This window comes from Intestinimonas butyriciproducens (assembly GCF_004154955.1).
GTDB lineage: Bacteria > Bacillota > Clostridia > Oscillospirales > Oscillospiraceae > Intestinimonas > Intestinimonas butyriciproducens.
Genome location: NZ_CP011524.1, coordinates 1,694,039 through 2,149,683, shown reverse-complemented (window position 1 = coordinate 2,149,683; position 455,645 = coordinate 1,694,039). Strand labels below are relative to the sequence as shown.

Annotated in this window: 452 protein-coding genes, 3 tRNA genes, 2 pseudogenes, 5 riboswitches and 1 other annotated feature (1 of these 463 cut by a window edge); of the genes and pseudogenes, 295 read left to right on the top strand and 162 right to left on the bottom strand. The window is 59.0% G+C overall.

Going from position 1 to position 455,645, the window contains the following annotated elements:
* Positions 1–170 precede the first annotated feature (170 nt).
* A complete protein-coding gene (locus SRB521_RS10730; protein WP_116721830.1) occupies positions 171–401 on the bottom strand; it encodes an ABC transporter ATP-binding protein in 231 nt (76 codons plus the stop codon).
* Between the two features lie 328 nt (positions 402–729).
* Between SRB521_RS10730 and SRB521_RS10725 the strand changes: the two genes are divergently transcribed.
* The 3 genes from SRB521_RS10725 (at position 730) to SRB521_RS10715 (ending at position 1,764) form a co-directional block, all read left to right on the top strand.
* Positions 730–1,020 carry a hypothetical protein gene (locus SRB521_RS10725; protein WP_116721829.1) on the top strand — a complete coding sequence of 97 codons (291 nt, stop codon included), beginning with the start codon at positions 730–732 and terminating at the stop codon, positions 1,018–1,020.
* Between the two features lie 68 nt (positions 1,021–1,088).
* Positions 1,089–1,358: a hypothetical protein gene (locus SRB521_RS10720; RefSeq protein ID WP_116721828.1), complete on the top strand. Its 270-nt coding sequence runs from the start codon at positions 1,089–1,091 to the stop codon at positions 1,356–1,358.
* Between the two features lie 118 nt (positions 1,359–1,476).
* A complete protein-coding gene (locus SRB521_RS10715; RefSeq protein WP_116721827.1) occupies positions 1,477–1,764 on the top strand; it encodes a hypothetical protein in 288 nt (95 codons plus the stop codon).
* Between the two features lie 926 nt (positions 1,765–2,690).
* On the opposite strand, the gene SRB521_RS16815 is transcribed toward SRB521_RS10715, so the two are convergent.
* From SRB521_RS16815 to SRB521_RS10690, 5 genes are all read right to left on the bottom strand, one after another.
* Entirely contained in the window at positions 2,691–2,903 is a 213-nt protein-coding gene (locus SRB521_RS16815) for a hypothetical protein (RefSeq protein WP_306812352.1), read from the bottom strand.
* Positions 2,904–3,095: 192 nt separating this feature from the next.
* On the bottom strand, positions 3,096–5,372 hold the full coding sequence (locus tag SRB521_RS10705) for a DUF3987 domain-containing protein (protein WP_129868849.1): 2,277 nt from the start codon (positions 5,370–5,372) through the stop codon (positions 3,096–3,098).
* A gap of 1 nt (position 5,373) precedes the next feature.
* A complete protein-coding gene (locus SRB521_RS10700) occupies positions 5,374–5,685 on the bottom strand; it encodes a hypothetical protein (protein WP_116721823.1) in 312 nt (103 codons plus the stop codon).
* Positions 5,682–5,876 carry a helix-turn-helix domain-containing protein gene (locus tag SRB521_RS10695; RefSeq protein ID WP_116721822.1) on the bottom strand — a complete coding sequence of 65 codons (195 nt, stop codon included), beginning with the start codon at positions 5,874–5,876 and terminating at the stop codon, positions 5,682–5,684. Before SRB521_RS10695 ends, SRB521_RS10700 begins: the two co-directional genes overlap by 4 nt.
* Positions 5,876–6,055: a hypothetical protein gene (locus SRB521_RS10690; protein ID WP_116721821.1), complete on the bottom strand. Its 180-nt coding sequence runs from the start codon at positions 6,053–6,055 to the stop codon at positions 5,876–5,878. The genes SRB521_RS10695 and SRB521_RS10690 overlap by 1 nt, the downstream gene beginning before the upstream one ends.
* 149 nt (positions 6,056–6,204) lie before the next feature.
* On the opposite strand from SRB521_RS10690, the gene SRB521_RS10685 reads away from it, so the two are divergent.
* Entirely contained in the window at positions 6,205–6,831 is a 627-nt protein-coding gene (locus SRB521_RS10685) for a helix-turn-helix domain-containing protein (protein WP_165366627.1), read from the top strand.
* Positions 6,832–6,971: 140 nt separating this feature from the next.
* Positions 6,972–8,162: a tyrosine-type recombinase/integrase gene (locus SRB521_RS10680; RefSeq protein ID WP_116721819.1), complete on the top strand. Its 1,191-nt coding sequence runs from the start codon at positions 6,972–6,974 to the stop codon at positions 8,160–8,162.
* Positions 8,163–8,233: 71 nt separating this feature from the next.
* Here the strand turns inward: SRB521_RS10680 and SRB521_RS10675 are convergent, their stop codons facing one another.
* Together SRB521_RS10675 and SRB521_RS10670 are read right to left on the bottom strand one after the other, a co-directional pair.
* Positions 8,234–9,451, bottom strand: coding sequence for an S-layer homology domain-containing protein (locus SRB521_RS10675; RefSeq protein WP_116721818.1), 1,218 nt, complete (start codon positions 9,449–9,451; stop codon positions 8,234–8,236).
* Between the two features lie 189 nt (positions 9,452–9,640).
* Positions 9,641–10,717: a linear amide C-N hydrolase gene (locus tag SRB521_RS10670; RefSeq protein WP_116721817.1), complete on the bottom strand. Its 1,077-nt coding sequence runs from the start codon at positions 10,715–10,717 to the stop codon at positions 9,641–9,643.
* 159 nt (positions 10,718–10,876) lie between these two features.
* Here SRB521_RS10670 and SRB521_RS10665 point away from each other — a divergent pair, with 159 nt between their 5' ends.
* The 3 genes from SRB521_RS10665 to trxA are packed head-to-tail and all read left to right on the top strand — an operon-like array spanning position 10,877 to position 12,392.
* Positions 10,877–11,218, top strand: coding sequence for an ArsR/SmtB family transcription factor (locus SRB521_RS10665; protein ID WP_033119265.1), 342 nt, complete (start codon positions 10,877–10,879; stop codon positions 11,216–11,218).
* On the top strand, positions 11,173–12,021 hold the full coding sequence (locus SRB521_RS10660) for an NAD(P)/FAD-dependent oxidoreductase (RefSeq protein WP_058117323.1): 849 nt from the start codon (positions 11,173–11,175) through the stop codon (positions 12,019–12,021). The genes SRB521_RS10665 and SRB521_RS10660 overlap by 46 nt, the downstream gene beginning before the upstream one ends.
* Before the next feature lie 53 nt (positions 12,022–12,074).
* On the top strand, positions 12,075–12,392 hold the full coding sequence (trxA, locus tag SRB521_RS10655) for a thioredoxin (RefSeq protein WP_058117324.1): 318 nt from the start codon (positions 12,075–12,077) through the stop codon (positions 12,390–12,392).
* A 56-nt stretch (positions 12,393–12,448) separates the two neighbouring features.
* On the opposite strand, the gene SRB521_RS10650 is transcribed toward trxA, so the two are convergent.
* The 5 genes from SRB521_RS10650 to SRB521_RS10630 form a co-directional block, all read right to left on the bottom strand.
* Complete coding sequence (locus SRB521_RS10650) at positions 12,449–13,498, bottom strand: hypothetical protein (protein WP_116721816.1); 1,050 nt, start codon at positions 13,496–13,498, stop codon at positions 12,449–12,451.
* An 11-nt stretch (positions 13,499–13,509) separates the two neighbouring features.
* A complete protein-coding gene (locus tag SRB521_RS10645; protein WP_371824766.1) occupies positions 13,510–13,974 on the bottom strand; it encodes an AlbA family DNA-binding domain-containing protein in 465 nt (154 codons plus the stop codon).
* Positions 13,975–13,992: 18 nt separating this feature from the next.
* On the bottom strand, positions 13,993–15,573 hold the full coding sequence (locus SRB521_RS10640; protein WP_075703551.1) for an NAD(P)/FAD-dependent oxidoreductase: 1,581 nt from the start codon (positions 15,571–15,573) through the stop codon (positions 13,993–13,995).
* A 358-nt stretch (positions 15,574–15,931) separates the two neighbouring features.
* A complete protein-coding gene (gene gdhA / locus SRB521_RS10635; RefSeq protein WP_058117327.1) occupies positions 15,932–17,281 on the bottom strand; it encodes an NADP-specific glutamate dehydrogenase in 1,350 nt (449 codons plus the stop codon).
* Positions 17,282–17,559: 278 nt separating this feature from the next.
* A complete protein-coding gene (locus SRB521_RS10630) occupies positions 17,560–18,765 on the bottom strand; it encodes an acetate/propionate family kinase (RefSeq protein ID WP_033119262.1) in 1,206 nt (401 codons plus the stop codon).
* Between the two features lie 154 nt (positions 18,766–18,919).
* On the opposite strand from SRB521_RS10630, the gene SRB521_RS10625 reads away from it, so the two are divergent.
* The gene (locus SRB521_RS10625; protein WP_116721815.1) at positions 18,920–20,086 is read left to right on the top strand and encodes a tRNA(Met) cytidine acetate ligase; all 1,167 of its coding nucleotides are present in this window, start codon (positions 18,920–18,922) and stop codon (positions 20,084–20,086) included.
* Positions 20,087–20,346: 260 nt separating this feature from the next.
* Here the strand turns inward: SRB521_RS10625 and SRB521_RS16190 are convergent, their stop codons facing one another.
* From SRB521_RS16190 to SRB521_RS10600, 6 genes are all read right to left on the bottom strand, one after another.
* Positions 20,347–20,523 carry a hypothetical protein gene (locus SRB521_RS16190; protein ID WP_165366626.1) on the bottom strand — a complete coding sequence of 59 codons (177 nt, stop codon included), beginning with the start codon at positions 20,521–20,523 and terminating at the stop codon, positions 20,347–20,349.
* A 19-nt stretch (positions 20,524–20,542) separates the two neighbouring features.
* On the bottom strand, positions 20,543–20,890 hold the full coding sequence (locus SRB521_RS16540; protein ID WP_242976531.1) for a hypothetical protein: 348 nt from the start codon (positions 20,888–20,890) through the stop codon (positions 20,543–20,545).
* Positions 20,891–21,023: 133 nt separating this feature from the next.
* Positions 21,024–22,295, bottom strand: coding sequence for a polysaccharide deacetylase family protein (locus SRB521_RS10615; RefSeq protein ID WP_058117330.1), 1,272 nt, complete (start codon positions 22,293–22,295; stop codon positions 21,024–21,026).
* 86 nt (positions 22,296–22,381) lie between these two features.
* Positions 22,382–22,897: a Gx transporter family protein gene (locus SRB521_RS10610; RefSeq protein WP_058117331.1), complete on the bottom strand. Its 516-nt coding sequence runs from the start codon at positions 22,895–22,897 to the stop codon at positions 22,382–22,384.
* Between the two features lie 14 nt (positions 22,898–22,911).
* Positions 22,912–23,313: a NusG domain II-containing protein gene (locus SRB521_RS10605; RefSeq protein ID WP_058117332.1), complete on the bottom strand. Its 402-nt coding sequence runs from the start codon at positions 23,311–23,313 to the stop codon at positions 22,912–22,914.
* Entirely contained in the window at positions 23,294–24,361 is a 1,068-nt protein-coding gene (locus SRB521_RS10600) for an FAD:protein FMN transferase (protein ID WP_058117333.1), read from the bottom strand. Before SRB521_RS10600 ends, SRB521_RS10605 begins: the two co-directional genes overlap by 20 nt.
* 188 nt (positions 24,362–24,549) lie before the next feature.
* Here SRB521_RS10600 and SRB521_RS10595 point away from each other — a divergent pair, with 188 nt between their 5' ends.
* Positions 24,550–25,350 carry a hypothetical protein gene (locus SRB521_RS10595; protein ID WP_075703555.1) on the top strand — a complete coding sequence of 267 codons (801 nt, stop codon included), beginning with the start codon at positions 24,550–24,552 and terminating at the stop codon, positions 25,348–25,350.
* Between the two features lie 44 nt (positions 25,351–25,394).
* Here the strand turns inward: SRB521_RS10595 and SRB521_RS10590 are convergent, their stop codons facing one another.
* Positions 25,395–27,170, bottom strand: a complete 1,776-nt coding sequence (locus SRB521_RS10590) for a Na/Pi cotransporter family protein (RefSeq protein ID WP_033117788.1) — start codon at positions 27,168–27,170, stop codon at positions 25,395–25,397.
* A gap of 364 nt (positions 27,171–27,534) precedes the next feature.
* Here SRB521_RS10590 and SRB521_RS10585 point away from each other — a divergent pair, with 364 nt between their 5' ends.
* The gene (locus SRB521_RS10585) at positions 27,535–30,153 is read left to right on the top strand and encodes a diguanylate cyclase domain-containing protein (protein ID WP_207215972.1); all 2,619 of its coding nucleotides are present in this window, start codon (positions 27,535–27,537) and stop codon (positions 30,151–30,153) included.
* A 131-nt stretch (positions 30,154–30,284) separates the two neighbouring features.
* Here the strand turns inward: SRB521_RS10585 and SRB521_RS10575 are convergent, their stop codons facing one another.
* A complete protein-coding gene (locus SRB521_RS10575) occupies positions 30,285–30,665 on the bottom strand; it encodes a hypothetical protein (protein ID WP_075703557.1) in 381 nt (126 codons plus the stop codon).
* Between the two features lie 162 nt (positions 30,666–30,827).
* On the opposite strand from SRB521_RS10575, the gene SRB521_RS10570 reads away from it, so the two are divergent.
* The 5 genes from SRB521_RS10570 (at position 30,828) to SRB521_RS10550 (ending at position 37,822) form a co-directional block, all read left to right on the top strand.
* Positions 30,828–34,376 carry a PBECR3 domain-containing polyvalent protein gene (locus tag SRB521_RS10570; RefSeq protein WP_116721811.1) on the top strand — a complete coding sequence of 1,183 codons (3,549 nt, stop codon included), beginning with the start codon at positions 30,828–30,830 and terminating at the stop codon, positions 34,374–34,376.
* A gap of 114 nt (positions 34,377–34,490) precedes the next feature.
* Positions 34,491–35,294: an NAD-dependent protein deacylase gene (locus SRB521_RS10565; protein ID WP_075703559.1), complete on the top strand. Its 804-nt coding sequence runs from the start codon at positions 34,491–34,493 to the stop codon at positions 35,292–35,294.
* A 125-nt stretch (positions 35,295–35,419) separates the two neighbouring features.
* The gene (locus tag SRB521_RS10560) at positions 35,420–35,968 is read left to right on the top strand and encodes a DUF2975 domain-containing protein (protein ID WP_075703560.1); all 549 of its coding nucleotides are present in this window, start codon (positions 35,420–35,422) and stop codon (positions 35,966–35,968) included.
* 11 nt (positions 35,969–35,979) lie between these two features.
* On the top strand, positions 35,980–36,198 hold the full coding sequence (locus tag SRB521_RS10555) for a helix-turn-helix domain-containing protein (RefSeq protein ID WP_033117791.1): 219 nt from the start codon (positions 35,980–35,982) through the stop codon (positions 36,196–36,198).
* Between the two features lie 100 nt (positions 36,199–36,298).
* Complete coding sequence (locus SRB521_RS10550) at positions 36,299–37,822, top strand: DUF4153 domain-containing protein (RefSeq protein ID WP_075703561.1); 1,524 nt, start codon at positions 36,299–36,301, stop codon at positions 37,820–37,822.
* A gap of 103 nt (positions 37,823–37,925) precedes the next feature.
* Here SRB521_RS10550 and SRB521_RS10545 read toward each other — a convergent pair whose 3' ends face one another.
* The 9 genes from SRB521_RS10545 to SRB521_RS10505 all read right to left on the bottom strand — a co-directional run bounded on the left by SRB521_RS10545 (position 37,926) and on the right by SRB521_RS10505 (position 50,602).
* On the bottom strand, positions 37,926–38,504 hold the full coding sequence (locus SRB521_RS10545; protein ID WP_033117793.1) for a xanthine phosphoribosyltransferase: 579 nt from the start codon (positions 38,502–38,504) through the stop codon (positions 37,926–37,928).
* Between the two features lie 20 nt (positions 38,505–38,524).
* On the bottom strand, positions 38,525–39,226 hold the full coding sequence (locus SRB521_RS10540; RefSeq protein ID WP_075703563.1) for a gamma-glutamyl-gamma-aminobutyrate hydrolase family protein: 702 nt from the start codon (positions 39,224–39,226) through the stop codon (positions 38,525–38,527).
* A gap of 127 nt (positions 39,227–39,353) precedes the next feature.
* Positions 39,354–40,487, bottom strand: coding sequence for a hypothetical protein (locus SRB521_RS10535; protein WP_116721809.1), 1,134 nt, complete (start codon positions 40,485–40,487; stop codon positions 39,354–39,356).
* 32 nt (positions 40,488–40,519) lie between these two features.
* A complete protein-coding gene (locus tag SRB521_RS10530) occupies positions 40,520–41,107 on the bottom strand; it encodes a lactate utilization protein (protein WP_075703564.1) in 588 nt (195 codons plus the stop codon).
* Positions 41,108–41,125: 18 nt separating this feature from the next.
* Positions 41,126–41,995, bottom strand: a complete 870-nt coding sequence (locus SRB521_RS10525) for a YitT family protein (RefSeq protein ID WP_033117796.1) — start codon at positions 41,993–41,995, stop codon at positions 41,126–41,128.
* Positions 41,996–42,015: 20 nt separating this feature from the next.
* Entirely contained in the window at positions 42,016–44,265 is a 2,250-nt protein-coding gene (locus tag SRB521_RS10520) for a DNA gyrase/topoisomerase IV subunit A (RefSeq protein ID WP_116721808.1), read from the bottom strand.
* A 33-nt stretch (positions 44,266–44,298) separates the two neighbouring features.
* The gene (locus tag SRB521_RS10515) at positions 44,299–46,026 is read right to left on the bottom strand and encodes a stalk domain-containing protein (RefSeq protein ID WP_116721807.1); all 1,728 of its coding nucleotides are present in this window, start codon (positions 46,024–46,026) and stop codon (positions 44,299–44,301) included.
* 68 nt (positions 46,027–46,094) lie between these two features.
* Entirely contained in the window at positions 46,095–48,563 is a 2,469-nt protein-coding gene (locus tag SRB521_RS10510) for a hypothetical protein (RefSeq protein WP_116721806.1), read from the bottom strand.
* A 50-nt stretch (positions 48,564–48,613) separates the two neighbouring features.
* Complete coding sequence (locus SRB521_RS10505) at positions 48,614–50,602, bottom strand: DNA gyrase/topoisomerase IV subunit B (protein ID WP_075703569.1); 1,989 nt, start codon at positions 50,600–50,602, stop codon at positions 48,614–48,616.
* 225 nt (positions 50,603–50,827) lie between these two features.
* Here SRB521_RS10505 and SRB521_RS10500 point away from each other — a divergent pair.
* Positions 50,828–50,916 (top strand) — tRNA-Ser (locus SRB521_RS10500).
* A gap of 237 nt (positions 50,917–51,153) precedes the next feature.
* Here SRB521_RS10500 and SRB521_RS10495 read toward each other — a convergent pair.
* Positions 51,154–52,455, bottom strand: coding sequence for a tyrosine-type recombinase/integrase (locus SRB521_RS10495; protein ID WP_116721805.1), 1,302 nt, complete (start codon positions 52,453–52,455; stop codon positions 51,154–51,156).
* Positions 52,456–52,569: 114 nt separating this feature from the next.
* On the opposite strand from SRB521_RS10495, the gene SRB521_RS10490 reads away from it, so the two are divergent.
* The 4 genes from SRB521_RS10490 (at position 52,570) to SRB521_RS10475 (ending at position 56,534) form a co-directional block, all read left to right on the top strand.
* On the top strand, positions 52,570–52,842 hold the full coding sequence (locus tag SRB521_RS10490) for an HNH endonuclease (protein WP_116721804.1): 273 nt from the start codon (positions 52,570–52,572) through the stop codon (positions 52,840–52,842).
* Between the two features lie 648 nt (positions 52,843–53,490).
* Positions 53,491–54,462 (top strand): tRNA dihydrouridine synthase, encoded by a 972-nt coding sequence (locus tag SRB521_RS10485; protein ID WP_075703575.1) that lies wholly within the window; start codon positions 53,491–53,493, stop codon positions 54,460–54,462.
* A 43-nt stretch (positions 54,463–54,505) separates the two neighbouring features.
* On the top strand, positions 54,506–55,936 hold the full coding sequence (locus SRB521_RS10480; protein ID WP_116721803.1) for an FAD-dependent oxidoreductase: 1,431 nt from the start codon (positions 54,506–54,508) through the stop codon (positions 55,934–55,936).
* 73 nt (positions 55,937–56,009) lie between these two features.
* Positions 56,010–56,534: a nitroreductase family protein gene (locus tag SRB521_RS10475; protein WP_116721802.1), complete on the top strand. Its 525-nt coding sequence runs from the start codon at positions 56,010–56,012 to the stop codon at positions 56,532–56,534.
* Between the two features lie 14 nt (positions 56,535–56,548).
* On the opposite strand, the gene SRB521_RS10470 is transcribed toward SRB521_RS10475, so the two are convergent.
* Positions 56,549–57,013: a GNAT family N-acetyltransferase gene (locus tag SRB521_RS10470; RefSeq protein ID WP_033117813.1), complete on the bottom strand. Its 465-nt coding sequence runs from the start codon at positions 57,011–57,013 to the stop codon at positions 56,549–56,551.
* Positions 57,014–57,142: 129 nt separating this feature from the next.
* Positions 57,143–57,227: riboswitch (glycine riboswitch) on the top strand.
* Positions 57,228–57,230: 3 nt separating this feature from the next.
* Positions 57,231–57,317: riboswitch (glycine riboswitch) on the top strand.
* A gap of 69 nt (positions 57,318–57,386) precedes the next feature.
* On the opposite strand from SRB521_RS10470, the gene gcvT reads away from it, so the two are divergent.
* The 5 genes from gcvT to SRB521_RS10445 all read left to right on the top strand — a co-directional run bounded on the left by gcvT (position 57,387) and on the right by SRB521_RS10445 (position 62,235).
* A complete protein-coding gene (gene gcvT / locus SRB521_RS10465; RefSeq protein WP_116721801.1) occupies positions 57,387–58,469 on the top strand; it encodes a glycine cleavage system aminomethyltransferase GcvT in 1,083 nt (360 codons plus the stop codon).
* Between the two features lie 121 nt (positions 58,470–58,590).
* The gene (gene gcvH, locus SRB521_RS10460) at positions 58,591–58,968 is read left to right on the top strand and encodes a glycine cleavage system protein GcvH (protein ID WP_075703579.1); all 378 of its coding nucleotides are present in this window, start codon (positions 58,591–58,593) and stop codon (positions 58,966–58,968) included.
* 3 nt (positions 58,969–58,971) lie between these two features.
* The gene (gene gcvPA, locus SRB521_RS10455) at positions 58,972–60,282 is read left to right on the top strand and encodes an aminomethyl-transferring glycine dehydrogenase subunit GcvPA (RefSeq protein WP_075703580.1); all 1,311 of its coding nucleotides are present in this window, start codon (positions 58,972–58,974) and stop codon (positions 60,280–60,282) included.
* Position 60,283: 1 nt separating this feature from the next.
* The gene (gcvPB, locus tag SRB521_RS10450; RefSeq protein WP_075703581.1) at positions 60,284–61,732 is read left to right on the top strand and encodes an aminomethyl-transferring glycine dehydrogenase subunit GcvPB; all 1,449 of its coding nucleotides are present in this window, start codon (positions 60,284–60,286) and stop codon (positions 61,730–61,732) included.
* On the top strand, positions 61,729–62,235 hold the full coding sequence (locus tag SRB521_RS10445) for an FAD-dependent oxidoreductase (RefSeq protein WP_116721800.1): 507 nt from the start codon (positions 61,729–61,731) through the stop codon (positions 62,233–62,235). The genes gcvPB and SRB521_RS10445 overlap by 4 nt, the downstream gene beginning before the upstream one ends.
* Here SRB521_RS10445 and SRB521_RS10440 read toward each other — a convergent pair.
* The gene (locus tag SRB521_RS10440) at positions 62,185–63,099 is read right to left on the bottom strand and encodes an IS3 family transposase (RefSeq protein ID WP_242976610.1); all 915 of its coding nucleotides are present in this window, start codon (positions 63,097–63,099) and stop codon (positions 62,185–62,187) included. The genes SRB521_RS10445 and SRB521_RS10440 overlap by 51 nt on opposite strands.
* Entirely contained in the window at positions 63,072–63,755 is a 684-nt protein-coding gene (locus tag SRB521_RS10435; RefSeq protein WP_116722673.1) for a helix-turn-helix domain-containing protein, read from the bottom strand. Before SRB521_RS10435 ends, SRB521_RS10440 begins: the two co-directional genes overlap by 28 nt.
* Positions 63,756–63,816: 61 nt before the next feature.
* Here SRB521_RS10435 and SRB521_RS10430 point away from each other — a divergent pair, with 61 nt between their 5' ends.
* A complete protein-coding gene (locus tag SRB521_RS10430; RefSeq protein WP_420810027.1) occupies positions 63,817–64,791 on the top strand; it encodes a dihydrolipoyl dehydrogenase family protein in 975 nt (324 codons plus the stop codon).
* Between the two features lie 83 nt (positions 64,792–64,874).
* Here the strand turns inward: SRB521_RS10430 and SRB521_RS10425 are convergent, their stop codons facing one another.
* From SRB521_RS10425 to SRB521_RS10410, 4 genes are all read right to left on the bottom strand, one after another.
* Positions 64,875–65,417 carry a sensor histidine kinase gene (locus tag SRB521_RS10425; RefSeq protein ID WP_165366625.1) on the bottom strand — a complete coding sequence of 181 codons (543 nt, stop codon included), beginning with the start codon at positions 65,415–65,417 and terminating at the stop codon, positions 64,875–64,877.
* On the bottom strand, positions 65,347–65,631 hold the full coding sequence (locus SRB521_RS10420) for a histidine kinase dimerization/phospho-acceptor domain-containing protein (protein ID WP_165366624.1): 285 nt from the start codon (positions 65,629–65,631) through the stop codon (positions 65,347–65,349). Before SRB521_RS10420 ends, SRB521_RS10425 begins: the two co-directional genes overlap by 71 nt.
* A 96-nt stretch (positions 65,632–65,727) precedes the next feature.
* A complete protein-coding gene (locus SRB521_RS10415; protein WP_083630862.1) occupies positions 65,728–66,117 on the bottom strand; it encodes a hypothetical protein in 390 nt (129 codons plus the stop codon).
* 62 nt (positions 66,118–66,179) lie between these two features.
* Complete coding sequence (locus SRB521_RS10410; RefSeq protein ID WP_075703583.1) at positions 66,180–66,848, bottom strand: response regulator transcription factor; 669 nt, start codon at positions 66,846–66,848, stop codon at positions 66,180–66,182.
* Between the two features lie 29 nt (positions 66,849–66,877).
* Here SRB521_RS10410 and SRB521_RS10405 point away from each other — a divergent pair, with 29 nt between their 5' ends.
* The 18 genes from SRB521_RS10405 (at position 66,878) to SRB521_RS10320 (ending at position 86,316) form a co-directional block, all read left to right on the top strand.
* Complete coding sequence (locus SRB521_RS10405) at positions 66,878–68,314, top strand: type 2 periplasmic-binding domain-containing protein (RefSeq protein WP_129868847.1); 1,437 nt, start codon at positions 66,878–66,880, stop codon at positions 68,312–68,314.
* Positions 68,263–68,595 (top strand): hypothetical protein, encoded by a 333-nt coding sequence (locus SRB521_RS16185; protein WP_207215971.1) that lies wholly within the window; start codon positions 68,263–68,265, stop codon positions 68,593–68,595. The genes SRB521_RS10405 and SRB521_RS16185 overlap by 52 nt, the downstream gene beginning before the upstream one ends.
* A 35-nt stretch (positions 68,596–68,630) precedes the next feature.
* The gene (locus SRB521_RS10400) at positions 68,631–69,875 is read left to right on the top strand and encodes an efflux RND transporter periplasmic adaptor subunit (protein WP_116722430.1); all 1,245 of its coding nucleotides are present in this window, start codon (positions 68,631–68,633) and stop codon (positions 69,873–69,875) included.
* A complete protein-coding gene (locus SRB521_RS10395; protein WP_116722431.1) occupies positions 69,856–71,145 on the top strand; it encodes a hypothetical protein in 1,290 nt (429 codons plus the stop codon). Before SRB521_RS10400 ends, SRB521_RS10395 begins: the two co-directional genes overlap by 20 nt.
* Positions 71,105–72,049 (top strand): carbohydrate ABC transporter permease, encoded by a 945-nt coding sequence (locus tag SRB521_RS10390; RefSeq protein WP_242943907.1) that lies wholly within the window; start codon positions 71,105–71,107, stop codon positions 72,047–72,049. Before SRB521_RS10395 ends, SRB521_RS10390 begins: the two co-directional genes overlap by 41 nt.
* A 105-nt stretch (positions 72,050–72,154) precedes the next feature.
* Positions 72,155–73,057, top strand: a complete 903-nt coding sequence (locus SRB521_RS10385; protein WP_276327368.1) for an ABC transporter ATP-binding protein — start codon at positions 72,155–72,157, stop codon at positions 73,055–73,057.
* Between the two features lie 257 nt (positions 73,058–73,314).
* On the top strand, positions 73,315–74,247 hold the full coding sequence (gene gluQRS / locus SRB521_RS10375; RefSeq protein ID WP_116722432.1) for a tRNA glutamyl-Q(34) synthetase GluQRS: 933 nt from the start codon (positions 73,315–73,317) through the stop codon (positions 74,245–74,247).
* Positions 74,248–74,468: 221 nt separating this feature from the next.
* The gene (locus SRB521_RS10370) at positions 74,469–76,106 is read left to right on the top strand and encodes a Na+/H+ antiporter NhaC family protein (protein ID WP_058117413.1); all 1,638 of its coding nucleotides are present in this window, start codon (positions 74,469–74,471) and stop codon (positions 76,104–76,106) included.
* A gap of 289 nt (positions 76,107–76,395) precedes the next feature.
* Positions 76,396–78,054: a Na+/H+ antiporter NhaC family protein gene (locus SRB521_RS10365; RefSeq protein WP_075703589.1), complete on the top strand. Its 1,659-nt coding sequence runs from the start codon at positions 76,396–76,398 to the stop codon at positions 78,052–78,054.
* A gap of 117 nt (positions 78,055–78,171) precedes the next feature.
* Positions 78,172–78,394 (top strand) — a binding site (T-box leader).
* A gap of 132 nt (positions 78,395–78,526) precedes the next feature.
* The gene (locus SRB521_RS10360; protein WP_033117826.1) at positions 78,527–79,135 is read left to right on the top strand and encodes a hypothetical protein; all 609 of its coding nucleotides are present in this window, start codon (positions 78,527–78,529) and stop codon (positions 79,133–79,135) included.
* 58 nt (positions 79,136–79,193) lie between these two features.
* Positions 79,194–81,839: a valine--tRNA ligase gene (locus tag SRB521_RS10355; protein ID WP_058117415.1), complete on the top strand. Its 2,646-nt coding sequence runs from the start codon at positions 79,194–79,196 to the stop codon at positions 81,837–81,839.
* Between the two features lie 181 nt (positions 81,840–82,020).
* Positions 82,021–82,326 (top strand): anti-sigma factor antagonist, encoded by a 306-nt coding sequence (locus SRB521_RS10350; protein WP_075703592.1) that lies wholly within the window; start codon positions 82,021–82,023, stop codon positions 82,324–82,326.
* Positions 82,327–82,378: 52 nt separating this feature from the next.
* Positions 82,379–82,825 (top strand): anti-sigma F factor, encoded by a 447-nt coding sequence (gene spoIIAB, locus SRB521_RS10345; protein ID WP_033117829.1) that lies wholly within the window; start codon positions 82,379–82,381, stop codon positions 82,823–82,825.
* A 35-nt stretch (positions 82,826–82,860) separates the two neighbouring features.
* Positions 82,861–83,553, top strand: coding sequence for a sigma-70 family RNA polymerase sigma factor (locus tag SRB521_RS10340; RefSeq protein ID WP_116722453.1), 693 nt, complete (start codon positions 82,861–82,863; stop codon positions 83,551–83,553).
* Positions 83,554–83,662: 109 nt separating this feature from the next.
* Positions 83,663–83,881 carry a helix-turn-helix domain-containing protein gene (locus tag SRB521_RS10335; RefSeq protein ID WP_207735840.1) on the top strand — a complete coding sequence of 73 codons (219 nt, stop codon included), beginning with the start codon at positions 83,663–83,665 and terminating at the stop codon, positions 83,879–83,881.
* On the top strand, positions 83,874–84,839 hold the full coding sequence (locus tag SRB521_RS10330; protein ID WP_075705405.1) for a glycosyltransferase family 2 protein: 966 nt from the start codon (positions 83,874–83,876) through the stop codon (positions 84,837–84,839). The genes SRB521_RS10335 and SRB521_RS10330 overlap by 8 nt, the downstream gene beginning before the upstream one ends.
* Positions 84,823–85,224: a GtrA family protein gene (locus tag SRB521_RS10325; RefSeq protein WP_058118726.1), complete on the top strand. Its 402-nt coding sequence runs from the start codon at positions 84,823–84,825 to the stop codon at positions 85,222–85,224. The genes SRB521_RS10330 and SRB521_RS10325 overlap by 17 nt, the downstream gene beginning before the upstream one ends.
* Positions 85,225–85,428: 204 nt before the next feature.
* Entirely contained in the window at positions 85,429–86,316 is an 888-nt protein-coding gene (locus SRB521_RS10320; RefSeq protein ID WP_075703593.1) for an SPL family radical SAM protein, read from the top strand.
* Between the two features lie 43 nt (positions 86,317–86,359).
* Here SRB521_RS10320 and SRB521_RS10315 read toward each other — a convergent pair whose 3' ends face one another.
* Positions 86,360–86,785 (bottom strand): hypothetical protein, encoded by a 426-nt coding sequence (locus SRB521_RS10315; RefSeq protein WP_075703594.1) that lies wholly within the window; start codon positions 86,783–86,785, stop codon positions 86,360–86,362.
* 103 nt (positions 86,786–86,888) lie between these two features.
* On the opposite strand from SRB521_RS10315, the gene SRB521_RS10310 reads away from it, so the two are divergent.
* Entirely contained in the window at positions 86,889–88,682 is a 1,794-nt protein-coding gene (locus tag SRB521_RS10310; RefSeq protein WP_075703595.1) for an ABC-F family ATP-binding cassette domain-containing protein, read from the top strand.
* Here SRB521_RS10310 and SRB521_RS10305 read toward each other — a convergent pair whose 3' ends face one another.
* Positions 88,683–89,486 (bottom strand): cell wall hydrolase, encoded by an 804-nt coding sequence (locus tag SRB521_RS10305; RefSeq protein ID WP_075703596.1) that lies wholly within the window; start codon positions 89,484–89,486, stop codon positions 88,683–88,685.
* Positions 89,487–89,724: 238 nt separating this feature from the next.
* On the opposite strand from SRB521_RS10305, the gene SRB521_RS10300 reads away from it, so the two are divergent.
* Positions 89,725–90,486, top strand: a complete 762-nt coding sequence (locus SRB521_RS10300; protein ID WP_058117418.1) for a class I SAM-dependent methyltransferase — start codon at positions 89,725–89,727, stop codon at positions 90,484–90,486.
* Between the two features lie 120 nt (positions 90,487–90,606).
* Here the strand turns inward: SRB521_RS10300 and SRB521_RS10295 are convergent, their stop codons facing one another.
* Positions 90,607–90,933 (bottom strand): GNAT family N-acetyltransferase, encoded by a 327-nt coding sequence (locus SRB521_RS10295; protein ID WP_334251174.1) that lies wholly within the window; start codon positions 90,931–90,933, stop codon positions 90,607–90,609.
* A gap of 325 nt (positions 90,934–91,258) precedes the next feature.
* On the opposite strand from SRB521_RS10295, the gene rpsU reads away from it, so the two are divergent.
* On the top strand, positions 91,259–91,441 hold the full coding sequence (rpsU, locus tag SRB521_RS10290) for a 30S ribosomal protein S21 (protein ID WP_033117845.1): 183 nt from the start codon (positions 91,259–91,261) through the stop codon (positions 91,439–91,441).
* Positions 91,442–91,494: 53 nt separating this feature from the next.
* On the opposite strand, the gene SRB521_RS10285 is transcribed toward rpsU, so the two are convergent.
* A complete protein-coding gene (locus tag SRB521_RS10285) occupies positions 91,495–92,100 on the bottom strand; it encodes a nucleotidyltransferase domain-containing protein (protein WP_075703597.1) in 606 nt (201 codons plus the stop codon).
* Positions 92,101–92,185: 85 nt separating this feature from the next.
* A complete protein-coding gene (locus tag SRB521_RS10280; protein WP_075703598.1) occupies positions 92,186–92,959 on the bottom strand; it encodes a glycoside hydrolase family 18 protein in 774 nt (257 codons plus the stop codon).
* A 75-nt stretch (positions 92,960–93,034) separates the two neighbouring features.
* Between SRB521_RS10280 and SRB521_RS10275 the strand changes: the two genes are divergently transcribed.
* The 6 genes from SRB521_RS10275 (at position 93,035) to SRB521_RS10255 (ending at position 97,102) form a co-directional block, all read left to right on the top strand.
* Complete coding sequence (locus SRB521_RS10275; RefSeq protein ID WP_075703599.1) at positions 93,035–93,532, top strand: YqeG family HAD IIIA-type phosphatase; 498 nt, start codon at positions 93,035–93,037, stop codon at positions 93,530–93,532.
* A 4-nt stretch (positions 93,533–93,536) separates the two neighbouring features.
* The gene (locus SRB521_RS10270) at positions 93,537–94,415 is read left to right on the top strand and encodes a TIM barrel protein (RefSeq protein ID WP_116722433.1); all 879 of its coding nucleotides are present in this window, start codon (positions 93,537–93,539) and stop codon (positions 94,413–94,415) included.
* Between the two features lie 260 nt (positions 94,416–94,675).
* Complete coding sequence (locus SRB521_RS16180) at positions 94,676–94,819, top strand: DUF6199 family natural product biosynthesis protein (protein WP_165366623.1); 144 nt, start codon at positions 94,676–94,678, stop codon at positions 94,817–94,819.
* 42 nt (positions 94,820–94,861) lie between these two features.
* Positions 94,862–95,926 carry a M24 family metallopeptidase gene (locus SRB521_RS10265; RefSeq protein ID WP_075703602.1) on the top strand — a complete coding sequence of 355 codons (1,065 nt, stop codon included), beginning with the start codon at positions 94,862–94,864 and terminating at the stop codon, positions 95,924–95,926.
* Between the two features lie 120 nt (positions 95,927–96,046).
* Positions 96,047–96,613, top strand: a complete 567-nt coding sequence (gene efp / locus SRB521_RS10260; protein ID WP_033117851.1) for an elongation factor P — start codon at positions 96,047–96,049, stop codon at positions 96,611–96,613.
* A 36-nt stretch (positions 96,614–96,649) separates the two neighbouring features.
* The gene (locus SRB521_RS10255; protein ID WP_033117852.1) at positions 96,650–97,102 is read left to right on the top strand and encodes a CD1247 N-terminal domain-containing protein; all 453 of its coding nucleotides are present in this window, start codon (positions 96,650–96,652) and stop codon (positions 97,100–97,102) included.
* Positions 97,103–97,214: 112 nt separating this feature from the next.
* Here the strand turns inward: SRB521_RS10255 and SRB521_RS10250 are convergent, their stop codons facing one another.
* From SRB521_RS10250 to ytvI, 10 genes are all read right to left on the bottom strand, one after another.
* Positions 97,215–97,805, bottom strand: a complete 591-nt coding sequence (locus SRB521_RS10250) for an MBL fold metallo-hydrolase (protein WP_075703603.1) — start codon at positions 97,803–97,805, stop codon at positions 97,215–97,217.
* A gap of 17 nt (positions 97,806–97,822) precedes the next feature.
* Positions 97,823–98,692, bottom strand: coding sequence for a metal ABC transporter permease (locus tag SRB521_RS10245; RefSeq protein ID WP_033117854.1), 870 nt, complete (start codon positions 98,690–98,692; stop codon positions 97,823–97,825).
* Positions 98,689–99,462: a metal ABC transporter ATP-binding protein gene (locus SRB521_RS10240; protein ID WP_075703604.1), complete on the bottom strand. Its 774-nt coding sequence runs from the start codon at positions 99,460–99,462 to the stop codon at positions 98,689–98,691. The genes SRB521_RS10245 and SRB521_RS10240 overlap by 4 nt, the downstream gene beginning before the upstream one ends.
* A complete protein-coding gene (locus SRB521_RS10235) occupies positions 99,459–100,430 on the bottom strand; it encodes a metal ABC transporter substrate-binding protein (protein WP_242976591.1) in 972 nt (323 codons plus the stop codon). Before SRB521_RS10235 ends, SRB521_RS10240 begins: the two co-directional genes overlap by 4 nt.
* A 110-nt stretch (positions 100,431–100,540) precedes the next feature.
* The gene (locus SRB521_RS10230; RefSeq protein WP_116722435.1) at positions 100,541–101,191 is read right to left on the bottom strand and encodes a DUF1847 domain-containing protein; all 651 of its coding nucleotides are present in this window, start codon (positions 101,189–101,191) and stop codon (positions 100,541–100,543) included.
* Between the two features lie 49 nt (positions 101,192–101,240).
* On the bottom strand, positions 101,241–103,451 hold the full coding sequence (locus tag SRB521_RS10225) for a hydratase (RefSeq protein ID WP_207215970.1): 2,211 nt from the start codon (positions 103,449–103,451) through the stop codon (positions 101,241–101,243).
* A 245-nt stretch (positions 103,452–103,696) separates the two neighbouring features.
* On the bottom strand, positions 103,697–105,823 hold the full coding sequence (locus SRB521_RS10220) for a sodium-translocating pyrophosphatase (RefSeq protein ID WP_058117425.1): 2,127 nt from the start codon (positions 105,821–105,823) through the stop codon (positions 103,697–103,699).
* A gap of 380 nt (positions 105,824–106,203) precedes the next feature.
* Complete coding sequence (locus SRB521_RS10215; RefSeq protein ID WP_116722437.1) at positions 106,204–107,640, bottom strand: TrkH family potassium uptake protein; 1,437 nt, start codon at positions 107,638–107,640, stop codon at positions 106,204–106,206.
* Positions 107,637–109,028: a Trk system potassium transporter TrkA gene (gene trkA, locus SRB521_RS10210; protein ID WP_033117860.1), complete on the bottom strand. Its 1,392-nt coding sequence runs from the start codon at positions 109,026–109,028 to the stop codon at positions 107,637–107,639. The genes SRB521_RS10215 and trkA overlap by 4 nt, the downstream gene beginning before the upstream one ends.
* 171 nt (positions 109,029–109,199) lie before the next feature.
* Positions 109,200–110,273, bottom strand: coding sequence for a sporulation integral membrane protein YtvI (ytvI, locus tag SRB521_RS10205; protein WP_033117861.1), 1,074 nt, complete (start codon positions 110,271–110,273; stop codon positions 109,200–109,202).
* A gap of 201 nt (positions 110,274–110,474) precedes the next feature.
* Here ytvI and SRB521_RS10200 point away from each other — a divergent pair, with 201 nt between their 5' ends.
* The 6 genes from SRB521_RS10200 to SRB521_RS10180 all read left to right on the top strand — a co-directional run bounded on the left by SRB521_RS10200 (position 110,475) and on the right by SRB521_RS10180 (position 115,779).
* Positions 110,475–110,915 (top strand): ACT domain-containing protein, encoded by a 441-nt coding sequence (locus SRB521_RS10200; RefSeq protein ID WP_033117862.1) that lies wholly within the window; start codon positions 110,475–110,477, stop codon positions 110,913–110,915.
* Positions 110,916–110,946: 31 nt separating this feature from the next.
* A complete protein-coding gene (locus SRB521_RS10195; protein ID WP_075703613.1) occupies positions 110,947–112,158 on the top strand; it encodes a homoserine dehydrogenase in 1,212 nt (403 codons plus the stop codon).
* A gap of 101 nt (positions 112,159–112,259) precedes the next feature.
* Complete coding sequence (locus tag SRB521_RS10190) at positions 112,260–113,483, top strand: aspartate kinase (RefSeq protein WP_033117864.1); 1,224 nt, start codon at positions 112,260–112,262, stop codon at positions 113,481–113,483.
* A gap of 192 nt (positions 113,484–113,675) precedes the next feature.
* On the top strand, positions 113,676–115,004 hold the full coding sequence (locus SRB521_RS10185) for an MATE family efflux transporter (protein WP_242943908.1): 1,329 nt from the start codon (positions 113,676–113,678) through the stop codon (positions 115,002–115,004).
* Between the two features lie 366 nt (positions 115,005–115,370).
* On the top strand, positions 115,371–115,523 hold the full coding sequence (locus SRB521_RS16175; protein WP_165366622.1) for a hypothetical protein: 153 nt from the start codon (positions 115,371–115,373) through the stop codon (positions 115,521–115,523).
* A gap of 181 nt (positions 115,524–115,704) precedes the next feature.
* Positions 115,705–115,779, top strand: a tRNA-Thr gene (locus SRB521_RS10180).
* Positions 115,780–115,798: 19 nt separating this feature from the next.
* Here the strand turns inward: SRB521_RS10180 and SRB521_RS10175 are convergent.
* Both SRB521_RS10175 and SRB521_RS10170 read right to left on the bottom strand, forming a co-directional pair.
* Complete coding sequence (locus SRB521_RS10175; protein WP_116722438.1) at positions 115,799–117,220, bottom strand: tyrosine-type recombinase/integrase; 1,422 nt, start codon at positions 117,218–117,220, stop codon at positions 115,799–115,801.
* Between the two features lie 1,190 nt (positions 117,221–118,410).
* On the bottom strand, positions 118,411–118,896 hold the full coding sequence (locus SRB521_RS10170) for a helix-turn-helix domain-containing protein (RefSeq protein WP_116722439.1): 486 nt from the start codon (positions 118,894–118,896) through the stop codon (positions 118,411–118,413).
* 155 nt (positions 118,897–119,051) lie between these two features.
* Here SRB521_RS10170 and SRB521_RS10165 point away from each other — a divergent pair, with 155 nt between their 5' ends.
* The 3 genes from SRB521_RS10165 to SRB521_RS16730 are packed head-to-tail and all read left to right on the top strand — an operon-like array spanning position 119,052 to position 120,118.
* Positions 119,052–119,282 (top strand): helix-turn-helix domain-containing protein, encoded by a 231-nt coding sequence (locus tag SRB521_RS10165; protein WP_116722440.1) that lies wholly within the window; start codon positions 119,052–119,054, stop codon positions 119,280–119,282.
* A gap of 21 nt (positions 119,283–119,303) precedes the next feature.
* The gene (locus SRB521_RS10160) at positions 119,304–119,951 is read left to right on the top strand and encodes a Rha family transcriptional regulator (RefSeq protein ID WP_116722441.1); all 648 of its coding nucleotides are present in this window, start codon (positions 119,304–119,306) and stop codon (positions 119,949–119,951) included.
* 41 nt (positions 119,952–119,992) lie between these two features.
* Positions 119,993–120,118: a hypothetical protein gene (locus SRB521_RS16730; RefSeq protein ID WP_257534843.1), complete on the top strand. Its 126-nt coding sequence runs from the start codon at positions 119,993–119,995 to the stop codon at positions 120,116–120,118.
* Between the two features lie 256 nt (positions 120,119–120,374).
* On the opposite strand, the gene SRB521_RS10155 is transcribed toward SRB521_RS16730, so the two are convergent.
* Together SRB521_RS10155 and SRB521_RS10150 are read right to left on the bottom strand one after the other, a co-directional pair.
* Positions 120,375–121,445, bottom strand: a complete 1,071-nt coding sequence (locus SRB521_RS10155) for an ImmA/IrrE family metallo-endopeptidase (protein WP_116722442.1) — start codon at positions 121,443–121,445, stop codon at positions 120,375–120,377.
* Complete coding sequence (locus SRB521_RS10150) at positions 121,442–121,861, bottom strand: helix-turn-helix domain-containing protein (protein WP_165366621.1); 420 nt, start codon at positions 121,859–121,861, stop codon at positions 121,442–121,444. Before SRB521_RS10150 ends, SRB521_RS10155 begins: the two co-directional genes overlap by 4 nt.
* A 186-nt stretch (positions 121,862–122,047) precedes the next feature.
* Between SRB521_RS10150 and SRB521_RS10145 the strand changes: the two genes are divergently transcribed.
* From SRB521_RS10145 to SRB521_RS10095, 12 genes are all read left to right on the top strand, one after another.
* The gene (locus SRB521_RS10145) at positions 122,048–122,287 is read left to right on the top strand and encodes an XRE family transcriptional regulator (protein WP_116722444.1); all 240 of its coding nucleotides are present in this window, start codon (positions 122,048–122,050) and stop codon (positions 122,285–122,287) included.
* A 27-nt stretch (positions 122,288–122,314) separates the two neighbouring features.
* Entirely contained in the window at positions 122,315–123,160 is an 846-nt protein-coding gene (locus SRB521_RS10140) for a phage antirepressor N-terminal domain-containing protein (protein WP_116722445.1), read from the top strand.
* Positions 123,161–123,176: 16 nt separating this feature from the next.
* Complete coding sequence (locus SRB521_RS10135; RefSeq protein WP_165816320.1) at positions 123,177–123,410, top strand: MerR family transcriptional regulator; 234 nt, start codon at positions 123,177–123,179, stop codon at positions 123,408–123,410.
* A complete protein-coding gene (locus SRB521_RS10130) occupies positions 123,407–123,658 on the top strand; it encodes a hypothetical protein (RefSeq protein WP_116722447.1) in 252 nt (83 codons plus the stop codon). The genes SRB521_RS10135 and SRB521_RS10130 overlap by 4 nt, the downstream gene beginning before the upstream one ends.
* Positions 123,659–123,674: 16 nt before the next feature.
* Positions 123,675–123,884 carry a hypothetical protein gene (locus SRB521_RS16335; protein ID WP_116722448.1) on the top strand — a complete coding sequence of 70 codons (210 nt, stop codon included), beginning with the start codon at positions 123,675–123,677 and terminating at the stop codon, positions 123,882–123,884.
* Positions 123,881–124,195 carry a hypothetical protein gene (locus SRB521_RS10125; RefSeq protein WP_116722449.1) on the top strand — a complete coding sequence of 105 codons (315 nt, stop codon included), beginning with the start codon at positions 123,881–123,883 and terminating at the stop codon, positions 124,193–124,195. Before SRB521_RS16335 ends, SRB521_RS10125 begins: the two co-directional genes overlap by 4 nt.
* A 788-nt stretch (positions 124,196–124,983) precedes the next feature.
* Positions 124,984–125,982 (top strand): phage major capsid protein, encoded by a 999-nt coding sequence (locus tag SRB521_RS10120; RefSeq protein ID WP_116722451.1) that lies wholly within the window; start codon positions 124,984–124,986, stop codon positions 125,980–125,982.
* Positions 125,983–125,997: 15 nt separating this feature from the next.
* Positions 125,998–126,282, top strand: coding sequence for a head-tail connector protein (locus SRB521_RS10115; RefSeq protein ID WP_075703963.1), 285 nt, complete (start codon positions 125,998–126,000; stop codon positions 126,280–126,282).
* 9 nt (positions 126,283–126,291) lie between these two features.
* Positions 126,292–126,849, top strand: coding sequence for a hypothetical protein (locus SRB521_RS10110; RefSeq protein WP_116722452.1), 558 nt, complete (start codon positions 126,292–126,294; stop codon positions 126,847–126,849).
* On the top strand, positions 126,849–127,316 hold the full coding sequence (locus tag SRB521_RS16535; RefSeq protein ID WP_242976593.1) for a hypothetical protein: 468 nt from the start codon (positions 126,849–126,851) through the stop codon (positions 127,314–127,316). Before SRB521_RS10110 ends, SRB521_RS16535 begins: the two co-directional genes overlap by 1 nt.
* 1 nt (position 127,317) lies before the next feature.
* Positions 127,318–127,767, top strand: a complete 450-nt coding sequence (locus tag SRB521_RS10100) for a DUF6838 family protein (RefSeq protein ID WP_052082736.1) — start codon at positions 127,318–127,320, stop codon at positions 127,765–127,767.
* A gap of 1 nt (position 127,768) precedes the next feature.
* Complete coding sequence (locus tag SRB521_RS10095; RefSeq protein ID WP_129868846.1) at positions 127,769–128,836, top strand: phage tail sheath C-terminal domain-containing protein; 1,068 nt, start codon at positions 127,769–127,771, stop codon at positions 128,834–128,836.
* A gap of 57 nt (positions 128,837–128,893) precedes the next feature.
* Here SRB521_RS10095 and SRB521_RS10090 read toward each other — a convergent pair whose 3' ends face one another.
* Both SRB521_RS10090 and SRB521_RS10085 read right to left on the bottom strand, forming a co-directional pair.
* On the bottom strand, positions 128,894–129,178 hold the full coding sequence (locus SRB521_RS10090; protein ID WP_116722661.1) for a toxin-antitoxin system HicB family antitoxin: 285 nt from the start codon (positions 129,176–129,178) through the stop codon (positions 128,894–128,896).
* Positions 129,179–129,191: 13 nt separating this feature from the next.
* Positions 129,192–129,437 (bottom strand): type II toxin-antitoxin system RelE family toxin, encoded by a 246-nt coding sequence (locus SRB521_RS10085; RefSeq protein ID WP_116722660.1) that lies wholly within the window; start codon positions 129,435–129,437, stop codon positions 129,192–129,194.
* 90 nt (positions 129,438–129,527) lie between these two features.
* Between SRB521_RS10085 and SRB521_RS10080 the strand changes: the two genes are divergently transcribed.
* Together SRB521_RS10080 and SRB521_RS10075 are read left to right on the top strand one after the other, a co-directional pair.
* On the top strand, positions 129,528–129,956 hold the full coding sequence (locus SRB521_RS10080) for a phage tail tube protein (protein ID WP_033118149.1): 429 nt from the start codon (positions 129,528–129,530) through the stop codon (positions 129,954–129,956).
* Positions 129,957–130,524: 568 nt separating this feature from the next.
* Complete coding sequence (locus SRB521_RS10075) at positions 130,525–130,914, top strand: phage tail assembly chaperone (RefSeq protein WP_116722659.1); 390 nt, start codon at positions 130,525–130,527, stop codon at positions 130,912–130,914.
* A gap of 345 nt (positions 130,915–131,259) precedes the next feature.
* Here SRB521_RS10075 and SRB521_RS10070 read toward each other — a convergent pair whose 3' ends face one another.
* Positions 131,260–131,514: a hypothetical protein gene (locus SRB521_RS10070; RefSeq protein ID WP_116722658.1), complete on the bottom strand. Its 255-nt coding sequence runs from the start codon at positions 131,512–131,514 to the stop codon at positions 131,260–131,262.
* Between the two features lie 68 nt (positions 131,515–131,582).
* Between SRB521_RS10070 and SRB521_RS10065 the strand changes: the two genes are divergently transcribed.
* From SRB521_RS10065 to SRB521_RS09995, 18 genes are all read left to right on the top strand, one after another.
* Complete coding sequence (locus tag SRB521_RS10065) at positions 131,583–131,783, top strand: hypothetical protein (protein WP_116722657.1); 201 nt, start codon at positions 131,583–131,585, stop codon at positions 131,781–131,783.
* 605 nt (positions 131,784–132,388) lie between these two features.
* Positions 132,389–132,565, top strand: coding sequence for a hypothetical protein (locus SRB521_RS16170; RefSeq protein WP_165366619.1), 177 nt, complete (start codon positions 132,389–132,391; stop codon positions 132,563–132,565).
* Between the two features lie 187 nt (positions 132,566–132,752).
* Positions 132,753–133,520 carry a hypothetical protein gene (locus tag SRB521_RS10060; protein ID WP_129868845.1) on the top strand — a complete coding sequence of 256 codons (768 nt, stop codon included), beginning with the start codon at positions 132,753–132,755 and terminating at the stop codon, positions 133,518–133,520.
* Positions 133,521–133,522: 2 nt separating this feature from the next.
* Entirely contained in the window at positions 133,523–134,116 is a 594-nt protein-coding gene (locus tag SRB521_RS16725) for a LysM peptidoglycan-binding domain-containing protein (RefSeq protein WP_129868844.1), read from the top strand.
* Positions 134,117–134,126: 10 nt separating this feature from the next.
* The gene (locus tag SRB521_RS10050) at positions 134,127–135,128 is read left to right on the top strand and encodes an XkdQ/YqbQ family protein (protein WP_129868788.1); all 1,002 of its coding nucleotides are present in this window, start codon (positions 134,127–134,129) and stop codon (positions 135,126–135,128) included.
* A gap of 166 nt (positions 135,129–135,294) precedes the next feature.
* Complete coding sequence (locus SRB521_RS10045) at positions 135,295–135,570, top strand: DUF2577 family protein (RefSeq protein ID WP_075704233.1); 276 nt, start codon at positions 135,295–135,297, stop codon at positions 135,568–135,570.
* On the top strand, positions 135,567–135,983 hold the full coding sequence (locus SRB521_RS10040) for a DUF2634 domain-containing protein (RefSeq protein WP_129868843.1): 417 nt from the start codon (positions 135,567–135,569) through the stop codon (positions 135,981–135,983). Before SRB521_RS10045 ends, SRB521_RS10040 begins: the two co-directional genes overlap by 4 nt.
* Positions 135,984–136,139: 156 nt before the next feature.
* Entirely contained in the window at positions 136,140–137,183 is a 1,044-nt protein-coding gene (locus SRB521_RS10035) for a baseplate J/gp47 family protein (protein WP_129868842.1), read from the top strand.
* Positions 137,180–137,713 carry a putative phage tail protein gene (locus SRB521_RS10030; RefSeq protein WP_116722671.1) on the top strand — a complete coding sequence of 178 codons (534 nt, stop codon included), beginning with the start codon at positions 137,180–137,182 and terminating at the stop codon, positions 137,711–137,713. The genes SRB521_RS10035 and SRB521_RS10030 overlap by 4 nt, the downstream gene beginning before the upstream one ends.
* Position 137,714: 1 nt before the next feature.
* On the top strand, positions 137,715–138,581 hold the full coding sequence (locus SRB521_RS10025) for a hypothetical protein (RefSeq protein ID WP_129868841.1): 867 nt from the start codon (positions 137,715–137,717) through the stop codon (positions 138,579–138,581).
* Between the two features lie 13 nt (positions 138,582–138,594).
* Positions 138,595–139,029, top strand: coding sequence for a hypothetical protein (locus SRB521_RS10020; protein ID WP_116722668.1), 435 nt, complete (start codon positions 138,595–138,597; stop codon positions 139,027–139,029).
* A gap of 12 nt (positions 139,030–139,041) precedes the next feature.
* On the top strand, positions 139,042–139,425 hold the full coding sequence (locus tag SRB521_RS10015) for a hypothetical protein (RefSeq protein WP_116722667.1): 384 nt from the start codon (positions 139,042–139,044) through the stop codon (positions 139,423–139,425).
* Positions 139,418–139,528 carry a CD1375 family protein gene (locus SRB521_RS16720; RefSeq protein ID WP_207215969.1) on the top strand — a complete coding sequence of 37 codons (111 nt, stop codon included), beginning with the start codon at positions 139,418–139,420 and terminating at the stop codon, positions 139,526–139,528. The genes SRB521_RS10015 and SRB521_RS16720 overlap by 8 nt, the downstream gene beginning before the upstream one ends.
* On the top strand, positions 139,525–140,817 hold the full coding sequence (locus tag SRB521_RS16715) for a collagen-like domain-containing protein (RefSeq protein ID WP_276330669.1): 1,293 nt from the start codon (positions 139,525–139,527) through the stop codon (positions 140,815–140,817). Before SRB521_RS16720 ends, SRB521_RS16715 begins: the two co-directional genes overlap by 4 nt.
* A gap of 11 nt (positions 140,818–140,828) precedes the next feature.
* Positions 140,829–140,999, top strand: a complete 171-nt coding sequence (locus SRB521_RS16160; RefSeq protein ID WP_165366618.1) for a hypothetical protein — start codon at positions 140,829–140,831, stop codon at positions 140,997–140,999.
* 511 nt (positions 141,000–141,510) lie between these two features.
* The gene (locus tag SRB521_RS10005) at positions 141,511–142,302 is read left to right on the top strand and encodes an N-acetylmuramoyl-L-alanine amidase (protein ID WP_242943938.1); all 792 of its coding nucleotides are present in this window, start codon (positions 141,511–141,513) and stop codon (positions 142,300–142,302) included.
* A 16-nt stretch (positions 142,303–142,318) separates the two neighbouring features.
* On the top strand, positions 142,319–142,567 hold the full coding sequence (locus SRB521_RS10000; RefSeq protein WP_033119390.1) for a phage holin: 249 nt from the start codon (positions 142,319–142,321) through the stop codon (positions 142,565–142,567).
* 3 nt (positions 142,568–142,570) lie between these two features.
* Complete coding sequence (locus SRB521_RS09995) at positions 142,571–142,864, top strand: hypothetical protein (protein WP_129868794.1); 294 nt, start codon at positions 142,571–142,573, stop codon at positions 142,862–142,864.
* 791 nt (positions 142,865–143,655) lie between these two features.
* Here SRB521_RS09995 and SRB521_RS09990 read toward each other — a convergent pair.
* The 4 genes from SRB521_RS09990 to coaBC all read right to left on the bottom strand — a co-directional run bounded on the left by SRB521_RS09990 (position 143,656) and on the right by coaBC (position 147,503).
* Positions 143,656–144,249 carry a LysO family transporter gene (locus tag SRB521_RS09990; RefSeq protein WP_033116324.1) on the bottom strand — a complete coding sequence of 198 codons (594 nt, stop codon included), beginning with the start codon at positions 144,247–144,249 and terminating at the stop codon, positions 143,656–143,658.
* Positions 144,246–144,596, bottom strand: a complete 351-nt coding sequence (locus tag SRB521_RS16520) for a LysO family transporter (protein ID WP_075703624.1) — start codon at positions 144,594–144,596, stop codon at positions 144,246–144,248. Before SRB521_RS16520 ends, SRB521_RS09990 begins: the two co-directional genes overlap by 4 nt.
* A 158-nt stretch (positions 144,597–144,754) precedes the next feature.
* The gene (locus SRB521_RS09985) at positions 144,755–146,116 is read right to left on the bottom strand and encodes an MATE family efflux transporter (protein WP_075703626.1); all 1,362 of its coding nucleotides are present in this window, start codon (positions 146,114–146,116) and stop codon (positions 144,755–144,757) included.
* A 178-nt stretch (positions 146,117–146,294) separates the two neighbouring features.
* Complete coding sequence (gene coaBC / locus SRB521_RS09980) at positions 146,295–147,503, bottom strand: bifunctional phosphopantothenoylcysteine decarboxylase/phosphopantothenate--cysteine ligase CoaBC (protein WP_075703627.1); 1,209 nt, start codon at positions 147,501–147,503, stop codon at positions 146,295–146,297.
* Positions 147,504–147,756: 253 nt separating this feature from the next.
* Here coaBC and SRB521_RS09975 point away from each other — a divergent pair, with 253 nt between their 5' ends.
* Positions 147,757–148,452 carry an ECF transporter S component gene (locus SRB521_RS09975; RefSeq protein ID WP_257534816.1) on the top strand — a complete coding sequence of 232 codons (696 nt, stop codon included), beginning with the start codon at positions 147,757–147,759 and terminating at the stop codon, positions 148,450–148,452.
* 4 nt (positions 148,453–148,456) lie between these two features.
* Positions 148,457–149,242, top strand: a complete 786-nt coding sequence (locus SRB521_RS09970; protein ID WP_058117507.1) for a type III pantothenate kinase — start codon at positions 148,457–148,459, stop codon at positions 149,240–149,242.
* 89 nt (positions 149,243–149,331) lie between these two features.
* Here the strand turns inward: SRB521_RS09970 and SRB521_RS09965 are convergent, their stop codons facing one another.
* On the bottom strand, positions 149,332–150,684 hold the full coding sequence (locus SRB521_RS09965; RefSeq protein WP_033116320.1) for an 8-oxoguanine deaminase: 1,353 nt from the start codon (positions 150,682–150,684) through the stop codon (positions 149,332–149,334).
* Between the two features lie 159 nt (positions 150,685–150,843).
* Between SRB521_RS09965 and SRB521_RS09960 the strand changes: the two genes are divergently transcribed.
* Positions 150,844–151,962, top strand: coding sequence for a GGDEF domain-containing protein (locus SRB521_RS09960; RefSeq protein ID WP_116721786.1), 1,119 nt, complete (start codon positions 150,844–150,846; stop codon positions 151,960–151,962).
* Positions 151,963–152,022: 60 nt separating this feature from the next.
* On the opposite strand, the gene SRB521_RS09955 is transcribed toward SRB521_RS09960, so the two are convergent.
* The 5 genes from SRB521_RS09955 to SRB521_RS09935 all read right to left on the bottom strand — a co-directional run bounded on the left by SRB521_RS09955 (position 152,023) and on the right by SRB521_RS09935 (position 156,657).
* Positions 152,023–154,560, bottom strand: a complete 2,538-nt coding sequence (locus tag SRB521_RS09955) for a heavy metal translocating P-type ATPase (protein ID WP_116721785.1) — start codon at positions 154,558–154,560, stop codon at positions 152,023–152,025.
* Positions 154,561–154,589: 29 nt separating this feature from the next.
* Positions 154,590–154,853: a metal-sensing transcriptional repressor gene (locus SRB521_RS09950; protein WP_033116318.1), complete on the bottom strand. Its 264-nt coding sequence runs from the start codon at positions 154,851–154,853 to the stop codon at positions 154,590–154,592.
* Between the two features lie 241 nt (positions 154,854–155,094).
* Positions 155,095–155,307: a DUF378 domain-containing protein gene (locus tag SRB521_RS09945; RefSeq protein WP_116721784.1), complete on the bottom strand. Its 213-nt coding sequence runs from the start codon at positions 155,305–155,307 to the stop codon at positions 155,095–155,097.
* A 75-nt stretch (positions 155,308–155,382) separates the two neighbouring features.
* Positions 155,383–155,778: a cytidine deaminase gene (gene cdd, locus SRB521_RS09940; protein ID WP_033116316.1), complete on the bottom strand. Its 396-nt coding sequence runs from the start codon at positions 155,776–155,778 to the stop codon at positions 155,383–155,385.
* Positions 155,779–155,799: 21 nt separating this feature from the next.
* Positions 155,800–156,657: a rhomboid family intramembrane serine protease gene (locus tag SRB521_RS09935; protein WP_242857424.1), complete on the bottom strand. Its 858-nt coding sequence runs from the start codon at positions 156,655–156,657 to the stop codon at positions 155,800–155,802.
* Between the two features lie 189 nt (positions 156,658–156,846).
* Positions 156,847–156,946, top strand: a riboswitch (SAM riboswitch).
* A gap of 84 nt (positions 156,947–157,030) precedes the next feature.
* Between SRB521_RS09935 and metK the strand changes: the two genes are divergently transcribed.
* The 10 genes from metK to SRB521_RS09885 all read left to right on the top strand — a co-directional run bounded on the left by metK (position 157,031) and on the right by SRB521_RS09885 (position 168,877).
* On the top strand, positions 157,031–158,215 hold the full coding sequence (metK, locus tag SRB521_RS09930) for a methionine adenosyltransferase (RefSeq protein ID WP_033116314.1): 1,185 nt from the start codon (positions 157,031–157,033) through the stop codon (positions 158,213–158,215).
* 203 nt (positions 158,216–158,418) lie between these two features.
* Positions 158,419–159,087: a response regulator transcription factor gene (locus SRB521_RS09925; protein WP_075703634.1), complete on the top strand. Its 669-nt coding sequence runs from the start codon at positions 158,419–158,421 to the stop codon at positions 159,085–159,087.
* A 1-nt stretch (position 159,088) separates the two neighbouring features.
* Positions 159,089–160,297 (top strand): sensor histidine kinase, encoded by a 1,209-nt coding sequence (locus tag SRB521_RS09920; RefSeq protein WP_116721783.1) that lies wholly within the window; start codon positions 159,089–159,091, stop codon positions 160,295–160,297.
* Positions 160,298–160,529: 232 nt separating this feature from the next.
* Positions 160,530–161,537, top strand: coding sequence for an ABC transporter ATP-binding protein (locus SRB521_RS09915; protein WP_116721782.1), 1,008 nt, complete (start codon positions 160,530–160,532; stop codon positions 161,535–161,537).
* Positions 161,534–162,397: an ABC transporter permease gene (locus SRB521_RS09910; RefSeq protein ID WP_116721781.1), complete on the top strand. Its 864-nt coding sequence runs from the start codon at positions 161,534–161,536 to the stop codon at positions 162,395–162,397. The genes SRB521_RS09915 and SRB521_RS09910 overlap by 4 nt, the downstream gene beginning before the upstream one ends.
* Positions 162,397–163,854 (top strand): GldG family protein, encoded by a 1,458-nt coding sequence (locus SRB521_RS09905; protein ID WP_116721780.1) that lies wholly within the window; start codon positions 162,397–162,399, stop codon positions 163,852–163,854. Before SRB521_RS09910 ends, SRB521_RS09905 begins: the two co-directional genes overlap by 1 nt.
* Positions 163,855–163,870: 16 nt before the next feature.
* Entirely contained in the window at positions 163,871–165,250 is a 1,380-nt protein-coding gene (locus SRB521_RS09900) for a DUF4340 domain-containing protein (RefSeq protein ID WP_242976528.1), read from the top strand.
* Positions 165,251–165,482: 232 nt separating this feature from the next.
* Positions 165,483–166,502, top strand: coding sequence for a glycosyltransferase family 2 protein (locus tag SRB521_RS09895; protein WP_116721778.1), 1,020 nt, complete (start codon positions 165,483–165,485; stop codon positions 166,500–166,502).
* Positions 166,503–166,523: 21 nt separating this feature from the next.
* The gene (locus SRB521_RS09890) at positions 166,524–168,077 is read left to right on the top strand and encodes an O-antigen ligase family protein (RefSeq protein ID WP_242976530.1); all 1,554 of its coding nucleotides are present in this window, start codon (positions 166,524–166,526) and stop codon (positions 168,075–168,077) included.
* Complete coding sequence (locus SRB521_RS09885; RefSeq protein ID WP_075703639.1) at positions 168,074–168,877, top strand: Cof-type HAD-IIB family hydrolase; 804 nt, start codon at positions 168,074–168,076, stop codon at positions 168,875–168,877. Before SRB521_RS09890 ends, SRB521_RS09885 begins: the two co-directional genes overlap by 4 nt.
* Before the next feature lie 49 nt (positions 168,878–168,926).
* On the opposite strand, the gene SRB521_RS09880 is transcribed toward SRB521_RS09885, so the two are convergent.
* The 3 genes from SRB521_RS09880 to SRB521_RS09870 form a co-directional block, all read right to left on the bottom strand.
* The gene (locus SRB521_RS09880; RefSeq protein ID WP_075703640.1) at positions 168,927–169,472 is read right to left on the bottom strand and encodes a DUF5317 family protein; all 546 of its coding nucleotides are present in this window, start codon (positions 169,470–169,472) and stop codon (positions 168,927–168,929) included.
* The gene (locus tag SRB521_RS09875) at positions 169,466–170,797 is read right to left on the bottom strand and encodes an HD-GYP domain-containing protein (RefSeq protein WP_116721777.1); all 1,332 of its coding nucleotides are present in this window, start codon (positions 170,795–170,797) and stop codon (positions 169,466–169,468) included. The genes SRB521_RS09880 and SRB521_RS09875 overlap by 7 nt, the downstream gene beginning before the upstream one ends.
* 252 nt (positions 170,798–171,049) lie before the next feature.
* Positions 171,050–171,715, bottom strand: coding sequence for a hypothetical protein (locus SRB521_RS09870; protein ID WP_052082359.1), 666 nt, complete (start codon positions 171,713–171,715; stop codon positions 171,050–171,052).
* Between the two features lie 188 nt (positions 171,716–171,903).
* On the opposite strand from SRB521_RS09870, the gene SRB521_RS09865 reads away from it, so the two are divergent.
* The 5 genes from SRB521_RS09865 to SRB521_RS09845 all read left to right on the top strand — a co-directional run bounded on the left by SRB521_RS09865 (position 171,904) and on the right by SRB521_RS09845 (position 173,956).
* Entirely contained in the window at positions 171,904–172,449 is a 546-nt protein-coding gene (locus tag SRB521_RS09865) for a hypothetical protein (RefSeq protein WP_075703643.1), read from the top strand.
* Positions 172,450–172,508: 59 nt separating this feature from the next.
* The gene (locus SRB521_RS09860; RefSeq protein ID WP_033116305.1) at positions 172,509–172,694 is read left to right on the top strand and encodes a hypothetical protein; all 186 of its coding nucleotides are present in this window, start codon (positions 172,509–172,511) and stop codon (positions 172,692–172,694) included.
* A gap of 12 nt (positions 172,695–172,706) precedes the next feature.
* Positions 172,707–172,961 carry a spore coat protein gene (locus SRB521_RS09855; RefSeq protein WP_033116304.1) on the top strand — a complete coding sequence of 85 codons (255 nt, stop codon included), beginning with the start codon at positions 172,707–172,709 and terminating at the stop codon, positions 172,959–172,961.
* Positions 172,962–173,054: 93 nt separating this feature from the next.
* Positions 173,055–173,447 carry a DUF4430 domain-containing protein gene (locus SRB521_RS09850; RefSeq protein WP_058117522.1) on the top strand — a complete coding sequence of 131 codons (393 nt, stop codon included), beginning with the start codon at positions 173,055–173,057 and terminating at the stop codon, positions 173,445–173,447.
* Positions 173,447–173,956: a hypothetical protein gene (locus SRB521_RS09845; protein ID WP_058117523.1), complete on the top strand. Its 510-nt coding sequence runs from the start codon at positions 173,447–173,449 to the stop codon at positions 173,954–173,956. The genes SRB521_RS09850 and SRB521_RS09845 overlap by 1 nt, the downstream gene beginning before the upstream one ends.
* A 75-nt stretch (positions 173,957–174,031) precedes the next feature.
* Here SRB521_RS09845 and SRB521_RS09840 read toward each other — a convergent pair whose 3' ends face one another.
* Positions 174,032–174,646: a superoxide dismutase gene (locus tag SRB521_RS09840; protein ID WP_033118901.1), complete on the bottom strand. Its 615-nt coding sequence runs from the start codon at positions 174,644–174,646 to the stop codon at positions 174,032–174,034.
* A gap of 97 nt (positions 174,647–174,743) precedes the next feature.
* Here SRB521_RS09840 and SRB521_RS09835 point away from each other — a divergent pair, with 97 nt between their 5' ends.
* The 17 genes and pseudogenes from SRB521_RS09835 (at position 174,744) to SRB521_RS09755 (ending at position 191,983) form a co-directional block, all read left to right on the top strand.
* Entirely contained in the window at positions 174,744–175,145 is a 402-nt protein-coding gene (locus SRB521_RS09835) for a Mini-ribonuclease 3 (RefSeq protein WP_033118902.1), read from the top strand.
* A 3-nt stretch (positions 175,146–175,148) separates the two neighbouring features.
* A complete protein-coding gene (locus tag SRB521_RS09830) occupies positions 175,149–176,780 on the top strand; it encodes an Rqc2 family fibronectin-binding protein (RefSeq protein WP_116721776.1) in 1,632 nt (543 codons plus the stop codon).
* Between the two features lie 6 nt (positions 176,781–176,786).
* The gene (locus SRB521_RS09825) at positions 176,787–177,494 is read left to right on the top strand and encodes a response regulator transcription factor (RefSeq protein WP_033118904.1); all 708 of its coding nucleotides are present in this window, start codon (positions 176,787–176,789) and stop codon (positions 177,492–177,494) included.
* Between the two features lie 83 nt (positions 177,495–177,577).
* On the top strand, positions 177,578–178,501 hold the full coding sequence (locus SRB521_RS09820; RefSeq protein WP_075703648.1) for an ATP-binding cassette domain-containing protein: 924 nt from the start codon (positions 177,578–177,580) through the stop codon (positions 178,499–178,501).
* Positions 178,494–179,267: an ABC transporter permease gene (locus SRB521_RS09815; protein ID WP_058117528.1), complete on the top strand. Its 774-nt coding sequence runs from the start codon at positions 178,494–178,496 to the stop codon at positions 179,265–179,267. The genes SRB521_RS09820 and SRB521_RS09815 overlap by 8 nt, the downstream gene beginning before the upstream one ends.
* A gap of 14 nt (positions 179,268–179,281) precedes the next feature.
* The gene (locus tag SRB521_RS09810; protein WP_075703649.1) at positions 179,282–180,046 is read left to right on the top strand and encodes a hypothetical protein; all 765 of its coding nucleotides are present in this window, start codon (positions 179,282–179,284) and stop codon (positions 180,044–180,046) included.
* Between the two features lie 15 nt (positions 180,047–180,061).
* Complete coding sequence (locus SRB521_RS09805; protein ID WP_116721775.1) at positions 180,062–180,967, top strand: sensor histidine kinase; 906 nt, start codon at positions 180,062–180,064, stop codon at positions 180,965–180,967.
* A 258-nt stretch (positions 180,968–181,225) separates the two neighbouring features.
* Entirely contained in the window at positions 181,226–182,167 is a 942-nt protein-coding gene (locus SRB521_RS09800; RefSeq protein ID WP_058117530.1) for an ABC transporter permease, read from the top strand.
* A 13-nt stretch (positions 182,168–182,180) separates the two neighbouring features.
* On the top strand, positions 182,181–183,104 hold the full coding sequence (locus tag SRB521_RS09795; RefSeq protein WP_075703652.1) for an ABC transporter permease: 924 nt from the start codon (positions 182,181–182,183) through the stop codon (positions 183,102–183,104).
* A gap of 63 nt (positions 183,105–183,167) precedes the next feature.
* The gene (locus tag SRB521_RS09790; RefSeq protein ID WP_075703653.1) at positions 183,168–184,772 is read left to right on the top strand and encodes an ABC transporter substrate-binding protein; all 1,605 of its coding nucleotides are present in this window, start codon (positions 183,168–183,170) and stop codon (positions 184,770–184,772) included.
* Between the two features lie 178 nt (positions 184,773–184,950).
* Positions 184,951–185,916, top strand: coding sequence for an ABC transporter ATP-binding protein (locus SRB521_RS09785; protein ID WP_116721774.1), 966 nt, complete (start codon positions 184,951–184,953; stop codon positions 185,914–185,916).
* On the top strand, positions 185,913–187,508 hold the full coding sequence (locus tag SRB521_RS09780) for an oligopeptide/dipeptide ABC transporter ATP-binding protein (RefSeq protein WP_116721773.1): 1,596 nt from the start codon (positions 185,913–185,915) through the stop codon (positions 187,506–187,508). The genes SRB521_RS09785 and SRB521_RS09780 overlap by 4 nt, the downstream gene beginning before the upstream one ends.
* Positions 187,505–189,133 (top strand): gamma-glutamyltransferase family protein, encoded by a 1,629-nt coding sequence (locus SRB521_RS09775; RefSeq protein ID WP_075703656.1) that lies wholly within the window; start codon positions 187,505–187,507, stop codon positions 189,131–189,133. Before SRB521_RS09780 ends, SRB521_RS09775 begins: the two co-directional genes overlap by 4 nt.
* A gap of 614 nt (positions 189,134–189,747) precedes the next feature.
* Complete coding sequence (locus SRB521_RS09770; RefSeq protein ID WP_116721771.1) at positions 189,748–190,206, top strand: hypothetical protein; 459 nt, start codon at positions 189,748–189,750, stop codon at positions 190,204–190,206.
* A 156-nt stretch (positions 190,207–190,362) separates the two neighbouring features.
* Positions 190,363–190,800, top strand: a complete 438-nt coding sequence (locus SRB521_RS09765; RefSeq protein WP_075703658.1) for a PDC sensor domain-containing protein — start codon at positions 190,363–190,365, stop codon at positions 190,798–190,800.
* Positions 190,801–190,840: 40 nt separating this feature from the next.
* Positions 190,841–191,206 (top strand): annotated as a pseudogene (locus SRB521_RS09760) (hypothetical protein); the annotation flags it as partial.
* Positions 191,207–191,983 carry a putative bifunctional diguanylate cyclase/phosphodiesterase gene (locus tag SRB521_RS09755; RefSeq protein ID WP_306812348.1) on the top strand — a complete coding sequence of 259 codons (777 nt, stop codon included), beginning with the start codon at positions 191,207–191,209 and terminating at the stop codon, positions 191,981–191,983. It begins immediately after the preceding pseudogene.
* Positions 191,984–192,043: 60 nt separating this feature from the next.
* Here the strand turns inward: SRB521_RS09755 and SRB521_RS09750 are convergent, their stop codons facing one another.
* Positions 192,044–193,360 (bottom strand): S-layer homology domain-containing protein, encoded by a 1,317-nt coding sequence (locus SRB521_RS09750; protein WP_242976527.1) that lies wholly within the window; start codon positions 193,358–193,360, stop codon positions 192,044–192,046.
* 104 nt (positions 193,361–193,464) lie between these two features.
* Entirely contained in the window at positions 193,465–194,805 is a 1,341-nt protein-coding gene (locus SRB521_RS09745; RefSeq protein WP_116721767.1) for an MATE family efflux transporter, read from the bottom strand.
* A gap of 466 nt (positions 194,806–195,271) precedes the next feature.
* Between SRB521_RS09745 and SRB521_RS09740 the strand changes: the two genes are divergently transcribed.
* The 5 genes from SRB521_RS09740 to SRB521_RS09725 all read left to right on the top strand — a co-directional run bounded on the left by SRB521_RS09740 (position 195,272) and on the right by SRB521_RS09725 (position 199,009).
* Positions 195,272–196,312 carry an MBL fold metallo-hydrolase gene (locus SRB521_RS09740; RefSeq protein ID WP_075703666.1) on the top strand — a complete coding sequence of 347 codons (1,041 nt, stop codon included), beginning with the start codon at positions 195,272–195,274 and terminating at the stop codon, positions 196,310–196,312.
* 350 nt (positions 196,313–196,662) lie between these two features.
* Positions 196,663–197,301, top strand: coding sequence for a recombinase family protein (locus SRB521_RS09735; RefSeq protein WP_075703667.1), 639 nt, complete (start codon positions 196,663–196,665; stop codon positions 197,299–197,301).
* A gap of 196 nt (positions 197,302–197,497) precedes the next feature.
* On the top strand, positions 197,498–197,626 hold the full coding sequence (locus SRB521_RS16710; RefSeq protein WP_257534815.1) for a hypothetical protein: 129 nt from the start codon (positions 197,498–197,500) through the stop codon (positions 197,624–197,626).
* A 200-nt stretch (positions 197,627–197,826) separates the two neighbouring features.
* On the top strand, positions 197,827–198,807 hold the full coding sequence (locus SRB521_RS09730) for a zinc-ribbon domain-containing protein (RefSeq protein WP_116721766.1): 981 nt from the start codon (positions 197,827–197,829) through the stop codon (positions 198,805–198,807).
* Positions 198,785–199,009 carry a hypothetical protein gene (locus SRB521_RS09725; RefSeq protein ID WP_075703669.1) on the top strand — a complete coding sequence of 75 codons (225 nt, stop codon included), beginning with the start codon at positions 198,785–198,787 and terminating at the stop codon, positions 199,007–199,009. The genes SRB521_RS09730 and SRB521_RS09725 overlap by 23 nt, the downstream gene beginning before the upstream one ends.
* A 302-nt stretch (positions 199,010–199,311) precedes the next feature.
* Here the strand turns inward: SRB521_RS09725 and SRB521_RS09720 are convergent, their stop codons facing one another.
* On the bottom strand, positions 199,312–201,306 hold the full coding sequence (locus SRB521_RS09720) for a fructose-1,6-bisphosphatase (protein ID WP_075703670.1): 1,995 nt from the start codon (positions 201,304–201,306) through the stop codon (positions 199,312–199,314).
* Between the two features lie 291 nt (positions 201,307–201,597).
* Between SRB521_RS09720 and SRB521_RS09715 the strand changes: the two genes are divergently transcribed.
* The 4 genes from SRB521_RS09715 to SRB521_RS09700 all read left to right on the top strand — a co-directional run bounded on the left by SRB521_RS09715 (position 201,598) and on the right by SRB521_RS09700 (position 207,485).
* Positions 201,598–202,632, top strand: a complete 1,035-nt coding sequence (locus SRB521_RS09715; protein ID WP_075703672.1) for a LacI family DNA-binding transcriptional regulator — start codon at positions 201,598–201,600, stop codon at positions 202,630–202,632.
* 133 nt (positions 202,633–202,765) lie between these two features.
* Positions 202,766–203,764, top strand: a complete 999-nt coding sequence (galE, locus tag SRB521_RS09710) for a UDP-glucose 4-epimerase GalE (protein ID WP_075703674.1) — start codon at positions 202,766–202,768, stop codon at positions 203,762–203,764.
* Positions 203,761–205,254 (top strand): UDP-glucose--hexose-1-phosphate uridylyltransferase, encoded by a 1,494-nt coding sequence (gene galT / locus SRB521_RS09705; RefSeq protein ID WP_075703675.1) that lies wholly within the window; start codon positions 203,761–203,763, stop codon positions 205,252–205,254. Before galE ends, galT begins: the two co-directional genes overlap by 4 nt.
* Positions 205,255–205,442: 188 nt before the next feature.
* Positions 205,443–207,485: an oxidoreductase gene (locus SRB521_RS09700; protein WP_075705408.1), complete on the top strand. Its 2,043-nt coding sequence runs from the start codon at positions 205,443–205,445 to the stop codon at positions 207,483–207,485.
* Positions 207,486–207,561: 76 nt separating this feature from the next.
* Here SRB521_RS09700 and SRB521_RS09695 read toward each other — a convergent pair whose 3' ends face one another.
* The 9 genes from SRB521_RS09695 to SRB521_RS09655 are packed head-to-tail and all read right to left on the bottom strand — an operon-like array spanning position 207,562 to position 217,831.
* On the bottom strand, positions 207,562–208,590 hold the full coding sequence (locus SRB521_RS09695; protein ID WP_075703677.1) for an ABC transporter substrate-binding protein: 1,029 nt from the start codon (positions 208,588–208,590) through the stop codon (positions 207,562–207,564).
* A 38-nt stretch (positions 208,591–208,628) separates the two neighbouring features.
* Positions 208,629–209,393: an ABC transporter ATP-binding protein gene (locus SRB521_RS09690; RefSeq protein WP_033117064.1), complete on the bottom strand. Its 765-nt coding sequence runs from the start codon at positions 209,391–209,393 to the stop codon at positions 208,629–208,631.
* Positions 209,394–210,488 (bottom strand): FecCD family ABC transporter permease, encoded by a 1,095-nt coding sequence (locus SRB521_RS09685; RefSeq protein ID WP_242943910.1) that lies wholly within the window; start codon positions 210,486–210,488, stop codon positions 209,394–209,396. It abuts the gene before it with no gap.
* Positions 210,489–210,501: 13 nt separating this feature from the next.
* Positions 210,502–212,394: an ABC transporter substrate-binding protein gene (locus SRB521_RS09680; protein ID WP_116721765.1), complete on the bottom strand. Its 1,893-nt coding sequence runs from the start codon at positions 212,392–212,394 to the stop codon at positions 210,502–210,504.
* 49 nt (positions 212,395–212,443) lie between these two features.
* Entirely contained in the window at positions 212,444–213,466 is a 1,023-nt protein-coding gene (locus SRB521_RS09675) for an ABC transporter substrate-binding protein (RefSeq protein WP_033117065.1), read from the bottom strand.
* 45 nt (positions 213,467–213,511) lie between these two features.
* Positions 213,512–214,381, bottom strand: a complete 870-nt coding sequence (locus SRB521_RS09670) for a radical SAM protein (protein WP_075703682.1) — start codon at positions 214,379–214,381, stop codon at positions 213,512–213,514.
* Entirely contained in the window at positions 214,369–215,154 is a 786-nt protein-coding gene (locus tag SRB521_RS09665) for a nucleotide-binding protein (protein WP_116721764.1), read from the bottom strand. The genes SRB521_RS09670 and SRB521_RS09665 overlap by 13 nt, the downstream gene beginning before the upstream one ends.
* Entirely contained in the window at positions 215,151–216,332 is a 1,182-nt protein-coding gene (locus tag SRB521_RS09660; RefSeq protein WP_116721763.1) for a nitrogenase component 1, read from the bottom strand. The genes SRB521_RS09665 and SRB521_RS09660 overlap by 4 nt, the downstream gene beginning before the upstream one ends.
* Positions 216,329–217,831, bottom strand: coding sequence for a nitrogenase component 1 (locus SRB521_RS09655; protein ID WP_116721762.1), 1,503 nt, complete (start codon positions 217,829–217,831; stop codon positions 216,329–216,331). Before SRB521_RS09655 ends, SRB521_RS09660 begins: the two co-directional genes overlap by 4 nt.
* A 135-nt stretch (positions 217,832–217,966) precedes the next feature.
* Positions 217,967–218,153: riboswitch (cobalamin riboswitch) on the bottom strand.
* Between the two features lie 136 nt (positions 218,154–218,289).
* On the opposite strand from SRB521_RS09655, the gene brnQ reads away from it, so the two are divergent.
* Positions 218,290–219,588, top strand: coding sequence for a branched-chain amino acid transport system II carrier protein (brnQ, locus tag SRB521_RS09650; protein WP_116721761.1), 1,299 nt, complete (start codon positions 218,290–218,292; stop codon positions 219,586–219,588).
* A gap of 149 nt (positions 219,589–219,737) precedes the next feature.
* Here brnQ and SRB521_RS09645 read toward each other — a convergent pair whose 3' ends face one another.
* The 8 genes from SRB521_RS09645 to SRB521_RS09610 form a co-directional block, all read right to left on the bottom strand.
* Positions 219,738–220,418: a dihydrofolate reductase family protein gene (locus tag SRB521_RS09645; RefSeq protein WP_116721760.1), complete on the bottom strand. Its 681-nt coding sequence runs from the start codon at positions 220,416–220,418 to the stop codon at positions 219,738–219,740.
* A gap of 136 nt (positions 220,419–220,554) precedes the next feature.
* On the bottom strand, positions 220,555–221,538 hold the full coding sequence (locus SRB521_RS09640) for a hypothetical protein (protein WP_116721759.1): 984 nt from the start codon (positions 221,536–221,538) through the stop codon (positions 220,555–220,557).
* Between the two features lie 111 nt (positions 221,539–221,649).
* Positions 221,650–222,996, bottom strand: a complete 1,347-nt coding sequence (locus SRB521_RS09635) for an MATE family efflux transporter (protein WP_083630869.1) — start codon at positions 222,994–222,996, stop codon at positions 221,650–221,652.
* A gap of 30 nt (positions 222,997–223,026) precedes the next feature.
* Positions 223,027–223,836: a hypothetical protein gene (locus tag SRB521_RS09630; protein WP_116721758.1), complete on the bottom strand. Its 810-nt coding sequence runs from the start codon at positions 223,834–223,836 to the stop codon at positions 223,027–223,029.
* A 4-nt stretch (positions 223,837–223,840) separates the two neighbouring features.
* Positions 223,841–224,365, bottom strand: coding sequence for a GNAT family N-acetyltransferase (locus SRB521_RS09625; protein ID WP_116721757.1), 525 nt, complete (start codon positions 224,363–224,365; stop codon positions 223,841–223,843).
* Between the two features lie 5 nt (positions 224,366–224,370).
* Positions 224,371–225,708: a 2-hydroxyacyl-CoA dehydratase gene (locus SRB521_RS09620; protein ID WP_116721756.1), complete on the bottom strand. Its 1,338-nt coding sequence runs from the start codon at positions 225,706–225,708 to the stop codon at positions 224,371–224,373.
* Between the two features lie 6 nt (positions 225,709–225,714).
* On the bottom strand, positions 225,715–225,903 hold the full coding sequence (locus tag SRB521_RS09615) for a GNAT family N-acetyltransferase (RefSeq protein ID WP_116721755.1): 189 nt from the start codon (positions 225,901–225,903) through the stop codon (positions 225,715–225,717).
* A 155-nt stretch (positions 225,904–226,058) separates the two neighbouring features.
* Positions 226,059–229,019: an acyl-CoA dehydratase activase gene (locus tag SRB521_RS09610; protein WP_116721754.1), complete on the bottom strand. Its 2,961-nt coding sequence runs from the start codon at positions 229,017–229,019 to the stop codon at positions 226,059–226,061.
* Positions 229,020–229,351: 332 nt separating this feature from the next.
* Here SRB521_RS09610 and SRB521_RS09605 point away from each other — a divergent pair, with 332 nt between their 5' ends.
* Positions 229,352–229,954 (top strand): DUF1700 domain-containing protein, encoded by a 603-nt coding sequence (locus tag SRB521_RS09605; protein ID WP_116721753.1) that lies wholly within the window; start codon positions 229,352–229,354, stop codon positions 229,952–229,954.
* Complete coding sequence (locus tag SRB521_RS09600) at positions 229,951–230,559, top strand: hypothetical protein (RefSeq protein ID WP_075703699.1); 609 nt, start codon at positions 229,951–229,953, stop codon at positions 230,557–230,559. The genes SRB521_RS09605 and SRB521_RS09600 overlap by 4 nt, the downstream gene beginning before the upstream one ends.
* Before the next feature lie 110 nt (positions 230,560–230,669).
* Here SRB521_RS09600 and malQ read toward each other — a convergent pair whose 3' ends face one another.
* A complete protein-coding gene (gene malQ / locus SRB521_RS09595) occupies positions 230,670–232,145 on the bottom strand; it encodes a 4-alpha-glucanotransferase (RefSeq protein ID WP_075703700.1) in 1,476 nt (491 codons plus the stop codon).
* Positions 232,146–232,301: 156 nt separating this feature from the next.
* On the opposite strand from malQ, the gene SRB521_RS09590 reads away from it, so the two are divergent.
* Positions 232,302–232,556, top strand: a complete 255-nt coding sequence (locus SRB521_RS09590) for a GrpB family protein (RefSeq protein WP_075703702.1) — start codon at positions 232,302–232,304, stop codon at positions 232,554–232,556.
* 66 nt (positions 232,557–232,622) lie between these two features.
* Here the strand turns inward: SRB521_RS09590 and SRB521_RS09585 are convergent, their stop codons facing one another.
* From SRB521_RS09585 to SRB521_RS09575, 3 genes are read right to left on the bottom strand one after another with little or no spacing between them, the layout of a single operon-like run.
* A complete protein-coding gene (locus tag SRB521_RS09585; protein ID WP_116721752.1) occupies positions 232,623–233,147 on the bottom strand; it encodes a DUF4358 domain-containing protein in 525 nt (174 codons plus the stop codon).
* Positions 233,144–235,687 carry an ATP-dependent Clp protease ATP-binding subunit gene (locus tag SRB521_RS09580; protein ID WP_083630870.1) on the bottom strand — a complete coding sequence of 848 codons (2,544 nt, stop codon included), beginning with the start codon at positions 235,685–235,687 and terminating at the stop codon, positions 233,144–233,146. Before SRB521_RS09580 ends, SRB521_RS09585 begins: the two co-directional genes overlap by 4 nt.
* The gene (locus SRB521_RS09575) at positions 235,645–235,827 is read right to left on the bottom strand and encodes a hypothetical protein (RefSeq protein ID WP_129868840.1); all 183 of its coding nucleotides are present in this window, start codon (positions 235,825–235,827) and stop codon (positions 235,645–235,647) included. The genes SRB521_RS09580 and SRB521_RS09575 overlap by 43 nt, the downstream gene beginning before the upstream one ends.
* A gap of 158 nt (positions 235,828–235,985) precedes the next feature.
* On the opposite strand from SRB521_RS09575, the gene SRB521_RS09570 reads away from it, so the two are divergent.
* Positions 235,986–236,156 carry a DUF362 domain-containing protein gene (locus tag SRB521_RS09570; RefSeq protein WP_033116835.1) on the top strand — a complete coding sequence of 57 codons (171 nt, stop codon included), beginning with the start codon at positions 235,986–235,988 and terminating at the stop codon, positions 236,154–236,156.
* 113 nt (positions 236,157–236,269) lie between these two features.
* On the opposite strand, the gene SRB521_RS09565 is transcribed toward SRB521_RS09570, so the two are convergent.
* The 7 genes from SRB521_RS09565 to SRB521_RS09535 form a co-directional block, all read right to left on the bottom strand.
* Complete coding sequence (locus tag SRB521_RS09565) at positions 236,270–237,262, bottom strand: GntP family permease (RefSeq protein ID WP_165816288.1); 993 nt, start codon at positions 237,260–237,262, stop codon at positions 236,270–236,272.
* 77 nt (positions 237,263–237,339) lie between these two features.
* A complete protein-coding gene (locus tag SRB521_RS09560; protein WP_116721750.1) occupies positions 237,340–237,633 on the bottom strand; it encodes a GntT/GntP/DsdX family permease in 294 nt (97 codons plus the stop codon).
* Between the two features lie 39 nt (positions 237,634–237,672).
* On the bottom strand, positions 237,673–238,107 hold the full coding sequence (locus tag SRB521_RS09555) for a MaoC family dehydratase (RefSeq protein ID WP_033116837.1): 435 nt from the start codon (positions 238,105–238,107) through the stop codon (positions 237,673–237,675).
* 6 nt (positions 238,108–238,113) lie between these two features.
* Positions 238,114–239,679 carry an acyl CoA:acetate/3-ketoacid CoA transferase gene (locus tag SRB521_RS09550; RefSeq protein WP_116721749.1) on the bottom strand — a complete coding sequence of 522 codons (1,566 nt, stop codon included), beginning with the start codon at positions 239,677–239,679 and terminating at the stop codon, positions 238,114–238,116.
* Positions 239,680–239,721: 42 nt separating this feature from the next.
* Complete coding sequence (locus SRB521_RS09545; protein WP_033116839.1) at positions 239,722–240,504, bottom strand: enoyl-CoA hydratase/isomerase family protein; 783 nt, start codon at positions 240,502–240,504, stop codon at positions 239,722–239,724.
* A 13-nt stretch (positions 240,505–240,517) separates the two neighbouring features.
* Positions 240,518–241,663: an acyl-CoA dehydrogenase family protein gene (locus tag SRB521_RS09540; protein WP_116721748.1), complete on the bottom strand. Its 1,146-nt coding sequence runs from the start codon at positions 241,661–241,663 to the stop codon at positions 240,518–240,520.
* 246 nt (positions 241,664–241,909) lie between these two features.
* Entirely contained in the window at positions 241,910–243,295 is a 1,386-nt protein-coding gene (locus SRB521_RS09535; RefSeq protein ID WP_165366617.1) for a sigma-54 interaction domain-containing protein, read from the bottom strand.
* Positions 243,296–243,669: 374 nt separating this feature from the next.
* On the opposite strand from SRB521_RS09535, the gene SRB521_RS16705 reads away from it, so the two are divergent.
* From SRB521_RS16705 to SRB521_RS09515, 5 genes are all read left to right on the top strand, one after another.
* A complete protein-coding gene (locus SRB521_RS16705; protein WP_257534820.1) occupies positions 243,670–243,801 on the top strand; it encodes a hypothetical protein in 132 nt (43 codons plus the stop codon).
* A 222-nt stretch (positions 243,802–244,023) separates the two neighbouring features.
* On the top strand, positions 244,024–244,473 hold the full coding sequence (locus tag SRB521_RS09530; protein WP_116721746.1) for a GNAT family N-acetyltransferase: 450 nt from the start codon (positions 244,024–244,026) through the stop codon (positions 244,471–244,473).
* 60 nt (positions 244,474–244,533) lie between these two features.
* Complete coding sequence (locus SRB521_RS09525) at positions 244,534–244,797, top strand: hypothetical protein (RefSeq protein ID WP_207215968.1); 264 nt, start codon at positions 244,534–244,536, stop codon at positions 244,795–244,797.
* Positions 244,798–244,852: 55 nt separating this feature from the next.
* A complete protein-coding gene (locus SRB521_RS09520; protein WP_116721745.1) occupies positions 244,853–245,347 on the top strand; it encodes an AAA family ATPase in 495 nt (164 codons plus the stop codon).
* Positions 245,348–245,470: 123 nt separating this feature from the next.
* The gene (locus SRB521_RS09515) at positions 245,471–245,926 is read left to right on the top strand and encodes an RNHCP domain-containing protein (RefSeq protein WP_033116846.1); all 456 of its coding nucleotides are present in this window, start codon (positions 245,471–245,473) and stop codon (positions 245,924–245,926) included.
* 310 nt (positions 245,927–246,236) lie between these two features.
* Here the strand turns inward: SRB521_RS09515 and SRB521_RS16515 are convergent, their stop codons facing one another.
* From SRB521_RS16515 to SRB521_RS09505, 3 genes are all read right to left on the bottom strand, one after another.
* A complete protein-coding gene (locus tag SRB521_RS16515; RefSeq protein WP_242976526.1) occupies positions 246,237–246,569 on the bottom strand; it encodes a carboxymuconolactone decarboxylase family protein in 333 nt (110 codons plus the stop codon).
* 50 nt (positions 246,570–246,619) lie between these two features.
* Positions 246,620–247,021, bottom strand: coding sequence for a carboxymuconolactone decarboxylase family protein (locus SRB521_RS16510; protein WP_243268971.1), 402 nt, complete (start codon positions 247,019–247,021; stop codon positions 246,620–246,622).
* Positions 247,022–247,090: 69 nt separating this feature from the next.
* Complete coding sequence (locus SRB521_RS09505) at positions 247,091–247,651, bottom strand: flavodoxin (protein ID WP_116721744.1); 561 nt, start codon at positions 247,649–247,651, stop codon at positions 247,091–247,093.
* 66 nt (positions 247,652–247,717) lie between these two features.
* On the opposite strand from SRB521_RS09505, the pseudogene SRB521_RS09500 reads away from it, so the two are divergent.
* The 3 genes and pseudogenes from SRB521_RS09500 to SRB521_RS09490 form a co-directional block, all read left to right on the top strand.
* Positions 247,718–248,407, top strand: a pseudogene (locus SRB521_RS09500) (aldo/keto reductase); the annotation flags it as partial.
* Positions 248,408–248,423: 16 nt separating this feature from the next.
* A complete protein-coding gene (locus tag SRB521_RS09495) occupies positions 248,424–249,386 on the top strand; it encodes an aldo/keto reductase (RefSeq protein ID WP_075703715.1) in 963 nt (320 codons plus the stop codon).
* A gap of 39 nt (positions 249,387–249,425) precedes the next feature.
* Positions 249,426–250,277, top strand: coding sequence for an iron-containing alcohol dehydrogenase (locus SRB521_RS09490; protein ID WP_075703717.1), 852 nt, complete (start codon positions 249,426–249,428; stop codon positions 250,275–250,277).
* A 15-nt stretch (positions 250,278–250,292) separates the two neighbouring features.
* Here the strand turns inward: SRB521_RS09490 and SRB521_RS09485 are convergent, their stop codons facing one another.
* Positions 250,293–250,976 (bottom strand): YoaK family protein, encoded by a 684-nt coding sequence (locus tag SRB521_RS09485; RefSeq protein WP_058117575.1) that lies wholly within the window; start codon positions 250,974–250,976, stop codon positions 250,293–250,295.
* A 120-nt stretch (positions 250,977–251,096) separates the two neighbouring features.
* The gene (locus SRB521_RS09480; RefSeq protein ID WP_033116853.1) at positions 251,097–251,663 is read right to left on the bottom strand and encodes a uracil-DNA glycosylase; all 567 of its coding nucleotides are present in this window, start codon (positions 251,661–251,663) and stop codon (positions 251,097–251,099) included.
* A 441-nt stretch (positions 251,664–252,104) separates the two neighbouring features.
* Between SRB521_RS09480 and aspS the strand changes: the two genes are divergently transcribed.
* From aspS to cls, 19 genes are all read left to right on the top strand, one after another.
* Positions 252,105–253,430 carry an aspartate--tRNA(Asn) ligase gene (aspS, locus tag SRB521_RS09475; RefSeq protein WP_058117576.1) on the top strand — a complete coding sequence of 442 codons (1,326 nt, stop codon included), beginning with the start codon at positions 252,105–252,107 and terminating at the stop codon, positions 253,428–253,430.
* Positions 253,431–253,446: 16 nt separating this feature from the next.
* Positions 253,447–253,734, top strand: a complete 288-nt coding sequence (gene gatC, locus SRB521_RS09470; protein ID WP_058117577.1) for an Asp-tRNA(Asn)/Glu-tRNA(Gln) amidotransferase subunit GatC — start codon at positions 253,447–253,449, stop codon at positions 253,732–253,734.
* Between the two features lie 12 nt (positions 253,735–253,746).
* The gene (gene gatA, locus SRB521_RS09465) at positions 253,747–255,219 is read left to right on the top strand and encodes an Asp-tRNA(Asn)/Glu-tRNA(Gln) amidotransferase subunit GatA (RefSeq protein ID WP_116721743.1); all 1,473 of its coding nucleotides are present in this window, start codon (positions 253,747–253,749) and stop codon (positions 255,217–255,219) included.
* On the top strand, positions 255,216–256,643 hold the full coding sequence (gatB, locus tag SRB521_RS09460; protein ID WP_075703720.1) for an Asp-tRNA(Asn)/Glu-tRNA(Gln) amidotransferase subunit GatB: 1,428 nt from the start codon (positions 255,216–255,218) through the stop codon (positions 256,641–256,643). Before gatA ends, gatB begins: the two co-directional genes overlap by 4 nt.
* 287 nt (positions 256,644–256,930) lie before the next feature.
* On the top strand, positions 256,931–258,844 hold the full coding sequence (locus SRB521_RS09455) for a bifunctional metallophosphatase/5'-nucleotidase (protein WP_116721742.1): 1,914 nt from the start codon (positions 256,931–256,933) through the stop codon (positions 258,842–258,844).
* Between the two features lie 163 nt (positions 258,845–259,007).
* Complete coding sequence (gene purF / locus SRB521_RS09450; RefSeq protein WP_075703722.1) at positions 259,008–260,381, top strand: amidophosphoribosyltransferase; 1,374 nt, start codon at positions 259,008–259,010, stop codon at positions 260,379–260,381.
* A gap of 232 nt (positions 260,382–260,613) precedes the next feature.
* Entirely contained in the window at positions 260,614–261,945 is a 1,332-nt protein-coding gene (gene glnA, locus SRB521_RS09445) for a type I glutamate--ammonia ligase (protein ID WP_033116874.1), read from the top strand.
* Between the two features lie 161 nt (positions 261,946–262,106).
* Positions 262,107–262,646, top strand: a complete 540-nt coding sequence (locus SRB521_RS09440; RefSeq protein ID WP_227151726.1) for an ANTAR domain-containing response regulator — start codon at positions 262,107–262,109, stop codon at positions 262,644–262,646.
* A 132-nt stretch (positions 262,647–262,778) separates the two neighbouring features.
* On the top strand, positions 262,779–263,615 hold the full coding sequence (gene dapF / locus SRB521_RS09435; protein WP_058117581.1) for a diaminopimelate epimerase: 837 nt from the start codon (positions 262,779–262,781) through the stop codon (positions 263,613–263,615).
* A gap of 21 nt (positions 263,616–263,636) precedes the next feature.
* Positions 263,637–264,851: an LL-diaminopimelate aminotransferase gene (locus SRB521_RS09430; protein ID WP_116721741.1), complete on the top strand. Its 1,215-nt coding sequence runs from the start codon at positions 263,637–263,639 to the stop codon at positions 264,849–264,851.
* A gap of 101 nt (positions 264,852–264,952) precedes the next feature.
* Positions 264,953–269,500: a glutamate synthase large subunit gene (gltB, locus tag SRB521_RS09425; RefSeq protein ID WP_165816287.1), complete on the top strand. Its 4,548-nt coding sequence runs from the start codon at positions 264,953–264,955 to the stop codon at positions 269,498–269,500.
* The gene (locus tag SRB521_RS09420; protein ID WP_075703724.1) at positions 269,500–270,960 is read left to right on the top strand and encodes a glutamate synthase subunit beta; all 1,461 of its coding nucleotides are present in this window, start codon (positions 269,500–269,502) and stop codon (positions 270,958–270,960) included. Before gltB ends, SRB521_RS09420 begins: the two co-directional genes overlap by 1 nt.
* A gap of 113 nt (positions 270,961–271,073) precedes the next feature.
* A complete protein-coding gene (locus SRB521_RS09415; protein WP_242943913.1) occupies positions 271,074–271,820 on the top strand; it encodes a glycoside hydrolase family 25 protein in 747 nt (248 codons plus the stop codon).
* A gap of 119 nt (positions 271,821–271,939) precedes the next feature.
* Positions 271,940–272,854 (top strand): UDP-N-acetylmuramate dehydrogenase, encoded by a 915-nt coding sequence (gene murB / locus SRB521_RS09410; RefSeq protein ID WP_116721740.1) that lies wholly within the window; start codon positions 271,940–271,942, stop codon positions 272,852–272,854.
* Positions 272,855–272,895: 41 nt separating this feature from the next.
* Entirely contained in the window at positions 272,896–273,756 is an 861-nt protein-coding gene (gene rapZ / locus SRB521_RS09405; protein ID WP_116721739.1) for an RNase adapter RapZ, read from the top strand.
* A gap of 13 nt (positions 273,757–273,769) precedes the next feature.
* The gene (locus SRB521_RS09400; RefSeq protein ID WP_116721738.1) at positions 273,770–274,834 is read left to right on the top strand and encodes a gluconeogenesis factor YvcK family protein; all 1,065 of its coding nucleotides are present in this window, start codon (positions 273,770–273,772) and stop codon (positions 274,832–274,834) included.
* A 14-nt stretch (positions 274,835–274,848) separates the two neighbouring features.
* Positions 274,849–275,745, top strand: a complete 897-nt coding sequence (gene whiA, locus SRB521_RS09395) for a DNA-binding protein WhiA (protein ID WP_116721737.1) — start codon at positions 274,849–274,851, stop codon at positions 275,743–275,745.
* Between the two features lie 24 nt (positions 275,746–275,769).
* Positions 275,770–279,240: a DNA polymerase III subunit alpha gene (locus SRB521_RS09390; protein WP_116721736.1), complete on the top strand. Its 3,471-nt coding sequence runs from the start codon at positions 275,770–275,772 to the stop codon at positions 279,238–279,240.
* Positions 279,241–279,259: 19 nt separating this feature from the next.
* Positions 279,260–280,792: a cardiolipin synthase gene (gene cls, locus SRB521_RS09385; RefSeq protein ID WP_033116867.1), complete on the top strand. Its 1,533-nt coding sequence runs from the start codon at positions 279,260–279,262 to the stop codon at positions 280,790–280,792.
* A 60-nt stretch (positions 280,793–280,852) separates the two neighbouring features.
* Here the strand turns inward: cls and SRB521_RS09380 are convergent, their stop codons facing one another.
* Together SRB521_RS09380 and SRB521_RS09375 are read right to left on the bottom strand one after the other, a co-directional pair.
* Positions 280,853–281,752 carry a putative ABC transporter permease gene (locus tag SRB521_RS09380; RefSeq protein ID WP_165366616.1) on the bottom strand — a complete coding sequence of 300 codons (900 nt, stop codon included), beginning with the start codon at positions 281,750–281,752 and terminating at the stop codon, positions 280,853–280,855.
* A 4-nt stretch (positions 281,753–281,756) separates the two neighbouring features.
* Positions 281,757–282,293: a DUF4364 family protein gene (locus tag SRB521_RS09375; RefSeq protein WP_033116868.1), complete on the bottom strand. Its 537-nt coding sequence runs from the start codon at positions 282,291–282,293 to the stop codon at positions 281,757–281,759.
* A gap of 170 nt (positions 282,294–282,463) precedes the next feature.
* On the opposite strand from SRB521_RS09375, the gene SRB521_RS09370 reads away from it, so the two are divergent.
* Positions 282,464–283,546, top strand: coding sequence for a DUF3048 domain-containing protein (locus tag SRB521_RS09370; protein ID WP_116721734.1), 1,083 nt, complete (start codon positions 282,464–282,466; stop codon positions 283,544–283,546).
* A 225-nt stretch (positions 283,547–283,771) separates the two neighbouring features.
* Here SRB521_RS09370 and SRB521_RS09365 read toward each other — a convergent pair whose 3' ends face one another.
* The 6 genes from SRB521_RS09365 to SRB521_RS09350 form a co-directional block, all read right to left on the bottom strand.
* The gene (locus SRB521_RS09365; RefSeq protein ID WP_116721733.1) at positions 283,772–287,782 is read right to left on the bottom strand and encodes an S-layer homology domain-containing protein; all 4,011 of its coding nucleotides are present in this window, start codon (positions 287,780–287,782) and stop codon (positions 283,772–283,774) included.
* Positions 287,779–288,111: a hypothetical protein gene (locus tag SRB521_RS09360; protein ID WP_075703733.1), complete on the bottom strand. Its 333-nt coding sequence runs from the start codon at positions 288,109–288,111 to the stop codon at positions 287,779–287,781. The genes SRB521_RS09365 and SRB521_RS09360 overlap by 4 nt, the downstream gene beginning before the upstream one ends.
* A 313-nt stretch (positions 288,112–288,424) precedes the next feature.
* Positions 288,425–289,267 (bottom strand): tyrosine-type recombinase/integrase, encoded by an 843-nt coding sequence (locus tag SRB521_RS09355; protein ID WP_033117091.1) that lies wholly within the window; start codon positions 289,265–289,267, stop codon positions 288,425–288,427.
* Positions 289,268–289,542: 275 nt separating this feature from the next.
* A complete protein-coding gene (locus SRB521_RS16155) occupies positions 289,543–289,731 on the bottom strand; it encodes a hypothetical protein (protein WP_075703735.1) in 189 nt (62 codons plus the stop codon).
* A gap of 4 nt (positions 289,732–289,735) precedes the next feature.
* Positions 289,736–289,912 carry a hypothetical protein gene (locus SRB521_RS16150; protein ID WP_165366614.1) on the bottom strand — a complete coding sequence of 59 codons (177 nt, stop codon included), beginning with the start codon at positions 289,910–289,912 and terminating at the stop codon, positions 289,736–289,738.
* Positions 289,909–291,705, bottom strand: a complete 1,797-nt coding sequence (locus SRB521_RS09350) for a carbohydrate-binding domain-containing protein (protein WP_165816286.1) — start codon at positions 291,703–291,705, stop codon at positions 289,909–289,911. The genes SRB521_RS16150 and SRB521_RS09350 overlap by 4 nt, the downstream gene beginning before the upstream one ends.
* 222 nt (positions 291,706–291,927) lie before the next feature.
* Here SRB521_RS09350 and SRB521_RS09345 point away from each other — a divergent pair, with 222 nt between their 5' ends.
* From SRB521_RS09345 to SRB521_RS09330, 4 genes are all read left to right on the top strand, one after another.
* Positions 291,928–292,665 (top strand): polyphosphate polymerase domain-containing protein, encoded by a 738-nt coding sequence (locus SRB521_RS09345; protein WP_058117590.1) that lies wholly within the window; start codon positions 291,928–291,930, stop codon positions 292,663–292,665.
* A complete protein-coding gene (locus SRB521_RS09340; protein ID WP_320765402.1) occupies positions 292,658–293,320 on the top strand; it encodes a DUF4956 domain-containing protein in 663 nt (220 codons plus the stop codon). Before SRB521_RS09345 ends, SRB521_RS09340 begins: the two co-directional genes overlap by 8 nt.
* Before the next feature lie 74 nt (positions 293,321–293,394).
* Positions 293,395–294,069 carry a response regulator transcription factor gene (locus tag SRB521_RS09335; protein ID WP_058118739.1) on the top strand — a complete coding sequence of 225 codons (675 nt, stop codon included), beginning with the start codon at positions 293,395–293,397 and terminating at the stop codon, positions 294,067–294,069.
* Positions 294,066–295,298: a sensor histidine kinase gene (locus tag SRB521_RS09330; RefSeq protein ID WP_075703738.1), complete on the top strand. Its 1,233-nt coding sequence runs from the start codon at positions 294,066–294,068 to the stop codon at positions 295,296–295,298. Before SRB521_RS09335 ends, SRB521_RS09330 begins: the two co-directional genes overlap by 4 nt.
* A 130-nt stretch (positions 295,299–295,428) precedes the next feature.
* On the opposite strand, the gene SRB521_RS09325 is transcribed toward SRB521_RS09330, so the two are convergent.
* Entirely contained in the window at positions 295,429–296,628 is a 1,200-nt protein-coding gene (locus SRB521_RS09325) for a CaiB/BaiF CoA transferase family protein (protein ID WP_058117592.1), read from the bottom strand.
* A 17-nt stretch (positions 296,629–296,645) separates the two neighbouring features.
* The gene (gene fabG, locus SRB521_RS09320; protein WP_033117096.1) at positions 296,646–297,380 is read right to left on the bottom strand and encodes a 3-oxoacyl-ACP reductase FabG; all 735 of its coding nucleotides are present in this window, start codon (positions 297,378–297,380) and stop codon (positions 296,646–296,648) included.
* A 330-nt stretch (positions 297,381–297,710) separates the two neighbouring features.
* Here fabG and SRB521_RS09315 point away from each other — a divergent pair, with 330 nt between their 5' ends.
* The 3 genes from SRB521_RS09315 (at position 297,711) to SRB521_RS09305 (ending at position 301,650) form a co-directional block, all read left to right on the top strand.
* Positions 297,711–298,607 (top strand): LysR family transcriptional regulator, encoded by an 897-nt coding sequence (locus SRB521_RS09315; RefSeq protein ID WP_116721730.1) that lies wholly within the window; start codon positions 297,711–297,713, stop codon positions 298,605–298,607.
* 333 nt (positions 298,608–298,940) lie between these two features.
* Positions 298,941–300,233, top strand: coding sequence for an SLC13 family permease (locus SRB521_RS09310; protein WP_207215967.1), 1,293 nt, complete (start codon positions 298,941–298,943; stop codon positions 300,231–300,233).
* 700 nt (positions 300,234–300,933) lie between these two features.
* Positions 300,934–301,650 (top strand): hypothetical protein, encoded by a 717-nt coding sequence (locus SRB521_RS09305; RefSeq protein ID WP_116721729.1) that lies wholly within the window; start codon positions 300,934–300,936, stop codon positions 301,648–301,650.
* A 282-nt stretch (positions 301,651–301,932) separates the two neighbouring features.
* Here the strand turns inward: SRB521_RS09305 and SRB521_RS09300 are convergent, their stop codons facing one another.
* The 3 genes from SRB521_RS09300 to SRB521_RS09290 form a co-directional block, all read right to left on the bottom strand.
* Positions 301,933–303,306: a penicillin-binding transpeptidase domain-containing protein gene (locus tag SRB521_RS09300; protein WP_116721728.1), complete on the bottom strand. Its 1,374-nt coding sequence runs from the start codon at positions 303,304–303,306 to the stop codon at positions 301,933–301,935.
* Positions 303,299–305,095 (bottom strand): FtsW/RodA/SpoVE family cell cycle protein, encoded by a 1,797-nt coding sequence (locus SRB521_RS09295; protein ID WP_083630873.1) that lies wholly within the window; start codon positions 305,093–305,095, stop codon positions 303,299–303,301. Before SRB521_RS09295 ends, SRB521_RS09300 begins: the two co-directional genes overlap by 8 nt.
* Before the next feature lie 79 nt (positions 305,096–305,174).
* Entirely contained in the window at positions 305,175–305,921 is a 747-nt protein-coding gene (locus SRB521_RS09290) for a helix-turn-helix domain-containing protein (protein ID WP_207215966.1), read from the bottom strand.
* Positions 305,922–306,231: 310 nt separating this feature from the next.
* On the opposite strand from SRB521_RS09290, the gene SRB521_RS09285 reads away from it, so the two are divergent.
* From SRB521_RS09285 to SRB521_RS09275, 3 genes are all read left to right on the top strand, one after another.
* Positions 306,232–306,429: a DUF6514 family protein gene (locus SRB521_RS09285; RefSeq protein WP_116721795.1), complete on the top strand. Its 198-nt coding sequence runs from the start codon at positions 306,232–306,234 to the stop codon at positions 306,427–306,429.
* Positions 306,430–306,561: 132 nt separating this feature from the next.
* Complete coding sequence (locus SRB521_RS09280; protein WP_075703743.1) at positions 306,562–308,400, top strand: TIGR03960 family B12-binding radical SAM protein; 1,839 nt, start codon at positions 306,562–306,564, stop codon at positions 308,398–308,400.
* The gene (locus SRB521_RS09275) at positions 308,393–309,061 is read left to right on the top strand and encodes a TIGR03936 family radical SAM-associated protein (protein ID WP_075703744.1); all 669 of its coding nucleotides are present in this window, start codon (positions 308,393–308,395) and stop codon (positions 309,059–309,061) included. Before SRB521_RS09280 ends, SRB521_RS09275 begins: the two co-directional genes overlap by 8 nt.
* 38 nt (positions 309,062–309,099) lie before the next feature.
* Here the strand turns inward: SRB521_RS09275 and SRB521_RS09270 are convergent, their stop codons facing one another.
* Genes SRB521_RS09270 through SRB521_RS09260 form a run of 3 tightly spaced genes read right to left on the bottom strand, consistent with a single transcriptional unit; the run spans position 309,100 to position 311,351 of the window.
* A complete protein-coding gene (locus SRB521_RS09270; RefSeq protein WP_075703745.1) occupies positions 309,100–309,729 on the bottom strand; it encodes a peptidoglycan-binding domain-containing protein in 630 nt (209 codons plus the stop codon).
* A complete protein-coding gene (locus tag SRB521_RS09265; protein WP_116721726.1) occupies positions 309,729–310,949 on the bottom strand; it encodes a peptidoglycan-binding domain-containing protein in 1,221 nt (406 codons plus the stop codon). The genes SRB521_RS09270 and SRB521_RS09265 overlap by 1 nt, the downstream gene beginning before the upstream one ends.
* Positions 310,950–310,961: 12 nt before the next feature.
* Positions 310,962–311,351 carry a spore cortex-lytic protein gene (locus SRB521_RS09260; protein WP_052082578.1) on the bottom strand — a complete coding sequence of 130 codons (390 nt, stop codon included), beginning with the start codon at positions 311,349–311,351 and terminating at the stop codon, positions 310,962–310,964.
* 111 nt (positions 311,352–311,462) lie between these two features.
* On the opposite strand from SRB521_RS09260, the gene SRB521_RS09255 reads away from it, so the two are divergent.
* The 3 genes from SRB521_RS09255 (at position 311,463) to SRB521_RS09250 (ending at position 313,100) form a co-directional block, all read left to right on the top strand.
* Entirely contained in the window at positions 311,463–312,608 is a 1,146-nt protein-coding gene (locus SRB521_RS09255; protein ID WP_075703747.1) for a hypothetical protein, read from the top strand.
* 98 nt (positions 312,609–312,706) lie between these two features.
* Positions 312,707–312,871, top strand: coding sequence for a hypothetical protein (locus SRB521_RS16145; protein WP_165366613.1), 165 nt, complete (start codon positions 312,707–312,709; stop codon positions 312,869–312,871).
* 152 nt (positions 312,872–313,023) lie between these two features.
* Positions 313,024–313,100 (top strand) — tRNA-Arg (locus tag SRB521_RS09250).
* Between the two features lie 300 nt (positions 313,101–313,400).
* Here SRB521_RS09250 and SRB521_RS16505 read toward each other — a convergent pair.
* From SRB521_RS16505 to SRB521_RS09210, 10 genes are all read right to left on the bottom strand, one after another.
* Positions 313,401–314,174, bottom strand: a complete 774-nt coding sequence (locus SRB521_RS16505; protein WP_242976523.1) for a cytidylate kinase-like family protein — start codon at positions 314,172–314,174, stop codon at positions 313,401–313,403.
* Positions 314,167–314,964, bottom strand: coding sequence for an MATE family efflux transporter (locus SRB521_RS16500; RefSeq protein ID WP_075703750.1), 798 nt, complete (start codon positions 314,962–314,964; stop codon positions 314,167–314,169). Before SRB521_RS16500 ends, SRB521_RS16505 begins: the two co-directional genes overlap by 8 nt.
* 661 nt (positions 314,965–315,625) lie before the next feature.
* Complete coding sequence (locus SRB521_RS09240; RefSeq protein ID WP_052082589.1) at positions 315,626–317,062, bottom strand: sigma-54 interaction domain-containing protein; 1,437 nt, start codon at positions 317,060–317,062, stop codon at positions 315,626–315,628.
* A gap of 144 nt (positions 317,063–317,206) precedes the next feature.
* On the bottom strand, positions 317,207–318,346 hold the full coding sequence (locus SRB521_RS09235; RefSeq protein WP_116721725.1) for an acyl-CoA dehydrogenase family protein: 1,140 nt from the start codon (positions 318,344–318,346) through the stop codon (positions 317,207–317,209).
* Positions 318,347–318,368: 22 nt separating this feature from the next.
* Positions 318,369–319,607, bottom strand: a complete 1,239-nt coding sequence (locus SRB521_RS09230) for a CaiB/BaiF CoA transferase family protein (RefSeq protein ID WP_116721724.1) — start codon at positions 319,605–319,607, stop codon at positions 318,369–318,371.
* Positions 319,608–319,711: 104 nt separating this feature from the next.
* On the bottom strand, positions 319,712–321,028 hold the full coding sequence (locus SRB521_RS09225; RefSeq protein ID WP_075703753.1) for a GntP family permease: 1,317 nt from the start codon (positions 321,026–321,028) through the stop codon (positions 319,712–319,714).
* A 51-nt stretch (positions 321,029–321,079) separates the two neighbouring features.
* On the bottom strand, positions 321,080–321,886 hold the full coding sequence (locus tag SRB521_RS09220) for an enoyl-CoA hydratase-related protein (RefSeq protein ID WP_058117605.1): 807 nt from the start codon (positions 321,884–321,886) through the stop codon (positions 321,080–321,082).
* Between the two features lie 564 nt (positions 321,887–322,450).
* Positions 322,451–322,603, bottom strand: coding sequence for a hypothetical protein (locus SRB521_RS16140; RefSeq protein WP_165366612.1), 153 nt, complete (start codon positions 322,601–322,603; stop codon positions 322,451–322,453).
* 462 nt (positions 322,604–323,065) lie between these two features.
* Entirely contained in the window at positions 323,066–324,373 is a 1,308-nt protein-coding gene (locus SRB521_RS09215) for a LysM peptidoglycan-binding domain-containing protein (protein WP_116721723.1), read from the bottom strand.
* A 3-nt stretch (positions 324,374–324,376) separates the two neighbouring features.
* On the bottom strand, positions 324,377–325,117 hold the full coding sequence (locus SRB521_RS09210) for an N-acetylmuramoyl-L-alanine amidase (RefSeq protein ID WP_058117608.1): 741 nt from the start codon (positions 325,115–325,117) through the stop codon (positions 324,377–324,379).
* Between the two features lie 167 nt (positions 325,118–325,284).
* On the opposite strand from SRB521_RS09210, the gene SRB521_RS09205 reads away from it, so the two are divergent.
* Complete coding sequence (locus SRB521_RS09205) at positions 325,285–326,100, top strand: helix-turn-helix domain-containing protein (RefSeq protein ID WP_116721722.1); 816 nt, start codon at positions 325,285–325,287, stop codon at positions 326,098–326,100.
* Between the two features lie 46 nt (positions 326,101–326,146).
* Here SRB521_RS09205 and SRB521_RS09200 read toward each other — a convergent pair whose 3' ends face one another.
* From SRB521_RS09200 to ylxM, 14 genes are all read right to left on the bottom strand, one after another.
* Positions 326,147–327,343 (bottom strand): MFS transporter, encoded by a 1,197-nt coding sequence (locus SRB521_RS09200; protein ID WP_075703757.1) that lies wholly within the window; start codon positions 327,341–327,343, stop codon positions 326,147–326,149.
* Entirely contained in the window at positions 327,340–327,903 is a 564-nt protein-coding gene (locus SRB521_RS09195; protein WP_075703758.1) for an ArsR/SmtB family transcription factor, read from the bottom strand. The genes SRB521_RS09200 and SRB521_RS09195 overlap by 4 nt, the downstream gene beginning before the upstream one ends.
* Before the next feature lie 227 nt (positions 327,904–328,130).
* On the bottom strand, positions 328,131–329,288 hold the full coding sequence (locus SRB521_RS09190) for an esterase/lipase family protein (protein WP_116721794.1): 1,158 nt from the start codon (positions 329,286–329,288) through the stop codon (positions 328,131–328,133).
* A gap of 251 nt (positions 329,289–329,539) precedes the next feature.
* Positions 329,540–330,394 (bottom strand): 16S rRNA (adenine(1518)-N(6)/adenine(1519)-N(6))-dimethyltransferase RsmA, encoded by an 855-nt coding sequence (gene rsmA, locus SRB521_RS09185; protein ID WP_116721721.1) that lies wholly within the window; start codon positions 330,392–330,394, stop codon positions 329,540–329,542.
* A 161-nt stretch (positions 330,395–330,555) separates the two neighbouring features.
* Complete coding sequence (locus SRB521_RS09180; RefSeq protein ID WP_116721720.1) at positions 330,556–331,791, bottom strand: zinc ribbon domain-containing protein; 1,236 nt, start codon at positions 331,789–331,791, stop codon at positions 330,556–330,558.
* On the bottom strand, positions 331,782–332,303 hold the full coding sequence (locus tag SRB521_RS09175) for a GNAT family N-acetyltransferase (RefSeq protein ID WP_075703761.1): 522 nt from the start codon (positions 332,301–332,303) through the stop codon (positions 331,782–331,784). The genes SRB521_RS09180 and SRB521_RS09175 overlap by 10 nt, the downstream gene beginning before the upstream one ends.
* A gap of 105 nt (positions 332,304–332,408) precedes the next feature.
* Positions 332,409–333,245 (bottom strand): DegV family protein, encoded by an 837-nt coding sequence (locus SRB521_RS09170; RefSeq protein ID WP_058117613.1) that lies wholly within the window; start codon positions 333,243–333,245, stop codon positions 332,409–332,411.
* Positions 333,246–333,448: 203 nt separating this feature from the next.
* Positions 333,449–334,348: a G5 and 3D domain-containing protein gene (locus tag SRB521_RS09165; protein ID WP_075703762.1), complete on the bottom strand. Its 900-nt coding sequence runs from the start codon at positions 334,346–334,348 to the stop codon at positions 333,449–333,451.
* A 458-nt stretch (positions 334,349–334,806) separates the two neighbouring features.
* Entirely contained in the window at positions 334,807–335,568 is a 762-nt protein-coding gene (gene trmD / locus SRB521_RS09160; protein WP_116721719.1) for a tRNA (guanosine(37)-N1)-methyltransferase TrmD, read from the bottom strand.
* Complete coding sequence (gene rimM / locus SRB521_RS09155; RefSeq protein WP_058117616.1) at positions 335,561–336,064, bottom strand: ribosome maturation factor RimM; 504 nt, start codon at positions 336,062–336,064, stop codon at positions 335,561–335,563. The genes trmD and rimM overlap by 8 nt, the downstream gene beginning before the upstream one ends.
* Before the next feature lie 51 nt (positions 336,065–336,115).
* A complete protein-coding gene (locus tag SRB521_RS09150; protein WP_033117161.1) occupies positions 336,116–336,346 on the bottom strand; it encodes a KH domain-containing protein in 231 nt (76 codons plus the stop codon).
* Between the two features lie 11 nt (positions 336,347–336,357).
* Positions 336,358–336,594, bottom strand: coding sequence for a 30S ribosomal protein S16 (rpsP, locus tag SRB521_RS09145; protein ID WP_033117162.1), 237 nt, complete (start codon positions 336,592–336,594; stop codon positions 336,358–336,360).
* Between the two features lie 67 nt (positions 336,595–336,661).
* Positions 336,662–338,020: a signal recognition particle protein gene (gene ffh / locus SRB521_RS09140; protein ID WP_058117617.1), complete on the bottom strand. Its 1,359-nt coding sequence runs from the start codon at positions 338,018–338,020 to the stop codon at positions 336,662–336,664.
* Positions 338,021–338,024: 4 nt separating this feature from the next.
* Complete coding sequence (ylxM, locus tag SRB521_RS09135; RefSeq protein WP_033117164.1) at positions 338,025–338,393, bottom strand: YlxM family DNA-binding protein; 369 nt, start codon at positions 338,391–338,393, stop codon at positions 338,025–338,027.
* Between the two features lie 187 nt (positions 338,394–338,580).
* Here ylxM and SRB521_RS09130 point away from each other — a divergent pair, with 187 nt between their 5' ends.
* From SRB521_RS09130 to SRB521_RS09095, 8 genes are all read left to right on the top strand, one after another.
* Entirely contained in the window at positions 338,581–345,780 is a 7,200-nt protein-coding gene (locus SRB521_RS09130; RefSeq protein WP_116721718.1) for a GH36-type glycosyl hydrolase domain-containing protein, read from the top strand.
* Positions 345,781–345,879: 99 nt separating this feature from the next.
* The gene (gene yfmF / locus SRB521_RS09125) at positions 345,880–347,166 is read left to right on the top strand and encodes an EF-P 5-aminopentanol modification-associated protein YfmF (protein ID WP_116721717.1); all 1,287 of its coding nucleotides are present in this window, start codon (positions 345,880–345,882) and stop codon (positions 347,164–347,166) included.
* A 3-nt stretch (positions 347,167–347,169) separates the two neighbouring features.
* Entirely contained in the window at positions 347,170–348,450 is a 1,281-nt protein-coding gene (gene yfmH / locus SRB521_RS09120; RefSeq protein WP_116721716.1) for an EF-P 5-aminopentanol modification-associated protein YfmH, read from the top strand.
* Positions 348,447–349,385, top strand: a complete 939-nt coding sequence (lgt, locus tag SRB521_RS09115; protein WP_075703769.1) for a prolipoprotein diacylglyceryl transferase — start codon at positions 348,447–348,449, stop codon at positions 349,383–349,385. The genes yfmH and lgt overlap by 4 nt, the downstream gene beginning before the upstream one ends.
* A complete protein-coding gene (gene folD, locus SRB521_RS09110) occupies positions 349,366–350,208 on the top strand; it encodes a bifunctional methylenetetrahydrofolate dehydrogenase/methenyltetrahydrofolate cyclohydrolase FolD (protein ID WP_075703770.1) in 843 nt (280 codons plus the stop codon). The genes lgt and folD overlap by 20 nt, the downstream gene beginning before the upstream one ends.
* Before the next feature lie 96 nt (positions 350,209–350,304).
* Positions 350,305–350,640, top strand: a complete 336-nt coding sequence (locus SRB521_RS09105; protein WP_338068267.1) for a DUF2500 domain-containing protein — start codon at positions 350,305–350,307, stop codon at positions 350,638–350,640.
* 87 nt (positions 350,641–350,727) lie between these two features.
* Positions 350,728–352,002 carry a replication-associated recombination protein A gene (locus SRB521_RS09100; RefSeq protein WP_075703772.1) on the top strand — a complete coding sequence of 425 codons (1,275 nt, stop codon included), beginning with the start codon at positions 350,728–350,730 and terminating at the stop codon, positions 352,000–352,002.
* A 41-nt stretch (positions 352,003–352,043) separates the two neighbouring features.
* Positions 352,044–352,892 carry a YwqG family protein gene (locus SRB521_RS09095; protein ID WP_075703773.1) on the top strand — a complete coding sequence of 283 codons (849 nt, stop codon included), beginning with the start codon at positions 352,044–352,046 and terminating at the stop codon, positions 352,890–352,892.
* Between the two features lie 51 nt (positions 352,893–352,943).
* Here the strand turns inward: SRB521_RS09095 and SRB521_RS09090 are convergent, their stop codons facing one another.
* Entirely contained in the window at positions 352,944–353,876 is a 933-nt protein-coding gene (locus SRB521_RS09090) for a S1 RNA-binding domain-containing protein (RefSeq protein WP_242943914.1), read from the bottom strand.
* Between the two features lie 203 nt (positions 353,877–354,079).
* On the opposite strand from SRB521_RS09090, the gene SRB521_RS09085 reads away from it, so the two are divergent.
* The 34 genes from SRB521_RS09085 to sigE all read left to right on the top strand — a co-directional run bounded on the left by SRB521_RS09085 (position 354,080) and on the right by sigE (position 384,697).
* Positions 354,080–354,274 carry a DUF951 domain-containing protein gene (locus SRB521_RS09085; protein ID WP_033117172.1) on the top strand — a complete coding sequence of 65 codons (195 nt, stop codon included), beginning with the start codon at positions 354,080–354,082 and terminating at the stop codon, positions 354,272–354,274.
* Complete coding sequence (hisC, locus tag SRB521_RS09080) at positions 354,271–355,338, top strand: histidinol-phosphate transaminase (protein WP_075703774.1); 1,068 nt, start codon at positions 354,271–354,273, stop codon at positions 355,336–355,338. The genes SRB521_RS09085 and hisC overlap by 4 nt, the downstream gene beginning before the upstream one ends.
* Positions 355,339–355,340: 2 nt before the next feature.
* Positions 355,341–356,213 carry a B12-binding domain-containing radical SAM protein gene (locus SRB521_RS09075; RefSeq protein WP_075703775.1) on the top strand — a complete coding sequence of 291 codons (873 nt, stop codon included), beginning with the start codon at positions 355,341–355,343 and terminating at the stop codon, positions 356,211–356,213.
* Between the two features lie 85 nt (positions 356,214–356,298).
* A riboswitch (cobalamin riboswitch) is annotated at positions 356,299–356,493 on the top strand.
* 91 nt (positions 356,494–356,584) lie between these two features.
* Positions 356,585–357,724, top strand: a complete 1,140-nt coding sequence (cbiD, locus tag SRB521_RS09070; protein WP_116721715.1) for a cobalt-precorrin-5B (C(1))-methyltransferase CbiD — start codon at positions 356,585–356,587, stop codon at positions 357,722–357,724.
* 31 nt (positions 357,725–357,755) lie between these two features.
* Positions 357,756–358,514: a precorrin-4 C(11)-methyltransferase gene (gene cobM / locus SRB521_RS09065; RefSeq protein ID WP_075703777.1), complete on the top strand. Its 759-nt coding sequence runs from the start codon at positions 357,756–357,758 to the stop codon at positions 358,512–358,514.
* Positions 358,511–359,545: a cobalt-precorrin 5A hydrolase gene (locus SRB521_RS09060; protein ID WP_116721714.1), complete on the top strand. Its 1,035-nt coding sequence runs from the start codon at positions 358,511–358,513 to the stop codon at positions 359,543–359,545. The genes cobM and SRB521_RS09060 overlap by 4 nt, the downstream gene beginning before the upstream one ends.
* Positions 359,542–360,279 (top strand): precorrin-3B C(17)-methyltransferase, encoded by a 738-nt coding sequence (gene cobJ, locus SRB521_RS09055; protein ID WP_058117629.1) that lies wholly within the window; start codon positions 359,542–359,544, stop codon positions 360,277–360,279. The genes SRB521_RS09060 and cobJ overlap by 4 nt, the downstream gene beginning before the upstream one ends.
* A gap of 23 nt (positions 360,280–360,302) precedes the next feature.
* Complete coding sequence (gene cobK, locus SRB521_RS09050; protein WP_058117630.1) at positions 360,303–361,049, top strand: precorrin-6A reductase; 747 nt, start codon at positions 360,303–360,305, stop codon at positions 361,047–361,049.
* Positions 361,046–362,257: a precorrin-6y C5,15-methyltransferase (decarboxylating) subunit CbiE gene (gene cbiE / locus SRB521_RS09045; RefSeq protein WP_082636029.1), complete on the top strand. Its 1,212-nt coding sequence runs from the start codon at positions 361,046–361,048 to the stop codon at positions 362,255–362,257. Before cobK ends, cbiE begins: the two co-directional genes overlap by 4 nt.
* Positions 362,250–363,620, top strand: a complete 1,371-nt coding sequence (locus tag SRB521_RS09040) for a cobyrinic acid a,c-diamide synthase CobB (protein ID WP_075703780.1) — start codon at positions 362,250–362,252, stop codon at positions 363,618–363,620. The genes cbiE and SRB521_RS09040 overlap by 8 nt, the downstream gene beginning before the upstream one ends.
* A complete protein-coding gene (cobT, locus tag SRB521_RS09035) occupies positions 363,617–364,675 on the top strand; it encodes a nicotinate-nucleotide--dimethylbenzimidazole phosphoribosyltransferase (RefSeq protein ID WP_058117631.1) in 1,059 nt (352 codons plus the stop codon). Before SRB521_RS09040 ends, cobT begins: the two co-directional genes overlap by 4 nt.
* Positions 364,676–364,700: 25 nt before the next feature.
* Complete coding sequence (locus SRB521_RS09030; protein ID WP_058117632.1) at positions 364,701–365,216, top strand: bifunctional adenosylcobinamide kinase/adenosylcobinamide-phosphate guanylyltransferase; 516 nt, start codon at positions 364,701–364,703, stop codon at positions 365,214–365,216.
* 6 nt (positions 365,217–365,222) lie between these two features.
* Positions 365,223–365,990, top strand: a complete 768-nt coding sequence (locus SRB521_RS09025; protein WP_058117633.1) for an adenosylcobinamide-GDP ribazoletransferase — start codon at positions 365,223–365,225, stop codon at positions 365,988–365,990.
* A complete protein-coding gene (locus tag SRB521_RS09020; RefSeq protein ID WP_033117184.1) occupies positions 365,987–366,367 on the top strand; it encodes a bifunctional adenosylcobinamide kinase/adenosylcobinamide-phosphate guanylyltransferase in 381 nt (126 codons plus the stop codon). Before SRB521_RS09025 ends, SRB521_RS09020 begins: the two co-directional genes overlap by 4 nt.
* A complete protein-coding gene (locus tag SRB521_RS09015; RefSeq protein ID WP_058117634.1) occupies positions 366,358–366,942 on the top strand; it encodes a histidine phosphatase family protein in 585 nt (194 codons plus the stop codon). The genes SRB521_RS09020 and SRB521_RS09015 overlap by 10 nt, the downstream gene beginning before the upstream one ends.
* Complete coding sequence (gene cbiB / locus SRB521_RS09010) at positions 366,939–367,910, top strand: adenosylcobinamide-phosphate synthase CbiB (protein ID WP_075703782.1); 972 nt, start codon at positions 366,939–366,941, stop codon at positions 367,908–367,910. Before SRB521_RS09015 ends, cbiB begins: the two co-directional genes overlap by 4 nt.
* Positions 367,911–367,949: 39 nt before the next feature.
* On the top strand, positions 367,950–369,008 hold the full coding sequence (locus SRB521_RS09005) for a pyridoxal phosphate-dependent aminotransferase (RefSeq protein WP_116721713.1): 1,059 nt from the start codon (positions 367,950–367,952) through the stop codon (positions 369,006–369,008).
* Positions 369,009–370,511, top strand: coding sequence for a cobyric acid synthase (locus SRB521_RS09000; protein ID WP_116721712.1), 1,503 nt, complete (start codon positions 369,009–369,011; stop codon positions 370,509–370,511).
* 4 nt (positions 370,512–370,515) lie between these two features.
* Positions 370,516–371,160: a precorrin-8X methylmutase gene (locus SRB521_RS08995; protein WP_075703785.1), complete on the top strand. Its 645-nt coding sequence runs from the start codon at positions 370,516–370,518 to the stop codon at positions 371,158–371,160.
* Positions 371,161–371,180: 20 nt separating this feature from the next.
* Positions 371,181–371,960: a sirohydrochlorin cobaltochelatase gene (locus SRB521_RS08990; RefSeq protein WP_075703786.1), complete on the top strand. Its 780-nt coding sequence runs from the start codon at positions 371,181–371,183 to the stop codon at positions 371,958–371,960.
* Positions 371,961–372,026: 66 nt separating this feature from the next.
* Positions 372,027–372,743: an energy-coupling factor ABC transporter permease gene (locus SRB521_RS08985; protein WP_075703787.1), complete on the top strand. Its 717-nt coding sequence runs from the start codon at positions 372,027–372,029 to the stop codon at positions 372,741–372,743.
* A gap of 16 nt (positions 372,744–372,759) precedes the next feature.
* A complete protein-coding gene (locus tag SRB521_RS08980; protein WP_058117639.1) occupies positions 372,760–373,053 on the top strand; it encodes an energy-coupling factor ABC transporter substrate-binding protein in 294 nt (97 codons plus the stop codon).
* 2 nt (positions 373,054–373,055) lie between these two features.
* Positions 373,056–373,838, top strand: a complete 783-nt coding sequence (cbiQ, locus tag SRB521_RS08975; RefSeq protein WP_116721711.1) for a cobalt ECF transporter T component CbiQ — start codon at positions 373,056–373,058, stop codon at positions 373,836–373,838.
* Positions 373,835–374,680 carry an ATP-binding cassette domain-containing protein gene (locus tag SRB521_RS08970; protein ID WP_033117193.1) on the top strand — a complete coding sequence of 282 codons (846 nt, stop codon included), beginning with the start codon at positions 373,835–373,837 and terminating at the stop codon, positions 374,678–374,680. The genes cbiQ and SRB521_RS08970 overlap by 4 nt, the downstream gene beginning before the upstream one ends.
* Positions 374,681–374,687: 7 nt before the next feature.
* Entirely contained in the window at positions 374,688–375,368 is a 681-nt protein-coding gene (gene cobI, locus SRB521_RS08965) for a precorrin-2 C(20)-methyltransferase (RefSeq protein ID WP_075703790.1), read from the top strand.
* 36 nt (positions 375,369–375,404) lie between these two features.
* Entirely contained in the window at positions 375,405–376,658 is a 1,254-nt protein-coding gene (gene hemA, locus SRB521_RS08960; RefSeq protein ID WP_075703791.1) for a glutamyl-tRNA reductase, read from the top strand.
* Entirely contained in the window at positions 376,621–377,073 is a 453-nt protein-coding gene (locus SRB521_RS16495) for a precorrin-2 dehydrogenase/sirohydrochlorin ferrochelatase family protein (RefSeq protein ID WP_075703792.1), read from the top strand. Before hemA ends, SRB521_RS16495 begins: the two co-directional genes overlap by 38 nt.
* Positions 377,070–377,948: a hydroxymethylbilane synthase gene (hemC, locus tag SRB521_RS08950; RefSeq protein WP_075703793.1), complete on the top strand. Its 879-nt coding sequence runs from the start codon at positions 377,070–377,072 to the stop codon at positions 377,946–377,948. The genes SRB521_RS16495 and hemC overlap by 4 nt, the downstream gene beginning before the upstream one ends.
* Positions 377,945–379,450 (top strand): uroporphyrinogen-III C-methyltransferase, encoded by a 1,506-nt coding sequence (cobA, locus tag SRB521_RS08945; RefSeq protein ID WP_075703794.1) that lies wholly within the window; start codon positions 377,945–377,947, stop codon positions 379,448–379,450. The genes hemC and cobA overlap by 4 nt, the downstream gene beginning before the upstream one ends.
* Positions 379,441–380,424: a porphobilinogen synthase gene (hemB, locus tag SRB521_RS08940; RefSeq protein ID WP_075703795.1), complete on the top strand. Its 984-nt coding sequence runs from the start codon at positions 379,441–379,443 to the stop codon at positions 380,422–380,424. The genes cobA and hemB overlap by 10 nt, the downstream gene beginning before the upstream one ends.
* Positions 380,424–381,704, top strand: coding sequence for a glutamate-1-semialdehyde 2,1-aminomutase (hemL, locus tag SRB521_RS08935; RefSeq protein ID WP_075703796.1), 1,281 nt, complete (start codon positions 380,424–380,426; stop codon positions 381,702–381,704). Before hemB ends, hemL begins: the two co-directional genes overlap by 1 nt.
* A 224-nt stretch (positions 381,705–381,928) precedes the next feature.
* On the top strand, positions 381,929–382,894 hold the full coding sequence (locus tag SRB521_RS08930; RefSeq protein WP_075705423.1) for a DUF3658 domain-containing protein: 966 nt from the start codon (positions 381,929–381,931) through the stop codon (positions 382,892–382,894).
* Positions 382,895–383,092: 198 nt separating this feature from the next.
* A complete protein-coding gene (locus SRB521_RS08925) occupies positions 383,093–383,944 on the top strand; it encodes a sigma-E processing peptidase SpoIIGA (RefSeq protein WP_075703797.1) in 852 nt (283 codons plus the stop codon).
* A 30-nt stretch (positions 383,945–383,974) separates the two neighbouring features.
* Positions 383,975–384,697 carry an RNA polymerase sporulation sigma factor SigE gene (sigE, locus tag SRB521_RS08920; protein ID WP_116721710.1) on the top strand — a complete coding sequence of 241 codons (723 nt, stop codon included), beginning with the start codon at positions 383,975–383,977 and terminating at the stop codon, positions 384,695–384,697.
* A 58-nt stretch (positions 384,698–384,755) separates the two neighbouring features.
* On the opposite strand, the gene SRB521_RS08915 is transcribed toward sigE, so the two are convergent.
* On the bottom strand, positions 384,756–385,127 hold the full coding sequence (locus SRB521_RS08915; RefSeq protein ID WP_075703799.1) for an MmcQ/YjbR family DNA-binding protein: 372 nt from the start codon (positions 385,125–385,127) through the stop codon (positions 384,756–384,758).
* A 127-nt stretch (positions 385,128–385,254) separates the two neighbouring features.
* Here SRB521_RS08915 and sigG point away from each other — a divergent pair, with 127 nt between their 5' ends.
* Positions 385,255–386,025 carry an RNA polymerase sporulation sigma factor SigG gene (gene sigG / locus SRB521_RS08910; protein ID WP_033117204.1) on the top strand — a complete coding sequence of 257 codons (771 nt, stop codon included), beginning with the start codon at positions 385,255–385,257 and terminating at the stop codon, positions 386,023–386,025.
* Between the two features lie 23 nt (positions 386,026–386,048).
* Here sigG and SRB521_RS08905 read toward each other — a convergent pair whose 3' ends face one another.
* Positions 386,049–387,473, bottom strand: a complete 1,425-nt coding sequence (locus SRB521_RS08905) for an adenine nucleotide alpha hydrolase family protein (RefSeq protein ID WP_129868838.1) — start codon at positions 387,471–387,473, stop codon at positions 386,049–386,051.
* 5 nt (positions 387,474–387,478) lie between these two features.
* Positions 387,479–388,354, bottom strand: a complete 876-nt coding sequence (locus SRB521_RS08900; RefSeq protein WP_116721709.1) for a C40 family peptidase — start codon at positions 388,352–388,354, stop codon at positions 387,479–387,481.
* 82 nt (positions 388,355–388,436) lie between these two features.
* On the opposite strand from SRB521_RS08900, the gene SRB521_RS08895 reads away from it, so the two are divergent.
* The 21 genes from SRB521_RS08895 (at position 388,437) to hisE (ending at position 408,020) form a co-directional block, all read left to right on the top strand.
* Entirely contained in the window at positions 388,437–388,697 is a 261-nt protein-coding gene (locus SRB521_RS08895; RefSeq protein WP_033117207.1) for a YlmC/YmxH family sporulation protein, read from the top strand.
* 221 nt (positions 388,698–388,918) lie between these two features.
* Positions 388,919–389,653 (top strand): 30S ribosomal protein S2, encoded by a 735-nt coding sequence (gene rpsB / locus SRB521_RS08890; RefSeq protein ID WP_033117208.1) that lies wholly within the window; start codon positions 388,919–388,921, stop codon positions 389,651–389,653.
* Between the two features lie 93 nt (positions 389,654–389,746).
* Positions 389,747–390,664: a translation elongation factor Ts gene (tsf, locus tag SRB521_RS08885; protein WP_033117209.1), complete on the top strand. Its 918-nt coding sequence runs from the start codon at positions 389,747–389,749 to the stop codon at positions 390,662–390,664.
* 218 nt (positions 390,665–390,882) lie between these two features.
* On the top strand, positions 390,883–391,605 hold the full coding sequence (gene pyrH / locus SRB521_RS08880) for a UMP kinase (RefSeq protein ID WP_033117210.1): 723 nt from the start codon (positions 390,883–390,885) through the stop codon (positions 391,603–391,605).
* A gap of 1 nt (position 391,606) precedes the next feature.
* On the top strand, positions 391,607–392,161 hold the full coding sequence (gene frr / locus SRB521_RS08875; protein WP_033117211.1) for a ribosome recycling factor: 555 nt from the start codon (positions 391,607–391,609) through the stop codon (positions 392,159–392,161).
* Positions 392,162–392,251: 90 nt separating this feature from the next.
* Positions 392,252–392,992: an isoprenyl transferase gene (locus SRB521_RS08870; protein WP_075703802.1), complete on the top strand. Its 741-nt coding sequence runs from the start codon at positions 392,252–392,254 to the stop codon at positions 392,990–392,992.
* A 2-nt stretch (positions 392,993–392,994) separates the two neighbouring features.
* Positions 392,995–393,822, top strand: coding sequence for a phosphatidate cytidylyltransferase (locus tag SRB521_RS08865; protein WP_116721708.1), 828 nt, complete (start codon positions 392,995–392,997; stop codon positions 393,820–393,822).
* Positions 393,819–394,967 carry a 1-deoxy-D-xylulose-5-phosphate reductoisomerase gene (locus SRB521_RS08860; protein ID WP_075703804.1) on the top strand — a complete coding sequence of 383 codons (1,149 nt, stop codon included), beginning with the start codon at positions 393,819–393,821 and terminating at the stop codon, positions 394,965–394,967. The genes SRB521_RS08865 and SRB521_RS08860 overlap by 4 nt, the downstream gene beginning before the upstream one ends.
* Positions 394,968–394,985: 18 nt before the next feature.
* A complete protein-coding gene (locus SRB521_RS08855) occupies positions 394,986–396,041 on the top strand; it encodes a M50 family metallopeptidase (RefSeq protein ID WP_075703805.1) in 1,056 nt (351 codons plus the stop codon).
* A 10-nt stretch (positions 396,042–396,051) separates the two neighbouring features.
* On the top strand, positions 396,052–397,089 hold the full coding sequence (gene ispG, locus SRB521_RS08850; RefSeq protein WP_075703806.1) for a flavodoxin-dependent (E)-4-hydroxy-3-methylbut-2-enyl-diphosphate synthase: 1,038 nt from the start codon (positions 396,052–396,054) through the stop codon (positions 397,087–397,089).
* 36 nt (positions 397,090–397,125) lie between these two features.
* Positions 397,126–401,301, top strand: a complete 4,176-nt coding sequence (locus tag SRB521_RS08845) for a PolC-type DNA polymerase III (RefSeq protein WP_075703807.1) — start codon at positions 397,126–397,128, stop codon at positions 401,299–401,301.
* Between the two features lie 104 nt (positions 401,302–401,405).
* Positions 401,406–402,575 (top strand): ATP phosphoribosyltransferase regulatory subunit, encoded by a 1,170-nt coding sequence (gene hisZ, locus SRB521_RS08840; RefSeq protein WP_165366610.1) that lies wholly within the window; start codon positions 401,406–401,408, stop codon positions 402,573–402,575.
* Positions 402,572–403,213 (top strand): ATP phosphoribosyltransferase, encoded by a 642-nt coding sequence (gene hisG, locus SRB521_RS08835; RefSeq protein ID WP_075703809.1) that lies wholly within the window; start codon positions 402,572–402,574, stop codon positions 403,211–403,213. Before hisZ ends, hisG begins: the two co-directional genes overlap by 4 nt.
* Entirely contained in the window at positions 403,210–404,484 is a 1,275-nt protein-coding gene (gene hisD / locus SRB521_RS08830; protein WP_075703810.1) for a histidinol dehydrogenase, read from the top strand. Before hisG ends, hisD begins: the two co-directional genes overlap by 4 nt.
* Positions 404,485–404,494: 10 nt before the next feature.
* Positions 404,495–405,073 (top strand): imidazoleglycerol-phosphate dehydratase HisB, encoded by a 579-nt coding sequence (gene hisB, locus SRB521_RS08825; RefSeq protein WP_075703811.1) that lies wholly within the window; start codon positions 404,495–404,497, stop codon positions 405,071–405,073.
* Positions 405,073–405,687, top strand: a complete 615-nt coding sequence (hisH, locus tag SRB521_RS08820) for an imidazole glycerol phosphate synthase subunit HisH (protein ID WP_116721706.1) — start codon at positions 405,073–405,075, stop codon at positions 405,685–405,687. The genes hisB and hisH overlap by 1 nt, the downstream gene beginning before the upstream one ends.
* The gene (gene hisA / locus SRB521_RS08815) at positions 405,684–406,409 is read left to right on the top strand and encodes a 1-(5-phosphoribosyl)-5-[(5-phosphoribosylamino)methylideneamino]imidazole-4-carboxamide isomerase (protein ID WP_058117659.1); all 726 of its coding nucleotides are present in this window, start codon (positions 405,684–405,686) and stop codon (positions 406,407–406,409) included. The genes hisH and hisA overlap by 4 nt, the downstream gene beginning before the upstream one ends.
* The gene (hisF, locus tag SRB521_RS08810) at positions 406,403–407,158 is read left to right on the top strand and encodes an imidazole glycerol phosphate synthase subunit HisF (protein ID WP_075703813.1); all 756 of its coding nucleotides are present in this window, start codon (positions 406,403–406,405) and stop codon (positions 407,156–407,158) included. The genes hisA and hisF overlap by 7 nt, the downstream gene beginning before the upstream one ends.
* Positions 407,159–407,162: 4 nt before the next feature.
* Positions 407,163–407,357 carry a hypothetical protein gene (locus tag SRB521_RS08805; RefSeq protein ID WP_116721705.1) on the top strand — a complete coding sequence of 65 codons (195 nt, stop codon included), beginning with the start codon at positions 407,163–407,165 and terminating at the stop codon, positions 407,355–407,357.
* 10 nt (positions 407,358–407,367) lie between these two features.
* Complete coding sequence (gene hisI, locus SRB521_RS08800; RefSeq protein WP_033117225.1) at positions 407,368–407,697, top strand: phosphoribosyl-AMP cyclohydrolase; 330 nt, start codon at positions 407,368–407,370, stop codon at positions 407,695–407,697.
* Positions 407,694–408,020, top strand: a complete 327-nt coding sequence (hisE, locus tag SRB521_RS08795; protein WP_116721704.1) for a phosphoribosyl-ATP diphosphatase — start codon at positions 407,694–407,696, stop codon at positions 408,018–408,020. Before hisI ends, hisE begins: the two co-directional genes overlap by 4 nt.
* A gap of 123 nt (positions 408,021–408,143) precedes the next feature.
* Here hisE and SRB521_RS08790 read toward each other — a convergent pair whose 3' ends face one another.
* The 7 genes from SRB521_RS08790 to SRB521_RS08760 all read right to left on the bottom strand — a co-directional run bounded on the left by SRB521_RS08790 (position 408,144) and on the right by SRB521_RS08760 (position 414,483).
* Positions 408,144–408,623, bottom strand: a complete 480-nt coding sequence (locus SRB521_RS08790; RefSeq protein ID WP_116721703.1) for a YbaK/EbsC family protein — start codon at positions 408,621–408,623, stop codon at positions 408,144–408,146.
* 1 nt (position 408,624) lies between these two features.
* A complete protein-coding gene (locus SRB521_RS08785; RefSeq protein ID WP_075703817.1) occupies positions 408,625–409,020 on the bottom strand; it encodes a thioesterase family protein in 396 nt (131 codons plus the stop codon).
* A gap of 108 nt (positions 409,021–409,128) precedes the next feature.
* Positions 409,129–410,208: an ABC transporter substrate-binding protein gene (locus tag SRB521_RS08780; protein ID WP_075705425.1), complete on the bottom strand. Its 1,080-nt coding sequence runs from the start codon at positions 410,206–410,208 to the stop codon at positions 409,129–409,131.
* Positions 410,209–410,281: 73 nt separating this feature from the next.
* Entirely contained in the window at positions 410,282–411,139 is an 858-nt protein-coding gene (locus tag SRB521_RS08775; protein WP_116721702.1) for an ABC transporter permease, read from the bottom strand.
* The gene (locus SRB521_RS08770; protein WP_116721701.1) at positions 411,136–411,945 is read right to left on the bottom strand and encodes an ABC transporter permease; all 810 of its coding nucleotides are present in this window, start codon (positions 411,943–411,945) and stop codon (positions 411,136–411,138) included. Before SRB521_RS08770 ends, SRB521_RS08775 begins: the two co-directional genes overlap by 4 nt.
* The gene (locus SRB521_RS08765; protein WP_033117231.1) at positions 411,935–413,059 is read right to left on the bottom strand and encodes an ABC transporter ATP-binding protein; all 1,125 of its coding nucleotides are present in this window, start codon (positions 413,057–413,059) and stop codon (positions 411,935–411,937) included. Before SRB521_RS08765 ends, SRB521_RS08770 begins: the two co-directional genes overlap by 11 nt.
* A gap of 413 nt (positions 413,060–413,472) precedes the next feature.
* Positions 413,473–414,483 carry an RluA family pseudouridine synthase gene (locus SRB521_RS08760; RefSeq protein WP_033117232.1) on the bottom strand — a complete coding sequence of 337 codons (1,011 nt, stop codon included), beginning with the start codon at positions 414,481–414,483 and terminating at the stop codon, positions 413,473–413,475.
* A 253-nt stretch (positions 414,484–414,736) separates the two neighbouring features.
* Here SRB521_RS08760 and SRB521_RS08755 point away from each other — a divergent pair, with 253 nt between their 5' ends.
* From SRB521_RS08755 to SRB521_RS08650, 22 genes are all read left to right on the top strand, one after another.
* Entirely contained in the window at positions 414,737–415,246 is a 510-nt protein-coding gene (locus SRB521_RS08755) for a YceD family protein (RefSeq protein WP_033117233.1), read from the top strand.
* 42 nt (positions 415,247–415,288) lie between these two features.
* On the top strand, positions 415,289–415,489 hold the full coding sequence (rpmF, locus tag SRB521_RS08750; protein WP_075703819.1) for a 50S ribosomal protein L32: 201 nt from the start codon (positions 415,289–415,291) through the stop codon (positions 415,487–415,489).
* A 93-nt stretch (positions 415,490–415,582) separates the two neighbouring features.
* Positions 415,583–416,911 carry a DUF512 domain-containing protein gene (locus SRB521_RS08745; RefSeq protein WP_334250496.1) on the top strand — a complete coding sequence of 443 codons (1,329 nt, stop codon included), beginning with the start codon at positions 415,583–415,585 and terminating at the stop codon, positions 416,909–416,911.
* Positions 416,904–418,232 carry a ribosome biogenesis GTPase Der gene (der, locus tag SRB521_RS08740; protein WP_116721699.1) on the top strand — a complete coding sequence of 443 codons (1,329 nt, stop codon included), beginning with the start codon at positions 416,904–416,906 and terminating at the stop codon, positions 418,230–418,232. The genes SRB521_RS08745 and der overlap by 8 nt, the downstream gene beginning before the upstream one ends.
* A 3-nt stretch (positions 418,233–418,235) precedes the next feature.
* Positions 418,236–418,916, top strand: a complete 681-nt coding sequence (locus tag SRB521_RS08735; RefSeq protein WP_242943916.1) for a glycerol-3-phosphate acyltransferase — start codon at positions 418,236–418,238, stop codon at positions 418,914–418,916.
* 3 nt (positions 418,917–418,919) lie between these two features.
* A complete protein-coding gene (locus SRB521_RS08730; protein ID WP_075703823.1) occupies positions 418,920–419,921 on the top strand; it encodes an NAD(P)H-dependent glycerol-3-phosphate dehydrogenase in 1,002 nt (333 codons plus the stop codon).
* A 167-nt stretch (positions 419,922–420,088) separates the two neighbouring features.
* On the top strand, positions 420,089–421,096 hold the full coding sequence (locus SRB521_RS08725; RefSeq protein ID WP_116721698.1) for a M23 family metallopeptidase: 1,008 nt from the start codon (positions 420,089–420,091) through the stop codon (positions 421,094–421,096).
* Between the two features lie 8 nt (positions 421,097–421,104).
* The gene (locus SRB521_RS08720; protein WP_116721697.1) at positions 421,105–421,713 is read left to right on the top strand and encodes a site-2 protease family protein; all 609 of its coding nucleotides are present in this window, start codon (positions 421,105–421,107) and stop codon (positions 421,711–421,713) included.
* A gap of 130 nt (positions 421,714–421,843) precedes the next feature.
* Positions 421,844–422,185 (top strand): 50S ribosomal protein L19, encoded by a 342-nt coding sequence (rplS, locus tag SRB521_RS08715; protein WP_116721696.1) that lies wholly within the window; start codon positions 421,844–421,846, stop codon positions 422,183–422,185.
* Between the two features lie 171 nt (positions 422,186–422,356).
* Complete coding sequence (gene ylqF / locus SRB521_RS08710; protein WP_242976521.1) at positions 422,357–423,202, top strand: ribosome biogenesis GTPase YlqF; 846 nt, start codon at positions 422,357–422,359, stop codon at positions 423,200–423,202.
* Positions 423,189–423,809, top strand: a complete 621-nt coding sequence (locus tag SRB521_RS08705; protein WP_075703826.1) for a ribonuclease HII — start codon at positions 423,189–423,191, stop codon at positions 423,807–423,809. The genes ylqF and SRB521_RS08705 overlap by 14 nt, the downstream gene beginning before the upstream one ends.
* A complete protein-coding gene (locus SRB521_RS08700) occupies positions 423,806–424,174 on the top strand; it encodes a YraN family protein (RefSeq protein WP_075703827.1) in 369 nt (122 codons plus the stop codon). Before SRB521_RS08705 ends, SRB521_RS08700 begins: the two co-directional genes overlap by 4 nt.
* Before the next feature lies 1 nt (position 424,175).
* Entirely contained in the window at positions 424,176–425,114 is a 939-nt protein-coding gene (locus SRB521_RS08695; RefSeq protein ID WP_242943917.1) for a dipeptidase, read from the top strand.
* Complete coding sequence (gene thrC, locus SRB521_RS08690) at positions 425,102–426,589, top strand: threonine synthase (RefSeq protein ID WP_116721695.1); 1,488 nt, start codon at positions 425,102–425,104, stop codon at positions 426,587–426,589. The genes SRB521_RS08695 and thrC overlap by 13 nt, the downstream gene beginning before the upstream one ends.
* 18 nt (positions 426,590–426,607) lie before the next feature.
* Complete coding sequence (locus tag SRB521_RS08685) at positions 426,608–427,297, top strand: metallophosphoesterase (RefSeq protein ID WP_116721694.1); 690 nt, start codon at positions 426,608–426,610, stop codon at positions 427,295–427,297.
* A gap of 105 nt (positions 427,298–427,402) precedes the next feature.
* Positions 427,403–428,806, top strand: coding sequence for a trigger factor (tig, locus tag SRB521_RS08680; protein WP_033117245.1), 1,404 nt, complete (start codon positions 427,403–427,405; stop codon positions 428,804–428,806).
* Positions 428,807–428,888: 82 nt separating this feature from the next.
* Positions 428,889–429,479 (top strand): ATP-dependent Clp endopeptidase proteolytic subunit ClpP, encoded by a 591-nt coding sequence (gene clpP, locus SRB521_RS08675; protein WP_033117246.1) that lies wholly within the window; start codon positions 428,889–428,891, stop codon positions 429,477–429,479.
* 97 nt (positions 429,480–429,576) lie between these two features.
* Positions 429,577–430,893 carry an ATP-dependent Clp protease ATP-binding subunit ClpX gene (gene clpX, locus SRB521_RS08670; RefSeq protein WP_075703831.1) on the top strand — a complete coding sequence of 439 codons (1,317 nt, stop codon included), beginning with the start codon at positions 429,577–429,579 and terminating at the stop codon, positions 430,891–430,893.
* A gap of 71 nt (positions 430,894–430,964) precedes the next feature.
* Entirely contained in the window at positions 430,965–433,373 is a 2,409-nt protein-coding gene (gene lon / locus SRB521_RS08665) for an endopeptidase La (protein WP_083630876.1), read from the top strand.
* A gap of 13 nt (positions 433,374–433,386) precedes the next feature.
* Complete coding sequence (yihA, locus tag SRB521_RS08660) at positions 433,387–433,986, top strand: ribosome biogenesis GTP-binding protein YihA/YsxC (protein ID WP_058117676.1); 600 nt, start codon at positions 433,387–433,389, stop codon at positions 433,984–433,986.
* Positions 433,983–434,747 carry a fumarylacetoacetate hydrolase family protein gene (locus tag SRB521_RS08655; RefSeq protein ID WP_116721693.1) on the top strand — a complete coding sequence of 255 codons (765 nt, stop codon included), beginning with the start codon at positions 433,983–433,985 and terminating at the stop codon, positions 434,745–434,747. The genes yihA and SRB521_RS08655 overlap by 4 nt, the downstream gene beginning before the upstream one ends.
* 42 nt (positions 434,748–434,789) lie before the next feature.
* The gene (locus tag SRB521_RS08650; RefSeq protein WP_075703833.1) at positions 434,790–435,215 is read left to right on the top strand and encodes a VOC family protein; all 426 of its coding nucleotides are present in this window, start codon (positions 434,790–434,792) and stop codon (positions 435,213–435,215) included.
* 189 nt (positions 435,216–435,404) lie between these two features.
* On the opposite strand, the gene SRB521_RS08645 is transcribed toward SRB521_RS08650, so the two are convergent.
* Entirely contained in the window at positions 435,405–435,803 is a 399-nt protein-coding gene (locus tag SRB521_RS08645; protein ID WP_116721692.1) for a GNAT family N-acetyltransferase, read from the bottom strand.
* Positions 435,804–436,702: 899 nt separating this feature from the next.
* Between SRB521_RS08645 and SRB521_RS08635 the strand changes: the two genes are divergently transcribed.
* From SRB521_RS08635 to SRB521_RS16700, 23 genes are all read left to right on the top strand, one after another.
* Positions 436,703–437,368 (top strand): tyrosine-protein phosphatase, encoded by a 666-nt coding sequence (locus SRB521_RS08635; RefSeq protein ID WP_075705431.1) that lies wholly within the window; start codon positions 436,703–436,705, stop codon positions 437,366–437,368.
* 28 nt (positions 437,369–437,396) lie between these two features.
* Positions 437,397–438,080, top strand: a complete 684-nt coding sequence (locus tag SRB521_RS08630) for a site-2 protease family protein (RefSeq protein WP_242976520.1) — start codon at positions 437,397–437,399, stop codon at positions 438,078–438,080.
* A 17-nt stretch (positions 438,081–438,097) separates the two neighbouring features.
* Positions 438,098–438,895 carry a segregation and condensation protein A gene (locus tag SRB521_RS08625; protein WP_242976519.1) on the top strand — a complete coding sequence of 266 codons (798 nt, stop codon included), beginning with the start codon at positions 438,098–438,100 and terminating at the stop codon, positions 438,893–438,895.
* Between the two features lie 22 nt (positions 438,896–438,917).
* On the top strand, positions 438,918–439,580 hold the full coding sequence (scpB, locus tag SRB521_RS08620) for an SMC-Scp complex subunit ScpB (protein WP_075703835.1): 663 nt from the start codon (positions 438,918–438,920) through the stop codon (positions 439,578–439,580).
* 6 nt (positions 439,581–439,586) lie between these two features.
* A complete protein-coding gene (locus SRB521_RS08615; RefSeq protein ID WP_075703836.1) occupies positions 439,587–440,207 on the top strand; it encodes a DUF2953 domain-containing protein in 621 nt (206 codons plus the stop codon).
* A 43-nt stretch (positions 440,208–440,250) separates the two neighbouring features.
* Complete coding sequence (gene ytfJ, locus SRB521_RS08610) at positions 440,251–440,658, top strand: GerW family sporulation protein (RefSeq protein WP_058117684.1); 408 nt, start codon at positions 440,251–440,253, stop codon at positions 440,656–440,658.
* Between the two features lie 43 nt (positions 440,659–440,701).
* Complete coding sequence (locus tag SRB521_RS08605) at positions 440,702–441,805, top strand: D-alanyl-D-alanine carboxypeptidase family protein (RefSeq protein ID WP_075703837.1); 1,104 nt, start codon at positions 440,702–440,704, stop codon at positions 441,803–441,805.
* A gap of 54 nt (positions 441,806–441,859) precedes the next feature.
* Positions 441,860–442,555 (top strand): pseudouridine synthase, encoded by a 696-nt coding sequence (locus SRB521_RS08600; RefSeq protein ID WP_033116741.1) that lies wholly within the window; start codon positions 441,860–441,862, stop codon positions 442,553–442,555.
* Positions 442,556–442,704: 149 nt separating this feature from the next.
* Entirely contained in the window at positions 442,705–443,577 is an 873-nt protein-coding gene (locus SRB521_RS08595; RefSeq protein WP_033116740.1) for a MurR/RpiR family transcriptional regulator, read from the top strand.
* Complete coding sequence (locus SRB521_RS08590; protein ID WP_257534814.1) at positions 443,574–444,821, top strand: BaiN/RdsA family NAD(P)/FAD-dependent oxidoreductase; 1,248 nt, start codon at positions 443,574–443,576, stop codon at positions 444,819–444,821. The genes SRB521_RS08595 and SRB521_RS08590 overlap by 4 nt, the downstream gene beginning before the upstream one ends.
* 36 nt (positions 444,822–444,857) lie before the next feature.
* Entirely contained in the window at positions 444,858–445,535 is a 678-nt protein-coding gene (gene cmk / locus SRB521_RS08585; protein ID WP_033116738.1) for a (d)CMP kinase, read from the top strand.
* A complete protein-coding gene (locus SRB521_RS08580) occupies positions 445,532–446,131 on the top strand; it encodes a lysophospholipid acyltransferase family protein (RefSeq protein ID WP_116721690.1) in 600 nt (199 codons plus the stop codon). The genes cmk and SRB521_RS08580 overlap by 4 nt, the downstream gene beginning before the upstream one ends.
* On the top strand, positions 446,128–448,134 hold the full coding sequence (locus SRB521_RS08575) for a bifunctional 4-hydroxy-3-methylbut-2-enyl diphosphate reductase/30S ribosomal protein S1 (RefSeq protein WP_116721689.1): 2,007 nt from the start codon (positions 446,128–446,130) through the stop codon (positions 448,132–448,134). The genes SRB521_RS08580 and SRB521_RS08575 overlap by 4 nt, the downstream gene beginning before the upstream one ends.
* 175 nt (positions 448,135–448,309) lie before the next feature.
* A complete protein-coding gene (locus SRB521_RS08570; protein WP_075703840.1) occupies positions 448,310–448,786 on the top strand; it encodes a CarD family transcriptional regulator in 477 nt (158 codons plus the stop codon).
* 74 nt (positions 448,787–448,860) lie between these two features.
* Entirely contained in the window at positions 448,861–449,595 is a 735-nt protein-coding gene (gene ispD / locus SRB521_RS08565) for a 2-C-methyl-D-erythritol 4-phosphate cytidylyltransferase (protein WP_116721688.1), read from the top strand.
* On the top strand, positions 449,592–450,074 hold the full coding sequence (gene ispF, locus SRB521_RS08560) for a 2-C-methyl-D-erythritol 2,4-cyclodiphosphate synthase (protein ID WP_075703841.1): 483 nt from the start codon (positions 449,592–449,594) through the stop codon (positions 450,072–450,074). Before ispD ends, ispF begins: the two co-directional genes overlap by 4 nt.
* A gap of 97 nt (positions 450,075–450,171) precedes the next feature.
* Positions 450,172–450,426, top strand: coding sequence for a putative Se/S carrier protein (locus tag SRB521_RS08555; RefSeq protein ID WP_033116733.1), 255 nt, complete (start codon positions 450,172–450,174; stop codon positions 450,424–450,426).
* Positions 450,423–451,550: an aminotransferase class V-fold PLP-dependent enzyme gene (locus SRB521_RS08550; protein WP_116721687.1), complete on the top strand. Its 1,128-nt coding sequence runs from the start codon at positions 450,423–450,425 to the stop codon at positions 451,548–451,550. Before SRB521_RS08555 ends, SRB521_RS08550 begins: the two co-directional genes overlap by 4 nt.
* 215 nt (positions 451,551–451,765) lie before the next feature.
* Complete coding sequence (cdaA, locus tag SRB521_RS08545; RefSeq protein ID WP_033116731.1) at positions 451,766–452,650, top strand: diadenylate cyclase CdaA; 885 nt, start codon at positions 451,766–451,768, stop codon at positions 452,648–452,650.
* A complete protein-coding gene (locus tag SRB521_RS08540; protein WP_075703843.1) occupies positions 452,625–453,902 on the top strand; it encodes a CdaR family protein in 1,278 nt (425 codons plus the stop codon). The genes cdaA and SRB521_RS08540 overlap by 26 nt, the downstream gene beginning before the upstream one ends.
* A gap of 11 nt (positions 453,903–453,913) precedes the next feature.
* Positions 453,914–454,333, top strand: a complete 420-nt coding sequence (locus tag SRB521_RS08535) for a SoxR reducing system RseC family protein (RefSeq protein WP_116721686.1) — start codon at positions 453,914–453,916, stop codon at positions 454,331–454,333.
* The gene (locus SRB521_RS08530) at positions 454,333–455,223 is read left to right on the top strand and encodes a DUF5685 family protein (RefSeq protein ID WP_116721685.1); all 891 of its coding nucleotides are present in this window, start codon (positions 454,333–454,335) and stop codon (positions 455,221–455,223) included. The genes SRB521_RS08535 and SRB521_RS08530 overlap by 1 nt, the downstream gene beginning before the upstream one ends.
* Positions 455,207–455,645, top strand: the 5' portion of a protein-coding gene (locus SRB521_RS16700; protein ID WP_033116727.1) for a J domain-containing protein. Its footprint extends 167 nt past the window's final position; only the first 439 of its 606 coding nucleotides appear in the window; its start codon is at positions 455,207–455,209; the stop codon falls past the right edge of the window. Before SRB521_RS08530 ends, SRB521_RS16700 begins: the two co-directional genes overlap by 17 nt.

The following is a 455,645-nucleotide window of genomic DNA, read 5'->3' as shown; positions in this document are numbered from 1 at the left end:
GGCCCCTTACCCCCTAAGAAATCAGGTGGCCGGGGCAAATACAGTAACATCTTGGAAAACGTCTAAAGGGAAAACATAAGGGAAAAAACGAGCGGGAGCCCGCCCGGCTGTGATGGCCTGGGGGCTCCCGCCTTTTGCTTACGTTGCGCCCTCACGCGCGCGTAACGGTGTCACCTTTTATCAGGTTTTCCGGCCTCTCCGGCAGCCCCAGGAGCACCCTTATCCCTCTCCATGGTCTCGGATATGGCCCGGTTAATAAAGCCGTTAACGGACTCGCTGTGGGCCTCTGCGTGAGCCTGGATGGTCTCCTTCTCCCCTTTGGGGACAGTTAGGTTGATGCGGTCGTAAGCCTTCGAAATGTACTTATTTGTTGCCCGCTGTTGGGCCTTGGATGCTCCCATGTTTCCACCTCCGTTGGGGGCGTCATAAAACCCGACACGCTCCCTTATTCTAGCTATATTATACCCCAAATGTCTAGTTGCGTAAATATATATTATGCACAAATATACTTGCGCAAATATGTATATTATATCAATTGATATGTTTGCGTAAATATAGTATTATTATATCAGCAAGAGGGACAGGGAACGAACTTCCCGAACCGGCGGATGGCACACTGGTGCGGTGGCCCGCGAGCTTCACCAACATTCCAGATCGACGCCGGCTCCCACAATGCACCTTGACAGCCGAATATCCGACACCGTATAATCAATGCAAGAGGTGATACCGATGGATGATAAAGCGTTGCTAGAGGCTATCGGCCAAATGATGGAGGAGCAGGAAAAGCGGCTCGATCAGAAGCTGAGTGAAATGGAGCAGCGTATTACTAAGAGCACTGTGGCCCTGATGGATGCGGAGTTCAAAGAGCGGTTCAATCTTCTGGCCGAAAACCAGGACGAAATACTCCGTCGCATGCCGACCGAAGAGGATGCCGAACTATTAGACACCCGCCTTGCGGCTATTGAAGCCGTTGTCAGAAAGCACAGCCGCGAGATTGCGGCCTTGAAGAAAGCCAACTGAACAGATCTACACAGCAGACGGTGCCGGGTATTCGGTGCCGTCTGTTTTATTTTGGAAAGGAGATCGTTATGAGCGTCAACGAAGTAGAGGCGAAGGTCCGGGAGCTACGCCAGCTCCAAGCCCTGATCGAGGAGGCCCAGGCCGAGGCGGAGGCGATCAAGGACGCTATCAAGGCCCAGATGGGCGACACGGAGGAGCTGCGGGCCGGGGAGTATAGGGTCACCTGGAAGACCGTAGAGGCTTCCAGATTCGACGCTGCGGCCCTGAGAAAGACCCTCCCCGAGGTAGCGGAACAGTTCACCAGAAAGAGCAGTGTCCGCCGCTTCTGCGTGGCATGAGAAGAGCCCCTTGCATCCGTGCCCGTCAAAGCCGATGCAAGAGGCCCACGCAAACTCCAAAGGGGGCTGAGGCCCATTGTACCACGGCCCCCTCCAGAATAGCAAGGAGGAAAATTACATGGACCCCATCAAAATGAGCGCTACCCTGGACGACTCCATTGTTCACTTGGACCAGATCGCCGCTACCCTGGAAATGGTCCTAAGCCACATCTTTGAGCACGAGAACGTTGACCTCAACGGGAGCGAGGCAGAGATCACCGCCGCCTTAACGGTATGCGAACAATATCCGGCATGGCGGGCGGTCCTGTCCCATGTATGGGAATCGTTAGTCAATGAGCGGGATGAGCTGGCCGCGCTGGCTATGCGAGCCACGGGGAGGCACGTTTTTACAGAGGCGGTTTGTTGAATCATTTGCTCTTCTCAATGGTCCTGCTCTGTATCTTCAAGTTCTTTCCAAGGGCTCACAGATAGACGTAAAAGAAGGGGTCGGGGAGTGGATATCCTCGGCCCCTATTGTGTGCTTCTCCCGGTCTGCCGGGGAAAATCCCATTTCTAAACTTTTTCCTGCCCAGAGGGGGCCGGGTGGTCTAGCCTCGCTCTCTCCGCCTCAGCCTACACCCCCGGGGGGGCTTGTACACCCGTGAGAGGAAATTTGTACTTCACCCGCCGGTCTCCCCAAGGCATCTTGTCCAATAAGATAGGGGGGATTCAATGTCTTAAAGCCGCCTTAAAAGGCGCTGAAGGTCTGCCGCGGTCCTCGCCGCGTACTGCTCCCTGTACCTCAGGAAGCGCCGCAAATACCGCTTGTATGTGGTCTGGTGCATATACCGGGGACGATCTGGCACCCAATCGCAAAAGCTAAATCCATCAATCCGGCAGGGCGGCGGCTCCAAGTGCGTTTCAACCAGTGCCAAGCCCTGGTCATAGCCGTCCATGCTGTCTCGTGTCCGCTGCTGTGATTTGTAATTCAACCGGCTGCATGCCCGGCACCATAGACGCCGCCCGGTCAATAGATACAGATACCGCACCCGGCACCCACACTGTGGGCACAGAAAATAGATTTGGCTCCCGCCGTACCCGTTGTGCTTCTTTGAAATATCTATGTCAAGATTTGCTCCAGAGGGCGCTATGGTACATTTCTCATCTCCGGGGACATAGTAAACCTCTATAGACTTACAGGTCCCGCAAAAGAACAGTTCCCCCCATGTGTCGATCTGAGCCAGCTCGAAAGAATCAAGCCGTGGTGTCCGTTCAATCTGGCCGTGGGTCTTATTCCAGCCACCGTTATTCGTTCCCCAGTAAATTTCTATCACCTTCTTTTATGCCTAAATACTATGTGAATCCATCGCTTTTCTGGCAGTCATAGAGGCTCAGCCAATCCTGGAGGCACATCGTCACCAGCCAAGGCTGCCGGTTGCGCCGGTGGAAAAGGGCCGGGGCTCCATCCTGAAACCGCTCGGCGTCTCGGATGGCCTGGGCCATTGCCTCTCCCAAATTCAGCCGTTCCACCCGCTTGACCTCAATATGTACCCCAGGGAGGCCCACAAGGTCGGGGACCTCCCCGAAGCTGAGGGAGCCGCCCCGCTCGATCTCATAGCCGTGTTGGTGGAGGAGGGCGGAAAGCTCCCGCTCGCCCGCCGCCCCCTTCCGTTGGGATGTTCTGCCCGTCAGGATCGCCCCCTATTTTCAAATATGGAATGCTGTTCAGTAAATACAGTTTATACAGTAAATTAGCAGTCAGCCGCATTTTCCTGTATTTACTGTATTAACTGCACAGGGGTTCACTATGATAATTTCGCTCGGTCTGCCTTTGCTTCCTGTCTTTCGAGTTTCCCGGCGGATATAACCCATATCAATCAAACCTAGCAGCGCAGGTTCCATATTTTCGGTTTTTTTGAACTTACCACGGGTCAACTGTAATAGTTGATTCTTGGTAAGCTCATCCTCTCCGGTGCCCTCTATCCTGTGCCACAGATACTTGGCGTCCTCATAGTCCTGATCGGCGCCCATGACCTGATAGGCGGCCTCGGCGTGTGGGCCTAAGAACTCAGCTATTTTTACGGCGGCCGCCATGGTCTCCGGGCTTATCGGCGTTTCTGATGGCTCTCCCTGCGCTGTTGCGGCATGGAACAGCGCAGCGATTCTCACTGTGGCCCCCACCAGCTTTCCGCCCCAGTCGCGCATGAACTCCCATTCGTTCCCCAACTTGCGTTCAACATGCGCTGCATAGTCCTTGCGGATGCGGTCGGCCTCCTGACTCAGGCGAATCACTCCGCTGCCCTGGTCGTCCAGAATACGCCGTACAAACTGGTGATATCCTGCCCGCACCAATTCCGGCACCGGGTCTGGGGATATCTCCCGTCGTCCCACCTTTGACTTGCACATCACATAGAGGAAACGCCCACACAACCCCCGCCCACGCATGGTGGCGTTGTTCATGAGCCCGCCCAAAACTTCCGGCTGCACAGTGAGCATCATGGTAAGCCGTGGGTCTTTGATGTGGTTGGGTTTCCTGCCGATGCGGTCCACGGTGATAGGGTCCCCGGCGTGGCCCTTCAGGTAAACGTCAAAGTTGGCCCCCTTGTCATACCGTCCGGCCATGCTGTCGAACACACCGCCCTCGGCGCTTGCCACAGTGATACTCCCGCCCTGCATATCCATAAGGTCCACCAGCTTTTCCGGGGTTGTGTCGTCCACTAAAAGGCGGAAGGGGTGCTTGTCCTGGAACTGCGCCAGCTCGGCGGACAGTGCAAGGGCTTCCTCACGCCCGGCCTCCTGGTCTGCCTTTTTCCCCTTGGTGGCCCTGGTCTGGGCGGCTTGCAGCGCCTTTTCCAACAGGGCCCGCTCGGTCTGGTTCTGTGCGATTTCGGCGGCCTCAAACTCCCGGCGCTCGGCCTCGTATTCGTAGACCGGCCTTGCCAGGGCGGAGATCACAGCGCTCTTTCTCTCTCCAGGTGGGGCCACGGCCACGGAATAGAGGCACAGGGGTTCCCGCCAGTCCGGGGTGATCTCAACCTCATACTTGGACTGGAACGCCGTCGCCAAGACCCCCAGGGAGAGAATACCGGCCATTTCCTCCGGGGTCTGGGTGCTCTCCGCCAGACATTCCACAAAGGCGGACAGCGGCCCCGGTAGACTCTCCGTGGGGAAGTCCGGGGTGTCTATGGTGTCAAAGGGGAGCGGCGCTTCCCACTCCGGTGAGGTGTGCGCTTCCCACTCCGGCGCATCCTGGGCCAGCGTCTGCACGGCTCTCAGTGCGCTTCCGGCCCCGAACCGAACCACAAGATCGGTAAAATCTCCATGCTCCGGGATATCCGGCCAGCAGGCGGAAAGGTCCAGCACCTTAAGACTGGAGGCCCGCCCACGTAGCTCCCCGGCCACCATCTGGACAAACGCCTTTCCGGCGTCGTCGTTGTCCTGGATCAGGACCACCTCACGGCCCTCCAGGGCTCTCCCATACTCCGCCCGCCATTTGCTCTTGGCCCCGTCCGGGAGGCTCACGGCGGCCATTCCCAGCCCTTTCAGGGTGTCCACGTCCTTCTCCCCTTCGACCAGAAACACCGCTCTGGGGAGCGCTCCGCCGCCCGTGGAGGTATAAAGCCCCGGCTCTATGCCATTGCGTCCCTTTGCCCATTGGCCGTCCTTCAGGTGCCTCCAGGCAAAGTATTTGCCGCCGTCCGTCTGCCGCATCTTGACCTTTTTCAGATCTCCGCCGTGGTATATGTACTCAGCCTCGAACTTGGCCGTGGGCCTGTTCCCCTTGGGAGCGCTGTAGACCGGGAACGCCTTGTCGGGGGTGATCTCCGCGAACAGGTCCCGCATTGTCAGCCCCATCGCCGCCACGATCTCTTGGGGCCCGCATCCGGCATGGCAGTGAAGCAGGACTTGCCCGTTCTCTCCGATAGATACCGATAAGCTGTTGTGCTGGTCGCTGTGGGCAGGGCACTTGGCCGAATACTGGCCGCCTCCACCTGTCACACCCTCTAGGCGGCTTAGAATGTCGTAGATATCCAATCTAACACCCGCCTATCTTCCCTTGTCCGGTCATTCTAAGTAACGTGGCCTCTAGATGCCGCCGGGTCAGCCCGATATGATGGAGCCGCCGGTCCAGACTGCCCAAATAGTCCTCCAGCTCCGCCGCGTCCTTGGCGAGATAGTAGCCGTGACTATCGTTGCCCGTGCTCGCGCAGATTGGGGAGCCCGCCCGCCGTTCACCCTCTATGAGCTGGGTGAACTCCCGAAGGTCCTTCAGCTCCAGCGCGTCCACCAGTCTGCTGCCGGTGATGGCGCTCTCCTTCCCCTCCAGAAGCATGTCCGATACTCTCACGGGCTCACCCCCTTGGACTGATTCCTCACCCACTCCCGCAGCCCGTCCACGGATACGAGGGTCCGCCCCCCGAGCTTGAAAGAAGGGAAGCCCTCCTGCCCCATCAGCTCGTATACCTTGGGCTTTGATATCCCCAGTAGCCGGGCCGCCTCCGGGGCCGACACGGCCAGGGGCTCCAGTTTGTCCGGCATTAGACCACCTCCCGGGACAGTTTTTTGATGATGGAGAAAATCCGCTCTTTTTCTTCTGCGGACAGCTCCTTGCGGAGCTTGCGGGAGAGGCTGCAATCCGCGATCCCCAGCGCCTCCGCAATCTGCCAGAGCCTTACCCCCGCCCCCGCCGCCGCGCGCCTGATATCCTGGTTGTACATCAATCATCCGCCTTTCATATTCCTGTTGACTCTTCAAAGGTTATCTGGTACTATCATTATAGTACACAACAAGAGCATTGTAAACCCTCGAAGAAAATTAGCTCTGAATATAAACATTTGAAGCCGAATAGGAAAGGATGTGTCGAGCAATGGAGCAAAAACGTATGCCAATATTTGCGGAGAGATTTGCGCGTCTGCGGGGCGAGAAGACACAGGGGGAATTTTCGGAGTTTCTGGGCATTTCCCGGCCCACAGTTGGATTCTATGAAAATGGGACGCGGCTCCCGGATGCGGCTGTGCTTTGCCAAATCGCGCAGCGGTGTAACGTGTCGGCGGATTGGCTGCTGGGCATTTCGGAATACAGAAACGTTGACTCCAGATATATTACTGCGCAAGAAATGGGGCTTACGGAAGAGGCGGCGTCTTTCTTCACTGAACTCATTAACAACTTCAAGAGTGGGCATGACGAGGCGGGGTTTACAGAGGCGGAATACGGCCCCAAAAAGTTGATTAACGATATTTTAACGCACCCGTCCCTTTTTGTTCTATTGATTGAGGCTTGCGATGGTATAGCCTATGGCACAAAAGAAAAGATCGACCTTAGGGACATCCTAACTGCAAGGAATCTTCTTCCTAGCCTGCGAAAGCGCGGGATTGAGGTCGTTCCTCCACAGGAATTGGCTATATTGCGGATTGAATATGCAAAATCAATCTTTTCCGATATATTGGAAAGCATCGCAGGGGCACAGTGGGGCAAACGCGATGCGCAACCATAGCCGAAAATTCAGCCCAGATAGAAAAACCGCCCCCGGTGCGGACACACCAGGGACGGCAGACGCAGTTAGGACCCACAACGATCACAAACTGCGCCCTAATTGTACCACACTGGGCGCGACGTGGACAAGGAGGAATTTGCATGGCTAGGAAAGCAGCATCGGGCACCGGCACGATCAGGAAGAAGACCGTCACCCGCTCTGGGAAAGAATACACCTATTGGGAGGCCCGGTACACCGCTGGCCGGGACCCCGGCACAGGGAAGCAGATACAGAGGAGCATCACCGGTAAGACCCAAAAAGAGGTGGCTCAGAAGCTGAAGGCGGCCACCGCCTCAATAGATCAGGGGACCTACACCGCCCCCAGCAAAATGACCGTGGGCCAGTGGTTGGATATCTGGACCGCCGACTACCTGGGCGGGGTGAAGCCGTATACCGTGGCGTCATACACTAGCGTTGCCAGGAACCATATCAAGCCTGCCCTCGGGGCCGTGAAGTTGGAGGCATTGAACGCCCACACTATTCAGGGTTTTTATAATGCTCTGGGCAAGCCCCGGAACGGAAAGCCCGGATTGACGGCTAGGACGATAAGGGGCATACATGCCATTTTTCACAGGGCCTTACAACAAGCTATAGCTGTTGGCTACCTCCGTTTCAACCCCGCTGACGCTTGTACCCTTCCACGGACGGAGCATGAAGAAATCGCGCCCCTGGACGATACGCAGAGCAAGGAATTTTTGGAGACGATTAAGGGTCATCGTTTCGAGGATTTATTTACTGTCGCACTGTTTACAGGCATGCGCGAAGGGGAGCTCATGGGCCTCCTGTGGGAGTGTGTAAACTTTGAGCAAGGTACTATTCTTGTCGATAAACAGCTCCAGCGTGAAAAAAGGAAAAACGGGGAATACATTTTCACTTCGCCCAAAAGTGCCAAGCCCCGGACTATTACCCCTGCCCCCTGGGTCATGAAGCTGCTACGCGCCCACAGGGCTAAGCAGAACGAGCAGCGCTTAAAGGCCGGAGAGCTGTGGGAAGACTCCGGATTAGTGTTCACGAATGATGTGGGTGGGCATTTGGTGGCCCAAACGATATACAGAGCATTTAAGAATATTGCCGATTCAATTGGGTGTCCTGACGCCCGTTTCCACGATCTGCGCCACTCTTACGCCGTGGCCGCGATCCGCTCCGGCGATGATATTAAAACCGTCCAAGGGAATCTAGGCCACGCAACGGCGGCCTTCACCCTGGATGTGTACGGCCACGTCACCGAACAGATGAAGCAGGAGAGCGCCGCCCGGATGGAGGGGTATATCAAAGACGTTTTGGGCCTGTAAGGGGAAATTTAAGGGAAAACAAGGCATAAAAAGATATAGAAAAAGCCTAGATACATTGTGGCTCTAATATTTTATTTCCCCATGTAGGAGAAGTGCATATAGTCTCTGCTCCCTGCCCAGGCGGTACCGCCCCAGCTATAGCCGTATTGGGCAAAAATACGCACCACACTGCCGTCGGCGGGAATGGAAAAGGGATCCTCGCCGGGCAGCCAGTGAGAACCGGCGCCGACCTGTCCACTGTCATAGATCTGGTAATTCTCTTCCCAGTTGATATCCACGGCGGTGCCGCAGTTATGCTCCCCCTTGGCGGCGTCTGTCCAGCGGTAACCACCGATATTTTTGATGGGAAACTGCTCCGGGTCCTCATAGATGGCGGTGAAGATGGCCGTCATATCGTCTGCAAGAGCTTCATGGATGGTAAAGGTACAGGTGGAGGATGCCCTTTCTCCGGTAGATGGGTCCAGGTGCCATACGGGGACCGTCACCTCTTTCATCCGGGCGTCTGCCTCGGACTTGGTGGTGAAGCGCCGTTGGTCGGCGCTGCCGAAGAGACGCAGGTACTTGGCCTGATTTTCTCCCTGGACCCGCCAGTCCGGGTCTTCCGACGGGGACTGTTCGCCGGGAAGGGAGGCCGGCAGGTCGGCGGCCGGCGCCTCGCGCTCCGGGATTGGGGCGGAGGGCACCCCACCGCGCAGATCGCTCAGCCGCAGCAGAAGCACCGCGCCGTCGGCACGGAGCAGGGGGGCTTCTCCCTGAAAGCTGCCGTCCGGCATTCCGCTGATCAGCCCACAGGCAGAGACTGCGGAGACGGCTTCCCGGTAGCAGACCGGGAGCGTCTCCCAATCGGCAAAGGCGGAACCCGTGCTGGGGGAAGCGGGCTCCTGCGGCAGCAGACGGGAGAGCAGCACCGCCGCATCCCGGCGCAGGAGCGGCATGTCCAGTTTGTCGGAGGCCACGGGGAGAAAGTCATCGGCCTGGAGCACGCCAGCCTCACAGGCGGCCAGATAATAAGGCATGGCCCAATGGCTGTCCGCCCCGCTGTGGGCGTCGCAGACAGTCGGATAGAAGGCACGGCCCAGCATGGCCAGGTATTGTCCCCAGGTGAGCGTCCCGGAGGGCTGCACAGTGCCATCCGGCATCCCACCGAGGATCCCCAGCTCACAGGCGCGTATCAGCGCGTCATAGGCCCAGTGGGACTCATCCAAGTCGGGATAATCTGCGGCCAGGGCAGAGATGGAGAGCGGGAGAGAGAGCAGCAGCGTTAGAAGGAGAGCGGCGGTCTTTTTCATGGAGGCGGCACCTTCTTATTCCATTGGTGTTGTGTGCGCGGAGGAGAGAAGCGCGGACCGTGCGGCGAGCACGGCCCGCTGCGCCCATAGGGAGAAGGGCTGAAATTATCTTATCATATAAAATTCGACACAGACAAGCACAAAAAATGCGCCGCAGGAAAAACTGCGGCGCACTGGGGGGAAAATCTGTCAGTCCCAGATACTGAACTGGTACAGGTGGTCATAATCCATCCCCATCGCGATGAAGACGGTGCCTCTGCTTTGGTTATAAACACAGGACCACTGGGTGGAGCTGCGCTTTTCCGGCTGTGGCTGCTGGCTGACGGCCTCCAGCAGGTCCATGGCCTCCTCTTCGGTCAGAATGCCCTCCGCCGCCTCCATGGCGGCCGTCAGGGTCTCAAAGCGGTCCTGCCCGGTGCCGAAATCCCAATCGCCGGGAGTCAGAAGGAAGTTGGTGGCCCGGGGGCTCTCCACCACGTTCATCGTGTCTCCGATGTATTCCACCACTACCGCGCGCCCGGAGGCATCGGCGATCTGAAAGTGGTAGCAGGAGTTGGCGGAGGCGTGCATATCGTATTCGCCCAGCAGCGTCAGCGCTTCCTCCACAGTGGCAGCCTGATCAAGGATCATACGGATGGCTGTGGTGGTGGTGATGTCCACTTTTTCCGTCTGTTGGTTCGTAGGCTCGGTGTCGATGAGGAGAACGCCCACGGCCACGCCCTTTTCATTGACGCCGTCCAGGGGCACATAGGGGGCGGCCAGACAGAAAAAGCTGTCCAGAAGGCCGGTGGGCAGCTTGTCCTCACCAAAACCGATATAGGCCAGATTGACCATGGAGATGGAGCGGTAGCCGTTGGACGGCGCGGTTTTGACAAAAAGCGCAGGGGAGTAATACATATCAAAATTCCTTCCGAAGACGGCATCTCCTTCCGGGGTGTGGGCGGCAAAGGTAGAGCAGCCCAGATCGGGCAGATCGAACTCCATGGGCAGTCCCTTCAAGAGCTTTCCAGCGATGAAGCGGATGAGCTCCGGGTCGCTGGAGGCCCCTGTCTCCAGAAAGTCGTCAAAGCCGTAATCCCCGATGTACTCCATGATAAAAAGCGAGGTGTCCCCCACCCGCTCCAGCGTACCCAGGGTCCTCAGTTCCCGCTGGGACAGCAGCAGGACGGCCAGTATCAGCGCGGCCAGCACGGCGGCGAGGGCGAACAGGAGCTTGGGGAGGAGCCTGCGCGGCTTGTGTGGGGCTTGGGGCAGAGTTTCCTTCATATGTGCACTCTCCTTTGAATATCAAATAATTTGAAAATCAAACGAGATACATCATAGAGCGGCAGGACCGGTTTGTCAAGAAATATTTTTAAGAGTGACTTGACAAATAAAAATATTTGAATATACTAATATTAGAACGATCGAATGAAGGTGAGGCCAATGGAAGAGAGCAAGGAGCTCTATGAGGAAAAGACCGAGTTGCTCAAGGCCCTTTCCCACCCACTGCGGCTGCAGATCGTCCGGGGCCTGCTGGTGGGGGGATGCCACAATGTCCGTTGTATGGAGGCGGGCACCGGGCAGTCACAGTCCACCATCTCCCAGCACCTGATGCGCCTGAAGGCGGCGGGGGTGGTACGGTGTGAACGGCAGGGCAACGAGATGTACTATGAGGTGTCGGACCCGGACGCCGCCGCTGTGGTGGCCGCGCTGTTCGGAGACAAGGAGTGTGATTATAATTGTCCCATGACATTGCGGTCATCGGAGGCGGTCCGGCAGGCCTGAGCGCCGCGATCAATGCCAGGGTCCGGAACAAGACGGTGCTGGTGGTCGGCAACGATTACCGGGAAAGTCCTCTGTACCGGGCGGAGCGGGTAGACAACTATCTGGGGATGCCCGGACTTACCGGAGCCCAGCTCCTGGACGCTTATCAGAGGCACGCCGAGGATATGGGCGTGGAATTCAGACATGGACGAGTGCTGAATATCATGCCCATGGAGCACACATGCTATCTAAGCATCGGCACCGATATGGAGGAGGCCGGGGCGGTCATTCTGGCCACTGGCGTCTCGCGGGGGAAGAAGTTCCCTGGCGAGGCGGAGTTTCTGGGCCGGGGCGTGAGCTACTGCGCGACATGTGATGGGATGCTCTACCGAGACAAGCAGGTCGTGGTGGTTGGGCTGGCCCCCGATGCGGCTGAGGAGGCCAACTTTCTCCAGGGGTTAGGCTGCCGGGTGACCTACGTCTCAGGCAAGGCGCCGGAGGGGCTGGACCCCGCCATTGCCTATGTGAGAGCGACCAAACTGGAGATCGTGGGCGAAGCGTCCGTCACCGCCCTGAGAGCGGGGGACGAGGAAATCCCATGTCAATGCGTGTTCCTCCTCCGCCACGCCATTCCGCCCACGGATCTGCTGCCGGCGCTGGAGCTGGAAAACGGCTATATCCGGGTGGACCGGGAGATGAGGACCAACCTGCCGGGCGTATTTGCCGCCGGAGACTGCACCGGGCTGCCCCTCCAGCTCTCAAAAGCCGCCGGCGAGGGCCTGATCGCCGGACAGAAGGCCGCCGAGTATCTCGACGGGCTGTAAGAGGAAAATCATGCATATTTTATCTATTTCATTATAAAAAGGAGAAATGAATCATGTCTGTTCTGCATCTGAATGAATCCGAGTTCAACGAAAAAATCCCCACTGCCCCCATCGCCATGGTGGACTTCTGGGCCACTTGGTGCGGTCCCTGCAAGATGCTGGCTCCGGTTGTGGAGGACTTGGGCAAGAAGTACGAGGGCAAGGCGCTCATCGGTAAGGTGGACGTGGATGAGAACCAGGCGCTGGCCGGCAAGTACGGCGTTATGAGCATTCCCACCGTCATCTTCTTCAAGGACGGCAAGGAGATTGGGCGGAAGGTGGGCGTACAGCCCGCCAGCGTCTACACCCAGACGCTGGACGCCAACCTGTAAGGCAGAGAGAAAGACCTCCTCCGCGCACTTTTGTGCAAGTGCGCGGAGGAGGTCTTTTATATCCGCAAAAAAGAAATGGTCTGTTCCGGCACCGGGAGCTGATAGTGCAGCAGCTCCACATCCACAGACCCTGTATCCGGCGGGACGGCTCCCTCCAGGAGGGACGCCCGCAAGGGGAGACCGTGGCTGCCGGTGGGATGCTCCGGCTTCAGGAGAAACCCTACGGAAGAGGCGGCGGAGACCGGGGCCTGGCGCAAAAAGGCCCGGGAATAGAACTGCAGAGAGGCATGCTCCGTCTCATACTCCACCACGGGCAGGCGCATCCCCGGGGGACAGAGCTGCTGCACATGTGCGTGAATGTCCCGCTTTGCCCTCTCCGCCTCCTCCGGCGGAAGGCCCTCATAACGCCTGGGGTCGGAGAGCAGCGTCTCCACGTCGCCGTACAGGTCTTGGAGGTAGACGTTGTGGATGTAGAAGCGGACGGCCTGGGGGCCGCTGCCGCAGGTGAGGGGGCGGGGACGGCCTTTTCCCACCTGCAGGGTCAGCCGCTTCCCGGCGGGGTACTGCACCCATTCCATCCCTAGGGTCAGAGAGACCTGGCAATCCGGTCCGACCGGGGGTATGGTGTCAAATTCCCCCTGAAATTCCAGGCAGGTCAGCCAGACGCCCGGGAGGTCCGCCCCTTGCAGCGGCGCGGAGATCGGGCAGCCGGCACGGAGAAATTCGTGGACGGTCAGCATGTCCTCCGGCGCCCCTTGGAAGAGATCGCCGGACAGCCGCCCGCTGGAGGCGGAGGCAATGGAGAGGACGCGGTCATCCAGGGACATCCGTGAGATATGCGGAAGCGGGGGGTGGTAAGAATCTCCTGCCCGGCGGGTGAGCTTCCGGCGGTTGGTGGCGGGAGTGCGGGGAGGACGGGGGAGAGCGTCCCGCTCCTGCCGCCAGGCCTCGCCGTCGTATTGAAGCAGATAAAGCCGCAGCGTTTTCTCTTGAAGCAAAAACCCCAGCAGCTCGATCAGAGCACCGCCCGGGAGGACGGCGCTGCGGCCCAGGACCGCGATCACGTCATATTTGGGCAGGGCAGCCTGCCAGCAGGAAAAATCCATCGGCGCCCTCCTCAGTGTGTCCGCGCGCCCAGCATGGCCTGGACCTCGGCCCGGGTGCAGTGGTAGTCCCCGTCTCCACTGCGGCGATAGGAGCCATGGAAGGGGTCCTGCCCCAGATAGACGGGGAGCTGGTCCCGTTCCCCGGGCGGGACCTGAATCACCAGCACGGCGCCGTCGTCGGTGCCCGCCACCCAGACGTCCTCCGGACGTAAAATATTGACGCTGACCACCTGAGGATCGCTGACCATGCGCCAGAACTCCTTCGCCATTTCGTGGGGCTCCAGCAGGCCCTGGACCCGAAGGCTGTGGTCGGGACGCTCCTCCACGCCCAGAAGGATGAGCCCGCCGTAGCTGTTGGCAAAAGCGGAATAGGTCTCCCAAATGCTGTGGGGCAGTCCCCCGGTGGCCAGCTTGGCCTCCAGGCGGTTATTTTCCCGGTATTGCTCGATATGGTTGAGGTCCAGCAAGGGGAACACCTCCCGATGATCGATATTTCAGGGTGCGGCGATCCGCTCCGCCACACGGATCCCATCCGCGGCGGCACTCATGATCCCGCCGGCCCAGCCGCCGCCCTCTCCGCAGGGATAGAGGCCGCGGACCGGCGACTGGAGGTCCGCGCCGCGCAGCAGGCGGACCGGAGAAGAGGAGCGGGTCTCCACTCCGGTCAGCAGGGCCTCCGGAGCGTCAAAGCCGTGTAGGCGCTTCCCCATGAGGGGCAATGCGCTCCGCAGCGTATCCGTGACAAATCCGGGCAGACAGAGGCGGAGATCGGCGGGTACCACGCCGGGACGATAGGTGGCTTCCACCGTGGAGGAGAGGGAGGGAGTGGAGCCTGAGAGCAGGCTGCCGACGGTCTGGGCGGGCGCGAAATAGCTGCCGCCGCCCAAGTCAAAGGCACGACTCTCCCACAGCTCTTGGAACTGCATACCGGCCAAGGGATGCGAGGAGGCGAAGTCGGCAGGGGAGACGCCCACCAGCAGTCCGCCGTTGCAGTTTCGCCCCCCTCTGGACCTCCGGCTCATGCCATTGGTCACAAGGTGCCCCGGCTCTGATGCGGCGGCGACCACTTCGCCGCCGGGACAAACGCAGAAGGTGAAGGCGGAGCGTCCGTCGGGAAGGTGACAGGCGAGCTTATAGTCCGACGGGGGAAGCCTTTTCCAGGCCGACCCATATTGGGCGGCGCTGATATCGGATTGCAGGTGCTCGATGCGCACGCCCACTGCAAAAGACTTGGGTTCCATGGGGACGCCCGCGTCAAAAAGCATGCGGAAGGTATCCCGGGCCGAGTGGCCCGGAGCCAGTGCCAGAGCATCCGTCTCCAGCGTATAGGGGCCGGTTGGCGCATCCACCGTTACAGCCGTGAGCACGCCGCCCCGAATGGAGAGGCCGGAGAGACGGTGTTCGAACCGGATGTCGCAGCCCAGGCGCAACAGCTCCAGACGGATGTTCCGCACCACCTCCACGAGCACGTCGGTGCCGATGTGGGGCTTGTGGGAATAGCGGATATCCTCCGGCGCGCCGTGTACCACCAGGGCTTCCACCACGGCGGAAAGACGGGGGTCATGGGTCCCGGTGGTCAGCTTTCCGTCGGAGAAGGTCCCGGCCCCGCCCTCGCCGAACTGGACGTTGGAGGCGGGGTCCAGCGCACCCCCCGCCCAAAAGGCGGATACGTCGCGGCTCCTCTGCTCCACGGGACGGCCCCGCTCCAAAACAATGGGGGGCAGGCCAGCACGCGCCAGAAAAAGGGCGGTAAAGAGCCCGGCAGGGCCCATGCCCACCACCACGGGCCGGAGCGATGCGCTGCGGGTGGGGGTGGGAAAGCGGTAGGGATGGGGCGCATGGAGCGTGACGGCCCGGTTTTGTGCCCGCCGGACCAGGTAGGCCTCGTCCTCGGCGGACAGGTCCACTGTGCAGACATAGTGGACGTCGGACTTTTTCCGGGCGTCGATGGATTGGCGGACAAGCGTGAGGGCCTGAACAGCGTCGGGGGAAATGCGGAGCATACGTGCGGCTTTGGCCCGGAGCTCGGGAAGGTCCGCGTCGAGGGAGAGAGGGAGGTCGCTGATTCGTATCATGTCATCACCTTACAGATAGTGTACCACAGGGAGGACAGGGTGACAAGAAAAAGGCGCGTGCCTTTTGTCCGGAGCCTGGAAGGCGCGAAGCAGCCCAGACTTCATCATATTGTATTTGCATAAGCGCAAAAATAAGCGGTACTCGGCCCCAAAGCCGAGTACCGCCTATTTTCTGGTTGGTCGACCTCGCCTGACAAAGGCCGTATTTAAGTGAGTTTGCGCTCCGCTGCTATACAAACATCCGGCAAGTGTGGCGTATTTTGGGGACGGAGGATCGGAACAGATCCCGCCCTGTGGCGAGGTGTTTCCCGCAGCCGGGGAGAGAAGGACGGCGGCCTGAGCCTGTCGGGCGCCGGCCTTAGTAAGCGATGCCCTGCCAGAGCATGGCGTCGGCCACCTTGAGGAAACCGGCGATGTTGGCGCCGGCCACCAGGTTGCCGGGCATACCATATTCTTCGGCAGCCTGAGCGGCGCTGTGGTAAATGTTCGTCATGATACCGTGGAGCTTTTCGTCCACCTCTTCAAAGGTCCAGGAGAGCCGCAGGGAGTTCTGGCTCATCTCCAGGCCGGAGGTGGCTACACCGCCCGCATTGGCCGCCTTGGCGGGTCCGAACAGCACGCCGTTGAGCTGGAAGATTTCCACCGCCTCGGGAGTGGAGGGCATATTGGCGCCCTCCGCCACGGCGTAACAGCCGTTTTTCACCAAGGCCTGGGCGGCCACGCCGTCCAGCTCGTTCTGTGTGGCGCAGGGAAGGGCAATGTCGCAGGGGACGTTCCAGATACCCGAGCATCCCTCCACATATTTGGCGGCGGGAACATAGTCCAGATAGGTCTTGATGCGGGCGCGCTTGACTTCCTTGATCTCCTGGATGATCTTGAAGTCGATGCCGTTTTCATCCACGATATAGCCGTTGGAGTCGCTCATGGCGATGACCTTGCCGCCCAGCTGCGTGGCCTTCTGGTTGGCGTAGATGGCCACATTGCCGCTGCCGGAGATCACGACCCGCTGGCCGTCGAAGGATTTGCCGTTGGCCGAGAGCATCTCCTTGGTAAAATAGCATAGGCCATAGCCGGTGGCCTCGGTCCGGGCCAGAGAGCCGCCGTAAGTCAGACCCTTTCCGGTGAGCACGCCGGTAAACTCGTTGCGCAGGCGCTTATACTGGCCGAACAGGAAGCCGATCTCACGGGCGCCCACGCCGATATCGCCGGCGGGGACATCGGTGAACTGGCCGATGTGGCGCTGGAGCTCGGTCATAAAGGACTGACAGAAACGCATGACCTCGGCGTCGCTCTTGCCCTTGGGGTCGAAGTCGGAGCCGCCCTTGCCGCCGCCCATGGGAAGACCGGTCAGACTGTTCTTGAAAATCTGTTCAAAGCCAAGAAATTTAATAATGGACAGGTTGACGCTGGGGTGGAAGCGCAGGCCGCCCTTATAGGGGCCGATGGCGGAATTGAACTGGACGCGGAAGCCGCGGTTTACCTGGACGGCGCCCTGGTCGTCCACCCAGGGCACTCGGAACTGGACCACACGCTCCGGCTCCACGATGCGCTGAAGGACGCCCGCCTTCTCCAGCTCGGGACGCTTCTCCACGACAGGCTGGAGGGACTCCAGCACTTCGCCCACAGCCTGGAGGAATTCCGGCTGATGGGGATCTTTCTTCTCCACGGTGGCATAGACGTTTTGCAGGTAAGCACTTTTAAATTCCATGTTGCCAAACCCCTTTGTATGGCGTGCTCTCCTAAAAAATGGAGACTACCAAAATGTGTTGGGAGTATTATACGACGGCAGGCCCCGGAATGCAAGAGAAAAATGAAAACTTGCAGTTTGAATCCATAAATTCTTCCCTGCGCAGGAGGAGGTGCAGGAGGGAGGGACAAGAAATGCTTTTGCTGTACGTGGGTGAAGAACAAAAGAACCGCCCGCCGCAGGATGCGGCAGGCGGCTCGGCAAATGTCGTGGAAGGGGCCGGTGTGCACGGGGCGGGGTTACTTGCCCAGCTTGGAGACGATCTCGGCGGTGTCGGTGGCGATGACCAGTTCCTCGTTGGTGGGGATGAGCAGGGTGTGCACAGTGGCGTCGGCAGCGGAGATATCGGTCTCCTCGCCGCGAACCTTGTTCTTTTCAGGATCGATCTTGATGCCCATAAAGCCCAGGCTGGACACGATCTGCTCGCGCAGCTCGGCGGAGTTCTCGCCCACGCCGGCGGTGAACACCACGGCGTCCACACCGCCCATGGCGGCGGAGGCGGAGGCGATACGCTTGGTGACCTTATAGCAGAACATGTCTATGGCCAGCTTGGCGCGCTCATTGCCCTCTTCGGCGGCCTTCTCCAGATCGCGGAAGTCGGAGGACACACCGGAAACGCCCAGCACACCGGACTTCTTGTTGAGGATATTCATGACCTCGTCGATGGTCAGGCTGTGGGTGTGCATCAAGAATTCGATGATGGAGGGGTCCACGGCGCCGGAACGGGTTCCCATGGGCACACCGTCCAGGGGGGTGAAGCCCATGGACGTCTCGATGGACTTGCCGCCGTCGATGGCGCAGATGGAGGAGCCATTGCCCAGATGACAGGTGACGATCTTCAGCTCTTCAATGGGGCGGCCCAGCATATCGGCGGCACGGCGGGAGACGTACAGGTGAGAGGTGCCGTGGAAGCCGTAGCGGCGGACGTGATCCTTTTCGTAATACTCATAGGGAATGGCATACATGAACGCGCGGGGGGGCATCGTCTGGTGGAAGGCGGTGTCGAACACGCCCACCATGGGGACGCCGGGCATGACCTTCTGGCAGGCCTGGATGCCGGTGATGTTGGCGGGGTTGTGGAGGGGGGCCAGGGGGATGCACTCCTCCAGAGCGGCCATTACGGCGTCGTCGATGAGCACGGAGCAGGCGAACTTCTCGCCGCCATGGACCACGCGGTGTCCGACGGCGTCGATCTCGGACATGCTCTTGATCACGCCGTGCTCGGGGCTGGTGAGAGCGTCGAGGACGGCCTGAATGGCCTCCGCGTGGGTGGGCATGGGGATGTTGAACTCGTACTTGCCGTCGGTGGCGGGCACCTTGTGGGTCAGGCGGCCGTCGATGCCGATGCGCTCACAGAGACCCTTGGCCAGGACCTCTTTGGTCTCAGGGACCATGAGCTGATATTTGAGGGAAGAACTGCCAGCGTTGATGACGAGGACTTTCATAATCGTATCCCGCTCCTTAAAAAAGTTTGGTTCCGCCTTGATAGAAGGCGTGTGTTCCGCTAAAATAACAATTATAATTGTAGACCATTCCGAAGAAAAGAACAACCCATTATTTCGAAAAAAGTCAAACTTTTTCCGCCTGGAGGTTCCTGCCATGAACATTGTGGGCATCATCGCCGAATATAATCCCTTCCATCTCGGACATGCCCGGCAGATTGCCGAGACCCGCAGGGCACTGGGGGACTGTGCCGTGGTCTGCGCCATGAGCGGCCACTGGGTCCAGCGGGGGGAGTGCGCCCTTACCGACAAGTGGACCCGGGCGGGGATGGCCCTGCGGGGCGGGGCGGATCTGGTGCTAGAGCTGCCCACGCCCTGGGCCACCTCCTCGGCGGAGTCCTTTGCGCGGGGGGGCGTGGGGATACTGGCCGCGGCAGGGGTGGTGGACACCCTGTCCTTCGGGAGCGAGGGAGGCGATACGGCGCCCCTGTACCGCGCGGCCGCCTGTCTTGGCTCGGAGGAATACCGGACCGCTCTGCGCCGATTCCTGGACAAGGGGCTGCCCTTTGCCGCGTGCAGGCAGGCGGCGGTGGAGGAGCTGCTGGGCAGGGAGGCCGCCCTCTGCCTGAGCCGCCCCAATGATAACTTGGCCGTGGAGTATCTCCGCGCCCTGCCGGAGCGGATGGGGGCCCTGGCGGTGAGGCGGGTGGGGGCGGAGCACGACGGGGCCCCGGTGGGAGGCTATGCCTCGGCGTCCGCCATCCGGGGATGGCTACACTGCGGAAAGATTCAGCGGGCGGAGGCATATCTGCCCGAACCTTGGCAGGGTGACGTGGCCTCCATGGAGTGGTGTGAGCGCGCGGTGCTCTCCCGGCTGCGGACTATGTGCCCGGAGGAGGCGGAGCGCCTTCCCGACAGTGGGGAGGGCGTGGCTGCCCGGCTGATTTCGGCCGGAAGGGCGGCCCGAAGCCTGGAGGAACTCTATGCGCTGGCAAAGACCAAGCGATACGCCCACGCACGCATCCGGAGGCTGGCGCTGTGGGCCTATCTGGGCCTCGCCGCGGAGGATCGGCCGGAGCGGGCGCCCTATCTGCGGGTGCTGGGCTTTAACGAGCGGGGACGCGCGGTGCTGCGGGAGATGGAGGGGCGGGCCCAAGCCCCCATTCTCACCAAGCCCGCCCACGCCAGGGATTTAGAGCCTGCGGCCCGGCGGCTCTTCGAGCTGGAGGCCCGGTGTACGGACCTTTACGGACTGTGCTTTGCAGAGCCATGGCCCTGCGGCAGGGAGTGGACCACAAACCCTGTGCGCTGCGAAGCGCAATAAATGCGGCGGGTGAGCCGGGAGCTCACCCGCCGCATTTGCGTGCGGTCATGCCCCGGAAAAGTCCAGGGGGATCTCCACACCACAGAAGGAGAGGGATTCTATCTCCCCGAGTGCGATGAGATCGGTAAATGTGACATCGAAACTGGCGATGTAGAGCTCTCTCCCTTTATAGGAGTAGCCGTAAGTTCAGAAGTCGGTATCGCATTCCATCAGGTCGATGGCGGTGCCGTCCCGCAGGGTGAGGACGAAGCCCCCCTTTTTCAGGGCACTGATGGTTCCATCCAGGGCGTCCTGGGAGGCGGGGACGCTTTCCCCCGGCAGGGGACGGCACGGCGCGTCCGCGGGCCGCGCGCTGCCGCGCGGGCCAGGATTTTTTCCTCCAGGGCGGGGTCGAAGGGCACATGCTCTATGGCATCGTGATAGTGTTCAAGATTCATAACTTGCCTCCTCCAGCTCTTACTTGATCAGAGTCCGGCCCCGGGAGAGGCGGGTCCCCACTGTGGCGGCGGGCAGGACCAGAATGTGGACGATCTCCCGGATGAAATAGCTCTCATAGTAATGCAGGTGAAGGGGAAGACGGTACTTTTCCTCCTGGGAGAAGACGGCGGCAAGGACCTCGTCTTCCCGGCGATCCAGGGCGGTCAGGGACTCCGGAAGCTCATTCCGGCTCCGGTACCAGCCGCTTTTGAGCAGGTTCCTGCATTTGTTGGCCGTGACCTTCAGCAGCCATGCCTTCAGGTGGTCCCCGTCCCGTACGCCGGAGGGCCTTTCCAGAGGGGATGAGGAAGACCTCCTGGGCCACATCCTCGGCCTCCGCACGGTTTTTCAGGCAGGCGTAAGCGGCGCGGACCACGCTGGGAAGAGAGGGACTGAATTTTTCACCCACATATAAATTTTGTCCGGCAGACGTCGTCTGCCGGACAAAACAGGGTGGAGGTCAATCCCAATTCACGCCCAGATCAGGGCGAACCTCCAGGTCGATGATATCCTTGGCATCGTAGAACTGGAGGTAGCGGTCCCGCTGCTTCCGCAGGGTGGTGCCGTCGGGGTGGAGACGGTCACAGATGACGGCGGAGATATCCGTCTTGATCTTGGAATAGGATTCGATCCCCACAGAGGCAAAGACCCGGAATCCCATGCTCTGGAGGTACTGGAACATGGGGCCGGTCTGCTTGACGTCGTCATTGCCGTCGGGGCGGGCGCCGTGGGGATAGAAGAGGATGGTGGTGGGGCCCACCAGACTGCCCACCTCTTCGGCCCAGCGCTCGGTGTCGTTCTTCACCACCTCCAAAGACTTGGTGGAGAGATTGATATGGCCCCAGGTGTGGGAGCCAAAGGTCCAGCCCGTCTCCTTGAGCCGCTGGATCACCGGCTTTACCGCGTCGATCTCGCTCTGGCGGTAAGCCTCAAAGGCGGGGCGGTCGGGGGAGCCGGCGGCGATGTCACGGTCGTTCTGGGTCCGGTAACCCAAAATGCCCTGGTAGCCGGTGAGAGAGAAAATCGCCTTGGCGCCGTTGAGGGAGAAGTCGGGGTGCTCCAGCACAAAGTTGTCCAGGATGGGGGTGGCATCCAGGTCCTGGGTAAGGAAGGTCTCCTGTGTGTAGGGGTCGGTGCACTGGGCCCAGATCTGTCCGTCATCCCCCACCACCAGCTTTGAGGTGAACCCCTCGGCCAGCATGTAGTCGTAGTAGTTCACATCATCGAAAGAGATGACGAGCGGCTTTTTCCCCTCGGGGAGCATGAGGGTGTTGCGGACCATGTGGGGGACGCCGGTACCGTCGCTGGTCTCGGTCCACACATCCTCCATCCGTACCAGAATGTAACCCCTCTCATAGAGGTTGTTGAGAATCTTATTGTATTCGTCCACCGTTACCATCCAGTCGTCCAGCCCGTCCTTCTGGGCCTGGGAGGCGGAGCTGTCGGTGAAGGCGTACTTGGGGTAGGCGATGACAGGGTGAAAGAAGAGATGCTCCACCACCTGATCGGGTCCCCACGCCTGTGTGAGCTGATCCGCAGACCAGTAATTTTTCACCGCATCGTAGGGGTCGGCGGCAGGGGTGGGCGTGGGTTCCGGCGCGGCGGTCTCCAAGGGCGCAGGAGTGGTGTCGGCGGTCCCGGAGGGCTGCGCTCCGCCGCTGCCGCAGGCGGCCAGGGATAGAGTCAGACCCAGGGATAAAAGCAGGGCGCAGGCGCGTTTGAGCTGGTTCATTGGTAAAGTTCCTCCTATTATTCTATCTTGCTCCCTATGATAAGACAAGGCAGAGAAGAAAACACTACAAAGCGGTTACGAATCGGTTAAGATTTCCTGTCGGCGGGCTGCGGTATCCGGCGGACCAGCAGGATGGAGGCGGCCCCCGTGACGGCGCCCGTGGCCACGCTGGCGAGCAGGAGCGGGGCCAGGTACACGGCGATGGCGGGGGAGCCCAGCACGGCGATGGCGGCCAGGATCTGTCCGGCGTTATGGGCGGCCGCGCCGGCGATGCAGACGCCGAAGAGCGAGAAGCCCCGGAAGTGGAGCAGTGCCCACATTGTGAGCAACGCAAACACGCCACCCGTGAGAGAGAAGGCCAGGGCGGTCAGATTGCCTCCCACCAGCGCGCTCAAGAGGCAGCGGGAGACCAGGATGGCGAGGGCCTCTCTAGAGGAGAGGATACACAGAGCGTAGACCGTGACCAGATTGGCCAGTCCCAGCCGCAGTCCGGGCAGGGGGATCAGGACGGTAAGAGGGACAAGCCCCTCGCACACGGAGATGGCGAGGGCCAGGGCGGTCAGCACTGCGCACCGGGTAAGCCGGCGGACGGAATGATTCATGATACGCGGCCCTCCTAACCCGTTATACCGTCGACCTCAGGCGCATCGCTCCCGGAGACCGAGATGACAAGGCGGTTGGGCAGGCATACGATCTGCCCGCCGGAGCGGGAGACCCAGCCGATATGGACGCAGTCCTGGTTGGGGCAGCCGCTGTGGGCGATCCGGATGCGCCCGGGCTCCGCCTCCACAGTGATGGGATAGGGCGCGCCGGGCACCTCCAGAGTGACGGGGCCGGTGAGCGCAGTGAGCTCGATCTCTGCCACCAATTCATGATCTAAGACGATCCGGGCGGTCAAAAAGTTGCCGCTCCGGGGGCGGAAAAGAAACAAAAGAGATCCGGCGGCGGCCAGAACGGCCAGGACCACCAGCGCGTCCCAAAACGTGGGACGGGTACGCTCAGCGGCGGATGATCTCATAGGTGTACCCCGCCTCCTTACCTCGAAAATCCAGGCCGTCCTCCAACCCCTCGGTGATCCAGACGGAGCCGTCCTCCCGCACCAGGACCAGGTCAAAACCGGCGCCCTCCAGGCCGTGCGCCCTCCAGAGCCGGACAGACTGCTCCGCTCCCATGACGTAGCAGGCGGTGGACAGACCGTCCGCAAGCATTCCGTCAGAGGAAACCGCCGTTACAGAGAGCAGACCGCTTTCGGCCGGATAGCCGGTGGCGGGATCAAGAATATGGTGATAGGTGGTCCCATCCACCTCGAACTTCCGCTCATAGCTGCCGGAGGTGGAGCAGGTCTTATCGGAAAGGGAGAGGATACAAAAGTAGGTTTCAGTGTTGCGGGGGTCCTTGACACCGATGCGCCAGGGCGTGCCGTCGGGCCGCGTGCCCAGCGCCGTGAGGTTGCCGCCCAGATCCAATATGGCGGAGGTCACGCCGGAATCCGTCAGGAGGGGGACAAGGAGGTCGGCGGCGCGGCCCTTGGCCACCGCGCCCAGATCCACGGCCATGCCGGGGCCGTCCAGCCAGGCCAGCGGGGCCTCCGCGGAGCCGGACACGTGCAGCCTGCCGCTGTCCACCAGGGGCAGAAGAGCGTCCAGCTCCGTTCGGGAGGGCACCCGGAAGTCCGACTCCTGGAAAACGGAGGTGGTGCCGAAGCCCCAGGCGTCCATGATGGGGGCAATGGTGATGTCCAGGGCGCCGCCGGTCAGTGCGCCCAGCTCCCGGGCGCGGGAAAGGAGAGCGCCGGTTTCGGGGGCGACCTCTGTCTCCGGCGCCGGATCGCCTGCGGCGGCATTGAGACGGGAGACGTCGCTGGATGCCTTGGTGCGGGACCACAGGCCATCCAGACGGTTGATTGCCTGCTGGGCGGACAGCGCAGCGTCAGAGGCGTGTGAGCCGTAAAGTGTCAATGTCATCGTGGTGTTCATGGCAAAAAGCTGCTGGGTGACCGGCGTATCTGCGCCGGAACAGCCGGCAAGCAGAAACAGCGACAAAAAAAGGGGGAGCAGACGTTTCATACTATCCTCACAGCCGATTAAAAAAGATAAAATAATTGTATCATATTGGCCGGTTGATGACAACCTAAGCAGGGATATCCGTTTTTTCTAGTTGCAAACCCCGGCGATTTCTGATAGAATACCATCTGTTAGACTGGTCGTCCTGTGGACGCCGGGTCTCTGCGAGCATCGTACAAGGAGATGGATCCATGGATAAAGAGAAACGCGTGTCAGAAAAGCGCGCGGCACAAAGCCGGAAAGAGGATGCAGCCCTCAACCGGGTGCTGATCTGGTTCGGCGCCGCCGTGGTGGCAGAGCTTATTCTGCTTCTTCTGAACCGTTATTATATCAACGCCACCACCCGGCCGGGCGAGATTGAGTTCCAGGGTGCCCTGTTGGCGGCCTTTCCGACCATTCTGGGGGTCACGGCGGGGGGCTTCGTGCTCTGTCTGGTGTGGCTGCTGTTCTGGCGCAGGGGTGGGAAAAACATTGTGCTTCCCGGATGTCTCACCGTGGCGTTTGGTATCCTGATGGTCATCGCGGCGGTCACTTATCGGTTCTATGCCTCCGGTGTGCAGCTCCTGTGCGGACTGGTTCCGGCCATTGCGGTGCTGGCACTGGTCTATTACCTCTATCAGCATGAGTTCTTTGCTGTGACGGTCCTCTCGGCTCTGGGTATCCTGGGGCTCTGGCTGTTCCGCAAGGCCAACGGCGGCCATGCTGCCGTAGTCTACGGCTATATGGCCGTGACGGCTGTGGTGCTGGTAGCGGCGGTGCTGGTCTGCCGCTCCATGCAGAAAAACGGCGGCGTCCTCCGCCTGGGCGGCCGCAGCATCCAGGTATTAGGCCGAAACGCGGGGTACGGGATGGTCTACCTCACATGTGGGATCGTAGCCGCTGCTTTGGCGGCGGCGCTGATCCTTGGGACCGCCGCTGCGTACTATCTCATTTTTGTGATGGTGGCTTGGCTCTTCGTGATGGCGGTCTATTACACTGTGAAGTTGATGTAACTTGGTAAAGGGCCGCCTCCGACATCGTCGGAGGCGGCCCTTTTTTATTTCTCCATCTCGATCGGGCTGAAGTACTTTTCCCGGTATTCGGCAAAGAGACGGTCGAACTCCTGATCTCCGCCGGCATGGAGATATTTGAGGTAAGTATGGGTGTCGGGCAGATGTTCACTGACGGGAGCGGTCGTACGGACAATGAGCATGGCCACGTTGGAGCAGTGGTCGGAGATACGCTCCAGATTGATCAGCAGTTCCAGGAACTGTGTGCCCAGCTCGATGGTACAGGCCCCGGCCTTGAGTCGCTCAATATGTCGGTTTTTCAGCACCTCCTGCATGAGGTCCACCACTTCCTCCAGCGGTTCCACATGGAGGGCCAGGGCATGGTCCCGATTCCGATAGCAGGTCAGGGTGGTGTCCAAAGTCTCCATGACGGCGTCGGTAAGGCTCCGGATCTCATCTCTGGCCACGGGAGAAAAGGCGATGTCCCGCTGGTGCATGGTGGAGGCGATCTCGGAGACATTGACGGCGTAGTCGCCGATGCGCTCGAAATTGGTGAGGGTGTGGAGCAGCTCGGACACCAGGGCGCTCTCCGGGTCTGTGAGGGCCCGGTCCGTCAGCTTGACCAGATAGCTGTCCAGCGTGTTCTCCAGCTTGTCGATGGTGGCCTCATTTTCCTGGAGGCGCTCCAGCTTTTTTTCATCATAGTCGGAGAGCAGCTCCACGGCCAGAAGGAAATCTTCGCGGGCCTTCTCCCCCATGGTAATGACGGCGGTGCGGGCCTGGTCCAGAGCCACGGAGGGGGAGGAGAGAAAGCGCTCGTCCAGCAGGTTGAACTCGGGGGCCACGGTATCCCCGGGGACCAGTTTTTCCACGATTTTCACCAGAATCTTGTGGAAGGGCAGCAGCAGAGCGGTACAGGCGACATTAAAGCACAGGTGCAGATTGGCGATAGAGCCCCGGTTCATCACACTGTCCCAGAAGGTGAAGTGGAACAGGGTGTTGCCCACATAGAGGAGCGCCAGGAAGAACAGGGTGCCGATCACGTTGAAGAGAAGATGGATCATGGCCGTCCGTTTGGCGTTTTTGCTGGCACCGATGGAGGAGAGAATGGCGGTGACGCAGGTACCGATATTCTGCCCCATGATAAGAGGGATGGCGGTGTAAAAGCGAACCACACCGGTGGAGCTCACGGCCTGGAGGATGCCCATAGAGGCCGAGGAGCTCTGGATCAGGGCGGTGACGGCGGCACCCGCCAGAATCCCCAGGAGGGGATTGGAGAAAGCGACGAAGAGCTCCTGGAATTCGGGCAGATCCTTAAGACCGGAGACCGCGCGCTCCATCGTGTTCATGCCGATAAAGAGAAGGCCCAGCCCCAGGATGATCTGCCCCACGATGCGTTTGCGCCCGCCGCGCAGGAACAGATACAGCACAACGCCCGCCGCAGCCAGGAGGGGGCCCAGTACGGAGGGCTTAAGCAGCAAAAGAAGCAGGTTGTCGGAGGAGATATCCCCCAGGCGCAGGAGCTGTGCCGTGACGGTGGTGCCGATATTGGCCCCCATGATGATGCCGACCGTTTGCTCCAGCTTCATGATGCCCGCGTTAACGAAGCCGACGCACATGACGGTGGTGGCGGCGGAGCTCTGGATCAATCCGGTGACCAGCGCGCCCAGCAGGACACCCCGGAACACATTGCTGGTCAGCCGTTCCAATATGCCCTCCAGACGGCCGCTGGACAGCTTCTCCAAGCCGTCGGTCATGGTGGACATGCCGAAGAGAAAGGTAGCGATGGCCCCGATGAGGGTGATCACGTCCGTTATATTCACCTGTCTGCCTCCAAATCTGACTTCTCTGTCAAATTGCGTTAGGGGCGGCCGGAACGATGCTCCGGGCACGAAAATAGAGAGGATCGCCTCATTGCCCCAACATAAATTATATCCGTGTTTTCCGTAAACGTAAATCCCATGTAAAGCACTTTCCTCAAGTTTTACATTTCGGCTAAAACCGTGTGGGGGTTTTCGTAGAAATCGGTCAAAAACCTGGAGACGGCGGGAGAAGAGGACGACGACGGGGATACGGCCCTTGCGCAGAAAAAGCAGGGTTATCCTTGTCCTTTTCCGCAAGATGCGGTATGATAAAGACAAATCGGAGAGATCTACTGGGAAACGCTCTTGCGGCACGAGGGCCGACATGAAATGGAAAGGAGAGCGCCCCATGGCGATGGAACTGGAACGCGCCGCGCTGGAGCTTGTGGAGAGGAAAGTGCGCGGATATGTGGAGCACCCGGGTCTGGGGCCGGACTGGGCTGCGCTGGCGGAGGGCACGGACTGGACGGGAAAAGACTGCCTGGAGGCCCTGTACGGAAGGGCGCGGCTGTATGTGGACGGAATGGAGCTGATCCCGTCTTCCTTGGGCGAGGGTCTGTGTCTGGTGACGGGAACGGCCGCAGTGCGGGGGGAAGACCCCTCCCGCCGGACAGCGGCACTGCGGATTTCCGCGTTGTGCCTCTGTGTTGAAGATGAGATGCGGCTTCTGCACGTGCATACCTCGGTACAGGGGGAGCCCTCGGCCTCCGGACCGGAGCGAAGCCCTGCGGACGGATGGGGCCCGGGGGCCGACCTGCTGTCTCTGGATCTGCCCGGTGGCATCATCTGCTGCGACAATAGCCCGGAGCTGCGTCTTCTGGAATACAGCGAGGGGTTTCTGCGCCTGGTCGGCTATACCCGTGAGGAGGTGCGTGACCGCTTTGACGGCCAATTGGCCGGGATGATTTTGCCCGAGGATCTGGAGCGTACACGGGGGCAGATTGGGAAGCAGCTCAACCGAGGCGCCGACAGGGAGGTTGAATACCGCATCCGTCGGAAGGACGGGACGGTAATCTGGGTCCTGGACAGAGGCCGTCTGGTGAGAAAGGGAGACGGAAAGGGTGCCTTCCACTGCATTCTCATGGATGAGACGCAGGACAAGCACGCCAGGCAGAAGCTCCAGGACAGTCTGGAGCGGTATCAGATCATCTCCTCCCAGACCAATGACGTGATCTTTGAATGGGATCTGGAGCATGACACAGTCAGATATTCCGAGAACTGGCGGCAGAAATTTGGATATCCTCCGCTGCCGGACCCGCCGGAGGCGGGAACGCAGTGGGATGAACGGATCCATCCCGAGGATCGGGAAAACCTCTATGAGCTGGTACGGCGGGTGAAGGGCGGCGCGCCTTACGCGGAGGCGGAGGCGCGGATCTCAAACGCCGAGGGCCGCCACTCCTGGTACCGGATACGGATCACGCTTCAGCATCTGGAAGGAGGGACGCGCCGAAGGGCCGTGGGCGTCGTCATCGACATCGACTCCATAAAGCGCCAGACCCAAAAGCTGCGGCGCATGGCAGAGCAGGACACCCTCACCGGCATCTACAACAGGAGGGCCGCCCAGGAACTGATTGCCCAAAGGCTGGAGGGTATTGCGCCGGGAGAGATGGGGGCGCTCTTTGTTCTGGACGTGGACGACTTCAAGCTGGTCAACGACCGATACGGTCATCTGGGCGGAGACGCGGTGCTCACTGATATTGCAGGGGCCCTCAAGGGGAGCTTCCGGGGGGAGGATATCGTGGCCCGCATCGGCGGAGATGAGTTCTGCGTCTACCTCTCCGGGGTCCGGAGCCGGGAGATTTTGGCGCAAAAGGCGGAGGAGATACTGAAATTGTTCCGCCGCCTGATGGAACGGGAGGACAGGCACTGCCTCTCCTGCAGCATCGGCGTTGCCGTGAGCCCGCAGGATGGAGAGGACTATCACAGCCTCTTTCGAAATGCGGACGCCGCCCTCTACTGTGCAAAAGACAAGGGAAAGAACCAGGTTGCCTTTTATGTGCATGGTATGGGCTGGTCAGAGCGAAAGGGGACGACCCTGGTCCGGGAGCGGGGAGAGATCGAATCGGAGCGGGGCGAAGGCTTCCAGTCCGGAGATCTGGCCGGGTATGTATTCCGGACGCTGTATGAGGCGGACGATGTGGGGAGGGCCATCGCACTTTTGCTGGAGATTATCGGGAAAAAGATGCGCGTGAGCCGCGCCTATATTTTTGAGCTGGAGGAGGACGGACAGTATCTGCGCAACACATTTGAATGGTGTGATGAGCAGACGCAGCCGGAGATCGGCAACCTGCAGCGCGTAGAGCTGGAATCGATCAAGGACTCCGTCGACGTGCTGAAGGAAAGGGGTGCACTATATATCCGGGATGTCTCCAAACTGCCCAAGGAGAGCGGCACACGGATGATCTTGGAACCCCAGGGCATTCACGCTATGCTCCAGTGCGCAGTCCGCAGTGGCGGCACGTTCAAGGGGACGGTGGGGTTCGATGAGTGCCGGGGGGCCTATGTCTGGACAAAGGAGCAGGTGGAGGTACTCTCTTTGGTCGCAGACATCGTGGGGACGTTCTTGGTCCGCTACCGGGCGCAGGAGAAGGCGGAGCGGGTGGCAGAGGACCTGACCGCGATCCTGAATCATCAGCAGGCGTGTATTTATGTGGTGGATCCTGACACCCACGCGGTCCTGTTCGTTAACGACAGAACGAGAAAAGCGGCGCCCGAACTGCGGCTGGGCGATACTTGCTACCGTGCCTTTTTCGGCAATGACACCCCCTGTCCGATCTGTCCTCTAGGGGATGAGCAGGCGGACGGGACAGGCAGGCGCATCTTCAGCCGTCTGCTGGGCCGGGAGGTAGAGGCGGTGGCGACCGAGATCCCCTGGCGGGGGAGGCGGGGGGCTTATCTGATCTCGTGCTACCCGGTGGAGGGAGAGGGAGGAGACAATGGATGAAAACGGAACTGGAGACACTACAGAGCTGGTTGGACGGCAGCGACGACATCGTCTTTTTCGGAGGAGCCGGAGTATCCACGGAAGTGGTGTAATTAGTCCTGACTTTTTGGCAGAAAAACAGAGCGTGAAAGTCACGCTCTGAATTTGATCCCACATGGGTGGATGCCGTCAATATAGATTTCCTCGATGATGGACCGCCACATGCGGCGTTTATCTTCTTTGCTTAATGTCGCATAGATCGATGCAAAGTCGCTTTTTAGGAACTGCTTCAAGATTTTCAAGTCCGGCGGCCGCTCATCCTTTTCTGCCTGCTTCGCTTTCTCTAATTTCCTTTTGATCTCCGCGACTTGCTCCGCGTATTCCTCGTCCGAGATATTCCCAGCCACAAAGACTACATTCACCCTGCGCAGTTGCTCGTTGAGCTTGGCGACGTCGAGTTCAACGAGCTTTTTCTTTTTCTGCCTGCCGGCGAGCTCCGCGCCTGAAAGGAACGCCTCCAACTCGCCCGCCACATTTTGCAGGAGATACTTTTCTACCTTCTTCTCCGAGACGGTGCCCTTGTAGGTGCAGATGCCTACCTGTCCATTATTGCATCGGTAGCCGGGATCGATTCGTCTGTGTCAGCCTTCTTTGAGAAGTGGAGGAACGGCAGAAAAGGACGCCCCGATGAAAAATTGGAAAAGCTGTATCTGGGGAGGATGAGCGAGGGGACCAGAGCGGCAGTGAGTGATATTCTTGGGTACGAAGTTTCGGAACGTGATTTTATCGTAACGAACGACGGTGTAAAACACATCCTTGATACGCACGGGGACCCAGAAGCGGAGGTCAGAAAAGGAAATCTGCCCCTTACGTCGGATATCATTGATGCGCTTCCGTCTGTAGTGAAGAACCCGGATAATATTCGGCCCGGGCATGCCGAAAAGAGTTCGCCATATCGTCAGGGGGTCATCTTTGAAAAGATGCTTCCAGACGGGACTGTGGTGTACATTCAATTTGACAATTCCAAGCGGGGAACGTTTGAAGGCCGCACGCTGTACGTAAAAGAAAAAGAAAGCTCTCCCTCCGGGGTGGATGCCTCCATGGAGACCCCAACCTCTACGTCCAAGACGACGGAGCCTGAGCTTTCTTCTACCCCCATTATAGCAGATTCCTCCGCCGGTGGCAATACCCAGTCTGCCCAGGCGGGGCCGGAAACATCCGTAGGGGGCTTCGGTCCGAACACAGTGGGCTCGGCGGAAAACCCGTTTCAGTCAGCCCCCAAAATATCCAAGGTGGAAACGAACACCTTTGAAAACAGCGGTATCTACAAGGATGTGGACAAGCAGATGGCCGGGGTCAGGCCCGAAGATCTCACCTACGACCCTGTCTCCGAACGGCAGAGCATGTCCCATGCGCAGGACCGGCTGGCAAACGACTTCGAAGGGGAGAAGGCCGATCTCCCCAACAAGGAAGCCTGGAGCGGGGAAGACCTGGACACGGCCATGGGCATCCTGTCATGGGCACGGCAACAGGGGAAGCAGACAGGCGACTACGCCGAGTTCAACCGGTGGCGCAAGCTCATCCAGGAGAAGGGAACCAACGCCGGCCAGATGATTCAGGCGTTTGCAAAGTACACCAGGACCCCGGAGGGGATTCTGATGGACGCGGCCAAGGTGCTGGACGGCATCGAAATGGACGAGTCCAGGCGCAACGCCATCCTGAATGATGTGGAAACGCAGGTGAACGCTCTGGAGAGCGTCGGAGAGGGGGATGTGGATGGTCTGATCGCACTGATCGAGCGCAACAGCGAGATTCGAGGCACCACCGGTCTATTCTCAAAGCAGACCACCAGGCAGATGGATTGGGCCCTGCGGGAGGTCGCAAAGCGCTACGGTGACGCGGAGGCTTTCTTGCGGGATGTGGCCGTATCCCAGCTCCGCAGCATCGCCGCCGACTATCTGCCGGTCAGCCCGTTGGAAGCCATAAAGAACTACCGGGTGATGGGGATGCTCTCCAAGGCGTCCACCGTCATGCGCAACCTGGTGAGCAACAACGTGTTTGACCCGCTGGAGACGCTCTCCAACGACATTGGAGTTCCGCTTGACATCGCACTGTCCAAGCTGACCGGGCAGCGCACCACGGCGGTGGACAAGTCCTGGCTCTCGAAGACCAAGCGTCAGGGCTCGCTGGAGGGGTTGCTGAAATCCTACATACAGGTGGGCCTGGACGCCAACACGGAGAACGCCAGGGGCCGCTATGAGGGAGCTGCGGGGCGGACGTTCAAGATGACCGGCAACCTCTTTGAGCGTCTGCTGTCCACCTGGGCCAAATACGAGGGATACGCCCTGAACACCACGGACGAGTTCCAGAAAGGCGGCATCCGAGCGGAGGCCCAGCGCGGCATAGACGAGCTGAAATCCGCGGGGAAGCTTGGCGTCAAAGCCCTTCCCACCTGGGCGGACGAGACCGCACGGCAGCGCACGTTCCAGAATGAAGGAAGATTTTCCGGGGCCATGACCGGCTTGCGCAATGCGGGCAACAAATTCGCTCTCAAGGACTCCAGGGGCGGCTCCTTCGGCGTTGGGGATCTCATGCTTCCCTTCGCCCGGGTGCCGGGCAACTTGGTCTCTCAAGCAGCCAACTACAGCCCCCTGGGGCTGGCAAACGGCATGAAGGACGTGGCGCGGACGTTATATCAGGCCAAGAAGGGGACGCTCTCCCCGGAGATGCAGGCCCAGGCGGTACGAAATGTGGGACGCGGGATCACCGGCTCCGCCGCGCTGGCCGGGTTCGGGGCCATGGCACTGGCCGGTCTGCTCAGCGTGGTCGGTGCGGAAGACAAGGACAAGGAGGCCCTGGAGCGGGCGCGGGGGAAGAACGGCACCCAGTGGAACCTGTCGGCCACCCTGCGCTGGCTGAATGGAGAGGGCGCAGAGTGGCGGGACGGCGATACGCTGATGTCTATCGGATTCCTGGAGCCCCTGAACGCCATTATGGCGGCGGGGGCGCTGATGGCCGACTCCTACCGGGAAGACGGGGAGCTGTCGCTTGTGGATGTGGCGATGTCTTCTGGGAGCGCCACGTTCCAGGCAGTGCTGGACCTGCCCGCTATGTCGTCGATTCGAAGTCTGATGGACGCCTACACCTACGCAGAGGGAGAGACTGCGGGGGAGAAGGTCATCGGAATGCTACTCAGTTACGGCGGTTCCCAGGCGTCCAGCTTCCTTCTGCCCAACTTTGTAAAGGGGATCGCCACCGGTCTGGACGACACGGTCCGAAGCCAGTACAGCAGCGGGTCCACGTTGGGTACCGTGCGGGACAGCATTGTGTCCGGACTGCCCATGTTCCGTGAAAACCTCCCCGCCTCCGTGGACGGCTTCGGACGGGAGCGGACCTATACCGGTAATACGGCATTGAACCTGCTCAACGACAACCTTCTGCCGGGACAGCTCCAGACCTACAAGCAGAACGCCGTAGAGAAGGAATTGGAGAGGATCAGCAGCGGTACCGGAGCGGTAAACATCTACCCGGGTAAGAACGCGCCCTACACGGTCCGGCACGACAACCAGTCCTACAGCCTCACGCCGGTGGAACGGGACGCATACCAGCGCAGCAGGGGACAGGTCACCCTCGGACTGATGGAGAGCCTGGTGGGCTCGAAGAGCTACCAGAGCGCGTCCGACCAGGAGAAGGCGGAGATGCTGGCCGACGTGGTATCTTTTGGCGAGGATACCGCCAAGCGGGAACTGCTGGCGGCCCGGGGCGTACCATACAAGAGCAGCCTGTGGGAGAAGGCTTATTCCATCACGCAACAAGGGATCGACTTCGGGCTTTATCTGGAGTATAAGGACCTGCTGGCGGAGCGGAAGGCAGTGGGGAATGCCTCCGAAGCCAACGCCGCCGTGCGGAAGGCCCTCTTCTCGGACGGACGGCTCACCCAGGGGCAGAAAGAATTTTTGGACCGGACGATGCTGTCCGATGGGATATACATTCCCAAGGATTTGGACGTGGACTACTCCAACGCGGAGAGCTTCGCTATTTCCCAGATGTCCGACGGGGCTCAGAAGCGGTGGCCAGGAGTGAAGGAACGTTTCCCGAGCCTCACGCCGGAGCAGTACGCGCAGGCATGGAGCATCTACAACAAGGACAGCAAGGAAATGTCCGCCGCCGACAAAAAGGCCGCCCTGCGGGCGCTCATCGGTCCACAGGGCAATGCGCTCTACGACCAGTTGGGGAAGAGGTAAAGTAAGAGGGCCGCTCCACATCGGGGCGGCCCTTATCTTGCCTATTCAGCGAACTGAATATTTCAGTTGAATATTTCTTCCATGTGCTGTACGATTGGCACAGGAGGCGATTATATGGACAATATTGAGATCCTTCAAAAAATGATTCACAATAGCAACAACATAGTCGCGTTCACTGGCGCTGGCTGTAGTACGGAATCCGGCGTGCCGGACTTCAGGAGTCCAGACGGTATCTTCAACCAGAATGTCAGGACTAATGGCAACGTATCCACCGAGAGCGGGATCCCGGATTTCAGGAGCGTGGACGGGCTTTACAACCAGAGCTATCGCTATCCGCCGGAGACGATCATCAGCCATAGCTTTTTTGAACGGGACCCGGAGGAGTTTTATCGCTTTTATAAGGACAGGATGCTCTATCTGGACGCGGCGCCCAATGCCGCCCATCGAAAACTGGCGGAGCTGGAGCGCGCGGGCAGGTTGCGTGCGGTGATCACACAGAACATAGACGGGCTCCACCAGGCTGCGGGCAGCCGGGAGGTACTGGAACTCCACGGCTCCGTCCACCGTAACTACTGCACTAGGTGCGGCAGGGAATTTGACGCCCGCTATGTCAAGAAGGCGGAAGGCGTTCCCGTGTGCGACGCCTGCGGCGGGATGCTCAAGCCGGATGTGGTCCTCTATGAGGAGGCGCTGGACAGCGATCTTATGTACCGGGCGGTAGACTATATTCGGCGGGCGGAGGTGTTGATCATCGGAGGCACCTCTCTGGTGGTATATCCGGCGGCCGGACTGGTGAACTACTACCAGGGTGATAAGCTGGTCCTCATCAATAAGAGCCCCACCGCTATGGACATGCGGGCCGATCTGGTCATCTCCGGCCCCATCGGCGAGGTGCTTGGGCAGATCCAAGTGAACTGACCGGACAGCCGGACGACCTGCGGGTCGTCCGGCTCTTTTTTAATATTTTTATTGAAAAACAGTAAAAATATATTGACATACAGAGATATGAATGGTATGATGGCCGCAAGAAGGGGGAAAGTCCCATGGAAAAAACAGGGGTACAGAGACTGGCCGGCGTGCTGAAGGTCCTGGTGACCATTACCTTTATCTGCAATCTTGCGGCGCTTCCCGTGGTGCCTGTTCTTGTCATGATCGGGAGGGAGGGACTGGGACTTTTGGGCCTGTTCTCTTCTGACCCGGGACTGGGCGGCCTCCTGCTTTTGGCGCGGGCGGGGGAGATGAACGAATATGGATATGTGCTGTCCGTATTTCTGGTGTTTTGCGGAGGATGCACCGCCGTGATCCTCTGGCAGGGACGAAGGGTCCTCAACACCATTCTGGCGGGCGATCCTTTCGCCATGCCCAACGCCCGCAATCTGCGCAGGGCGGCGGTGTGCTGCTTTCTGATCGCGGCGGCGGCGCTGGTCCGGACGGTGTGGGGCTTCGGCTATTACGCCTCTCTCAGGCCGCTGTTCACCTATAACGCCCTCTTCTGCCCGGTTTTTCTGATGGGAGGGCTGCTGTGCCTGGTCATGTCCGCGCTCTTCCGCCAGGCGGCGGAGCTGAAAGCGGAAAACGACCTGACGATTTAGGGGGCGAGACCATGCCGATTGTAGTCAACCTGGATGTGGTGATGGCAAAGCGAAAAATGAGCCTGAACGAGCTGGCCCAACGGGTGGACATCACCCTAGCCAATCTGTCCATTCTGAAGAATAACCACGCCAAAGCGGTCCGCTTTACCACACTGGAGGCCATTTGCAGGGCGCTGGACTGCCAGCCGGGAGACATTCTGGAATATGTGCCGGAGGAGACGACGAAATAGGGGAACGCCAGCCGGAGGCGCGGCCGCCGTGCGCCTCCGGTATTTGTCACGATATGAAATACCATAAAATTAAAAATATGAAAAATAAAGGGTGATATAGATGACGGAATCCAATGCGCTGCCAATGCCCTCCCACCCGGCGGGGAGCAGGAGGCACTACCAAACGGACGGCAGGGAACGGGTGCTGCTGGTGCTGGCGCTGGGGCTGGGCTTTCTGACGGCGGACCTGTGCCTGGCGATGTGGTACGGGGTACCGGCGCTGGGGGTCACGCTGCTGGTACTGCTCTGGGAAGGAACACTGCTGTGGTATGCCAGGGAGGGGACCGGGCTTCCGGAGAAGGCAAAGCGGGGGGCGGGCCTGGGCCTGACCGTGGCGGTGGTGCTGCTGGGACTGTGCTTTTCGCTGTGCGTGAGCTGGCTCTGGCTGCTGAACGCCCCCGCTCTGCTGGCCCTGCTGGTCCTGCAAATGTTTCAGCTCTTCGGTCCGGCACGGCGGGCGTGGAGCTCTCCGCTTATGCTGGCCGAGCGGGGCTTCCTGCTCCTGGACGGCCTGTTCGGACAGCTCGGCGCTCCTTTCCAACTGCTCTTGTCCAGGAAACGGGAGCGGGGCCGCCGGCGGCTCTGCATCCTGCTTGGACTGTGCTGTGTGATCCCGCTGCTGATGCTGGTGGCGCCCCTTCTGGCCTCTGCGGACGCGCTGTTCGACCGGCTGACGGCGGAGACGCTCCGATTCCTCTATGAGCATTTTGGGAGCCTGCTGGGCAGGCTGGTGCTGGGACTGTTTCTGGCTCCCTTTCTCTTCAGTCTGCTCTACTTCCTCCGCAGGGGGGAGGCACGGGCGACCGGGGCGGGGCAGGAGGGAACCTTTGTGGTCGACCCGGCCCTGCCGGTGACGGTGCTGCTTCCCCTGGACCTCCTCTATGTCCTGTTTGCCGCGGTGCAGTCCGCTGCCCTCTTTGGGGGGAGCGCCTATCTGGAGGCGGCAGGAATCAGCTATGCGGAGTATGCCCGCAGCGGGTTTTTCCAGCTTGTATGGGTGTCCTGTATCAACCTGGCGGTGGTGGTGGCGGCGGTCCACTTCTGCCGCAGAGAGGGAAAGCTGTGGCTGGTGGTCCGGGCCCTCTCTACGGGGATGGTCGCCCTCTCCTGCCTCATGCTGGTCTCCGCGGCCTGGCGCATGACGCTCTATGTGAGTACCTACGGGCTGTCCGTCAAGCGCCTGCTCACTTACTGGGGAATGGCCCTGCTGGCGGTATTTTTCGGGGCGGCGCTCCTCAAGATCTGGCGCCGGGACTTCGGATTCTTCCGGGTGCTGCTGGCGGCAGGCATAAGCGGATGGCTACTGCTCAACCTCCTCCGCGTGGACGCGGTGGTAGCAGAGTACAATGTGGAGGCCTACCTGACAGGCAATATCTCTGCCCTGGATGTGGCATACCTGGCCGGACTCTCCGACGAGGCGCTGCCCTCACTGGCACGGCTGCCGGCGGATATGTCCGTATACGAGTACGAGGAAGGGAATACCGTGGGGCGGCTGCTGGAAGAGAGAAGGGTACATGCGGCCCGGATGGCGGGGAGCTGGCGCACATGGAATCTGGCGTCATGGAGGGCGGCCCGGAGCGGTTGAAAAAAGCGGTGCAGTTTTTGTAAACTGCACCGCTTTTCAGAATTTGTCTGTATGGCAGCCCTGTGCCCGGTGTTTGGGAGGGGCAACTATTTTGGGACAAGTCCTAGTCGTCTTCCGCCAGAATAATCCGCCCGTCCTCGATGTGGTCCACCGTGACCAGGGATTCCACCCGCATGCCCATACGGCGCAGAACGTCTCCTCCATCCTTGGTGGCCTTTTCAATGGCGACGCCGATCCCGGCGATTTCGGCCCCCGCCTTGGAGGCGATTTCCAGGAGGCCCAGGATAGCCTGCCCGCTGGCCAAAATGTCGTCCACCAGCAGGACCCGGTCATCCTCATCCAGATACCGCCGGGAGACCCGGATGGTATAGGACTTCTCCATAGAGAAGGAGTGGACCTCCGCGGTGTAGACCGAGGGGTCGATGTAGCCGGTCTGGAACTTCTTGGCATATACCGCCGGAACGCCCAGGGCCAGGGCCGTAAAGCAGGCGACGGCAATCCCGGAGGATTCCACTGTGAGGACCTTGGTGATCTTTTCCCCTCTGAAGCGTTTGGCCAGAGCCCTGCCCACCCGCTCCAGAAGCGCCACGTCCATGCAGTGGTTGAGAAACATATCCACCCGGATGATGTCCCCGTCTCCCAGCTCTGCGTCTTTTAAAATGCGTTTTTTCAGCTCATCCATAGTGTGTCAGATTTCCTCCGTTATTTCATAGCAAGATGAGGGGTCGATGGGATCGGGTCGGCGCAGAGGCGGATAAACCACTCAAAAAGAAGGGCGCCGTCCGCGGCGTCTGGCCTGCGCATGGCGTAGCTCATTCGCTCGGGGTGGAACTGCACGGAAAAAAGAGGGAGGGTTTCGTGTTCGAGCGATTCTGCAATCCCGACTTCCGACCAGGCCGTGAGGCGCAGACCGTCTCCAAGCCGGTCCACGGCCTGGTGGTGGGAGCTGTTGGAGGAAAAGACGGGCCCGTAAAGGCGGCGGAGCAGGGAGTTTTCCTCTGTCCGCAGCGGGTGGATTCTGTCCACATCTGTGCCGGGCGTCCGGCGGTGGAACAGGTTCCACTCCGGTCCGAGGTCCTGGAGCAGGGAACCGCCCAAGACCACATTCAATACCTGGTGTCCCCGGCAGATGCCGAAGATAGGCTTTCCAGCCGCGGCATAGGCCTCCGCGAGAACGAACTCGGCGGCATCCCGGTCGGGATCGATACCGAGTGAGCCGCAGTTTTTCTGGCCATAGCGGTCGGGATCAATATCCTCGCCGCCGCAGAGCAGCAGGCCGTCATACCCGGCGTCAGGCTGGGGACAATAGCCGCCCGCCACGCTGCCCCCGGCCCGGAGAACGGCGTTTTCATAGTTTTGCCAGCCTGAGCGGGAGGCTGAGAGCAGAATGCAAGGGCGTTCCATAGATGCTTCCTCCCAAGAAAAGGGATATCCAGACTCCCATTATACCTGAAACAGCGGAGAACTGCAAGTGGACGCCGCCCGAAACCCCGGGACGGATGGGAGAACCGGCGGATATGGTGCGGAAAAATTATGTGGTCGAGGTCTCTGAGAGGGATTCCCCGCAGGAGGGGTATTCCTGGGTGTCCCACACAAAGCCGGACTCGGACATCTGGGTGTCGGTGAGGAGGAGCCCTTCGGCACGGGAGGGGTCCACGTGGCGGTGGACATTCTGCTCCACCGTAACGATGGTCCAGAACCTGGGGGTCCCTTCCAGCGTCCCATCCACCACAGTACACTCCACACCGGCTAGGTCGCAGAGCAGCTTATAGGCCAATGCCAGCCCCTCGCTGTCCGCCTGGCCCTCTACCAGGGCGGCATAAGCGGTGGAACCCGATACGGAAGGCGCCGGGAGCGGCGCGTCCTGCGCTTCTCCCAGCCCGGTATGCTCCCGCAGGGCGCGGTACAGGACGGGAATGAGGGCGGAATTCCGCAGGCCGGTGCGGTAGGGGTCCACCAGGACCTGTGCGGCGGAGGTGAGGGCCTGACTCTTTTCCCGCAGGAGCTCCGGCTCCTCTGGATAGGTGAAGAGCACCTCCACCACCCGCTGCTGACCGCTCTCGGGATAGAGGTTCACCACGGCCTCCGGCAGACCCAGGGCGGCGGCGGGACTGTCGTAGTAGGCCTGACGGATGAGCCGGGGAATGTAGTCGTCCCCCTGGGCCTGGTCGAAATAGTTGACGCGGAAGGCGGTCTCCGGCACGAAGGAGGTGAGGGCGTCCCGAAGTTCTCCGCGGATGGCGCCGCTGCCTGCGACGGTGTTGACGGAGGCCACCTGCTCGGCGGTGCGGCGGTAATCGATACTGACCGTAGCCTCGTAGTAGGTGGCGATGCGGACGAACTCAGGCTTGATCCGGTCCACTGCATAGGCGCCCAGAGGATCATCGTGGCTCACCTCATCACAGGCGTCCGAGAGATTTTGCCGCACATTTCCCTTCCAGTTACGCAGTCGGATCACGCCGGATTCCCGGTGCTCGGACACCAGGCTAAAAATGGCGTCCACCAGTTCCGGGTAGGTCTCCACCCACACGGTGGTGGAGTCATCGGCAGCCGCCGGCAGCCTGGCGTGGGGCGTGACCGACAGATAATCCCGCTCCAGCATGGCGGCGCAGCCCGTGAGGGACAGAGACAGACACAGGCACAGCGCGAGAAGCCGCTTTTTCACGGGCACACCTCCTTTTTGATGCGTCAAGGGAGTCAGAAACCCAGGTCCTCATCCACCAGCACCACCTCGAAGTCCATCGAGGAGGGCTTGCGCCAGTAGACTACCAGCGCGCTGCAAATGCGCTCCGGGCTCTTGCAGTCATAGCACTTGTCGCCCTTGACAGCGCAGGGCGTTTTTTTCTGGAGGCGTTGGGCATTTTTGGGCCCGGCAATATTCCGGGCCCGCCAGAGGGCCGCGTCGTAATCGGGGGCCAGCTTGTTCCGCCCCACGATGAAATAGACCTTTTCGTGGCCGTAGAGGCCGGAGGCCACCCGGTTGCCGGTGCCGTCGATATTGATGATCTCGCCGGTCTCGGCCAGACCGTTGACAGAGGAGAGGTAGATCTGGGTCTCAGACGCCTCCTGAGCAGTCCCGCCGGCCCAATGCCAGACGATCCGGTTATGCGTCCCCAGCCGCTCGGCAAGGCCCATATCCCGGATGGTCACAGAGCCACCGATCCCAATGCTCTTTCCGTCCAGCGTACGGTCGAGGTAGTCGCAGGCCTCCGCCGCGGTGGCGAAGCAGGAGACGGTGAAGCCCCGTGCCTCTAAGTGTTCTCTTACCCGTGCAAAGTCGGCCATCAAGGGTCGCTCCCTTCTTTACAGATCGTTTTGTTTGTACTCCCGAAAACCCTCGCCCATGACCTCATGGGCATCGCATACGATGAGGAAGGCGGCGGGGTCCAGCTCCTTCACCAGCTGCTTCATCGTGACGATCTGCCGCTGCTTGAAGGCGCACATGAGCACTTGTTTTTCCTGACCGGACCAGGCACCCTCGCCGTGGAGGATAGTAACGCCCCGGTCCAGGTCCCGCACCAGGGTGTCGGCGATCTCCTTATGCCGGTCGCTGATGATATAGGCCACCTTGGCGGTGTCCAGGCCGTAGAGCACCATATCCATCACCATGGAGGAGATGTACAGCGCCACCACGCCGTACAGGGCGCTGTCCACATTGCCGAAGGCGGCGGCCACGGCCAGAATGACTACGAGATCAATGACCATCAGCAGCTTGCCCATGGGCAGCCAGGCCATTTTCAGCTTCAGCAGCCGGGCGATGAGGTCGGTACCGCCGGTGGTGGCGCCCTGAAGGAAGACCACGCCCAGGGAGAGACCCATGAGGACGCCGCCGTAAATGGTGGCCAGCATGGGATCCATGGGCTGGAAGGTATAGATGGCGTTCAGGGCGTCGATGGCCGCGGAGGAGACGAACATGGCGAAGAGAGAGGTCACCAGCAGGTGCCCTCCAATGAACTTCCACCCCAGGATGAAGAGGGGAATGTTCAGGATGATGACCACCGTGCCGATGGGAGCCCAGGGGAGGATGGCATTGATGATCTGGCCCACGCCGGTGATGCCGCCGAAACCGATGTGGTTGGGCGCGTAGCACCAGTTGAAGCCGAACGCATAGACGACGGAGGCCAGGGTGATCCAGACATAGGTCAAAAAGGTTTTTCCCGGAGATTGTTTCATAGCAGCACCTCAAAAGAGAATCAGGACGGTTCCATCAGGGACATCTGCTCCTCGCCCCGGTCCTCCTCCCTGAGCAGGGCGCCGGCCACAGGCAGGGAACGCGCCCGATAGCGGGCGGCATTTTGGATAGGGGTGGCGGACAGCGGGGCGGCACCCTCCAGCCGGTATTTGGGCTTGAGCGTCATAATGTTGACCCCCTGGGTAGAGCGGGTGGCTTTCGGGGCAAGGGAGGCGGTGTGGAAGATCAGGGCGCGGCCCTCGGTGGACCAGACGGCCATCTCCATCTCCTCCCGCAGCAGATAGGCCGTCACCAACGGGCTCTTATCAGAGTATGCCCCGGTCAAGCGCTTGCGTCTCGTCTGCGTCTGATAACCGGAGAGTTCTACCCGGGCCGCCTTGCCATTTTGGAAGAAAAACAGCAGATTTCCGCTGTAGTCGCCGGGGACGCAGGCCCAGACAAAGCTCTCGCCCTCGTCGAAGCCCAGCTTGGTGGGGAGATAGTCGCCCAGTACGCTGGCCTTGGCGTCGTCGAAGTCGCTCATACGAGTCTTATAGCACTGCTGCTTGTCGGTAAAGACCAGCAGCTCGTCCCGATTGCCGCACTCCCAGGAGAGAAAGGCACCGTCGCCCTCCTTGTACTTCTGCTCCGAGCTCATGCGCAGGGACTGGGGGGTGATTTTTTTGAAATAGCCCTCCCGGGAGAGGAAGACGTTCACCGGATAATCGGGGATGTCCTCCTCCGGATCGGAGGATTCCAGCGCATGTTCGTAGACCAGCGCAGTGCGCCGGGGGACCGCATACTTCTTCTTCACGTTGACGAGCTCTGAAATGATGATCTCCTTGACCCGCTCCGGGCGGTTCACGATGTCCTGAAGATCAGCGATCTCCTGCTCCAGTGTGGAAGTCTCTTCGATGCGCTTGAGGATATACTCCTTATTGATGTTCCTCAGGCGGATATCGGCCACATATTCGGCCTGGACTTCGTCAATGCCGAAGCCGATCATCAGATTGGGCACCACCTCGGCGTCCTCTTCGGTGTCCCGGATGATCTGGATGGCCCGGTCGATATCCAGCAGGATGCGTTTAAGGCCCTTCAAAAGGTGGAGCTTGTCCTGCTTTTTCTTCATAACGAAGTAGGTCCGGCGGCGGACGCCCTCCATCCGCCAGGCCGTCCACTCCTCCAGGATCTCCCGCACCCCCATGACCCGGGGCATGCCGGCGATGAGGATATTGAAGTTGCAGGCAAAGGAGTCCCGCAGCGGGGTCATGCGGAAGAGCTTGGCCATCAGCTTGTCGGGGTCGGTGCCCCGCTTGAGGTCGATGGCAAGCTTGAGGCCGGTGAGATCGGTCTCATCCCGCATGTCGGAGATCTCCTTGACCTTTCCGCCCTTTACCAGCTCGGCCACCTTGTCCATGATGGCCTCCACAGTGGTGGTATAGGGGATCTCATAGATCTCGATCAGATTTTCCTCTTTGACATACCGCCACTTTGCCTGGACCTTGAAGGAGCCCCGCCCGGTCCGGTAGATGGCGGAGAGCTCTTCCGCGTCGTAGAGCAGCTCCCCGCCGGTGGGGAAGTCGGGGGCCTTGAGAGTGGCGGTGAGGTCGCAGTTGGGATTTTTGAGATAGGCCATGGTGGCGTCGCACACCTCGCCCAGATGGAAGCCGCACAGGTTGGAGGCCATGCCCACGGCGATGCCCTGGTTGGCGGATACCAGCACGTTTGGAAAGGTGGTGGGCAGAAGGGTGGGCTCCTGGAGGGTGCCGTCGTAGTTGGGGACAAAGTCCACCGTATCCTGGTCAATGTCCCGGAAGAGCTCGGCGCAGATGGCATCCAGCCGGACTTCCGTATAGCGGGAGGCCGCCCAGGCCATATCCCGGGAGTACACCTTGCCGAAATTGCCCTTGGAGTCCACCAGCGGGTGGAGGAGGGCTCCATAGCCCCTGGAGAGGCGGACCATGGTGTCGTAGATGGCCTGGTCGCCGTGAGGATTGAGCTTCATGGTCTGGCCCACCACGTTGGCGGACTTGGTCCGCGCTCCGCCCAGCAGCTTCATCTGATACATGGTGTAGAGAAGCTTCCGATGGGAGGGTTTGAACCCGTCGATCTCCGGGATAGCCCGTGAGACGATGACGCTCATGGCGTAGGGCATATAATTGATTTCCAGGGTCTGGGTAATGGGCTGTTCCAGCACTTCGGCATGGAGGCCCTGCACATTGGGGTTGTCCACCCGTTTGGCCCCCTCCTGGGGGCCCTTTTTCTTAGCCAATGGTATCAGTCCTTTGCGAAAAATAGAGACGGATCATGCGGAGAGGGCGGCGGAGAGAGACGCGGCGCTTAGCCCGGGGACAGGGAGAACGGCGCAGGAGAAAAGCGCGTCGTTAAACAGGGCGGAGGTCGCCTCGCTCTCTTTCAGGAGGAGATAGCGTTTTCCGCGGGAAGTCTCCCAGACGGATTGCCCAGTCATATCGTTGCGGGCCCACCAGTTGTAGCCGTCCAGATAGTTCTCATAGGCTTCATCCCAGGAAGAGAAGGCTTCCTTCAGGCGCACGGCGGCGGGCTCCAGCAGGGCCAGAGCCTCGGGGTAGGTGAGATAGCCCGCCTCATAACCCCACTGGACCAAATTGCTCATGCGGAAGAGGTCCCAGCACAGGATGCCCCGATCCCCCCATTTTTCCGAGAGAGCCTTGGTCTGCGGCCACATATAGCGGTCCACCTCCCCGCTTTCATTCAGCAGCTCCTGATAGCCGGACGCGCTGAGGCCGTTGACCAGTCCGGCGGCCTCCTGGAAGGAATCGTTGTGACCGTGGAGCGTCATGGAGCAGACGGTCGTGATGAGGGCCTCCCGGCTGTCAATGCCCCAGTCGTCGGAGAGGGTCCGGCGGCAGCTCTTGTAGGGGGGATCGTTGGTGGTGTAGGCCCCGCTGCCGCTGCCGGCGACCGGCAGCCCCCGGGAATAAAGGCCGAACCAGGAGGGGTCACCCGCATTCAGGGAGGAGAGTATGGCCCCCATGGGAAGCGCCCAGGCCTCCAGATTGGAGTCGCCGACCGCCGTTTTGTCCTCCTGAACGTCAACCCGGCGATTCTCCGCATCCCAAGTCACGCTCTGGTCGAAGAACTCCGCGACATAACGGGCCGGGATCAGGGTGCGGCCGTCGGCGGCGTATGGAGCTACGTCCATCTGAATGGCCTTGCCGTCCACTGTGGCGGTGGTCTGATTCAGGGTCATGATCACCTGGACGCCTGCCCGGGTCATCACGACCTGGCTGGTCTCCTGCACCCACTCCACATCTGCGCCCAAGTGCTCCGCCAGCGTGCGGATGGGGATCATCGTGCGGTTATTGCGGATTTCTGGCTGTGCCGCGGTTACGCCCCCCACGTTGTACCCTGCAAAGAGCTGATGTCCGTCCAGATAGAGGGCCACTCGGTTCTGATAGGCATGGACGGCCTGGGCGACCTTTTCACGGTCCCCGTCGCTCACCTGATCCATATAGGGCGCATCATAGAAGTCGGCCAGCGTCAGGCCGAGGGCGGTGAGGTTCCGGTCCAGGGATACGGCCAGATAGGGACTGTAGTCGAAATCATAGAGCAGGGCCGCGCGATTCGACCAGAGGCTCAGGGCGTAATAAACAGAGTCCAACTGGTCTCCGTTCTGGTCCTTCCAGTTGCTGGCGGCCGCGCTGAAGGCGCGGTAGGCGGAGTAGTAGGCCCTTTGGGCCCCGGCGGCATCCGGGGCGTTCTGGGCATACCGCAGCCGCAAAAGTCCGGTCTCATAGCACATGCCCGCGGAGGTGTCGGCCACCTCTGCGCCCGCGTCGGGAAGCTGGGCCCCGGCTTCGGCCTCGGCGCGCAGAGAGAGCACCTTGGCCCAGTTCTCAGACTGGTAGACCTCGTCTCCGGGGAGCACCACATAGTTTTTTTCCGGGATCCAGCCCGGCGGTGTGGGCGAGTCCGACGCCGCAAAGGCGGCAGGCAGCAGAGCACACAGGTAGACCAGCGCGGTGACAAAAGAATACAGACGCCGTCTCATTGAAAAACTCCTTTCTTTACCGGGAAAACGCAGGAAGCGGATCCATGCCAGGGCGGAGAGACGGGATATCAGCCGCCAAACGATTCATCCACAGGGACCACGGCGTCGCCCTCCGGCGGGGTGGTCTGGGGCTCCTGGCTGGTGACGGAGGTCTCGCTTTCCACGGAGATGGCCATTTTGCAGAGGTTTTTCACATGCAGCTCCAGGTGGAAGGAATCCTCTTTCCCGTTGAAGGACCAGTCGCCGGCCAGACGCATGTCCAGCAGGAAGGAATATTCGCTCTCGGGCCGCAGGGCAAAGCTGCCGTCGATGGTGCCGTCTTCGCCTACGGTGAGCGTCAGGGACAGCTCCCGGAAGGAGAGGTCGTAGTAATAGGAATCGCCGAGAACGCCGTAGAGGAGCGCGGTGAGCTCTTCGGCGTCCAGCGCGAGGACATGATCGCTGCCCTTGGCCTCGAATTGGTCGTCGCCCAGTACCGCAGCCGTCATGGACCCGGCATTCAGGATGTTCTGATAATAGTAGACGGGGGAGATGTAGGGAGATTGCAGATCGGAGGCCAGGGAGGCGGCGGCTACTGCGGCGCCGACGGTAGCGGTAGCCCCGGCGGAAGTGAGGCCGCTGTCCCAGGAGAGCCACACGTCTTTGGGGTAGGTCTTGCCCATGATGGAGAAGAGGGAGGGGAAAGAGGAGGAGGTGAGATAGAGCATTCCGCTTTCATAGTCGGCCCGGATCTGGAAGTCTCCGGCCCGAAGCAGATCCATCAGGGCCTGGAACTCCGTGCCCGCATCCTGAGAGAGATAGTCGTACATCTCGTCGCCCAGCAGACCGCGGATCAGCTCTTCCAGCTCGGAGAGGTCGTAGGTGCCGGAGAGTTCCATGCCGGCGGGGGAGAGAAGCTGGCGGAAGGCGGCGGAGACGGCATAGGTCTTGTCCCCGTCGATGGAGTTGAAGAGGGTGGTATCCAAAGCGATGGTGCAGTCGGTCTGGTGATTCTGCCCCGAGGCGGGGGCCCACTTCGCCAGCGCCCCGTTGAGAATGGTGAACGATTCATCCATGGCCGCCGTAGCCTCCTCCGGGTCCAGCAGAACAGCGGTCTCGAAGTTTTGATCCCAGTAGACGGTATAGCCGGCCTCCTCGGCGGAGGCGCGCAGGGGGGAGTAGCCGTTCGTGGTGACGGTCTTGGGTGTCTGCCCCAGGGCCTGGGCCAGGATTTCGGAGGGCACAAAAGTGGTGCCGTCCTGGGCGTAGGGCTTCTGATCTGACCCGAACTGGAGGTACACGCCGTTTACCATGATGCCCAGCTCGCCGGGGACGCCGCCCAGCAGTTCCTTTTCCGCATCATAGTCGGCAGGAGCCACCCACCACCAGTCGCCGTACTCTTGGTAGTCGATCCACTCGCACAGCAGATAGTCGTGGAAGTCCTCCTCGGTGTCCAGCTCCTGGTTGAGCATAAACCGCTCCTTGGTGTAATAGGAGTAGTTTTCCGCAAAGTAGGCGTCGGCGTCGAAGTCCGCAGTGGAGCCGGGGTTTGCCGCCTCATAGTCGGCGATACGTGCGGCACGCTCTTGGCGGGCCTTCAGGGCGCTGATATAGGCATACTGGAGGTATTCCAGGAACTCCTGATCGTCAGAAAGTCCGTAGTCCTCCATAAAGGCGGTCTTGGGATCCTGATAGCCGTAGTGGTCGGCCAGATAGGCCATGGGATCGAACCCCTCCAGTACGCCGGGGTGCTCCGATGCGTAGGCGGCCACTTCGTCCCTCTGGGCCTGCTTCAGGTCCAGCTCGTCCAGGTACTCGCAGAACATGATGTCCCGGAACGCCGCGTCGTCTTTCGCACTGGAAAAAGAACTCATGTACTCCTCTTTTTCATAGTAGGGATGATGCTGGGCAAACCAGGCGTCGGCGTCAAAGGCGGCAAAAGCGCCGGGGTGAGAGGCCTCATACGCCTCTACCCGCTGCCGGCGGTTGTCCGCCTCCAGCAGGCCGGAGACATACTCATACTGCATGTCCAGGAGAAAGTCCTCCTCGGTCGCCAGGCCATAAAGGACCATATACTCCTCTTTGGTATAATCGTAAGCGCCGTAGTTGGTCTCGAACCAGGCATCGGCGTCAAAGGCGGCCAAAGTGCCGGGGTGGGCGGTCTCGTACGCTTCCACCGTGGTCCTCCGTTCCTCCTGGTAGAGCTGGAAGGCGATGTACTCATCCAGCATCTCCTGTTGGAAGTCCTCCTCCGTGGACCCGTTCCAATAGAGGTAGTCCTCCTTGGTAGAGTAGTCGCCGTAGATGGACGCGAACCAAGCGTCGGCGTCAAAGGAAGCGGCCTCCTCGGGGTGGGCGGCCAGCCAGGCGGTTTTCTCCGCCTCCCATTCGGGCTCTCCATCCGAAAGCGATTCGTCGGGCGTTGTGGTCACGGCCACAGCGACGTCCGGAAACACATCCGGAACAGAGGGGATCTCCGGCGCTTCGACAGCCAGAGCGGGGGTGAGCAGGGACAGGGACATAGCGAGAACGAGCATCGATGTGAGCAGCTTTTTCATCGTGGGACCTCCTTCTATCATTTCAGAAGCGGCGGCACCGCTCCGGCGGGTCAAGAGATATCGGCCAGTTCTAGATATTTATACCCATTTTCTGCAATGTGGTCCTTTCGGCCGCTGAGGTTGTCTCCCAGCAGGAGGTCAAAGACCTGAGCGGTGCGCTCCACATCCTCCGGCATGACCTTGATGAGCCGGCGGGTGGCGGGATTCATCGTGGTGAGCCACATCATGTCCGGCTCGTTTTCGCCCAGTCCCTTGGAGCGCTGAATGGTATACTTCCTGTCTCCAAGTTCAGACAGGATGTTGGTCTTCTCCGTCTCATTGTAGGCGAACCAGGTCTTTTCCTTGTAGTTGATCTCATAAAGAGGGGACTCGGCAATATAGACGTAACCGCGTTGGATGAGGGTGGGGGTAAGCCGATAGAGCATGGTGAGGATAAGGGTTCGGATTTGGTAGCCGTCCACGTCTGCGTCGGTACAGATGACCACCTTGTTCCATCTGAGGTTCATGAGATCGAAGTCCGCCATATCCTTGGCCCGTTTGTCGTGGACTTCCACGCCGCAGCCAAGGACCTTCAGCAGGTCGGTGATAATCTCGCTTTTGAAGATCTTGCCGAAATCCGCTTTCAGGCAGTTGAGGATCTTGCCGCGGACCGGCATGATGCCCTGAAATTCTGCGTCCCGGCTCAGCTTGACCGAGCCCAAGGCCGAGTCGCCCTCCACGATATAGAGCTCACGGCGTTCTGTGTCCTTCGTGCGGCAGTCCACAAATTTCTGAACCCGGTTGGAGATATCCACATTGCCGGAGAGCTTCTTCTTGATGTTGAGCCGGGCCTTCTCCGCGGACTCGCGGCTGCGCTTGTTGATGAGGACCTGCTCGGCGATTTTCCCCGCGTCAAAGGGGTTTTCGATGAAATAGACTTCCATCTGACTTTTGAGAAAATCGGTCATGGCCTCCTGGACGAATTTATTGTTGATGGCCTTTTTCGTCTGATTTTCATAGGAGGTCTGGGTGGAAAAGTTGTTGGAGACAAAGACCAGACAATCCTGGATATCGTTCCAGGTGATCTTGCTCTCCGCTTTCTGGTATTTGCCCTGCTGACGGAGATAGGCGTCGATGGCTGAGACAAAAGCGGAGCGCATGGCCTTCTCCGGAGAACCGCCGTGTTCCAGCCAGGAGGAGTTGTGATAGTGTTCGATGATGTTCACCGTGTTGGAGAAGCAGAAGGAAACGGAGAGCTTGACCTTATAGTCCGGCTTGTCCACCCGGTCCCGGCCCCGTCGCTCGGTCTGCCAGAAGACGGGGGTGGTGAGAGCGTTCTCGCCGGATAGCTCCCGAACATAGTCCACAATGCCGTTCTGATACTGGAAGTCGGTGGTCTCGAACTTGCCGTTTACTTGGTTGCGGAAGCGGAAGGTGACGCCGGCGTTGACCACCGCTTGGCGCTTGAGTACATCCAGGAAGAACTCTACCGGAATGTTGATGTCGGTAAACACATCCAGATCCGGCTTCCAACGGAACCGAGACCCTGTTTTTTTGCCGCTCCAAGGGGCCTTTTGAAGACCGCCGATATTTTCACCCTTTTCAAAGTGAAGGCTGTACTCAAAGCCGTCGCGATGGATCAGGGCGTCAAAATACTCGGAAGCATACTGTGTGGCACAGGTGCCCAAGCCGTTGAGACCCAGGGAGTACTCATAATTGTCTCCCTCCAGGTTGTTGTACTTGCCGCCGGCATAGAGTTCGCAGAAAACCAGCTCCCAGTTGAACTTCTGCTCTTTTTCGTTCCAGTCCACCGGGCAGCCCCGGCCGAAGTCCTCCACTTCGATGGACTTGTCCTCGTAGCGGGTGATGGTGATGGTGTCTCCATGGCCTTCGCGGGCCTCATCAATGGCGTTGCTGAGAATTTCAAAAACGGCGTGCTCGCAGCCCTCCAGGCCGTCGGACCCGAAGATGACTCCGGGCCGTTTCCGGACCCGGTCCGCCCCTTTGAGGGCGGAGATAGAGTCGTTGCCATACTGCTGCTTGCCAGTGCTTTTGGGCATTGGACTTCCCTCACATTCCAATATTTATACGATATCATCTTAGTTTATCCCATTTCAGGGTCCTGTGTCAAGGAAGGGGACGCCATATGACCGGGACCGACGGTTCTTTGCCCGATGCGTGTACAGCGGCATTGACAAACGGGGCAAAATGGGGTATCTTTTTAAAAGTGCCGGTAGAAGGCATTGAGAAGGGCATCCTCTGGGACACCGGCGCAGCTATGATATGGAGCGGTATCGAAGTGGTCATAACGGGGCTGACTCGAAATCAGTTTGACGGAAACGTCACGTGGGTTCGAATCCCACCCGCTCCGCCACAAACCCCTGAAAGCACTACGTTTTCGGGGGTTTTTTCTATTCTGCCGTGGTGCCTGCTTCTGCCATTTCCTGCTGAATGGTGCCCTTGGTGCCTTGATTTGTGGTGCCCTACCTCTTTATACGAAAAAATTGTCATTCGTAACATACATTGAAAATGTATGTTGTGGTGCCCTAATGGTGCCTGGATTCTCTAAAATGCTATAAAAAGCAGCGTGGAGCTTTAAGAAGATACGTCCCTAAAGCTCCATTTCGCTGCTTTTCTTTCTGCCGGGTTTCTTCGCTGTCGGTGCGGGCTTCGCCGCTGCCGCCGCTTCCTTTTGCGGGTGCAGCGCCTTATGGTAGGTTTCCAGCACCGTCTTTTTTCGATTAAGCCGCACATCGACATACTGCGCTGTCACCGCGTCAAAGTTGGTCGAGATACCCAGCGACATACCGATGCCTTTCAGCGTATGCCCTAAAATCTCACCGACAGTATAAAAATCGCCGGTTAGCTGGTGCATATTGGTGGCCGCCGTGTGCCTCAAATCATGAAAACGCAAGTGCGGTAATTCAAGATGCCGGATAAGCTGCCCGAAAGCCGTTGATACCGTGTCACGCCGGAAAGGTGCGCCGTCCGGCTTGGCAACTACCAAATCGTTATCATAGTAGGGCGCTCCCGATGCCGCGGTCAGCTCCTTGCGGCGCTCCTGCAAAGCAAGCTGTTGTTCAAAGTAAAGCCGCGTCTGATCTGTGATAGGCAGGATGCGGTCATTCGATTTTGTCGGTGCCATTTCTGCGACTTCCTTTGTTCCAGCCGGGAGATTGAAAGGCAACTGCTCGACTACGCCGAAAGTGTTGTTTTGAAAATCGACGTTCTTCCAGCGCAAACCGAGGATTTCACTCAAACGCAAGCCGTACATTCCAGCCAGCATGACCGGCATTTCCCATTCGGTGCCGATGACCTTGCTCATAAACTCCTGCATCTGCTCGATGGTGTACGGGTCGGGCGTCTTGCCCTGCTTCCCAAACTTGGTGATGATGTCGCGGGCGGGGTTGGTTTCGATGTAGTGATATTTCCGTGCAGCTTCCAGCGCCACGCTCAAAATGCGCTGCGTGTATTTGACGCTGCTGTTTGAAAGGCCTTTGTCGAAAAGCTGCTGAAAGAGCTTATCCAGCATGGCCGGGGAAAGCTGGTTGAGCTGAACATGGCCGATGTTGGGGACGATGTGGTTCTTAATCCAGCCTTGATAGCTTGCGTAGGTGCTTGGGCGCAGATTTGCCTTGCCGTGGGTTTCTATCCAGTCCTCCATGTACTCTTTGACCGTCTGCTTGCCCTGCGCCGAGTTGGTGGGCGTATAGGTCGGATTGAGCAGCTTGGTTTTCATTTCGGCCTCATGCTGCGTGGCTTCTTTCTTGGTGGCAAAGCCGCGCTTCATGTAGCTTTTTCTGCCGTCCGGCGCGTTGTACTTGATATTCACATCGTAGACGGTTCCGGGCTTGCCGGTCAAAACGCCGTTGCCGTCGCGCTTATTCTGTACTTGTCGTGATGATACGGCCATACGTTACCTCTCGCTTTCCGCAGAGGGGGACGCTGCTATTTTGGCTTACTCTATAACGCATATCAAACCGCCGCCCTCGACCCAAACGCGCTGGAAGGCCGTATCAAGGCCCTGATGATGGACGATGACGTAACCAGCAAAAAGGGTATCTACGCCTATCTCATGTCCGGGGAGGAAAAGCATTTGAGTATCCGGGCCTTCACCGAGAGCCAGAAACGGGCGGCGTATGAGCGGCAGGACGGGGTATGCCCCGTCTGCAAGGGACAGTTTGCTTTTGAGGAAATGCAAGGCGACCATATCACGCCGTGGAGCCGTGGCGGCAAGACCATTCCTGAAAACTGTAAAATGCTGTGCGCAGACTGTAACCGCAGAAAGAGCGATATATGAACGTAAGCCCCGCTGAACAACAGCGGGGCTTGTCTTTTGTGACCGCGTTTGCCGTCCACTAACTGAATAGCTAGTTTCCCTTACAAATCACCCAGAAAAAAGCAAAAAGATCATAAGTCTGACTTTACATACATAAAACAGACTTGTTGAAATTTTAATTGGGACGGACATGGAAAAATATGGCGATTTTTTAGGGCGTATGACGGAGATGTTGAGATAATTTGATAATATTGAAAATAGTTACTCTAATTTTGCTCTGTTTCGTTAAGGTGATATTTCTTTTTTTTGAAAACGGACAGTTTGGAGCCTGATTTACGAGCTTTTCAAAAATAATCCCTGCTGTCCCGCCCTCCGTCAAAAAGATACCCCTTCTTTTTTGTACATATTATGTTCACAAAGGGTTTATATAATTTATTATAGTCCTTATCATTCCGAGAAATACATAAATGTCCAAATATTCTGTATATTATTCGCACCTCTATCCAGCAACACTTGTCTTAAGAGGGACTGTTTTTCCAATTATATCAGACAGCGGACGGGGGATGCAACCGGGTATGGAAAGGACTGCGTCGGGGTGGTATAATCAGGGGCAACGCCGGGCAGGCCTCGCGCCAAAGCCCAGGACCAACGGATGAAAGGGGAACCTCCATGCGCTATTATGCCGCCCCGATGGAGGGCGTGACCAGCTATCTTTACCGAAAGGCCCACAGCCGCTATTTTAAAAAGGCGGACAAATACTTCATGCCGTTTCTGTCCCCCAGCCACGACCATATTTTCACAAAAAAAGATTTGCGGGAGATCGCGCCGGAGCACAACGAGGGGCTGAACGCCGTGCCGCAGCTCCTGACGCGGCGCGCGGAGGACTTCCTGTGGGCGGCGGGCGAGCTGAAGAAGATGGGTTACCGGGAGGTCAATCTGAATCTCGGCTGTCCCTCCGGCACCGTGACGGCCAAAGGAAAAGGGGCGGGCTTTCTGGGGGAGCCTGCGGAGCTGGACCGCTTCCTGGAGGAGATTTTTGCCGCCGCAGAGGTGCGCATATCGGTGAAGACCCGCCTGGGGCTGCGGGAACCGGAGGAGTTTTCCCACCTGCTGGAGATTTATAACCGCTATCCCATCGCCGAACTGACCATCCACCCTAGAGTGCGGGCGGATTTTTATCGGAACCGGATACGGACGGAGGCGTTCGAAGCCGCCCTGCCGAAGAGCCGCAATCCGGTATGCTACAATGGGGACCTGGTGACGGCGGCAGAGTGCCGGGCGGCGGAGGCGCGGTTCCAAACGGCGGCGGGACTGATGCTGGGCCGGGGGCTCATCGCCGATCCGGCCCTCATAGATAAGGCCGGCGGCGGGCCGGGCGCGGACAAGGACAGGCTGCGGGCTTTCCATGACGAGCTCTATCAGGGCTACTGCGCCGCATTTGGAAGCAGCCGAAACGCCATGCTGCGGATGAAGGAGATCTGGTTCTATCTGATGGGCCTTTTTGAGGACGACGGAAGGTATGCAAAAAGGCTGCGAAAGGCTGGCGATGTACGGGAATATGAGTGTCAGGTAGCGGCCGTATTCCGGGACCTGGCACTTAGAGCGGATGCCGCCGCGGTCTGGAGAAAGTCCGATACATGATTTTGCTCCGGGATGCACATGCTGTCCCCGAGGTGATTAAGAAATGGGGTCCATTTGGAGTGAAACCGTAACCCTTCCCTCCCGGTCGGCGCTGGAAGGGGAACACAGTACAGAGGTAGCGGTAGTGGGCGGAGGAATGGCCGGTGTGCTCACAGCCTGGTTCCTGCGGCAGAGGGGCGCAAAGGTGCTGCTGCTGGAGGCCGAACGGCTGGCCGGCGGTCAGACTCGGAACACCACGGCCAAAATCACGGCGCAGCACGGCATGATCTACGAGCGGCTCTCCGAACAGAAGGGGGAGCTGGCGGCACGGCAGTATGCCTCGGCCAACCAGCGGGCCGTGGAAGCCTACCGGCGGCTGGTGCGAGAGCGGAAGATCCCATGCGAGTGGGAGGACTGCCCCGCCTTCCTCTATTCCACCCAGGAGGAGGATCCGGTCCGGCAGGAGGCGCATACCGCCGCCCGGCTGGGCCTGGAGTGTTCCTTCACACTGGAGACGGAGCTCCCGTTTCCCGTGAAGGGGGCGGCCCGGCTGGAAGGACAGGCCCGGTTCCACCCTCTTCGGTTTTTGGGCGCGCTGGCGGAAGAGCTGGAGGTTTTTGAGCATAGCCGGGTGATCGCGGCGGAGGGGGGCGCGCTGCGGACGGAGCGGGGACGGGTGAAGGCCGAGCAGGTGGTGTTTACCACCCATTACCCTTTCATCAATGTGCCGGGGCTGTATTTCCTGAGGATGCACCAGGAGCGCAGCTATGTACTGGCGCTCCGAGGGGCGGCCCGGCTGAAGGGAATGTATTACGGCACAGATCCGGACGGGGTGTCGCTGCGCCCCTGCGGGGATCTGCTGCTTCTGGGAGGCGGGAAGCACCGCACCGGGGAAAACTCCGCCGGAGGTTGCTACCGGGGGCTGGAGGAGCAGGCGGAGCGGCTTTTTCCCGGTGCGTCCCAGGCGGCACACTGGTCGGCGCAGGACTGCATCAGCATGGACGGGGTACCCTATATCGGGCCCTACGCCTCTGCTGCGCCCAACTGGTACGTGGCCACCGGCTTCGGCAAGTGGGGCATGACCGGTTCGATGGTCTCCGCCCTGCTCCTCTCCGGACTCCTCACTGGGGAGCGGGACCCGGACGGAGCGGTTTTCGACCCGGGGAGGATGGACCTGCGCGCTTCGGCGGCCAACCTTTGGGAGGACGGAAAACAGGCGGTGAAAGGCCTGTGCCGGTCCGCCTTCGAGCCGCCGAGGGCGGCCGTGGAGGCGCTGCCGCCGGGCCATGGCGGGATCGTGGAAGTGGAGGGGGAAAAGCTGGGGGTCTATAAGACAGAGGATGGGGAAGTTTTCACCGTCTCGGCGCGCTGCCCCCATCTTGGCTGCCAGGTGGAGTGGAACCCGGACGAGAAGACCTGGGACTGTCCCTGTCACGGGTCACGATTCGACTTCCATGGCCGGCTCCTGGACGGCCCTGCACAAAAGGGGCTTTGACAAAAGCCTGTGTTTGGACTATGATGGGGACGGGAAAAGATTCCAAACATTATCTCAAAGTGAGGGATGCCAGATGAAACAGGAAGCAATGAATGTGCTTTTGACCCGCAGGAGCGTACGTCAGTACCAGGCACGCCAGGTTTCGGAGCAGGAGCTGGACCAGGTGCTCCAGTCCGGCCTGTATGCCCCCACCGGAAAGAATGTGCAGGGCGTGGAGTTGGTGGCGGTGCAGGAGAAGGAACTCCGAGACCGGCTGGCCGCCCTGAACAAGTCCTTCTGGGATAAAGATATGGACCCCTATTACGGGGCGCCGACGATCATCCTGGTCCTGGCGGATACGGTCCGGTATACCTGGGTGGAGGATGGAAGCTGCGCGCTCTGCAACATGCTCAACGCGGCCCATGCCCTGGGGCTGGGCGCCTGCTGGATCCACCGCGTCCGGGAGATGTTCGACTCGGAAGAGGGAAAGGCGTACCTCCGGCAGTGGGGCCTTCCCGAGAGTATGCGGGGTGTGGGCAGCGTTGCCCTGGGCTACCCTGCGGGCCCGGAACTCAGGCCCCTGCCCCGGAAGGACGGCCGGGTGATCAAGCTCCTGTAGTGCCGCGCTGCCGGTCAGGTGATCGACTTTTCCATGACAAAATTGGTGAGCAGGACAGCACGCCGTACCACCTGCTGTTCCCGGAGGGTCCGATAGCCCCGGTGAGAGAAGAAGGGCCGGGCGGTGATGGAGGCGTGGGTGGTAAAATGAGTGACGCCGGCGGCCGCGGCATGGCGTTCCAGTGCGTCGCAGAGCGCGGTGGCGGTCCCGCGGGACTGGAAATGCCGGTGGACAAAAAGCCGATCCAGATATCCGCTGCCGTCCATGTCCCCGAAGCCGATGATCAGGTCTCCGTCCAGCGCCACCAGGGAGTGGTGTTCCCGCAGTGTGTGGTCCCAGCGGGCTGCGTCCACGGCCCCGGGCGCCCAGGCCCAGAGCTGTTCCGGGGTGTAGTCTCCGGCGTTGACCGTGTGTATGGTTTCAAAAAAGAGGCGGGTAAGGGATTCCAGGTCCTCAGGGCGGTAGAGGCGCAGATACATGGCACAGACTCCTTTCCAGCGGCGAACGCCGGGAAACTGCACAAAATTTCTTTCCAGTATAACACAAAATCTGTCCTTGCAAAACCGGGTTCTTTTCGATATACTGAAAGCAGAAAACAGAATATGCGGATGATGGCATCGGGAGAGACCGCGCAATGCGGCGCCGAAGGGGATCGGCAGAGAAACTCTCAGGCAAAAGTACCGATGCCGGACGAAACTCCGAAGACCGGTGGAAACGCCGGACCGAAGAAGCAACCTGCTGTCCGGCGAGGACGCGGAGAATCTTTCAGGTAACCAGACGGAGGCGTGCCTTTTTTAGGCGCGCCTCCGTTTTCTATTATTTGTACTACCAATCTGAAAGGAGAAGGAGAGCATGGAAGCAAAAACACCCCTCTACAGCCGCCACGAGGCGCTGGGCGGCAAGATCGTCCCCTTTGCGGGATACCTCCTGCCGGTCCAGTACCCCACCGGGGTAATCGCCGAGCATATGGCAGTGCGTACCGCCGCGGGGCTTTTCGACGTCAGCCACATGGGGGAGCTGGTATTCACCGGTCCGGACGCCTTGGGAAACCTCAATCATATGCTGACCAACGATTTTACGGGCATGTATGACGGCCAGGTGCGCTATTCCCCCATGTGCAACGACCAGGGGGGCTGTGTGGACGATCTCATCGTTTACAAGCTCCGGGAGGAGGCCTATCTGGTGGTGGTGAACGCCGCCAACAAGGACAAGGACGCCGCATGGATGCGCGCCCACCTCTCGGGGGACTGCGCCATGGAGGGCATCTCCGCCGATGTGGCCCAGGTGGCCCTTCAGGGGCCCAGATCAAAGGAAATCCTGCTGCGGCTGCTGGAGGAGCCCGTCCTGCCCAAGAAATACTACAGCTTTGTAAAAGACGTGGATCTGAAGGGGATCCGGTGCCTGATCTCCCGCACGGGGTACACTGGTGAATTCGGCTATGAGCTCTACTGCGCCAATGCCGATGCCGGCGCCCTCTGGGACCTGCTGCTGGAGACAGGGAAAGACCTGGGGCTCATCCCCTGCGGGCTGGGGGCTCGGGATACCCTGCGCCTGGAGGCGGCCATGCCGCTCTACGGCCACGAGCTCGACGATGAGATCACGCCGCTGGAGGCGGGACTGGACTTTGCCGTAAAGCTGAGCAAAAGGGAATTCATCGGCAAGGACGCCATCGCCGCCAAGCTGCCCATCGCCCGGGTCAGAGTGGGGCTGGAGGTGACGGGCCGCGGCATTGTCCGGGAACACCAGGACATTTACATCGGCGGCCGGCTGGCGGGAAAGACGACCTCGGGCACACATTGTCCCTTCCTCGGTAAGGCCATGGCCATGGCCTATCTGGCCCCGGAGGACGCCGCCGCCGGCACGGAGGTGGAGGTGGAAGTGAGGGGGCGCCGCATTCCCTGCAAAGTGGTGGAGCTGCCCTTTTACAAGCGCTGAACCGGTCGGAACAGTTCAGTTGATGAGATAAGCGTAATGGACAGTGGCAGGAGTTGGAAAGCAACAGTCCTTGTCCATTTCTCAATCTGCAATCACACCTATTTTTAAGGAGGAAACGATGATGAACACCCCTGAAAATCTGCTGTATACCAAATCTCACGAATGGGTCCTCATGGAGGGCGACACCGCTAAGGTGGGCCTCACCGACCACGCACAGGAGGCTCTGGGCGATCTGGTCTTTGTCAACCTGCCCGAGGTAGGGGATACGCTCACCTGCGGCGAGGCTCTGGGCGATGTGGAGTCCGTCAAGGCGGTCTCTGATGTCTACAGCCCTGTAAGCGGCACGGTAAAGGCCGTGAATGAAGCGCTGCTGGAGGCGCCCGAGGGCATCAATGCCGATCCCTACGGCGCATGGCTGGTGGAGGTCGAGGGCATCACTGACAAGGAGGACCTGCTGGAAGCGGCGGCCTATGCGGCCCTGTGCGCCGAGGAGGGCTGAGCCGTGGGCAGCTACATTCCCTCCACTGCCGCCGAGCGGCAGGAGATGCTGGAGGCCATCGGCTGCAAGAGCATCGATGAGCTCTATGCACAAGTCCCGGCGGAGATGAAGGTGGAGCGGCTGGACCTCCCGGAGGGCAAAAGCGAGCTGGAGGTCCGGCGTATCCTGGAGGGCATTGCCTCCAAGAACACCGTGTTTCCCTCTGTGTTTCGGGGGGCGGGAGCCTACCGGCACTATATTCCATCCATTGTGAAGAGTGTCACGTCCAAGGAGACCTTTCTCACCGCTTACACCCCTTATCAGGCGGAGATATCCCAGGGCGTCCTCCAGTCCATCTTTGAGTACCAGACCATGATCTGCGCGCTTACCGGCATGGACGCCTCCAACGCCTCGGTCTATGACGGGGCCTCCGCGGCGGCGGAGGCCGTGGCCATGTGCAGGGACCGGAAGCGGAATACCGTGCTGGTCTCCGCCGCTGCCCATCCCATGGTCCTTCAGACCATCGAGACCTATTGTTTCGGAAACGGTATGGAGGTAAAGACCGTCCCCGTGAAAAACGGCTTTACCGACCAGGAGGCCCTCGGGGCGCTGCTGGACGACACGGTGGCCTGCTTTTACCTCCAGCAGCCCAATTATTACGGCCGCATCGAGTCCGCCGCCGATATAGGCGAGGCGGTCCACGGCTGCGGCGGCAAATTCATTATGGGTGTGAATCCCATCGCCATGGCGGTGCTCAAGACGCCCGGCGAGTGCGGCGCCGATATCGCGGTGGGAGAGGGGCAACCTTTGGGACTTCCCCTCAGCTTCGGGGGGCCCTACCTGGGCTTTATGGCGGCCAAAAGCGCCATGGCCCGAAAGCTGCCCGGGCGCATCGTGGGTGAGACCGCCGACCATGACGGCCGGAGAGCCTATGTCCTCACGCTCCAGGCCCGGGAACAGCATATCCGCCGGGAAAAAGCCAGCTCCAACGTCTGCTCCAATCAGGCCCTCTGTGCCATGACCGCAGCGGTGTACCTGGCGGCCATGGGGGCAAAGGGCCTCAGGCAGGCGGCGGAGGGCTGCATGGCCCACGCGCGGTATGCCGCCGAACGGATCTGCTCGGTGCCCGGCTTCGATATGGTCTATCCTGGCCCTTATTTCCATGAATTCGTCACCACATGTCCGGTAAAGCCGGAACGCCTTCTGGAGGGGCTTGCCCTGCGGGGCATCCTGGGTGGACTTCCGGTGGAAAGCGGCATCCTGTGGTGCGCCACAGAGATGAACACCCGGCAGGAGATCGACGCGCTGGAAGCGGCCATTCGGGAGGTGTGCTGAGATGGAATTGCTGTTTGAAAAAAGCCGCGCCGGGCGCGGCTGCGACCTGCTGCCCCCGCTGGATGTGCCTCCCGCCCACCTGATGGAGGGCACGGAGCGCCGGACGCCGCTGCGTCTCCCCGAGATGTCCGAGGTGGATCTCTCCCGGCACTACTCCGAGCTGGAGCGGCGGTCCCACGGGGTGAACAACGGATTCTATCCCCTGGGCTCCTGCACGATGAAGTATAATCCCAGAATCCATGAGGAGACGGCGGCCCTGCCCGGCTTTGCGGGGGTACACCCCACCCAGGGCGCCGACACGGTCCAGGGCTGCCTGGAGGCGCTGTACCTGGCCGAGGAGCTGCTGTGCGAGATCACGGGAATGGACGGCATGACCTTTATGCCCGCCGCCGGCGCTCACGGGGAGTTCACCGCCCTGCTGATGGTGAAGAAGTATCATCTGGACCGGGGCGATACCCAGCGGACCAAGATCATCGTTCCCGACTCCGCCCACGGCACCAACCCGGCTTCCGCCGCCATGTGCGGCTTCACCGTGGTCAACGTGCCCTCCAATCCCCAGGGCGGCGTGGACCTGGAGGCGCTGAAGGCGGCCGTGGGGCCGGATACCGCCGGGCTCATGCTTACCAATCCCAATACCCTGGGCCTCTTTGATCCCAATATCCTGGAGATCACGCAGATCGTCCACGACGCGGGCGGGCTCGCCTATTATGACGGGGCCAACCTCAATGCCGTCATGGGAGTGGCCCGACCGGGCGACATGGGCTTTGATCTGGTGCATCTCAATCTCCACAAGACCTTTTCCACCCCTCACGGCGGAGGAGGACCCGGCTCCGGCCCTGTAGGTTGCAAGCGCTTTCTCATGGATTTCCTGCCGAACTATCACGTGGCGGAGGGAGAGCACGGGCTGGAGTTTGACCGCCCCTGTAAGAGCATTGGCAGCGTAAAGGCGTTTTACGGCAACTTCGCCGTGGTGGTGAAGGCGCTCACCTATATCCTGACACTGGGCGCAGAGGGCATCACCGAGGCGGCGCAGGGGGCTGTCCTCAATGCCAATTATATGCGCGAAATGCTCCGTGGGACCTATGACATCGCCTACGGCGACGGCCCCTGCATGCACGAGTTCGTGCTCACGCTGGCCGGGCTGAAGAAGGAAAAGGGCGTCTCCGCTATGGATGTGGCCAAGGCCCTGCTGGACCACGGGATCCATCCCCCCACGATGTACTTCCCGCTGATCGTGGAGGAGGCGCTTATGGCCGAACCCACCGAGACCGAGTCCCGGGAGACCCTGGACCGCGCGGTGGAGGTGCTCAAGACCATCCGTGCACAGGCGGACACAGACCCGGAGAGGCTCCACACGGCGCCCCACACCACGCCCATTGGGCGGCCCGACGAGGTGAACGCCGCCCGGCACCCGGTCCTGCGGTATCTCTATCCGGAGGAGCGGACATGAAAAGCGGCCTGATTGTGATCGGAGGGGGCCCCGGCGGCTACGTGGCCGCCATCCGGGCCGCCCAGCTCGGACTGCGCACCGTACTGGTGGAGCGGGACGCCCTGGGCGGCGCCTGTCTCAATCGGGGGTGTATCCCGACCAAGACTCTGCTGCACAGCGCCAGCCTCTACCGGCAGGTACTGCACAGCGCCGCCTTTGGCGTGACGGCAAGCGACGCCGGTTTCGACTACGCCGTCATGGATGAGCGCAGGCGTCAGGTGGTGGAGCAGCTCCGCAGAGGGGTGGAGGGGCTGCTGAAAGGCAATGGGGTGGAAGTGATCCATGGCAGCGCCGTTATCCAGGGGCCCGGCAGGGTCCGTGTGGGCGAGGCGATTTACGAGTCGGAACACATCTTGGTGGCGGTTGGGGCTCTGAACCGCCCCCTGTCAAGTAGACAGATGAAAAAAGAAAAATTACGCCACGAGGGTCTGGTTCCTGTAAGCAAGGGGAGCCAGGCCCTTTAACTTAGCTTGAAGCCGCCTTGTATTGTAAAAGTCTATGTATTCGTCGATGGCTTTCTTCAATTCCTCGAAGGTATGAAATTGCCGGAGGTAGTACATTTCAGATTTGAGAATCCCCCAGAAGCCCTCCATAGGGCCGTTGTCGATGCAGCGGCCGGGCCGGGACATACTCTGCGTTGCATGGATACCGTCCAGCTTTGCTTTGAACTGCCGGTTGGTGTACTGATAGCCCCTGTCGCTGTGAAACAGAGGATGGGCGCCGGGGTTGGCTCTCACCGCTCTGTCAAAGGTGTCAAAAACAAGCTGATTGTTGTTGGATTGGCCCAGTGCATACGCAACGATGCTTTTGTCATGGAGATCAAGGATCGCACTCAGGTATGCTTTCTTCCCATTGATAAGTTTGAATTCTGTGACATCTGTCAGCCATTTCTCATTGGGACCATTTGCCGTAAATTCTCTGTTCAATACGTTTTCCGCGGTAACACGCGGTTCTAATATGACATAGTGCTTTTTCTTTCGGCGTATCACGGCCTGCATATGTACACTTTTCATCAGGCGGTAAATCCGCTTGTGGTTGTAGTTTCTTTTGAGCCGGCTGTTCACATTCAGCGTCATACGGCGATAACCGTAGATGCCTTTTACTTCGCTGTACAAACGGATGATTTCTTCCAGCAAGAGGGTATTTTCTTTTTCTGAGGCACTTTCTTCCCGGTGAAGCCATTTGTAGTAAGAACAGCGGGGAATCCCGGATAACGCGCATAACGATGCGATTTCATATCCTTTTTCCTGACGAAGCGTATGGATCGCCTCATAGACCTTCCTGCGGCGTGTGAGCCTGTTTACCGCCTCCCCTCCAGTTCGTTCAATTTTTTTAAGAAATCGTTCTCCATTTGAAGCCTTCTGTTTTCCGCTTCCAGCTGCCGCAGCTTTGCCGCGGCTTTTTCCTCCTCGCTGTATTCGGAAGGAGGGCGGCGTCTCCCCCGGCGGTCAAGCAACCCAGCTTCTCCCTGCTCCTGATATTTTTTGACCCAGCTATAGATCTGCTGATAGGTGATCTTGTACTGTTCGCTGGTCCGCCGGTAGTCCAGTTGATGTTCTAAGCAGTATAGTACTGCCTGCAGCTTTTGCTCCTGCGATAATTTTTCTTTCTCGGCCATATCTGTTTCCTCCCGCGCTCTGCGTGTCTTGAACTCTCTATGGCCTTGATTATACAACGTAATCCATTGTTGTAAAACCGCATGGGAGGAAATCCCGTATTTGCGGCACATGGCATCCAGCGAGCCTCCTCCGCCCATGTAGTCTTCTACTGCCGCCAGCTTCAGTGAGGATGGATAACTTGTAACATGCTTTTTCGGATGCAGACCCGCAGGCCCCTCCGTCTGATATTTCCGCAGCCATGCCTGGAAAGTGCTCAATCGTATGCCTAACTCTTCCCGGATCTGTGTGGAACCCTTACGGATCGCTAGGTAGTCCTCCACAGCCTGAATCTTTACCTCCGGCGGTATTTTGCCTTTTAAACTCATGATAATTGCTCCCTCCGTTTCGACAGTTTAATTTTTTTGCTGTCTACTTCAGAGGGAGCATATCACTCGCCCGGCCCTGCCGCCCATTCCGGGCCTGGACCTGCCCGGGGTGGTCACCAGCGACGGCCTGCTGGGGGAGGGCATGTACCATCCCCGCCTGACCATCATCGGCGGCGGAGTGATCGGCATGGAGTTTGCCTCCCTCTACAGTGCTCTGGGAGCCCAGGTCACCGTGCTGGAGGCCATGGACCGGGTGCTGCCCACCATGGACAAGGAGATCGCTCAAAATCTGAGCATGCTCATGAAAAGGCGGGGCGTAAAGCTCTGTACCGGGGCCCGAGTGGAGCAGGTGATGCGGACCGGGGAGGGCCTCCGGTGCGCCTATACGTCAAAGGAAAAGGCCGAAACCGTTACGGCGGACGCCGTGTTGGTCTCCACCGGACGGAAGCCCAACACCGAGGGCCTGTGCGGGCCCGGCGTAGACTTGGGACTGGCCCGGGGGGCGATTCCGGTGAATGAGCGGTTCGAGACCTGCGTGAAGGGCATCTATGCCATTGGAGACGTGGTGGCGGGCGGCATTCAGCTGGCACATGTGGCCTCGGCCCAGGCGATCAACGCTGTGAGTACGATCGCGGGGAAAGAGCCGCCCATGAAGCTGAACGCCATCCCCGCCTGTGTCTACACCGAACCGGAGATCGCCTCTGTGGGGCTCACCGAGGCCCAGGCCAAGGAGGCGGGGATTCCCACAAAGGGAAGCAAGTACCTGATGAACGGCAATGGGCGGAGCATCATTGCCGGCGCGGAACGGGGCTTTATCAAGGTGGTGTCCCATGCCGAGACCGGCACGGTGCTGGGGGCGCAGCTCATGTGTGAGCGGGCCACCGATCTGGTGGGTGAATTCACTCTGGCCGTCGCAGAGGGGAAAACGCTGGAGGAACTGGCCGCCCTGGTGCGGCCTCATCCCACCTTTGCCGAGGGGATCTCAGAAGCGGTGGAGAGCGGCCTGGGGCTTGCCATCCATCAGCTCAACCGATAAAAAAGCATAAGAAGGAGCGCGCCGGGGAAAACCGGCGCGCTCCTTTCTGCATTGCAGGGCCGCGGGCAAGCAGGGCGGTGCGTTCAAATGTGTCTCCCCCGGTGAAGGGGCAGACGGAGCGCAAAGATCGTACCCTCGGGCCCGGTTCGCGCCACCCGCAGCGTCCCCCCCCCATGGAGATCGGCCGGTTCTTTTGCAATGGAGAGGTCCAGGCCAAAGTGCTCCTTGGTGGTGCGGGAGACATCGGCCCGGTAAAAGCGGTCAAAAATATAGGGGAGGGACTGGGTGGAGATGCCCGGCCCGGTGTCGGCGACCTGTAGGGTCAGAGCGGCGCCGTCCACCTCTGCACGCAGCGTGACTACCCCCCCCTGCGGCGTATAACTGAAGGCGTTGTCCAGGAGGACGGACAGGACCTGACGGAGCCGTTGGGGGTCTCCGGTGACCGGGGGAAGATCCCGCTCGGGGACCTCCAACAGCAGACGCTGCCCTTTCTGGCGGGCCACGGGGCAGAAGAGCTCGGCGGTCTCCAGCAGCAGGGCGTCCATATCCACGGTCTCACGGGCAATGGTCCAGGTTCCGGCGTCGCTCCGGGCCAGGGAGAGCAGGTCGTCTACCAGCCGGGACATTGTGGGCGCATTCCACCTCGATGTTTTGCCGGAGCCGGGACGCCTGGTCGGGGGCCACGGCCAGGGCGGCGGCGCTGGTACGGATGACGGCCAGGGGAGAGCGGAGCTCATGGGAGGCGGCGGCGATGAATTCGGCCTGTTTCCGTCGGCTCTCCTCGATGGGACGGATGGCCCGGCCGGCAAAGGCCCAGCAGAGCAGGAGCAGAGCGGTCACCCCGGCGGCCACCAGAGCGGCGAAGGAGCCGCGCAGCAGCAGAAGCTGCTGGTCGGAGGAGGATATATCCTTGAGCAGGACCAGGCTCTGCCAGCCTTACGAAGACGGGATCTGGGTGACGAAGGCCGGATATCGCTCGCCCAGGTCTCCGCGTACCTCAAAAACGGGGGTGGAGGTGGTGTCGATGAGGGAGAGAGGAGGGCTGTCCGGCTCCACGCCAAGGGCGCGGGCGCCGGCGACTGCACGCTCCAACAGCAGGGGTCGGGCGGTCCTAGGCGTCCAGGCGCCGGAGAAGCTGAGGGGCGCGCCCTGGTCCCGCAGGGAGATGATGAGCCCCTCTCCGGACTCCAACTGGGCAAGCCAGGTCGTGCTGACCACCCGATCCAATCGGAGCTTGGCTATGATGGCGTTGGCGCTGGAGAGAAACCCTGCCTCTGAACCGGCGCGGAGTTGGCCCTCCGCCAGGGACAGGGCAGCCAAGGCCATGGCCAGCAGTACCGCCCCCGTGCAGGCCGCCGAGAGGAGTGTGAGCTGCCGCCGGAGCCGGGTCAGTATGGCCCGACCTCCAGTCGATAGCCCACGGAGCGAACAGTGGCAAGGCGGACGGCGCTCCCCACTGCACGGAGCCTGCGGCGGAGAAAGTGGATATAGTTGTCTAGATTGCCGTCCTCCACCGGAGCGTCCGGTCCCCAGACCCGGGAGAGTAGAAGCTCACGGGTTAGGGTCTGCCCGGCGTTGCGGAGGAAGAGTTCCAGAAGCTGTTTCTCCCGGCGGGAGAGGGAACAGGCCCCCGCGGGCCTGAGGAGGGCGGCGAGCTCCGTATCCAGCTCCAGATCCCCGGCGGAGAGCCGGCTGGTGGACTCCCACTGCCTGGGGCGGCGGGACAGGGCGCGGATCCGGGCCAGAAGCTCTTCCGCGGCAAACGGCTTGGCCGGGTAGTCGTCGGCCCCGGCATCCAGCCCGTCCACCCGGTCTGGGACGCCGTCCAGAGCCGTGAGCATAAGCACCGGGGTGGAGAACCCCCGGCTGCGCAGGGTCCGCACGGCCTCCAGACCGTCCAGTTCAGGCAGCATCCGGTCCATAAGAATCAGGTCATAGGCGTTTTGCAGGGCAAAGTGGAGGCCATCCTCCCCGGTGTGGGCATAGTCCACCGTATAGCCCTGCTGCCGGAGATGGATATCCACGGCGGCACAGAGCGCCTGATCGCCCTCTACCATCCGGCGTCCGGGCCCTGGACGAAGGGGAATTGCTGGTGATTTTTGGCGGGGAGGGCATCTCCCGTTACCGGAGCACTGACGGGCATCTCCTGATGGAGTATCCGCCCCAGAGCTATAACAGCGGCGCGGCGGTCCTGGGAGACACGCTGCTGGCCATGAGCGCCGACGGAAAGGAGACGGTGCTCTACGATCTGAAGACGGGCAGACAGACCGGCGGGAGCATATACGACGGCCTGAGCTTCCTGACAGCGCTGGGACTGGACGATGAAGGCGTGTATCTGGGCGATGCCACCGGCATCTACCGACAGACGGCCGGAGGGACCATATGGGAGAAGCTGGTGGACGGCGAGCCCACCTCCCTCTCGATGCCTACGCTGAGCCTATCGGGCCTGACCTCCGACGGGGAGGGCGGCTTCTACGCCCTGCTGCAGGGGGAGGATGACGTTCGGCTGCTGCACTATTCCTATGATCCGGATACCCCGACCCTTCCGGACACCGAACTGGTGATCTTCGGGCTCAGGGACAGCGACACCATTCGCCAGGCCATTGGAGAGTTCCAGAGGAGCAACCCCACGGTGCGGGTCAACTTCCAGGTTCTGCTGGACGAGGAGCTGGGCGCCACCGCAGAGGACGTGATCCGTACCCTCAACACCGAGCTCATGGCGGGGAAAGGGCCCGATCTGCTTCTGCTGGACGGCCTGAATGTGGACTCTTACATAGAAAAGGGAGTCCTGGCCGATATGACAGAGCAAGCCAGGCGTCTGGAGGAGGATGGGCTGATGCCCAATCTGACGAACGCCTATTGCCGGGACGGCAGGGTCTACGGCGTTCCCGCACGGTTCACCGTGCCGGTGATGATGGGGGCGCGGGAGTGTGTGGAGCAGGTGTGGTCTATGACGGATCTGGCCGGACTGGTCGAAGAGGGCCAGGGCGGAGAGCCGGCGTTCCTCTGCCCCTCGGCGCAGCTCTTCGGCGAAACGGGGATGCTGATGGACTATTACGACGTCTGCGCCGGGAGTATTGTCACGGAAAAAGGGGTGGACCAGCAGACGCTGGAAGGCTACTTTGCCGACATGCTCCGCATCCAGCAGGCAGAGCGGGAGAATACCCCTGAGTTGGGGGACGGGGTCAGTTTTGCCACTGTGGTGGCCGCCAGCGGCGGCGGGAGCGGTGCTGAGATGCTGGACCCCGGGTCCAATCGGCTCAGCGAAGGGAAGGCCCTCTTCCACGTGCAGGAGCTTGCCGGCCAGTTCTCCCTGGAGAACATCCTGACCGCGCTCAACGGACGGGAGGGGGGACGCCGCTGGTGTCGTACAGTACGGGCGGCTCCGGCGGGAATACAGGGGAAAAGCCCGCACGGGACTGGACCCTGGACACCCTGTTCGGCGGGAACGCTTATACGCCCTCCAGCGGCGTGGGGATTGTGTCCACCGGAAACCAGAGGGAGCTGGCCGAGTCCTTTGTGAATATGCTCCTCTCACGAACGGTACAGGACAGCTATCTGTACGACGGCTTTCCGGTGAACGGCGGCTCCCTTGACGCCATGGTGGAGCAGGCGGCGGAGAACGCCGAGGACGATATGGGATTCCGGGCTCTGTGCGACCGGCTGGACGCCCCCATCCTGTCGGACCAGGTGGTAAAGGAAGCGGTGGAGCGCCAGTTGAGAGGGCTGTCGGACGGAAGCCTGACGTCGGAGCAGGCGGCGGCGAATGTGATGGAAAAGACCCGGATCTATCTGGCGGAATAAGCGCCACAGGGTGTGAAAAAAGGAGTGGATCACCGATGGACTTGGAGCCGGTGGAGAAGTGGAAGGAGTGCGTGGAGCTGGAGCGGCGGCGACTGGCGGCGGGAGAGCGGCCTAAGCCCCTCTTTTCCAACGGCGTGCAGCGGGCGGGGGCCGGCGAGGAAGAGCTCCAGGCGGCCCGGACCAGTGTGGAGGACCTCCAGTCCGCCGTGGAGACGGCGGACTGGAGCATGGAGTCCTACAACTACGGATCTGATCTGGCCGTGACCCGGGCGGAAGAGGCCCTGGAAAAGGCAAGGGCACGCCAGGAGGAAAAGCTCCAGGCGGCGGAGGCGGAGCGGGACGCGGCCGAGAAAAAGCTGGAAGAGGCCCGAGCGCGCACGGACGTCGGCGAGGAAGAACTGGTGCTCTCGGCACAGGCTGCCGTGGAAAGCGCGGAGAAAGCCCTGCGTACCGCCGAGCGTGCCGCAGAGGACGCGGGAATTGAAACGGAGGAGAAGCTTCTCAGCGCCGCACGGACGGTGGAGAGCGCCCAGCGGGCGCTGGAGCAGGCCCGCAGAAAGGCGGAGGAGGAGCGGCAGTCCGGCGAGGCCGGCAGCCGGGAGCGGGAGGCCGAACGGCTGGGCCATGTGAGCCAGCAGAGGGAGACCCGGCAGCTCTTGGAACAGCTCAAGGCTGTGGAGGCCGCCGGTGGACGGCTGACGGCGCCGGTGGACGGCACAGCGGCATCCATCCTCTCGCAGCCGGGCAGGACCCAGGAGGGGGCGCAGGCGGCGGTCCTCACCCGGAACGACCAGGGCTTTGCATTCCGGGGAAAGCTGGACCAGAAGAAGGCCGAGGACTTGGCGGCGGAGGACCAGGGGAAGCTCACTTTCACCCTGGAGGGAAAAGCCGGAAGCGCGGAGGCGATTATTACCTCCGTGGGGGCGGCGGACAGCCAGGGTCAGGTGACGGTGACCGCTCAGCTCCCAGAGGGGAACTACGGCTCCGGCGGGTCCGCGGAGCTGGAAATTTCCAAGCGCAGCCAGCAGTACGACATGGTGCTGCCCCTGAGCGCCCTGCGGATGGGGGGAGGCGATGCCTACGTGCTGGTGATTCAGGAGAAGCAGAGCGTCATGGGCGTGGAACAGACCGTGGTGAAAAAGACCGTCACCCTCCAGAAGCAGGACAGCGGGAACATGGCGGTGGAGGGGGCGCTGCTGGAGAGCGACCAGGTGGTCATCTCCTCCAATAAACCCGTCGAGGAAGGAGACCGGGTCCGCCTTGAAACGACAAACGAGTAGCGCCGCCCTCTTCCTCCTGGCCACGCTGACCCTGATCTCATGGCTGGGGGCATCTTTTCTGGCACAGCATGCCGGAGAACTCTCCCATGGGGCCGTGATCCGGTGGAAAGCGGGCGGAGGGATAAGCCCCGTCCAGCTCCTGCGGGCGGAGCGATACGCCCGGGAGGACGGCGGGGCGGCGGTGCCCGCCGCCGCACTCTGGCGGGAGCACCGGGAGGGGTACGTGGAGGGCGGGGCCGGGCGGTGCAGCACTTCGGCGGCAGTGTTGGAGCTCTTTGGAGACGGCGGGGAGGTCTGGCCCGCGGCCTTTCGGTACGGAAACTACCCGGCCAGGGGGGATGAGACGGGCTGCGCCGTGGACGAGGCCGCGGCCGACGCCCTGTGGGGCTCGGCCCGTGTGGTGGGGCAGGCGGTGCTATGGAAGGGGAAGACCTACTATGTCAGGGGCGTGATGAAGGGGAGCGGCGGGCTTCTTCTGGTGCAGGGAGGGGAGGACGCGGAGCCTTGGCCCAACCTCCTGCTGCTCTTTCAGGACGGAGACGCCGGGACCCAGGCAGAGCACTTTCTGAGCCAGAACCAGATCCCAGGCGGACAAATGCTGGACCTGTCCCTGCTCCACCAAGGCCTGACCGCACTGGCGGCCTTGCCCGGCGCGGCGCTGACCTTGGGGATACTGCTGCGCCTGTTCCAGCGGGGACGGGCGCTGACCGCCGCGCCGCTGCTGCTGGTCTGCTATCTGCCGCCGGCGCTGCTGGGGGCGGGGACGGTCCTGTGGTATGCGGGCGCTCCATGGTCTGTGCCGGAGCGGTTCATTCCCACCCGGTGGTCTGATTTTGAGTTCTGGGTCCGGCTGTTCTCGGGCGGGATGGAAAAGCTGCGGGGTTATCTGACCTTGGCGGCCGTTCAGCGGGACCTGCGGTATGGTGCCCTGGCAGCGGGCTGTGCGCTGCTGTCTCTGACCGCACTGGCGCTGGCCGTTTTGGCCGCAGAGCGGGCCGGGGTCCGGACAGAACGGGTATTTGCTGTGAGGGCCTGCGCCGTGTGGGCGCTCACCTTCGGCATCGCTCTCGTCTTTGCGCCTTTTGGGGGTGTGAAGGTGGAGCGGCCGCTCTGGCTGCTGCCGGCGGCGTGGCTGCTGTCGGATTGGTGCCTGGAGCGGCACCGACGTTTTTGGGATCGGAGAAGAGAGGAGGAACGGGGAGACGAAATTGCCATGGAGCCGTCGGCGCGTGCCGGCGGAGGCGGCGGGAGGCCCTCCGCCGGAGTTTGAGCCGGAGACAGATGGGGCGGTCCCATGGCTTTTCCTATGCCCCAGTCTGCTTTCCGTGGCGGTGCTGGTGCTGCTGCCCTTTCTGGACGCGGTGCGCCGCTCCTTCTTTTCCGCCATGAGCGGTCAGTTTGTCGGGTTTAAAAATTATGCCGCCGTCCTCCGGAAGGAGGCGTTTCGGCTGGCTGCCGCCAATACCGCCAGATTTGTGGTGGTGTGCATCCCCCTGCTGCCCCGATACCCCACGTTGCGGCCCTATGTGGAGCTGCTTTTGGATTCACCGAAATTTTTTACGATGTTTTGGAACTCCTGTAGGCAGGTCGCGCCGGTGGTGGCGGGACAGGTCCTCATCAGTGCGCCCGTCGCCTGGGCGTTTGCCCGGCTCCGCTTCCGGGGGGAAAAGGCCCTGTTCTCTCTCTACATCGTGCTCATGCTCATGCCCTTCCAGGTGACCATGGTGTCGAGCTATCTGGTATTGGACGGGTTGGGGCTGCTGGACACCGTTTGGGCCGTGATCCTTCCGGGGGCGGTGTCCACCTTCCCCGTCTTTCTCATGGCCCGTTTTTTCACCGCCATCCCCTCCGCCCTCACGGAAGCCGCGGCGCTGGACGGCGCGGGACCGCTCCGGACCTTTCTGCATGTGGGGCTCCCCCTGGGAGCGCCGGGGCTCCTCTCCGCCGTGGTGCTGGGCTTTCTCGAGTACTGGAATGCACTGGAGCAGCCCCTCACGTTCCTCAAGGACAAGACCCTCTGGCCGCTGTCGTTGTATCTCCCCCCCGTCACAGCGGACAACGCGGGGGTATCCCTGGCGGCCTCCGTGGTGATGCTGCTGCCGGCTCTGCTCATCTTCCTCTTTGGGCAGAAGTATCTGGAACAGGGGATCGCCGCGGCGGGGTTGAAGGATTAGGGCATGCCCCGGAGATGGTTCATACGCCCAAACGCCGGGCCCGGACAAGTCCTTGGGGCCGCTTTTGCGAAAGGCCCGATCAAGTGCAAGGAAGGATATCAGACGGTGGAAGCCACTGCTCTGGAGATAGAACAGGTGAATAAGTGGTACGCCGCCGACGTCCACGCGGTGCGGGATGTGAATCTCGCCGTGGAGCCGGGAGAATTTATGATCTTTGTGGGCCCCTCCGGCTGTGGAAAGTCCACTCTGCTCAGACTGGTGGCGGGGTTGGAGCGGGTGGACAGCGGCGTGATCCGCATGGATGGAAAGAGTATCCACCGGGTGCCCCCGAGGGACCGCGATATCGCCATGGTTTTTCAGAACTATGCCCTCTATCCCACTATGAAGGTCTATGACAACAGGGCTTTCCCACTGAAAATGCGCCGATGGGGGCGGGAGGAGATCCGGGCGCGGGTGATGGAGGTAGCCGAGAGCCTGGGCCTTCTAGAGTATCTGGACCGCCGGCCTGGCGCCCTCTCCGGCGGCCAGTGCCAGCGGGTGGCGCTGGGACGGGCCCTGGTGCGGCGCCCTCGCCTCTTCCTCATGGACGAGCCTCTCTCCAACCTGGACGCCAAGCTTCGGATGGATATGCGTCGGGAGATCGTGTCGCTCCAGCGGGACCTGGGCACCACTACCGTCTACGTCACCCACGACCAGACCGAGGTCATGACCATGGGAAGCCGCATCCGCCGTGCTGCGGGACGGCGTCCTCCAGCAGGCAGGTACGCCCCGGGAGGTGTACGATCCTACCTGGCCGGTGAGGGGGAACCGGGAGCGGTCCGGGCGATTGTGACCGACGTGGAGCGTACCGGCCGTGAGAGCTTGCTTTTTCTGAATCTCCCAGGCATGCCCGTGCTGACGGCAGCCGTCGGGGCGGACTGCGCGCTGTACCCGGGAGAGGAGACCGGGGTGATACTGGACCGCGGCAGGCTCCACTTTTTTGATCGGGAGACGGAGCAGAGGCTGTAAAAGCGTACGAGGTGTGTGCAGAGACGGCGGAATCTGATGGGTGGAGCGTCTGAGAGGGCACAGACCGCCGCGAATGGAATGCGCCGGAAACCTTGCAGAGCAAGGATTCCGGCGCGTAAAACGGGGGCCTTTCACCGCTCAGCGGCGGAAAATAAGGGCGTTTTTCAGAATGTGGGCGGGCCGGAGAAGGATTCCCTTCCCCGACCCGCCGTTTTGTGGTACACTGTTGGAAAAATGCGAAAGGAAGACCGGCGGATATGTGCGAAAAGGGCCGTTTTGCACCCAGCCCCAGCGGGCGGATGCACCTGGGCAATCTCTTCTCCTTCCTGCTGGCCTGGCTGGATGCCAGGGCGGCGGGAGGGCGGATGGTGCTGCGGATAGAGGACCTGGACCCGGAGCGAACCGGGGAGCCCTGGACGAGCCTTCTGGTAGAGGACCTTCGGTGGCTGGGGCTGGACTGGGACGAGGGGTATGCCGCCGGCGGGACGTGCGGGCCCTATTGCCAGCGGGAGCGGACCGCCCTCTATGACGAGGCGTTCCAAACCCTGAAAGAGCTGGGGGCGGTCTATCCCTGTTGGTGCAGCCGTCATCAGCGGCTGGCCGCTTCCGCACCCCACCCCGGAGAAGAGCGGGACCGCGGGGCGTGCGCCTGCCGGAAGCTCTCCAGGGCGGAGCAGGAGGCGAGAGCCATGGTGAGGCCTCCGGCCTGGAAGGCGGCTATGCCCCATGAGACCATCTCTTTTGACGATCTGTGTCAAGGCCGTCAGCAGTTTGATCTGGCCAGGGACTGCGGTGATTTTGTGGTCCGGCGGGCCGATGGGGTCTACGGCTATCAACTGGCCGTCACGGTGGACGACGCACTGATGGGGGTCACCCGGGTGGTGCGGGGCCGGGATCTTCTGGACTCAGCGGCCCGGCAGCTCTGGCTGATGCGCCTGCTGGGGTACCGCGCTCCCGTCTACGGGCACGTCCCCCTGCTGCTGGCCGGAGACGGAAGGCGGCTCTCCAAGCGGGAACGGGACTTGGACATGGGGGCTCTACGGGAGCGATATGCGCCCGAAACGCTGACAGGGGCGCTGACGACGCTGGCCGGGCTGCCCACCCCGGCGGGGAGATGCGGACCAAAGGAGCTGATTCAGAACTTTTGCTGGGATAAAATAGCAAAAAATGACATTGCGACGGAATTGTAAAAACATATTTTGATATTTTACATTAACTTTACAAAAATACAACAAAAGCTTTACCATCCATGCCTTGCAATCCCTTCCAGATAGTGTTATTTTAGCAGTGGGATTGGTTTGGGTGCACAATATTTGGACAAAACTGAGTTGGGAAAACTGTCTGAGTGCACAACACTCGCACCGCGCTACACACTATTTAGAAACCGCGCATTTTGAAAGGGAGGGTATCCATGCAACAATTCAAGCGGAAGATTGCTCCGGTGCTCCTGGTTCTCACCGCAGCGCTCGGCCTTCTGCTCACCACCGCCTTTGCGGAAGGCGAGGCCGAGTACGTCAGCAGCTTCTACTCCAGCGCACTTTCACTTTTGCCGCCGGTAGTGGCCATCGGACTCTCACTCATCACGAAAGAGGTCTATACCTCTCTGTTCTTGGGCTGCCTGGTGGGCGGCTTCCTGTACGCGAATTTTAACCCTGTCTTGGCCGTCACCAGCACATTCGACACGCTGTGTACCGCGGTGGGCGGCAACCTGGGCATCGTGGCATTCCTGGTCATTTTGGGCATCATCGTGGTGCTGATGAACCGCTCCGGCGGCTCCAAGGCATATGGCGACTGGGCCAAAAAGAAGATCAAGACCAAACGGGGCGCTCTGCTGGCCACCATGGTGCTGGCCATTGTGCTGGGCGTGGACGACTATTTCAACAACCTCACCACCGGCAACGTCATGCGTCCGGTGACCGACAGCCACAACATCTCCCGCGCCAAGCTGGCCTACATGTGTGACGCCACCGCCGCTCCCGTATGCATCATGATGCCCATCTCCTCTTGGGCCGCAGCCGTCTCCGGCGTGGCCGACACGATGGAGGGCGTCAGCGGCCTGCAGCTCTTTATCAGCGCCATCCCCTGGAACTATTACGCGCTCCTCACCCTCTTCATGCTGGTGGTTCTGGCCGTGTTTGATCTGGATTACGGTCCCATGAAGGTCCACGAGGACAACGCCAAGAAGGGCGATCTCTACACCACCCCCGAGCGCCCCTATGCCAATGCGGACGACAGCAAAAACTCCACCAACGGCAAAGTCACCGACCTGGTGATCCCGGTCATCATCCTGATCATCTTCTGCGTGACAGGTCTGCTGTACACCGGCGGCATGTTTGAGGGCGGAATCAGCGTCATCGACGCCTTCTCCAACTGTGACGCGCCTACCGGTCTGATGTATGGCTCCTTCCTTGCGCTGGTACTGATCTTTGCCTTCTACATGATCCGCCGCACCATGACGTTCTCCCAGTTTACCGACTGCATCGCCGAAGGCTTTAACATCATGGTGCCCGCCATTCTGATCCTGACCTTTGCCTGGACCATCAGCGACGTGACCAACGGGCTGCTGGGCGCCAAGTACTTTGTGGCCGACGCCATGGCCTCGGTGGCAGGCAGCTTTGCAAATCTCCTGCCTGCGGTGATCTTCCTGGTGGCCTGCGGCCTGGGCTTTGCGACCGGCACCTCCTGGGGCACCTTTGGTATCCTGATCCCCATCGTGGTGAGTACCTTCGGGGCCGACGCCGGCACCATCCTCACCATCGGTATTGCCTCCTGCTTGGCGGGCGCGGTCATGGGCGACCACTGCTCTCCCATCTCCGACACCACGATCCTGGCCTCCACCGGTGCCCAGTGCTACCACCTCAACCATGTAAAGACACAGATCCCCTATGCGGTTACGGTAGCCGCTGTGGCATTTGTCAACTACATCATCGCCGGCTACCTCCAAAATGTCATCATCGACCTGATCATCGCCTTTGCCTCCATGTTTGGAGTGCTGGTAATTATCCGTATGGTCGAGCAGAAAAAGCAGCCGGCTGCGGTAAAGAATTAAAAACAAAATTTAATAGGAACTGTGGGAGGCGGGGTAAAACCCCGCCTCCTTTTTGCACTTTTATTGAGTGGAATTGCACAATTTAAAGCAGCAGAGAAATGAAATAAAATTGAAAAATATGGTATGCGTAGGCATTAACTATAAAGAGCTACAAAAAACACACATTGTTTTTATGAAAAATGCCTTGTCTTTTCTCGGGAACTATGATATCCTGAGTGTGGGAATTGGTTTGGTTTATTTCAGCGCAGCACGTACCTTGACAACCGCATATTTGAAAGGGAGGGTAAACATGCATAGAACAAAGAGAAATTTTGTCCCCTTTATTCTGACCATCGCAGCAATTGTAGGAATCCTTATGACCACCGCCTTCGCAGAGGGCGAGGCCGAATACGTCAGTAATTTCTTCTCCACGCCGCTTTCTCTTCTGCCTCCGGTGCTGGCCATTGCGCTGGCCCTCATCACCAAGGAAGTCTATACGTCCCTGTTCCTGGGCTGCCTGGTGGGCGGTTTCCTGTACGCCAATTTTAATCCCGTCATGGGCGTTACAAGTACCTTTGATACGCTGGTGGAATCCGTGGGCGGCAACGTGGCCCTTCTCGCGTTCCTGGTCATGCTGGGTGTGATCGTGGTGCTGATGAACCGCTCCGGCGGCTCCAAGGCTTATGGCGACTGGGCCAAGAAGCACATCAAGACCAAGCGGGGCGCCCTGCTGGCCACCATGGTGCTGGCCCTGGTACTGGGTGTGGACGACTACTTCAACAACCTCACCACCGGCAACGTCATGCGCCCGGTGACCGACAGCCACAACATCTCCCGCGCCAAGCTGGCCTATATGATCGACTCCACCGCCGCTCCCGTATGCATCATGATGCCCATTTCCTCTTGGGCCGCAGCTGTTGCCGGCGTGGCCGACACCATGGAGGGCGTCAGCGGCCTGCAGCTCTTCATCAGCGCCATCCCTTGGAACTACTATGCCATCCTGACCCTGTTCACGCTGGTGATCCTGGCCGTCTTTGATGAGGACTTCGGTCCCATGAAGATTCACGAGGACAACGCCAAGAAGGGCGATCTGTACACCACCCCCGAACGTCCCTTCGAAGGGGCCGACGACGAGAGCAAGAACTCCACCAAGGGCAAGGTGGCGGACCTGGTGATCCCCGTGATCGCCCTGATCATCTGCTGTGTGTCCGGCCTGCTGTATACCGGCGGCTTTTTCACTAGCGATTCTGACTACTTTATGGATGTAATGGGCGCATTTGCCGACTGCTCCGCGCCCACCGGCCTGATGTACGGGTCCTTCCTGGCGTTGCTGTTCGCCTTTATCTTCTATATGGTCCGCCGTACCATGAACTTCGCCCAGTTTACCGACTGTATCGCCGAGGGCTTCAAGGTCATGGTGCCCGCCATCCTGATCCTGTGCTTTGCCTGGACCATCAGCGGCGTGACCAACGGTCTGCTGGGTGCCAAGTTCTTTGTGGCCGACGCCATGGGGGCTGTCGCCTCCAACTTCGCAAACTTCCTGCCCGCAGTGATTTTCCTGGTGGCTGTGGGCCTTGGCTTCGCCACCGGCACCTCCTGGGGCACCTTCGGCATTCTGATCCCCATCGTGGTGAGCACCTTCGGCGTGGACGCCGGCACGATCCTCACCATCGGTATTGCGGCGTGCTTGGCCGGCGCCGTGTGCGGCGACCACTGTTCCCCCATCTCCGATACCACGATCCTGGCCTCTACCGGCGCTCAGTGCTTCCACCTGAACCACGTGAAGACGCAGCTTCCTTATGCGCTTACTGTGGCTGCGGTGGCCTTTGTGAACTATATCTTTGCCGGTTTGATTCAGAATGTCATTGTCAACCTGATCATTGCGTTTGCCTCCATGTTTATCGTACTTATGGCACTGCGTGCCACCCTGGGCAAAGACAAGGTCAATGCCAGAGCGGCTGCAAAATAATACCGCGCGATTTGATCTAAAGGGAGTGGGCTTCGGCCCACTCCCTTTTTGCATGGAAACCGCCGATCCGCTTGACTTTTTCCTCCTTTCTGCGTATACTAAAAAACAGCAATCATGAAAAAGGCTGTGACGGGAAGGAGTACGCTGTTCCCCCAGGTCCAGAGAGGAGCCGGACGGTGCAAGGCTCCCCCGGGAGAAGCGGAAGGTGGTCCCAGAGCTTCGGCGCACAACAGGGCGGAGCCCTCGGTAAGCGCCGGCGTGTTGCCCGCGTTATGGGCAATGGAGTGCGGACGCGGTGCGTCCGAATTCAGGTGGTACCGCGGAGAGATTCGCCCTGAGGCCGAAGAGGCTTCAGGGCTTTTTTATTATATGGGCATTGCAGAGCCTTTGCAGACCGAAAATAGCGGAGCGACGCAGTGCGTCGGGACACACGGCAATTTGATTCCGCCGATTAATGAGGAGGACGGGGAGCATGAAGCGATTTGAAGTCCGTACAACTGGGAAGGTATTCAGCAGTTGGACCGATCAGTATTGTCTGTTCCGGCGGGCCAGAGAGGTACAGGGCAGATCCTTTCGACTGGCAGTGGCGGGTGAGGCGATTGTGGCCGCGGCGGCATTTGTTTTGGCGCTGTGGGGACGGCAGTCGCCGGCACAGCTGCTTTTCTTCTTCGGCGGCTCCCTGTTGATCACCTGGCATGTGACCGGGAAGATCCAGGGCCGGGACACGAAAAAATTTATCAAAAAGGCCCGGGAACAGGTGCTCTCCCCGGAGGACGCGGCCAAAAAGCTGGTGGTTTCCTTTGACGAGGAGGGGTGTACCCTCAGCGCACCGGGCACGACTCTCCCCAATCAGGAGGTGGAGTCCAGGCGGCTGTTTGAGTACCCGGAAGTAGGCGGCCTTTTCGTATCGGAGGACTACATGCTGGTGGCCTGCAAAAAAGCGGTCAGCGTATGCTTTGCCAAATCCTGCCTGACGGGGGGATCTCCTCAGGCGTTTCAGGATTTCCTGGAGGAGAAGTGTGGGCGCCCTTGGGTGTCCTACACCCTGAAAACCAAAGCACTTCAGGCTATGCTCCGGTGAACGGGCCCTGATCCGGAACCGCGATGCCGCATGAGAGTAAAAAATAGGAGTGAAACCAATGAACAGAGAACTACCGAAGGTCTATGAACCCCAGGAGGTGGAGGGCCGCATCTATAAGATGTGGGAGGAACACGGATGCTTTGAGGGACACCGGGACCCGGATAAAAAGCCCTTTACCATCGTGATGCCGCCGCCCAATGTCACCGGGCAGCTCCATATGGGGCACGCTATGGACTCCACCCTGCAGGATATCCTCATCCGCTTCAAGCGGATGCAGGGATACGCCGCCCTGTGGGTTCCCGGCACCGACCATGCCGGCATCGCCACTCAGATCAAGGTGGAGGAGGAGCTCCGCAAGAACGAGGGCCTCACCCGCTACGACTTGGGTCGGGACAAGTTCCTCGAGCGGGTGTGGGACTGGAAGGCCAAATACGGCGGGCGCATCGTTGAGCAGCAAAAGAAACTGGGAGCCTCCTGCGACTGGTCCCGGGCCCGCTTTACTATGGATGACGGCCTCTCCGCCGCCGTCCGGCACGTCTTTGTCACCCTCTATAACAAGGGCCTCATTTATAAGGGCAGCCGCATCATCAACTGGTGTCCCCACTGTACCACCGCCCTGTCCGACGCAGAGGTGGAATACAAGGAGAAGCCCGGCCACCTCTGGCATATCAAGTACCCCATCCAGGGGGAGGAAGGCCGGTATGTCGTGGTGGCCACCACCCGTCCGGAGACTATGCTGGGCGACACCGGCGTGGCCGTGAATCCCAACGATGACCGCTATCGGGACCTGGTGGGCAAGACGTGCATCCTGCCCCTGGTGGACAAGGAAATTCCCATTGTGGCCGACGAGTATGTGGACATGGAATTCGGCACCGGCTGCGTGAAGATGACGCCCGCCCACGACCCCAACGACTTCGAGGTGGGGCTCCGGCACAATCTGGAATCCATCCGGGTGCTGGATGACGACGGCAAGATTAATGAGAACGGCGGCAAGTATCAGGGGCTGGACCGCTATGAGGCCCGGAAGGTCATCGTGGAGGACCTGGAGAGGCTGGGCCTGCTGGATAAGATCACCGACCATACCCATAACGTGGGCACCTGCTACCGCTGCGGCACCGATGTGGAGCCCCTCATCTCCGCCCAGTGGTTCGTCAAGATGGAGCCGCTGGCCCGAGAGGCGCTGCGTGTGGTAAATGAGGGAGAGGTCAAGTTTGTTCCGGACCGCTTCTCCAAGACCTATACCAACTGGATGGAGAACGTCCACGACTGGTGCATCTCCCGCCAACTCTGGTGGGGCCACCGTATTCCCGCCTGGTATTGCGACGACTGCGGCCGGATGACAGTCTCTGAGACCGATCCCACCGAGTGTGAGCACTGTCACTCCACGCACATCCACCAGGAGGAGGACGTACTGGATACGTGGTTCTCCTCTGCGCTGTGGCCCTTCTCCACCCTGGGCTGGCCCGCGGAGACCGAGGACTTCAAGTATTTTTACCCCACTGATGTGCTGGTCACCGGCTATGACATCATCTTCTTCTGGGTGGCGCGGATGATCTTTTCCGGCTGTGAACACACCGGCAAGCCCCCCTTCCACACCGTGTTCATCCACGGCCTGGTCCGGGACGACAAGGGGCGGAAGATGTCCAAGTCCCTGGGCAACGGTATTGATCCGCTGGTGATCGCCGAGCAGTACGGCGCGGACGCGCTGCGCTTCAACCTGGTCACCGGAAACTCCCCCGGGAATGATATGCGCTTCTATACCGAGCGGTGCGAGGCCATGCGCAACTTCGCCAATAAGATCTGGAACGCCTCCCGCTTCCTGATGATGAATCTCACCATCGACCGGTGTGAGCTGCCCGAGCACCTGGAGCTGGAGGACAAGTGGATCCTCTCCAAGCTCAACTCGGTCATCCCCGAGGTCACGGAGAATATGGACAAGTACGAGCTGGGCGTGGCAGCCCAGAAGGTGTACGATTTCATCTGGGACGACTATTGCGACTGGTATATCGAGCTCACCAAATCCCGCCTTCAGGGGGAGGACGCCGAGGCAAAAATCAACGCTCAGAAGGTCCTGTGCTATGTCCTCACCCATATCCTCAAGCTCCTTCACCCCTTTATGCCCTTCCTCACCGAGGAGATCTGGCAGGCCCTGCCCCACGAGGGGGATTTCCTCATGCTTCAAAGGTGGCCCGAGCACCACGTGGAGCTGGACTTCCCTGAGGAGGAGAAGGCTATGGAGATGATCATGGACGCCATCGGCGCGGTCCGTACCAGAAGAGCCGAGATGAATGTTCCACCCTCCAAGCGTGCCCACCTTACCGTTTCCACTTTGGAGCAGGAAGTGTTCACTGCCGGCATTCCCTTCCTCAAGCGCTTGGGCTATGGCAGCGATGTGACCATCACCGGTGTGGCGGAGTCCGGCAGTGACGCCGACCAGGCCGCCAAGGGCATGGTCACCGTCATCACCCACGCAGCGCGCATCTCCATGCCTATGGCTGAGCTGGTGGACATGGAGAAGGAGAGGGCGCGGATGGAAAAGGAGCTGGGCAAGAGCCGGGCGGAGCTGGAAAAGCTCAATACCAAGCTCCATAACCCCGGCTTTGTCAACAAGGCCCCCGCCAACGTGGTGGAGGCCGAGCGGGAGCGGGCCGAAAAGCTTGCCGCCCTCATTGCCAAACTGGAGGAACAGCTCCAGGCCATGTGAGTCCTGTGCTGGCAGACCACCCCACGCCGTCCCGGTTTTCGAGCCGGGACGGCGTTATCATACATAAATTGGGGAATCATTAAATTTCGACGAAATACCGCATCAATACCGCGCTATAATCGGGTTATACCAATATTTGGTATAACCCGATTTTTTACTATCCGGACGGGAGGGAGAGAGAATGGGTTTGACTTGTACCGGGGGAGACAGGGAAATCTGCATGGCCCTGTCCGGCGAGGTGGACCACCACCACGCCCGGGGCCTGATGACGGAAATAGAGCGGGAGATCGACCGGGAGCTGCCCAAACATGTGACGCTGGACCTAGGAGGCGTCACATTTATGGACAGCTCCGGCATTGCGGTGGTGCTGCGATGCTACAGGCGGACCGCTGAGCTTGGGGGGGCGGTGACGGTAAAAGATGTGCCGCCCCAGGCAGAAAAGGTTCTGCGGGCCGCCGGATTGGAGCGGCTCATGCGGTTTGCGTGAAAAGATGCGCGGGCGGCGGAGTCCGCCCGCGGCCAAGGAGGAAGTACATAGGATGAAACCGGTCAACACAGCCACGATTGAATTCCTGAGCCGCTCGGCCAACGAGGGGTTCGCCCGCACTGCGGCGGCCTGCTTCGCCGCCCAACTGGATCCCACTCTGGATGAGATAAACGACATCAAAACCGCTGTCAGCGAGGCGGTGACCAACGCCATCGTCCACGCCTATCCGGACCGCCTGGGACGGGTAAAATTGAAGCTGAGGCTCTTCGAGGACAGCCTGCTGGAGATCACCGTGCAGGACTGGGGTGTGGGGATCGCCGATGTGGCGCAGGCCAGGACCCCTCTTTTTACCACAGGGAACGAGGAGCGTTCCGGCATGGGGTTCACCATCATGGAGAGTTTTATGGACACGCTGCGGGTCCGCTCCACCCCGGGAAAGGGCACCACAGTCACCATGCGCCGCCGCATCGCCCGCCGCCTGACGGCGGGCGGAAAGTGAGTACCCTGGAGGCCCCGCTCTCGCAGGAAAGGGACATGCTGCTGGCTTCCGCCCGGGCCGGAGACAACGACGCCTGTGAACGGATGCTGGAGGAGAACGCCGGTCTCATCTGGAGCATCGTGCGGCGATACTATGGCCGCGGGGTGGACCCGGAGGACCTGTACCAGTTGGGGTGTCTGGGTTTTCTGAAGGCGGTGCGGGGCTTTGACCCGGCCTTCGGCTGCCAGTTCTCCACCTATGCCGTCCCCAAAATCGCCGGGGAGATCCGGCGATTTCTGCGGGATGACGGGGCGGTAAAGGTGAGCCGTGGGATCAAGGAGCGGGGGATGACCATCCGCCTGGCACGGGACAAGCTGGGCCATATGCTGGGACGGGACCCCACCCTCTCCGAGCTCTCGGAAGAGACGGGGCTGGAACCGGAGGATATCGCTGCCGCGGAGGAGGCAAACCTGCCCGTGGCCTCCCTCCAGATGGAGACGGGAGAGGACGGGTTTACCCTGGAGTCCATCCTGGGCACGGAGGGCATGGAGGAGGGAGTGGTGGAACGTCTCGCCCTGCGCGGCGCCATCGACGCTCTGCCGGAGCGGGAACGGCAGGTCATTTTTCTGCGGTATTATAAAGGCCTCACCCAGAATCGGGCCGCCAGAGTGCTGGGCGTGAGCCAGGTCCAAGTCTCCCGCATCGAGCGCAAAGCGATGGAGCATTTGCGGGAAAAGCTGGAGGCGTGACCCGTCGGATGCGCCCGATAAAGCAGCGCGCATCCGAACGCTTTGCCGATTCGCGGCAATAGCTGAAAGCTATTCTTTACTTTGATAGCTTTCAGCTATATCATGGACAATGGTGATTGTTTTGGTGGATTATGTTGGGATCATAAAGGCAAGGCGGAAAAAATTCGGCTACAGTCAATATAAAATGGCGGCTCTGGTCGGGATCACACAACCATTTTACAATGAGATCGAGCGCGGAACAAAAAAGCCGTCACTAGAGGTTTTTTTCAAAATTTGTGAAGTGCTGCATATTTCAGTTATGAGCGAGGCATCAGATGACCATGTGTGACACGCTTTATATCGTCGTTCCGTGCTACAACGAGGAGGAAGTTCTGCCGGAGACCGCACGGCGGCTGGGGGACAAGCTCCGGGGCCTGATGGCGGCGGGTAAGATATCGCCGAAGAGCCGGGTCCTCTTTGTCAATGACGGCTCCAGGGATGGGACCTGGGGGGTCATTTCAAGGCTTCATGCCGCGGACCCCCTCTTTTCAGGGGTGGACCTGAGCCGGAACCGGGGTCATCAGAATGCCCTGCTGGCCGGGCTCATGACTGCCCGGGACCGCTGTGACATGGCAGTGTCCATGGACGCCGACCTCCAAGATGATGTGGATGCGGTGGATGCCATGGTGGAGAAGTACAGCGAGGGTTGCGACATTGTCTATGGCGTCCGTTCCTCCCGGAAAAAGGATACCTTTTTCAAACGGGTTACCGCCGAGGGGTTTTACCGGGTGATGAATTTCCTGGGGGCGGAGACCGTGTTCAACCACGCCGATTACCGGCTGATGTCCCGCCGGGCCCTGGATGGATTGGCCGAATTCCGGGAGGTGAACCTCTTCCTCCGGGGCATCGTCCCCATGATCGGCTATACCGTCGGCACGGTGGAGTATGAGCGGGGAGAACGCTTTGCCGGGGAGAGCAAGTATCCCCTCAAGAAAATGCTCTCCTTTGCCATGGAGGGCATCACCAGTCTGTCTACCAAGCCCATCCGGTATATCACACTGCTGGGCTTCCTCATCTTTCTGGTGAGCCTTCTGATGCTGGTCTACTCCATCGTCCGCTGGGCCCATGGGGATACAATCGTGGGCTGGGCCAGCCTCATCTGTTCCGTGTGGGCCATCGGGGGACTGATCCTGCTGTCCCTGGGGGTCATTGGAGAGTATATCGGAAAAATCTACCTGGAGACCAAGGCACGGCCTCGGTTCCTGATTCGGGAGATTCTGGAGGACGGCAATGGCAAGGCTGATTGATTCCTCCATCCTCAAATTCCTGCTGGTGGGGGTGGGCAACACCCTCCTCTCCATGGCGCTGATGTTCCTCCTGGAGGATCTGGGCTACTGGCCCTCCACCGCCATCGCCTATGTGGCTGGGGCGGTGATGAGCTTTTTCCTCAACCGGTCCTTCACCTTCCGCAGCGACGAGACGCTGGGCCGTTCGGCGGTAAAGTTCGCCCTGAATGTGGCGGTGTGCTATGTGCTCGCATACGGCGTGGCACAGCCCGTGGGCGGACTGATCTTGGGCCGCACATCCCTTCCCACGGTCTGGCGGGATAGGCTGACCAAGTTGGGCGGTATGGCGCTTTATACGGGCTTCAACTATTTTGGACAGCGATTTTTTGCATTCAGGAGAAGATAGATTTTGACCGGGACGGCCGTCCCGGTCAAATTTTTCAGATATCCCGAGCGCAAGCGGTACATCCCCATTCAGGGGAATACCAGCGGCCCTGGCGATTGGATGCCGGAACCATGCGAGAAAGGGGCGATGCCGGTTGCGGCGGCGCCCCTTTTAAGGTAAAATAAGAAACCGATGGACCGCCCGGCACGGAAAGGGGGAGCTCCCATGGAATATGTACCCTGCAAACACCTGATTATCCGCAATCGGGATACCTCTTGGTTCGGTACCGACCATACCATGAACATCTACCGGGGCTGTCCCCACGGCTGCATCTACTGTGACAGCCGCAGTGAGTGCTATCAAAATGAGGACTTCGACCGGGTGCGTGTGAAGGAAAACGCCCTGGAGATCCTCCGCGACGACCTGCGCCGGAAGATCCGGCCCGGCGTGGTGGGGACAGGCTCTATGTCGGACCCCTACCATCCGCTGGAGGAAAGGCTGCAGCTCACCCGGAACGCGCTGGCGCTGCTGGACGCCTACGGTTTTGGAGTGGCCATCACCACCAAGTCGGACCTGATCGTGCGGGATATCGATGTGCTCACCCTGCTGCATGCGCACGCGCCCGTGCTCTGCAAGCTCACCGTCACGACCTGTGACGACGCCCTGGCCGCACGGCTGGAGCCCGGTGCGCCCAGCCCCACCCGGCGGCTGGAGGCGGTGCGGAGGCTGTCGCAGGCGGGCCTGCCCGTCTGTGTCCTTCTCATGCCTGTGCTGCCCTTCCTGGAGGATACGGAGGAAAATGTGCTGGAGGTGGTGGAACGGGCGGCGGAGGCCGGGGCGCGGTATATCTACCCCGTGTTCGGCATGACCCAGCGGGACAGGCAGAGGGCCTGGTACTATCAGGAGCTGGAGACGCGCTTTCCCGGCCAGGGCCTGGCGGAGAAAAATCGCCGTGCCTTTGGGAACCGGTATTGGTGTGTAAGCCCCCGGGCAAAACGTCTGTGGGGAGTGTTTTCCGCGCGGTGCCGGGCGCTGGGCCTCCTCTATGAGATGAAGCAGATCGTCTCCAGCTATCAGCAGGGCTATGGGGACAGGCAGCTCAGCTTTTTCTGAGGGGAAAGAGCAGCGGGAGAGGCGTGCACCTCTCCCGGCGGGACTATAAAAAGCCTTTCATCTGCTGGATATTGGCCTCCTCTGTTTGAAGAAGCTTGTCGGCCAGGTCCTTTACCCGGCCGTCCTCGGAAGCATAGGTCCGCATCTGGCGCAGACTCTTGGTCATGCCCATGGTGTTGCCCTGGACCATCATCTCGGCGATTTTGGAGGGAGAGGGGTCCATCCACGTCTTTACCGCAGAGGTCATCCGGGCGGACAGCTTTGCGGCTGCCGGGACCCCTTTCGGTGTTTTGCCCCGCTCCTCCAACAGCCGTGCCGAACTGCCCATCATCTGCTCATATTCTGTAAGCTGCTGTTCCAGAGCCGTCCGAAGGGCGGTGTCCTTGGCGCTGCCCAGGACGGAGAGAATTCCCTCGCGGCCCATTTCCGTGCTCTTGTGGATGTGATGCAGCATCTCGATATCTTGCATAACAAAAGATCGCCTCCGGGGAGAGTTTGCCCAGGAGGCGGCTTTTCTTTTCAAAGAAATTCATGTATACTAAGAAAAAGTCCAAAATAAGCGAGGAACCGTTATGCTGCTATCTGCGGAACAGATTTCTAAAACCTACGGGACACGGAAGGTGCTGGACCGGGTGTCCCTCTACCTGGAGGCGGGACAGAAGCTGGGAGTCATCGGCGTCAACGGCACGGGAAAATCCACCCTCCTGCGGATCCTGGCAGGTGCGGAGGAGCCGGACGAGGGACGGGTGAGCCGGGACCCCAATGTGCGCCTCAACTATCTTCCCCAGCTTCCGGCGTTTGATGAGAAAAATACGGTGCTGGAGCAGGTCTTTGCCGGGGTCTCGCCCGAGGCGCGGGCTCTGGCGGAATATGAGGCCAAGACCATCCTCACCCGGCTGGGAGTGCCCCTGTTTGAGCAGCGTGTGGGAGTGCTTTCCGGCGGCCAGCGCAAGCGGGTGGCGCTGTGCTCCGCGCTGGCATGTCCCTGCGATGTGCTGATCCTGGACGAGCCCACCAACCATTTGGACAGCGGTATGGTCGCTTGGCTGGAGGACGAGCTCCGGCAGTTCAAAGGCGCGCTGGTAATGGTCACGCATGACCGCTACTTTTTGGAGCGGGTGGTCGGACGCATGGTGGAGGTGGAGGGAGGAGCCCTTGCCTTTTATGAGGGCAACTACGACAAGTACCTGGAACAGAAGGCGCTGCGGGAGGAGATGGCCCAGGCCAGCGAACGCAAGCGGCAGGCCATCCTGCGCAGAGAGTACCAATGGGTCATGCAGGGCCCCACCGCCCGGGGGACCAAGAGCCGGGAGCGTCTGGAACGGTACGAAGCCCTCAAAAGTCAGTCCGGCCCGGAGGAGCGGACGGCGTTGGAGCTCTCCGCCGTCTCTTCCCGCCTGGGGAAAAAGACGGTAGAGCTCCACGGTGTGAGCAAGTCCTTTGCGGGGAGAACTGTGCTCCGGGACTTTGACCTGATGCTGCTGCGGGAGGACCGGATCGGAGTGGTGGGCCGGAACGGCAGCGGCAAGTCCACGCTGCTCAACCTGATCGCGGGACGGCTCATGCCCGATTCCGGCGAGGTGGCGACCGGTAAGACGGTGCGCATGGGCTACTTTTCCCAGGAAAACCCGCCCATGGACCCGGAGATGCGGGTCATCGATTTCGTCAAGGAGATCGGTAACAGCATCGAGACAGCGGAGGGGAGGGTGACGGCGTCCCAGCTTCTGGAGCAGTTTCTTTTCCCGGCGGACGAACAGTGGGCTCCGATCGGGAAACTCTCAGGCGGGGAGCGGCGGCGGCTTTTTCTCCTCTCCATTCTGGCTGCGGCGCCCAATGTGCTGCTGCTGGATGAGCCCACCAATGACTTGGATATCCAGACCCTCACCATCCTGGAGGATTATCTGGAGACGTTCCCTGGCGCGGTGATCGCCGTCTCCCACGACCGCTATTTTCTGGATAAGACCGTCCGGCGTATCTTTGAGGTGGGGGAGAGCGGCGCGGTTACCGAATACGTGGGGAATTACACCGACTACCTTGACGCGCGGAAGGCGGAGGAGAAAAGGGAAAAGACGGTCTCCGCCCCGGCTGAAAAGCGGCGGGAGAGACCGTCCGGCTCTAAGAAGCTGAAATTCAGCTATAAAGAGCAGCGGGAGTATGAAAACATTGATGGTGAAATCGCCGCCCTGGAGGAGCAACTCGCCCAGATCCGGACGGAGCAGGAGGCGAAGGCCAGCGACTATGTGGCCCTCCAGGCCCTCCAGAGCAGAGAGTCCGAGCTGGAGGCTGCACTGGAGGAAAAAATGGAGCGGTGGGTCTATCTCAACGATCTGGCGGAGCAGATCGCCGGACAGGCGGGAAGAACCTGATCATTTGTAGAACCAATGGACGCCGATGGTCATGATATAGTCCCGGTTTTCCATGATCCAGTGGTTGTTGGTGAGGGTGGGGGCCAGGAAGTAGAGGCTCTCGCCGGCCACGTCGGCCCCCTCCAGCACCAGCTTGGCGGCAGTCACGCTCTCCTCGGTGGGGGTGTGATAAATGGTGCCGTTGCGCACCGGCTCAAACTGTCCCCCCCAGCGGGAGTCGAAAATCACGCCGTAGATGGTGTTGGGGAACTCGCTGTGAGCCACTCGATTCAGGACCACATTGCCCACAGCGATCTTTCCGGTGAGGGGTTCGCCCCGGCTCTCTGCGGAGATGATGTGAGAGAGCCAGCGCAGGGCGTCCGCGTCGTACTGCTCGTCAGCGGAGGGAATGGCATCTGTACCGGTGGTGACATTTACATGGCCGGTGGCGGAGTCCCACTCCACTTCGGCGCCCAGCGCGGCGGCCAGGACGCGGACGGGCACCAGTGTGCGTCCGGACTCCAGCAGAACGCCGTAGGGTATGTACAGGGCACGGCCGTTAGATTCCAGGTACAGAGCGCCGGGGGATGCGGTCAGGTCCAGACCGGTCCCCCGGACTGCGGCGCAACTCCCCTCCCAGGATACGGCGGCGTCCTCCAAGAGGGCCTCGGCCATTGGGCGCAGGGCTACGTAAGTTGTGTTTTGGCGGACGGTGGCATATGCGGCCACGGGAGTTCCATCCACAGATACCGAAGGGCTTGCGGCCAGGGCGGGGGTGGTGGCCAGCGTCAGACTCAGCGTGAGAGCGATCAAAAAGCGTTTCATAGGGAAATCCTCCGTCGGTCGTTTTGTAACCGAATTGTAACGAATTTGGCCTTGACAGGCAAGTCACAATCATTTCCAGCAGAGGACAGGCAGAGAAGAAAGGGCGGCGGAACCCGCGTCGTACGCATTTGACAGATAGGATGCGGTGGGGTGGGGCACTGCGGGCGCGCGAGCGCAGAGTGAGAGGAATCATTTGCCGTGAGATGGGGCTGGAATAGCGGTTCAAGGGGTGGCGGTCATGGACAAGGAACGCTTAAAAGAGCAATGGCTGAAGGAGGAGCGCGCCGCCCATATCCAGGGGTGGGATTTCTCACACATCCAAGGGCGGTATGAGGAGGAAAACGACCTGCCGTGGAGTTACAGAGCAGTGATTGAGCAATATTTGGAATCAAGATACCGACTGCTCGATCTTGATACGGGCGGCGGGGAATTTTTACTGTCCCTCCGCCACCCCTATTCGAATACCAGCGCAACGGAAGCATATCCTCCCAACGTGCGGCTATGTGAAAAGACGCTGTGTCCGCTTGGAGTAGACTTTCACAGGGCCGACGCATCCGAAGACCTTCCCTTTGAAGATGAGGCTTTTGATATCGTCATAAACAGGCACGGCAGCTTCTGTGTATCAGAGCTACATCGCGTGGTAAAGCGCGGCGGGATTTTTATTACCGAGCAGGTAGGCGCTGAAAATGACAGGGCCTTGGTGGAGCTTTTGCTTCCGGGTACGGAGCTTCCCTTTCCCGAGATGCGCTTAAAGCTGGTATCAAAACGGTTCCAAAAGGCAGGGTTTGTGATTCTGCAATCGCAGGAGGCATTTCGACCGATCAAATTCTACGACGTGGGGGCATTTGTCTGGTTCGCCCACGTGATCGCATGGGAGTTTCCCGGTTTCACGGTAGAGAAATGCCTGAAAGAGCTATACCGCGCGCAGGAGATATTGGAACAAACGGGATGCCTCGAGGGACAGATCCATCGGTTTCTGCTTGCGGCAAGGAAAGCGTGAGGCAGGCTTATATTTGCCGGCTGTGGTTTATAGCTGCGCGGCCCATTCCGCGCTCCGCCGGAATGGAATAAAAACGGAGAGCCGCCTCAAATTCAGGGACTCTCCGAGCAATGGGGGCGGCTATTGCCGCTTCCATATCATAGAATATTCTCTTTCGCCCGTATTTTGCTCCGTGTGTTCTCCTGAAATCTCAAAGCTCTCTCTTTGATAGAACCGTACTGCCCGTGTATTTTTTGGATATACATCCAAACGCAGCTGACTTCGTATGCCTTTTGCAAAATGGATCAAACGTCTGCCGATCCCACTGGATTGAGCCTCGCCGGAGACAAAAATACCGGCGATATAGCCCTCCTGCAATCCAATAAAACCTTGTATGCTGGCGCCCTCTTCATAGACGTACACTTCCGCTTGCGGAAACATTTCTTGCACTATTTCAAAATGGTCCATTCAGTACTGGGCGGAAATAAAATTATGGGCTGTTATATTGACCGCGAACCAAATGGTTGCAACCCGATTTATATCTGCTTCTTGTAATTTCCTGATCATGTTGGTAAGCTCTCTTTTATAATCAATGATCGTTTGTGCGTCCTATTGTACCACAGGAGGGAACGGCCCACAAGAAGTCCTGCTGGTAAAACCGATCGTAAAATGGACTTGAAAATGTCCTCTTGACAATGGAGATAAAATTGCATATAATACTACTGTTAAAGCCATACGAATGGCCCTTTCGTGGCAGGCTTGGCTTGTCACTTCGGAGGGAGGGGAAACAATAATGTCGGAAGTCCATGTCAGGGAGAATGAGTCTCTGGAGAGCGCGCTGAAGCGTTTTAAGCGTAGCTGCGCCAAGTCCGGGGTGCTGGCCGAGGTGCGTAAGCGTGAGCACTACGAGAGTCCCAGCGTTAAGCGCCGCAAGAAGTCCGAGGCGGCCCGGAAGAACAAGAAGAAATTCTATTGATGAACAATAAAGCCCGGCGCCGTACGGCGCCGGGCTTTTGTTATCTCTTTCGCCTACAGCAGGGAGGAAGACCAGCGAATCAGCCGTTCATATTTTTTCTCTGTGCCGCCGGACCAGGGGCCATAGGACACAGCGGTTTCCCGGCGCGTGGACGGGTAAGCGCCTGTCCGGCGGAAGAGCTCCAGGCGGGCCAGGAAAAAGGCGCTCTTTTCCAGCGCCGGGAGCGCGGTGGAGGGGTCATTGTCGTAGAGAAAACAGTGTACCGCGCTGTGATAGAGGGCGGAAGCGCCGATTTGTATGGCCATATCCACATCGTCGGGGGTAAATTCGTGGAGTCCCTCCAGCGTACCATAGAGAGGGCGCGTATCCCAGACGAGCTGCATCAGGTCGTAGCGGGGCCAGCGATCCAGTTCTGCGCGCCCGCATAGAAAGCCGCAGGCCAGCGCCCCCTGATCCATGCCCCGTACCAGACCGCGATAAGTCTCCAGCTCGGGGAGCCCCACATGGTCCAGGATCACAACGAGGTCGATGTCGCTCTCCGGTGTGGCCTCCCCCCGGCCGTAGCTCCCCTGAAGCCCGGCGAATATCAGCCTCTGGGGAAAGGCGTCTAACAGCCGACGGAGGAATTCCTCCGTCCAGGCGCAGAGATCCGTTAACATAATGAGCACCTCCTATTACAATAAATGGGTGCTCAATTTATCAGAAAATGGTGAGAAAGTCAAGGGAGTACGCTACGGAGAAAAATCAGGCCAGAATTTCCGGCAAAATATCCGCCACCTCGGGATAGGGGAGAAGGGCGTCGGAGATATCAAGTGTGCGGGCCACATGCAGCTTCTTGCGGATGGAGGACGCGTCATCAAAAAGGATAAAGTGGGCGCCGTTCTGTTTATTCATATAGGTGAAGTAATGGGCGCACAGTTCGCCTGAGAAGAAAATGGTAGGACTGCGCTCCTCGATGCGAGCCTGCAGTGCTTCCTGGCTCAGGGGGATACCCTGCCCGGTGGGCGAGGGGAGGAAAAAGTCTTCGGCGGCGCGCTCCACAGCCAGCGCGATCCGGGATGCGCCGTACTGGGCGGCGGCCTCTTCCAGGCGCTGGTGCAGGGAGCCGCCAGAGAGGGCGGTGGGGATCAAAATTTTGGCGGTATCCGAATAGCGGGCGTAAAGTTCACTAATGTAAAAAGGCCAGCCCTGGCGTTCCAACAGGGGTGAGAGTTCGGCGATGACCCTGCCCAGCAAGGGGAAGGGACGGTCGAAACCGCAGATCACGCCGGTATAGCATCTGGCTGTGCACTCCCGCATTACCTCCTGGCAGAAGGGACCGGGGTCGCCTCTGCCATCGAAGCCAGCGTCGTCGATCATCATGAGCCCGCCGCGGGCGGGGATGGGCAGATTGGCCCGGAACAGGTGGGGGCCGCCGCCCACCCGATACGCCATGTGGGCCAGGGTGAGGCCAAAGGACTGGGCCGCCATCATTTCGGTGGGAGCGGCCGCCAGGATCAGGTTGGATTTTGAAAGCATGTGGGTTGTCCCCCTTGTCCGTGTTGTGTTATAATGCAATCTATGCGGGCAAGATTATTTTCATGAGGTGAATACATGGCTTTTTCCCTGATTCCTGATCGTGTTTATTCCTCCATTTTTGAGATCGATGGGACGGAGCTCTCCCGGCGCGGCGTCTCGTTATTGCTGGCTGATCTGGACAATACCCTGGCCAAATACGGACAGCCGGACCCGGAGCCCGCCGTCCAGCAGTGGAAATGCGGCCTGGCGGAGGCAGGGGTGGAGCTCTTTCTGCTCTCCAACAGCCGAAAGCCCGCTCGGGCTGGACACTATGCGCGGTGCCTGGAGGTTCCCTATCTGGGCCATGCGGGAAAGCCGAGGACAGAGGGGTTTTTCAGGGCCATGGAGCAGATGGGCCGCACGCCTGCCCAAACCGCCATGGTGGGGGATCAAATTTTTACGGATATACTGGGGGCCAAACGCGCTGGCGTACTGGCCCTGATGGTTGAGCCGATGGAACTGCGGGGAAATCCCGGGCGCTATCTCCGCTATGCGGTGGAGGAACCCTTCCGGGCCCTGGGGAGGAGGAGATGAGTCTGTGGGTGTAAAATTCGGCCCTGCCGGGCAGGCGGGGAACTATCCGGGCAGGTCCTCGGTGGAATATCCTGGATGGCTTGCCTCACAGGGCCTGGACGCCTTTGAATATCAATGCGGGAAGGGCGTCAATGTGGGGGAAGAGACTGCTCGGGCAGTGGGTGTAGCGGCCAGAGAACATGGGATACAGCTCTCCCTCCACGCCCCTTACTTTATCAACCTGGCGAATCCGGACCCGGTGAGTTTAAAAAAAACCACCAACTACGTCCTGGCGGCCTGTCAGGTGGCGGACTGGATGGGGGCCGTCCGGGTCACGGTCCACACCGGCGCCCTGATGAAGCGGACCAGGAGGGAGGCGTTGGACATTGCCCTCATCTCGCTGCGGGAGGTCATCCGGGCCTGCGACGGGGAGGGGTACGGACATATCGCCCTGTGTCCGGAGACCATGGGAAAGATCAATCAGCTTGGGGACTTGGATGAGGTACTGGAGCTCTGCCGGCTGGATGAACGGCTTTTGCCCTGCATTGATTTCGGCCATCTGTACGCCCGCTCCCTGGGGGAGCTTGAGGGCGAAGAGGCCACCCGGCGAATACTGAATCGCGTGGAGGAGGAGTTGGGGGCTGACCGGGCGTCTCGTTTTCACAGCCACTTCTCCAAAATTGCCTTTACACCCGGCGGAGGAGAAAAGTGTCATCTGACCTTTGACCAGGAGGATTTTGGGCCTGACCCGGTACCGCTGATGCGGGAGCTGGCGCGGCGGGGATGGAGCCCCACCGTGATCTGTGAAAGTGCCGGTACCCAAGCGCGAGACGCGCAGGAGATGCAGACGCTGTATCGGAGGTTTCTGAAGGGCCCCGGCGAAAAAGAGAGGGAAGGGGTCTGATGCGGAAGGCGCTGCTATTCCTCTTGATGCTGCTGACGCTGCTCCTGTGTGCCTGCACGAGGGAGACCCGTTCCAGCGCTTATGAGGTGGAGCAGAATGGAAGAGTCTACACGGTAGACAGAGAGAACGGCGTCCTCATGTGCGGGGTCAGACATACCAATATTGTGTCGATAAGGATGGGAGCATTGAGATTCTCTATCCGGACGGCGCGACTTTCTGGTGGACAGTGAGGGGAAACACCGGCTTCGGCGGGTGGAGCGATGACTATACCGAGCGGGAGCGAATCCCGGGAGAGGAACTGCTGGCGGTATCAGGATGCGAAGCCGTCCGACGCTGCGCTGACGGCAGAACGGGTTGGCGGTATTGTGCTGATTGTGGTTGGACTGATCGCGTTTTTTTCCTGAAAGAATATTTATCATGACGGATTAAGAAAGGAAGTCATTAGGATGAATCATTTAAAACAGATCGCGGCCAAGCTGCCCGAATACGGTGTCGACGCTATGCTGCTCACCAGTGAGCCCGGAGAGTTTTATGCCGTGGGCTTTCATGGAGAGGGCGTGGTGGTCGTCACCGCCGGGGAGTGCTTCTACTTTACCGACTCCCGGTATATCGAGGCGGCAAACCATCTGATCACCGGGGCCTCCATCTCCATGACCGACCGGAGCCGTAACTACAGGGCGATGGTCCAGGAGGTGGTGGATCGGTGCGGCGTCAAACGGATGGGATTCGAGGAGGAGTATTTGTCCGTTGCCTCCTATCAGATCTGGAAGGAGGGCGTTACCCCTGAGCTGGTCCCCGCCCAGAAGCTGGTGAACGGCCTCCGGGCCGCCAAGGACCAGGAGGAGATTGAGCTGATGGTCAAGGCGCAGGAGATCACGGATCGGGCGTTTCGTGAGATCCTCACGTTCATTCAGCCCGGCATGACGGAGCAGGAGATCGCCGCGAAGCTTCAGTACGACATGCTGCGCTTCGGCGCTATGCGGATGTCCTTTGACCCCATTGTGGCCTCGGGTCCCAACGGGAGCAAGCCTCACGCCATTCCGGGGCCCCGCAAGATACAGCGCGGTGAATTTGTCACCATGGACTTTGGCTGTGTATACGGGGGCTATTGTTCTGATATGACGCGCACCGTCGCCATTGGGGAGCCCACAGAGGAGATGAAGAAAGTCTATCACATCGTGTTGGAGGCCCAACTGGCGGGGATCGCCGCCGCCAGAGCCGGGGTGCCGGGAAAGAGCATTGACGCCGCCGCCAGAAAGGTCATTGAAGAGGCCGGATACGGCGAGTATTTCGGCCACGGCTACGGACACAGCGTCGGCATTGAGATCCATGAGTCCCCCAACGCCAACACCAGAGACGAGAGCCTAATGCCGGTGGGGGCCGCCGTGTCCGCGGAGCCGGGCATCTATCTGCCGGGGAAATTCGGCGTGCGCATTGAGGATGTGACCATTCTCACCGAAAACGGCTGTATCGATATCACGCAATCCCCGAAAGAGTTGATTATTCTTTGAAAACAGGGGAAAAACCCTTGCAATACGGGGAAGAATAAGGTAAAATAACTTAGATAATCTATATGTCGGGTGTTGATGTGCCCGGCAAAAAATGAAAGCTGCTTTGGAGGATGAATACCAATGCCTATTACTGCCAGTGATTTTCGGAACGGCGTGACCTTTGAGATGGACGGCCAAGTGATGCAGGTCGTCGAATTCCAGCACGTAAAGCCCGGCAAGGGCGCGGCCTTTGTGCGCACCAAGATGAAGAATGTCATGACGGGCGCGGTCACTGAGACCTCCTTCAATCCCACCGCCAAGTTCGAGACGGCCTATGTGGAGCGCAAGGATATGGAGTACAGCTACAACGATGGCGATCTGTACTACTTCATGGACCCCGAGACCTTTGATCTGGTGCCTGTCAGCAAGGACACTTTGGGTGACGATTTCCGTTTTGTGAAGGAGAACATGTCCTGTAAGCTCAACAGCTATAAGGGCAAGATTTTTATGGTGGAGCCCCCCACGTTCGTGGAGCTGGAGGTCACAGAGACCGATCCCGGCTTCCGGGGCGACACTGCCACCAATGTGACCAAGCCCGCTACGCTGGAGACCGGCACGGAGATCAAGGTGCCTCTGTTCATCAACCCCGGCGACAGGATCAAGATCGACACCCGCAGCGGCGAATATCTGGAGCGCTGCAAGAAGTAAGCAAGCCGAAAGGCGATATTAAAGGAGATTTTTGCTATGACGATTACTGAGAAGGTCGCCTATCTGAAGGGCCTGTCCGACGGGCTGGGGATCGATACCGAAAAGTCCAAAGAGGGCAAGCTCATCTCTGTCATCATCGATATCCTGGAAGAGATGGGAATGTCCATTGAGGACCTGGAAGAAAACGCTACCGCTCTGGGTGAAGAGCTGGACGCCGTGTCCGACGATCTGGCCGACGTGGAGGAGCTCCTCTACGGGGATGACGAGGACGAGGATGACGAGTGTTGCTGCGGCGATGAGGACGAGGACGACTTTTTTGAGGCAGAATGTCCCAACTGCAAGGAACCGCTGGTCATCGATGAGGACGTGCTGAGAGCCGGCGTGATCGAGTGCCCCAGTTGTCACAGCCAGTTTGCAGTGTCCGATGAATGCGACTGTGATGATGACGACTGTGATTGCGGTTGTGGCTGTGACCACGACGACGAATAAGATGTGACGAAAATCGCCGCCCGACAACATTGTGCCGGGCGGCGATTTTTTATCTGGGGAGAGGGATCTGCCCTGCGGTGGCGGAGAGATTCCGCCAGTCAGAAGGATTGGATCACAGCTCTATGGCCTGTCCGTGCTCCAGAAGGACCTTGCCGGGACAGTCCAGACGGTTGGCCTGGGTGTGATTATACGCATAGCTGGGGTCTGTATGGATAGGGATGGTGTGCTTTCCACCGATACGGCGGGCGCAGGTAGAGGCCTCGGCCGGGTCCATATTGTACACGCCGTCCACCGGTAGCAGGACCCAGTCCAGCTTCCTGGGGGCAAGGACCACCATATGGGGCATGGTGGAGGTGTCCCCCGCGTGATAGAGCGTGACGCCGTCCACCGTGAGGATGTAACCCACGCACTCCTTCGGGTTGTGGTTCCGGTTTCCGGCGGGCACTGTCTGGATGTGGACGCCGTGGATGTCAAAGTTATGGTATTGTCCGCCGGCCAGCGCATCGGTGGACCGGATCACAGTGCAGTCCGGCTTTTGCGGTACCTTGCCCAAGTCGTTGTGGTCCTCGTGTTCGTGGGTGATGAGGACCAGATCGGCCGGCAGATCATAGCCCTCGCCGGCAAAGGGGTCAATATAGATGACCGTGCCGGAATGGGTGGTGATGCGGCAGCTTGCATGTCCCTGAAAGAGCAGTTTAGCCATAACGATACCTCCTTGTATCACAGCCTCTGTTTACGGAAACAAAATGTAACGGCGAAAAAGATCGCCAGGTACAGCGTAATGGCGGCGCCGGCGGAAGCTTCAATATAATAAGAGGTCATCAGGCCGGCAATGCCGGCGCAGACGGCCGACAGAAGGGAGACGAGATGATACTGACGCATGTTTCGGGAGACGTTCCGGGCCGCTGCCCCGGGCAGCACCAGCAGGGAGTTGATCACCAGCAGGCCCACCCAGGTCATGGAGATGGTCACGACCACAGCGATGGCGGCGGAAAACAGGGCTTCCTGCCAGAAAACCTGGATGCCGCGGCTGTCCGCCAGGGCGGGATGGACCGAGGCGAGCATGAGCTGATTGAAGGAACAGACCCATAAGACGACGACCAGGGCCAGGATCCCGGCCAGCAGACCGATTTTACGGGGCTCCACGCTGAGGATGTCGCCGATGAGCAGAGCATTGAACTTGGTGAAGCTGCCGCCGCCCAGAGTAGCGATAAAAATACCCAGAGCCACGGCTGTGGAGGAAAAGACGCCGATCACAGTATCGCTGGCCAGGCTGGTCCGTTTGCGTACAAAGGTAAAGAGCAGCGCAAAGACCACGGCGAACAGAACGGCGAACCACATGGGGTCGGCACCGGAGAAGAGGGTGACGGTAGAGCCGAGCAGGGTGCCGATGGCGATTCCGGTAAAGGCGGAGTGACCCAATGCGTCGGAAAAAAAGGACATCCGACTCTCCACCACCATGGTGGAGAGCAGCCCGAAGAGGGGGGAGATGACCAGTACCGCCAGCAAGGCGTTCTTCATGAAGAACATGGAGCCCGGCTGCGCCCATTCAAAAGGCAGCAGATCGACAATGGAGTACCACAGATTCAATTGCTCCACCCCCTTCCCAGAGAGAGATGAAACACGTCCCGGAATTCATGGGAGGACAGGACTTCTCTTGGAGGCCCGGACTTGAGCACGGAGCTCTGTAGCAGGATCACCTTGTCCGCGTACTCCTCCAGCGTGGCGAAGTCATGGGTGGAGAGGAGAATGGAGAGATCATACTGCTGCCGCACCTCGTCGAGCATGTCGAGGAGCTGCCGCTCCCCCTCGATGTCCACACCGGAGAGGGGCTCGTCCAGGATGAGGATATGGGGAACCGGCTCCAACGCCATGGCCAGCAGGACCCGCTGGAGCTCTCCGCCGGAGAGAGAGCCGATGCGCTTATCCACCAGGGGCTCGGCGTGGACCCGGCTCAGGCAGCGGAGGACCCGTTCCCGCAGCTTTTTCGGGGTGGGCAGAAAAACGGGCCAGTCCGCGATGGAGGCGATGAACAGGTCCAGCACGCTCACCGGGTCGCCGCGGTCGAAGCTGGGGCTCTGGGGCACATAGCCGATGAGCGGACGGGTATGTTTTCCGCCGGCACGCTGGAAGTCGATCTCACCGGAGTGGGGCAGTTGTCCCAGGATCGTCCGGAACAGGGTGGACTTTCCCGCCCCGTTGGGGCCGATGAGGGCGGTGATTTCCCCGCAGTGGAGATGGAAATTCACGTCTTCCAGAATGACTTGGTCACCCATGGATACCCCAAGGTGGGCCACCTTGAGGCAGCAGGAACGGTCACAGCCGGAACCGAAGAGATTGTCATGCTTGCGTACGCTCATTGTACCCTTACCTGCCCCTCACTCAGCGCATTGACGATGGTCTCCACATTCTCGGAGATTGCGTCGCAGTAGGAATCCAGGCCGTCTCCATCGCCGCTCATGATCATGGAAAGCGGGCAGACCGCCACGCCGGTTTCGCGGGCAATGGCCTGTGCGGTGGAATCGGAGCCGTTGACCTCGGTAAAGATAGCGGGAATCTCATAGGTGCGGATGAGCGACACGATCTCCCTGATCTCGGCGGCGCTGGCCTCGCTGCCCTCCTCCTCTTCAATGGCCTTGAGAATGTCCAGGTCAAAAGCCTGAGCAAAGTACTGGAAGCCGTCGTGGAAGGTGATGAGTTCCCGGTGCGGGAGTCGAAGGTCGGGCTGATCCGAAGCGATGATATCCCGGAGCGTGGATTTCCAGTTCAGGAGCTGGGCGGAGGCATCCTGAGCACGTTTTTGATACGCTTCGGCATGGAGCGGATCGGCCAGGGCCAGACCGGCGCCGATGTTTTCCACCATTTGCGCCGCCCGGCCCGGGTCCATCCAGATATGGGGATCGAAGTGGTCCCCCGCTTCCTCGCTGTCGCCGTGGTCGTGGTCCTCATGTCCCTCGTAGGGGAGTAGCTCGACGCCTTCCGAGCTGTTGATGACCATGGCGGAAGAGGCGGCCAGGGCGTCGTCCATGAAGTCCTCTAGGCCCACGCCGTTCATGACGATCACATCGGACCCTTCTATGATCTTCATATCGCCGACCGAGAGGGTATAATCGTGGAGACAGCTCATGGGCTGATTGATGACGGCGCTTACCTTCACGCCCTCCATCTCCCCGACAACGGCCCTTGTGAAGAGGTAGACGGGGTAAGTGGTGGCGGCAATGGTCAGCGTATCCCCCTCCTGGGAAGAAGGGGCTTCCCCGCCGGACACGCCGCAGGCGGAGAGGGTGAGACAAAGAACAAGGAGCAGGGGAAAAATCAACTTTTTCAAGAGAACACCTCAAATACAATTTGCTGGCTGTTGTTATTATACCCTCTGGAACGCGGTTTGTAAAATAAAAGTGCGGGCGGCGATCCAAACCGGATTGCCGCCCGCGCCGTCTATGCGGGATCAGAGGGGGTAAGGAGGCGCTTGTAGTAGGAGTCAAGCTGATAGAGGACGGCCGCGGGATTGTGACCGGTGACCCGATCTTTGGCGACCAGAGTCGTGACCAGGGCGTCGGAGTAGCGGTAAAAGAGACTGTCATGCCCGACGCACAGGCCAACCACGATGTTGAGCTCTGTACCCTCCCGATTGAGGCGCTTGGCCTGGAAGATGGGATTGCACATATTTTTTCCCACCGCATGGCAGGCCGGATCGATCCCCACAGCGGTCTTGTCCACCGCCCCGGCCTTGCAGGCGACGCCGAATACCTCAAAACCGTGCACACGGAGAATCCGGGCCAGAGCGCGGCTCTCCCGGATCAGGCCCACGCAGGTGGCGATCCCAATCTTGTGAAACCCCATGCGGCGGGCAAAGTCCATAATCTCCTCCACACGGGTGAGCTTACAATAACCTTCAAATTCCACCTGCGCCGCGGTCAGCATGATCTCGCGGTTCCGATCCTCGTCGTAGAGGGACAGCGCCTCTTCCAGTTCCCCCTCTTCCAGGGAGGTGGTAAGACAGAATTCCGGGTATTGATATTTCTGTGCGCTGCAATTGACTACGCCGCAGTCAATACAGGAGCGGCAGACAGGATCCTGCTTTTCCATGGACATATCCTCCAGAGCACTTAATAATAGGGAAGATGGAAACGGGGATTCACTTCGCGTAGTAGTTGATGAGGCAGCCCGCCAGAATGATATCCCGTTCCTCACGGGTAAGGCCGGGCAGCTTCAGCGTCAGAGGGGTCTCCTTGCCGTCCTGGAGCAGGGTGGCGGCGATCTCCTCTTCGTCGCCCTCCAGCAGCGCGCGGATACCGGGAATGTAGACCTGGTCGCCGGGCTGGAGGTTCTTTTCCGGCAGACCGTCGCAGAGGAAGGGCAGCATGCCCCAGTTTACCACATTGGAGCGGTAGCGCTTGGTGGCATATTCCTGGGCGATGTTGGCGCAGCCGCCCAGCACTCGCTGGCAGGAAGCCGCCTGCTCCCGGGCAGAGCCGTCGCCGGGCCGCAGAGCCATCACCAGAGAACCCAGGCCGGTACGCTTGGGATCGTAGGACAGGAGGGCTTCGGTGGGCTCACCCACACGGCGTCTGCGCTCCTCGGCAAGGATCTGCTTGGCCCGGGGCACATACTGTGGGTCCTTTCGGGAAAGGGCAAACTCCGCCAGACGAAGCGGGTTGGAGCGATAGGAGGAGGTCTCGCCGGAGGGGATGAGCTCATCGGTGGTGGTCACCGGGTCGTAGATGGCGGCACAGACCGTCAGGAGCAGATCCTCGGTCAGGGGCACCTGCTCCGGCCAGTCGGCAATGTTGGGGCCAAAGACCAGCTCGGCATCCGGGTCGGGCCTGCCCACACCGTAGTAGACGCGGGAGCGATAGGCGGAGTCGTCATAGCGATAGGGCTCGCGGGCGTGGTCGATGGGGATTTCAGGAAGCTCGTCCGCACCGGTGAGCACACCTCCGTTCAGGGCGGTGGCGGCGATGCTCCGGGCATCCATCAGGGCCACATAGGAGATTTGGCCGTCCCCCGGCTTGCTGCCCTCGCGGTTGGGGAAGTTGCGGGTGGAGTGGCGGATGGAGAAGGCACCGTTGGCGGGCACATCCCCCGCACCGAAGCAGGGACCGCAGAAGCAGGAGCGGATGGAGGCGCCGGAGGCCATCAGGGAGGCGATATAGCCGTTTTTGGTCAGCTCCAGATGGATGGGCATGGAGCCGGGATAGCAGGAGAGCCAGAATGCATCCGCGCCGATGGAGTGGCCGTCCAGGATCTGCGCGGCCCGGACCAGATTCTGATAGGTGCCGCCGGAGCAGCCGGCGATGACGCCCTGATCCACATGGAACTGGCCGTTCACGATTTTGGCGGTGAGAGAGGCGGCGTTCCGAATGCCGAGCTGTTCCGCGGCGTCCAGGTCCACCTGGTGCAGAAGGTCGGCCATATTGGCCTTGAACTCCCGAATGGGATAGGCGTTGGAGGGGTGGAAGGGGAGCGCGATCATGGGCTCCACAGTGGAGAGGTCAATTTCAATGAGGGCGTCGTAGTACGCACCCTCCGCCGGAGCCTGCGACTGGAATTGATCCCCACGGCCCAGAATATCCAGGTGCTCCCTGGTGATATCATCGGTGGACCAAACGGAGGAGAGGCAGGCTGTCTCCGTGGTCATGACGTCGATGCCGGAGCGGTAATCCATGGAGAGGCACTCCACACCGGGGCCGAAGAACTCCAGAACGGCATTTTTGACAATGCCCTCCCGGAAGGTGGCGCCGATCAGGGCCAGCGCCACGTCCTGAGGACCGGTGCCGGGACGAGGCGCGCCGGTGAGATGGACTGCGATGACCTTGGGATAGGCGATATCGTAGGTCTTTTCCAGAAGCTGGCGGGCCAGCTCAGGGCCGCCCTCGCCGATGGCTACGGTACCGTAAGCACCGTAGCGGGTGTGGGAGTCGGAGCCCAAGATCATCCGTCCGGGGGCGGCGTACCGCTCCCGCATATAGGAGTGAATGACCGCCTGATGGGCGGGGACAAATTCGCCGCCGTACTTCTTGGCGGCGGAGAGGCCGAAAACATGGTCGTCCTCATTGATGGTACCGCCCACGGCACACAGAGAATTGTGACAGTTGGTGAGCACGTAGGGCAGGGGAAAGGCGGTGAGGCCGGAAGCCCTGGCCGTCTGGATGATGCCCACGTAGGTGATATCGTGGGAGGCCATGGCGTCGAATTTGATCTTCAACCGTTCCGGGTCGCCGGAGGTGTTGTGCGCCCTGAGGATGGCGGAGGCCATGGTGCCGGTCCGCTCCGCCGCAGGCCGGGGATGGGCGGGGATGAAGCCTCCGCCCTGATAAAGTACGGGGGAATTGGTGATCTGGATCATAGTTTTGGATACCTCCATCGGGGCCCTTGGTGTACAAAAGCAAATGCGGCTTTTGCGTGAGAAATGCCGCCAGGTGCCCCACCGGCCTTGCTGGCTGGCGCACTGCCCTTTGTATATCCAGGGTAAGATCATAAAGAATAAAATGTATTATATCATAAAGCACAAGGCAGGACAAGCCCGGGGAGGGACTGCATCAAAGTAAAAAAGCAGGGCGCGCCGGTCGGCGCGCCCTGCCCGAGATCAGATCACAGCATATTCATCAGGTTGAAAGCCACGATGAGCCCGGAGAATACGATGGACACGGTGGAGCACAGCTTGATGAGAATATTGAGGGAGGGACCGGAGGTATCCTTAAACGGATCGCCCACAGTGTCGCCCACGACGGCGGCTTTATGGCAGTCGGAGCCCTTGCCGCCGTGATGGCCGGACTCGATGTACTTTTTGGCATTGTCCCAAGCGCCGCCGGCGTTGGACATAAACACGGCCATGGCGAAGCCGGTGACAGACACGCCGCCCAGAAGCCCCACTACGCCGGTGGGCCCCAGGATCAGGCCGGTGAGGATGGGCACCACAATGGCCAGCAAGGCGGGCGCCACCATCTCGTGGAGGGCGCCCTTGGTGCACAGGGCCACACAGGACGCGTAGTCAGGATCGGACTTGCCCTCCATGATGCCGGCAATCTCACGGAACTGGCGGCGGACCTCCACCACGATGGACTGCGCGGCGGTCTGCACGGCGCTCATGGTGAATGCGGAGAAGACAAAGGTGAGCATGGCACCGATGAACATACCGACCAGCACGGTGGGGCTGGTGAGGGTGAAGTTCAGGACCTCGGCGGTCTTGGTCTGGACGATGTCCACGTAAGAGACCAGGAGGGCCAGAGCGGTGAGGGAGGCGGAGCCGATGGCGAAGCCCTTGCCGGTGGCGGCAGTGGTGTTGCCTAGGGAGTCCAGAGCGTCGGTGCGCTCGCGGACCTCGGCGGGGAGGCCGCTCATCTCGGCGATGCCGCCGGCATTGTCGGCCACGGGGCCGTATGCGTCGGTGGCCAGCGTGATGCCCAGGGTAGAGAGCATGCCTACGCCGGCGATGCCGATGCCGTAGAGGCCCTTGTTGAACTCAGCGGTGAAAAGACCGCTGGCGTCCACGACGTTCAGAGAGCCGCCGGCGGCAAAGTAGCTGATGAGAACGGCGGCGGCGACAATGAGGATGGAGGCTACGGTGGACTTCAGCCCCAAGGAGATGCCGCCGATGATGACGGTGGCGGAGCCGGTCTCAGAGGAGGCGGCCAGCTTCTGCGTGGGCGCGTAGGTGTCGGAGGTGTAGTATTCGGTGAAATAGCCGATGGCGCAGCCGCCGATCAGACCGGCCAGAATCGCCACATAGACGCCCCAGTTGCCCACGATGGTATATGTAAGGGGCGCGGCGACAAGGGCGGAGAGCAGGGCGGCCAGATAGGTGCCGGTGCGCAGGCTCTTCAGCAGAGACTTCTGGTCGGCGTTCTCCTTGGTCTTGACAAAGAAGGAGCCAATGATGGAGCAGACGATGCCCTCCACGGCCAGGCACACGGGCAGGAGCATACCGGAAAAACCATAACCCGCCACGGCGGAGAGCGCGAAGGTGGCCAGAATGGAGCCGACGTAGGACTCATAGAGGTCGGCGCCCATACCCGCCACATCGCCCACGTTGTCACCCACGTTGTCGGCAATGGTGGCGGGGTTGCGGGGGTCGTCCTCGGGGATTCCGGCCTCCACCTTGCCCACCAGATCGGCGCCCACATCGGCGGCTTTGGTGTAGATGCCGCCGCCCACACGGGCGAAGAGAGCCATAAAAGAGGCGCCCATGCCGTTCATGACCATGATGTTGGCAAGGGTGGTGGCATCGGTGATGTGGAAGGCATAGTGAAGCAAAAAGTACCAGATGGAGATGTCCAGCATACCCAGGCCCACCACGGTAAAGCCCATGACGGAGCCGGAGGAGAAGGCCACGCGGAGTCCCTTATTGAGGCTCTCGGAGGCGGCCTGCGCGGTGCGGGCATTGGAATTGGTGGCAATTTTCATGCCGACAAAACCGGCCAACATGGACCATACCCCGCCGGTGATGAAGGCGAAGGGCGTGAATTTGGAGAGCATCTCGCCGTTGGAGGCGAAAGCGATCACCAGCAGGATGACAAAAACGACGACAAAGACCTTTGCCACGGTGGTGTACTGCCGCCGGAGGTAGGCATTGGCGCCTTCCCGGATGGAGGCGGCGATCTTCTTCATGGTATCGCTGCCCTCCGAGAAGGTCATGACCTTCCGGCTCTGGACATAGGCAAATGCGATGGCCAGCACGGCCCCCACAAAGCCAATCCAGAAGAGATTTTCAGGTGTCAAAATTCCCCACTCCTTTTGCACAAGCGCCGGGCAGATCCCGACGCAGTTCTTGTTTATAATTTTAGCATAACAAAGCGGATTTTCAAGGTGCCCAACCGCGCTTTTCCCTGCAAATACGCCGGTTTTACAGTTCCTACGAAAATGAAAAGTTTTCGGTCGATCTTTCCGTGCAATCTTGCCATGACATGGAAAAACGAAACAGTAAACGAAAATAACACCCCTTCAAATGAAAAGAAAAGAAACTTACGAGCGGCGAAAGAAAAAAGTGCCCGCAGGCGGAGGGCGGTGTTGTCAAGAAAAAAATTTTCTGTTTTTCACAAAAAATGCGCTCCGCCGGACTTCCTAGGAGTCCGGCGGAGCGCAGGATCGCGGGGAGACGCCTACACCCTCTGCCAGGCATTCTTACTGAAGAGGACCAGGATGGGAAAGACCTCAAGTCTCCCCACGATCATGCACAGAGAGAGGACCAGCTTCGTCAGAGGAGAAAAGATGGAGAAGTTGCCCATGGGGCCGACCAGTTCCAGGCCGGGACCGATGTTGCCGATACAGGCCACCACTGCCGTAAAGGTTGTTCCAAAGGAGAAGTTATCCAGGGCGACGAGCAGCGTGGCCCCGAAGGTGATGAGCATATAGGACCCCAGGAAGATCATCACGGTATGGAGTATCTTTTCATCCACGACCCGGCCATCCAAGCGGACCACATTGACGGAACGGGGATGGAGGATCTGGCGGATCTCCCGCCCGATACATTTAAGGAGAAGCAGGACTCGGGAGCACTTTACGCCGCCGCCGGTAGAGCCGGCGCAGGCCCCGCAGAACATAAGGATCACCAGCAGGGCCCGGGAGAACTCCGGCCAGAGGTCGAAATCCACGCTGGAGAAACCGGTGGTGGAGATGATAGAGGAGACCTGAAAGAAGGCGTGGCGCAGGGAGGTCAGAAAGGAGCCGTACATGCTCTGGATATTGCAGGCGATGAGGAGAACGGAACCGCCCACCACGCTGGCAAAAAAACGGAGTTCATCGCTTCTGAGCGCCTGACGCCATTTTCCGCACAGGATCAGGAAGTAGAGGGCAAAATTCACGGAAAAGAGAAGCATAGCGATGCCGAGGACGATCTCTACTGCGGGGCTTTGGTAGGCGCCGACGGACAGGTTACGGGTGGAGAAGCCGCCCGTGCCGGCAGTGGCAAAGGCATGTGTCACCGAGTCGAACCAGTCCATTCCGGCGGCCCGCAGGGCAAGGATCACCAGCACCGTGAGGACCAGATAGATGCCGTACAGGATCTTGGAGGACTGAGAGGATTTGGGCACCAATTTACTGATGATGGGCCCGGGCGACTCGGCCTTCATCACATGAAGCGTGCGCGCGCCCAGGGAGGGGAGAAGGGCGATGGTCAGGACCAAGATCCCCATGCCGCCCAGCCAATGGATGAAGGAGCGCCAGAAGAGAATGCCCTTCGGAAGAGGCTCCACAGCTGTGAGGATAGAGGCTCCGGTGGTGGTGAAGCCGGAGATGGACTCGAACAGGCAGTCCACAAAACTGGGAAAATAGCCGGAGAATTGGAAGGGAAGCGCCCCGAAAAAACCCACCAGAAGCCAGATGAGTCCGGCCGAAAAGAAGCCCTCTCTGGAATTGAAACGCGTGTCGGCCCTCAGTAGAGATAAAAGAAGACCGGCCAGCGCGGTAATGCCCATCGCAGACAGGAACGGCATGGGGTCCTCCCGGTAGAGCAGGGTGACCAGCAGAGGAAGGACCATACAGGCGGCGGCTACCAGCAGGGTTTTGCCCGCCAGCTTGAATACCAGCTTAAAATTCATTGATTTCCGGCCCCCAGGTCAAGGATGGAGTCATCGAAGATGTCGTTGATGTCCAGAATCCCCTGATTGCTGGAGATGATGATCACAGTGTCGCCCAGCTCAATGGTGGAGGAGCCCTCGGGAATGATGGTACGCCCCTGGTGGACGATGACGGCGACCAGAATCCCCTTTTTCAACCTCAGGTCCTTCAGCGGCGTGCCCAGATGGCGGGTAGTCTCGTTGACCACGAATTCAGCGGCCTCCGCACCGCCGTCCGCGATGCGGTAGAGGGTGCTCATAACGCTGCCCTTGCTGTTCTGCATCCCGCGGACGATGTGCAGGATCTGGTTTGCGGTAAAGAGCTTGGGGGAGATGACGCTGTCCAGGCCCAGATCCCGCACGATGCCGGTGTAGTTTTGCCGGTTACATTTGGCCACGACTTTGGCGACCTTGCGCTGCATGGCGTAGAGGGAGATGATCAGGTTGTCCTCGTCCCGCCCGGTGAGGGCCACAAAGGCGTCGGCATCCTCCAGGTTTTCCGATTCCAGGAGTTCCTGGTCGGTGCCGTCGCCGCAGATGATCAGGCTGTGAGGAAGGATCTCGGAGAGCTGGCGGCAGCGCGCTTCGCTGAGCTCCACGATCTTTACGTGCATATTCATGCGCTCCAGGATGGCGGAGAGATAGTAGGTGATGCGCCCGCCGCCCACCACGAACACATTGCGGATATGGGGGGCGTAACGGCCGATCAGCTTGAAGAACTCATGTACGCCGAGAGGGGCCCCGATCACATAGATCCGGTCCTCGGCCTGGGGGACGAAGGAGCCGTCCGGGATGATGACCTCTCCATTCCGCTCCGCGGCGCAGAAAAGGATGGGGAGGTTCCGCACCTGCTGCGAGAGGGCGGAGAGGGGCTGGCCCAAGAAAAAATCCTCCTCCCGGGCCCGAAAGCTCATGAGCTCCACGCGACCGCGGTAGAAGGTCTCGATATTGGCGGCAGAGGGAAACCGGAGCAGCCGGGCGATTTCCACCGCGGTGGCGTTCTCTGGGTTGATCAGGGTGTCGATGCCCATATCGTGCTTGAGGGCGCTGGCGTCCACCGTATATTCGACGTTGCGGACCCGCGCGATGGTGAAACGGGTGCCCAGGCGCTTGGCGGTGAGGCAGCAGACCATGTTGATCTCGTCCATGCTGGTGGCGGCGATGAGAAGATCGGCTGTGTCGGCGCCGGCCTCCCGGAGTGCGGTGATGGAAGCGCCGTTTCCTTTGATGCACATGACGTCCAAGGATTCGTCGGCTTTGCGCAGGGCCTCCTCGCTGGTGTCCACAATGGTGACATTGTGCTCCTCACGGGAGAGATGCTCAGCCAGTGTGTAGCCGACTTTGCCGTCGCCGACAATAATAATGTTCAAGGTGCGTACATCCTCTCTGCTCGGCCCCATGGTGCTCACGGCGGGCCGTCTTTACACCATCCTAATATAGACTATCGTACAGGGATAAGCAAGGGGGAAATCCGAGGTTTTCGGAGAAAATCAATGAAAAAAGGGACGGCATCCGGAGGAGGGAGGGCACACCCCGCGGACTCAGTCCCGCCACAGCCGCACGATACCGCAGTCGTGGGCCTCCTTGATCAGGATGGCGGCCAGGGGGGAGAGCACCATCCCGACCACACCGAAGGCCCGGAACCCCACATACATGCACAGCAGCGCGGCCAGGGGGGGAAGGCCGACGCGGTCTCCCACCAGCTTGGGCTCCAGCAGGCTGCGCACCAGGGACACGATCAGGTAGAGGACGAAGAGCCCAAGCGCCATGGAAAAACGGCCTGAAAGCAGTTCCAGCAGGGCCCAGGGGATCAGCACGGTGCCGGTGCCGAATACGGGCAGGGCATCCACCAGCGCGGTGAGGGCCGCCAGCAGGATGGAGAGATCCACGCCGAGAAACAAAAAACCCAGGGTCAGTTCGCCGAAGGTGATGAGCATCAGCATGCCCTGGGCTTTCAGCCAGCCGCCGGCGGTTGCCCGGAAGCGGCGGCACCCGGTCCGGAGCGCAGGCCGCCAGGAGGGAGGCGCCTGTCGGCGAAGAAAAGCGAGGAGCGCGGGCCGTCCGGCGGAGGTAAAATAGGTGGCAAGACCGGTGGTGAAAAGAAAAAGTCCCCAATCCGGCAGGGCCGCAAGTGCGGATACCGTCCAGGTGGACAAGGTGCGGTAGAGCCAGTCGGGCAGCGCGGCGCTCTGCGCCGCCAGGGTCTCCAGCGCCTCCCGCAGCGGTTCCTGCATTTGGGGCGGGGCGGCGATGATGAAGCGATAGGCCCACCGCTCCAGCGGAGCGCCCAGGGAGGGCAGGGCGGAAAGCAGGGAGGGCAGGCGTCCAAGCAGGAGAGAGCCCTCATACCAGAGCCGCCAGACGCACAAAAAGAGCACGGCGCCCACTGCGAGCAGCAACAGAACCGTGCACAGCGCCGCCGCCGCCCAGCGCGGCAGGCGCAGCCGGTCCATAAAAAAAGTCACCGGGCGTTCCAGTAAGGCGGCGAGGAGCAGAGCGAGGAGGAAGGGGAGTGTCCACGGAAGGAGGAAATGGAGCGCCAGCCATAGGGCGGCCCCTCCAAGCGCCAAGTAGGCGACTGTGAGAAGAAATTTCAGATGTTTATTCTCGGGCATGACGGACCTCCTCACATTATGGTTACTATGACGGAAAAATCCGGCATAGTGCGTCAAAAATCGTGGTATGTTCCCGGAATTCGGGCTTGCACCCGCCAGAGGACTGTGCTAAAATAAACTTCACACGTGGACAAATGACTCTGTAACAAAGACAAATGTACCCGCTTAGAATGAAGAGACAGGACCAGGGAGGTGTATGAAATGGCGAACCCGCCGAAATACTTTATTGTAGAGGCCAACGCACTGCCGGAAATATTCAGAAAGGTCGCGGAGGCCAAGCGATTGCTGGAGACCGGAGAGGCGGAGACGGTCCATCAGGCCACGGGCATGACCGGGATCAGCCGGAGCGCATTCTATAAATATAAGGATGCGGTGCGACCCTTCAACGATATGCTCCATGGCCGCATCGTGACCTTCCAGACCCGGCTGAGGGACGAGCCGGGCGTCCTCTCGTCAGTCCTCAATAGCTTTGCCGTCTCCGGCGCGAATATTCTCACCATCAATCAGGGCATTCCGGTGAGCGGCTGCGCGCTGGTAACCATCGGGGCTGAGACTTCGGGACTCCATATCCCGGTAGAGGAGCTGCTCTCTCGTACGACGGCGCTCAGAGGCGTCCTCAAATGTGAGATTCTGGCCGGGTAGGCAATTCAGTACGCGAGGAGAGTTTGATGGTATGGTAAATGTTGCAATTCTGGGCTTTGGCACGGTGGGGTCCGGTGTGGCCGAGGTGCTGGCCAAAAATGGGGAACATATCGACCAAAAGGTGGAGACGCCCGTCCGCCTGAAATATATTTTGGATGTGCGTGACTTTCCGGAGAGCCCCTTTCAGGACAAGATCATCCATGATTTTTCCACCATTGAAAACGACAAGTCGGTAGATATCGTTGTGGAGACCATCGGTGGGGCCACAGTGGCCCTGGACTATACGCGCCGGGCGTTGCGGGCCGGGAAGAGCGTGGTTTCCTCCAATAAGGAGCTGGTGGCCGAGCGCGGGTACGAGCTCATCCAACTGGCGTCTCAAATGGGCGTGAGCTATCTGTTTGAGGCGAGCGTGGGCGGCGGTATCCCTATTCTGCGTCCCCTCTCTCAGTGCCTGGCCGCCAACGAGCTCACAGAGATCTGCGGAATCCTGAACGGCACGACAAATTATATCCTCACCCGCATGATACGCGTGGGCCTCTCCTTTGAGGCCGCACTGAAAGAGGCCCAGGAGAACGGTTATGCAGAAAAGGACCCCACTGCCGACGTGGAAGGGCACGACGCCTGCCGGAAGATCTGTATTCTCGCCTCCATCGCCTTCGGCCGTCACGTGTACCCCCGGCAGGTACCCACCGAGGGGATCACCGGCGTCACGCTGGCCGACGTGGCCTACGCTGAGTCGTGCAACCGGAAGATCAAGCTGCTTGGACGGGCGGTAAAGGAGCTGGACGGAAAGATCTGCGCCTATGTGGCCCCTCATCTTATAGATGCGGAGGCGCCTTTGGCCGGGGTGGAGGATGTGTTCAACGCCATTATGGTCAAAGGGGACGCCATCGGAGACGTGATGTTCTATGGCCGGGGCGCGGGAAAACTGCCCACCGCTTCCGCCGTTGTGGCCGATGTGATGGACGCCGCCCGGCATATCCGTTCCCGAAAGCGGGTGGAGTGGGGCCCCGGCGGAGAGGATGTGACGGTGTCGCCGGAGGGCGTCCCCTTCCGGTGGTATGTCCGCTGCGCCGGGACCGCCGAAAAGGTACGCGCCGCCGGGCTGGATGCCGCGCTGCTCTCCCGGCCGGGTGCGCCGGCGGACGAGGTGGCCTTCCTCACCAGGGCCATGCCCCGGGGCGAGCTGATGTCTGCCCTCTCCGGCATGGAGCTTGGCTCGCTGTTCCGGGTCCTGGAGTGAGGGCATAGAATGGCATAGGCTTCTCCAGCTCCCTCCCCGGAGCATACCTCCGAGGAGGGAGGACCTGGCTTTTACACGTAACTCTTAGGGGGTACATATACATGTCACTCATTGTACAGAAATTCGGCGGGACCTCCGTCGCGGATGCGGACCGGATCCGCAACGTGGCCCGCATCATTACGGAGACCTACCGCCGGGGACACAGCCTGGTGGTGGTCCTCTCCGCACAGGGAGACACTACGGATGACCTCATCGCCAAAGCAGGGGAGATCAATCCCAAGGCCTCCAAGCGGGAGATGGACATGCTGCTCTCGACCGGCGAGCAGATTTCCTGCGCCCTGTGCGCCATGGCCATTGAGGCGATGGGGTATCCGGTGGTCTCTCTGACAGGCTGGCAGGCCGGCTTCAAAACCAACTCGGCCTATGGCGCGGCCCGGATCAAGAACGTCCGTACCGAGCGTATTTTGGCGGAGCTGGACAAGCGGAAGATCGTCATCGTCACCGGATTCCAGGGCATCAACAAGTATGGCGACGTTACCACACTGGGGCGGGGGGGTTCGGATACCTCGGCGGTGGCTCTGGCGGCCACCCTGCATGCCGACCTGTGTCAGATCTACACCGATGTGGACGGCGTGTTCACCGCCGATCCCCGCTCCGTCAAGGGGGCCCGGAAGCTGGACGAGATCACCTATGACGAGATGCTGGAACTGGCCACCTTGGGCGCTCAGGTCCTGCACAACCGCTCCGTGGAAATGGCCAAGCGCTATAATGTCAATCTGGAGGTCCTCTCCAGCTTTTCCGGACAGCCCGGAACGAAAGTCAAGGAGGTTGCAAAAACCATGGAAAAGCCCTATGTCAGCGGCGTAGCCAAGGACAAAAACATCGCGCGCCTGGCCCTGGTGGGCCTGCCGGATAAGCCGGGCACCGCCTTCCGCATCTTCTCCACGCTAGCAAAGTACGGGATCAACGTGGATATCATCCTCCAATCCATCGGACGCAACAACACCAAGGATATCAGCTTCACGGTGGGGCACGAGGATATGGATAAGGCCCGGCAGGTCATGAGTGAGATGAAGGACATTCTGGGCTTTGACCACATCGACGTTACGGATGAGATCGCCAAAGTCTCAATTGTAGGCGCGGGCATGATCAATAATCCCGGCGTGGCCTCCCTGATGTTCGAGGCGCTTTACAACGCGGGAATCAATATCCATATGATCTCCACCAGTGAGATCAAGGTCTCCGTGCTGGTAGATAAATGCGACGCGGACAATGCCGTTCAGGTCATACACGACCGGTTCTTTGAGGAATATGGAAGCCTGTAGGGGAACAGAAAGACAAAGGCGGCCCGTTCATGGAACGGGCCGCCTGTTCTATTGTGGACTTTATGCAGGATAGGTCCTACCATTTTGAAAATCACATCATTTCTTCCAATTGTATTCGTGGAGCAAACCGCTATAATCACTATAGTAAATCAGCGGAAGTATACTATGTGGAATGCGGAGGAAGCCTTGAAAATGAAGGGAAACAACATCCTGAAGCTCTCCTGGCCGATTTTTGTGGAGTTGCTGCTCCAGATGCTGGTGGGTAACGCGGACCAGATCATGGTAGGCTGGCGGGACCCCAACGGCGTAGGGGCCATCGGCAACGCCAATCAGATCACCAACCTCCTACTGCTGGTATTTTCCGTGGTCTGTACAGCCGCTATGATCCTGATTTCCCAGTACATCGGCGCCAAAGATACCAAGCGGGTGAACCAGACTTATACGGTGGCGCTCCTGATGAATCTGGTATTCGGCCTTCTGGTCAGCGCCGTGCTGGTCCTCGGCTGCGGACCTATTTTCAGATTGATGGGCGTCCATGCGCTGATTTTTGAAGAGACATGCCTTTATATGCGCCTCATTGGGCTGGGTATGATGTTCCAGGCGGTTTACCTCACATTTACCGCCTTTTTCCGCAGCAGCCAGATGATGAAGGAGACCATGGTGATCTCCGTGGTGATGAACTGTCTGAACATCGGCGGAAACTATGTGCTCATCAACGGCCTGGGCCCCATTCCGGCCATGGGGATCGCGGGTGCCGCCATCTCCAGCGGTCTGTCCCGGATCATGGGTGCGGCCATCATCGCCGTGCTCTTCCGCAGAACCTTTGGGCCAGTCATCTCACTGCGTTGCCTCCGGCCCTTTCCCTGGGACCAGCTTAAACGGCTCCTGGCCATCGGCGTGCCCACAGGAGGGGAGTCGGTCTCCTATAATGGTTCTCAGATCTGCATTCAGACGGTGTGCAATCGTTTTGCCGCATATGTGGTAAATACGCGGGTCTATGCCAACTTGTTTGCCAATGTGACCTATCTGTTCGGCTCAGCTCTGTCGCAGGCCTGCCAGGTCGTTGTGGCGAGGCTCATGGGCGCAGGCGAGATTGCCGAGACGGACCGGAACGTAAAGCGCACGGCACTGGCAGCGGTGGCGGTGTCGGGTATCCTATCAGTGGTCCTCTGGCTGCTTGCACGGCCCATTTACGGCATTTTTACAAAAGATGAGCAGGTCCTGACGCTGGCGGGGACCATCATGCTCATTGAGATCCCTCTAGAGTTGGGGCGCGCGGTGAATATGGTCATGTGCCGGGCCCTTCAGGCCTGCGGCGATATCCGCTTCCCCATCACCATCTGTATCGTTGACGCTTGGCTGGTGGGTGTGGGAGGCAGCGTTCTTCTGGGGGTGGTCCTGGGGTGGGGACTGGCAGGGCTCTGGGCGGCAATGGCCATCGATGAGTGTATTCGGGCGGTGCTGTTTCTGAGCCGTTGGAACAGCCGGGCCTGGAGCCGGAAGCATCTTTTGGAGGAATAGGACTCAGGCGGCGCACGGTCGGGTGACGGCCATGCGTCGTTTTTTTGTCTTCGGTGGAGGGAAAAAGATTATGTATACTAAATTGAGAGGTTAAAAGAGAAGAGAATTAGAGATTGAGCCCTGTGGAAAAAACGGTGGAAAAGTGGAAAAGCTGTTGAAAAAGAAGGGGTGAGTGGGTGTGGATAAACCTGTGGATAATGTGAATAACTCTTTGTAGATGAGATTACTGCTTGAAATTATGTAAATGGAACAAGTGTATTCTGGATGAAAATAGAAAATTAAAAGTTAAAAATATCGGCTATAATCGGAGAAATAACAATCTTTTTGATGAAATGCCAAATAGAAATTTCAGGAGGGACGACAGGCATGTCCGCTCAGGGAAGGCAGAGCGGCTTTGGCACAGAGGAGAAAGCACAGGGATATACAGAAGGTAATATAAAAGCAAACAAAGAAAAGACAAGGTTGGTGATTGACGGCGCGAAAAAAATGTGCTATCATAATTTACCGTCAAGTCTATGATTGATTTGCTACTGTGGCTCAGGGGTAGAGCAGCGCACTCGTAATGATGAGGTCAAGACCGAGTAGAAAACCCGCCAGCCCTTGCAATTACTGGGCCGCCTCCACCCTCACACCCTCAAAAATCTAGTTTTGGTGCTTGTTTGGTGCTTATTTCCGCAAAACTCCACGAAAATATATAAATGCTGATGTGGCTCAAAGGTAGAGCACGGCACTCGTAATGCCGGGGTTGTGGGTTCGATTCCCACCATCAGCTCCACGAAAAAGCCGCCGGGAATTTATTCCCCGGCGGCTTTTTTCTTTTCATCCCTGGGCAGCTCTGCACCTGGCACCACCAGGTCATCAAAGCGGCTGAAGGTGTTGGTGGCTCGCTCCTCTGCGGAGGCGATCACGTGGGCGTAGATGTTGGAGGTGGTGCTAGGCTGAGCGTGGCCCAGCTTGTGGGACACGACCACCAGGGGCGTCCCGTCCCCGATCATCAGGCTGGCGTAGGTGTGCCGGAGGGAGTGGACGGTGACCTTCGGCAAGCCGGTGCGCTTCACGAATTTGGTAAACCACTGGGACACGCTGTCCGGGAACAGGGGTCTGCCGTCGTCCCGGGTGAATACCCGGCCGTCCTCGTCCATCCAGGCATCCCCCAGGGCCTCCCGCTGGGCATCCTGCCATTGTTTATACTCCAGGAGCAGCAGAAAGGCGGAGCGGGACAGCTTCAGCGGTCGGTTGGACGTGGCCGTCTTAGGGCTATCGGTGTATACCCCCTTCGGTGGGATATAGTTGGAGGTCTGGGAGATCGTGATGGTCTGGGCGTCCAGGTTCACGTCCTCCCAGCGGAGCCCCAGCAGTTCCCCGCGCCGGAGCCCGGACAGCAGGTCAAAGGTGATGATGGCCCGCCACCTGATGGGCTCATCCCGCAGCAGCTCCAGGAGCCGCCTGGCGTCCGGTTCATCCAGGTATTTGGCTTTCCGGTCTTTGAGGCTGGGCAGGTCCATACAGGATGCCGGATTGCTCTTGATATACCCCCACTTCACGGCCCGGTATAGGACCGCCGAAAGTATACGGTGATAGGTGTGGATGGTCCCCGGCTTCAAGGGGGTCATATCCCGCTGAAGCTCAAAGAGCTGGTCATATTTCTCCCCTAGGGCGGAAGCGATCCGCTCCGCGCTGGCCTGGTCTATGACGTTGCCGTCCCGCATCTGCTTAAAGCTCCAAATGGACACGCCGGTGTCCCGGGACAAGGCGGCCATGGTGGTGTGCCGCTCTTTCATCCAGGCTTTGAAGTCCACCTTGCAGCGGGCCCGCCGCTGGCAGCGCATCCCCTCCTCCTGGAGGTTGGCATAGAATGCCGCCAGATGGCCCGGCTTCAGGTCCTTCAATTTGATATGTCCCAAGGCCTGGTTCACCCGGGCCATTCTTTCCTCATACCCGTAGGCGGTGCGGACCTTCAGGGTAGGATAGGCATAATCCTTCAGGAACAGGGCGGTGAAGTCCACCAGCTTGATGTTGCCGTCGTGGGTAGCGCTGTGCTTCACCTGGTCCTCAAAGAGTACGGCCTGGCGCTGCAGCTCCTTCTCCAGCTGCTTCTCTGTCATCCCGGCCGGCGGCACCCAGGTCATGTGCTCACGTAACTGCTTGCCGTTGATGTCATAGCCATGGGAAACGGTGATCTTGTAACCTTTGCCCTGTTTTTTTATCGTAGCCATTGGGTCCTCCTTTTTCTTGCACCCAGGCCCTTTTTATGCTATCATAAAAGGGCGCAAAGGGGCCTTGATTTAGTGGTCTGGGTCATTTTGCCTGTCCTTCCGGTGTTGGTAGCGCCGGGAGGACTTTTTTATTGTTGCGCTCTGTCAAAAAGTGTGATATTCTGGCGACGGCGCTATCCGCAACGGTAGGCGGTTGGTCCCTCCATCCCGGAGGGGACTTCTTGCCCCCTCCTGCAAAGGAGGGGAGGTGAGGCCATGGTTACATACAGTGAGCTTTTTGCTTACTCGCTTGTCATCATCGGCATTATCGGTCTGGTTTTCCAGATAAAAAAGAAGTAACCGCCCCCAGTTCCCCAACTGCGCGGTTACTTCTTGTAGCTCAAGCATAAGGGGCTGACCGTCTGCCGGTAGCGCCGCCTTATACTTTTTTCGAAGTAACCGCCCACAAGCTCCCCAGCTCAGCGGTTACTTCTTGTAACACAGCGAGGGGCTGACCGTCTGCCGGTAGCGCCCTCTTTCTGATTTCAGTATAACCGCCAGATATGAGATTGTCAAGAGCCGCCTTCGGGCGGCTTTTTTGCATTATGACACCTCCGCTCTGATCTGAAGCGCACCTCTCAGGGTTGAGCCACCAGATAGCGCCAAATCTGCCGGATAATCAAACAGACCAAGGGCCCCGCCTGTGATGGATGACGGGCACTTTGGTACCACGGAACACTACAGCGTGTGTGGCAATCTCTTAGCCGGTCCTCATGGCGACATATACCGCCAGAAAAGAGCGTACACCTTTGCCCGCAAAGTTTTAGTTGCATTGCTAATTTAAAATGAAGTGAAAAGAAATAATTCCGCTAAATATTACTATAAATTGTACTCGACGGCGCTTAGGAATTTGAGGCGCAAGCTACGTGGGCGCGCTCTATTGGGCTTATGTTGGGATTCCCGGTATAATGGGCCATGGCCAAGATATAGTTTGAGCGCGACTAATACGGGCTGTACACAGTAATATTGTGTGAGCAAAAGAATTGCGCAGAACCCGGATTTTCGATATAATAAATTAGAACAGAGGATAAAGGGAGGAGCGTCTATGACCAGTACCATAAATCAAACCCCAAAGAGCGAGGTGCTCCAAGGCATTGACAAAGAAGCTGCGCAGCTTTTTAGTCAGTTAAGTGATGGAAATAAAGATGAAATCATTGACGCTCTTTTAGGACTCTTAGCTGGGCGAGGACCAACTCTTTCTGGTCTGGCGTTAACTGGCTGAACAACTCAAGAAACTTTTTATCGCGCGGATCAATAGGCCCACTCTCGGAAACGGGGGTGGGCCTCATTCTTTTTACCTCGGCAATGATCGCTTGCTCGTCAATCGGAAGCAAGCGATCCAGATTGTCCATTGCGTCATAAACTACAGATGCATCCAACCCATATTTTTTGGCAATTTCAATAGCTACTAGCCCAATGTCCGTAACGCCCTTTTCGTCTTCCCACCCCATAAGATAGGCAGGTGTTGTACGAAGCGATTTAGCGAGCAATTCAATCTTATCCGACGGGATATTTCCTATCACACCTGTTTCATATCGGCTGAGCGTTTGCCGACTAACACCGACATCTTTTGCGACGTCTTCTAGCGTCATATCTAGCATTCGCCTTCGCTGTTTTATGTTTTGGCCGACGCTCATCACGTTCACACTCCAATCATTTGTGCGTTCATTATAACACAAATTGCGTAATGTGCAACAAAAAATATTTTAATTATCTTCAAAAATCGCTTGACACGTACCAGAACGTTTTGGTATACTTGGTACGTAAGGCGTACTAGGTGGAGGTGATTACGATGGTTGCAACGAGCAGGTTGCGTGGTCTTATTGCAGAGCGCGGTTTATCACAAAGAAGGGTTGCAAAACAACTTGGAATGACTGAAAAGACCTTCTATTCAAAAATGAAAAAGGGCATATTTGATAGCGATGAAATATCGAAAATGATTCTATTGCTCGGAATTGACAATCCTATTGAAATTTTTTTTGCCGAAGAAGGTACACGATACGTACCAAATGAAATGAGATAAATCAACCAGAAGGGAGTCACAATGAACGACTTAGTCTTTTTGGACCCAAACAGACTAGACGCGATACCCTTCACCACATCAAAGGTGATTGCGGAAGTAACCGGTATGAACCACCGCCGCGTTAAAGACGCTATCCGGAAACACGAATCCACATTTTTGGAGTTTGGACTTTTGGGCGCATATGAGACAGAAAGCTCCGGGGGTCGCCCAGAGGAGATTGTCAAGCTGAACGAAGAGCAAGCCACCTTCCTGATGACACTGCTCAAGAACACGCCTACCGTAGTGGCCTTCAAAAAGGAATTGGTCAGGCAGTTCTACGCAATGCGGAGAGAATTGGTCAGTCGGCAGGTCAACCGGGCAAAGATGCTCCCGACCCGGAGAGACCTGACGGACGCAATCAGGGACTGCATCCCGGAAAGCCCTCACAAGGGGATGTGGTACAAGCACTATACCGACCTCGCGTATCGCGCGGCCTTCGGGATGAGCGCCGCCCAGCTTCGCAAAGCGCGGAACGCCCCGAAAGGTTCGGTGGCCGCCGATTATCTAACTGCGGAAGAGATGGACAACGTTGTGCGCATCACGAAGCAGATAGGCGTACTGGTGGAGATGCGGATGGATTACCAGCAAATTAAGCGGATGCTGCTCCAGCAGAGGCTGGCGGCGAGTTGATATGACCTCAACGCCAGCTAGATAGGAAGGAGGTGATTTGAGTGGAACACGAGCAGACGAACCACTTGAATGTTGAACGCCTGGCGGCGGTGCTCTCGGAGATTCTGTCGGAAAAGTACGATGTGGACATCAAGATCAAGTTTGTACGCAAGGAGGATGTAGCATGAGCTGGTTGGAGGTTGTCCTGTTCATCTAAGCAACTGGCCAAAGCCGTGGGGTGGAATCCTAAGTATTTGAGTGGGGTGCTTAACGGTCATTACGAGCCAAAGAGCGTAGAGACCAGGCTGCAAGCGGCGCTGAAGCAGCTGGTCGAGGAGTAAGTTTAGAAAGGAGATCAAAAGGGAAAACAAACTCGAAATCAAACGGGTGCCCTTCCTGGGCACAGACCTCATGGCGGCGTATGCCACTCGGTGGTGTATCTTGCTAAAAAGGAAGAGGACTGTCGTCCTCCTCGCTGTCAAGGGCAGCAAATAGACGTGGCTTTTGAGGCGCATCCCAAGGGCGGAGCACCCCGTCCTTGAGGAAGGTAGTTTCACTCCCACAATAGGGACAGAATCGGGCATTCCCCGGAAGCGGCTCATCGTGTGAGCATGGATTATACTCGCAAGGCACATTGTTGGCGATTGCATATGTACACTGATTAACAATAGTTTTTCCGCATATCATACAGTATGTAGACTTCTCTAAGTGTTCTTCATTTTTACATTGCACGCATTGTTTAGCCTGCCCGCTTTTATTGAGCTCTACTCCAGGGTATATCACATCAACACTATCCTTTCCTCGATAGTACAAACTCGATGAACTTGCACCGCAAATCGGGCAAAACAGAGAACCTTCAATTTCAAAGGTTGCGCCGCAGTCAATGCAAATGTGCTTATGTAATGCCGAATGACACCTTTTCAAGATGGCCTTTTCATGCTTGCTCGGAGTTAATGATTTCCAGTATTTATAATCCTCTGCTCTATAGGCTTTTGTAGCACTTGGCGAAATGTTAAAGCGGGTAGAAATGCGCTCAACATCAAATTTTGATCCGGAGAGAAAGTCGTCAATAAGTATGGGCGGCGCAAGTAAATTCCCTGCAAATGTGTTTGCAGCCCCCTCCATAGCATAGTAGGTAGGGTCATCAACGCCCCCTCTGGAAAGTTCTGTACGCTCATCATTCAGATGTTCCAGAACAATATGACCTAACTCGTGCGCCAAGGAAAACCGTATCCTAGCTTCGGGCCGACACTCATTATAGATTATCATGTACGTATCTCTATCTGAATAGTAAAAACACTTTGCATCCGCAATAAATAGGGGCACCCACTTTTGCAAATTTTTTGAGGAGATCCACGTATTGTAATCCTTAAGGCTGGAAACAAGGATTTGGGCACCTTTTTTCTTAGAAAATAAGACATCAAAATCAAGAGGAAATTCGTCAGTGCCGGTTATATCGAGTAGGGTTTGGGATGTGTCAAACGCTTTGCGATACTTAATAATATTTGCACTCATAGCTCCTTTTTCTTAGAAAGCAGAAAATCAATATAATCCGCAATCTGTTCATCCTGTTCGGGCGTAATCTTGGAATCTTCTAGGCGCGCGATAGACCGCAGTTTGCTTTTTGGACGCTCACCCTCCGGGGTGGGCGCTTTTTTTGTTTCTTCAAGCTCACGAATCTCATCATCTGAAATGTCGAGCCCAAAGCGATCGTTGTTCTCAGCATCGTCGGTACGGCCCAGTAGATAATCGACAGTTGTACCAAAATAGTCTGCAATCTTATCTAGCGTTTCCGTCGACAGGTTTTGCTTTCTTCCAACCTTTAAATCGGACAATGAGGCTCGGCTTGCTCCCGACTCTCTGCACATAGCCGTAATTGTGATGCCATAATTTTGGCACAGCTCTGCAATACGATTGTACAAATCAGACATATTCATCAGCCTTTCTTGTACACTTCGCCGAATTACGCGTAAGCATAATTTGGCCCCTTGACTTTTACGCGAAAGCAGAATACAATGCAGTCATGGGCCGCGAAAGCGTAATATGATGTTCCTTGTAGACACACTATATTACACATACGCGTAATTGTCAATCCCAAAATGAAGGGAGGTGAATCCGTGGAAAGTGCCGCACTGACACCATTTGGGAAGGAAATAAAAAAGCGCCTTATAGACATTAACCACACTCAAGCGTGGCTGATTGAACAGGTGGCATCGGTAACGGGCCTATATTTTGACCGGTCGTACATGTGCAAGATCCAGACTGGTCAGCTCGCTACCCCCAAAATCGTCCAAGCTATCCGCGAAATTCTGGACCTGCCTGAGCAGGCACAGGATACCACACAACCTGTCCAATAGACCGGACTATTGCAGAAAGGAGACAACATGAACGAACTCGAAATCAAGACTGTACCCTTCATGGGCACGGAGCTGATGGCCGCCAGAGACAACGACGGCCAAATCTGGGCCGGTGTTCGCTGGATGTGCGACGGCTTGGGACTAAGCGAGGGACAGAGGAAGCGGCAGATTGCTAATATCCAGGCCGATAAGGTGCTCTCTAAAGGGGGATCAAATTTGGTCCTCCCTACCCGTGGTGGGAATCAGGAAGTCCTTTGCCTCAAACTGGACTTCGTCCCTCTCTGGCTGGCGAAGATCGGAATCACGCCGACGATGGAAGCGGAAACCCCCGAGCTGGCCGCCAATTTGGAGCAGTACCAGCTTCGCGCTAAGGACGTGTTGGCGGCGGCATTCCTGCCTGTGAGCGCCGTCCCCGATTTAGACGCGCTGTCCCCGACTCTCCGCGTTCTCATCAACCTTGAGCTGAAGCAGAGGGAGCAGGATAAGGCTATCGAGGCCGTCAACCAGAAGGTGGATGATATCCGGGACGTGGTAGCCCTTTCGCCTAATTCGTGGCGGCCAGATGCGCGGAGCCTGATCGCCCGGATTGCACGGGCGCTGGGCGGGAACGAGTACATCCGGGACGTTCAGGCGGAAATCTTTAAGCTGGTGGACGAACGGGCACGGGTGTCGCTGGAGACCCGGCTGACCAACAAGCGCCGCCGCATGGCGGACGAGGGGGTCTGCAAATCCCGAAGGGACAAGCTCACTAAGGTAGACGTCATCGCGGATGACGCGAAGCTCATAGAGATCTATATCGCTGTAGTCAAAGAAATGTGCGTGAAGTACGGCATCGCCGTGAATGAGGAGACCATTGATGGGAAAAGGGATTGACGCGCCCTTGCGCAGAATGAGAACGGCGGCGGGGGTGTTGAACGTCATCAAGGAACAGGACCCGCACACCGAGGTGACCCTGCATTACATCCGGAACCTGATCAAAACCGGCAAGGTCCCCGTAACCCCGGTGGGGCGCAAGAAGCTGGTGGACGCCGACGCCGTTATGGCATACATTGCCGCCGGAGACCCCCACCCGGCCACCCAGGCCATAGAGCAGCCCGGTCAGATCAGGAGGGTGACTGTATGAGGAACGCGCTGCAGGGCACCGCTACCGCGATCCTCCTGGCCGTGGCGCTGCTGGCCGACGGGCTCATGGGCACCCTGGGGCCCCTGGACTTCCTTCTTATCGCCGGGATGGCCGTGGCCGTCGCTGGAGTGCTGGTGTGGCTGTCCAACCGACACCGCAAAAAGAAAGCCGCTCCGGTGCTGCTGACACCGAAACGGCCAAGGCGGATAAGAAGGACTCCATATCCGCCTCCTATTTTAACGGAATGAGGAGGGAAAAGCAAGTATGAACCACATAGAAAAAATGCACCATTATATTAAACTCACCAGCGCTGAACATTCGACGGCCGATCCTTATCATATAACGGTCGGAGACCTTACGGCGCTGCGCGAGATTTCCAGGACTGACCTATATGGCGCGCTATGCCTGGCGTTTGAGTACGGGCGGGCCAAAGGGGAGCGACGTGCCGCGCGGGAAAGAGAGGTGAGGGTATGAAATTAGAAGAGCTGGCCTTTCCGCTGACGGCGGAGGCGTTTATAGCCTTTCAGGAGGAGGGAACAGGCGGGAAGCTGGGCGCAAATGCGCGGGAAGCTTTAGCCGCATGGGTACCCGGCTGCAACCTTTCCTTCGAGGAAGGGCGTGCGGGGAATCAAGAGGGACTGCGGGAAAGCCTTGAATGGTTGGATAACCGCATTTCCGCCAGTGAAGATGATCCGGTGCTCTGGAGGTTCTACAAAAGTGCCCGCTGGTGGACGGTCTACGCCTGGGAGCGGGGGCGCCGGGAACGGGAGGGAGTGAGCGTATGAACCTACATAACGTGATTTTACCCCCTCGGGAACGGGGGAGAGTAGCCACGCTGCGAGAGATAGAATCGGCTATGCTTCAGGGCGCCCAGGCGATTTTCCCAGTGGTGGGGGAGTGCCTAGAGGGGGCAGGAGTTCAGGATGGTGGTTGGGTCGCTGTGGACTTCACTAAATATCCCGCCCCCCGGTACAAAAGCAAGGACGGGGACGACTCGGAAGACCTTTGTCTCTGCTATGCTGCCTTTCCGGGGGCCCCGGGCCCTAGGGTCATGTGCAAGGCTTACTGCGGCGTGTGGGGACATTGGCAGATGGTAGGGACCCGTTATAAGCACCTGTGGGAGGGGAGGGACAAGCTCCGCATGAACTGCGCTATGCCGGCGCTGAGGATATTCGGCGTAATCTTCGGCTCATGGAGCAGGGCAGGGAAATTACTGTGGGAGCGCGCTCCTGAGAGCTTTCCGGACAGATTGGACCACACTCCCTCTATCGGAGGAGATGTGATGCCTTGGATGGAGGCAACAGTATGACGCTGCGCCAGACAAGATACTATATGCTCCTGCAATTGGGGCATTCGGTACAGGAAATCGCGGACATATGTAATGTGCCCGTAGGATCAGTTACAAGCTCATTGCATCACCTTAAGCGTAGCCCAGAGGTGGATGCTGAGTTGGTCGTTTCAGCATTGCGGTGCCACCTGATAAGCCGCAACCCTGCGCCAACACGGCCCACTAGGGTGTATGCGTCAAGATATAGCTATTAAAAAGGAATTAACAAGGAGCTGAGCTACGTAGATGAACGAAGAGGCTGTGCATCATACGGATATAAAGAAAAATGCGCTTGACATATTAAATGCTCTGTACGGCGAACAGCGGATCACCAAAGATGAATACTCCACGGTTGCCATGGGGATTCAAGTTGGGCCGCCGTTTGGGGACAACAACATGACCATGGCCAACAACGGGGCCATCATCCCCACCAGCATCGCAGAGCGGATCATCAAGGCGGTCAAGGACCGCTGCCCCATTCTGGCGGGGGCCACAGTGTACAACGTAAAAGGCACGCTGAAGGTGCCCGTATGGGGCAAGGCAAACACCAGCCATGATATCGCGGTGGGCTATCAGACCGAGTTCACCGAAATCACCGCCGACTCCGGCAAGTTCACCAGTGTGGACCTGGGCGGCTATCTGGCGGGCGCACTGACACTCATTGGTCAGAGCGTGGAGAACAACGGGGCCTTCTCCGTGGTGAACTTTATCGTGGAGCAGATGGCGGAGGAGATCGCCGTGTGGATCGAGGGCCAGCTGCTGTGCGGTACCGGCTCCAGCGCCGCCCAGGGCGCCCTGAACACCACCACGGGTCTGACCGCCGCCGGGGCCGCCGCCGTTACCGCCGACGAGCTCATCGAGCTCCAGGCCAAGATCAAGCAGGCCCACCAGGGCAACGCCTGCTGGACCATGCACCCCGACACCTTCACAACCATCAAGAAATTGAAGGACGGAAACAACCGTTATCTGCTCCAGGACGACGTGACCGGGTCCTTCCCCTACCGGCTGCTGGGCAAGCCCGTGTACTTGTCCGACAACATGCCGGCCATGGCCGCCGGCGCCAAGGCGGTGCTGTACGGAGATTACTCCGGCCTGTCCGTCAACTTCAGGGAGAACATCTCCATCCAGGTGCTCCGGGAGAAGTACGCGACGCAGCACGCGATCGGCGTGGTCTCCTGGTTTGAATTTGACTCCAGAGTGACCGATCACCAGAAGCTGGCCGTGCTGACCATGAAGGCGTCTTAAAGGGGGATTTGAGCCATGAAGCTCTCTGAAATCCTGGTGAGCGACGTGGCGGAGTATGTGCGGGAGGAGGGGGACGAGCCCCTTCTCCCGCACATCCTAGACGCCGCGCGGCGCTATGTGCTGGACTATACGGGACTGAGCGCGGAGGAGGCGGACGGACACGCCGATCTGAGCATCGCGGCGCTGGCGGTGTGCGCGGACCTCTACGACCGGAGGACCACCGCTATTACCGGCACGATCATTGCAGAAAATCCCGTGGTGGCGCAGATCCTGGGCGCGCACGCGGTCAATCTGCTGTGAGGTGAGGGCATGATTTACGGAGCAAGCGCCCTGCGGGAGCGGGTGGAGGTGCTGGAGCTGGCCGCGGTGGAGGGAGGCTGGGCGTGGGAGAGCGTGCGGCGGACCTGGGCGGGAGCGGAGCTGACGGACCGGACGAACCTCTTTTCCAAGGTGGGGATTGGGGCCCGGGACGTGCGCCTGGTCCTGCGGCGGCAGAACCTCACCCTCCACAACGCCTTGCGCTGGAAGGGACAGCATCTGTTTTTGACCTCCATCGTGGAGAACATCCCCGGGTGGCTGGACGTCCAGGCCGCGCTGGTAGAGCCGGCGGCGTGCAGAGGCAACGTCCACCGGGGAGAGAACGGCCCAACATTCCCCGGCGTACTCGTCGAGAAGTACCTGCGCCACGAGCAGGACCACCCCATGGCCACCACCACCGTGTGCTACGTGCTGGTGACGCCCAAGGCGGTGGAGATCGAGCCCAAGGGCCTGGTGGAGGCAGGCGGCACGCGGTATGTGGTGCAGGTGGCCCACACGCTGGACGGCTGGAAGAATGAGTACGAGATCCTGCGAAAGGGGGACAAGTGATGCAGACGGCATATCTGGACCGGAACGCGCTGGAGCGGCTGGCGGCGGACTTCAACGACCTGCTGCGGGAGTACCCGGAATGGCGGCGGGAGATGTACGAGGAGATGGGCCGGGCCGTCCTGGTGGAGGTCCAGCGGGGCCTGGGAAACGGCGAGGCGGCGGGCTGGCAGGAGGCCGTGGTGGGCTCCGGCGGCGGCTACGCCGCAGTCCGCCCCAAAAAGGAGACCTTCACCCGGGACGGAGGCTCCGGCGAGCCCTACGCCGTGGGATACGTCACCAACTCAATCGAAAACGGACACAAGCAGGAAAAGGGCCGGTATGTTCCCGCCCTGGGGAAAAAGCTGGTGGCGGACCGGGTGGCCGGGAAAGGGGCCTATCTCGCGGCACGGCAGCGGGCGGAGGAGATCGCCTACCAGGCCGCGGAGCGGTTTGCAAAGAAGATACAGGCCAAATTACAGGAGGGATAGCATGCTTTCATTTCTGGCGATTACGGAGGCGGTAAAGGGGCTGGTGGAGGAGCGGTATCCAGGGAATACGGTCTATATGGAGCGGGTACCGGTGGACTTTGCGCGGCCGTCCTTCCTGGTGGAGCTGGGGCCGGTGGAGATGCTGGACGCCTCGTGCGGCTGCCTGGAGGTCAAGGCCACGGTGGTGGTCACCGCCTTTGTGGAGGCGGACGACTACTACAACAGCCACGTGCCGGACCTGATGACCCGGATGGGGGCGGTACAGGAGCTCTTCGCGGTGGACGGACTCCAGGTGGAGGACCGGTTCCTCCACGTGACGGCCAACAAGGGGAACTGCCAATTCGACTACGCGGAGACCAGCATTACGTTTCAGTACCAGGACGACCGCCCGGGCGGGGACGAGTGGCCCCTGATGGGCGAAATACAGACAAAAATCAAGGAGGGGAATTGAAATGGGACTTCCCAGCATCAACATCGCATTCAAATCCACAGCGGCGAGCGCCATCGAGCGCTCGGAGAAGGGGGTGGTGGCGCTCATCATCAAGGACGCCAAGGAGAACGGCGGCCACGCCTACACCAACGCCAGCCAGATCCCGGCCACCCTGGGGACGGACAACCAGGCATACATCCAGCGGGCCTTTACGGGGTATGTGAATCCGCCCCGGCAGGTGCTGGTCTACGTGCTGCCCGCAGCGGCGGAGGCGCTGACCGACGCCCTGACGTGGCTGGCCACCCAGACCTTTGACTATCTGGTGGGGCCCCCCGACTGCACGGAGACCGAGGCCACGGCCATCGCCGCCTGGATCGCCGGCCGGAGGAGCAGCGACGCGGCCATCTGCAAGGCGGTGCTGCCCAACAAGGCGGCGGACAGCGAGGCGGTGGTCAACTTCGCCACCGGGGATATCCTGGTGGGCACGAGCGAGTTCACCACGGCGGAATACTGTTCCCGGATCGCGGGGCTCATCGCCGGGACACCCATGACCATCTCCTGCACCTACGCCCCTCTCCCCGAGGTGAGCGACGTGGGGCGGCTGACCCGCGCGGCCATGGACGCCGCGGTGGACGCAGGCAAGTTCATCCTCTTCCACGACGGGGAGAAGGTGAAGGTGGCCCGCGGGGTGAACTCCCTCCAGACCACCACCCAGGACAAGGGGGACGCCTGGAAGAAGATCAAGATGGTGGAGGTCATGGATATGATCCAGACCGACATCCGGACCACGGCCCAGGACGCTTACATCGGCAAGTACGCCAACAGCTACGACAACAAGTGCCTGCTGGTGACGGCCATCAAGGGCTACCTGGTGGGGCTGGAGCAGTCCGGCATCCTCCAGGCGGGGAGCTCCTCGGTGGGGATCGACCTGGCGGCTCAGGAGGCATACCTCCAGTCTGTGGGCACGGACACCTCCAAGATGAGCCAGCAGGAGATCAAGGAGGCCAACACCGCCGACAAGGTGTTTTTGGAGGCGTCCATCAAGATCCTCGACGCCATTGAGGATATCAGCCTCAATATCACAATCTGAGGAGACCGCAAAGCCGCAAAAAAGCCGCCCCCGGGCAGGGGGCGGCGGGCCGGCAGGTCAGCGGGATAGTTTATAGATCATATATTGGTTCAGGCTCACGCCCTCGATCTCCGCTGCATCCTTAAGGGCCTTATGCAGGCTTCGAGGTATGCGCAATACCAATTTACCGCTGTATTCTTCAAGGGCTTGTTTCAGCTCGGCAAGAGAGACCGCAGTACCATCATCCATCGCCTCGGCTTTTGCGAGACTTGCGGCGTCTGCGGGAGACAGCTCTTCCGGCTTTGCGGCGTTGATCTCTGCAAACCGCTTCTCAATTTCAGCGGCGGTCAATTCTTTTTTCATGGGGGATACCTCCTCAGTACTTGATGTTTGTTCTGGTGTTGATTTCAAGAACCGTAATGATAATCTCACCTTTTACCCACTCAAATATGATGCGGTAGTGTGGGATTTTATAGCGGTAACGATTCTGCGTGCCGCCCAGCCGTACAATATCGCCTTCCAAGCGGGAAAGCCGGTCAAGGGCTTTGTACAATTTTTGCCTGGTGGGTTCGTCCACGCTGGAGAGATACTTTTGCGGCTGCTTTTTTAGTTTGATTTCCATTTGTACGCCCTCCTGACAAATATATAGTATCATATTTAGTACTAAATGTCAAGAGGGATTTGTAAAAAACGACAAGAAGGGAGAAGGAACATGGATTCGGCAAAGCGAGTGATTTCGGGGACCTGGGGCGAGGTGTGGCTGGACGGAGACAAGGTGTCCGAGTGCTACGGGCTCCAGGCCAAGGTGAGCTTCAACAAGGAGGACATCGCCCTGTGCGGGCAGATGGCCAGCGACAAAAAGGTGACAAGCATTGAGTGTACGGGGTCCCTGCGGATGCACAAGGTGACCTCCCGGATGGCGCTGGCCATCGGGGAGAACATCCGGAACGGAAAGGACGTGCGCTTTACCATCGTGAGCAAGCTGAAGGACCCGGACGCCTACGGGGCGGAGCGGGTGGTCCTGAGCAACGTCAGCTTCGACGACCTCACCCTGGCCGACTGGGAGGCCAAGAGCGTGGGCAAGGTGGAGTGCCCCTTCACCTTTACCGACTATGAGTTCCTGGACGAGATCGGGGTGTAATGGAGAAGCGCGGAGGGCAGGCGCATAGGGAGGATAAGACAAGCGCAGACGAAAAAACAGGTTGGCCGAAGGCCAACGGCATTTTTCGCGGAGCGATGGCTTATTCGACCGGCCATGCGCCCAGCCCGGAGCGTGACAGGAGAGAAGCGCGGAGCGCCCGGGAGCAGCGTGGATGGACCGGAGCGTGACAGACCCGGAAACGAAAAGGCCGCCCCGTGAAGGCGGCGGTGGACAAAGCGCGGCGCTTATGGTAGAATGACTGCGGCGCTGTTGCATAAATGGCGGTTAGCCACTTCCCTGGGAAGGGAGGTGATGCGATTGTGGGGCACCGAGGAAAGCAATTTCTGAGGGTTTGCGTATGTCTTGGCCTCTTGGCCTACATACTCTCCATAAAAGCGTGCTAGCCGCTCGGCTGGACCCGAACGGCTAGCTTAGTTTAAGCTGGTAACTTTTAGGGGCTAACCGTCTTGCGACAGCGCCCTCTTTATCGTCATTATACCGTGCGGCCCCCGCTTTGTCAAGAACGACAGAGCGGGGGCCTTTCGCATCCCCCGGGAAGGAGAAGAAAATGAGCGAGAAAACAAGCGTTCTGGACCTCCTCTTGAAGCCGGAGACGCCCAATGTGCGGAAAAGCCTGCCCACGGCGCGGTACCGTGTGAAGCGGCTGAGCGAGCTGCTGGGGGATGACGTGGTATTCGAGCTGCGGGCGCTGCCCTACGGGAAGGTGAGCGAGCTGAAGGAGAGCATGTCGGAGGATCTGAGCGTACATATCGTGCTCTCGGGGGTGGTCTCACCGGACCTGAAGGACCCTGCGCTCCAGGCCAAATTCGGCGGAGCCACGCCGGCGGAGACGGTGAAGGCGCTGCTGCTGCCGGGTGAGATCGAGGACCTGAGCCGTGCGGTGGAGCGGCTGTGCGGATACCGGACGGCGACCATTGAAGAAGTAAAAAACGCCTAGAGGACGGCAGCGACGCGGAGCTGGGTCTCGTCTACTACCTCTTCCATGTGAAGGGGTGGGCCCCGGGGGACTACTACCGGAAATCCCCCGGGGAGCGGGACCTCATCTGGGCACTGGCGTCCTATGAGGTGGAAGCGCGAGGATAGGCGCATAGGGAGAATAAGTCAGGACGCAGACGAAAAAACAGGCGAAGGGCCTTGGCCCTGAGCGGCATTTTTCGCGGAGTCCGTGCTTATTCGACCGGCTATGTGCCCAATCCGCAGCGTGACAGGTGGAAGCGCGAGGATAGGCGGAGCAGAGATCAAAATGAGCGCAAAAAAGCCGCCCCGAAGGGCGGCGGAGAGGTCATTCATCTTTGAGCGGAAAACTGGACCAAACGGCCCAGATAAGGAAGACTACTCCCAGCACAGAAATGTAACCCGCGCCGCCGGAGACAGTTTCCATGAACCCCAGCATCAGAAAGCTAACGGCAGTGAGCCAAATATATAAAGCAACATAGCGACTGATGCGTTTAAACCATTTCCAATTGGAGAGCAGGATCGTTCCCAATACGCCCATGGCAACGACAAAGAGGACAAGGATGAACTGGATCAGAAGCATATCACCACGACCTTTCTGATTATAAAGTATACCAATATTTAGTTTAGAAGTCAACTGGGGGTGACTGTATGCCGGAAGAAAGCATCAACATTTATATGTCGCTGGTCGACAAGGTGTCCGGCCCCCTGAGCGGCATCGGGACGAAGACAAAGGCGTTCAGCAAGGAGCTCCAGGAGCTGGAGCAGACTACACAGGCCTACAGCAAGATACAGGACAAGCTGTCCAAGGAGACGGTAGATTACCGGCCATGCGCCCAATCCGCAGCGTGACAGGCGGGGCAGAGATCAAAATGAGCGTAAAAAAGCCGCCCCGAAGGGCGGCGGGGGTTCGTTGTCATCGTCCTATGGTGCCAAGGAAGCCGAAAGCCAAGAACATAATGACAAGGCCAAGTACGATAAACAAACGCTTTCGCTCTCGTTCCGGATCGTAATTTCTCATAAAATCGCCCCCCTTTTATAGTCAGTATAGCATCCCGGAGGGCGACAAAATCACCACGTCGAAGTACAACAAGCGAGTCCACAAAGAAGAATAAACCCTATAGAAATAGCCATCAAAATTTTAAAGTTCTTTTGCACTTGTTCAGGATCGGGATCGTAATTTTTCATAAAACCACTCCCTTTTATAGCCAGTTGACCATAAACAGTAGAGGGAAACCAAAACCCAGCATGAGGAGGCCAAACCCGATGAGGATATAGTACGGGGCGGCGGAATGCTTATCAGTATGAAGATAACCTATCCCAGAAAACAGAAGGATGCCGCCGCCAAGACTCAAGACCGCCATTATGGTACATAGAAACAGCCCCATTCGAGCCCCCCACCTTTCTTCACAAACAGTATATCACGGTTTCAAAGACTGTCAGGCGGAGGTGATACCATGCCGGACGTATCGATTGCGATTTCGGCGCAGGACAGCTACTCCTCGGCCATCAAGAGCATGGCGCATGAACATGTTTATTTCATGGACATAACCGAGGATATAATAAGTAAGGCGACAATTGCACCAACAATTATAGCAACAAGCAGCATTTTACCCGAGAAGTCTCCAAAGTAATCGACAAAATCCGCTTTCAACCGGTCTTTCCAATTCATTTTAAAAACACCCCGCCTTTCAATATCAGTATATAGAATGCCGGATCTAAAGTCAACAGGAGGTGGTCACATGGCGGAAGAAGTGGGCATGTTAACGTCCGCATACGAGCAACTGTCCTCGACGCTGACCAGCATCGGAACCAAAACAAATGTCCGGCCTTAACGCCATGATCGGCGCGGGAGAGGCCGCCCAGGAGAACCTGAAGGAGCAATATCTGCGGGAGGCGATGACCACGCTGCTGACCGGAAAGGGGGGAAGCCTGTACAAGGGGGAACAGGCGGAGACGCTGGCCCGGCTGCACGAGGAGTACACCGCGCTGGCGGCGGCGTTCCAGGACGCGAGCGAGGAGGAAAAGATCACGCTGGGCGAAAAGGCGGACTCCCTCAAAAGTCAGGCGGAGGCCCTGGCGGAGGGGGCGTTCGACGCCAGCGGCGAAATGCAGGAGGTCAGGGACGTGGAGCTGGAGCTGATCTCAGCCATCCGGGAGAACACGCTGGCGCTGGGCGAGGCGGCCTACCTGGGGGATTACGAGAAGCAGCAGGAGCTGTCTGTGGGGGCGGGAGGCGCGTATATCGACTCCCTTGACCTTCAGGAGCAGGCGGCGGGCATCCGGGAGTCTGTGGACCGCTTCACCGGACCGGGATACAACGGGCCCTTCGACGTGGACCCTGCGAACTGGAGCCCCCACGCTTGGGGGCTGGACTATGTGCCCTACGACAACTTTCCTGCACTGCTGCACCAGGGGGAACGTGTGCTGACGGCATCCCAGGCCCGCGCGGCGGATCAGGGGGCTGGTCCCCGGGTGCAGGTGACGGTGACGGGAAACAGCTTTTACGGCTCGGACAAGGACCTGGAGGACCGTGTGGCCCGGCGGGTGGCGTCAGAGGTGGTACGTGCTGTGGAACTGGGGGTATAGGGATGGCGCGGCAATTTATCTTCAAGGACACGGAGACGGGGCGTGAGCTGGTGCTGCCGGTGACGCCCGGGAGCTATGACGTCGAGCACGGGCGGAAGGCGGCCAGCCTGACGATGCAGGAGGCGGGGGACGTGAACCTGCCGGGCCCGGCGGTGCTGCTGGACCCGATCCGATACCGGGAGCAGGACGGGACGGGGGACCTCTACTGCACGATCCCGCTGCGGGGCTACCGCGCGCTGGCGGCGGAGACGACGGAAAGCCGCCGGACGGGGAACGGGGCGCGGACGGTGGAGGCGGAGCCGGAGCGGTCGGAGACGTACACGGTGGCGGCGGGGGACACGCTGTCGGCCATCTGCCGGAGGTTCTACGGCGACGCGTCGCTGTACGGGCGCCTGGCGGCGGCCAACGGGATCGCCAACCCCAACCTCATCCACCCCGGTCAGGTGCTCAAGCTGCCCGCCCGGGAGGAGCTGCCGGCGGCGGCGACGCCCTCCCGGTCCCAGAAAGCGGCGGCGGCCACGGTATATGGGCGGGACCCGGAGACGGGCAAATCCTATCTGAACCTCTCCCGGGACAAGCTGCTGGAGATCATGTGAGGAGGCCGTCATGGAGGAAAAGCTGAAGCTGCTGATCACCCCGCCGGAGGGAGGGACCCGGGAGGCGGCGGCGCTGTGCCGGAGCGTTACGTGGGGCGGGAGCTACGACCAGGCGGCGCGGACGCTGGACTTCCCGCTGCTGGTGTGCCCGGAGGACAAGCGCCTACCCGCAGTGGACTGCCCTCCCGGGAGCCGGGTACAGTTCTACCGGGGGGAGACGCTGCTCTTCGACGGCTTTGTGTTCTCCCGGCAGCGGGACACGCTGTCCAACACGGTGGAGGTGTCCTGTGCGGACCGGGGGCTGTACTTAAAGCGGAACCAGGGGGCGTACCGCTTCCGGGGCCAGACCCCTGAGGGCATCACGGGGCGGGTGGCGGCGGACTTCGGGCTGACGGTGGGGAGCCTGGCCCGGACGGGGACGGCGATCAGCCGGAATTTTCCCGGGGTGAGCCTGTACCAGATCATCCAGACGGCGTACACCCAGGCGTCAGCCGCCACCGGGGGGCGGTATATGGTGCGGTTCCGGGGCGAGGCGCTGGAGGTGATCGAAAAAAAGCAGGGGGAGCGGACCCTGGCGCTGCGGCCGGGGTCCAACCTCATCAGCCTGACGGCCACGGACAGCGTGGAGAGCCTGGTGAACCGGGTGCAGATCCTGAGCAGGGACGGCACGGCCAAGGGGAGCCCTGTGGAGGACGGGGCGTCCATCGCGCGGTACGGCCTGTTCCAGCAGATGGTGACGGAGCGCAGCGGGAAGGACGCGGCGGCGGAGGCAAGGAAGCTGCTGGAGGACAACGCCCCGGCGCAGAAGATCACGGCGCAGGTGCGGGGGAACCCGGCGCTCATCGCCGGGGAGTGCGCGGTGCTCCAGGAGCCGGTGACGGGGCTGTACGGCCTGTGCTGGATCGACAGCGACACTCACACCTGGAAGGGCGGGACCTACACCGCCAAGCTGGTGCTGAATTTCCGCAGCATCATGGACGAGCAGGAGGCGGGACGGCTGCCGGACGCCTGAGAGGGCGCACAGCGTGACAGGCAGGGAAAGGCGCCCAACACGGGCCCTGAGATGCAACAGAAGGGGTCCCCGCAAAGCCGCGAGGCTTTGTGGGGAGAGGACGAGCAACGGAGTGGAGCGGATGCTCGCCGGAAGGCGGGCGAAGCGGAGAGGAGTTTGCGAGGACGTGGAAGAAAATCCTTATCAGCGGCTGGCGCGAATCTTTACGCCCGGGGCGGAGGAGGGGTCGCTGTGCCTGGGGACGGTGGCGTCCTGGCCGGACCAGGACCACCCGACCCGGCCCCACCGGGTGATCGCCGGGGGGACGTCCCAGGAGCGGGAAGACCTGCTCTCGTCGCCGGGACTGCTGCCCTATGGTCTGGCGGCGGGGGACCAGGTGGTGCTTCTGCCCATTGAGGAGAACCAGCGGTATATCATTCTGTGCAAGGCGGTGAGCGTATGAGCACGACATTGTTCCCCGTGGTGCAGCCGGAGGCGGTGCAGACCGGGACGGCGCTTCCGCTGTGCCGGGAGGTCAAATGGGACTACGACGGGAACCGGCCCGTGTTCCGCAACGGAGAACCGGAGACGGTGGAGGGCGCGGAGGCGGTACGGGTCTGGGCCTGGCTGGCCCTGCACACCACCCGGTTCCGGCATGAGATTTACTCCCGGGCCTACGGGACGGAGCTGGAGAACCTGATGGGACAGCCGTACACCGAGGCGCTGAAGCAGTCCGAGGCCCAGCGGTACGTGCGGGAGGCCCTGGAGATCAACCCCTACATCAGCGCCGTGGAGAACGTGGGCGTGGACTTCGACGACGGGCGGCTGTCCATCTCCTGCACGGTGCGGACCATTTATGGAGAGGTAAGGCTATGAACGAAAGGCACCGGCAAAGCCGGGACGCGCTTAGAGCGCGCACAAGCATTTTGCCTACGGCAAAATCTTGGCGCAGGGCGGATTCACTCCGCCCGAGCAGGTCAAAGGAGGATGGGGCCCCCGCACGGCGGGAGCCGTGCGGGGAGGCGAATACGCGTGTTTGAAGATATCACACCTGAGAGCATCAAGGCGGCCATCCTGGCGGAGGCCGGAGAGAGCCTGGAGACCCGTGAGGGGAGCTTTCTGGACTCCATGGCGGGGCCCGCCGCGCTGGAGATCTGGAAGGTCTACCAGGCGATGAACGCGGTGGTGTCCATCGCCTTCGTGGACGAGAGCTCGGGGGGCTACCTGGACCTGGAGGGGGCCAAGTACGGCATCACCCGGAGGCCGGGCGCCAAAGCACGGTGTACCATGACCCTCACCGGCACGGCGGGGGCGACGGTACCGGCGGGAACGGTGTTCGTCACGCCGGGCGGGCTGGAGTTCGCCCTGACGGAGGCGGTGGTCCTCACCGGGAGCGGCGACGCAGGCACGGCGGAGGCGGCGGAGGTGGGCGGCGCGTACAACGTGGAGGCGGGGGAGCTGTCCCAGATGGCGGCGACGCTGCCGGGGCTGTCCTCCTGGACCAACGGCCCCGCCGCCGGCGGCACGGACCCGGAGAGCGACGGGGCCCTCTATGAGCGCATCCACGCCTACCTGAGCCGCCCGGCCACCTCCGGAAACGCCTACCACTACGAGCAGTGGGCGCTGGAGGTGGCGGGCGTGGGCGCCGCGAGGGTATTCCCCCTGTGGAACGGCGCGGGGACGGTCAAGGTGGTGCTGGTGGACGGCGGCATGGAGCCCGCCTCGGCGGAGATCGTGGCGGCGGTACAGGCCCACATCGAGGCGAACCGGCCCATCGGGGCCACGGTGACGGTGGCGGCGGCCGCGCCGCTGAGCATCAACGTGACGGCGGCGGTGACGCTGGATGGGAGCGCCCCCCTCAGCCAGGTTAAGACGGAGTTCGAGGCGGCGCTGGACACCTATCTCATGGAGCTGGCCTTCTCGGCCTCCACCCTGCGGTATAACCAGGTGGCCTATCTGCTGCTGAGCATCCAGGGAGTGTCCGATTTTACGGCGCTGACGATCAACGGCGGCACGGGCAACGTGAGCATCGGGGATGAGCAGGTGCCTGTGAAGGGGACGGTGACGCTGACGTGAAACTGATTGGCTATCTGCCGGACTTCTACGCCGCCTCGCCCCAGATCGCGGCCCTCCAGGGGGCGCTGGAGCAGCAGACCGAGGCCCTGTGGACGGCGGAGAACGGGCTCATCGATCAACTGGACGTTAACAAGGCCACCTGGGGACTGTCCTGCTGGGAGGCGTCCCTGGGGCTGGATGTGGACGTGTCCCGCCCCGACGCCTACCGGCGGACCCGCATCCTCTCCAAGCTGCGGGGGCAGGGCACCACCACCGTGGCCATGATCCAGAACGTGGCCGAGAGCTTTTACAACGGCCAGGTGGCGGTGGAGGAGCAGCCGGAGGCATACCGTTTCGACATCCGGTTCCTGAGCAGCATCGGGGTGCCGCCCAACCTGGACGACCTGTCGGCGGCCCTGGAGGAGATCAAGCCCGCGCACCTGGCATACGACTACATCATCCTCTACCGGACTTGGGGAGAGCTGGAGGAGAAGACCTGGGGAGAGCTGGAGAGCCGGACCTGGGATGAGATTTTAGGAGGTGAGCTCTGAGATGGAGCAGACAACGAATTATGGCCTCAATAAGCCGGGCGGCAGCGACTATGCCAGGATCGACGCGCTCAACGCCAATATGGACGCCGTCGACGCGGCGCTGAAGGACCTGGAGGAGAGCAAGGCGGAGGGGGCGGCGCTGGCGGCGCACGAAGCGGACGGGGTGAAGCACGTCAGCGCGGCGGAGCGGACGGCCTGGAACGCCAAGGCGGACGGAACGGCAACCAGCGCGCACATCGCCAACACCAACAACCCCCATGGGGTGACGGCGGCCCAGGTGGGGGCGCTCCCCCTGTCGGGCGGAACGCTGACGGGAAACCTTGATATTGCCAAAACCATAGCAAGCGTGGTCTTAAGGACTGGAGACTCGTCAAACCGCCTGTCAGGCTGCCTGATGAAAAACGCAAATGTAGAGGGCACTGTAGACGATGGGCTATATCTGACAGACTATGGCGCTGACGGCTCTGAGGCCACGCTAAAGATACAAGGGGGCCAGCAGCGGCTGCGGATCAAGTTGGGCGGCACGGATTATGCCGTGTATCATGAGGGGAGCAAGCCCACCCCGGCGGACATCGGGGCGGCGGTGAAGTACCGGTATACGGCGACGATCCCCACCGGAACATGGACGGAGGTATCCGGGGGCGGGTACTACAAGGACGTCACAGTATCTGGTATTACGGCGGCCATGACTCCCTGCGTGGGCGTGGTGCAGACCTCTGATGTCGTCGCCTCGGAGCTTATGGTGGAGGAGTTCGCCAACAACATTCGCAGGATCGAGACTATGGCTGGCAAAATCCGGGTCTACACCAGGACCGACGGCGCAGCTCCGTCCGTCAATATACCGATCCAGCTCGTGGGCACGGTGTGAGGAGGGTGGGGGTATGAGCGATTGTATTTTGCCGGTGATGGGTGACAATTTGTCGACCAAGCTGTGCAGCGGGAAGAAACTTCGAAAGGTAATCGACGCGACCTGCACCTCCACATCTTTTAGAGACTTTACGTTCAGCGGAATTACTGCGGCGGAATTGAAATCCCTGCTTATCGGGAGCCCAATATTGATGATGGCATGCGAGTCAACTGACTATTACATCACAGTTTTTGGAGCTGCGGCGGGAGTAACAGATTCAGCTACATCAGCACAATTTTATGCATCAGGGCTGAATGTAACCAAATCCAATGCGGCAAGCACTGGATACACGGGAAGTTTCTTTTCCGTCACCTTTGATACGCTTTTGGTGAGGCACACCTATAGCAACGGTTCTCGCGTTCCCTATGGCATCGATGGGACGGCGGCTAAATTTTATGTTTTTAACTGAGGAGGGTGGAGCATGATCTTAAAAACCAATGGCCAGGAGGCGGAACTGCTGTCCTTTGTCCCTGGCGCACAGATGGTATGTCTGGAGACGGCGGAGCCGGTGGAACTGGGAGAGAGCCTGGAGGTGTGGACCGAGCTGGAGGACGGGCCTTTCCTGCTGGCCTCCTATACCGTGGCCGACTGGCTGCGGGTGGGACAGACGGGCGGATCGATCTGCCTGACACAGCTCCCCGTCCCGGAGCCCACCCCTGAGCCCGAGCCGGAGCCGGACGCGCTCACCCAGACCCAGCTTGCCGTGGCGGAGCTGGCACAGGTGGTCGAGGACAACAACACTGCAGCGCAGCTCGCCATCGCGGAGCTTGCCGAGGCGCTGCTGGGAGGTGAGACAAGTGTCTAAGCTGTACGTTGACATGATCCGCAAGGGCTTAAAGACCATCGACGACGTGCCCCTGCGCTGGCGCGCAGAGGTCCGGGCGCTGCTGGAGGAGGCGCAGGCATGATTAGGCTTGATAACTGGTGGGTGAGTCTGGATCTGGGAGATCGTGTGATCGGCTACGAGTCGGACCACCTGCACCGGCGGCTGGAGATCGCCGCGGACCTGGACGCGGGGTGGGCGGTGAAGCTGGATATGGCTCTGGGGAAGGTAAAGAACGTGGTGGACCTGGAGCGGACCGGGGACGTGCTGTGGGTGGACCTCACGCGGGATATCCTGGCCTCCGACGGGCTGTACCGCTGTCAGCTCCGGGGGCTCAAAGGGGATACGGTGGCCCACAGCAACCAGTTTGAACTGCTGGTGAGCGGGAGCATCAACGCTGCGGAGGCATTTCCGAGCGTCGAGCCCTCGGAGCTTGCCCAGATGGAGGCCAGGGTCACGCAGGCCAAGGCCGACGCAGTGGCCGCCGCAGACCGGGCGGAAGCGGCGGCGGTCCACCCGCCCAAGCTGTCCGGGGATCAGACGTGGATGGTGTGGGACCTGGAGAGCGGGGCGTATCAGGATACCGGTGTCTACTCCGGCGGGGCGGCCCCCAACATTGGGCCCGATGGGAATTGGGTCGTCGGCGGCGTGGATACCGGCGTATCGGCGACCGGTCCCAGAGGAGAACAGGGACCTATCGGTCCCGCCGGTCCCCAGGGAGAGAAGGGAGATCCAGGAGAGCAGGGTCTACAGGGCATCCAGGGCGAGACGGGGCCACAAGGCCCGCAAGGGCCCAAAGGTGACACCGGAGACACCGGCCCGCAGGGTCCCGCAGGTGCGGATGGCGTCGGCCTCCCCACGGTGACCGCAGAGGACAACGGCATGTATGCGGGCGTGGTGGACGGAGCGTGGGGCAAGGTGAGCGCGCCGGGTGGGGGCGGAGAGTGGACAGAGCTCTTGCGCAATGATGGGATCGTGCTCGATTCTGCCGGGGTAGGAAGTGTCCAACTTACGCTAACCCATCAGTTGAGCACATACAAAGAGATGATGTGCGCAGTGGAATGCCCAGCTAATACGAAACAATACCAGCCATCCAGCATTACGGTGGATGGGATACAAGTCGCTTTTTATCCGGGGGTTGTTCCTGCGAACACTATGAAGCAATATCTATTCCACGTTACATTATTTGGCGACGGGTCTTTTGCGGAATATTTGTCAACTGCCACAACTGATATTCTGTTTGGGGCACACCTGGGGCCAACCAACGGAGGAACCCGGTACGGGAAAATAGGAGTTCCTACAGGGCAGTTACGCATGGATTTTAATGCAGCAGACATAACCGGCACGGTAAAAGTTCGCATTTTGGCAAGATAGGAGGGAAGCACGTGAGGGTTTATGATAACGGCATCTACCGCGACGCCACAGCAGAAGAACTCGCGGAGCTGGAGGCCATGGGACAGGCCCAGCCCCCCATCTCGCCCACAGTGACGGAACGGCTCTCCGCGCTGGAGGCGGCCATGCTGGGGCTGATGATGGGAGGGACAGGCGATGGTTGAGTTTATCCGCATTCAGTATCGTCTGGGCCGTCTGACGGCGGAGCAGGTGTGCTTCATGGCCCCGAAGTGGATCACTGCCGATCAGGCGGAAGAGATTATCCATATGTGACAGGCCAACTTGGCCGGAAAGGAAAATTATTATGAAGCATCTGTACGAGTACATCAACGAGATCATGGACATCGCCGAAGTCAATCAGGTGGAGCCGCAGAACACCGTTTAGAGCCTGGGATGATCTGATTTCATCATGGGCGACGGTGGACGCAAGGTGAACTATTACAACAGATCGACTGGGGATATGGCGCAGGGCCGGGACCCGAGCCAGAATCTGATTTTAGTCTACAAACGCAAGGGAGGGCCCCATCCGAGCACGACGGCAGCGGGTCGGATGGGGAGAGGAGGAACGACGGAGCGGATGAGACCTGCCCGGGAGGGCGGAGCGAAGGATGCGAAGTCGGTGAGGACGGCAAGGAGGAGAAGGCAATAAGCGAAGCATACCAGGTGACGCCCTCGGTGGGCGTGAACATCCGCAGCGGCCCCGGAACGGGCTATTCCAAGGTCGGCGCTTACGCGCAGGGCACTGTGGTGACGGTCACGGCCACACGGGACGGCTGGGGACAGACGGAGAAGGGCTGGGTCAGTCTGGACTATCTGGAGGCTGTGGAGGCCGCGCAGCGAGTCACAGACAACGGCCTGCGCATCCAGGCGCGGTACATCGACGCCGGGCGGAAGAACCGCCCGGGCGGCGTCAACCCGTGCGGCTACATTACTATCCATGAGACTGGCAACGCGGCCAGGGGCGCCGACGCGGCGGCCCATGCCTCCTACCTGAACAGCGCCGCCGGAGAGGCCGCTCTGGTGAGCTGGCACTACACGGTGGACGACCACGCTATTGTGCAGCATCTGTCCGACGGCGAGACGGCCTACCACGCGGGGGACGGCTCCAAGGGGACCGGCAACGCCCGGAGCATTGGGGTCGAAATCTGCGTCAACGCGGACGGCGACTTTGCCAAGGCCAGAGAAAACGCGGCCTCGCTGGTGCGGCTGCTGATGGAGGAGCATGGTATCCCCATCGGTCATGTGGTCCAGCACAATCACTGGAACGGCAAGGACTGTCCGTACACCATCCGGCACACAAGCGGGACCTGGGAGGCATTCCTGGTGTTGTGCGAGGGAGGGCCGTGTGCAAAGACGAACCGGCAGACGGTACAGGCGCGCTTCGGGCTGGCCGACGAGACCATGGACTACCTGGAGGCGTACAAATACGGGGCGGCCCTGCTGCAAAAGCTGGCCGCGGCAAATTAGGAGAGGAGTACTTATCATGACCAACAAGATCAGCGCGGGCACGATTGCCCGGACCGTTGTACTGCTGCTGGCCCTGGTCAACCAGGTGCTGAGCATGCTGGGCGTCCAGACCATCCCCATCGCGGACGAGGACGTCAACACCCTCATCGCCACCGGCTGGACCATAGCCGCCTCCCTGGCGGCGTGGTGGAAGAACAACAGCTTTACACAGGCCGCCCTTGCGGGGGACGCCCTGAAGGACGAAATCAGGGCCAGGGAGGAGTAAGCCATGGCGGAGGACATCGCGGTCAAGGTGGCCGAAATTGATCAGCGGAGCAAATCGAACACCCACCGGCTGGACAAGGTGGAGGAGCGACAGGACAACCTGGACAAGCTGGTGTCCTCCGTGGAGGTGTTGGCGACACGGCAGGAGACGGTGGAGACCGACGTGAAGGAGATTAAGAGCGACGTGAAGGCTCTCACCGAGAGGCCCGCCAAGCGCTGGGACGGTATCGTGGACAAGCTCATTTGGCTGGCCGTCTCGGGCGCTGTGGGATTCCTTGCGGCACAGATCGTGAGATAGTCGAAGAAAGCCCCCGCCACCCCAGTAGGGGGTGGTGGGGGCTACTTTGCGAGCACAAAATTATATTATCTATATGGATGGCGGGGGTGAAGAAAAAAGAGTGAGCTGGGTTAAGGGCGGGTCCCAGAGACTCCCTCGTTCTCGTGGGGGCCCTTGGGACCGTTTTTTTGGTGCTTATTTGATGCTTGTGCGCATCAAAATTAAGATAAATCGGCGGGCCAACGCGAAACAGAGGAACCGAAAAACTTATGCAGTACAAGGCTTTGCGGCTACAGACGAATATAGAAAAAACATAGTTAGGCGCACTCGTAATGCGCAGGTCGTCAGTTCAAATCTGACCAGTAGCTCCACGTCGGGGCAAACTCCGCTTTGCTCCGACGTCTTTTTATCCTCGGAACAAAAAGAACGCATCGGCCCGCTCCCTTTTCCTGTGGTCAAAGTCGAACCCGCTCCCTTAGGCTTTGACTTTGCGGCCGCTCTTCCAGCTCGTTTCAAGCGATATATCGCTTGAAACGAGCTTTTCTCTCTCCATGAAAGGCATCCTTACGCCTCCTCTGGTATCGGCCATTCTGCCGGGGGCGCATTTGACAAGGCTTGCCTTCAGCAGCGATTTTTCACGGCTGGAGAACAGCGATTGGCCCGTTAAGAACAAAAAGAAACGCCAGCCTGTCAGTTGGTGTTTCTTTTTGAGATCGGATGCGCACGAAGCGAGGGGCAAAAACGTTCGGCCTGTGTGTCGTTATTGCGGAGGTCCAGGGATGCCTCTGCCGCGACGGAACGATTTTCACACGTCAAAGCTGCATGATCAGAGGGACAAGCACTGGTACGGCAAAGGAGAGAATGACGCCGGAGACAAAGGAGTAGATGGTGATACGCTCGTGAGTGGAACCCACCACAACGGGCAGAACGGTGTCCATCGCCGCGGCGCCGGGCAGGGCGACACATTCAATGAAGCCCAGGCGCTGGGCAACGATGGGAATGAGAAGGATGGAACCCACCTCCCGCATGACATTGGAGAGAAAAGCCACGGCGGAGAGGGTGGCCGAATAGGAGGAGAGGAGCATGGGGGCCAGGGAATACCAGCCGAAACCGGCGCTGGCGGCCATGGCCTCCTGGGCGGTGAGGGGCAGGAAAAGGCTGCTTACGGCGGCAAAGCCGATGGTCCCCACGGCTACAGCGACAGGGATCAGAAGGACCTTAAAGCCGGCGGCCCTGATATCCCGCCAGACGTTGCCCTGCCTCCCCATGTCCACACCCACCAGAAAGAGGATCAGACAGAGTCCCACGGTAATAAAGGTGCCACAGTGGGCGGCCAGGGCCTCGGGAACAAAGAAGTACCCGGCCAGAATGCCGCCGACAACGGCGCCGATGATCCACTTAGTCATAGCTTGCCCTCCTCCTGTTCACAGTTGGTCCGCTTCTGCGCGGCGGTACGGCCTTCCCGGTCCAGCTTCAGGAGTCGGCGGACCAGAGAGACACACAAGATAGAGCCGGCCAGGGCAAAAACGGTGATGATCAGGGCGGAGAGCCCGATCTCCCCCAGGGAGGAGATCACCTTGTCATCCGCACCGATCTCCACGCCGAGAACGGCGATCAGAGCAATGAGGGCCACAAACTGCACCCTTCCGAGCCAGGGAAGTTCCCGGCTCCGCACCGATTTGCGGGAGCCCACGAGAACGCCCATTGCCAACATCCCGATGTACAGGAGGAGGCTGAAATCCATATACTGCATGTGACGAATCTCCTTCTCTTTGATGGCGCGATCTCTTCCCACTGAGACCGCTCAACCAATCCACACCTCGTAAGGGTAGCAGATATGGCGGGGGATTGCAAGCGGCAGAGAGAAAAAACGGGACCGGCAGTGGCCGGTCCCGTTTTTAGAGCGTGCGCTTAAATCACGGTTTTGGTCTTCCAGCGCCCACGGAGGAAGCGGAAAAGAAACACGGCGGTGCGGAGGACCCAGTCGATGAACATGGCGATCCACACACCCAGCAGACCAATATAGGGCACCAACAGATAGGAAAAACCCACCCGGAACACCCACATGGAGAACATGGAGACGATCATGGTGAATCTGGCGTCTCCGGCGGCGCGGAGGGCGTTGGGCAGAACAAAGGACATAGGCCAGAAAACAGCGGTGAAGACCGAGCACCAGCGGAGGACCTCCACGGCCATCCGGGCGGCGGCAGGCGTAAGCCCGAAAAAGGACACCACCGGGCCTGCGGCAAAGAAGAGGGACAGGCTCAGCGCGCCCATGGACAGATAGACGATGGTCATGAGCTTCCTGGTATAGCCCACGGCCTGCCTGGAGTCGCCCGCCCCCATACACTGGCCGACCACAGTGATCAAAGACAGGGACACGGCGTTGCCCGGGACATTGACCATGGCGGCCACGCTGTTGGCAATGGCGTTGGCAGCGGTGGCGGAAGTGCCCAGGGGAGTGACCAGCCCCAGCACCATCAGCTTCCCGACCTGGAACATACCATTTTCCATGCCGTTGGGGACGCCGATGCGGAGAATCTTTTTGACCAACTGATTCTGAAATTCCGGGCGGAACAGTCCGGAGATATGGATGGGGTTGTGGGGCTGGCAAATGAGCCAGGTCATGAGAAGCGCGCCCACCAGGCGGGAGGCCAGGGTGCCAAAACCGGCGCCCGCCACACCGATGCCCACACCGTAGATGAGCGCGGCGTTGAGACCGATGTTGACGATATTCATGAGGAGGGAGGCGAACATGGAGACCTTGCTGTTGCCCATGGAACGGAACAGGGCGGCCCCGGCGTTGTAGACGGCGAGGAAGGGATAAGAGATGGCGGTGAGAAGAAAGTAGGTCATGGCGGCGGTCATCACGTCGTCATCCAGCGTTCCGAAGACCAGCCGCAGGATGGGTTCGCGGAAAAGGAGGCAGACGGCCATCATAGCAGTGGAGAGAGCCGCAATGGCATAAAAAAGCTGCTTGGCGGCAGCGCAGGCGTTGGGCTCATCCCGGGACCCCAGGTATTGCGCGGCCACCACCGCGCCGCCGGTGGCCAGGGCGGAGAAAATATTGATGAGCAGGATGCTGATGTTGTCCACTAGGGACACGCCAGAGACGGCGTGTTCGCCCACCGAGGTCACCATCATCGTGTCGGCCATACCGATGGTCATGGCCAGAAACTGTTCAATGACAAGAGGGATGATCAGCCGCCGCAGCGCACTGCCGGAAAAAAGCGGTGGGCGGACGTCCGTCTGAACTGCAACCTGTTCCAGCATGAAAGTTCCTCCTATCCTGCTGTCTTGCAATCAATCGACAAACACCCATTTTACCACGGCGGTACAGAATTGCAACGAGGATATTACACAAAAAAGAGGAACAAAAGCCTGCGGACTTGAGAGCGGATCCCGTGGAAAGGCCGGGAGAACGTCCTGACGCTGGGGCTGGTGACCGGGGCTAAGTCCGGGTGCTCCTCAGGGCCAGAAGCTCGTCCAGCAGCCTGTGGGCGGCCTCGTCCTTGGAGAGAAGCGGGAGGGGAATCTCCCGCTCCGCGGTGATGAGGGTGAGCAGGTTGGTGGCGGTTCCAAACCCCGCGCCCTCCTCCCTGAGGTTGTTGGCGGCGATCAGATCCAGGTGCTTTTTCGCCAGCTTCTTCCGGGAATTTTCAAGGAGGTCGCGGGTCTCCATAGAGAAGCCGCACAGGAGCTGTCCGGGACGGCGGTGCTCGCCGAGCCAGCCCAAAATATCGTCGGTGCGCTCCAGCGGCAGGGAGAGGTCCCGCGCTTCGGCGGATTTTTTGATCTTGTCCGCGGCTACGCTGCGAGGACGGTAATCCGCCACAGCGGCGGCCTTTATAATGAGATCCATGGAGGCCGAGAGGGCGGTCACCGCCTGGAACATCTCTCGGGCGGAGGTCACCTCCACGACCTCCATATAGGCCGGGCGCGGGAGCTCCGTGGGCCCGGTGACGAGGGTCACGGAGGCGCCGCGGGCGGCGGCGGCTCTGGCGACGGCATAGCCCATCCGTCCCGTGGAGTGGTTGGTGAGGTAGCGTACGGGGTCCAGCGCCTCCCGGGTGGGCCCTGCGGTGACCAGTACCCGGAGCCCGCACATGTCCTTTTCGTGGGACAGGGCGTGGAGAACGGATTCCAGCATGACCTGCGGGTCGGGTAGCTTGCCCCGCCCCACAGCGCCGCAGGCCAGCCGCCCGCTGGCAGGTTCCATGATCTCCCAGCCGTAGCGCCGCAGCAGGTCCAGGTTGTCCTGCGTCACCGGATTTTCGTACATGCGTGTGTTCATGGCCGGCGCGGCCAGCTTGGGGCAGTCGCAGGCCAGTACCGTGGTGGTCAGCATATCGTCCGCCAGACCGTGGGCCAGCTTGGCAAGCACATTTGCCGTGGCCGGAGCGATGACCACCAGATCGGCCTGATCCGCCAGAGCGATGTGCTCCACCTGATGGGGATAATTTCGGTCAAAGGTGTCCACAACGGACCGGTTTCCGGTGAGCGATTCAAACGTGAGGGGTGTGATGAACTCCGTGGCGTGGGCGGTCATCAGCACATGGACGCTGCAGTGCTGCTTAACCAGGGCGGAGGCCAGCTCCGCCGCCTTATAGCAGGCGATCCCGCCGGTCACGCCCAAAAGTACTGTTTTTCCCTTCAGCATAACAAAGCCCCCCGTTTTCTTAAAATTCTGGGAGAAAGTATATCAGAGTTGGGGGATGCTGTAAATAAAAAGCGGGAAAATAGTATTGAGATTTTCCGGCCGATCCTCTATAATAGACGCCGTCAAAGCCCGGTCCGGAGCCGCTGTACTCGTGTGTGGGACGGCAGGCTCCCGTGGCGGATGCGGGGCGGAGGCCACCTATTTTGATGCGCTGTATCCCCGAGAGGGAACGGCAGCAGGAGGTAATGAAAAAGTGAAAAACGCGCAGAATCGGACCAGCAGGAGCAGCCAGGTCTATGGCCTTGTACTGCTCGCCATGTTCTCGGCCATCATTTTTCTCCTGGCGTTCACGCCCATCGGACTCATCGATCTGCCCCTCATCAAGGCCACCATTCTCCATGTGCCGGTCATCATCGGCTCCATTCTGCTGGGGCCGAAGAAGGGGGCGTTCCTCGGCGGCATATTTGGGCTGACCAGTCTGATCAAGAATACGATGATGCCCAGCGCCCTCTCCTTTGCCTTTTCACCCTTCATCCCTGTGCCCGGCACAGACCGCGGCAGCTTATGGGCGCTGGTCATCTGCTTTGTGCCCCGCATCCTGGTGGGCGTGACCCCCTGGATGATGTACCGGCTGGTCAGATTGGTGTTCTCCCGCGGGAACGCGGGGGTCAGGGCGGGGGGTATGGCGGTGTCCGCCGTGATCGGCGCCTTTACCAATACGGCGTTGGTCATGGGCATGATCTTCCTGGCATTCCGCCAGGCTTACGCCGCCATGAACGGTGTGCCCGTAGACGCGGTCCTGGGGATCATTCTGGGGATCGTGGCCGGCAACGGGATACCGGAGGCCATTGTGGCGGCGGTCATCACGCCTGCGGTGGCGTTGCCCCTGGCCCAGGCCCTTCACCTGGACAAGACGACGCCGGCGCCCTCCGCCGGCCAGCCTGCCTGAGCCTATGATTCTGACCGTTGATATTGGGAACACGAATGTAGTCGTGGGCGGCTTTGCGGGAGAGGAGCCCTCCTTCGTGGACCGCCTGCCCAGCAGCCGGGAGTGGGACGGGACCGCATGGCGTGAGGCGCTGGGCAAGCTCCTCCGGGAGAGGGGACTGACGGCAGACAAGATAGCAGGAAGCGCGCTTTGCTCCGTGGTGCCGGAACTGACGGAGCGCCTTCGAAGCGCCCTGCGGGAGGTGACGCGCCGCCCTGTGCGGACGGTTGATGCGGAGCTGGACGTCGGACTCGTCCTGGCGGGCTATGACCGACGGACGCTGGGCAATGACAGGGTGGTGGATGCGGTATCCGCCTTGGCGCGCTATGCGCCGCCCCTGGCCGTCTTTGATCTGGGGACGGCCACCACATTATCCGTATTGGACCGGGAGGGAGCGTTTCTGGGCGGGATGATCCTGCCCGGACTGGGACTCTCTGTAGAAGCCTTGGCCGCCCGGGCCTCCCAGCTTCCGCCCATCCCTTTGGAGGCGCCGGCCACCCTGCTGGGCACCGATGCGGTATCCTGCATGCAGAGCGGGGCGATTTACGGCGCTGCGGCCCAGATCGACGGCCTGACGGCGCGGGTGGAGGAGCTGCTTGGACAGCCTGTGACCGCGGTGGTCACAGGCGGGTTGAGCGGCCTGGTCTGCCCCTACTGCCGGCGAGCGGTGTTCCGTGACGAACATTTGCTGCTGCGGGGGCTGCATCTGATCTACCGGGGTATACGGGGAAGCGCGGCCGGACAGACCTGACGCACCGTACCTCTGCCACGGGGGTACTGCACGCCGGGAAAGGAAAGGAGGGGGCGTCCGCACAACTGTGCGGACGCCCCCTCCTTTCCTCAGCGGCCCAGATAGCGCGCGACCACCCGGTTTGCCTCATAGGCGGTCTCCCGCTCATCGATGGTGGTGAGCTCCCCATGCTGGACGACGGGAACGCCGTTTACGATGGTGTAGTCCACGTCGCCCTTGAAGCCCACGGTGCCCAGCATGGACATGGGATCAAACTGCGCGCCCACCAGGCTCAGGCGGTTGAGATCGATCAGGAAGAGGTCAGCTGCCTTTCCGGCGGCGAGGCAGCCGATGTCGTCCCGACCCAGCAGCCGGGCGGAGCCTCGGGTGGCAAGCTTCAGCACATCGTAGCCTGTGGGGGCGGCGGCGCTGGCGTGGAGCCGGTGGAGCAGATAACACACGCGCATTTCCTCCAGCAGACTGGAGCCGTCGTTGGAGGCCGCGCCATCCACGGCCAGCCCCACCGGGATGTCCAGCCGGAGCAGCTCCGGCACCCGGCATACGCCGGAGGAGAGCTTCATATTGGACGCGGGACAGTGGGCCACGCCGGTGCCCGTCTCCGCCAGGATGCGCAGCTCGTCGTCGTTGAAGTGGATGCCGTGGGCATACCAGACGTCCGGCCCGGTCCAGCCCAGAGACTGCATGTAGGCTATGGGGCGGAGACCGAATTTCTCCAGCGTAAACTGCTCCTCGTCCCTGGTCTCGGCTACGTGGGTGTGAAGGCGCACACCCAGGGTCCGGGCCAGCTTGGCGGATTCCCGGAGCAGGTCGCCGCTCACCGAAAAGGGAGAACACGGGGCCAGGGCCACCTGGCGCATGGAAAAAGGCGAAGGGTCATGCCATACCCGGACCAGCCGTTCGGAATCGGCCATGATCTCGTCGATGGTCTGCACTACCGAATCGGGGGGAAGGCCCCCATCCTTCTGAGAGAGATCCATGGAGCCGCGGGAGGCCACGAAGCGCATCCCGACCTGAGCCGCGGCCCGGAACTGAGCGGCGATGAGATCGCCTGCTCCGCGGGGAAAGACATAATGATGGTCGAAACAGGTGGTGCATCCGGTTTTCAGGAGCTCGCCCAGGCCCGTGAGGGTGGAGTAGGCGACCACCTCCTCGTCGAGCCCCTTCCAGACCTCGTACAGGGTGACCAGCCAGGGAAACAGCTCCATCTTCTGCACCTCCGGCAGGTTGCGGGAGAAGATTTGGTAGAGGTGGTGATGGGTGTTGATGAGGCCGGGGTAGACCACCATGGAGGAGGCGTCGATGATCTGGTCCGCAGTGTGGTAGTCACGGCCGATTGAGGCGATAACGCCGTCCTTGATATAGAGATTTGTGCGTTCATACAGAGTGTCCTTGTCGTCGCAGGAGACGATATACCGGGCATTTTTGATAAGCAGGGTGGGCATAAGAACGACCTCCTTCGGTACCCTTTATAGATATTATCTCCATCATATCCCAAATGGGCGCGCCCCGTCAATGGAGAAAGAGGAGGAGATACGTTTTTCGTGACATGCGGAGAGATATCTGGTACAATAACGGAAAACCCGGGGGGGGGGGATTCCTGCATGGGCGATAGAAGCGGCGGGCAGGATATGCTCCGCAGAGAATATGACCGGATCAACGCCAAATGGCTGAACGCCCACTTCAGGGCGGGAGCGGGGCTGGCGGCCTTCATCTGTCTGATGGAGGCGGTGGTCTACTTTGCCCTACGGTGGATGGGAGGAATGACGGCCTCCCGGAGCTTATACATAGGGAAATATATGCTGGCGCCTTCCGGCCTGAATCTGCTGGCCGTAGTGGCGGCGCTGTGGGTTAAGCGTTCCCGGCTCCCACTCAGGGCAAAAATATATACGGTCTCAATGGCGCTGGTATTCATCTGCTGTGTGACCTATACGGTACACAATATTTTCCCATCCCTCTGTATGGCCTTCGGAGTCCCCATCGTGCTGACAACGGCCTATGGAGATCGGGTGCTGACCACTATGACGGCGGCAGGCTGCATTCTGTGCAAAACGCTCTCCGACCTGCTCTTCCACTGGGACCCGGAAGCAAGTTCCAAGCTGGGCACCGCAGAGCAGAACATGGACTTTACGCTCTCCCTGGTGATTTTAGCGGCGGTCTATGTAGGCTGCATGGTGATGATCTCCATTGAACAGGAAAAGAATCGGATCAGCATCCAGCGTGAGCTGGAGAAGCAGCATTTCCAGGTAGAGGCGCTGACGGATTCTCTGACCGGCGTTGGGAACCGACAGGCGTTCCAGCAGATGATGGACACGCTGGCGGGGGAGGGGCCGGAGCCGGAATACAGTATGGCCATTCTGGACCTGGACAATTTCAAGGAGGTCAACGATACTCAGGGGCACATGCAGGGAGACCGGTATCTGCGGGAATTGGGAAACGTGCTGCAAAAGACAAGGCTCGGCGCGGCCTACCGCTTTGGCGGGGACGAGTTCTGCATTTTATTCCGGAGCCGGACAAAGTCGCAGCTCTGCGAGGCCTGTCAGGATATCCAGCACAGCTTTTCTGAGGCGACGCTCAGCCGGGAGCTGGAGCAGGTGACCATCAGCTTCGGCGTGGCGGTCCACCAGCCGGGCGTGGGCCCGGCGGAGCTGCTGCGCCGGGCGGACACGGCCCTGTACCAGGCGAAGAAGGCCCGGGGCTCCATCTGCTTCTATCAGGCATAGAGCAAACAGCGCACCCCCGGAGGAAACTCCGGGGGTGCGCTGTTTTGCGGGGATATGGACTCAGGAGATGGATACCACGGAGTATCCGGCCTCCTCCACCGCCTTCTTCAGTGCCTCGTCAGAGGCGGTGCCGGAGACGGTAGCGGTCTTGGTGTCCAGGTCCACGTTGGCTGTGACGCCGGGCAGGCTGTTCAGAGCCTTGGAGACGTGGGCGACGCAGTGCTGGCACATCATGCCGTCGATGGTGAGTTTCTTTTCCATTTGACACACTTCCTTTTTCATATCGATATGGCCATCCGCCCCTGTGGGAACAGACTCTGCCGGATGGGAACGCCGGGGCTTGAAGAGCTTGAGACGCAGGGCGTTGGAGACCACGCTCACCGAAGAAAGGCTCATGGCCGCGGCGGCGAACATGGGGTTGAGCTGCCAGCCGGTGAGGGGGAACCACACGCCGGCGGCCAGGGGGATCCCGATGATGTTGTAGATAAAGGCCCAGAAGAGGTTCTGCTTCACATTCCGGATGGTGGCCTTGGAGAGCTCCACCGCCGTTACGGCGTCCAGAAGATCACTTTTCATGAGTACGATGTCCGCCGACTCGATGGCTACGTCAGTCCCTGCGCCGATAGCCAGCCCCACGTCGGATCGGGCCAGAGCCGGGGCATCGTTGATGCCGTCTCCCACCATGGCCACCCGCCGGCCTTCGGTTTGAAGAGAGGCGATGACAGCCTCCTTGTCCTGGGGAAGGACCTCGGCGATGACCTTGGTGACGCCCAGCTCCCGGCCAATGGCGTCGGCGGTGCGCTGGTTGTCGCCGGTGAGCATGACCACGTCGATCCCCAGCGCGCGGAAGCCGCGCATGGCCTCGGCGCTGGAGGGCTTTACCGTGTCCGCCACGGCGATGAGGCCGATGAGCCTGCCGTCCTGTGCAAAGTAGAGGGGGGTCTTGCCGTTTTCAGCCAGGCCATCGGCCATCAGGTGTTCCGCGCCCAGATCAATTCCGCTCTCCTCCATCATGGCACGGTTGCCGGCCAGATAATGGGAGCTCTGGACTTCAGCCCGGACGCCGCGGCCGTGGACGGCTTCGAAGTCCCGGACCGGGACAAGGGGGATCTTGCGCTCCTCAGCTTCGCGGACAATGGCCTCGGCCAGAGGGTGTTCTGAGGGCTTCTCCAGGGAAGCGGCCACGCAGAGCAGCTCCTCTGTTGTGATGCCCTCTCCGGGGTAGAGGTCGGTGACCCTGGGCCGCCCCTCCGTGACGGTGCCGGTCTTGTCCAGCACCACCGTGGAGACGGTGTGCAGGGTCTCCAGTGCCTCTGCGGACTTGATCAGGATACCGTTTTCCGCGCCCTTTCCTGTGCCGACCATGATCGCCACAGGGGTGGCGAGTCCCAGTGCACAGGGACAGGAGATGACCAGCACGGCCACGCTGGCGGTCAGGGCGTGCTCCACGCCGTAGCCCAGGACCAGCCATACGGCGGCGGTGACCAGGGCAATGCCGATGACAGTGGGGACAAAAATGCCGGCAACCTGATCCGCCAGCTGGGCAATGGGGGCCTTGGAAGAGGCGGCCTCGTCCACCAGAGCAATCATCTGGGCCAGAGTGGTGTCGTCCCCCACCCGGGTGGCGCGAAAGGTGAAGGAGCCCGACTTGTTGATGGAAGCTGCCACGACCCGGTCTCCAGGCCCTTTTTCCACGGGGATGGATTCGCCGGTGAGGGCGGACTCGTCCACCGAAGAGGTCCCTTCCGTCACCTCGCCGTCCACGGGGATGGAGGCGCCGGGCCTGACCAAGATGAGGTCCCCCACAGCCACATCCTCCACCGGAATCTCCACCTCGGCGCCATCCCGAAGGACGGTCGCGGTCTTGGGGGCCAGATCCATCAGCCGGCTGATGGCCTCGCTGGTCTTCCCCTTGGAACGGGTCTCCAGATATTTGCCCAGAGTGATGAGGGTGAGGATCATGCCCGCGGACTCAAAATAGAGGTCCATAGACCACTTGGACACCCGCTCGGCGTCTCCGTGCCCCATGCCGTAGCTGATCTGGAAGAGGGCGGCCACACCGTAGACCACGGCGGCCAGGGAGCCCAGCGCAATGAGGGAATCCATATTGGGGGAGCCGTGGAGCAGGGTCTTGAAGCCCACTTTATAGTATTTATCGTTGACATACATGATGGGCAGTACCAGCAGGAACTGGATCAGAGCGAAGCTGAGGGCGTTTCGGCTATCGTGAAAGAAATGCGGGAGGGGCCACCCCATCATGTGCCCCATGGCGATATAAAAGAGAGGGAGGAGAAAGCACAGGGAGATCACAAATCGGCGCTTCATCCCCAGCAGTTCGGCCTCTATGTCGACCGCGGGAGCGGCATCCGCCTTGGCGCCGCCCTTGGAGGCGGGGAGCGCGGCCCCGTAGCCCGCATCATCCACCGCGGCAATGATGGATTCCGGACTCTCAGCGCCCGGGTCATACTCCACCAGCATGGACCCGCCCAACAGGTTGACATTGACGGAGGACACGCCCGGGAGCTTCTCCACTGCCTTGGTCACATGGGCCGAGCAGGCCGAGCAGGTCATACCGGTGACATTGAATTTCTGTTTCATAGATGGTTACCTCGCAAGAGTGTAAGTGATCACTTCAATATTTTGCCCAGCATGTCCACCAATTCATCGATCTTTTTCTCACGCTCCTCCTGAGTGTGCGCGGTATTGACACAATGCTTCAGGTGGGCGGTCAGGATCTCCTGATTGACCCGGTTCAACATGGCCTCGGCGGCCATGACCTGGGTGGAGATATCGATGCAATAGCGGTCCTCCTCCACCATTTTGATGATGCCGTCCATCTGACCGCGGGCGGTCTTGAGGAGGCGCAGGACCTTTTTCTGGTCTGCCATCACAGGGCAATCCCTCCTTACAAAGTGAGAGGCGTAAAACAATACCCCTCGGGGGTGTGGTATTATAATACCCCCCCGGGGTGTGTTTGTCAAGAGAAAACGGAAAAACCGTCTCTGGCAGACAGCGGATGGGGGGGATTGGTACGCGAACGGCCCATCTGCGCAGCGGATCAAAAGGCACCGAGGGATCTTGCGACATGCAAAAATCCCCGCACTCCAGGAAGAGTGCGGGGATTTCTTAGCCTCAGGCCCGCTCGTCTGCCGCTGCAGTATCGCGGAAAAGCAGAGAGATGCACCAGATAGCGGCGAGACCCACCAGGGTATAGATCACGCGGCTGATGGCGCTGCTAGACCCGCCGAACAGGAAGGCCACGATATCAAAGCCAAAGATGCCGATGCTGCCCCAGTTGAGTCCGCCGATAATGGCCAGGACCAGGGCGATCTTATCCATGATCATGGAAGAATACCTCCTCATTTTGGGTTTCCAGCCATAGGATAACCAACATGAGGAGGCACTATACAAAAAATAAGATTATAAGAGTGCCTTGGGGCCGAAACCGTGGGCCAATAGGGCCTGAAGGGACAGCTTCACATAGTCGCCGCCCTCTTTTGCGATGAGGACCTCCAGATCGGGCGCGAATTCAAACAGCACCTGACGGCAGGAACCGCAGGGCCAGCAGTAGTCCTTGGAATTTCCGGCGATGGCGATGCGGACGAAATCGTCCCGATGGCCTTCACTCACCGCTTTGACCACAGCGGTGCGCTCGGCACATATGGTATCGCCGTAAGCGGAATTCTCCACATTGCATCCGGTGAATACAGAGCCATCCGCGCACTCCAGAGCCGCGCCCACAGGGAAGTGGGAATAGGGTACATAGGAATATGGAAACATGGAGATGGCCTTGTCCACCAGTTCGCGCTCCGTCATCGCAAGAGCCTCCCTTTTATTTTATTGAATGTGCACGTGGTTATTGATATGGTTCATGCAGTAGCAATAGTAGCCGTTGCACTTGGAGCAGTAACGGAACTCCATGTCGGGGTCGTCCGCGTCGGTGATGCCGCAGACGGCGCATTTATGAAGATATCCCTTTTCTTTTTTTACATCCCGCGTGGCCTTTTTAAAATTGATGGTCTGGCGGGAATGCTGGTGCCTGACCCGGCCAAAGATGCGGGCGGCGTCCTCCCAGAAGAAAAGAAGAAAATTGGCGATGGCCACCAGGGGCAGCACCACGCCGGTCCAACTGAGGTTCAGGAGGCTGGTGGCGATGGACAGCGCAAAAAAAGCCGCGTCGATCCAGGCCAGCCATTTGGCCTTCACCGGGATGATGAAGAAGAGCAGAAACTGGAGGTCGGGGTACAGGGCGGCAAAGGCAAAGAAGAGGGACATATTGAGGTAGTCCACACTGACCACGGACCAGGCGTAGTTGGCACCATACAGCACAGAGAGCACCAACCCCACAACGACATTGGCCAGCACGCCGATGCCGTAGTACACAGTGAACTTGACCGAACCCCACTCACGCTCAAGCATGTTGCCGATGAAATAATACATGTAGAGGAAGAGGGCGAAAAAGATCAGGTTATAGCCGGAGGCGGGGACGAAAATAAAGGTGACGAGCCGCCAGAGCTGGCCGCGAAGGATACCGGCCGGGATAAAGGCCAGCATGGCGGAACAGGCGCCGCCGCTGAAATTGTCCAGCAGATAGACGGCGATATTGCCGATGACGATGTACATCATCAGATTGGGAATCCCCAAACGCGGGTGTTTGTAGCAGAACCGGTCGAGCCAGTCGGTAATGGAGTGCAAGGCCGCAGCCTCCTTACATCAGTTAGTGTGTGAGATATTTTACCCGGTTTTCTGCGGGAAGTCTATAAGTTTTTGTAAACTTTCCAAATGCGTCCTTTCCCAGTTTGGGAAATCTGGGAAAAGAGCGAGGAGGTCGTCCCCCTTGACAGACCCCGGGGCTGTCGCTTATAATAGAAATACAATCAAATAGCCTTATCAAGAGTGGCGGAGGGAACGGCCCGATGAAGCCCGGCAACCTGCGGTGAAGCGCAAGGTGCCAAATCCGGCGGCAGTGATCGAAAGATGAGGAAACAAAACTTCGTGCGCTCCGTTGGATGTGGAGCGCATTTTTTATGCCTCCCGTCCCGGACAGAAAGAAAGGAAAGGTATCAGTATGAGTCACCGTGTATTCACCTCCGAGTCCGTCACCGAAGGACATCCAGACAAGGTATGCGACCAGATCTCCGACGCGGTCCTGGACGATATCCTGGCAAGCGACCCCACCGCCCATGTGGCCTGTGAGACCTTCACCACCACTGGCATGATCGTGGTCATGGGAGAGATCACCACCTCCCACTATACCGATATCCCGGCCATTGCCCGCAGAACCGTGCAGCGGATCGGCTACACCGATCCGGCCTACGGTTTTGACTACCGCTCCTGCGCCGTCATGACAGCCATCGACGAGCAGTCTCCCGACATCGCCATGGGCGTCAATCAGTCCTTCGAGGTCCAGCAGGGCGGCGACAGCGACCCGCTGGACCTGGTGGGTGCCGGCGACCAGGGAATGATGTTCGGCTACGCCTGCGACGAGACCGCTGAACTCATGCCCGCGCCCATCTCCATGGCCCACCGCCTCTCCCGCCGCCTGGCCCAGGCCCGCAAGAGCGGGGAGCTCACCTGGCTGCGCCCCGACGGCAAGAGCCAGGTCACCGTGGAGTACGACGCGGAGGGTCGTGTCCTGCGCTGCCCCGCCATTGTGGTCTCCACCCAGCACGACCCGGACATCGCCCTGAAGGACTTGCGGGAGGCGGTGATGGAGACCATCATCAAGCCCATCATCCCCGCGCAGTACATCGACAAGGACACTAAAATTTATGTAAACCCGACCGGGCGCTTTGTGGTCGGCGGCCCTGTGGGGGACACCGGCCTCACCGGGCGGAAGATCATCGTGGATACTTACGGCGGCTCCGCCAGCCACGGCGGCGGCTGTTTCTCCGGCAAGGACCCCACCAAGGTGGACCGCTCCGCCGCCTATATGGCCCGGTATGCGGCCAAGAACCTGGTGGCGGCGGGCCTTGCCCGCAAGTGCCAGATCGAACTGGCCTATGCCATCGGCGTGGCCCATCCGGTCTCCGTGCTGGTGGACACCTATGGTACCGGCAGGCTGCCCGACGAGCGGCTGGCAGAAATCATCAACCGGCACTTCGACCTGCGCCCGGCCGCCATCATCCGGGATCTGGACCTGCGTCGCCCCATCTATGAGCAGACCGCTGCCTATGGCCATTTCGGCCGTACCGATGTGGACCTGCCCTGGGAAAAGACTGACCGGGCGGAGCTGCTCAAGCAGTATCTGTAAGCCGGTGCCGGAGGTCTGACCGCCGGACGCGGGGCAGAGAGCCGGTGCGTTGGGATACGAAAAGAAAAACGGCGTGACATGCAGCGCATGTCACGCCGTTTTTCTCAGTTCGGTCGGAACTGCCGGGCTTTCTGTAAAACCTTCAGCTTTATTTCAGGGTTTGGGTGTATGATAAACGTGGAACATCCCGGAGGTGTGCGGACGTGAAGATATTGATTGTTGAGGATGAAAAGCTGCTGGCAGACTCCATCCGTACTCTTTTGCAGAAAAAGGGATTCGATGTGGAGGTCGCCTATGACGGAGAGACGGGAAGGCAATACGCAGAGCTGGGCGTCTACGATTTGCTGATTCTGGATGTTATGATGCCGAGCGTGGACGGATTCGAAGTGGCCAGGAGGGTCCGCATGAAGCATTTGGGGTCCATGATCCTGATGCTGACCGCCAAATCAGAGCTGGAGGACCGCATAACAGGGCTGAACGCCGGCGCGGACTACTATCTCACAAAACCTTTCGATGCGAGGGAACTCCTGGCCTGCATCAACGCGTTGCTGCGCAGGCAGGGGGCGCAGGTGGACGAGGTCAGGTTTGGGAACACCTCGCTGGATCTCTCTTCCGCCATGCTGATCTGCGGAGAAAACAGAGTCCGTCTTTCGGCCAAGGAATTCGACGTCATGCGGTTTCTGCTGCAGGCGGGCGGGAGGAACCTGTCAAAGGAAGTAATCCTCGCTAGGGTGTGGGGCTTCGACTCCGAAGCGGTAGAAAACCATGTGGAGGTCTACATTGGGTTCCTGAGAAAAAAGCTCGCCAGCATCGGTTCGAACATCCGAATTGCAGCGATCCGCAGACTGGGCTACCATTTGGAGGCGGAGTAGCATGATCCGAAAACTGCGATTTAAATTTGTGATGATCAACATGAGTATTGTCACCATCATGCTCGGTGTGATCTTGGGGCTTGTGTTCTATTTTACGCGGGCGAATCTAGAAACCGAGAGCATTGCCATGATGCAGAACGTTGCCAGCCAGCCCTTTCACCCCGGTATCCCCAATGAGTCCGGAGGGGAAGTGCGCCTACCGTACTTTATACTCCAGGTGAGTCCACGGGGAGAGCTGATAGCGACCAGCGGAGGCTATTATGACTTGTCCAACGATGCATTTCTGAGCGATCTGATCGATATGGCGTTTGCTTCCCCCAAGGCGTTCGGCGTGATCGAGGGGTACCATCTGCGGTATTACCGGGTCGGTACGCCGATCGACCAATGCCTGGTATTTACGGATATCTCCAGCGAGGTCGCCACGCTGGACCATTTGACGAAAACCTGTCTTTTTCTTGGAGGGCTCGGGTTTGGGGTGTTTCTGGCCATAAGCATCCTTCTCTCCGGATGGGCGGTAAGGCCGGTGGAGCTGGCATGGAAGCAGCAGCGTCAGTTCGTGGCGGATGCGTCGCACGAACTGAAAACGCCCCTGACGGTCATTATGACAAACGCAGAACTCATGAGCGACCCGGAATACAGCGAGGCATATAAAGCCCAATTTTTATCCCACATTCTGGTGATGTCCCGGCAGATGCGGGAGCTGATTGAACAGTTGCTGGAGCTGGCCAGGACGGACAACGCCGAATCGAGGCCCACCGTCGGTACTGTGGATTTCAGCAGATTGGCCGCCAATGCCGTGCTCCCTTTTGAGCCAGCCTTTTTTGAAAAGGGGCTGCGCCTGGACGTCCGGATCGACCGGGATATTTCTGTTTCCGGGGAAACGGCACTGCTGCAGCGGCTGATGGACATTTTGCTGGACAACGCGCTGAAGTATTCCTCTCCCGGCGGGACTGCCTGGGTGACGCTCCAAAAGCAGGGGAACCGGCGCTGCAGACTGGTTGTAAAAAACCAGGGAGAGCGCATCCCGCCGGAAGATATTAAAAACATATTCAAACGGTTTTACCGCGTGGATAGGGCCCGAAGCAGGGACGGGAGCTTTGGTCTGGGCCTCTCCATCGCGGAGAATATTGTGGTGCAGCATAGAGGGAGCATTTGGGCGGAGAGTGAGGACGGGGTCAACAGCTTTTTTGTGGAACTACCCTGCGTTTAGCGTCCGTTTTCGGGGGCGGAGAGGAGAAGGTGCCTCTCCGCCTTTTTTGTTCAAAAAATTTTTACAAAAGGCTTCAGCGTCGTTTCAGCGCAAGAGATTACAATAGAACTGGCCCTTGTTTGCGCGCGGGCAATGGGACCGGCGGAAGGGAAAAACGCTGTCCGGGTGCGCCGGCCTTTTTCAGGCGGGGACGGACGGCGGGATGGCCAACATAGGTTCGAGGAGGCAGACTATGATAACAGTTGAGCACTTGACAAAATACTACGGCGATTTCATGGCGGTCGATGACCTTTCCTTTGAGATCGAGGAGGGCCATGTTTACGGCTTCCTGGGACCGAACGGCGCGGGAAAGTCCACCACTATGAATATTATGACCGGGTGCCTGTCCGCGACGGAGGGGCATGTCAGGATCGATGGATATGATATTTTTGAAGAGGCGGAAAAGGCCAAAAAGCGCATCGGCTATCTCCCGGAGCAGCCCCCGCTCTACATGAATGAGACCCCACTGGAGTATCTGCGGTTTGTAGGGGAGGCAAAGGGCCTGCACGGCGCAGAGCTCGACCGGCAAATCACCCGGGTAGTGGGACAGACAAGGATCGATGGGGTAAAAAACCGGCGGATTTCAGCCCTTTCCAAGGGCTATAAGCAGCGGCTCGGAATCGCCCAGGCGTTGCTCGGAAACCCGAAGGTCATTATCCTCGATGAGCCGACCGTCGGGCTGGACCCCATCCAGATCATCGAAATACGCGATCTTATCAGGGAGCTTGGACAGGAACACACGGTCGTTTTCAGCTCCCACATTCTCTCCGAGGTCCAGATGATCTGCGACCAGATCCTCATCATTGCAAAGGGAAAGCTGGTGGCTTTTGACGAGCCCGGCAACCTGGAACGGCGGCTGCTGGCGCCCAGTGAGATCACATTGACCGCAGAGGCGACCGAACAGGAGGTGAGGGATATCCTTTCCGGCGTCGGCCGGATAACGGGGCTGGACCTCGAGCGGGAGGCCGCAGGCAACGTCATGGCCCGGTTGAAAACAGAACACGATGATATTTATGAGGTATCCCGCGCGGTATTTTTCGCATTCGCGGAACAGAAAAAGGCCCTGCTGGAAATGACCTTGAAAAAGGCAAATCTGGAGGACATTTTCCTGGAACTGACGGACAATGCCCGGCAGGGCGCCCCGGCGTCAGATGCCGGAACGGACGCCGAATGTGGAGAAAGCGAGGAGGCTGAGCAATGATTGCCGTTTTGAAGCACGAACTGCGGTCCTATTTCCACTCTTTGACCGCCTATCTTTTCGGTGCGCTCCTGCTGGTGTTCGTGGGCATCGGCGCTGTGCTCTACAATATCCAGGCCGCCGTCAGCAATTTTGAGTTTGTCCTCAGCTTCTGCAGCATAGTCCTTGCGGTCATCGTACCCATTCTGACGATGCGTGTCATTGCGGAGGAGCGCAGGCAGAAGACCGATCAACTGTTGTATTCCCTCCCGATCACCACCGTTCAGGTGATCGTGGGGAAATACCTGGCGCTTCTGGTGATCTACCTGATCCCGCTGTGTATCATTTCCTTTTATCCGCTGATCTTCGCACAGTTCGGCGAGGTGTATCTGGCAACCTCATACGGATCCATTTTCGCATTTTTTATGATGGGCGCCGCGCTGATCGCACTGGGCATATTCCTTTCATCTCTGACGGACAACCAGGGATTTGCGGCTGGTATCGGTATTGCGGTGATCCTCTTGAATTATTACAGTGTCAGGCTGTCGGAGCATGTCTCGTCTACGGCCATGGGGACCGTGATCGCCTTCGGCGTCCTCATTCTTGCCCTGGGCGCCGTGATCTGGTACCTGACCAAAAATGAAAACCTGGCCTGTGGCTGCTGCTTTGCTTTGGCCGCCGTGCTCATCCTTGTGAATGTGCTGGATGGGGCGGCTCTGGAGGGCCTGCTGCCGGACCTCATGGAAAAACTGTCTCTGTTTGCACGACTCAATACATTTGTAAACGGCGCCTTTGATCTGACGGCGATCGTATATGATATGAGCGTGATCGCCTTTTTCCTGTTCCTTTCCGTGCAGTCGCTGGAGAAGAGGAGGTATAATTGATGAGAAGAGATCTGAAACGCAGTTCCTCCTCAGAGCCGGCGAGAGAGCATACAATTGCCTTTCGGGGGGGCGGCTATTCCCTCGTGATCACCGCCATCATGCTGGCTCTCCTGATTGTGGTGAATATTTTCGCCTCCGCTCTGCCCACATCCATGACCAAGTATGACATCAGCGCTTCAAAGCTCTACTCCATCACCAGCAACACAAAGGTGGTGGTGAACGCACTGGAAGAGGACGTGACGATCTACTGGATCGTACAGTCCGGCAAAGAGGATGAGGTGATCGAGAACCTGCTGAGCAAGTATGAAAGCCTCTCTGACCATATTGAAATCGTCAAAAAGAATCCGGATGTTTTCCCCACCTTTGCCGAGCAATATACGGATGAGACCGTTTCGAACAACAGCCTCGTCGTGGAGTGCGGAGAACGCAGCCGGTTCATCGGATACGATGACATCTACCTCCAGGAAGCGGACCTGTATTCCTACTCCTATAATACTTCCTTTGATGGAGAGGGGTCCATCACCTCCGCGATCGATTATGTGGTGAACGAGGAGCAGCCCCAACTGTACCTGTTGGAAGGGCATGGGGAGGCGGAGCTTCCCGCTTCCTTCCGTGAGCAGATCGAAAAGGAAAACATGGAGTGCAGCACATTCTCGCTGCTGACGGCGGACGGAGTGCCGGAGGAAGCCGACTGCGTAGTAATTTATGGACCGGAGAGCGACATTTCCGCAGAGGAAAAGGAGCTGCTGGCCGATTATGTGACGGGCGGTGGGAAATTGCTGGTCATGGCCGGACCCACGGAAAGCGGGGTTCTGGAAAATCTCTACAGCCTTCTGGCGGATTACGGCGTAAGCACAGAGGAGGGGGTCGTCGTGGAGGCGGACCGGGAGCACTATGCTTTCCAGTTGCCCTATGTGCTCCTGCCGGATATGTCCAGCAGCGAGATCACGGACTCGCTGATTGAGGAGCACTATTATCCCATCATGCCCATCTCCCAGGCGCTGACGGTAAGCGGCTCTGCCGTCGGCGCGACTGTAACGGAACTGCTCACCACTTCCGACGCCTCGTTCAGCAAGGTGGACGGGTATGACATTACAACGTATGAAAAGGAAGAGGGCGACATAGACGGCCCGTTTACAGTCGCCGTATCTGTCTCTTGTGACGGCGGAGGAGGCATGGTCTGGTTTTCCTCTTCCAGCTTCCTGGAGGATATGTACAATGCATATTCCTCCGGCGCAAACGTGGACCTGACCATGAATGCCCTCGCCTCCCTCGTCGGCGAAAGCGACGCGATGGCGATCCGCAGCAAATCCTTGAACTATAACTATCTGACCATTCGGGATTCCACGGCTTCCCTTTTGAAGGTGGCGATGATCGGTGTGTTCCCGCTCCTGTATCTGGGGATTGGGATGGGCGTGATTTTGAGGAGAAGGAGGATGCAGAGTGAAACGGTCTAGGAGGCTCTTGATACTGTTGGGACTTCTGCTTGCGGCCTGTGCCGCGACATTCGGCGTCATTCGGTATGAGGAGCATAAGGAGGTGATCCGGAACAGCGATGCCATCGTTTTGGAGATCGACAGCGACGCTGTGCAGACACTGTCCTGGGAATACGGGTCCGAAACACTCGCGTTCCACAAAGAGGACACATGGCTTTATGACGGGGATGCGGCATTCCCGGTGGATGAGGAAAAGATGCAGGAGAGATTGGAACTGTTTCGGGCTTTCGGCGTTTCCTTTATCATCGAAGACGTGGAGGATTACGGTCAGTATGGCCTGGATAAACCGATCTGCACCATCCGCCTGTCAACGGCGGATGAGACCTGGGAGATCCTGCTGGGCAATTACAGCAGCATGGATTCGCAGCGGTATGTCTCCGTTGGGGACGGAAACGTCTATCTGGTGCAGAATGATCCGCTGGACTATTTTGACGCCGGCCTCAGCGATATGATCGATCACGATGAAACGCCGGATTTTGACAAAGTGACGGGGATCCGGTTCGCCGGTACGGAATCGTACAGCATCACCTATGAGGAGGACAGCGGCAACACCTACTGCGAGGAGGATGTATACTTTGCGGAACGGGCGGGGAGCCTGCTGCCGCTTGATACATCCAGAGTAGATGCCTATCTGCAAAAAATCAGCGGACTGAGCCTGACCGATTATGTGACCTACAACGCCACGGCGGAGGAGCTGGAGGCCTGCGGACTGGATACGCCGGAGCTCACGGTCACGGTGGACTACACATATGAGGACGAGGCGCGCAATGAGATCACCCAGACCTTTGCCCTCCAAATCAGCCGGGACCCGGAGAAGCAAAAAGCCGCCGAAGAAGCCTCCGATCAGGAGGAAGGTACTGACGAGGAGGAGATCACGGCATACGCAAGGGTGGGAGACTCCCGGATTGTCTACCGGATCACAGCGAATGAATATAAGGCGCTGATGGACGCCTCCTATGACGCGCTCCGCCATCTTGAGGTGCTCTCCGCAGACTTTTCTGACGTCATGCAGCTCGATATCTCCCTGGAGGGGGCCGCATACAGCATAACTGCCGAAGGGAGCGGAGACGGCCACACCTACTCCTATTTGGGGGAGGAATTGGAGATCGGCGATCTCCAGAGCGCGCTGGAATCCCTCAAGGCCGAGAGCTTTACAGACGAACGCCCAACGCAGAAAAAGGAGATCGGCCTGACCGTCCATCTGGACAATGAAAACTACCCAGAAGTCCGGATCGAGCTGTACCGGTACGACGGAACGAACTGCCTTGCGGTGGTGGATGGGACGCCGGTGTCCCTGGTGGCGAGAGCCGATGTGGTCGATTTGATAGAGGCTGTCAATGAGATCGTTTTGAACTGACCCCGCGCGGCGCCGGGCGGAAGGCATAGGCGCGGATCATCCTGAGAGAGCGGCTTTGGTGCGGACCGAAGCCGCTCTCTGCCGTTTACGCGGGGGATGCCCGCGGTCGGCCCGGAAGCTGCTGTTGCATTTCAGGGAAAAGAACGATATAATATCACCAATCGACGCGGCACACGGACGCAACGGCTGCGGCGTCCTGATTCGGATTGAGCGCAAGCGAGGAGGAAACCTCATGCCCATCATTTCCATCATCGTTCCCGTCTACAAGGCGGAAGCTGTTCTCCCCAAATGTGTGGAGTCCGTACTGGCACAGACTTTTCAGGACTGGGAGTTGCTCCTCATTGACGACGGCTCCCCGGACGGAAGCGGAGGGCTCTGTGACCGATACGCAGCCGGAGACGGACGTGTGCGGGTGTTCCATAAGCCCAACGGCGGGGTGAGTTCCGCCCGGAACCTGGGGATGCAGGCGGCGGCGGGGGAGCACATTCTTTTTGTGGATGCCGACGACTGGATCGCCCCCGAGCTGTGCGCTACCCTGCTGGATGCGCTCCGTTCGGGGCAGGCCGATACCGCGGGGTGCGCCCACTGGAATGTGCGTCCGGACGGGGAGAAGTGGGCTGAACCCGGCGCCATGCCGTCGGGGGTGTACGGCTCGGAGGAGATCCGGAGGGGGGTGGTGGACCGGCTTCTGGGCAGCCGCCTTGGAAAGCCGGGCGAGGTCCTTAACGGATACATTTGGCGCTTCCTCTTTTCCAGGGCCATCCTCGCAGAGCACGACCTGCGTTTTTCCGGCGCTTATCTGGAGGACGAGCTGTTTCTGATGGAATACTTCTGCCTTTCCCGGAGGCTGGCAATGGTGGATGTGCCCCTGTACTACTATCTGCAAAATCCGGCCTCCGTGACCCGGAATTACCTCCCGGATTATATGGATACCTTCCGAAAATTTTATGCGGATAAGAGCGCCCTGGCGGCCAGGTACGGGCTGGACGACGACGATCCGGAGTGGAGAGAGAGCACCTGCTGGGCGGGGCTCCTCATCGCCATAGGCAACGAATTTGCCGCCGGCAATCCGGCCACCATGCAGGAGAAGAAGCGCAGGGTGGCGGCCTATGCGCTGGAGAGCGAGATGGCGGAGGCGATCCGGAAGCTGAAGCCCCGGGGCCTGGGACGGAATAAGCAGATCGTCGCCAATCTGGTGTGCCGGCGGTGGTATACGGCTCTGGCCCTGATGTACAGTCTCAAGAACCGGTAAGAGGAGGCGTTTCCCTTGGAGATGATGGAAAACAGCGCGGTGGGAGGACTTCTGCTGCGGCTGTGGTATGTGTTATACGGCTGGTATGAGGAGAGCGGCCTGGCCAGGTTCCTGCGGGGGGTGTCCCGCGTGTGGACCCGCTGGTTTCACGCAAGCGCCGTTATGAGCCTTCTGGTCCGGGAGGGGGTCCTCCCCAGGGCATGGCGGGACAGCCTGATCTGCCGGGCAATGGAGACGCTGCTCAATCTCCCGGCGGCGCTTCTGCACTGGACTTACCGAAAGTTCCGGCCGATATTCGACAACAGCGTGTGCGCCCTTATGGCCTTTGGGGCGGGGGAGCAGACGCCGGCGGCCATCGGCTGGCTGATGCTGGCGGTCATGGTGGTGCCCTACGACAACTGGGACAATCGCTACTCCCTGATGGGCTTTGTTCTCATGGCGCTGCTTTTCCTGGCGGGCGGTATGCGCAGCCGGGCTCTGCGGCTGGACCTCAAGAGCGTAGGGCCCTATGCGGTCATTTTTGCCGGGGCGGTATGTCTGGCCTGGCCGGTGTCCTATTCCTCGGCGCTGTCCCTGCGCTTCCTCTTTTTCCATCTGACCGGTATGCTCTGCGTGGCGGTGACAGTAAGCAGTGTGGAGCGCCCGGGTCAACTCAAGCGCTTGGCGGGATTTGCCTCTCTGGCCATGTTCTGTACCGGGGCCTATGGCATCGTGCAGCGTATCCAGGGGGTGGAGGTCAACTACTCCTATGTGGACCCCCTCCTCAACGAGGGGATGCCGGGCCGGGTGTTCTCGGTCTTTGAGAATCCAAACGCCTTTGCCGAGGTATTGGTGATGCTCATTCCTCTGGCGGCGGCGCTGGTGCTGTGCAGCAAATCTGTCTGGGGCCGCCTGGGGGCGCTGTGCGCGGCGGGTGTGGGTATCATGGCTTTGGGCATGACCTATTCCAGAGCCAGTTGGATCGGCGCGGTGGTGTCGGCGGCGGTCTTTGTATTCCTGTGGAACCGGAAGCTGATCCCAGGGCTGATCCTCCTGGGCCTGCTGGCGCTTCCCATGCTGCCGGACACTATTTTCAACCGGATCCTTACGATTTTCAACCTGAAGGACAGCTCCACCTCCAGCCGCTTCCCACTGTATCAGGCGGCTTTGGAGATGATCCGGGAACGCCCTGTCCGGGGCGCGGGGCTGGGTACCGATGCGGTGCGGCTGGCCATCAAGGACCTGAACCTCTATCACGGCACGGCGCCCTTTGTCCACGCCCACAACCTTTATTTGCAGATCTGGCTGGAGACCGGCCTCATTGGCATCGTGTCTTATTTGGCTACCATGATCTCCGGGGTCAAGGCAGCGTCCAAGGCGGCAAGGCTCCACTGCCCCCATGAGGTGCGCCTCATCACCATTGGCGCCGCCGCCGCCGTGGCGGGCATCCTGGTGGACTGTCTGGCCGACTACCTGTGGAATTATCCCCGCGTCATGGTGATCTTTTGGTTTGTCTTTTCGGTGATGCTCTCCGGCGTCAAGCTGGCCCGCCGCGCCGTCGCCCAAAAGGGGGAGCCGGGGGGGCCGCGCCTGTGAGAAAGCGCCTTCTGGTCTCCGATATGGACCATACCCTCCTCAATGAGCGGGCTCAGCTTGACCCGGAAAATCTGGCGGCGATCCGACGGCATGTGGAGGGAGGCGGGCTCTTCACCGTGGCCACCGGCCGCGCACCCGCCGCCATCCGGGTCTTTCCCGAGCTGCTGCCGTGGATCAATCTGCCTGTGATCACGGGGAACGGCGGACAGGTGGTGGACCTGAGCGACCACGACAGGGTCCTTTACCGCGAGACGCTTCCGCCGGACGTGTATCCGCTGATGGCGGAAGCGCTGGAGCGGTTTCCCAGGATGGGGGCGGTGGCCTATTATAAGCTGGACAGTTTCTGTGCCTTTCGGGTCAACACCTACGTGGAGGACCTGATCGCAAAGGAACAGCGGCCGGCGGCGCCCGCAACGGTGGAGGATTCCTACAAGCCCTGGAATAAGACCCTGATGACCGAGACGCACGACTATATGCGCGCGGTGCAGGCGTGGATGGACCCCCGCATCACCGGCCTGGCCCGCACGGTCTTTTCCGAGGATACCTATCTGGAGATCCTGCCGCGGGACGTCTCAAAGGGCAATGCCCTCCGGGTACTGCTGGAGATGAAAGGTATTGACCCGGCAGAAACGGTGGCCATTGGAGATGCCCCCAACGACCGGGAGATGCTCCGGCTGGCGGGTCTGGGCGTGGCGGTGTCCAACGCCGCGCCCGAGCTGCGCGCAGTGGCCGATGAGACGGTCTGCTCCAATGAGGAGCATGGAGTAAAGATGTGTCTGGAGCGTTTTTTTGAGTCGTGAAAAGGACCGCGTACCAGTATTATGGTACGCGGTCCTTTTGGATTCCGGTTCAGCCGCTGACCATCCAGCCGGGGAGCCTGACGGGCCCCATCAGCTTCAGGATGCAGAAAAACACGCCAATGGCCAGCAGAATATCGCCCAGACTGGCAAACCCTCCGATCAAAGGGAGTGGGCAGTGGAGTATGTCGCCTAAAAAGAGGAAACGGGTGTCCGGTCCGGCGAGGCAGTACATGGGGATATCACCGTTCAGAAGGGAGGAGACCCCTTCGGGAGAGAGCTGGGACAACGCGCGGGAGGAAACCGGCATGCGAAAATGGTTGGAAAAGATGACCAGAGCGTTGCAGAATCCGCCCAGACCTGCAAAGATCGCGGTTTTGTGAAGGTGCCGATTGAGAAAGACGAAGAGCAGCAGAAGAAGATAGGAGAGCGCCACCAGCAGGGTGGCAAGGGAGGGAAGAAGAGGCAGTGCGCCTTGCAGCAGCAGAGCGGCCACCGGAAGCAGGAGCGCCCGCACTCCGGCGCGCTCAAAGCGGCTCAGCCGGCCTCCTGTACACCAGCCGACCGCCAGAGAGCAGAGCACGGCGGCCGTCAGCATGCGGAACCCGCCTCCTCGGGAACCGGAGCGTCCCCCTCCAGTGCAAGCTCGCCCCGCTCGCTCATGCCTGCCACCACTTCAGCCACTTGGGGGTGGAACTGCTTGCCGGCCTCGGACCGCAGAATCTCTGCCGCTTGGGCGGGGGTGCGGCCCTTGCGGTAGGGGCGGTCGCTGGTGATGGCGTCATAGGCGTCCGCCGCCCCCAGGATATAGACCTCCAGCGGCACCTGATCTCCGGCGGTGCCATCGGGATATCCGCGTCCGTCGTAGAACTCATGGTGGTGAAGGATCAAGGGGATGAGCTCCTGATAGGCGTCGATATTGCGCAGGATATCCACGCCCTGCTGGGGGTGACGCTGGATGATCGCCCGCTCCTCGGGCGTGAGGGCCCCCGGCTTCTGCAAAATCGAGTCGGGGACGCCGATTTTGCCGATGTCGTGGAACAGCGCGGCATCGGAGAGCAGACGAATGCGTTTTTCAGGGAGCTTCATCGCCTGAGCGATGCGGACCGTATAGGCGGCTACCCGGCTGGAATGGCCCAAGGTATACGTATCCTTGGCCTCCAGCGCGGCGGCAAAGGCTTTTACGATGCTGTACTGCTGCCGCTGGCCGTCGAGATAGAGCTTGAAGGAATACCGGGCCAGGAGGACGGGCAGCATGAAGAGCAGGGCCAGCCAGGCTCCGTTCTGCATGCCCAGCAGCATGGCCAGAAAGTAGCCGATGGGCGCGGAGCAGACGATGCTGGGGACCAGACCTCCAAACATGAGAAAGACGGTGGGGAACGGCTTCATGTTCTGACTGATCATGTAATAGACCATGATGACCACCACGTTGGCCGCCATGGAGAGCACGATAAAGAGGGCCGCCGGAAGCAGCACGTCGGGGAGAACGATATCTCCGGGGATGCCGTCGGCGGCATAATAGGCAAGCCCGGCGATGGCGTAGGAGATACTGTGATTGCCCAAATTAAAGAGTGTTTTGACAGGCGAGGTGTTGAGAATATGGCTGTATCCCTTGCCGTCGGGAGCAGGGACGACCACCAGCGGATAGGTGATCAGATTGATGACGATGGCGGCCTCGGGGCCCATGACCAGGATAGAGGCCAGCACACTGATGAAGGAGAGATCCACGGTACAGTCGTCACGCACATAGAGAGGGAGACAGCAGCAGACCCAGCACAGCAGGGTCAGCGCGACAAAAACACCGATCTCATGGCCGGTCCATGGCTGCGCGCGGAAAAAGAAAAAGCGCCTTGCGGAAGAGAGACTGATGACGAGGCCGAGGGCGCCGATAAGAATCATATACCACTTTATGACAGAACGCATAGGTGCCTCCTGTAAAGCAGGGCGCCGGGGGAGGGGGCAGCCGGCCGCTACCGGCTGCCCGACTCTCGCGGCGGATAATGGGGGTGCGCGGTCAGCGGATGTTGAAGTAAGCGCCGCCGGCCAGGATCAGGGAAACCAGGGAAGTAAGGGCCATCATGAACTTCGCCTTTTTCATCGAATACAGCCTCCTGTGACAGTACTCTGTCAACCGCTAGAGACAGGCTATATCCGCTTCGCTCAAAAAGAAGCCGCTCAGGCGTTCCGAAAGGTGGAATCCGCCCGGGGCAATGTGGGAAGACGCCGGTTTACAGCGTCCAGCGTGGCCATGACCACGGAAAAATTGGAATCCTCTCCCTCATAGCAGGCGCCGAGAAGCGCCTCCGTCTTACCGCCGGATTTCAAAAGCAGTCCCACCAGCATGGCCTGGTGTTCGCCCAGTGCGGTGGAGCGAACTTCCTCCACCGAGAAAGAGCTGCCGGGAGCGGGGAGCTGGTTGAGAGCATCCACGGTGGCCAGGGCGATGGAACGCAGCCGCCCCGTGGTGGTGAGATCACATTTGGCCTTACCGATAAAGACCTTGTCCTCCAGCAGAAGGTGAACAGCGGCGGAGGAACCGTCCCGCCCCGTGGTGAGCTCCAGCCGGTCACAGATCAGCCGCCCCCGGCTGCCGGCGATGGCGCCGGGGACCTGGGCCACGCTGATGACGCGATGGTCCAGCTCCACCTGAAAGCGGGCCAACATGGCGGACTGCACATCGCGGACGATCTGCTTGGGATTGCGGGACTGATCGGAGAGAATATGGACCTCTCGGATCGCACCGTTTTCCAGACTGAACTCCACGCCCAATATACCGGGGAGCTGAGTAACCAGCTCTTTCCAGGCCAGCGTGCGGGAGTCTTCATGGATCTGTGCGCTCATGCCTTCCCCTCCAATGTTAAGATGGACTATAAAATAATTATCAGCTTGTCATAAACAAGAACAAACCTTATTATACAGAGTTCGACCAAGTCATGCAATAGAAAAAGGGATATTATGTCCACAAATTCGGTGAGGAAAAACTTTCCTGTGACCTGCATAGAATGGTGGGGAAGAAAGGGGGGCTCGGCATGGAGCAGCGCTTTGCGCTGGACGGGGGGGTGGGAGCGCTGTCCGTCCGGGAGGAGGGGCCCAGGGCGTCCATTGCGGCGGAGCGTCCCGACGACGGCCGGGGACTGTACAAAGCCTACTTGCGGGGCCGGGGCGGCAGCGTCCTTCTCGGCACGATGACGCCGGAGAATGGGAGACTTTTGGTCCGCCGCACCTTCTCACTGGACGAGCTGCGCCGCCGAGGAGCCTGGCCGGTTCTGGGCGGCGCGGCTGAACTGGCGTTTTCCTTTCGGGGCGAGGAGACGCCTCCACAGGGTTGGGTTTGGGAGGAGGGGGACGGGCTGGAGCTGGGGGAGCGGACGCTCCGGCAGTCGGCTTCCCGGCTGGGACGGATCCTGTGCCGACGGGAGGGGGAGGAACTCACACTGGCATGTCCGTTTGAACCGGAACGGGAATTTCCCTTTCCGGAGCTCTTCTGTCTGGGGCGCATCGAGGGTTTTGGGGGCAGGCGCTTCGTGCTCTTTTCTTTTGACAGGCGTGGCCGGCCCATCCTGCGGGAAACATGAATAGCGTTCCTTTTCAAGGGCATACTGTGGATGCAATCTTGATAAAGGAGGTATCCGGAATGGCAAATCTCACCAGTAAAGAACTGTCCGCGCTGGAGGACCAGCTGGGCTTTGAAAAGGTCCTGTGCTGCAAATATCAGGCCGCGGAGCAGGAGTGCACGGAGCAGGATCTGAAGACCTGCTTCCGGCAGTATGCGGAAAAGCACAAGCAGAACTATGACTGCCTGCTGACCTATCTAAACTAAGGAGGACACCCCATGAACGATCAGGAGCGCATCACCGACCTCATCCTCACGGAGAAAAAGATGACCGGAAACTATGATACCTTTGCCTCTGAGTGCGTCAACGTCAAGCTGCGGGACGACTTTCTCCGCATCCTGCATGAGGAGCACATGATCCAGAGCGACCTCTTCCAGAAAGCCCAGTCCAAGGGCTGGTATCAGGTAGAGCCCGCCGCAGCCAGTAAGGTCCAGCAGGCCGCCGCCAAGTTCCAGAATCAGAAGCCCCAGTAAAAGCCAGGGGGACCGCTGCGGCGGTCCCCTTTTTGATTGCCTGTATGGGTGAAATATGATAAACTGAGAAAAACGCGAAAAGGGGAGTCCGTATTGAAAAATAAAAAGCTGCTTTTGGGGCTGGCGGCGCTGGTCATTGCCGCCGTGGTGCTGCTGATGATCTATCGGACATTCGCACCCAGGCCTGTGGCGGGTGAGAAAACCATCACGGTGGAGATCACCCACGGGGATCAGAGCACGAAGACCGTCGTACTGCGCACTGCGGCCGAACACTTGGGCGACGCGCTGCGGGAGCAGGAGGGGCTGGTATCCGGAGAGGAGGGGGCCTATGGCCTCTATATCAGGACGGTGGACGGCGAGACGGCCTCCGATGAGGACCGGACATGGTGGTGTATCACCAGAGACGGAGAGGAACTGCCCACCAGTGCGGACAGCACTGTGATCGCAGACGGGGAACAGTATGGACTCTCCCTGCTGACTTACTGATGAAGGGGATGCGTTTGAGCACCGGGAGGCTGGTGCTCTTCGCCTTGCTGGGCGCGATTCTGGTGGGGCTCCAGGTGGCGATGGCGGCGCTTCCCAATGTGGAAGCGGTGTCTCTGCTGGTCATGGTATATACAGTGGTATTCGGCGGAGCAGTGGCCTACATCCTTTGTGTCTTTGTCGTGCTGGAAATGCTGATCTGGGGGGCTGGTACCTGGGTCATCAGCTACTTATATGTGTGGGCGGTGCTGGCTGTCTTGGCCTGGACCCTGAGAAAGATGGACTCCCGCCTGGGCTGGGCCATCCTGTCCGGCGGCTTTGGCCTGGCCTTTGGGGCGCTGTGTGCGCTGGTCTATCTGCCTGTGGGAGGGTTCCGGATGTTCGCCGTCACCTGGGTGGCAGGGATTCCTTTCGACGTGCTGCACTGTGTCAGCAATTTTGTCATTGCCTTTTTCCTGTTTGCGCCTTGTCGGAGGCTTCTGGAGCGGCTTTGGGAACAAGCGGCTCAGTGAAGTACGTCTGCGCGCGGGAAGAGACGCCGTGCAAAGCGGGGGGCCGCGGGATATCCCGCGGCCCCCTTTGCTTCCTCAGCCCCTGGCGTCGTATCTATTTTGTACAAAATCCCACTTGATGAGATCGAACCAGGCATCCACATAGTCTGCCCGTCGATTCTGATAGTCCAGGTAATAGGCGTGTTCCCAGACGTCAATGCACAGGAGGGGCCACTGCCCCTGGGTGATGGGGCAGTCTTGGTTGGGGGTCTTGACAACGGAGAGCCCGCCGCCGTTGCCGCAGACGAGCCAGGCATAGCCGGAGCCGAATTGCCCCATAGCGGCCTCCTTCATACGGAGCTTCCACTCCTCATAAGAGCCGAAGGCACGGTCCATGGCCTGGGCCAGCGGACCGCAGGGGTGCCCGCCCTTACCGCCCATGCAGTCGAAATAGAGGTAGTGGTTATACACGCCGCCCCCGTTGTTGCGGATGGCGGTGCGCTTGGGCTCGGGGATTTGGTCCAGGGTCTGCAAGAGCTCCTCCAGGGACAGCCGCTGCAGCTCCGGGCAGTCGGTGAGCGCCTTGTTCAGATTGTCCACATAGGCTTGCAGGTGCTTGTCATGGTGAAAGTGGAGGGTGGTTTCGCTGATCTCGGGCGAGAGCGCGGTATAGCTGAAGGGCAGGGGGCGCAGCTCGAAAGGATAGGGCATGGTAAAGACTCCTTTTTTCAGATGATTGTGTTTTCCCTGGGTTTGCAGTATACTACCTTATATCTACTATGATTTCTATTTTACTGGAGAAAATACCATGACAGATTATTTTCATCTGAACGCCGCACCGGATGAGATTCGGGCGATCAGCAATCTGGGCCTTGCCCATCTGGGAGACGGGGTCTACGAGCTGATGGTGCGCTCCTGGCTGTGCCTTCACGGGAAAGCCACCTCCAAAGGGCTCCACCGGGCCACGGTCCACTTTGTGGCTGCACCGGCCCAGGCCGCCATGGCGGAAAAAATCCTGCCGATCCTTACAGAGGAAGAGGCGGATGTGTTCCGTCGTGGCCGGAATACCAACCCCCACTCCATTCCCAGGGCCGCCAGCCGGGAGGAGTACCAGACCGCCACGGCGGTGGAGGCGCTGTTCGGATATCTGTATCTCCAGGGGAAGACGGAGCGCCTCAATGCCCTCTTCACCCTGATGATGGGGGAGTGACGCATGGCCCTGGACGCGATTTGCCTCACCGCCGTGGTGGAGGAACTGAGGAGGACCCTGGAGGGGGGGAAGATCGACAAGATCTACCAACCCAGCCGGGATGAGGTGGTCATGGCCATCCGGGGAGCGGGGGAGAATGTAAAGCTACTTCTCTCCGCAAGCCCCAACGGCCCACGGATGCACCTCACCAAAGAGGTGCGGGAAAATCCCGCACAGCCCCCCATGTTTTGCATGCTGCTGCGCAAGCACCTCACCGGAGGGCGCATCCTGGCGCTGGAGCAGCCGGAGCTGGAGCGCATCGTTCTCCTGCGCCTGGAAGTGGTGGACGAGCTGGGGGACCGTGTACCCCGGACCTTGGTGCTGGAGGCCATGGGCCGCCGGGCCAATCTGATCCTGCTGGACGCAGAGGGACGGATCCTGGACTGCATCCGCCGGGTGGAGGGGGATGTCACCACCGGGCAGCGCGGCGTGATGCCGGGCCTGTTTTATCATCTGCCGGAGCCGCACCCGGGGTTGTCCCCCCTCCTGGAGCGGGAGCTGGACTTTCGCTCCGACGGGGAGAGTCGAAACGAGTCCCTGCAGGAAAAGGCGGAGCGCCTGCGGGAGGCCGTGGGGGCGGAAGGATATGTGCCTTACCTCCTGCTGCGGGACGGTAAGGGCGTGGACTTCAGCTTCCTCCCCATTTTGCAGTATGGCCCAGGTACGCAGCTGAGGCGGTACGAGACCTTCTCCCGGCTGCTGGACGACTTTTATGCCGCCCGGGGCACGGCGGAGAGGGTAGGTCAGCGGGGCCAGGAGCTGCTGAAGGCCGTGAAACGGGTCAGAGAGCGGGTGGAGCGCCGTGTAGGGCAGCAGGAGATCGAGCGGGAGGCCACTCGGGACCGGGAGCGCAAGCGGGAATTGGGAGATATCCTCACCAGTAACTTCTATGCGCTGCGAAAGGGGATGAAGTCGGCCTGCCTCACCGATTATTATGACCCGGAGGGCAGGGAGACGGAGATTCCGCTGGACCCGCTGCTGACGCCCCAGCAGAATGCGGCGAAATACTACAAAGAGTACAACAAGGCCAAAACGGCGGAAGTGGTGCTGGGAGAACAGATCGAGAAGGGGCGCCGGGAGCTGGAATATCTGGACAGCGTTCTGGAGGCCGTTGCGCTGGCGGAGGGCGAGCGGGATCTGATGGAGATCCGGCAAGAGCTCACAGACACGGGATATCTCCGCCGGAGCGCCAAGGCGGCGTCCCGTATGAAAACGGCCGCCAAGCCCATGGAGTTCCGGTCCACCGCAGGGCTTCGTATCTCCGTGGGAAAGAACAATACGCAAAACGACGCCCTTACCACCAAGCAGGCGGGGAAGGGCGATCTGTGGCTCCATACGCAAAAGATCCACGGCTCCCATGTGATTCTCTGGACCGGCGGGCAGGTGCCCGACGCCAAGAGCGTGGAGGAGGCGTCTGTCCTCGCAGCTTGGTTTTCTCAGGCCAGAGGGGGGAAGAAAGTGCCGGTGGACTATACGCCGGTGAAATACGTGAAAAAACCCGCCGGGGCCAGGCCGGGAATGGTGGTATATACCACCTATCAGACCGCCTATGTGGACCCGGACGGAGAATTGGCAAAAAAGCTGCGGGTGAAATAGGGTAAAATGGATATGTATCATATTTTAGTGGTGGAGGACGACCAGGACATCAACCGCCTGCTGTGCCGTATCCTCACCGACGGGGGCTACGACGTACGCCCCGCTTTCTCCGGCAGCGAGGCCGTACTGTGGGCGGAGCAGTATGATTATGATCTGGTGCTGCTGGACCTGATGCTCCCCGGCCTTACCGGGGAGGAGTTCATCGCCCAGATGCGGAAGAAAAAGACGATGCCGATCCTGGTCCTCTCCGCCAAGGCGGGGCTGGAGGACCGGGTCAACGTGCTGCGGTTGGGGGCGGACGACTTCATTCCCAAGCCTTTCGACAATGCCGAGGTACTGGCTAGGGTAGAGGCGCAGCTCCGGCGCTATAAGCAGTTCTCCGCTCCGGCGGGAAGCGGACAGGGGCTGCTGACCCACGCGGACCTGGTCCTGGACCGGGAGTCCGTCCGGGTGACGGCAGCGGGGAAGGAGGTCCCTCTCACCGCGCGGGAGTTTGAGATCCTGGCGCTGCTGATGTCCCACCCCAAGAAGGTGTACACCCGGGAACAGCTCTATGAAAATGTCTGGGGCGGGGAATATTTCGGGGACGACAACACGGTGAACGTCCATATTTCCAATCTCCGCTCCAAGCTGGCGAAGGCCTCGGACCGGGAATATATCAAGACGGTCTGGGGGATCGGGTTCAAAATGAACGATCAGCAGGAAACTTTATGATTTCTTCACCTTTCATTTAGGGGGATTTGTTGACTGTCCCCTATACTGGCATCATGATCCCAAAATAGAAAGGCTGATGCCATATGTCGGAACCCATACTGGTGACCCGCGCACTGACCAAAAAGTACGGCGGCGCTGCGGCGGTGGAGGGCGTGGACCTCTATATCGAAAAAGGGCAGATCTACGGCCTGGTGGGGCGCAACGGCGCGGGCAAGACCACGATCATCCGCATGCTGACCGCCCAGACCGTGCCCACCTCCGGGGAGATCGAGCTCTTCGGAGAGACCGATGAGAAGGGGATCTCCGCCGCCCGGGCCCGGGTCGGGGCCATGGTGGAGATCCCCAGCTTTTACCCCTATCTGACGGCGCGGGAGAACCTGGAGTATTACCGCCGCCAGAGGGGGATCCCCGGGGAGGCCTGTGTGGACCGCGCTCTGGAGCAGGTGGGCCTCCACGACGCCGGCAAAAAGAAGTTCAAGCAGTTCTCCCTGGGGATGAAGCAGCGCCTGGGGCTGGCGCTGGCCCTGATGAACCATCCGGATCTGCTGCTGCTCGACGAGCCCATCAACGGCTTGGATCCGGAGGGCATCGTGGAGTTCCGCAGCATCCTGCTGGAGCTCAACCGCCAGCGGGAGACCACCATCCTCATCTCAAGCCATATCCTCTCCGAGCTGTCCAATATCGCCACGCATTACGGCTTCCTCGACCAGGGGAGAATGTTGGAGCAGGTCTCGGTCGGACGGCTGAGCGAAAAGTGCCGGGCCTGCCTTCAGCTCACCGTCGACGACGCCTCCCGGGCCGCGCTGGTACTGGAGCAGCGGCTGGGGACTCGGGACTATGAGGTGCTGCCGGGGAATATCCTGCGGCTCTATCATTTCCTCGACCGCCCGCAGGATGTGACGGCGGCGCTGGTGGAGGCCGACGTGGCCCTGTTCAGTGCGGAGAACAAAAACACCACCCTGGAGGACTATTTCCTGAGCCTGATCGGAGGCGTCCGCCATGGTTGATTATATTCGGGCAGAGGTCTACAAGGTCACCCACAGAAAATACCTGTGGGGGTTTCTCCTCATCGTGGGAGGGCTGGAGGCGCTGCTGGTGTGCATGTGGGCGTGGATGAACGGCGATATGACGAACATGTCCGCCTCAACTGGTTTTACCATGGTGCTGTATCTGCTGACCATGGGCTATTATGCCTCCGCCATTACCACGGATATGGTCTTTTCCGACCAGTATAAATTCAATACGCTGAAAAATGAAGTGGCATACGGCATCCCCAGAGCCCGAATTTATCTGGGCAAGCTGGCGGTGGGCTGTCTGGTCTCTCTGGCGTCTTGTGTGGTGATCCTACTCTGGTACGGCCTTCTGTGCAAAGTTCTGCTGCCGGGAGACGGGGCCTGGCTGGAGGCGCTGAAGTGTGTGGGCTTTGCCCTGCTGGCGGCCCTGCCTGTGTGGCTGGGCGCCCAGGCGCTCTTTTACATGTGCTTTTTCCTCTTGAAGAGCAGTACTGCGGCCAGCCTCATCGCCGTAGGCGTGGTGGCCCTGATGGGACAGATCATCGCGCTCCTGGCCCTGGTCGTGAGAGTGCCCTCCCCGATGGCGGGGGAACTGCTGCTGCGGCTGCATGATATCCTGCTCACCACTCCGCTGGAGGGCATTATGGACCGCATCGGCGACTGGTCTGTGGTGGGCTGGGCCTGGGCCGTGGGGATCGGATGGTTCCTGGCGACCACCGCCGCAGGCGTCCTGACCTTTCGAAAAAGGGAAATCAGCTAAGGGGGTGAACCGCCGTGCTCAACTATCTCAGCGCCGAGCTCTGGCGGATGACCCGGCGGCGGCTGGATCTGATCTGGTGCGCGGCCTACCTGCTCTTGGTGGGCGTTGTGGCCCTGTCCTGGACGGGCGCGCCCCTGCATCAGACCATGGAGGGCTTCCGCGATTTCCTGGTGATAGGGCTCTATCTCGGCTATCCCCTGGCCGCTCTGGCAGACGGGGAGGCCAGGCGCTTGGGGACGCTGCGCAATGAGGTGTCCTACGGCCTGCCTTGGGGCCGCATCTATCTGGGCAAGCTCTGCTCCGCTCTGCTGGCGGGTACTGTGCTGTTCCTACTGACAGCGGCCGTCTTTTTCGCAGTGGGATTCCCGCTCTCGGAGCACCGGCAGATCCAGCCGGACCGCCTTCTCCTTGCCTGGGCAGGGCTGCTGACGGGGACACTGTCGGCGTTTCCGCGGTATATTGGGGCGGTGGGACTTGCTCATCTTCTGTGCTTTTCCCTGCGCAGCAGCGGTCTGGGCGCGGTGGTCTATTATGGATATCTCACCTTCGGGGAGCTGTTTCTGAGTGCGGCACAAATCCACGGCCTGGGGCCTTTGGGGCTGCTGATCAACTCGGTGGCGGAGGCGGTGCGGCCCTACCTCCTCACAAGCGGCTTTTTCACTTACGGCACTGAGGCCGTGCCGCCGGGGGTCCTTGAGAGCTGGATCACGGGCCTTTTGTGGCTGCTCCTCACCTCGGCTGTGGGGCTGGTCCTGTTCCGGCGGAGGGAGATCCGGTGACAAGGAGGTCGAAATATGCTCATAACAGCCGCCCTGCTGCTTGCCGCGCTGTGCGCGGCGCTGGGCCTGCGGCTCTATACGCTGGAGAAGGACATCCGCTCCTGTGCCAGGCAGCTCCGGGAGCTGCCGGGCGCGCCGGTGCGGATGGCGGCGCCCAATCGGGCCGCCGAAGAACTCCTGGCCTCTATCAACGCGCTGCTGCGGCTCCGTCAGGACGACGCGGCGGAGCACCGCAGGCAGGAGCGGGCCATCCGGCAGCAGATATCCAACATCTCTCACGACCTCCGCACGCCGCTCACCTCTATTTTGGGCTATCTCCAGCTTTTGGAGGGGGATAGCCTCACGCAGGAGGAGCGAGGGGAGTATCTGGAGATCGTCAGGGGGCGGGCCAAAAGCCTCCAGAGCCTGATCACCAGCTTCTACGAGCTCTCCCGGCTGGAGGGGGGAGAGTACCCGCTCTCCAGGGAGAAGGTGGACCTCTATCACATCCTCAGCGAGCTGGCGGCAGAGTTTTATAACGACTTCGAGGAGGCCGGGTTTGAGACCACTGTGGAGCTGGCGGAGAACCTGCCCGCCGTGATGGCAGACCCCGCGGGGGTGCTGCGGGTCTTTACCAACCTGATCCGCAACGCCCTGGAGCATGGCCAAACGCGCATGGATATCCGCCTCCGCCGGGAGGGGAGCGAGCTGCTCTCTGTCTTTGCCAACGACACCTCCGGGCTGACGGAAGAGGATGTCCAGCACGTGTTTGACCGGTTCTTTACCGCGGACAAGATGCGCACCGGCCAGTCCACCGGCCTGGGACTGGCCATTGTGAAGGCCCTGGTGGAGCGAATGGGACACCGGGTAACGGCGGAGCTGCACGACGGCATGTTCTTTATCACGGTATACTGGAAAACAGGCGGGCAGGTTGACAAATGAAAGGAAAAAGGGGCGGCTCTTTGTTGTAAGAGCCGCCCCTTTTTGCGCTGAAAAACCAGAGGCTTTTAGGGGAACAAGAGAATATGCTGAAAATATTCCCCGATCTTTCTCACTTTTTGTCACAAACAGAAACTTTGACAACGTAGCAGATTAAAGTGTTGCAAAAGTAGAGTTGTTGATTTATGATAAGGAAAAAAATTGATTTCATAGATAGACAAAACATAACCGCAGACTTTCATCACACGGGAGGCGCCGTCCATGCGAAGGTACATTGTCAAACGAATCTTATTGATGCTCCTGCTCCTGCTGGGCATGAGCTTTATCGTGTTTGCAAGTCTCTATATCGCCCCCGGTGATCCCGCCACCATGGTGGCGGGCCCCAGCGCCACGGAAGCGGACATTGAGGCGGTGCGGGCCAGCCTGGGATTGGACCGCCCTTTTTTGGTGCAGTATCTGCTCTATCTTAAAAATTTGCTCACCCTGAATCTGGGCACTTCCTACACCTCGCGACAGCCCATTCTGGACGAGATCCTGGTCCGTCTGCCCAACACTTTGAACCTGGCCTGTGCCAGTATGATCCTGGCCGTACTGGTGGGCATCCCCTGTGGGATCCTCACGGCGCTGAAAAAGGACAAGCTGGCAGACAACATTCTGACCACAAGCTCGCTGGTCGGGATTTCCATCCCCAATTTTTTGCTGGGGACCCTGCTGATGTACGTCTTCTCCGTCAAACTGGGATGGCTTCCCACCGGCGGCATGACGCACTATTTCTGGACGGCCACCGGGTTCAAGCAGGCGATCTTGCCGGCCATCGCCCTGAGCACGGCCACCATCGCCAGCTTTACCCGCATCGGGCGCTCGGCCATGCTGGACGTGCTCCAGTCCGACTACATCCGCACCGCAAAAAGCAAGGGACTCAAGCGGAAAACCATCATTCTGGGACACGCCCTGCGCAATGCGCTCATCCCGCTGGTCACGCAGTTTGGCACTAGCTTTGGCGGCCTGCTGGGCGGCGCCATCATCACCGAACAGGTGTTCGTGATCAACGGCGTGGGCACTTATCTGATCACCGCCATCAACAACCGCAATTATCCGGTGGTGCAGAGCACAGTGCTGGTCATTGCCACCATTTTTATCCTGATCAACCTTGCGGTGGATATTCTGTACTGTGTGATTGATCCGCGCATCAGTTATGAATAAGGAGGGGAGCACGATGGATGAGAGTAACAAGCACGGCAATCCAGTCCGTGCGGCCTTTCAGAAACTGCTTCAGAATAAACTGGCCACGGTCTGCTTTGTGGTCCTGATTCTGGAGATCCTTCTGGTGGCCCTGGCCCCTTTTATCGCGCCCTATGGGTATGAAGAGCAGGACCCAGCCCATGCGCTGGCCCCGGGCTTCTGGGCCCAATGGACGGCGGTGACCGATCCTGAGGACTCGAAATACAACGCCCGGGATCAGTATGTGCCCGGCCATATACTGGGAACAGACCAGTATGGGCGGGATACGCTCTCACGCCTCCTGTACGGCGGGCGGATCTCCCTGATGGTGGGCTTTGTCTCCACCGCCATGGGGCTGGTGGCCGGCGTCATCTGCGGTCTGTTGGCGGGATACTATAAGCGGCTGGACAATCCCATCATGCGGGTCATGGATCTCCTGTTTACCTTTCCGGGCATCCTGCTGGCCATGCTGATCATCGCGATGCTTGGGGTCAATACCTTCAACGCCATGCTGGCCATCAGCATTTGGTCCATTCCCAGCTTTGCCCGGATGGTCCGCGGCAAGGTGCTCCAGGTGAAGGAAGAGGACTATATTATGGCCACCCGCTCCTTGGGCGCACAGGACTCCCGCATCATTTTTGTGCACATCTTGAAAAATTGCCTGCCTGTGATCATCGTCATCGCCACGATGCGCATGGCCACGTCCATCATCTCCATATCCACGCTGAGCTATTTGGGCATGGGTGTGACGCCGCCCATGCCGGAGTGGGGAGGGATGATCGCCATTGGCAAGCAGTACCTGTGGGACCGGCCCAGTCTCATTTTCATCCCCGGCATCGCAGTCATGATCACCGTCATCTGCTTCAATATTTTGGGGGATAAGCTACGGGACATCCTTGACCCCAGCCTGCGGGATTAAGGGGTGCCTGTCGGCCTACAAGCCGGCGTGTCAATATAATCCATATGAAAAGGAGAGAATACCATGAAAACTTGGAAGAAACTCGTCAGCCTTACTGCGGCCTGTGCTCTGGGCCTCAGCCTGCTGGCCGGGTGCAGCGGCACCACCACGCCCAGCGGCACGACACCCGGCGCCAGTGCCAGCACCGAGGGAGACGCAGGCGAGGGAAAGATGTTCAACATCGTCCTCACCGCACCCTTTACCGGCTTTGACCCCCTGCGCACAAACGACAGTGCCTCCACCTATGTCAACGCTCAGATCTATGAGACCCTGTACCGCATCAACCCGGAGACCGGTGCGTATGATTCCCTGCTGGCGGTCAGCGAACCGGAATATTCTGAAGATGGTCTGACCGTGACCATCAAGCTGCGGGAAGGGGTCACCTTCCAGGATGGGACGCCGTTCAATTCCGAGGCCGTCAAATACACCTTCGAGCTGATCCAGGATCCGGACTTCGGCTCCGCCCGGGCCTCCATCGCCGGTTCTATCGAGTCCATGGAGTGTCCTGACGAGAATACCATCGTATTCCACCTGCTGTATGAGGACGGCGTGTTCCAAGCCAAGCTGGCCCATACCAATTCCGCCATCGTTTCTCCCACCGCCCAGCAGAATCAGGACCTGATGACCCAGCCCTGCGGCACCGGCCCCTACTCCTTTGTCAGCTCCGTCTCCGGCTCCAATGTGGTCCTGACCCGAAACGATAACTATTGGGGCGAGGCGCCTGCCATCAAGGATGTCACCATGACCATCATCAGCGATGAGTCCACCGCCGTGTCCCGCATGGAGACCGGCGAGGCCGACTTCATGCCCAAGATCAGTGTGGAGCAGCTCTCCCGGGTGGAGAACAACGCCGGACTGACCGTCACCACCTCCGAGGCCGCCCAGATCTACTATCTGGGCATGCGGGCCACCTCCTCCGTCAATCCCGTCATGGCCGAGAAGGACTTCCGTACCGCTCTGGCAATGGGTATCGATAAGGAGGGCTATGTGGAATATATGATGCAGGGCTATGCCGAGGTGGCAAACTCTGTGATCGGGCCCAAGATTTTTGGCTATGCGGAAGAGGCGGAGAACCATAACATCGCGTATGATCCCGAGGGGGCCAAGGCCATCTTGGACGCCCATCCCGGCTGGGCCGATGAGGAGATCCTGTTCCTGGTGCCCAGCACCCCGGTCTATTCCAGAATGGGCGAGTATTTCCAGTCTAGCCTGACGCAGGCGGGCTTCAACAACATCAAGATTGAGACCATGGACTGGTCCGCCTGGCTGACGGAGAGCAAGGTGGACGGACGTTATGACATCACCCTGGCCGCCTGGTCCAATGTGACCCGCGACGGCTCCGAGCTCATGGAGCCCAACTTCCACTCCGTGAACGGTCAGCAGCGCGTCCGCCTCCTGCCGGAGGACGCGGCCTTGGTGGACGGCTATATCGACGCCAGCAAGACCACCTCTAACGCGGAAGTCCGTACGGAGAACCTTCTGAACTGCAACGCCGTACTGATGGACGAGGCCTATGTGCAGCCCATCTACAACTCCACCAATCTCTTCTGCTACAGCAATTCGTACACCGGCATCACGCTGGATGCCGGCGGCACCTTCTATATCCTCGATTTCGATTACGCGGGCTGAGAAAACAGCGAAGCAAGCGCGCTGACGCCGGCGCCGGAGCGGGTGCGTCCCGTTCCGGCGCCCGGCGCCATCGGCTCATGGCGTAAGTTCTGCCCCCCAACAGGCAGGGGGGCGGACCTTAAACTATGAGCAGAATATCCGCCACCTCAAAGGGAGGCCATGATTCCATGGGAAAAAAGTGCTTGAAGTAAAAGATCTGGTCACAACCTTCCGGATCGGCAAAAAAGAATATGAGGTCCTGCGGGGCGTCTCTTTTGATATCGAGGAGAACGAAACGCTGTGCATGGTGGGCGAGTCCGGCTGCGGCAAGAGCGTCACCACGCTGTCCATTATGGACCTTCTTCCCAACAATGGCCGGGTGGTGTCCGGGAGCATCAAGCTCAACGGACAGGAGCTCACCACGCTTTCGCCCAAGGAGCGCAATGCCCTCAGGGGGAAGCAGATGGGGATGATCTTCCAGGAGCCCATGACCGCCCTCAATCCGCTGCTGACCATTGGCCGTCAGATGACGGAGGGGCTGCGGCTGCACCTGGGTATGAGCAGGGAGGAGGCCTATGAGACCGCCGTCTCCTATCTGGAGAAGGTGGGGATCGCGAACCCCGGGGATCGGATGAAGCAGTACCCGTTTCAGCTCTCCGGCGGCCTCCGGCAGCGGGTGATGATCGCCATGGTGATGGCTGCCCAGCCCAGTCTGCTCATCGCCGACGAGCCCACCACCGCTCTGGATGTGACCATCCAGAAGCAGGTGCTGGTCCTGCTCAACCGGCTGAAAAAGGATGTGAGCACGGGGATACTCTTTATTACCCATGACCTGGGGGTCGTGGCGGAGATCGCGGACCGGGTGATCATCCTGTACTCCGGACGCAAGGTCGAAGAGGGGAGCATTGAGGCGATCTTTTCCAGGCCGCTGCACCCTTATACCGTGGGCCTTATGAAAGCCGTGCCGAACGTGGATGTGGACGACTTCGACATCCAGCCGATCCCCGGGACGTTTCCCAACATTACCGAGGAAATCGGCGGATGCAGGTTCCATCCCCGCTGCCCCTATGCCACGGACCGCTGCCGCACGGAGGTCCCGGCGGAGATGGAGATTGCGCCCGGCCACTTCGTCTGCTGCCATAAGGTAGAGGAGGAGCACAGATGAGCCAAAAGAAAAAGGTGCTTCTGGAACTCAAGAAGCTGAAAAAGTATTTCCCTGTCCGCCGGGGAGTCCAGATCAAAGCCCTGGAGGATGTGTCCTTTTCCATTTATGAGGGGGAGAAATTCGGTGTGGTGGGCGAGTCCGGCTGCGGCAAGTCTACCTTGGGCCGTGTGATTCTCCAGCTCTATCCCCAGACCAGCGGAGCCTGTATCTACTACGGTCGTACGCGGGATGAGATGTGTCCCAGATATCTCGCCAAGGAGGTGGCCAAGCTCCCGGAGTATCAGAAAAAGGCCACGGAGTTTTATCAGAAGTCCCTGGAAGTGGAGCGGAAGGCGGTGCCTCTCCGGCAGACGATAGAGGCCCTCTCTGCGCACGGCACCAGTAGGGAGACCAAGCGGGAGGCTGCGCTCCAGAAGCGGCTGAGCGAGTTGGAATTCAGGGCCAAGGAGCTGCGCAAAGACGCCTCCCGGCAGTTGCGGGAGGGCTCCCGCACCGTGGGCTCCCTGATCCTGTGCAAAGAGCTGCCCGCCATACAGGCGCTTTTTGACAAGGCACAGAAGGAGACGGCCGCCGCCGCGGCCGCCACCCGGAAATATCGGGAGCTGGAGAAGCAGTTCGAGCAGGCCCGGGTGGAGGGAACGCCTGACAAGGGCCTGCAGGAAAAGATGGAGAAGGCCGAACGGGAGATCGCCGGGCATGTGGAGGCCTCCCACAATTATCGGCTTCAGGCATTCCAGGAATACAGGGGCCGGGATATCCTGCCCATCACGGAGCGGACGCAGGACCCGGAGTATCAGGCCAAGCTGGACCGCAATTATGAGACGGGCATCAATTTGGGCAAGCTGACCCGGAGCGAGATGCGGGAGATGCGGCGGGAGATGCAGATGATCTTCCAGGACCCGGCCGCCAGTCTGGACCCCCGGCAGTCTGTGGGAAAATCCATCGAAGAGGTCTACGTCATCAACACCGATTATCCGGCCCCTGTGCGCAGGGAGAAGACCATGGAGCTGCTGGAGCGGGTGGGCCTCAAGAGGGAGCACTATTATTCCTATCCCCATGCCCTCTCGGGCGGTCAAAAGCAGCGGGTAGGCATCGCAAGGGCCATCGCGCTGGACACCAGGTTTGTCGTGCTGGATGAGTCTGTCTCGGCCCTGGACGTATCCGTGCAGGCCCAGATCCTGCAGCTTTTGAATGAACTCAGCAGGGAGAAGCATCTCACTTATTTCTTCATTACCCATGACCTAGGCGTGGTCAAACACTTCTGCGACCGTATCCTGGTCATGTATTTGGGAAATGTCTGTGAGTTGGCGGAGAGCAGCGCGCTCTTCCATAAACCGCTGCACCCCTATACGGAGTCGCTGCTGGCCGCCGTGCCGCGGCTGAAGGTAGGGCAGGAACACTCCACCGAGTTTGTGCTGGAGGGGGACGTCCCTAGCGCCATGACGCCTCCCAAGGGCTGTCCGTTTCACACCCGCTGCTCCAAGTGCATGGAGATCTGCACCAGGGAAAAGCCGCCTGTGGTGGAGCAGGAGCCCGGCCATTTTGTGGCCTGCCATCTGTATGACAAAAAGAAGGAGGAGACAGAGGTATGAAGGCTCTCTTTGATCCGGCATATCAGCGATATCCCTCCCAACGCTACCCCATCTATGCCCGCGGGGGAATGGTAAACGCATCCTCGCCCCAAGCTGCCGCCGCCGGACTGGAGATCTTGCGGCGCGGCGGCAATGCGATGGACGCGGCGGTGGCCGCCGCCGCCGCCCTTACTGTGGTGGAGCCTACTGCAAACGGCATCGGGTCCGATGCCTTCGCCTTGGTATGGGTGGAGAGGGAGCAGAAACTCTATGGGCTCAATTCCAGCGGTCCCGCTCCTATGGAGGCGTCTATCCGGCGGGTGCTGGACGACAACAACGACGAGGATGGGAAAATGCCCACCTATGGCTGGACCCCCGTCACGGTATCCGGCGCGCCCATGGCCTGGGCGGAGCTGGCGGGGCGGTTTGGCCGCCTGCCTCTTTCCCAGAGCCTGGCCCCTGCCGTGGGCTATGCCAGGGAGGGCTATCCCTGTGCGCCCAATCTCGCCCTCATGTGGAGGCGGGCTTTTGAAAAGTACAGGGAGACCTGCACCGGCGAAGTCTTTGACGAGTGGTACAGCACCTTCGCGCCGGAGGGGCGGCCCTATGAGGCGGGAGAGATCATACGGCTCCCCCATCATGCCGACACCCTGGAGGCCATCGGGGAGACCAATGCCGCCGCTTTCTACACCGGAGAGCTGGCCCGGAAGATCGACGCGGACAGCCGGAAGTTCGGCGGATATCTCCGGTATGAGGACTTGGCGGCCTACAAGGCCCAGTGGGTGGAGCCGATCTCCGTGGACTACCGGGGCTATCAGGTCTGCGAGATCCCGCCCAACGGCCAGGGCATTGCGGCTCTCATGGCCCTCAACATCCTCAAGGAGTTTGCCTTCCACGAGAAGGACTGCGCGGAGACCTATCACCGGCAGCTGGAGGCCATGAAGATGGCCTTTGCCGACGCCTTCCACTATGTCACCGACCCCAGGTTCATGAAGCTGGACTACCACCAACTGTTGGAGCCGGACTATGGGGCCCAGAGGGCGGCAGAGATGGGGGAGACGGCCCGGATCTACTCTCATGCGGCCCCGCCCAAGAGCGGCACCGTCTACCTTTGCTGCGCCGACGGAGAGGGAAATATGGTCTCCTTTATCCAGTCCAATTACATGGGGTTCGGCTCCGGCGTGGTGGTTCGGGGAACCGGCATCTCGCTCCAGAATCGCGGCCACGATTTCTCCCTGAACCCGGAGGACATCAATGCGCTGGCACCCGGCAAACGGAGCTATCACACCATTATTCCCGGGTTCCTGATGCGCTCCGGCACGCCCGTTGGTCCCTTTGGCGTGATGGGCGGCTATATGCAGCCCCAGGGACATCTTCAGGTCGTCATGAACTATGTGGATTTTCACTTGGACCCCCAGCAGGCGCTGGACGCGCCGCGGTGGCAGTGGATGCGCGACAACTCCGTTACGGTGGAGACCCGCTTCGATATGGAACTGGCCCGCCAGCTCCAGAGGAGGGGCCACAGCATCCAGACGGAGCTCTCCACGCCCAGCTTCGGTCGGGGACAGATGATCGTCAGGCTGGACAACGGCACTTTGGTCGGAGGGACAGAATCCCGCACCGACAGCAATATTGCCTGTTTCTGAACATAGGGCAGTCAAGAGACGTTTGGTTTTTTGACAGCGTGAGGGCCGGCCCCGGCGGTGATCGTCGGGGCCGGCCCAATTTTTCAAACAGCAAATTTGCTTGGAGCAGTGGTGTGGCGGTGGGGACCCGGAAAAGGAGGAAGGAAGTCTCAGCCCGGCGGCGAGGGGCAGAAACCCGCCGTCCTTTCATGCCCCGGCGTTGAGCCAGGCGGCCAAATCGTGGGCCGCCTTGCTGTAGAGGAAGACCCTTCCCCTGGCGGCGTCCCAGTGGTATGGGCCTGCAAGAGGGGTGGGTGTATCCGGGCATTCGGCGCTCAAGCGGGCTAGGTATTCATCCGCATAAGAGCCAATGCTGCGGTATACCAATTGGAGACGCCGCTCGCCCTCGGGGTAATTTCGCTCAAGCAGGGGAGCGAGTGTCTTCGATTCTTGTAGTGCATTCAAAATGCACGGCTTCTTTTCCCGCAAATTTCTTTACCCCCCTTTTTATACAGTATATCATAAATTTTTTAACGGCTATGTGGAAATATACGCAGATAACGTCTTGAAATGAGAAATAAAGCTGATTAAAATCGAGTCATTAAACGGATACTGGTTACAGGAGGCTGGGGAAGATGGGGTATGCTTATGCCGCCCGTGCCCGGTGGAAAACCATAATCTATGCGGTGACGGCGTTTCTGTTTTTGATTGTCCTCTCGGCGATTATCATTTGGAACGGTACGAAATTGTTGCAGTCAGTGGAAGATAGAACTTTGAATTATCTGAGGGATGTCGCGGGAGAGTCGGTCCAGTTGGTGAACGAGCGGATCGAAGGTGTGTTTGAGTCCTTGGAGCTGATCTCAGACAGTGTGGAGCAGTTGGAGCCGGAAGTAAGGCGGGATTTTCTGCTCCGCAAGGCGGAAATTTGCAGTTTTACAGATTTGGCTGTGGCAGATGAGACGGGGAAGGCTCAGTCACTAAACAACGGAACATGGGAGATGGGTGATCTGCCAATTTTCGCACATGCGCTGGAGGGGGGAGAACGGCGTTGGTATTTGGGGGGAATACATCGTGTATGCGGTGCCGCTCTCTGAGGAAGTGCCCTCCGCCCGGGTCTTGGTTGGAGTGAAGTCCGTAGATAAGATGCGGAAGTTGATTACAAACGACTGTTTTAATGGTCAGGGCAGTACAGGGGTGCTGGGTCAGGATGGGAACTATGTGGTTACACCAGAGAGCAGACCGTTTTTTCGATGATTAACAAGACAGAGTACCAGGAGACAGAGGATTGGGCCGTAGAACTGCAAGAAAACCTGCTGAAGGGACAGGCCGGCAGTCTGGTGCTGCATACGGATAGCGGGAAGGATATCCTTCTGGATTATCGCCCGCTATCGGTAGATGGGTGGTTTTTAGCTACGCTTATTCCCAAGGATATTCTGTCTTCAGAAGTGGATCGCTTCATCTCGCGTACCTTTGCCATCACGGTGTTGCTGGTCGCACTGTTTTTGACCCTGCTGATCGCCACCATCAGTATGCAGAACCGGTACAGAAGCAAAATTGAAAAGATGTCGTTCTATGACCCCGTTACCGGCGGCGCCAGCAATGTCTATCTGCAATTTCAGGCGCAAGAGCTGATTCGGAAAGCGCCGCAGGGATGTTATGTTGTTGCTTCCCTAAATCTGAAAATCTGAGAAATTTCAGCCTCATCAATGAGTTTGAGGGGCGGCAGCAGGGGACCGGCTTTTGCGGGATGTCTGCGCTGCGCTCAGCGCGGAGGCGGATGGAGAGGGAGAGCTGGTGGCTAGGGGGGAGGCAGACACCTTTTACCTCTTCCTGCAAGGCGCGGAGCAGCCACAGATCGTCGAACGGCTGGGACGGATGGCCGGGAAGCTGGCGAATCTCAGAGACACCATTGGGCCCTTGAGAGCAAACACAGGGATTTACTGTATGCAGCCGGGAGAAGCGGACCTTGCGGATGCGGAGGCGTGTGCTGACGTCGCCCGAAAAAGCGTGGAAAAATCCTATCACAATACCTGTACCTTCTATAGTGAGAGCATCAAAAATCGCCAGCGGGACATGGCGACCATGCTCTATTAACTGGAGGGGGCACTGGAACGCAGAGAGCTGCAGATGTACCTGCAGCCCAAAGTCCGCGCTGAAAACGGCACGGTAGCCGGGGCGGAGGCCCTGGTCCGATGGGAGCACCCAGAAAAGGGGTTTATCAGCCCGGCCACCTTTATCCCGCTGTGTGAGGAAGATGGACTGATCTGTCAGGTGGACCTGCTGGTATTTGAGCAGGTATGCCGCTGCCTTTCCAAGTGGAGAGAGGCGGGGGTGGAGCCCGTCCCAATTTCGGTCAATGTGTCCCGGCAGCATTTCCGGGATCCGGAGTTTTTGACGGAGTACAGGCAACTTCTGGAGACCTGGAAGGTCCCGCCGGAGTGGATCGAACTGGAGATCACGGAGTCCATTATGTTTTCCAGCAGTGAATTTCAGTATGTAAGGGACTTTATCCAAACCCTGCACAAGATTGGATTCACCTGCTCTCTGGATGATTTCGGCTCCGGGTACTCCTCCCTCAGTCTGCTCAAGGATCTCCCCATCGACTGCCTGAAGCTGGACCGGCAGTTTATCATCGGCCGCTTTGAGGAGCGGAGCACCCGGACTGTGATCGAAATGATCATGAATTTGGCTCGAAAGTTGGGGATCATGACGGTGGCGGAGGGTGTGGAGCTGGAGGAGCAGGTGAGCTTCCTGCGGGAGGCCGGATGCGATCTGATCCAAGGCTTCTATTTCTCACGGCCCCTGCCGGTAGAAGAATTTGAGCGATACGCCTTTGGAAGAAGCCTCGGAGCCGGTGGAGAAGCAATCTGAGATAAAAGCTGGGCGGCGGGACATGTCACACATGTCCCGCCGCGTTTTTGCGGATGCCGGTTACCAACTGATCCAGCCGCTGGGCTTACGGGTCTCCAGGAGCTCCAGCGCGCCGCAGAGCATTTCCGCCGCGTCGGCACGGGTAAGGCCCTCGTTCAGGGCCAGCGCGCCGTCGGCATTGGTGCGGAGCACGCCCACCGTCTCCAGATTGACCGCCGCCTGGACCGCCCAGGCAGGCGCGGACGCCAGGTCACTGAAAAGCGTGGGGGTGGCGTCGGTGATCTGGAGCATACGGTTGAGCAGGACGGAAGCCTCCGCCCGGGTGATAGTGGCGTCGGGCTGGAAGACCACGCCTTCGCTGCTCTCGGAGCCCTGTACCACGCCGGACTTCAGGGCGGCGGACACGTAGCCCTTGGCCCAGGTGGGGATGGTCTCGTCGTCGGCGAAGCCGGTACGGGTGACCCCCTCCAGTGCGTCCAGCCCCACGGTGTGCATGGCAAGCGCGACAAACTGATCCCGGCTCACGGGAAGGTCGGGCTGGAAGTAGTACGTCCCGCCCATACACTCGCCGATGAGCACGCCCTGCTCCGCCAGCCGGAGCGCGGCGCGATAAGCGGGCACCCCGTCCATGTCGGCATAGGTCACCTTTGTGTTGGCCTTTTCGATTTTGACCTTGACGGTGGCGGGGGCGGAGGTGTTACCTACGGCGTCCACAGCCACATAGGTGAAGGAGTCCTTGCCGGTCTTGTTTTCGTAGGGCGTGTAGACGAATTCGGCAGAACCGTCCTCTGAGAGCGTGACCGCGCCGCGCTTGGGCTTGTCCACCAGACGGAAGGTAATGAGGTCGCCCTCCGGGTCAGTGGCGGCAAAGGTGCCGGTGATGGCCACGTTTTTATAGGTGGAAAGCTCCAGGTTTTCGGCGATGGGGGCGGCATTTTGGGCGGTGAGCAGGTAGAGCCCCACAGACACGTCCTCTCCGGCGGAACCGTCGGCAAAAACAGGGGTGAAGGTAAAGGTGGTGGCGGCGACGGTGGGAGCGGCGTTGGGCTGGAACGCCATCCCACCCACTGCGGACATCGCCACGGCGTCTCCGATCGCCAGGTCGGTATTGCCCATCGTGAGGACACCGGCGTTGAGATCGGGCAGGGAGGTGAGGATGATGGAGTCCAGGTCCTCCTCGCCGGACTGTACCACAAAATCAGCGGGGGAGAAGGAAAAAGTGCTGTCCACGGTGCCGTTTTTGGCAAAGGTGGCGACAGCGGGTTCCTCGGGCGCAGCCCCAAAGAGCTGTGCCGATGCGGGGAAAGCCATGGTGGCCGCCAAGGCCGCCATGAGGACCAGCAGCGTGGTTCTCTGGTAGATGCGGGATCGTTTCAAAGGGAAGACCTCCTTTAGCGTCATAAGTCAAGGCGTGGTCTTATTCTTGACGGTCCGCGTGAGATTATTCCATTGCGGGAAAGAAAAAGTATGCGATGGAAGAATCAGACGAGCCTGCATTCCCGCCACCTGCCGCGGAGGAAAAAGACGGCGCCGATCAAGGCGCCCGGAAAGGGGGCGAGCATCTCGGCCCAGCACAGTCCGGCAAAGCCGCCGCCCATGGCCAGGCCCAACAGCCAGGAGAGCCCCAGGCGCATGACCACGGAGTGCAGGAGGGCGTTGCCCATGGCGAGGCCGGGATACCCCACGCCGGTGGCGAAGGAGTCAAAAAGGTACATGGCCGCATAAGCAAGAAAGTTGAGGGAACAGCAGATGCGTAGATACAGCGTGCCCGCCGCCACCACCGCCGGAGCAGGGTCGAAGAGAGCGATGAGCCCGGGGGCGGTGAGGACGATCAGCGCCGCCGTGGCGCCGGAGCCGGCCAACGCGAGGACCAGGCCCGACCGTGCCGTTCGGGCGGCACGGTCGGGGGCGCCGCCGCCCATACATTGGCCGGCCATGGTGGTCACCGCCTGCCCCACAGCCCAGCAGGGCATGGCGGCGAAGGTGTTGAGCTTGAGACCCACGCCGGCCGCCGCGGCACAGGCGGTTCCGCAGGCGTTGAACAGGCCGGTGACCGCCAGATAGGAGAGGTTCACCACCGAGAGCTGTACTGCGGTAGGCAGACCGATGCGGAGAATGGATGCCCACCGCACTGGCCTGGGAAGAAGGTCCACCCTGCTGAGTGAGCGGAGAAACCCTCTGCGGCGCAGGGAGAACAGGGCAATGAAAAAGGAGAGAGCCTGCGCACAGACGGTGGCCATCGCCGCCCCCGCAGCGCCCAGAGCCAGAGGACCCACGAAGAGGAGATCCAGGGCGATGTTGGCCGCGGCGGCCACGGCCACATAGAGCAGGGGGCCTTTGGAGTCTCCCATGCCCCGCAGCACGGCACAAACGGCATTGTAGCCCAGGATAAAGACGGTCCCGATGCAGATAACGGACATATACTCCAGAGCCAGCGGAAGGGCGTCAGCAGGCACGCCCATCCACCTGAGGACGGGATCATAAGCGACAAGGCTCAGGGCGGTGACGGCGGCGGCTACCGCCAGGGAGAGGGAGAAGAGGCTCCCTACGGTCTCCCGGAGCGCGGCCCGGTCCTCCCGCCCCAGATACTGTGCCACCAGTACGCTGCCGCCGGTGGTGACGCCGGCACAGACGGAGGTGATGACGTAGCATATGGTGGCGCTGCTGCCGAGGGCGGCAAGTCCGGGGCTGCCCAGAAAGCGGCCCATCACGGCCATGTCCACCAGACTGTAGAGGGATTGGAGCAGGTTTGCGGCAAACAGAGGCAGCGCGAACCGGACAAGAACGCCGATGACGTTGCCGCGGGTCAGGTTGGTTTCCATTGAAATGATGCCTCACTTTGTATCAAAAATTCCAGGCAGAAGAGAAAAGGACCGCGGACAAGCAACGTCCGCGGTCCTTTATAGCTCCCCTGTGATCCATCGGCAGGCGCAACAAACAGGCCTGGAATCCCCAAGCCCATCCCGTATGCTCAGCCGATGAAGAGAGAAATCAGCTCCGAACAATGCTTCATCGGTTCATTTGTCCGGAGCGGAGTCTGATACAAAGCTGCATGAAGATGCGCCCTTTCTGTGTTCTGTGGCCATCATAGCCGGTGCACAGGAAAAAGTCAAGACTCCTATGCAAGAAAAATTTGTGATACACTGAAAAATACCGGCGGCGCGATAGCTCTATTGCGCTCCTGCTTCTCGGCGGGACCCTGCGTTTTGTACGCAGATTTCATCCATAATGGTGCATCTCAAACAGCATGGAGCCGATTTGGCACAAAGGAAAAGGAAGGACGAAAAAATGCGAATTATTGAAAATTTGATCTTGGCGCTGCTGCTGGCGCTGAGCACAACGGCCTGCGGGGGAGAAGGGCAGAGCGCGCCCACCGCCGCCCCAACGGAGGGCGCGCTGGAGGTTCACTATATCGACGTGGGGCAGGCGGATTCCGCGCTGATCCTCTGCGGCGGAGAGAGTATGCTCATCGACGGAGGCAATGTGGCCGACTCCAGCCTGGTGGTCTCCTACCTGGCCGACCAGGGGGTGGACTCTCTGGATTACGTGGTGTGCACCCACGCCCACGAGGACCATGTGGGAGGGCTTTCCGGCCCGCTGAGCCAGTATCCGGCGGAGCATGTGCTCGCCCCGGTGACGGAGTACGACACCAAGGCCTTTGAAAATTTCCTCAAGTACACGCGGCAGCAGGGGCTGGAGGTCACGTCTCCCTCTCCCGGGGATACCTGGACCGTGGGGGACGCCTCGGTGACGGTGCTGGGTCCGCAGAAGGCATATGAGGACACCAACAACACATCCATCGTCCTGCGCCTGGACTATGGAGAGACCTCCTTCCTATTTACCGGCGACGCGGAGCGGGATGCCGAGGCCGATATGCTGGAAGCAGGGGCTGCGTTGCAGGCCGATGTGCTCAAGGTGGGGCATCACGGCAGCAATACTTCCACCAGCTATCCCTTTCTTCGGGAGGTGGCGCCGGAGTATGCCGTCATCTCCGTGGGGGAGGGGAACGACTACGGGCATCCCCATGAGGAGACCATGAGCCGCCTCCGGGATGCGGATGTAACAGTTTACCGCACCGACCTGCAGGGACATATTGTGGCGACCAGTGATGGAGAGAGCATCTCCTTTGCGGTCCAAAAGAATGCCGGTGTTCCCACCAATCCCACTCAGGGAGCTCAGGCGGATCACTACATTGGAAATATAAACTCTAAAGTGTTCCATCGCCCGGACTGCTCGGGCCTCCCGGCGGAGCGGAATCAGGTGGAGTTCGCCAACCGGACGGACGCGGTGAACGCAGGGTACACCCCCTGCGGACGGTGTAAACCATAGAAAGGGCGCGGGCCCGGAGAGATAACAGGACGCCGGAGGGTGAAAGCATGGCCCGGCGGGAATCGATTGATTCCCGCCGGGCCATGCTTATGTGTGAGGGGGCCTTGCGCCTGCGCGGTGAGGAAGTGGGTGAACATAGCCGCGGCCCTGGCCCGACCGACCCCATCCCGGGGACGCAGCGTGCCCGCGCTGCCCTATCCGACGACTCCGCCGGAAAGCGAAATGCTGAAAACAGAAGACCCGAATCCTCAAAATGAGGATTCGGGTCTAACTTTATGGAAGAAAAGGGCCAAAATATAGGGCAGCAAGTTTTCTAAAATAAATGTATCTGGATAAAGGAGGAGTTTACGATGCGGCAGACCTACGGTTATATCCGGGTATCCACCCGCGAGCAGAACGAGGCGAGACAGCTCGACGCACTTTATAAAGCCGGGGTGGAGGAAAAGAAAATCTATATGGACAAGCAGTCGGGCAAGGACTTTGACCGGCAAGGGTATCAGCGACTGCTGCACCGGCTTCGTCCGGGCGATACGCTGTTCGTCAAGAGCATTGACCGGCTGGGGCGCAACTACAACGAGATCCTGGAGCAGTGGCGGCTCATCACGAAGGAGAAGAATGCCGCCATTGTAGTTTTGGATATGCCGCTTCTGGATACACGGCAGGACCGGGATCTGACAGGGACATTGATTGCGGACATCGTGCTGCAGCTTTTAAGCTATGTGGCGCAGACGGAGCGCGAATTCATTCGCCAGCGGCAACGGGAGGGCATTGCGGCGGCTAAGGCGCGGGGAGTGCGGTTCGGGCGGGAGGCCATCCCGGTGCCCGAGAACTTTCTGGAGGTCCGGGCGCGCTGGACGGGGGGCGAGTTCAATTCCCGTCAGGCTGCGGCCCTGCTGGGAGTCTCACAAAACACGTTTCTAAAATGGGAGCACATGCTTCGATTACAAAAAGAAAAGCAATTTCGCCAAAATTTCTGCTTTTGTGAGTAGAATTTCCTGCGCAGGGGAACAGTGCCATAAAAGGTTCCGCTATTCCTCTATTTTACATAGAACACGACATTATTTATATAATAATACTTTTGCGCAGGAAAGTCTGCATTTTTGCGCAGAATTGCACGCAAAATGAAATTTGTAACCATGCGGGAGAGAAGCCGATGCCCGTGCTGCTGAAAAGACTGGGAATATCGTGACGACGGCGCTGCTGGTGGGCAGCGCGGATACGACCGAGTGGTACTACGCCGACGTGCAGAAGGCCACCAACTCCCACAATTACGACCCGAAGGATGACGACGACGGGAATGTCTACGAGGTCTAGACCGGGCTGCGGCCAGTCCGCGACTGGGCGGCCCTGGAGCGGGCGTGGCCGGAGGCCAATTCCTCTGAGAGCCCGGTGAGGTCGTCTCCTCCGATACCGATTCGGTGTTCGGGGATTGAGAAGAAGCACGGAAAGAGGAGGGGGCGTCGGGTCCCCTCCTCTCATAGCAGGCATATCCGCGGGGGGAGGTGGGGAAAGGGATGGCAAAGCATACAAAACCTATCAAGGAGTCGGTATGGGCGTATTGCAGGCGGAATCGTCTGGAATCGGTCCTGATGCAGTGGCACCCCGTCAGGAACCGGGACATGACGCCGGACGAGGTGCCAGCGGGGAGTCACAGGCACGTTTGGTGGATGTGCAAACAGGGCCATGAATGGCAGGCGGAGGTCCGCTGCCGTACCCTCTATGGAAACGGTTGTCCCTTCTGCGCCAACCGCGCCGTACTGCCCGGCTTCAATGATCTGGCTACGCTGTACCCGGAGCTGGCGGCGGAATGGCACCCCACAAAAAACGGGGCGCTGACGCCGGAGCAGGTGTTGGCGGGCTCGGAAAAGCGGGTCTGGTGGCAGTGCGGGAGAGGACACGCCTGGCAGACTTCGGTCTCCACGCGGACCAGAGCGAACTGTCGGTGCCCGGTCTGTGCCGGGCGAACGGTGCTGGCCGGTGAGAACGATCTGGCCACGCTTTCCCCGGAACTGGCGGCGGAGTGGCATCCCACGCTAAACGGGGCGTTGACACCGGACATGGTGACGGCGGGGAGCAACAAGCGGGTGTGGTGGCAGTGCAGGCTTGGGCATGTATGGCGGGCGGTGGTCGCCCGCCGGAGCATGGATGGGGCGGGGTGCCCCTACTGTACAAACCGCAAGGTGCTGGCGGGCTTCAACGATCTGACGACAGTGCATCCGGAGCTGGTCAAGCAGTGGCATCCCACGCTGAACGGGGACCTGACGCCGGATATGGTAACGCCGGGGACGCGAAAACGAGCCTGGTGGATTTGTCCCGAGGGCCATGTGTGGAACTGCGCCATCTCCAGCCGGACGGCGGGGAGGCGGCCCAGCGGCTGCCCGGTATGCGCGGGCAAAGCAAAGGAAAACCCACGGTATGAAGCGGTTCTGCGGGCGTGTCCGGAACAGGAAAGCAGGAGGAGGGGCGGGAGCGATGGGTTTGATCCATTGGCGTGAGGCACAGCGGAAGCGCAGCCGGGCGGAGTCCGGACAGACGGCCGGAGCGCGTGAGAAATGCGTCCTGTGCGGCGGGGAGACGCCGTATCTGCGCACGGTCCCCATTGACCGGCGGGAGGGATATCTGGAGGGGGCCGGGCAATTGTGCGCGGCGTGCTGCCGGGAGATTTTTGAAAGTCCACAAGGGGGGGACCTTCTATAGCGGAGACAAATGCCGTTGTTTTTCCGCCGCACAGCGGCACAAAAGTCTTGGCTTCGCGCCCTGGAAGCCCTGCTCTGCAAGGTGTTCCAGGGCATCCCATTCCATTGGATGCGGGCTGTGTCCCACGGAGCTCCCCGCCCGCATCCGGCCATCTTCGCACAGCTTGCAAAGGTTCGATAGGGAAAGAGGGGCCGCTGCCATGGCAGCGGCCCCTCTTTGTCTCTTGGCGGCGTTTGAAATGCTTCCGGAGACAAACCGGGCAGCGCTGGGAAGCGCAGGCCCTAAACGTGGGAGGAGGCGTCTCAGCCCTTGTGGTCCTCCTTCACCTCGCCCATCTTGTAGGCTCGGAGGAGGGCCTTCAGGTCGTCCACCTGTCCCTGGAGCTCACTGCCGATATCGGTCTGTGAGATCTTCACGGTGGACTCCATCCGCTCGAAGATCATGGAGGAGGAGGCGATATCCTGATTCTCGCGGATGGCCTTTCCCTTGCCGGAAAAGGGCTGGTGGGAGACGATGCGGTAGCAGTTGGAGTTGTATATGAGGGTATAGCCCGCGATGCCGGTGGTGGGCTGGTAGGCCCGGCAGAAGCCGCCGTCAATGACAATGAGCTTGCCCCCGGCCTTGAACGGGCTCTCCCCCTTTTTGGACTTGACCGGAATATGCCCGTTGATGATGTGGCAGTGGGGACCCGCCAGGCCGAATTCGGCGAGGAGAGCGTCGCACACCGCAGGATCATGATAGTAGGTGTAATAGGCGTTCTTAGGCTCGGTCCAGGAGGACTCGTCCTTGATCAGCCGCCGTTCGAAGGTGGTCATGCGGTCCCGGCCAAAGAGCGGAGAATTGCGCCCGCACCAGAGGAACCACAGGAAATCCATGCCCGCAAGGCGCTCCGGGGAGCCGGGCTTGGCGTAATAGCCCTGTCGGGCCACCTTTTCCGCATGGTCCAGGAACGCGCGCCCGCCAAGATCCTTGCAGCCCACCACGCTGAATTTCATGATCTGGCCGTCAGGGGTGAGGGGGATGCAGCCGTGAAGCAGCAGATTCCCGTTGAATACCTTGTATAGCCCGCCCTTGGAATAGAGAAAGCGGACATGTTTTTGCAGCTTCTCGCTGCGCTGGAAGGACTCGGTGAGCTGGCCGATGACCTCGTCCTCCTCGGGAGAGAGCTCGTAGGGGTGTTCCCGGTCCACGGTGGGGAAATCGGTGTCGGCCAAGTCATATTTGACGTCCCCAATGGTGATGCATTTGTGCGCATAGTCGATCTTGTCCAGCAGCAGCCGGTCATCCATGCCGAAGCCGGGATTGCGCAGGATCTTCTGCCCCTCCAGCTTGAAGAGAATGACCGTAATGGCCTTGTGCATCCTGGCGGCCAGCGCTTTGTCCTTCTCTGTGTACTGCTCGGCGTCGTCTCCGGCGAATTTGGCGGCAAAGCAGGAGCAGTCGCAATCCTTGTAGATCTCATTGGCAAAAAGGGCCAGAGGCCGCAGAGAAATGCCGTAACCGGTCTCGATGACCTCCAGATTGTTGTAGTGGATGGAGTTGGAGAGTACGGTGGCCACCAGTGTGCGGCTCCCGGTGGCGGCTCCCATCCACAGCACATCGTGGTTGCCCCACTGGATGTCCACGGTGTGGTAATCCATGAGGGCGTCCATAATGATGTCCGCCCGGGGTCCGCGGTCGAACATATCGCCCACCATGTGGAGCCGGTCCACCACCATGCGCTTGATGAGATTGCACACGGCCACGATAAAGTCCTCCGCCCGATCGATGTCGATGATGGTGGAGATGATGTTTTCGTAGTGGTCCCGCTTGTCGTGAAACTCGTAATTGGTGTTGAGCAGTTCGTCGATGATGTAAGCATACTCCTTGGGCATGGCCTTACGGACCTTGGAGCGGGTATATTTGGAGGTGACCAGACGGCAGACGTCAATAAGGCGGTGAAGGGTGATCCGGTACCACTCGTTCCTGTCCTCGAGCTGTCCGGAGAGTTCGGAGAGCTTTTCCGACGGATAGTAAATGAGTGTGGAGAGCTGATCGCGCTCCGCCCTGGAAACACTGGTGGCAAAGAGCGCGTCCACCTTTTCCCGCACCACGCCCGAGGCGGAGTTGAGAATATGGAGGAAGGCCTCATATTCTCCGTGAACGTCGGAAATAAAGTGCTCGGTACCCTTGGGCAGGTTCAGGATGGTCTGGAGGTTGATGATCTCGCTGCTGGCCGCTTGTACCGTGGGGTACTGGCGGGAGAGCATTTGCAGATAGCGCAGATCTGGGGCGGCGCAGGCTTGTTTGGAATTCATCCGCAGGATCCTCCTTATGGTTTGCATGGATGCTGTTATTGTATCACTGAATGCGGGGAAAGGCACGATAAATTTTGCACTTTTTGCGCTAAAATCGTGTCAAAACATAGAGCAAATAAATATTTTAGCAATGAAATGTGAAAGGAATCAAAAGGATACCAGGCAGGCCTTTGAACGTGAAGGAATCCGGTTTCGTGTAAAAGAACCGCACCTCCGCGCAACGATCCATCACTTGAAAAACAGAGCCTGATAGAGTACAATATTTTTAGTAAAAATGAAAGGGGAACAACTATGGCCACACTGCGGGAGCTGGCGGAGCGCACTGGCTACTCTCCGGCGACGATCTCGCGCATCCTGACGGGGGACCCCGCGCTGGCGGTGAGCGAGGAGGCGCGGAAACGGGTGCTGGAAGAGGCGGGGCGGCTGAATTACGCCGCCACCAAGAGCCGCCGCGGACGCTCGCCCAAACATCTGCTCCGGGTGGCGGTGGCGGAGATGCTCACGCCGGCCCAACAGCTCCGGGACCCGTTTTACCTCTACCTCCGCGGCTATGTGGAGCAGGCCTGCCTGGATCAAAAATATGCGTTTCTTCCCCTGACTCCGAGAGGGGAGGGCTTTGTATCGCCGGAGGGGATGGCGGTGGACGGTGTGGTGGCCATCGGCCGTTTTACACCGGCCCAGGCGGAGTCCCTGCGGAGCGTCAGCGAAAACGTGGTGTTTCTCAACTCTTCGCCGGATGACGCCCGGTTCGACTCCGTAGTCCTCAACTATGAGCTGGGCATCCGGCTGGCCCTGGACCATCTTCTGGGCCTGGGGCACACCCGGATCGGATTTATCGGGCCGGCCTGGAGGCTGGGAGATCGAAAGGAACCAGCGCCGGAGGTCCGCAGGACGTGGTTCCTCTCCCTGATGGAGGCGCACGGCCTTCTGGACCCGGAGCTCCTGGTGGAGACGCCCATGGATGCGCGTTCCGCCGCCGACGCGCTGCGGAGCTGGCTCGCCGACGGCGGGCAGCTTCCCACAGCCTTTCTCACCGCCAGCGAGGAGACGGCCATGGGGGCGATCCGGGCGTTGGAGGAGGCGGGGCTGTCCATTCCGGAAGACGTCTCTCTGGTCTCTTTTAACGACACCCCCCTCTCCGAGCTGGTGACCCCCGCCCTCACCTCGGTCTCTACCCACGTAGAGGAGATGAGCCGCACTGCCGTCCGTCTGCTGGCGGAACGGGCCCGGGTGCCGGGGCGGCCGCCGGTCCGTACCCTTCCGGTCAAGGTGGTGGTGCCGCCCTCTCTGGTGTGCCGGGAGAGCGTGGGCGTCCCGGCGAAATAGACAGGAATGCGGCGCCGGTTCCGGCGATTTTGACAAAGATAAATTTTTACTAAAAATTTGCTTGCCAGAGAAACCGCCGACGGATATACTGGTGTCGGAGAACATCGGCAGCAGTGGGAAAGGAAGGTCATCTATGGCAATTTTGGTATTGGGCGGGGCCGGATATATCGGCTCTCACACCGTGTATGAGCTCATCGACGCGGGCCGGGACGTAGTGGTGGCGGACAACCTCCAGACCGGCTTCCGGCAGGCGGTCCATCCCAAGGCCCGCTTCTATCAGGCGGACATCCGGGACAGGGCGGCCATGGACCGGATTTTTGAGGAGGAGCAGATCGAGGGCGTGGTCCACTTCGCCGCATCCTCCCAGGTTGGGGAGAGCATGACGGATCCCCTGAAGTATTATGACAATAACCTCTGCGGCACCACGGTGCTGCTATCGTCCATGGTGGCCCACGGAGTGGACAAGATCGTGTTTTCCTCCACTGCGGCCACCTACGGCGAGCCGAAACGGGTGCCCATTCTGGAGACGGACCCGACTTCGCCCACCAACTGCTACGGAGAGACCAAGCTGGCCATGGAGCGCATGATGGGTTGGGTATCCCGCGCCCATGGGCTCAAATATGTGGCTCTGCGGTATTTCAACGCCTGCGGCGCCCATCCCTCTGGGGCCATTGGCGAGGGCCACAACCCGGAGACACATCTGGTGCCCATCATCCTCCAGGTGCCCAACGGGCAGCGGGAATATGTGTCCATTTTCGGCGAGGATTATCCCACAAAGGACGGCACCTGTGTGCGGGATTACATCCACGTCACCGACCTGGCCCAGGCGCATGTCCTGGCGCTGGATCATCTGCTCCGGGGGGGAGAGAGCGATGTGTTCAATCTGGGCAATGGTGTCGGCTTTACGGTGAAGGAGGTCATCGACGCCGCGCGTGCCGTGACCGGGCATCCGATCCCGGCACAGGTCTCTCCCCGGCGGGCCGGGGACCCGGCACAACTGGTGGCGTCCTCCGAGAGGGCAAAGGCGGTATTGGGCTGGGCTCCCCGATATGACGAGCTGGAGATCATCCTCTCTACGGCCTGGAGCTGGCACAGGAGCCATCCCAACGGATATGAGGAGGAGAAGGCATGATCGACGAGGCGGTAGATAAGCTGGCATGCTATGCCCAGCGGACCGGCCTGGTGGACCCCTGCGAGCGCATATGGGCGGTAAACGCCATCCTGGAGGCACTGAAGCTGGACAGCTACACCCAGCCCACGGGGTCCCCGGAGGGGGAGATCGACCTTCCGGCTGTGCTGGAAGAGCTGATGGATGACGCCCACGCCCGCGGGGTGCTCCCGGAGGACTCGGTGGTGTACCGGGATCTTTTCGACACCATGCTGATGGGACGGCTCACCCCCCGGCCCGCGCAGGTCATTGAGCGGTTCCGGGCGCTCTACGCAGAAAGCCCGGAGCGTGCCACCGACTGGTATTACCGGTTCAGCCAGGATACCAACTATATCCGCAGGGATCGGATCGCAAAGGATGTGAAGTGGGTCGCCCCGACAGAGTACGGCGAGCTGGATATCACCATCAATCTCTCCAAGCCGGAGAAGGACCCCAAGGCCATCGCCGCTGCCCGGAATTTACCGGCCTCGGCCTATCCGCGGTGCCAGCTCTGCGCCGAGAATGAGGGCTATGCGGGACGGGTCAACCACCCCGCCCGCGGCAACCACCGCATGATTCCCATTACCATCAACGGCAGTCCCTGGTTCTTGCAGTACTCCCCCTATGTCTACTACAATGAGCACTGCATCTGCCTCAACAGGGAGCATGTGCCGATGCGGATCGACCGGGCCTGTTTTGCCAAGCTGCTGGACTTTGTGAGGCAGTTCCCCCATTATTTTGTGGGCTCCAACGCCGATCTGCCCATCGTGGGGGGATCGATTCTGGCCCACGACCACTTCCAGGGCGGACACTATACCTTCGCCATGGAGAAAGCGCCGGTGGAGACCCAGGTATGCATCCGCGGCTATGAGGATGTGGAGACGGGAATCGTCAAGTGGCCGATGTCCGTGCTGCGCCTCTCCCACGAGGACCCTGCGCGGCTGGTGGACGTGGCCGACCGGATTTTGAAGTCCTGGAGGGTGTACAGCGACGAAGCCGTGTTCCTCTTTGCGGAGACGGAAGCCGAGCCCCATAATACCATCACGCCCATCGCCCGGCGGCGGGGAAGCCGGTATGAACTGGACCTGGTGCTGAGGAACAATATCACTACTCCGGAGCACCCCCTGGGCGTGTACCACCCTCACGCGGAGCTCCACCACATCAAAAAGGAGAACATCGGCCTGATCGAGGTCATGGGTCTGGCGGTGCTGCCCGCCCGGCTGAAGGAGGAGCTCTCTGTGCTGGCGGAGGCTCTGGCGGAAGGGGCGGACCTCCGGGCCGATGCGCGCACCGCCAAGCACGCGGACTGGGCCGAGGCGTTCCGCGGCAAGTATGATATCACGGCTGAGAATGCCCTGGACATTGTGAAGAAGGAGACCGGCCTGGTGTTCGCTCAGGTGCTGGAACACGCGGGGGTGTACAAGCGCACGGCGGAGGGCCGGGCGGCATTCCTGCGGTTTGTGGAGCAGATATAAAAACGGAAAAGGGGACAGGGCCCCGGACGGTACCGGCCGTCCGGGGCCCTGCTGCGCTCCCATGCATGGGTCCTGCCGGACTCGCTTTGAATGAATCCGGACAAAGGGCGCTTTTCTATCTTGCATCTTTGGAAGGATTGTTATATATTGATTATAATTATCCGTTTTTTTATGTGGGAATAGACGAGATGGGAAGGGAGAAAGAGCAAGTGGAGTATAAAAGGTTGTTTTCCCCAATTGAAATCAACGGGATGGCGGTAAAAAATCGGATCGTAGAGGCCCCCATCCAGTTGGCCTACTGCAAGGATGGCCATGTGAATGAGCGGATCAAGCAGTTCTACATCGAGCGGGCAAAGGGCGGAGTGGGACTGATCATTGCCGGCGGCTGCCGGATAGACGATTATGGCTACAGCCTGGATATGATGAGCCTGCGCGCCGACGACGATATCCCAGGCTGGCGAGCGTTTACCGATGCAGTCCACGGCGCTGCGCCTGATGTAAAGCTTGCGGTGCAGCTCTACCACGCCGGACGATACGCCAAGCAGAAGAATACCGGGAAAGAGGCCTGGGCCCCCTCTGCCGTATTTTCGAATTATACCAGGGAGACGCCCCGGGCCATGACCGTCGCCGAGATCCACGAGGTGGAGGAGAAGTGGGCGGAGGCGGCGGTGCGGGCCAAAAAGGCGGGCTTCGACGCAGTGGAGATACTGGGCTCGGCGGGGTACCTGATCTGCCAGTTCCTCTCGCCCACCACCAATCTTCGGGAGGACGAATACGGAGGGAGCTGGGAGAACAGGTGCCGGTTCCCTCTTGCGGTCATCAGAAGGGTAAGGGAGGCTGTAGGGCCGGACTTCCCCGTTACCATCCGTATCACCGGAAACGCTTTTATCCCGGGCGCCACCGACTGCTCCGACGCGGTACGGTTTGCCAAGGCAGCAGAGGAGGCGGGGGTAGACGCCATCAATGTGACCGGCGGCTGGCACGAATCCATTGTCCCGCAAATCACCGGGGACCTGCCGCGGTCCGGTTTCTCGTATCTGGCCGCAGCGGTGAAGGCGGCCGTATATATCCCGGTCATGGCATCCAACCGAAACAACGATCCGGATGTCTGTGAAGAGGTCCTGGCGCTGGGCCGGGCGGATATGATCTGCCTGGGGCGTCCACTGCTGGCCGATCCGGAGTGGCCCAGCAAGGCGGCGGAGGGGCGGCAGGACGAGATCAGACGCTGCCTGGGATGCAATCAGGGGTGCCTGGCCCGATCATTTTTTGGCAGGCCGGTGGAGTGCCTCATCAATGCGCGGGCCGGACGGGAGTATCTTTATCAGACTCCGAAGGCCCCGGGGACCAGAAAAAAGATCCTCGTGGTGGGAGCCGGTCCGGCGGGCTGCGAGTTTGCCCTGGAGGCGGACAAACGGGGGCACGAGGTAACGATCTGGGAGCAGAGCGGGCGGATCGGGGGGCAGCTCCACCTGGCCTGCGCACCGATATCCAAGGGCGAGTTCAGGACCCTCATCGACTACTATGAGGCCATGCTGAAAAAGCGGGCGATCCGTGTGGAGCTCAGCCATACCGCTGTGGCGGAGGAGATCAGGTCAGGCGGCTTTGATGAGGTGGTGATCGCGGCGGGCGCCGTGCCCCGCGCGCTCCCGATCAAGAGCACGGGAAAGATCCCTGTGGTACTCTCAGGACAGGTCCTGAGCCGGGAGGTCATGCCCGGCAAAAATGTGGTCGTCATCGGTGGCGGCGCCGTGGGATGCGAGGTGGCGCAGTATCTGGCGGACAGGGGCAGCCTGTCTGCGGAGCTGCTGAAGTTCCTGATGAAGGAGCGGGCGGAAAGCATCGAGACCATTACGGCCCTGCTGAACACATCCAGCCGAAGCGTCTCGATTGTAGAGATGGCGCAGAAGATCGGAAACGGCTTTGACCCCGGATGCGCAGGGCCTGTCTTGCGGGACCTGAAGCGTTTGGGCGTTAAAAAGTATACCTCTTCCAAGGTGCGGGAGCTCACCGACACGGAGGCGGTCCTTGAGACGGAGGGTGAGAGCGGGCCGGCAGAGCTGCGCATCCCCTGCGATACCGTGGTCGTCTGTGTAGGCAGCATCTGCAATCGCGGACTCTATGAGGCGCTTGCGGGCTCCATGGAGCACGTACATATCATAGGCGACGCGGAGAAGATCGGAAAGGTGATGGACGCCATCCGACAGGCGGTGGACCTGGCGGAGGCCATGTGAGGTCAGAAAGAGACAATAGAGCCGCCCCGTCCGGCACAGGCTGGACGGGGCGGCTCTATCTAGACCACAGCGGCGGTCACTTGTGGAGCATCTCGGAGAGACCCTCGATATCCTCGATAGTCTGCATGCTGCCGCAGTAGAAGGAGACATGGGTGATGGTATAGAAATTCTGGTTCTTGATGGCGGTGACTTCCTGTAGGGCGGGATTGTCCAGCAGGCCCTGAATGGTGTCGGCGGCGGGCTTGGTCTCGCGGTCGATGACCAGGATGGCGTCCGGGTTCTTGTCGATTAGGACCTCCATGCTGGCATAGCCGTACTCCTCGTCCAAGCACTTGCCGCCGGCCAGTTCGATGATATTGGCGGTGAGGTCGGTAGCGGCCCGGGCAAACCACTCATTGTCCTTGAGCATCTGTACGGTGAGCACGGTGGGCCGCTCATCCTCAGGAATATCGGCCGTGCGCGCCTCCACCGCGGCCAGCCGGGAGCGGATATCGGCCACCAGTGCGTCTGTTTTTTCCTCGATGTCAAAGATCTTGCCGAAGTTCTCAATATCCTGGATCAGAAATTCAAAGTTCCGCTTACCCAGACCGGAGACCGTGTTTTTCATCAGATAGGTGTTGATGCCGCGGTCATTCCAGTCGGAGGTGGCGCCCAGCGCGTCGTCGGCGAAGAGGGAGCCCCAGCCCACGATGAGGTCGGGCTCCAGAGAGAGCACGACCTCCTTGGAGGGATAGTCGTCCATCGCCAGGAAATTGAGGGACTCATATTCCGCGGCAGTCTCGGGCCAAGGGGTACTGGTGCGGTGGGCGGTGGCCACAATGAGATCGGAAAGCCCGAGGCTGACCAGCATTTCCGTGTTGGCCTGCGAAATGCTCACCACCCGCTCGGGACATTTGGTAAAGGTCTGTTCCGCCTCTTCGCCGTTCTGGTTGTAGGTGGTGACCGTGACGGGATAATGACTCTCCTCTGCGGCGGAGGACTCGGTCGGGGCGGGGGTGGTCTCCGCCGGAGCGGAAGAGGCGGATTGCCCTCCGGAGCAGGCCGGAAGGGCGAAGAGCATGGACAGGGACAGACACAGTCCCAAGAGCCTGGAGGTGGTTTTCATAGAATCGTTCCTTTCTCTGCTTTTCTGTCATTCTCCGCTCATGCGGACAGGAATACAATGTTTTTGCGCCCCAACTGCGGCATATCGGTGATCAGGGCCTCCACATGGAACACCTGGCGGATGAGCGCGGCGGTGAGGACCTGGACCGGAGGCCCGCTGGCCACGATGTGGCCCTGGCTCATGACATAGATTTTGTCGCAGTACGCGAGGGCCAGGTTCAGATCGTGCATGGCAGCGAAGATCTCGATGTCCAGGGCGCGCACGGTCTGCAGAAGCTGGAGCTGGTACTGGATATCCAAGTGGTTGGTGGGCTCATCCAGGATCATGGCCCTGGGCTGCTGGGTGAGCGCGCGGGCCATCAGCACCCGCTGGCGCTCACCTCCGGAGAGCGTGTTGAATTTCCGGTCGGCATACTCTGCCATGCCGGTTTTCTCCAGGGCTTCGTGGGCCAGGCGGTAATCCTCGGCTCCGTCCTGTTCCATGAGCTTTTTATGGGGCGTGCGCCCCATCAGTACGACCTCCTCCACGCGGAAGTCAAAGTTGAGTGTGCTCATCTGGGTCATGACACCCAGCATCCTGGCCGATTCCCGCAGGGAGACCTGATCCATGGGCCTGCCGTCCAGCCACACGCTGCCGCCCGAGGGCTTCAGCGCGCGGTAAATGGTCTTGAGGAAGGTGGATTTCCCGCTGCCGTTGGGACCCACGATCCCCACGAACTGCCGGTTGGACACCTCCATGTCGATGTTTTCAATGATGGTCCTGCCGCCTAGCCGGACGGCCACCTGTTCCGCACGTATATCCATCTATTCATCTCCAAATCCGTAGGATTTCGTCAGCATCAGCCACACAAAGAAAGGCCCGCCGATCATGGAGGTGACGATGCCGATGGGCAGCTCGGTATTGCCCAGGATCATCCGGGCCACCACGTCGCACCACACCAGGAAAATGGAGCCCACAATGGCGGAGATCACCGTCACCCTGCGGTGGTCGGAGCCAACCACCATGCGGACCACATGGGGGATGATGAGCCCCACGAAGCCGATGGTACCGGACACGGCCACTACCACGCCGGTGAGGGCGGAGGAGACCACCAGATAGACCCGCCGGATGGCGGTCACGTTAATGCCCAGGGTGAGAGCGGACTCGTCGCCGATGAGCAGGGTGTTGAGGACCCGGAACTGCGTGAGGAAGAAGGCAACGCCCACCAGTACCACCACGCCGGGAATACCCAGCAGGTTCCAGGAGGCGGAGGTGAGCCCTCCCATGGTCCAGAAGGTGACGGAACGGATCCCCTCGGCATCCTTGGCCGTGTAGATGATAAAGTTGGTAAAGGCGGAGCAGATGGCGTTGATGGCCATGCCGGCCAGGAGAAGCTTGATGGTGTTGCCCCTGGATTTCCCGGAAAAGGCGATGGTAAAGACGAACAGGGAGGTGAGCAGCGCCCCAAGGAAGGCGCCCACCGATACGCCATAGTTGCCGAACACAGTAAAGGCGCCCAGGAGAATGGCCATGGTGGCACCCAGGGAGGCGCCGGAGGAAATGCCCAGCACGTAGGGATTGGCCAGGGGATTGCGGACCACCGCCTGCATTGCCACGCCGGAGACGGACAGACCCGCGCCCACGATCACCGCCATCAGGACACGGGGGAAGCGGATGTTCCAGATGATGTCCGCCCGGGAGGAGGAGAGGACCTCCTCCGCGCCGGGTACGCTGTAGGAGAACAGAGAGGCGAACTTGCAGGAAAGAATACGGGTCACCTCTCCGGACTCAATATGTACGGGGCCGAAGGTGATGGAGACCACCACAGAGAGGACGAGCAGGACCAGCAGCGCCGCGGTGACCGGCCCCAGCGGGAAGCGGCGGCGGAGCGTGGGGAAGGCGTCATCACGCCGGCTCACAGGGCAGTCCTCCTCACTGGAACAGGTCGGGATAGAATCCCTGGGCCAGATGCTCGATGGTGTCGATGGTCTCGTAATTCCCGCCGTAGAAGTCCACATAGTCCAGGCTGACAAAGCGGTCGTTGGCCACCGCGGGGACAGAAGCCAGGGAGGGATTGGCCTTCAAGGAGTCGATCTTCTCCTGAGCAGGGGAATCGGTGCGGTTGATAACCACAATGACGTCGGGATTGAGCTTGATGAGGTTTTCGATGCTCTGCTTGTCGAAAGCCTCGTCCAGGCAGATGCCGCCGGCCTTTTCGATAAGGTCGTGGGTGAAGTCGGTGGAGGTGCGGCCGAAGAACTCATTCTCATAGACCATCTGCACCGTGAGCACCGTCACCTTCTCCTCCTCGGGGAGGGTGTCCACCCGCTCGGCAATTTTGGCGGCGCGGGCCTTCATATCGTCGATCATGGCCTGCGCCCGATCCTCGATGCCGAAAATCTTGCCGAAGTTTTCAATGTCGTTATAGAGCCGCTCCACGGTGCGAGGCTGGGGATTGTCGCCGCCGGAAGCGCTGTTGTCCACGATATAGGTGTGAATGCCGCGGCCGTTCCAGTCGGAGACGGGGCCCAGGGTGCTCTCACCGAACGTACTGCCCCAGCCGATGATGAGGTCGGGGTCCTGGTCCAGCACGACCTCCTTGGAAGGACTGTCGTTGTCACTGATGAAGTTGAGGGCCTCAAAGGAGGCGGTATACTTCTCATTGACGTCCCCCACGCTCCGGCAGGCGCCTGCGATCTTGTCGCCGAGACCCAGGGCCAGCAGGAGCTGAATGGCCTGGGGCTGGTTGCAGACCACGCGGCTGGGACAGGCGTCAAAGGTCTGGTCGTAAAGGGCCCCCTCTTGATTGTAAGAGGTGATGGTGACAGGATACTGCTCAAAGAGTTCGGGGTAAAAGGAGTGGGCGAACCGGGTCACGGTATCGGCCACACGGACGGATTCGTTGACGTCTTGGAGCACGGTGGTCATGAAGCGGCGATTTTTCACGGCGTCCACGTTGGCCAGGGCCGGATTGGAGGTGATGGCCGCGATCTTCTCCTCCACAGGGGTGGAGCCATACTGGTTAAAGAGGATGACGTCGGGATTCTTATCAATGAGGGTCTCGGCGGAGACATAGAACCACTGCTCGGCACTGTCGTTCTCACAGACATTGACGCCGCCGGCCAGCTTGATGACCTCGGTCTCCATAGACTTGGCACAGGTGTACATCTCATTTTCCTTCACCGAGTCCATGACAAAGACGGTGATCTTGTCCTCCACACCGGCGGTCTTTTCCGCCACCGCGGCCACCTTGTCCTGCATCTCGCCGATGAGGGCCTCGGCGCGGCCCTCCACCCGGAAGATCTTGCCCAGGTTTTCAATATCCAGATAGATGTTCTCGATCTTTTCCTCAGAGGCCAGGGTACCCTCGGAGACATAGGCGGGCAGGCCGTGATCGGCCAGCGTCTCCACGGTGCCGGCCTTGTCTTCTGTGAAGCCGAAGCGCTGTCCCAGAACCAAGTCGGGTTCAGCGCCCAGCAGGACCTCCGTAGAGGGGTACTTTTCGCTCAGCAGGGGAATGGCGTTGAAGGCGTCTTTGATCTGGACCAAGGGCTCTGCGTTGGTGTAGCAGGTGTAGATTACCTTGTCGCCCAGGCCCAGCATCAGCATCATCTCGGTCATCTGCATGTTGAGGCAGACCACCCGCTGGGGGACCTCTCCAAAAGTGAGGGTGCGGCCGCCGTTTTCGATTGTGACGGGGCCCTCCACAGCGTCGGACTGCGCAGGGGACTGCGTGGGGGCGGGACTCTGGGCGGTCTGTCCGCCGCAGGCGGTCAGGCTGAATACCAGGGCCAGGGAAAGGATCAGGGATACCAGTTTTTTCATGTTTCATACTCCTTTGAATCTCTATGAAAGACCGGTTGGAGCCGGTGGTTCAAGCGGAAAAGAGGTCGGGATAGAAGGCTGCGGCCAGCGTTTCGATGGCCTCTACCGTGCGGGGTCCGCCGCAGTAAAAGGCGGCATGATCCAGCACGACAAACCGGTCGTTTTGTACGGCTTTGATGTTCTGAAGGGTGGGATTTGCCTTGATGGCGTCGATTTTCTCCTGGGCGGGGGAGGAGGAGAGGTCCAGGATCACCAGCACGTCCGGGTCCAGATCGATGAGGACCTCCATGCTCTGTTCGCCGTTGTCGTTGACCTGGATGCCGCCGGCCAGCTCGGTAAGATCCCGGTTGAAATCGGTGCCGCCGCGGCCCAGAAATTCATTTTCATAGACGTATTGAACGGTGACAACCCGGACCCGCTGCTCGTCGGGGAGTGCGGAGATTTTCTCGCCGATGGCGGCGATCCGTGCCTTCATATCGTCGATCATGGCCTGCGCCGCATCTTCGACGTCAAAGATCTGCCCCAGCGTTTCAATGTCGTCGTAGAGAAATTCCACCGTACGGTTTCCAAGGCCGGACACGGTATTATTCATCAGATAAGTACCCACGCCGCGGTCGTTCCACTCGGAGACAGGGCCGAGGGCGTCCTCCGCGAAGAGGGAGCCCCAGCCCACGATCATGTCGGGTTCCTGGTCCAGCACCACCTCCTTGGCGGGGTATCCCTTTTCTGCGATGAAGGGGATGGAGTTATATTCCTCCGCGAGGGGCTCATAGACCGGACTGAAGCGGTGGGCGGTGGCGATGATCTTATCCCGCAGGCCGAGGGCCAGCAGGAGCTCGGTATTGGCCTGGGAGATGCTCACCACCCGCTCGGGGCACTGGTCAAAGGTCTGGGTATAGGTTTCTCCGTTTTCATTGTAGGAGGTGATGGTGACGGGATAATGGGCTTCCGCCGCCGGGGACTCCGGCACGGCCGTCGGGGTGGGAGCGGGGCTCTGGGCGGTCTGCCCGCCGCAGGCGGCCAAGCTGAGTGCCAGAGCCAGGGCAAGGAACAGGGATATCGTTTTTTTCATATACATACTCCTTCTCTTTACCAGGTCGATTGCTGCCTCTGCACCTCAAAGGGTGCGGGATCTATTCAAAACTGGATGTGATCCAGACGGCGCCTCCTTGGCTTCCAGACCGGGTACGCCGCAGGCGTCAGCGCGGCACTGCCGGCAGTGTGTGAACTGGGGGAGGTGGGCGCCCGCCAGGCGGCGCGCATGGTGCAGCTGGGCGGGGGTGGGCGGAGCCCGCCCGGCCAGAAGTCCGCAGGGGATGAGGGGTGTGATGTTCATCAGTGCGGCTCCGGCCGCTCCGGCCAGGGCCGCAATGGAGGGGATCTCATCCTGATTGACGCCGGGGACCAAAACGGTATTCACCTTTACGGTGAAACCGGCCTGGACCGCGCGTTCCAGACCCTCGCGCTGCCTGGACAGGAGAAGGGGAACGCCTTCTTCGGGAGGCAGGACGGTGCCCCGCCAGCGCACGGAGGAATAAAGCGCCGCCGCAGGTCCGGGGTGGACGGCGTTGATCGTAATGGTGAGCGTGCGCACGCCGCAGTCCGTCAGCGCCTCCACACGGTCCGGCAGCAGCAGCCCGTTGGTGCTCACACAAAGGGTGAGTGCAGGAAAGCGGCGGCGGAGCAGACGAAAGGTCTCATAGGTCTCAGGGTTGTCCAGCGGCTCTCCGGGGCCGGCCACTCCGGCCACCCGGATGCGGGGCTCCCGGGCCAGGGCCAGGGCGGTCCGCTGGACGGCATCCTTCGGGGTCAGGAGAGAGGAGGTCACGCCGGGGCGGGATTCGTTGGGGCAGTCATAGCGGCGGTCGCAGTAGGCGCACTGGAGATTGCACCGCGGGGCCACCGGCAGGTGGATGCGCCCGAACCGGCGATGGGCCCCACCGCTGAAACAGGGGTGCTCCGCCGCCGGACCCGTCAGCCCCGGCACAGGGACTCCACCTCCTCGTCGGAGAGCGGGGTAGGGATGCAGCGGGCGCCGCGGGCATACATATGGCTGGCCAAGGCGCGGAAGCTCTGGCTTACCGGGCTGTCCGGGTACGCCTCCAGAACGGTCCGACGTTCCAGCTCTGCTCTGCCGATGAGGGGGCTCATGGGAATCTCGCCCGCCAGCTCCGTTCCCACCAGGCGTGCAAAACGCAGGGCCACCGACGGGTCATCCCGTCCGCTCCGACCGTTGTAGACCACTCCGGAGAGGCGGACGCCGCCGCTTTCCGCATATTTTTTAACGCCCCGGCAGATGTTGTTGGCGGCATAGACGGCCATAAAGTCTGAAGTGGTCACCAGGTACACGTCATCGGCGATCGCTTCCCGCAGAGGCATGCTGAAGCCGCCGCAGACCACGTCTCCAAGGACGTCGTAGAGGACGACATCTCTGTCCTCCAGCAGGCCCCTGTCCTGGATCTCACGAAGGGCGGCCACGATGCCCCGGCCCGCGCAGCCTGTGCCGGGTTCCGGCCCGCCCGACTCCACGCAGAGGATATCCCGGTATCCGGTAAAGGACACCGGAGCGGCAGAGCTGGTCCGAAGCTGGTCGAGTACGGATGGGATCCGGCGGCCCATGAGGCACCGGGTGGAGTCCGCCTTGGGGTCGCAGCCCACCACGGCGACCCGCAGACCCTCCTCTGCCAGCGCGGCCGCCACGTTGGCCACGGTGGTGGACTTGCCGATGCCACCCTTGCCGTAGACACAGATCTTTTTCACTGGTACAGCGCCCCCTTTTGATTCCGCGTCCCCATGATCTCGTTGAGCAGGTCCTCCGTCAGACAGAGCGTCCCCTCTGCGCCGACGTAGGGACGGCAGGTCACGCAGAGCCGGTCAAAAACCGGGTAGTCATAGCGGAGCAGAGGGATCTCCAACTCTTCCGCCAGCTCCGCCTCAAAAGACGAACCAAACAGTACGGCGGTCTCAGAGGCGCGGACCCTGTCGAAAAAGTCCTCCAGATCGGTCAGTGCCTCGCGCTCCGCCTGGCAGGCCACCTCCATCCCCAGTTCGCGGATAAGAAAGCGGGCCATGCCCCGGCTCCGGGCGCCGGAGCCAATCAGGGAGACCGGCATGCCATAGAGGGCCTGAAGATAGGAGTAGACCGGGCGAAGTCCCTCGGCGGTCCGTCGGCGGAAGGAGGCGCGCTCCTCGGAAAAATCCAGCCCGAATCGGCGTTCCAGACAATGCCAGAGCCCTTCGGCACCGGTAAGGCCGTAGGGATAGTCCAACACCTCGAAGGGAATGCCGAACCGCCGCTCCATCTCACGGGCCAAGCCCACGCCCCGGCCCAGGACCACATTGAGCCCTGCCGACGGGGCGCGCCGCAGCTCCTCCAGCGAGCAGCGGGAGAGTACGGTGTTCAGGCGGACCTTGCCATGGAGCAGGCCCCGGAGGGCCTCCAGGTCCGGGCCGGCCCGATGGTCGTCTGCACCCAGCCCCAGCAGGTTTATGGCGGGAGTTTCCGCGGTGGGGAGGGGGGACATGAGCTCAGCCAAGGAGGTCAGTGCGGCCTCATAGCCGTCCTCCAACCCGCCGCGGTAGCCGGCGGCCTCCACGGTCACCACTCTGGCCCGCCTCTGAAAGGCCTTTGCCGCCGAATGGACATCGTCCTGAATGATATCACTGACGCAGCCGGTCACCAGGAAGATCACCTCAGGGGAGCAGAGCTCCTCCGCGTGACGCAGGGCGCGGGACAGCGACTCCTCCCCGCCGAAGATCACATCGCTGTCGCTGATGACCGTGCAGGTCTGGCGGATGTCCGCCATATCACAGGCCGCATGGAAAGCCATAGAGCCAAAATTACACCCCACCACCGAGTGGAGCAGGACCACGCCGCCCTGGATACCGGTAAGGGCCTGGTGCGCGCCAAAGAGTTTGCAGCCGTCCGCCGTTTTCATTGCACATTTTCCTTTCGATAGAGCCACATGCGCTCCCACATCTCTTTGGCCCACAGACTTTCAGAGCCGTCATACAGGGGGTAATGGCGGGTCTGAAAGGGCATCCGGTTCAGAATGAGTTCGTCCCGTGCGGTGCGGGCGGACAGTCGGTCACAGAGGCGGAATACGTTCCGGACATAGGACTCAAAAGAGAGGGAGACGGTCTCGCTCATAGCGGGGATCAGGGGCGCGCCCAGCCCTTCCAGGGTAACGTCCCCCGTGCCCACCACCGCGTCCACAACGGCAAAGACCTCACGCAGTTCCGCCTCGCCGGGATTCAGCAGGATGGGGCTGCCGCCGGCATAAAGCCCCGCGGCGTCCTGAATCCGGTCCATCAGCTGTGCCTCCAGCTCTGGAGTCAGGGCCATCTCGCGGCGCATCTCGGGGGTCAGGATCAGACAGATGTGGCTGATCGGCAGCCCCAGGCTGGCATACAGCTTGAGGCGGAGCGGAGCGGTCTGTAGCCCGCGGCACACCAGAGCGCAGCGGTAGTCCGCCAGTGTGCGGCGGGCCGTTTCGGTCTGGGCCAGCGCCTTCTCCGTTTCTGTAGCGATAAGGGGCTCCATCTCGTCCAGAAGGCCCAGCTTTTCCCCGATATCACGGTAAAAGAGGGCGATACCCTCCAGGCCCGTATAGCGTCCGGCGCCGCCGAGATGGAGATAGTCGGTGCCGAACCTTTCCTTCATCCTCCGGGCCCAGCGGACTCGTTTGACCAGGTTGAGCCGGGCGGCCGGCGCCGTTATCAGAAGTTCCAGCGGTGCGCTGGGGATCCAGCAGTGGACGGTGATGCCGCACTGGCCCAGAAAAGAACCGATTTCCTTCAGGACCAGGGTGCCCTCGCTCCCCCAGCCCACCGTCTCAATATTCACGCTGCGGGGAAGGGGGGGCTGGGGCTCCATCACTTGCTCCACCAGGGCCCAGAGCACCTCCGTAAAGCCGCACCCCTTAAGCTCCAGTTCCAGACGGTTGTCTCCGGTGATTTTCTGACGGGCCAACTCCCGCACCCGCGTGCGGGAATAGTTTTTGTCCCGGTGAGAGAAGAGCTCCGACTGGACGGCAGCCACCCGAATCCCCTGGGTGCGGGACGCCTCCGCCACAGCGCGGATGTCCTCGTTCAAGATATCGCTCACAGGGGTGGGGACGATCAGAATGAGGGCGGGACGGTAGCGATCCCAAGCTTCCGAGACGGTGCGGCGCAGCGCGTCCGCTCCACCGCATATGATCTCGCGCTCCGTGAGGTCGGAGCACAGCAGAGGGTAAAAGGGCTGGTGCCGGCGCCTGGCGGAGTGCCGGTAGTGAAAGCCGCAGCCCCTTGGGCCGTGGAGTATGACGACCACACCGCCGCCTATCTCTCCGGCCGCCCCCACACTGCCGGAGACCTTCCCGTTGACCCCGAAGGTATGAAGCAGGGCGGAGGGATACATCAGGGTGCGAAGATCGTCAAAGAAGGGCTGGTGCATGCAGAATCACCTCTGAAAAAATAAAAAGGGTCGCATAGCCGTTACGGCTATGCGACCCGAATTCGTCGCAAAAAACCAGTATGAGAGCAAAACGGCTCCATACTGAAACTCTGTCCAGGCTCGTTTCCACGCAAGCAGACAAGAGATATACAAGCATGTCTTCTGGCTTACGCAGCGAAACCTCCGCCTTCCCAAGAATGTGAACATTCTCAGTGGCAACAATGGAGGGGCCTGATGCGCATACAGCGGCGGGACCGCGCGGGATTCTCACCCGCTTCCATTTTCACCGGTAAAAACCGGAACTTGTACATATGACAATATACTACTTTCTGATCGAAAGCACAAGAGTTTTTTCATAGAATCTCACGGACAGGCGAAACGGCCTGTTTACAATGGGAGAATACTCCGGTATAATAAATTCCTAAAGATGTGAGATTTCGGTCGGACGGAGGAGCGCGATGAAAAAGCTCAGTGGAAAACGCCAGGCGCTGGTTGGATTCACCCTTTTTTCCATGTTTTTTGGCGCGGGGAACCTGATTTTCCCACCCGGAGTCGGCGCGCAGGCGGGAACGCTCACCTGGCCCGCCATGCTGGGAATGGCGTTCAGCGCAGTGGGACTGCCGGTGCTGGGCGTGGTGGCGGTGGCACGGTCCGGGGGACTTGCCGCGCTGGGGAACCGGGTACATCCACTCTTTTCACGGGTGTTCACCATTTTGGCCTATCTGTCCATTGGCCCGTGTCTGGCCATTCCCAGAACGGCCAGCACCTCCTTTGAGATGGCGGTCCCTCCCTTTGCGGGGCCGGACGCCCCCCTCGGGCTGCTTCAACTGCTCTATTCGCTGGTGTTTTTCGCCGCTTCCCTGTGGGTGGCGCTCCGTCCGGAGAAGCTGACGGATCGCCTGGGCAAGGTCATGTGCCCCATTCTGATCCTGCTGATCGTGGTCACCTTCGTAGGCTGTCTTGTAAATCCGCTGGAGGGCTACGGACCGCCCCAGGATGCGGCCTATGCCGCAAATCCCGTGGCGAAAGGCTTCCTAGACGGCTACCAGACCATGGACACCATTGCTGCCTTGGTCTTCGGCATCATCATTTCCCTGAATATCCGTGCCATGGGAGTGGAGCGGGAGGAGGACGTGGTGAAGAGTACGGTCCGGGCCGGCTGGATCGCCGGCGCCATGCTTCTGGCCGTCTATTCCATGCTGGCCCACGTGGGAGCGCTGTCCGGAGGGGCTTTCCCGGGGGCCGCCAACGGCGCGGTGGTGCTGACCAATATTGTTCCCGCCCTGTTTGGAAAAACCGGCAGCCTACTGCTGGCGGCGATTTTTGTCATTGCTTGCTTCAATGTCTGTGTGGGGCTCATCAGCTCTTGCGGCGAGTATTTTTCCCTGCTCTGGCCCAGACTCTCTTATCGGGGATGGGCCGCGATGTTTGCGGTGGTAAGCATGGCGATCGCAAATGCCGGGCTGGACCTTATCCTTCGGATATCCGTTCCAGTTCTGGGGGCGATCTACCCGGTGGCCATTGTGCTCATTGCGCTCTCCTTCTTTCAGAAGCGGCTGGCGGAGCATCGCTGCGCCTATTCGGTCCCTGTGGCGGTTACCGGTGTGTGCAGCGTCCTCTTTGCGCTAAAGGATCTGGGAGTCCCAATCCCGCTCCTGGACGCGGTGCCTCTGGCCTCCATTGGCTTGGGCTGGGTGATCCCGGCTCTCCTGGGTATTCTGGTGGGCGTCCTGCTGCCGGAAAGAGGAAAACAATAAAAAAAGGAATGGCGGAAGGGTAAGGCTTCATAAAGAAGTTAAGGGCAAGGCAGACCATTGCGGTCTGCCTTGCCCTGTTTATAGTGTGTAACCCACTATGACACTTTCGGGGAAAGTGCTCGTGGGAAAGAGCAGTAAACTGGAAGTTGTCAGCGGATTACCTGGTAACGCAATCTGAGATACGAGTTTTCCAAGACCATACATTCTTGCAATTTCAGCACACCCAATTGGGATAATTCACTTTCTGATAGCAAAGATTTCCCGTCAATCAGTGTGGATGTATCCTTGCCGCCAATTAAAATGGGGGCAATAACAATATCAATATAATCAAACAGCTTTTCCCGAAGAAACAGCCCGTTTAATGTACCGCCGCTTTGTATGGTGATTCTCTCACAGCCATATTCTGACTTGAGTTTTGCAAGTGCATCAGGCAAAGACAACTTGCTCTGACAGATGATATGAAGGTTGTCCTCATTCACCTGAAATGCCGGATGGTCTGCGTTGGATGTGACCAGCACAAATTTTTTTGAGCGGGCGCAAAAATAGCGAATACCTTGTTTGCTCAAATGATTGTTGTCGATGATTACAAAGGAAACAGGCGACTTATTCGGCATTTCCTTCGAGTTGACGCCCATCTTTTTCTGTACTCTGCCAGAATTGAGCGACCACAAATCGGTTGTCTGCTCTATCTCATAATACTGGTGCAGTCCTTCTTGAACGCCCACAATTTTAGGGAAATCTCTGTCTACATCTAAATCATCTGTTGCCCCTGTACTGATTTTTCCATCAACAGACATAAGCATAAACAGCGTTGTGATCGGTCTATCCATTTTATCTCTCCTAACTCCGAGTTGTCGGTGAGATCGTTATAAAGAAACACCCGCCGAAAAGCAGCTTCTTCTCGGCGGGTGTTAGCTTCCTTATGGCAGGTCCTCCCAACCAGACGGTTCCGCCCCTTCCTTTCTATTATGCGGGGGCGTCCGCTACAACCATGAAATTGGCCAGGCCGAAAGCGGAGCCGGTAAAGATGACGTCGGCCTGCACACTGCCCGCTTCCACGGAGGGAACGATGTTTTCATAGAAGAGGGAGACACCGAAATCGGCGCGGATGGCGTCGCCGGAGACAGAGAAACTGACGATGCCGTCCCCGCACTGGCCGGTCTGGAAAGCGCCAGGCGTCAGGCCGTCCTGCTGCAGAGCGGGGTCCGGCTGGAACCGGTGGCTCTCCCCGGCGGCGATGGTAACCCCGCCGACCGACGGGTCATGGGTATAGGTCACGATCTGAGACAGAATGGCCTGATAATCCGGCGGGGCAAACCAACAATCTGTCCAGAGCGTCTCGGACTCAAATTCAATGATGTGGAGATCCCAGATGCTCACGCCGGTACCAGAGTCTGTGTAGACCAGCAGAGCCAGCTCCAGCTCCAGGTCTCCGTCGAAATCGCCGTAGGCCATGGCGGGCAGAACGGCGCGGGGGGTAAGATAACCCAGATCCAGGTTCTTCCATTGAGCGCCCACCCGGAGAATGAGTCCGTAGCCGCCGCTGAGGCCGTAGAGCCAAGTGTCGTGGTCGGGAATCTGGGCAATGAGGTAGAGCGGTTCGGTGCCCTCCAGAACTGCGGTGCCGCTGGTTATCAGTTGAGTTGGAAAGTCATCCAGGGTCAGCGCGTCCGGGTCGAAGGTCTCCTCCGGCAGGGGCGGCTGGCTCACATCGGGAGAGGGCTCCGGAAGAACGGCGGTGTCAGTGGCGGGCGCGGCCGTGGGGGAGACAAGGGGTGTGGACTCCACGGGGAGCGCGGTGGTCGGGGCGGAGGGTGCGGCGGTGGGGGTATCCACAGGGGTAACAGTTCCGGCGTCAGGGGCGGGGGTAGAGGATCCATGTTCAGGGTCATTGGTACAGCCGGCCAGAACCAGCAGGCAGGCGGCACACAACAGAAAAAGCTTTCTCAAAAGGAAGGCCCTCCCTTCCGTTCACAGGCGTACAGAATGGTTCATTTGTAGATTATACCCGCTCTATGCGCGGAAAACAACTACAAAGTTATAACAATCAGGAAACGAAACTCATCTCTCCGACATGGGCACAAGCTTCTCGCGGTAGACCTTGCGGTAGAAAAGCAGCGCCAGCAGGCACGAGAGAAGCTCCGCAATGGGGAAGCACAGCCACATAAAGCGTGGTGAGAAATGGCCCAGCAGTAGCGCTGCGGGCAGGATCAGGACCAACTGACGGGACAGTGAGACCGCCAGACTCAGCATGGACGCTCCCATGGCCTGAAAGGCGGCGCATAGGATCACGGAGACCCCGGCAAAGACAAAGCCGGAGGAGATCATCCGTAGCGCGGACACGCCGGTGGCGAGGACGTTGCTCTCAGCGTGGAAGAGCTGGAGAAAGCGGTGGGGAAAGAGAGCCAGCAAAAGCGTACCCACCGCCATGATGACCACGCCGATCTCCAGGGCAAAGCGGATCAGCGCCACGATGCGGCCCCGGCTCCGGGCGCCGTAGTTATATCCCACCACAGGGGTGAGCCCGTTGTTGAGCCCAAATACCGGCATAAAGATGAAGGATTGGATCTTGAAGTAAACGCCCAGAATAAAGACGGCGCTCTCAGAGAAGAGGGCCATGATTTTATTGAGCCCCAAGGTCATAAAGGTGGCCAGAGACTGCATCACGATGGCAGGCAGCCCGATGCGGTAGATCTCCCGAATGACGTCTCCGCTGGGGCGAAAGCGCCGGGGAGAGAGGGAGAGGTCCTTCCGTCCGGACACGAGAAAAAAGCCCACAGTCATCCCCAGAAGCTGTCCCGACACTGTGGCCAGCGCCGCGCCCGCAACGCCGAGAGGGGGAACGGGGCCGCATCCAAAGATGAGAAGGGGGTCAAGGATCAGGTTGAGCACCGCGCCGATGCCCTGGATGATCATGGGTCCCAAAGGATCGCCGCTGGCCAGCAGAATGCGCTCGGTGGCGAATTGCATGGTGATCCCCACAGAACAGCAGGTGACGATGGAGAGATAGATGCCGCCGTAGTCCGTGATCAACGGGTCGCAGGTGAAAAAGCCCATGAAGGGCCGGGCCAAAAAGAGGCCGAAAAGAAGAAAGACCAGCCAGGAGAGAAGATAAACGAAAACACCGTTCATAGCCACGGCGCTGGCCCCGGCTCTGTCTTGCTCTCCCAGGCGGCGGGACAGAAGCGCGTTGACGCCCACGCCGGTGCCCACGCAGACGGCGATCATGAACATCTGCACAGGGTAGGCCAGTGCCAGCGCCTGAAAGGCCTCGCCGCTCATCCAGGAGACAAACATGGAGTCCACCATGTTGTAAAGGGCCTGGATGAACATGGAGAGCATCATCGGCCAAGCCATATGGAGGAGGAGGCGGCGCGCTGGCATGGTCCCCATCTTGTTTTCGTCCAAACCTAGACCATCCTTTCGGGAAGGCGGAGGTCACACCACGGTGGTGGGCTCCACCCGGAGGTTGCGGAGGGTGAAATCCGCCCCGTCATATTCGATGTCCGCCAAAACATTGGCAAACCACGCGCCGGTGGACTCCGCTCTGGCGCCCAGAATAACGGTAAACACACCGTTTTGTTCCCGGAAAAAGCTGGTAGCAAAGGACATCCTGCCCGGGGACTGACGGTACTGCTCCGGGAAGCGATAGACCGCGCTGGTGTCCCCGTAAGAGAGGGTAAGGGTACCGCTGCCGGAATCGTAGTCGCTGGTCACCGCTGCCAGAGCCCTGTCGGCACAGGCATCCCTAGTGACGGGGAGATCGGTACAGGTCTCGTCCGACCAGTCGTAAATATGCAGGTCGTAAACGATCTGATCGCCCTCCGCCTCCATCAGGTAGCGCACCGCCAGCTCGTCCAAGCCGTCGCCGTCGTAATCCCATTGGTAGAGCTCGGGAAGGGATAATGAGTCCTTTGGCGAGACCTGCTGGCCAAAGTGGGAGAGGCGCCCATTCCGCAGCAGGAGGATGCCGCTGTCACCGCCCAGAACGTAGAGGGAGGTGACGGCGGTGCGGCCCAGCAGCAGGACCTCCTCTTCCCCCAACGCATCCAACTGGTCCGGAGAGGCCAGGCCGGTTGGGAGGTCCTCCTCCGTTAGACTCTCCCACCAGGCCGATTCCGGCTCCGGCGAGACGGCTGCGGAGGGGGTGGGAGATGCGGGGGAGGGCGTCCAGATGGGAGCGGGCTCCTCTCTAATGCAGCCTGCCAAAAGAAACAGGGCAGTCAGCAACCAAGCGCATTTTTTCATTGTGTCACAGCTCCCTTGCATACCTGAGATCAATACAGACGGTGTCCGGCGGAAAGGGGATCTCCACCTGGGTGCCGTCCCAGGCAAAGCCGTGGGCAGAGTAAAACCGCCGGGCGTTCTCATTCTCCCGGAGGACCAGAACATAGCACCGGGAGAAGCCGGATATCCGCAGGCGGCGGAGCGCCTCCTCCATGAGCAGCCCGCCGTATCCCTTCCCCTTTTCCGCCGGATGGGCGTAGAAGGAAATGATTTCGCCCCAGCCGGAATAGGCGCCGTCCTCCGCCCTGGCCGGGCCATAGTTGCAGCAGGCCACAGGGTTGTTCCCGTTGTAAAGGAGAAGACCGTGACAGCGCCCAGATTCGTAATTGTCGCGGAAGGAAGGCACCCAGCGATCGTCCGTGATTTCCCGGGCCATATACGCCGCCGGCACCGCATCCTGATATGTGGTCCGCCAGCCCAGCGCGTGGATACGGGACATGGTGAAAAAATGCTCGCTGGTACAGGCGTCGACGAAATGCAGGGACTCCATCCGGCTCAGCCCACTGCCCCTGCGGTCTCCCGGGCGGGGGAGGCTCCCTCCGCCCCTCCGGATACCTGGGCCTCATGCTGGCGGGCCAGGGTGCGGGCGTTGGCCAGCATCAGCTTGATGCGGTTTTCCTGATTGATCTTGGTGGCGCCCGGGTCGTAGTCGATGGCCACGATATTGCTCCAGGGGTAGTCATCCTTGAGCTTGCGGATCATGCCCTTGCCCACGATGTGGTTGGGCAGGCATCCGAAGGGCTGGGTGCAGACAATGTTGGGTACACCGGTATGGATGAGTTCCAGCATTTCAGCCGTAAGGAGCCAGCCCTCGCCCATCTTGTTGCCGTCGCCCAGATAGCCCTTGATATAGTGGTGCAGTTCGTCGAAATCCCCAGGTGCCCGGAAACGTCCGGAGCGGTTGAGTGCGTCGATCATAGCGCGCTGATACTTTTTGATGTAGCCAGCGAATATTTGACAGAACTTCTGTTTGATCCACTTGCCGCCGTAGAGGTCCACATCTACGTCCCGGTTGTAGATCTTGAAAATGACGAAGTCGGTGAGGCCGGGCACCACGGGCTCAGCGCCTTCGGAGAGGAGAAACTGCTCCAGACTGTTGTTGCCCAGCGGAGAGTATTTGACATAAATCTCTCCCACCACGCCTACCCGGACCTTTTCCTCCCCGGTGACGGGGATTGCCTGAAAGCGGTCGATGATGCGGTCGAAATTGGCGACCATGGACTTGTAGCTCATGCCCTTGCCGCGGCCCATATCGTCCAGAAGGAAGTCCATGCACGCCTGGATGGCCCGTTCGGTATCGCCGGGGGTGATCTCATAGGGGCGGACCTGATTGGATACGTTCATGATGAGGTCGCCGTAGAAGACGGCGTAGAGGGCCTTGCGGATAAAGGGAAGGGTGAGGGTGAAGCCCGGGTTTTTTTCCAGGCCGGACATATTCACCGAGATCACGGGAACATAGGCAAGGTCGGCCTTTTCCAGGGCTTTCCTGAGCATGTGGATGTAATTGGAGGCCCGGCAGCCGCCGCCGGTCTGGGTGATGACCAGGGCCACCTTGTGGGGGTCATACTTGCCGCTCTTCACCGCGTCGATCAACTGGCCGATGACCAGAATCGCGGGATAGCAGGCGTCGTTGTGGACGTATTTCTGTCCATAATCAACGATACTCTTTCCCGAGGTGTTGAGCATTTCTACCTTGTAGCCCATGGTCTGGATGACCCGCACCAGCATGGCAAAATGCATGGGGAGCATCTGGGGCACCAGGAGGGTGTACTCCTCCTTCATTTCCTTGGTAAAGAGGAGGCGTCCGGTTTTGTCGTAGACCAATTCTGCCATAACAGTTTATCCTTTCGTCTGCGCGTATAGATATCCGAAGGCCGGGCGAAAACCGGCCCGAATTGCTACATTCCGGGAGATAATATAGCTCTCCGCCGTGCCGTAGAAGGGGACGATGCCCCGCCGGAGAAGCGCATCCTTCAGCAGGAAAGGCAGTCCGGCGGCATAGCCCCGGCCGCGGAAAGGCTGGAGCACGTTGACGCTGATCTGCCACAGCCGCTCACCGTCCCGGCGGGTCGCGCCACTTCGTCACGATATTTCCCGGACTGTCAAGGAAATTCACATGACAGCCTAGGTTCAGGGCGAGCTGTCTCCGGGCCTCGATCCAGACGGCCTCCTTCGTCAACATATCAGGAGGCTACCCCGTCTTGGGCGGAAGGCCGGACCTTTCGGGCATCCATGGCCGCCATCAGGGAGCGGATCCGGATCTTTACCGCGCCCAAGTTGTTGATGTCATCGATTTTGAGCTGGGTGTAAAGCTTTCCGCCTTCCTCCAGAATGGAGCGCATCTCATCGGTGGTGATGGCGTCGGTACCGCAGCCGAAGGAGACCAGCTGCACCACCTGCATATCCGGCTGGGTGCAGACGTACCGAGCGGCGTTATACATACGGCTCTGGAAGGTCCACTGGTTGAGCACCTTGCGGGGGGCATAGTCCTCCAGATAGGAGAGGGCGTCCTCCGTAACCACCACAAAGCCGAAAGAGGTGATGAGGTCGTTGATGCCGTGGTTGATCTCCGGATCGATGTGATAGGGGCGGCCGCAGAGCACCACGATGTTCTTCTCATGTGCCCGGGCGTACTCGATGTACGCCATGCCCGTCTGGCGCACATCCTGAACATAGGCGTCATAGGCGCTGTAAGCGGCGGCCACGGCCCGCTCCGTCTCTTGCCTGGGGATGCCGAACTCCTCCTGCATCATCCGCACCGCGCGCTTCTTAAAGTCCTTGTGCCGCCACAGGCCCACATAGGGATCCAGAAAACGGGTCTCTTTCAGGGCGGGGACATTGGCGGCCAGAAGCTCGGGATAGTAGGCCACCACCGGACAGTTGAAATGGTTGTCGCCGATGCCCTCGTCATTGTTGTAGGACATGCAGGGATACCAAATGGCGTCCACCCCGGCTTCTACCAGGGCCTCCACATGGCCGTGGAGGAGCTTGGCGGGGTAGCAAACCGTGTCGGAGGGGATGGTGTGCTGCCCCTTGAGGTACAGCTTTCGGGAGGACTCGGGAGAGAGGACCACATTGAAATTAAGGCGGGTGAAGAACTCATACCAGAAGGGGAGGTTCTCATACATGTTGAGCCCGAAGGGAATCCCGATCCGGCCCCGGGAGCCGTCCCCGGTCCCGATGCCCTCCATAGCGCGGAGCTTTTTATATTTATAGTGCATCAGGTCGGGCTGCTCCACCCTCTCCTGCCCAAGGGGGCGGGAGCAGCGGTTGCCAGAGATGAAGCGGCGGCCGCCGTCGAAGGAGTTGACCGTGAGGGAGCAGTGGTTGGTGCACAGGTTGCAGGTGACGGGTCTGGCGGTATGGGTGAAGGACGCCAGCGCCTGCTCGCTGAGCAGGGCGCTCCGCTCCAGGTGGAGATCCCGGGCGGCCAGAGCGGCGCCGAAAGCGCCCATCAGTCCGGCGATGGTGGGGCGCGTCACGTTTCGGCCCAGCTCCTGCTCAAAAGCGCGCAGTACGGCGTCGTTGAGGAAGGTGCCCCCCTGGACCACGATGTGCCGGCCCAGGTTGTCGGCAGAGGCGGCCCGAATGACCTTGTAGACGGCGTTTTTCACGATGGAGATGGAGAGACCGGCCGAGATATCCTCCACGCTGGCCCCGTCCTTCTGGGCCTGCTTGACCGAAGAGTTCATAAACACGGTGCAGCGGGAGCCCAGATTCACCGGATGGGGCGCGAAGAGCCCCAGCTTGGCGAAATCGGCGATGTCGTACCCCAGAGCCTTGGCGAAGGTCTCGATAAAAGAGCCGCATCCGGAGGAGCAGGCCTCATTGAGCATGATGGAGTCCACGGCCCGATTGCGAATCTTGAAGCACTTCATATCCTGGCCGCCAATGTCGATGATGAAGTCGACGTCCGGATTGAAATGGGCGGCGGCGTTGTAGTGCGCCACCGTCTCCACCAGCCCTAGGTCACAGCCGAAGGCGTTTTTGATGAGATCCTCGCCATAGCCGGTGACGGCCGCGCCCTTGATCCGAATGCGCGTTCCGCAGAGGCGGTAAATGGCCCTGAGCTGCTCCAGCACGATGGCCACAGGGTTGCCCTGATTGGAGTGATAATAGGTGTAGAGCAGTCCGCCGTCTGGGGAGATGAGGGCCATCTTGGTGGTGGTGGAGCCGGCGTCGATGCCCAGCCAGGCGTCCCCGCTGTAGGCGGCGGTGTCCACCTCGGGGGGATGGTTGGCATTGTGCCGGGCCAGGAAGGCGTCGTACTCCGCCTGACTGGTAAAGAGGGGGGGCATGGTGTCTACCAGCCCCACGTTGTCCACACTCTCTTCCAGAAGTGTCAGCGCCTCGTCAAAGGGGCGCTCGGGGTAGTCGGAGGAGCACAGGGCCGCGCCCATGGCGGCGAAGCAGTCGCCGTCCTCCGGGAAGACGGCATGCTCGCCGTCCAGATGCAGGGTCTCCACGAACCGCTCCCGCAGACCGTAGAGGAAGTGGAGGGGACCGCCCAGAAAGACGATCTTTCCCTTGAGCTCCCGGCCCTGGGTGAGCCCGGCCACGGTCTGGTCCACCACGGCCTGAAAGATAGAGGCGGCCACGTCCTCCTTCCGCCCGCCCTGGTTGAGGATGGGCTGAATGTCGCTTTTGGCGAATACGCCGCAGCGGGAGGCGATGGGGTAGATTTTCTCGTGCTTGAGAGAGAGGCGGTCCAGCTCGTCGATGGAGACGTTCATCAGGGTGGCCATCTGGTCGATGAAAGCGCCGGTGCCGCCGGCGCAGGAGCCATTCATACGCTCCTCCAGCGCACCGCCGAAAAAGATGATCTTGGCGTCTTCGCCGCCCAGCTCGATGACGGCGTCGGTGCCCGGTATGTAGGTGTTGACGGCGGCCGCAGTGGCGTAGACCTCCTGCACAAAGTCGATGCCGGCGGCCTTGGCCACGCCCAGTCCGGCGGACCCGGTGATGACCAGGCGCACGTCCTTGCCCGTCAATTGATCCTGAATGGTATGGAGGGTCTCGCAGGCCCGTTCCCGGGCCTTGGAGTAATGCCGCTCGTAAGAGCGGAAAAGAAGCTGGTTCTGCTCATCCAGCACCACAACCTTTACAGTGGTGGAGCCGATGTCGATGCCAATGCGAAGGCTCATAGGTTCACCTCATATGCGCCGGATAGGGTTTGGAAATTCCGGTGGTTCATTTTATTCGTGCCCTACATAATATAACAATTTGGCCGTTTTTACAACCCTAAACCTGTAAACAAAATACAGAAAATCCTAGTGAAATTCCATGATATTTCTGGTGGCTATGTGGCCTTGCACATTAAAGGAAGAGCGTCCTTTTAGAAAATTTTAATGATTTCTGACAGTGGAAATTAAGGCGTGGCTGGTAAAATGGCAATGTCAAAAGGACAGCGCCGCGTCCGACACGTGCGGAAGGACGCGGAATTGCTGAAAAGGCGGCGGAAAGGACAAGAAACGTCATGACGAGAGAGGACTATCTCAAAGAGCTGCGCCTGCGTCTGTCACATCGGATGACGATGCCGGAGCTGGAACGGATGATGGGTTACTATGGGGCGTATTTTGAGGAGGCCGGTCCTCAGAGAGAGGCGGAGATCATCCGGGAGCTGGGAACACCGGAAGAGCTGGTGCGGCGCATCACGGAAGGGCGGATAGAGAAGGCGCTGGAATGCCCGGATGCTGGTTCTGGGGGACGGAAAAGCAGTGCCGGAGCGCTCTGGGGCGTGATCCTGGCGGTCTGCGCAGCGCCCATCGCCATTTCTCTGGCGGTGGGATTGACGGCCCTGACGGTTGCGTTGGGGCTGGTGGCGCTGTGCGCTGCGGTGGGCGCAGGCGCCGCAGGAGTGGGCTGTATTGCGATGGGTGCGGTGGCGGTTTGGGCCGGATTTGCGGCTCTGCTGGGACATGGGATCGCCACCACCATGTACTTTGTAGGGGGCGGAATGCTGACGGCAGGCATCGGACTCCTGCTGCTGGGCGGCGTGGTATTTCTGGTGGGAGCGGCGCTGCGGGGCGCGGCCGGGCTGCTGGAGCGTGTCCTGCGGAGAGGGGAGGCACGGGCATGAGGAGGCTGGGGAGAGCCGTCGCGGGACTGGGAATCTTGCTTCTTCTGGCGGGAGCCGCCATGTCCTTTGCGGGATGGCGCATGGGCGGGGAGAGTTGGCTGGAGATAGAGGCCGCCGGACACATCGTCTCCATGACGCCATTCGGTATCCGCAGCTGGAATGAGAAGGGGCGGCGGGGAGCGGAGAGTGCGGAAGAAAGACGGGACGTATCCTCCTCGGAGCCGGGGGAAGTTGACACGCTGGAAGTGGAGCTCGGCACTGGAGATGTGACGGCAGAGCAGGAGACGGACTTTGTCGTGGACCTGCCCCGGGAACTCCGCATGGTCTGTCCGGAGTATCCGGATAAAGACAGGGGGTTCTATGCGGGAGAGCTCAGCTACGACTTTTCTGTGGAGGCGCCCACTGCCGTGCGGATTGAGGTGGAGCATATCTCCGGCTCCCTGACTTTGGGCATACGGAGGCGGAGCGGCTTCGGCTGGGCCTATGAGAGCCGGACATTCGAAACAGAGAGCGACAGTGTGGAGCTGGAACCGGGCCAATACCGGGCGGTATTTACGGCCGCCGCCTTTCAGGGGAGCTGCCATATGACGGGAGAGTCGGTGTGACAGAGAATATCGATCCGCCGAGGGCGGTGAAGGGACAGAGGAATAGAAAACGTCTGAGCCGCCTGGAGTATTTCCAGGCGGCTCAGACGTTGAAACGGTCGCATGACGGATCAGCCCCTCCGGTAAGTGCGGGTGATTTCGCGCAGGCGGCTGGAGACGTCGGAGTTGAGAGCCGCTGAACGGACCCTCCAGGACCAGTTTTTCGGTCCCATGGTACCGGGGGCGTTGATCCTGGCGTCGGCGCCCAGCCCCAGCACGTCCTGAAGAGGCGCCACCGCCAGACGGCAGGGGGACATCCACGCGCCGCAGAGGGCCCCCCATCCAAAGCCCTCGTCGGCCCGAAGCCGCAGGTAGCGGGAGGCGAACTCCCGTTCCGCCGGAGCCGCCTCATCAAAGAGCCACTGGACAAAGGTGGGGGTATCGTGGGTGCCGGTGTAGATCACGGCGTCCCGGGGGCAGTTGTGGGGGAGGTAGGCGCTCTCGCCCACAGGGTCAAAGGCGTAGACCAGGATCTTCATGCCCGGGAGGCCGGAGCGGGCGATAAATTCCCGGGTGCTTTCATCCAGATCGCCCAGGTCCTCGGCGATGAGCTCCAGCTTTGGGACTTCGGCGGAGAGATAGTTCAGCAGGGCCTGCCCGGGGCCTGGTTCCCAGTGGCCCTCCAAAGCATGTTCCGCTCCGGCGGGGATGGACCAATAGGTGTGGAAACCGCGGAAGTGATCAATGCGGACCATATCATAAAGGAGCGCGGCGTTTTTCATCCGCTCCCCCCACCACAGAAAGAGCGCCTCCCGATGTCCGGCCCAGTCATAGAGGGGATTTCCCCAGTGCTGCCCCACCTCGGAAAAGGCGTCCGGCGGTACGCCCGCAACCGCGGAGGGCAGAAAGTCTTCGTCCAGCTGGAAGAGCTCGGGGCGGGCCCACACTTGGGCGGAGTCGGCAGAGACGTAGATGGGCAGATCCCCCAGGATAGAGATATCCCTGTCGTTGGCATAGGCCTTGAGGGAGCGCCACTGCCGGAAAAAGTGGTACTGAAGGAAGATTTGAAAGTCGATCTCATCGGCCAGGTCTCGGCGGCAGCGGTTCAGCGCGTCGGGCTCTCTGCGCCGGATTACATCCGGCCACTGATCCAGAGGCTGGCCGAGATGGTCATGGAGCGCGCAGAAGAGGGCGTGGTCAGGGAGCCAGTCCGATTGGGACTCCAGGAAAGCGGTGCGGGACGCTCTGTCGCTGTCGCGGGTCCAAGCCCGGCGGAGAAGGGGCAGGCGGGTGGCGTGGAGCCATGCGTAGTCCACGTGGTCCGGATCGGGGCAGCGAGCGGCGGAGAGCTCCTCCCGGGTAAGCAGCCCCAGCGCCGCAAGGTCCTCCAGATCCAGAAACCAAGGGTTTCCGGCAAAGGCGGAGGGCGACATATAGGGGGAATCGCCGCTCCCCGTGGGAACAAGGGGAAGAATCTGCCACACGTGCTGATGGGCGTCGGCGAGAAAGTCGATGAAACGCCGGGCTTCCCCACCCAATGAGCCGATGCCGTAAGCGCCGGGGAGAGAGAAGATCGGAAGTAGAATACCGCTGGAACGTCCCTTCATGCAGGTGCCTCCCTTTTGTCTGGTAAGGCCATTATACGAGTTTTTACCATCCTTTACAATCCCGACCGGCGAGGAAAATAAAGGCGGGTGCCGGTGCTTGCGGCTGGCACGGAGCTGTGGTAAAATCACAGGGAATGGCAAAGGGAGGGGAACGCCGTGGCACAGTACGTGGAGGTAGTGGCATATCGCCCCGAGTGGAGGGCGGTCTATGAGAAAGAACGGGAGAGGATCGCAGCGATTCTGGGCCGGAATCTGCTGGAGATCCATATATTTGAGAGGGGGAACCGGCGGGACATTATCCGGCACTTGGCGGTCCGGGATTATCTGTGGGCCCACAGCGGCGAACAGGAGGCCTATGGTGCGCTGGAGCAGCGCGCGCTGGACTGGTATCATGCATGCCAGGCCGTATAGCACCGGAAAGAAACACGGGCGGCCGGACCATTGGTCCGGCCGCCCGTGTTTCTGCGGAAGGGATGATCACTGGCTCAGGGCATCTTTGATGGAGTCAAAAATGGCGTCCTGACCCTCGCTCATCACAAGGAGAATGGTGCCGTCCTCCAGGGTCTCCACCTTGGCGGCGTTGGCGATGTCGTATTGGTCCGCAAGATACTGCTCAAAGTTCTGCTTCTGCTGGTCCACAAAGCCCTGCACGCCCTCCAGAACCTCGTCGCTCTTCCCCTCGGCGGGCAGGATGGCGGCGATGCCATAGGCTTTTATGTTCATGGGGGAGACGGCCACCGCATAGGCAGTGGTATTATCGTCCGTGATGCCTAGCATGGGCAGGATCATGTCCGCCATGGAATTGCTGGAGGAGGTGATGACAGGCACAGCCTCATTCATCTCTTGGTCCCGGGCGGCCTCGATGGCGCTCTGATAGGCCTCGGTATACGCTTCGGGGGTCTTGGCGGGGGCATCGCTCTCCTGCGGCTTCTGGCCGGAGCAGCCCGCCAGGGCGGCGATAAGCATCAGGGAGGCAAGGGACAGTGTTGCAATTCGTTTCATGGGTGTTGATTCTCCTCTAGTTCGAATAAAGATGGGGTACACTCTTCTTGGACGGCGACAGCGGAAATTTGTTCCCCGGGGAGCGGAATTATTTTTAAATCTTTTTCTTCGGCCTCCACCACGGCGCGGTCGCCGGCGCGCAGCGCGCCGGTGAGCAGCAGCTCGGCGGCAGGGTCTTCTACCTGGGAACGGATGGTCCGGCGCAGGGGGCGGGCACCGTACGAGGGGTCGAAGCCCAGCTCGGCCAGAAGGTCCAGGGCGGGCGGGCTGATCTCCAGCGAGACCCCCAGCCGCTCCATCCGCTCCCCCACGGCAGCGAGCATCCGTTGGGCGATCTCCCGAATTTCTGGACGGGTGAGCTGGCGGAATACGATGGTGTCGTCCACGCGATTCAAAAACTCGGGGCGAAAGACTGTCTTGAGGTCATCCAGAACGGCGGCGCGGAGCTCTTCGACCGGGCGGGTCTCCCCTTGGGAAGAGGCCCGGGCGGAAAATCCCAAACGGCTTCCTTGGGAGGTGATGCGCTTGGCGCCCACGTTGGAGGTCATGACCACTACAGTGTTGCGGAAGTCCACCCGGCGGCCCTGCGCATCGGTGAGGACGCCGTCCTCCATGATTTGCAGGAGGATGCCCCATACGTCCTGGTGGGCCTTCTCGATCTCATCAAAGAGAACGACGGAGTAAGGGCGGCGGCGCACCTTTTCCGTCAGTTGTCCCCCCTCCTCGTGGCCCACATAGCCGGGGGGAGAGCCGATGAGCCGGGAGACGGTGTGCTGCTCCATATATTCGGACATATCAAAGCGCAGCAGGGCCTCCACCGTGCCGAAGAGTGCGGCGGCCAGAGCCTTGCAGAGCTCTGTCTTGCCTACGCCGGTGGGGCCCAGAAACAGGAAGGCTCCGGTCGGACGCCCCGGGTCCTTCAGCCCCACGCGGCCCCGGCGAACGGCGCGTGCCACCGCGCCAACGGCCTCGTCCTGCCCCACAAGGCGCCGATGGAGCTCCTGCTCCAACAGCAGAAGCCGGTCGGATTCCGCCTGGGTCAGCGTGGTCACCGGGATGCCGGTACAGTCGGAGACCACGGCGGCCACATCCTCCGCAGTCACGGCGCGTGCGGCGTGACCCAAGTGCCAGCTCCGGCGCTGGGCCGAGAGCTCCAGCCGGAAGTCCCGCTCCGCGTCCCGCAGCATGGCGGCCTTTTCAAAGTCCTGGCCCCGAATGGCCTCCTCCTTTTCCAGGGCCGCCCGGTTGGCCTTCTCCTCCAGGCTGCGGAGGGCGGGGGGAGTGTCCAACTGGCACATGCGCACCCGCGAGGCGGCTTCGTCGATGAGGTCGATGGCCTTATCCGGAAGGAAACGGTCCGTCAGATAGCGGCAGGAGAGTGTGACGGCAGCCTCCAGGGCCTCGTCCGCAATGCTCAGGCGATGGTGGGCCTCATATCGGTCCCGCAGGCCCCGGAGGATCGCAAGCGCTGTGGGGCGGTCCGGTTCCTTGACCATGACCTGCTGGAAGCGGCGTTCCAGGGCGGCGTCCTTTTCGATATATTTCCGGTATTCGTCCAGCGTGGTGGCGCCCACCACCTGAATGTCACCGCGGCCCAGGGCGGGCTTGATGATGTTGGCGGCGTCGATGGCGCCCTCGGCGCTGCCCGCGCCCACAATGGTATGCAGCTCATCCAGAAAGAGGATCACGTCCCCGGCCTTGCGTACCTCGGCGAGGACGTTTTTCACCCGCTCCTCAAATTCTCCCCGGTACTTGGTGCCCGCCACCATGGCGGAGAGATCCAGGGCGATGAGCCGTTTGCCACGCAGGTCGTCCGGCACCTCGCCGGAGACAATGCGCCTGGCGAGCCCTTCCGCCACGGCGGTCTTGCCGACGCCGGGTTCGCCGATGAGGGCCGGGTTGTTTTTCTGTCGTCGGGATAAAATTTGGATGACCCGGCGGATTTCCGGGTCTCGCCCGATGACCGGGTCCAGCGCCCCCGTAGCGGCCTGGCGGGTCAAATCTTTTGAAAATTGATCCAGCAATTTTGTCTCTCCACGTTCCATATAGTCCCGTTCCGGTCTGGTACGGCCCGCTCCTGCACTCCGGGGAGGGGGAAGCGGACCGCCGCCCAAGGCGTTCAGGGTATCTGTGTAAAGCCGGTTGAGCTCTGCACCGCTTCCAGTCAGGACCCGGATGGCTACTCCGTCCCCCTCCCTGAGCATGCCCAACAGGAGGTGTTCCGTGCCCACCCGGCGGCTCCCCATGCGGGAGGCCTCGGCGGCGGCCAGCTCCACCACCCGGCGGCAGCGGGGAGTCAGCCCTTGGGACGGCATGGACGCCGGCGCGCCGGAGCCGACCAGGCGGATGATGGATTCCCGCGCAGTGCCTACGTCCAGGCCGGCACCCCGGAGCACGCGGCAGGCCACGCCCTGTCCCTCCAGCAGCATGCCCAGCAGAAGGTGTTCAGAGCCCACATAGCCGTGCCCAAGCTGAGCCGCTGACTCGTGGGCCAGTCTCAGGGCCGCTTGGGCGCGCTGGGTAAATTGGTTTTCGCTGATGGGGAATCGCCTCCGTCCTTGGTGGTTTGCTGCGGCGGAGGGATCCGCCGCGTGTGGGCACGGCTGTGGGCCGCCCCCTCCAGTTCCGGGGCCAGAGCCCCGGCGATCTCGGCGTCAAAGCGCCGCCTATCGTCTCGCATGAATGCTCACCTCGCTTTCCGCGTCATGCTATTTTATCCACTCAGGGGAAATATACCCACATCAAAGAAAAAATAGGACGGGAATTTTGCAGAATGGGCATTGCAATTTTAAAAAACTGTGTTAGAATAGGTATACATTGAATTTGGAGGTGTTTCCAATGGCCTATGTGATTAGTGACGCTTGTGTCAGCTGCGGTTCCTGTGCTGATGCCTGCCCCATGGGTGCCATTTCCCAGGGCGATTCTCAGTACGTCATCGACGCCAACACTTGCATCGATTGCGGTTCCTGCGCCGATACCTGCCCCACCGGAGCCATCTCCCAGGGCTGATTCGGACAATCGCATACATACGCAACAAAAACAGCGGCGCCCGTCGGGCGCCGCTGTTTTTTCCGGAGCAGGGGATATCCCGCTTCCCGGCGGGAAAGGACTGGGCCGGGGCCTTACAGGCCCCCGATAAAGGTGGCGACGAGGCCGATGAGGCAGGACGTCAAAATGGGGGTAATAACGGTGAGGACAAACATAGGTCGATAACCCACCCTGGGAGGGAGCTTGGCCATAGCCAGCTCGTTGAGCACCGTGCCGTTACAGGGCAGCGAATCCAGGCCGCCGGAGCTGATACAGGCGATTCGGTGGACCGCTTCCGGGTTCAGATTCAGGACGTTGAGGAAACGGTCGCTCAGGGAATCCAGCGCGATACTCAGTCCGCCGCTGGAGGAGCCGGTTACTCCGGCGGCCAGATTGACCGCGATGATGACTTGGAAATAGCCCAGGCTGTCGGGGATCATGGCCAGGGCGTCGAGGATGACCTGGTAGCCCGATGTAGAGGCCACCACGGATCCGAACCCCACGACCAGGGCTACGGTGCAGGCGGAGGTGATGGCCTGGACGGCGCCGCGCTGGGCCGTGGCCACTTTGGCGTGCAGACGGTTCCAGAAGAGGATGTAAGCCGCGAGGATGGCGACGAAAGAAGCGATATAGACGGGCAGACCCACCAGGTTGAGAAGGATGATGAGGAGGATGGAGGGGGCCAGCGCCAGGAAAATATTCATTTCCTTAAAGTTATCTGAGGCGCCCGCCTCGCTGAGAAGGTCCACTTGGGCGATTTCGGTGCCCGTGGGCAAAAAATGCTCGTCATCGCGGCGCACGTTGCGCAGCTCCCAAGAGAAATAGAGATGGCCCAAGAGGATGGCGATGATCATGGCCAGAAGGGAGAGGCCGGGGGCGGCCATGGCGGTGGTGCTCAGGTAGTTGCTGGCAATGTTGTTGTTGACAGAGGGGGAACCGGGGGCCATGGTCAGAGCCAGCGCAGAGACGCCCAGAGAGCCGACCCCATAGAGACGCCAGGGAATGTCCATTTTTTCAAAAAGCTCCTTGGCGATGGCGATCACCGTGAAGAACGCGACAAAAACGCTGATCCCGCCATAACTGAGCACAAAAGACAGGATGGGGATGCACCAGATGGCGGCGATCTTCTCATGTCCTTTGAACTTTGTAGCCAGACTGCTGAGTTTCAGGTTGTAGCCAGACTGCTGAGTTTCAGGCCGATGGACCGGGCGGCGCCGCTGTCCGTCATGACACAGCCGAAAATGGCGCCGGTGAACAGGGTGAAGAAATAGCTGCCAATCCAGTTCCCGAGGCCGTTGAGGTAGGTGGTCCCCATGCCCATGGCCAGGTCAAGACCGCTGGTCAGGCAGACGAAGATGCCGCATAGAGGGGCGACCAGGATGATCGGCGTGCCGCGGTAGCCAAAATACATCATGGCGGCAAGTGCGATCAGAATGCACACTAAGCTTATGATTTCCATATAAGACGAGCCCTCCTCAGTTCCCGCAAGATGGGGATATCAAGACTTTTTCTTCTTATCCATGATTTTTACGGTATTGGTGCCGTCCAGGACCACCACGCCGTCCTGGCGGGTGACGGTAAGCTTCAGGATCAGATCATGCTTTTCTTCCACCTTCTCCATCACCTCGATGGTGGCGGTCAGGGTATCGCCGAGCCGGGCTGGAGCAGGGAAGGTAAAGCTCTGCCCCATATTGATGGAGGCGCTGCCGCACAGGGGGGCGGCCACAGCTCCGATCAGGCTTGCCACAAACATCCCCTGGACCAGTCTGGTGCCGAAGAAGGACTTTTTGGCGTACTCCGCATCCAAGTGGATGGGGTTAAAATCGCCGGTCAGCCCGGAAAATAGGACGACGTCCGCCTCTGTTATCGTTTTTGACTGGGAGGCCGTGTCTCCCACATGGAAGCTGTCGAACGGTTTGAATTCAATCGGCATGCCCGTTTACTCCTTTGTCATGTGCGCCTTGAGCCCACCCCAGGTCTCAAAAAAGATCTCGGCAGGCATCGGTTTGATCTCATCGCTTAGAAGTGGGGTGAACTCCATCTGGTCCAGGATGTCGCGCTGAAGATCGATGCCCGGCGCGATTTCCGTCAGCATCAGCCCCTGAGGCGTGAGTTTGAAGACCGCCCGTTCGGTGACATAGGTGATGTCCTTGCCCTGATCCAGTGCGACCTCTGCACTGAAAGAGATCTGGGCGATCTGACGAATGAACTTTTTCTTTGTGCCGTCCCGGATGATGTGCAGTTCTCCATTTCCAAGCTGATATTCCGGCTTTCCGGCGGTGAAGGAGCTGATGAACACCACGTGCTTTGCCCCGCCGGCGATGTTCATAAAGCCGCCGACGCCGATGCCAAGCCCCTCCTTCTTGCTGGAGTTCAGATCTCCGTTGGGCCCCACTTCCAGGAAGCCCAGGCAGCCGGCATCCAGGCTGCCGCCGTCATACATGTCAAAGATACCGGCCGTTTCTATCATGGCCTCGCCGTTCCAGCAGCAGCCGAAATCGTTCCCCACGGTGGGGACGCCGCCGATGTTGCCGGCCTCCGTGCTGAGTGTGAATAGGGCGGAACAGCCCTCTTCGCTGGCCACGGCGCTGATGTACTCCGGCGTGCCGATCCCAAGATTGACGATATAACCTTCGCGGAGCTCCATCGCCGCGCGGCGGGCCATCACTTTTTTTACATCGAATTTCACAGGCGGGATGCTCTCCAGCGGAACCTTGTAGTCCCCGGCAAACACGGGATTGAACTGAGAGGCCGCGGTCTGCCAGTGGTATTCAGGCTGCGCCACATATACATAGTCCACCAGAACGCCAGGCACCTCCACCAGGCGGGGATGCAGCGTGCCGGATTTGACAATGCGCTCTACCTGGCAGATCACGATGCCACCGGTGGCTCTGGCGGCCTCCGCCGCGGCCAACTGGCCCAATTTGTAGCCCTCCTTGGTCATGGCGATATTGCCCCGCTCGTCGGCCACGGTGCCGCGGATCAATGTAACGTCGATCTTTTTGGGCGCCTTGTACAGCAGCCATTCTTCGCCGCGCAGGGTCACAAGGTCGATGAGATCCTCTGTAGCGGCCGCGTTCATTCGACCGCCCCCATAACGGGGGTCCATAAAGGTTTTCAAGCCGATCTTGGTGACGACGCCGGGAGTCTTGGCCGCAATGGCGTGCAGCATAGCCACACAGACCCCTTGGGGCCAATTGTAGATGGCGGCCTTGTTGTCGCGGCAAAATTCGGTCATGACTTTGCCGCAGCCGTTGATATGGCCGCCCACGCCTTTGGCGAGAAGACCTTCGTGGCAGATATGACTCAGCCCTTTGGTGGCCATATCGCCTACCGAAGCCTGCCAGTAGAGCGCGAGATCCCGCGGGTGGTCACAGTCCAAAAACGAACGCTCGATCTGTAAAAAGGCCTCCTCGGCGTAGCCGCCCAAGGTGATGCCGGTGAGCAGTACGCTGGCTCCGTCGGGGATCAGACGGCCCACTTGGGATGAAGGTATGATTTTCATGGATAGTTTCCTCCTGATGAATGCAGATGATGGGCAGGACCGTCAACGCTGATTTTGGAAGCGGGGTTCTCTACGCTCCAGAAAGGCGTGCATCCCCTCCACCTGGTCGCTGTTGGAGAATGTGAGGGCGAAAAGCTGCCGCTCGAAAAGCTTGCCGCATCCCACGCCGAAATTCTGTCCGGTGACGATGGCGCATTTGGCCTGGGCCAGGGCATAGGCAGGCTTTTTGCACAGCTCCGCGGCCAGGGCCAGCGCTGTGTCCAGTGTCGCTTCATTTTCCACCACCTTGGTGACCAGGCCGCAGGTCAGCGCCTCGTCGGCGCGGAGCTGGCGGCCCAAAAGCACCATTTCCCGGGCCACCGCCGGTCCGGCCAGAAGGGCCAGGCGCTGTGTGCCGCCGGCGCCGGGCAGGATGCCCAGTCCCACCTCCGGCTGCCCAAATACGGCACTTTTCCCGGCCACGCGGAAATCGCAGGCCATGGCCAGCTCGCAGCCGCCGCCCAGCGCCATGCCGTTTACCGCGGCGATGACGGGCAGGCCGATACTTTCAATGAGTTCATTGATCTGCTGCCCCTGTTCGGCGGTCCGAGCCGCCGTCATCGGCGTGGCATCGGCCATCTGCTTGACGTCCGCGCCCGCTGCAAATACCTTGGGGCCGCCGGTCAGGACGATGGCGCGCACCGCGGGATCTCCGTCGGCGCGCCGGATGGCCGATTCCAGTTCCGTGTTGAGGGCGCCGCACAGGGCGTTCCATGCTTTGGGACGGTTCAGCGTGACGATAGCAGTCTGATCGCTGACGGTATAGAGAAGGTGTTCGTATTCCATCGTACAGCCTTCCTCAGTGGGCAAGACAGCCGGAAATGACCATATGCTGGATCTGATTGGTGCCTTCAAAGATGGACCACAGCTTGGCATCTCGCATCAGCTTTTCCACCGGATACTCACGGCTGTAGCCATACCCGCCCAGCACTTGTACGGCGCTGGTGGTGACCCGCATGGCCATTTCGCTCAGGAAGGTCTTGGTCACGGAGCCCAGCTTTGTGTCGAATATGCCTTTGTCCACCATCTGCGCGCACTGCCACAGTAGCGCCCGGGCGGTGGTGACATCGATCTCCATGTCGGCCAGCAGGAACTGTACGCCCTGGTGACCGATGATGGGTCTCCCGAAAGTCTTGCGCTGCTTGGCATAGGCAACGGCCTCGTCCAGGGCCCGCTGGGCAATGCCAAGGGCGCCGTAAGAGTTCACGCCGCGGCTGCGGTCCAGGCACTTCATGGCCAGACCGAAGCCCTTGCCCTCCGCGCCCACCAGGTTTTTGGCCGGGATGCGGACGTCCTCGAAGATCACGTCGGACGTACACGACAGGCGCATGCCCATCTTGTCCTCATCCTTGCCCACGGAGACGCCGGGGCGGTCCCGCTCCACGATAAAACAGCTGATGCCCTTGGTGCCAAGGCTGGGATCTACTGTGGCAAAAACGCTGTAGACATTGGCCACAGGGCCGCTGGTAATAAAGCATTTTCTGCCGTTGAGGATATAGTCGTCCCCGTCGCGGACCGCCGTGGTGCGGGTGGCGGCGGCATCCGAGCCAGCGTTTGGTTCCGTCAGGGCAAAGGCGCCCAGACCGCCCTGGAGGATAAAATCCATGTAGTACTTTTTCTGCTCCTCGGTTCCGGCCACCAGGATGGGCTCAATGCCGAATTCTCCCGTGCTGGCGCTGCAAATGAATCCGGCATCCACCTTTGCAAACTCTTCATAGACCAGCACCATGTCCATGGCGCCCAGCCCCTGCCCGCCATAAGCCTCCGGCAGGAACATGCTGTTGAAGCCGACCTCACAGAATTTGCGGAATACCTCCATGGGAAATTCGCCCTTCCGGTCACATTCCTTGACGACCGGGGCCAGCTCCTTGGCGGCAAAGTCACGGGCAAAGGCTTGGAGGTCCAACTGTTCACCGGTCAGAATGTGCTGATGAAACTGTTCCATACAATCATAACGCTCCCTTCTGTTTTGAGTGGAATGGATCCACCCTTATCATCAAGCAAGGGAGATGCCAACTTTAAAAAGCCTGATATGGCGGGAAACAGAAAGCAAAACGCAGCAAATATGCAACAGTATTCCTGTTGCATATTTGCTGCGTCTCATTATTGCGACAGAGAGGTATTCGAGGGCGGCGGCGCCGCGCTGCAGAGATCCGGGCCGGGGATCACGGCAATTTCCAGCGGGAGGTAGTCAAAATTCTTTCTCCGCCAGCTTGCGGTAGAGCTGCGTCCTGTGCACGCCCAGCAGGCGCGCCGCCTGCGTCATATTTCCTCCGCAGGTCTGGATTGCCCTTTGGATATAGGTTCGTTCAAAATCTCTGACCACCTCACGGAGGGGGAGGATATGCTCCTCTTCCGATCCCAACGCCTCCTGACTGCACTCTGGGCCGGGGCTCTGATCGGGCTCTCCGGGCTTTGGCGCGGTGATCACCGTGCGCTCGATCAGATTGCGCAGTTCCCGGATGTTGCCGGGCCAGTGATAGGCAAGCAGCTTCTCTTGAAATTGAGGGGAGAGGCGCAGGCTCCTCTCATATTTCCGGTTAAACTGCTGGAGAAAAAAGGAGGCCAGGGGGAGAATGTCCTCACGGCGGTTCCGAAGCGGGGGAATATGGACGGGGAGCACGTTGAGGCGGTAGAAGAGGTCCTCCCGAAATTTGTGCTGCGCCACAAGCTGACGCAGGTCCCGATTGGTCGCGGCGATGACGCGCACATCCGAATATGACAAGCGGCTCCCGCCGACCCGCTTGATCTCGCCAGTCTCCAGGAAACGCAGCAGCTTGGGCTGTACGTGCAGGGGCAGCTCGCCGATCTCATCCAGAAATACGGTGCCGTGGTCGGCTACCTCGAGCATCCCCATCCGTCCCTTGGAGTCGGCCCCGGTAAAAGCGCCCTTTTCGTAGCCGAAGAGTTCCGCCTCCACCAACTCGGAGGGAATGGCACTGCAATTGATGGGAAGAAAGGCGTCGCCGGCCCTTCGGCTGTTTTCATAAATGTAGGTGGCGCAGATTTCTTTTCCGGTGCCGCTTTCGCCGGTGAGCAGCACCGTGCCGTCACTGTCCGCGATGCACTTGCATATGGACAGCACACGGCACATTTCAGGACTGGCCGCCACGACGCTGCAGTGTTTGGTCCGGTTTCGGAGATAGCCGGCGATCCCTTCATATTTTTTCTGGCTTTCCCGCCGCTCCTGAATGAATTGATCCAGGACATCTCCGCCTCTGGTGTTGGTCACAACAAAACGGATACGGCCGTCCTCCCCGAAAACGGGATTAGCGGTGGAGAAGAGATAGTGGCCGTGACGGTCCTGCAGCAGACCGTTCACCTTTTTGCGCAGGGTGATGCACTCTCGAATCACCGAACGGTCGTAGTAGCCCCGGGCCACCAGATCGTCCACCCGATAGCCCAGGATGTCCTCCGGTTCAGCGCCCAGGTTTTCCAGCATGGTATGGCCGATGCCGCAGATCACCCCGTTGCCGTTGGTGATCATCACGTTGGAAGAGGCCTCTACCATGGCCTCTTCCAACGGGATGTCACTGAGCAGATTGGAGACAAAAAACTTTTGAAACGTCGCTTTCAAGGATACGCACCGTCCTTTCCCATGGCCTCTGCCGCTTTGACGGGACAAGCCGTCGTCAAGGTCCATTATACTTTATGGACCGGTGGTTCGTCCAGAGATAGAGAAAAGAGGACATTTTTTCGGCAGACCCGGCGGCGTCCGCCGCTGTCATGCTGTGGAACGGGCCTTTTGGAGTCGCTGGTCCGGCCGGTTTTTGTGCGCAGAAGTACAAAATGAACGGAGGACTTGACTATATATGCGGGATTTGCTATAATCCCTTTCGTTCACTCGGAGGGTGAGCCATTCGTTGGAAATGGCGAGCTGGATAAGGTGACAGGCTGGAATGCCTGTTGTCTTGTCCGGCTTTTTGCTTTTTAATAGGGAGTGGAGCCAAAATGAATCTTATGAAAGAAAATGTAAAAATCGTATACTTCAAATACCTGGGGGCGGCGTTTGGAAGCGCGCTGATCAGCTCCATCTACGGCCTGGTGGATATGGCCATGGTGGGATACTATCAGCGCCTATAAATGAGGGTTGAATGTCATTCCCAGTTGTGGTATATTTGGCTCGTGACAAATCGACAAACTGGAATTTGCAGCGATACAATTACACGTTTGTGTTTATATAGATATACTGAACCGAAAGGAGATGTTCATTATGAATAGAAACTATCATCTTATGACGATTGAAACATTAAATTTGGAGGGAGATTATATGCTATAATCCCTCCACAACAAACAGGAGGAATTATGAGTAATATTGAATTAGTGAGAATTGACGAGAATAACTTTATGCAGGCGTTTAACTTAAAATTGGCTAAGGAACAAGAGCAATTTGTTTCAAATCCAATCAGGAGTTTAGCGCAAGCATATGTATATTATAACCAATGTATTCCTTTTGGAATATTCAATGATGATACAATAGTTGGTTATGTGATGGTGATATATGATTATGACCTCACAGAGTATAATATTTGGCATATGATGATTGATATTGCATATCAGCATCAGGGATTTGGAGAACTTGCTTTAAGAAAATGTCTGGATTATATTGCATCCAAACCATTTGGTCAATCTAACAAAGTAGCTTTAACGTGCAATAAAGATAACTCCATTGCACTGCATCTATATTATAAATTTGGTTTTAGGGAAACTGGAAATGAAGATGAGAATGAAATTGAGCTTGCTTTGTTACTATAAATAAAGATTGATAAATTCCAGTTTATCGGGGGGGATTTCATCTTTTGGGTGAAATCCCCCTTGACAAATGTTCTCTTGCTGCCCCTTAATATTTTTTCCACCTATTATTTTCAATCACTGATGAAGCCGGGGGCGTCCTTTCTGGTGTCTGTAGTCCGGGGCCTGGTCTTGAGCGGGCTTCTGATCTATGCGCTGCCCCTGCTTCTTAGTGCAAACGCCATATGGTTGGCCATGCCGATCACCGAGGCAGCCGTGGCCTTTCTGGTCGTATTTCTGATGTGCAGATATACGAGGGACCTGTCCGGAGGGAAGGCGTTGGGTTGACTCTGCGGCCGGCATACGGTATCATAGATGAAACTGGCGGAACGGGGCGAATGGCATGAAAACCCTCTATCTTGTAGGCGGCGCTATGGGGGTGGGCAAGACGACGGTCTGCAGGAGGCTGAAAGTCCTGCTGCCAAACAGCGTATTCTTGGACGGCGATTGGTGCTGGGATATGCACCCCTTTCAAATCACGGAAGAGACCAAGGCGATGGTACTGGACAATATCTGCCATCTGCTGTATAATTTCCTCGGCTGCTCTGCCTTTCAGAATATCATCTTCTGCTGGGTCCTGCATGAGCAGTCCATCCTGGACAGTATTCTTGCGCGGCTGGACCTGAAGGACTGCTCTGTGAAGAGCGTATCCCTGGTCTGCGACGCGGCGCATCTCACGGCGCGGCTGCAGAGGGATGTGGAGCGCGGAATTCGAATGCCGGATGTGATCGGGCGAAGCCTCAGCCGCGTTCCGCTCTATGAGGGGCTGAGCACAGTTAAAGTCGATGTATCTGAGATGACCGCCGAGCAGGCGGCGGAAGCGATCATGAAATTGTGAGGAGAATTGATTTGAAGCATTTGTGTGATTCGGAGATTGCGGCAGACCGGGAGGTTTGCGCAAACTAAAATCTCCGCAAAACCTCCCGAAAAGTGTTTCTGAGCTTTTTAGGAGGCATTTGAATTGAACCGGGAAAACAAAAGAATTCGATATACCAAGGGCTACTACCGTGACCATCCCTGCGCCGACAGCTTTACCTGCAAAGTCTGCGGGCGGCTGGTCGTCCCGGAGGGGGCGGGGAGCGGACATCGGAATCACTGCCCGAACTGTCTTGCAAGTCTCCATGTGGACGAAGCGCCCGGGGACCGGGCGGCGGACTGTGGCGGGATCATGGAACCGGTGGGCGTGTGGGTGCGGAAAAATGGGGAGTGGGCGGTGATCCACCGCTGCCGCCGGTGTGGAAAGCTCAGTTCCAACCGCGTGGCCGCCGATGACAACCCCATGAAGCTGATGTCCATCGCGCTGAAGCCCCTGGCGGCTCCGCCCTTTCCACTGGAACGCATTGAGGAGCTGACCGCCCTGATGGGTGGAGAGGGCTCCATAAGGGCAGCGAAAGGGCAGAGGCCGGAATCGATATGAGCGGCGCGGCCAGTTATGTCGTCCGGAGGCCGGTCTGCCGGTTCCGGTGGGGCTGTGGAATTTGAAAAGACCGGCAAGGTAGGCCCCAGGCCCGCCTTGCCGGTCTTTGGTACGGAAACCACCGGCTAAGCCGGTGAAGGAGCCCCGAAAAAAGCTTTCGTTTCAAGCATCGAGCGAAGTGATCTGCTAACAGCTATAAGAAAATGAAGCGTCTTCAAATCATCATTCACCGCTCCATTCGTTGAAAAAGGCGAGGCCGTATGGATATCCATACGGCCTCGCCTTTTTCAGATGCGACATCAATTTTGTGTCATTTCTGAGGTGAGGGGCGGTCCCCTTCCGGCGGCTCAGGGAGAACCTGATCGACGCAGGACAGGGCATTCATGGTACGGGGGAATCCGATGTAGGGCATACAGAGCATCAGCGCGGCCAAAAGAAGGGGTTTGTCGTTGCCCACCGCCGCATTTCCGCCTGCATGCGCTTTGATTTGATTCTCACATCCGCCTTGGGCGGAGAAGATGCTGAAGGTCAGCAGTTCACGCTGCCGGATGTCCAGCCCGCTGCGGGTATAGAAATCGCCGAAGCAATAGGCGGAGAGATAGTCCTGAAGCGGCTTTTGGTCATTTGGGGCGGCGGCGCGCATTTCATCGATGTGCGGGCCGAAAATGGACTTCTGGGCGGCAATGCCGGCCGTCAGCCGCTCCTCCTCGGAGACTGTGCGCTGACTGGCCAGCGGGAGGGAGATGCCCTGCGTCCGCAGAACTTCGTTGACCGCAGCCGCAGCGGCCTCTGCCTTGCCAAGCCCGATATAAGGTGCGCAGTGATAGACGGCCTCCTTGACTGCCTCTGGTGATGCGCCGGACCGCAGTGCGGCACAGGGTGGAGCTTCACCTCGAACATGGTCTGGTTTGTGGTGGCCACAGCCAGAAGGATCAGCTCCCGCATAACGGGGTCCAGGGCCTCCTGCGCATAGAGCTCACCATAGACCAGCCGCTGTTTGATGGCGGCAAAGTCGGGATCACTCTCCTCCAGCGGAGAGTGACTCCCACCGTAGAGCGCCAAAAGGGTTCGGCGCGCCTCTTCCACTCGATCCATGTGTTTTTCTTCCTCCTTATCCATGACGGCGCACTGCCGCAGGGGGTAGGAGCCGCCCATTATTAAATGTCAGGCAGCCTTGGCCGAGACGGCGCCTTCGGGCAGGGACAGTTCAGATACCCATTCGGCCAACTCGGATGCCGTGACGGTGCCGCTGAAACGGCGGCCAGAGATCCAGGAGGTGGAAGGCACCAGACCGTGGAGATCGGTCGCGCTGGCACCGATGCCGTTGCTGCCGGAGGTGCAGAAGGGGACGATGGTCTTACCTTCAAAATCATAGTGGTCCAGGAATGTGCTGATGATCCGGGGAGCCTGCCCCCACCAGATGGGATATCCCAGAAAGACTACGTTGTATCCCTCCATGCCGGTTACCTCGTCGGAGATGGCGGGACGGGCGGCGGCGTCATTCTGCTCCTGAGAGGCGCGGCTGGAGGGATCGCTGTAATCGAGGTCGGCGGAGGTGTAGGGGTCCTCCGGCACGATCTCATAGAGATCCGCTGCCAATATGTCGGACAGCCGCCCGGCTACGGCCTCGGTGTTGCCGGTGCAGGGAAAATAGGCGACCAGGATGCTGGGTGCTGCCTCCAGCGTTGCGGTGAAGGGACCGTCCATCTCTGTGATCAGGTCCATTCCCGCCTCGATCCGTCCCAGGGGGAGCAGTCCGTCGGAATATCCGGAATCCTGGTAGAAGATGCAGAGGAAGGCGTCGGCGCGGCGGTCGCAAAATGCGGCGTGGCCCGGGACCAGCTTTTCCTCACCACCAAGGTGTGGATCTCAAACGGCGGCTATGAAAAGGCAAAAGCCTCCATCGAGGAGTCCCTGCGGAAACTGAAGAGCGATTACATCGATCTGATGCTGATCCACCAGCCCTTCAATGACTATTACGGCACTTACCGCGCCATGGAAGAGGCATATCGGGAGGGAAAGCTCCGGGCCATCGGCGTCTCCAATTTTTATCCGGACAGGCTGGTGGACCTGTGTCAATTCGTTGAGATCACACCCGCGGTCAATCAGGTGGGGACCCATCCGTTCCTGCAGCAGGGCGCGGCCCATGAGATCATGAAAAAATACGGCGTTCAGCACGAATCCTGGGGGCCTTTTGCAGAGGGCAAAAAAGGGATGTTCTCCAACCCCGTCATCCAGGAGATCGGAGGCAAGTACGGCAAGAGCGCCGCGCAGACGATCCTCCGCTTCCTGATCCAGAGTGACGTAGTCGTGATTCCGAAATCCACGCATCAGGCGCGTATGGCCGAAAATTTCGACGTGTTCGACTTCTCGCTCTCCGAAGCGGATATGGAGGCGATCCGGGGGCTTGACGAGGGGACCAGCGCGTTTCTCTCTCATCAGGACCCCGCCACAGTTGAATTCCTCACCTCTCTGCACTGAAGAAAGGAACGGAAGGATGGACTATGTGCAATTGGGCGGCTCGGATATCAGGGCCTCACGTCTCTGCGTCGGCTGCATGAGCTTCGGAGACCCCGCAAGCAAGATGCACGCATGGACGCTGGACCCGCAGAAAAGCGAAGAGATCATCAGGCATGCCCTGGAACTCGGCATCAATTTTTTTGACACTGCAAACACCTATTCTGCGGGGACCAGTGAGGAGTACCTTGGACGGGCCATCAAGAACAATGTTTCCAGGGATAAGGTGGTTCTGGCCTCCAAGGTGTACTTTAACGAAGGCCATCTCTCCCGGACCGCGATCCTGCGGGAGATCAACGGTACGCTCCGGCGCCTGGGAACGGACTACCTGGACCTGTATATCATTCACCGCTTTGACTCTGATACACCGGTGGAGGAGACGATGGAGGCGCTCCACAGCCTGGTCAAGGCAGGGAAGGTACGGGCATTGGGGGCCTCCGCCATGTACGGATACCAGTTCTGTCAATTGCAGATGTGTGCGAAGGACCACGGCTGGACGCCCTTTGTCTCCATGCAGAACCACTACAACCTGTTGTATCGGGAAGACGAGAGGGAGCTGATTCCCATTTGCGACCAGATGCATGTCGCCCGCACACCGTACAGCCCACTTGCCGCCGGGAGACTGGCCCGGCCGGAGTGGAGCGCGGATACTCTGCGCAGCAGAACGGATAAGGTCGCCGCATCCAAGTACGACAGCACACAGGAAAGCGACCGCAGGATCGTAAAACGCGTTCAGGAACTGGCGGAAAAATACGCCGCAACAATGACGCAGATCGCGCTGGCCTGGCAGTTTGCAAAGGGCGTGACGTCTCCCATCATAGGCGCGACGAAGGTGGAGTATTTTGACGACGCGGCAGGCGCGCTGAACATAACCCTTGCGGCGGAGGATGTCTCCTACCTGGAGGAACTGTATGTTCCGCACAGAGTCGTGGGTGCTCTGTAGCGCTGCGAAAGCAATTGCGATTTACAGGAGGAATTTTTGATGTTAGGTGATTTCAGCTATTCAAACCCCACAAAGCTCTATTTTGGAGAGCACTCGCTGGAGGGCCTCCGCAAGGAGCTTCCGGCCTACGGCAAAAACGTGCTGCTGGTCTACGGCGGCGGCTCTATCCGGAAAAATGGGATCTACGACCGTGTCGTCGTGATCCTCAAAGCCTGCGGCAAAGAGATCGTTGAGGATGGCGGCGTGATGCCCAATCCCACGGTGGAAAAGCTCTACGAGGGATGCAGGCGGGCACGGGAGGGCAAGGTGGAACTGATCCTGGCCGTGGGCGGCGGATCGGTCTGTGATTATGCCAAGGCGGTTTCCGTCTCAGCTTATTGCGAGGAGGATCCCTGGGAGAAATATTATCTCCGTATGGAGGACGCGGACAACAAGATCATCCCGGTGGGCTGCGTGCTGACCATGGTCGGTACCGGCTCTGAGATGAACGGCGGCTCGGTGATCACCCATCACGGGCAAAAGCGGAAGATCGGTCACGTATTCGGCGACAACGTATTCCCCAAGTTCTCCATCCTCAACCCGGTCTTTACCTTCACGCTGCCGAAATACCAGATGACGGCGGGCTTCTTCGACATCATGTCCCACATCTTGGAGCAGTATTTTTCCGGGGAGGACGACAACACCTCTGACTATATCATGGAAGGGCTGGAGCGGATGGAGGCCTATATGCGCGAGCTCGGGCTGGTCATGAGCGTCCGGGAGCTTGGGGTCACTGAGGATATGCTGGACGGAATCGCGGACGGCTCCTTCCTTATGGAGGGGGGGTATAAGACCCTGACGCATGAGGAGATCGTGGGCATCCTGAAAGAGAGCATGAGGGCCCGGACCTGACCCGGTGCCTCCCCCTCAGGAAGCCGAGGCGTCCTCTTCGACACGGATGAACATGCTGCAAAAGGCGGTAAGCAGGAGAAGACAGCATACGAGTGCGGCCCGTCCGGACAGCAGCTCCGTACACCAGACCCCCAGCGCAGCGCCCAGGATGAAGAAGAGAATGATGCCATAGTATTGAAGGGCCTGACGGAGCGCCCCACGGTCCCGGGTGTGAAGGCCGTGGAAGAGCAGGGCGGTGCCGCTGCGGAGATTGCCGGTACACATGGTGGTGGCGACGGCGTTGCCTCGGATCTTCCGGAAGCTCTCCACCTGCATGGCGCAGACGAAAGAAACGGCCACATTGACGGCCGCGTCCCACCGGCCCGGAGGGACATAAGCCACCATCAGCAGGATGAGAAATTCCGCGGCGACGATGAGCTGCCGCCAGTGGATGGCCGGCCTGGGGCGGAAGTGGGCCCGGACCATGTCGGTGACCATGACGCCGGCGGCAAAGGCCAGAATGGGGATGAGATAGTGGAGCAGCATTTCATAGTTTCCCTGCGCCAGGCTGAGCCCCAGCAGAACGATGTTGCCGGTCTGGGCGTTGGCAAAGACGCCGCCCCGGGAGAGATAGGTATAGGTGTCCAGAAAACCGCCCACGACCGTGAGCAAGGCGCCCAGGCGGAAGGTCTCGGACATCTGACGCTGTTTTTGATGCATGGGATCGCCTCCTGACGCAGATGATGCCGGTGATGCGGCGCGGAGGAAAAGGAGCGGGCCTGCCCGAACAGGGAGAATAGGGGCCGCCGGCGGGGTGCTTTCGCAATCTCTGACCGAGGCTCAACCAGTGTGGGTGCAGACCTCGCGGATTTTGGCCTGGAGCTTTTTGAGATCCTCGAAGGATTCCGGACGCTTGCGGGGGTCGCGGAGCAGTGCGGAGGGGTGGTAGATCGCCATCATGTGGACGCCGGCCCTGTCGAACCATTGCCCGTGCTCTTTGGTGATCTTGAAATCCTCACGAATGAGGCGGGTGGCGGCAATGCGGCCCAGACAGACGATGATTTTCGGTCGGATGAGCGCGACCTGATTGCGGAGGTAGCCGATGCATGCGTCCATCTCCACGTTCAGCGGGTCGCGATTTTGTGGGGGACGGCATTTGACCACATTGCCAATGAAGTATTGGGAGCGGTCTAGGTCGATGATGGAGAGCATATCGTCCAGGAACTGACCGGCGCGGCCCACAAAGGGGTGCCCCGTCAGGTCCTCTTGTTCACCCGGACCCTCGCCGATGAACATGACCTCGGCATCCCGGTTCCCCTCGCCAAAGACCACGTTGTGCCGGGTCTCACAGAGGGCGCACTTTTGGCAGGAGCGGCAGGCAGACTCCAGTTCCGTCCAATTCAGCATATATGGATTCCCCGTTTCTTTGGTAGGATAACAGTCTTGTGATACGACGGTAATTGACATTATACCACAAAAATACGGCAATTGAAAATCTGCGCTTTTGACAAAAATGACGGTTGACATTTTTTTGAAAAGCGCATATACTACCCACAACAAAGGCAATGACGAAGACCGCGCCCTATGAGGGCCGCCAGAGAATCCGGGTCACCGACTGAGAGCCCGGTCCGGCAGGATGGGGATGCGCAACACTTACCGAGCCGGGGGTTCGAGTTCCGCAGAGGGAGGAGGGCTCCACGCATTCCCGCGTTAAGGGAGCCAAGAGGCCGTCTCAAGGACGAGGCGGCAACGTTTGGGTGGTACCGCGGAATTTTTCCGTCCCGAAACTGTTTCATACAGTTTCGGGATTTTTTATACTCAAATGATTCAGAAAGGACGTGAACGGTTGTGGAATTCCTGAAAGGCATGAAAAAGACGGAGCGGCTGGAACTCAAAGACATCATAGGAGGTGCCCACCGGAATGAGACCGTTCAGGTCTCCGGCATGGTACACGCCAAGCGGCCGGTGGGAGGCGGCCTCACCTTTTTGAAACTGCGCAAGCGGGACGGGCTTTTGCAGTGTACCTGTGGGGAGCGGGTGGACGTGTCGAAGGTCCCGGAAGAGTCTGCTGTGGTTGTGACTGGGCGGCTTCGGGAGGAGCTCCGGGCCCCGGGCGGGGTGGAGCTGGTGGCAGAGGGGATAGAGGTGCTGTCCCGGCCTGCGGCAGTCATGCCGGTGCCCATCCCCAAGGCCAAGCTGAACGTAAACTTGGATACCGAGCTGGGACTTCGGCCCGTGGTGCTGCGGCATCTGCGGGAGCGCAGTGTGTTTAGGGTCCAGGAATGTCTGGGGCGCGCCTTCCGGGATTATCTCCGGGACCAGGGGTTTACCGAGATCCACACCCCCAAGATCGTACACGCCGGAGCGGAGGGCGGCTCCAACATCTTCCGGCTGGACTATTTTGGGCGGAAAGCCTTTCTGGCCCAGTCTCCCCAGTTTTACAAGCAGACCATGGTGGGCGTTTATGAGCGCGTCTTTGAACTCGCCCCCGTCTTTCGGGCGGAGAAGCACTCCACCGCGCGGCATCTCAACGAATATACCTCCATGGACTTTGAGATGGGCTTTATCAACTCCTTCGAGGACGTAATGGCCATGGAGACGGGATTCCTCCAGCACGCCATGGCCCTGCTGAGAGAGGAATACGCACAGGATGTGGAGCGGCTGGGCATCCGGATACCGGATGTGAGCGCGGTCCCCTGCATCCGCTTCGACGAGGCCAAGCGCCTGGCCGCAGAGAGATACGGGTATTCGATCCGGGACCCTTACGATCTGGAGCCGGAGGAGGAACACGCCATTGGACGATACGCCAGGGAGGTGTGGGAAAGCGACTTCGTTTTTGTCACCCACTATCCCAGCAAAAAGCGCCCCTTCTATGCCATGGATGACCCTGAAGACCCCCAATACACCCTCTCCTTCGACCTCCTCTTCCGGGGACTGGAGGTCACCACGGGGGGACAGCGCATCCACGACTACAGGGCGCAGGTGGCGAAGATGGAGGCACGGGGCATGGACCCGGCGGATTTTGAGAGCTATCTCATGGCCCATAGACATGGCCTGCCCCCCCACGGCGGCCTGGGCATCGGACTGGAGCGGCTGACCATGCAGCTATGCGGCCTGGACAATGTGCGGTATGCCTGCCTGTTTCCCAGAGATCTGAGCCGGCTGGAACCGTGATAGAAGGAGGAAGACGATGAAGATTACCGAAGAGATGGTGGATACGATCTCGGCGCTGTCCCGGCTCAAGCTCCCGGAGGAGGAGAAGGTCCGTATGGCCGGAGAGCTGGAACGGATCCTGGAATATGTGGAGGTGCTCAATACTTTGGACACCGCCGCGGTGGAGCCCATGAGCCATGTGTTCCCGGTAAAGAACGTGTTCCGGGCCGACGTGGTGGAGCCCTCGGCGGACCGGAGGGATCTGCTCAGAAACGCGCCGATACCGGATGAAGAGGCTTTTTTGGTACCCAAGACTGTGGAGTGAGGAGGACGGAACATGGAACTGCACGCACTTACCGCCCTCCAGCTGGGCGAAAAGATTCGGGCTGGAGAGGTCTCGCCGGTGGAGGCCGCGCAGGCCGCCCTGGACCGCGTCCGGCAGGAACAGGGCAGAAACAACGCCTTTATCACTGTGCTGGGCGACGCCGCGCTGTCCGAGGCCCTGGAGACGGAGAAACAACTGCGCGCCGGAGCGCGGCTGAGCCCGCTGGCCGGAGTGCCGATGGGGCTCAAAGACAACATCTGCACCAAAGGCATCAAGACCTCCTGCGCCTCTAAAATTCTGGGAGACTTTGCCCCTCCCTACGACGCCACCCTGGTCCAGCGGCTCCGCGCGGCGGGAGGCGTGCTGCTGGGGAAGCTGAACATGGATGAGTTCGCCATGGGCTCCACCTCCGAGACCTCTTTTTACGGACCTGTGAGGAACCCCTGGGGCCTCACGCGGGTGCCCGGAGGGTCCTCCGGCGGGGCGGCGGCCGCCGTTGCTGCGGGGGAGTGTTGGTATGCCGTCGGCTCCGACACCGGCGGCTCCATCCGTCAGCCGGCCGCCTATTGCGGCGTCACCGGCATGAAGCCCACTTACGGTACGGTGAGCCGGTATGGGCTTGTCGCCTATGCCTCCTCCCTGGACCAGATGGGGCCCATCGCCCGCACCGCCGCCGACTGCGCGGCGGTGCTGGACCTCATCATGGGGAGGGACCGCCGGGACGGCACCAGTCTGGAGGTGGAAAGCGGCGGCTTGCTTGCAGGGCTTACCGGCGATGTGCGGGGCATGAAGATCGGCCTCCCCGCCGACTGTTTCGGAGAGGGTCTGGAGCCAGAAGTCCGCGCCTGTGTCCTCGCGGCTGCGGATGTGCTGCGGGCCAGGGGGGCCCAGGTGGAGGAGTTCGCCCTGCCGATCATGCGGTATGTGGTGCCGGCCTACTATATGATCGCCGCCGCGGAGGCGAGTTCCAACCTCTCACGGTTCGACGGGGTGAAATACGGCTGGCGGGCGGAGGGATATGAGGACTTGACGGATCTCTACAGCAAGACCCGGACCGAGGGCTTCGGCTCGGAGGTCAAACGCCGCATCCTGCTGGGCGCCTTTGTGCTCTCCGCAGGCTACTACGACGCCTATTATAAAAAGGCCCTCCAGGTAAAGGCGGTCATAAAACGGGCCTATGACGAGGCGTTCGAGAAATATGACCTGCTGCTCACCCCCGTGGCCCCGTCCACCGCCCCCAGGCTGGGGGAAAGCCTCGACGATCCGCTGAAGATGTATCTCTCGGATATCTATACCGTGCCGCTCAATCTGGCGGGGCTGCCGGGGCTGAGCATGCCCTGCGGCTTCGACGGCGGCGGGATGCCCATTGGCGCCCAGCTCATTGGGCCCGCGCTGGGGGAGGCCAAGGTGTTGGGGGCCGCCCACGCGTTCCAACTGGACACCGACTATCACACCAAAATGCCCAAGGGAGGGGACGCGCAATGACATGGGAAACGGTCATCGGCCTGGAGACCCATGTGGAGCTGGCCACCAGGACGAAAATATTCTGCGCCTGCACAACGGAATTCGGCGGCGCGCCCAACACCCACTGCTGCCCGGTGTGCACAGGCATGCCCGGCGCGCTGCCCGTCATGAACGAAAAGGTGCTGGAGTTTGCGGTGAAGGCCGGGCTGGCCCTGCACTGTGAGATCACCCGCTACAGCAAATTTGACCGGAAAAACTATTTCTATCCCGACCTTCCGAAGGCATATCAGGTCTCCCAGCTCTACCTGCCCATTGCGCGGAACGGCGCGGTGCCCATCAAGACGGGCAAGACCATCCGCATCCATGAGCTGCACATGGAGGAGGACGCGGGCAAGCTGGTCCACGACCCCTGGATCGACCAGACACGGGCAGACTACAACCGCTGCGGCGTCCCCCTCATTGAGATCGTCACCGAGCCCGACTTCCGCTCTGGGGAGGAGGTCATCGCCTATCTGGAAAAGCTGCGCTCCACCCTCCAGTATCTGGGGGTTTCCGACTGCAAGATGCAGGAGGGCTCTCTCCGCTGCGATGTAAACCTCTCCGTCCGCCCCGCGGGCTCACAGGAGCTGGGCACCCGCACGGAGATGAAGAACCTCAACTCCTTTAAGGCCATTGCCCGGGCCATCGCATATGAGGCCCGGCGGCAGATCGAGTGTATGGAAGAGGGAAAACGCATCATCCAGGAGACCCGCCGGTGGGATGAGAACAAGGATGCCACTTTTGCCATGCGCTCCAAGGAGAACGCCCAGGACTACCGATATTTCCCTGAGCCGGACATTCCGCCCATGGAGGTCACCGAGGACTATCTGGAGCGCCTGAAGGCAGAGCTTCCGGAACTGGCGGAAGAAAAGATGGCGCGGTATCAAAGGGAGTGGAGCCTGCCGGCCTATGATACCGAGATGATCACAGGGCAGAAGGCCCTGGCGGACTTTTTTGAGGAGACGGTAGCGTTGGGTGCGCCGCCCAAGCAGGCCGCCAACTGGATCATGGGGGAGGTGCTCCGGCAGCTCTCCGCCGGCGGGATGGAGGCAAAGGACATGGCCTTTACCCCCCGGACGCTGGCCCGCCTCATTGCGCTGGTCCAGACCGGTAGGCTCAACCGCAATACGGCCGTCAAGGTCTTCGACGCGGTGTTCGCTTCGGACGGCGATGCGGACGCCTATGTAAAAGAACATGGCCTGGAACAGGTCTCCGACTCGGGGCTGGTGGCTGCCGCGGTGGAGAAGGTGTTCTCCGCAAACCCCAAGTCCATCGAGGACTACCGGGCGGGGAAGGAGAAGGCCTTCGGCTTCCTGGTGGGGCAGGTCATGCGGGAGCTCAGGGGGCAGGCATCTCCCCAGGTGGTCAACCAGATCATCCGGGAAAGGCTGGAACAGGTGAAATAGACGGAAAGAGAGGGGTGGGACGGAACAGGTGCACGCCGCTCTCCACAAGTAGCGCCCTGCCGGCTCCCCTGGTGTTTCCCAGAAACGCCAGGGGAGCCGGCAGGGCGTTTTCCACCCGGTGCATTAAGTACATAAGTTCTGGAGCAGCGCCATCCGGCGGAAGAACAGCTCTGGATATGCCATCGGCTCCACTGCCGGGCATGCCCCCCGAACAGACTTTTAAAGCAGGGGAAAAGCTGATATAATGGTACCATCAAACAAAAATACTGCCGAGAGGAGAATGGACCATGCGGTTTCTTCGCCGCCCCTTGGCTTTTGCGCTGAGCATGCTCATACTTCTGGGATTCTTGTTCAGCCAAGCATCCGCCGCCGAGACGGAAAAGCGCCTGACCATCCTGTTCACCCACGACACGCACGATCACTTTTTGCCCATGCCCGCCGAAGGGGGCGGGGAGTACGGGGGCTATACCCGCCTGGCCGCGCTTTTGAAGGCCGAACGGGCTGCGGCGCAGACGCCGGTGGTCACGCTGGACGCCGGGGACTTCTCCATGGGCTCCCTGTTCCAGACCATATACGCCACGGATGCCCCGGAATTGCGGGTGCTGGGCGCCATGGGGTATGACGTGACGACGCTGGGAAACCATGAGTTTGACTACCGGGCGCAGGGCCTTGCCGATATGCTGCGCGCGGCTGCGGACAGCGGGGATATCTGCCCCGCCATCGTGCAGGCCAACTATAAGCCGCCGGAGAGCGACGCCGGCACCTGGCAGGCATGGGAGCGATATGGGATCTCGGATTATACGGTTGTGGAGCGGGGCGGTCTGCGGGTCGCCGTCTTTGGAGTCCTGGGTGTGGATGCCGACGAGTGTGCGCCTATGTCGGGCATGGAGTTCGAGCCCATCGCCGAGGCCGCCAAACGGGTGGTGGCGGAGATCCAAGCGGAGGCGGATGCCGATTTTGTGATCTGCCTTTCCCACAGCGGCACCGACGAGAAAGGAAAGGGAGAGGACTACGCGCTGGCAAAGGCGGTCCCCGGCATCGACGTCATCATCTCCGGGCACACCCACTCCACAACACAGACGCCCATTCAGACAGGTGGCGCACAGATCGTCTCCTGCGGCGAGTATGCCCAGAACCTCGGGGCGCTTACCATCCGCCGGGGCGGAGAGGGAGAGGCGGTGACGGTAGAGGATTATCGCCTGATCCCCGTAGATGAGACGGTCCCGGACGACCCGGCCATGGCCGCGCTGGCCGGGACCTTTCAAAAGCGGGTGGAGGAGACCTATCTGGCCGACTACGGCCTGGGGTTTGAGGAAGTGCTGGCAAGGACCCCCTTTGATTTTACCCCCATCCGTCAGTTCGGCCAGACGCAGGGAGAGGACGCCCTGGGGAATCTGATCGCGGACGCCTACATCCATGCGGTCAAGGCCGCGGAAGGCGCGGATTATGTGCCTGTGGACTTCGCGGTGGTGGCCGCCGGCGTGGTCCGGGGTTCTTTTGCCGCTGGAGAGATTACGGTGTCCGATGCCTTCCAGGTCTCCTCGCTGGGGTCCGGGGGAGACGGAACGCCGGGATATCCTCTGATCTCGGTCTATATCACCGGGCGGGAGTTGCGGGACACCTTTGAGGTGGACGCCTCGGTGACGCCGCTGATGTCCGCCGCGCAGCTTTACGGCGCGGGGATGACCTGGACCTTCAACCCCCACCGGATGCTGTTTGACAAGGTGACGGACTGTGCCCAGGTGCTGGAGGATGGACGCACGGTCCCGCTGGAGGACGACAGGCTCTATCGGGTGGTCACCGGACTCTATTCGGGTCAGATGCTGGGGGCGGTGAACGACAAGAGCTTCGGGCTCCTCACCATCACGCCCAAGGATGAGCAGGGAGTCCCGGTGACGGACTTCGAGGCGCGGATCCTCCACAATGCCGACGGCACCGAGGTGAAGGAGTGGTATGCCCTGGCGTCCTATCTCCAGTCCATGGGGATGGTGGACGCCCGGTACGCGGCGCCAGAGGGGCGCAAGGTGGTAAACGCCTCCTGGAACCCCATTGCGCTGCTGAAAAACCCCGGCGGGACGACCATTTTTGCGCTGCTTCTGGCGCTGGCAGCGGTCCTGATCGTGATCTTGGCGCTGAGAAGGCTCCTGGGGCGGAGACCGCGGAGCGGCGGATACCGGAACTATCGCGGAAGGAGAAGGTAGCGGCCGGACGACAGGCGGCAAGTGAGGCCCCGCTGCGCGTCCATTGTGGCAAAGACTGTTTTCAGGGGCGGAAATGGCCGAGAATCAGGTTTAAATGTCAATTGCAATCGGAAAAATGATATGTTAGGATTAGTTCAAATCGTGATTGATTCGGAGGCGGCTTATGTCCATCCATGAGGAATGCGGAGTCTTTGGCATCTACGACCCCAACGGCGGCTGCGCACGCACCGCTTATTACGGCCTTTACGCGCTCCAGCACCGGGGCCAGGAGGCGGCGGGCATTGCCACGATCAATGACCGGGAGCTCTCCTACCACAAGGACCTAGGGCTGGTGGGCGACGTCTTTGACGACGAGACGCTGGAGCGGCTGAACGGCACCATGGCGGTGGGACACGTGCGCTATGCCACCACCGGAGGCGGGCGCCGGGAAAACGCCCAGCCCCTGACCCTCAAATATGTCAAAGGGACCCTGGCCGTGGCCCACAACGGCAACCTGGTGAATACGCCGGAGCTGCGCACCGGGTTTGAGTACAAGGGCGCCATTTTTCAGACCACTACGGATTCGGAGATCATCGCCTATGCCATTGCCCAGGAGCGCCTCCGCTGCCCCTCGGTGGAGGAGGCGGTATGCCGGGCCATGGAGGGCCTGCGGGGAGCGTTTTCCCTGATCGTGATGTCCCCGCGGAAGCTGGTGGCCGCCCGGGATCCATGGGGATTTCGGCCGCTGTGCATGGGCCGGCGGGGGGATGCCGTCGTCTTTGCCTCGGAATCCTGCGCGCTGGACGCGGTGGACGCGGTCTATGAGCGGGAGATCGAGCCTGGCGAGATCGCCGTGGTGGAGGACGGGAAGGTGCGCTTCATCCGGGAAAACTGTGAAGGCGCCACCTCCCATATGTGCATTTTTGAATATATCTATTTTGCCCGTCCCGATTCAGTGATCTGCGGTCAGAGCGTACATGAGGCCCGGCTGGAGGCCGGGCGTATCCTGGCACGGGAGCACCCGGCGGAGGCCGACGTGGTCATCGGCGTGCCGGACTCCGGCCTGGACGCTGCCATGGGATACGCTGAGGCGTCGGGTATTCCCTACGGCGAGGGTTTTGTCAAGAACCGCTACATTGGGCGGACCTTTATCACCCCCGACCAGAAGAGCCGGGAGAATGCGGTCCGGCTCAAACTGGGCGCCCTCAAAAGCCAGGTGGCGGGCAAGCGGGTGGTGATGATCGACGATTCCATCGTCCGCGGCACCACCTCCAGGCAGATCATCAGCCTCCTGCGGGACGCGGGGGCCACGGAGGTCCATTTTCGGGTCTCCTCACCCACCTTTATCTCGCCCTGCTATTTCGGCACCGACATCCCGGACAAGGAGAACCTCATCGCCTGCCACCACTCTGTGGAGGAGATCCGGCAGATGACCGGGGCGGACAGTTTGGGCTTTCTCAGCACACAGGCGCTGGACCACCTGGCGCCGCAGGCCGCCTGCGGCTTCTGCAAGGGATGTTTCACGGAGAAATACCCGGTGGAGACGCCGCAGGCGTGACGCGCTTCCACCATTTGCAGCAGCCTCTTGCAAATATTGCATAAAGAGCGGAGGGAAACGGAGCTCGTCCCTGATATATGCAACAAAAAGAGGAGAAGCCTCCAAATTTAGCTTGACAGCGGGCGCCGAAGCCGGTATACTCAGAGCATCAGTTGAGAACGAAGGCGTTCCACCCGAGAAGGGCGGAGCGCCTTCTCTGTTATATCATTCAATGAGGAAGGGGATTTTTACCATGGCGTACACCAAGGAAGACATTATCCGCATCGTCAAAGAAGAGGACATCGAGTTTATCCGCATGCAGTTCACCGATATTTTCGGTCAGCTCAAGAACGTGGCGCTCACCGCGTCTCAGGTTGAGAAGGCGGTCAACAACCAGATCATGTTCGACGGCTCCTCCATCGAGGGTTTTGTGCGGATCGATGAGTCCGACCAGTACCTCTATCCCGACTTGGATTCCTTTGTGGTATTCCCCTGGCGGCCTCAGCACGGCAAGGTGGCCCGCCTTATCTGCGACGTCTATAATCCCGACGGCACCCCCTTTGTAGGCGATCCCCGCAGCGTTTTGAAGAAGGTGCTGAAGAAGGCGGAGAGCATGGGCTATGACGCCTTCAACGTGGGGCCGGAGGCCGAGTTCTTCCTCTTTCAGACCGACGAGGAGGGCAAGCCCACCACCAAGACCAACGATGAGGCCGGTTACTTTGACCTGGGCCCTCTGGACCACGGCGAGGGTACGCGCCGCGAGATCTGCCTGGCGCTGGAGCAAATGGGCTATGAGATCGAGGCCAGCCACCACGAGGTGGCCGAGGGGCAGCATGAGATCGACTTCAAGTATGCCGACGCCCTGAAGGCTGCCGACAACATCATGACCTTTAAACTGGCGGTCAAGACGCTGGCCCAGAAGAACGGGCTGCATGCCACCTTTATGCCCAAGCCCATTTTTGGTGTCAACGGCTCCGGCATGCACACCAATATGTCCCTCTTCAAGAATGGTAAGAATGTGTTTTATGACGCCAACGGTGAAAAAGGACTGTCCAAGGAGGCGTACAGCTTCATCGCCGGCCTGCTGGCCCATGTGAAGGGCATGGCCGCCGTCACCAACCCGCTGGTGAACTCCTATAAGCGCCTGGTGCCTGGCTATGAGGCCCCCTGCTATCTGGCTTGGTCCGCATCCAACCGCTCCGCCCTGATCCGGATCCCTGCCGCCCGCGGACAGTCCACCCGTGTGGAGCTCCGCTCTCCCGACCCGGCCTGCAACCCCTATCTGGAGCTGGCCGTCTGCCTGGCCGCCGGCCTGGACGGCATTGAAAAGGGGATGGTCCCTCCTGCGGAAATCACCGAGAATATTTTCGCCATGGATGCGGACGCCCGCAAGGCCCACGGTATCGAGAGCCTGCCCGGCTCCCTGGAGGAGGCCATCAAGGCTATGCAAGAGGATCAGCTCATCCTGGATACGCTGGGCGAGCATGTCGCCGCCAACTATATCGAGGGCAAGATGAAGGAGTGGGACGAGTACCGCACCCGTGTGAGCTCCTGGGAGCGCGAGAAGTACATCATCAACTATTAAAAATCTGTTTTGACCCGGCTGTGCTCCGGCAGGAAACTTCCGCCCCTAGCCGGAGACCCAAATCTGAGAGGATGCGAGGTGTGGCGGCGCAGCATTTGATAGACCGAGCGCCATGCCGGCCGCCCGTTTGTAACTCCTTGACGCAAAGGAGTGTTTCATAGATGGAAATGGACAAAGTCATTGTGGCCTTTGAAAGCCCCAAAAGCTGTGAACGGGTCCGTGAGATCATCGAGAGCAGCGGGACGGCCGCATGTATCATCTGCCGCTCGGCTGCTGAGGTCAAGCGGACTGTGAGCAAGCATCACATCAGCACCGTGGTCTGCGGATTCAAACTCCCGGATGAGTCGGCTCAAAGCCTGTTCGAGGACTTGCCGCCCAACTGCGCGATGCTGATGGTGGCGGTCCAGGGAATGCTGGATCTGTGCCAGAACGACGATATTTTCTTGCTGGCCTCTCCGGTGAGCCGGGGCGATCTTGTGGCGTCGGTGCGGATGCTCATCCAGATGGGGCACCGGCTGGAGAAGTTCGTCCGTCCGCAGCGCTCGGAAGAGGAAATGGCCCTGATCGACGAGGCAAAGTCCCTCCTGATGGAGCGTCACGGCATGACAGAGGAGCAGGCCCATCGTTTTCTGCAAAAAAAGAGCATGGACTCCGGGGCCAAAATGGTCCAGACCGCAAAGCTGGTATTAGGCGGGCAGTGAGGAGCATACATATCGGTAGACGATGATGTCTCGTCCGCTTTGGCGGCAGTCCGACCTGAGAATCGACTGCCGCCTTTTGCCTATCTGGGGGCGTCTACCAAAGACAATAGAATAGGATGGAGGTGCGGAGCGATGAAATTCACCAAAATGCACGGCCTGGGGAACGATTACGTCTATCTGGACTGCACGGAGAGCGGTCCCGGAGACCTGCCTGGATTGGCGCGGCGCATGTCGGACCGCCACTTTGGCGTGGGGGCCGATGGGCTCATCTGTGTCCGAACCTCCGAGCGAGCAGATTTCCGGATGGAAATGTATAACGCAGATGGCTCTGAGGGAGAGATGTGCGGCAACGGAATTCGCTGTGTGGGGAAATTTCTCTATGACAAGGGGCTGACGGACCAGACCGAACTGACCATAGAGACGCTGGCGGGGGAAAAGACTCTGGAGCTCCATGTGGAGGGAGGCACCGTCGTCTCTGTCAGCGTGGACATGGGAGAGCCCATCCTCACGCCGGAGCGCATCCCGGTGCTGGGTGCCGGAGAGAGCTTCCTTTCCCGGCGCATCATGGTGAATGGAAGGGAATGGGCGGTGACATGCGTATCCATGGGGAATCCCCATGCGGTGGTCTTTGTGCCGGATGTGGACCGGCTGAACCTGGAGGAGTGGGGCCCGGCCTTTGAGCACCACGCCATCTTCCCCAACCGGACCAACACGGAATTTGTTGAGGTAGAAAACCAGAGCACCCTGCGTATGCGGGTGTGGGAGCGGGGGAGCGGAGAGACCATGGCGTGCGGTACGGGCGCCTGCGCGGCGCTGGTGGCCGCCGTTCTCAGCTATCGCGCCCGCCGGATCGCCACCGTGAAGCTGCGGGGCGGCAGCCTGACCGTCCGCTGGGAGGAGAGCGACGGTCATGTCTATATGACGGGACCCGCGGTCACCGTTTTCGAGGGAGAATGGCCGGATACATAGAAAATAGATGGAGGGACTACAGTGCAGATCAACGACAACTTTTGCAAGCTGCCCGGCAGCTATCTGTTTTCCGAGATCGCCCGCCGTGTGGCGGGCTACACCGGGGAGCACCCGGAGGCGGCGCTGATCCGCCTGGGCATCGGGGATGTGACCCGGCCGCTGCCTCCGGCGGTTCTGGCGGCGATGCACGCCGCCGTGGACGAACAGGGGAGCGCGGAGACCTTCCGGGGCTATGGCCCCGAGCAAGGCTATCCGTTCCTGCGGGAGGCCATGGCTAGGTATGATTTCCAGGCCCGGGGCGCGGAGATCTCGGCCGACGAGATCTTTATCAGCGATGGCGCCAAAAGCGACTGCGGCAACATCGGGGACCTGTTCGGACCGGGGAACCGGGTGGCCGTCTGCGATCCGGTGTACCCGGCCTATGTGGACACCAATGCGATGGCCGGGAGAGCCGGAGAATACGATAAGGTGCGGGAGCGCTGGACGGAGCTGTGCTATATGCCCTGTACGGCGGAGAACGGTTTTACGCCGGACCTGCCCGATGGCGCGGTGGATTTGATCTACCTCTGCTTCCCCAACAACCCCACGGGCGCGGTGGCGACCCGGGAGCAGCTCAAGAGATGGGTGGATTACGCCAATGACTGCGGAGCGGTGATCCTCTTTGACGCAGCCTATGAGGCCTTCATCACCGAGCCCGAGATCCCCCATTCCATTTTCGAGATTGAAGGAGCCCGTACCTGCGCCATTGAATTCCGTTCCTTTTCCAAGACGGCGGGCTTTACCGGTACCCGCTGCGCGGCGACGGCCATTCCCGGGGAGCTGGTCCGGGGCGGGGCCAGCCTGCGGGAGTTGTGGAACCGTCGGCAGTGCACCAAGTTCAACGGCACCCCCTATATCGTTCAGCGCGGGGCGGAGGCCGTCTATACGGCGGAGGGGCGCCGCCAGGTGGAGGAGAATATCGCCTATTACCTGAGCAATGCGAGGACCATCCGGGAGGGCCTCGCCGCCGCCGGGCTGAAAGTATCGGGCGGCGTGAACTCCCCCTATGTCTGGGTCGGGACGCCGGATGGAATGCCGTCCTGGGACTTTTTCGATCTGCTGCTCCAAAGAGCCAATGTAGTCACCACCCCCGGCGCGGGCTTCGGCCCCAGCGGAGAGGGCTATATCCGCCTCACCGGCTTTGGCGGAGCGGAGGATACGGCACAGGCTGTGGAGCGGATCAAGCGCATATTGTAACGTTTGGACGCGCAATGGGGTGCGACCGCCGGGCCGGAAGGGCTCCGGTGTGCCGCGCCCTTTTTTCCATGGAATTCTTACCCGGAAAGGGGCTTGTACAAATGGAAATGATCAGAAACGAGGGATATCGACAGCAGGGCCTGTATGATCCCGCCTTTGAGCATGACGCCTGTGGAATCGGCGCCGTGGTGGATATCAAGGGCCTGCAGAGCCACCGGACGGTGGACGACGCCCTGAAAATCGTGGAAAAGCTGGAGCACCGGGCCGGAAAGGACGCCGAGGGCAAGACCGGCGACGGTGTGGGCATCCTCCTCCAGATCTCCCACCAGTTTTTTCAAAAGGCCGCCGGTGAGCTGGGCCTATCCCTTGGAGAGGCGCGGGACTACGGCGTCGGGATGTTCTTCTTCCCGCAGGACGGGCTCAAGCGGAGCCAGGCCAAGAAGATGTTCGAGGTCATTGTGGAAAAAGAGGGAATGGAGTTCCTCGGCTGGCGGAGCGTCCCGGTGGAGCCCTCCATCCTGGGCAGCAAGGCTCTGGCAAAGATGCCCTGCATCGAACAGGGCTTTGTGAGGCGGCCCGACGGGACTGCGCGGGGGATCGACTTCGACCGGAAGCTCTATGTCGCCCGCAGGGTCTTTGAGCAGTCCGCCGACGCCACCTATGTCTGCTCCCTCTCCAGCCGCACCATTGTCTATAAGGGCATGTTCCTGGTCCACCAGCTCCGGCGGTTTTACAAGGACCTCCAGGACAGGGACTATCAGTCGGCCATCGCCCTGGTCCACTCCCGCTTCTCCACCAACACCAACCCCTCCTGGGAGCGGGCCCACCCCAACCGCCTGCTTCTCCACAACGGAGAGATCAACACCATACGCGGCAACGCGGATCGGATGCTGGCCCGGGAAGAGACCATGTCCGCGCCCCTGCTGGACACGGAGCTGGACAAGGTCTACCCTGTCATCAACGGAGAGGGCTCCGACTCCGCCATGCTGGACAACTCGTTGGAGTTTATGATGATGGCCGGTATGGACCTGCCGCTGGCGGTCATGGTCACCATCCCCGAGCCCTGGCAGGGGGACAAGACCATCTCAAGGACAAAGCGGGACCTCTATCAGTACTACGCCATTCTGATGGAGCCGTGGGACGGCCCCGCATCCATCCTCTTCTCTGACGGCGATGTGGTGGGCGCGGTCCTGGACCGCAACGGCCTGCGCCCCTCCCGATACTATGTGACCTCTGACGACCGCCTGATTCTCTCCTCGGAGGTGGGGGTGCTGGATATCCCGGCAGACCGTATCGTGGAAAAGTCCCGTCTGCAGCCCGGGCGGATGCTGCTGGTGGACACTAGGGCCGGGCGGATCATCGGGGATGAGGCGCTCAAGGAGACCTATGCCGCGCGCCAGCCCTACGGGGAGTGGTTGGATAAGAATTTGGTCCACCTCTCTGATCTGAGCATTCCCAACCACCGTGTGGAGAATCGCTCACGGGAGGCCCTGGCCCGGCTTCAGAAGGCCTTCGGCTATACCTATGAGGACGTGCGCAACGCCATCCTCCCCATGGCAAGGACCGGGGCCGAGCCCACCGCTGCCATGGGGGTCGATATTCCCCTGGCCGTACTGGACGACCAGGGGCAGCCGCTGTTCAACTACTTCAAACAGCTCTTTGCACAGGTCACTAATCCGCCCATCGACGCCATCCGCGAGGAGGTAGTTACAGACACCACCGTCTATATCGGCGACGACGGCAACCTCCTCCAGGAAAAGGCGGAGAACTGCAAGGTGCTCCAGGTCCACAACCCTATCCTCACCTCTACGGACCTGATGAAGATCCGGCATATGAAGAAGCCGGGTTTCCACGTGGAGACCGTCTCCATCCTCTACTATAAGAACACCCCTCTGGAGCGGGCGCTGGATCATCTCTTCGTGGCAGTGGACCGTGCTTATCGGGCGGGGGCCAACATCATCATCCTCTCTGACCGGGGAGTAGACGAGAACCACGTGGCCATTCCGTCTCTGCTGGCCGTGTCCGCCATTGAGCAGTATCTGGTACGGACCAAAAAACGCACGGCGGTATCCATCATTCTGGAGTCCGCCGAGCCCCGGGACGTCCACCATTTTGCCACCCTCCTGGGCTACGGGGCCCGGGCCATCAACCCATACTTGGCACAGGAGACCATCGTCTCTCTCATTGAGGATGGGCTGCTGGACAAGGATTTCCATGCGGCCGTGGATGACTACAACGCCGCCATTCTCCATGGGATCGTGAAGATCGCCTCCAAGATGGGCATCTCCACCATCCAGTCCTACCAGTCCGCTCAGATCTTTGAGGCGGTGGGCATCGCAAAGGAGGTGGTGGACCAATATTTCACCAACACGGTCTCCCGGGTGGGTGGCATCGGCCTGAATGAGATCGGGGAGCTGGTGGACCGCAACCACTCCAGGGCGTTTGATCCCCTGGGCCTGGGGACTGATCTGGAACTGGACTCCATGGGGGCCCATAAGGCCCGCGCGGGCCAGGAAGACCACCTCTACAATCCCCAGACCATCCACCTTCTCCAGGAGGCCACCCGGCGGGGGGACTACGGACTCTTCAAAGAGTATACCGCCCATGTGGACGATGAGACCCGGCCTCATACCCTCCGCGGGCTGCTGGAGATGCGCTATGCGGAAACACCCGTCCCCATCGATGAGGTGGAAGGCGCGGATTCCATCGTCAGGCGGTTCAAGACGGGCGCGATGAGCTACGGCTCCATCTCCCAGGAGGCCCATGAGTGCATGGCGCAGGCCATGAACCTGTTGGGCGGCAAGTCCAACTCCGGCGAGGGCGGTGAAAGGCCCGAGCGGCTGGGCACGGATAAAAATTCCGCCATCAAGCAGGTGGCGTCCGGGCGGTTCGGCGTTACGTCCGAATACCTGGTCTCCGCCAATGAGATCCAGATCAAGCTGGCCCAGGGGGCCAAGCCCGGAGAGGGTGGACATCTGCCCGGCAAAAAGGTCTATCCCTGGATCGCCAAGTGCCGCTACTCCACCCCGGGCGTCACCCTCATCTCCCCGCCCCCTCACCACGATATCTACTCCATCGAGGATCTGGCCCAGCTCATCTATGATCTCAAGAACGCCAACCGGCGGGCCCGCATCTCGGTAAAACTGGTCTCGGAGGCAGGGGTGGGAACCATCGCCGCCGGTGTAGCCAAGGCGGGGGCTCAGGTGGTCCTTATCTCGGGTCACGACGGGGGTACCGGCGCCGCTCCGCGGACCTCCATCCACAACGCGGGCCTCCCTTGGGAGCTCGGCCTTGCCGAGACCCATCAGACGCTGATGGAGAACGGGCTCCGCTCCCGTGTGGTGGTGGAGACGGACGGCAAGCTGATGTCCGGCCGGGATGTGGCCATCGCCTGTATGCTGGGCGCGGAGGAGTTCGGCTTTGCCACTGCGCCTCTGGTCACCATGGGATGCGTCATGATGCGGGTCTGCAATCTGGACACCTGCCCTGTGGGTGTGGCCACCCAGAATCCCGAGCTGCGCAAGCGCTTTACGGGCCGGCCCGAATATGTGGTGAACTTTATGCGCTTCATAGCCCAGGAGCTGCGGGAGCATATGGCGAAGCTGGGTGTGCGCACCATAGACGAGCTGGTGGGCCGCACTGACCTCCTGAAGGTCCGTCCCCATGCCGCCAATGAGCGGGCCGCCACGGTGGACCTCTCGGCTGTGCTTGCCAACCCGTATGTGGGCACCGGCGCCAAGCAGCACTTTGACCCGGCGGATATCTACGACTTCAGGCTGGAGGATACCGTGGACCTCAATGTGCTGGAAAAGCGCCTTGGCAGGGCGCTGGAGCGGGGAGAGAAGGCAAGGGTGGAGATCGGAGTCTCCTCTACGGACCGGACGCTGGGGACCATTCTCGGCTCCGACATCACACGGCTCCATGGGGACCGACTCCCCGACGACAGCCTCACCGTCAAGTGTACCGGCGGGGGCGGACAGTCCTTCGGCGCGTTCATCCCCAAGGGCTTGACACTGGAGCTGGAGGGCGATTCCAACGACTACTTTGGCAAAGGCCTTTCCGGCGGCAAGCTGGTGGTCTATCCGCCCAAAGACAGCACCTACCCGGCGGAAGAAAACATCATCATCGGTAACGTGGCCCTGTACGGCGCCACCTCGGGGCGGGCCTTTGTCTGCGGCATGGCCGGAGAACGCTTCTGTGTCCGGAATTCCGGCGCGGTGGCCGTGGTGGAGGGCGTGGGCGACCACGGCTGCGAGTATATGACCGGCGGCCGGGTGGTGGTCCTGGGGCGCACCGGCAAAAATTTTGCCGCCGGTATGTCGGGCGGCGTGGCCTACGTACTGGATGAGCACCGTGACCTCTACATGCGGCTCAACAAGTCGCTGGTCTCCATGGATCCGGTGACGGAAAAGCATGACATTGCAGAGCTCAGGAGCCTCATCCAGGAGCACGTGGCCCTTACTGGCTCCAAGAGGGGAATGGAGATCCTGACCCAATTTGACCACTATCTGCCGCGCTTCAAGAAGATCCTGCCCCTCGACTATGATCGGATGCTCCGCACCATTGCCCAATTGGAGGAGAAGGGGATGGACCGGGAGCAGGCCGAGGTGGAGGCGTTTTACCTGAATACGAGAGGAGGGGAGCAGTAATGGGCAAGCCGACCGGATTTCTGGAATATCCGCGCCAGGGGAACCCCGCGGAGGCTCCCAAGGAGCGCGTCCGGCATTTTTGTGAGTTCCACCCCCGGCTGGGCCGGGAGGAGCGCCGGCGCCAGGGGGCGCGCTGTATGGAGTGCGGCGTCCCCTTCTGCCAGTCCGGCGCCGTTCTGAACGGAATGGTGTCCGGCTGTCCGCTGCACAATCTGGTGCCGGAGTGGAACGACCTCGTCTACACCGGCAACTTCGGGCATGCGCTCCAGCGGCTCCTGAAGACCAACAATTTTCCGGAGTTTACCGGACGGGTGTGTCCCGCCCTGTGCGAGGCGGCCTGCACCTGCGGTCTCCATGGGGACCCTGTCACCGTGAAGGAAAATGAGCTGGGGATCATTGAGGATGCGTGGGAGAAGGGGCTCATCCAGCCCCATCCGCCCAAGGTCCACACGGGGAAACGGGTGGCGGTGGTGGGGTCCGGCCCTTCTGGCCTGGCCTGCGCGGCCCAACTGGGCGGCAGAGGGCACGCCGTCACCGTCTTCGAGCGGGCGGACCGGCCTGGCGGTCTGCTGATGTACGGGATTCCCAATATGAAGCTGGAAAAGCGTATCGTGGAGCGCCGGGTGGCCCTGATGGCCGCCGAGGGCATAGTGTTCCGCACCGGCGTGGACGTGGGGCGGGACCTCTCCGCTCAGGACCTGCTGAAGGACTATGACGCAGTGGTGCTCTGCTGCGGCGCGGCGGAAGCAAGGGACCTGAAGGTGCCTGGCAGAGAGGGCGGAGACGTCTATTTCGCGGTAGACTTCCTCAAAGCCACCACCAAGAGCCTGCTGGATTCCGATCTCAAGGACGGGCAGTACGTCTCCGCCAAGGGGAAAAATGTGGTCATCATCGGCGGCGGTGACACGGGCAACGACTGTGTGGGCACCTCCATCCGTCATGGATGCAAGTCCGTGGTACAGTTGGAGATGATGCCGAAGGCCCCCGACCGGCGGGCGGAGACCAACCCCTGGCCCGAATGGCCCAGGGTCTGCAAGACCGACTACGGCCAGGAGGAGGCCATCGCCCTCTTCGGTGCCGATCCCAGGATCTATCAGACCACGGTGACCGAGATCCTGAGGGACGAGAAGGGCGCGCTCACCGGCGTCAGGACGGTGAAGCTCACCGGCGACCTCAAGCCTGTGGAGGGCAGTGAGCAGACGCTCAAGTGTGAGCTGCTGCTCATCGCGGCCGGCTTTTTAGGGCCGCAGGACTATGTCCCCGCCGCCTTTGGCGTGGAGCGCACCCCCCGTACCTGCGTGCAGACTGCGGCAGGGCGATACGCGACCAGCGTACCCAGGGTGTTTACGGCGGGAGATATGCACCGGGGACAGTCCCTGGTGGTATGGGCCATCCAGGAGGGCCGGGCCGCCGCCCGGGAGGTGGATGAATTCATGATGGGATATACCAATCTGGAATGAGGGAAACTGGAGGGGACATGCCTTGGGCGTGTCCCCTCCAGTTTTCACACCTGTTAAATTCCGGTTGCGTTTCCCGCAGAATTCCCGTATGATGTTGCGTGGTGATCAAATTGATGAAATGTTTCAGGGTGGTGTCCCGCCTGCTCCTGTTGCTTCTGCTGCTGGCCACAGCCGCCGTGGCCCTCTTCCATTTCCTGCGCTGGCGGGGGTATATCCTGCTGCCGCAGGAGGCTGACCCGCGCCAGTGGCAGGTGTTCGGCGTGGACGTCTCCACTTATCAGGGGGATGTGGACTGGCCGGCCCTGCGGGCACAGGGTGTGGATTTCGCCTTTATCAAGGCCACAGAGGGGAGCTCCCTTCAGGACCGGCAGTTTTCCGCCAACTGGGAGAACGCACAGGCTGCGGGCGTGCGGGTGGGAGCCTATCACTTTTTCAGCTATGACAGCCCGGGGGAGACCCAGGCGGACAATTTCATCTCCATGGTACCGGTGACGGCCGGGGCGCTGCCCCCGGTGGTGGATATTGAGTTCTATGGGGACAAGCTGGAGAATCTGCCGGACAAAGCCCATGTCAAATCGGTGCTGGATCCGCTGCTCCGGCGGCTGGAGGAATTTTACGGGGTAAAGCCCATTCTCTATGTGACATACCGCTCCTATGCGCTCTATCTCAGGGAGGGCTATGAGGCATATCCCCTGTGGGTGAGCCGCCCGCTGCTGGCCCCGTTTGACAAGAACTGGTCCTTCTGGCAGTATTCCCACAGTGCTGAGCTGGAGGGGTATGACGGTGCGGAACAGCGCATCGACCTCAATGTATTCCGGGGATCTCTGGAGGAATTTCAGACCTTCGGGCTTGCAGGGTGAGGGATGCCTGTCCCCGGGCGGGCGCCGGCTTTTTCTCACGCTCCCTATTCTAATCCCGCGGCATTTCTGCTATAATATCCTAATAGCCATGTGATACCAATTCTTTTTGGAGGTGCGATATGGACCGATACCTCTCTTTGATACAGGAACTCAGAAAAGTCTGTCCCGGGCTGGAGCTGCGGGAAAACGAGCTCATGAGCAAGCACACCACCTTCCGGATCGGCGGGCCCGCGCGGCTCATGGCCCTGCCGGTCACGGAGGAGGAGGCCGAGGCCGCGGTGCGCTGTGCCAAGGGACTGGGCGTCGCCCCATTTTATATGGGCAACGGAAGCGACCTTTTGGTGGCGGACCGGGGATACGACGGGTTTATCCTGAAGGCGGTCAGCGGCCTGAACAGCCTGCGGGCGGAGGGCAACACCATCGCCGCAGGGAGCGGCGTGCTTCTCTCCCGCCTGGCGTCCTTCGCTATGGAGCAGGGGCTTTCCGGGTTGGAGTTTGCCCATGGCATTCCCGGCTCGCTCGGCGGCGCCGTCACCATGGACGCGGGGGCCTATGAAGGGGATATGAGCATGGTGGTCCGGGAGGTGCGCTGCCTTACGGAGGAGGGGGAGCGGGAGACGGTCTCCGGCCAAGACTTGGACTTTTCTTACCGCCACAGTGCCTTCTCAAATGAACGACGCTTTATCCTGGGCGCTACGCTGGAGCTGAAAAGCGGCGACAGCGCCGCCATCAAGGCCCTGATGGATGACCTATGGAACCGCCGCCGCCACAAGCAGCCTCTGGATGTGCCCAGCGCCGGGAGTACGTTCAAGCGTCCCAAAGGCTACTTTGCCGCGGCCCTGATCGATGAATGCAAGCTGAAAGGCGTCAAAATGGGTGGAGCGCAGGTGTCCACCAAGCACGCGGGCTTCCTCATCAACGCGGGGGGGGCCACCTGTGATGATGTGCTCCGTCTGGCGGAGCATGTCCGGGAGACCGTGCGCCGGGAGACCGGCGTGGAACTGGAGCTTGAGGTGCGGACGCTGGGAGTTTGAGCGTGAGTGCGGCATTGCGGCGCATGGAGGGGTGACAAAAGATGAAATTTATTCTGATTTCCGGCCTTTCCGGCGCCGGGAAGAGTAAGGCGGCCTCCTTCCTGGAGGATATGGGATACTATGTGGTGGACAACATGCCGGCGGCGCTCATCCCCAAGTTTGCCGAGCTCTGCATGGCGGGCCAGGGCCAATATGACAGGGTGGCGCTGGTCACGGACATCCGGGGCGGACAGACCTTCGACGGCCTGTTTTCCGCTCTGGACCAGCTCCACGAGATGGGCTGCGACTACAAGATCCTCTTCGTGGAGGCCACGCTGGAGACCATTGTAAAGCGGTACAAGGAGACCCGCAGGATACACCCCCTGGCGAAAAACGGCCGCTCCCTGGCGGAGGCGGTCCGCGTGGAGCGGACGGCTCTGGAGCCCGTCCGCCAGCGGGCGGAATACATCGTGGACACGTCCGCACTCTCCACCGCAAAACTGCGCGGGGAGATGCTCCGCCTCTTTGGAGAGGGGGACGGCGCGCCGGCCATGAGCGTGTCCGTGATTTCCTTCGGCTTTAAATACGGCATCCCCATCGAGGCCGATCTGGTCTTTGACGTGAGATTCCTGCCCAATCCCTATTATATCGCCGAGCTGCGGGACCAGACCGGACTGGACGACGGTGTACGGAACTTCGTATTCGGATACCAGCAGACCAGGGACTTCATGAAGCACCTGGAGAACCTGATGGGTTTTCTGCTCCCCCTCTATGTGGAGGAGGGAAAGACCGCACTGGTCATCGGCGTGGGCTGTACCGGCGGGCACCACCGCTCGGTGGCGGTGACCCGCGCATTGGCCGACTTCATCCGGCAGAAGGGCTACAGCGCCGCGGAGAACCACAGAGACATGACGCGGGACTGAGGAGGGCCGATTTATGATCGAACCGTATGGCCGCTCGGACAGCCGTTGGGAGCACGGACCTAAGATCGCCGCCATCGGCGGGGGGACCGGACTGTCCACCATGCTGCGCGGTCTCAAACAGTATACCCGCAACCTGACCGCTATCGTGACCGTGGCGGATGATGGGGGGGGCTCCGGAATGCTCCGGGAGGACCTGGGGATGCCCCCGCCGGGGGACATCCGTCACTGCATGGAGGCGCTGGCCAATGTGGAGCCCGTGATGGGTGAGCTGCTGTCCTACCGCTTTCCCAAAGACTCCGGGAGCCTGGGAGGACAATCCTTTGGGAATCTGATCCTGGCGGCGCTCAACGGCATTTCCCCCTCCTTTGATCAGGCGGTGGCGCGGATGAGCGAGGTGCTGGCCATCACCGGACGGGTGCTCCCCGTTACAAACGAGGATGTGCGCCTGGAGGCCACATTTGAAAACGGGACCAGCGTGGTGGGGGAGTCCAAGATCAGCCGGTTCAAAAAGGAACAGGACTGCCGGATCCGGAAGGTGCGGCTTCTGCCGGAACACCCTCCCGCCCTGCCCGAAACGCTGCGGGCGATCCGGGAGGCGGACCTTATTTTACTGGGTCCGGGAAGCCTTTACACCAGCGTCATCCCCAATCTGCTGGTAGATGGGGTGGCGGAGGCCATCCGGGCGTCTGATGCGCTGAAAATCTATATCTGCAACATCATGACCCAGGATGGGGAGACAGAGGGCTATACGGTCTCAGACCACGTGGCGGCGCTCCTGGCCCATGGCGGGCCGGGCCTAGTCGACCTCTGTCTGGCCAACTCCGCGCAGGTGCGGCCCGGCCTGGTGGAGCGGTACCGCGAGGAGGATGCCGCCCCCATCGCGGTGGACCGGGCGGCGGTGGAGTCCCTGGGGATAGAACTGGTGGAGCGGCCTCTGGCCTCTGAGACCTCCGACTTTGCCCGGCATTCCATTGCCCGGCTGGCCGCCGCCGTGATGGAGCTGCACGGCGAACGCTCCATGCGGGTCGTGCCGGAGCTGGGTGCGGAGGACGGCGCGTTTATCCTTGAAGATACTTAGGGAAGGGGAGCGTTATGTCGTTTGGAACGCAGGTGAAAGAGGAGCTCTGCCGCGGGGAGCCCGCCCGGAAATGCTGCGCCCGGGCTGAGGCATATGGCGTGCTCCTTTTCTGCCATACCTTTGCTCCGCGGGAAATCAAGGTGGTCACGGGCAGCGCTGCCTTTGCAGGGAGACTCCCGGAGCTCTTCCGAAGGGCCTTTCGTCTGAGCTTCGATCAGCGCCCGGAGCCGGGAGAGGCGGGGAAACGGATCTTCCTGATCCATGATCCGGACAAGCTTTCCGCCATCCGGGAGATCTACGGGATCGATCCGGCGGTAAGCTTGGCCCACCATATCAACTTTGCGGTATTGGAGGAGGACCACTGCAGAACGGCCTTCCTGCGGGGGGCCTTCCTGACTGCCGGCTCCGTAAGCGACCCGGCGAAGGGATACCATCTGGAGCTGGTGACCTCTCATTATAACGTCAGCCGGGAGCTTTCGGCGCTGCTGCCGGAGGTGGGGTTCTCTCCCAAGCAGACCACCCGGAAATCCAACTATATCACCTATTTCAAATCCAGCGAGACCATTGCCGACTTCCTGACCGCAGTGGGGGCACCCCTTTCTGCCATGGAGCTGATGAACGCGAAGCTGGAGAAACATTTGCGGGGAAGTGTGAACCGGCGGGTAAACTGTGATTCGGCCAATCTGGATAAGGCGGTGGACGCCGCCCTGGGGCAGGTGGAGGCCATTGAGCGGTACGCGTCGGTCCACGGGCTGGATTCCCTGCCGGACAAGCTCCGGGAGACGGCGGCACTGCGGATGGACCATCCGGAACTGACGCTCTCACAGTTGGCGGCCATCTGCGACCCGCCGGTTACCAAGTCATGCCTGAACCATCGGCTGCGGAAGCTCATGGAACTGGCCGGAAGATAACGTGCGACAGACAGGAGGTTCCCCATGGCTTTTACCCATCTTCACATCCACACGGAATATTCGCTTCTGGACGGCTGCTGCCGGATCCCAGGATTGGTACGGCGCGTAAGGGAACTGGGACAGACCGCCGTGGCCATCACCGACCACGGCGTCATGTACGGGGCGGTGGACTTTTATAAGGCCTGCAAGGCCGAGGGGATCAAGCCCATCATTGGCTGCGAGGTCTATGTGGCGCCCAGGACCCGGTTTGACAAGGTGCACGAGATGGACAGCGGCGCCCGGCATCTCATCCTTTTGTGCCGCAATGAGGTCGGCTACCGGAATCTCTGCCATATGGTGTCCCGGAGCTTTACCGAAGGCTTTTATGTCCGGCCCCGCATTGACAAGGACCTGCTGCGGGAGCACCACGAGGGGCTGATTGCCCTGTCGGCCTGCCTGGCAGGGGAGATCCCCCGCTTCCTCCGGAACGGACAGTATGAGGCGGCGAAGCAAGAGGCCCTGGCAATGAGAGAACTCTTTGGTGCGGATGGCTATTATCTGGAGCTCCAGGATCACTCTCTTCCGGAAGATCCCCAGATCGTGCAGGGTCTGTTGCGCCTTCACGAGGATACCGGCATCCCTCTGGTGGCCACCAACGACGCCCACTATCTCAGTCGGGCCGACGCCGTCACCCAGGATGTGCTCATGTGCATCCAGATGGGCAAAACCGTGGACGATCCCGGCCGAATGAAATTTGAAACAGAGGAGTTCTACGTCAAAAGCGAGGCGGAAATGCGCGCGCTTTTCCCGCAGTGCCCTGAGGCCATTGAGAATACCCAAAGGGTGGCGGATCTCTGTAATGTGGAGTTCGAGTTCGGAACGTACCACCTGCCGGAATTCAAGCTGCCGGAGGGATATACCGACAGGGACGCCTATTTTGAAAGGCTCTGCCTGGACGGCTTCAAGCGCCGCTACCCGAAGGAGCCGCCGGAATATTTGCAGCAGCTCCGCTATGAGATGGATATGATCCGCAAGATGGGGTTTGTAGACTATTTCCTCATTGTCTCCGACTTCATCGGCTATGCCAAGCGCAGCGGCATCCCCGTGGGACCCGGGCGTGGCTCCGCTGCAGGGAGCGTAGTGTCCTACTGCCTGGACATCACCGACGTGGAACCCATGAAATACAGTCTCTATTTCGAGAGATTCCTGAATCCGGAGCGGGTCACCATGCCGGATATCGATATCGACTTCTGTATCCGCCGCCGTCAGGAGGTCATCGACTATGTCTGCCGTAAATACGGCTCGGACCACGTGGCCCAGATCGTCACCTTTGGTACGATGGCCGCCCGGGGCGCGATCCGGGATGTAGGGAGGGCGCTCAATTTCCCCTATGCCGAGGTCGACCAGATCGCCAAGCTGGTGCCCAGCGGCCCGGGGGCGCTTCACATTACGCTGGATGAATCCCTGAAAATCTCCAAGCCGCTGCGGGAACTCTATGAGGGGGACGAGCGGGTCAGGCAGCTCATCGACACCGCCCGGAGCATCGAGGGAATGCCCCGCCACGCCTCCACGCACGCTGCGGGCGTGGTCATCACCCGCCTGCCGGTGGACGACTATGTGCCTCTGGCGAAAAATGACGAATCGGTGGTCACCCAGTATACCATGACGACCCTGGAGGAGCTGGGGCTGCTCAAGATGGACTTTCTGGGCCTGCGGAACCTGACGGTTCTGGATGACGCGGTGAAGCTGGTACAGCGAAGCGACCACACATTCACGCTCTCCTCGATTTCAGACGACGACCCGAAGGTGTTCCAGATGCTCTCTGAAGGAAAGACCTCCGGGGTGTTCCAGATGGAATCACCGGGCATGACGGGCGTATGCGTGGGGCTTAAGCCGCAGAATATCGAAGATATTACCGCTATCATCGCCCTCTACCGCCCGGGCCCCATGGATTCCATTCCCAGATTCATCGCCTGCAAGCATGATCCCAAGCTGATCCGGTACAAGCATCCTGCCCTGATTCCGATCCTGTCCGTCACCTACGGCTGTATCGTCTATCAGGAGCAGGTCATCGAGATATTCCGAAAGCTGGGGGGCTACTCCCTTGGACAGGCGGATATGGTACGGCGGGCCATCTCCAAGAAAAAGAAGGCCCAGATCGAGAAGGAGCGCCACTCCTTTATCCATGGAGATCCGGAGCGGGGGATACCCGGCTGTGTCGCCAACGGCATCCCCGCCCAGACCGGTGAGGATATCTACGACGAGATCTACGATTTTGCAAACTACGCGTTCAACAAAGCCCATGCGGTGAGCTATGCCATCGTCTGCTATCAGACAGCATGGTTCAAGTGCCACCATATGCGGGAGTATATGGCGGCGCTGCTCACCTCGGTGCTGGATTATCAGGAGAAGGTGGCCGAGTACATTGGCGAATGCCGTGAGAACGGCATCCGCCTCATGCCGCCGGACATCAACCTCTCGGACGCCGACTTTACGGTGGACAATGGAAACATCCGGTTTGGCCTCGTCGCGGTGAAGGGCGTGGGCCGGGGCGTCATCCAAAACCTGCTGGCGGAGCGGGGCCGGAGCGGGCGCTTCACCTCCTTCCCGGACTTCTGCCAGCGGATGATGGGGGCGGATCTGAACCGGAGGGTGGTGGAGAGCCTCATCAAGTGCGGTGCCTTCGACAGTCTGGGGTATAAGCGATCTCAACTGATGGAGGTCTATGGACAGGTCCTGGACGGCATCGCCCAGCAGCGGCGAAAGAACCTGGAGGGTCAATTCGACCTCTTTGGGGGCGGGGGAGAGGACGAGTCCTCCGGCATTCCCGAACTGGTCCTACCCAACCTCCCGGAGTATTCCCGCAGCCAACTGATGACCATGGAGCGGGAGACCACAGGGCTCTATTTGACAGGCCACCCCATGGATGAGTACAGGGAGGCCGCCCGAAATGCCAAGGCCGCGCCCATCGGGGCCATTCTGTCCGACTTTGCCAAGGAAGACGGACCGGAGACCTACCGGGACGAGCAGCGGCTCTCCATCGCGGGCATCGTCGCCTCTTCCAAGACCAAGACGACCAAAAACAACACCCTGATGGCCTATGTGACGCTGGAGGACGACACCGGCGCCATGGAGCTGCTGGTCTTCGCGCGCGTGCTGGGGGAGAGCGGAGGCTATATCAAGGAGAATGCCCCGGTACTGGCCACCGGGCGGCTGTCGGTCCGAGACGAGAAGGCGCCCCAGATGCTGGTCGACAGTATCCGCCCGCTGGGAGAGGCCGGGACGGCCGTTAAGGAGCGGGAAAGCGGGCAGAAACTCTATGTCAAGGTGGCCACGGCTCAGAGCCCACAATTTGAGAAGATCAAAAAGATCTTCCTCATGTTTCCCGGTGAGCAGCAGGCGGTCTTTTACTTTTCGGATACCCGGAAAAGGATGGGAACGCCCTGCGTCATCCACCCCGCCCTGATCCGGGAGCTGGGTGAGATGCTTGGCGGAGAGAATGTGGTGCTGAAATGACGATTTGTGTGAGGAAACGATGAAGAAACTGGTTTCTCTACTCTTTCACCGCGTGGTCCTGGTGGCTTTTTTCCTGCTGATCCAGGTGGCCGTCCTGGTGGTCATGCTCCTACGGTTCAACAACTATTTCCTGCCCTTTTACGGCGTGTGCGTCGCCATCAGCCTCTTTGCGGTCTTTTGGATCGTGGGGCGCCAGAGCGATCCCGCCTATAAGATCGCATGGATCATCCCCATCCTGGTCTTTCCCATCTTCGGAGGGTTGTTCTATCTGCTTTTCGGCGGCAATCGGCTCAGCAGCCGGACCCGCCGGAAGATGGAGGGAACGGACCGAAAGATGGAGGAGGTGCTCAGACCGGACTATAAGGCGGACGAGCTTTCCTCACTGGGGGAGGATGCAGTGCACCAGGCCCGCTATCTGGAGCACATCGCCCACTGCCCGGTCTATGGGAACACGGAAACAGAGTATTATCCCCTGGGGGAGCTGTGCTTTACCCGGATGGTGGAGGAGCTCAAACGGGCGGAGCGGTATATTTTTGTAGAGTATTTCATCATTGAAGAGGGGAAGATGTGGGACACCATCCTGGACATCCTGAAGGATAAAGCGCAGGAAGGAGTGGATGTCCGGGTCATGTATGACGACATCGGCTCCATGTTCACGCTGCCGCGGGACTACGCCAGGGAACTGGAGGCAAGGACGGGGATCAAGTGCTGCGTGTTCAATCCTTTTGTGCCCATCCTGTCCCTGCGGCTCAACAACCGGGACCACCGAAAGATCATGGTGATCGACGGTAAGGTGGCGTTTACCGGCGGGATCAACCTGGCCGACGAATATATCAACGAAAAGGTGAAATACGGCCACTGGAAGGACAGCGCCATCCAAGTGCGGGGCGAGGCGGCTTGGAGCATGACGGTCATGTTCCTGACGCTGTGGGACTATGTGCGGGAAAAGGCCACGGAGGACTATGATGCGTTCCGCCCCCCGGAGCTGCCGGAGATCCAGGCCCCGGGCTTCGTACAGCCCTATACGGACAACCCGTTGGACTGCGAGGCGGTGGGGCAGGCGGTCTATCTGAATCTCATCAACAAAGCGCGGCGCTATGTCTATATCACCACACCTTACCTGATTGTTGACGACAGCACAAATACTGCGCTGTGCATTGCGGCAAAATCCGGGGTGGATGTCCGCATCATGACCCCCCACATTCCGGACAAGCGGGTGGTGTTTGAGCTCACCCGCTCCCACTATCAGCCCCTTTTGGAGGCGGGCGTCAAGATCTACGAATATACGCCGGGCTTTGTCCATGCAAAAAATTTCGCAGTGGATGACAAATACGGTACGGTGGGGTCCATCAATCTGGATTACCGCAGTCTGTTTCTCCACTTTGAAAATGGCGTGTGGCTATGCAACGACCCCAGCATTCGGGACATCCGCGCGGATTTTCTCTCTACACTGGAGCAGTGCCAGAGCGTGACGCTGGCGCAGTGCCGGGCCCTGCCGTGGTGGAGGAAGGCGGTGCGGGCGGTGCTGCGAGTCTTTGCCCCCCTGATGTAAGCGAACGAGAAGGAGCCGCAGGACTCAGTCCTGCGGCTCCTTCATATATTGTTTTCATTATCATTTGGCGGAGTGCCCGGCCTGCCGGGCAGCCTTCCGCCTCTCTTTGGAGGCGCGGAGCGCGGCACGCCACTGTGCGCCATAGGCACGGACGTCGTCGAGGGTATAGCGCTGCGAGGTCATATGGACATAGCGGTTGCGGAAGCGGCGGCTTTGACGTTCCGCGCGGGCCAGCAGCTCGTTGTAATCATCCATGAGCCGGTCCAGACGTTCCGCTGCGGAAGGGGGGAGGCTGCCCCGGATGCCGTCCAGCTTCTGCCGGAGCTGTTCGCCCACCTCCTCGATATTGTCTCCAAGATCGGCCTTGGCCAAGGCCATTTGGAGGCGCAGCTCGTCTCCCGCGGTCTGGAGCTTGTTCATAGCCCGGGTCACCAGAGCCAGCTTCCGGACGGTGGTGACGGTATCCACGGCCAGAAGCGTGAAGAAGGAGCCGCACAGGGTATACTGGAGCCACATGGGGATTCGGGCGAACAGCCGGGCCACGGGCGGATGAATCCAGAACACAGCTACATAGGACATGACGCCCCAGAACAAGCTGACAGGGAGGCATACCCGGCCCTTGATATTCAATTTAACATGGCTGTAGTCCCAGTACTTGATGTGCGTGGTGGTCTCCAAAAACCAACCGACCAGGTATTCCCAGGCCGTCATGACCACCACCGCCACAAAATAGAAAACCACCAGATTGTCCCGGAAAGGAGCAAAAAAGAGGATCATCAACAGGAATCCCACTCCGTAGATGGGGCAGAGCGGACCATAGAGAAAGCCACGGGGGACATAATGCCGTTCCTTGATAGAACAGTAGGCAGTCTCCCACACCCAGCCACAGAAGGAATAGAAAATAAAATAGAGGAACAGCAGGGGTATAGGATATCCCAGCAGCATAGGCGCGTCCATCATCAGGCTACTCCTTTTCCTCGTAATCGGTGAGCAGCACATCCAGAATGCCGTTGTAAATCTGCTCCGGATGAGCTTTGAACTGCTCGGAGAGACGGTCACACTGCTGCTCGGTCGCGGCCAGCATATCCACGGTGAGCAGATTCCCGTGCTCATCATCCAGCGCCAGACGGAGGGTGAAGGTGCCGTCATTGCGTGGGATGCGCTCAGAGCGCACCTGGGCGTCACGGCGGAGGCGGCTGTTGAGCTTGGTGACATTTTTATCGCATTTGACCCGGACAGAATAGGGGAGGCTGCTTTCACAGATGGCCCCGTTTTTCCGGCCCTTCTCTGTGATGGAGTACCGCTCGTCCTCCAGCAGGAGGTGCTCCGTACTCACCAGCTCTGCGGCAGCCTCGGCGAAATCAAAGTAGTCCACGCCCTCGTCACACATGGTGAGATCGGCCAGAGTGGGCATATCGATGGGAGCGGCCACGCGGGACATGATATAGAGGATCAAAAACTTGATGTCCAGCTTGTCGTGGATGAATCCGACACGAGCCATGGTGCGCCTCCTTTTGGAATAGATAAAAGGGAAAAGTCCTATAAGGACATTTTACTATTATACCGAAAAAAAGCGAAGGGGACAAGAGTGAATTTCTGCAGATCCCGCCGTGGGTTGACAGCGGGGAGGCGAGGGGGTAAGATGAAAAAAACACCCTTGGGAGGCAACTTATGAAACGCTACCGTCTGTTGTCCGCGGGCCTCGCCGTATTGCTCCTCCTGGGCTCCTGTTCGGTGCCGAATCCGGCTCCTTCGGAGGGGGAGACGCCGCGGCCAGGGCCCACATCCACTCCGGAACCGGAGCCGACGCCGTACAACGGCCCGGAAAATCCGCTTACGGGAGAACCCATTTCAGGAGAGCTGGCAAATCGGCGCCCCATTGCCGTCATGCTCAATAATCTTAAGGAGGCTCTGCCCCAATTGGGGCAGTCACAGGCGGACATCATCTATGAGTGCCTGGCGGAGGGCGGCATTACCCGCATGATGGGGGTGTATCAGAGTGTGGAAGGGGTGGGGATGATAGGGTCGGTCCGCTCCGCCCGACCCTATTATTTGGAGCTGGCGCTGGGGCATGACGCCCTGTACATCCACGCCGGGGGCAGTGAGGACGCCTATGCCAAGATCAGGTCCTGGGACGTAGATCATTTTGACGCGGTGCGGGGGCCCTATCAGGGCCGCTCGCCGGACTCCAACCTCATGTGGCGGGATGCGGACAGACGAAAAAACAACGGTCTGGAGCACAGTGTGGTCACCACCGGTTCTGCGATCGAGACCTATCTGCCCGAGGAGGTCCGGAGGGAGCACAAAGAGGACTACCGCTATCCGCAGCAGTTTACAGACGACGGTACGCCGGCGGCAGGGGAGAAGGCCGTTACCGTGACGGTGCCGTTCTCTAACTATAAAACAGGGGTCTTTACTTATGATGAGGAGAGTCGGACCTATCTGGTGGAGGAGTATGGCCAGCCCTACATAGACGGGAACACCGGGGAACAGGTGGGAGTCACGAACGTCATCATACTTCAGACGGCGTGCAGTGCCACCGGAGACAGTCTGGCCCACATTACGGTGGACCTCACCTCGGGCGGAGAGGGATGGTACGCCTGCGGCGGAAAAATCATTCCCATTCATTGGAGCAAGGCCGACCGCAGCAGTTCCTTTGTATACACCACAGAAGACGGGGAACCCCTGGTCTTGGGGCGGGGAAAGAGCTATGTGAACATCATCCCCTTAAAATCAGAGGTTATTTTCGCATAAGGCGGCATTCCGCGTTTTGCGCCGCTGCGGCCGGAGCAGGGCCTGTGCAGAGACGGAGTTACATAGAGCCGATGAGAAGGGGGCGCGGACAGCCAAGCGGCTGTCCGCGCCCTGAAATAAAAGGGATGGATCCCGGCGGGAACATGAAAAACGCTTTATTTGATTTTTGCCGCCTCTGGGGTGCCGGACTTCGAAGGTGCCCCAGCATGGACCTTTCGGCCGGCGTCAGCCCGCCAAGCAGCGGTATAGGAAGGTCACGATTTGGGCTCGGGTACAGTCTGCCAGAGGCTGGAAGGTGGTGGCGCTGGTGCCGGTGGTGATCCCCTGTTCCACGGCCCACTGCACTGCGCTGGCGTAGTACGCGCCTGCCTCCACATCTGTAAAGGGGATGCTGCTCCCGACCGTTGGGGAACCGGCGAAGCGGTATAGGAGGGTCACGGTCTGGCTCCGGGTCACGGTGACTTCAGGGGAAAAGGTGGTGGCACTGGTGCCGGTGGTAACGCCCTGTTCCACGGCCCACAATACAGCGTCAAAGTAATACGCATCGCTCCGGACATCCAGGAAGGGGGTATCGGAGCGCACAGGCGCGGGGGAACCGGCGGCTCTCCAAAGGAACGTCACCATTTGGGCGCGGGTACAGGAGACGTCGGGAGAGAAGGTGGCGGCACTGGTACCGGTGGTGATCCCCTCTCCTACAGCCCAGGCTACCGCATCATAGTAGTAATCGCTGGAACTCACATCCGTAAAGGACGGAGTTTCGTCGGGAAGGAGCGTCTCGATAAAGCTGGCCGTGACGCTCACCTTGGAGCCGGGCATGGTAAAGGTGTACTGGGTGTCGCTCTTCTTGGTCAGCTCTACGGTGCCGCCGTTTTTGTCGGTGACAGCGAGGGCATCCAGTTCATAGCCGGAATCCGGCTTTACCTTAACGGTGACGGTGTCACCCCTGGAGGCGTTTCTGGGGCTGACGGCCACAGTGCCGTTGGAGGTGCTTTCCACGCTCACGGCGTAGGTGCTGGAGCCGCCTCCGGAGCCGCCACTGGAGGAACTGGCGGTTACGGTCACGGTGCAGACGGCAGAGTCCAAGACAACGCCGCTGAGCGAAATCTGAACAGTGATCTCCGCCGCCCCCTCGGCCACACCGGTGACAACGCCGCTCCCATCCACCGTGGCGATGGATTCGTTGCTGGAGGTCCAAACCATGGTCACCTCTGCATTGGCCGGGTCCAGAGTCGCGGCCAGAGACGTGGTATAGCCCTTATGTACGGAGGCGGTACTGTCCAGAGCAATGGTTGGCTTTGCCACGGAATAAGTGCCGTCGGAGTTTTGTGTGGGTGCAAAGCCTTCGGCACAGTACTCGGGAAGGAGGGCGCTTCCAAAGGTGCCTCCGCTGACAGAAATGGCGGACTTTGCAGTTTCTGCGGCACGTTCATCTGCTATGATCCCTCCAAAGGTCCCCTGACCATGGATGGTCAGCGTATCCTCCGTGCGGGTGCTGTCATACAGAATTTTGCCGGTTATCGTACCGGTGTAGTCTTCATCGAACGTGACGGTCACGCCCGGATAGGAGGAGTATTGGCAAATGTCAAAGGCAATGACCTCGTCGCTGGAGGTGACCACGCTCGTATTGCCCTTGAACACGATGGCTCCGTTGTTGAAGCTTAGCGTGTAGTCCTCGCCGTCCACCTGGTTTTTGGCTTCGATTGTCATGTTTTCCAGCGTGAGATCGGCGTAATTCTGTATGATGCGCTTAATGTTATTTGCATTTTCCGCAATTGCGATGGTGCCGTTCTGGAACACAAGAGTGGAGTCCTTCAGCAACTGGAATCCGTTTGTCTCCGTATTTGTAGAGCCGGCGCCAGGACCGGTCAGTGTATAAATATGCCCGTCAAAATCAATGGTGAATGCTTTGCCTGAGGGAACGGAGATCCCAACTGCGTCGGAGACATCTTTCAAAAGAAGAATGGTGTCCCCCTGCTGGGCCGCGTCAATGGCATCTTTTAGGGTCTCGTACCCCAAGCTCCCGATGGCGGCAACGCTGTTCGCGGCAGGGACAATGTGCCACATGCCGGATTCGTCCTGTACCTTTTCGGCGGTAGAGCCCGCAATAACATATGCGCTCACATCGCTGGAGAAGGTACCGCCGGAGATAACGGGATCGTCGGCGCCGGCAGCCTTGGCGACCGATCCGGCAGTGCCCGCAAAGGTACCGCCGGTGATGGTCAGCTTGCCCACGTCGTTGGTGGAGGCGCTGGAGCCGCAGTTGACGACGGCATAGGTGTCGGAAGTGAACGTACCGCCGCTGATGCTGGCCTCGTTCCAATTCATCAGCGCATACTGGGTTACATTCTTGAACGTGCCGCCGGAGATGTCCAGCACGCCGCCGTCATCATTTTTAATGGTATTCAATCCGCCGTCGAACAAGCCGCCGGTGATGGTCAATGTGGGGGCGGCGGAATTCACGCCCTCCTTGTATTCCGTACCGTAGTTCTGATAGCCGTTTTCCACCATGCTGGAATACCGGCCGCTCTGAGAGACCGATACGCCCTCGCCGATGGTCATGACGCCATGATTGACAAGATTGTAGTAGGAATTCCCACCATTATTTTCAGCATTTTGGCCGTTCTCTGCGCTGCGGGTATACTCGCCCCCATTGAGGACAGCGGTGCCGTTGTTGAACAGGGCGGCTTTGGCGTGACTGATGTTGTCCACCTTACCGTTTCCGGCGCTGTCCTCCAAGGTCAGACGGCCGCCCAAGACGACGGTAATGGTATGGCTCCCCGCTGTGTTGGTCAGGGTATTGCCGCCCAAATCCAGGGTGACGGTCCGGTCCCCGCTTACGGTAATACTTTCCGCCGTATCCTTGAGGAGGACTGCGGTGCCGCCCTCGGCGGCGTCGATGGCGGTCTGCAGGGAAGCGTATACCTTGTCACCGACCTTTGCCACGGCGTCCGTATCCTCCTCGGTGCGAGCCTGCACAACATAGGAGACGCCGCCTTCCGTGGCCTCGACGGTCCTGCACTCGGCCGCCACGTAAGGCAGTGCGTCGGTCTCGCCGAGCATAGAATAGCTGCCGCCATAAAGGACGGAGGAGTTGGCCGTATTGGGGGAAACCTTGACGGCGCTGACCCCCTCCGGAGCTAGAAATGTGCCGCCGTAAATGTAGGAACAGGCATCCGCGTTGATGCCGCCGTCGCCGTTGGTGTTGTCATTGCCGATCAACACGGCGGTATAGTTGCCGGCGGTTTTAAATGTGCCGTCATGGATGATGCACTGGACAGTTCCGGCCTCGCCGGCGGCATAAAGGGCATAAAAAACGCTGCTTGTGTGGTTATTGTCGCAAACAACGGTCTCAAAGGTGCCGCCGTTCACCTCCAGATATCCGATGCTGGCGGAAACTGCGCCCTGCGTTCCCTTAAAATAGCCATCGTTGATGACCATGCAGGAGTCTTGGCTGTAGTTCCGGATCGTATAGCTCCATACGCCGCTGTGGCCGTCATTTGCGGCGCATGTGCTGCATGAGGTGTTGCTGAAATCGCCACCGTTGATGGTCGCAGTCCCCTCATTGAAAATTGCACAGGTGGCTGTGTCGAAGGTGCCGCCTTGAACGGTCAGTACCGCGTCTGAACCGGTATTCCGAATCCCTGAACCGCTGGCATATTTTGCGCCTCGGTAAGTGCCGTCCTCAATGGTCAGGGTACCTTTGTTATTGATCGCGCCGTAGCCGCCTTCCGCCGAAGCGGAGGCGTCAATGGTGCCGTTTCCGGTCACGGTAAGCGTCCCTTCGTTGACGATGGGACGTCCGACAAAGTCTGAAGCCACTGTGATGCGCTTGCCGCTCATGTCCAAGGTGAGCGTTTTGCCCGCGGCGACTGTGGCGATATCGCTGGTTGCCATGTCTGTGATGTCTCGGGTCAGCGTTACGCACTCGCCGTCCGCCGCATCGTCAAACGCATCTTGAAGCGTGGCGTAATAGACGATTCCAACCTGAGCGACCGCGTCTTCTTCTGACAGTGGCTCCGGCTGCTCCGGACCGACCGCATCATCGGGCACATCTTCGGCAGGGACGGCATATCGGGGGCAGCCCTCCAGATGCTCGGCGGCCTGGCAGGTTTCCTCCTGGTTACAGGTCACTCCGGACGGGGGGACACCCTCCGCCTCATCGGCCAACGCTGCGGTGGGCAGCCATCCTGCCAATAGGCACAGAGACAGCAGGCCTGCCAAGATTCGTGTTCTCATGTGCTTGCATCCTCCTCATTTGTTTGAATATTCTGGGATCGGGGTGAGAAATGCGGAGGCCGGTAAGCGCCGTCCGCACCGTCTGCCGGGACGGATAGTGCGGTGATCAGGAGCGCTCTTGCGGCCTCCCGGGTCTGCTGGGGAGGTCCCTTTGCCAGATACTCCAGGGCGTCGTTCCATTCGTGGAGCGATGCCGCTTCAGGCGGTATCCGCTCCAGGCTCCGGGCCAGCCTCGCTTTTTGCCAATCGTGCAGGCGGCGCAGATCGGACAGACAGGGGCAGTTTGTCTGCATATACATGGCGTCCAGCAGGGACATTTGAAACATCATGGGCCGTTCACCTCCTTATAACCGAAATCAATATTTCACTGATAAGACTCATTTTCGGCCTCCGCCAGCTACATATGGTGAGGATACGAAAAACACGCCATTCCGCCATATGGAAAGCAAGGTGTTCCGGTATTAGCGGTGCAAAATCCCAAGGCCGCAAAAAATGCGCATTTTTTGCGGCCTGGATTTTTGCACGCCTAATACCGGAACACCTTGCTTTCATATGGCGGATGGAATGGTTTATATTCCTACACCAATATGTAGCTGGCGGAGCCGAAAATTGCGATCTTATCAGTGAAATATTGATTTTGTTTTATGAGATAAGTCCCAGCCGGTCGAGTTGTCTGAGCTGCTCGTCGCCGGTGGTCAGCAGGTAGATGCGGGTGGTCTCAATACTGGAATGTCCCAGCACATCTGCCAGCCGGGCGATGTCCTTGCAGGCATGGTAGAAGGTCCGGGCGAAGAGGTGGCGCAGATTGTGCGGGTAGACCTTTTCCGGGGATACGCCGGCGGTTTTACAGAGCTGTTTCATTTCTCCCCATATCTGCCTGCGCGACAGGTACTTTCCGCTTCTGGTGCGAAAAATGGCGCCGGAAGTTATTTTTTGCTTTTTTGCGTATTTCAAAAGCTTGCGGCATAACTTGCCTGCCAGCAGGATCACCCGTATCTTACCCTTGAGCGAGATCTCCGCCCGGCCCCGCTGGGCGGCCTCCACGCTGAGATACTTGACCTCACTTACCCGGACGCCGGTGGCGCAGATGGCCTCCATCAGCAGGGCAAGCCGCTCTTTTCCGCTGCCCCTGGCTGCCTCCACAAGCCGGTCATACTCGGGGCGGTTCAGCTCGCGGGACTGGTCCCGGAACATGCGGTGCTGGATCTTCAGATACCTGATGCGCCAGTCCAGGCCCAGAAAGCGGCACAATCCATTGAGGGCGGCCAGCATGGAGTTGATGGTGACAGGCATATATCCGGCGGAGAGCAGATGCGCTTTCCACTCCGCCGCCAGCTCTTTTGTGAGGCGCCGCTCCTCCAGCCAGAGAGAAAGGGCCCGCAGGTCCCGCAGATATTTTTCTATCGTGCCGGGGGCGTGTTCCTCTGTCCGTAAGTGCAGGCGATAGGTGATGAGCAGCTCCCGGGTCAATACAGGTCCTTCCATGAAAAGTCCTCCGTTTCGAATAACAATACCTGTATTTTACCCAAAGAGAGGCCATCGTATGGGAGAAAATAAAATCGGCCCCTTATGCGCCGCCGGAACAGGGCGGGGACAAGGGACCGATCCGATCAACGCGCTCACCCTGCGGGTGTCCCCGGGAGGGACCGCAGGGTGAGCGCGTTGGCTATGAAGCAATGACGATGGAGGTCAAAGGGAGAACCTCCGGAAGTGCAGTGCAGCATTGGCCAGGGTATCTTCATCGTCATAGTTCCGGACTTCTAGAGTACCAGCACCTCGCCCTTTTCGTAGTCAGTGCTGTCATACGCCGCAAGTGTGCCCGCGGGGACAGACATGCCTTTCGCGGCAGAGTTCATATCCGCGGCTTTTGCCGCGGACCCCAGCAGAAGGGCGCAGATCATTAAAATGGGAATGCCCCGTCTCATGGTTCGGATCACCCGCTCTTTCATGGGATCAGGAACCTTGCTCCGTGCCGCTTTCACCCGGCGCATCCCCTTCCGGAGGAGTGCCGCCGGAAGGGGCCTGCCCGCCGGGACCGCCGGATGGCGGGTTGCCGCCGCCGGACGCTCCGGCTTCGCCGGGTTCTCCGCCTCCGGCCCCACCGGTGGAGAAGTCCCCTCCAGGGGTCATGCCGTTGCCGGACGGCCCCTCCGGTCTGTCGCCGCGGCAATCATGTCGCCTCTGCCGCCCATGCCGCCAGTCTGACCGTAGGAGGTCAGGCCGGTTTCCAGCGTGAGCTCTGCCAGCACCGTGCCGCCGGAGTAGCTGCCGCCGGAGCAGAGGCCGCGCGCGCTCTCACCGGAATAGGTCCCGCCATAGGAGACTGTGCAGACGGTGCCGCCTTCCAGTTCCGAGGCGCTGAACACGGCGCTACTGGCCTGGCCGGTGAGTCGGAACACAAAATCGTATGCGTCGCCCTTGAACTGGACATAGGTTCCGGCCTCCAGCGTCTGGCCGAAGCCCACGGACAGGGCGGGTTGATTCAGGTTGTTCGGGGTTGCCGCCATGTTGCCCGCGCTGGCGGAGAACAGGATGCCTCCATCCAGTGTAAAGGAGCTTTCATAGTCCAGGGCGCCGTCTCCGCCTCCGGTGCTGCATACGACCACCGTGCCGCCGGTCATCTCAATGGAGCCGTTGGAGTCCAGGCCGTCTCCGCCCGCAAGCACCTGGATCGTGCCGCCCGTAATGGTGATGGCGGAACTGTTTCCTCCCGGTGTGAAGGTGTTGCCCATACCGTGGCCGCCAAAACCGCTTCCATCATTTCCGCCTGCGGCGTTGAGACCGTCATCACTGGATACGGCGGTAATGTCGCCGCCGGAGACGGTCACGGTGCCGCCTTCCAGCCCTTCATAGCTGGCCTGGATATCCAGTGCGCCGCCGGAAACCATCAGCTCCCCGTCTGCGTGTGCCGCATCGTCACCGGTGGAGATGGTATAGCTGCCGCCGGTGATGGTGACGTTCCCATTGGCGTGGATGGCGTCGTCGGAACAATCCAGCGTATAGACGCCGCTGGACAGCGTCAGATCCGTCCCCGCTTTGATCCCTTTGGAGCTGACGTCGTCTCCCGTAGCGGTGCTGCCGCCGCCGCTGGTGATGGCATAGGTCCCGGCAGAGACCACTGCGCTGGTCTCCGCCTGGATACCGTCTTCTCCGGCTGTCAGGGTCAGCGTGGAGTTTAACACACTGACCCATCCCAGTGTCTCGTCGGAATCGTTGGTGGAGCGGACTGCGTCTCCGCCGCATGTGACGGTGAGGATGGCGCTGTCGATGGTATTGGAGTCCTTACCGTTGACGCCGTGATTTGCGGCATCGACGGTGACGGCGCTGTCATAGATCTCCAGGCTGTCTTTGCTGGTGATGCCGTTGTTATAATTGGCCTCCACCGCCAAAGCCCCCGCGCCTTCGATCACAAGATCCGCCTTGCTGTAGAGGCAGGCGTTGGGCTCCTCGTCGGCGGCGGAGGAGAGGCTGTCCGAAAAGGTGTAGCTCTCTCCGTCGGTCAGGGTGTTCTCCGTCCCCTCCATCAGATGGACGGTGGCGGTGCCCGCCTGATAGATGTAGAGCGGGCTTCCGTAGGAGCAGACGATGGATGCACCGCTCAGGGCCACAGTCACATCCGCGCTGCCGGCATTGACAATGATCCGCCCATTGTCCAGCGTGCCGCTGACGGCATAGATACCGCCCTCCGTAATCGTGACTACCCCGCCTTCCGCCTCGGCGCCGCTGCCCGCTATGGAGACAGTCGAGCCGGACAGGGTGATGATCGTGGCGCCCGTGAGATCCAGCGCGGCCGGCGTCCTGAGAGAGGCTGCGTTGGAGCCCGAGGGAGATGCGGGAGCAGCGGACCGGATACCTCCCTTGTCGGCGGCGGAATCATGATTTGGTGTTGTTTGGGAGGCGCCGCAGCCATTCAATATGCTCATGAGCAGTGCGGCGCCGAGTGAAATTGAGATCCATTTTCTGAATTCCATGAGGATGCCCTCCGGTGTTTAGTGTGCCTCCAGTATATATCCGGGGACCTAAAGCGAAATTAAAGGGCGGCCCGTTTTACGCGGCCTTTACAAAATGTTCACAGCCTCTTTAACTTCGCTTTAGGATGGGCCAGCATGATAGAAGCACAGAACACAAGGAAGGAGGCGCTTTTCGTGCCGCAGAACATTCAGCGCTGTTTTCAGAGATATGAAAAGAAATATTTGTTGAATCCCGAACAGTATCAGAAGATCCGGGCCGGACTGGCCCCGTACATGGAGGCGGACGAGCACGGACGCTATACCATTTGTAACCTTTATTACGATACCCCGGATTTCCAACTGATTCGGGCCTCTTTGGATAAACCCGTCTATAAGGAAAAGCTGAGGATGCGCAGCTATGGCGTTCCGGCTGATGGTGACAGCGTGTTTGTGGAGCTGAAGAAAAAATACAAGGGCGTGGTCTACAAGCGGCGAACCGTCCTGGAAGCGGGGGAGGCGCTGGATTACCTGGCGGGGCGCTGCAGTCCCCGTGCGAAAGATCAAATCTGCCGGGAGATCGACTGGTTTCTGGGCCGCTACCATCCCGTCCCGCAGGTGTTCATCGCCTATGATCGGGAGGCATTGGCGGGCCTGGAAGACCGGGTGCTGCGGGTGACATTCGACATCGATCTGCGCTGGCGGGACACGGCCCTGGACCTGCGGTCGGGAGACGGAGGGGAACGTATCACCTCCCGGGATCAGATCCTCATGGAGATCAAGATCCCCGGTTCAGCGCCGGTATGGCTGAGCCGCCTGCTCAGTGAAAATAGTGTGTTCCCAACCTCCTTTTCCAAATATGGGGTCTGTTATCGGGAAAATTTGATGTGGCCGGTCAAACGGCATCCCGGAAAGGCGGTGCGCTTCTGTGCTTGAGTCGATCATTGGGACGGAGATCACGCTGATCGCGTTTGCCGCCTGTATGGCGGTGTCCCTGGCGCTTGGATTGGGAATCGCATTTTTGTGCATGTACAAGACCCGCTATACCCAGAGCTTTGTGGTGACATTGGCGATTATCCCTGCTGTGGTCCAGATGGTCATTATGCTGGTCAATGGGAATATCGGCGCTGGTGTGGCGGTGGCCGGGGCATTCAGCCTGGTTCGTTTCCGCTCCGCGCCGGGCAGCGCACGGGAGATCGGGATGATTTTTCTGGCCATGGCCATCGGACTTGCCACTGGTATGGGATATGTGGTCCTCGCCGTCTTGTTCTTCGTGGTCATGGCGGCCTTTGTCCTGGCCCTGTCTACCCTCCGCTTTGGCGCGGGAAACGAGCAGGAACGTGAATTGAAGATCACCATACCGGAAAATCTGGACTATGAGGGGCTGTTCGACGACCTCTTCGAGACTTACACCCGTTCCGCACGGCTGGAACGGGTTAAGACCTCCAACATGGGGACCCTGTATGAACTGGACTACCGGGTGGTCCTGCGGGATGCCCAGGCGCCCAAGGAGTTTTTGGATCAGCTCCGGTGCCGAAACGGGAATTTGAATATCGTATGCGGCAGGGTCGCCTCTCAGGAGGTCCTTTGAGATACGCGGCGGGCCCCGGGAAACCATTGCGTTTTTCCCGGGGCCTGCCGTATAATGTGAATCAGGTGATCAAAATGCGTTTGCTGATTGTAGAAGATGAATTGGATCTGGCGGAGGCCTTGGCCGCGTTTTTGGAAAATCACCAGTATATCGTGGATACGGTCCACGATGGGCGCTCCGGATACGACTATGCCTCCAGTGGAAATTACGACGCAGTGATCCTGGACATCATGCTCCCCCAAATGGATGGGATCGAGGTCCTGAAGCTGCTGCGGGCAAAAGGCATCGCCACTCCTGTGATGATGCTGACCGCAAAAGGGGAGAAAGAGGACCGTATCAAGGGTTTTGATACAGGAGCCGACGACTATCTGCCCAAACCTTTCGATCCGGACGAGTTGCTTGCACGGGTGCGGGCCATGCTGCGCAGAGGTGGGGGATACACGCCCAATGTCATTGCATTCGGAGATCTGGCGTTGGACTGCAGAGAGGGCATCCTGCGCTGCGGGAACCGCTCCGAACGGCTTAGCGGACGGGAATTTCAGGTGATGGAGCTGTTCATGCGCGCGCCCAGAGCCATTGTCTCCGCCGAGCGGATCATGGAACGGATCTGGGGCTGGGAATCGGATGCGGAGATCAACGTGGTCTGGGTCCATATCTCGAATCTGCGAAAAAAGTTAGCGGTCGTCGGTTCCTCCGTGGTGATCCGGGTCAGCCGGGGCCTGGGATATTCTCTGGAGGAGGGCAAATGATCCACAGACTGCGCCGAAGATTCATCCTCATTGCAATGGGGGCCGTTACGCTGGTGATGGTAATGATGTGCCTCTCCATCAACATTATCAACTTCCTGACAACAGATTCCGATTTGGAAAAGACATTGCAGGTCCTCTACGACAATCAGGGAACGATGCCTCAATTTCCCGGCGGAAAGCCGGGGGAGCGGCCCGGCGGGCCATTTACGGTGGAGACGGCCTATTCCACCCGGTACTTTGTGCTGCGCTACAGCGAGGACGGCACGCTGGACAGCGCCGATATGAGGCATATCGCCGCGGTGTCGGAAGAGGATGCCGGCCGGTACCTCGATATTGCGCTGAAGCATGGAGAGGGCTTTGGGTACACCGAAGACAGCTATAAATATTATGTGGCGAGGGTGGGGGAGGGCCGCTATATGGCGATTTTTCTGGACTGCGCGCAGGAGCTGCGCTCTTTCCGGACGTTCGCCCTTGCCTCCCTGGCTGTGGTGATTGCCTGCATTGTCCTGGTGCTCGTGCTGGTCCTGCTGCTCTCCAAGCGGGCGATCGATCCGGTGGTGCGCAGTGCGGAAAGGCAAAAGCAATTCATCACGGATGCCGGTCATGAGCTGAAGACGCCGCTCACCGTCATCACGACCAGCCTGAAAGTGCTGGAGATGGAAGTGGGGCGGCAGAAATGGATCGATAAGGCGCGGGCTCAGACAGATAAGATGACCGAACTGGTCAACGATCTGGTCATTTTATCGCGGCTGGATGAGGAGAAGCCGCCCATATCCAAATGCCGTTTTGACGTCAGCGGTGCGGTTTTGGAAGCTGCCGACTCCTTCCGGGCTTCCGCAGAGGCACAGGGGCACGCCTTGGAACTGAACATCGTCCCAGGGCTGACCTACCATGGGGATGAATATGCCGTGCGCCAATTGGTTTCCATTCTTCTGGATAACGCGATCAAATATACCGATGCAGGCTGCCCGATTCAGCTTTCTTTGTGTGCTGCGGCAAAAGGGGTCCTTCTCAAGACCCAAAATGCCTGTGCCGGCATAGAGCCCGAGGAACTGGACAAGCTCTTCGACCGCTTCTATCGGGCGGACAAGGCCCGCACCAGGCAGGAGGGGGGCGGCTTCGGCGTGGGCCTGTCCATTGCACGGAGCATTGTGGAGGCCCACCGGGGGACGATTCAGGCGGATTGTCCCGCCCGGGGGATCATCCGGTTTACAGCGGTGCTCTGCTGATGAAGGGCGTGGCTTTGCCCCGCTTCCCATGGTACGGGCCGTCCCTGTGCATGAAAAAAACGCAACTCAACGTTGAGCTGCGTTTTTTTCATGCATATCTGTTGGATGTGGTCGGCGGGTAGAGACGGGATCAGATGATACCGCGCTCCTTGTACTCCGCCAGTGTGGCCTCATCCAGCCCAAGCATCTGGCTATAGACCTCCGCATTGTGCTGCCCCAGCAGCGGGGCAGGGGTACGGATGGTCGGCTTGGTGTCCATCAGCTTGACGGCGTTGCCGGTCACAGTCATCTCACCGATGACAGGATGCTCCTGCTTGACATACATCTCACGTACGTCTGCAATATGATGGTCGGTGGTGACCCGACTGGCGTCATAGATGGGACCGGCCGGGATTCCGGCGGCCATGACCGCCGCCACGCCCTCGTCGATGGTCACGGTGGTGGACCACTCCTCGATCAGGGGCTTCAGCAGGGCGTGATTCTCCGCGCGGATCGCCACGGTGGCAAAGCGCGGATCGGTAATCAGCTCGGGGCGGTGGAGCACCTTATTGCAGAGGTCCTCATACAGCTTTTGGTTGCCGCAGGCGATGATGAATTCGCCGTCAATGGCATGGAAAGAGTCGTACGGGGCCAGGGGCGCATAACGGTTGCCCATCCGCTCGGGAATCTTGCCGGTTTCCAGATAGCGCATCATGTCGGTACAACAGGCGGAAACGATGGTGTCCACCAGCGATACGTCCACCTTCTGCCCCTTGCCGGTCAGGGTTCTGGCGTGTAGCGCCGCCAGGATCCCAATGGTGATGTTCAGGCCGCCCAGAATATCGCCGATGGAATTGCCCACCCGGGTGGGAGGGTCATTGGGCTGACCGGTGATGCTCATGATGCCGCCCATTGCCTGCGCCAGGATGTCGTATCCGGGCCGCTGAGAATAGGGACCGTAGCTCCCGAAACCAGAGACCTCGGCATAGATGAGCCGGTCGTTGATCTCTTTGAGCACGTCGTAGCCGAGCCCCAGCTTATCCATGACGCCGGGGCGGTAATTTTCGATAACCACATCGGCCTCGCGGACCATCTTTTTAAAGAGCTCTTTGGCCTCCGGTGCCTTTAAATTCAGGGTGATGCTGCGCTTGTTCCGATTGATCGATGCGAAGTATACGCTGGAATCATTGCGGAAGGGCCCCCAGGCCCGGGTGTCGTCTCCGCCCTTGGGGGTTTCAATCTTGATGACATTCGCCCCCATGTCGGCCAGCTGCATAGTGCAGTAAGGACCGCAGAGCACGCGCGTCAGGTCCAGGATGGTAATGTCGCTCAATGCACCCGTTGAAGGCATAGGATCAAACCTCCCGATCAGTTGAATCCACCGTCGATGGTGATGGTCTGCGCAGTGACATACGAGGCCTCGTCAGAGGCAAGGAAGGCATACAGCTGGGCAGTCTCGCGGGGATCGCCATACCGGCGCAGGGGAATCTTTGCGAGCTTGGCCTGCTTGACCTCCTCGGGAACGGCGGCGTACATATCGGTCATGATGGAGCCGGGGGCAATGGCGTTGACATTGATGCCGTACTTGCCCAACTCCTTGGCCTGTACGCGGGTCATGCCCATGATAGCGGCCTTGGAGGCGGCATAGTTGGACTGGCCGAAGTTGCCGTTGTAGGCGGAGACGGAGGCGCAATGCACGATCTTGCCGTATTTCTGTTCCATCATATAGGGGACGACCGCCTTGGTCATCAGGAAGTTGCCGCGGAGATTGACGTTGATCACAGCGTCAAACTGCTCGTCGGTCATCTTGTAGAATTGAGCGTCCTTGGTGATCCCGGCGTTGTTGATCAGAATATCGATCCGCCCGAACTCCTTGGCGACGGCCTCGACCATTTCGGTCACCTGCTGCTTGTCGGCGATGTTGACGACAAAGGGACGCACGGTGCCGAGGGAAGACAGGTCCTGAGCAGCCTGAGCGATCTTTTCGGCGCTGATATCGCAGATTGCGACTTTAGCGCCCTCTTCCAGGAATAGCTTGGCGGTTGCAAGGCCGATGCCGGCGGCGGCACCGGAGATGATGGCGACACGATCTTTCAATTTCATAATGGGGGACGCTCCTTTCTGTTATGTGCATGATGTAATGCGAAGTATGTGCGTGGCAAGTGCTGGGATTGCTCTATTCTCACATTGATTATGGACCAGAGACCGCCAAAAGACAATTATAAAAGGTTTTGTGAATTGTTAATTAAAAAACTAATGGAGAAGTTCTCCCTCTGCACAAAAAATAGAATTTGCATTTTGAAGGATTCTGCGTTATGATAAAAGACAGCCATTTTCTAGTTTATTAGAAAATAGAATTTGTTTGATTTTATTCGCAAATTGGCAAAATATTTCGACTGAAATTTTAATTTTGGAAGGAGATCAGGTGTCCTTATGAAAATGCTGCATCTTCAGTATTTCAAAGCTTTGGCGGAAAATGAACATCTGTTTCGTACCGCAAATGAGCTGTACATATCTCCCTCCGCGCTCAGTGCGTCCATCAGCCGTCTGGAGACGGATCTGGGGGTGCGGCTCTTTGACCGTGTGGGCCGGAACATTCAGCTCAACGAGGATGGAAAGAAGTTTTATTACCATGTAAAGCGCGTGCTCGATGAGCTGGACTTGGCGCGTATGGAGCTGAAACAGTCGGGAGAACACAAGATGCCCAGCCTCAACGTCGCCACCTCCACGCATGTGCTCTGGGAGGAGCCTTTTGCGGAATACGTCCAGAGAAATCCGGGCATCGCCTTTACCAGCCGCACCGTCCCGCTTGAGCGGCTGGCCTGCGGCGAGCAGATGATGCGGTATGATTTTATCATAACCGCCCTGTCGGACATCCCCTCGTCAGAATACGAGTACGAGGTCCTGATCCCCAACGACCGCCCGATATTAGCGGTGTACGAGGGGCATCCGCTGGCCAACCGAAAGGAGATCTCCCTCTCGGAGGCCAAAAACGAGGCATTTGTAGCGCTTTCAAAGGGCTTTTCCTCCAGAAAGTATTTCGACGTGATGTGTGAACTGGCGGGATTTACCCCCAATATCGTGGCGGAGGGCGATTATGCGCTCCGGACTAGGCTGGTGAAGGATCATGTCGGCATTACGCTGACCACTCTTATGGGGGCAAAATCCCTCCTGCTCCGGGGATTGAAATTCATTGAAGTTGTGGAACCGGTCAATTATCGCATCCAATCGATCTTTTGGAAGAAGATGTGCGACCTGTCTCCGCAGGCCAAGGCGTTCAAGGCATTTTTGATCGCGTATTATCGAAACTACGAGCTGACGCTCCCTTAAAACGCATGAAACGCATGAAAACAGATTGCTGCCCGGCGAAGCGCTATGCTTTGCCGGGCAGTTTTTTAGAAAGTTAAAGAAGTGGAATGATTAAGAGAGGACTGTGGTATCCCAGGAAACTTGGTGAATGGTTGACAAAAAAGACGGCTATTTCCGCACAGGATAGAATGATATAAACAAAATTAGATGTTAAAATCTTTATACCATTGTTCTATTCTCACAAAAATATAGATGCTGGAGGAGGAGAGTACCTTACTATTTTTAGGGTCTTAAGGGATTAAAAGAAATAGATTTTAAGAGAAAATGGAGTGAGTGATTTTGGCAGATATCATTATGAACGCATTGAAAATGCCCAGTGAACTCCTTGGCGCCGACATATGGTGTTTGATTCTCATCCTAGTTACTCTGGTTCTCTTTGCCGCAGACAAGTGGCCTATGGGCTTTGTCGCCATGGTGTCCTCCATCGTTCTGGCATTGACCGGTACTATGGAGGTAAAACAGATCTATGCCGGCTGGTCCTCCAACCTGGTCCTCATGCTGATCGGCATGATGATCGTCGGCCAAGCTATGTTTGAGACAGGCGCCGTTATTATGATCGGCCGCCCCATCATGAAGGCCAAATGGGCCAGCAATGAGCGCTCCGTGATGATTGCCCTCATGCTGATTTCGGGCATCCTCTCCGCGTTCCTGTCCAACACCGCCGTCGTGGCCACCTTTATCCCCCTCATCGGCGCCATGGTCGCCTCCTCCAAGGGAAAGCTGCATCAGAAATATTTGATGATGCCCCTGGGCTTCGCCGCCGCGTTGGGCGGCACCCTCACCGTCATCGGCTCCACCTCTCAGCCTATGGTCAACACTGTACTGGAGGGGCAAGGCTTGGAGCTGATGGGCATGTTCTCCATTCTGCCCGTTGCCCTGCCCTCTTTTATCTTTATGATCATTTATATGAGCACTGTTGGCTACAAGGGCATGAAGAAGCACTGCGATTTTGAGGACGTCCTGATCGACACCGATGCCTCCGCCATGGAAACCTTCCAGCCTACCTGGCGCACCTGGGTCTCTATCGGCGTTCTGGTGTTCTGCGTCATTGGCTTCTTCCTGGGCCTGTGGACGCTGGCCGCTATTGCCCTGATCGGCGCTGCCGTTTGTATCTTCACCGGGTGCATTTCCTTTAAAAAGGCTTTCAACAGTGTGGACTGGAACACCATCTGCGTGATGGCCTTTGCCCAAGGCATCGCTGCGGCCATGAACGATTCCGGTGCCGGTGCCATGATTGCCAACTGGGCCGTCAACGTCGTGGGGAACAATCTGGTCCTGCAGTTGGCCGCCTGCATCATCGTCAACACGGTCCTGACCAATATCATGTCCAACACTGCGACCGCCGCCATGATGGCCCCGATTTACATCCTCATCGCCTCCCAATTGGGCGTGAGCTATATGCCATTCATGATTGGCATCGCAGTGGCCACCAACCTGACCGCAGCCACCCCCATTGGCGGTACCGCTGTCACCATGACCTCTCAGGCAGGCTATCGCTTCAAGGATTTTGTGAAGATTGGTACCCCCATGAACGTCGTTTGGGCGATCCTGACCATTGTGATGACGATTATCTGCTTCCCCTTCTGATCCGAGGCAAACGCTGCCCGAAATGCTGAAGCGTTCGAAAAAGCAAAGTGTGGGCCCCCGAAGCGGCACCCTTTATGCGGCGCCGCTTCGGGGGCTGTCTGTTCAAAGCCGGTTCGTCGTGGTGCCGTGAGCGGGAAGAGGCATAGGGACCGGGCACTTCCATCGTGTTCAACCGGGCTTTTGCCTGCGCTTTGATGGAGACGGGGGAAAATGGGGGGTCAGATTGACAAACGAGGGGGCATGTTTAATATAAGAAAGAAATCGGATGCTCTTTTGCCGTTGGTGCTGTTGGATGTCCATCCGTGTGTCTGGACACGGGATAGGACGAGGCCGGCAAAAGAGTCTGTTTTTTCATTATGGATGCCGAGAGCGAGGCTCTGCTGGAGTTTCAGGCAGAAGGGGGGAGGAGAATGAAAATTTTTCCTCCAAATGTTAATGGGCGTTGACATAAGTTGAGAAAAAATCATATAAAAAATATGTGATAGTTAGAAAAAACTAACTTCCGGACAGGAACCTCCGACGGAGATGGCCGGATGAGACCAGCGGTGCCAAGAAGTATGTAGGCGGCCTCTTCGGCTACGACCGCAGCGCCTCCGGCAGCACGGCCTCCTATTACGGAGGGAACCTGCCGGCGGCCGGAGAGTCGTATTCCTCCGGCACGATCGAGACCTTTGCCTCCGCTATCCTCACCGGCGGCAGGGTGGACGCCGCCCTGGTCTCCGGCAAGACCATCTATCGCAATCCCGAGCTGGTCACCGCCCTGAACCTGTGGGTGGATGGTCAGGAGGTGGATTACACCGCCTGGGAAAAGGGCGGCAGTTCCCCCGTATTTACCCGGAAGGAGAGCACCAGCGCCGCCTATGGCGTTACCCTTGACACCAAGGGACTGGAGCACGGCTCCATTGATCTGGCGGCGGACGGCTCCAGCGTGGAGCTGACCAAGGTGGACGGCAGAACCTGTACCTTCACCATGGTCCGGCAGGCGGTTGCGGTCGCCGCTGTGTTCACCGCATCCAAGACTACCAGCACGGACGGCACCCTGAAGCCGGGTACCAACACGGTGACCTACAGGCAGGGCATGGGTACCGGCCAGGGCGTGATCAGCGGACCCACGGGAGGCCTTGTCGTGGGGGGACCATGGATCGGTCCATCACTGCCACCAGGACCCCGCGCATACGGCGGCTGGAGAAGCGGGCCGACCGGACCAGAGAGATCGGACAGCAGAAGGATCTCGCGCCCCTTCAACCGGACGCAGGGAAGGCCGGACAGATCGACTTGTGAACTGCCTTCCAGACAAAAGAGCGTCTCAAAATGCCTGGGGGCCAAATCCATTGGGAGGGGCCCGCGGGGAGCGGTGCAGTCAAAAGCGCAGATGCGCAGGCCGGGCATGGAGGGAACCCAGGAGATTTTCCCCTAGTGTGCGGGGTTCTCAGAAAACTGTTTCAGCAGGGCTTCAAACAAGACGACCTGCCTACCGTTACAAAAAGATAGTTAGTTATAGCTAATCATCTATTATTAGAAATCAAACTATACGATTGTGAAATCCGTTGTGTTACAAGGCTTTGAGCGACTTTTGGAAAAGAAGATTTATATTGGGAGATTCTGAACCAAACGGCCCAAAGTGGACTGGAAAAACAGAAAGCGCCTCACCTTTTGGAAAGAATCAGAAGGTGAGGCGCTTTTAGCTCAAATAGCGAGCTCAATCCCCATTTACCAGGGCATTCAGCACGCTGGAGGCGACGCCTCCGGCGGTTTTGGAACCGCTTCCGCCCTCCTCCACAACCACTGCAAAGGCATAGGGGGCGTCTTCATTGCGGAGAAAACCCGAAAACCAGGAGGTCGGAGTTTTTCCGCCTCCCACTTCGGCGGTGCCAGACTTGGCACAGATGTCCATATTGGGGAACCGACCGGAGCCGTAGACTTCAGACACATTGCGGGCCATCATGCCGGAGAGCGTCTCCGCCGTGGTGGAGGAGATCAGCGTTCCGGTCTTATGGGGCAGATAAAAAGAAGTGGGGATCCCCAGCGGGGTGACGGTGCGGTAGATCAGCTGTGGAACGGCCGCCTTCCCACCATTGGCGATGGCGCCCATATAGACCATCAGGGAGCAGGGGTTGAGCAGGTCGTTATATTGGCCCACACCGGCCCAGCCCAGTTGATTTTCCGTACAGTCGGAGAACTGAAAACGACCGGAGGTCGTCTTCAGCCCGCTTACCTTGTAGGTGTCAGTGAGACCCGCCTTTCTGGTATAGGAGGTCATCACATTGGAACCGAGCTCAGCGGCCAACTGGGCAAACACGCCGTTACAGGAGTTGGAATAAGCGCTATAGATATCCATTTCACCGTGCGCGGAGGGGCAGGTCACCGCTTCGCCGCCCACCAGGGTAGAGCCGGTACAGGTAAACGTGCGTGCAAAGAGATCGGGCAGCTTTTCTATGGCGGCGCTCAGCGTAACGGTTTTAAAGACAGAGCCGGGCACAAAGGAGCCGGAGAGAAAGCGGTTGACATATACCCCGTCGTATTGGGGATCGCCCTCCTGGATTTCGGGCGGGTCCGCCGGGTCAAAGGCGGGAGAGGAGAGAAGGCAGAGCATCTCGCCGGTTTTATAATTGTACACGCCCACGGCGCCTTTCCGACCGTTCAGGGCCTGATAGGCCACATAGTTGAGGTGCGCGTCGATGGTAAGGTATAGATCGTTTCCCTCACCGAGAGGGGTGTAGGCACCGGTGATCAGGTTGTATCCTGAGAGCTTGTCGGCGAAGGCCACCAAGGCGCCGGAACCAATTTTGCCCTGCGTGTCTCCCACGGTGTGGAGGGTGGCCTTTCGCACGATTGTATTGGCATAATAGACGCGGCGGCCGGAGGCGTCCACCCAGGAGAGCAGGTCGCCGTCGCGGTCCAGGACCCGTCCCACGGAGAGTTCCCCACTGCTGTTATACAGGTGGCGGTTGGCGGCGAAGGAGACCCAGCGGCCTCCGTCTTTAAAAAAGAGAAAAGAGAATATACAAGTGCCCAAAACCAGGGCGGCAGACAGAAGCAGACAGACTGCGGCGCGGCGTTCGATTTTACGCATCCTCATCCACCTCCTCTTGGATAGGCCGGTTCAGGAGAACAGAGTGCTCCTCCTTCCAGGAGGGCAGGCGAATGGCAAAGCTGGCGTTCTGCCGGGTGTCCGTAGCCTTCAGAAAGGCCAGCAGCCCCCAGGAGGCCACCATAGAGGAGCCGCCGTTGGAGACAAAAGGAAAGGTGACGCCGGTAAGGGGGAGCAGATCGACCGCACCAAAGACATTGAGACAAGTCTGAAAGACCAGCAGGGAGGTGGCGGCGCAGGCGGCGATGGTGTAAAAGCTGGAGCGCCCGGCGCGGCAGGCACGGACGGCAAAAACGGCCAGTGTGACAATACACAGGACGGAGAGAACGCCGATGATAAGCCCCCACTCTTCACACAGCATCCCAAACACCAAGTCGGTGTCGGCCGCGGCAACCCGGTGGAGCCAGCCCTCACCAGCGCCCACACCAACCAGTCCGCCGGATGCGGCGGCAGACATGGTGCGGGTCTGCTGGTAGCCCCCGGAGGAGGCGTATTCCCAGGCGTGGCCCCAGGTGGCGAAGCGTTTTAGGATATAGGGCTTGAAGGTGAGGAGGATGGCTACAGCAAACACGGCTCCGCCGCTGATGAGCGTCAGTGTGGCCCAGTCTCCGGAACGGAGATAAGCGATGACGAGAAAGGTGACGAAGAAGATGGCCGCGGTGCCAAAATCGCTCATGAGGGCCAGGCAGCCAAGACATGCGGCGGTGAGCGCCATAAAGAGCCCCAGATTCCGCTTCCGGAAGAGCCGGTCCAACGTGGCGGCTCCGGCAAAAATATAGCAGATCTTGGCGAGCTCAGAGGGCTGGAGAGAAAAACCGCCGAAGGTGATCCAGTTGACGGCCCCGAATTTGGCCTGGCCCAGGACCAGCGTGGCGCCCAGCAGAAGAATGGCGCCTCCGGCCATCAGCCAGCGGATGCGCTTGACCCGATCCAGGTCCCGGAGAAAGACGCCCAGCACGACGAAAAGAACGAGACCCAGCAAAAGGGCGGCTAATTGCTTGAAAAGTGAGCCGGGGGCTGAAGAGGCGGTTACGGCCAGAGAGAGGGTGGAGAGAAAGAACGCAATGGACTCCATCTCAAAGCCGACCCGTCGGATGGAACGCATAGCCAGGAAGTAGCCCCACATGACGGCAATCAGACAGAAAAAAGCGGTGGGGATGGCTGGGGATGCCTCATCACCGACGGAAGAGAGCAGTTGAAAGACGGTGAGGATCTGGAACAAGGTAAGGAACAGGAGTCCGACCCAGGGCGAGACGGGGCGCTCCTCCTGCCGGCGGCGCTCCCGCTGCTGGGCCCGCTCTTCCGGCGGAACGGGGAGGAGAACGGTCTCAACCCCACCCAGCCCCAGTACGTCGCCGTAAGAGACATGGGACTCGCCCTCTATAGCTGCGCCGTTTACAGTAACGCCGCCCTTTGAGCCCAGGTCGTAAAGCATCCAGCCGCCGTCTTCCGTGCGGATCAGGGCCGCATGTTGCCGGGAGACCGTGGGATAGCCCAGCACCACATCGGAGGCACTGGAGCGGCCAAGAATGTTTTCCCAGTGTGTCAGGGGTTCTGAGAGCCCGTTTGGCAGAGTCAGATAGGCCCAGATCTCGGGCGTATGGGGCACATTCAGCAGGGAGCGAATGCTCCGCGCCAGAATCAGCAGGGCCAGGACCGGAAAAAGAAACCGTACTACAGAGGTATACCAGGCCGAGATCAGAGGATAATCGCCCAGCAGAGCTGCAAGCCGTGCCAGCAGTGCCTCAGGCGCAGAGAGCAGGTTTTGCAAAGTAAGCCCTCCTTTCGAGAGCAGTATAGCACAAATCAGACGAATCGCAACGCTTGGATATCAGACAGCCAGAAAAAGCCTATTCCCAGCGGTAGTTCCGGACCGCACCTAGGATCGTTCCAAGGCACAAAAACTCGTCATGTGCCCAAACTGTGAGTGTTTTGAACTCCGTATTCAGAGACATCAGTTTACACGTGCCCCGCCTGCAGCAGAACTTCCGGAGAAAACCCTCCTGATTCAGGGAGAAGACGCCGAGCTGATTCTGCTCTGCGGCTTTGTGCGTTGCGGCCAAGAGGGTACCTGGGGAATAGGCGGGCTCCAGAGCGGTATCCACCACCGTGATCACATAGTCGGCCTCTCGTGTGATGGTACAGACAGGCGCAGATAGGGTGCGGAAGGAGAGACTGTCCATATAAAAGCCGCGTTCACCCCAGGCCACAGGCGTATAACACAGCAGCCTCCGCTCGAGCAGAAAGTTTTTCTGCTTGGAGGACTGGCGGGCAAGCGCACGTGTGATCCATTCGATTGTCTGCTTATTATGCTCGTCAAGTTGGCGAAAAAGATCAAAAAGCTCGCCCCCGCGCTCGGACAGCATCAAAAGTCCCTGCGATTCCACATAAGCGCCTATGCTGCAGCCGACAGGGATCTCGTCGTCGATCAGATAGTGGGAAGGCACATGAAACAATGTACTGAGCCGATCAATGATTTTCAGAGAGGGACTCAGCATCTGGCCGGAAAAGATCTTATTCAAGGTCCCTACCGGAAGGCTGGTACGCTGGGCGATCTCTAAAGTCGTAAGTTTTTCTTTACGCTTAAAGTAGCTCAACTTTTTTGACAAAGACATTCTGTCACCTGATTCAATGGGAATTGACCAGAGATGGTAAAATACACGATAAAAAGCGTAAATCCTTTCTATTTTCTTGACAAACAAATAAAAATACAGCATATTGGAGGAGCGGCAACGAGATCCACAAAATAGAGGGTCCCAGTGCTGTAAAACGTATTGTAATACGAGAGCCGGACTCACTTATCACTTATCTAAAGTATAGCACATTTATGAGAGACTGTGTTTGCTTACGCCAAAATAAGTAATGAGCAAGACGTTTTTAGTAAAAGGAGAGAGAAAGTTGAAGAGGATGAATCCGAGCTTCCGCGTATGCCAAGAGAGTGCCGCCGGTATCCCCATGTTCGGAATCCGGTGTGGGGACGGCACCCACGCCAGAGGAATATCTACGGACTATCAGGAGGTGTACCGACTGACTCAGACCTGCAACCGGTGCCGGCTCTCCTCGGTCCATTTGATGGATGTGGTTGAGGATTTTCGCCGTTCCTGAGGGAGATATTCCGCCAAAAATCGGAAAAGGACTGTTTTAAGAGAATTTGGGCTTGCCAATCCTTCACGCAGAGGTTAAAATATTAGATTGCACATAATGAGAGTGAACGCGCGAAGTGAGCGGAGGATTGGAATGGACCGGACGATGGAGATGATCCTTTCCCGGGTGCAGAAGCCTGCACGCTATACCGGGGGGGAGTACAATGCGGTGGTAAAGGACCGCAAACAGGTAGATACCCGTGTAGCGCTCTGCTTCCCGGACACCTATGAGATCGGTATGTCCAATCTGGGGATACGGATTCTCTATGGCCTGATGAATGAACTGGAGGGCGTCTGGTGTGAGCGAGTGTTCGCCCCATGGGGGGACATGGAGGATGAGATGCGCCGCGAAGGGCTGCCGCTCTATGGCCTGGAGAGCGGAGATCCCATCGCAGACTTCGACGTCATTGGTTTTTCACTGGGCTATGAGATGGCCTATACCAATGTCCTCAATATGTTGGACTTGGCTGGGCTGCCTCTGCGGTCTGAGGACAGAGACGAGGACATGCCCCTGATTATAGCGGGAGGGACATGCGCCTATAATCCGGAGCCGCTGGCTCCCTTTGTCGATATCTTTTCCCTGGGAGAGGGGGAAGATGTGACCGTGGAGCTCATCGCCCTCTCACGGCGGGCACGCCGCGAGGGCTGGCAGCGCTGTGAGCTCTTGGCGGCCGCTGCACGGATTCCGGGCCTCTACATCCCCTCCCTTTATCGCATCACCTATCGGGAGGACGGCGTGGTGTCGTCCGTTACGCCGCTGGAAGGCGCGCCGGAGCTGGTCACCAAACGGATCGTCCAGGATCTGAACCAATCCTATTTTCCAGTCAAAACCATCGTCCCCTCTACGGAGATCGTACACGACAGGGTGATGCTGGAGGTGTTTCGGGGCTGTATCCGGGGCTGCCGGTTCTGCCAAGCGGGGTATGCGTACCGGCCTGTACGGTCAAAGGACCCCGCGCTTCTGGTGGAGCAGGGGATCGCGGCCTGTAAGGATTCAGGCTATCAGGAGATGACGCTTTCAAGCCTGTCCACCAGTGATTATCGCCTCTTGGAACGCCTCTGCGACGGCCTTCTGGAATGGTGTGAACCCAACTTGGTTTCGATGTCGCTCCCCTCTCTGCGGGCGGACAATTTTTCTATGGGGCTCATGGAGCGGCTCCAGCATGTCCGCAAGAGTGGTCTCACCTTCGCGCCGGAGGCGGGGACACAGCGCCTGCGGGACGCCATCAACAAAAATGTCACAGAGGCGGATCTGATGAAATCCTGCCGGACGGCGTTTTCCGGCGGCTGGAACTCGGTAAAGCTGTACTTTATGCTTGGACTCCCCACCGAGACGGACGAGGATGTGCTGGGGATCGCGGAGCTGGCAAAAAAAGTGCTCCAGCTCTGGCGTGAAACGGCGCCCGACAAGCGCAGGGGCTGCCGGATTACTGTGTCCACGGCCTGCTTCGTGCCCAAACCTCATACTGCTTTTCAGTGGGAACCCCAGGTGACACGGGAGGAATACCTCCGTCGGGTGAAGCTTCTTCGGGACAATATGCGGGACAAATCCATCGTCTATCACTGGCATGACCCGGACACCTCCTTTCTGGAGGCGGTTTTCTCCCGGGGGGACCGCAGGCTGGCCGACGCACTGGAAGCGGCATGGCGGGATGGGGCTAAATTTGACTCCTGGAGCGAGTACTTCTCCTTGGACCGCTGGATGCGTGCCTTTGAGGCCTGCGGTCTGGACCCGGCGTTCTATGCAAATCGCGCGCGGGAGAAGGATGAGGTGCTGCCCTGGTCACGGGTCTCCACCGGTGTGCGTCCAGAGTTCCTATGGAAGGAGCGGGAGGCGGCTTATCAGGCCGTGATCACCCCGGATTGCCGCAGGCAGTGCACCGGCTGCGGGGCAAATCTTCTGTTGGAGAAGGGGAGGGTGTGCGATGCCTGACCAGCGGATTCAGTTTGTCAAAACGGGGCGGGCCTGCTATATTTCTCACCTGGACCTGATGCGGACCTTCCAGCGGGCTTTCCTGCGGGCGGGAATCCATATCCGCCATACGGAGGGCTTCAACCCGCACGCATATGTATCCATTCCACTTCCGCTCTCCGTGGGCTTTTCCAGCCAGTGTGAGATTCTGGAGTTCGGGCTTCCGGAGGGGGCGGACATGGAGGCGGTGCCTTGGCGGCTCACCAGGGTGCTTCCGGAGGGAATTACGGTCACTAGATGTTATGACGCGGAGCGACCCTACAAGGAATTGTGTTATGTCAACTATATCATCACTCTGGAGTATGATACCGGCGCTCCGGTGGGGGCGGAAAACACGATCCGGGCGCTGCTGGGCCGAGAGAGCCTGGTGGTCAGCAAAAAATCCAAGAAGGCCAAGAGCGGGCAGACGCAGGTGGACCTCATTCCGCTGATTCAGCGGGTGGATTACGAGGGGCGACGGGATTCCATCGTGCTGGACACCATTCTGCGCGCCCAGAATCCGGGACTAAATCCGGCGTTGATTGTGGCGGCCATCCGGGAACAATGCCCGGAAATGGCGCCCGATTATGTTAGCTATCACCGCAAGCAAGTGCTGGATAGAGATCTGAGGCCTTACGAATAAGAAGACAGCCGGGCGTTGCCGTCCGGCTGTCTTCTTATTTATAAACAGGAGCCTCCCGGTTCGAAGGGTTCCCAGGGGAAGCCGCCCCGGGGGATGACGGAACCGCCCGAGGGCGTCTGAGGGGCTGTGGGACATAGTGCTCCGTGAATATCGCGGTAGAGAAAAACATCGTAGAGCCGTGTGAGCGCGTTCCAGGTCTGTTTTTCCATCGTGCCGGTCTCCGGAAGGCCCGCGCGCCCTTGGAGCCATACCACATTGCGGACAGAAGCCCCTGTGTGCAGCGCGTTGACAGGGGCGGGCTCGATCTCTTCAATCACTTGGGAAAGCGCCAAGAACATGGCCTGAACGAGACACATGTGGACACAACACTGGCCTGACCGCACTTCAAAGGCCTGCTCCCGGAAAGCGCGGACGGGCCGTGGCGGCATGACGGAGGGGAGTGCGCTCCGGTAGGCGGCGGCAATGGCATCCCATGTGTCGTTGTCCACCCGACCTGTGATGGGCATCCCGGCGGACTGCTGGAAGCGCATGACCGCTTCCAAGGTCACTTCACCGAAAACACCGTCCGGGATGGGGCAGGGGAGGCCGGGCGCACAGCGGGAAAGCGTCCGCAGCATGGTTTGAAGGCTCCGAATCGGGAGCCCCAGATAATCTCGTTCCGGACGCATCAGCGATCACTCCTCTCCGTATCCCGGTCACCCAGCCCCAACTCACGACCGGGATATTGGGTCTGGCGGGTACTTAGGGCGAAGACTTCCGGGGCGTTTCCCAACCCCTGAAGCTCGGCGGGAAACAGGATATCCTGGGATAGGACAGTGGTGTCGATCCCGTCATAGGCATTGTAGAGACTGTTCCAGGTCTCAGCATTCACCCGACCCGTGGCAGGCAACCCCTGAGAGACCTGGAACGCCTGGACAGCCTGCTCCGTCTGGGGGCCGAAAATGCCATCCAAAGTTAAAAATGGAATGGAAGAATCAAACTGGGCCAAAATGGAGAGAAGGTATTGCAAAAGCAGAACGGATTCTCCAGCGGGTCCGTTGGCATCAGCGCCATCAACCGAAAAGTTGAATCCAAAGAACCGCTGCCCCTCGCTGACCAGTTCAGAGAGCCCGGATACACCCACATAGAGGAACACCAACTTATACCAAGTGACCTTCCCCACCACACCGTCCACCGGAAGGTTGAAAATCTGCTGAAACTGCCGGACAGCACGTTCCGTCTGGGGACCGAAAATGGCATCCACCGGAGAGATCTTGGGAATAGCGGGATAATTTTGGCTGATGCGGTTGAGTTCAGCTTGGATTACGCCGACCTCAGGGCCCCGCGAGCCCAGGCGGAGCGGAGTACCCGGGTAAGAGGTACGGATATCTTGTACCGGGGCATCCATGACAAGCTCGATATCGTCTCCGTAATAACGGCGCAGAATAGATACGCTGTCCAGCCCCTGGAGGGCGAGCTCCTGGCTGCCCCATTGGGAGAGGCCGTCACAGGTGGTAGTGGTCCCGTTGCAGAATTTGGCCGACAGAGGTTCTGCATAGCCCTGGCGGCGGATGTAGTCGTCGAAAAGCTCATCCACGATGCGTTCAATGTTCTCAAAAATATTTCTGCCCCGGATAAATTTTTGATCCATAGCAGTTGTTGAGGTAATCTGAAAGGGATAGCCGCGGCTGGGGTAGTATTCGGTATAGACCCGATTCAGGGCGAACGAGACCTGGGCTAAAATATTGGCCCGGAGCGCGGATGGTTCCCATGTGGGATAGATTTCACTGGAGGCCACATTTTTGATATAGTCCGGGAAGGTGACGGTGACGTTTTCCGCATTCTGCCCGGGCGCGCCCAAATGGACGGTGATATATCTGGGGATATAAGGGGTGATCGTAACGGGCATGATAGTTCTCCTTTACAGCGGCTGGGAGGTAAGGTGGACAATGCGGGTCATATCCCGCTGTTCCGGGAACTCGGGCAACGGGAGCAGCTCGGCATCCTGCAAGGTCTCTACGCCGGAAAAAATTTGGACGTTCTCCACATGCAGCATCTGAAAATCAGGATGCTCCACCCAGAGGTCGCATAGGGTATAGGGCGCTGCGGTGCCCGGATGCTCACTCTCTGCGGCAGGAGGCGTGGGGAGTGTAACGGGCTGGGTATGACCGCTCTCATCGGTGACCCGCAGGGCGACAAGCAGATGCTTCCCACCTGCGGAGGGATGGGTGACGGCAACGGTGGCTCCGGTGACGGGGATCTGTGCCCGGGACGTATAGGCCCGGACGACGACGGTTCCTTGTTCTGCCACGGCGATTCCTCCTTCTGATAATCCAGTTTATGCAAATGAGGAGGAAGGATTGCAAGAAATGCGGTAATTTGATATACTATTCCACACGGAACCCAAGATAAGGAGCTTGTTATGAAAAAAAGAGTCATTGCGGTGGTGGCGGCCTCCGCCGCCACGTTGTGTACGGCGGTGACGATCGCCGTAGGGGGGACTGCTGGGGACCCGATGCTGTCAAAAAGCTATATCGATGGGGCGTATACAGTTCAAACGATTTCCAAGGCGGAAGAGAAGATCACGTTGCGCCACGACACGCTGTATCAGAGCGCCGAGGAAACACTGAAGGCCAAAAACGATGATTACCTGACCCGTGGGGGGCTGGTTACAGGAGATGGGACTTATCAGGCGGCATTCTCTGATCTACGGGTAAAGGAGGGAGATACGGTCCGAATCGAGACGGGCTCCGGATTCTTGCTCTTGGCGGGAGATGTGGAGCTGAGCTGTACTGGAAACAAAACCATAGATCTCTCTAACGGCTGGGAGAAGGGAAACGGCGCGCTAACAGCCGGACGGCGCTATCTGGTGGTGGAGGATACAGTGGCGGTCCTCACGGTAACCTCACCTACGGCGGTTCTATCACTGGAGGGGTATTATACGCTTACGGAGAGCAGCGCCACCGATTATAACGCCTTGGCGGACGGGCTCAAAGCGCTGGGACTTTTCAAAGGCAGTGATACAGGATACGGCTCCGGCTATGATTTGGAGGCCAAACCCACTCGCATCCAAGCGCTTATCATGTTCTTGCGTCTCATTGGAGAGGAGCAGGCGGCGCTCTCCACGACCGCTGCCTGCCCGTTTACCGATGTGCCCGCCTGGTGCCAGCCTTATGTGGCCTATGCCTATAAACAGGGTCTCACAAAAGGGGTGGATGACGCGGCCATGCTTTTTGGAACGGCAGATTACGTGACAGCGGGACAGTATGTCACCTTTATCCTCCGGGCGTTGGGCTATCAGGACTCCGGAGACACCCCCGACTTTGCGTGGGATACTGCCTTGCAGCGGGGAATGGACCTGGGGATTCTGACGGCCGGAGAATACAAAATGTTGATGGAAGAGCCGTTCCTGCGGGCACAGGTGGCCTATCTTTCTTACTTTGCGCTGGATCATACCTACAAGGACCGTGCGGAGACCTTGCAGACGCAGTTGACCACCAGCGGCGTCTTGGATGCCGCCGACGTTGCGGCAGTGCGTGGAGGCATAGACGTATCACGCCTCACCTAATTTATAGGCGCGCCTGAACCAACTATCTCCTGATGCATAAGATGGGGTGAGGCCGGAAAACAACCGGTCCACCATTTTTAATCAGGAGGTACTTCGTTATGGGGTGCAATAACGGTTGTGGCTGGGGCGGCGGTAGCTGCCTGTGGATTCTCGTCATCATTATTGTCCTGTGCTGCTGCTGCGGCGGCTGGGGTGGCAATTGGGGCAGCGGTTGCAATAATGGCTGTGGCTGCAACAGCGGCTGTGGCTGTAACGCTTGCTGAGCCGGGACATACCATAGAGCGGAAAGAGGGCGGGACTTGTGTCCCGTCCTCTTTCAAAAAAATACGAGGTTTCAAAAAAAGTTCTTGCATTCTTTACGCGAATGTGGTAATATAATCTAGCTGTCAGGAATACAAAGAGTCCAAAACAGTATGCGGCTGTAGCTCAGCTGGATAGAGTGACTGGCTACGAACCAGTAGGTCGGGGGTTCGAATCCCTTCAGCCGTACCACAAAAAGCCGTGAAATCATTGGTTTCACGGCTTTTTTATAATTTCTTTAGAAAGTTAGCGGGGCCGCAGCTCACCCGTTTCCGCGCCATTTTGCAAAAAGGCTCCCCGCCCGGTTCGCATCCAGGCAACACGCACGAGGTGGTCCGCATCCCTTTTGTTCAGTTTATCAAGGTAGTTTGTCGCTTGAGCGATCGATGGGTTTGGGCTGGAATTCCTGTTGTCATCCATTCAAATCTAAAATATGTGTAAAGCAAAAGATACGTCCATTTCTGGGCGTATCTTTAATATTTCAATAAAGCTTTAATACGTACCCATCCGATTGATATAGTCACAAATCAAATTTGCGGCAGCGTCCTCACCAATCGAGGCATCAATGCACAATTCGTAGCCGTGCGGGTCTCCCCATTCCTGACCGGAAACACTTTTATAATAGGAAGCCCTGGCATTGTCAGAGCGAACGATGCTTTTTCGCGCAGCGCCTAGGCTGTCTCCGTACATTTCCATTATTTTATTTGCACGGTAATCCTTGGGGGCATAGATAAAGACGCGCACTACATTCTGATAATTCCGTAACATATAATCCGCCGAACGACCAATAATAACACAGGCCCCCGCGTCTGCAATCTGGCGGATCGCCTTGCCCTGTGCCGAAATCGCACGCTCAACAGGATCGGACGAGAGGTAAAGTTCGCGCATCACGACATTTTCATCCGAATTGATCCCAGAGATAAATTCCCTTGCCAAGCCACTTCCTTGGGCGGCAATCGCCACAAGCTCTTTATAATAACACGGAACATTCAGCTTTTTAGCGACCAGTTGACCGATCTGCTTTCCAGCAGAGCCGTGTTCCCCGGCAATCGTGATGATCACCCCCCCCCGACGGGAGAGCTGGATTTCCGCCACAGACTCTTTCTTCCTGCTTTCGTGTGACAGTTCTTTCCACACATGGACCATGACAGTAGCAGTGACCAAAATAGCCAGTATATCAGCAATGGGCGCAGCCCAAAAGATGCCTGTAACGCCCAAAGCAACCGGGATCAACAGGGATAGTACGATCAGCAGCGCATCACGCAAAATAGACAGCGGCGCAGCAGCTTTGGCTTTGCCGATGGATTGCAGGAAGATAGCGCATACTTTCTGGACACAGGTAAACAGGATTAGGGCCAGATAAATTCTTAGGCACAGCGCTGGCAGCACTCATTTTAAAGGTCTTTGGGTGCCTCAAATATGCAGCACAGATAAGGAAACTGATAAACTGGCCGAGGATAGTTGCCCATGCTGCGCCCTTGATGCCCATGTCCAGCACAAAAATTGCCAAAGGATCACCAATAATATTGATGATCGCGCCGGTGAGCATCGCCGCCATAGCATATTTGGGGCTGCCATCTGCCCGGATTATGGACGCAAGAGTATTCTGCGTCATAGCAAGGGGCATCATAGCAAAAATAATCATTCCATAGTCATGAGCCATTTGAATATTGGTATCTGTTGCGCCAATCAGCCGGAGCAATCCATCTCCCCACAGGTAGGCAATGGCAATCACGGCCAAGCCGGAAAGAAAGGAACTCAAAATAGCTCCGCCAGCGCTTCTGTGAATTTCTTTCGTCTCACCACGCCCCAGAGAAACACTCAGAGCAGCGGCGGCTCCATCACCAAAGAATAGGCTTAGGCCCCAGCCGATTACCGTAATCAGGAAAATCACGCCAGTAGCGGCGTTGCCAAGATACCCAACGCCGTTTCCAACAAATATCTGATCCACGATATTGTAAAGGCACGAGATAATGAGGGAACAGATACACGGGATTGCGAATTTTCGCAAAAGGGTTCCTACTTTTTCTGTTCCAAGATAATTCCTGTTTTCCATGATGACCTCCTTGGTTTAAGCAAAAAAACAGCACACGCAAACGCATGTGCTGTAAGTAAACAACTAGCAACACGCTGCGCATCTGTACCGTAATCAGACTTACGCGCAAATGCGCTGCATGTGTCGTCAATTTGCCTATTAGATTTATCAAAGTATAACACAGTCTTGTAAACTGTTCAAAGCACTTTTTGCATAAAGTTTGACACATATATGTGTAGTGCATTTTTAACAAACCATTCGGAGGCAAATTACTTTTTCTTTATAGCGAAAACGCAAGAAAAAAGCGGCAGGACCGGAAAACGTTTCGCCGCAGGCCCTTGGGGCGCGCATTCTTTTTGTCGTCACAAAACAGCTCGTCACAAGCGACATAACGCTTGCGACGAGCTGTTTTATATCATGGGAAAGCCGAGCACGCATTCGTTTTGCCGCTTACGAGTCCTCTTCGCCCAGCAGGACCCGCTGCGCTGGGCTCCGATTCGGCTTGGGAGTGGACCTGGGCACCTGTCTCTTTTTTGACAGGGCAGAACAGGCCGGAGCAGGTGTGATAGCACTTGCTCCGCGCTGTTTCCCCTGGCGGTGAAATCGTGCAGAAATGCCCCTGCATCACAATAGCCGGCAGAAGGTCGGACACGGCAGGCAGGCGGGTGGGGAACGAATCGAGTCACTCCGGGAGCAGTTTGGAAGTCTGCCTGTGGGGGATCGCCGCCGGATCGATGCCCAGCTTGTTCATTTTTTTATAGAGCGCGCTGCGGTGGATTCCCAGTTCTTCCGCTGTGCGCTGGCAGTTGCCTCCTTTATCGCGTAAAACGGCTAGAATGACTTCACGTTCATAGTCATTCATCAACTCGGCCAACTGCTTCCTGGAATCCATGAGCAGGGAGTCTTTCGGCAGGGACATTTTACCGGGCAGATCTGTTAAGTCAATGGTGAAGCCATCACAGGTAGCATAGGCGCCTTTGATCACGTTATCAAGCTCGCGCACGTTGCCGGGCCACTGGTAGCTGACAAAGCAACGCTTCACCTCCGGGGAGAGAACGGTTGTACGCTGAAATTCCTGGTTGAGCTGAGAGAGAAAATGGTTGGACAGATCCAGAATATCTCCCCGGCGTTCACGCAGAGAAGGTATTTCGATGTTGATGACGTTGAGGCGATAATAGAGGTCTTCACGGAAATCGCCTGACTCGATGAGCTTGGGAAGGTTTTGTCTTGTGGCGGAGATGACCCGCACATCCACAGGAACAGGACCGGATCCCCCTACGGGCTCCACTTCACTCTCCTGAAGGGTGCGGAGGATTTTGGCCTGCATATTAAGAGGCATATCTCCGATCTCATCCAGAAAGAGAGTGCCGCCATTGGCCAGTTGGAATTTACCGGGCTTCCCGCCTTTCCGCGCACCAGTAAAGGCTCCGTCCGCATAGCCAAACAGCTCGGATTCCAGAAGCTCGCTAGGGATCGCGGCACAGTTGATACTGACCATGGGCTTATCCGCACGATTGCTGGCGTTGTGAATGGCGCGGGCAAAAAGCTCTTTGCCTGTACCCGTCTCCCCGGTGAGCAAAACAGCAAAATCCGTCCAGGCGGCCTTCAGGCCTAATCGTTTTTTCTCCAGAAAGGCTTCACTGGTCCCGACGATGGAGTCAAAGCTGATTTTGCAGTTACCTGCTTTTCGGTATTCCTCTTTATAAAATTCCAACTCTGCGTATTCGCTCATGAGGCGCTTGGCGGAGTCCAGCGTTTGGAGCCGAAATTTTACCTGGGCCACACCGGCCACTGCCCGGTCCTCGCTGTCACATACACAGGAGCGGCTGACCAAGAGAAAATTGTTGTCATTTTCTTTGCTCTCCCCGGGTAAAAACTTGTGGAGGGCCAGTTCCTCGCGATATCGACGATTTACGATATCGACCATTTTGGAATTGCTGATGGTTTTTTGGATCGGGTAGCCTACGATCTCCTCTCTGGGTTTTCCCAGAAAGTCACAGTATTGGTCGTTGATATCTGTCACGATGCCGTCTCGGTCCACAACGATAAAGCCGTCGTCAGTCATCCGGAGAATTTCATCAAAGATGTATTTATAGCGCGCGATGCCCTGTTCCGGCATACCAGCTCTCTCCTTTCCAACATGGAACTTCCTTTCCGAGAAATACATTGTATCATAAAAACGTGGGGAAACCGCCGGTTCAGATAATTAATTTTCTGAACCGGCGGTTTTCGTTCTGTTTTTCGTAAGCTTTGCCCGTTGGACTTATTTTAGCAGCTCGCGTGCGATGACAACCTTCTGGATCTCAGAGGTTCCCTCGTAGATGGGGACGATACGGGCGTCGCGGTACATGCGTTCGATGGGGTAGTCACGCATATAGCCGTAGCCGCCATGGATCTGAAGCGCCTTATTCGTTACCCATACAGCGTTTTCAGAGGCATAATACTTGCACATGGCGGCCAACTTGGAGAGTGGCTCTCCGCTGTCGGCGGCACAAGCGGCCTCAAAGACCAGCGCGCGTGCGGCTTCAGTGCGGGTGGCCATGTCAGCCAGATACCACTGAAGGCCCTGGAGCTTGGCGATGGGCTTGCCAAACTGGACGCGCTCACCCATGTATTTGATGGTGGCCTCGATCGCCGCATCAGCGATACCAAGCCCCTGAGCGGCCATGCCGATGCGGCCGCCGTCCAGAGCCTTCATGGCAATCCTGAACCCGTCGCCCTCCTTGCCGATGAGATTAGCGCGGGGGACCCGGCAGTCTTCAAAGATGAGCTCGGAAATGTCAGCACCGCGGATGCCAAGCTTCTCTTCCCGCTTGCCAATGGTGAAGCCGGGGGTGCCACGGTCCACCACGATGGCGGACATACCCTTGGTGCCCTTCTCGGGCTCGGTAAGAGCAATTACCACGACATAATCGCCCTCGGTGGGGCCCATGTTGGAAATAAAGCACTTATTGCCATTGATGATATAGTCGTCGCCATCCACTACAGCTTTGGTTTTGGCGGCGGCGGCATCAGAGCCGGCTCCGGGCTCCGTGAGTGCGAAGGCGCCGATTTTTCCCTCCACAGCGGCGGTGAGGTACTTTTGCTTCTGCGCTTCGCTGCCGTGTTCCAGAAAGATGTCATTTACCAAGGTGTGAACGGCAATGACCTCTGCGGTGCTGGCGCACTGCTTGGCCAGTTCGTTGACCACCAGCACCTTGCACACGGTATCCAGTTCGGGACCGCCGTAGGCCTCGGGGACATTGAGGGCGGTGAAGCCGATTTCCGCCATTTTCTCGATGATCTCCTTGGGAATACGCTCCTCCTGGTCGATTTTCGCGGCGATAGGGGCCAGCTCACTCTGGGCAAAGTCCCGGGCCAGCTGCTGGATGGTGGCTTGATCTTCTGTCAGATGAAATGTCATGGCTATATTCCTTTCCGCTGGCTTACAGCTTTTCGATGTAAACTACTTTGGAATCGACAAGCTTCTGAATGTCCTCATCGGTATATCCGTGCTCCTTCAGGATTTCAGCAGAGTGCTCGCCGACTAAGGGGGCCTGCCGTTCCATGGTGGGGGCGATGTCCTCGATGCGGGCGGGTTCGGTAGTGGCAAACCGAATGGGAGTCATCGGCTGCTTGGTCACAGTGCCATCCCGGTTTTCTACGGGAATGATATACATGTTCTCCAGCGCCTGTGGGTCATCCAGAACCTCCTTGATGTGCTGAACTCGGTCATAGGCGATATCGGCCCGAGCAAACATGGCGGCGATCTCGTCCATGGTGTGCTTGGCAAACTCTGCGCTGAGAATCTCCACCAGCTCGGAACTGTGTGCCTTGGCAGCGGCGGCGGTGCAGTACCGTGGATCGCCAACCAGGTCATTGCGGCCCAGCTCCTTCATAAGCGCATCGTTGTAGCGGTCGGGTTCCAGAATGCTCATGTAGAACCACTTGTCGTCAGCACTCTTAAACGTGTCCATGACGGGGGAGCCGGGGTTCAGGCGGGTCTTGGGGTACTCGTCGCCGTACTGGGTGGAGACCATGCCTGCGCTTTCACTCCAGATGGCTTGGGCAAAGAGGGAGACCATGACCTTGCAGCCCTTACCGGTTTTGGCTTTCTGATAGAGGGCGGCGCAGATGCCGCCGGAGAGGGAGCAGGAGGTGGTGGCGTCGCCGAAACCGATGAGGGGATTAACCGGGGAAGTATCCTTCTCAGTGATATCGATCATAGCGCCGGAACGGGCCCAGAAGGCCACGGTATCAAAACCGGCGTTGTCCTTGGCAGGGCCAAAATCTCCGAAGCCGTTGATCTGGGCCCAGATGAGGTGGGGGAACTTTTTGCTCAGAGAGTCATAGTCCAGCCCTAACCGCTTGAGCGCGCCGGTACGGTAGCTGGAGACAAAGACATCGGCGCTCTCGAGCAGCTTATACAAAACCGCCTTCCCTTCGTCACTCTTCAGATTGAGGGAAAGACCGCGCTTGTTGGCATTATAGGCGGTATAAAATGGGTTGCAGTCCTTTACGGTAGGGCAAGACATAGTTGCTCCGGTGCCGCGGCCGGGGTCGCCGAAACTGGGCTCCACTTTGATGACATCGGCGCCCCAGTCGGCGAGAATACGGGCGGCGCCGGGGCCGGCGACAAAATAGGTCAGATCGATGACCTTAACACCATCCAACGGTTTGAACATAGGATTCCATACTCCTTTCAATAATAAGGGATTTGTGGGCGGCGCGGCAGGAATGCCGCACCGATGCAGAAATACTGGAGCAGCTTATATTTGCGGCTAAGCCATCAAGGCAGGTTGGGGAAGAGGGTAAAGAGCGCCACACCAACCAGGGAACCAATAAAGGGAATGATAACGGTAAGCGCAAAGGTGAGGCCGTAAGAATCCTTATGCGTCTCGCGGCACAGGCCGTTGGTGACAGTAACGATATAGCCGTTGTGTGGAAGAGAATCCAGGGCGGAGGAGGAGAGGGCCATGACGCGGTGGACAATGCTGGGAGCAATGCCAAGCTGGGTATAGACTGGGCCGAGGATGGGTACTGCGATGCCCAGACCGCCGGAGGCGGAACCGCAGATGCCAGCAATCACAGTGGTGCCGATCACCAGTCCCAGCAGTTTGGGACCGGGGAGGTTGACCATGGCGCTTACGATGTCGCCAAAAACGGGGCTGTTGGAGGCGACGCCGCCGAAGCCGTTAACGGCGCAGGTGTTGGTGATGGAGAGAAGGGCCATGGCAGCGCCATCGGCAAAGTGCTTGGGGAGTTCCTTGGGATCAATATACTTGATCATCAACACCACAGCGGATACGGCACCGGCCAGTACACCCGCCTCTACGGGGGCGATAGCCACGCCATTGACTTTCACGTTGACCAGCACAATCGTGATGACCAGAGGCAGCAGGGCGATTACAAAGTTGGGCAGACGGCTGTCTCCCTCTTCGCCAAACTCATCGCCCTCTTTGGCAATAAAGTGCTCACCGTTCTTTTTGGCTTTGCCGAGCCAGAAGTGGAGATAGATAATGCCGGCCACCAGCATAAAGCCACAGGCAATAAAACCGTTGACGGCACCGGCCATGTAAGAGGTGCCCAGCTCGGTAGAGGGGACGTTGTTGTGGATCTGTACGGCGCCGGGGGCAATCATGGCAAAGGTGGAGCAGCCAAAGCACAGGGCGCCGGGGATGCCGCGCCGGGGCAGATCAGCGGCACGGAAGACCTGCAGGGCAATGGGAAAAACGGCAAAGGAACATACGAAAGCAGATACGCCACCGTAGCAAAGCACGCCGCAGGCGACAGGAACGGAGATGAAAGCCCACTCGGTCCCCATAACTTTAATGATAGTTTTGGCGATAGATTTGGCCGCGCCGGTGACATCCATCGCCTTTGCCATCAAAGTACCTGTGAGGAAGATCAAATAATTATTCTTAAAAAAGGTGGTAAAGCCGGTCATGAAGTGGACTTTATAAGCTTCATAGACATTCATCTGGCTTGTGACAGCGACAACCAGCGTACAGACGAACACCGTCAGATAAATATTGAAGCCTTTCATGATCATGTACATCAATAGGGCGAACGCCAGGATGATGCCGATGATACCCAGAGCGGTCATAGGTTCTCCTCCTTAAGTCATATCTGTCTCTCCATTAGGATCGGGAGATACTTACCGATTATGGAACACGGCGGGACGCTTCCCCAGGAAAGCGTCCATGCCCTCCTGCTTATCCTCGGTTCCAAAGGTGATGGCGGCCAAGTCTTTCTCCAGCTCTAGACCGGCGCGCATGTCGACGTCCATGCCGCGGTTAATGGCGACCTTGGAGTAGCGAATGGCCATGGGGGCCTTTTCGAGAATGGTGCGCAGCATAGCCTTGGCCTCGTCCAGAAGAGACTCGGCCGGGACGACTTTGTTGACCAGGCCAATGCTCTTGGCCTCCTCTGCTTTTACCTGACGGCCGGTATAGATGAGTTCTTTGGCGATACCCGTCCCCACCAGCCGGGGCAGACGCTGTGTACCGCCAAAACAGGGGATCACCCCCAGATTGGCCTCGGGTTGACCGAAGACAGCCTTTTCGGAGGCGATGCGAATATCACAGCTCATGGACAGCTCGCAACCGCCGCCGAGAGCGTATCCGTTGACTGCGGCGATGACAGGCTTCTCCAAGGCCTCGATTTTGTTAAACAGAGCCTGGGCCCGGTTGGCGTAATTGCGGCCCTCTTCGCTCTTGTAGGACTGCATCTGAGAGATATCGGCCCCGGCCACGAAGCCTTTTCCCTCGCCTGTAATAATGACGCCCAGAATGCTTTCCTCACGTTCCAGACAAGTGAAGATACGGTCCAGCTCCTCCAAAGTTTGATCATTAAGGGCATTGAGGGCCTTGGGACGGTTCATGGTCAGAATGGCGATGGCGCCGTCCAGTTCTGCCCTGATGTTCGTTAAACGCTCTGCTACCTGCTGGAATGTCTCGCTCATAAAAATGACCTCCTTTGATTTCTCAAGAGAATAGACGTCGCGCCGGCAACGCCGTCCAGTCCCGTCAGACGATTTTGGTATAAGCAATCCAAATGCCAATTCGTGATTTAGGCATAAAATGGCCTCCTTGGAAAGGAAAATGGCCAATATCTTGGAATAATCAGTGGAAATATGTAAGAGGGTGCGTCTCCAAACAAAGAATTATGTCTCCGTTTGGAGACGAAAGAAAAAAGCCCTTTGTCACAAGATAAATCGGGATTTTAACAAGAAGGGGTCCGGCAGAGTGTGTGGGTGCGTAAAATATTGAGAAATGAAGGGCGGTGGAGCCCACGGGAAAAGAAGAAACCGGAGGAGAGAGAAAGCCGTGTGGGGCAGGTAAAATGCTAAATTTAAAACGCATGGTGTCTCTATATAGAGACACCATGCGTTTTAGCGGCAGAATATGCTTTTGGGCATAGAGAGTCGACAGAAAAAAAGGAGAAGAGATTCTACAGCCTTGTGGTCCGGAACTGTTTTTGAACGTTGTAGCGATAGAAGGTCATTCCTTTTTGCTGTTTCCGACGGTCATTCTGAGTCCAGCTCATCCAAAAGCTGATTAGAGGGGACTGCGGGCTCCGGCAGGACCTGATAGAGCACATCGCCGGATCGGGGCGACATCTGGGCGTAGAATTCCTGAAGCTCCTTCAGACTGTGCAGCGAAAGATTGCTTTTTAGCATTGTCAGTTGCTCCTCTTTAGGGAGGCTGTCAAAGTACCTGCGGGCATCCGCTGAAAGGGAGGAGGGGTCAACCACGGCCTTCCCCCTCCGCGATGATCTGCTCCAGAACGGACATCAGGTCGTTCATATTTTCCAGATGGACGTTACGGGCCAGGATGGTATTTTTCAGGTCGAGGGGCATAGATTCAAATTTTTCTTTGATATGCGGAGAGACATAAGACATTATCGATCACCTCACCCATAGTATGGCCCGAATGGGACTAAAAAACGCCGGTCAGCCAAAAGCTGCCGGCGGAAAATTTGGTCTGCCTCCCTGGAGGAGCGACTGCCCCTCCAGGGAGTACAGCGATGTTGCAAAGAGAGAGGGAGGAGGTTGGAATTGGTTGTTTGAGTCTTTGCAAATATAGGATATCACATCGAGTTGGGAATTGATGGACAGTTTTATAACTTGATGTGAACTTTTTATGAACGCAGGAGGCCGGCAGGCAGGGGCGTCTCCCGGATGGTAAAGAGACTATCCAGTACCAGCCAGTTCTGGGGAAAGGGGCGCATGAGATTCCAGTAGCCGGCCCCGTCAAGGCCGTATTCGGGGATCAGGGAAAGCTTGGCGCGGATGCTGCGGGCGTCCTCGAACCAGACCTCATGTTTGGTGCCGTTTTCGTCGGTATAGCGGAACCAAGGGGCCTGCGCAGTTTCATCATAGGAAATGGAGGAGCGATAACGGGCGGCCAGACTGACAGCATACTGTGGCGAGATAGAGGTGGCCCGCGTTTTCCCCTGGAGAAAGGGAAGCGGCCAGTCGTAGCCGTAGTTTGGCACTCCAAGCCATAGCTTCTCCGCCGGTATTTCGGTAAGCGCATATTCTACGACGGCCCGAACATTGGGAAGCGGGGCCACGGCCATGGGCGGGCCATAAGTATAACCCCACTCATATGTCATGAGGAATACACGGTTGGCGGCCTCGCCAAGGTCACGGTAGCTGTGCCCCTCATATAAAAGGCCCGGCTGGTCGCTGGAGGTTTTGGGGGCCAGGGCAACAATGACAGGATAACCCAGGGGGTTGAGACGATCCCGCAGACGACGGATAAAAGCGGCATAGGGGAGGGCATCCTGCGGGAAGATAAACTCAAAATCCACATCCAGCCCGGAATAACCTTTTGTCTGGAGTGTGGTGAGCACGTTGTCAATAAGAACCTCCTGAAGGGAAAGGTCATTGAGCACCAAGTTGGCCAAGTCATTGGAAAAATTTCCTGATTCAGTCAGGGTAGACAGATGCATCAGCGCCGCTGTGCCTACCGCACGGCCCATGGCGATCAGCGGCTCGTCGTCCAGCGATACCAATTCCCCATCCTCCTGTATGCCATAGGTGAAGGGGGTGAGATAGGTAAGAAAAGGCAGGGTCCGCTGCAGCAGGCTTTGATTGATAAAAGGATAGGCATAACTATTTACGGTAACAGACGGCCCGGGACTCCCCTGATAGCGGAGTACCAGAGTCTGACCGGGGTAAAGGGTGGGCTGGCCCTCCAGAATGGGATTGTTCCGATAGAGCTGCCGAAGACTGAGGCCTGACTGAAGCGCGACAGAGGCGAGTGTATCCCCTGGCTGCACCGTATAGACCTCTTCCGGAAAACGGATCACCAAAGTCTGCCCTACGACCAGAAGCGAAGGGTTGGGGAGGCGGTTGTCCTCTATAATATGGGACATAGGCACGCCGAATGCCTGGGCGATGCCAAACAGATTGTCACCAGGCTGTACAACATAAATTTCCATCGATCATACCAGCGTGATATACTCAGAACTGGCATAGCCCACCACGCCGTCAAAGCGCACCAGATACCAGCCCTGCCACTGGTTGAGCACAGTGAGTCTGGCGCCGTCATAGGCACGGGCCACGATGGGGGCGCTCCGGTCAGGTCTGGAACGGATGTTCAGGGCGCCCCATTCCACATCCACCACGGCCTGCCGGGCGGGGCGGGGTTCCAGGAAGGGGATACCAAAGTACTGGCAGAGAGACTCCACAAGATTGCGGGCGATGGCATCCAGATTGTTTTGGACCCAAGCGGCATCATCCGGATTGTCGTGATACCCCAGCTCCAAAAAAACAGAGGGTGCGCGGACCTTGCGGACCTCCCCTATGGTAGTGGTCGGCTCTGTACGGACCTTGGAGGGAAGGGGATAGATTTTTTTGAGATTTTCAGCCACAATTTCTGCTGCACGGCGTCCTTCCGCACTTCCTGGATAATAAAATACCAGTACGCCGCGTATTTGTCCATACTGCCCCTCCGGCGCTCCATTGGAGTGGAGGGCCAGATGAAGATCAAAATTTCCGCTGTTGGAGGCGAGGATAGAGGAGGCGGCCGTCATTTCCGGCGTATTGCGGACGTATTGAATCCCACTGGCGTTCAGATAGGGGACCATAGCGTCGGCCAGACGGTTCATCCAATACTCTTCGCTGCCGCCACTTACATAAAAATTGTTCTCCTGTGTGGAAGGAGAGAGGTAGATGATAGGCATAGAGATACCTCCTTTGGTGTCCTATCCTATGCCGGCTTTTTTAAAATGGAGACAGACGGACGGTGTAAAAAGGGCGAGGAGGGCCGTGCGGCGGGAAAAGTCCGCAAGTTTGGAAATGCGGAGTTGGCCGCGTCCTGTTATACTTGGAGGGGAAGGAGGGCAGGGCCATGCGGCATGCGGAGACGATGGAAGATGTGCTGCGGTATATTGATGAGCACATCTCTCAAGGCCTGACAGCGGAGGAACTGGCGCGGGTATCCGGGTACTCTTTTTATCATTTTTGCCACTTGTTTGCCATCGATATGGGGCTGTCGGTGGGCGCATATCTTCGACGCCGGCGGCTGGAACTGGCGGCAGGGGAGATTCTACAGGGGGGAAGCATTACGGAGATCTCGACAAAAAGTGGTTTTGAGACCCCGTCCGGTTTTTCAAAAGCGTTCCGCAGGCACTATGGAATGGCCCCCACGGAATACAAGAGCAAGAAAGGAGAAATAGATGTGATGACATCGGAAATCAAGTATGTGGAGGGCTTTTCGGCAGTGGGGTATTGCCTGGCTCCTCCGGAGGGAGAATTTGATGTCTTGGATGCCAGCGCGTATTGGCTCGGAAAGGACTTTTCCTCCGTCAGCAGGGCGGATTACGCCAAGCTCACCTATCCGGGATATGCGGAGATCGGCGCGTGGATACACCCGGATCAGGTGGCAGGAGAGTTTTATTACTTTTTTGGGCCTCAAGTAAAGGAGAAAAGCTTTATCCCGGATGGTATGGTGCTGCTGGACATCCCGTCGGCAGAATATGCGGTATTTCTCGTTCCAAGAGGGGCGTCGGTGGAAGAAGTCGGGGCAAATGTTCGCAAGACCTGGAAATACATTTTTTCGGAGTGGTTTGACCAGAGCGAATACCAATTTGACTCCGCCAAGATCGACTTTGAATATTACCTGGGTAAGGATGCCTTTATTTATGTGCCGGTTGTGAAAAAATGAAAATACAAAGCCCCTCTCCGGCCGGAGAGGGGCTTTGTACAGGCGATTACAGTAGAGTATCAGAGGAGGACCACCGCCTGCCGCTGCGGTAAAGCAGTGCGGAGCCCCCGCAGACAAGCAGGAGAAGGAGGCCGGAGAGTCCCCAAAGGCCGCTGGCCCCCAGGGGGAGGACCAGCGCACCGCTGGCGGCATGGAGGGCCAAGTTCCCCAGTTGGCAGGCCAGAGAAGCAAGGCTCAGGACCGTCGCCCGATTTGAACTGTCGCTGAGGCCATTGAGAAGGGTCTGTTCCTGAATGTTGCTGACGCTGAGCACAGTGTAAAAGAGAAGATAGGCGCCCGCAAAACGCAGAGGGGAGAACTGACGCGAGAGAAGGAGGAGGGCCAGTCCCAACAGAGACTGAAGGAAAAAGTAGCCTCTCCAGCGGCTGCGCTCCGAGGAGAAAGAGATCCGACCGGAGGCGAGCCCTCCCACAGTGAGCAGCAAATAGCTTCCCACACACAGCAATCCCAGCCATACGCCGCTCCTGAAAGGGAGCATGGACTGGAAGGCGGGCTGCCAATACACATCTACCACACCTTGGCTTCCGGCCAAAACGGCCATGCAGAGGGCCAGGGCCCAGAAAGGGCGGTTGCCCCGAAGGAGCGCGGCGCTCGCGGAGAGCTGGTCGCACAGACGGGAGCGTGTGCCCTCCCGGGGAGGCTCGTGGAGAAAAAGGGTGCACAGCAGGCCTTCGCAGATCAGCAGTGCCAGCCGCAGGAGCAGGTGGAGCGCATAACCTCTCACAGCCGGCAAAAGACCGCCGACCAGGGCGCCCAACGCGATCCCGGCGCTCCGGAGTACAGTGAGCTGGGCAGTTATCGGGGCCAAGCGCTCCGCCCCCTTTTCCTCCAAACAGGCGTCGATGATAAGCGCGTCCAGACTGCCAGAGGAAAAGGCGCGGCTTGCCCCCCAAAGTACCATGGCTGCGGCAACCAGAGGCAGACTTCCCGCTGAGAGAAGCAGCATGAATGCGGCCATGACCAGGGCCACGGAGAGCAGGCAGGTCGGCTTCCGGCCCCGCCAGTCGGCGAAAACACCGCTGGGGACCTCAAGAAACAGGGCGGTGAGAGAGTAAAGCCCCAGCATCAGAGGCAGCGTCTGCATGGTACAGCCCCTGGACAGCAGAAGTAAGCTCAGCACAGGCATAATGATTCCGGTGCTGAAATAGCTCAGCAGGAGGATGCCGCTGTGAAGGGGGCTCATGGGGACACCTCGGAGGATTCAGAAGCGTCATAGGCCAGCAGTGCGAATTCCCAGGGGCTGGTATCTGGGCCAGGCAGACTATGGGCATCAAAAAAAGCCTTCACCTGGGTGCGAAAGGCAAGCCAATCCGCTTCCGTTAGATGGAGAACGCCGGCCATGGCGTCTCCCCCTTCCTCCGGCATGGTGGGGCCAAGGCGGTGCATGGTCTCAAAATAGCCCTGAACAGCGGTTTGGACCACCTGAAAAGCCAAAGCTTCTCTGTCATTGCGCAGATCTGCCCGAGTGGCGCCGATACAAACGGTGGCCCCGGTGCAGGCGTAATAGGTTGCGACAATACCGTTAATACGCTCCTGATGGTCCACCTTGACCACGCCTAGCGGAAGGAGTTGCTTGAGATGATGCTGGACGGAGGAAGGTGAGACACCAAGGCGCAGGGACAGGGATTTGGGCGTCATAGGTCTGCCGGAGAGCTCCAGGATACGCAGCAGCTGCTGGCGGACCGGACTCATATAGACCTTTAGCTCCTGCATTGTGTTCAGTTCGATTACCGGATGATTCATAATGCTCCCACCTCCGGGGCGTGTTTGAAAGTCGTTGACCCACCCAAACGCCGGGCTCTGTACTCCCCGAGCGGCTTTCCAGGGACCGAAATCTCCGACCGCCAGGCAGGTTGCCGATTATGAAAGAAGCCTTATTCATTACAAAAATTATAACGTTTTAATATTTATAATGTCAAGAAGAAAAAGAGCCTGGGTCAAATCATTGACCCAGGCCCGAGAAAGAGGCGTCAATACCCTCTGTCTTTCAGATCCTTCACCAGGGAAACATAGAACTCCCGCACATCAAAACCATCGATATCCTCGCGCATCAGGTCGATAATATCGCCGTGAGAAATGCCTCGCCTGCCGGAGACGGTCTGATTGCCCAGAAAATCCCCCCACTTTGCCGAGGAAAGGGTCACCAGACCATCATTGGCCTCCCTGTCATACTTTTTTACCAGAGGATAAGTAAGGTTGAGGGGGAAGGGGGCACTGCCCGCTTTCCTCATAGTGGACATAACGCTCTGGTAGAGGATGCCGGGACGGTCCGGCGTGTCCTCATTGAAGCGGGCACAGGCGTCTGCACGCAGATCGGTGACGCCGGCAATGAAATTGGGGCTGAGGTCCCCCAGCTTCTGAAAGATGGCGTTATAGCGTATGCCGATCCAGCGGACCAGAGAGGCGGGGAGGCGATCCATCAGTTCCTGGGCAAAGACACAGCCCCGATGCGGGGTATTGATGGTGGTGAGGGAGGCTACATATCGGTCCATGCCCAAATGGGAAATGGCGTAACGGGAATCGAGACCTCCCTTGGAGTGGGCGATGATATTTACCTTGCCGCAGCCGGTCTCGGCGATTATTTTTTGAATCTGGTCTCGAAGCTCGGCGGCGCTTTCCGCCACCGCAGCGGAGGACTGCTGTTCGCCGTAATAGAGGACGGCGCCGTTGCGGGTGAGTTCTTTTGGGATTCGCCCCCAATAGTTGATGAGCTGCCAGTCCCGAAAGAAAATACCGTGGACCAACAGAATGGGATAGCGGGTGGCGCAGACCTCATTTTCTTTCCGTAGCGCATTGCACTCTTGCTTGGCAAGGTCGAAACGGTACTCTGCCTTCACCAGAGCGCAGGACCTCCAAAGGAGAAAAAAGTTGACCACCGGGCACCACCACAGACAGATGAGCAGGACACGCAGCGCCAGCCGCAGCCGAGTGGAGGTGAAGACGATGCGGAAAAAGCCGTTGGCCAGAAGAAGAAAGAGGAGGAGCAGCGTAAGGGCAATGCTCCAAAGGGCACGCGGCGCGCTCACGCCTGTGGTAGAGATGATATGGGGAAGATAGACCAGGTAAAGTCCCAGAATGGCCACACTCAGCCAGGCGGAAGTCATGAAGAGCTCATAACCTCCCATCATGATCTTCAAACGCCGCGGGATACCAGGGCGGCGTTCCCAGCTGGGCCTGAGATTGAAGAGCAGAAAAAAGACGGTCAGAGCCACGAGAGCCGGTGCAGAAAGCCATGAAAAAAGAGGTGCGCTGCACAACAGCAGGAGAAGTGCCGTGGTCAAGAGCCGCAAGAGGAAGAGCATGGGAGCACGACCTTTCAGAAAAGAATGATTTTAAAACCATTCTATAGGGAAATCGGGGGATTTTCATTGAAATAGGATTAAAAATTACCCAGAGCAGCGGTCAAAGCGGCAAATTCAGGGATACCGAGGCGCTCTCCCCGTATATCCTCGGGCAGACCACAACTGAGAATGGCGGCACGGATGGAGTCTCGCTCCACACCGTCCAATCCTGCGGTGAGGGCGTTGAGGAGCGTTTTCCGGCGCTGACCGAAGGCCGCCTTGACCAGACGGAAAAAACGCTTTTCGTCCTGTACCGTTATAGGGGGCATATGCCGGGGTGTCATACGCACAACGGATGAGGTCACCTTGGGAGCGGGGACGAAGCACTCCCGACCGACATCAAACAAAAGCTCCGGCGCGGTATGGTACTGACAGTAGATAGAGAACGCACCATATTCGGCAGTGCCCGGCGCGGCACAGATGCGCAGAGCCACCTCTCTCTGGATCATAACTGCGATTTGGGCAAAGCGCCTGGAGTCAATCAGGGCGGAGAGGACAGGAGTGGTGATGTTATAGGGCAAATTGGCACACGCCATAGGAGTAAGACCGGAAAATTTTTCATCCACCAAGGCGCCAATATCCAATTTCAAAATATCGCCGGGGATGATCTCCACATTGTTCCGCCCTGCCAGAGTTTCGGCGAGCACGGGCAGGAGAGAGCGGTCCAGCTCCACCGCCACCACTTTAGTCGCGGCATTGGAGAGGCGCATTGTGAGGGGGCCGATGCCGGGGCCGATTTCCAGCACACCGTTTTGGAGGGATACGCCAGCCCCCTCCACCAAGCCGTCGGGCACCCAGCCCTCGATCAGAAAATTCTGCCCCATAGATCTGGAGAAACGGAAGCCGTGTCGGCCGAGCAGGAGACGAATGGTGTTGAGGTCGCAGAGGTCCATAACAAATACTCCTAAACAGTTTATTTGTGGATAGTATATCAGCTTTCCGGCAGATTGTCACCTCGGACGGCCCGAGACGGCACATTCTTTATTCCGAGATACAGAGTGAAGAAAAGAAAAAATGGCCCGGAGCGTGTAAAGCACCCTCCGAGCCTGATCAGTCAAGGCTGGTCCTTCCAGCGCAGGAGTTTGGGAAAGAACCCTCGCATCTGCGCCTTTGCCTGCTCCTCACTCATGCCGGGATGTTCCCGTGACAGAATGGGGGCACAAAAATCGATCATTTGATCCATCGTCATATCCGCGGTAAAAGCGCCACCTTGGTAACAGTATTTGCAATAATGGCGACTTTCGCTGCCGTCGGCTTCTGTACCGAAAAAGGCCGGATCATCGAGGGGCATACCGCAGGACTGGCAGAATTTTCGTTCCATCGTGGAATCCTCCTTTTGTTTGGGTGATTCCATTGTAGCCCGAAAAACCCGACATCTTATGTCAGGTTTTTCGCAGTTTTTCCAGATCTGACGCCCCAGCAGGCCCACCTGAAGCCGGACCTGGTCGGGGGAGAGGATCTCCAGACAGGTGCCGAAAGAGAGCAGGTATCCGTAGAGCCAGCCATCCTCGGGAAAGTCTATCGCTACCAGCAGGGATCCGTCCTTTTCCCGTTTTACACAGGAGAGATCAAACTCATCATAGACCCGATAGGCCACAAGAGGAGAAAAGCGCAGCCGCAGCGGGGTGCAGCGGGAGGAAGACAAGGGGGCGGCCTCGATTGCCGGTGGAGACAGAGAGAGGTCGAACCGTTCCTCTGTCACAGTAAGCTCCAAAATGCGGCTGAGGCGGAAGGTGCGGTAATCCCTGTTGTCAAGGCAGAAGCCCTGCAGATACCAGGCCCGCCCCTTAAAGACCAGCCGGGCAGGGAGAATGCGGCGTACGGAGGCACCTCCATAGGAAGCTGCATAGGAGAAGGTGGTGACGCGACGCTCCAGGATCGCTCTCTTCAACTCGTCAAAGCGGCGCGCTCCACCGCCGGAGGCTCCCCAGGGGGTGAGGTCTACCTGGAGCCAATCCGGCTCCCTGCGGCCGAAAAGACCTGAGAGCTTGGTCAGGGTGGCGCGGCTCTCCGGTGAGTCCCCGCCCGGAAGGCTTTTCAGTGCGGTGAGGACTCTGGCCTGCTCCTCAGGGGAGAGCGCGGCTCGATCAAGTACGAAGCGGTCCGTCAGGGAGATGCCGCCGCCCCGCCCTTGTGAGGCGTAGATGGGAATGCCGGCGGCAGAGAGGGCGTCCACATCTCGGTAGATGGTACGCACGGATACCTCAAATCGTTCCGCCAGCGCTCGGGCGGTGATCTGCTTTTTCTCCAGCAGCAGATAGACGATTTCGAAAAGACGGCTTACCGACATGCTTCTGTTTCCCAGGCACCTGGCCGGAGGCGAGCCATGGAATACTCGTCGATGTACCTGCCGCGGCGGACGGTAGCCATCCGCCGCAGCCCCTCCCGCTGGAACCCCATCTTTTCATACAGGGCGATAGCGCGCTCGTTATCGGCATACACCTCCAACTCTACCCGGAGCAGCATCAGCCAATTGTCGGCTAGATCCAGCAGCGTCTCCATCAAGGCGGTCCCTACACCGCGTCCCTGCCAGTCGGTATGCACAAAGATCCCCACGCTGCCTACGTGCCGCATACGCGGGTTGGAGCAGACACAGAGTCCGGCCGCACCGATTACGGTTTCATCCTCTGCTGCGGCTACAAAATTGTGGTCGTTGGGGCCCAGGCCTTCAATGAAAGCCCGGCTGTCTGCGACCCGGCAGGAGGGCAGCCCCAGCGTGTTTTCCATTACACCGGGCATCCGTCTCAGGGCGGCGATCCCCTCCGCGTCCTGTAGCCTGATGGGGCGGATGATATACTCCATAAAGCACATCTCCCTACGATGGTTTTCGGCATTATACCACTCCGGCGATAAAATAACAAGCGGCCCGGCGGAGAAAACCGCCGGGCGCCTATAAAAGAAAAAGGATCAATAGGCCACAACAATGCCGCCGTCATTTGCATAAACCGTACTGATTCCTCCAGTCTCGGTGATGAGGATGTCGGAGAAATGACAGGACTTGCGCACCATCTCCTTGAGCTGAAAGGCGCGTTCCAGACAATTACAGTGGGCAATGGCCAAAAGCTTTCCGGCGTGCGCTGCATCCTTGGACATGATCTCCACCATTTTGGACAGGGCCTGTTTTACACTCATAGCCTGCCCACGTTTATAGATCTCACCTTCAGGCGTTGCGCCCATAAGAAGTTTGATACGCAGGGCACCGGTGACCACGGATTGGAGACCGGTCAAACGCCCATTTTTACGCAGGTTGTCCAACGATTCCAGCACAAACATAGTGGTCATTTCCGTACAAAAAGCGGTGGCCTCGCTTACGACGGTCTGAAAGGGGAGTCCTTTGGCGGCCAGCTCTCTGACCTTCAGCGCCAGAAGCACCTCGCCCGCAGAGGCGGAGCAGGAGTTAAAAATGTGGACACGAGCCTGAGGGTGCTCCTCCAGCCAGAGCTGGCGGGCCTGCTGCGCGCTGTTGTGAGAGCCGGAAAGAAGAGCTGAGAGCGTGATCACATACAGATCGTCGGCCCCGCAGGCGAAAGCATCCAGATATTGAGCGGGAGCGGGACAGGAGGTTTGAGGCGCAGTCTCGCACTCCTTCATCCTCCAGAGCAGGTCCGCTTGATCGAAGCTCGCATCGTCCACGACTACATGGTCCCCAACGCGAATGGTAAGCGGTACACTGAGAAAATCCTCTTCCCGGAGCAGGGAGGGTGTCAGATCGCAGCAGCTATCCACAATCACTTTAAAACTCATACAAATTATCCCCTAATATGATTTTACAAATTAGATTTTACCATACACCTGTGAGAAAGTCAACGATGCGAGGACAATTTAAGACGTTATTCAAAAATTGTTAAAACACTTGGTCAGTGGCCGTTCACCGGTTATATATACCCCAACCTGGTCAGATATCAGATATAAAGAGGAGCCACCCCGACTGGGAGCGGCTCCTTCGATTACGTAAGGATGTAGACGGTGCAGCTCCGTACGCCGAACTGAATACATTCGTAGTAGGTATCGAAAAAGAGGTCGATACGGTTCCCCTTGATGCTGCCGCCGCAGTCCTCAGCGGTGGCCACACCGTATGTGATAGAGCCATCGGAGGAGACGATATACATACGGGTGCCATAGGGAATCACTTTGGGGTCCACGGCGATAGCGCCCACGCGGGCGGTGGTGCCGGTGGCGGTTCTTTTCCAGGACTGCCGCTCGGTGGTATAGGCGGTGGCCACGCAGTCCAACGCCCTGGAGTAGGAGAGGGACTCGCCGGAAAGGGTAGTGAGCACGCCGCCCCCGTCCTCCCGCACATTGATATGGGTAAGCACGTCGTCACTTACGCTGAGCCAAGAGGCGGCCACAGCATCCACCTTTGTGCCGTAGGACACGATTTCATCTACAGGCAGCCGGGCTATGTGCTCGCCCAAGTCATACCGGTGAACAGTGCCGTCCGGATCAGTGACGACCTTGACGGTGTGTTCCACAGAGCCATCGACCCCCTTCTGGACCACGCGCTCTTCCCCGATGGGGAGTTCCGGATCCTCTTCCCGGAGCTGGGCAAAGGGCAGTATCCGGGTGGTCGTCCGCTCGAAGTGAGTCACCGGGCGCTGTACGGTGACGCGCACTACGTCATTTTCCTGAGAGATCGCTATGCGATCTGTGCCGGAGAGAGAAACACCGGCATACTCCAGCGCACGGTCCACTTCACCGGCGTGGCCGGTGACCAAATAGCTCACCTCGCCGTCCACAATCTCAAAAGTGGTTCGGGTGGTGGCGGAACCGCTGACGAGCAGGATGGAGAGCAGAGCGAGAGCGAGCAGGGCGGTGATTTGTCCGCCCCTGAGTAATCGATCCAACATGAGAGAGAAACCTCCTGAATATCACTGGTGCAGTTTGTAATCTTTTGCGTGGCTGGGACATTTCCAGGATTATAGCCACTTTGGAGGCAAAAGTCAAACAAACACTGTGTATTCAGGAAGAAGGGGCGGATCCAGAGTAGAAAAAGGGACGTCAACTTTCGTCGGGACGGAAAGAAAAAAGAAACAAAAGATTACAAAAGGTTACAGGACAGAGCCGTTGGGACACAAAGCCTGGGGCGATTTAGCACGAAATGTGTCACGCTGCGGTCGGCGCACAAAAAAGTGAGTCCCTTTATCGGAGGCAGCATACTCATAATTACCTGAAATAGGAAAAAATACAACTATATTTTGAGATAAAAAACAAAAATATGGAATGAAATTTTGTGTTCCATGCCTGAAAAACACAAAAAATGTCCTACGAAACTTTGTACAGACATACGAGGAAAATAAATGCCGTCTTACCCTCGGGGCTGAAAATCGGCCTCTTCTTCCATCAGCTCCTGAAGCAGTTTTTGATCCTCCTTGGAGGAGAAATCCAGCTTTTCGTATAGGTCGGGCCGCCTGCGAAAAGTGCGGAGGATGCTCTGTTTGCGGCGCCACCGGGCAACCAGGGCATGGTTCCCAGAGCGGAGGACAGGGGGGACGGTACGTCCATGCCAGGTCTCGGGGCGGGAATACTGGGGGTACTCCAGCATACCGCTCCAATGGCTCTCGTCCTCAAAGCACTCCGGGTCGGGGAGAACGCCCGGCACCATGCGGGCGACGGCGTCCGCCACGACCATGGCAGGCAGTTCTCCGCCAGTGAGTACGAAGTCGCCGATGGAGAGCTCTTCATCCACACAGGCCTCGATAAACCGTTCGTCGATCCCTTCGTAGTGTCCGCAGACGAGGATTAGGTGTTCATAATCCCGGAGCAGGCGTTTGGCCTCACACTGGGTGAAGGTTTTGCCGGCCGGAGAGAGGTAAATGGTATGTCCGGGGCCATAGGCATCCGTAATATGCTTCCAGCATTGGTAGAGAGGATCTGCCTGCATAACGGCGCCATGTCCGCCTCCATATGGGTAGTCGTCCACCTGCTTCTGCTTATTTAAGGTGTAGGCGCGAATTTGATGGGCCTCGATGCGGATCAGATCCCTCTCCTGGGCGCGGCCCAGGATGGACTCGTTCATCATATCGCCCACGGTCTCGTCAAAGAGCGTCATAATATCGATCCTAACCATCGCTTGCCATCCCTTCGATCAGACGGACGCGGATGTACCCGTCCTCTACGTTGGTCTCGGCTAGAAACGCATCTACGGCGGGGATCATGTACTCGTGTGCGCCTCCGCGGACCACGTAGACCTCATGGGCGGGAGGCGTGAGAATATCGGCGATGTGCCCAAGCACGGCGCCAGTGTCCGCGTCCCGGACCTCCAACCCCATGAGATCGGCCAAAAAGTGTCGCCCATCCGGAAGCTCCACGCCGGTGCGGTCGATGGAAACCGTTTTTCCTTTGAGGCGCATGGCGGCGGCGACATCATCCACGCCCTCCAGACGGGCAAGGACATTTCCCTTGTGGGGCTTGGCGCTGAGGACCTTGATGGGGCTTCCGTCCAGGTACAGAAGATCGAAGCTGCAAAGGAATTCGGGTGAGTCGCACCAGGGAACGATTTTGACCTCGCCCTGAATGCCGTGCGTGTTGACGATCTGCCCGGCCTCAAGAAACCGATTTTTCATTGGTGTTCCTCCTACAGATGAAAAGCGGCGGGGGACAGCCCCCGCCGCTTTTTAGTCGACGATCTCGACGGAAACTCTCGTTCCCTTGCGCTGGGCCACGGAGCGCATCAGGGTGCGGATCTCCTTGGCGATGCGGCCTTGACGTCCGATGACCTTGCCCATATCCTCGGGGGCGACCCGAAGCTCCAGCACGGTCTCGCCGTCTGTATGGGACTCGGTGACCGAGACGGCCTCCGAGTGCTCCACCAGGTTTTGGGCCACGTAGGTAAGAAGCTCTTTCATTGATATTCTCCTTACATGCCAGCCTTTTTCAGCAGAGCTTTCACGGTCTCGGTGGGCTGTGCACCGGTCTTGATCCAGGCCTGAGCACGCTCCACATCGACCTTCAGCTCGGCGGGATCGGTGGTGGGATTATAGATACCGATTTCCTCGATGAAACGACCGTCGCGGGGATAACGGGAGTCGGCCACCACGATGCGGTAGAAAGGAGCCTTCTTGGCGCCCATACGACGCAGTCTGATTTTAACCATGTATATTCACCTCCAAATTTTTCACATTCTCTATATGGAAGCGCCCCAAGGGACGCCTGCCAACGGATCAGAAGGGAAAACCGCCCTTCATTTTGCCCAGACGAGCCATCTTACGAGCCATTTTTCCACCGGACATCCCGGCCATCTGACGGGTCATCTGCTGCATCATTTCAAATTGCTTTAAAAGACGATTCACGTCGACGACTTGCGTACCGCTGCCAGCGGCAATGCGTTTTTTCCGGCTACTGTTCAAAAGTGCGGGGTTCTCACGCTCCTCCGGAGTCATGGAGAGGATGATGGCCTCTGTCTTGCCCAGGGCATTCTTGTCCAGATCCGCGCCCTCCAAAGCCTTGGCATCCACGCCGGGAAGCATGCCGGCCAGATCCTGCATAGAACCCATACCCTTGAACTGAACGAGTTGATCATAAAAATCCGTCAGGGTGAGACGGTTTTTCTTCATTTTTTCCTGGAGCTCGGCGGCCTTTTTCAAGTCAAAGTTCTGCTGTGCCTTTTCAATGAGGGACAGCACGTCGCCCATGCCCAGGATACGGGAGGACATACGGTCCGGATGGAAGACTTCCACCTGGTCCAGCTTTTCCCCCACGCCCACAAATTTAATCGGCTTTCCAGTGACCGCCTTGATGGATAGGGCCGCACCTCCCCGGGCGTCACCGTCCAGCTTGGTGAGCATTACGCCGGTGATATCCAAGGCTTCGTCAAAGGCCTTTGCGGCGTTTACCGCATCCTGGCCGATCATGGCGTCCACCACCAGAAGGATCTCATCGGGGTCTACCGCGGCCTTCATGACCTTGAGCTGTTCCATCAGCTCCTCGTCCACATGCAGGCGGCCTGCAGTATCCAGAAACACCAAGTCGTTTCCGTGCTTTTTTGCGTGTTCGATGGCGGACTTGGCGATGTCGACCGGATCACTCTGCCCCATCTGAAAGACGGGAATGCCTAACTGCTCCCCCACGACCTCCAGCTGGTGGATGGCGGCGGGACGGAAGGTATCGCAGGCGGCTAGGAGAGGCCGTTTGCCGTTCTGCTTTTTCATGAAGCCGGCCAGTTTGGCGCAGTTGGTGGTCTTGCCGGCGCCGTTGAGGCCCACCACCATGACCACCGTTGGGGGCCTGGAGGAGAGATTGAGCTTGACGCTGTCGCCGCCCATCAGGGCTGTCAGCTCTTCGTTGACAATCTTCACGATCATCTGGGCGGGGGTCAGGCTCTCCAGCACGTCTGCACCCACGGCCCGTTCCGTGACCCTGGCAATAAAATCCTTTACCACCTTAAAGCTGACATCGGCCTCCAGAAGAGCCAGCCGGATCTCCCGCATGGCCTCCTTCACGTCTGCTTCCGATAGGCGGCCCTTTCCGCGCAACTTTTTAAAGGCGTTGGAAAGCTTTTCGGTCAGTCCTTCAAATGCCATTCTATTACTCCTGAATCAGCTTGTCAGTGAGGGACTGGATACGGGAGGCGAGTACTTCCAGCTCGTCGCTGCCCAACCTCTTGTCATTCAGATCTGTGACCTGCCGGATGCAGTCCGCGATCTCCCTGAGCTGACTCTGCATGGTGTGGAACCGGCGGATCAGGCCGGTCTTGTCCTCGATCTCTGTGAGATAGGCCTCGGCCCGAACGATAACGTCCCGGACCCCCTGACGGGTGATGCCGTAGTTCTCGGCGATCTCAGCAAGGGAAAGGTCCTCGTTATAATAGAGATCGTAGAATTCCTTCTGCCGGTCGGTGAGCAGGTCTCCATAAAAGTCATAAAGCATGGCCATCCGGTATGCCTGATTCTTCATCCTTCCACCTCCAGCTGCTTATTGTAAAGCTGTGGTGCTTTACACGATGAGTATCATACAATATTTTGGGGCGATTGTCAAGATGGAATCGGGGATGTGGACGAGAAATTTGGAAGGGCTGGCGGAAGCGGCGCATAGCCGGCGGCGCTTCCGGTAACCCTATTGGAAAGAATAGGGGGAAGCGTGGATGGAGCACACTTCGTTTGCGCCCATGGACGATAAGCACTTGGGGCAATTTGGAGAGAATACAGCCCGCGCGATGCGGGCGGAGGGAAATATGCGGGGACGGGCCGTCTGGCGGGACACGTTGGGACAGCTCCGGGAAATCCGGCGTGTGAGAGACCGGATTTCAGCGCGCAGAGGGCCCGAGGAGGGGGCAGCGGAATGGCTGCTGGACAACTGGTACCTGGCACAGCGGGAAGGAAGAAATGGCGCGGAGGCCTTTCGACGGGTGCGGTGTATCCGGTACGTGCTGCGCGGCGGGCGGGTCCCGCTGATCATGGAGCTGGCGCGGGCCTTTGTGCGGGCCGCGGGCAAGGAAGCGGGACCGGAACGGCTGGCTATTTTTTTGGAACGGGCTCAGGAGGGGCAGGCGCTGACAGAGCAAGAACTGAGCCTGCTGATCCCAGCGCTCAAATGTGCATTGACAGAGCGGTTGGCCACGCTCTGCCGGGAGCTGGAGCACCTGGAGGATGCCGATGAGGCTGCGCTGCGAGCCGGAATGGAGGCGGTCTTTACCGCCCTGCGTATGCTTGCTACCGCAGAGCTCACCGGGCTTTTGGAGGACTCCAGCCGGGTGGAGCAGACCCTGTGTCGGGACCCGGCGGGCGTCTACCCGGCGATGGATGACGAGACTCGGGCGCGTTACCGTGCCCAAGTCTGCCGGTTGGCCCGACAAGAGGGCGTTGGGGAGGCGGAACTGGCCGAGCACATACTCCTCCGGGCGGCACAGAGCAGCGGGAGGGAACGCCATGTAGGGGCCTGGCTTTTTCCGCCGCACCGCCAAATTGCTTCCCGTTATCTGTATATCGGAGGCATTGTTCTGATGACCGGATTTCTTGCCTTGCTGGCCGGATTTCTTCTCCACAGCCCATGGGCGGCTGTACTGTTGGCCCTGCCCATCTCCGATATCGTGAAAAACAGCGCCGATTTTCTGGTGGTACGCATGGTGCGCCCACGCCCGGTCTTTCGCATGGCGCTGGAAGAGGGGATCCCCAGGGAGGGCAGGACCCTGTGTGTGATTGCCTCTCTGCTGACAGGGGAGAAAAGCGGAGGAGAACTCGCGGCGCTGCTGGAACGCTACCACTTGGCCAATCGAGACGCCGGTCGGGAGCTGCGTCTGGGTCTGCTGTGTGATCTTCCCGATCGAGACCGTCCCATGGGGGAACGGGAACAGACGTGGGTGGAGACTGCATCGGCGGCTGTGGAGCAGCTCAACAAAGCGTATGGCGGCGGCTTTTATCTCTTTTTTCGGGTGCCGGTCTTTCATGCGCCGGATCAACGCTATATGGGGTGGGAACGGAAACGTGGGGCGCTGGTGGAGCTGGTGCGCCTTCTGCGGGGAAAGAGGACAGGTTTGCGGACGGAGGCTGGGGACTCCACTTGGCTGCGCGGCGTACGGTATGTCATCACCCTGGATGCGGATACCGCCCTCAGCGTAGGCTCTGCGAAAGAGCTGGCCGGGGCCATGCTCCATCCCCTCAACCGGCCCGTGATAGACCGGCGGAGGGGCGTTGTGGTTTCCGGCTATGGGCTGCTGCAACCCCGGGTGGCGGTGGATCTGGAGAGTGCCAACCGCTCCCACTTTTCCCGCATCTTTGCCGGGCAGGGAGGCGTAGATCCCTACGGCTCCGCCGCAAGCGACGTCTATCACGATCTCTTTGGAGAGGGAACCTATACGGGGAAGGGCATCTTTGACGTGGATGCCTTTCTTGCCTGCCTGGACCGGCGTCTCCCCCAAAATGCCGTTCTCTCCCACGACCTTCTGGAGGGCTCTTACCTGCATGCCGGACTCATTGGAGATGTGGAGCTGACGGATGGCTACCCTTATCAGGTGTCATCCTATTTTTCCCGGCTCCACCGCTGGGTCAGAGGGGATTGGCAGCTTTTGCCCTGGCTGGGGCGGAGCGTGCGGAATGAAGAGGGGGAGAGGATCAAAAATCCGTTGGGGGATCTCCCCAGGTGGAAGATCGTGGACAATCTGCGCAGGAGCCTTTCGCCGGTGGGTACTTTGACGGCCCTCCTGCTGAGTATGTGCATTTCCGGGCCGGTATTTGCTCTGGCGGCCGGTACGGCGGTACTCTCCGCCGCTTCCAATTTGCTTCTGACCGGCGCGGATCTGGCCGCCCGGAGGGGGCGCGGACTTGCAGAGCGGTATCACTCCACAATTATCGCCGGGGTCGGCGGGGTCCTTCTTCAGACGCTGGTGCAGCTCCTGTTTCTGCCCCAACAGGCCTGGACATGTGCCAGCGCAGCCGGCACAGCGCTGTGGCGCATGGCCGTGACCCGTCGGGGCATGCTGGCCTGGACTACGGCGGCAGAGGCGGAGCGCAGGGCGGGAGACAGTCTGTGGGCCTATTACCGCAGGCTGTGGCCACTGGCGGCAGCCGGGGTCTTCTGCGTATTCTTTTCGCAGTTTCCGGCAGGAGCGGCGGCAGGCCTGGTCTGGCTGGCGGGCCCCTGTTTTGCCTGGAATATGAGCCGGCCCATACGGCAAAACCGCGCCGTGCCGGCAGGGGAACGTCCTTTCCTACTGCACCAGGGGGCCATGATCTGGCAGTATTTCAGCGACTTCCTCCGTCCGCAGGACCACTATCTGCCGCCGGACAACTACCAGGAGCAGCCGGGAGTGGGGCTGGCCCGGCGGACCTCGCCGACCAATATCGGCATGGCGCTCTTGAGCTGTATGGCCGCCGCCGATCTGGAGTTGGTCCCCCAAAAACAGGCGCTCGCTCTGATGGAACAGACGCTGTCCTCCGTGGAGCGGCTGGAGAAGTGGAGGGGCGGCCACCTGTACAACTGGTACGACACCGCCACGGAAAGACCGCTGGAGCCGCGGTATGTGTCCTCGGTGGACTCGGGCAATCTGTGCGGTTGCCTGATTGCTCTGCGGGAGGGGCTGTTGGAATGGGGAGAAGAGGGACTGGCCCGGCGGGCGGACGCCCTGGCGGCGGCTATGGATTTTTCTCTTCTGTTTGACGAAAGCCGGAGACTTTTCTATATCGGATTTGACTGCGGCAGGGGGGAGTACACCCAGGGGTGGTACGACCTGCTTGCCAGTGAGGCCAGGCAGACAAGTTATCTCGCCGTGGCCCGCGGCGAGGTGCCGCGCCGCCACTGGCGGCGACTAAGCCGGGCGCTTGTGGGACAGGATCATTACTGCGGTATGGCCTCCTGGACGGGTACCATGTTCGAGTACTTTATGCCCCACCTACTGCTTCCGGCAGAGCAGAACTCCCTGCTCTATGAGTCGCTGGCCTTCTGCCTGTACGCCCAAAAAAAGCGGGTCCGGGGGACAGGCGCCCCCTGGGGGATTTCCGAATCGGCGTTTTACGCCTTTGACGGGGCTATGAACTACCAGTATAAGGCCCACGGAGTTCAGCGCTTGGGCCTGAAGCGGGGCCTGGACCGGGAACTGGTGGTCTCCCCCTACTCCACCTTTCTTACCCTTCCGCTTGCGCCGGAGGGCGGGGTGAAGAATCTGAGGGCGCTGGCAGCCATGGGCCTGGAGGGGCGCTATGGCCTTTGCGAGGCGGCGGACTTTACCCCGGGACGGGTGAACGGCGGGGCAAAGTATGAGCCGGTGCGCTCTTATATGGCACATCATCTGGGCATGAGCCTGGTGGCGCTGGATAATGCACTGAACGACGGCATCATGCAAAAACGCTTCATGCGGGACGCGGCTATGGGCGCCTATCGGGAGCTCCTCCAGGAAAAAGTGCCTGTGGGAGCGCAGGTCCTCCGCTCACCCCGGGACGAAGTGCCGGACAAGCCGGGACGGCGTGGCGGAGAACCGTTCCTGCGGACAGGGGAGGGCTATGATCCGGTATGCCCTGCCTGTCACCTAATGACAGGCGGGGCGTGGCAGGTTCTGTGCACCGATGCGGGGGCGTCCTGGTCGAGAATGGGACGGACTACGCTGACCCGCTGTATCTGGAACCGACAATACCAGAGCGCAGGGGTGTCGTTTTTCCTTCGGACGCCGGAGGGCCTGCTTCCGCTCACGCCTGCGCCACTTTACCGCGAGGAGCCGGAATATACTTGGCGTTTTCAGGGAGGCGGAGCTTGCTGGTCCGCTCAATGGCAGGGATACGCTGCAAGCGTGGACCTGCGGGTGCCGGAGCGGGAAAATGGAGAGCGCAGGGAGGTCACCGTGCGCTGGACCGGGGAGGGGGAGAGGGAGGTAGAACTCCTCTGTTACCTAGAACCGGTTTTGGCGCCGCGGGAGGATTATGAGGCCCATCCGGCCTTCTCCAAACTGTCCCTGGAGAGCAAGGGAACTGGAGACGGCGTGCTCTTCACCAGACGGAACCGGAGGCGGGGGGAGAGCCGCCCCGCCTTGGCAGTGCTGTGGGACCAGCCGGAGGCGACCTTTGATACCGCACGTGAGACCGCCTTGGGCCGGGGAGGGCTGCAGGCCTTGGAAGGGGCTGTGGAACGGCCTGCGACGGAGCGTGAGGGAGCAGTGCTGGACCCCTGTCTCCTGGTGCGCTTCCCTGTCAGCCTGCGGAGCGATGCGCCGGTTCAGATCCGACTGGCGCTCTCCGCCGCGGACAGCGGAGAACAGGCGACAGAGGGAGCTCTGCGCCTTCTGCGCATGCGCGGCGGAGAGGCGGCCGATGGGTTGGAGCAGATCAGAGGACGTCTCCAATTGACGGAAGAAGAGACCCGAAAGGCATTTGAGCTGCTCAGGAATCTTCAGTTTCCGGCCCACCCATGGGTGTCCAGGGGATCACCGGAGCAGCGCGCCCTTTGGCCCTTCGGGATTTCCGGAGATCTGCCCATAGCCGCCCTTCGGGTGGAGGAGGAGCGGATGAAGGCCGCCCTTTCGTTGGAGCGGATCCATCAGTTTTTGGTACAGGGCGGATTCATGTTCGATCTGGTATTCCTGATGCGGGAGGGGGGAGACTATCTGCACCCGCTGCGGGATACTCTGGAAGAGAGGCTGCGGTCTGACGGATGGGAGCATCGCTTGGGAGCGCGGGGAGGCATATTCCTGGTGGAAGAGGAGACGGCAGCGGCGGTGTGTGCTGCTGCACTGCTGCTGGATGAGGTGGGAAACGTACCTCAGGAGAATAGAAGCGCCAGAGGATATGAAAAGCAAAATACCTTCACACAATTGCCGGGTATTCCCCCCTTTGGATTCTTGGAGAATGGGTCCTTTTGGTTTGATACGGGCGCACAGCTCCCACCTTTGGGCTGGTCGACGATCCTTTGCAACGATGCGTTTGGCTGGAGGACGGATGAGACTGGGAGCGGACATCTATGGATCAACAATGCAAAGGAAAATCCCCTTACAGAATGGGTCAACGATCCGCTGGCAGTCACAGGGCCAGAACGTGTTCTCTTTTCTGCCGGCGGAGGAGAAGTATCCTGTTTTGCGGCGCCGGACGGCCTCCCCTGTACGGTGACCTACGGCTTTGGAGAGGCGATGTGGGAAAAACATGTGGCGGGAAGCCCGCTCCGCTGTACGGCCTTTGTACCGCCGGATGAGGATGCACGGTATCTTCTACTGGAGGCGGAGGGACGGACCGGAGAGGTGATCTATCGTCTGGAGGGAGCAGAGGAGCAGAGGTGGCCGATTCGGGGGTACCTCTGTCTGCGGACGGTTCCGGCGCCGGGAGGCCGTTGGCCTGAGACCGGCCCTGCGGATTTCAACCGGGCGCGGGAGCGGCTGGAGCAGACCAGGGCGTGGTGGAGTTTTCGCGTAAGCCCTTTGACGCTCCGGACGCCGGACGAGGCGCTGGACCGCTATCTCAACGGTTGGGCCCTCTATCAGGTGATTGCCTGCCGTCTTTTCGCCAGGACATCTCTTTACCAGAACGGCGGGGCCTACGGGTTCCGGGATCAGTTGCAGGATGTGTGCGCGGTGCTTCTTACCGCTCCGGAGTTGGCTCGGGCGCAGCTTCTCCGGGCCTGCGCCCACCAATATGAGGAGGGGGACGTGCAGCATTGGTGGCACCCAGCCGCTGAGGGCGAGACGGAGCGCGGTGTGCGCACAAGAATCAGTGACGATCTGCTGTGGCTGCCCTATGTCCTGTGCGAATATTTGGAGAAAACGGGGGACCGGGACATTCTGGAGGTGCCGGTTTCCTTCCTCGTGTCCCCGACCCTGGCGGAGAATGAGCGGGAACGATATGAGGCGGCGGAGACTTCGGCGGAGAAGGCCGGGGTATTGGAGCATGCCAGGCGGGCGGTGGAACAGGCCCTGCGCCGGGGGACCGGACCGCATGGACTTGCAAAGATGGGGACCGGAGATTGGAACGACGGCATGGACCTGGTGGGAGCCGCCGGAACTGGGGAGAGCGTATGGCTCACTTGGTTTTTGGCCCTGGTATTGGAGCGATTCGCATCTCTCTGCAGCGGCGAAACCCGGGCCTGTTACGCGGCGGAGGCGCGCCGGTACGCCTCCGCCGCCAACGCTGCCTGGGATGGGGAATGGTTCCTGAGAGGCTGGTATGATGACGGCCAGACGCTGGGTGCCTCTGCCGATCAGGCGTGCCGCATTGATTCCATCGCCCAGTCCTTTGCCGTCCTGTGCCCATTGGGGGACAGGGACCGGGCACACCGGGCGGTGAAATCGGCCATGGAGCATCTTTTTGACCGGGAGCACCAGATCGTAAAGCTTTTTGCCCCGCCCTTTGACGAAGGAGAGAGGGACCCGGGCTATATTCGGGGTTATCTGCCGGGGGTAAGGGAAAACGGCGGGCAGTACACCCATGCGGCGGTATGGCTGGCGCTGGCGCTGTTCCGGCTTGGACGTGGGGACGAGGGGCACGAGGTGCTGCACGCCCTGCTGCCCGCAGCCCATGCTCCTGCGTGCTACCAAGCGGAGCCCTATGTCCTAGCTGCCGATGTGTACGCCAACCCACAGCATCCGGGCCGCGGCGGCTGGTCTTGGTACACCGGCGCGGCGGGCTGGTTTTACCGAACGGCGGTTGAGGAGCTTCTGGGCCTCCGGGTCCGGGAGGGCAGGCTGTATATGGAGCCCTGTTTGCCACAGGCGTGGAGCGGCTATGAGGCGGAGTGGGCGCTTACGTCCGGTTGTCTGCACCTGAAAATCGAGAGGACCGGGACCCGCGGTCTGCTGCTGGACGGCAAGCCTTGCGGGGATGGAATACCCTTGAACCAGCTCTGGGGAGAGCATCAGGTCCTTTTTTCGTTTTGAGGGTGTCAAAACGGGAAAAATATAGTATAATGACCTCATGCTCTCTCCGGACGGCAGCCGGAGGGGAAACGGCATTTTGATAAGAAAGGAAGGCCCTATATGACCCATGTGACCCACAGGGAATTGATGCCCGGCGTCCGTCTGACGGCGGTACAAACTGATAAATTCAAAACCAATCTGCTCTCGGTCAGCCTCTTGGCGCCCATCTCAGAAGAGACGGCCTCCGCCAACGCGCTGCTCCCCTATGTGCTCCGCCGGGGCACGGAGCGCTGTCCCGATATGGAGACCCTCTCTGCGGCGCTGGATAAGCTCTATGGCGGTTCCATCGAACCCATGGTCCGCAAAAAAGGAGAGACCCAAGCGGTGGGATTTGCCGCCAGCTTTGTGGACGACGCCTTTGCCCCCGGGGATACCCGGATTCTGGAGTCAGCTGCAGGTCTGCTTGGAGATGTGCTGCTCCGGCCCGCCGTCAGCGGGGGCAGATTCCTGGCGGAGTATGTGGAGGGGGAGCGCGCCAATCTGGTCGACCGTATCCGTGCCCAAATCAACGAAAAACGGTCCTACTCTATCCTGCGACTCACGCAGGAGATGTGTGCCGGAGAACCCTATGGTGTGGATAAGCTGGGGGATGAGGCGCATGCCGCCGCCATCACGGTGGAAGGTCTTTGGAAGCGGTATCAGAGTCTGCTCGCCTGTGCTACGGTGGAGCTTTACTACTGCGGCTCCGCCGATGAGGAGCGGGTAGCGGCGGCCTTGACCAACGCACTGGCCGGTCTGCCCAGAGAGGAGAAGCTGGAAGAGCCGGAGTGCGGAGTGCAGACCGGCGCTGTCTGCGATGCGCCGCGGCTTTTCACCGAGTCCATGGATGTGACCCAGGGCAAGCTGGCCCTGGGGTTCCGGACAGGGGGCGGCTGCATCTGGTCGGAGGACTACCCTGCGCTTCTGGTGTGCAATGCGGTCTATGGCGGCACGCCCACGTCCAAGCTTTTTCTCAATGTCCGGGAGAAGCTGTCCCTGTGCTATTTTGCAAGCTCCATGCTGGAAAAGTTTAAAGGCATCATGATGGTGTCTTCCGGAATTGAATTTCAAAACTATGAAAAGGCCAAGGACGAAATTCTGGCCCAACTGGAGAATTGCCGTGGAGGGAACATAGAGGCGTGGGAGCTGGAGGGGGCCAAGCGCTCCATTATCAGCGGGCTCTATGCCACAATGGATGCCCAGGGACGGCTGGAGGATTTCTGGTTGGGACAGTCGGTAGCCGGGCTTGCGGAGACGCCTGCGGAGCTCTCACGCCGCGTGGAGTCTGTGACTGTGGACGAGGTCGTGGCGGCGGCCGGTAAATTAGAGCTGGACACCATCTATTTCCTGAAGGGCCTGGAGGACTGAATCATGGTATCAAAAGAATATTCCCGCATTGGGGAGACGCTGCATCACGCTGAGCTGGAGAACGGACTTCATATCTATGTGGATGTGAAGCCGGAGTTTTCCAAGAGCTTTGCATTTTTCGCCACGAACTACGGCGGTATGGATATGAGGTTCAAGCTGAAGGGGGAGTGGCACGACACCCCGGCCGGCGTGGCCCATTTCCTGGAGCACAAAATGTTCGATACCAAGGATGGGAACGCCCTTCAGGATCTGGCCGCCAACGGTGCAAGTCCGAACGCCTTTACCTCCACCGCCATTACGGGCTACTATTTTGAGAGCACCGAAAAATTTGAGGAGAACCTGAAGATCCTGCTCTCTTTTGTCTCTGTGCCCTGGTTTACAAAGGAGAGCGTGGACAAAGAGCAGGGCATCATCGGGCAGGAGATCCGCATGATCGAGGACGACCCTGAAAATCAAGTCTTTTACGGCATGCTGGAGGCCCTTTATGAGCACAATCCGGTCCGTGTGAGCATTGCCGGCACGGTGGAATCCATTGCGGAGATCACCGCCGAGACCCTCTATGCCTGCCATGCCGCCTTTTATAACCCCGGCAACATGACGCTGTGCGTGGCGGGGAACGTGGACCCCGGCAGAGTCTGTGAGATTGCGCGGGAGGTCCTTCCCAAAGAGGGGCTGCGAGATATTCCGAGGGATTACGGCGGCGAAGAACCTGAGCAGGCATTTCGCCCGGAGACCGTGCGGGAGATGGCGGTCTCCACGCCCATTTTCCAACTGGGGTGGAAGGCGGACCCCGCTCCGCTGGGAGAAGAGCATATGCGCAGGCAATTTATGGGTGAGCTGTGCTGCGAGGCTGTTTTTGGCACCTCCACCCCCCTCTATGCAAGCCTCTACAGCAAGGGGCTGGTGAACAACAACTTCAGCTATGGCTACGAGGCATATCCAGGCTGTGCCATGCTCACGGTTGGCGGGGAAAGCCGCGATCCCTGGGCCCTGCGGGAGGCCATTGCCGCCGAGGCGGCAAGGATCGGCAGGGAGGGGATCGGCCAAGAGTTGTGGGACCGCCTGAAAAAGGCTGCCTACGGAGGGCGTGTGCGAGCGCTCAATTCCTTCGAGAACATCTGCGTGGGCCTGGCCCAGAGCCATTTTACCGGGGAAGAATTCTTCCGGTTCCCAGAGGTCTTTGAGGGGATAAGCAAGTCCGATGTGGAAGACTGCGTCCGCCGTTGGATGTCTCCGGAGCGCACAGCCCTCTCAGTGGTAAAACCCAAGGGGGAGAAGGTATGACAAGGACAGTGGCCTTTCCCGGTTTGGGGCTGGAGTTCCACCTGAACCGGGTGGCCTTTGAGCTCTTTGGTCTGCCCATCTACTGGTACGGCGTCATTATTGCCGCCGGTTTTTTGCTGGCGGTGCTGTTCTGCTATAAAATGGCCCCTCGGTTTGGCGTCAAGTCCGACGATGTCATCGACCTTCTCTTTTTTGCCGTGCCCCTGGCGATCATAGGGGCGCGGCTGTACTACATTGTGTTTTATCTGGACCTCTTCCGGAACGCAGGGGGAGGCCTGGATCTGGGCAAAATGCTGGATATCCGGGACGGCGGTCTGGCCATTTATGGCGGCGTTATCGCCGCAACGCTGACGCTGATCGTATTCTGTAAGGTAAAAAAGCTCAACTTTTTTGCCTTTGCGGATGTGGGCGTGTTCGGCCTTCTCATTGGCCAGTGTGTGGGACGGTGGGGCAATTTTGTCAATGTGGAGGCATATGGCGGTCCCACAGACCTTCCGTGGCGCATGGGGATTGACGCCTATGTAAACGGTGCGTGGCAGTATATGGAGGTCCACCCCACATTTTTTTATGAGTCTGCTTGGAATTTGCTGGGCTTTTTGCTGCTGCTGGTCGTTGTCCTGAGGGGAAAGAGAAAATTTGACGGACAGATCATGTGGGGGTATTTTTTGTGGTACGGCTTTGGAAGGGGAACGATCGAGGGCCTGCGGACCGACAGCCTTTATTTTTTCCATACCCCGATCCGGATCTCACAGCTCCTGGGATTTGCCTCGGCGCTGGTGGCGGCAGGATTCCTGATCTATCACCTTGTGATCCAAAAGCATACGCCGGAAGAACTCTATGTAAACCGGATGAAGCGAAAAGCAGAGGGGGCGGAGGCCCCAAGACCCCAAACTTTTCATAATGAGGAGGAGCAGCATGGCAGCGACAGTGATTGATGGAAAGACCCTGGCAGCCAAATGCAAAGAGAGGGTAAAGGCAGAGGCAGGAGCGCTCTCCAAACGGCCTGGACTGGCGGTTATCATTGTGGGAGACAATCCGGCCTCCCGTACATATGTCAACAGCAAGCGGAAGGATTGCGCCGAGTGCGGCATCTACAGCGAGGAATATGCCCTCCCGGCAGAGGCGGGCCAGGCGGAGTTGATGTCCATCATCGATACATTGAACCATCGTGAGGATATCGACGGAATCCTTTGTCAGCTTCCCCTGCCGGCGGGGTATGACGAGCAGCAGGTTCTGTTGGCCATTGACCCGGATAAGGATGTGGACGGATTCCACCCGGTAAATGTGGGCCGCCTTTCCACAGGACAGAAGTGCTTTCTACCCTGCACGCCGGCGGGTGTGATGGAGATGCTCAAGGAATGCGGCATCGATCCTAAGGGCAAGGATTGTGTGGTGGTAGGCCGCTCCAATATTGTGGGCAAACCTATGGCGATGCTGCTGCTGGCGGCGCACGGCACGGTCACAGTCTGCCATTCCCGCACCAGAGATCTGGGCGAGGTCTGCAGGAGAGCGGATATCCTGGTGGCCGCTGTAGGGAAGCGGAACATCATCACGGCGGATATGGTGAAGGAGGGAGCTGTGGTTATCGATGTGGCTATGAACCGCGACGAGGCGGGGAAGCTCTGCGGCGATGTAGACTATGGGCCTGTGGCGAAAAAAGCCTCCTACATTACCCCGGTACCCGGCGGCGTGGGGCCTATGACCCGGGCGATGCTGATGGTAAATACGCTGGAGGCGGCCCGCCTGCACGGGAAATAAAGAAAAAAGGTGTACGGCGCGTGTTCCGGAAAAACAGGGAGGAGGTACAGACGCATGGGAATGGGATTCGTGTTCAATATTTTTCCGATCCTGTTCATGGTCGTATTTATTCTGATCTTGGGGGTTATTTTGGTCAGCTTGGGTCGTGGTGTCTCCCAGTGGCATAAAAATAATCAGTCCCCCGTGCTGACCGTACAGGCGGAAGTTGTAACAAAACGGGCCGATGTGCGCCATCACCATCACAATACGGGCGATGTCGGCGCCATGCACACCACCAGCAACACCTTCTATTACGCTACCTTCCAGGTGGAGAGCGGCGATCGAATGGAGCTTCATGTGCCCAGGAACGAGTACGGGATGCTGGTGGAGGGTGACAACGGAAGGCTGACCTTCCAGGGAACACGCTATCTGGGCTTTGAACGGAGCCGTTGAAATTGACCTCTTTACGGGCAGTAGAACATATGTTAGAATGGAGGGGAACTTTTCCCCTCCATTTTTATAGAAACGGGAGGTAATTCCATGGCGTATCGACCGCTTGCGGATGAGATCAGACCCACATCTCTGGACGATGTGGTAGGACAAAAGCATATTTTGGGGGCGGACGGCCTTCTGCGCAGGATCATCGAAAGCGGAAGCATCCCCAATCTGGTCTTTTATGGCCCTTCCGGCACCGGGAAAACCACGGTAGCAAATATCATCGCCGCCCGTACCAACCGTACACTGCGGCGGATCAACGCCACAACGGGTTCCCTCTCGGATGTAAAAGATGTGATCGGCGAGGTGGGTACCATGATGGCACCCAATGGCATTTTATTGTATCTGGACGAGATCCAGTATTTTAATAAGAAGCAGCAGCAATCTCTGCTGGAAGTCATTGAACGGGGTGACGTGACACTCATCGCATCCACCACGGAGAATCCATATTTTTATGTCTATAATGCTGTCCTCAGCCGCTCCACAGTCTTTGAGTTCAAGCCTGTGGAAGCGGGGGAGGTGCTGCCCGCCATCGACAGAGGGGTGTCGATCATGGCAAAACGTCTGGGAGGGGTGGCGGAATTTGAGGATGGAGTGAGGGAGGCCATCGCGAGTTCCTGCGGCGGCGACGTACGCAAGGCAATGAATGCGGTTGAACTGTTGATGAATGCCGCCGCTAGGCAGAGGGGTAAATTGGTTGTCAGTCTGGAAGACGCAAGACTGGTGGCCCAGCGCTCCGCCATGCGCTACGACCGGGCGGGGGATGACCATTACGATATCCTCTCGGCGCTGCAAAAGTCCATCCGGGGCTCGGATCCAGACGCCGCGTGCCATTATCTTGCGCGGCTGCTAGAGGCAGGGGACCTTATTTCAGCCTGCCGCAGGCTGATGGTCATTGCCTGTGAGGATGTGGGCTTGGCCTACCCTCAGGTCATTCCCATCGTCAAGGCCTGTGTGGATGCGGCCAATATGCTGGGGCTGCCGGAGGCGCGGATCCCGCTGGGGGATGCTGCCGTGCTCATGGCCACTGCGCCCAAATCCAACTCCGCCCATATTGCGCTGGATGAGGCCATGGCGGATGTGCGGACGGGAAAAACAGGAGATTATCCGCGGCATCTCCAGAACAAGCATGCCGATTCAGCGGGCATGGAACGTGAGCAGGGTTATCTTTATCCGCATGATTTCCCAAATCACTATGTAAAGCAGCAATACTTGCCGGATAGGCTGAAGGGCGTTCACTATTATGTATATGGAGAAAACAAGACGGAGCAGGCCGCCAAGCGCTACTGGGATGAGATCAAGGGGAAAGAAGAAGGATAGGCCGGAGGCCGAACAATATCGGCGGGAAATGGGGGGAATAAATGAACCTTCCGGAGTGGTTTCACAAAAAGAGACGGAATTCCATTGAGCTCTTGCCTACGGACGGGCCTGAAAAAGTAGAGCTGGGGAGCAGTAAGGTGGGTGGAAAACCTCATCTCCCCAAAGAATTCGAGTGGTATCGGTATGAGGACACGAATTATGATGGAGTGACTGCCAGGCGGCCGCTCTCCTTTTTGGCGCAGATCAATTTGGCGGAGATCGCGGACCTGGACATAGACGGTGTCCTGCCGTCCAGGGGGATGCTCTACTTCTTTTATGAATTGGAGACGATGGCTTGGGGGTTTGATCCAAAAGATCGAGGCTGTGCGCGGGTACTTTACTATGAAGATGGGCCGGCCGGTCTCATTGAGACGGAACCTCCGGGAGATCTGAAGGCCGATTACCTGATTCCGGAGGTCCCGATCTCTTTCAAAAACAGGGACGAAGTGCCTGACTACGAAGAATTCCTGGAGCAATTTGGAGAAGGTATCGATTGGGATACCTATGAGGAAGAACGGACTCTGCGGGGGTGCCAGGCGTCTGAGGAGCCGGAGAAAGTCACCAAACTGCTGGGCTATGCGAATCTGATCCAGGGGAGCATGCTTTTGGAGTGTGAGATGGCGGACAGCGGAATTTACTGCGGCCACCCGCAGGAGTTGCCGCCGGAAGAGTGGGACCGCCTTCGGGAGAATAGCCGGGACTGGCGGCTTCTCTTCCAGATGGGGACCGTGGAGCGGGATGGATTTGAGCTGATGTTCGGCGATTGCGGCTGTATCTATTTTTATATCCGCGGGGAGGATCTGGCCCAGAGGAGATTTGACCGCATCTGGATGGTCCTGCAATGCGGCTGAGAAAAAGCCCGGAGCGCCGACCGCTGATCGGAGCTCCGGGTTTTGACCGTTTTATAAGAATGTGGTTTCCACGCCTGCTTTTCGGCAGCCGTCCGGGGCGTAACGCCAATGGGCAAGCCGTCCCTCACGGATAAAATAGTGCAGCGCAGCCGTTTCGGCGGCCGGAGAGAGCCTTTCGATGACCAGCAGTTTGATTTTCATTCGCTCCGGGAGCATCGCCTTCAGGAAGACAGAGACGCGGTCCCCTTCGCGCAGGTCGGCCCTTGGCTCTGCGAGCCCCGACAGGTTGGGGGCCAGCTCGATAAAGGCACCGTAGTCTTTCAGGCCGCGAACGGTTCCCTCCACTGTCATACCCGGCGCAAAATCCCTGGCGTTCTCTGCCCATGTGCCCAACAGTTCTCGGTGAGTCAGCTTTACGCGGCCCTGCTCCGGCAGCGTCTCCAGTACGGCGGCGTGGATCTCCTGCCCAACGGAAAACCGGCAGGAGGGGTGTGGGATGCGGGAGATGGAGATATGTTCAATGCCGATCATGGAGACCAGTCCGCAGCCGATGTCCACAAAAGCGCCGAAGGGCTCCATATGGGTGACTGTGGCGGGAATGACCATCCCTGGCTTGAGCTCAGACATCAGGGCCTGCTGCGCAATCTCCTGGGCTCGACGACGGGAGAGAACCAGAACGGGTTGACTGTCCGGACCGGAAACAGAAACGATCGTAAAGCAGACCGGCTTGCCCACGCGGGACAAGATGGCGATCTCCTTGGTGGTTCCTTCCGCCACGCCCAAAGCGGTGTCCTCTCGGGGAATACGGCCCGTAAAAGGGCCTACGGCAACGGTCAAATCGTGGTCCGTGCTGCAGGAGAGGGCGCGGCCCTCTAAAATCATGCCCCGGTCCCGGGCGGAGCGAAGCGCGGACACTGTGGCGCAGGCGGCCAGATTGTCCGGAGCGGTCAAGCGTCTGCCCTCGGGGAGAAAATGACTGATCATCCCGATCATTCCTTTCCGATACTCCGTTTTTTTGCTGATAAGCCACTATATGCGGGGGGACACCCGGAATTGACAGGGAGACCCGGGGAACCTATAATAATACCATCCGTTGTGGCGGCCCCGGAAGAGGATGTCTTTGTCCGTAGGGGTGAGCGCTTTGTCATTTTGCGGCAAAAGGGGAATCTTTTCAGGAGGCGATAAGCATGGATGTCCGACTGGGCGATGTGTTAGAGATGAAAAAGGCGCATCCCTGTGGAAGCAGACACTGGTTGGTGCTGCGGGTGGGGATGGATTTTCGCCTCCGCTGCCAGGGGTGCGGGCATGAGGTCATGCTTCCGCGCAGCAAGGCGGAGAAGAATATCAAAAAAATCCTGCACAGTGAGGGGAACGAAGCATGAAAGAGTATTGGAGCAGGCGAATCCGGGATGCGGTGCCCTATGTGCCGGGTGAGCAGCCCAGGGGCAGGACGTTTATCAAACTGAACACCAACGAAAACCCCTATCCCCCTTCGCCCAAAGTAGTGGAAGCCGTAAAGTCGGCGGCGGGGGAGGGGCTGCGGCTCTATCCGGATCCGGAATGTGCCGGGCTGCGTGCAGCCGCCGCCAAGCTCCATGGGGTAACACCGGAACAGGTTTTCCCGGGAAATGGCTCCGATGAGGTCCTGGCTTTTTGCTTTCAGGCTTTCTTTGATCCGGAGCGTCCGATTCTTTTTGCGGATATCACCTACACGTTTTATGCTGTTTATACCGACTATTTTGGGCTCAAAGCCTGGCAGATCCCGCTGGATGAGGATTTTTCTCTTCCGGTGGAGCGGTTCTGCAAGGCTGAAAACTGCGGCGGCGTGGTCATCGCCAATCCCAACGCTCCTACAGGCCGGTCGGTGGATCTGGAGGATATCCGGCGGGTGCTGGAGGAGCATCGGGATGTGGTTGTGCTGGTGGACGAGGCCTATGTGGACTTCGGCGGCGTATCGGCCGACACATTGCTGAAGGAGTATGACAATCTGGTGGTCGTGCGCACGCTCTCCAAAAGCCGCGCGTTGGCCGGACTGCGGGTGGGCTATGCGCTGGGCAGTCCGAATCTGATCGCCGGGCTCTGTTGTGTGCGGGACTCCATCAACTCCTATACAGTGGACCGTCTGGCGCAGGCGGGAGCCGTGGCGGCGCTGGAGGATGGGCCCTACTTTGAGGAGATGAGAGAACGCGTAATCCGCACCCGGGAGCGGACGGAGGAGCGGCTGCGTGCAATGGGGTTTGCTGTCCTGGAGTCCAAGGCAAACTTCCTGTTTGTCAGCCATCCGAAACGCACCGGAAAGGCGCTGTTGGACGGGCTGCGGGAGCAGGGGATCCTGGTGCGCTGGTTTGACCGGCCCCGTATCGGCAACTATCTGCGCATCAGTGTCGGGACGGACGATGAGATGGACGCCCTCTGTGCAGCCCTCAAGGCGCTGACGGAGGGCTGAATATGCGCTATGAAGGTGATATCTACCGTCCGCCCGGAGAGTGGAAGAGCTATCTCCTGCAGACCACGGTGGGGTGTTCTCACAACACCTGTACGTTTTGCCGGATGTATCGGGGGAAACGGTTCCATATCCGCCCTTTGCCGGATATCCTGGAGGATATCCGCATGGCAAAAGCCTGCTATGGGGACCTTCGTCGGGTGTTCCTCTGTGACGGAGATGCGATCATCATGAAAACGGAGGAACTGCTTTCGATTCTGGACGCCCTTTATGACGCCTTCCCATCCCTGGAGAAGGTGACCACGTATGCTGGGCCGCTGAGCACGCTTTCCAAAACACCGGAAGAACTGAAAACCCTGCGGAAGGCCGGGCTGACCCGTGCCTATCTGGGAGTGGAGAGCGGAAGCGACGCGCTTCTGCACGCGGTCAAAAAAGGGGCGGACGCGCGGCAGATGCTGGAGGCGGGAATCCGTCTCAGGGAGGCGGGCTTTGACCTCTGGGTCATGGTGATCCTGGGTCTGGCCGGCCCTGGTGAGGCTGGGCGGCGGCATATTCTGGATACTGCGGCCATGATCAATGAGATGCGCCCCAGGCATCTCTCGGCGCTGACGCTGACGCTGTATCCGGGCACAGATCTCTATCAGGAATGGAGAGCGGGAAGATTTCAGGCGGCCACGGCGCGGGATACCCTGCGGGAGGCACGATTGCTCATTGAAAAGCTGGCGGTGGACCCGCTCCACTTTACCTGCGACCATGCCTCCAATTACGTGCCTCTGAAGGGAGGCCTGCCCGAAGACCGTGCATACTTTCTATCCCGTCTGGACCAAGCGCTGGAGAGCGGTACCGGGATGCGGCCGGAGTGGAGCCGGGGACTCTGATGGAGGGACGGAAAAATGGGAGGGACAGGTGGAGAAGAATGCCTTTACTTCCTGCGGGTTACTTGTTATAATAGATAGGAAAACAAAATACGGAGTATCGCATTGGTGCAGCGACGCAGCTGCTGAAAAGGGAAGTCCGGTGAAAGACCGGCGCAGTCTTACCTCTACTGTAAGCGTGGACGACGGCGTACAAAAGCCCATTGGTAATGATCGATTGCCGAGAAGGGACGCCCGAGGGAGAAGCGCAAGCCAGGAGACCTGCCGTGCGGAATACACAAGCATGACTCTTAGGTGGAGAGCGGCAGTGCCATGCCCATTTTCATGGTCCCTCTCCGCCCGGAGAGGGACCATTTTTTGTCGGGAGGCGGCGTATGGGCACCTTTGAACACTATATCTCCGTTGGCCGCGGCCGTCTCCGCTGCGGGTATACGACCGGTACCTGTGCCGCCGCCGCGGCACGGGGGGCGGCGGAGCTTCTGCTCACAGGGGAGATGCCCGCTCTGGTCCGGGTGGAGACGCCCGCCGGCATCCCTGTGGAAGCCGAGCTCTTAGAGCCGGCGTCGGGATGCGGATGGGCCTCCTGTGCGGTCCGGAAGGACGGGGGAGATGACCCGGACGCCACCCATGGCACCTTGGTTTTTGCCAAGGTGGAAAAGACGAAAGCCCGCGAAGTCACCATCGAAGGCGGGGTGGGCGTAGGGCGGGTCACCCGGCCCGGACTGGACCAGCCGGTAGGCGAGGCGGCCATCAATCATGTGCCCCGGGAAATGATCCTTCGCCAGATGGAGGAAGTACGCCGGAAGGCGGGGTACTCCGAGGGGCTCCGGGTGGAGATCTCCGTCCCGGCAGGGGAGAAATTGGCAAAAAGGACCTTTAATCCCCGGCTGGGGATCACAGGGGGCATTTCTATCCTGGGGACCTCCGGCATTGTGCGGCCTATGAGTGAAGCCGCACTTATAGATTCCCTGCGTCTGGAGCTGGACGTGCAGGCTGCGGCGGGGGTGGGAGACATCGTGGTGACTCCTGGTAATTACGGCGAACATTTTTCAAGGGAAGTTCTCCACCTGTCGCTGGACCACTGGGCCACCTGCTCCAACTATATTGGAGAGGCCATTGATCACGCAGCAGGGTTGGGATTTCGCAGCTTTCTGCTGGTGGGCCATCTGGGCAAGCTGTGCAAGGCTGCGGCGGGAAACATGAATACGCACTCCAGGGTATCCGATGCCAGGCGGGAGACCCTGGCGGCGCATACAGCCCTGTGCGGTGGGGACCGTACTGTTGTGGAGGCGGTGTTTCTGGCCATCACCACAGACGAAGCAGTTGATATTCTGGACCGCGCCGGACTGCGGGAGCCTGTAATGGCATCCCTGGCCGGTGCACTGGACCAGAGGCTCAAGGCACGGGCGGGAGAGGATATGGACATCGAGGCCATTTTTTTCTCCAACAAGCATGGGATACTGGGCCGGACGCCGGGAGCGGAGCGGCTGGCCGCGCTCCACGCCCCGGACTGAGACCATTTCAAACGGAAAGGAAGAGGAAACTATGATCCACTTTATTGGCGCGGGCCCCGGAGCCGCGGACCTCATCACTGTCCGCGGCGCACGGCTTCTGCGGGAAGCGGATGTGATCATCTATGCCGGCTCTCTGGTAAATCCGGCGCTTCTGGAGAACAAGAAAGAGAACTGTGCCATCTATGACAGTGCCTCCATGACCCTGGAGGATGTGATAGATGTGATGAAGGCCACGGAGGCATCCGGAGGCACCACCGTTCGGCTCCACACCGGAGACCCCTCTCTTTATGGGGCCATCCGGGAGCAGATGGACCGCTTGGACGAGCTGGAGATCGCCTATGACGTAACACCGGGCGTATCCTCTTTTTCCGGTGCGGCGGCCGCGCTGGAGGCGGAATATACCCTTCCGGAGGTTTCGCAAAGCGTCATTATCACACGGATGGCAGGCCGGACACCGGTCCCCGAAAGGGAAAAGCTGTCTAAAATGGCCTCGCATGGCTGCACGATGGTGCTGTTCCTCTCCACAGGACTCCTCGAAGATGTGGAGAGAGAGCTGATGGAGGGCGGATATGGACCCGATACCCCGGCCGCGATTGTCTATAAGGCCACCTGGCCGGAACAGCGGGTATACCGCTGCACGGTTTCCACCCTGGCCCGGACGGCAAAAGAAAACCAGGTTACCAAGACGGCCCTTATTACCGTGGGGGGCTTCCTGGGCGGCCAGTATGAGCGCTCCAAGCTCTATGATCCCGGATTTACCCACGGCTACCGGGTGGGGAGTGAATCGTGAGACTGGCGCTCACCGCCTTTACCGCGCGGGGGGCGGCACTGGCCCAGGCGCTGGCGGAGAAATTGACGGGACTGGGAAACAGCTGCATGATAGCGGTTCCCGCACGGCTGAATTTGGCGTTCCCGACTTACGAGAACCTGGGCGCATGGACGGGAGAACGCTTTGCCGACTGCGAGGGAATCCTCTTCATCGGTGCCAGCGGCATCGCGGTCCGGGCCATTGCTTCCTATGTGAGGGACAAGTTCACCGATCCCGCCGTTGTCTCGGTGGATGAGGCAGGGCAGTTCGCGGTGCCGCTCCTCTCCGGACATGTGGGAGGAGCAAACGACCTTGCCAGGACTGTGGCGGCGATGACCGGCGGCAGGGCGGCTGTGTCCACTGCCACGGATGTAAATGGAAAATTTGCCGTGGATCAGTGGGCAAGGGAGCAAGGTTTTTTCCTTGACGGGAAAGAGGCGGCAAAGTGTATTTCGGCGGCCCTACTGAGCGGTAAACCAGTGGGACTGAAAAGTGATTTTCCTATACAAGGGGAGTTGCCGGATGGGGTGATGGAGGGGGCAGCGGAGCTGGGGTTTGCCATCACGCTGGACGATGCAGCCGCGCCCTTTCCTATGACGCTGAGACTGATCCCCAGGGTGTTGAATCTGGGGATCGGATGCCGCCGCGGCGTGACGGCGGAGGCCATCGCCAGAGCGGTGGGGGAGGTGCTGTGTGCTCACCGGCTTTCATCGAAGGCGGTCAGGCAGGTATGTACCATTGACCTCAAAAAAGAGGAGGCGGGACTGCTGGCCTTTTGCCGGCAGTGGGGACTGCCTCTGCGGACCTTTACTCCACAGGAACTGGCGGAGATTTCCGGTGAATTCACGCCTTCGGAATTTGTTCGGGGCGTCACGGGCGTGGACAATGTCTGTGAGCGTGCCGCTGTCCGGGCGGGCGGTGAACTGGTCGTCAGGAAGCAGGCTGGGGGAGGCGTTACCGTAGCGGTGAGCCGTGAGCCCCTTGTGATATCATTGGAAGGAGAGAGCGCATGAGAGTGACCGTAGTGGGTTTGGGCCCCGGCGCGGGCCGGGACCTGACTGGTCGGGCGCGGGAGGCGCTGGAACAGGCCGAACTGATCATAGGTTATACCGCATATATCGAGCTGATTCGGGAGGAGTTTTCCCACAAAGAGATGCGCTCTACCGGTATGCGCAAAGAGGTGGACCGCTGCCGCGCGGCGGTAGAGGAGGCTGTGGCTGGAAAGGATGTGGCCATGGTGTGCTCCGGCGACTCCGGCATTTATGGTATGGCCGCACTGGTCTATGAGGTGGCTCAGGAATATCCCCCCATCGAGATCGAGGTTGTTCCGGGCATTACCGCCGCCTGCGGCGGAGCCGCTGTGCTGGGTGCCCCGCTGACCCACGACTTCGCGGTGGTATCCCTGTCGGACCTCCTTACGCCGTGGGAAAAAATCGAGCGGCGGCTCATCTGTGCGGCCCAGGCGGATTTTGTGCTCTGCCTCTACAATCCGGCGAGCCACAGCCGGCCGGACCATTTGAGGCGTGCCTGCGATATCCTGCTTGCGGCGGGAAAGGCGCCGGACACGGTCTGCGGCTTTGTGCAGAACATCGGCCGGGAGGGAGAGTGCGCCGTGCTTACGACGCTGGCGGCGCTGCGGGACACGAAGGTGGATATGTTCACCACGGTCTTTATTGGCAGCGGCCAGACTCGGGTGCTGAATGGGAAGATGGTAACGCCGCGTGGCTACCTCCAGCGGGAGAATTGAGCGGAAGGAGAGGGGAAACACCCATGCATATTCTGCTGTTCGGAGGCACTTCTGAGGGACGTGAGCTTGCGGAATGGCTGGCGGGAGAGGGCGTGGGCGTTACGCTCTGTGTGGCTACGGGATATGGAGCCTCTCTGATTCCCAGTGATCCCCGCATCCGTGTCCATACCGGCCGGCTGGACCGATCCGGCATGGAGGGGCTGATGAGGGAGGGGCGCTTTGAACGGGTGGTGGATGCCACACATCCCTATGCCGTGGAGGTCACCCGAAATCTCCGGACTGCGGCAGAAAACGCCGGGCTTCCTTATCAGCGCCTCCTGCGGGATGGCGCGGTCGAGGGGGACTGGATCTGCGTGTCGGACCTGGCAGGAGCGGCGGAGCGGCTCACAGCGGTTGAGGGCGGCATTCTGCTCACCACCGGGAGCAAGGAGCTTGCCCCCTTTGCCGTGCCGGGGCTGCGGGAGCGCTGCTTTCCACGGGTACTGCCCAGCCTGGACTCTCTGGGGCGCTGTCTGGAGCTGGGGTTTTCGCCCGCGCATGTTCTGTGTATGCAGGGGCCCTTTTCCAAGGAGCTGAACCTAGCGATTATCCGCCAGTATGGGATTGGGGCGCTTGTGACCAAGGCGTCGGGCGGGGCCGGCGGCTTTTGGGACAAGGAGGAGGCCGCACGGGAAGCTGGCTGCGCCCTCGTGGTGGTGGAGAGGCCCTGTCAGGAGACAGGAAGGAGCTTGGAAGAGTTAAAAACGGATTTCAAGGAGGCGCTGCGGTGAAACCAAAAGTATGCCTGATCGGCGTGGGAATGGGGAACCCCGCCACGCTGACAGCAGAGGCGGAACGGGCGATTGAAGCCTGCCCTGTGCTGGTCGGGGCCCCCCGCCTGCTGGAGCCCTATCAGAAGGGAAAGAATTGTGTGCCGCTCATTGCGGCGGCGGACATCCTTGCCTATATTGAGACCTGCGGCGAGAGTCCGGTGGGGGTACTGCTCTCCGGGGATGTGGGCTTTTACAGCGGTGCCAAAAATCTGTGGCCGCTGCTGGAGGGATACGAGGTGGAGAGCCTCCCTGGTATCAGCTCCCTGGCCTACCTATGCACCAAGCTGAAGACATCCTGGCAGGACGCCCATGTGGCCAGCGCCCACGGACGTATACTCAATGCGGCTGGCGAGGTGCAAAGCCACGCCAAGACCTTCCTTCTCACCGGCGGAAAGACCAAGGCCCAGGATGTATGCCGGGCCATTGCCGAATGGGGCATGGACTGGGTGGAGATCTCCGTGGGGGAGAACCTCTCCTATGCGGAAGAGCGTATCGTTACCGGCACGGCCGCGGAGCTGGCGGAGCTGGAGTTCTCGGATTTGGCCGTACTGCTGTGCCGGAATCCCAGCCCTGTTTTCCGGGGCGTTTCCAACTCCGGCATTCCGGACGACGCGTTTCTCCGGGGAGATGCCCCCATGACCAAGGAGGAGGTCCGCACCATCTCCCTTTCCAAACTGAGACTATGCGCCCACCACGTCCTCTGGGATGTGGGCGCGGGCACCGGCTCGGTCTCGGTGGAGGGAGGACTCGCCCTTCCGGCCGGACGGGTGTATGCCATAGAGAAGAAAGCGGACGCGCTGGAGCTGCTCCGCAGGAACAAGGAGCAATTTGGGGTCTCCAACCTCCACGTCGTACCCGGGACAGCCCCTGAAGTCCTAGACGGACTGCCGGCACCGGACCGGGTGTTTCTGGGGGGGACCTCCGGAGATATGGAGGCGATCCTGCGCGTTGTATTCGAAAAGAACCCCGCCGCGCGGGTGGTGGTCAATGCTATCACCCTGGAGACGCTGGCCGAGGCGGTACGGTGCTTCCGGACTCTGGGCCTCTCCGGCGTCGATGTGCTCCAGGTTGCCGTCACCAAGACGCGGGAGGTGGGCCGCTACCACATGATGAACGCCCAGAATCCGGTATGGATCATCAGCGGGGAGGGGCGGCCCGGTGAGTAAGACGCCTCGGCTCCTCCTCTGTGCCCCCGCCAGCGGAGGAGGTAAGACCACGGTGACCTGCGCTATTCTCCAGGCGCTGGTAGACCGCGGAATGCGGCCAGTTGCCTTTAAATGCGGACCTGACTACATCGATCCCATGTTCCATAGTGAGATCATTGGGGCAAAATCCCGGAACTTGGATCTGTTTTTCCTGGGGGCGGACACGACATGTCGACTGCTTGCGGAGAACACGGCGGGAAGCAGTCTGGCCGTGGTCGAGGGAGTCATGGGTTATTATGACGGCATCGGAATGAGCAGTGACGCAGGCGCCTATGATCTGGCACGAACCACGGGGACGCCGGCGATACTGGTGGCGGACGCCAGAGGGCGGGCCCTCTCTGCGGCCGCCCTGGTAAAGGGACTGGCGGAATTCCGGCCTGACAGTGGGATTCGGGGCGTGATCCTGAATCGCTGCTCCCCCATGCTGTACCCGCGCCTCAAAGCATGTGTGGAGGAGGAGGTCGGGATCCCAGTGTTTGGGTACCTGCCCCTCATGTCGGAGTGTGCGCTGGAGAGCCGCCATCTGGGCCTGATCACGGCCGCCGAGGTGGGAGATCTGCGGGAAAAGCTGCGGAGGTTGGCGGAACAGGCGGAAAAAACGCTGGATATAGACGGCCTCCTGGCCCTTTCCGGCGCTGCGCCGGATCTCACGTATACGCCGGAAAAACCGGTGAAAATCGCGGGGACTCCTCCAGTGGTGGCTTTGGCCAGAGATAACGCGTTTTGCTTTTATTATGAAGACGGCCTGGCGGAACTGCGGCGGCAGGGCGCTGAGCTGGTGGAGTTTTCCCCCATGGAGGATACTGCGCTTCCTGCTGGGGCCTGCGGGCTTTACCTGGGGGGGGGATACCCGGAGCTGTATGCCAGACGTCTTTCAGAGAACATCGCCATGCGAAAGGCGGTGCGAAAAGCCGTGCTGGGCGGGATGCCCTGTGTGGCTGAGTGCGGCGGATTCCTCTATCTGCATCAGAGCATGGAGGGCAGCGACGGGGAGAGCTACCCTATGGCCAATGTGCTGGAGGCCCGGGCGTACCGCACCGACAGAATGGGGCGGTTTGGATATGTGACGCTGACAGCGGAGAAAGACAATCTACTCTGCCGTGCGGGAGAGACCCTGCCTGGGCATGAATTCCACTATTGGGAGAGCACAGACCCCGGGGCGGGATTTATAGCACGAAAGCCCCAATCGGACCGCAAGTGGGACTGTGTCCACACTTCGGCCCGTCTCTATGCCGGATTCCCGCATTTCCATTTTGCATCCAGACCCGAGGCCGCCCGGCGATTTACCGCGGCCTGTGTCAGATATAGGGAGGAATTGCAATGAGATTAGAGGATATCCTCACGCAGATCGCGCCCGCAGAGCAACGAGCCATGGCGGAGGCGAAGCGCCGGTGGGATGCCGTCGCTCACCCGCTGAACAGCCTGGGCATGTTGGAGACGGATGTCATCCGGATCGCCGGAATGACAGGAAGCCCTTACATAGATATCTCCAAGCGGGCTGTGGTGGTCATGTGCGCCGACAACGGCGTGGTAGAGGAGGGCGTCACCCAGACAGGGCAGGAGGTCACGGCGCTTGTCACGGAAAACATGTCCACCGGGGACACCTCCGTGTGCCGGATGTCTCACGTGGCGGGCGCCGATGTGATTCCTGTGGACATTGGTGTCGCCCGCCCGGTAAAGGGCGGGAAGATCCGCCAGAAAAATATCCGGCGGGGAACAGCCAATATGACCCAAGGTCCGGCCATGACACGTGAAGAGGCGGAGCGGGCCATCCTGACGGGGGTGGAGTTGGTGGGCGAGCTCAAGAAACAGGGCTATCGGCTGCTGGCCACCGGAGAGATGGGCATTGGAAACACCACCACCTCCAGCGCCGTCGTCTCTGTCTTGCTGCGTCAGGAGCCGGCAGACGTGACAGGCAGGGGCGCCGGGCTCTCTACAGAGGGGCTCCGCCTGAAGATCAGGGCCATCGAGACCGCCATCGCCGTGAACCGCCCCGATCCGGCGGATGGTCTTGATGTTCTGCATAAGGTGGGCGGGTTGGATATCGCCGGGCTTGCCGGAGTATTCCTGGGGGGCGCCTATCACCATATTCCCGTGCTCGTGGACGGGTTTATTTCCTCTGCGGCTGCGCTGGTGGCGGCCAGCCTGTGTCCGGGGGTAAAGGACTACATGCTGGGCAGCCACGCATCGAATGAGCCGGCCGGAAAGCTGGTGCTGGAGGCGCTGGGGCTCACTCCGTTCCTCTACGCGGGCATGTGTCTGGGTGAGGGGACCGGGGCGGTGGCCGTTATGCCGCTGCTGGACATGGGGCTTGCGGTCTACCGGGAGATGTGTACCTTTGAGGCCACGAACATCGAGGCATATCAACCGCTGACATAAAGCGGAGACGGGGCGGAGAACGGCGATGCTTATTTTGGTCAGCGGCGGCTCGGCAAGCGGAAAATCACGGTATGCCGAGGAACTGGTGGTCCGCACCCAGGCGGGAGAGCGGATCTATGTGGCCACAATGCAGGTTTGGGATGCTGAGAGCCGGAAGCGGGTGGAGCGGCATCGGGCCATGCGGGCAGGAAAGGGATTCCGCACGGTGGAGCGGCCGGTCCGCCTCGGAGAGATGCCGGTCCCCGAAGGGGCGGTGGTGCTGCTGGAGGACCTTTCCAACCTCGCGGCCAACGAGTGGTTCGACGGCGGCGACCGGGCGGGAGTCCCTGAGAGGGTGCTCACAGGGATACGGAAGCTGCGGGATCGGTCATCCACTGTCGTGGTGGTCACCAATGAACTTTTTTCCGACGGAGTCTGCTATGATCCGGAGACGGCGGCATACCTGGCTTGCCTCGCCCAACTCAATCGGGTCATCGCGGCCCAGGCGGACAGGGTCTATGAGGTGGTCTGCGGCATACCTGTCTGCTGGAAGGGGGAGTAGGATGTGATGCGATCTCTTTGGATTGCGGTGGCGATGTACTCCAAGCTCCCAGTGCCTCAGGTGGAGTGGGATCGAAAGAGTCTCTCCTGGGCGCTGTGCTTTTTTCCAGTGGTGGGGGTGGTGATCGGTCTGCTTCTGGGGTTGTGGCTGGAGCTGTGCGCACTGTTGGATATCGGACCCTGGCTCCGGGCCGCTGGGGCGTTGCTGCTGCCCGTGGCGGTGAGCGGGGCCATCCACTTGGACGGCTTCTGTGACACGGCCGACGCGCTGGGCTCCCACCAGCCCAGAGAAAAAAAGCTGGAAATATTAAAGGACTCCCACACAGGAGCCTTTGCGATCATCTGTTGCTGCCTGTATCTCATCACCTTCTTTGCGGTATGGTGCGAAGCGGAGCCGGCCGGCGGCACGTTCTGGGTTCTGTGCCTGGGGCCAGCGCTGTCCCGCAGCCTGTCCGGCCTGGCGGCCTGCTCCTGGCCCAACGCCCGTGGGAGCGGTCTGCTGGCAACCTTTACGCAGCCCATGGACGCCAAGCGGGCGCGGGTGGTGTTGGTGCTGTGGGTAATCGGCTGCTGCGCCGGAATGCTGTGGCTGGACCTGTGGGCCGGAGCATTCACGGTGGCTGGGGCGCTGCTGTCCTTTCTCTACTATAGGGTCATGTCTACACGGCAGTTTGGAGGTGTCACCGGGGATCTGGCGGGATTTTTTCTCCAGATCTGTGAATGCGCTATGGTGCTCCAGGTAGTACTGGCCCAGCGGATCGAGGTGCTGTTATGATTTTGCTCATCGGCGGTACAGGCCAGGGCAAGCTGGCTTATGCCATAGAAAAGACAGGGTGCGGCCCGGAGGATGTGGCCCGTGACCCTGAGGCGGCAAGAAGAAAACCGATTTTTGTCGGCCTGGAGTCTTGGATACGGGAACATCCGGACGAAAACCTGGAGGAAAAGCTGGACACAGTCCTCGAGGATAACCCGGACGTGGTCATCCTTTGTGACGAGGTGGGCTGTGGGGTGGTGCCCATCGATCCTGGAGAGCGGAGCTGGCGAGAGGCAGTGGGACGCCTGTGCTGTGTGCTGGCCCGGCGGGCAGACCGGGTGGAGCGCATCTTCTGCGGACTGAGTATGGTGTTGAAGGGGGAAGGGGCATGGAAGTGATCCTGGTACGGCACAGTGTGACCCAGGGAAACAAGGAAAAGCGCTTTGTGGGGCGGCTGGATGTACCCTTGGCGCCCGAGGGGGAGACGCTGGCCCGCGAGACTGCACCGCTGCTGCCCACGGTGGAGCACCTCTATATCAGTCCCATGCTCCGCTGCCGCAGGACGGCGGAACTGCTGTGGCCGGGGGTGGAACACACGGTTGTGGACGATCTGCGGGAGACCGACTTCGGCCCTTTTGAGGGGAAGAATCACGAGGAGCTCAAGAACGATCCTCTCTACCAGCGGTGGCTGGCGGGGGAGATGGCGGTGGGTGAGCCCGCCGAAGACTGTGCCCGCCGGGGTTCCAGGGCGCTGGGGCGGCTTGCCGACGATGCTGCCGCGCGGGGCTATGAGCGCATTGGCGTGGTGTCCCACGGAGGTCTTCTGATGGGGATGCTCACGCTCCATGGCCGGCCGAGCCGGGAGCGCTTTTACGATTGGTATCCCCAGAACTGCGGCGGCTACCGGGCCGAACTGTGCAGAGACCCTCTTCGGCTGGACATTCTGGGGACCGTCGGGAGGGTCAGGGCATGAGCCTTACCCTGCGGCTATATGCTCTTCTGTTGGGGTTCTGCCTGGACCTTCTGCTGGGAGACCCCCACTGGATGCCCCATCCGGTACGGGCCATCGGCGCGTTGATCGCCGGACTGGAAAAGCTCCTGCGGACGGTTTTTCCCAGGGGAGAGCGGGGCGAACTGGCGGCAGGCGGCGTTCTGGTGGTACTGGTGGGCGGAATATCCACCGGCGTCACCGTGCTGATCTTATGGCTGTGCGGACGGATCCATCCCTGGCTGGCGTTTGCCGCACAGACGGTACTGTGTTATCAGCTTCTGGCTGCCCGCTCCCTGCGGGACGAGAGCGTAAAGGTCTACCGGGCCCTGCGGGACGGGACCCTGGAAGAGGCCAGGCGTGCTGTCTCCATGATCGTGGGACGGGATACAGACCGGCTGGACAGGACCGGCGTTGCCAAGGCGGCGGTGGAGACCGTGGCCGAGAACGCCTCCGACGGCGTGATTGCGCCTCTTCTGTGTCTGGCCCTGGGGGGAGCGCCTCTGGGAATGCTCTACAAGTCCGTCAATACCATGGATTCTATGGTAGGGTACAAGAATGACCGGTATCTCTACTTTGGCCGGGCGGCGGCCAAGCTGGATGATGTGGTGAATTGGATCCCGGCCCGTTTGGCGGGCATACTCATGTGTCTGGCGGCCCGTCCCGCAGGATTTGATGGAAAAAACGCGTGGCGTATCTTTAAGCGGGACCGAAAAAATCACAAGAGCCCCAACTCCGCCCATACGGAGGCGGCCTGCGCCGGGGCGCTGGATGTGGAGCTGGCCGGGAGCAATTATTATTTTGGCACGTTAGTGGAAAAGCCCTCTATCGGAGACGCCATGCGCCCGGTGGAGGCTGCGGATATTCTCCGCGCCAACCGGCTCATGTATGCCACAGCTTTCCTGGCCATGGTGCTTTTTTGCGGGATACCCCTGCTGCTGAGCCTGGCCTGAGGGCAGGTGAAAGAAAAGAACGAAAGGAGGGGGGATCGGATGAAAGCGTATACCCACGGCGGCGACATTCTCACTGCCAAGATGGGGTTTCAGGGGGAAATCGTGGACTTCTCCGCCAATCTGAATCCGCTGGGCATGCCGGAGTCCGTGCGCCGGGCGGCGGCCGCCGCAGTAAAGGGAGCCGTTCATTACCCAGACCCCCTGTGCCGCGTGCTTACCGAGGGGATCGCACGGCGGGACGGCGTGGAGCGGGAATGGGTCCTCTGCGGCAATGGAGCGGCGGATCTCATCTTCCGGCTGGCCTTTGCACTCAGGCCCAAGCGGGCCCTGGTCACGGCGCCTACCTTTTCGGAGTATCAGGAGGCCATGGAAGCTGCGGGAAGCGAAGTGGTCTACCACCGCCTGACACCTGACAACGATTTTAACTTGACAGATGCTGTGCTGGAGGATCTGGACGGACGCTTGGAGATGGCTTTCTTCTGCACGCCCAACAATCCCACCGGACAGCCTATTGCGCGCGGACTCATGGAGCGCATTTTGGAGCGATGCGCGGGCAGGGGGATACGGCTGGTGGTAGACGAGTGCTTCCTGGCCCTATCCGACAGCGGGGACTCGGGGGGCCTCGCCGGATACGTGAAGTCCTATCCCAATCTGCTCCTGCTGCGGGCTTTTACCAAGTGCTATGCCATGCCGGGACTGCGGCTGGGCTACTGTATCACATCGGATACGGGTCTGCTGGACCGACTCTCCCGGTGCGCGCAGCCCTGGAGCGTATCTGCTCCGGCCCAGGCAGCCGGAGTGGCGGCCTTGCAGGAGCCCCTCCATCCGCTGTTGGCCCGGCAGTTGATTGAGGTGGAGAGACGCTGGCTGACCGGCGAGTTGGCCGGATTGGGTCTGCGGGTGTTTCCCAGCGCGGCAAATTATCTCCTTTTTCAGAGGGCGGGCGTGACGGATCTGAGAGAACGGCTTCTGAAGCGGGGAATCCTCATCCGCTCCTGTGCCAACTATGTGGGGCTGACAGAGGACTACTATCGGATCGCGATCCGCCTGAGGGGAGAAAATGAACGGCTTGTCCGGGCATTGAAAGAGGTGCTGTAAATGGCAAAAGCGATCATGATCCAGGGGACTGCCTCCAATGCGGGAAAAAGTCTGCTGGCGGCGGGGCTGTGCCGTATTTTTCATCAGGACGGCTATCGAGTGGCCCCTTTTAAATCCCAAAATATGGCGCTCAATTCCTTTATCACCGCAGACGGTCTGGAGATGGGAAGGGCTCAGGTGGTCCAGGCGGAGGCTGCGGGAGTAGCCCCCGATGTGAGGATGAATCCGGTGCTCCTCAAGCCCACCAACGATATGGGAAGCCAAGTCATTGTAAACGGCGTGCCCCGGGGGACCATGGGGGCCGTGGCGTATTTCAAGTACAAAAAGGCGCTGATCCCTGAGATTATGGCTGCCTTTGAGAGTCTCTCCGCCGAAAACGACATCATCGTGATCGAGGGGGCGGGAAGCCCGGCGGAGATCAACCTCCGCCAGGATGATTTTGTCAACATGGGTATGGCCAGACTGGCGGGCGCTCCGGTGCTGTTGGCGGGAGACATCGACCGCGGCGGCGTATTTGCCTCTCTCTACGGGACGGTGAAGCTTTTGGAACCGGAGGAGCAGGCACGGATCAAGGGCCTTCTCATCAATAAGTTTCGTGGCGATGTGGAGATTTTGCGGCCTGGTCTGGTCACATTGGAGGAACTCACCGGCAAGCCGGTATTGGGCGTAGTGCCCATGCTGGATGTGGATGTGGACGATGAGGATTCTCTCTCCTCCAAGATGAGGGGGGAGGGGCAGGTAGGACTGCTGGATATCGCGGTGATTCAACTGCCCCGCATCTCCAACTTTACGGATTTCAACCCATTGGAGCGTCTCTCCGGAGTAACGGTGCGCTATGTGCGCACTCCGGGGAAGTTCGGAAATCCTGATTTGGTGATCCTTCCGGGTACCAAAAGCACGATGGATGACCTCAAATGGATGCGTCAAAATGGGCTGGAGGCCAAAGTGCTCCAGCATGCCAGCCGGGGCGGAGCCGTGTTGGGTGTCTGCGGCGGCTATCAGATGCTGGGGCGCACCCTTTCTGATCCCGATGGAGTGGAGAGCGGTGGAGAGCTGGCCGGTATGGGACTGCTGCCCGTTTCCACGGTGTTCCGGGGGGAAAAGACCCGGACACGGGTGAGAGGGGCCTATTTCGGTGCCCAGGGAGTCTTTGCCGGCCTCAACGGTGTTCCTTTCGACGGGTATGAGATCCATATGGGAGACACGGCTCTTCTGGATGACGGAAAGCCTCTGACGGAGATTACCACGCTGGATGGGCAGACCAAGCGGGATGGCGCATCCTGTGGTAACGTCTGGGGCAGCTATGTGCACGGTATTTTTGAGCGGGCAGAGAGCGCCCAGGGGCTGGTCAATGCGCTCTTTGCGACGAAGGGGCTCTCCCCCACCGCCGCTGCGATAGACTATCGGAGCTACCAGGAGGAGCAGTACGACAAACTGGCCGCCGGACTGCGGGAAAGTTTGGATATGGAGCGGGTATACCGTATTTTGAACGGCGAGGAATAGAGATATGAAAGTAGAATTGCAGAGAGTGGCGCCTGCGGACATCGAGGCGCGGAGCATGGAGATCATTCAATCGGAGCTGGGAGAGCGGAGCTTCCCGGCAGAGGTGCTGCCCGTGGTGAAGCGGGTCATCCATACCACCGCCGATTTTGATTATGCCGATCATCTGGTATTTTCCGAAGGCGCGGTACAGAGAGGCGTGGAAGCCATCCGGCAGGGCTGCACGATCGTCACCGATACCCAGATGGCACGTTCCGGGATCAATAAACGGGTATTGGAGCGGTTTGGCGGCGAGGTGCTCTGCTTTATGTCCGACGTCGACGTGGCCAATGAGGCCAAGGAGCGGGGGGTTACCCGGGCAACGGTCTCCATGGAGCGGGCCGCGCGGCTGAAGGGGCCTTTGATTCTGGCCCTGGGAAATGCGCCCACAGCGTTGGTACGGGCCTGCGAGCTTATGGAGGCTGGAGAGCTGAGCCCTGCGCTGGTCATTGGCGTGCCGGTGGGCTTTGTCAATGTGGTGGAGAGCAAGGAGCTCCTGCTCACCGAGCAGGTCCCCTATATCGTGGCCCGTGGTCGGAAGGGCGGGTCCAATGTGGCCGCCTGTATCTGCAATGCCATGCTGTACCTGGCGTCGGGAAACGCCAGAGAATAATATCGGAGGGGGTGGATACGATGGCCGGACAAGCTGTGTTGGTGGTATCCTTCGGGACCAGCCACCTGGATACGCTGGAAAAGACCATTCAGCCCATCGAGTGGGACATCGCCGGGCGTATGACGGGCAGAGTCCAGCGCCGGGCATTTACCAGCGGCATGATCCTCCGGAAGCTGGAGCGCCGGGACGGGCTGCATATCGACGATGTGCCGCAGGCCCTCTCACGCTTGGCGGCGGAGGGATTCGACGATGTGGTGCTCCAGCCCACACACATCATGAACGGAGACGAATACGATAAACTCGCGGCGCAGACAGAGCCGTTCCGGGAGAAATTTGTGCGCTTGGCCGTAGGCCGCCCCTTGCTGACCACGGTACAGGATTACAAGGTCACGGCGCAGGCGCTCCTGCAGGTCCTGCCGACACGGGAGAAGGATACGGCACTTGTCTTTATGGGGCATGGAACGGAACACTTTGCAAATTCCGCCTACTGTCAATTGGAGTATGTTTTTCACGATCTGGGGCGGACCGATATACTTGTCGGCACGGTAGAGGGATATCCCGGGTTGGAAGAGGTATTGCATCGGCTGGATGAGCGCCCGGAGGTGAAAAAGGTCGTGCTCTATCCGCTGATGGTGGTGGCAGGGGATCACGCCAAAAATGACTTGGCGGGGGATGAGGCGGACTCCTGGAAAAACCGGATCGCGGCGCAGGGTTATGACGTGAAGTGTGTGCTTTCCGGATTGGGAGAGTATCCTGGGATTCGGGAAGTCTTTGTCCGGCACGCCGAGGAGGCCGAATAAAAACGAAAAACAGGAGTGCGGCGACGCCGCGAATTTTTGCAAGAGGAAATAAAGGAGAGCATTCTGATGAAGTATCATGTTCCACGCAAGTTCAGGCTCTTGGCGGCGTCCATTGCCCTACTGGGCCTTATGCTGTCCGGCGCATCAGCTATGCACATCGCCGAGGGGATGCTGCCCAAGGCTTGGGCATTCGGTTGGATGGCGGTATGCGTCCCATTTGTAGTTTCCGGTTTTTTCTCTATTAAAAAGAAGGTGGATCTCAATCCCAAAGCGAAAGTGCTCCTTGCCATGTGCGGCGCATTCGCTTTTGTCCTCTCTGCACTGAAGATTCCGTCGGTTACGGGGTCCTGCTCTCATCCCACCGGAGTGGGGCTGGGCGCGATCCTGTTCGGTCCCACCGCCACCACGATCCTGGGGCTCATTGTCCTGCTTTTCCAGGCGCTGCTGTTGGCCCACGGCGGTCTGACCACTTTGGGCGCTAACGTTTTCTCTATGGCCATCGTAGGACCTTTTGTGTCCTGGGGTGTTTATATGCTGCTGAAAAAAGCGAAGACCAAGCCCTCTGTGGCCGTATTCTTTGCCGCAGCCCTGGGGGACCTGCTCACCTATGTGACCACATCCGTTCAATTGGGGGTGGTCCACGGAAATTTTGGGGAGTATCTGGCTATCTTTGCCGTGACCCAGATTCCGCTGGCCATTGCCGAGGGGCTGCTGACCGTGGTGGTATTTAATGTGCTGGAAAAATACTCTGCTGCAGAGCTCCAAGAGCTCTCCGTACTATAAAGAGGGGGGAAGAAGCATGAAAGTCTGGCAGAAAAACGTGATTCTGATCGCCTTGGTCGTGCTGTTGGCCGCTTTTCCTCTCTGGTATTGCAAGGATGCGGAGTTTGGCGGAGCCGATGGGATCGCCGGAGCGCTCATCGAGGAGACCAATCCCGACTATGAGCCTTGGTTCGAGCCCTTGTCGGAGCCTGCCAGCGGGGAGATCGAGTCCCTGCTTTTCGCGCTCCAGGCGGCGCTTGGTTCCGGTGTCGTGTGCTTTGTGCTGGGGCGCATCACGGCGAGAAAGCCGGAGGAGTCCAAGAGGGTGTGACCATGGGGACGGATCGGTACGCATATTCCTCACGGCTCAAGGAGGTGGACCCGATCCCAAAGCTCTGGTTCTCTCTGGCCGTGCTGCTGGTGTGCCTGTTCAGCGAGAGCATTTCCGTGGGCCTTGTGACGGCGCTTGTGATGGGGGCACTCACGGTGGGGCTTGGGGGGCAGAGACCGAAAACGGTGCTTCATTTTCTGAAGATCCCGCTGGCTTTTTTGATCATCGGCTGCGCTACCGTCGTATTGCGGCCGGTTTCTGAGGAGACGGAGGCGCTGTGCGCTTTTCGCCTGTTGGGACGCTTCCGGTGGGGAATCACTGTTGGTTATCTCCGGATGGGTCTGATGGTTTTTTGTAAAGCATTGGGCGCTATCTCCGCCATGTATTTTTTGTCGCTCAATACGCCTGTGACCGATCTCACCATGGCGCTGGAGCGGCTCCATGTGCCCCGGCTGCTGGTGGAGCTTATGGAACTCATCTATCGGTTTATCTTTGTCCTGATGGACACGGCAGGACGTATCCGTGTGGCCCAGGAGTCCAGGCTCGGTTATCAGGGGTTTCGGCAGAGTTTGGAGTGTGTGGGAACAATGCTTTCGCTGGTGTTTCTCCGGGCCTGGAGGCAGGGAGACCGGGTGTACGCTGCGCTGGAGGCCAGAGGATATACCGGGAGTCTTGTTACGCTGCCCATGGAGTATCAGAATGGGAAAAAACTCTATTTCTGGGGCATTGGCGTAGTAGCGCTGCAACTTCTGGTATTTTTCGCGGAAAGCGGGGTGCTGAAATGACCTATGCCATTGAGGCAAGGGACCTTTATTATACCTATGAGGACGGCACGGTGGCGCTGGACCACATCTCGTTCCGGGCGGAGCGGGGGAAAATGACAGGAATTTTGGGCGCAAACGGGGCCGGAAAGTCCACCCTGTTTTTAAATCTGAACGGAGTCCTCACCCCGGCCGGCGGGGAAGTGAGGGTGGACGGCGTCCCTGTCACGTATGATCGAAAGGGGCTCATATCCGTCCGCAAGCAGGTGGGTATCGTCTTTCAGGACCCGGATGACCAGCTTTTTTCCGCCGACGTATATCGTGACATCTCATTTGGAGGCGTAAATCTGGGACTTCCTGAGGAGGAGGTGCGCCGCCGGGTGGATGAGGCGATGGAGTGGACCGGCGTGACCCATCTGAAGGGAAAACCTACCCATGCGTTGTCCTTTGGGCAAAAAAAGCGAGTGGCCATCGCCGGGGTGCTGGTGATGGAGCCCAGCGTGGTGATTCTGGATGAACCTACGGCTGGCTTGGACCCCCAGGGGGTCAGCGATATTATGCGTCTCCTCGCCGAGCTGCGCGGCAGGCTGGGGATGACGATTATCATTGCCACCCACGATATGGATATCGTACCCCTTTACTGTGACTATGCCTACCTCCTCAACGGAGGAAAGATAGCGGCGGAGGGGACCACAGAGGCGCTTTTTTCCCAGCCGGAGCTGCTGCGGGAGAATCATTTGCGCCTGCCGCGCATCGCCCATCTGATGGAGATCCTGCGGGACAGGGACGGGCTGGACGCTGACCGGTCCGCCGCCACCATCGGTGCGGCGCGGAGAGAGATCAATAGACTGCTACAGGAGACGTGACATTTATATGGATCAGGGAAAACTGTATGGGGTTGGCGTAGGGCCCGGAGATCCGGAGCTAGTGACCAGAAAGGCCGAGCGCATCCTGCGCGGGGCTGACGTGGTGGCGGTTCCGGACAAGGGAGCGGGAGAGAAAACCGCACTCCATATCGTCAGAGAGTTTGTGGAGGGGAAAGAGCTCCTTTGCTGTCCTACCCCCATGGTACGGGATCGAAGCCTGCTGGACGGGTGTTATGAGAGAATCGCGGAGGATATCTGCGCACTGCTGGATCAGGGGCGGAGCGTGGCCTTTATTACACTGGGAGACCCCACAGTGTACTCTACCTATATTTACGTCCACAGGAAGGTTCTCGCCCGCGGCTATGAGGCTGAGCTGATCCCGGGCGTTCCTTCCTTCTGTGCCGTGGCTGCCCGGCTCAATACATCCCTGTGTGAAGGGGCGGAACGGCTTCTCATCGTTCCGGCTTCTCATGAGGCGGCCGACTGCCTGGACATTCCGGCCAATAAAGTGTTCATGAAGGCGGGAAAAAGCATCGGAGAACTGCAGGCGCTCCTGCGGGAGAAGGGGCTTCTGGAGAGGGCCTCCATGGTGGCCAACTGCGGCATGAAGGGAGAAGCGTTATACCCCCGCTTTGCGGATATGACGGACGGCACCGGTTATTTTTCAGTGGTGCTCGTTAAGGAATAGTCTGATTATCAAACTGTCTCAAGGAAGTGTTTTTCCATGGTCATTCTGATGTCCGGTCTGGACTACAGTCAGGCGCCTATTGAGCTGCGGGAGCAGCTTTCCTTTACCAGGGCGCAGGTGGGAGCGCTGGTGGGGCGGATCCGAGCCCAGAATCTACGGATTCTGGGTTGTGCGCTCATCTCCACCTGCAATCGTACGGAGCTCTATCTCTCGTGCGCCCCAGAGAGCGATCTGAAGCCGGACGAAATCCTTTGCGGCGCGGTGGGGCTGGAATATGCTCCGTTTGCCGGCGCTTTCGTGACGCGACGTGGCAGCGCGGCGGCCAGGCACCTCATGGAGGTAGCCGGGGGGCTCAAGTCTCAGATCTGGGGAGAGGATCAGATTATCTCCCAGGTGAAGGCGGCCATCGGCATAGCCAGGGAGCAGGGGACGGCGGACCCGGTGCTGGAGACCCTGTTTCGAAACGCTGTGGCTGCGGGCAAGGAGATCAAAACAAAAGTTCGGCTTACCGGAGTCGCTACCTCCGCCGCCGCCCGGGCGGTCGATGTATTGAGACGGGATATGGGGAAGTTGGATGGGAAGCGGGCGCTGGTCATTGGCAATGGAGAGATGGGCCGACTGTCGGCATCTCTTCTCCGCGAAGCCGGCTGCTCGGTGACCGTCACACTGCGGACCTACCGCCACGGGGAGACCGTGGTACCTGCCGGTTGCGGCGTGGTTCCCTATGATGACCGGTTTTCGGCTATGGAGGGGATGGACTTGGTCCTTTCAGCCACCACCAGTCCCCATTACACGGTAACGGCAGAACAGATGAGCATGCTCAAGAGAAGGCCTTCCTGGGTCGTGGATCTCTCTATGCCGCGGGACGTGGACGCAGGAGTAGAAGCGCTTCCCGGCATCACGCTTTATAATGTGGATACGTTGGGAGCTGAACAGCACAGGGGGGAGATCCCTGTGGAGGTACTGGATATTTTGGATGATTATATGGGCCGTTTCTACGAGTGGCACAACTATCGGAAATGCCTCCCCGCGATTGAGAACCTGAAAGAGGCCATTACGGAGCGGGTGCTCACCTACCCGGAGCTGGAGGACGGATTGGAGCAGGAGGAACTGGTGGAGCTGACGGTCAGTAAAGCTGTGGATCTGCTGACCGGCGGGCTAAAGGAGCATTTTACCCCGGAGGACCTGGAGCGGGTGGTGGGGAAGATCAAAGTCCATACCGCCGTCCGGAGCCGGGAGAGGGAGAATTGCCATGGAGAAAAACGCATCCTGTTTCCCGCTATTTGTTGACCTGTACGGCAGACGATGTGTGATCGTGGGCGGTGGGGCCATCGCCGCCCGCAGGGCGGCGGTCCTGGGCGAATTTGGCGCGTCTGTAACGGTGATCGCACCCGAATGGAAGGGCGGCGTGAGGAACATCGATTGGGTCCCACGTGTCTATGTGCCGGGAGATCTTGCGGGCGCTTTTCTGGCTGTGGCGGCCACAGATGACCGGGAGGTGAACCGGTCGGTTGGGGAAGAGGCGAGGAAACTGGGCATCCCCGTCAGCGTGGCGGATCGCCGGGAGGAGTGCACCTTCTTTTTTCCGGCTGTCTGTGAACATGGCGGCGTGACGGTGGGCCTGGTCTCCCACAGCGGCGGCGACCACCGCAGGGCCGCAGAAGCGGCAAGCGCAGTGCGAAAAGCATTGGAGGAATTGGATTGAAGAGACTCAGAGCGGGAAGCCGGGAGAGCCTTCTGGCCGTTGTTCAGACTGAGACGGTCATGGATGCTGTTCGGACATGGGACCCGATGATTCACATCGAGCTGGTCACCATGAAGACAACCGGCGACAAGATCTTGGACCGCACCCTGGATAAAGTGGGGGGCAAGGGCCTTTTTGTCAAGGAGCTGGACGCTGCGCTTCTGGACGGACAGGTGGATTTTACCGTACATAGCTGTAAGGACCTGCCCATGGAGCTGGACCCCAGATTGCCTTTGGCGGGGTTTTCACATAGGGAGGACCCCAGGGACGCGCTGGTGCTGCCTCTCGGGGTGGGGGAACTGGACCCGACCAAGCCCATCGGTTGTGCCAGCGCGCGCCGGACCCTGCAGCTCAGGAGGCTGTTCCCCGGGCAGCCTGTGGCGCCCGTGCGCGGAAATGTCCAGACCCGGCTTAGAAAGCTGGACGAGGGACAATATGCCGCGCTGGTACTGGCGGCAGCCGGCCTCAGGCGCCTTGGTCTGGAGGAGCGGATTGCACGGTATTTCACAACGGAGGAGATGATCCCCGCTGCCGGACAGGGAATTCTGGCTGTCCAGGTCCGAGCAGGGGAGGATGTCTCCTGGCTGGAGCGGTTCCGGGACCGGGATGGGACCGACTGCGCCCTTGCGGAGCGGGCCTTTGTCCGCAGACTGGACGGCGGCTGCTCCTCGCCGGTGGCGGCCTTTGCCACGGTGGAAGGAGATACGTTGATCCTGCGGGGGATGGATGTGGGCCCTGACGGAGAGGCGAGGTTCGATGCGATTTCCGGTCCCCGCACCCGGGGAGAGGCCCTTGGAATTGAGTTGGCGGAGCGCATCAGGGAGGGAGACGCATGATTGGTAAGGTAACGCTGGTAGGCGCGGGGCCGGGAGATCCGGGGCTCCTCACGGTCAAGGGCCGCGAAGCTCTGCTGGAGGCACAAGTGGTTGTGTATGACCGCCTGGTGAGTCCTGCGATTTTGTCCCTGATGCCGGAGAATGCGGAAAAGATCAATGTGGGCAAGGAGGCGTCCCACCATCTGGTTCCACAGGAGCAGATCAACCGTCTTTTGCTGAACAAGGCTCTGGAGGGCAAACGTGTGGTGCGCCTGAAGGGAGGGGACCCGTTCCTGTTCGGCCGGGGCGGCGAGGAGCTGGAACTGCTTACAGAACACGGCGTGTCCTTTGAGGAGGTGCCCGGCATTACCTCGGCCATTGCGGTTCCCGCTTATGGTGGAATCCCGGTGACACACCGGGAGTTTACATCGTCCCTCCATATCATCACCGGCCACGCCCGGGCGGGAAAGCCGCTGGAAATCGACTTTGAAGCCCTGGTGAGGACACGGGGAACACTGGTCTTTCTGATGGGCGTCACCAGTCTGCCGGATATCTGCGCCGGACTCTTGGAGGCGGGGATGAATGCCGATATGCCGGCGGCCATCGTAGAGCAGGGGACAACGCCCCGGCAGCGCCGCTTCAATGCGACGGTGGGGACTCTGGCGCAGACGGCGACAGAACAGGCGGTGACAAGCCCGGCGATCAGCATTGTCGGCCCAGTGTGCGCTCTGGCGGAAAAGTTCGACTGGTTTGATGCCCTGCCGCTCAAAGGAAAGAAAATCGTGGTCACCCGCCCGCGGGAGCGGTCTGGCACACTGGCAGGGCGGCTCAGCAAGCTGGGCGCCGACGTATATGAATATCCATGTATCCGCACCGAGCCCATCATCCCCTGCCCGGAAATGGAGGCGGCGCTGAATCGGCTGGGCGATTACACGCATCTGGTTCTGACCAGCCCCGCAGGCGTAGAGGCCCTCTGGGGCATGCTGGAGCGCGAAGGAAAAGATGCGCGGGCACTCAGTGGAATGACGCTGGCTGCCATTGGTCCGGGTACGGATCGGGAGCTCAGAAAGCATGGACTCCGGGCGGACTATATCCCGGCGGTCTATGATGCCGCCCATCTGGGCGCAGGTCTGGCCGGAATGGTGTCCGGACGGGTCCTCATCCTCAGGGCTGAACTGGGTTCTCCGGCCTTGACGGAAGCGCTGGAGCGCGGTAAGATTCCTTATGATGACATCCACTGCTACACCACAGCCTATGAAAGTGAGCATGCCGCTGCCCTTCGGGCCCTGATTCGGGAGGATAAGGTGGATATCGTCACCTTTACCAGTGCCTCCACGGTGCGGGGCTTTTCCCACTCTGTGGGAGAAGATTTGGATTTCAGCAGGGTCCTGGGAGCATGTATCGGCGAGCAGACCGCCGCCGAAGCGAGACGGTACGGTATCCGCACCAGAGTGGCGGCACAGGCCACCATGGACGCGCTGATCGATATTATCATCAAAGAAGGTAATAAGACATGGAACTGATCAATCGTCCCCGCAGACTGCGGCAGAATGAAGCCATCCGCCGGATGTGCCGAGAGACCAGGCTCTCTGTGGACAGTCTGATCTACCCCATCTTTGTGGACGAAACACTGACGGGCAAGCGCCCCATCCCCGCGCTGGATGGGCAATATCATTACGGCGTGGATGCAGTGAATGAGGCGGTGGAAGAGTGCCTTGCAGCCGGTATCCGGCGGGGGATCCTCTTCGGGCTCCCGGCAGAGAAGGATGCGCAGGGCTCTTCCGCCTGGGACAAGAAGGGTGTGATCCAGGAGGCGATTCGTGCCATCAAGGCCAAACATCCGGAGTTCTATCTCATCACCGACGTGTGTATGTGCGAGTATACCGACCACGGCCACTGCGGTATTCTATGCGGGAATGAGGTAGACAACGACAAAACCTTGGAGGTCCTCTCGAAAACCGCCCTCTCCCACGTGGAGGCCGGAGCTGATATGGTAGCTCCCTCGGACATGATGGACGGACGCATCGCTGCGATCCGAGCGATTCTGGATCAGCACGATCATCAGAATGTGCCCATCATGGCTTACTCTGCCAAGTATGCCTCCGCGTTCTACGGGCCCTTCCGCGAGGCCGCCGGTTCAGCCCCCTCTTTTGGGGACCGGAAAAGCTATCAGATGGACCCTCACAACCGCAAGGAGGCGGTAAAAGAGTGTGCGCTGGATGTGGAAGAGGGGGCCGATATCCTTATGGTAAAGCCGGCTCTCTCTTATCTGGATGTGATCCGGGAGTGCTCAGAGGCGTTTCATCTTCCCATGTGCGCCTACTCTGTTTCCGGCGAGTACGCCATGATCAAGGCGGCTGGAAACGCAGGGATGATCGATGAGTACAAGGTGATGTGCGAGAGCGCCCTTTCGGTCTTCCGTGCGGGTGCCAATATGCTGATCACATACTTTGCCAAGGAGCTGGCCGGGGCGATTCAAAAGGGGGATATCGGCTGATGGAGCGATCACAGGAACTCTTTGACCGGGCCCAAAAGGTGCTTCCGGGCGGCGTCAATTCCCCGGTGCGGGCGTTCCGAGCTGTGGAGCTGTGTCCGCGATTCATTGAGCGGGCCGACGGCGCCTATATCTACGATGCCGACGGAAAACATTATATCGATTATGTCTGTTCCTGGGGGCCCATGCTGTTGGGACACAACCATCCTGCGGTCCGGGAGGCGGTGGAGCGGGCCGTGAAGGACGGCCTTTCCTTTGGCGCGCCCACGCAGCGGGAGGTGGAGATGGCCGAGCTCATGGTGGAGATGGTCCCCAACATTGAGATGGTCCGCATGGTGAACTCCGGTACGGAGGCTGTGATGTCTGCGCTTCGCTTAGCACGGGGGGCTACCGGCCGGGACAAACTCATCAAATTTGAGGGCTGCTACCATGGACACAGTGACTGCCTGCTGGTGAATGCGGGCTCCTCCGCTCTGGCGGGAGGGCATCCCAGCTCTGCAGGGGTGCCGGAGGATATCGTGAAGCATACCCTGACGGCGCAGTATAATGACCTCGCCTCTGTGGAGGTTCTGCTGGAGGAATACCACGGACAGGTGGCTTGTGTGATTGTGGAGCCTGTGGCGGCGAACATGGGCGTGGTAGGACCGGCACCCGGTTTTCTGGAGGGACTCCGCGCCCTGTGCGACAAACACGGTGCACTTCTGATCTTTGACGAGGTCATTACCGGATTCCGGTTGGCTTCCGGCGGGGCCCAGGAATATTTCGGTGTAAGGGCTGATCTGGTCACGTTTGGTAAAATCATCGGCGGAGGTATGCCCGTTGGAGCCTACTGCGGCAGCCGGGCCCTTATGGAACAAGTGGCCCCCTGCGGGCCGGTCTACCAGGCCGGGACGCTGTCCGGTAATCCTGTGGCTATGGCCGCAGGGCTTGCCCAGCTCCGGTATATCCAGGCCCACCCTGAGGTATATGCCGCCCTCGAAAAATATGCCAAAGAGCTGGCGGAAGGGATGCGCCGCGCGGCGGCGAAACATGGGGCCGGTGTGGCGGTCAACCAGATTGGGTCCCTGGTGGCGCCGTTCTTCACGCCCAGCGCCGTGACTACCTTCCTGGATGCCAAGGGAAGCGACGTAGGCAGATATGCCAGGTATTTTAAGGGTATGCTGGAACGCGGCGTTTACCTGGCGCCGGCGCAGTTTGAGTCCATGTTCGTCTCTACAGCCCATACCAGGGAGGATCTGGAACGTACCTTGGAGGCGGTCGATGAGGTATTTGCCGAGGGATAGAGGCGAACATCCGCTTTCACATTTCATATCCCGCCGACAGGTAAACCATCAGAGCGCTTACCCGCCCGTTCAGCGGGGCAGCAAAGAGGAAAGAACCTTTGGCATGGGGAGGACCCACAGGCTGTGATCCACGGTTTGCGGGTCCTCTCCGCTTGTTTTCTTACCCGGGCGCTGAAAAATTCTTAATACTGTTTATAGGGGAGACGGAGGGGGGGATTTTTTCTGTGATCGAAGTGGTATTTAGTCAAAGTGCTTGCGGCAGTCTAAAGGTGGCCCAGCGATATGGTACGGGTAAATGTCCCGACGGCGCGATCGGTTTTATCTTTGCTGAGCGGGAAGAAGGCCCAAAGCCCTCAAAAAAGGAACTTGAAGCCTCGAAGAAAGATGCAGAAGCACGCGCTCGCCAAGAATGGGAAAGGGCGATCCCGCTTGGAGGGAACCCAGCGGATGTATATGGCATCGATGTCGCATGGAGTATAGGCGATATAGCTGAAAATGGTATTGGCAGCAGCCGTCGAAAGGTGCTGGAACAATTAAGCTCCACTTGGGCCGCGGGAGATGACGCGGGGCAGCAGATGGAGCAGATGATCCTGAAAAGCCGGAATTCGTTGCGGGAAGTTCTGGAGCGCGCTTCTCGCGGCGAGGCTGTACGGATCTGGTATAGTCATAATCCTGATGAGATTTGCGGCTTTTACTGGTTGCTGACGCAGTTTCAATCCGTTTCGACCCATGGACCTATATATAGTATCAAACTGCCGGAATGGGAATATTCTGATCAAAACACGCTTTGTGCTTATATCGGATGGGGCGAAATATCTCCGGGGAAATGGGGACGGTATCTTCCCTTGCAGCAGGAAGTGAAGCCAGCCCTGCTGTCAGCCTGTGCGATGCGCTGGCGGCAGTTGCAGGAGGAAAATGATCCGCTGCGGATATTCCTAAATGGAAAACTGCAAGGCGCGCCCGAAAACATCTATGATAGTTTCATTTTGCGGGAGTTGGAAGCGCAATCGAATGAATTTCTGGAAGCCAATGTAATAGGCAATCTTTTAGGCCGATACCAACTTGGTATTGGGGATGCTTGGATTGCGCTGCGGATTGAGAAGTTCATAAAAGAAGGGTTATTCGAGCCTATATCGGCTCCTGACCCTGATAGACCGATTTACGGCCGCATGCTTCGCAAGAGCGGATAAAAAGGAATGGGCAAACCGACATGGACGGTTTGCCCATTCCTTTTTATCCGCTTCAAACGGACGGAGACCTTTGCGCAGTCCGCCTCGCCATATAGATTCAAGGGCAGGTCGTGACAGCACCCCCGGTTAGACCTTTTTTGTATGGGGAGGCTCGTATAATATAGGACAGTCTCCAAGCAAAAAAGAAGGGGGAAGGAAATGACGGTCGTCTACATAGATTCCCTTTTTCTGCTCAATTTAATTGTGGATTACCTGCTGCTGCTTGCCACTGCCAAATTGGCGGGAGAGGTCATTTGTCGGCCCAGGCTTGCGCTTGGTGCAGCGGTGGGGGCGCTGTATGCATCGGCAGTGTTTTTTCCCGGAATGGTTTTTTTGACCCATCCACTCTGCAAATTGAGCGCGGCAATCGTCATGCTGCTGGCCGGACTGGGGGGAAGCCGCAGGCTCCTGCGGGTAACACTGGTGTTTTTGGGGCTCTCCTGTGCCTTTGGCGGTGGAATTTTTGCCATTGGACTGCTGGGGGGACGGGGACTCACTCTGCGGAACGGCATCCTTTACTCGGCTATGGATCTGAAGATCATATTGCTCTCGGCGGCTGTCTGCTATGTGGCACTTACATTGGTGTTCAGCAGGACTGCGAAACACTCCAGGCGTGAACTCATACCGGCGGTCCTGAGTCTGGGGGAAAAAAGGGTGGCACTCACGGCGCTGGTCGACACGGGAAACACGCTGGCCGATCCGGTCACAGGACGTCCGGTTATGGTGGCTGAGGGGGCAAAACTGGGCCCCCTTCTTCCGGAAGAGGTGGGCGAACTGGCATTAAAAGATCCCGTGGGGACAATGGAGCGGCTTTCAAAAAGCGAGATGGGAAAACGCTTCCGCCTCCTTCCGTACCAAGCGGTGGGAGTGGAGTGCGGAATGCTTCTGGCCCTGAGACTGGATCGGGCACAGGTGGGAACGGTGGACTATGGGGGGATTCTGGTGGCGCTCTCCCCCAACCAACTCTCCGATGGAGGGGGCTACAGCGCTCTCATCGGGACGCGGGAATAAAAGAGAACGAAGACAAGGGGGATCTTTTGCATGCGTGGAATCACATTGCGGCTGTATGTCCGCATCCAGCAGGTGCTCGCCAGGCTGGGCCTGAAACTGCCGGGAAAGATCATGTACATAGGAGGGAGCGACACGCTGCCTCCGCCCTTGGCCAGGGATGAGGAGGCCGAGCTGATCGCCAGAATGGACGGGGGCGACGAGTCCGTCAAATCTCAGCTCATTGAACGGAACCTACGGCTGGTGGTTTACATCGCGCGGCGTTTTGAGAATACGGGTATTAACATTGAGGATCTCATCTCCATCGGCACCATTGGGCTGATCAAGGCGGTGAGCACCTATAAGCCGGCCAAAAATATCAAACTGGCCACCTATGCCTCCCGTTGCATCGAAAATGAGATCCTGATGTATCTGCGTAAGACGTCCAACCTCAAAAGTGAGGTATCCTTTGACGAGCCGCTCAATACGGATTGGGATGGCAACGAGCTCCTTCTGTCCGATATCCTCGGAACCGAAAATGACCTGGTGATGAAACCCATCGAGGATGATGTGGACCGCCAGCTCCTTACCAATGCGCTGGAGAAGCTTTCAGAACGGGAGCGGTTGATCATTACGCTCCGCTTCGGACTGGACGGCAGGCAGGAGCGGACTCAGAAGGAGGTGGCCGACCAGCTTGGCATTTCGCAGTCCTACATTTCCCGGCTGGAAAAACGCATCATCTCCCGGCTCAAGAAAGAGATCCTGAGGATGCTGTAGCCGCCCACAAAAAAAATTTATCGGCAGACTGGACGTTGGGCAGCGCGCGGGTCGGGCGCTAAAGAGTCTCACGAACCTTTTTTGGAAGCTTGGCCACGACCAGAGAGTAGGACATGTCACACATGTCCCGGAGGAGCGTTTCCGGCACCGCTCCGTCGAGATAAACGCTGTTCCAATTGCGCTTGTCGGAATAAAAGCCGGGGACCACGTCCGGGTATTCGGCGCGGAAGGCCTCGGCCAGGCGGGGGTCGCATTTGAGGATCACCATAGTCCGTCCGGCGTGCGGCTTGTGTTCCGAATCGGGCGTACAGACCGCAGCGAACATTTTGCCGCGTACCAGATAGCGTTCCCACTGCCATTCCACTTTGAAATCCCGCTCCGCACTAGGCTTCGACAGCAGATAGCCGTCCAGCCAGGGATAGTTTGTCATAAAAAATCCTCCCTTCGAAGTCCATCGAAAACCGTCCAACGATAAAAAATATAGCATGTCCTCCACGCGTATGGACCGCACCGCCGGGGAAATACTGATACCAGTAAACGGCGGGGAGGCATATGGGTTGCAAGGAAAAGTAGAAATCTGCGGCGTAAACACCGCCAAACTGAAAGTGCTGAAAAACGAGGAGACCACCGAACTGCTGAAGCGGACCAAACAGGGGGATATGGCGGCGAGGGAGGCACTGATTGCCGGCAATCTGCGCCTGGTGCTCTCTGTGATTCAGAAGTTTACCAATCGTGGAGAGAATGTGGACGATCTCTTTCAAGTGGGGTGTATTGGTCTCATCAAAGCCATTGATAATTTCAACGTGGACCTGGATGTTCGATTTTCCACCTACGGGGTACCGATGATCATCGGGGAGATCCGCCGCTATCTGCGGGACAACAGCGCCATGAGAGTTTCGCGCTCCATGCGGGACACCGCTTATAAGGTGCTTCAGGCCAAGGAACATTTCATGGCGGAGCATCAGCGAGAGCCGACCGTGGAGGAGATTGCGGGGATGCTGGAGATCAAGCGGGAAGATGTGGTCTTTGCCTTGGATGCCATCGTGGATCCGGTAAGCCTCTATGAGCCTGTATATTCCGACGGTGGAGATACCATTTGTGTGATGGACCAGGTGAAGGACTCTAAAAACACGGACGAAAGCTGGCTGGAACAGATCGCATTGAAGGAAGCCATCGCCCGGCTGTCCGAACGGGAGCGGCACATTTTGAATCTGCGCTTTTTTGAAGGAAAGACCCAAATGGAGGTTTCGGCTGAAGTCGGCATCTCCCAGGCGCAGGTATCCCGCCTGGAGAAAAATGCCATCAGCCAGATCAAAAAAAATTTGTGAGACACAGCCGCCTTCGGGCGGCTTTACATATATTTGGGGATATCCTTCTCCAACTCAGCCAGCATGATTGACCACTCCGGCGGCAGATCCGAAGAAAAACCAGAGTACCGCTTGAGTTCCTCGATGGCGCGGTCTCGCGAGACGGAACCGGCAGCGGAGGCCAGAGAGAGCTCTATGGAAGAAAAGGGCAGCATACAGGTCTCCATATTCCGGAACCGGAAGAGCTGAGACCACTCCTTGCACCGCTCGATTTTGCAGCTGGTATGGAGTCCTTTCCCGGAATCCGGCGCGTCCACCCACCCGATTTCACGGGAGAGAAGCTCTTTTACACCGGCCCAGTCGTAGACACCACCCTCGGAAATGTCGTCAAAGTCGATATGGATCAATGCGGGGAGCCGAGCGGAACGAGCGGCTTCTCTCACGGCCTGCCGGAAAGGAGCCAAGAAGTCCGGGGCCTGGGCCAGCGCGGAAGCGGTGTTCTCCACCAGCTCGTTATGGTAAATGCGCTTTTTCCCAGAAGATTCCCCGCCAAAGGCCAGTTGGCGCACCGTCATGTAGAGCTCCATCTGACCAGGGGCGAAGGGACGGCGAAGGGTGAACACTCTGCATGTGTTCACGGCGAGCCGGGCTGCGGATTGTGCCAATGGATGATAATAAAAGGCGGGGGCCATTTGATTATAGATCAGATTTCTGCACTGGGAGGGTTCGTTTCCCAGCACCAGATAAGGAACATCCCACTGGCACAGGCGCTGGAAAAAAAGAACATAGGCCACGGAGGGGCAGATGCAGACATTTTTCTGGAGGGCATAGGCCTTCCGATAAATAGCGTTCAGCGACGGGGTGGGCGCACGCTCCACCAGAAAGTCTACTTCAGGAAGCGCCTCCCGGGCATGTGCGATGCTCTCCCTGGCCCAGTCGGATATAAAAGGGGTCTCCCATGTGAGCGAGAGGACCCGCAGCTTTTGGACCCGCGCCAGCTGGTAGAGCAGATAGGAGGAGTCCTTTCCGCCTGTATAAAAGACTGCGGCGTCGTAGCGCCGATCCGGAGAACGGGGAATGGTGCGCAGGACCGGCATGACATTTTTGGCATAGCGGTATTTTTCCTCTGTTCTGCACATCGGGCAGAGCCCATGGCTGTCCAGCTCAAGGCCGGGAATGACATAGTCATTTGCGGCGCAGCGTACACAGTAGGCGGCATCCTCCAGGGAGGAGGGAGAGGTGCGCAGAAGGGAGCGGTCGGTCACGATTCCTTCACGGAGCAGCTTTTGAAAGCCGGGCGTACGGATATATTGGGAGATATCCCGTTTTCCGTCCAAAGAGGCCACCAGTGCGGCGGTACGCCGGTCCAGCCAGATGCGGCGATGAAACAGATGCGGAGGCTGCCGAAGCCCGTAATATACAAGAGTCTGCCCTTCCAGACGCCAGCGGGATTGCAAGACAGGGATCATAGGAATCAGCTCCATTCTCTCGGGTCCAACCCATAGATCTGCACGACCTCCAGAAGCGGTGAGTGGGCCAGATCGTTGACTGTCACCAATCGACCGCCGTCGCTGTCCAGGTCATAGCCGAAGTGCTGAAAGGCATACCAGACCAAATAGGAGCATTGGACGCCAAATGCGTCGTCTTCAGGCTCCTTCAGACCCCAAAAGCCGCTGGTCAGGCGATAGGGAACCCCATTCAGATATTCCACCGCATAGGCGGTCAATGCCTCCTGGAGCACAGGGGTCATATCCCTGAGGCGCAGGACAAGGTAGTTGGAGTAATCCAACCAGTGCTGTGTGTCCATAATGGCGGAATCTGTGCCGATCAGCACGGCCTCCAGTGTGGAGCCGCCTTCCTCTGAGACATCCAGCACTAGGCCGGCGTGACCGTGCCGCCACCCCAGTGAGTGGGTGGAGTAGGTGAGGAGGATATCCCCCGGCCGGAGATCGGCCAGCGGAGGCGCCATGATCTGGGTCCCATCCGGGGTTTTAAGGTGATCCTCCTTAACAAAAGGCCCGAACAGGGGATCACAGCTTACAGTAACAGGGGCAAAAAAAGCGGATTGGACTTCCAGAATATGGTCAATACCGGACGGACCGCTGTCCCGAAGGCGGTCGACGGCCGAAGGACCCAGGCCGGTCTGGAGAAACAGCGTATCATAGTCTTCGGCATCAAGCCGAGGCTGTTCCCAAATGGGGGAGAGGTCTATGATAGGGTAGTCTGGAAGAAAGGGGGGCTTACGGTGCGCCACAGCGCTCTGTAAAAAAAAGATCCCGACAAAAAGGAACAGGATGGCGGCGAGGGCACAGAGGAGAAGGCGGCGCCTCCTGGACGTGGGAAACTTCAAAAAATCACCTCATAGTACAAGCGGGTTGTGGCATAGACTGATTATACACGGAAACGACCACTTTGGAAACGGGGGATTTTGAATGGAGAGCCGGATTGCAGAGCTGAGGGATAAGGAAATCATCAATATCAGCGACGGATGCCGTTTCGGATATGTGGGAGACGTAGAGGTAGACCTGGAAACTGGGAGGGTCAAGGCGCTGATTGTACCGGGAAGGCTTCGCTTTTTCGGACTTTTCGGGCGGGAGGAGGATCAGGTCTTCCCCTGGGAGTCCGTCCGGCGTTTTGGAGAGGATATCATTCTGGTGGAGGCGGAGGAGGCTCGCCGCAGCCGGAGGGAATGAAAAGGGTATGGCAAGGGCCATAAAGTACAGATTTTTAAACAAGATCCTGTAAACAGGAAAAAAGTGTTGCAATTCGGGACATACTGTGCTAAAATACCATAGCTGTGCAGAAACGCACAGTATTACACACACCATCGGGAGGGAGCGCCTTGTGCCTGAACAGGTCGGCGGGCTCCGAATGAACGGGGTGGAGGTAATAACAATAAAGGAGGAATTTTTCAATGGCAGTCGTATCAATGAAACAGCTTCTGGAGGCCGGGGTCCACTTTGGTCACCAGACCCGTCGGTGGAACCCCAAAATGTCCGCGTATATTTACACGGAGCGCAACGGCATCTATATCATCGACCTGCAGAAGACTGTAAAGAAGCTGGAAGAAGCCTACAACTTTGTCCGCGATCTGTCCGCCGGGGGCCAGACTCTGCTGTTTGTCGGCACTAAGAAGCAGGCGCAGGAGGCCATCAAGGAAGAGGCCACCCGTTGCGGCGGATATTATGTAAATGCCCGGTGGCTGGGCGGCATGCTCACCAACTTTAAGACAATGCGGGGGCGTGTGGACCGTCTGAACCAGCTCAAAAAGATGCAGGAGGACGGCACATTCGACATGTTGCCCAAGAAGGAAGTCATGAAGCATCTGGGCGAGATCGCCAAGCTGGAGAAGTACCTCGGCGGCGTCACCGAGATGAAGCGCCTCCCTGGTGCTCTCTTTGTGGTGGATCCCCGTAAGGAGCGCAATGCCATCAACGAGGCCCGCAAGCTGCACATTCCCATCGTGGCCATTGTCGATACTAACTGCGATCCGGATGAGATCGACTATGTGATTCCCGGCAATGATGACGCTATCCGCGCCATTCGCCTGATTTCCTCTGTCATGGCCAACGCCATCATGGAGGGCAAGCAGGGCGAGGACAATGTGGAGGCTGAGGCCGCCAAGGCCGGCGAGGCCACCGGCGCCTGATTTCCGACCGATACAGGGCTCTTAGTGCCCGCCGGCGCGCGGCGGGCGCTTTTTTAAAGCTTGACAAATGAGACGATAATGGAGGTTTTAATTATGGCTTTTACCGCTAAGGACGTGCAGGCCCTGCGCGAAATGACCGGCGTAGGCATGATGGACTGCAAGAAGGCCCTCACCGAGGCCGACGGCAATATGGATAAGGCTGTTGAGATCCTGCGTGAAAAGGGGCTGGCCGCCTCTCAGAAGAAGGCTGGCCGCATCGCGGCTGAGGGCATGGCCTATGCCGCTGTGGTTGACGGCGTGGGCGTGGTGGTCGAAGTGAACGCTGAGACCGACTTTGTGGGCAAGAACGAGAAGTTTGTGGACTTCGTCAAGGGCGTGGCCGCCGTGGTGGCGAAGGAGAAGCCCGCCGACCTGGACGACCTAATGGCAAAGCCCTATGGCAATGGTCGTACCGTGCAGGAGGAGCAGCAGGAGATGGTGCTCGTGATCGGCGAGAACATCAAGGTCCGCCGTTTTGCGTTCTTCACGGAGGGCGTGTCCGTACCCTACAATCATGCCGGCGGCAAGATCGGCGTGCTGGTGAACCTGGAAGTCTCTGCGGGCCTTGAGGATAAGGTGACTGAGGTCGGCAAGGATATGGCCATGCAGATTGCTGCCCTGAATCCCCGTTTCCTGGACAAGAGCCAGGTCGATCAGGCCACGCTGGATGAAGAGAAGAAGATTCTCTTGGTCCAGATGGAGAATGATCCCAAGATGGCCTCCAAGCCTGAGAAGGTGAGAGAGGGCATCGTGACCGGCAAGCTGGGCAAATTCTATAAGGAGAACTGCCTGTTGCAGCAGGAGTTCGTGAAGGACAGCTCTGTGAGCGTGGAGCAGTATATGGCCAATGCGGCGAAGGCTCTGGGCGGCACGATCACTCTGAAGAATGCGGTTCGCTTTGAGAAGGGCGAGGGCATTGAGAAGAAACAGGAGAATTTTGCCGAAGAGATCGCCAAGCAGCTGGGCAAGTAAGAATGTAGTTAAAAAGAGCCGGGAGCAGAGCTCCCGGCTCTTTTCACAGGCACCGATACTCTTCAAATGTTTCCATTTTACGCGGCTGTAGGCTGTGCCGCTCCAGGGCACCATGAGAACAAATTGTAAAAAAAGCCGTCAGACCTCTATGCAAACGGAGAAACTTATATTAAAATAGGATAGACAAATTATAAAAACAGGGAAGGGGATATTTCACTATGCCTGAACCGCAGTATAAACGAATCCTGCTGAAAATCAGCGGAGAGGCACTGGCCGGCGATGCCAGCCGCGGCCTGGACTTCGATGTGATCGGCAGAGTCTGCGATGTGATCAAGAAATGCAGTGAGGCTGGCGTCCAGGTGGGGATTGTAGTGGGCGGCGGCAACTTCTGGCGCGGCGTCAAGGATGGGGGGGACCGGATGGAGCGCACCCGGGCCGATCATATGGGGATGCTGGCCACCGCCATCAACTGCCTGGCCATTGCCGATATGCTGGAGCAAAAGGGCGTGGACGTGCGGGTCCAGACCGCTATTGAGATGCGCTCCATCGCAGAGCCCTATATCCGTTCCAAGGCCATCCGGCATATGGAGAAGGGCAGAGTCGTGGTGTTTGGCTGCGGCACCGGAAATCCCTTCTTTTCCACTGATACTGCGGCGGTGCTGCGGGCGGCGGAAATTGATGCCGACGTGATTCTTCTGGCCAAAAATATCGATGGTGTCTACAGCGCGGATCCCAACAAGGACCCAACTGCGGTCAAATATGACAGTATCACCTATGATGATGTGCTGGCGCAGCATCTCCAGGTCATGGACAGCACCGCCACATCCCTCTCCATGGATAATAAGATTCCCGTGATTCTCTTTGCCCTTAAGGACCCGGAAAACATCTATCGGGTAATTATGGGCGAAAAAATTGGAACCATCGTCAAGGAGGAGAAGTGAGATGAAAGAGATCCTGAAGGATTATGACGTGAAAATGCAGAAGACCGTAGATGTGGTCGTGTCGGACTTCGCCAGTGTCCGCGCCGGGCGGGCCAATGCGGCGGTTTTGGACAAGATCGCAGTGGACTACTACGGGAGCGCCACTCCCATCAACCAGGTGGCCGCGATCTCTTCTCCCGATCCGCGCAGCCTGCTCATCAAACCTTGGGACGGCTCACTGCTCAAAGCCATTGAAAAGGCTATCCAGACCTCAGATCTGGGGATTAACCCTCAAAATGACGGCAGTTCCATTCGGCTTTCTTTCCCACAGCTCACAGAGGAGCGCCGCAAGGAGCTCACCAAGCAGGTAAAGAAGTATGCTGAGAACGGTAAAGTGGCCATCCGCAACATCCGCCGGGATGCCATGGATAAGTTCAAGGCCATGCAGAAAAAATCGGAGATCACGGAGGACGAGTGCAAAGAGTACGAAAAGGACCTCCAGGATATGACCGATAAGCGATGCAAGCAATTGGACGAGCTGGCGGCCAAGAAAGAGACGGAGCTGATGGCGGTGTAAGGCGGAACCGCTATACACACAATGCGGTGCGGGGCGCCTCAGCGCCCCGCACGCTTTCTGTCTTTGTATCACATCATTCAGGAGGCGTTCATGGCCTTTTTTAAACAGAAGCAGACGGTGCAGGTAGATTTTGTCCACCTACCCCGCCATGTGGCGATCATTATGGATGGAAATGGAAGGTGGGCCAAAAAGCGCGGCCTCCCGCGCACCGCCGGTCACGCCGCGGGCGCAGAGAATTTCCGTACCATTGCCACGTATTGTAAGGAAATTGGGTTAGAATATCTTACAGTCTATGCCTTTTCTACGGAGAATTGGAAGCGCCCTGATGAGGAGGTCTCCGCCATCATGGGCCTCCTTCGGAAATATTTGCTGGAGGCCATCGGCCGCATGGAGCGTGATCGGGTTAAGATGCACTTTTTCGGCGACCTCTCGCCGCTCTCGGAAGAGCTGAGGGTCCTCTGCATGGAGACGGAGGAGATTTCCAAGCGGTATGAGGGCTGTCAGGTGAACATCTGCCTGAACTATGGGGGGCGGGACGAGATTCTGCGGGCGGCGCGCGCGTTTTCCCGGGACTGCGCAGAGGGAAAGTCGGATCCGAACCATCTCACGGAGGAGCAATTTTCCCATTATCTCTTCTCTGCTGGTGTGCCCGACCCTGATCTGGTGATCCGGCCCAGCGGAGAGGTCCGCATCTCCAATTTCCTGCTGTGGCAATCGGCCTATGCCGAGTTCTATTTTACAGACGTATTGTGGCCCGACTTTTCAAAGGAAGAGCTGCACAGGGCGCTTGCGGCCTATCAGAGCCGTTCGCGCCGCTTTGGAGGAGTGTAACCATGGGTAAACGTGTGATAGTGGCAGTGGTCCTGGTGCCGGTGCTGCTGGCAGTGCTTTTTCTGGCCCCCGACTGGGGCCTGCCCATTGCGATTTCCGCGCTGGCGATGGTTGCCCTTCACGAGGTGCTCTGGTCCACCGGATTTGTCAAGAATCCGAAGGTCTCCGGGCTCGCCATCGTTCTGGCGGGGCTTATTCCGTTCTGGGTTTTCGTGGGGGAGCGTATGCTCCCGGCGTTGGTGACACTTTTTATCTATGTATTTCTCCTCTTTGCGGTGGCCATGACCAGCCATTGCACGGTGACAATGGAGAAAATGGGGGGCTCTTTCTTCCTGTCTATTATGATCCCCTATTTCCTGTCGACCTTCATCCGGCTGCGGGAAATGCCCGACTGGAACTACTATATCCTCCTGCCTTTTGTAGTGGCCTGGCTCAGCGATGCGTTTGCCCTTTTTGGAGGGATGCTTTTCGGCAAACACAAGCTGGCGCCGGAGCTCTCCCCTAAAAAGACGGTAGAGGGGGCTGTTGGCGGTGTTGCAGGGGCTGTGCTGTCCACACTCCTGTACGGTTTTATCGTCGGGAAATGGTTCGGAGCACCTGCGGTCCGCTATGGACTGCTGGTCATTTATGCCCTGTTGGGCGCGCTGGCGGCCCAGTTCGGCGACTTGGCATTTTCCTATATCAAACGGGAATATAAGATCAAGGATTATGGCAGTATTTTCCCGGGCCATGGCGGGGTGCTGGATCGATTTGACAGTGTGATTTTTGCTGCACCTCTGCTGGAGATCCTGATTGTCTCTTTCCCGGCTTTTGTGGGGGTGATGGGGTGAGCAGGCGTGTTGCACTGTTGGGCTCTACCGGCTCCATCGGTCGACAGGCGCTGGAGGTAATTGAGGCATGCGGCATGTCGGTGGCTGCTCTGACGGCGAACCAGAGTGTGGAATTGTTGGAGCGTCAGGCCAGGCGGTTCCGGCCGGAGCTGACTGTGGCGGCAGATGAAAAAGCAGCCTCTGATTTGCGGGTACGTCTTGCAGATACGGATATCCGCGTGGCCTCGGGCCAGGAGGGACTGCTGGAGGCCGCGGCCCTGGAATCCGCCGATACCGTACTCACCGCCGTGGTGGGCGTGGCCGGGCTGGAGCCCACTCTGTGCGCCGTCAGGCGGGGAAAGCGGATCGCACTGGCCAATAAAGAAACTATGGTGTGCGCCGGGCAGCTCGTTATGGACGAGGCGGATCGCTGCGGGGCGGAGATCGTGCCGGTGGATTCGGAACATTCGGCTATTTTCCAGTGCCTTCAGGGCAGCGGAGACAGAAGGGAAGTGCGCCGTCTCATCCTCACCGCTTCCGGAGGACCCTTCTATGGATGGAGCAGGGAGCAGCTCCGGGAGGTGACGCTGTCCCAGGCGTTGAAGCATCCCAACTGGGCCATGGGAGCCAAGATCACCGTGGACTCCGCCACCTTGATGAATAAAGGGCTTGAGTTTATCGAAGCTATGCGGCTCTACCGGATGCCGCCCGAGAAAATTTCCGTTGTGGTCCACCGGGAGAGTATAGTTCACTCCTTGGTGGAATACTGTGATAATGCGGTGCTGGCACAGTTGGGCGCGGCAGATATGCGCCTTCCCATCCAGTATGCCCTCACCTGGCCGGAACGCACGATCGGACCGGCCAGACCGCTGGACCTGCTGCACTGTCCTCCGCTTACCTTTGGAATGCCCGACTGTGAGGCGTTCCCCTGCCTGGCGATTGCAATGGAGGCGGCGCGTACCGGCGGCACTGCCACCGCAATCCTGAATGGAGCAAACGAGACGGCGGTGGGGCTTTTCCTGGAGGAGCGAATCGGTTTTATGGACATTCCGGCCCTGGTAGAGCGGGCTATGAGCGTGGTCCCTGTTGTCCAGGCCCCCCAACTGGAACAAATCATGGCGGCAGACCGCGCCGCCCGCGATGCCGTGCGCAGCACGGCCAGGTAAGAGGAGAAACACAGTTCTATGGCATTTTATATCATCATTGCAATCTTGATGTTCGGCGTTCTCATTGCCCTCCATGAGTTTGGTCATTTTATTACGGCCAAACTGTTGGGCGTGCGGATCAATGAGTTTTCCATCGGCATGGGTCCCCTGTTGTGGTCTCAAAAACGGGGCGAGACCCAGTATTCTCTGCGTGCCATCCCTATGGGCGGTTTCTGCGCCATGGAGGGAGAAGACGATGATTCGGATGACCCGCGGGCGTTTTCCAATAAGCCTGCCTGGAAGAAATTCATCATTCTGGTGGCTGGGTCCTTTATGAATTTTCTCACAGGTCTGGTGCTCTTCATCCTCATTTTTGGCCAGGCGACGGCCTTTGTTACCCCGGTGATCGCGGACTTCATAGAGGGCTTTCCATACGAGAGCGAGGCGGGGCTCTTACCAGGAGACCGGATCGTATCGGTGAATGGAGAGCATATTTTCAGTAAATCCGACCTGGATTTCTTCTTTTCCCGTGCCGGAGGAGAAAATATGGACCTGGTGATAGAGAGAAATGGACAGAAGCTGGTGAGGGAGGATTTCCCGCTGGTCCCCCGGGAGTATCCGGGCTATGACCGGCTGATGTATGGTCTCACCTTTACCGTCCAGGAGGCGACCCCGTTCACAAGGCTCCAGCAGAGCTGGTACAGCGCTGTCGATATGGTGCGGCTGGTCAAGATTAGCCTTGTGGACCTCTTCAGCGGGAGGGCCGGCATCAAAGACATGTCCGGTCCCATTGGGATCGTCAATGCCATCGGCGAGGTGGGCGCGGAGTCGGAAAGCAGAATGGATGCCCTGATGAATATCCTTAATTTTGTCGCCTTCATCGCCATCAACTTGGCCGTGATGAACCTCCTACCCATACCAGCCCTGGATGGCGGCCGCATTTTCTTCTTAGTGGTCAATGGGATATTTACGCTGTTCACGCGCAGAAGGCTGGACCCCAAATATGAGAGCTATGTCAATGCCGCCGGCTTTGTCTGTCTCATTCTTCTTATGGTGGTAGTGGCCGTCAATGATGTTTTGAAATTGATTCAATAGGGTGATCGCTATGACAAAACAGATCCTTGTTGGGGGCGTTCCCGTGGGGGGGAACGCTCCCATTCCCATCCAGTCTATGTGCAATACCCGGACCGACGATGTCGCGGCCACCGTGGCGCAGATCAAACGCTTGGAGGCGGCGGGGTGTGAGATCATTCGGGTGGCGGTCCCCGACATGGCCGCAGCAAGGGCCGTCGGGGCGATCCGGGAGCAGATATCCATTCCGCTGGTGGTGGACATCCATTTCGACTATCGGTTGGCACTGGAGGCAGTAGCCGCCGGAGCGGATAAGGTGCGCATCAACCCCGGCAACATCGGGGCCCCGGAGCGGGTGAAGGCGGTGGCGCAGGCGTGCAGGGTCCGGGGGGTCCCCATCCGTATCGGAGTCAACGGTGGTTCCCTGGAAAAACCTCTGCTGGCCAAATATGGAGGCATTACGCCCGAGGCCTTGGTGGAGTCGGCTTTTGGGCATATCGAGCTGCTGCATAGATATGACTTTGATGATATCTGCGTATCGTTGAAATCTTCCGACGTGCGGACCACCATAGCGGCCTATCGTCTGATGAGTGAGAAAAGTGACTATCCTTTACACCTCGGCGTCACAGAGACGGGCACGCTCCGTATGGGGACCATCAAATCCGCCATCGGGATTGGAGGTCTGCTCGGCTTTGGAATTGGGGACACGATCCGGGTTTCCCTTTCTGCCGACCCTGTGGAGGAGGTGTCTGCCGCGCGGGATATCCTGAAGGCGCTGGGAATCCGGCGGGATGGGCCGAATCTGATTTCATGCCCTACCTGTGGACGTACCCGCATCGACCTGATCCGGTTGGCCCAGGAAGTGGAACAGCGGCTGGAGCATGTGCAGAAACCGCTGACCGTCGCTGTTATGGGATGCGTGGTCAATGGGCCAGGTGAGGCGGCATCGGCGGACGTAGGTATCGCAGGAGGAGATGGCGTAGGGCTGCTGTTCCGCAAAGGGGAGATCGTGAAGAAAGTGCCTCAGGACCAGCTGGTGGACGAGCTGTTTTCACTGATCGATGAGATCTGACGTGAGAACAGAGAGAGTACGAAGGAGCCTTTACATATGCCTGAGCAAGAGAAAATTCCACTGTTGAGCCTATTTTCCGCCTGGGTCCCGCCGGCTGATCTGCGGCCCATGCTGGTAGAAATGCTGGTGACTGGGGCGGTGATCGACAAGCGGGTGCGGAGTATCCAGGCCGACCTCCAATGCCCGGTCTGCCCAAGCGATGCGCTCCGGACCAGAATGGAGCAGGAACTGGCATCGGCCTACGGCGTACGCAGCGTGGCGTTTCGATTCTTCACACCAGCTCCCGCACAAGCGGCAGCAGAGGTGGAGGAGGCGCCTCCTATGCCGACGGAGGCAGATATGCCGCCGGAACCGGAGGAGACATGCCCTCAGCACTTGGACATGGCGCCGGAAGACCCTATGGAGATATTCCGGCGCACCGAACGCATCCGGCAAGAGGCGCTGAGGAACATCAAGCCGGCGGTGCCATCTGAAAAACGGGAAAAGGCCAGCGGGAACAAGCTCCTCTTTGGAAAGATCATCAAAAGATTTCCCTGTATTGAAATGAAAGACATCGCCTTGGACTCTGAAATGGTGACCATCGAGGGGGACGTTTTTGCGACCGACCATGTGGAGATGAAGAAGCGGGGCGCCTGGATTGTTCGTTTTGATATCACAGACCGCACCAATTCTATTCGGGTGGCGAAGTTCCTGGTGGGAGACGAGGGGAAGGCCTTGGCCGGGGCATTGAAGGAGGGTCAGCACCTGATCGTGCAGGGGAGGGTAAGCCCCTATCAGGGGGAACTCCAGATCGAGCCCACCGGCATTGCCGAAGGACAAAGGCCGCCGGCCCGGCAGGACATGGCGGAAGAGGGGAAGCGGGTGGAACTGCATCTTCACACCCGTATGTCCTCCATGGACGCCACAACGGATATCAAGGAGGTCATCAAGCGGGCGGCGGCTTGGGGACATCCGGCCATCGCCATCACGGACCACGGTGTCTGCCACGATTTTCCCACGGCCTATTCCACGGCCCAAAAGGCCGGCATTAAGATGCTCTTTGGGGTGGAGGCCTATTTTATCAATGACGTAGATGATATGCCCACTGTGCGCGGGACGATGGATGCTTCGTTCTGCGAGGAATATGTCTGCTTTGATTTGGAGACGACGGGGCTGGATTCTAGAAAGGATAGGATCACCGAGATCGGTGCTGTGGTCCTGAAAAACGGTGTGGTCACCGATGAGGTCTTCTCCACTTTTGTGGACCCGGAGCGGCCCATTCCCTATGAGGTGTCCCAGCTCACCGGAATCACCGACGATATGGTGCGGGGGGCGCCGTCACAGTCTGAAGCCGTACGGCAGTTTCTGAAATTCGTCAACGGACGCCCCTTGGCGGCCCACAATGCCGGCTTCGATGTGGGATTCATCGCCGAGGCATGCCGCCGGATGGGGGTTTCTCTGGATGTGACGGCGGTGGATACCCTGCCTCTGGCCCAGGCGTTGCTGCCACAGCTCTCCAAGCATAAGCTGGATGTAGTTGCCGACCATCTTGGGCTCCCGTCCTTCAACCACCACCGGGCCACCGATGACGCTTCCACAGTGGCATACATGCTGGTGCCCTTCTTTAAACGTCTGGAGGAGGAGCACGGTATTCATTCACTGGATCCCATCAACCGTTGGGCGGCAGAGCGGAATCAGAAACGAAAGGGAAAGCGCCGGGCCCGGCATCTCATTGTCCTGGCCCGAAATCAGACCGGTTTGCGCAATCTCTATAAGCTGGTATCCAAAGCCCATCTGGAGCACTTTCAACGCAAACAGTACCCAGTGATGCCCAAAAGCCTCATCGATGAGAACCGAGAGGGACTTCTTATGGGCTCTGCCTGCGAGGCCGGGGAGCTCTTCCAGGCGGTGGCCCGCCGTTCCTCCTGGGCGGAGCTTAAACGGATTGCCTCCTGGTATGACTACTTGGAGATCCAACCCATCAGCAACAACGCCTTTATGCTGCGCCCAGACAAGAACGGACGGACCATGGCGCGGGACGAGGAGGAGTTGAGAGACTTTAACCGAACCATCGTAGAGCTCGCCCATGAGATGGGCAAGCCGGTGGTGGCCACTGGAGATGTCCACTTCCTGGACCCAGAGGATGAGATTTACCGCCATATCCTCTTGAACACGAAGGGATTCGAGGATGCGGATGCGCCCAATCCCCTTTATTTCCGTACCACGGATGAAATGCTGCGGGAATTCTCTTATCTGGGGGAGGAGACCGCCCGGGAGGTGGTCATCGACAACACACATCTGATCGCAGCCTGGTGCGGGGACCTGAACCCGCTACCAAATGGGCTCTTTGCCCCTAAACTGGAGGACTCCGAGGGAGAACTTAAGCGTCTGGTATGGGGGAAAGCAAAGCGCCTTTACGGAGAGAGCCCTCCTCAGATTGTGGTGGACCGTATTGAGACGGAGCTCCATGATATTCTCATGCGTCACTATGATGTGATTTATATGTCTGCCCAGAAGCTGGTGCAGGATTCTCTGGACCACGGCTACTTGGTGGGTTCCCGTGGGTCTGTGGGCTCGTCCATCGTGGCTTTTATGTCCGGGATCACGGAGGTCAACGCCCTGCCGCCGCACTATCGCTGCCCCAACTGTAAACATGCTGATTTCGAGGCGGCCAAGGAGGGGGGCTGGGGCTGCGGGGCGGATATGCCCGATGCGGTGTGTCCGGTCTGCGGAGCCAAATATGAGAAGGATGGGTTCAACATCCCCTTCGAAACCTTTTTGGGCTTTGGCGGTGATAAGGTACCCGATATCGACCTGAACTTCTCCGGCGAATATCAGTCCAGCGCCCATCGCCATACCTTTGAACTGTTTGGCGAGTCCCACGTATTTCGGGCGGGGACCATCGGCACCGTTGCGGAAAAGACGGCTTTCGGCTACGTAAAGAAGTATATGGAGGAGCGAGGAAAGACCGCTACCAAAGCGGAGATGCTGCGGCTGGCCAAGGGCTGTACCGGCGTCAAGCGGACCACCGGACAGCACCCGGGCGGTATGGTGGTCATTCCTCAGGACAAGGAGATTTACGACTTCTGTCCGGTCCAGCATCCCGCGGACGACACCGACACCGATATCATCACGACCCATTTCGAATATCACTCTATGGAGTCCAACCTTTTGAAACTGGACATGCTGGGACACGATGACCCGTCCATGATTCGTATGATGGAGGACCTGACGGGGGTGGACGCCAAGACGATTCCCCTGGACGACCCGGGTACACGGTCTATTTTCATCACCTCAGAGGTGCTGGGCTACCAGGATGACCCTGTTTTGGGACCCACCGGGGCCACCGCTATCCCGGAATTCGGCACCTCGTTTGTCCGGGGTATGCTGGAGGAGACCAAGCCGGAGGAGTTCGATATCCTGGTGCGTCTGTCCGGGTTCTCCCATGGAACCGACGTCTGGCTTGGCAATGCAAGGGACCTCATTCTCTCCGGTACCGCTACCGTTGGACAGGCAATCGGCTGCCGCGATGATATTATGATCTATCTGATCTCCTGCGGAATGCCGGAGAAACGGGCCTTTAAGATCATGGAGGCTGTGCGAAAGGGCAGGGGGCTTCCGGAAGGGGCGGAGGAGGAGATGAAGGCGGCCGGCGTGCCGGACTGGTACATTGGCTCCTGCAAGAAAATCGCCTATCTGTTCCCCAAGGCCCATGCAGTGGCCTACGTTATGATGGCCTTTCGTATCGCCTGGTTCAAAGTCCACGAGCCTTTGGCCTTTTATGCGGCGTATTTTTCCATCCGTGCCAAAGCATTCGATGCGACTGTCATGTGCATGGGGCTCGATCGCGCCAAGGCCAAAATGGCTGAGATCCGTGCCAAAGACAAAGAGGCCACCGCTGTAGAGCAGGATATGCTCACCACTTTGGAGGTGGTATACGAATTTTATATCCGGGGCTTCACGTTCGACCAGATGGACCTCTACCGTTCTGATGCGGTGCGCTTTGGGGTGGATAAGGAGCATGGGGCGCTGATCCCGCCCTTTATGGCGATCCCAGGCTTGGGAGAGACCGCCGCCCTCTCGATTGTAGAACAGCGGAAAGGGAAGCAGTATCTCTCCATCGAGGAGTTTTCTGCTGACTGTCCCAAGGTGACCAAGTCCCACATTGAGCTTTTAAAAAACTGTGGGGCACTGGCCGGGATGCCGGATACCAGTCAAATGACCCTGTTTTAAATAGACAGGCCGTCAGTCTAGAAAAATGAAGAGTTTCTTCTTGACTTTAGCGCGGTAGCGTGGTAATATACAAAAGCCATTATGAGAGAAAGGGGGGCCTCCCCTTGGCCTATGCCATCAATACCCCGGAGGGGACCCGAGACCGGCTTTTTGCGGAGTGCCGGGAGCGGTGCCAGGTCCAGACGGCGCTTACCACGCTGTTCCAGCGCAGAAGCTATGCCGAGGTGAGCACACCGGAAGTGGAGTTCTACGATCTTTTCCTGCAGTCCGGCAATCCCATGCCGCAGGAGAGCATGCTCAAGATCATTGACCGCTCTGGAAAGATCATGGTAATGCGGCCTGACTGTACCACGCCCATCGCTAGGGTAGCAGCGACCAAACTCAAGGCCGTGCCGCTGCCGCAGCGGCTTTATTACGATCAGACTGTGTTTCGCTCCGGGCAGGAGCATAAAGGAGGCAGTAGCGAGATCGCTCAGTGCGGTGTGGAACTCATCGGGGCCGCGGGACGGAAGGCCGACCTGGAAATGGTGGCCATGGCAGTGGACGCGCTTCGCGCCTGCGGGCTCAAGCAGTTTCATATCGAGTTGGGCCATGTAGGCTTTTTTAGAGACTTAGCTGGGCGGATGGACATGCCCGCAGAGGCGATGGAACAGATGCGCGTGCTTATCGAAGGCAAAAATTTTGCAGCGCTGGGCGATATGCTGGAGCCCTATGCGGGGCAGTCTGCCAGTACGGTCCTCAGGCGTCTTTCCAGACTTTTTGGCGGGGCAGAGGTGTTGGACGAGGCGGAGCGCCTCACGGGAGGCAGCAGTGCGCTGACCTATCTGCGCAAACTTTACACGGAGCTCGCGCAGGCTGGATACGGAGCGTATATCCGCTTTGATATGGGCTTGGTGCATCAGATCGACTACTACACAGGGGTCGTTTTCCGGGGCTATGTGGAGGGAGCAGGCGATGCCGTTCTCTCCGGTGGGAGATACGACCGATTGGTGGAGGCGTTTGGAAGGAGGGCGCCGGCCACAGGCTTTGCCGTGGATGTGGACGCAGTCGCGGGCTGCCTCCCCAGCCGGGAGCCCCCACGGGTCAAGTTCCTGGTCCATTTCGGGGGAGGGGAGCTCTCCAGGGCCCTAAAGGCAGTTGACGAACATGCTGTGGGTACTTGCGAGCTCTCACCTTGTGAGAACTTGGATGAGACGGAGCGGCTGGCACGCGAAAAGGGAGCCGGGGCGGTCCTGGTGCTGGAAGAGGGAACCGAGAGGGTGGTGCAGCTGTGAGCGAGAGATTGAGGATCGCCCTTACCAAGGGCAGGCTACAGGATCAGTCTGTAGAGCTCTTTGAGGCGATGGGGCTGGACTGCACACCTGTTCGCCACCCGGGACGGCGGCTGGTGCATGCCATACCCAATTATCCGCTGGACGCGGTGCTGGCCAAGGCCCCCGACGTCATCACCTATGTGGAGCACGGGGTCTGTGATCTGGGGATTGCCGGCAAGGATACTATTCTGGAGCAGGGGAAGTCCTTTTATGAGGTGTTGGACCTAGGCTTTGGAAAGTGTCGATTTGCTTTGGCGGTAAAACAGGGGACAGACTTTTACGGTACTTATAAGACCAGAAGAATCGCGACCAAATATCCCAATGTGGCGCGGAAGTTTTTTGAGGAAAAAGGGATGGATGTGTCCATCATCAAAATCGAGGGATCTGTGGAGCTGGCTCCGATTCTGGATTTGGCAGATGCCATTGTGGATATTGTGGAGACTGGAGTAACGCTGCGGGAAAATGGCCTGATCCCGATTGAAGATGTGGCGCAGGTGAGTGCCAGACTGATTGTCAATACAGCCAGCATGAAGCTGCATAAAGCTGTAATCGACGACTTTGTCAGCCGCTGTGAGCAGGAATTGGAGAGACGCAGATGATCAGAATCATTAAGGCCGATGGGACTGCAGAACGGGAACAGATCGCTTCCATGCGCTCGAGGGCGGCGGAGGTTGGCGCAGATATTGAACGGGCTGTTGGCGCGGTGATGCAGGATGTAAGGGAGAAAGGCTTTTCAGCTGTAGAAAAATATTCGCTTCAGTTTGACCGAAAAGCCCCCTATGAGATCGGTATGGAAACGCTGGAGGAGGCCTATGCCCGTTGCACCGGCGGGCTCATCTCGGCGATGGAACATGCGGCTGCTAACATTCGAGACTATAATGAGGCGCTGCTGGCGACGTCGCGGGAGTGGATCTCACCGGATGGAGGCATTGTGGGGCGAGTGGTCCGGGGACTTACCAGGGTGGGGCTATATGTGCCCGGCGGAACGGCGGCCTATCCCTCCTCCGTATTGATGAATGCCATTCCCGCCAAGGTGGCCGGAGTAAAGGAGCTCATCATGGTGACCCCGCCTACGGAAAACCTCAATGATGCAGTGCTGGCGGCGGCAAAAATTGCCGGTGTGGACCGGGTCATAGCCGTGGGAGGTGCCCAGGCGGTGGCGGCGCTGGCCTATGGAGCAGGCTTCATCCCCAAAGTCGATAAGCTGGTGGGGCCGGGCAATGCCTATGTGGCCGCCGCGAAGCGCATGGCGTATGGTACATTGGACATCGATATGGTAGCTGGCCCCTCTGAGGTGCTGGTCATCGCCGATGAAAGCGCCGATCCCAAATACGTGGCTGCCGACCTGCTGAGCCAGGCGGAACATGACCGGCTGGCTTCCTCTGTGCTCCTTACAACATCACAGGGGCTGGCCACACGGGTGGATGCCGAAATCATCCGTCAGACCAGCTATCTGGGCCGTTCAGAGATCATTGCGGCGTCTCTGCGTGATTTCGGGTGCGCGATTGTATGCCGGGACTTGAAACAGGCGGCAGAACTGGCCAATGAGGTCGCACCGGAGCATCTGGAAATCGTAACGGAAGATCCCAGGTCCCTGCTGCCGGACATCCAAAATGCCGGTGCGGTATTCCTGGGAGCATGGTCTCCGGAGCCTCTGGGCGACTATTTGGCCGGCCCTGATCATGTGCTCCCCACCTCCGGGACCGCGCGATTCTTTTCGCCCCTTTCGGTGGACAGCTTCCTCAAGACCATGAGTGTGGTGGAGTTCAGCAGGGAGACATTGGCCCCCATCCGGGAGGAAATCGTGACAATGGCGGAGGCGGAACACCTCACTGCCCATGCAAACTCCATTCGGGTGCGTTTTGAATAGGGGGAATACGATGGCACGAATTTCCAATATTTCCCGGGAAACAAAGGAGACCTCCATCCAGGCTAGGCTGAATTTGGGAGGAGGAGAGGTCCGAGTGGATACCGGGATCGGCTTTTTGGACCATATGCTCCACGCGATGGCCTTTTATGCGGGATTTGGGCTGGATCTGACGGCGCGTGGAGATCTGAACGTGGACGGCCATCATACGGTGGAGGATACGGGGATCGTTTTAGGCCAGGCCATTCGGGAGGCGTTGGGAGATAAGCGGGGAATCCGTCGTTTCGGGAGCGCCTATGTACCGATGGATGAGGCGCTGGCCTTTACATCGCTGGATTTCTCCGGCAGGGCGTTTTTGGTTTTTGATGCCGACATGCCGCAGGAACGGATTGGAGACTATGATTCCTGTTTGACCGAAGAATTTATGCGGGCCCTGGCCTTCAATGGAGGAATCACGCTCCACCAAAGGGGAGTTTATGGGAAGAATGCCCATCATATCACAGAGGCGCTTTTTAAGTCGCTGGGTCTGGCGATGAAGGATGCGGTACGTGTGGAGGGGCAGGAGGTCACCTCGACTAAGGGAGTTTTGTAATGTCAAATAGCTTTACGGCAATTGTGGATTATGGAGTCGGGAATTTAAAAAGTGTGACCAATGCCATGACATACCTGGGGATGAAGACATGTATCACCAGTGACGCAAAGGAGTTGGAACGGGCGGATGCCATCATTCTGCCGGGGGTCGGCGCCTTCCCGGACGCAATGGAGCGGCTGCGGGCTCCGGGGTTGGACCGGGTCTTGGCCGTGCAGGCAGAGAAAAAGCCGATTTTGGGGATATGCCTGGGGATGCAGCTCCTGTTTGACGAGGGGGAAGAGGTTAGGGCATGTAAAGGGTTAGGACTTGTCCATGGCCGTGTAAAGCGGCTTGAGACCGACTGCAAGCTGCCCCATATCGGTTGGAACAGCCTTCGATTTCAGAACGGGTCCCCGCTCTTCCGGGGGCTGGAGGATGGGAAATACGTCTATTTTGTACATTCCTACTGTGGCGTAGCCGCCGACGAGGGCGACGTGATCGCCCGTACCGAGTATGGACCTTCGGTGGTGGCCGCGGTATCCCATGGGACTGTGTTTGGCTGCCAGTTCCATCCGGAGAAAAGTGGAGAAACCGGGCTGCAGATTCTGAAAAATTTTGGGGAGTTGAACCAATGATACTTTTACCGGCCATAGATATGAAGGATGGTCGCTGCGTCCGCCTTCATAAGGGCGTGTTTCGTACCGCACATCAAGTGGCAGACAGCGCATTGGAGACCGCAAAGCGGTTTGCAGATGCCGGAGCCAAATGGGTTCATATGGTGGATTTGGATGGTGCGAGGGACGGAGTGAGAAAGAACTTCCCCTATATTTACGAAGTGATTCAGCAGTCCGGCCTGCGGGTGGAACTGGGGGGGGGTATCAAATCCATACCGGATGTCATTACGGTGGTGGAGTCCGGTGCAGCAAGAGCTGTGATCGGCTCCGCCGCAGTCTCACATCCCGAAGTGGTGGACTATGCCCTCTCGCAGTGGGGCTCCGAGAGAGTAGCCGTTGGGATTGATTGCCTGAACGGCAGGGTGCGAACCGCCGGCTGGGAGGAAGACTCGGGCTTGGACTGCGTGGAATTTGCGCGGCAGATGGAGGGAAAAGGCGTAAGGACAATTATCTTTACAGATATTGCGACAGATGGTATGCTCTCCGGCCCCTCCTTTGTGCAGCTCTCCGATCTTCAGCGTGCCGTCAATTGTGATATTGTGGCGTCCGGTGGGGTGACTACGCTGGATGACGTCAGGCGCCTGCGGGATATGGGGCTCTATGGAGCCATCATTGGAAAGGCATATTACGCCGGAACCATTGACTTGGCGGAGGCCATAAAGGAGGCGGGGGCACAATGTTAGCCAAGCGGATCATTCCCTGCTTGGATGTGCGGGATGGCCGAGTCGTCAAGGGAGTCAATTTCGTCCAGATTCGGGATGCGGGGGATCCGGTGGAGTTGGCGCGCTATTATTCCGATCAGGGCGCAGATGAAATTGTGTTTTTGGATATTACAGCCACCAGTGATGGCCGGGCCACGGTGGCCGATGTAGTGGAGCGGACGGCGGAGCAGGTTTTTGTCCCTTTGACGGTGGGAGGAGGAATCCGCACACTGGAGGATTTTCAACTTTTGTTGCGGGCAGGGGCGGACAAGATTTCTGTAAATTCCGCCGCAGTGAAGGACCCCACCCTTATTTCGCGGGCGGCGGAACGGTTTGGCTCGCAGTGTGTGGTCCTGGCTATCGACGCCAGAAGCAGGGGCGACGGCACCTATGAGGTGGTGGTGGCGGGAGGCCGCACCCCCACGGGGCTGGATGCAGTGGAGTGGGCCAAGAAAGGGGAAGCACTGGGGGCAGGTGAGATCCTTCTCACCTCCATGGATGCCGACGGGACCAAGACTGGATTTGATTTGGACATGACGCGGGAGGTCACTGCGGCGGTGGGGATCCCCGTGATCGCTTCGGGTGGCTGCGGCTCACTGGAGCACTTTGCCCAGGCCTTTGAGACCACCGGCTGCGACGCCGCGCTGGCGGCTTCTCTTTTTCACTTTGGAGAGCTGACGGTTCCGGTGGTCAAGGAGTTCCTCAGAGCGCGGAATATCCCTGTGAGGTGACGGTATGCTGGATGATATCATCGAGCTGGCTTTGGATGTTGTCGGCGAACTTACGGAGGCCGCATTTTCCTCGGGGACGGGGAGGACCAGGCGAGAGAAGACAATGAAAGCCACCCCAAAGAGGTCGGTAAAGCGGGAGAAAGGCAGAAAAGAGGACCCATGGGATTGGAAAGAGGAGACGCCGCCCTGGGAGAAATGAGAGGAACGCCATGTTTGAGCTGGATCAACTGTTTCAGAAATCAGATTTGATTCCTGTTATCATCCAGGATGCAGATACAAAAGATGTTTTGATGCTGGGGTTCACCAACCGCGAGGCGGTGGACTTGACGCTAAAGACACGGACTGCATGGTTTTGGAGTCGCAGCCGGAAACAGTTGTGGAATAAGGGGGAGACCTCGGGCAACTTCCTCCATGTCGTCAAAATTCTGACGGACTGCGACACCGATACGCTGCTGTATTTCTGCCGGCCGGACGGCCCTGCCTGCCATACAGGAGCCAGAAGCTGCTTTTTTAATCTCATTCAGGAGGACGGAAGATGAACGACACATGGAAAAAGCTTTATACCGTGGTTCAGGACCGCCGTGTCAACCCACAGGAGGGCTCATATACCTACTATCTCTTTGAGAAGGGACTGGACAAGATACTCAAAAAGGTGGGGGAAGAGTGCAGCGAGACCTTGATCGCGGCCAAAAACGGCATACAGGAGGAGACCGTGGGAGAGATTTCCGATCTGCTCTACCACCTCACTGTGCTGATGGTGGAACAGAACATCCCTCTTGAGGCAGTTATGGACGAGCTGGACCGCCGAAGTCAAAAAATCGGCAATCTGAAAACCTTCCATCAGAGCGACCATGAGAGTTGAGCAATAAAAACCGGGTGTGCGCCAAAAACAAGGGCGCACACCCGGTTTTTATTGTAAAAGCTTTTGGAGCTGCTCACGGCTCAAAAGACCGGCGGTCAGAGCTTCAGTGGCTGCCGATTCTTCTCAAGTCTCCTGCCAGCCTTTGCATACATCGATCCATCCCGCGCTCCCGGCGCACTGTTCCAGCTCAGACAGGGAGAGCTCTACGGCGGAGTTGGCGCTTCCTGCCGCAGGAAAGACAGTGGTGAAGCGCTGCAGTGAGATATCCAGATAGGTGATCACATTGGAGTGCTCAATCGCGAAGGGACATACGCCGCCAATGATATCTCCGGTAAATTCCAGGACCTGATCCGGCGTAAGCATGGTGGCTTTATGGTGGAACTGCCCTTTGAACTTGCTGTTGTCGATTTTGGCGTCCCCGGCGCAGACAATGAGAAGCGCCCCGTCCTCATGGAGAAAGGAGAGGGTCTTGCCAATGCGGGCCGGTTCACAACCCACAGCCTGCGCCGCCAGCTCCACAGTGGCGCTGGAGACGTCAAACTCCCGAATCCGATCTTCCAGCCCCTTCGTCCGGAAAAAGGCGCGCACCTTTTCAATCGCCATGTTACCGGACCTCTCTCTTCTTTTCAGCCTTGGCCAGGAAGCGGTCTACGGCGATGATAAAGCGCCCGTGGACCCCTTTTCCGATCAGGCCGCTCTCGTCATAGGCCACTACGGAGAAGGTGAGGGCCTTGCCATTGATTTCTGTGAGTTCCGCCTCTGCCCAGACCTTCATGCCGATGGGAGTGGCGGCGTCGTGAGTGATGTCTAGGCGGGTCCCCACGGTGCCCTCACCCTCAGAGAGGCAGCCGGCCGTGGCGTCGACTGCGGCGTGCTCCATCAGGGCCACCATCCAGGGGGTGGCAAATACGGGGACAAGACCGGAGCCTGCGGCAGCGGCAGTATTCTGGTCAGTGACCACGGTCTCGGCACGGCCCTTCAGGCCGATGACAAGCGACATAAGAAACAACTCCTTTGTAAAAGTAGAATTGGTAATAGTGTAGCCCAAATTTCGCCTGTTTGCAAGAGAAAAACCCGTCCGCCGGAAGCACGGCGGACGGGTCATGTGTCAGGAGGCGTTCATCAGACGGACCCACTGATCATTGTAGAGCGTGCGGATCTCAGCTGGCAGGCAGGAGAAGGTTTCGCACTGCTCGGACATAAAGGCCATGTCGGGATAGGCGAAGGAGTCTTCGACTACCTCGGCCCCCAACTCCTCGCGGACGGAGAGCAGGGGCGTGGAATACCAAGTCTCCTCACAGTTTTTAAGGCCTGCGGCAGTGGAGCACATAAAGTTGATGAACTTTTCGGCGTTCTCCTTGTTTTCAGCGCCTTTGGGAATGCACATGGCGTCCACATAGCGGTTAGTACCCTCACGGGGCAGGGCAAAGGCCAGGACGTCGTTATTTTCTTTCATGGTCAGATAGTCCCCGTAATAATAGACGCCGATGGCCGCGTTCTCGCCCTCCAACTTTTCAAAAATATCATCCATAACATAGGCCTGCAAAAGGGGCTTCTGCGCAATCAACTGATCCACAGCCTCTTCGATTTGTGCGGAGTCTGTGGTGTTATAAGAGTAGCCCAGGCGTTTGAGTGAGATACCAATGGTGTCCCGAGAATTGTCGAACATAAGGATGTCCCCGGCATATTTTTCATTCCAGAGAACATCCCAAGTCTCCATATCCTCGCCCTCGTCCACCATGGTAGGATTATAGATAATGCCCAAAATACCAAACATATAGGGCACGGAGTAAAGATTTTCGGGATCATATTCGGGGTTCAGCAGGGAAGGGTCGATATCCTGAAAATTAGGGATATGATCAAAATTCAAGGGCTCCAGCATATCCTCCTCGATCATCTGCCCAATCATATAATCGGAAGGAATGATCACGTCATAGCCGCCGGACCCGCCGGCCAACTTGCCATACATCGCTTCATTGGAGTCATAGGTCTGGTAATTGACCTTGATCCCGGTTTCGGCCGTAAAGTCGTCTAGCACCGACATATCGATGTATTCGCCCCAGTTGTAGACGTTGACCACGCCGCCGGAGGCGTCGTTGCCGGACGAAGTTCCGCTCCCACCGCAAGCGGTGAGAGCCAGGGTGAGCACACTGGCTGAGGCCAGCAGCAATGCCAGAGTCTTTTTCAATTGCTTTCTTTTTCCCCTTTCAAAATAATAAGGATAGAGATATACCAAGGGTCATCCGGCCCCAGATACCAAATCAGGAATGGGCGGTGAGGGCTGCCTGCTGCATCTTACGACGGCGCTCTTGGCTGGCTTGACGCAGATTGACGATGACCATCAGAATCACCACAGCTGCAAAGAGCAGGGTGGAGAGGGCGTTGATCTCAGGGCTGACCCGTTTTTTCGCCATGGAGTAGATGACCATGGAGAGAGTCTGGGTCTGTGCGCCGGCGGTAAAATAACTGATGACGAAATCATCGATGGACAAGGTGAAGGCGATGATGAGACCGTTCACCACGCCCGGCATGATTTCCGGAAGAATGACGCTGCGGAAAGCGTGAAAACCGTGGTCGCCAAGGTCCTGCGCCGCCTCATAGATATTGGGATCGAGTTGACGTAGCTTGGGCATGACGGAGAGGATCACATTGGGCACGTCAAAGGTGATATGTGCGATAAGCAGGGTTACAAACCCCATATTCCATTTCACGCCCAGAAGCTGACCAAGAGAGCCGTTAAACGCGGCCACTCCAAACAAAAAAAGGAGCATCATGGATACGCCGGTAATGATGTCCGCGTTGGTCAGAGGAATGTTATTGATGGTCATGAAGACGTTGCGGGACCTGCGCTTCAGATTTCGGAATCCAATGGCTGCGGCGGTGCCCATAATGGTGGAAAGGAATGCGGCCAGGGTGGAGACGGCCAGCGTGACCCAGAGGGCGTTCAAAATCATATCATTATGGAACAGCTCTACATACCAGTCCAGCGTAAAACCGGCCCAAACCGCCTTGGACTTGGATGCGTTAAAGGAAAAGACCACCAGAACCAGAATGGGCGCATACAGAAAGAGAAAGCAGAGAAGAAGAAAAAAACGCCCCAGAATACCGTTTTTTTTCACAGCGTCACGCCCTCCTCTCCGTCACCGAAGTGATTCATAACAGCCATGCAGACCATAACGATCACCATCATGACTAGGGAAATGGCGCTGCCGAGATGGGGGTTATAGGCACTGCCCAAGAACTGCATATCGATCAGGTTGCCCAGCAGCAGCGTCTTGCTGCCGCCCAAAAGGCGGGAGATGGCAAAGGTGGAAACAGAGGGGATGAACACCATGGTGATTCCGGAAAGGACGCCGGGGAGAGAGAGCGGCAGGATCACACGACGAAATACAGTGATGCTGTCCGCGCCTAAGTCCTGCGCGGCCTCGATGACTTTGGGGTCGATTTTTTCAATGACGGAAAAGATGGGCAGAACCATGTAGGGCAGAAAGTTGTAGACCATGCCCAGCACGATCGCACCTTGGGTGTCAATCATCTGAAAGGGGCCCAGTCCCAAAAGACCCAGCAGGGTGTTGATAAGGCCATGGCGCTCCAAAAGAAATTTCCAGGAGTAAGTCCGGAGCAGAAAGTTCATCCACATAGGCAGCATAATGAGCATGTTGGCCATGCGGTGGAGCCAGCCGGATTCCCGCGCCAGCAGATAGGCAAGGGGATAGCCGATCAAAAGGCAGACGACTGTTGCGATGGCTGCGAGAAGAAAAGAACGGCCGAAAGCCGAGGTGTATTGTGCCATATCCTGAAAATTGGACAGGGTAAAGCCGCCGCCGTCGGTGGTAAAGGCATATAGGGTAATGATGAGAATAGGGGCTACCACAAAAAGACCCATCCACCCCACATATGGATAGGAGATCGCCTTATTCTTCATCGGCGTCCTCCGCGTCTTCACTGAGCTCGTCATACTCGTCGCTGTAGGAGCTGTAGTCGCCGAACTTGCCGGAATAGGAGCTCTTTTTCATGATATGGAAGCCGTCAGGATCGATCTTCACGCCGATTTTCGCCCCTACAGGAGAGAAGTCGGTGGTCTGAATGAGCCACTTAAAACCGCGGAAATCCACGATGATGTCATAGTGGACTCCCTTAAAGGTGACCTCCGTAACCGTGCCCGTGAGCTGTCCCTCTTCTTCCGGCACGATATCGATATCCTCGGGGCGAATGACCACATCCACCGGCTCATCTTTTTGAAAGCCGCTGTCTACGCAGGAAAATTTCTTTCCATACATGCCTACCACACCATCGGCATGCATGATGCCGTCAATGATGTTGGACTCCCCGATGAAATCGGCCACGAATGCGTTCTTGGGCTCATTGTAGATATCGGTGGGAGAGCCAATCTGCTGGATGTTCCCCTTGTCCATGACCACGATGGTGTCGGACATGGTGAGGGCCTCCTCTTGGTCGTGGGTCACGTAGATAAAGGTGATCCCCACCTGCTGCTGGATCTTCTTCAGCTCGATCTGCATATCCTTGCGCAGTTTCAGGTCTAACGCACCCAAAGGTTCATCGAGAAGGAGGACTTGGGGACGGTTGACAATCGCGCGGGCGATGGCAATCCGCTGCTGCTGACCGCCGGAGAGAGAATCCACGCTGCGCTTGCCATAGCCGGGGAGATTGACCAGTTCCAGGGCCTCGTTAACCCGCTGTTCGATCTCTTTTTCGGGCACCTTGGCGATCCGCAGGCCGAAAGCGATGTTTTCAAAAAGGTTCATATGGGTAAACAGGGCGTACTTCTGGAATACGGTGTTGACCTTCCGCTTATGGGGAGGAACATCATTAATCCTCACGCCGTCGAAAAACACGTCTCCAGAGGTGGGCGACTGAAAACCACCGATGATCCGCAGAGTGGTTGTCTTGCCACAGCCACTGGGGCCGAGCAGCGTGAGGAATTCCTTATCGTTGATATAGAGGTTGATGGAGTTCAGCACGACCTCATCATCAAACACCATTCTGAGATCCGACAAGCGGATGAGCTCTTTGGACATTTATCCTCCCCCGTTCTGTCAGGAGGCCCGCCTTCACAGGCCCCGAAATCGCACGAAATATAGCAAGCTTCAATATATATGGTATCGCCGGAAAAGTCAATGCAATTCCAAGTAAATTTTTGAAGGATTTTGGGCCAGGGTTTATTACATCTCATCTCGCCTGTACAGGTGCTGAGAAACAAGAGGGAAAAGGTACGTTTTTCTTTGGCTTTCGATCCAGAGCGGCTCCACCGCTCACAGGTAGATAAACGGCAACCGCCCACAAAGAGAAGAAGGCTTTGTGAGAACCTGGAGGAATTAGTGGCCCTGAAGTACCCGGCGTGATTGGCTGTCGAATTCCGGAACAAAAGGGCAGCGCAGCAACGCCCCCTGACGCAGTGCTTCTTCTGCGTCAGGGGGCACTTTATCACGGCTCATTTGTTTGGAAGTGTGCGAGTTTTGCCGTTGAATGACGCACCGGGAAGCGCCTTGCCGAAATACTCATCCACAAAATCCACATGATCGACCTGCCAGCTCCGGCCGTTCAAGGGTTCCAGAATACCGGCATCTGTCGTGAAGGAAAAGACCAGACGGTAGGACCACAGCGCCTGGAATTTGCGGTCGTAGCGCCGGTTGTCCCGATTCCGGCCGTATTTTCCGTCCCCCAACAGCGGGTGGCCTGCCGCGGCGAATTGGGCGCGGATTTGGTGAGTGCGTCCGGTCACCAACTCACACTCTACCAGGGACAGTCCGTTTTTCATCTGAAGGGTCCGATAAAGGGTCACGGCGGTGCGTCCGCCGGTGACTGGATGAGAGTGGACCGTCACCTGGTTCCTGGCCTCATCTTTGACGATGTAGCCCTCCAGCTTTCCGGACAGAGGAGCCATCTTTCCGTGGATGGCGCAGAGGTAATATTTCTCGATCTCCCGATCCTTTACCTTTTGGTTCATGATGCGCAGGGCCTCTGCGGTCTTTGCAGCGATAACGATGCCGCCGGTATTGCGGTCAATCCGGTTGCAGAGAGCTGGTGTAAAGGCGTTTTCCTGTTTCGGATTCCACTCATTTTTCTGATATAGATAGGCCTGTATATGGGTGATGAGCGTGTTGACATATTCATGCTCGTCAGGGTGGACCACAAGGCCCGGGCGCTTATTGACCAAGAGAAGGTTCTCGTCCTCATAGACAATATCCAGTTGGGGCTGAAAGACGGACAGAAAGGCGTTTTCCGGCGCAGGGGCGTCAAAAAACTCATCATTGATATAGAGTGCAAGCAGGTCTCCCGGATTCAGGCGTGTATCCCGCTTGGCTCCCTTTCCATTGAGCTTCACTCTTTTGAGACGAATGTATTTCTGAGCGAGTGGAGCGGGGAGGAGAGGAACAGCCTTGCCCAGCCAGCGGTCCAGCCTCTGTCCGGCGTCATTTTTTCCAATAGTGAATTCTTTCATAAAACAGGGGGGACCTCCGCAGTCATAATTTTGGACATCTGAATGGTACGGCAGCGCAAGGCAGACGAGGCGGCCGGACCGGCGCCCGGCAACGAGGATAACGAGGCTGGATGTGATTTCTACCCCGAAAAACCCTGCTGGCCCTTGTCCACTGAGGATATTGTATCATAAAAAGAAAAAAAGTGAAGAAAGTATTTGACATTGACAAAACTCTTGACTATAATATTTGACGTGCCATTATGCGAGGTGTGCCATGCGACTGAACCTGAAAGACATCATCCACGTACCCGGGGCGGTCCGTCCGTTCGTTTTCCAGTTGGACCTGTCCGACTTGGAGTTCAGCGGCATCCGGCCTATCGACCGTCCCATATCTGTAACGGGACAGGTCCGGAATATGGCGGGTGCGCTGGTGCTGGAGGGGACAGCCTCCACCACGCTCCACCTGGTTTGTGACCGGTGTGCAAAGCCGTTTACAAGAGAGAAGGTGGTTCCCATCTCTACACTCCTCGCCACCGAACTGGCCGATGAGGCCAACGATGGTGAGATTGTCCTGCTGGACGGTGATGAGGTGGACCTGGGCGAGGTGGCGACCACGGCATTTGTCCTCGCGATGGATACCAAGAACCTCTGCTCAGAGGACTGCAAGGGTATCTGTGCCGGCTGCGGCGTCGACCTGAATGTCGGCGTGTGCCAGTGCAGGCCCGAGGTAGACCCCCGGCTGGCAGTGCTTGCCAAGCTATTGGAGGACAAAGAGAGCGAGTAAACTAGCAGTGCCCGTGAATGGGCAGCCAAGGAGGTGTCACAAATGGCAGTCCCTAAGTCTAAAGTATCCAAGCAGCGCCGCAATAAGCGCCGCAGCTCCGTGTGGAAGCTGGAGACCCCCGGCCTCACCAAGTGCCCCAAGTGCGGCGCTTACCGCCTGCCCCACCGGCTCTGCAAGTCCTGCATGACTTACAATGGCCGCGAGTTCGGCAAGATTGAGACGACCGAGTCAAAGGCCAACTAAACAGGCAGCAAAAAGAAGAGGGGGAGACCCCTCTTTCTTTTTGCATGCAATTTGGGTAGAATATCAGAGATGAGGAGCAAAGGATGTGAGCCTGTGAGCACAAAGATACAGTCGGTTGATGCGGGAAGCCCGGTGGAACGGGCCGGAGTACACGCCGGTGAGACCCTTCTGGAGATTAATGGTCACCGTGTGGTGGATGTGCTGGACTACAAATTCTACGGGTATGATCCCAGGCTCACGTTGACCCTGCGGGCGGAGAACGGAACCACACGGACGGTGAGGCTGCGCAAGCGGGAAGGGGAGGATATGGGGCTCAATTTTGAGACCTATCTCATGGACTGTGCCCGCTCCTGTGCCAACAAGTGTATTTTTTGTTTCGTGGATCAGCTCCCGAAGGGAATGAGAGACACCCTCTATTTTAAAGATGACGACGCCCGCCTCTCTTTTCTTATGGGCAACTATATCACCTTGACCAATCTCTCGGACCGGGAGGCCCAACGGATCATTGATCTGCACATCTCGCCCATCAACGTCTCTGTCCACGCTACGGACCCGGCGCTACGCTCTATGCTTCTGGGCTTTCCCAACGGCGGGCGGGGCCTGGAGCTGATGAGGCGGTTTGCAGAAAACGGCATCACGATGAACTGCCAGATTGTCTCTTGTCCCGGGATCAATGACGGACCCGCCCTCCGTAAGAGCATGGAGGACTTGGCGGGCATGTATCCGGGGGTAAACAGTGTTTCCATCGTCCCGGTGGGGCTGACACGCCACCGCGGAGGGCTTTATCCACTGGAGCCCTATCAGGCTGATACGGCCGCTGCTGTGGTGGATATGGTGGAGGCATACGGCGCAGACTGCAAAGAGCGATTTGGGACCACTGTATTCTGGTGCTCTGATGAATTTTATCTGAAGGCGGGCCGTGATATCCCGGCGGACGAGTATTATGAGGACTATACGCAGCTGGAAAACGGCGTCGGTATGCTGCGGCTTCTGCGAACGGAATTTGACGCGGCGTTGGGACTGATGGACCCGACGGAGAAGCCGGTATCGCCCTTCTCCACAGCCTGCGGGACCTCCGCGGCACCGTGGATACGGGAAATCGTTGACAGAGCGGCGGAGAAATGCCATACTAAGGGGACGGTGTACCCCATTTTAAATGACTTTTTCGGCCATAGCGTCAATGTCTCCGGGTTGGTTACCGGCGGCGACCTGATCCGTCAGTTAAGAGGTCGGGAGCTGGGGGAACGGCTGCTGCTTCCTGTCAACATGCTCCGCCACGGGGAGGACGTGTTTTTGGACGACGTCACGCTGGCAGATGTGGAGCGGGAACTGGGCGTCAAGGTGACCCCTGTCAATCAGGACGGGTTCGATCTGTGCGACGCGATTTTTGAATATCATGAGGGAGGACGTTCCCATGGCTAAGCCTCTTGTTGCCATTGTAGGCCGGCCCAACGTGGGCAAATCCATGCTCTTTAATAAGCTGGTGGGACAGCGCCTGTCCATTGTGGAGGACACCCCGGGGGTCACCCGGGACCGACTTTACGCTGAGGCGGAGTGGTGCGGGCACACTTTTGATCTTGTGGATACCGGCGGTATTGAGCCGGGGACGGACAGCGAGATTCTCACTTTTATGCGCAGACAAGCTGAGATCGCCATCCAAAACGCCACGGTCATTGTGTTCCTCTGCGACATTAAGACCGGCCTCACAGCCTCCGACCAGGAAGTGGCCAACATGCTTCTCCGTTCCCGGAAACCGGTGGTGCTGGCGGTGAATAAGGCCGATCAGGTGGGGCCAACCAACCCGGATATCTACGAGTTTTATAATCTGGGACTTGGAGACCCCATTCCCGTCTCGGCCGTCCATGGTCACGGCACAGGGGACCTTCTGGACGCCTGTGTGCAGCACTTCCCGGAGAACGGGGAGGAGGACGAGCCGGATGATGTGGTCAAGGTGGCCGTCATCGGAAAGCCCAACGTGGGCAAGTCCTCTTTGATTAACCGCATTCTGGGGGAGGAACGGGTCATTGTCTCCAATGTGGCGGGGACCACCCGGGATGCGGTGGACAGCTATTTCGAAAGCGAGACCGGCAAATACCTGTTCATCGATACCGCGGGAATGCGAAAAAAGTCCAAGGTCGATGACAGGATCGAGAAATTTTCCGTACTTCGGGCCACTATGGCTATCGAGAGGGCCGATGTGTGCCTCATCCTCATCGATGCCAACGAGGGTGTCACGGAGCAGGATACCAAGGTAGCGGGCCTTGCCCATGAGGCGGGGAAGGCGTCCATCCTCGTGGTCAACAAGTGGGATGCCATTGAAAAAGACGATAAGACCATGGACCGGATGCGGGAAGATATCCGCCGGGACCTCTCTTATATGACCTATGCCCCGATTGTATTCATCTCCGCCATGACGGGACAGCGGGTGCCTCGTCTCTTTGAGCTCATCAATTATGTCAATGATCAGGCCGCCATGCGGATCACCACGGGCATGCTCAATTCTGTCCTAGCTGACGCCACTGCTCGGGTACAGCCTCCTTCGGACAAGGGGCGGCGGCTCAAGATTTTTTATATGACACAGGTGGGGATCAAGCCCCCTCATTTCGTCTGCTTCTGCAACGACGCCCAGCTTTTCCATTTTTCCTATCAGCGCTATATCGAAAATCAGATCCGGAATACCTTCGGGCTGGAGGGGACGCCGATACGGCTGACCATCCGGCAAAAGGGCGATAAGGAGGGATAAGGCTTGGAGTATTTGCCGACGGGGATGAACGACTTTGTTGCTATGTATCTGGGATCGCCGGTCCCAATTTATATCATGGTAGCGATCGCAGCCTATTTCCTGGGCTGTTTTAACGGTGCGGTCATTGTTTCCAAGTATATCCTTCGCAATGATATCCGCAATCATGGCAGCGGAAATGCGGGCCTTACCAACTTTCACCGTGTCTTCGGCGGGGGCCTGACATTTGTGGTCATCCTCTGCGACGTCCTGAAGGCCGTTCTTGCCGTCCTGATTGGCTCCGGACTGTTTGGGCTGTGCCTGGAAAACGCTGTTCTGGGCAAGTACTGGGCGGGACTTTTCTGCCTGCTGGGGCATATGTTCCCCTGCATGTTCGGCTTTAAGGGCGGCAAGGGTATCCTGTCGGGGGGCACCATTGCCATTATGATCGATTGGCGCGTCGCCCTGGTGGTGTGGGGAGGGTTTCTAATCCTCGCTGCGCTGACCCGTTGGGTCTCACTGGGGTCCTGCTGGGCGGGAGCCTCCTTCCCCTTTGCCACCTGGTTTGTCTACCATGACACCGTATTGTTGGCGCTATCCATTCTGATCGGAGGACTGATCCTGTGGAAACACCGGGCCAACATGGAGCGTATGCTCAAAGGCGAGGAGTCTAAACTATCCTTTCATAAGAAAAAAGAGGGGGTATAGCAAATGAAGATATCTGTGGTCGGCTCCGGCGGCTGGGGGACCGCACTGGCGTTGCTGCTGTTGGAAAACGGCCATGAGGTGACACTGTGGTCTTATGCCGAGGAGGAATCCCGCATTCTGCGCGAGACGAGGGAAAACCCCATGCTCAAGGGGGTGGCGTTGCCCGCAGGGCTGGGACTCACCACTGATTTGGGCTGTGTAAGGGGCTGTAAGATCGTTGTGCTGGCCACGCCCTCTTTCGCTGTGAGGAGCACTGCGCACCGGGTGGCGCCGCTCTTGGACGCGGAGACGGTTTTAGTTTCGGTATCCAAGGGCATCGAGAAGGAGACCTCCGGGACACTGACGCAGGCCATTCAGGCTGAAGTCGGGGCGGAGCATCCTGTGGTGGCCCTCTCCGGCCCCTCGCACGCCGAGGAGGTCGGGCGTGGTGTGCCTACAGCGGTGGTCTCTGCCTCAGAGGATCAGGGGGCGGCCGAGCTGGTGCAGGATGTGTTCATGAGCCCCAGGTTCCGCGTCTATGCCTCCGACGACACCGTGGGAGTGGAGCTGGCCGCCGCCCTGAAGAATGTGATCGCGCTCTGTGCCGGTTGCTGCGACGGCATGGGTTGTGGCGACAACACAAAAGCCGCCCTTATGACCCGGGGACTTACCGAGATCGCCCGTCTGGGCGTGGCCATGGGCGGAAGGAAAGAAACCTTTGCCGGACTGGCGGGCGTGGGGGACCTGATCGTCACCTGTACCTCCATGCACTCCAGAAATCGCCGCTGCGGTATTCTGATTGGGAAGGGAACTCCTCCTGAGCAGGCGGTAAAGGAGATCGGTGCCGTGGTGGAGGGCTACTATGCCGCCGCCAACGCGAAGGCGCTTGCCGAAAAGATGGGGGTTGAAATGCCCATCGCAGCGGCGGCCTACGAGGTTCTGTATCACGGGAAGGATCCCCATGCGGTGCTGACAGAGCTGATGACACGGGAGAAGAAACACGAAATTGAGGACAGTTGGGTATAGCACGCTTCCCAATACCGCTGTTACCACTTGGCGCCGGGCGGTCCCACCGATTTAAAATCGGCGGGACCGCCCGTTCTATTTCAGTTTCAATTTGAGCGCGCATATCGGCAGGCCCGTCCGAATATACTTGAGTACCTAAGGTAACAAGACGGAGAGGGGCCTGCATCATGGAAAGCGTGTATACAAGAGAGACGGTCCGGCGGCGGTCGGCCGCCCGGGCGTCAGTACACGGGAAAAAACGGCGCGGCGGCGTGGCCTTGGCCCCGCGTGAACGCCGCAGGCTACTTCAGCTCTGTATTTGCACGGTCCTGTTCCTGGTCGTATTTCTCGGGCGAGGCGTTTTTCCTGAGCGGCTGGAGGTGGTTCGCGGTGAGCTTCTGGAGGTGATCCGCTCAGACACCGACTTTGAGGCGGCTTTTACAAATCTGGGGAGAGCCATAGAACGGCGCGAACCAGTTGCAGAGGCGCTGGGCACACTGTGGACGGATATATTCTCGGCGGGCGGAGGCCGGGAGCCCTATGTGGCGACAATGGAGAATACTCCCTTTTATCAGCAGGAGCGGGAGTTTCTGCGCTCAAATCCAGACGTACTGCAGAGCATGGCCCGGAGGTTGGGGCTGTCGTTTCAGGCCTCGGAGACACCTACCTCTACAAAAGAGCCGGAATCAGAGACTTCTCAACCAGAGAGCAGTGCCCAAGCGACGCTGCCTCCTGAACCGGCCCCGGTCTACACCGGCCCCCCACTTCCGGACAACGCCACGATGGAACAGCTCCCACTGGGCCTGGAGGAGACCGCCGCTCCTGTTATGTCGGCGGTCTCCTCTGCTTATGGTTGGCGGGAACATCCTATCGAGGGGGGAGAGAAGTTCCACTCGGGGGTGGACCTGGCAGCGCCCTACGGAGACCCCATTGGAGCATTTGCGGACGGAGTGGTGGATTATATCGGAGAGAGCCCGGCCTACGGACTCTACCTTCAGCTCCGCCACGACGGGGGTGTGACCTCCTTTTACGCGCATTGCAGTAAACTCTGCGTACAGCAGGGGCAGACGGTGACGCTGGGAGAAAAAATTGCCGAGGTAGGGGACACGGGGGAGACCACCGGTGCACACCTCCATTTTGAGCTGCGGCTGGACGGAGAGCTGCTCAATCCGCTTTACTATATTGAAACGGAGTGAGATAAGGTATGCTGCGGCTGGGGAAACTGGAGTGCAGCGGAGGGTTTCTGCTGGCCGCCGCGCTGTTTTTTTATATGGACCCGGGGGATCTCATCCCACTGGCGGCGCTGGCTGCGGGGTTCCATGAGCTGGGCCACTGGACGGCGGTCCGTTTGATGGGGGGGGAGGTCCGTGTGCTGCGCCTCACCGTTACAGGGGGCAATATGGAGCTTGACCATCAGCGCCCTCTGACTTATGGCAGCGAGCTTGCCGCCATTCTGGCTGGACCAGGCGTCAACCTGCTCCTGGCGCTGCTCTGCGCCCGGCTGGGAGGGGAGCAGGAGGCACTTTATGCACTCTCTGGCCTCAGTTTGGCGCTGGGGTGGTTCAATCTGCTGCCAATCTATCCGCTGGACGGTGGCAGGGCACTGCTGCTGATCCTTTCCGCCTTTACCACGCCTGTCCGGGCGCGGCAGGCGGTATGGGGCTGTTCGGTGATCCTGGTCGCACTGTTGCTGGCGGCCGGCATGAGCTTTCTCTGGCGCGGGGGACGCAATCTGACGCTACCAGGCATGGCGCTCTGGCTTTTGTGCGGGCTGACACGACAGGAAGAGGAACGCACTCCGGTCAAAAAATAGACTTGCTTTTCCATTTTTTTTGTGGTATCATATCTTAGTCTCAATAAAGGGCGGTCCTCTGCGGTTCCGTTTTCAGTGAAAAGCGGTGCAGCGCCGGCACGAACGCCTATAAACAGGAGGAAACAGAAAAATGGATCTGATGCAGAGCTTCAATGAGAAGTACCTGAAGGCCGAACCGCCCAAGGTTGAGGTGGGGTCCACCGTCCGGGTACACATCAAGGTCAAGGAAGGCAACCGTGAGCGTATCCAGGTCTTTGAGGGCACCGTCATTGCCAAGAAGCATGGCGGCGTTGCCGAGACCGTTACCGTGCGCCGCGTCTCCTACGGCGTCGGGGTGGAGAAGGTGTTTCCCCTCCACTCTCCCATCATTGAGAAGATCGAGACCGTCCGTGCTGGTAAGGTGCGCCGGGCCAAGCTCTATTACCTGCGTGACCGCGTGGGCAAGAGCGCCAAGATCAAGGAGAAGCTGTAAGAAGGCGAATACAAAAAAGGAGCGGAAAGCCGCTCCTTTTTTGTATTTGTCTCAAAAAATGTGCCGCAACCCTTTTCTTTGCGCTACATCTTGTGTATAATGAACTCTATGCAATAGTGCGATAAGAAAAAGGCGGTGGACAAGCTGAACATTCAGTGGTATCCGGGCCACATGACAAAGACCCGGCGAATGATCGAGTCTGACCTGAAACAGGTGGACTTGGTGGCTGAAGTGATTGATGCCCGCATCCCTATGTCCAGCCGGAACCCCGATATTGACGAGCTGGTAGGCATCAAACCGAGGCTCATCATTCTGAATCGCGCCGATCAGGCCGATCCGGCGTTGAATAGGGCCTGGGGCAGATATTTTCGTGAGCGTGGCTATTCGGTTCTGGAGACCGACAGCAAGTCGGGAGTCGGGGTGAACCAGTTTTCCGCCGTAATTAAAACGGCGCTCAAAGACCAGATCGCCCGTTGGAGAGAAAGAGGCCAGGTGGGGCGTCCGGTGCGGGTGATGGTAGTGGGCGTTCCCAATGTGGGCAAGTCCACTTTCATCAATAAGGTGGCAAAGAAGAAGTCAGCCAAGGCTCAGGACAGGCCTGGCGTGACCAGGGGAAAGCAGTGGGTGTCCGTGGATATGGGGCTGGATCTGTTGGATACGCCCGGCATCCTCTGGCCGAAGTTCGAGGACCAAGAGGTGGGGAGGAAGCTAGCCTTCACTGGAGCCATCAAAGATGAGATCATGGATACGGAGACGCTGGCCTGTGCGCTGATGGAGACATTGGCAGAGCGGTATCCTCAGGCCCTGGCGGAGCGGTATCATTTGCAGCCGGAGCCTGACACGCGGGGATGGAAACTGCTGGAGGCCGCGGGCAGAAAGCGCGGCTTTTTGATTTCAGGCGGCGAAGTGGACACTGGGCGTATGGCCAGGGTATTGCTGGACGAGTTCCGAGGTGGCAAGCTGGGACGTTTTACGCTTGAGATACCGGGAGGGACAGAGCAAAATGACAGGGGTTGACCTCTGGCGTGTGGAGCGGGAATGCCGTGCAGATGGATTTCGCCTGATCTGCGGAGCGGATGAGGCGGGGGCGGGGCCCCTGGCGGGAGACGTATATGCTGCGGCGGTGATTCTGCCGGACGGTTTTATGCCGGATGGGCTCAACGATTCCAAACAGGTCAGCCCCAAAAACCGAGAGCGGCTGTTCCAGGTGATTCAGAAAAAGTCTGTGGCGTGGGCGGTGGCGTCGGTGGACCCCGCTGCCATCGATGAGATCAATATCTTGGCGGCCCGATTGTTGGCAATGGACCGGGCGATCCGCGCGCTGATTCCGGCGCCGGACTTTGCCCTGATTGACGGAAACTGCGGCAAGGGCATCTCATGCCGTCACAGGACGATCGTCAAAGGAGATAGTATCAGCGCCAACATAGCGGCGGCCTCTATCCTTGCGAAGGTGAGCCGGGATCGATATATGGAGGAGATGGCCCGGCGGTACCCGCAATATGAATTTGAACGACACAAGGGCTATCCGACCAAGCGGCATTATGAGTTGCTTCGGCAGTACGGGCCCTCACCCATCCACCGGAAGAGCTTTCTCAAAAAATTTTATGCGGAGGAAAGCGGATGAACGGGGGCGCGGCTAGGCTGCTGGGCAGATGGGGCGAAGCCGTGGCGGCGGAGGATCTGAGGAGGAAAGGGTGGCGGCTGGTGGCCGCCGGATGGCAGTGCCGTTTTGGGGAAATCGACCTGATTGCAGAAAATAGCAAGTATATTACCTTTATAGAAGTCAAGCTCAGGAAAAATGCCGATTTTGCCCCGGCGCGGGCGGCAGTAGACCGGCGGAAACAGGAGCGGCTGCGTACGTCGGCGGAACTGTATCTCTCTCAGCACCCCACGGACCTTCAGCCCAGGTTTGATGTGGCGGAGGTTTACGCGCCGGACGGGATTGCGACGAGAGCGCCGGAAATTATCTACATAGAGGATGCGTTTTGATGTGATTGATCTGTTTGACGGGCACTGCGACACCATATTGAAGTGTTATCTGGAAGGGATGTCTATGTGCCGCAGCCCCGGTCATCTGGATCTGGAGCGGACCCGGAAATTTGGACGGTACGCTCAATTTTTTGCGGCGTTTGGATCTCCGGAGGACATGCCGGGGCGTGCCCTGTGGGAGGTATTTCTGGAGGAGGCCGCGCTGCTTCAGTGGGAGCTGGAGGCCAACTCGGACCGTGTGGCGCTCTGCCGCACCGGTGCTGAAGCGGAAGCGGCGTTTCAAGCGGGAAAGGCGGCCGCCTTTTTTTCCGCCGAGGGGGCGGAGCTTTTGGACTGTGACCTGGAAAAGCTTCGCATTGCCCATAAGATGGGCGTCCGTGCCGTGAATCTCACCTGGAACCATCCCAATGCTCTCTCCGGCACCAACGCCAAGGAGCAGGACCGGGGACTCTCGGAGCAGGGAAGGGCCTTTGTCCGGGAGATGGACGCCCTGGGGATGCTGGTGGACGTATCCCACCTCTCCGATCCGGGATTTTGGGATGTGATAGAGGTCTCCACACGCCCCATTATCGCCACACATTCCAATTCCAGGTCCGTATTTTTCAACACTAGAAACTTGACCGATGCTCAATTTACTGCGATAATAAAAAAGAATGGCGTAGCCGGACTCAATATGTATGCGGGCTTTCTCGGGGAAGCCCCGGACATAGACACGGTGATTGCCCATTTGGAGCGTTTCCTGTCTCTGGGCGGTGAGCGGAACGTGGCCCTGGGCGGCGACTGGGACGGCTGTACCCGGCTCCCGGAGGGCATCGGTGGCATTCAGGATATGGACAAGCTCTATGAGGCCCTGCTTCGGCGCAACTACAGTGAAGAGCTGGTGCGCGGCCTCTTTTATACCAATCTGATGAGGGTAGTGAACGAAGTATGCAATATGTAAGCACGCGAAATAAGAATCAGAAGTGCAGCGCGGCCCAGGCCATTGCTCAGGGGCTTGCTGCGGATGGCGGGCTGCTGACACCGGAGGTGTTGCCGAAGCTATCCTCTAACGGGTTGGCGACCATGACGGACATGTCCTATCAGCAGCGGGCGGTCTATGTTATGAACGCATATCTGGACGATTTTACGGCCTCGGAACTCTCCTCCTTTGCATCCCGGGCATATGGACAGGATAAGTTTGATGAGAAGGACGTGGCGCCGGTCCGGCGTGTGGATGAGAGCACCTATTGTCTGGAGCTCTGGCACGGGCCCACCTGTGCGTTTAAAGATATGGCCTTACAGATGCTGCCGCATCTCCTTTCCGCCTCTCTGGTGAAAAATGAGGAGCAAAAGACAGTGTGCATCTTGGTGGCCACCTCCGGCGACACCGGCAAAGCCGCGCTGGAGGGCTTCAAGGACGTGAATAAGACCCGTATCCTGGTGTTCTATCCCAAGGACGGCGTCTCCGATATCCAGCAGCTTCAGATGCAGACTCAGGAGGGAGACAACGTGGGCGTCTGTGCCGTGGTAGGCAATTTTGACGACGCCCAAACAGGGGTGAAACGGCTCTTTTCCGATGCGGCCCTGCGGGATACCTTGGCGGGGCGGGGGTTCTTTTTCTCCTCCGCCAACTCCATCAACTGGGGCCGTATCCTGCCGCAGATCGTCTACTACATCTCCGCCTACTGCGATTTGCTGAAGGAGGGCAGGATCCAGAAAGGGGATCCCATCAATGTGTGCGTGCCCACCGGCAACTTCGGCAACATTCTCTCGGCCTATTATGCCAAAGAGATGGGGGTGCCCATCCGCAAGCTGATCTGCGCCTCCAACCGCAACAACGTCCTTACGGATTTTATCCAAACCGGCGTATACGACCGGAACCGGAGCTTTTACAACACCATGTCCCCCTCCATGGATATCCTCATTTCCTCGAACCTGGAGCGGATGCTCTTTGAGTTTACAGAGCGGGATGATGGGGCGGTCAAGGCCTATATGGAAGAGCTGTCTGCCAATGGCCGCTATGAGGTGAGCGAAAAGGTCAAAAAGCAGCTCGGCCGCCATTTTGCCGCCGGCTGCTGTGATGACGTCCAGACACAGGCCAGGATCGCACGGATGTGGAAGGATCACCACTATCTCATCGATACCCACACGGCTGTGGCGTTCCATGTCCTGGATCAATATCGGGCTGAGACAGGGGACGAAACGCCCACCGTGGTGGTCTCTACGGCAAGCCCCTTCAAGTTCTGCGACAGCGTGCTGGGCGCACTGGGGGCAACCGAGCTGGCGCAGGGCACCGGCATCCTAGACCAACTGACCGCGCTTACGGGCGAACCGGTGCCGGCCCCTCTTGCCGCCCTCAAGGATAAGGCCGTGCGGTTTGACCAGGTGACGGAAAAGGAGCACATGGCCGACCGGGTGCTGGAGATGCTGAAATAAAGAGACTGAGGTGATGGTTTGGCCCTGTTTGCAATTGGCGACCCCCATTTGTCCCTGGGGTCGAACAAACCGATGGATGTATTCGGCGGAGCGTGGAGCGGGTATGTGGACAAGCTCTCCGCCGGATTTCAGGCGGTGGGGAACGACGACACGGTGGTACTCTGCGGCGATATTTCCTGGGGGATGAGCCTGGAGGAGGCGCGGAGGGATTTTGCGTTTCTGGACGCCCTGCCTGGGAAGAGAAAGCTCCTCCTGAAGGGAAATCATGACTATTGGTGGACCACGGCGGCGAAAATGAACCGTTTTTTCTCAGAGAATGGCTTTCATACGCTGGAGCTTCTCCACAATAATTGCCATCTCTATGGTGAGACAGCCCTGTGCGGCACACGGGGGTGGTTTTATGAGGAGGACCAGGCGGGCCACAATGAAAAGGTGTTCCGCCGGGAACTGATCCGGCTGGAGGCCTCTTTGAAGGCGGCGGGGGAGCATCCCAAGCTCTGTTTTCTGCATTATCCGCCCTGTTATGAGGGCTATACCTGCCCGGAGATCATCGCACTTTTGGAACAGTATGGGGTAAAAACCTGCTACTACGGACATCTGCACGGAGGCAGCCACCGCCTTGCGGTGGAAGGAGTCCGGGGGAAGGTGGAGTACCATCTGGTGGCAGCGGACTATCTCCGTTTTGCGCCCAAGCGCATCCTGCCTTAAAATTTTTTCGTTTTTGAAAAAAAGAGTAGAAATGTTCACAATTATCTGGTAATATAGGTTGGATTCTGGCAATGTCGTATTACACATTCAGGAGGAAGTAAGTAGATGAACGTCAAGAGTAAAGAAAAACAGGAGAATAGCGCCATCGAGCTGGTCATCGAGGTCGGCGCCGAGGAGTTTGAGGCCGCGGTGGATAAGGTCTACCGGAAGAACCGGAAGAATATCGCCGTTCCCGGGTTCCGGAAGGGCCACGCTCCCCGCAAGATCATCGAGGGTATGTATGGCTCCGGCGTGTTCTATGAGGACGCCATCGACGAGCTCTATCCTAACGCTTATGCCCAGGCTGTGGAGCAGGAGGGCCTGGACCCCGTGGCCTATCCGAAGGTAGAAGTCCTGGAGGTCGGCAAGGACGGCTTTACATTTAAAGCCTTGGTTACCGTAAAGCCTGAGTACAAGATCGGCGAGTATAAAGGACTCGCTGCGTCGAAAGAGGAAGTCAACATCACCGACGAGGACGTGGAAAATGAGCTCAAGCCTTTCATTCAGCGTGCCACCCGCCTGGTGAACGTGGAGCGCGAGGCCAAAGAGGGCGACACTGTTCTCATTGATTTCGAGGGCTTTGACAACGGAGTGCCCTTTGAAGGCGGCAAGGGGGAGAACTATGCTCTGGAGCTGGGATCTCACTCCTTTATTCCCGGCTTTGAAGAGGGCGTGGTCGGACTCAAGCCCGGTGATGAGAAGGATCTGGACGTGACCTTCCCCGAGGACTACAGCCCTGAGCTTGCCGGCAAGGCCGTCGTGTTCAAGATTAAGGTCCACGAGGTCAAGGAACCCCAGGCTCCGGTGGTGGACGATGAGTTTGCCAAGGATGTCTCCGAGTTCGATACTCTGGAGGAGTTCCGGAAGGATCTGGCGGAAAAACTCAGAGACCGCCGTGAGCATGCGGCTGAGCACGCTTTCGAGGACGCGGTGACGGATGCCCTGATCGGCGTGCTGGAGGTGGAGCTCCCGGAGGCTATGGTGGATTTCCGGGCTGACCAGGTGCTTCAGGAATACGCAGATCGCTTCGAGCGTCAGGGCCTGCCTTTCCAGCAGTATTTGCAGATGACGGGACAGACGCTGGATGCCATGAAGGAACAGGCGAAGGCTGCCGCTGAGCACCAGATCAAATCTGAAATGGCTCTGGACGCTGTGGCCGAAGCGGAGAAGCTGGAGATCAGCGAGGAGGAACTGGCGGACGAGTACAAGTCCCTCGCCGAACAATATGGTATGGAGGCGGAGCAGGTGAAGGCAGCCGCCCCCGCTGAGGACGTAAAGACCACGCTTCTCCGGCGGAAGGCCATGGGTGTGGTAAAGGAAAACGTCAAGGCCGTGAAGCCTAAGAAGGCGGCAAAAAAGAGCGCCAAGAAAGACGTGGAGGAGGAAGGTGCGTCTGCGGAAGAGGCACCCAAGAAGAAGACCGCTTCCCGGGCCAAAAAGGGCACTTCCAAGGTCGGCGAAGCCGAGTAACAATCTGTAGGAATAACCTTCCTCCCGACGGGCATACTTTCTAAGCATGACTGTCTGTCAATGGAAAAGGAGTTTGCGCATCATGATTCAATCCAGCCTAGTACCCTATGTTGTTGAACAGACCAACCGTGGAGAGCGGTCCTACGACATCTTCTCCCGTCTGCTTAACGACCGTATTGTCTTTTTGGGGGAAGAAGTGAACGCCACTACGGCCAGTTTGGTGGTGGCACAGCTTCTCTATCTGGAGGCACAGGACCCGGACAAGGACATCCAGTTTTACATCAACAGTCCCGGCGGGTCTGTCACCGACGGCATGGCTATTTATGACACCATGCAGTATGTAAAGTGTGATGTTTCCACCATCTGCATCGGCATGGCGGCCAGTATGGGGGCCTTTTTGCTCTCCTCCGGAGCGAAGGGAAAGCGATTCGCGCTTCCCAACGCAGAGATCATGATCCATCAGCCCTCCGCCGGCACACAGGGTCAGATCACTGACATGGCCATCCACCTGAAGCGTCTGGAGATCATCAAAAAGCGAATGAACAAGATCCTGGCCGAGAACACGGGAAAGCCGCTGGAGGTCGTGACTGCCGACTGTGAGCGCGATAATTTTATGTCTGCCGATGAAGCCATGGAATACGGCCTCATCGATAAGGTCATTACCAAGCAGTAAAAACGGATTTGACAGGGGAGCGGGGCCGTCGCGTTCCGCTCCCCTGCGCCGCTTAGTATTTGTGGACGGTATTCCGTCCGATTCGAGGTGAAGCCCTATGCCCAAAAACGACGACAAACGTCCGGTCCGCTGCTCTTTCTGCGGCAAACATCAGGAGCAGGTCTCCCGCATCATTGCGGGCCCGGGCGCATATATCTGCAACGAATGCGTCCAGCTCTGCATGAGTATCCTGGAGGATGCCGGAGACGACGTGGAGGAGGAGCGCCCGGATATTCCCGACGTGATCCCCACTCCCAAAGAGATCCGGGATGTGCTGGACGAGTATATCATCGGCCAGGAAGACGCCAAAGTGGCCCTCTCTGTGGCGGTATACAATCACTATAAGCGTATCTACTTCGGCGGTGGAGATGATGTGGAGCTTCAAAAGAGCAACATTCTGCTCATAGGACCCACCGGCTGCGGCAAGACCCTCTTCGCACAGACGCTGGCCCGTATCCTGAAGGTGCCCTTTGCCATTGCTGACGCCACCACGCTGACAGAGGCGGGCTATGTGGGCGACGACGTGGAGAATATCCTTCTGCGCCTGGTGCAGGCTGCCGACTATGATATTGAGCTGGCCCAACGCGGCATCATCTATGTGGATGAGATCGATAAAATCGCCCGGAAGAGTGAGAATACCTCGATTACCCGGGATGTGTCCGGTGAGGGCGTGCAGCAGGCGCTGCTGAAGATCTTGGAGGGAACCGTGGCCAATGTCCCGCCTCAGGGCGGTCGGAAGCATCCTCACCAGGAGTTCATTCAGATCAACACCAAAAACATTCTGTTTATCTGCGGCGGAGCCTTTGACGGCATTGAAAAGATCATTGAGCAGCGCCTGGACAAAAAGACCATCGGGTTCGGCGCAGAGATCGAGAGCAAAAAGAAGAAGGATATGTCGGCCCTTCTGCGGGAGATCCAGCCCCATGATCTTCTGAAGTTCGGCATCATTCCCGAGCTGGTAGGCCGTCTGCCTGTCATTACAGCGCTTCAGTCCCTGAATCAGGAGCAGTTGGTCCGCATTCTGACGGAGCCCAAAAATGCGCTGGTCAAGCAATATAAGAAGCTGCTGGAATATGACAATGTGGATCTGGAATTCCAGCCGGAAGCGCTGACAGCGGCCGCGGAGAAGGCCATTGCGCGCGGAATCGGTGCCCGGGGCCTTAGGGCTGTGCTGGAGGAGGTCATGACACAGGTCATGTATGACGTGCCCTCCGACGCTTCTATTGCCCGAGTGGTGATTACGCCCGAGTGCGTCACCGAACGGGCCCATCCAGAGATCACCCGCGACTCCGACCGTCCCGCCCGTCCCCGCCTGGGCGGCGCGTCTCTGCGGGCCGAACACGGTGGACTTCGGACCCAGAGCAACGTCTCTTAAAACAGATTCTGTCAAGGAAAGCAGGACGGGGGCCGGTCTCCCGCCCTGCTTTTTGTAAAGGAAGTGATTCCATGGCTGTTGAGCCGAATACAGTTGTAACCATGCCCGCCCTGGCGCTGCGGGGACTTACCATTTTCCCCAATATGCTCCTCCACTTTGATGTGGGCCGAGACACTTCAATCAAGGCCCTGGACCAGGCGATGAGCGAGGGGCTGCCCATTTTCCTGGTAGCTCAGCGCGACCTCTCTGTGGAAGAGCCCGGCCAGGAGGACCTCTATCATATCGGTACCATCTCCAATGTAAAACAGATCCTTCGCCTGCCCGGTGGTAATGTGAGGGTCATGGTGGAGGGGAGCAGCCGCGGCCGTCTGCTGGGGCTGAGCCAGAGCGCGCCCTTCCTTCAGGGAGAGGTGGAATACCTGCCCGTCCCTGAACACACTCGCAATACCCCTAAGACGGAGGCGCTGATCCGCAGCACCTATGAGCTCTTTGAGAGCTATGCAGGGCTCTCACCACGCATGACGGGGGATGTCCTCATCAGCGTTCTGGCCAGCGATGATCCGGGTTATATCGCGGACTACATTGCCCAGAACATCGCCATGCGCGCCTCGGACAAGCAGGGAATCTTGGAGGAACTGCGCCCGGTACGCAGATTGGAAAAGCTCTCACAGGCACTGGGTCGAGAGGTGTCTGTGCTGGAATTGGAGCAGGAGATGCAGTCCAAGGTCCGCGACCAGCTTACCAGCAATCAGCGGGATTACTATCTCAGGGAGCAGCTCAAGGTGATCCAGAACGAGCTGGGGGAGGGAGAGACCGGCGATGGCGAGCTTGGAGAGTACCGGGAGAAGATCTCCAAGGCAAAGCTCCCGAAAGAGGTGGAGAAAAAGCTGAACAAAGAGCTGGACCGCCTTTCCAAACAGCCCTTTGGCTCCGCTGAGGCCACCGTGATCCGCAATTATTTGGATGTATGTCTGGATCTCCCGTGGAGCAAAAGGACCCGGGAAAGGACAGATGTGAAGGCGGCCCGTAAAGTGTTGGATGCAGATCACTATGGGCTGGATAAGGTCAAGGAACGTGTCCTGGAGTTCCTGGCGGTCAAACAGCTCGCACCCGAACTGAAAGGACAGGTGCTCTGCCTGGTGGGCCCTCCCGGAGTGGGCAAAACTTCAATCGCTATGTCTGTGGCCAGGGCCACAGGGCGCAGGCTGGCCCGGATCTCGCTGGGCGGGATCCATGACGAGGCGGAGATCCGCGGACATAGAAAAACATATGTGGGAGCCATGCCGGGGCGTATCATTGACGGCGTTCGGCATGCGGGAAGCGCCAACCCTCTCCTGCTTCTGGACGAGATCGACAAGTTGGCCTCGGATATCCACGGAGATCCGGCCTCCGCACTGTTGGAGGTCCTGGACGGAGAGCAAAATGCCACCTTCCGTGATCATTTCCTGGAAGTGCCCTTCGATCTCTCCGACGTGCTGTTTATCACAACCGCCAATACGACCGATACCATTCCCAGGCCGCTGCTGGACCGGATGGAGGTCATTGAGCTCTCCAGCTATACGGACGAGGAAAAACTCCAGATCGTCAAAAACCATCTTTTGCCCAAGGAGCTCAAACGCCATGGACTGAAGAAGTCTCAGCTCAAGCTCACGGATGACGCCATTCGGGAGGTCATTACGGGCTATACCCGGGAATCCGGGGTGCGCGTCTTGGAGCGGGAGCTGGCAAGTTTGTGCCGGAAAGCGGCTATGCGCATTGTGACAGGGAATGAAAAGCATATCTCCTTAACAGGAGATACCGTCTCCCAATATCTGGGGGTACGGAAATATCACCCTGAAAAGCGGGAGACGGGGCGGCAGATCGGCGTGGTCAACGGCCTGGCCTGGACCTCTGTGGGAGGAGAAATCCTCCAGGTCGAGGTAAATGTAGTCCCGGGTTCCGGCAAAGTGGAACTCACCGGCAACCTGGGGGATGTCATGAAGGAATCCGCCCACGCTGCTTTGAGCTATATTCGCAGCCGTGCCGCTCAGTTGGGGATTGAGGCCGACTTCTATAAGACAAAAGATTTGCATGTCCACTTCCCGGAAGGAGCAGTTCCCAAAGATGGCCCCTCCGCCGGCGTCACGATCGCTACCGCCATGGTATCCGCGCTTACCGGCTCCGCTGTAAAGCAGGATGTGGCCATGACGGGGGAGATCACGCTCCGAGGCCGGGTGCTGCCGATTGGCGGTTTGCGAGAAAAGACCATGGCCGCGCTCCGCAATGGTATGCGGACGGTGATTTTGCCCGCTGACAATCTGAGTGATCTGGAAGATATCGACCAGACGGTTCGGAACGCCCTCCATTTCATTCCGGTGGAGCATGTGGACGAGGTGCTCTCCAGCGCACTGGAATTCGAGGCCGTGCAGACGCTGCCGGATCTGGACGGGCTGGCAGGCAGGCATCAAGGGGTGGAGCCCACCCTCAATTTGAAACAGTAACGGGAGTGCGGAAATGATTCATTTACAAAACGCGGAATTTGTCCGTTCCGCGGCGAAAAAGGAGGACTTTCCTCGGGACGGGCTGCCTCAAATTGTCTTTTCCGGCCGCTCTAATGTGGGAAAGTCCTCCGTCATCAACCGCATTCTGAACCGGAAAAATTTCGCTCGGGTGGGTAACGCGCCGGGAAAAACCTCTCACATCAATTATTTCAGGATCGACGGCAAGTTTTATCTGGTGGACCTGCCCGGGTATGGATATGCTAAGGTGTCACAGGCGGAGAAGGCCCGTTGGGCCAGGCTGATCCAATCTTGGTTTGACGATCCGGGCCTGATGACCCTGGGATGTATGTTGGTAGATGCCAGGCACAAGCCCACGGCGGATGACTGTACCATGGGCGAGTGGTTCAAGCAGGCGGGAAAGCCTTTTGTGGTGGTGGCCAATAAGCTGGATAAGCTTAAAAAAAGTGAAATTGAGCCCAACCTCCAGCGTATCCGGGATACGCTGGAAATTGACGCCGATATAGAGGTGATTCCCTTCTCCGCCGAAAAGGGAACCGGCCGTCCGGACCTGCTGGGCCAGATTTCAGCACATTTGGGGGAGGGGCTCTTATGAAGTACGTACGTGTGGAGAGGATGGGAAAGATCAGTTGGGGCGTTTTGAACGGGGATACCATATACACATTGAAATGTCCGCCCTATGCGGGGGATACCGAGTACTATGACGGCAAGCGGTGGCCGCTCTCAGACTGCCGCCTGCTGGCACCCTGTACGCCGGGTAAAATCGTCTGCTTGGGTAAAAATTACGCCGATCACGCCCTGGAGATGGGCGGGGCCGCTCCAGAGACCCCGATTATCTTCATGAAAACGTCCAATTGTGTCAACGACCCGGAAGGAGAGATCTGTATCCCAGCCTTTGTTGGACGCCTGGATTATGAGGGCGAGCTGGCGTTTGTCATCAAGAGGCGGGCCAAAGAAGTGAAAGCTGCTGACGCTTGGGGGTATATTCTGGGTTTTACCTGCCTCAATGATGTGACTGCCCGGGACATCCAGGCGGCGGATGGCCAGTGGACCAGAGGCAAGTGTATGGACGGCTTTGCGCCAATGGGACCTGTGATCACGGATGAAGTGGACCCCACGGCGCTGAAAATCCAGACCCGACTGAATGGGAATACGGTCCAGAGCGCCAATACCGCGCTTTTTCTAACGAAGATCCCTGATATGCTGGCTTTCATCACCGCCGGGATCACCCTGGAGCCAGGGGATGTGGTGTCCACCGGTACGCCGGCCGGGATCGGTCCCATGTGCTCCGGCGATACCGTTGAAGTGGAGATCGAGGGCATCGGCGTACTGAGAAACCATATTGTGTCGCAATAAGGCGATATGCCGGAATGCGTTAATTGGGGGGAAAGAACTGCGATGGAGGACGAACTGAAAATCAAAATGTATTCCTTCACGGTGGACTGCAAAGACCCTTATGAACTGGCGAAATTCTATGCGCAGCTGCTCGGATGGGAAATACCATTTCACAGTGAGGAATATGCATGTATCGGCGTGCCGGGAACGGCGCAGGGGGGATACCCCGGTATTACATTCCAACAAAACTCAGAGTATGAACCGCCCGTATGGCCGGAAAGGTCGGGAATGCAGCAGCAAATGGCGCATTTGGACTTTGCCGTGAATGATCTAGAAAAGGCGGTTCAACATGCCGTCCGCTGTGGAGCGGCGGTAGCGGAGGAACAATTTTCCGACGCCTGGAGAGTGATGCTTGATCCCGCCGGTCATCCATTTTGCTTATGCCAAATGAAATCCATGATGGAGAGCGCCTGTTTTGCGCTGCGTTAGGGAAAAAAGACCTGCATTTTTGCATATTCTGTACATGGGAAGGCAGAAGAAAAACGGACGGTGAAAAAGTTTCCTCTTGCAATGGGCAAGGTGGGGACTCTTTTCGCTTATAAAAAATGGCTGCCCCATTGGAAACAGCCGCCCTGAGATATTCTGTTTTGTGCTTGCACCGAGCATACAGTCCGGTCCCTAACCATCTTTTTCTGAAAAAGAGGCTGCATTTATTGTGTAGGATTGCAAACTCTTCCTGCGCCCGTTTTTTTCATAAAAGACTTCCAGCCCTGGCTGCGCGCCAAAATACAACATAGTTGGAGTGTTGTTTTTGGCAAGACGGAGGAGTTTGCTCCCTACTCCCTGCCTCCGGTATTCCGGAAGGACAAGCAGTTCCGTAATTGTTCCAAAATAATAGCCATCGGAAAGGATTCGTAGGCAGCCTACAAGGACATCATCATAAGCAGAGATATTCCGTGTTTTTGATAATGCGATCTGTGTTTTGGCCGCATCATAACGCCCCGGCCATATTCTATTGACAAACGGGATAAATATAGAGGCACTCAATTCCCGGTCATCAACCCTGTATTCCATCATTTCATACCCCTCTGTAAACGCATGCGAGTTTACTGTATTTATATATTTTATCCTGTGAGGGAATGCGTTTCAAAATGGGGTGTCGAGGTGTAGCACCAGAGATGCTGTGAAGTATATAAAAACTTTGGATTTTAGAGAAAAAGCAATGGACATAAGACTCGAAACAGAACGTCTTGTACTAAGAAAATTTGAAGAAAGCGATATGGAAGTGCTAATCGCAAAATAGTATTCTTGATTTTTCAATCGCTTTTCATAAAACGCTCTTGTCTCTTCCATATTTTTTACCGGAAACCACGGCAAAAAAGTATTCACTTCTTCATCCTTCAGGAGCAGGTACAGCATAAAAGAGGATAACGATCCAATCGGCTATGTAAAAGCAGATACGAATGACAGTTATGATTTTGGGTATGCACTTCGCAGAGCATTCTGGCATAACGGAATCGCGACAGAAGCAAGTGTAAGGCCCTTGTCGAACGGCTACGAAGAGACGGAATCCCATATATTACAGCCACACATGATAAAAATAATCCGAGAAGCGGAGCGGTAATGCAGCAAATGGGTATGAAATATTGCTATTCCTATGAGGAACAGTGGCAGCCCAAAGACCTTTGGGTCACATTTAGGATGTACCAGCTGAATCTTGACGGTCAGAAGGACAGAGTCTATAAAAAATATTGGGATCTTTATGATACGCATTCCATAGAAAAAATATAATGGATTCATTTGAAGGGTGGTTACCAGTTTTTATGGTGACTGCCCTTTTTGGGCCTTTTCAACGAATGATTTGGGAGAGGGGACTGCCTCTGCTCCTCCTTGTGCTTTTCGGGAAAATCTGCTATACTAAAATCCAAAATGTCTGGGAGGCGGTCCATTTGCTGCGCCATATTCCCTTGGGAAACATGAATAATCTGCGGGACCTGGGTGGATATCCGGCTGCAGGAGGCCGCGTCACCGCTTGGGAGCGACTGCTGCGCGGGGACAATCCAACTGGTCTGTCGGAAAAGGACATCGAATGGCTGGTGGACCGAGATATCACCACCGTCATTGATCTCCGCAGCGAGGAGGAGACAAAACGCAAGCCGGATCAGTTGGCGGGAGAAACGGACTTTCGTTACTTTCATGCCCCCATGCTGGGTGGAGAGAGGATGCCGAATCTGGAGAGAGATGTGGGACGTGGCTACTTCCAGGTCTTGGATCGAAAGGAGAGTGCCTGCCGGATCTTGCGCCTCATTGCGGAGGCGCCCGGAGGCGTGCTTTTTCACTGTACGGCGGGAAAAGACCGCACCGGAATGGTGGCCGCGCTGCTGCTCTCTCTGGCCGGAGTGAGCCGGGAGGATATCCTGGCAGATTATCAGGTATCTGAGATCTATCTGGCGGAGATCATTCGCCGGATCAGGATGTCTGTTCCAGATCTTGTCCCCTTTGCCGGGATGTCAAAAAGCAAGTATATGGCCGAATGCCTAGCGCTGCTGAACGAGGCGTATGGCTCTGTGTCCGGCTATCTCCGTGCAGCCGGACTCTCTGAGCTGGAAATGGCCGCACTTCGTGCCAAGGTTCTGGCCTGACAATATAGAGAATAGGGAGGACCTTCTTTTGGGTTCTTTTTCAGATTTTGCACAGAATATGGACTGGGCCGGTCTCGCCGATCTGCTGCTCCAGGTAGCGGCGGTGCTGCTGTGCCTGACGGTTCACGAGACCTGCCACGGTCTCGCCGCTTATTCCCTGGGGGATCCCACAGCCAAAGCACAGCACCGGCTGTCGCTGAATCCTCTGCGGCATATCGATCTCTTCGGTGCGCTGATGATGATTGTGGCGGGGTTCGGTTGGGCAAAGCCGGTCCCGGTGGATATGCGCTATTTCAAGCACCCCAAGACAGGAATGGCGGTCACGGCGCTTGCAGGCCCTGTCTCCAATCTCCTGTTGGCCTATGCGGCGCTCACTTTGAGGGCCGCGCTGATCGGCGCTTACTACACAGGTGGCCCTGAAGGGCTGGGCACAGCCATTGACTTTTTGGCCATGACTGCTGTTCTCAGCGTGGGGCTGGGGCTATTCAACCTCATTCCGTTCCCACCGCTGGATGGCTCCAAGGTAGTGGAGGGCTTTTTGCCGGACCGGATCTACTACGGTATCCTCCGCTATGAGCGGTGGGGGATGCTTCTTCTTATGGCGATCCTGTGGACCGGCGTTCTCAGCACGCCGTTGGCCATTGCCAGAGATTGGGTGCTGGATCTGCTGGTGGAGGGGTCCTCCTGGCCGTTGACGCTGATGCTTGGATAGGAGAGGGGGAGCGCACTGTGGACAGTCCCATCTATCATCTGGAAAAAGTGGTAAAGGTCCGTGCGGAGGCTTTAGAGGACTTTACCGGCCCCCTTGATCTCATCCTCCACCTTCTGAGCAAAAATAAAATGGAGATCAAGGATATCCAGATCTCGGTGATCCTGGAGCAGTATCTGGCCTGGATGGAGCGGCGCAAGAAACTTGATCTGGAAGTGGCCAGCGAGTTCGTGACCATGGCGGCCCAGCTTATTTTCATTAAATCCCGGATGCTCCTGTCCATCCATGACGAGGAGGCCCTCTCTGAGATGGAACAGCTCATTGCCTCCCTGGAGGCCCACCAGCGCCATGAAAACTATATGAAGATCAAGTCGGTGATCCCGGAGTTCACCGGTCGTTATGCGCTGGGCCGCGACTATATCACAAAGGGACCGGAACAACTTCCGGTGAATCGGGCCTATCGCTATGTCCATGACAAGGATGACCTGCGCCGGGCCATGATGACAGTCCGGGAACGTATGGGCAGTCAGATGCCGCCCCCCATGAGCGCCTTTGAGGGGATTGTGGGTAGGGAGCCCTATCCGGTAGCGGACAAGGCGGGGGAGCTGTTGCGCCGCCTTATGCGCTTGGGGGTGACTCGGTTCCGCTCCCTCTTTCAGGGAAATCGGAGCCGGTCCGAAGTAGTGGCCACCTTCATCGCCGTGCTGGAATTGTGCAAGGCCAAGCGAATTCGCTTGGCGGGGACCGATGAGGACTGTACCGTAACATGCACCGGAGAGGGCGAAGCAGAGCTGGAGTTTTCCACGGACGCATACTGAGGCCGGGAGAAGGGGAGCGCATATGGACCTGAAAGAAATTGAGTCCGCTATGGAGGGCATCCTGTTCGCAGCAGGAGAGCCCGTGGGAGTGGAGCGGATCTGTCTGGCGCTGGAAATCGACCGGGCCACGGCGGATGCGGTGGCCCAGAAACTGATGGATGCGTACAGCTATGAGCGCCGGGGCATCCGCCTCATCAAGCTGGACAGCAGCTATCAGCTCTGCTCTGCGCCGGAGTATGCCGAACTGATTCGAAAAACCTTTGAAAGCCGCAGGCCGGCCAAACTTTCTCCGCCTGCTCTGGAGGTGCTGTCTGTTATCGCCTACTATCAGCCCACGACGCGAGCTTACGTGGACCAGATCCGCGGCGTGGACAGCTCGTATACCGTGAGCTTGCTGCTGGACCGTGAGCTCATTGAGGAGTGCGGACGCCTGGCTGTGCCGGGAAGGCCGATCCTATACCGCACGACCACTACCTTCTTACGCTCTTTTGGGCTCTCCAGCCTGGAGGAGCTGCCGGAACTCCCCAGCGCTGGCCCTGAGGATGGACAGATCACACTGGAAATGCAGGCGGCGCTGGAAAAGCTACGGGGTGAGCAGACGGAAGATCTAACCGATGAGGAGCTGCTGGAAGCCGCGCGGGAACTCTCCGCCACCGAAGCAGATATCCCGGCAGCGGAGGAGTGAAGCGGGGTGAAGGCGTTGCTGATTCTAGGCGCGGTCTTCTTTGGGCTGCTGCTTTTTTCCCAGGTCCGCGTGGGCGGAACCGTGGTGTATGCAGAGCAGGGGCTTCAGATCCTGATACGGGTAGGGCCTCTGCGCATACGGGTATTCCCTGTAAAAAAGAAGAAAGAGAGACCATCTGGCCCAGGCACAGGGGCAAAACCAGAGCGGAAGCACAAAGCGGATGCAGATGCGGTGCCGGAGCCGAAGGACACCCTGGAGTTGGTGCGGCAATTTTTGCCTCTGGCGGCTGATGCCGCTGGGAGCCTCCAAAAGAGGATAAGAGTAGATGATCTGGATCTGACACTCACGATGGCGGCGTCCGATCCAGCCATGGCTGCGGCTGCCTTTGGCGGCGCCAACGCAATACTTGGTATGGTAATCCCACTTTTGGAGAACAATTTTAATATCAGAGAGCGGAAAATCCGCACTGCGGTGGATTTCGACAGGCACAGCCCGGTCATTGCCATTCGGGCGGCGCTTTCGCTCTCCATTGGGCAAGGGATCGCCTTTGCCGTCCATTTTGGACTGCGGGCACTGGGCCTTCTGATAAAAAGAAACCGGGAAGCAAAAGCAAAGACAGCCGCTTGAAAGCCGAGCTGACTGTACACAAGTTAAGAAAGGGCGATATTTTATGGAAAAGAATCATCCCATCGGCGACCTGATGTCCACAACGATGCAGAAGATCCGGGAGATGGTGGACGTCAACACGATCATTGGGACTCCCATCCGCACCGACGATGGGATCACGCTCATTCCGGTCTCCAAGCTGTCGTTTGGCTTTGCCTCCGGCGGCAGCGACTTTATGACCAAAAATCAGAAGCCGGAGGCCGACAATGCCTTCGGCGGCGGCAGCGGGGCCGGAGTCAATATCTCCCCGGTGGCCTTTCTCATTGTCAAAGGAGATACTGTAAAGCTGCTGCCCGTGGCACCACCGGCGGGAAATACCGTGGATCGTGTGGTGGAGCTGGTGCCGGAAATGTTCGATAAGGTCACTGGTTATATGGAGAAGAATAAGAAAGAGGATAAAGACACCTTTTAAGTTTTATACTAGTGTCATCTCTGTGGTTTGAGGTGATGCCTGAATGAAACGTGTCTGCGCGGCTGGGCTGGCCGCCTGCCTGCTGCTTTTCCCCCATGCTGCTGCCGTCTCCGGTCCGCCTTCTGTCTCCGCCGCTTCCGCGATCCTTGTGGATGCGGAGAGCGGTCGGGTCCTCTATGAAAAGGATGCCCACACCCGGCGGCTCATCGCCAGCACCACCAAGCTCATGACTGCCCTAGTGGCGGCGGAGTCGTGCATCGACTTGGGTGAGAACGTTACGGTGGAGTACGCCGATACGCGTACAGAGGGCTCCTCCCTGTACTTGCAGGTAGGGGAGCAGATCACCGTGGAGGCGCTTCTTTATGGTCTGCTGCTCCACTCCGGAAACGACGCGGCCCTTGTCCTTGCCCGATACTGCGGCGGAGATGTGAAGACCTTTGTGGAACAGATGAATCAAAAGGCCCGGGAGCTGGGCATGGCAGACAGCCATTTTGAAAATCCCAACGGGCTTAACGCCGACGGGCACTACTCCACTGCGGCGGATATGGCCCGTCTGGGGATCGCCTGTATGGAGAATGAGACTGTGGCCAAAATTGTCGCCACCCGCTCGATCACGCTGGGAAACCGGACGTTTGTCAACCACAACAAACTTCTCAGTCAGTATGAGGGCTGTGTCGGAATGAAAACTGGCTACACACAACTGGCGGGGCGGACCTTGGTCTCCGCCGCACGGCGAGACGGCCAACTGCTGGTCTGCGTGACCCTGAGCGATCCCGATGACTGGCGGGATCATGCCGCCCTTTTTGACTACGGCTTCTCCACATACCCGCGCCAAGTGCTGGCCACCCGAAACCGAGACTTTCGGATGCTGCCTGTGGCGGGCAGCCTGGTCCGCTTTGTGGGTGTAAAAACAGCGTCAGACGTCTATTTTCCACTGACAGAAGGGGAGAAAGTCTGGGCTGAAATAGAGCTTCCGGAACAGGTCCAAGCTCCAATCGAGGCGGAGGTCCCGGCAGGGCGGCTGGTCTTTTATGTGGGGGAAGAACCTGTGGGAGAGACGCCACTGGTCTATGCTTCCTCGGTCCGGCGGGACGCTGCGGATAAAAGGCCCCCAATCCGGGAGCTCCTGAAGTTCTTCTTCCCTTGAAATACCTTGCGCGGGAATCGCCCGCGCGCTACATAACAGAAATGAGGTGCCCTCATGGAGGAACGCCTGCAAAAACTGCTATCTGCCGCCGGGCTGTGTTCCAGGCGGACAGCGGAGGAATACATCGAGGCCGGGCGGGTTACCGTCAATGGTCGAGCCGCCAAACTGGGGGACAAGGCCGATTTGGGCCGGGACACCGTGGCCCTGGACGGCACGGAGATCGGGCCTGCGGCGGAGCCGGTCTATCTGATGCTCAACAAACCCAGGGGGTATGTCACCACCCTTGCCGATGAACAGGGGCGGAAGACGGTGGCGGAACTGGTCTCCGGCTGCGGAGTTCGGGTATGGCCTGTGGGACGACTGGATCTGGATTCCGAAGGACTGCTGATTCTCACCAATGACGGGGCGCTGACACACCGGCTTATTCATCCAAGCCATGAGGTGGACAAGCAGTATCTTGTCATGGTTGCGGGAGACGTGGAGGCGGCGCTGCCCATACTGTCCAGGCCGATGGAGCTGGACGGCATCGCTCTGGCGCCTGCCAAGGTGGACAGGCTGGGGCCTAATGTGCTCTCGGTCACCATTCACGAGGGGCGCAATCGTCAGGTCCGCCGGATGTGCGATCAGGCTGGGCTCACCGTCAAGGCCCTGCGCCGGGTTCGTGAGGGGGGTGTTCAGTTAGGTGGCCTGAAACTTGGGCAGTGGCGGCATCTGACGGAAGAAGAGATATCCGCTCTCTATTCCTTGTAAATTATGCAAGAAAAAAACCGTCGCTTGCAAAAATATCTTGCTTTTCGTCTGGTTTCCCTTTATGATAGGGACTGGCGGCGAGACCGCCTTAAGGTTTAGCCGTCCAATCACTCCCCAAGGGTGGGGAAGGAAGCCTGGGGGTGTCATCCATGACACGCGATATTCTCTCAGTCATTCAAAATAGTATGCCTACCTTCTCCAAAGGGCAAAGGCTCATCGCGCGCTTTATCCTGGAGTCCTATGACAAAGCGGCGTTTATGACGGCCAGCAAGTTGGGAAAGACGGTCAATGTCAGCGAGTCCACCGTCGTGCGCTTTGCCGCCGAGTTGGGTTATGACGGTTATCCCAGCATGCAAAAGGCACTGCAGGAAATGATCCGCAACAAATTGACCTCTATCCAGCGCATTGAGGTGGCGAACGACAGGATCGGGAATCAGGATATCCTGTCCATGGTCATGCAGTCGGATATTGAAAAGATCCGGATGACCTTGGAGGAGACAGACCGGGCCAGCTTTCGCCAGGCGGTGGACGCCATTCTTTCCGCCCATCGGATCTATATCTTGGGTGTGCGCTCAGCGGCAGCTTTGGCCGATTTCCTGGGCTTTTATTTCAATCTGATCTTTGATAATATCGTTTTGGTACATACCACCTCCGCCAGTGAGATCTTTGAACAGCTTCTCCGTGTGGGGCCGGAAGATGTGGTCATCGGGATCAGCTTTCCGCGCTACTCCAGCCGAACGGTAAAGGCCATGCGCTTTGCCAAGGACCGGGGGGCCAACGTCATTGCCCTGACCGATTCCGAGGCGTCGCCCCTGGCTGAAGCGGCCACCGAGACCCTGCTGGCCAAGAGCGATATGGCCTCCTTTGTGGACTCGCTGGTGGCCCCGCTGAGCTTGGTTAACGCCCTCATTGTGGCGGTAGGCCGTCGGAGGAATGAGGACGTGGAGCAGATTTTTGCCGACTTGGAGCAGATCTGGTCGGAATATGGCGTCTATGAACAGGTAGAGGAAGAGAATCATTGACGGGACAAAAAAGAACGATTGTCGTAATAGGGGGAGGCGCCGCGGGCATGCTCGCGGCGCTGACTGCTGCTCAGAAAGGGGCTTCCGTGACGCTGCTGGAGCGCAACCAGAAGGTGGGCCGGAAGCTTTATATCACAGGTAAGGGGCGGTGTAATCTGACCAATGACTGCTCCGTTCAGGAGGTCCTTGCCAACATACCCCGAAACAGCCGCTTTCTCACCAGCGCCGTCACCCGTTTTCCACCTTCCGAGGTAAAGACGCTTTTTTCCAGCTTGGGTGTTCCGCTGAAGACGGAGCGGGGCAATCGGGTTTTTCCGCAGTCGGATAGGGCCGCGGACATCATCGACGCACTTTTCTTTGCCCTGCGGAGACAGCGGGTCTCCATTGTGCAGGACAGGGCGCAGCATATCCTAGTTCAGGAGGGCCGGGTTCGGGGCGTAAAGGCGGAGCACGGCACTTATGGCTGTGACGCCGCGATTCTCGCCACCGGAGGCTGCTCCTACCCACTGACCGGCTCCACCGGAGACGGCTATGAAATGGCCGGCGAATTGGGACACACGATCCTGCCGGCCAAGCCGTCTTTGATCCCTCTGATCATGGAGGGAGACGAGTGTCCCAGAATGCAGGGACTGTCCCTGCGGAATGTGGGTCTCAAGGTAAAAAGCCACAAAGGGAAACTCATTTACCAGGAGCAGGGAGAATTACTCTTTACCCACTTTGGCCTTTCCGGCCCTCTTATCCTCAGCGCCAGCGCGCATATGCGGGATTTTGAGCGAGAACATTATACGGTGAGCATCGATCTGAAGCCGGCGCTGGACGAGCAGACCCTGGATGCCCGATTGGTGCGAGAGTTTGCTGAACAGTCCAATCGGGCATTTCACAATGTGCTGGAACGCCTTGTCCCCAGGCTGCTCATCCCCATCTTGGTGGAGCGCGCGGAGATTCCGGCGGAAACGCCGGCCAACTCTATTACCAGGAGCCAACGCCGCCGCCTGTTGGAGTTGCTGAAGGGGCTCAGTTTTACAGTCGAGGGCCCTAGAGGCGTGGAAGACGCCATTGTGACCAGCGGAGGCGTCAAGGTATCTGAAGTCGATCCGCACACCATGGAATCCAAACTGGTGAAGGGGCTTTTCCTTGCCGGGGAGCTCCTTGACGCAGACGGTTACACCGGAGGCTTTAACCTGCAAATTGCCTGGGCCACCGGCAGGGCGGCAGGGGAGGCGGCTGCGGACATGGAACGGTGACGCAGCGGGCATACTTTTGATGCGGGAGGCATAAGAATGGGTTTTATAAGTGTCGCGGTAGACGGTCCGTCCGGAGCGGGGAAGAGCACCATGGCCAAACGTCTGGCCGAGGCATTGGGCTATGTATACGTGGATACAGGGGCGATCTACCGCACGCTGGGCCTTCTCGCCCGGAGAAGCGGTACAGATCCGGAGGACGCGCAGGCAGTGAGTGAACTGCTGAAGCGGGCAGATATCCAGCTCCGCTACGAAGCAGATGGGCTGCAGCATATGTTATTGTCAGGGGAGGATGTGACGGCCGAGATCCGGCTGCCCGAGATATCTCAGTATGCCTCGGCAGTGTCGGCCCAGCCGGCGGTGCGGGCTTTCCTGTTGGACATGCAGCGGGACATGGCAAAGCATTTCAATGTGATCATGGATGGAAGAGACATCGGCACGGTGGTTCTTCCGGATGCACAGGCCAAGATATTTCTTACCGCGACCCCAGAGGACAGGGCCTCCCGCCGCTGTGCCGAGCTGGAGGACCGGGGCACGCCTCAGGATTATGAGACGGTGCTGGCGGAGATCGTGGAGCGGGACCGCAAGGACAGCACACGTGCCGCGGCTCCGCTCCGAAGGGCGGAAGATGCCGTTCTGGTGGATACCACGGGGAAATCCCTGGATGAGAGCTTTGCGATACTGCTGGACGCCATCAGGAGGAAGCTGGAAGCATGAGAATGTTCTATGCGGTGATCTACACGATCATCTGGCCTTTTTTCAACTTGGTTCATCCCCATCGCGCCATTGGGAGGGAGCATATCCCGGAGGGTGGCGTACTGGTCTGCGGCAATCACACATCGCTGTCGGATCCCCTGTTCTTGGCGTTTGCCTTTCATAAAAAGTATCAACTCCGCCCGATGGCCAAGGCGGAGCTCCTGCGGGTACCGTTTATCGGATGGATTTTAAAGCGGGTCGGCGTGTTCGGCGTGGAACGGGGCAAATCCGACGTGGGCGCCATCAAGCAGGCCATGAAATATCTGAAAGAGGGAGAGAAGGTCCTCCTCTACCCGGAGGGGACCCGGGTCCGCGCCAGCCGCGGAGAGGAGAGCGAACCCAAAACCGGGGCGGCCATGCTGGCGGTGCGGTGCGGCGTCCCCATTCTCCCTGTGTATGTGCCGGAAAAAAAGCGCTGGTTTGGACGGACGCCCGTGGTTATCGGCGAGCCCTATCTGCCTCATGTGGAGTCCCGCAAGGGAACGCAGGAGGAGTATGAGGCCATCACGGCCGACCTGATGGCGCGGATTCGGGCGCTGGAGGTACAGACGATATGAGGCTGGAACTCGCAAGGTCCGCCGGGTTTTGTTACGGCGTCCGGCGGGCGGTGGAGCTGGCTGAGTTGGCTGCCGACCGTGAGAAGCCATGCTATATGCTTGGCCCTGTTATCCATAACGATCATGTGACGGCGCATTTGGAGGAAAAGGGTATTGTCTGCCTTCCGGACGTCAGGGATATCCCTCCGGGCACCGCTGTGATTCTCCGTTCCCATGGAGAGGGAAAGGCGGTATACGACGCACTGGCGGCCAAGGGGTGCAAGACCATTGACGCCGCATGCCCCAATGTCACAAAGATTCACCGCCTTGTGGAGCGCGCAGAGGAAAGCGGCAGGCAGCCTGTCATCATCGGCGTCCCTACCCATCCCGAGGTGGTCGCTATTGCCGGATGGTGCCGCTCTCCCGTCGTGCTGGAGGATGCGGACGCCCTGGAGGGCTGGCTGGATGAGTGCCCGGAGCGCCGCAGCAAAGCGCTGGCATTTGTGTCCCAAACGACCTCAACACAGAAAATTTGGGATGCGTGCAGAGAAAAAGTAAAAAAAGAGTGTACAAACGCTGAAATTTTTGATACAATATGCAGTGCTACGTATGTACGGCAATCGGAGGCACAGGAACTGGCCGCCCGCTGCGATGCAATGATCGTCATCGGGGACCGAAAAAGCTCCAATACCAGACGGCTGGCCGAGCTGTGCCGCGCACTCTGCCCCAGAGTGGTCGCTATAGAGGGGGCGGAGGAGCTGGAACCTTCCTCTTTTCAGGGGATGGCTTCTATTGGAATCACTGCGGGCGCTTCCACGCCCGGGTGGATTATAAAGGAGGTCTATGACAAAATGAGCGACGAAATCATGGAGATCGAGGAGTCCTTTGCTGATCTGCTGGAGAAATCGATCAAAACTTTAAATACAGGAGAGAAGGTCACCGGTGTCGTTACTGAGATCACGCCCACAGAGATTTACGTGGACCTGGGCACGAAGCATGCCGGTTACATCCCTGTATCCGAGCTGAGCGACGATCCCACTGTGAAAGTGGAGGATATCGTGAAGATCGGCGACGAGATCGAGACCTATGTCATGCGCGTCAATGACGCCGAGGGCGTGGTCACCCTGTCCAAGAAGCGTCTGGATACTGTGAAGAGCTGGGACGACGTGGAACAGGCCCGTGAGGAGGGCACCATTGTCGAGGGCGTCGTCACTGAGGAGAATAAGGGTGGCGTAGTCGCTTCCGTCAAGGGTGTTCGTGTGTTCATTCCCGCCTCTCAGACCGGGCTGCCCCGTGACGCCGCCATGAGCGACCTGCTGAAGAAGAAGGTCCGCATGAAGATTACAGAGGTCAATCGGGCCCGCCGCCGTGTCGTGGGCTCTATCCGTGCTGTGGAGCAGGCGGAGCGTGCCGAGAAGTCTGCCAAAGTGTGGGCTGAGATTGAAAATGGGAAGCGTTATTCCGGTGTGGTAAAGTCCCTGACCTCTTACGGCGCCTTTGTAGACATCGGCGGCGTGGATGGCATGGTCCACATCTCCGAGCTCTCCTGGAGCCGCATCAAGCACCCCTCTGAGGTGGTAAGTGTGGGGGATCCCGCAGAGGTGTACGTGATTTCCTTCGATCCTGAGAAGAAGAAGATTTCTCTGGGTATGAAGGATCGGAGTCAGGACCCCTGGACCGTATTCACCTCTAAGTACGGTGTGGGTGACGTGGCGACCGTCAAGGTCGTAAAGCTGATGACTTTTGGTGCTTTTGCTGAGATCGTCCCTGGCGTGGACGGGCTGATTCATATCTCTCAGATCGCCGACCACCGTATTGATAAGCCCGGAGATGTGCTCTCTGAGGGACAGATGGTGGATGTCAAAATTACCGACATCGATATGGAGAACAAGAAGGTCTCTCTGTCCGTCCGCGCCCTGCTGGAGGACGCCCGCGAGGCCAAGGCGCAGGAGGGCGATGACGCCGTGGTCGCGACCTCTGATGACGAGGGTACCGAAGTGGCTCCCGGCGCTGTTGAGGAATAAAAAAGTCAAATAGATAAAAATACCCCGTTTCCTTTAGAGAAACGGGGTATTTTTATCTATTATTTACTAGGGCTGCCCCTGCTTTTTACTTGCAAACAGATGGCAAATGCTTTATAATAAACTTGTTAAGAAGATTTGTCAAGTTATTTTTCGCACGATCAGGGAGGTGGTTATCATGTTTCAGGTAGGAGATAAGATCGTTCATCCGATGCATGGTGCCGGTGTCATTGATAGCATCGTCACCAAAAAGGTCAATGGGGTTGTGAGGGACTATTATATTTTGAAGCTTCCGGTGGGCGGGATGCTGGTCATGATTCCCACCAGCAATAGCGAGGAAATTGGCGTCCGCCCCGTGGTGGACAAGGATGAGGCGGATCGGCTCATTGCCTCCATGCCTGACATCGAGGTGGACATGACCCAGAATTGGAACCGCCGTTATCGGGAGAATATGATGCGGATCAAAAGCGGCGATCTGCTGGAAGTTGCCAAAGTAGTCAAGGGCCTGATGCTTCGCGATGTGGACCGTGGACTCTCCACAGGGGAACGGAAGATGCTCCACTCGGCAAAACAGATCTTGATTTCCGAGCTGGTCCTCTCTCAAAATACCAGCTACGAAGATGTAGAGGCCCGCATAAATACGGCGCTGGCGTAATAGGATTTTTCTGGCGATCCCCGCATGTCTAAAAGGAGCCGAGAGGCTCCTTTTTTGCGAAAGGAGTTGCGGCTATGGCCCCGATTTTTGACCGTCTGCGGCGGAGAAGGGCGGATATGCCCTTCTGTACTGCAGTAGTGCCCGCAGCCGGATCCTCTACCCGCATGGAGGGACAGGATAAGATACTGCTCACTTTGGGAGATTATCCTGTGCTCGTCCGTACTTTGCAGGCCCTGGAGGCATGTACGCGGATTCAGGAGATCGTGGTGGTGACCCGAGAAGATCTCATCGTTCCGGTCAGCCAGCTGTGCCGGGATTTTGCTCTGGAGAAGGTCACCCATATCGTGACCGGAGGCACTACCCGCACGCAGTCTGTACTCAACGGTATCCGCGAAGCAAGCCCTCAGGCGGGGCTGATTGCCATTCATGACGGCGCCCGTCCTTTTGTCACGCAGGAGGTGCTGGAAGAGGTCATTGACCGGGCCGCGCAGTGCGGTGCAGCGGCACCGGCCGTTCCTGTTACGGATACAGTGAAGCGTGCCATGAACGGCATAGTGGAGGAGACGGTGGACCGGGATACGCTGTTTGCGGTGCAGACCCCTCAGGTATTCGAGGCATCTCTGATCAAGGCTGCCCTGCAACGTGCGGTGGAGGAGGGGGTCACCTTGACCGACGACTGTGCCGCAGTGGAGCGGCTGGGCATGACGGTAGCCCTCACCCGCGGGGACCGGGCCAATATAAAGCTTACCACCCCTACTGATCTGGATTTGGGGCTGGGAATTCTCAATGGAAGAGGGGAGTTCGTGTGAATGCATTTCGGATTGGGCACGGCTATGACGTACACCGCCTGACAGCGGGGAGGAAGCTCATTCTGGGCGGGGCGGAAGTCCCGTTCGACCGGGGACTCCTGGGGCATTCCGATGCTGATGTGCTCACCCACGCCGTCATGGACGCGTTGCTGGGCGCTGCCGGGCTGGGGGATATCGGTAAGCTTTTTCCGGATCATGATCCCACCTATGCGGGGATCTCCAGTCTGCTGCTGCTGGACCGGGTCGTGGAGCGGCTTGGAGAGGCCGGATACCGTGTGGGAAACGTGGATGCTACTCTGGTGGCCCAGCAGCCCAAACTGGCCGCCTTTATCCCACAGATGCGCCAAAATCTGGCCAAGCATTTGGGTGTTCCTCAGGACCAGGTGAATGTGAAAGCCACCACTGAGGAGGGGCTTGGCTTTACGGGTGCGGGCCAGGGAATGGCGGCCCACGCCGTGGCTCTTTTGGAGTGCAACTGATACGACGATGAACGGCGGGGCTGAAATGCCCCGCCGCTTTTCTGTCCCATCTGGCGGCAGCACGGCATACAATGCTCCAGAGAGGAGCGTAATGCCAATGGTCTATTATCTCATTATATGCCGCTCGCTGACCTACGCCCAGCGTACGGCCGCCGTTTTGGAGCGTGCTGGAATTACAGCTCGGATCCTACGTTCTCCCAAAAGCATCGCCGGCGAGGGGTGCAGCCATGCAGTAAAGGTGTCTGAGCGCCGTCTTGCCGAGGCACTGGTGCTCCTCAACCGGGCAGAGCTGAAGCCGAAACGGGTCTATATTACAGAAGAGGACGGAAGCTACCGCGAGGTGGGGCTATGATTTATCTGGACGCAGCAGCGACAACGCTGCAAAAGCCTTCCGCCGTCGCCCGTGCCTCCGGCTACGCTATGGGGCATATGGCAAGCCCGGGCCGTGGAGGCCATCCGCCCGCCATGCTGGCAGCAGACACGGTTTTTGCCTGTCGGGAGCGGGCGGCTGAGCTCTTCCATGTGAGGGAACCCGACGATGTGGTTTTTACCATGAACGCCACCCACGGGCTCAACATTGCCATCAAGTCCATTGTAAAGCCCGGGGACACCGTACTCATCTCCGGTTATGAGCATAATGCGGTCACGCGTCCGCTGGCCGCGATTCCCAATGTGCGCGTGAAGGTGGCCACCTCGCGGCTTTTCGACCCTCAGGAGATTCTGCGCCAGTTCCGTGAGCAGCTCACATCGGAGGTCGACTGCGTCATCTGCAACCATGTCTCCAATGTTTTCGGCTATGTGCTGCCGGTGGTTGAAATTGCCGATCTCTGCGCCGGGAGAGGAGTCCCCTTCGTCCTAGACGCCTCCCAATCCGCAGGGAGCATGCCGATCTACATGGACCAGCTTCGGGCCTCCTTTATCGCCATGCCGGGCCACAAGGGGCTCTACGGTCCCCAGGGGACCGGCATCCTGCTCTGCGATCACGAGGTCATCCCCCTGCTGGAAGGTGGGACCGGGTCGCTGTCTGCCCGCCAGGAGATGCCGGACTTTCTGCCGGATCGGCTGGAGGCCGGAACGCAAAATGTGACCGGGATTGCCGGATTGTTGGAGGGGCTCCGTTTTATCCAGCGCAAAAGCCCCGAGGTGATCCTGAATCATGAAAGATTCCTGGCTGCCCGGTGCGCGGATGCCCTGTCAGCTCTGCCGGGCGTACGCGTCTTTGCGGCGCCCCGCCTCTTCTGCCAGGCGGGGGTGCTCTCCTTTCAGGTGGACGGCATGGACTGTGAAGACGTGGGGCAGGCACTGGGAGAACAGGGGATTGCCGTCCGTTCCGGGCTCCACTGCGCGCCGCTGGCGCACCGCTCCGCAGGGACGCTGGATGTCGGGACCATACGGGTCAGTTTTTCCGCCTTTAACTCCAGCGGAGATGTGGACGCGCTGGCCGGAGCTGTGGCGCGGCTGCCCAGACGCCAATAAAAGCATTCCAAAGCGTATTGTCTGTGCGAGTGCACGCGGTTCTTCGCCGCGCGCCCTCGCACTCTTTTTTTCAGGCTTTTTCTATGAAATTAAGGGAAAATTAATAGGCGGAGTTCTTGCCATTTGCAAGAGGATACAGTATAATATTTGAAATGGGCGGGTAGCGTTTTAGCACCGCCCATCGTGTACACTCTGAGATGTGGGAGACATTGGAAATGACTGAATTGCTGCGGGGGATGTGGCAGTACATCCTGACTTTTAACATTTCCATTTTTGACGTACTCGATGTGGCGATCATCGCCTACATCGTTTATCGCGTATTGATGTTGGTCCAGCGCAGCCGGGCCGCCCAGGTGGCGAAAGCCATTTTACTGCTGCTGGTGGCACTGGGTCTCTCCTACCTGCTGCAGCTCAGAGTGATCAACTTCGTGCTGAGCCGTATGGTAGAGATGGGAACGCTGGCGCTGGTCGTGGTCTTTCAGCCGGAGATCCGCCGTTTCCTAGAGCAGTTGGGCAGCAGCAGGCTGGGGGATATGTTCAGCCGCGAGGAGGCGCCGCCCGACGTGGAGAACGCCATCACACAGACGGTACAGGCATATACGTCCCTCTCTAAGGATAAGGTGGGCGCGCTGATGGTCTTTGAGCGAAAGGTCCCGCTGGACGATATCATCAAAACCGGCACCATGCTGGATTCCACCGTGGCGGCGGAGCTGCTGAAGAATCTTTTCTGGAACAAGGCCCCGCTGCATGACGGCGCGGTGATCGTTCGGAACGGACATATCGTGGGCGCGGGCTGTGTACTGCCGCTGTCCGGGAACGTCAATCTCTCCCGGGACCTGGGGATGCGGCACAGGGCCGGAATCGGCATGAGCGAAAATTCCGACGCGGTAGTCGCCATTGTATCTGAGGAGACGGGATCTATTTCCGTGGCGGTCAACGGTATGCTCAAGCGGCACTTGGCCCCTGAAACTCTGGAGCGGCTTCTGCGCAACGAGCTCCTCCCGCAGGAGGAGTCGTCCTCCAAGTCCTCCATACTGACCTCGCTATTCAAGTCGAAAAAAGGTGACAAAGACGATGGGGAAGAAGTTCACGGAAAGTAAAGCCTTTAATATCATCCTAGCCGTCCTCATCGCCCTTGCGCTATGGGTTTATGTGACCGCCATCATCGGTCAGGTGGGCAGCATGACAATACGGAACGTGCCCATCACCCTGGTGGGTGAAGATGTGCTCAACTCCAAGGGGCTTATGATCGACGCAAGCACCAAGCTGACGGTCAATGTGGGCATCACGGGAGGGCGTTCGGCGCTGGTCGCCATTGCCTCCAACTCCTCGGAGTTCATCACTGCTCGGCTGGATGTGTCCGAGATCAGCGAGGCAGGGGAGTATGAGCTTCCCTGCAAACTGGGACTGGAAAATACGCTTACCAGCGGCGTCCGTCTGGATGGAGACTCGACCCAGACCATTCGGGTAGTCGTTACGAAAATGCTGTCCAAGACCATCGAGGTGCGTGGCAACTTCACCGGTACGGTGAAAGACGGCTATCGCACCAATACGGTGGAGATCACGCCCAGCACGGTGCGGATCCAGGGGCCTGAGGCATTGGTCAATCAAATCGACTACGCGCAGGTCGCCATAACGGGCGAGGAGCTTACAAAGACAGTCAGCGGTGAAATGAGCTTTGACATGATCTCCTCCGATGGGGAAGTGCTGAAGAGCAATGAGATCAGTTCCAATGTAAATACCGTCAGCGTAGTGCTGCCTGTAGTCAAAACGCTGGAGATCCCTCTCACGGTGGATTATATCTATGGCGGAGGCATCACGGAAGAGAACTTTGCGCGATATGTGGAGCCCTACGTTGATATTCAACCCAACACCATTCAGATTTCCGGCGAGGAATCCGACATTACGCCCCTGGAGGGGAAATCCATCACTTTGGGTAAAATCGATTTGGCGGATGTGGTCCAGGAGAATCAGACCTATACCTTCCCCATTGTTCTTGCATCCGAACTCTCCAACGACAGCGGTATCAGTGAGGCCACTGTGACCATCAGTGTCAAGGGCCTGGGGACCAAGACCGTGGAGACTTCGAATATCGAGGTCATCAACGTGCCCGAGGGATTCACCGCGTCGGCCGTGACTCAGTCTCTGCAGGTGCAGGTCCGCGGCCCCGCCGACGCTTTGGAAACTGTGGATGGTTATCAGCTCCGCGTGGTGGTGGACCTCGAGGGTGAGACGCTCCGGCAGGCGCAGTTCCCATTCCAGCCAAAGATCTATTTGGATGGGGAGAGCACCTGTGGGGTGGTCAACGGTGCAAACGGATATATCGTAGTGGTCAATATTCAATCGCAATAGGAGAAATTGCTATGACACAGACTGCACAAGTAAAGCAGACCTTCCCAAATGGAACCGCAGTTGTGGCAGTGGTACGCCAGGGGGCCTGTGCCCATAATTGTTCAGAGTGCGGCGGCTGCATGACCGCTCAGCAGCCCACGGTTACCGCTCTGGCCCAAAATACCGTAGGCGCCAGGGAAGGAGAGCTGGTCGTGGTGGAGACGGAAAACGCCAATCTTATGGGAGTTATCGCCTTTGTCTATCTGGTCCCCATGGTTCTTCTGGTGGCCGGATATTTGGCCGCCCAGGCGTTCGGCCTGACGCAGGGCTGGTGCATTTTGTCCTCTGTGGCGGCCTTTGCTGTCAGCATTTTGATGGTGGTGGCCTTGGACCGTTCTGTCAAGCGCCGGAGGGCGCTTCAATTCCGGATCGTCCGGTTAAAGAGCGCCTGATGTTCGGGTATGTAGTCCCGCTCAGAGGAGAGCTCAAGGTGTGGGAGCTGGATGCCTATCAGGCGGCCTATTGCGGACTCTGCCATACGTTGGGACGCCGTTACAGCTTTTTGCCCCGGCTGCTGCTCAGCTATGATTTTGTATTTCTGGCGATGCTCCTTTCGACAGAGAGCGCCCGCCCTGTAACGCAGCGGCGGCGCTGTATCGCTTGCCCCATCAAGGGCAAGCAGGTCTGCCGGGAAAGCCTCGGCTTGGATATCGCTGCCGATGAGAGCGTGATTCTCACCTATTGGAAGCTGATGGACGGGGTGGCGGACGCCTCTTTCTGGAAGGGACTGCCCTCGCGTCTCCTGGTGTTTCTGCTCCGTCCGTCCTATCACCGCGCCGCCAAGCGGCGCCCCGATTTTGACAGCCAGACGGCGGCATGTCTTGAAGAACTGAGATTTTTGGAGAAAGAGCGCTCCGGCTCCTTGGACCGTACGGCGGATACCTTTGCCCGCATTCTGCGGGCGGCAGCGCCAAGCACTGGAACAAGTGACCGTGACCGGGCGGTGGGGCAGCTTCTCTACCACGTCGGCCGCTGGATCTATTTGACAGATGCTTGGGACGACCTGGCGGAGGACCGAAGTCGGGGAACCTACAATCCCGTGGCCGCCCGCTGGCCGGACGGCCCGGAGGGACACAGAGAGGAATTGCGGACCACGTTGCGCCACTCCTTGAACCTGGCGGTGTCTGCCTGCCACTTAACGGATTTTGGCCCCTGGAGTGGAATCGTCCTCAATATTCTCTGCCTGGGACTTCCCATGGTGGAGGAATCCGTATTTCGGGGCGAATGGCGCAAGCGCAAGAAAGAAACAAATGGGAGAATGAGCTATGAACGATCCGTATAGCGTACTGGGCGTCGATTCCAACGCCAGTGATGAAGAGATCAAGCGGGCCTATCGAGAACTGGCCCGAAAATACCATCCGGATAACTACCAGAACAATCCGCTGGCGGACCTCGCTGAGGAAAAAATGAAGGAGATCAACGAGGCTTACGATGCCATCAACAAAATGCGCTCGGGCGGAACTTCATCCGCTTATCAGTCCTCTTACCAACAGCAGACGACCTATCAGCAGCAGAGCCGTTCCTACTCCGCCGGAAGTACCATCTACGCCCGCGTGCGGCAATCCATCAATCTGGGAAACTTGAGTCAGGCGGAACAGCTCCTTCAGTCTGCCCCCACACAGGATGCCGAATGGCACTTTCTCATGGGGAGTATCGCCTACCGCAAGGGCTGGCTGGATGAAGCCATGCAGCAGTATCAGATTG

What these genes read in the sequence shown, in the direction of transcription:
- SRB521_RS10730 (WP_116721830.1), bottom strand. Translation starts at nt 401, where the DNA reads ATGGGAGCATCCAAGGCCCAACAGCGGGCAACAAATAAGTACATTTCG.
- SRB521_RS10725 (WP_116721829.1), top strand. Translation starts at nt 730, where the DNA reads ATGGATGATAAAGCGTTGCTAGAGGCTATCGGCCAAATGATGGAGGAG.
- SRB521_RS10720 (WP_116721828.1), top strand. Translation starts at nt 1,089, where the DNA reads ATGAGCGTCAACGAAGTAGAGGCGAAGGTCCGGGAGCTACGCCAGCTC.
- SRB521_RS10715 (WP_116721827.1), top strand. Translation starts at nt 1,477, where the DNA reads ATGGACCCCATCAAAATGAGCGCTACCCTGGACGACTCCATTGTTCAC.
- SRB521_RS10695 (WP_116721822.1), bottom strand. Translation starts at nt 5,876, where the DNA reads ATGCCGGACAAACTGGAGCCCCTGGCCGTGTCGGCCCCGGAGGCGGCC.
- SRB521_RS10690 (WP_116721821.1), bottom strand. Translation starts at nt 6,055, where the DNA reads ATGTACAACCAGGATATCAGGCGCGCGGCGGCGGGGGCGGGGGTAAGG.
- SRB521_RS10685 (WP_165366627.1), top strand. Translation starts at nt 6,205, where the DNA reads ATGGAGCAAAAACGTATGCCAATATTTGCGGAGAGATTTGCGCGTCTG.
- SRB521_RS10680 (WP_116721819.1), top strand. Translation starts at nt 6,972, where the DNA reads ATGGCTAGGAAAGCAGCATCGGGCACCGGCACGATCAGGAAGAAGACC.
- SRB521_RS10675 (WP_116721818.1), bottom strand. Translation starts at nt 9,451, where the DNA reads ATGAAAAAGACCGCCGCTCTCCTTCTAACGCTGCTGCTCTCTCTCCCG.
- SRB521_RS10670 (WP_116721817.1), bottom strand. Translation starts at nt 10,717, where the DNA reads ATGAAGGAAACTCTGCCCCAAGCCCCACACAAGCCGCGCAGGCTCCTC.
- SRB521_RS10665 (WP_033119265.1), top strand. Translation starts at nt 10,877, where the DNA reads ATGGAAGAGAGCAAGGAGCTCTATGAGGAAAAGACCGAGTTGCTCAAG.
- trxA (WP_058117324.1), top strand. Translation starts at nt 12,075, where the DNA reads ATGTCTGTTCTGCATCTGAATGAATCCGAGTTCAACGAAAAAATCCCC.
- SRB521_RS10650 (WP_116721816.1), bottom strand. Translation starts at nt 13,498, where the DNA reads ATGGATTTTTCCTGCTGGCAGGCTGCCCTGCCCAAATATGACGTGATC.
- SRB521_RS10640 (WP_075703551.1), bottom strand. Translation starts at nt 15,573, where the DNA reads ATGATACGAATCAGCGACCTCCCTCTCTCCCTCGACGCGGACCTTCCC.
- gdhA (WP_058117327.1), bottom strand. Translation starts at nt 17,281, where the DNA reads ATGGAATTTAAAAGTGCTTACCTGCAAAACGTCTATGCCACCGTGGAG.
- SRB521_RS10630 (WP_033119262.1), bottom strand. Translation starts at nt 18,765, where the DNA reads ATGAAAGTCCTCGTCATCAACGCTGGCAGTTCTTCCCTCAAATATCAG.
- SRB521_RS10625 (WP_116721815.1), top strand. Translation starts at nt 18,920, where the DNA reads ATGAACATTGTGGGCATCATCGCCGAATATAATCCCTTCCATCTCGGA.
- SRB521_RS16190 (WP_165366626.1), bottom strand. Translation starts at nt 20,523, where the DNA reads ATGAATCTTGAACACTATCACGATGCCATAGAGCATGTGCCCTTCGAC.
- SRB521_RS16540 (WP_242976531.1), bottom strand. Translation starts at nt 20,890, where the DNA reads ATGTGGCCCAGGAGGTCTTCCTCATCCCCTCTGGAAAGGCCCTCCGGC.
- SRB521_RS10615 (WP_058117330.1), bottom strand. Translation starts at nt 22,295, where the DNA reads ATGAACCAGCTCAAACGCGCCTGCGCCCTGCTTTTATCCCTGGGTCTG.
- SRB521_RS10610 (WP_058117331.1), bottom strand. Translation starts at nt 22,897, where the DNA reads ATGAATCATTCCGTCCGCCGGCTTACCCGGTGCGCAGTGCTGACCGCC.
- SRB521_RS10605 (WP_058117332.1), bottom strand. Translation starts at nt 23,313, where the DNA reads ATGAGATCATCCGCCGCTGAGCGTACCCGTCCCACGTTTTGGGACGCG.
- SRB521_RS10600 (WP_058117333.1), bottom strand. Translation starts at nt 24,361, where the DNA reads ATGAAACGTCTGCTCCCCCTTTTTTTGTCGCTGTTTCTGCTTGCCGGC.
- SRB521_RS10595 (WP_075703555.1), top strand. Translation starts at nt 24,550, where the DNA reads ATGGATAAAGAGAAACGCGTGTCAGAAAAGCGCGCGGCACAAAGCCGG.
- SRB521_RS10585 (WP_207215972.1), top strand. Translation starts at nt 27,535, where the DNA reads ATGAAATGGAAAGGAGAGCGCCCCATGGCGATGGAACTGGAACGCGCC.
- SRB521_RS10565 (WP_075703559.1), top strand. Translation starts at nt 34,491, where the DNA reads ATGGACAATATTGAGATCCTTCAAAAAATGATTCACAATAGCAACAAC.
- SRB521_RS10560 (WP_075703560.1), top strand. Translation starts at nt 35,420, where the DNA reads ATGGAAAAAACAGGGGTACAGAGACTGGCCGGCGTGCTGAAGGTCCTG.
- SRB521_RS10555 (WP_033117791.1), top strand. Translation starts at nt 35,980, where the DNA reads ATGCCGATTGTAGTCAACCTGGATGTGGTGATGGCAAAGCGAAAAATG.
- SRB521_RS10550 (WP_075703561.1), top strand. Translation starts at nt 36,299, where the DNA reads ATGACGGAATCCAATGCGCTGCCAATGCCCTCCCACCCGGCGGGGAGC.
- SRB521_RS10545 (WP_033117793.1), bottom strand. Translation starts at nt 38,504, where the DNA reads ATGGATGAGCTGAAAAAACGCATTTTAAAAGACGCAGAGCTGGGAGAC.
- SRB521_RS10540 (WP_075703563.1), bottom strand. Translation starts at nt 39,226, where the DNA reads ATGGAACGCCCTTGCATTCTGCTCTCAGCCTCCCGCTCAGGCTGGCAA.
- SRB521_RS10530 (WP_075703564.1), bottom strand. Translation starts at nt 41,107, where the DNA reads ATGGCCGACTTTGCACGGGTAAGAGAACACTTAGAGGCACGGGGCTTC.
- SRB521_RS10525 (WP_033117796.1), bottom strand. Translation starts at nt 41,995, where the DNA reads ATGAAACAATCTCCGGGAAAAACCTTTTTGACCTATGTCTGGATCACC.
- SRB521_RS10515 (WP_116721807.1), bottom strand. Translation starts at nt 46,026, where the DNA reads ATGAGACGGCGTCTGTATTCTTTTGTCACCGCGCTGGTCTACCTGTGT.
- SRB521_RS10510 (WP_116721806.1), bottom strand. Translation starts at nt 48,563, where the DNA reads ATGAAAAAGCTGCTCACATCGATGCTCGTTCTCGCTATGTCCCTGTCC.
- SRB521_RS10505 (WP_075703569.1), bottom strand. Translation starts at nt 50,602, where the DNA reads ATGCCCAAAAGCACTGGCAAGCAGCAGTATGGCAACGACTCTATCTCC.
- SRB521_RS10495 (WP_116721805.1), bottom strand. Translation starts at nt 52,455, where the DNA reads ATGGCCGTATCATCACGACAAGTACAGAATAAGCGCGACGGCAACGGC.
- SRB521_RS10490 (WP_116721804.1), top strand. Translation starts at nt 52,570, where the DNA reads ATGATGGACGATGACGTAACCAGCAAAAAGGGTATCTACGCCTATCTC.
- SRB521_RS10485 (WP_075703575.1), top strand. Translation starts at nt 53,491, where the DNA reads ATGCGCTATTATGCCGCCCCGATGGAGGGCGTGACCAGCTATCTTTAC.
- SRB521_RS10480 (WP_116721803.1), top strand. Translation starts at nt 54,506, where the DNA reads ATGGGGTCCATTTGGAGTGAAACCGTAACCCTTCCCTCCCGGTCGGCG.
- SRB521_RS10475 (WP_116721802.1), top strand. Translation starts at nt 56,010, where the DNA reads ATGAAACAGGAAGCAATGAATGTGCTTTTGACCCGCAGGAGCGTACGT.
- SRB521_RS10470 (WP_033117813.1), bottom strand. Translation starts at nt 57,013, where the DNA reads ATGTATCTGCGCCTCTACCGCCCTGAGGACCTGGAATCCCTTACCCGC.
- gcvT (WP_116721801.1), top strand. Translation starts at nt 57,387, where the DNA reads ATGGAAGCAAAAACACCCCTCTACAGCCGCCACGAGGCGCTGGGCGGC.
- gcvH (WP_075703579.1), top strand. Translation starts at nt 58,591, where the DNA reads ATGAACACCCCTGAAAATCTGCTGTATACCAAATCTCACGAATGGGTC.
- gcvPB (WP_075703581.1), top strand. Translation starts at nt 60,284, where the DNA reads ATGGAATTGCTGTTTGAAAAAAGCCGCGCCGGGCGCGGCTGCGACCTG.
- SRB521_RS10445 (WP_116721800.1), top strand. Translation starts at nt 61,729, where the DNA reads ATGAAAAGCGGCCTGATTGTGATCGGAGGGGGCCCCGGCGGCTACGTG.
- SRB521_RS10435 (WP_116722673.1), bottom strand. Translation starts at nt 63,755, where the DNA reads ATGAGTTTAAAAGGCAAAATACCGCCGGAGGTAAAGATTCAGGCTGTG.
- SRB521_RS10425 (WP_165366625.1), bottom strand. Translation starts at nt 65,417, where the DNA reads ATGTCCCGGCTGGTAGACGACCTGCTCTCCCTGGCCCGGAGCGACGCC.
- SRB521_RS10415 (WP_083630862.1), bottom strand. Translation starts at nt 66,117, where the DNA reads ATGGCCTTGGCTGCCCTGTCCCTGGCGGAGGGCCAACTCCGCGCCGGT.
- SRB521_RS10410 (WP_075703583.1), bottom strand. Translation starts at nt 66,848, where the DNA reads ATGGTAGAGGGCGATCAGGCGCTCTGTGCCGCCGTGGATATCCATCTC.
- SRB521_RS10400 (WP_116722430.1), top strand. Translation starts at nt 68,631, where the DNA reads ATGGACTTGGAGCCGGTGGAGAAGTGGAAGGAGTGCGTGGAGCTGGAG.
- gluQRS (WP_116722432.1), top strand. Translation starts at nt 73,315, where the DNA reads ATGTGCGAAAAGGGCCGTTTTGCACCCAGCCCCAGCGGGCGGATGCAC.
- SRB521_RS10370 (WP_058117413.1), top strand. Translation starts at nt 74,469, where the DNA reads ATGCAACAATTCAAGCGGAAGATTGCTCCGGTGCTCCTGGTTCTCACC.
- SRB521_RS10365 (WP_075703589.1), top strand. Translation starts at nt 76,396, where the DNA reads ATGCATAGAACAAAGAGAAATTTTGTCCCCTTTATTCTGACCATCGCA.
- SRB521_RS10360 (WP_033117826.1), top strand. Translation starts at nt 78,527, where the DNA reads ATGAAGCGATTTGAAGTCCGTACAACTGGGAAGGTATTCAGCAGTTGG.
- SRB521_RS10355 (WP_058117415.1), top strand. Translation starts at nt 79,194, where the DNA reads ATGAACAGAGAACTACCGAAGGTCTATGAACCCCAGGAGGTGGAGGGC.
- SRB521_RS10350 (WP_075703592.1), top strand. Translation starts at nt 82,021, where the DNA reads ATGGGTTTGACTTGTACCGGGGGAGACAGGGAAATCTGCATGGCCCTG.
- spoIIAB (WP_033117829.1), top strand. Translation starts at nt 82,379, where the DNA reads ATGAAACCGGTCAACACAGCCACGATTGAATTCCTGAGCCGCTCGGCC.
- SRB521_RS10340 (WP_116722453.1), top strand. Translation starts at nt 82,861, where the DNA reads ATGCTGCTGGCTTCCGCCCGGGCCGGAGACAACGACGCCTGTGAACGG.
- SRB521_RS10335 (WP_207735840.1), top strand. Translation starts at nt 83,663, where the DNA reads ATGGTGATTGTTTTGGTGGATTATGTTGGGATCATAAAGGCAAGGCGG.
- SRB521_RS10330 (WP_075705405.1), top strand. Translation starts at nt 83,874, where the DNA reads ATGTGTGACACGCTTTATATCGTCGTTCCGTGCTACAACGAGGAGGAA.
- SRB521_RS10325 (WP_058118726.1), top strand. Translation starts at nt 84,823, where the DNA reads ATGGCAAGGCTGATTGATTCCTCCATCCTCAAATTCCTGCTGGTGGGG.
- SRB521_RS10320 (WP_075703593.1), top strand. Translation starts at nt 85,429, where the DNA reads ATGGAATATGTACCCTGCAAACACCTGATTATCCGCAATCGGGATACC.
- SRB521_RS10315 (WP_075703594.1), bottom strand. Translation starts at nt 86,785, where the DNA reads ATGCAAGATATCGAGATGCTGCATCACATCCACAAGAGCACGGAAATG.
- SRB521_RS10310 (WP_075703595.1), top strand. Translation starts at nt 86,889, where the DNA reads ATGCTGCTATCTGCGGAACAGATTTCTAAAACCTACGGGACACGGAAG.
- SRB521_RS10305 (WP_075703596.1), bottom strand. Translation starts at nt 89,486, where the DNA reads ATGAAACGCTTTTTGATCGCTCTCACGCTGAGTCTGACGCTGGCCACC.
- SRB521_RS10300 (WP_058117418.1), top strand. Translation starts at nt 89,725, where the DNA reads ATGGACAAGGAACGCTTAAAAGAGCAATGGCTGAAGGAGGAGCGCGCC.
- SRB521_RS10295 (WP_334251174.1), bottom strand. Translation starts at nt 90,933, where the DNA reads ATGGACCATTTTGAAATAGTGCAAGAAATGTTTCCGCAAGCGGAAGTG.
- rpsU (WP_033117845.1), top strand. Translation starts at nt 91,259, where the DNA reads ATGTCGGAAGTCCATGTCAGGGAGAATGAGTCTCTGGAGAGCGCGCTG.
- SRB521_RS10285 (WP_075703597.1), bottom strand. Translation starts at nt 92,100, where the DNA reads ATGTTAACGGATCTCTGCGCCTGGACGGAGGAATTCCTCCGTCGGCTG.
- SRB521_RS10280 (WP_075703598.1), bottom strand. Translation starts at nt 92,959, where the DNA reads ATGCTTTCAAAATCCAACCTGATCCTGGCGGCCGCTCCCACCGAAATG.
- SRB521_RS10275 (WP_075703599.1), top strand. Translation starts at nt 93,035, where the DNA reads ATGGCTTTTTCCCTGATTCCTGATCGTGTTTATTCCTCCATTTTTGAG.
- SRB521_RS16180 (WP_165366623.1), top strand. Translation starts at nt 94,676, where the DNA reads ATGACTATACCGAGCGGGAGCGAATCCCGGGAGAGGAACTGCTGGCGG.
- SRB521_RS10265 (WP_075703602.1), top strand. Translation starts at nt 94,862, where the DNA reads ATGAATCATTTAAAACAGATCGCGGCCAAGCTGCCCGAATACGGTGTC.
- efp (WP_033117851.1), top strand. Translation starts at nt 96,047, where the DNA reads ATGCCTATTACTGCCAGTGATTTTCGGAACGGCGTGACCTTTGAGATG.
- SRB521_RS10255 (WP_033117852.1), top strand. Translation starts at nt 96,650, where the DNA reads ATGACGATTACTGAGAAGGTCGCCTATCTGAAGGGCCTGTCCGACGGG.
- SRB521_RS10250 (WP_075703603.1), bottom strand. Translation starts at nt 97,805, where the DNA reads ATGGCTAAACTGCTCTTTCAGGGACATGCAAGCTGCCGCATCACCACC.
- SRB521_RS10240 (WP_075703604.1), bottom strand. Translation starts at nt 99,462, where the DNA reads ATGAGCGTACGCAAGCATGACAATCTCTTCGGTTCCGGCTGTGACCGT.
- SRB521_RS10230 (WP_116722435.1), bottom strand. Translation starts at nt 101,191, where the DNA reads ATGGAAAAGCAGGATCCTGTCTGCCGCTCCTGTATTGACTGCGGCGTA.
- SRB521_RS10225 (WP_207215970.1), bottom strand. Translation starts at nt 103,451, where the DNA reads ATGATCCAGATCACCAATTCCCCCGTACTTTATCAGGGCGGAGGCTTC.
- SRB521_RS10215 (WP_116722437.1), bottom strand. Translation starts at nt 107,640, where the DNA reads ATGAATTTTAAGCTGGTATTCAAGCTGGCGGGCAAAACCCTGCTGGTA.
- ytvI (WP_033117861.1), bottom strand. Translation starts at nt 110,273, where the DNA reads ATGCCCGAGAATAAACATCTGAAATTTCTTCTCACAGTCGCCTACTTG.
- SRB521_RS10200 (WP_033117862.1), top strand. Translation starts at nt 110,475, where the DNA reads ATGGCGAACCCGCCGAAATACTTTATTGTAGAGGCCAACGCACTGCCG.
- SRB521_RS10195 (WP_075703613.1), top strand. Translation starts at nt 110,947, where the DNA reads ATGGTAAATGTTGCAATTCTGGGCTTTGGCACGGTGGGGTCCGGTGTG.
- SRB521_RS10190 (WP_033117864.1), top strand. Translation starts at nt 112,260, where the DNA reads ATGTCACTCATTGTACAGAAATTCGGCGGGACCTCCGTCGCGGATGCG.
- SRB521_RS10185 (WP_242943908.1), top strand. Translation starts at nt 113,676, where the DNA reads ATGAAGGGAAACAACATCCTGAAGCTCTCCTGGCCGATTTTTGTGGAG.
- SRB521_RS16175 (WP_165366622.1), top strand. Translation starts at nt 115,371, where the DNA reads ATGTCCGCTCAGGGAAGGCAGAGCGGCTTTGGCACAGAGGAGAAAGCA.
- SRB521_RS10175 (WP_116722438.1), bottom strand. Translation starts at nt 117,220, where the DNA reads ATGGCTACGATAAAAAAACAGGGCAAAGGTTACAAGATCACCGTTTCC.
- SRB521_RS10170 (WP_116722439.1), bottom strand. Translation starts at nt 118,896, where the DNA reads ATGAGCGTCGGCCAAAACATAAAACAGCGAAGGCGAATGCTAGATATG.
- SRB521_RS10165 (WP_116722440.1), top strand. Translation starts at nt 119,052, where the DNA reads ATGGTTGCAACGAGCAGGTTGCGTGGTCTTATTGCAGAGCGCGGTTTA.
- SRB521_RS10160 (WP_116722441.1), top strand. Translation starts at nt 119,304, where the DNA reads ATGAACGACTTAGTCTTTTTGGACCCAAACAGACTAGACGCGATACCC.
- SRB521_RS10155 (WP_116722442.1), bottom strand. Translation starts at nt 121,445, where the DNA reads ATGAGTGCAAATATTATTAAGTATCGCAAAGCGTTTGACACATCCCAA.
- SRB521_RS10150 (WP_165366621.1), bottom strand. Translation starts at nt 121,861, where the DNA reads ATGTCTGATTTGTACAATCGTATTGCAGAGCTGTGCCAAAATTATGGC.
- SRB521_RS10140 (WP_116722445.1), top strand. Translation starts at nt 122,315, where the DNA reads ATGAACGAACTCGAAATCAAGACTGTACCCTTCATGGGCACGGAGCTG.
- SRB521_RS10135 (WP_165816320.1), top strand. Translation starts at nt 123,177, where the DNA reads ATGAGAACGGCGGCGGGGGTGTTGAACGTCATCAAGGAACAGGACCCG.
- SRB521_RS10130 (WP_116722447.1), top strand. Translation starts at nt 123,407, where the DNA reads ATGAGGAACGCGCTGCAGGGCACCGCTACCGCGATCCTCCTGGCCGTG.
- SRB521_RS16335 (WP_116722448.1), top strand. Translation starts at nt 123,675, where the DNA reads ATGAACCACATAGAAAAAATGCACCATTATATTAAACTCACCAGCGCT.
- SRB521_RS10125 (WP_116722449.1), top strand. Translation starts at nt 123,881, where the DNA reads ATGAAATTAGAAGAGCTGGCCTTTCCGCTGACGGCGGAGGCGTTTATA.
- SRB521_RS10120 (WP_116722451.1), top strand. Translation starts at nt 124,984, where the DNA reads ATGAACGAAGAGGCTGTGCATCATACGGATATAAAGAAAAATGCGCTT.
- SRB521_RS10115 (WP_075703963.1), top strand. Translation starts at nt 125,998, where the DNA reads ATGAAGCTCTCTGAAATCCTGGTGAGCGACGTGGCGGAGTATGTGCGG.
- SRB521_RS10110 (WP_116722452.1), top strand. Translation starts at nt 126,292, where the DNA reads ATGATTTACGGAGCAAGCGCCCTGCGGGAGCGGGTGGAGGTGCTGGAG.
- SRB521_RS16535 (WP_242976593.1), top strand. Translation starts at nt 126,849, where the DNA reads ATGCAGACGGCATATCTGGACCGGAACGCGCTGGAGCGGCTGGCGGCG.
- SRB521_RS10100 (WP_052082736.1), top strand. Translation starts at nt 127,318, where the DNA reads ATGCTTTCATTTCTGGCGATTACGGAGGCGGTAAAGGGGCTGGTGGAG.
- SRB521_RS10095 (WP_129868846.1), top strand. Translation starts at nt 127,769, where the DNA reads ATGGGACTTCCCAGCATCAACATCGCATTCAAATCCACAGCGGCGAGC.
- SRB521_RS10090 (WP_116722661.1), bottom strand. Translation starts at nt 129,178, where the DNA reads ATGAAAAAAGAATTGACCGCCGCTGAAATTGAGAAGCGGTTTGCAGAG.
- SRB521_RS10085 (WP_116722660.1), bottom strand. Translation starts at nt 129,437, where the DNA reads ATGGAAATCAAACTAAAAAAGCAGCCGCAAAAGTATCTCTCCAGCGTG.
- SRB521_RS10080 (WP_033118149.1), top strand. Translation starts at nt 129,528, where the DNA reads ATGGATTCGGCAAAGCGAGTGATTTCGGGGACCTGGGGCGAGGTGTGG.
- SRB521_RS10075 (WP_116722659.1), top strand. Translation starts at nt 130,525, where the DNA reads ATGAGCGAGAAAACAAGCGTTCTGGACCTCCTCTTGAAGCCGGAGACG.
- SRB521_RS10070 (WP_116722658.1), bottom strand. Translation starts at nt 131,514, where the DNA reads ATGCTTCTGATCCAGTTCATCCTTGTCCTCTTTGTCGTTGCCATGGGC.
- SRB521_RS10065 (WP_116722657.1), top strand. Translation starts at nt 131,583, where the DNA reads ATGCCGGAAGAAAGCATCAACATTTATATGTCGCTGGTCGACAAGGTG.
- SRB521_RS16170 (WP_165366619.1), top strand. Translation starts at nt 132,389, where the DNA reads ATGCCGGACGTATCGATTGCGATTTCGGCGCAGGACAGCTACTCCTCG.
- SRB521_RS10060 (WP_129868845.1), top strand. Translation starts at nt 132,753, where the DNA reads ATGTCCGGCCTTAACGCCATGATCGGCGCGGGAGAGGCCGCCCAGGAG.
- SRB521_RS16725 (WP_129868844.1), top strand. Translation starts at nt 133,523, where the DNA reads ATGGCGCGGCAATTTATCTTCAAGGACACGGAGACGGGGCGTGAGCTG.
- SRB521_RS10050 (WP_129868788.1), top strand. Translation starts at nt 134,127, where the DNA reads ATGGAGGAAAAGCTGAAGCTGCTGATCACCCCGCCGGAGGGAGGGACC.
- SRB521_RS10040 (WP_129868843.1), top strand. Translation starts at nt 135,567, where the DNA reads ATGAGCACGACATTGTTCCCCGTGGTGCAGCCGGAGGCGGTGCAGACC.
- SRB521_RS10025 (WP_129868841.1), top strand. Translation starts at nt 137,715, where the DNA reads ATGGAGCAGACAACGAATTATGGCCTCAATAAGCCGGGCGGCAGCGAC.
- SRB521_RS10020 (WP_116722668.1), top strand. Translation starts at nt 138,595, where the DNA reads ATGAGCGATTGTATTTTGCCGGTGATGGGTGACAATTTGTCGACCAAG.
- SRB521_RS10015 (WP_116722667.1), top strand. Translation starts at nt 139,042, where the DNA reads ATGATCTTAAAAACCAATGGCCAGGAGGCGGAACTGCTGTCCTTTGTC.
- SRB521_RS16715 (WP_276330669.1), top strand. Translation starts at nt 139,525, where the DNA reads ATGATTAGGCTTGATAACTGGTGGGTGAGTCTGGATCTGGGAGATCGT.
- SRB521_RS10000 (WP_033119390.1), top strand. Translation starts at nt 142,319, where the DNA reads ATGACCAACAAGATCAGCGCGGGCACGATTGCCCGGACCGTTGTACTG.
- SRB521_RS09995 (WP_129868794.1), top strand. Translation starts at nt 142,571, where the DNA reads ATGGCGGAGGACATCGCGGTCAAGGTGGCCGAAATTGATCAGCGGAGC.
- SRB521_RS09990 (WP_033116324.1), bottom strand. Translation starts at nt 144,249, where the DNA reads ATGACTAAGTGGATCATCGGCGCCGTTGTCGGCGGCATTCTGGCCGGG.
- SRB521_RS16520 (WP_075703624.1), bottom strand. Translation starts at nt 144,596, where the DNA reads ATGCAGTATATGGATTTCAGCCTCCTCCTGTACATCGGGATGTTGGCA.
- SRB521_RS09985 (WP_075703626.1), bottom strand. Translation starts at nt 146,116, where the DNA reads ATGCTGGAACAGGTTGCAGTTCAGACGGACGTCCGCCCACCGCTTTTT.
- coaBC (WP_075703627.1), bottom strand. Translation starts at nt 147,503, where the DNA reads ATGCTGAAGGGAAAAACAGTACTTTTGGGCGTGACCGGCGGGATCGCC.
- SRB521_RS09970 (WP_058117507.1), top strand. Translation starts at nt 148,457, where the DNA reads ATGATTCTGACCGTTGATATTGGGAACACGAATGTAGTCGTGGGCGGC.
- SRB521_RS09965 (WP_033116320.1), bottom strand. Translation starts at nt 150,684, where the DNA reads ATGCCCACCCTGCTTATCAAAAATGCCCGGTATATCGTCTCCTGCGAC.
- SRB521_RS09960 (WP_116721786.1), top strand. Translation starts at nt 150,844, where the DNA reads ATGGGCGATAGAAGCGGCGGGCAGGATATGCTCCGCAGAGAATATGAC.
- SRB521_RS09955 (WP_116721785.1), bottom strand. Translation starts at nt 154,560, where the DNA reads ATGAAACAGAAATTCAATGTCACCGGTATGACCTGCTCGGCCTGCTCG.
- SRB521_RS09945 (WP_116721784.1), bottom strand. Translation starts at nt 155,307, where the DNA reads ATGATCATGGATAAGATCGCCCTGGTCCTGGCCATTATCGGCGGACTC.
- cdd (WP_033116316.1), bottom strand. Translation starts at nt 155,778, where the DNA reads ATGACGGAGCGCGAACTGGTGGACAAGGCCATCTCCATGTTTCCATAT.
- metK (WP_033116314.1), top strand. Translation starts at nt 157,031, where the DNA reads ATGAGTCACCGTGTATTCACCTCCGAGTCCGTCACCGAAGGACATCCA.
- SRB521_RS09920 (WP_116721783.1), top strand. Translation starts at nt 159,089, where the DNA reads ATGATCCGAAAACTGCGATTTAAATTTGTGATGATCAACATGAGTATT.
- SRB521_RS09915 (WP_116721782.1), top strand. Translation starts at nt 160,530, where the DNA reads ATGATAACAGTTGAGCACTTGACAAAATACTACGGCGATTTCATGGCG.
- SRB521_RS09910 (WP_116721781.1), top strand. Translation starts at nt 161,534, where the DNA reads ATGATTGCCGTTTTGAAGCACGAACTGCGGTCCTATTTCCACTCTTTG.
- SRB521_RS09905 (WP_116721780.1), top strand. Translation starts at nt 162,397, where the DNA reads ATGAGAAGAGATCTGAAACGCAGTTCCTCCTCAGAGCCGGCGAGAGAG.
- SRB521_RS09895 (WP_116721778.1), top strand. Translation starts at nt 165,483, where the DNA reads ATGCCCATCATTTCCATCATCGTTCCCGTCTACAAGGCGGAAGCTGTT.
- SRB521_RS09890 (WP_242976530.1), top strand. Translation starts at nt 166,524, where the DNA reads ATGATGGAAAACAGCGCGGTGGGAGGACTTCTGCTGCGGCTGTGGTAT.
- SRB521_RS09880 (WP_075703640.1), bottom strand. Translation starts at nt 169,472, where the DNA reads ATGCTGACGGCCGCCGTGCTCTGCTCTCTGGCGGTCGGCTGGTGTACA.
- SRB521_RS09875 (WP_116721777.1), bottom strand. Translation starts at nt 170,797, where the DNA reads ATGCGTTCTGTCATAAAGTGGTATATGATTCTTATCGGCGCCCTCGGC.
- SRB521_RS09870 (WP_052082359.1), bottom strand. Translation starts at nt 171,715, where the DNA reads ATGAGCGCACAGATCCATGAAGACTCCCGCACGCTGGCCTGGAAAGAG.
- SRB521_RS09865 (WP_075703643.1), top strand. Translation starts at nt 171,904, where the DNA reads ATGGAGCAGCGCTTTGCGCTGGACGGGGGGGTGGGAGCGCTGTCCGTC.
- SRB521_RS09860 (WP_033116305.1), top strand. Translation starts at nt 172,509, where the DNA reads ATGGCAAATCTCACCAGTAAAGAACTGTCCGCGCTGGAGGACCAGCTG.
- SRB521_RS09855 (WP_033116304.1), top strand. Translation starts at nt 172,707, where the DNA reads ATGAACGATCAGGAGCGCATCACCGACCTCATCCTCACGGAGAAAAAG.
- SRB521_RS09845 (WP_058117523.1), top strand. Translation starts at nt 173,447, where the DNA reads ATGAAGGGGATGCGTTTGAGCACCGGGAGGCTGGTGCTCTTCGCCTTG.
- SRB521_RS09840 (WP_033118901.1), bottom strand. Translation starts at nt 174,646, where the DNA reads ATGCCCTATCCTTTCGAGCTGCGCCCCCTGCCCTTCAGCTATACCGCG.
- SRB521_RS09835 (WP_033118902.1), top strand. Translation starts at nt 174,744, where the DNA reads ATGACAGATTATTTTCATCTGAACGCCGCACCGGATGAGATTCGGGCG.
- SRB521_RS09830 (WP_116721776.1), top strand. Translation starts at nt 175,149, where the DNA reads ATGGCCCTGGACGCGATTTGCCTCACCGCCGTGGTGGAGGAACTGAGG.
- SRB521_RS09825 (WP_033118904.1), top strand. Translation starts at nt 176,787, where the DNA reads ATGGATATGTATCATATTTTAGTGGTGGAGGACGACCAGGACATCAAC.
- SRB521_RS09820 (WP_075703648.1), top strand. Translation starts at nt 177,578, where the DNA reads ATGTCGGAACCCATACTGGTGACCCGCGCACTGACCAAAAAGTACGGC.
- SRB521_RS09815 (WP_058117528.1), top strand. Translation starts at nt 178,494, where the DNA reads ATGGTTGATTATATTCGGGCAGAGGTCTACAAGGTCACCCACAGAAAA.
- SRB521_RS09805 (WP_116721775.1), top strand. Translation starts at nt 180,062, where the DNA reads ATGCTCATAACAGCCGCCCTGCTGCTTGCCGCGCTGTGCGCGGCGCTG.
- SRB521_RS09800 (WP_058117530.1), top strand. Translation starts at nt 181,226, where the DNA reads ATGCGAAGGTACATTGTCAAACGAATCTTATTGATGCTCCTGCTCCTG.
- SRB521_RS09795 (WP_075703652.1), top strand. Translation starts at nt 182,181, where the DNA reads ATGGATGAGAGTAACAAGCACGGCAATCCAGTCCGTGCGGCCTTTCAG.
- SRB521_RS09790 (WP_075703653.1), top strand. Translation starts at nt 183,168, where the DNA reads ATGAAAACTTGGAAGAAACTCGTCAGCCTTACTGCGGCCTGTGCTCTG.
- SRB521_RS09780 (WP_116721773.1), top strand. Translation starts at nt 185,913, where the DNA reads ATGAGCCAAAAGAAAAAGGTGCTTCTGGAACTCAAGAAGCTGAAAAAG.
- SRB521_RS09775 (WP_075703656.1), top strand. Translation starts at nt 187,505, where the DNA reads ATGAAGGCTCTCTTTGATCCGGCATATCAGCGATATCCCTCCCAACGC.
- SRB521_RS09770 (WP_116721771.1), top strand. Translation starts at nt 189,748, where the DNA reads ATGGGGTATGCTTATGCCGCCCGTGCCCGGTGGAAAACCATAATCTAT.
- SRB521_RS09765 (WP_075703658.1), top strand. Translation starts at nt 190,363, where the DNA reads ATGATTAACAAGACAGAGTACCAGGAGACAGAGGATTGGGCCGTAGAA.
- SRB521_RS09745 (WP_116721767.1), bottom strand. Translation starts at nt 194,805, where the DNA reads ATGGAAACCAACCTGACCCGCGGCAACGTCATCGGCGTTCTTGTCCGG.
- SRB521_RS09740 (WP_075703666.1), top strand. Translation starts at nt 195,272, where the DNA reads ATGCGAATTATTGAAAATTTGATCTTGGCGCTGCTGCTGGCGCTGAGC.
- SRB521_RS09735 (WP_075703667.1), top strand. Translation starts at nt 196,663, where the DNA reads ATGCGGCAGACCTACGGTTATATCCGGGTATCCACCCGCGAGCAGAAC.
- SRB521_RS09730 (WP_116721766.1), top strand. Translation starts at nt 197,827, where the DNA reads ATGGCAAAGCATACAAAACCTATCAAGGAGTCGGTATGGGCGTATTGC.
- SRB521_RS09725 (WP_075703669.1), top strand. Translation starts at nt 198,785, where the DNA reads ATGGGTTTGATCCATTGGCGTGAGGCACAGCGGAAGCGCAGCCGGGCG.
- SRB521_RS09720 (WP_075703670.1), bottom strand. Translation starts at nt 201,306, where the DNA reads ATGAATTCCAAACAAGCCTGCGCCGCCCCAGATCTGCGCTATCTGCAA.
- SRB521_RS09715 (WP_075703672.1), top strand. Translation starts at nt 201,598, where the DNA reads ATGGCCACACTGCGGGAGCTGGCGGAGCGCACTGGCTACTCTCCGGCG.
- galE (WP_075703674.1), top strand. Translation starts at nt 202,766, where the DNA reads ATGGCAATTTTGGTATTGGGCGGGGCCGGATATATCGGCTCTCACACC.
- galT (WP_075703675.1), top strand. Translation starts at nt 203,761, where the DNA reads ATGATCGACGAGGCGGTAGATAAGCTGGCATGCTATGCCCAGCGGACC.
- SRB521_RS09700 (WP_075705408.1), top strand. Translation starts at nt 205,443, where the DNA reads ATGGGAAGGGAGAAAGAGCAAGTGGAGTATAAAAGGTTGTTTTCCCCA.
- SRB521_RS09695 (WP_075703677.1), bottom strand. Translation starts at nt 208,590, where the DNA reads ATGAAAACCACCTCCAGGCTCTTGGGACTGTGTCTGTCCCTGTCCATG.
- SRB521_RS09690 (WP_033117064.1), bottom strand. Translation starts at nt 209,393, where the DNA reads ATGGATATACGTGCGGAACAGGTGGCCGTCCGGCTAGGCGGCAGGACC.
- SRB521_RS09680 (WP_116721765.1), bottom strand. Translation starts at nt 212,394, where the DNA reads ATGAAAAAACTGGTATCCCTGATCCTTTCCCTGGCCCTGGTATTCAGC.
- SRB521_RS09675 (WP_033117065.1), bottom strand. Translation starts at nt 213,466, where the DNA reads ATGAAAAAAACGATATCCCTGTTCCTTGCCCTGGCTCTGGCACTCAGC.
- SRB521_RS09660 (WP_116721763.1), bottom strand. Translation starts at nt 216,332, where the DNA reads ATGAAAACGGCGGACGGCTGCAAACTCTTTGGCGCGCACCAGGCCCTT.
- SRB521_RS09655 (WP_116721762.1), bottom strand. Translation starts at nt 217,831, where the DNA reads ATGCACCAGCCCTTCTTTGACGATCTTCGCACCCTGATGTATCCCTCC.
- brnQ (WP_116721761.1), top strand. Translation starts at nt 218,290, where the DNA reads ATGAAAAAGCTCAGTGGAAAACGCCAGGCGCTGGTTGGATTCACCCTT.
- SRB521_RS09645 (WP_116721760.1), bottom strand. Translation starts at nt 220,418, where the DNA reads ATGGATAGACCGATCACAACGCTGTTTATGCTTATGTCTGTTGATGGA.
- SRB521_RS09630 (WP_116721758.1), bottom strand. Translation starts at nt 223,836, where the DNA reads ATGAAAAAATGCGCTTGGTTGCTGACTGCCCTGTTTCTTTTGGCAGGC.
- SRB521_RS09625 (WP_116721757.1), bottom strand. Translation starts at nt 224,365, where the DNA reads ATGGAGTCCCTGCATTTCGTCGACGCCTGTACCAGCGAGCATTTTTTC.
- SRB521_RS09620 (WP_116721756.1), bottom strand. Translation starts at nt 225,708, where the DNA reads ATGGCAGAATTGGTCTACGACAAAACCGGACGCCTCCTCTTTACCAAG.
- SRB521_RS09610 (WP_116721754.1), bottom strand. Translation starts at nt 229,019, where the DNA reads ATGAGCCTTCGCATTGGCATCGACATCGGCTCCACCACTGTAAAGGTT.
- SRB521_RS09605 (WP_116721753.1), top strand. Translation starts at nt 229,352, where the DNA reads ATGACGAGAGAGGACTATCTCAAAGAGCTGCGCCTGCGTCTGTCACAT.
- SRB521_RS09600 (WP_075703699.1), top strand. Translation starts at nt 229,951, where the DNA reads ATGAGGAGGCTGGGGAGAGCCGTCGCGGGACTGGGAATCTTGCTTCTT.
- malQ (WP_075703700.1), bottom strand. Translation starts at nt 232,145, where the DNA reads ATGAAGGGACGTTCCAGCGGTATTCTACTTCCGATCTTCTCTCTCCCC.
- SRB521_RS09585 (WP_116721752.1), bottom strand. Translation starts at nt 233,147, where the DNA reads ATGAAACGAATTGCAACACTGTCCCTTGCCTCCCTGATGCTTATCGCC.
- SRB521_RS09575 (WP_129868840.1), bottom strand. Translation starts at nt 235,827, where the DNA reads ATGCGAGACGATAGGCGGCGCTTTGACGCCGAGATCGCCGGGGCTCTG.
- SRB521_RS09570 (WP_033116835.1), top strand. Translation starts at nt 235,986, where the DNA reads ATGGCCTATGTGATTAGTGACGCTTGTGTCAGCTGCGGTTCCTGTGCT.
- SRB521_RS09560 (WP_116721750.1), bottom strand. Translation starts at nt 237,633, where the DNA reads ATGGAAATCATAAGCTTAGTGTGCATTCTGATCGCACTTGCCGCCATG.
- SRB521_RS09555 (WP_033116837.1), bottom strand. Translation starts at nt 238,107, where the DNA reads ATGCCGATTGAATTCAAACCGTTCGACAGCTTCCATGTGGGAGACACG.
- SRB521_RS09550 (WP_116721749.1), bottom strand. Translation starts at nt 239,679, where the DNA reads ATGAAAATCATACCTTCATCCCAAGTGGGCCGTCTGATCCCCGACGGA.
- SRB521_RS09545 (WP_033116839.1), bottom strand. Translation starts at nt 240,504, where the DNA reads ATGGAATACGAACACCTTCTCTATACCGTCAGCGATCAGACTGCTATC.
- SRB521_RS09540 (WP_116721748.1), bottom strand. Translation starts at nt 241,663, where the DNA reads ATGGAACAGTTTCATCAGCACATTCTGACCGGTGAACAGTTGGACCTC.
- SRB521_RS16705 (WP_257534820.1), top strand. Translation starts at nt 243,670, where the DNA reads ATGAATCTTATGAAAGAAAATGTAAAAATCGTATACTTCAAATACCTG.
- SRB521_RS09530 (WP_116721746.1), top strand. Translation starts at nt 244,024, where the DNA reads ATGAGTAATATTGAATTAGTGAGAATTGACGAGAATAACTTTATGCAG.
- SRB521_RS09520 (WP_116721745.1), top strand. Translation starts at nt 244,853, where the DNA reads ATGAAAACCCTCTATCTTGTAGGCGGCGCTATGGGGGTGGGCAAGACG.
- SRB521_RS16515 (WP_242976526.1), bottom strand. Translation starts at nt 246,569, where the DNA reads ATGCGCGCCGCCGCCCCAAATGACCAAAAGCCGCTTCAGGACTATCTC.
- SRB521_RS16510 (WP_243268971.1), bottom strand. Translation starts at nt 247,021, where the DNA reads ATGGATCGAGTGGAAGAGGCGCGCCGAACCCTTTTGGCGCTCTACGGT.
- SRB521_RS09505 (WP_116721744.1), bottom strand. Translation starts at nt 247,651, where the DNA reads ATGGACCTGATCACAGAGATGGACGGTCCCTTCACCGCAACGCTGGAG.
- SRB521_RS09495 (WP_075703715.1), top strand. Translation starts at nt 248,424, where the DNA reads ATGGACTATGTGCAATTGGGCGGCTCGGATATCAGGGCCTCACGTCTC.
- SRB521_RS09490 (WP_075703717.1), top strand. Translation starts at nt 249,426, where the DNA reads ATGTTAGGTGATTTCAGCTATTCAAACCCCACAAAGCTCTATTTTGGA.
- SRB521_RS09485 (WP_058117575.1), bottom strand. Translation starts at nt 250,976, where the DNA reads ATGCATCAAAAACAGCGTCAGATGTCCGAGACCTTCCGCCTGGGCGCC.
- SRB521_RS09480 (WP_033116853.1), bottom strand. Translation starts at nt 251,663, where the DNA reads ATGCTGAATTGGACGGAACTGGAGTCTGCCTGCCGCTCCTGCCAAAAG.
- gatC (WP_058117577.1), top strand. Translation starts at nt 253,447, where the DNA reads ATGAAGATTACCGAAGAGATGGTGGATACGATCTCGGCGCTGTCCCGG.
- gatA (WP_116721743.1), top strand. Translation starts at nt 253,747, where the DNA reads ATGGAACTGCACGCACTTACCGCCCTCCAGCTGGGCGAAAAGATTCGG.
- gatB (WP_075703720.1), top strand. Translation starts at nt 255,216, where the DNA reads ATGACATGGGAAACGGTCATCGGCCTGGAGACCCATGTGGAGCTGGCC.
- SRB521_RS09455 (WP_116721742.1), top strand. Translation starts at nt 256,931, where the DNA reads ATGCGGTTTCTTCGCCGCCCCTTGGCTTTTGCGCTGAGCATGCTCATA.
- purF (WP_075703722.1), top strand. Translation starts at nt 259,008, where the DNA reads ATGTCCATCCATGAGGAATGCGGAGTCTTTGGCATCTACGACCCCAAC.
- glnA (WP_033116874.1), top strand. Translation starts at nt 260,614, where the DNA reads ATGGCGTACACCAAGGAAGACATTATCCGCATCGTCAAAGAAGAGGAC.
- SRB521_RS09440 (WP_227151726.1), top strand. Translation starts at nt 262,107, where the DNA reads ATGGAAATGGACAAAGTCATTGTGGCCTTTGAAAGCCCCAAAAGCTGT.
- dapF (WP_058117581.1), top strand. Translation starts at nt 262,779, where the DNA reads ATGAAATTCACCAAAATGCACGGCCTGGGGAACGATTACGTCTATCTG.
- gltB (WP_165816287.1), top strand. Translation starts at nt 264,953, where the DNA reads ATGGAAATGATCAGAAACGAGGGATATCGACAGCAGGGCCTGTATGAT.
- SRB521_RS09420 (WP_075703724.1), top strand. Translation starts at nt 269,500, where the DNA reads ATGGGCAAGCCGACCGGATTTCTGGAATATCCGCGCCAGGGGAACCCC.
- SRB521_RS09415 (WP_242943913.1), top strand. Translation starts at nt 271,074, where the DNA reads ATGAAATGTTTCAGGGTGGTGTCCCGCCTGCTCCTGTTGCTTCTGCTG.
- murB (WP_116721740.1), top strand. Translation starts at nt 271,940, where the DNA reads ATGGACCGATACCTCTCTTTGATACAGGAACTCAGAAAAGTCTGTCCC.
- rapZ (WP_116721739.1), top strand. Translation starts at nt 272,896, where the DNA reads ATGAAATTTATTCTGATTTCCGGCCTTTCCGGCGCCGGGAAGAGTAAG.
- SRB521_RS09400 (WP_116721738.1), top strand. Translation starts at nt 273,770, where the DNA reads ATGATCGAACCGTATGGCCGCTCGGACAGCCGTTGGGAGCACGGACCT.
- whiA (WP_116721737.1), top strand. Translation starts at nt 274,849, where the DNA reads ATGTCGTTTGGAACGCAGGTGAAAGAGGAGCTCTGCCGCGGGGAGCCC.
- SRB521_RS09390 (WP_116721736.1), top strand. Translation starts at nt 275,770, where the DNA reads ATGGCTTTTACCCATCTTCACATCCACACGGAATATTCGCTTCTGGAC.
- cls (WP_033116867.1), top strand. Translation starts at nt 279,260, where the DNA reads ATGAAGAAACTGGTTTCTCTACTCTTTCACCGCGTGGTCCTGGTGGCT.
- SRB521_RS09380 (WP_165366616.1), bottom strand. Translation starts at nt 281,752, where the DNA reads ATGATGGACGCGCCTATGCTGCTGGGATATCCTATACCCCTGCTGTTC.
- SRB521_RS09375 (WP_033116868.1), bottom strand. Translation starts at nt 282,293, where the DNA reads ATGGCTCGTGTCGGATTCATCCACGACAAGCTGGACATCAAGTTTTTG.
- SRB521_RS09370 (WP_116721734.1), top strand. Translation starts at nt 282,464, where the DNA reads ATGAAACGCTACCGTCTGTTGTCCGCGGGCCTCGCCGTATTGCTCCTC.
- SRB521_RS09365 (WP_116721733.1), bottom strand. Translation starts at nt 287,782, where the DNA reads ATGAGAACACGAATCTTGGCAGGCCTGCTGTCTCTGTGCCTATTGGCA.
- SRB521_RS09360 (WP_075703733.1), bottom strand. Translation starts at nt 288,111, where the DNA reads ATGATGTTTCAAATGTCCCTGCTGGACGCCATGTATATGCAGACAAAC.
- SRB521_RS09355 (WP_033117091.1), bottom strand. Translation starts at nt 289,267, where the DNA reads ATGGAAGGACCTGTATTGACCCGGGAGCTGCTCATCACCTATCGCCTG.
- SRB521_RS16155 (WP_075703735.1), bottom strand. Translation starts at nt 289,731, where the DNA reads ATGAAAGAGCGGGTGATCCGAACCATGAGACGGGGCATTCCCATTTTA.
- SRB521_RS16150 (WP_165366614.1), bottom strand. Translation starts at nt 289,912, where the DNA reads ATGACCCCTGGAGGGGACTTCTCCACCGGTGGGGCCGGAGGCGGAGAA.
- SRB521_RS09350 (WP_165816286.1), bottom strand. Translation starts at nt 291,705, where the DNA reads ATGAGCATATTGAATGGCTGCGGCGCCTCCCAAACAACACCAAATCAT.
- SRB521_RS09335 (WP_058118739.1), top strand. Translation starts at nt 293,395, where the DNA reads ATGCGTTTGCTGATTGTAGAAGATGAATTGGATCTGGCGGAGGCCTTG.
- SRB521_RS09330 (WP_075703738.1), top strand. Translation starts at nt 294,066, where the DNA reads ATGATCCACAGACTGCGCCGAAGATTCATCCTCATTGCAATGGGGGCC.
- SRB521_RS09325 (WP_058117592.1), bottom strand. Translation starts at nt 296,628, where the DNA reads ATGCCTTCAACGGGTGCATTGAGCGACATTACCATCCTGGACCTGACG.
- fabG (WP_033117096.1), bottom strand. Translation starts at nt 297,380, where the DNA reads ATGAAATTGAAAGATCGTGTCGCCATCATCTCCGGTGCCGCCGCCGGC.
- SRB521_RS09315 (WP_116721730.1), top strand. Translation starts at nt 297,711, where the DNA reads ATGAAAATGCTGCATCTTCAGTATTTCAAAGCTTTGGCGGAAAATGAA.
- SRB521_RS09310 (WP_207215967.1), top strand. Translation starts at nt 298,941, where the DNA reads ATGAACGCATTGAAAATGCCCAGTGAACTCCTTGGCGCCGACATATGG.
- SRB521_RS09300 (WP_116721728.1), bottom strand. Translation starts at nt 303,306, where the DNA reads ATGCGTAAAATCGAACGCCGCGCCGCAGTCTGTCTGCTTCTGTCTGCC.
- SRB521_RS09285 (WP_116721795.1), top strand. Translation starts at nt 306,232, where the DNA reads ATGAATCCGAGCTTCCGCGTATGCCAAGAGAGTGCCGCCGGTATCCCC.
- SRB521_RS09280 (WP_075703743.1), top strand. Translation starts at nt 306,562, where the DNA reads ATGGACCGGACGATGGAGATGATCCTTTCCCGGGTGCAGAAGCCTGCA.
- SRB521_RS09275 (WP_075703744.1), top strand. Translation starts at nt 308,393, where the DNA reads ATGCCTGACCAGCGGATTCAGTTTGTCAAAACGGGGCGGGCCTGCTAT.
- SRB521_RS09270 (WP_075703745.1), bottom strand. Translation starts at nt 309,729, where the DNA reads ATGCGTCCGGAACGAGATTATCTGGGGCTCCCGATTCGGAGCCTTCAA.
- SRB521_RS09265 (WP_116721726.1), bottom strand. Translation starts at nt 310,949, where the DNA reads ATGCCCGTTACGATCACCCCTTATATCCCCAGATATATCACCGTCCAT.
- SRB521_RS09255 (WP_075703747.1), top strand. Translation starts at nt 311,463, where the DNA reads ATGAAAAAAAGAGTCATTGCGGTGGTGGCGGCCTCCGCCGCCACGTTG.
- SRB521_RS16145 (WP_165366613.1), top strand. Translation starts at nt 312,707, where the DNA reads ATGGGGTGCAATAACGGTTGTGGCTGGGGCGGCGGTAGCTGCCTGTGG.
- SRB521_RS16500 (WP_075703750.1), bottom strand. Translation starts at nt 314,964, where the DNA reads ATGGAAAACAGGAATTATCTTGGAACAGAAAAAGTAGGAACCCTTTTG.
- SRB521_RS09240 (WP_052082589.1), bottom strand. Translation starts at nt 317,062, where the DNA reads ATGCCGGAACAGGGCATCGCGCGCTATAAATACATCTTTGATGAAATT.
- SRB521_RS09235 (WP_116721725.1), bottom strand. Translation starts at nt 318,346, where the DNA reads ATGACATTTCATCTGACAGAAGATCAAGCCACCATCCAGCAGCTGGCC.
- SRB521_RS09230 (WP_116721724.1), bottom strand. Translation starts at nt 319,607, where the DNA reads ATGTTCAAACCGTTGGATGGTGTTAAGGTCATCGATCTGACCTATTTT.
- SRB521_RS09225 (WP_075703753.1), bottom strand. Translation starts at nt 321,028, where the DNA reads ATGACCGCTCTGGGTATCATCGGCATCATCCTGGCGTTCGCCCTATTG.
- SRB521_RS09220 (WP_058117605.1), bottom strand. Translation starts at nt 321,886, where the DNA reads ATGAGCGAGACATTCCAGCAGGTAGCAGAGCGTTTAACGAACATCAGG.
- SRB521_RS16140 (WP_165366612.1), bottom strand. Translation starts at nt 322,603, where the DNA reads ATGCTAAAAAGCAATCTTTCGCTGCACAGTCTGAAGGAGCTTCAGGAA.
- SRB521_RS09215 (WP_116721723.1), bottom strand. Translation starts at nt 324,373, where the DNA reads ATGGAAATTTATGTTGTACAGCCTGGTGACAATCTGTTTGGCATCGCC.
- SRB521_RS09210 (WP_058117608.1), bottom strand. Translation starts at nt 325,117, where the DNA reads ATGCCTATCATCTACCTCTCTCCTTCCACACAGGAGAACAATTTTTAT.
- SRB521_RS09205 (WP_116721722.1), top strand. Translation starts at nt 325,285, where the DNA reads ATGCGGCATGCGGAGACGATGGAAGATGTGCTGCGGTATATTGATGAG.
- SRB521_RS09200 (WP_075703757.1), bottom strand. Translation starts at nt 327,343, where the DNA reads ATGAGCCCCCTTCACAGCGGCATCCTCCTGCTGAGCTATTTCAGCACC.
- SRB521_RS09195 (WP_075703758.1), bottom strand. Translation starts at nt 327,903, where the DNA reads ATGAATCATCCGGTAATCGAACTGAACACAATGCAGGAGCTAAAGGTC.
- SRB521_RS09190 (WP_116721794.1), bottom strand. Translation starts at nt 329,288, where the DNA reads ATGATGGGAGGTTATGAGCTCTTCATGACTTCCGCCTGGCTGAGTGTG.
- rsmA (WP_116721721.1), bottom strand. Translation starts at nt 330,394, where the DNA reads ATGGACCTCTGCGACCTCAACACCATTCGTCTCCTGCTCGGCCGACAC.
- SRB521_RS09180 (WP_116721720.1), bottom strand. Translation starts at nt 331,791, where the DNA reads ATGTCGGTAAGCCGTCTTTTCGAAATCGTCTATCTGCTGCTGGAGAAA.
- SRB521_RS09175 (WP_075703761.1), bottom strand. Translation starts at nt 332,303, where the DNA reads ATGGAGTATATCATCCGCCCCATCAGGCTACAGGACGCGGAGGGGATC.
- SRB521_RS09170 (WP_058117613.1), bottom strand. Translation starts at nt 333,245, where the DNA reads ATGAGTTTTAAAGTGATTGTGGATAGCTGCTGCGATCTGACACCCTCC.
- SRB521_RS09165 (WP_075703762.1), bottom strand. Translation starts at nt 334,348, where the DNA reads ATGTTGGATCGATTACTCAGGGGCGGACAAATCACCGCCCTGCTCGCT.
- trmD (WP_116721719.1), bottom strand. Translation starts at nt 335,568, where the DNA reads ATGGTTAGGATCGATATTATGACGCTCTTTGACGAGACCGTGGGCGAT.
- rimM (WP_058117616.1), bottom strand. Translation starts at nt 336,064, where the DNA reads ATGAAAAATCGGTTTCTTGAGGCCGGGCAGATCGTCAACACGCACGGC.
- SRB521_RS09150 (WP_033117161.1), bottom strand. Translation starts at nt 336,346, where the DNA reads ATGAAAGAGCTTCTTACCTACGTGGCCCAAAACCTGGTGGAGCACTCG.
- rpsP (WP_033117162.1), bottom strand. Translation starts at nt 336,594, where the DNA reads ATGGTTAAAATCAGACTGCGTCGTATGGGCGCCAAGAAGGCTCCTTTC.
- ffh (WP_058117617.1), bottom strand. Translation starts at nt 338,020, where the DNA reads ATGGCATTTGAAGGACTGACCGAAAAGCTTTCCAACGCCTTTAAAAAG.
- ylxM (WP_033117164.1), bottom strand. Translation starts at nt 338,393, where the DNA reads ATGAAGAATCAGGCATACCGGATGGCCATGCTTTATGACTTTTATGGA.
- SRB521_RS09130 (WP_116721718.1), top strand. Translation starts at nt 338,581, where the DNA reads ATGGAGCACACTTCGTTTGCGCCCATGGACGATAAGCACTTGGGGCAA.
- yfmF (WP_116721717.1), top strand. Translation starts at nt 345,880, where the DNA reads ATGACCCATGTGACCCACAGGGAATTGATGCCCGGCGTCCGTCTGACG.
- yfmH (WP_116721716.1), top strand. Translation starts at nt 347,170, where the DNA reads ATGGTATCAAAAGAATATTCCCGCATTGGGGAGACGCTGCATCACGCT.
- lgt (WP_075703769.1), top strand. Translation starts at nt 348,447, where the DNA reads ATGACAAGGACAGTGGCCTTTCCCGGTTTGGGGCTGGAGTTCCACCTG.
- folD (WP_075703770.1), top strand. Translation starts at nt 349,366, where the DNA reads ATGGCAGCGACAGTGATTGATGGAAAGACCCTGGCAGCCAAATGCAAA.
- SRB521_RS09105 (WP_338068267.1), top strand. Translation starts at nt 350,305, where the DNA reads ATGGTCGTATTTATTCTGATCTTGGGGGTTATTTTGGTCAGCTTGGGT.
- SRB521_RS09100 (WP_075703772.1), top strand. Translation starts at nt 350,728, where the DNA reads ATGGCGTATCGACCGCTTGCGGATGAGATCAGACCCACATCTCTGGAC.
- SRB521_RS09095 (WP_075703773.1), top strand. Translation starts at nt 352,044, where the DNA reads ATGAACCTTCCGGAGTGGTTTCACAAAAAGAGACGGAATTCCATTGAG.
- SRB521_RS09090 (WP_242943914.1), bottom strand. Translation starts at nt 353,876, where the DNA reads ATGATCAGTCATTTTCTCCCCGAGGGCAGACGCTTGACCGCTCCGGAC.
- SRB521_RS09085 (WP_033117172.1), top strand. Translation starts at nt 354,080, where the DNA reads ATGGATGTCCGACTGGGCGATGTGTTAGAGATGAAAAAGGCGCATCCC.
- hisC (WP_075703774.1), top strand. Translation starts at nt 354,271, where the DNA reads ATGAAAGAGTATTGGAGCAGGCGAATCCGGGATGCGGTGCCCTATGTG.
- SRB521_RS09075 (WP_075703775.1), top strand. Translation starts at nt 355,341, where the DNA reads ATGCGCTATGAAGGTGATATCTACCGTCCGCCCGGAGAGTGGAAGAGC.
- cbiD (WP_116721715.1), top strand. Translation starts at nt 356,585, where the DNA reads ATGGGCACCTTTGAACACTATATCTCCGTTGGCCGCGGCCGTCTCCGC.
- cobM (WP_075703777.1), top strand. Translation starts at nt 357,756, where the DNA reads ATGATCCACTTTATTGGCGCGGGCCCCGGAGCCGCGGACCTCATCACT.
- cobJ (WP_058117629.1), top strand. Translation starts at nt 359,542, where the DNA reads ATGAGAGTGACCGTAGTGGGTTTGGGCCCCGGCGCGGGCCGGGACCTG.
- cobK (WP_058117630.1), top strand. Translation starts at nt 360,303, where the DNA reads ATGCATATTCTGCTGTTCGGAGGCACTTCTGAGGGACGTGAGCTTGCG.
- cobT (WP_058117631.1), top strand. Translation starts at nt 363,617, where the DNA reads ATGAGATTAGAGGATATCCTCACGCAGATCGCGCCCGCAGAGCAACGA.
- SRB521_RS09030 (WP_058117632.1), top strand. Translation starts at nt 364,701, where the DNA reads ATGCTTATTTTGGTCAGCGGCGGCTCGGCAAGCGGAAAATCACGGTAT.
- SRB521_RS09025 (WP_058117633.1), top strand. Translation starts at nt 365,223, where the DNA reads ATGCGATCTCTTTGGATTGCGGTGGCGATGTACTCCAAGCTCCCAGTG.
- SRB521_RS09020 (WP_033117184.1), top strand. Translation starts at nt 365,987, where the DNA reads ATGATTTTGCTCATCGGCGGTACAGGCCAGGGCAAGCTGGCTTATGCC.
- SRB521_RS09015 (WP_058117634.1), top strand. Translation starts at nt 366,358, where the DNA reads ATGGAAGTGATCCTGGTACGGCACAGTGTGACCCAGGGAAACAAGGAA.
- cbiB (WP_075703782.1), top strand. Translation starts at nt 366,939, where the DNA reads ATGAGCCTTACCCTGCGGCTATATGCTCTTCTGTTGGGGTTCTGCCTG.
- SRB521_RS09005 (WP_116721713.1), top strand. Translation starts at nt 367,950, where the DNA reads ATGAAAGCGTATACCCACGGCGGCGACATTCTCACTGCCAAGATGGGG.
- SRB521_RS09000 (WP_116721712.1), top strand. Translation starts at nt 369,009, where the DNA reads ATGGCAAAAGCGATCATGATCCAGGGGACTGCCTCCAATGCGGGAAAA.
- SRB521_RS08995 (WP_075703785.1), top strand. Translation starts at nt 370,516, where the DNA reads ATGAAAGTAGAATTGCAGAGAGTGGCGCCTGCGGACATCGAGGCGCGG.
- SRB521_RS08990 (WP_075703786.1), top strand. Translation starts at nt 371,181, where the DNA reads ATGGCCGGACAAGCTGTGTTGGTGGTATCCTTCGGGACCAGCCACCTG.
- SRB521_RS08985 (WP_075703787.1), top strand. Translation starts at nt 372,027, where the DNA reads ATGAAGTATCATGTTCCACGCAAGTTCAGGCTCTTGGCGGCGTCCATT.
- SRB521_RS08980 (WP_058117639.1), top strand. Translation starts at nt 372,760, where the DNA reads ATGAAAGTCTGGCAGAAAAACGTGATTCTGATCGCCTTGGTCGTGCTG.
- cbiQ (WP_116721711.1), top strand. Translation starts at nt 373,056, where the DNA reads ATGGGGACGGATCGGTACGCATATTCCTCACGGCTCAAGGAGGTGGAC.
- SRB521_RS08970 (WP_033117193.1), top strand. Translation starts at nt 373,835, where the DNA reads ATGACCTATGCCATTGAGGCAAGGGACCTTTATTATACCTATGAGGAC.
- cobI (WP_075703790.1), top strand. Translation starts at nt 374,688, where the DNA reads ATGGATCAGGGAAAACTGTATGGGGTTGGCGTAGGGCCCGGAGATCCG.
- hemA (WP_075703791.1), top strand. Translation starts at nt 375,405, where the DNA reads ATGGTCATTCTGATGTCCGGTCTGGACTACAGTCAGGCGCCTATTGAG.
- SRB521_RS16495 (WP_075703792.1), top strand. Translation starts at nt 376,621, where the DNA reads ATGGAGAAAAACGCATCCTGTTTCCCGCTATTTGTTGACCTGTACGGC.
- cobA (WP_075703794.1), top strand. Translation starts at nt 377,945, where the DNA reads ATGATTGGTAAGGTAACGCTGGTAGGCGCGGGGCCGGGAGATCCGGGG.
- hemB (WP_075703795.1), top strand. Translation starts at nt 379,441, where the DNA reads ATGGAACTGATCAATCGTCCCCGCAGACTGCGGCAGAATGAAGCCATC.
- hemL (WP_075703796.1), top strand. Translation starts at nt 380,424, where the DNA reads ATGGAGCGATCACAGGAACTCTTTGACCGGGCCCAAAAGGTGCTTCCG.
- SRB521_RS08925 (WP_075703797.1), top strand. Translation starts at nt 383,093, where the DNA reads ATGACGGTCGTCTACATAGATTCCCTTTTTCTGCTCAATTTAATTGTG.
- sigE (WP_116721710.1), top strand. Translation starts at nt 383,975, where the DNA reads ATGCGTGGAATCACATTGCGGCTGTATGTCCGCATCCAGCAGGTGCTC.
- SRB521_RS08915 (WP_075703799.1), bottom strand. Translation starts at nt 385,127, where the DNA reads ATGACAAACTATCCCTGGCTGGACGGCTATCTGCTGTCGAAGCCTAGT.
- SRB521_RS08905 (WP_129868838.1), bottom strand. Translation starts at nt 387,473, where the DNA reads ATGATCCCTGTCTTGCAATCCCGCTGGCGTCTGGAAGGGCAGACTCTT.
- SRB521_RS08895 (WP_033117207.1), top strand. Translation starts at nt 388,437, where the DNA reads ATGGAGAGCCGGATTGCAGAGCTGAGGGATAAGGAAATCATCAATATC.
- rpsB (WP_033117208.1), top strand. Translation starts at nt 388,919, where the DNA reads ATGGCAGTCGTATCAATGAAACAGCTTCTGGAGGCCGGGGTCCACTTT.
- tsf (WP_033117209.1), top strand. Translation starts at nt 389,747, where the DNA reads ATGGCTTTTACCGCTAAGGACGTGCAGGCCCTGCGCGAAATGACCGGC.
- pyrH (WP_033117210.1), top strand. Translation starts at nt 390,883, where the DNA reads ATGCCTGAACCGCAGTATAAACGAATCCTGCTGAAAATCAGCGGAGAG.
- frr (WP_033117211.1), top strand. Translation starts at nt 391,607, where the DNA reads ATGAAAGAGATCCTGAAGGATTATGACGTGAAAATGCAGAAGACCGTA.
- SRB521_RS08870 (WP_075703802.1), top strand. Translation starts at nt 392,252, where the DNA reads ATGGCCTTTTTTAAACAGAAGCAGACGGTGCAGGTAGATTTTGTCCAC.
- SRB521_RS08865 (WP_116721708.1), top strand. Translation starts at nt 392,995, where the DNA reads ATGGGTAAACGTGTGATAGTGGCAGTGGTCCTGGTGCCGGTGCTGCTG.
- SRB521_RS08855 (WP_075703805.1), top strand. Translation starts at nt 394,986, where the DNA reads ATGGCATTTTATATCATCATTGCAATCTTGATGTTCGGCGTTCTCATT.
- ispG (WP_075703806.1), top strand. Translation starts at nt 396,052, where the DNA reads ATGACAAAACAGATCCTTGTTGGGGGCGTTCCCGTGGGGGGGAACGCT.
- SRB521_RS08845 (WP_075703807.1), top strand. Translation starts at nt 397,126, where the DNA reads ATGCCTGAGCAAGAGAAAATTCCACTGTTGAGCCTATTTTCCGCCTGG.
- hisD (WP_075703810.1), top strand. Translation starts at nt 403,210, where the DNA reads ATGATCAGAATCATTAAGGCCGATGGGACTGCAGAACGGGAACAGATC.
- hisB (WP_075703811.1), top strand. Translation starts at nt 404,495, where the DNA reads ATGGCACGAATTTCCAATATTTCCCGGGAAACAAAGGAGACCTCCATC.
- hisH (WP_116721706.1), top strand. Translation starts at nt 405,073, where the DNA reads ATGTCAAATAGCTTTACGGCAATTGTGGATTATGGAGTCGGGAATTTA.
- hisA (WP_058117659.1), top strand. Translation starts at nt 405,684, where the DNA reads ATGATACTTTTACCGGCCATAGATATGAAGGATGGTCGCTGCGTCCGC.
- hisF (WP_075703813.1), top strand. Translation starts at nt 406,403, where the DNA reads ATGTTAGCCAAGCGGATCATTCCCTGCTTGGATGTGCGGGATGGCCGA.
- SRB521_RS08805 (WP_116721705.1), top strand. Translation starts at nt 407,163, where the DNA reads ATGCTGGATGATATCATCGAGCTGGCTTTGGATGTTGTCGGCGAACTT.
- hisI (WP_033117225.1), top strand. Translation starts at nt 407,368, where the DNA reads ATGTTTGAGCTGGATCAACTGTTTCAGAAATCAGATTTGATTCCTGTT.
- hisE (WP_116721704.1), top strand. Translation starts at nt 407,694, where the DNA reads ATGAACGACACATGGAAAAAGCTTTATACCGTGGTTCAGGACCGCCGT.
- SRB521_RS08790 (WP_116721703.1), bottom strand. Translation starts at nt 408,623, where the DNA reads ATGGCGATTGAAAAGGTGCGCGCCTTTTTCCGGACGAAGGGGCTGGAA.
- SRB521_RS08785 (WP_075703817.1), bottom strand. Translation starts at nt 409,020, where the DNA reads ATGTCGCTTGTCATCGGCCTGAAGGGCCGTGCCGAGACCGTGGTCACT.
- SRB521_RS08770 (WP_116721701.1), bottom strand. Translation starts at nt 411,945, where the DNA reads ATGAAGAATAAGGCGATCTCCTATCCATATGTGGGGTGGATGGGTCTT.
- SRB521_RS08765 (WP_033117231.1), bottom strand. Translation starts at nt 413,059, where the DNA reads ATGTCCAAAGAGCTCATCCGCTTGTCGGATCTCAGAATGGTGTTTGAT.
- SRB521_RS08760 (WP_033117232.1), bottom strand. Translation starts at nt 414,483, where the DNA reads ATGAAAGAATTCACTATTGGAAAAAATGACGCCGGACAGAGGCTGGAC.
- SRB521_RS08755 (WP_033117233.1), top strand. Translation starts at nt 414,737, where the DNA reads ATGCGACTGAACCTGAAAGACATCATCCACGTACCCGGGGCGGTCCGT.
- rpmF (WP_075703819.1), top strand. Translation starts at nt 415,289, where the DNA reads ATGGCAGTCCCTAAGTCTAAAGTATCCAAGCAGCGCCGCAATAAGCGC.
- der (WP_116721699.1), top strand. Translation starts at nt 416,904, where the DNA reads ATGGCTAAGCCTCTTGTTGCCATTGTAGGCCGGCCCAACGTGGGCAAA.
- SRB521_RS08730 (WP_075703823.1), top strand. Translation starts at nt 418,920, where the DNA reads ATGAAGATATCTGTGGTCGGCTCCGGCGGCTGGGGGACCGCACTGGCG.
- SRB521_RS08725 (WP_116721698.1), top strand. Translation starts at nt 420,089, where the DNA reads ATGGAAAGCGTGTATACAAGAGAGACGGTCCGGCGGCGGTCGGCCGCC.
- SRB521_RS08720 (WP_116721697.1), top strand. Translation starts at nt 421,105, where the DNA reads ATGCTGCGGCTGGGGAAACTGGAGTGCAGCGGAGGGTTTCTGCTGGCC.
- rplS (WP_116721696.1), top strand. Translation starts at nt 421,844, where the DNA reads ATGGATCTGATGCAGAGCTTCAATGAGAAGTACCTGAAGGCCGAACCG.
- ylqF (WP_242976521.1), top strand. Translation starts at nt 422,357, where the DNA reads ATGACAAAGACCCGGCGAATGATCGAGTCTGACCTGAAACAGGTGGAC.
- SRB521_RS08705 (WP_075703826.1), top strand. Translation starts at nt 423,189, where the DNA reads ATGACAGGGGTTGACCTCTGGCGTGTGGAGCGGGAATGCCGTGCAGAT.
- SRB521_RS08700 (WP_075703827.1), top strand. Translation starts at nt 423,806, where the DNA reads ATGAACGGGGGCGCGGCTAGGCTGCTGGGCAGATGGGGCGAAGCCGTG.
- thrC (WP_116721695.1), top strand. Translation starts at nt 425,102, where the DNA reads ATGCAATATGTAAGCACGCGAAATAAGAATCAGAAGTGCAGCGCGGCC.
- tig (WP_033117245.1), top strand. Translation starts at nt 427,403, where the DNA reads ATGAACGTCAAGAGTAAAGAAAAACAGGAGAATAGCGCCATCGAGCTG.
- clpP (WP_033117246.1), top strand. Translation starts at nt 428,889, where the DNA reads ATGATTCAATCCAGCCTAGTACCCTATGTTGTTGAACAGACCAACCGT.
- clpX (WP_075703831.1), top strand. Translation starts at nt 429,577, where the DNA reads ATGCCCAAAAACGACGACAAACGTCCGGTCCGCTGCTCTTTCTGCGGC.
- lon (WP_083630876.1), top strand. Translation starts at nt 430,965, where the DNA reads ATGGCTGTTGAGCCGAATACAGTTGTAACCATGCCCGCCCTGGCGCTG.
- yihA (WP_058117676.1), top strand. Translation starts at nt 433,387, where the DNA reads ATGATTCATTTACAAAACGCGGAATTTGTCCGTTCCGCGGCGAAAAAG.
- SRB521_RS08655 (WP_116721693.1), top strand. Translation starts at nt 433,983, where the DNA reads ATGAAGTACGTACGTGTGGAGAGGATGGGAAAGATCAGTTGGGGCGTT.
- SRB521_RS08650 (WP_075703833.1), top strand. Translation starts at nt 434,790, where the DNA reads ATGGAGGACGAACTGAAAATCAAAATGTATTCCTTCACGGTGGACTGC.
- SRB521_RS08645 (WP_116721692.1), bottom strand. Translation starts at nt 435,803, where the DNA reads ATGATGGAATACAGGGTTGATGACCGGGAATTGAGTGCCTCTATATTT.
- SRB521_RS08635 (WP_075705431.1), top strand. Translation starts at nt 436,703, where the DNA reads ATGAATAATCTGCGGGACCTGGGTGGATATCCGGCTGCAGGAGGCCGC.
- scpB (WP_075703835.1), top strand. Translation starts at nt 438,918, where the DNA reads ATGGACCTGAAAGAAATTGAGTCCGCTATGGAGGGCATCCTGTTCGCA.
- ytfJ (WP_058117684.1), top strand. Translation starts at nt 440,251, where the DNA reads ATGGAAAAGAATCATCCCATCGGCGACCTGATGTCCACAACGATGCAG.
- SRB521_RS08605 (WP_075703837.1), top strand. Translation starts at nt 440,702, where the DNA reads ATGAAACGTGTCTGCGCGGCTGGGCTGGCCGCCTGCCTGCTGCTTTTC.
- SRB521_RS08600 (WP_033116741.1), top strand. Translation starts at nt 441,860, where the DNA reads ATGGAGGAACGCCTGCAAAAACTGCTATCTGCCGCCGGGCTGTGTTCC.
- SRB521_RS08595 (WP_033116740.1), top strand. Translation starts at nt 442,705, where the DNA reads ATGACACGCGATATTCTCTCAGTCATTCAAAATAGTATGCCTACCTTC.
- cmk (WP_033116738.1), top strand. Translation starts at nt 444,858, where the DNA reads ATGGGTTTTATAAGTGTCGCGGTAGACGGTCCGTCCGGAGCGGGGAAG.
- SRB521_RS08580 (WP_116721690.1), top strand. Translation starts at nt 445,532, where the DNA reads ATGAGAATGTTCTATGCGGTGATCTACACGATCATCTGGCCTTTTTTC.
- SRB521_RS08575 (WP_116721689.1), top strand. Translation starts at nt 446,128, where the DNA reads ATGAGGCTGGAACTCGCAAGGTCCGCCGGGTTTTGTTACGGCGTCCGG.
- SRB521_RS08570 (WP_075703840.1), top strand. Translation starts at nt 448,310, where the DNA reads ATGTTTCAGGTAGGAGATAAGATCGTTCATCCGATGCATGGTGCCGGT.
- ispD (WP_116721688.1), top strand. Translation starts at nt 448,861, where the DNA reads ATGGCCCCGATTTTTGACCGTCTGCGGCGGAGAAGGGCGGATATGCCC.
- SRB521_RS08555 (WP_033116733.1), top strand. Translation starts at nt 450,172, where the DNA reads ATGGTCTATTATCTCATTATATGCCGCTCGCTGACCTACGCCCAGCGT.
- SRB521_RS08550 (WP_116721687.1), top strand. Translation starts at nt 450,423, where the DNA reads ATGATTTATCTGGACGCAGCAGCGACAACGCTGCAAAAGCCTTCCGCC.
- cdaA (WP_033116731.1), top strand. Translation starts at nt 451,766, where the DNA reads ATGACTGAATTGCTGCGGGGGATGTGGCAGTACATCCTGACTTTTAAC.
- SRB521_RS08540 (WP_075703843.1), top strand. Translation starts at nt 452,625, where the DNA reads ATGGGGAAGAAGTTCACGGAAAGTAAAGCCTTTAATATCATCCTAGCC.
- SRB521_RS08535 (WP_116721686.1), top strand. Translation starts at nt 453,914, where the DNA reads ATGACACAGACTGCACAAGTAAAGCAGACCTTCCCAAATGGAACCGCA.
- SRB521_RS08530 (WP_116721685.1), top strand. Translation starts at nt 454,333, where the DNA reads ATGTTCGGGTATGTAGTCCCGCTCAGAGGAGAGCTCAAGGTGTGGGAG.